This window comes from Rhodanobacter sp. MP1X3, from assembly GCF_014207165.1.
Classification (GTDB): Bacteria; Pseudomonadota; Gammaproteobacteria; order Xanthomonadales; family Rhodanobacteraceae; genus Rhodanobacter.
Map to the genome: position 1 here is coordinate 496,726 of NZ_JACHCO010000001.1, position 461,373 is coordinate 958,098.

Genomic DNA, 461,373 nt, shown 5'->3' on the forward strand with positions numbered 1-461,373 from the left:
CCTGTGCCGCAACATCATCGCGTTCGACAGCGGGGCCGAGTTCGTTGACCGTGGCGAGTTTGGCGTAATCCAGCTCCGGCCGGCGCAGCAAATCCAGCGCGTTGGTTTCGCGACTGACAGCGACGCCAAGCTGACGCTCGATCGCTGCGCCCAGCGCATTCGCTGGCGTGGCCCACAATCCCTGCAGGCGCCGTATTTCGGCATCGACGGCATCGCGCTTGGTGCGCAGCGCATCGAAGCGCGCCTGCGGCACGACGCCGAGCGCATGGCCGGTTTCGGTCAGACGCAGATCGGCGTTGTCCTCGCGCAGATGCAGCCGATATTCGGCGCGCGAGGTGAACATGCGGTAGGGCTCGATGGTGCCGTTGCTGGTGAGGTCGTCGATCAGCACACCGATATAGGCCTCGTCGCGGCGCGGATACCACGGCGCATTGTCCTGTATGGCCCGCGCGGCATTGAGCCCGGCGATCAGGCCTTGCGCGGCGGCTTCCTCATAGCCGGTCGTGCCATTGATCTGGCCGGCGAAATACAGACCGCCGATGGCCTTGGTTTCCAGCCACGGGTTGAGCCCGCGCGGGTCGAAGTAGTCGTATTCGATCGCGTAGCCGGGTCGCGTGATGTGCGCGCGTTCGAAGCCCTTGATCGACTGCACCAGCGCCAGCTGCACGTCGTACGGCAGCGAGGTGGAGATGCCATTCGGATAGATCTCGAACGTGTCCAGCCCTTCCGGCTCGATAAAGATCTGGTGCGAGGATTTTTCGGCGAAGCGGACCACCTTGTCCTCGATCGACGGGCAGTAGCGCGGGCCGACGCCTTCGATCTGTCCGGTGTACAGCGGCGAACGGTCCAGCGCGCCGCGGATCAACTCATGCGTGCGCTCGGAAGTGTGGGTGATCCAGCAGCTGATCTGGCGCGGATGCTCGTCGCGCGTGCCAAGGTAGGAAAACACCGGCGTTGGATTGTCGCCGGGCTGCTCTTCTAGTTCGCTGAAATCGATGCTGCGCAAATCGATGCGTGGCGGCGTACCGGTTTTCAGGCGATCGGCGGCGACCGGCAGTTCGCGCAGTTTTTGCGCCAGGGCGCTGGCTGGCGGATCGCCGGCACGGCCACCAGCGTACTGAGCGGGACCGATATGAATCTTGCCGGCGAGAAAGGTGCCAGCCGTCAGCACCACGCTCTTCGCACCGAACGACAGGCCCATCTGCGTGACAACCCCGGTAACGCGGCCGTTCTCGATGATCAGATCGTCCACCGCCTGCTGGAACAGTTCGAGGTTCGGTTGAGTCTCCACGATGCGGCGGATCGCGGCCTTGTACAGCGAGCGGTCGGCCTGGCAGCGGGTAGCGCGTACGGCCGGACCCTTTGATGCGTTCAGTGTGCGCCACTGGATGCCGGCGCGATCGGCTGCATGTGCCATTGCGCCACCGAGCGCGTCGATCTCTTTGACCAGATGTCCCTTGCCGATGCCGCCGATGGCCGGGTTGCAGCTCATTTGGCCGATGGTTTCGATGTTGTGGCTCAGCAAGAGCGTGCGCGCTCCGCTGCGCGCAGAAGCCAGCGCAGCCTCAGTGCCAGCGTGTCCGCCGCCGATCACGATCACGTCGTAGTGGATGGGATGACGCATCAGACTGCCCCGGGGGTGCACATGGTGACCAAACAAGCTGCTATTTTAGCGCCATCCGGCCGATGGCAGCTGGTTCATGCTTGATGGCACGGTTTCTGCTTATAGCCAATCAGCACTTTCACGGGCAGACGCTGCGCGATTCGCGCGCCGAGATCGAACGGACAGGGGTTCGATTGTGTACCGGGAAAGGAAGCAAGACGGCACCCTTCGGGGTGCCGTCGCCTTTTGTGGGGCCTCAAAGACAAAGCCCCGCCGTTTGTGCGGCGGGGCTTTGTCTTTGAATAAATCTGGCGCCAGGCGGTCTCAGGAACAGGGGGAATCCAGGAAGACCGTATTGCCAGGCGCCAGAAAGCGGAAACTTGGTTCCAGGTAGGCAATAACTTGCGCCACTTGGAGACTTGATTTTTGACTTTATCGCGTGAACCCGAAGTGACTGTAACGGGAGTTTGTGTCGGCTCGGGGCAGCAGCTGACGCGCTACGTCAGCCATGTGATAGGTCTCTCGAGATAAGTGTGACGTCAATCACGTATTGGCATGAGTGTTGCATCACTGAAATGACCAAATGAGGAGACTCACCATGGACATGAATTTCGAGCCGTTGTATCCGCATCACGATTTGCTGATCGAGCTCGGCCGGGTTGAAATGGCCATAGATAGCTTGGGTGAGCGCGATGACAGCGAGCGCGGATCGCTGCAGCCGCGTCTTGAGTCACGTATGAGTGCCCTGCTTGAAGCACTGCGTGACCTTGCTGTTTGATTGATGCACCGTGCGCAAGGCAAACGCGCCAAGCGCACTGATGGTGATGCCGGCCTCGCACCTTGCGAGGCCATATCGACAACCGGCTGGTTCAGTGCTTGAAGATGCTATCGACGATTTCCGTCAGATTGCGCGATAGATTTTCCTGACGCGCCAATGCCGCAATCACCGCATGGGCGGCTTCACGTCGGCGTGGCTCAAGACGCTGCCAACCATTGAACGCTGTGGCGATTCGCGCGGCGAGCTGCGGGTTCAATGCATCAAGCTGGATAAGCCGGTCGGCCAGCAACTGATAGCCCGCACCATCGGTACGATGAAATCCGCTGGGGTTGCCACGCACAAACGTACCCAGCAGCGCATGGACGCGATTCGGATTCTTCAGCGTAAATGCGGGGTCGCGCTCAAGAGCCCGCACCCGGTCCAGCGCGTCGGTTGCCGTGGACTGCGCCTGGATGGCAAACCACTTGTCCATAGCCAATGCGTTGTCGGCATAGCGTTGGCGATAGTGCTGCAGCGCTGGCGCAGCCTGTGCTGGCTGATCACGAAGTAGCACGGCGAGTGCGGCAAGTCGGTCGGTCATCGCCGGCGCGCTGTTGTACTGGTTCTGAGCCAGCAAGTAGGCGCTGGCACCATCGACCAATTCCAGCAGTTCCAACACGCGGCGCTTGAGCCGTCGTCTCGCCTGGCTGATCGGGTCGAGCTGTGCACTGGCATGTGTTGCCAGATTGCGGTAACGCTGCTCCAGAACTTTTGCGCCGATCCGCTCGGCTAGCTGTTGTTGCAGGCTCAGGCGCAGCTCGTGGATGCGCTGCGGGTCGACCACGCTCTCGCGTTCGGCCAGTTCGACTTCGCCCGGCGGCGTCAGCAGGTCGGCGAGCAGTGCATCGTCGATACCGTCGTTGGCAAACAGTGTCGCGAGCGTATCGCACCACGTCTGCACGGCATCGCTGGCGCTGCCATCGCGCAGGTTTTCATAGGCGCGGGCGGCAAGCTGTTGCCCAGCTTCCCAGCGATTGAAGCCGTCGACATCGTGGCCCAGCAGCAGCGCCAGTTGGGTGGGCGTGTAGTCGCATTCCAGAATCACCGGCGCGGAAAATCCGCGCAGCAGCGAAGGTACTGGCGCTACGTCGACGTTCTTGAACACGAAAGTCTGTTCGGATTGCGCCAAAACAACCACGCTTTCAGTTCCTGTCGACTCGCTGGCGATCTCGGACGTCTGGCCGTCCAGATGCAGTGGCAGCATTTCGCCGCTGTCAGCAAACAGCGCCAGCTTCACCGGAATCGGCAGCGGTTCGTGCGGCTTCGAATCAGCGTCGTTGGATGCATGCTGGGAAAGCGTCAGCGCGTAGGTTCGCTGCACAGCATCGTGATCGCCGCGCGCCTTGAGTCGTGGCGTGCCGGCCTTGGCATACCAGGCCATGTTTGCCATCAGGTCGATACCGTTGGCATCACCGAGCGCCGAAAGGAAATCCTCCAGCGTGGCTGCTTTGCCGTCGTTACGTGTGAAGTAAAGATCCATGCCTCGCCGAAAGCCATCCTTGCCCAGTCGCGAGGAGAGCATGCGCACCAGCTCGGAGCCTTTTTCGTAAACGGTCGCGGTGTAGAAGTTGTTGATTTCGCTGTACTGCGACGGACGCACCGGATGCGCCAGCGGGCCGGCGTCCTCGGGGAATTGGGCGCGACGTAGCAGCGCGACGTCTTCGATGCGCTTCAGCGGCGCGGAGTTCATGTCGGCCGAAAAACTCTGTTCGCGAAATACCGTCAGACCTTCCTTCAGTGACAGCTGAAACCAGTCGCGGCAGGTCACCCGGTTGCCGCTCCAGTTGTGGAAATACTCATGCGCGACCACCGCCTCGACGTGCCGGTACTCATCGTCGGTCGAGCTGTCCGGGTCGGCCAGCAGGTACTTCGCGTTGAAGATATTGAGGCCCTTGTTTTCCATCGCCCCCATGTTGAAATCGTGGGTGGCGACGATGTGGAACACGGCCAGATCATAGTTGCGGCCGTAGGTCTGCTCGTCCCAGCGCATCGCGCGCTCGAGCGAATCCATGGCGTAATCGCATTGATGAATCGCGTCGGATTCGGCCCAGATATTCAGCGTCACCGCGCGCTGGTCAGCAGTCACGTAATCGCGCGAAATCTTTTCCAGCTTGCCAGCGACCAGGGCGAACAGATAACTCGGCTTGCGATACGGATCGACGAAGCGCGCCCAATGCCGGCCATCATCCAGCTCGCCGGTGCCATCGGCATTGCCCCCGGCGAGCAGTACCGGGAAGCGCACCTTGTCCGCACGCAGGGTAACTGTGTAAAGCGACTGCACGTCCGGGCGATCGGGAAAAAACGTAATGTGGCGAAAGCCTTCGGCTTCGCATTGAGTAAGCAGAAAACCACTCTCGTGCTTGCCGGAAAAAAACAGGCCCTCCATCGTGGTATTCGCTGCCGGTCGCAGGCGCACGCGGGTCTCCAGCACGCTGCCATCCTCAGCGCCGTAGACCTCGAGCACGCCATCGGCGTAAAGGTAGGCGGATTCGGGCAGTGGTTTGCCATCCAGTGCGATCGACAGCAGCTCGAGGTTTTCGCCATCCAGCCGCAGCGTCGAGGATGGCGCGGCATCGCTGCGCAACAGCAGGCGCGAGCACAGTTCGGTGGTTTCGATGCCGAGGTCGAAATCGAGTTCGACCGTTTCGACCTGCCAGGCGGGTACTCGATAGTCGCTGAGACGAATCAGCGCAGACTTTTTTTCGGAGATCGTATTCATGTAAATAGCAGGGCGCGGGGAGTACGCAGGTTACCATGCAGTCTATTGACAGCCGAAAATTCCGGAAAACCCCATGACACGATATACCGCCGAAAAAGCTCTGCTGGGCGACCAGCCGATCATCGTGCTGACCGATCACGACGATCAGAGAAAACTGCGCGTGGCTTGTCATGGCGCGGCGCTGCTCAGCTTCCAGGTGCCGCTCAACGGCGAGTTGCATGACATCGCCGATGGCTATCGCGATGCGAATGAGGTGGCCACCCGGCCAGGCTCGCGCTTTGCGATCATGGTGCCGTTCGCCGGCCGTATTGGCGATGCGCGCTACACCTTCGATGGGCAGGCAGAAGATCTGCAGCCGGGCGTCATCGGAGCGGATCGCGCGAGTCGCCACGGTTTCGTGCGCAATACCGATTTCGAGATTGCAGAGCTGACGGCCGACGCCACGGGGGCACACGTCACTCTGTCGACATCGGCGATCCGCCCGCAGCCGGGTTATCCGCATTCGATCGATCTGGCGGTGACGTTTACGCTGGACGCCGGCGGCATCGCGCTCGACGTCAGCATGCACAATGTTGGCGACACTGAGGCGCCGTGCTTCTTTGGCTGGCATCCCTATTTCCGTGTAGGCAACAGTGCGCTTGCGGGCATCGCCGCCGATGGCTGGCAGCTGCAGATTCCGGGTGAGACGTTGATTCGCACCGACGCCGATCTCATCGCGCTGCCGGGTGCCGAGGCTTACGTGCCACTGGACGACGCACCGGCCTTCGATTTCCGCGAAGCGCGACTGGTCGGTAGCACGATCCTTGATCACGAGTACACCGATCTGCAGGTCGAGACCGATGGCTATATCCGCACGCGCCTGCGTGACCCGGTCAGCGGGCTGGCGATTGCGGTCTGGCAGGAGCGTGGCGTGATGCACGCATTCACCGCCGACACGGCGGCACGCGACGCGCGACGTGCCGTGGCGCTGGAGCCGATGGAATGCATGGCCGATGCGTTCAACCGGCCTGAATGGCTGGACGCCATCCGTTTGCTGCCGGGTGCCGAGCGGCGTTTTCGGTGCGGTGTGGAGGTGCTGCTGCCATGAATGCTGCAGTGATAAAGCAGACTTTGTCGAGCGACGTGCTGCCAAGCTACGCGCAGATTCTCGATGCTGCCGCGCGCATCGCGCCGCATGCGCGGGTGACGCCGGTGCTGCGCAGCGCGGCACTGGATGCGTTGAGCGGCGCCGAGTTGCATTTCAAATGCGAGAACCTGCAGCGCGGTGGTGCGTTCAAATTTCGCGGTGCCTGTAACGCGGTATGGGCGCTGACGGAGTCGCAGGCAGCGGCCGGCGTGGTGACGCATTCGTCCGGTAATCACGGCAACGCGCTGGCACTTGCCGCAGCTACCCGCGGCATCGCTGCGCATGTCATTGTGCCGCAAGGTGCGGTGCAGGCGAAGGTCGATGCGATCGCACGTGCCGGTGCAATCCTGCATCGTTGCGCTGCTACGCAAGCGGCGCGTGAGGCGATGTCGGCCGAGGTACAGCGCGCCAGCGGCGCGGTGCTGGTGCATCCATACGCCGATACGCAGGTGATGGCCGGGCAGGGCACGGCAGCGCTGGAGTTGCTGAAGCAGGTGGCCGGGCTGGATGCGCTGATCACGCCGGTGGGCGGTGGTGGCATGGCCAGCGGTACGGCAATTGCCGCGCATGCAATCGATCCTTCCATTACTTTGTTCGGCGCCGAACCGCTTGGTGCCGACGATGCGGTGCGGTCGCTGTCACAGGGCCGGCGCGTGACGACGCTGGTGCCGGATACCCTGTGCGATGGCCTGCGCGCGCTGATCGGCGAAACCAATTTCGATGCGCTACGCACGCACCACGTCGATGTGATCGCAGTCAGCGACGAAGAGTCGATTGCCGCCATGCAGCTGCTGTGGTCGGAGCTGAAGCTGGTGGTGGAAGTATCCAGTGCCACCGTGCTGGCGGCGATCCTGAAGCAGCCCGCGCGCTTTGCCGGCCGCCGCGTCGGTGTGGTGCTCACCGGCGGCAATGTGGATTTGCAGTCGCTGCCCTGGAGCGCGGGCTGACGCCATGCCTGCCGAGTAGCGACGCGTGCGCTAAGCCGCCTCGGCCTCGGTGTGGCTGCTGGTGCTCGCGGCTGTCGTCGTGCTGGATGCAGAGGTTGGCTTTACGTGGGCCGCGTGCAGGGCATGCAAATCCATCGGGCTCAGCGTTTTGAGTGGAATGGGCGTGTAATCCTCGGCGAAGGACACTTCACCGGGCTTCCAGCCTGCCTTGCGGCGCACGGCGCCCAGAAAACGCTTGGTCGACACCCAGTGCAGGCCGAGCAGGGTGTAATTGTTGTCGGCATCGATGATCGGGTCGCCGACACCGGTCGGTCGCGTCGGTTCGCCGTAGAGCGCCGTGCGGAACACCACATCCCAGATCGAGAACACCTGGCCGTAGTTGCAGTTGTGCAGGTTCGGGCGATCCGGATCGACCAGCATGTGATGCAGGCGATGGAACTTCGGATCGACGAACACCTTTTCAAATAGCCGTCCAAAGCCGAGCCGCACGTTGGTGTGCGAAAAGTTCTGCGCCAGCTCACCCAGCAGCATCAGCCAGGCGAATTCGTCCGGCTGTACGCCGATCAGCAGGCCGACCACGGCCAGCACCATCGACTGGATAAAGCCGTCGATCAGGTTGCCGCGGTCGTTGGTCCAGCAGCTCATCTGACGTTGGCTGTGATGCATGCTGTGCAGCGCCCACCACCACGGAATCGCATGCTGGGTGCGGTGCATCCAGTAATAAACGAAGTCGTAAATGGCGTAATAGAAAAGAAACAGCAGCAGCGGGTGATGGTCGAACCACGGAATCAGGTGCGAGATCGCCAACGGCGAGCCGGTGCTGTCGCTGGCGTCAGAATCGCTGCCGCCAAACAGATGGCTGAACGGGGTGAGCACCAGATAGGTGAACAGTGGAAAGATGCCGAGCAGCATCAGAATCGTGTAGTTGCGATCGACCAGGGTGAGCTTGCGGTGGGTCCATTGTTCGGCGGGAAACCAGGTTTCCAACGGACGAAAAAGCAGCCCGATGATCGCCACCTGCAGTGCCGCAATCATCAGCGCACCGGCAATCTCGTCGGGATTGCCGGCCAGGCCGTTGATGTGGATCAGCGTAAGGAACGGCGTGACTGCATGACTGCTCAGCCAGGCAACCGCGTGGGACCAGAATTGGGAGAAATCGGGCATCAGTATTTTTTCGGAAGTACTTGATGCCAATGATATCGCCGACGCCACGTTTCGATGCTGAATGAGGGCGAAGGTTTGTGTGGCCAGGCGTCAGTGAGACGACTCACCGCGACGACGAAGGCGATACCCAGTCATTCCGTCAGCATCTGCCACGCGGTGAGGTCGAGTGCCGAAGGTTTGTGTCGCACGAACATGCGTTTGCACAACTTAGGCCCAGATCAGAATGCTCATGAGCATGGCGAACACGGCGCCGCATTGTGATGGCGAGGAAGCAGGCATGAAAACATCGCTGGCGCAGGGATTTGCAGTTTAGCGGCTGGATCCAGCGGGTCGTCCGGGCGGATGCCGGTGCGCGCCAGCCCAACGCCAGTGGAACGGCCGTTGAGGCATGGCCTGCCGCGACCGTCACAAGTCCGTAAGATGGCGCCCCGGTGACAATCGAGTCCCGGGGACTTTCCATTCATGCGACGACTGCCGTTACATTTCACGCGAACCGTTGCGGTATCGCTCGGTGCGCTGCTGCTATTTGCCGGCTGTGTCTTTGCGACTGCGATGCAGGAGCCGAAGGTACTGCAACAGGTTTTCGTGCTGGCGTTGATGCTGTGCACTTTCGGCGCGCTGTTGTTTGTGACTGCGCGCTTTGCGACCGCGCTGGTGGTTTGCAGCGCGCTGTTTGCCGCGATCAAGTTTCTGTCGGTGCTGAAGATCAAGTATCTCGAAGAATCGTTGATGCCGTCGGACTTCATCTACTACGCCGGCACCAGCTTGCTCGATACGCTGCGGCACTATCCGCATCTGTACCTGCTGAGCATCGGCATTTGCGTCGTGGTGCCGCCGCTGTTGTGGCTGGTGTGGCGCTGGGACTGGCGCCTGTTTGTCGGACGCCGATGGTTGTCAGCGCTTGGTCTGCGCATGGGTGGCGTTTTGCTCAGCGTCTTGGTTTTCCTGATCTGCATGCTGCCCAATGGGCCGTTTGCGCAGGTGCATAACCGCGGCGTGTGGGAGAAATTATCCGACGATGCACAGCTGACCAACTTCTTCATCAACTTCGACGATGCCCGCGTGCACCTGCCGGCGATGTCCAGCGATGCGATTGCCGAGCAGCAGTGGGGATCGACTGCGCAGGGTGAACCAGGCAGCGCGCATCCACCGTATCCCGACATTGTGCAGGTGCTGGAAGAAAGCACTTTCGATCCGTCGATCTTCGCGGCCTGCGGCGTGCCGGAATGTCGTCTGCAACTGTTTCAGGCCGATGCGCGCACCCGCGGCACCGGCGTGCTGCGTACGCATACCTTCGGCGGCGGTACTTGGGTGAGCGAATTCGCCACGCTGACTGGCATGCCGCAGGATATCTTCGGCCCCGGCGGAATGTACGCGCCATACGTGCTGGCGCCGCACGTGCGCGACGCGCTGGCAATGCAGTTGCGGAGATTGGGTTACCTGACCATCGCGATCTATCCGACCGAAGGCAGCTTCATCAACGGCCGCAACGCCTACAAGTCGTATGGCTTCGATCATCTCTACGACGTCAACGAGCTGAAGCTGGACGAGTGGGAAGAAACCGACAAGCAGATGTTCGATGCGGCCAAGCGCGTCTACGATCAGGTCAAGAAGCCGGGCCAGCCGGTCTTTATCATGATCCTCACCATCAACCAGCACGGCCCGCACGACGACCTGCCGTTGGCCCAGTTGCCGGCGCCGTTCAACCGGGGGCTGTTGACCGGGCTGTCGCCGGCGGCAACGATCAACTTCAGTGCCTACCTGTCGCGCCTGCACGATTCCGACGTGGCCATGCGTGGGCTGGAGCACGATTTCCTCGACCGCGCACAGCCAACCCTGCTGGTGCATTTCGGCGATCATCAGCCGTCGTTCGAGGGCATGATCCGGCCGATGGCGCGCACACTACCGTTGGCGCTGCAGCCTTACCGCGATTACCTCACCTACTACATGCTGAAAAGCAATTTTGCGGGCGAGCCACTGCCGAGCTATCCGATGATGGATATCGCGTTTTTGCCAAGCATGGTGCTGCAGGCCGCCGGTCTACCGAAAGATCCCTATTTCTCCGCGCTGCATGAACTGCGCACGCGTTGCAACGGACTTTACGACGACTGCAAGATGCCGGGGCTGATCGATTCTTACCATGCATGGACGTTTGGACGTCTGCACGTCTATCAGTGAACGATTTTGGAAGTTGCCATGCCGTGCGGCTGGCAATCTCCATGTCGGTTGTCACCTAGCCGGCAAATGAAATGGCGGGTTCTGGCTCTTCAAACCAGACCAGTGAGCCGGACCGTTGCAGCCGATAGGGCAATGCCTTGCCCCGCAGTTCGATGTATCGCACCGCCTTGGCGACGATCGACACGCTTTCCTGATCGACGGAATCTTCCCTGGGCTTCTTCGTGTCGAAGACACGTCTGCCGTTGGCGTCACGGGTCTGCATGGAATAAAGCTCGATCTCCGAGCGGGCGGCGTGGTCGGCAATATCCAGCGCCAGTGAATGCAGGGTCAGTTGATTGCTGATCGCAGCATCCGCCTTGATGTCATCCAGGTAGTTAAGCATGGCATTCGTCCAAAAAATAACGGGTAATTACACGCCGGCCTTCAATCATGGATTTTGCGAACAGCCGACGATGATGACATCGGCTAGCCAGCTCACCCCCCAATTCCTGCCGATGCCGTTATCGTCCGTCAGGATTAAAATAATTTCCGGGAAATTATGTCATCAGCCCTACACCCAATGCAGCAAGTTCAGCAATATCTTTGTGCAGCGATTCCCAGCGCTCCGTGCCGAACGACTCCACCATACGTGTCTGGACGCCTTCCCAATGCGCATTTGCGGCCAAAGTCAGGGCGCGGCCTTTGCGAGTCAGCGAAACCTGCTTCGCATGGCCTTCGCCAATCCGACCACCTTTTATTGCAACCCAGCCTGACTGGATCATTGGCGTGAGAGTGCGATATAGCGAGGTGCGTTCCATGAACAAGATCTTGGCGAGCTGACTCAAAGGCAGCCATTCATGCCTGGAAATGGTGCGAAGAACAGGCAGTTGGGCCGCACTGACACCGGCATCGGCCAGCGCTGCATCGTAAAGGCGACTGACGGAACGCGAAGCCTTGCGCAACATGGAGCAGGCGCAGGGAAGTTGAGTGGCTGATAGCCTTTCCATAGGACAGTGTATTTACATCTTTGGGTCGAAGCAAACGCCTTGATACTCCGGGTTTGTCACATAGATATTGCCGATCAAGATTGGCTGAACCGGTGCTGGCAACCAGCTGATTGCTGGTTTATCCAGGCTGTCAAAAAATTTCCATGAATGCCTGCCAACCTGAGCGGCGTTGCCGAATTCGGTGACAGCTATCGGAGTGCAGCCATGAGTCGCCTATGCTTGATTACTCTCCTTGTCGCTGGAATGCTGGCCATGTCCGTTACCGCCCAAGCCCATGAAAAACAGGCCGATGAAAAGCCCATTGCTGCCAGGGTGCTGGTGATCGGTCATCGCGGCGCCAGTGCGCTGCGGCCGGAACACACGCTGGCTTCCTATGGCAAGGCGATCGCCGATGGCGCGGACTTCGTCGAACCCGATCTGGTCATGACCAAGGACGGCGTGCCGGTGGCGCGGCACGAAAACGAGATCAGCGGCACCACGGATGTGGCCGCGCATGCGGAGTTCGCTGCACGCAAGACGACCAAGACGGTGGATGGGGAGAAGATCACTGGTTGGTTCACCGAAGACTTCACGCTGGCCGAGCTTAAAACCCTGCGTGCCCGCGAGCGTCTGCCGGAACTGCGCAGCACGAAGTACGACGGCGAGTTCCAGATTCCCACGCTGGACGAGATCATCGACTTCGTCGCTGCCGAGTCCGCCGTGGTCGGGCATCCGGTCGGCATCATTCCCGAAATCAAGCACGGTACGTATTTTCAGAAGCTCGGCCTGCCAATGGAAGACAAGGTGCTGGCGATTCTCGCAGCACACTCGTATACACAAACCGCGCCGGTGGAAATCCAGTCGTTCGAAATCGCCAACCTGCGCTATCTGCGCGGCAAGTTGGGTGGCATGGGCTCGAAAAATAGCCACCCGAACATCCGCCTGCTGCAGCTGCTGGGGGATCCGAAAGAGCAGACCTACGACGTCACGGTTGCCGGCGGTAGGCTGACTTTTGCCGACATGATGAAGCCCGCTGGTCTGCGCGATATCGCCACCTATGCCGATGCCATCGGCCCGAACATTCGCGCGATCATTCCGCTGGCGCCCGATGGCACGCTGGGTCATCCCACTGCACTGGTGCATGACGCGCACGCGGCCGGACTTGAGCTGCATCCGTATACGTTTCGTCCCGAAAACAACTTTCAGGCGAAAAACTTCTGGCAGGGCAGCGATCCGAAAACCTTCAACGCGAAGGGCTCGGTGGCTGAGATTCGGGCCTATCTCGATGCCGGTATCGATGCGTTCTTTACCGATGATCCCGCGCTCGGTCGACAGGCGCTTGACGGTCGCTGAGTTGTCATGAACAAACGAACAAGCGAAGGATGGCTGTAACGGAACTGCAGTAGTCCCAGCCCAGCATGTGCAGCCTCTTTGTCATCTTGCGGATGGTTTTTCATGCGTTTTCTGCTGTATTCCCTGTTGCTGAGCACCCTGTCGCTTGCCGCGACCCAGTCATTGTTTGCGCAGTCCGCATCGACGCAATCCTCCGTGCGGCAATCAGTGCTGCTGATTTCGATCGACGGCCTGCGCCCTGCCGATGTGCTCGATGCGCAGCAGCGCGGCCTGCATTTGCCGAACCTGCAGGCCTTTCTCAAACAGGGCAGCTACGCGCATGACGTGCGCGGCGTGCTGCCGACACTGACGTATCCCAGCCACACCACGCTGATCACCGGCGTCTCGCCAAACGTCCACGGCATCGGCAGCAACCTCACGTTCGATCCGACCAACAAGAACCAGCAAGGCTGGGACTGGTACGCCAGCGACATCCGTGTGCCGACGCTGTGGGACGCTGCGCATGCGGCCGGACTCAGCACGGCCAACGTGCACTGGCCGGTGAGCGTGGGTGCGCAGGTGGACTGGAACCTGCCGCAGATCTGGCGCACCGGCCTGCCGGATGACCGCAAGTTGGTGGCCGCGCTGTCTACGCCAGGCCTGCTGCCGTCGCTGGAAAAAGACCTCGGTCCTTACGCTGACGGCATCGACGAAAGCCTGGCTGGCGACCAGAACCGCACCCGTTTTGCGATCCACCTGCTGGAAACCCGCAAACCGCAGTTCATGACGGCCTACGTGACCGCGCTGGATACCGAACAGCATGCAACCGGCCCGGATACGCCGACCTCGCGCAAGACGCTGGAAGGCATTGATGCATTGATTGGCGATCTGGTGGCGGCGGCGCGGCGCGTGCATCCGGATGGTGTTATCGCCATCGTGTCCGATCATGGCTTTGCGCCGGTGAAGCAGGACATCAATTTCTATGCACCCTTCATCAAGGCCGGCTTGGTCACCGTCAAGAATGGCACCATCACCGATTGGCAGGCGGCCGTGTGGAACGACGGCGGCAGCGCCGCGATCGTATTGAAAGATCCAAACGATGCAGCGGTGAAGACGAAAGTTGCCACGTTGCTTAAACAGCTGCAGGATGATCCACGATACGAGATCGACCACGTGCTCGACCATGATCAGCTTGTCGCCCAAGGCGGCACGGGCATGGCCAGCTGGTTCGTGTTGCTGAAGATCGGCTACGAGCTGGGCGTGACGCCCGATGCACCGCTGCCGGCGCCCGGCCATTTCCTCGGCATGCACGGTTACGACCCGGCGACGTCAGAGATGCGCTCCACCTTCCTGATCGAAGGTCCGGGTATTCCGGCCGGCAAGAATCTGGGCTCGATCGACATGCGTGATATCGCGCCGACATTGGCGAAGCTGATGGGTGCCAGTCTGCCGCAGGCGCAGGGACATGCGTTGCCGCTTCTGTCACCAGCACATTGATCGCTGGCGTCGTTAGCCGAGTGAACGTCATCGCTGTTTTCATTAGACGACCTCGAATAATTCTTCCGTGAGAGCGGCTTCAGCCGCGACAGCCACTGATCCCACAATCTGCAATGCAGATGTAAAACCGCGTACATAAAACGTCATCAAACTTGATTTGATGGCCACCTGGGGTGCTCTGGTGACTTTCCATCTTCCACACCATTTCGCGGTCAGCGTCATCGCGGACTGCTGCGCATCAAGGATACCTACGCATGTCTGCTCACACGCGCGCCACTCGTCAAACGAGTCTGGTGCTTGCACTGCTTGCCGCACTCTATGGTTCGGCAGCCATCGCCTCCGATACGGATGGCGTTGCCCCAGCCATAACGGCATCAGTTCCCAAGCCGGCAGCGGATGTCAACAGTGCGAAGACGATGGACGCGGTATCGGTAGTTGCGGTAGGCCAGACCCGGCAGATCCAGAGCATCACGATGGAGGACATCAAGGCCGCTCCGCCCGGCACCAGCGCACTGAAGGTGCTGAACGAACTGCCCGGCGTGAACTTCCAGTCGTCCGATCCCTGGGGTGCCTACGAGTGGTCGACCCAGATCACCTTGCACGGTTTTGATCAGAGCCGCCTCGGCTTCACCCTGGATGGTATTCCGTTGGGCAACATGGGTTATGCGGTCACCAATGGCCTGCAGGTGACCCGTGCGATCAGCTCGGACAATATCTCCAGAGTGGAACTGGCGCAGGGCGCGGGTGCGCTGGGCACGGCGGCCAACACCAACCTCGGCGGCACCGTGCAGTTCTATTCCGCCGATCCGGATGCCAAGGCCGGCGTGCGTCTCAATCAGGCGATCGGTTCGGATGATACGCACCGTACCTATCTGCGGCTGGATACCGGTGACTATCACGGCTTCTCGATGTATGTGTCGTACGACCATGCCAACACCGACAAGTGGAAAGGCTACGGCTCGCAGCTGTCCAACCAGCTGAATCTCAAGGCGGTCTATCAATGGGGCGACGGCAATCGCATCAGCCTGTTCGCCGACAGCTCCAAGCGCAAGGAATACGACTACCAGGATTTGTCGCTGACCAGCCAGCGCGTGCTGGGCTGGAATTACGACTACTGGCAGCCGAATTGGTCGCAGGCGCTGCAGACGGCCAACGCGATCCGCGGCAACGGCGCGTATCCAGCCTCATTGAACGGGCTGCCAGCCGACTACGACAAGGGCGATGCGAACTACTACGCCGGTGGTGGTATCCGACGTGACAACCTGGCCGGCTTGAACGGTACGTTCAACCTGGCCGATGGGCTTGTCCTGAATTTGGGCAGCTACTACCACGACGATCGCGGTGAGGGTCAGTGGGTAACGCCTTATGTCACGTCGCCTGCTTCGGGCCTGCCGCTGGCCATGCGTACCACCGACTATGGCCTGGATCGCTACGGCGTCACCGGCTCGCTGCAATACACGGTGGGTAATAACGATATCGAAGTCGGTGTGTGGGGCGAAAATTCCAAGAACAATATCGAACGCAACTACTTCAATCTCTACGGGCCGTTTGACGGGCTATGGAATTTCTACAGCAACGAAACGCCGTTCCTGCGCGGCTTCCTGCAGCACTACACCTATGACACCCGGATGGCCTACGCCGAGGATACCCTGCACTTCCTTGACGATAAGTTGACCGTCAACTTCGGCGCCAAGTCATTGCGCTCCACTAGCGACGCAGAATCGCTGGTAGCCACCACGGCATTCGCCCAGGGCAGCATCAAAGCCAGCAAGGGCTTTCTGCCGCAGGCCGGCGTTGACTACAAGATTGACGATTATCAGGATGTCTACGCGTCTTACAGCAAGAACATCAACTCCTACGGTATCCTGCCGTTCGCCACCTCGCAGGCAGCCTTCGATGCCAGCAAGGCAAGCCTCAAGCCGGAAGGTTCGCAGACTATCGAAACAGGCTATCGCGTACGCGGCAGCGCATTCGAAGCCTCGGCCGATGTGTACTACACCCGCTTCAGCAACCGCCTGCTGCAGACCACGCCATGTTCGGCAGTGCAAACCTGCGCCAGCATTCTCAACAACGTGGGCAGCGTCAAGAGCACGGGCGCCGATCTGGCGTTGATCTGGAAGCCGCTGGATCATCTGCGCTGGCTGAACTCGGTGTCGTACGACAACTCGAAATACCAGGATGACTATCTCAACGGTGGCGTGGTGGACACCAAGGGCAAGTACGTGGTCGGCATCCCCAGCTGGATGTACACCTCCAGTGCCACCTACACCTTCGGATCATGGCGCTTCAACCTGGATGGCAAATATACCGGTCGGCGCTACATCACCTATACCAACGATTCCCAGGTGCCAGCCTACTGGCTGTTCAATGGCGGCATCAATTACGACATAGGCGCCTACGGTGGTTTCGAGGACATCAGCTTTGGCTTCAATATCACCAATCTGGCCAACAAGCGTTACTTCGCCACCACCGGCACCAATGGCTACGTAGCCTCTGACCCGGAAGGCTATAACCAGACCCTGCAGGCGGGTGCGCCGCGGCAGTATTTCTTCAACATCAATGTGAAGTTGTGAATTGACGGCGAGCCCTTGCGGGCTCGCCGTTTGCTGTCCGAAGCTTGCATGCTAACGATGCTTCCGCTTTGTTTACTGCAGCCATCCGCTCTTCGGGCCAGCCGCGCTAAATGGTATTGAGTAGCACTGCGGTCCCGTTAAATGCTCCGTACCAGGCCCGGGATTGAGCAGTGGTGCGGATTGCGGGTTGAATGTGTTTGGTGTCGATTTGAACTTTGTTGCTCAAGAACTGCGTAACTTCCCAAGGGCAAGCGCTCTGGGGAGTACGCATGAACACTGGCAAGTTTGAGGCCGCCCCGGCTATCCGTCTGGTTAGGGCTTGCGGTCTGCCACGCTGTTCTTCGTGCCGCTGTGACTGGGGTGGCCTCAACCTCTGATACGGCGTCAGCCGCGCGGGCTACCAAGTTGAGCGATGAGTTGCCGATCTTCCTTGTGGTGGAAGTATGCAAGTCACTGAGAACGCGACCGCTGCGGTGTGCCTGCCAGCGGTCGGTGCTTGCCCCCTGTCCGGTTATTGGCGTTCCGGCGCGGCCATGTCGAAATAGGTCCAGTGCTGGCCATTGCTATCCAGCTGCTTCAGATGCAGGGCGAAGTCGAACTGTCGGGTCGACAGCGGGCTGCCGTCGATCCGTTGTGCGTTCAGGCCGGTGGCGGGCTGGTTGGGGCGCAGCAGGGTCGAGGTCAGGTGATAAGCATCGACCGGCCTGGCTTGGTCGCCGGCCAGCGCCTCGTGCAGTACTCGGCCTTGGGCCTTGGGGAGCTTTAGATCCATGAGTGCAGCGATGGTCGGCGCGAGATCGACGTTACCGCTTGGCAGCGCATCCTGAAAGCCGCTGCGAAAATCAGGGCCAGCGGCGAGCAGAGTGTTGTGGACGTCGATACGGCTGAAGCTGCCGTGTTCACCGCGTTCGTTGGACTGGCTGGCGTATTCGGTGCCGGGAAAACCCTGGATATTGGCGTTGGCATCCCACGCGTAGCTGATGATGATGTCCGGCCCGCGCGCAGCATTCTCCAGATGCACGTTCTCCGCTGGTAGCGTGCCGGGAATGTTGCCGTAACGTTTGGCTACGAATACGGCGGCGACGTATTCGCGCGATTGCAGGAAACGTACGGTGCGCTTTACCAGCGCGGCATCGTGCTCGGGCTGGTAGAGGTATTCGGTACCACCGTTGGAGGCGATCACCAACGCACTCTTGGGCAGTTCATCGGGCAGCTTGTAGCTGGGCGTGGTGTACGGGCCGGGTTTGCCGCAGAGGCGGCCATCGTCGTCGAAGCGGGTCGGATGAAGTTGAGAACCATCGGCCTTGATACCGCTCATCACCGGTGCGTAGATGCAGCCGGTGCCGTCGAAAGCGGTGAAACCGCCGTGGGTCAGCTCATCGGCCAGGCGCACGCCGCCGGAGACGGAATAGCCCCACTCGTTGTCGATGGTGGTGACGCGACCATCGTTGATCTGGCGCAGCGGGAATAGATCGCGCGGGCCGGCGATATTGCTGTGTGCGTGGTCGGAGACGACGACGATGTCGGTGCTCTGGTCCATGCCCAGCGCTTTGAGCTTGTCTTCGAGCTGACCGAGCAGTGCGTCCTGCGCCTTCAGCGCCAGATGGAATTCCGGCGAGCCGACGCCATACTGATGCTCGGTGGTATCCGGGTTGCGCAGCCACACGATGCTGAGGTCGGGGCGATGCTGTGCCAGCACCTGTTCCAGATACACCTTCATCATCCACGCGTTCGCGGCGGCGGGCGTGGTGTCGACGCCGGCGGTGGCGTCCGAGCTGGCGCCATCCTTCAAGGTGAGCATCTTGCCCTGTTCGGTGGGTGAGTCGTTTTCTTCGCTGAGGTTGAGCTGGCTGGAGTCGTAAGTGTTGATGGTGTTTTTCGGCAGCGCGACGCCCGCTTTCTGCAGTTCCTTGGCGAAGGTCAGTGGCAGCGCGGTGTTCTCGTCGAGCAGCAAGCCGTTGTTCGAAGTATCGCCGTTGGCGAGTTTGTAGTCCTGCAGGAAGGCCGGGCCGGACTTGCCGATGAGCGCGGTCTTCAGACCCGCCTTGCGCGCGGTGGCAAACAGCGTGGGCAGTTCCAGCAGTTCGTGCGCGTAGTGCGCATCGAGGTCACGCAGAATCGCATAGTCCTCGGTGAAGATCGGCGACTGGAAGTCCACGACCTGTCCTTTCGCATCCGAACCTTTGGCGCCCGGCGCCCAGAAGTGGTTGCCGTAGAAGCCGATCGTGCCGGGAAACGCGCCGGTGGCGAAGCTCGACGCGTTGGCCATGGTGAAGGTGGGATAGGTGGAATGGTTGTCCTCGAATACGCTGCCGCGTGCGCCCAGTGCCAGCAGGTTGGGCGTATCGTCCGCGCTGATCGCATCCGGGCGCATGCCATCCCACACGAATACGATGACGCGGCCGGGTGGCCTCGGGCCATGGGTGGGCGCGGCGGCGAAGGTAGGCGCCAGCGGCAGGCCGGTCAGCAAGAGGGAGCTGACCAGCAGGCGCAGCGAAGGTAGGGCGAAACGGGACATGCAAGACCTCGACGTGAATCAACAAGACAACCCGACATGCTGCGGACTGCGTGTTGCAGTTTGGTGGCAATCACGTGCCGTGAAAGCTGTGGCGCTGCAGCACGTGGTTTCGGCGGTGCGTGGCTATCATCGCGATCCACGCCCGTATTCAAGTGATGCATGTCGACGCTTTCCTCCACAGTTGCCCCTGGCGCATCACCGGCGTGGTTGAAACCCGCGCTGGTCGTGGCGGCCGTGGGCGCCATCGTGGGCGCGAGTGTCGGCACTGGCGAAGTGGTCGATGGATGGCGCTGGTTGCACTGGTTGTGCAAGCCGCTGGCGACGGCGCTGATTTTTACGATGGTGTGGTGCGTGCGCTCGCCGGTATCGCAGGTCTACCGACGTCGTATCCTCATCGGCATCGCTTTCTCGCTGGTCGGCGATGTGTTCCTGATGCTTTCGCCGCGCTGGTTTGTTGCCGGACTGCTGGGATTTCTGCTGGCGCACGGTTGGTTCATTGCGGCGTTTCTCAGCGATAAGCCGCTGGTTGTGCGACCGCTGGCGTGGCTGCTGTGCCTGGCTTACGGCGCGCTTGCGGTGTGGTTGCTGTGGCCGACGCTGGAACTGCCGTTGCGCATCGCCGTGCCGCTGTATATCGCGGTGCTGGCGACCATGGCCGGGCAGGCGGTGGGGCGCGCGCTGTGGCTGCGTGCGCGACGTGATCCGCACGCGCTGGCAGCCGGCTTTGCGGCCACCGGCGCGCTGGTGTTCATGCTCAGCGACAGCCTGCTGGCGTGGAATCGCTTTCTGGTGCCGCTGCGGTGGTCGGCAGCCGCCGTGCTGGGGGCTTACTATGTGGCGCTGTGGCTGATCGCGCGTTCTGTCGATGCGCGAGCCACGCCCGCGATGATGGGAGGGATACAACGATGACGCCCGAACGCATCATGGCCTGGGCCATCCCGGGTTTCTTTGTGCTTATCGCCATTGAGTTCGCAGTGGCGCGCTGGCGCGGGCACAAGGCCTATCGCAGCAACGATGCGATCAACAGCCTCGGGCTGGGCGTGATCTCGCAGATTGTTGGCGTGTTAAGCAAGCTGCTCAGTGTGGGCATCTATGCGTGGTGCGTGCAGCACCTAGGGGTGTTCCATTTAGCGGCCAACAGCGTGTGGGTCTGGCTCAGTGCGCTGCTGCTGTACGACTTTCTCTATTACTGGCTGCATCGCATGGGGCACGAGGTCAACGTGCTGTGGGCGGCTCACGTAGTGCATCATCAGAGCGAGGATTACAACCTCACCACCGCGCTGCGCCAGACCGGCAGCGGCGTGCTGCTGGGCTGGTTGTTCTATTTGCCGATGGCGCTGTTGGGTTATCCGGTGGAAGTGTTCGTGGTCGTGGCGCTGATCGACTTGCTGTACCAGTTCTGGGTGCATACGGGCGAAATCGATAAGTTGGGCTGGTTTGATCGGGTGTTCTGCTCGCCGTCGAATCACCGTGCGCATCATGCGGTGAACGATCGCTACCTCGACAAGAACTATGGTGGCATCCTGATCCTGTGGGACCGACTGTTCGGTACCTTCACTGAAGAGAACGACAGCGAGCCGCCGGTGTTTGGCACGCGTTCGCCGCTGCAGAGCTGGAACCCGCTGTGGGCGAATGCCGAGGTGTATTGGGCCATGGTGCAGGACGCATGGCATGCCGAACGCTGGCGCGACAAGTTGCAGCTGTGGTTTCGTCCGCCGGGCTGGCGGCCGGCCGACGTCGCGGCGCGCTTTCCCAAGCCGGCGTTCGACATCGATCATCCGCGCTATGACCCGCCGATGTCGCGTGGCTTCACCGTCTACCTGTTACTGCAGTTCGCGCTGCTGTTGGGGATGTCGATACATTTTCTGACCCTGGTGCCCGTCGCTCCGCTGCCGACGCTGCTGCTCTATGCGGGCTATCTGGTGGCCAGCCTGTGCGTGCTGGGCATACTGATGGAAGGTCGTCGCTCGGCCACATGGCTCGAAGGCGTTCGCGTGCTGGCAACGGCGCTGGTACCTGTGTTGAGCGGGAAGTGGTTCGGCATCCCTCATCTGGACGGCTATATGATGTTGGCAATTGCAGTGGTTTTCGGCCTGAGCGCACTGGCCTTGCCGTGGCTGCATGGTGGACAGCGGGGCTTGTCATTGCATGATGGCGCAGCGCCGGTTTGATGTCCCCATTCGTACCTGTGTCAGAGGCCATGCGGGCAACAGCGGCACTATTCGCTATGATCGCCGTTCGTTTCCGGGGATCAAACCATGAGTTTTCTTAGCAAGCTGCTGCGCCACAAGTCGGTCGAACAGCTGCAGGCCGAGGTGGGTCAACGCGGCGATTTCCGGCGCGTATTGGGGTTGTGGCAGCTCACCGCGATCGGCATTGGCGGCATCATCGGCGTGGGCATCTTCGTGCTGGCCGGCCAGCAGGCGGCGGTGAATGCCGGTCCGGCGGTGGCGCTGAGCTTCATCATTGCGGGCTTGGGCAGTGCCTGTGCAGCGCTGTGCTACGCGGAATTCGCGGGACTGATCCCGGTGACCGGCAGTGCCTATACCTACGGTTATGCGGTGCTCGGTGAGTTTGTCGCCTGGATCATTGGCTGGGATCTGCTGCTGGAATACGCGCTCGTAGTGGCCGTGGTAGCCATCGGCTGGTCCGGCTATGTGCAGGTGCTGCTGGCTTCGGCGGGCGTACATCTGCCGGAATGGGCGCAGCAGAGCATGAGCGCGCAGACCATGCAGTATTACTTGCAGCAGATGTTCGGCACGCATGGCGCGCAAGCGATCGCCGCGCCGAGCGATGGCCACCGCTTCAACGTGATCGCCGCAGGGGTCTCGATTGCTGTTGCGATATTGTTGACCCTGCGCACCGAGTGGGGTGCCCGCTTCAACACTTTTGTAGTGGCGATCAAGGTGATCGGTGTACTTCTGGTCGTCGGCGTGGGCGTGTTCTATATCAATACCGCGAACTGGCATCCGTTCATTCCCGCACGCGTCGTCGATGTCAAAACGGGGCAGGGCCACTTCGGCTGGCAGGGCGTGCTGACCGGTGCCAGCGTGGTGTTCTTCGCGGTCTTCGGCTACGACACGCTGACCACGGCAGCGGAAGAGGCGAAACATCCGCAGCGCGACCTGCCACGGGCGGTGCTGCTGTCGCTGGCGATTGCGATGGTGCTGTATATCGCCGTATCGCTAGTGTTGACCGGCATCACGCCGTATAGCCACCTTGGTGGCGATGCGTCGGTGTCCGATGCGTTCGAGTCGATCGGCCTGCACTGGCTCAGCATCACGATTGCGGCAGCCGCGGTCATCGGCGTGACCAGCGTGCTGTTCGCCTTCATGCTTGGGGCGGCGCGCATCTGGTTTGCGCTGGCGCGCGATGGCCTGCTGCCGGCATGGTTTGCCAAGGTCAGCCCGCGCTTCGGCACGCCGGCGCGGCCGACGATCATCCTCGGACTATTCACGGCCATCGTCGCCGGGCTGCTACCGATCGTTGAAGTGGCCGCGCTGGTGAACATCGGCACGCTCAGCGCCTTCATCATTATCTGTGCCTCGATCATGGTGCTGCGCGTGCGTCGGCCCGAACTACAGCGCAACTTCCGCACGCCGGCGGTGTGGTTTACCGCGCCGTTGGGTATCGTGTTTTCCGCAGTGCTGATCTATGGGTTGCCATGGATCACCTACGAGCGTTTCGTGATCTGGATGGCAATCGGCTGCGTAATTTATTTCGCCTACGGCATGCGCCACAGCAAGCTGGAACAACAGTAGTGAGCCTGTTCGAGTCAACTGGAGCTTGGATGTATTTCGACGACGACCATGCGAGTTGTAGACGATTAGCCGAGCTCTGCAAGGTTGCGGTTTTGGAGGGCTGTTTTTGTCGCGCCAATATTGCGTTAACAATCTCAAGGTTTGTTAGCCAATATGGCTGATCTGGACACTTCTGCAAGGCCTGCTTTGGGTAAGGGTCGCAGCCTTGGACTGGATGTATTGCGAGTTGCGGCGACGGTGCTTGTACTCCTGTCGCACTTCGGTGTTTTTTCTGCCGTGCATTGGCAGGTTCCTCATGCCGATTTGCTGTTCATTGCAGGGCCACTAGGTTTGGCAGGATTTTTTGTGCTGAGTGGCTTCCTGATCGGAAACATGCTGCTCAACATTGTCGAACGTGGTCCGAGTTTCCGCGAATGGAAGATTTTTACTACGCGGCGCCTGTTACGCGTCATGCCTACCTATATTCTCTGGCTCGTGTTGCTCTCAATGCTCGCCTCAACGCAGCAATTAAGTTTGAGTCGATTCGTGCACTATCTCACTTTGACTCAGAGTTTCGCGTGGCCAATGCCGTCCGATAATTGGTTTGGCGTGTCATGGTCGTTGGCTATAGAGGTGTGGTTTTATCTGCTGTTCGGCGCTCTCTCGCTGGTCGCTGCGGCCGTTTGGGGATATCGCGCTTTGTTAGCTGTGCTGGCAGCATTTTTGCTGTTGCCGTTGATTGCCAGAGCCTGCATGCCAGTCGCTTTGCCGTGGGACGCGTGGGTCCGCAAAATCACTGTGCTTCGACTCGATGCTATTGCCACTGGCGTGGCTGTGGCGGTGGCCATGCGCCGAGCTGAATGGATGGATCGTCATCATCTGAAGCTAGCTTTTTCCGGTGTGGTTTGTCTGTTGGGCATTGTCGTTTGGTGGGTGCTGGATGTCGGGAGATTCGAGTTGCAAACGCGCGCTGCACGGACGTTGATTTTTAATGGATTGCAACTGGGAGTGGCTTTGCTTATACCTGCACTTTTGCGCTTGCAGTGTGAGTCATCGTTTGTACGCCACATTTGGGCTTGGCTGAGCGATGCGACTTACGCGATCTATCTCGTGCACCTGAACTTCCTGCTATGGGCACTGATTTTGGTCGATCGAGGCATGTTCCCGTTTGCTGTCGGAATGACGCTGGCTTTTGCCGTGACCATCATCTGGGCCGCGTTATCTCTTCATTTTATCGAGCGTCCCATTCGTCGATATCGGCTCGGCCTTTGATGTTGATGACCTCTAAGCTGATCGGACTAGTGGCCGAGCTGGTGAACATCGGCACGCTCAGTGCCTTCATCATCATTTGCGCCTCGATCATGGTGTTGCGCGTGCGCAGGCCGGGATTGCAACGCAACTTCCGCACGCCGGCGGTGTGGTTCACCGCGCCGTTGGGTATCGTGTTTTCCGCAGTGCTGATCTATGGGTTGCCATGGATCACCTACGAGCGTTTCGTGATCTGGATGGCAATCGGCTGCGTAATTTATTTCGCCTACGGCATGCGGCACAGCAAGCTGGAGCTGGCTGGCAAGTAATCGAAGAGGTTTCGGCGGGATCCATGCGTCATTCATGACCTTCGGCATGGGTGAAGCGTGACGGGCGGGCGCTAGCATCAAGGGCTTGAATCCGTGCCGCGGCAACATTGCCCGTCCTGGAATGTCGCCCTGCCTCCGGAGAACGTATTGAAAGTTACCCGCCTTACTTGCGCTATCGCTGCCGCTGCCCTCGGTCTGCCCTCGTTTGTCGCACTCGCCGATATGGCGAATCCGCCGCCGATACCCGCGCCGCAGAACGTGGCTTATGCGGGCACGATGAAAATCGATGTGGATGCCACCGACATCGCGCATCGCATCTTCCGCGTGCATGAAACCATTCCGGTGGCGGCCGGTCCGCTGACCTTGCTGTATCCGCAGTGGATTCCAGGCAACCACTCGCCGACCGGCCCGATCGACAAGATCGCCGGGCTGGTGGTGAAGGCGAACGGCCAGACGCTGCCATGGACGCGCGACCAGTACAACGTCTACGCGTTCCACATCGATGTGCCGCAGGGTACGAGCGCGGTCGACGTGAGCTTCGAATACCTGACCCCGCAGAGCATGCGCGAGGGTCGTGTGGTGATGACGCCGGAAATGCTCGACGCGCAGTGGAGCGCCAGCACGCTGTATCCGGCCGGCTATTTCGCACGGCAGATCAACACCGAAGCCAGCCTCAAGCTGCCGACCGGCTGGCAGGCGGGTACCGCGCTTGAGGTCGCCTCCAAGGATGGCGACACGCTGCATTTCAAGCCGATCAACTACGATGATCTGGTCGATTCACCGGTGTTCGCAGGCAAGTACTTCAAGCGCGTCGACCTCGATCCGGGTGCCGCCACGCCGGTGCATGTCGATATCGTGGCCGACGAGGCCAAGTATCTGGAGATCAAGCCCGAGCAGCTGAAGGCGCATCTGGCGCTGGTGCAGCAGATGTACAAGCTGTATGGCGCGCATCACTACGACCACTACGACTTTCTGCTTTCGCTGAGCGACAAGATGGGCGGTGAAGGCCTTGAACATCACCGTTCCAGCGAGGACGGTGTCGGCACCGGCTACTTCACCGACTGGGATAAAACCTGGGGCGAACGCGATCTGCTCTCGCACGAGTTCAACCATTCGTGGGACGGCAAGTACCGTCGCGGCGCCGATCTGGCTACGCCGAATTTCAACGTACCGATGGGTGACAGCCTGCTCTGGGTCTATGAGGGCCAGACCGAGTTCTGGGGCCAGATCATGGCGACGCGCTCCGGCCTGTGGACCATGGACCAGGGCCAAGACATGCTCGCCTACATGGCGGCCACGTACGACAAGGGCCGCCCGGGCCTGACCAGCTGGCGCAACGTGCAAGACACCACCAACGACCCGACCATGTCGATGCGCGCGCCGCTGCCGTACCGCAACTACCAGGGCAGCGAGGACTACTACGTGGCCGGCGAGATGATCTGGCTTGACGTCGACGGCCAGCTGCGTGAGCTCACCGGTAACAAGCGCAGCATCGACGATTTCGCCAAGGCATTCTTCGGCATCAATCCCGGTGCCTGGGATGTCGATACCTACACCTTCGACGACGTGGTCAAGACGCTCAACGAGGTGGCGCCTTATGACTGGGCCAAGTATTTGCGCGATCGACTGGACGGCCACGGTTCGCTGACCGGCGGCCTCGCTTCGCATGGCTGGAAGCTGGTCTATACCGACAAGCCGTCCGCTGCGGTCAAGGCGATGGAGGAGCGTCGCCACTCCGCCGATCTGATGTATTCGCTCGGCCTTTCCGTGGGCAAGGGCGGCGACATCAGCGACGTGCTGTGGGACGGCCCGGCGTTCGCTGCTGGCATCTCTCCCGGAATGACCGTAATCGCCGTCAATAGTCATGACTACAATCCCGACGCGCTCAAGGATGCCGTCACCGCTTCCTTCAAGGACAAGAGCCAGTCGGTCGAACTGCTGGTAAAGAACATCGACGAGTACAAGACGGTGCGCATCGACTATCACGGTGGCCTGATGTACCCGCACCTGGAGCGCGACAGCGGCAAACCGGATCATCTGACTGAGTTGCTCAAGGCAAAAAAGTAAGGCGGATACGCCGAGGCCAGGTTGCTTCGGTGCCTACGCTGAGTCGCGAATATTGCAGAGCCGTCGACGTCTGCTCTCAGGGATCGGGAGCAGACGATAATTCAGCAATACCTGTGAAACCGCTTTAAAAATTAGGGGTGCGCGGTTAGCCGCAGACATCGAGTGCCCGCTCGTTATCCCAGCAGGCCGATGCGTTGCCGGCCATCCAACCCCATCGGCAACTCGGCTATACTGCGTCCCCGCGGCACGGGCCTTCAAGACCACTGTCGCGCCGGTCACCAATGCGCTCGTAGCTCAGCTGGATAGAGTACCGCCCTCCGAAGGCGGTGGTCGTGGGTTCGAATCCCGCCGAGCGCACCATTTTCCCCAATGTTTCCTCCTTTGCGTTTAATCATGAGTGGCCGCGCCACTCCGGTGTTCTTTTGCTCATAGTGCTCGAATCAGTCGTTCAGGATTTCGACTCTTGAAGAGAACAACTTAACCATACGCTGTCTCGCCATATGCACCGCAACGCCCCATCGCTTCGCGATCGTATCGGGCATCTTCTTGCCGGTCCGTGGCTTGCAACCCAAGACTCATGAGAGCTGCGAGGGTGAGCGGTTTGAGACGTGAAACTTGCTGATCGCAATGCACGGCCCTCGGCTTCTTCTGATGTAATACGAGAGCTTGAGCGAGCGCGCGCCATCGGTGGCCATTCGCTCACACGCGCCATCGATCACCTTCATCTCACTCGCGGGTTGCCGCAGATCATCCGCACGTACTATGGCAAACAGTTTGTGGCAGTCCGGTAATGCGATATTCCGAATCAAGCAGGCAGATCGGGACATTCAATCATGTCAGGAGGCGTTATGAGCAGCAGAATTCTTGTGATGATTTGCCTTGGTGTATTGATCGCGGGTGCAGCGCAAGCTGCTGACCCGGCGAGCACCAAGCCACAATATGGAAATTGGGGCTTCGACAAGGCCGGTGCCGACATGACGATCAAGCCCGGCGACAATTTTTTCCGCTATGCCAACGGCACCTGGCTGGACCGCACACCGATTCCGGCCGACAAACCTGCCGTCAGCCTGCGCCTGGCCATGACCGATCTTACCGAGCAGCGTCTGCACGCGATCATGGACTCGGCGACAGCACACGCAACGGACCAAACGACCACGTTGCAGGGCAAGGTTGGCGCGTTCTACCAGTCGTTCATGGATGACGCGCATATCGAGGCGCTGGGCGCCAAGCCGATCGCGCCGGAGCTCGATGCCGTGCGCCATGCGACCACGCGCGATGCGCTGGCTGCACTGATGGGCCGCACCAACACCGACTTCGACGGCTCGCTGTTCAACGTCGGCATCGATGTCGACCTGAAGGATCCGAAGCGCTACGCGGTCTACCTCGGTCAGGGCGGCCTCGGTCTGCCCGATCGCGACTACTACCTCAAACCCGCGTTTGCGAAACAGAAGGCTGCCTACCATGCCTATGTCGCCACCTTGTTGACGCTGTCCGGTTGGAGCCATTCCGATGCGGCCGCGAAAGACGTGGTCGCGTTCGAGACGTCGATCGCCCAGGCAAGCTGGAGCAAGGTTGAGCAGCGCGATCCGGTGGCGACCTACAACCCAATGAGCGTCACCGAGCTGCAGCAGCTCGCGCCTGGCTTTGCGTGGTCTGCGTTCCTGAAAGCGCAGCGGCTGGGTGATCTGCAGCGCATCGTGATCGGCGAGAAAACCGCATTCCCGAAACTCGCCGCGTTATATGCGCAGACGCCGGTGGCGACGATCCAGGCATGGCAGGCGGCACGCATCGCTGACAATGCCGCGTTCTACCTGTCCCAGCCGTTCCAGAACGCGTATTTCGACATGCACGACAAGACGCTATCCGGCCAGCAAGTGCAGGCAGTGCGCTGGAAGCGTGGCGTGCATGCCGTCTCGGGCGGCGACTGCGGCGTCGGCGAACGGCTGGACTGCTTCGGCAACCTGAGCTGGGCCGTCGGCCAGCTGTATACGGACAAGTATTTTCCGCCTGCCTCCAAGGCGAAGATCGAGCAACTGGTGGCCAACCTCAAGACCGCCTACCACGCGCGCATCGAGAAACTCGACTGGATGAGCCCGCCAACGAAGCAGGAGGCACTGCGCAAGCTGGACACCTACACGATCAAGGTCGGTTATCCCGATCACCAGCGTGACTATTCGCAGGTCGTGGTACACAACGATGACCTGATCGGCAACGTGACGCGTGCGGCCAGCGCGGACTGGGCGTTCTATGTGGATCGCCTCAACGGCCCGGTGGATCGCAGCGACTGGTCGATGACACCGCAAACCAACGATGCCTATAACGGTTCGCTGCGCGACATCGTGTTCCCGGCCGGCATCCTGCAGCCGCCGATCTTCGATCCGAACGCCGACCCGGCGATCAACTACGGCGCGATCGGTGCCGTGATCGGGCACGAACTCACTCACGGTTTCGACGATGAAGGTCGCAAGATCGATGCCGACGGCGCACTGCGTGACTGGTGGACGGCTGCCGACGCGAAGGCGTTCGAGGCACGCGCAAAGAAACTCGGTGCGCAATATTCCGCGTTCGAGCCGTTGCCCGGCGTGCACATCAACGGCGACCTGACCATGGGCGAGAACATCGCCGATCTGGGTGGACTCACCCTGGCGCTGGACGCTTATCACACCTCTCTGCATGGCAAGCCTGTGCCGGTGATCGACGGCATGACTGGCGATCAGCGCGTCTTTATCGGCTGGGCGCAGGCATGGCGCGGCAAGCTGACCGACGATGCGATCCGTCGCCAGGTCACCAGCGATCCGCACTCGCCGCGCGCGTTCCGCGTCAACGGCGTGGTGCACAACATCGATGCGTGGTACGACGCTTACGGGGTCAAGCCAGGCGACAAGCTCTATGTCGCACCGGCAGATCGGGTACGAATCTGGTGAGGCCACGCTGACGGACCTTTGCAGATGGGGCTTCGTTCCCCTTTGCGCAGATTGTTCAGGAGACGATCGGTGAAGTGGGGTTCCGAGTCAGGAGACGCACTGGTCCTGGAACACGCTCGTGATCGGCACTCGACCGATCACGAGCGTGAATTTCATCCTACTGCACGCAGACGTCCTGTGCCGTTGGTCCACGCCCATTGGCAAGATTGTTGTTGGTGACTATCAGAACCTTCAATACGCGAGTAAGCGATTCCGTATCCACGGCATCGCCCTCCTTTGGAGGCCACGGCTTGCTTGAGTTGGGCGGCACCGATCCATTGCATTCGAAAGGACTCACTGTTGCCGAAGCTCTTGTATCCGCGGATGCGTTGTTGACGGGTGCGAGGTAATAGGAAAGCACGTTGATACGCAAAAGTACCGCGCGTAACTCCGCCTGGATTTGTGCAGGCGTCGCTGGCGGTAAAGGTTTAGGCTGTGCTTCGTCCGCTTGTGCCAAGCCGAGCGTGCATAGCAGACCGATCAGCACCAGGGGGCGGATTCGTTGCAAAATCGTCGATTTCATGATGTTCTCCTTGAATGAATCGTGCTTGCAAGATCAATGCACATGCCATTGACCGACGGTCAGGGCAGCGCCTCGGCAGAATAGGCTCATCGAATATCCGCCGCCATGGTGTAAAACGTATCTCGATCCATAAAGGGATCATCGGCCGGTATTTTTCTGAATAACGGGCGCGCCTTGAGGTGCCAAGTCAGCACTTCATCGGCACCCCTGGTTTCGCGCAACGCGCAGCCGATCAGATCGAACGTGTATGCGGACTCAGCCACCTGCCCGTTGTATCTAGAAAACTCGTGGTCGGCACTCGATCGATCGGTGCGCGCGCGAACCTCAATCCTACTGCGGGTGGCAGACGTCCATTATTGTGAGTTCACGGCCCTTGGCAGAATTGGTGTTGGTGACTTTCAGAGCGGTCAATACGCGAGCAAACGATTCCGCATCCATGGCATCTCCTATTTTTGGAGGCCAAGGTTTGTGCGAGTTGGGGTCCACCGGCCCATTGCATTCGAAAGTGCTCACGGTTATGGCGCCTTTGGAGTCAGCGGATGCGTCGTTAGTGGATGCGATGTAGTAGGAAAGTTCGTTGATACGCAAAAGTACCGCACGTAACTCAGCTTTGATCTGCGCCGGCGTCTTCTTCGGCAACTGATGAGCTATCTGTGCAGGTGTTTTCGTCTGCGCAGGTTGAGCTACCGGCGGTGTTTCACCTGCGCGCACCAGGTTGAGCGTGCATAGCAGGCCGAGCAGGATCAGAGGGCGGATTCGCTGTGAAGTCTTCGATTGCATGATGTTCCCCTTGAGTGGATCTTGCTTACAAGATCAGCGCACACATTGCTGACCGTTGGTCTGGGCAGTGCCCTGGCAGAATGGCCTCATCGAGCATCCGACGCCATAGCGAGTCGGCTGGAAACCTGTCGCTATACAACTGAGCTTGGCGTTTGAGGTTCTCGCCTGTGGCTGCGGCAGCCTTGGCACTGAATTGCGCCGCTATGGTGTAAAGCGTATTTCGATCCAGAAAAGGATGATCGGCCGGCAAATTTTTTTCGAATAGTGCGCGCGCCTTGAGATGCCAGGCCAGTGCGTCATTGGCGCGCCCGGTTTCGCGCAACGCACAGCCGATCAGTTCGAATACCTGTGCCAACTCGACCTCCTGGCCGGCTGCAACCTGCGACTGCTGCGCTGCCAACTCAAGCAGTTCACTGAGACCAGTCGCATAATCACCACTACGCAACCGCACTTCCGACAAATACCGGCGCGCACGCAACACTTCCATGGCATTGGCCGAATAGCCCGCTATCTGCAAGCCTTTGATGACATCCTGCATTTGTATAGTGGCGTCGTCGTACTTGCCCATCATCGCGAACGCTCTTGCTTCCGTCTGGCGTGCAAACAAGTGTTCGGAATCATGTGCCGATGTGCCGTCCAGGCGTATTGCCGCGGCCGCGGCATCACTCGCAGCGACCGGCTCGCCGAGTCCCAGCCGGGCAGTCGCCAACAGCCGCCATAGAAAACCTTGTTGGCCGTGTGTCTGATCGACCTGTTCGTGGATCTGGTTCAACAAGCTTTCAAAGCGACTGGCAGCCGCGGCATAGTTGCCCAGATCAAGGCTGAGTATTCCTCGGTTGCGTTCCAACACGATGCGATCGGCCTGCCGCAGCGTGGTCTGCTGACTCAGCGCCAGCGCGCGATTCAACGCCTCGACAGCCTCGGTGAGATGTCCCACGTTGCGTGCTACTACCGCAAAATCCATCAATGCGACCACTGTCTCCGGGGACTTCGGTCCCGAGCCGATTTCGCTGTTGTCTACGCCTTGGCGCATTTGATCGAGCGCTGCCGTCGCGTTTCCCCGGCGCAGGTCAAGCGTACTCAGCACCGTATTGGCATAGTAGCGAGCCTTGGCGCATTCAGTCCCACGATCGCAGGCGCTGAGCGCCGCCTGGGCAAGCGCCGCGGCACGGGCGGGATCATCATGGATGATTGCGAACGCAACCCAGCTTCGCGTCCGGTTCAATGCCGGGTCATTCGCCGGGGCGGTGGCCTCAAGCAGGCCGAGCGCTTCAGTGAGTACTTGTGCCGACTCCTCGGAATTTCCCAATCGGTTGTACATGTGCCCGAGTTCGGAGAGCAGTTCGCCACGAAGGCGGGCCTGATCCTTGAATTCCACACGCGCGCGTTTGACAGCGCCATCGACCATTTGGCGGCCGGTGGGCGCGGCGTCAGGATGCTTTTCGTCCGGCTCGGCGTCACTGATGAGTGCGTACATGAAATCCCGTACGGTATCGCCGCGTACGCGTTGCGCCACACTCTCTACATGCTGTTGCCATGCGGCCGTTGCAAACCCCGCGGCAATGGCCAAGCCGATGGTCGCGGCGATACAGGCGGCGCGATTGCGCCGCATGAACAGGCGCGAGATATGCGCGAGCGACGGTGGCCGCGCGCTGATCGGACGGCTGACAAGATAGGCCTGGATATCGTCGGCGAAGCGCTCGACCGAGCCATACCGTTCCACACTGGTCTTGCGCAAGGCTTTGCCGATAATGGTTTCGAGATCGCCCTTGAGTGCTGCGCGAAGGCGCCCGGCGTCGGGCAGGTTGCGCGACTGCGCGGCCGCAAGATCGATGGTTGCCCGCCCGGCGCGCCCTGGCTCGACATGCAGGACTGCATGTACCCAGTTCGCCAACGACGCCGACTCCGACAGGAAAGGCGTGGCACCGGTAAGCAATTCGAACAGAATGACGCCGAGTGCGTAAACGTCGGTTGCCGTCGAGATCTGTCCGTTGTTCAGTTGCTCGGGGGCGGCATAGCGCGGCGTCATCACACTGTCGCCATCGCGCGTCAACGCGGTGGACTCCATCTGCAGCGCCGGATCGCCAAGCAACTTGGCAATCCCGAAATCGAGCAATTTAACCTGGCCGCTGGCATCGACCAGAATATTCGAGGGCTTCAGGTCGCGATGCACAATCAGGTGCCGATGGGCATAGTTGACCGCGTCCAGCACCTGCAGAAACAACATCAAGCGTTCGCGGATACCCAAGTGTCGGATGTCGCAGGCTTCGGTAATGGAAACCCCATCGATGAATTCCAGCACGATGAAGGGTTGACCTGTCGCCGAGACGCTGGCGTCGTAGATCTGGCCGATATGCGGATGACTCAGCGCGGCCAGTATGTCCCGCTCGCGCGTGAATCGTTCGACGGCAACGGCAGAGTTGAAAGTGAATAGCGGTATCTTCAGCGCCACCTGACGCTTCACCACACCATCGATCCGCTCGGCCAGCCAGACTGTCGACATGCCACCCCGGCCCAGCTCGCGTAACAGACGGTAGCCGCCCAGGCACATGCCGGCGTTGAGGCCGATCGTTGCTTCTGGCTGATGCTGCAAGGACGGCAGGTCAAAAGCCGCCGGAAGCTGCAACAGTAATGAATTATCCGTCGCTTCTGCTGCCTTCAGCAGTCGGAGAAGCCGTTCGTGCAGCGCCGGCTGCTCGGTGGCTAACTTGGCTAATTCAACGTCGCGTGTACTCGAGGGAGCATCGAGCAATCGATCCAGCCAGGTCATGGCCAGAGCGTCCAGAGACTCGGCTTGACCGGGTGAGTTCATCCAAGCGGCACCCCAAGCGCTTCATACAGGAAAGCTTTGCCGCGTTGCCAATCACGTTTGATCGTTGGCTCGGACAGCGACAGTGCGGCAGCAATCGCAGGCACTTCCATACCCATCACCGCGCGCATCTCCGCGACTTGCAACAAACGCGGTTCGACTTGGCCGAGCCGTTCGAATGCTTGATCGAGTAGCAGTATCTGCTCTGGCGTGCCGCTGCGATCGGCGACCTCGGCGCACAAGGTCAAGGGTAGCAATTCAGCCGAACGCTTCTGTGCGATTCGCTCGCGCGCCATATCGACCAGGAGCGATCGCATCGCGCGACTGGCATAGGCCAGGAATTGCTCCATGGTCTCGAAGCGAAGTCCGTTACGGCCCTGTAGATTCAGGTACAGCTCGTGCGCAAGTGTGCCAGTAGAGATGGGAGCCTTTTCCCGGGACAGCCGCGATCGAGCCAAGGCGAGCAGTTCGGCGTAGTGATCGCGAAACGAAGACTCGATGTTTTTGTTCAAGTTGCTACGCCCCCCGTGTTGCCTGGCAAGCCGCTCTTTTTGCAGTGTAGAACAAATTTTTCGGAGCCATGATCTCTGCTGGCACCGCATTCCGCTTAATAGGGTACGGACAGTACTAGTCGTGAACTATTTGTTCTCGTACAGGGTTGATGCTTCTGCGCTGCACGCGTTTTGCGCAATCAAGGGGAATGTCCGGACTGCATGCCGATCCGTAAGGGTCTGCAAGAGACATCTTTTGAATCTGCCGAACTTAAGGAGAATTCCATGCGAGCAACAACGCACGGCCGGCACGCGTCCGGTTCACTCTTGGGAGCACGATTGGCCTTGGTCATCGGATCCCTCGCCCTGGTAACCAGCCAATGCGCCGAGGCATCATTCCTCGACAGCCACGGTGATCTGATCGATGTGGTCAGTACACCACCGAACACAAACACGTCTCAGGTCACCGTATGGCGCATCGACCAGCCCAATATCGCACAGTTGGCAACCAACTACCCGCAGATCCAGTTCCAGCCGGGCGACAGATTCAAGGTACTGGCCGGGGGATGCGACCAGACCGGCGGCATGGGCGACACGTGGAAACGCTACGTCTATCCACAGGGGGACAACACCAACGTTCTCTACCACGGTTTGATCCTTGTCCCCGAGGCCTTGCCCGCTGCCCCCCATGATCCAGGTCTGGCCAAATCGCTCTATAACTTGTTTTCCCGGCTCGGCGACTTTGGCGTCGGTGATGGGCTGGGCGGCGGCGTGCCGGTGGAACACTATATTCCGGACCCGCTGCCGGACGGTCGCAACTTAAAGATAAACCCGCTTTACCTCAGCCTTGGGTTTGAGGACGATGGCTATAGCGATAATGGATATTATGCGCGCGACCCTGGCAACAACGATCAGTGCGTCAACGTTCCGCCGTCCTATGTGATTATCACCATCGGCCATCACGGCGCGATTCCCCCCGATCCGCGGCTTTATATAGGCATCAAGCCTGACGACTTCGAATGTCAGGCGGGCTGGGCTTTCGTCAACCAGGGCACGCCCGAGTTGAGCTATGCCACTTTTCAAACGGCCTTCCAGATCACCTGGGCCGGAAAATACCTTAATCCCTTCAATGAAATTCTTTATCAGAGCGGGAAAGGTCTCGCCTCAAGCGGCAATTGCGAGGGCATGGCTCTTTTGTCCGTGGCTGGAGAAGATCAATTCGTGGTCGGGGATATCAAGGAAAGCTTCTGGCACAACTACCGATACGCCTTATTCTCCCAGACGCCCGCAAATATCCAGTTCGATATCAACGTCGCCCACTGGCAGCAGTTATCTGGTTACTTCGTGCACAACTGGCTCGACAGCATCGAGAGCCACGCGTCGACCATTGTTTCCAATATCGAGCACGATCTCACCTCCAGCAAATACAACTACAACTACGGTTTGCTGACGCTCAAGCACGGTGGCGGAGGTCACGTGCTGGTACCTCTGGCGGTGACCCATTCGGGCGCCCATACCTACATCGAGGTTTACAACCCCAACACGCCCTGCACCAGCATTCCGAACACCGCCAACGCTCCGAAGGTCGACATCGTCGGCGACAACTGGAGCTATGACATGGGCAGCGACGGGGTCTGGACCGGCACAAACGACGGTCTCCTCGGGCTGGTCGACAACGGCATGGGGTATATCGCCTATCACGGCCCGGATGACGGTTGGACAGACCAGATCAGCAGCCTTTCGGGACTGTCGGAAGTGATCTTTGGAAGCGACGTGTCGGTTGACCAGGTCAGCGACAGCAAGGGCCGCAAACTCATCATCAACGGCAAGGTGGATGTTACGGATCAGGGGCTGGGCAGCGAGGTCGTGCTGTTGCCCAACTACGCCGCCGCGGAAACCCCGAAGCGTCCGCGTTCCGGTGATCCGAGCAAGGTGCTGAAGGTGGCCCCCGAGAAAGCGGGCAGTGCTGCCCAGCAGGCTCTGCTGGCGCAATTCGACAAGGACTATGCCCAGGATTACGAGAAATCCGGATTGGTGTATGTGGTCACGGACAAGAATCTGACCGACCTCACTTTCACGCTCTCCTCCAAGAAAACGGGAAAGCCGGTACGGGCGCTCATCAATCAAGGCGGGCAGTTCATCGAGGTCAAATCCGCGGAGGCTTCAGGCTCCGACCTCATTCATCCCAGTCTGACCGTGCACAGTCTCGCCGACCTCGCCAAGAGCGGAGTCACCTTGAACAGCTCCGATGCCAAAGTCTTGAAGGTGACTTTCACCCACGGCCTCTACGACGATCAGGCCAAGACCGAGACACTGCAGCAAAGCTCCGACATCACCATCAAGACGGCAGTCAAGGCGCAAGTCACCGGCAACGAGCTCGAGCTTTCCACCGCTGAAAAAACGCCTGCCGCAGCGACGGTGAGCAAACGAACCATCAGTGTGGATGCAAAAGTCACCCAGGCCCCGATTCGCCAATTGACCACAACGCCGATTCAGTAGCGATTCAATAGCCATTTAGGCGGCTGTATTGATTGGCACTGGCGACACTGAAACCTTACAAAATTCAGGAGATATCGATATGTCATCGTTAGCTGTTGTAAACCTTCCCGGTTCTGACAATCTTCAGCTCTTCGTTGGCGGTTATCCCAGCGGAAGCATCACGCTCTCGCAGACGGGTAGCGGCCCAGGCTCCTGGACTGCGGCGTCATTGTTCCCACTGTCGGGGACATCCGCCAGCGACTTCGATTGCATTGCGGCCTGCCAGAATGAGAACGGCGTTCCACAGGTCTGGGGACCGCCCACGGTGGGCACACACGGTTGGGTATACACGCGTTACAGGGCACTTGGCGGCACGACCTGGACTCAGCCGGCGTTGCTGTCCGCGACCCCTATTGGCAATGCGATGGCGGCAGGTTTGTCAGCGCCCGGCCGAGTTCAGCTATTTGCCAATCAGCCTGAGATCGGCGGTAGCAGCAATGATGCTGGCAAGCTCATCACCTGCTGGCAGTCGGTGCCGAACCAGCAGTCTTTCAATGCGTGGTCGACCATGGCCGGCGCGCCCACTCCGGGCAACGCAACCGGTGCAGTCGCGGTCCACAATCTGCCGGACAAGCGGCTACAGCTGTGGTGCTGCACATCATCCAATCAGCTGTTTACTTGCTGGAAAGAATCGACCAAGGAAAACGTTCCCTGGAGCACATGGACAGCGGCGTCACTGCAGCCCGGAAAGGTCTTGAGCGCAGCGGGAGGCGTGCGTGCTGACGGCCGGGTTGAAGTGTGGTGCCTGCTTGAAGGCGGTAGCCTGGTCACGTCGATACAGTCGTCATGGCCATCGGCGAGCGTGTCGTCCTGGGAGCCGGTTCCCCTGCCGGCGGGAGTTGGGCCGGTCTACGCCATTGCGGTCGGCAAGTTGAGCGATACGCGATTGCAGATTTTCATCCTCGCCGCCAATACGCGGGCCAACGACGCGGTTGATCTATACACCTGCTGGCAATCCAGTACTGCTGCATCGGCCGCTTGGTCAGCCTGGACGCAACTAGCTACCAGCATCTGAGCATATTTGCGTAGCCGCGAGAGCGGCTACGCAAATATGGTGTACTTGAATATCGCAAAACCCCTGGCGGCGTCTACCGCCAGGGGCATGGTTCAAGCGTTACGGTCCATTACGGTGCGTTGACGAATGCCTTCCATGCAGCAAGGAGGTTGGTGGCATTCACCGAACCCAGACCCGAAGCAAAGCTCCAGCCTTGCTGAGTGTCATAGGCTGCCGTCTTCGGCGTGTATTGCGTGGCGCTGGTCGAAGTCAGTCCTACCTGGACGGATCCGAACTCTCCCTCATAGTTCGAAATGGTCCCGTAGAAGTAGCAATCAGGGCTGACCAGTGCAGGAAGCTGTTGGATGCACTGGGTGGAGTTCCCGCTGCTCGTCACATTGTGGAATACGCATTTCGCGGTTCCCTTGGTGCCGTTATCGGCACTGCATGCCTCCAGACTGGCCGGCGCACCACCCGTGGCCCCACCGTATTCCTCGGCTGCCAGCGCATACAGCGTAGGTGCTGCGTTGCCCTGGTCAGCAGGCAGGCCGCGAGCGGCCAGTCCTTGATCGATCAACGCCTGGATGCCGGCGAACATCGGCGAGGACAATGAGGTGCCACCGCTGAGCTCAACCGGTGCGGTAAATCCCGATACGCAGGGATAGGCTGCGGTGCAGGTGATTACATAGGTGTAGCCACCATAGGAGCCGGCATACAAGGCCACATCCGGGACGTCGCGCGACTGATCCTTCGCCGCATTGTGGATCTGTCGCTGCCATGCCGGCTTGCGATCAATCGAGGAGGGACCGCCGCTGCCGGCCTCGGACGTAATGTAGTAACCGTACGGGTCGTACTTGAGATACTGCTTGCAGAAGGCGAGCGCGCTGGCGAGGCCTACGGACTTGGCCGCCACCGAGTTGCCGCAGGACTGGTTCCACGGGATCTCCGGCACATACGAAAGTGCCGATCCGTACACCGGGTTTGTCGTCTTGCTGAAGTACTTGCTGGTGGTGCCTTCCAGAACGTCCGCGGTATCCGTGCCACCGACAACCGTGTCGTTGGGCGATGTGCCGAACGCATTGGCGTCGATGCCTGCGCCGGAAATTACTCCACCGTTGAAGCTCGGATTGGAGCCCGAGTCGCCGCTGGAGACGAACACCGAAATGCCTTCGGCATCGGCTTGCGCCCACATCAGATCGATCGCTGTCTTGCTGGCAGTATCGGTAAAGCCCTCGCCATAGCCGTAACTGGCACTGATCACGTCTGGGCGAGTGGTACCGTTGATCAGATTCGTCGCTGCGGTGAATACGCCGCCGAAGAAGTTGCTGCTGTTGGAATCATCGCAACTGGCGACCTGGATATGCGCGCCCGGCGCCATCGCGGTGGACCACTCCGCATCGAGCAGAGTTTCGCCGTCATCCTCGCCGGGAACGGCAATTGTCGGATCGATGCAATTGGTAAAGCCGGTTGCTTGTGGCTGGATCTGCGTGAACGTGCCGCCGTAGCTGCCGAGATTGAATTGACTGACGAAATTGGTCCAGTCCGCAGGCACCATGGAGCTGTCTTCAACCACTGCGATGGTGATGCCGGTACCGGTCACGCCATTGGCATGCAGTTGATCGACACCATACATCTTGGCGAGGTCATAAGGCACCAGGCCGCGCGCGCCATTGGTAAACGAGACCGCCTCGGGGTTCGTGGCCGAGGTTGCAGCAGCAGTGGCCGGTTGCCTGACCTTGAACTTCTGCGTGGCGGTGCTGAACTGCGCCACCTTAGGGGCGATATGCATGGCCTGCGGATGCAGGTCATTAAGGCCGGCGATACCGACGACCACGTCCTGCAGAGCCGTGGGGATGCTGATGTCGCTGGCATTTGCGATGTGGCTGGTCTTGTTGATCGTGTAATGGCTTTCCTGCGTGCGGAACGCGTTCTTTACCAGGCCTGCCGTGCCGCTGAAGTCGATCTGCATCTGGTTCGGGTATACACCGTTGACGGTGAAGCCCTGTGATACCAGCCATGACTTCGCTGCGGCGATGTCGGCATCGGCGACGCCGAACGTCTTGCCGTATTGCTGCGGCGTCAGCCAGCGGTGGAATTTGGCTGACTTGGGATCGTGCTGGGCAGCGATCAATGAATCCAGTGCCGCTTCACGCAGCGCACTGCGCTTGAGCACGAGTTGCATGTGGTTCATGGGGGTCGAGTCGGCCACATTCCCTGCTGGCGTCGACTTGGCAACAAGCGTCAGATGGCTTTGTTGAATCGTCGACACGATCCTGTTGTCGATCGTCTTCGTTACTCGCGGCATTTCGGCCGTATAGATGTCCGCAGTCACTGCGTCTTGCGGAGTTGCCGTTTGTGCCGGTGCGATCGTAGGTAGGGTTGTTAGAGCTGCAGCGATCGAAGCGCACAGTAACAGGTGCCTGTTATTCATGACTGTTTCCTTGAAATGATTTAATTGCAAATAAACGAGGCCCCCCTGTCGTGGAATTTGCAAAACGATATGGTCACTCTGGCATCTGTTGAACCTCCTTTGATTACCGTGATTGAACATCGAGATCGCCGATGACGTCGGCGACGAAGGGAGCGTGGAGGTGGTTGCCGGTTGCCTGCAGAAACAACGAAGTCGCCGCCTGGATGCTGCGTTCGCTGTTGAAGTGAACGCAGTGTCGACCTGCCAGGCCGCCAGTGCTTACCAGTCGAGCTTCTGGCTGTAACGCACGTAGACGAAACGTCCGTAGTCGTACGATGCGCTGTACGCATACAAGCTATCCGTACCCGAGCCGTTGTACATGTATGGCCCCAGACGATTGAAGATATTGTTTGCGCCCACCGAGATCGTGGCGTGCCACGGTGCATTCCAGTACACCTGCAGATCGTTGAAGGTCACCGAGGGCACCTGCGTCAGCGGTGTCACGCCGGTTCCCGCCGCATAGTAGTTGGGCAGTGTGCAGGGGTAGGCGCTGTAGGAGGGGTTATAGCAAGTCGCCTTTTGCGGCGAGAAATAGCGGAGGTTCCACGACGCGCCGAAGTCGCCATACGTCCAGCCGATGGTGAAATTGGAGCGCACCCGCCAATTGCCTGCGGTGCCGGCATCGTAACTCACCGGCACCCCGGGATACTGCAGAGTGTTGAACTTCGACAAATAGGTAGAGCTGGAGGTCAGCTTGAACTCCCCGAAGGACAGTTTGGGCAAGGCATAGGAAAGCGTTACGTCATAACCGCTGGTCTCCAGGTAACCCTGGTTCTCTTCGCCGGAGAACAAACTGCTTACCTGATAGTTGTTTGCCGCGTTGCGCTGGAACAGGTTGCAATCGGCGACGATGCCTAGCTGATAACAGTTATCCAGCACCTCGTTCGGGCTGATCGACGAAATAACATTGCGCACCTTGTAATTGAACCAGTCCACGGTCGCGTTGAAGCCGGTCAGGTAGCTCGGGCTGTAGACGAAGCCGATCTGCGCGCTGTCCGAGGTTTCGGGCTTCAGGTTGGGATTTCCGCCCAGAGTAAACGGCCCGTACACCGGCGAGCCACCCGGAGCAGTCACCGGAATGCCCGGTGATTGCTCCTGCATGAATCCGTTTGAAAACTCGCCGCCCAGGCCGGCAGCATTCAGTGCCGCCTGACTCAAGGCCGGCTGCCCGCCAATGCCGTTGCTGCAGTTTTTCGCCACGGCGGCGTTGTACTTGGCCAGGCCGAAAGTAGCGTCGCAGGGATCGTCATAGGCGGGATAGGTGGTCGAGACACCACCGTAGAGATCGCCTACTGTCGGAGCGCGGAACCCGGTGCCATAGCTGGCGCGGAACAGCAGGTCGTCAAACGGCTTCCAGGCCAGCTTGAACGAGTTGTTGCGGGTGCTGCCGAAGTTGCTGTAATGGGAAAAGCGCCTTGCCACGTCCAGGCTCAGCGCCTGCGCGAATGGCAGATCCTTGAGCAACGGCACGTTGACCTCGGCATAGGCTTCGTTGACGCCGTAAGAACCCTGCGTAGGCTGTCCGGCGAGATTGGTCGTCAAGCCCTGTACATCGACGGGATCGGGGTTGTCGTAACCGCTCTCGGTACGATGCGAGGCGCCGACCGCAAAGGTCAGGTCGCCGCCGGGCAGCTTGTAGAGGTCGCCGCTGAGGTCGACCTGCGGACCTTTCTCCTGGCTGCCGTAATGGTCGTCGGTATCAGCCTCGAGATACTTGAACATCGCCGGCGTGATGCCACCGGGGCCGGCCAGCACGTTCAACGGCACGCAGCCGGCAATCACCTTACCCGGCGCGCCGCAGACCACATTGCCGCTGGCATTCATGAACGACGGACCGAGGGCATTCTGCAGGTTTGCCAACCACAGATTGCCTGTAGCGTAGATATTGCCCTCGAATTTGGTGTCGTAGTAGCTGGCGTCCCAGTTGAACAGATGGTCGCCGATAGCGAAGTTGCCTTCCAGTCCAAAACTGTAGCGATAGTTCTTGACCTTGTTGATGGTATAGCGCGGCAACTCGACCAGAGCTCGCTGATAGTCGATGTCCTGGGGCGTCTGCCCGGGAGCGTTGTAAGGGTTGTAGTAGCTGTTCTGCGAAAGCGCGTAGTCACCATTGTAGGTCGACAACGGATACCCACCCAGCAAGGCGGTATTGCCCTGCTCGTTGTAGTCCAGGTTGAAGTTGGCGGTGAGGTTGTTGAGCAGGTCGTAATGCCCCTGAAGAAACAGGTTCTTCATATTGGTGGCACTCTGCAGGTTGCTCAGCGATTGCAGGTTGTAGGTGTCGCCCGGATTGGTAACGTTGCCATTGGGGCCTGAGGTCGGCAGCACCTGCGTATGGTAGTCGTTGATGTTCAGTGGATTGCCACCGGCATTGAGGATCAGCGGGGACCCCGATGCCGTGTTGAGGATCTGTCCGTACGGACCAACAGTCGCCCAGCCGCTGAGCGGATGCAGGTTGGTCAACGGATAGGCACTGAACGGGCGACTGTCGCCGTTGAGGGCGTCTTGATTCTGGTATTGCGCGGAGAACAGGATCGAACCGCGCTGGCTGGTCTTGCCGAAGGTCATGCCGTATTGCTCTTGGTCACCGTCGTGGTGGGGCATGTACTGGCCGTCGTAACTGTCGAACTGGATGCCGTCGAAATTTTTCTTGGTGATGATATTGACTACGCCAGCGATAGCGTCCGAACCGTAGATCGCTGAAGCGCCGTCGGCCAGCACATCGATATGGTCGATGATCGAGCTCGGAATGGTATCCAGATTGGTAAAACCGTCGTAGGACGTACCCCAGCGCTTGCCATCCACCAGGATCAGCGTGCGCACCGCGCTCAAGCCGCGCAGATTGATGAAGGTGCCGCCCGCATCCACGCCGGCATCCAAAGGATCGGATTTGCTGATGTCAGGTACATTGGCCGCCGTGAGGTTCTGCAGGAACTGGCCGACCGTGGCGAAACCCTGGCGCTGGATGTCCTGTGCCGTGATGGTGACCACCGGCTGTGCCATTTCCACATCCACGCTGCGGATCAACGAGCCGGTGACTTGCACGGCCTGCAGGTTCTTGGTCTGCAGCGGGCTGCTTGGGGTCGAAGCCTGTGGCGCGACGGCGGCCGTGCCAGCTGGAATGGCCGCGGGCTGAACGCTCAGGGTTCCATTGCTTTTTATCGAGGGCTCAAGCCCCGTCCCCACGAGCGCTTCATGCAACGCTTGCTCGCGCGTAAAGACGCCCTGTACCCCGCGCGAACTCTTGTTGGCGACAAGCTGGGGATCAAAGACGATCGCAGCACCGGATGCTTGCGCGAGCTTCACCAGCACATCGGCCAGCGGCCCCGCAGCCACGTTGTAGCTTTGTTGGACTTGAGCCGTCGAGTCCGATTGTGCATACACGGACATCGCCGGCAGCATGGCCCCCATGATCGCGAGTACCAGTAACGGTCTCGCCGCCGGAAAAGGTTTTCCCTTCATAGCCCCACCCCTTAGCGTTTTCTGGAAATCGACCGCTGGCCCCACCAGCAATGGGTCGATTCATTTGATTGCAGATACACCCCCAAAGGACACGCAATGCACCCTTCTATTGGCTATGTGCAACGAGAACGGAAAAATGACGGGTGCTGCGAAAAAAATCGCCCGAGCTTGGCAGTGGCAGCTACCGTGCGGAAACGATGACCCAGTAAGGGGTATACCGCTGGATTTCAATCGGCATGATGGATGCCAGAGAGTTGAGCGCCCGATCGGTATCGTCGAGAGGAAGCGCGGCGCTGACGCGCATGGAGGCTACTGCCGGGTCCACTCGGATAATGCCGCGACGATAGGGGCGCAGCGCATCGATGACATGGGTCAGTGGTTCGTCAAGCGCGACGTAGTAACCATTGACCCAGGCCATTGCACCATCCTGGGTTTTGCTCGGCGTCTCGATGGAGTGCGAAGTGAACATCGCACGCTCACCCGCATGCACCTGACAGGTAGCTCCTGAATGGGTCCGAATCTCCACCTTCGAACTCGCCACCGCGACCTCCGCTCCGTCTGGCAGCAGGCGAACCTGGAACTCGGTACCGAGCGCACGAACGCCGCCATAGAGGGTGTCAATGACAAAGGGCCGTTGTCCGTCATGCGCCACGTCGGCTATCAACATACCGGCCCGCAGCCGCACAAGACGTTCGTGACTATCAAAGGCAATGTCAGCCGCACTGCGTGCATTGAGGGTAATGAGTGACTGATCGGGTAACCGATAAGAATGGCGTTCCCCAGTGGCTGTGCGGAAGTCGGCACTGAGGTTCAGTCCCGAGGCTCCACGATGCACCAACCACCCGGCGCCGGCGGTCATACCGGCGAGCACGGCCATATTGCGAAGCAGCTTGCGTCGACTCGTGGATTTCTCGAGTTTCTGTAGAAGCGTATCGGTCTCGATACCCATTTGCCGTGGCACGTCGAAGTATTTGGCTGCTTGCATCAACTTTGATATCGCCTCGGCATGGCGAGGATCCGCACGTTGCCATGCGTCGTACCGCGCCCGATCACTATGGGTCAAATCGCCTTCTTCCAGTCGCAGCATCCATTCGACGGCTTGATTGAGGATAAAGTCCGATGACGATCGAGTGTGTGCGTTCATGTCGAGACGGCAGCAACACAGTGGCGCAGCCCTTTGGCAACGACGCGCCGTACCTGGCTGGGTGAGAGCCCGATCAGATCGCCGATTTCCTCGTAGCCAAGACGGTCCAGCTTATAAAGAAGAAACACACGTCGTTCTTTACATGACAGCCCGTCAAGAACCTTGTCGATCAACATCACCGCTTCCACGAGAAGGGCCTGCTCTTCCGCCGAATGACAAGTGTCTCGTCCCCGGAGTGCGAGCGCCTCCAGGCAGGCATGCTCAAGATCTCTTCTTCGCCAGATGCCGAACAGCACCCGCCGCGAAATCGTGGTGAGCAACGCGCGAGGTTCAATGATCGTCTCAGGATGGGGTAGTGCAACCACCTGGGCAAACGTCTCGGCGGTTACATCCTCGGCACCAAAGGCATCGCCCATGCGACGCTGCAGCGTACGGCGAAGCCACTGATAGTGCGCCAGGAAAATACGTTCGAGGATCTGGCTTCGCGTATCAAGAACAGTTGCGTTGTTGGTCATGTTTCTGCAGATCCGGGAGCAATTTCGAGCCAAATATCATTGACGACTGCTATCGGTGTGTATTCCACCGTCCCCACGATACAACCGGAAACACTCAGCAACTAGCCCCTAAATACCGAATAAGCCTTTGATATGCGGAGTATCCATTCCGCTTTACATCATCATCAATGTTCCGTGGCGGCGCTGCCGATGCGCCGGGGCCAGGATGCGTTTGTGCAGTGAGGCGCGGTGTTCAGTCGCCGGGGTATAGCGAAGTGCGTTGGCACTCATGTCCGACGGCGACTTCATATGGCCTTTGGTCATGGATGCAGCGAGTTCATGCATCGCCGGTTGTCATGGAGACCAAAGCCTGCTCCAACGACGCAGAACCAGCGGTGTGCCATCGCGACATCATCGAATCAGGTCGCGCAGTGTAAGTCGGGTGTCGTGTGGAGCCCCTTTCCGACTGAAGATCACGTCCAGTGTTGTGCCTGATGCACTGTTGCGTAGCGTCTTGCGCAGGTCGTACAGCTTGATGGCAGTGACCGGCTTGCCATCGACCGCGGTGATGATGTCACCGACGCGCAGGCTGGCGACCGCCGCGGGCGTCCCGTTGCCCACGTCGACGATCTCGAAACCCTGCGCGACCTGATTGATCCACATGCCGGAGCGATCGAACGTGTCCAGATCGTCGATCTTGCCTTCAATCGGTTTCAGATACATCAGCTGGTGGTCGTAGTCGAAAGTGACCACGAAGCGCTTGAGCACGCCGCCACCCACGTTATTGGGGAACGCATCGACACCGCCCGCGCCACCCTTGTCCAGGCTGAATTCGGTCAACGGAGAAGCAATCGTCAGACCATCGAGCTTCAGGTTGTTGCCATGGAACACGAAGCCACGTGTAGGGCCGCCGACACCCCAGCCGGTCAGCGCCTCGACACCGTTCTTCTCGCGTTCGCGCAGATGATTTTTCTCGGCGAACGGACGCGTCAACGACAGCGCGGTTCGCGCGCCGGTGTCGATACCGAAGCGGCCAGGAATGCCATCGTACGATCCCAGTACCTCGGGGAACTGATGGTAAAAGCGGAAGCGTACCGGCGTACCGGCGTCTTTCGGATCGAAGTGTTGCTTGTCGATAAAGGTGATCTGGTGTTTGCCGTAGTCAATGCGCGCGATGAAGCGCGCGAAGAATTCATAGCCGATCATGCCTTGCTCGTCGATGCCTTCGGCCGCGTTGGAAAACTGCAGAACGGTAACGGTTTGCCGAGTGAGCTTGGCGGCACCGACCGAGATCGACTCGACTCTTGCCAGGCCACTCTGGGCCACCTTGTCGCCGGCGCCGCCAGCGGTCTGGCTGCCTTGCGTTTTCACACCCAGCTTCTTCGCGGTTTCCGGCGTCAGGATGTCGTGGCCACCGGTGTCGACAATAAAGGTCAGCGGTTTGCTGCCATTGATCGATGCTTGGACATAGATGTGGTTGTTGACCAGTTGAAACTGCACCGTGGTTTCGCTGACATTGCCGGCTAACGAGCTATCGTGCAGCGCCGTCGCTGGTCTGGCGTAGGCGGCAAGGGTACGCGCAGGTTCAAAACGGGCGGACGTCAAGGTCATTGTCTGGCGGTTGGCCGTGCCGCTGCCGTCATCGATCACGAGGGTGTGTGCGATGGGAATGCCGTCGACATCGGCATAGTTGGTATAGAACGTGGTGATCGTCTGGAGGCTCTGTGACTCCACCGTCCTCGCCAACCGGTGGGTGCCGGCATCGAACCATGCATCGAAGGGTTTGCCATCTCGCGGCGTCACGGTGAGCACATCGAACGTTTCATGGTTCGTCGTCGTGCGTCCACCACTGCTGATGTGGGCGCCGCCGCGGTCGCTGCGCCACCACAGGTTGCTGTCGCGATAGGCCTCGTTGATCGCCAGTTGCAGCACATCGCCGCCGGCCTGGTCGGTCGATATACCAGAGGGTTCTTTTTCCCAGGCCCGCGTACCGTCAAAGCCGTTGGCACCGCTGCTCGGGCCGATCTGATAGCTGTCGACGAAAGCACCATGCTGAAAGTCGATCAGCGATGACGTTCTGCCGGTGAGGCCCTGGCCGACGTAAGCGAAGTGGCTGTCGAGGGTGATTTTCCCGCTCCAGGCATCGCCGCTCATCGCCGCACGGTTGGCGGCAAGAATGGTATTGACGTCACTGGCGGCGTGGGCGGGCGCGATACCCGCGATGCTGATGCCGACACTGAGAATGCTTGCGATGAAAATGTGGCGCATGAGATACCTGCAGCTGGCGAATGGAGGATCTGGTGCGTGCGCTCAGCCACTACCTGGCTGTCGGCGCCTGCTGACCATGCCGAAAGACTAGACGCGTGGTCCCGTCCCGTCTTGAATCCAGTTGACCGAACCCGGTCGAGCGGATGCTCTCTGGCGGCTGATCAGAGCATGGGGTTGGGTAACGGCAACCCCGTCTGACGCCAGTGGCTCGGCGCGAAGCCGGTAAGCGCCGCGACGGCCCGACTCATATGCGCCTGATCGGCAAAACCCAGTGATACGGCGATGTCGCAAAGCGGCTGCCGGGACTCGCAGATGCGCTGCACGGCAGCGCGTGTGCGCGAACGGGCGCGGAACGATTTTGGCGAGCTGCCGTACGCGCGCTGGAAGCCACGGCTGACCGATTCAGGCCGCAATCCGGTGTCTTCGGCCCACCGCCGCAACGACAAATGGACATCCAGCCGAAGTTGCTCGGCGAGCAAGTCGGGCCAGTCATGATGTTGCTGTTCCGACGCCTGCAGGGTTTCGACCAGCAATAGCCATGCATCCTGTGGTGAGCGTCGGGCCAGGCGCAGCAGTCGGTCGGGATCAGCCGCCCTTCCGAACAAGGCGACGCTGTCGTTGGTCGCCACCGGCAGGATCAGTACTTCGGCGCCGCGTCGTGAAAAACAGTCGAGATGGGACTCGTAAGCGCGATGGATCAGTACATCACCCGCAACCACCGTGCGGCGCCCCTCATCACCGGCTTCCGTGTAACCGCCGCTGAGCACCACGGTGGCAAATGCGCCATCGTGGCAATGTCGGTCAAGTCGCTGCAGGCGTCGTGGCACTGATGGCCGATGGGCGCTTTTGCAAATGACATCGAACAGAGAGGCATGCTTCATATTACGTCTTGATCGGGATGACAGCGCCTGCCGTATCGAGTTTGCGGTTACATCGTGCGAGAGCGATCGCGTCTGGGCATCGCATTCGTGCAACCGCGAGTGAGTCGTAATGGCAGCCTGTTCTGCTGAATTTGAACAAAAAAAGCGCCCTGACGGGCGCTTTTTCACTCGCGACAGATCGTAGCCCAATCAGCGTTTGCTGATCTGGAAATCCTGGTCGGCGACGGTCTTGCCATCCAGCGAGATCTCGACCTTGTACTTGCCTTCCGGCCACAGGTCTGGGTTCTGCACCTTGAAGGTGGTGATGGCCGGGCCATCAGTGGCGATTGACTGGGTGATGTTGCTCACCACGATGCCTTGGCCTTCCAGGTAGCTCCACTTGGCATTGAGCTTTGCACCGTTGCTGCTGCCTTCGGTGGCGACGCTGGCGTAGATGGTCTTGTCCGTTACCGCAAAACTGGTACTGGCCTTGGTCACCTGGCGCTCGCTATTGACGGCATCGCCCAGCGTCAGCTTGGAAAAGCTCAGCGGCGTGCTGGCCGCTGCAGAAGTGGTGGCGGGTGCAGCCGCAACGGTCGCGGCGTTGGCCGGCGCACTGGCAGCGGTGCTGCTGGTAGCCGGTGTCGCTGCTGGCTTTACGGCGGTGCTGGCGGCAGCAGGAGCCGTAGCTGCTGGAGCGGGTGCTGCCGTACTCGCCGCTGCGGGTGCTGGCGCGGGCGCTTCGCTTTTGCCGCAGGCGCTGAGCAGGAGCATGCTGGCGAATGTGGCGCTGAACAGCACGGCGGAACGCGGTGAAAGTGACATGGTGTGGCTCCAGGGTTGATAACGTGGTGGCTAGCGGGCCATGGTGACGGGCTCAGCGTTGCCAGTCCAGATGCTTTGATCCAATTCAAGAGATTAGCGGTGCCGATATGAAGCGCCGATTACCAGAGGGCCTTGGCACTACTGGCGGGCACTGCGTGAATTGGCTGGGTTCAGCGCCGTACTGCTGCGAAACGGATTGATGTCCAGGCCGCCGCGCCGGGTGTAGCGGGCGTAAACGCTGAGCTGTTCGGGGCTGCAGCGTGCCATCACGTCGACGTAGATGCGCTCCACGCACTGCTCGTGAAATTCGTTGTGATTGCGGAATGAGACCAGATAGCGCAGCAATCCGGCGTGATCGATCGGCGCGCCGCGGTAGGCAATCTGCACGCTGCCCCAGTCCGGCTGGCCGGTAACCGGGCAGTTGGAGCGCAGCAGGTGCGAGACTACGGCTTCCTCGATCGTGGTGGCGCCGACATCGATCTGCAAGAAGCCGGCCTCGGGTGGCCCGTAGTGATCGATGTCGATGGACTGGTCATCGAGCAGATGGCCGTCCAGATCGGCGAGCGTGTGCGCCGTGGTGCTGACGTCGCTGAGCCGTACTTCGATGCCGGACCCGGCAGCTTGAGACAGGTCACGTTTCAGCGTGGCGGTCAGTGTATCGACGTCGCTGACGCGCTCCTGCGCAAAACCGTTCAAGTACAGCTTGAACGACTTCGACTCGATGATGCTGGGCGAGGTGGCGGGTACGCGGAATTCGGCCATCGCCACCACCGGCTTGCCGCGCGCGTCGAGCCACGACAGTTCGTAGGCATTCCAGATATCGACGCCGTGGAAGGGCAGCGTGTCGCCGACGCCGATCTCTGCGCGCTTGCCGGCGCGCGGTATCGGAAACAGCAGGCTGGGATCGTAGCGGTCGGCGTAGACGGTGCTCTGGCCGAGCGGGGACTGTTCGGGTGTACTCATGCCACCCAGTTTAACGGCTTTGCCCGCGGCACCTGCGAACAGGGCCGCGGGTAAGTGCGTCGCTCAAGGGTTTACACGTTGACCATATGCATCGCCGCTTCGGCGTAGCGTGTACCGACGGCGGCATCCGGTGGGAACACCGCCTCGATCGCCTTCAGTTCGGCCGCGCCGAGCTTCACGTCGAGGGCACCGAGGTTTTCATCCAGGCGGCTGCGGTGCTTGGTGCCGGGGATCGCCACGACGTCGTCGCCTTGCGCCAGCACCCAGGCCAGCGCCAACTGCGCGGGCGTGCAGCCCTTGTCGCTCGCCAGCTTCTGCACCTGATCGACCAGCTCGAGGTTGTGCCTGAAGTTGTCGCCCTGGAAGCGCGGGCTGCCACGGCGGTAGTCGTCGGCCTCGAAGTCCTCAGGCGAACGAATCGCACCGGTGAGAAAGCCGCGACCAAGCGGCGAGTACGCCACCAGGCTGATGCCGAGCTTGCGGCAGGCGTCGAGCATGCCATTGGTCTGTGGGTCGCGCGTCCACAGCGAGAACTCACTTTGCAACGCGGCGATAGGGTGTACCGCATGCGCTCGCTCGATGGTCGCACCGGAGGCTTCGGACAGGCCGAGATAACGCACCTTGCCCGCACTGACGAGCTTGGCCATCGCGCCCACGGTATCCTCGATCGGTACGCTGGTGTCGACGCGGTGCTGGTAATAGAGGTCGATGGTTTCCACGCCCAGCCGCTTGAGGCTCCCTTCGCAGGCCTTGCGCACGTAGTCCGGGTGGCCGCTGACGCCACGCTTGGTCGGGTCGTTCGGGTCGCGCACGATGCCGAACTTGGTCGCGATAAAAGCATCTTCGCGACGGCCCTTGATCGCCTTGCCGACCAGTTCCTCGTTGAGGAACGGGCCATACATGTCGGCCGTGTCGAGCAGGGTAAGTCCACGGTCGAGCGCATGCTGGATGGTGGCGATCGACTCGATGTCATCGCGACCGCTGTAAAAGTCGCTCATGCCCATGCAGCCGAGGCCTAGGGCGGAAACCTGGGGCCCTGGCTGGCCGCCGATATTTTTGCCAAGCGTACGGTTTTGCATGGGATGTCCTTTATGCGAGGGAGGTGGGATGGGTTGATGTAGGTCGCACCGGAGCGGATAGCTGACCGAAATGGCGGCAGAGATGTATTGTCTCTAGTCGAGTATCTTGGATAAAGATGCTTAAATTGGTATGTCTATCCAATAAACATCAATAATGAGGCGCTGATGGATCGATTCGACACCATGCGCGTGTTCACCCGCATTGTGGATTTGCGCAGTTTTTCCCGCGCTGGCGACGCGTTGGGAATTCCTCGCGCGACAGTGAGTCACGCCTTGCGCCAACTGGAGGCGCGACTGGGCACGCAACTGCTGATCCGCACCACGCGCTGCGTGAAGCCCACGCCGGATGGTCAGGCCTACTACGCGCGCTGCGTGCGTCTGCTGGCGGATATGGAGGAAGCCGAGGCGGTGTTCAGTCACGTTGCGACGCAACCGCGCGGCTCGTTGCGGATTGATTTGCCCGGACGGCTCGGCAGTGCGGTGATTGTGCCGGCGCTGGCAGATTTTCGCGCGCGCTACCCGCAGCTCGAGCTCGACATCGGTGCCAGCGATCGTTATGTCGATCTGGTGCACGAAGGCGTCGACTGCGTGGTGCGTGGCGGCGAGCCGGCGGATTCGGGCTTGATCGCTCGGCGTCTTGCGGTGCTCTCGCAAGTGACATGCGTCAGTGCGGGTTACGCCGCAGAGCATGGTCTGCCACAAAGCATTGACGATCTGGCGGCGCATCGGGCCGTGGTCTGGCGCTCACCGACCAACGGACGCACGCAATCGCTGGATTTCATGGTCGATGGCGAGCTGCAAATTATTGACGTGTCCGGCGTGATCACCGTGAACTCCGGTGACATTTATGCGGCCAGTTGCCGTGCCGGGTTCGGCATGATTCAGATGCCACGCCACAACATAGCAGCGGATCTTGCTGCCGGCCATTTGTTGGAAGTACTGCCGCAGTATCCGCCACCGCCGATGCCGATTTCGGTGATGTATCCGGCGCAGCGACAGCTGTCGCCGCGCGTGCGTGTGTTCGTGGACTGGTTGGTCGAGCTGATGGCCGATCTGCATTGAAGGGTGCACGGGATCTATCCAGTGCACCCTTCAACACCACGCAGACAAGGCGTTCAATCGATGGCGATCACGCCGCGCCGCGGTGGCGCGCCGCCGCAGGTGGTGGCAGTGAGCGGCGCATGCATATCTGCCAGCACGGCGCGCTGCTCCGGCACCGGCGTGCGTAGTGCACGGTCCTCGAACGTCGCCAGCTTGGCAAACACTGGCAGGGCCAGCGTGCGTGCGACCAGGCCGGCGCAACGAGGCCACCGTTCGGCGTCGATGACGTAGCGCACGAAGCCGGCCACGCGGAAAAAGCTGGCAATGCTGATGTCGGCAATCGACAACTCGCCGAACGCGAAACCTTCCGCCGGCAGCTGCTTTTCAAGGTAGTCGAGCGCCGCGGGAATATCGATCTCGCGCGCCTGTTGCACCAGCACCGCATCGGTTTTCTCGCCGAAGATGTGCGGCTTCACGCCGAGCTGGAAAAAGAGCTTGGTCGTGATGGCTTCGCCCAACGCCACGTCGGCATACTCCTCCAGCCAGCGCGCCTGTGCGCGGGCAGTGATGTCCGCCGGATACAGCGGTATCTGCGGATAGCGGTCTTCCAGGTACTGACAGATCACGCTGGAGTCGTTGAGCAACAGATCGCCGTCGCATAGCACGGGGATGCGGCGTAGCGGGCTGAGCTGCGAGAACGCGTCATTGCCGACAAAGGGTGGGATCGGATCGATACGGTAGTCGATGCCCTTCAGCTCCAGAAACACCAGCACCTTGCGGACGTAGGGCGAGATATAGCTGCCGATGATGGTCAGTGGCTCGGACATGGCGGCACTTCGCAGAGAAAAGAAGGAGCGACAGCGTGGGCGGCGAATACTGGCGGCGTCAAGCGCGCGCTATTCACCCGGCCGTTGGTAGCGGTGGGATGGCCGTCGGCGAGCCGTTGGAATCCAGCGCAATCATCACGAACCGGCCGGTGGTACAAACCCGGCGGTCACCGCTGAGCGGGTCCTCGGCGGTCATTTCCACTTCCACCGTCATCGAGCTGCGGCCGACCTTGACCACCTTGGAAATCAGTTCGACCAGCTGGCCGCTGCGCACCGGCACGCGAAAGTTCACTTCCTCCGAACGCGCCGTCACCACCGTGCGCCGCGCATAGCGGGAGGCGACGATAAACGCGGCCTTGTCCATCCACGCCAGCGCCTGCCCGCCGAACAGCGTGCCAAGGTGGTTGGTGTGGTCAGGGAAAACCATTTCCATCAGACGGGCTTCGTTCGGAACAGTAGTCATGACATCTCAAGTCTGGATGGGGTGCGGACGGCGCATCGTGAGCCGCATGCGGTGATTGTAGTGGGTCGTAAAAGCAATCACTGGACCGCGGCATGGACCTTTGGCAGGGGAAGTCGCTGCGGTATCGCGCTAGCATCGGCCGATTAAACCGTGGGCGGCCGATCAACCGCTGTCATGCCGCAAAATTTTCCGTGGAGGTTGCATGCTGTCGATAGTCCGCAGGTCGTGCCGAGCTGGCGCAGTAATGATGGTGTTTGTATCGGCTGGGGTCACTGCAGAGAACCGAACGCTAACCGCCGCAGACTACGCCCAGGCTGAGCGCTTCATGAGCTACAACACGGCGCCGCTGGTCGATCACGCAGTGCAGAAGGTCAGCTGGTTGGACGATAGCCACTTCTGGTATCGCGACCACGACAGCACCGGCGATCACTTCGTGCAGATGGACACGGTCAGCGGTAAGGTCGCGCCGCTGTTCGATCAGGTGAAGCTGGCCGCGGCACTGAGCAAGGTCACCGGCAAGCCGGTCGACGCCAGCAAGCTTCCGGTCAGCGGATACGGCGTTGCGCCGGATGGCCGCCTTGATATCGCTGTCCAGGACACGCACTATTTTTGTGATTTGAAAAATGCCGGCGAATGTGTGGCCGGCAAGGGCGACGTGGCGTCAGGCAGGAATACGGGTAGCGAACCGGGCGTGCTGTCGCCGGACAAGAAGAGCGAGGCGTTTATCCGCCACTGGAACCTGTGGCTGCGCGACACCGCCAGCGGCAAGGAAGCACAGCTCACCACCGACGGTGTGGAAAACTTCGGCTACGCCACTGACAACGCTGGCTGGAAGCACACCGACAACGCGATCCTCGAGTGGTCACCCGATTCGAAACAGATCGCCACGTTCCAGCAGGACCAGCGCAAAACCGGCGACATGTATCTGGTGACCACCAATGTCGGTCATCCGAAGCTGCTGTCGTGGAAGTACCCGCTGGTCGGCGACGAGAACGTCACCATGATCGAGCGGGTTATCATCGACGTGTCCAGGAGGAAGGTTGTGCGCCTGCAAATGCCGCCGGACCAACATCGTTCCACTCTTTGCGACGATGTCAGCTGCGGCCCGGACGGTGGCTGGGACGACGTGAAGTGGGCGCCAGACGGCAAGACCCTGGCCTTCGTTTCCACCTCGCGCTACCACCAGCACGAATGGTTCCGCATCGCCGATGTGGCCACCGGCAAAGTACGCACGGTGTTCGAGGAAACCGCCAAGACTTACTACGAAAGCGGCATGGGCAAGGCCAACTGGGCGTACTTGCCAGCCACGCACGAAGCAGTGTGGTTCTCAGAGCGCAGCGACTGGGGCCAGCTGTACCTGTACGACCTGGACACCGGCAAACTCAAGCACGCCATCACCACGGGCGAAGGCAATGTCACCGAAATGCTCAAGGTCGACCCGGCCACGCGCACCCTCTGGTTCCGCGGTGTGGGCCGCACGCAGGGCGTCGATCCGTATTACGAACAGTTATGGAAAGTCAGCCTCGACGGCGGCCAGCCAATCCTGCTGACGCCGGAAGCGGCCGACCACACGGTCGACCTGTCGTCGGATAACAAGCTGTTCGTGGACGCCTGGTCCACACCGACCGAGCCGGCGGTGACAGTACTGCGCAGCGCGGAGGACGGCCATACCGTCGCCAGCATCGCCAAGGCGGATATCTCGCGACTGAAAGCCGCCGGCTGGGTGCCGCCGGTGCCGATCATCGTCAAGGCGCGTGATGGCAAGACGGATCTGTACGGCATGATGTTCAAGCCATCCCACTTCGATCCGTCGAAGAAGTATCCGGTGATCGACTACATCTACCCGGGTCCGCAAACCGGTTCGGTACGTGGGCGCAGCTTCCTTGCCAGTCACGGCGACAACCAGTCGCTGGCGGAGCTGGGTTTCATCGTGGTGGCCATCGACGGTATGGGTACGCCGTGGCGTTCCAAGTCCTTCCACGATACCTGGTTCGCCAACATGGGCGACAACACGCTGCCCGATCAGGTCGCCGGCCTCAAGGATCTGGGCAAGCGCTATCCCTGGATTGACCTGGATCGCGTGGGCATTTGGGGTCATTCCGGCGGCGGCAATGCATCCACCGACGCCATGTTCCGCTACCCGGATTTCTTCAAGGTCGCCTGGTCCGAAAGCGGCAACCACGACAACCGCAACTACGAGGACGACTGGGCTGAGAAGTACCAGGGCGAGTTGATCGTCGGCAAGGACGGCAAGGGCAATTACGACGACCAGGCCAACGAGAACCACGCCGCCAACCTCAAGGGTCATCTGATGCTGGTGCATGGCACGCTGGACGACAATGTGCCGCCTTACGAAAGCCTGCTGGTGACCGATGCGCTGATCAAGGCGAACAAGGACTTCGACTTGTTGCTGATCCCGAACGTACATCACGGTTACGGTGCCGCCACGCCATACGCGACCCGTCGGCGTTGGGATTATTTCGTGCGTTACCTGGCCGGTGACGCGCCGCCGAAGGAATACGCCTTGAAGCCGTGGCCATGGATGTGATCGGGTGATATTGGGATTCGCTTCGCTCATCACCAATCCATGAAACGGCTTCAATCGCGCAACGGTAGGTTGGTGATGAGCGAAGCGAATCCCAACACCAGGTATTCGTCAAAAATCAGGCTTGCCCGATAGCCCGAACCATCCATAAAAAACGGCGCCTGCAGGCGCCGTTTTTATTCAACGATCAAGCAGATGGATCGATCAGAACGTGTAACGCAAGGTCACCATCGCCGACCAGCGTGATACCACGCGACTTGGATCGTAGAAGCCGCCGTCGTAATAGCTGAGCTGTTGTGGCTGATAGTTGCCGCTCTTGTCGACGGGCAGGGTGTACACGTACTGGCCAGCCGCGTTGACGCCGCCGTAGCTGGCGAGAGTGCGGGTAGGGTAAAGGCCGGTGTATTTCACCAGACCCCAGTTCTTGTCGATCAGGTTGAGGAAGTTATAGACGTCCAAACGGATCTCTCCCTTGTTGCCGGGGAAGAGACCAGGCACTTCCTGCGAGAAGCTCATGTCCAGCTCGCTGATCCACGGTGAATGCGCGCCGTTGCGGTTGGCCACCTGGCCGCGGTGATCCTTGAGGTATTTGTCATTGGCGACAAAATCCTGGAACTGCTGGATCGCCTTGGCGCTGGTGCCGGCGGTATAGGCCACCTTGGGGTCGTTGGCATTCGGGATATAGACCGGATCCCACCCGGCGATGCCATCGCCGTTGGCGTCGTTGGCAAAGATCCAGGTGTAGGGATTGCCGGTACGGCCGCTATAAAACATCGACACCTGGGTGCGATAGTCGCCGAAGAAATTGTGCTGCCAGGTCAGCGAGGCTTTCAGACTCTTGGCGACGTTGTAATTGGAGGTGGCGCTTACGTTGTCATTCGGATTCAGGCGGGCCACACGCTGATAGCCGCTATAGGCAATCGTGTCGGCGCCCGGGTCGGCATCAGTGGCGTGATTGAAGGTGATACCGATGTTGCCGAAAACACTATCCGAGAACGGCTTGCTCAGTGATAGCGTGAGGCTGTCGGACTTGCCCTTGTGGGTATTGGTGAGCAGGGTGGATGCGGTGCTGAAAGCGCGATTCTGGTTGGCCAGTGCGTCTGTCGTGTTTGGCGCCTCCCCCGGTTTTTTCCAGAACTGCTGACGACCGTCCGGCAGCACGCCGGTGGGCGCGCCGAAGTTCACGACCTGATACAGGATGCCGTCGCGCACCTTGATATGTTCGTATTCAGCCGATGCGACCAGCCCCCACCACGGCAGTTCGCGATCCATCGCCAGGCTCATCTTCCACACCGTCGGCAAACTGAAGTTCTTCGCGACGGTGTCGATCGAGCCGGCACCGCCACCGGCGGGGATGTTCTGGTTGAACGGATCCGGGCTGAACGGTGCGAGGGCGGGATTGAATGTGGTGTACGAACGCAAGGTCACGCCGTTGTTCTGGAACGGGTTGGTCATCCAGACTGTCGGTGGCGCAGTCTGGAACAGGCCGACGCCGCCGCGCAGCTGGGTTTTGTAATCGCTCTCAAACGAATAGTTGAACGACAGGCGCGGCTCGACCACACGATTGCTCGAACCGACGGTGTAGTTGTTCGGATAGCCAAAGGCTTTTTCGAACGACGCGTTGTATTCCGGTCGGCCGCTGGAGTTGGGAATATCCACACGAACGCCATACTGCAGCGACAGCTGCGGGGTGACTTGCCAGGTGTCCTGCAGGAATGGGCTGTACTGGCTGTAGGTCCACTTGCCGGCGATGTCATCCAGCGTATAGCCCGGCGCCGGATGATAGAGCACGTACTTGTTGTAGTTGCCGGCCAGGAAGTTGTCGATGCCCCAGAAGTTGTACTGGCCGAACTCGGTCTGGCCGAACAGGTTGTTGATCTTGGTACGTGAAGCGTCGATACCACCCTTGATAGTGTGATCGTCGGCGTAATAGGTGCCGGCCAGGAAAACGGTGAGCTTCTTGGTATCGATGTGGTTGTAGTGGCGGAACTGCTCCTCGCCCAGGTTCACCGATGGGCCCTTGCCATCTGCCGACAGGTTGACGTTGACCGCGGGCTGTTGGAACGGTGCGGTCGTGTCCTGCACAAACTTCTGGTAGCCGACCTTGGCCTCGGTGGAGAAGTTGTCGGTCCAGTCGTCGAACACATGGGCGACGTAGTTTTCAGTGCTGATCGCCTTGGTGTAGGTGTAGCTGGTCAGGCCCACGCTATTGGCACTGTTGCCGCCGACGGCTGGCAGCTGCTCGTCGGTCTTCTGATAGGTGAAGCTGGCGCGGTGGTTGTTGCTGATGTTCCAGTCGATCTTGCCGAGGTAGCGCTTGTCATCGTATGCCAGTCCGGTGCTGCCGCCGAAACTACCTGGCGTGAGGCCGAGTTGCTTGGCTGCGTCGATCACTTTCTGCAGGTCGCCTGGCGATACCTTGTTGCTGGTCGACGCACCGTTGCCCAGCGATTCGTCCAGACCGTTGGCGGAGTCCGCGCCGATGCCAGTGGTTTTTTCGTGCTCGGCCGAGACGAAGAAGAACAGCTTGTCCTTGATGATCGGGCCTCCGAGGGTGAAACCGTAGGTCGAGTCCTTGTCGTAGCCGTTGTAGCCGTAGTTGGAATTATTGCTGGGCAACCAGCCGGCTTTGCTGACCAGTTTGTTGCCATTGCGATAGGCGTCATAGACCGAGCCGTGAAACTGGTTGGTGCCGGTCTTGGTCACCGCGTTGACGTCCGCGCCGACAGTGTCGGAGATCACATCGAAGTTGGCAGTGGAGATGTTGTATTCGGCGATCGTTTCCGGCGAGATCGGCGACTTCTGGTAAGGCAGACCGTTGGCATTGAGGCCGAACGGGTCGCCCTGGGTCACGCCGTCCACGGCGATATTGTTGTAGCGATTGTTCTGGCCTGCGGCGGAGATCGCGCCGGTACCCTGATCCGTGACGGTAATGCGCGGATCCAGGCGCGCCACATCGTCGATCGAACGATTGCCCTGCGGCGTGGCCTGCAACTGGCGTTGGGAGATATTCGTCGAAAGGCCCTTGTTGTCGGACGAGAACGTCTGCGCCAGCACCGATGCGTTGACGGTGACGGCGGCCAGATTACTGGCTGCCTCCGCGCCCGAGCTCATGCCCAGATTGATCGACGAAGGCTGGCCCAGCTGAAGATAGATATTGTTCTGTTCCGCCGTTGCCATGCCAGCCTTGCTGGCGGTGATTTCGAATGGACCGCCCACACGCAAACCCTGCGCGGTGTAGCGGCCATCGGCGTCGGTGGTCACTTGCTTGGTGGTACCCGAGGGCTGGTGAACGATGTCGACCGCGGCACCGGCGACGGGCTGGCCCTTGGCGTCCAGCACGCGTCCACTGACACCCGAGGTGGTGATGTTCTGCGCTGCGACAGGCGTCGTGGCCAGCAAGGCCGAAACGGCGATCGACAGCATGTTTCTGCGAATGGCGAAGGTCATCGAAAATCCTTTCGGTTACGTGGGCGATGGGAAATGTCGCTTGCGCAGACGCCTGTCCAGGCTGGATGCCTGGGGAAGCTTGCCTTGGAAGACTTTCCCTTATGATCGAAAATCCCTGCCGCGAGAGCGACAAGCATTGAACTATCGCAATATATTACGTAATTTTGATGACATGTTCACGCCGCGATTTCGCGGTTTCGCAAGAATGTACGCGTCGTTAATAGCCTGCCGGCTCGATGTCACGCCCGGCCAGACCCGTGGCGATGACGGATACTCCCGATTTTTTCAGGGTCGGATAGTCAGCAAGCGGTAGTCATGGCAACCGCAACCCGCATACATGACAACGGCAGGATCGATGCGCATCGAGTCCTGCCGTCGCTTCGTGCATCTTGGGACAGTGCCCGATCCGGCGTCACCAGCCGGCAGGCCATGTCACGTCAACGAGAGCTGATGCTCTGCGCGATGCCCTTGCTGATCGCCTCATCAATCAATGTGCCGATCTGCTGGTCGGCTTTCGCGGCGGCCTGTTCCTGTTGCTTACCTAGTGCATCCTGTTTCGCACCGAGCGCATCCTGTTGTTTGCCCAGGGCATCCTGTTGCTTGCCGAGTTGATCCTGCTGGCGGCCGAGTTCGTCCTCGCTGGCTTGCAGCGCATCTTCTTTCGCCTGGAGTGCGGCTACCCGCTGCTCACTGGCCGGCTGACCAGCGAATGCCGCCTGCTCACTTGCCAATTGCGCCTGCTTGCCGGCTAGCTGCGCTTGTCGCAAACCCAGCGCGCCCTGCCGCGCACCGAGACCTCCCTGCTGACCGCCCAGACGTCCCTGTTCGCCGCCCAGCGCACCTTGCTGCTTGCCAAGCTCGCTGACCGGGGCATAGATGGCCCTGGCGCGCTGGATGTAGGCACTGTCGCGGACCACATACGACGTGCCGCCACGACGAAACCAAAGGATTGGTTCGTTGCCCTTGCGCAGCGTTTTCAACGTATCGATGTCGCTCTCCGAACCGTTGATGGTGATCGAATCTCCATCCATCAGCGCGAAGCCATACGCTGCATTGGCTGTCGTATCGATGTCGATGTGACGGGCTGTAAGTCCATACGCATTTCGCGGTGGTGGCGGTGGCAGAGGAGGTAGCGGCGCTATTGGGGCTGGAAGAACGGGGGGTGTCGGCGGTACCGGCGGCGTTTGCAGCATCGCCGAATCATCGGCAGCGATCGATGCGCCGGCGGCATGGTCTGCCGTATTCGCCGTGACTCGATACGGGACCACGCCGGCCAGCGCGATCACTGCGATCAGTAGCCAGCCGCGCACGCGGTGGCGCGACAGGTTTTCGTTTTGCTGCAACATGATCAGTCGCCTCTTCAGATTCTGGAACGACGGGGAAGCTCCGGCCAGGCCGGAGTACATCGGGTGCGCCACACCAAGGCGAAGCAATAGCTGGCCATAGGCCTGTGGCTCCGTACCTGTTTGCTGCACTACCTGTGCATCGCAGGCAGCTTCGCGGCTGAGTGCGTACTCACGGACGGCCCACATCACCAGCGGATGGAAGAAAAACAGCCGCTGCGCGATCGCCGGTATCCAGCACATCCACAAATCACCGCGATGCAAATGCATCAATTCATGGGCAAGCGCGAGAGCGGATTCCTCCGGTGTGAGGTTGTGATCGGCGGGCAGCAGCACGATGGGTCGCCAGAGGCCCGTGACCTGCGGCGAGACGATCGCGCGTGAGGTGCGCAAGGCCGGTGGATGTCGCAAGCCCAATGCACGCGTCTGCTCAGCACACAGCGCGTGCAGCACCGGATCGCGCAACGGTGTGGAGTCGCGCAGCATGGCATGGGCTTTTCGCCAGTCACGGGCCATCAGCAAAAGTTGTAACAACACGCCGGCAAGCCACAGGCAAATCAACGCGAGACGCCAGTTCGCAGGAGTCGATACTTCCGGAGTCGACGAAATGCTATTCACCGACACCTGATGTTGCATGAAGGTCGCGAAGGGCATTGACGACGCTTCGGGTGCGATCGCGGAAACAGGCTGAGTGGACGAAATGTCAGCGACCGTCGTGCGTGGTGCTGCCGGCAGCAAGGGCAGCTTCACTGGCGCTGCGATGGCAAGCCCGAGGATCAGCTGCACGCCCAGTAACCACCACAGCATGCTGCGTGTCGCGGACGGGAGTTTTGGAATGAGCCTCCCGACCAGCCACACGGCACCGACCAGCAGGACTGCTTGCGCGGAGGTCCAGACAAGACGGCTGAACAGGGTATCGGCGAATGCATGGAAAGTACCCATGTCACGACTCCTTGCGCCGGGATTGCAGCTGATTCACCAGAGCCTTCAGTTCGGCGAGCTCGTCATCGCTGACCTCGCCGCGTTCGGACATCCACGCCACGAACGGCGATACCGAGCCGCTCAGTGTCTTTTCCACGAAACTGCCCACGGCCGTGCGCATCGCTTCGGCCGGTCCGGTCGCAGTGCTGTAGCGGAACATGCCCTGCACCTGTTTGCGGCGCAGGTAACCCTTGCTGCGCAGCCGCTCCATCATAGTCAGTACGGTAGAGCGCGCCAGTCCGCGGGGCTCGCCGTATCCTGCGGCGACTTCGCCAACAGAGGAATTCTTGCTTTCGGCGAGGTAATGCAGGAGCGAAAGCTCCTGATCGCCGATGGATGGCTTTGACATGGTCGGGGCACTGATTGACTACAGGTGTAGGCAAGCTACGCCATGGCGACACGTGTAGTCAATAGGCCGATGGACGGAGTCGCCTCGATCCATCGCTACCGCCGGTGTTCTGGATCAGAACGCCATGTCGAACGACACCTCGCCCTGCACGCCGACCTGATAGGCGGAGACGCGGCGTTCGAAGAAGTTGGTGACTTCCTGCACGTCCTGCAGGTCCATGAAGTCGAACGGGTTCTTGGCGCCGTATTTTTTCGGCATGTCGAGCTGGGCGAAGCGTTGGTCGGCGCAGTATTCGAGGTACTGGCGCATCTCTTTGGCCGAGAGGCCGACCACACCGCCGGACAGCACGTCCTCGGCGAACTGTGTTTCGCAGGCGATGGCGTCCTCCATCATCTCCTCGACTTGCGCACGCATCGCGTCGTCGAACAGCTCCGGTTCCTCGTCGCGCACCGTGCGCACCACGTCGAAGGCGAATGCCATGTGGCCGCTCTCGTCGCGGAACACCCAGTTGGTGCCCGCCGCCAGACCGTGCAGCAGACCGCGTGAGCGCAGGTAGTAGACGTAGGCAAACGCGGCGTAGAAGAACAGGCCTTCGATGCAGGCAGCAAAGCAGATCAGGTTGAGCAGAAACTGCCGGCGGTGTTCGCGTGTCTCCAGCCGCTGCAGGTGCTGAATCGAATCGATCCACTTGAAGCAGAACTCGCCTTTCTGGCGGATCGATGGAATTGTTTCGATCGCCGCGAACGCGGCATTGCGTTCGGCCGGATCGGGGATATAGGTGTCGAGCAGGGTGAGGTAGAACTGCACGTGCAGCGATTCCTCATACAGCTGGCGCGACAGGTACATGCGCGCTTCGGGCGCATTGATGTGCTGGTAGAGGTTCAGCACCAGGTTGTTCGAGACGATGGTGTCGCCGGTGGCGAAAAACGCCACCAGCCGCTGGATCAGATGGCGATCGGCTGGCGACATTTTCGTGCGTAGATCGGAGGTGTCCATCGAGAAATCTACTTCCTCGACCGTCCAGGTGTTCTTGATCGCATTGCGATACATCTCGTAGAACGCCGGATAGCGCATCGGTCGCAGCGTCAGTTCGAAACCGGGATCGAGAATCTGCGCATGGCGGGTGGGCTGAGCTGACATGGACGGCTATTCCTTGGTGCTGATGGGTGACGCTGTGTTGAAGCGATCCAGCGCATTCGCGCCGGATCGTTGTTGCACTACTTACTGACAGGCTTCGCAGTACTCGGGATTCTCGAGCGAGCAGAACACAGCCGCATTCGCCTGGTCTTGATCGATGACTGTTTGATCTGGCGCTGCTGCCTTGCTGGCCGTGACCGTGGTCTTGGTGATCTTGGTTGCCGGTCGTGAGCGCAGGTAGTAAGTGGTTTTGATGCCAGCCTTCCACGCGTACATGTACATCGAGCTGAGCTGACCGATGTTCGGGTTTTCCATGAACAGGTTCAGCGACTGGCTCTGGTCGATGAATGCGCCGCGCGCGGCGGCCAGTTCGATCAGGGCTTTCTGCGGCAGTTCCCACACGGTGCGGTAGATCGCGCGCAGGCGTTCCGGAATCGCGGCAATGCCCTGGATCGAGCCTTCGGCCAGCTTGATCGCATCGCGCACGTCAGGCGTCCACAAGCCGAGCGTCTTCAGCTCGTCGGCGAGATAGCGATTCACCTGCAGAAAATCACCCGACAGCGTCTCGCGTTTGAACAGGTTGCTGACCTGCGGTTCGATGCATTCGTAGCAACCAGCGATCGACGCGATGGTTGCGGTGGGCGCAATGGCGATCAGCAGCGAATTGCGCAGGCCGTGCTGCTTGATGCGCTCGCGCAGTGCATCCCAGCGTTCGCTGTCGTGCGCCTGCGCTTGCGGCCAGTAATCGAACTGCAGCTCGCCGTTGGCCGCTCGGCTTTCTTCAAAGCCGGGATGCGCGCCAACCTGTGCAGCCACTTCGTTCGACATCGACAGCGCGTGGAAGTAGATCTCCTCGGCGATGCGCGTGGAAAGCGCCAAGGCTTCGCTCGAGTCGAACGGCAAACGCAGCTTGAAGAACACATCCTGCAGGCCCATCACGCCGAGACCAACCGGCCGCCATTTGATGTTGGCGGTACGCGCGGTGTCGATCGGATAGAAATTGAGATCGATCACGCGATCGAGCTGACGCACGGCGGTACGCACGGTCGAGGCCAGCTGTTCGAAATCGAACGTGTGACTGCCATCCGCCGCACGCACCACGTGCCGTGCCAGGTTCACCGAACCGAGATTGCACACCGCCGTCTCGGTGGACGAGCTGACTTCCAGAATCTCGGTGCACAGGTTGGACAGATGGATCACGTTGTCGGCTTTGGCCGTCTGATTGCTGGTGGCGTTGCAGCGATCCTTGAAAGTCATCCAGCCGTTGCCGGTCTGCGCCAGCGTGCGCATCATGCGGGCGTAGAGCTCGCGCGCCTTCACCGTTTTCACCGCAAGACCGTCGGCCTCGGCCTTGGCGTAAGACTGTTCGAACACCGAACCCCAGCTATCGACCAGATGCGGCGTGACCTTGGGATCGAACAGCGACCAGTCGCCATCGGTCTCGACCCGGCGCATGAATTCGTCCGGAATCCAGTTGGCGATGTTGAGGTTGTGCGCACGTCGTGCGTCGTCGCCGGTGTTGTCGCGCAGCTCGAGGAAATCCTCGATATCGGCATGCCACGATTCCAGATATACGCAGGCCGCGCCCTTGCGCTTGCCACCCTGATTCACTGCGGCAACCGACGCATCCAGTGTTTTCAGCCACGGCAACAGGCCGTTGGAGTGGCCGTTGGTGCCCTTGATCAGCGAGCCGCGCGAACGTACGCGCGTGTAGGCCAGGCCGATGCCGCCGGCGAACTTGCTGAGCTTGGCGACGTCGGCATACTTGTCGTAGATCGACTCGAGCGAATCGGTTGGTGAGTCGAGCAGATAGCAGGAACTCAGCTGTTCATGGCAGGTGCCGGCGTTGAACAGCGTGGGCGAGCTGGCGATGTATTCCAGTGACGACAGCAGGCGATACAACTCCAGCGTTTCGCCGATCTCGTTGCCGCCCAGCGCGCAGGCGATACGCATGAAGAAATGCTGCGGCGTTTCGATCACGAAGCGCTTCTGCGGATGGCGCAGCAGATAGCGGTCGTATACGGTGCGCAGGCCGAAGTATTCAAAGCGGCGCGTCGCCAGCGTATTGATCGCATCGTTGAGCTTGCGCGCATTCAACGCCACGAAGTCGCGCAGGCGTTCGTTGAGGATGCCCAGTTCGGCACCGCGCACGATCGACTGCGAAAAGCTCTGGATCTCCTGGCCGCTCACTTCCTTGTCGATGTAGGCGCCGAGCAGGCGCGCGGCGAGCTGGCCGTATTCGGGTTCCTCGGCCGTCAGCGCGGCGGCCGTGCGGATCGACAGCTGGTCGAGCTCCTGCGTGGTGGCGCCGTCATAAAGGCCGCCAATGGTTTTCAGCGCCACGCGCAGTGGATCGACGCCGTGCAGGCCTTCGGCGCTGCGGGTCACCGCGCGCACGATCTTGTTGACGTCGACGATTTCCTGGCCGCCGTTGCGTTTGGTGACGCGCATCTGGCCGGGGTTGTGGGGTGGCGTCAACGCGAACGCTTCGTCGCCGGTTGCTGGTGCAGCGTGTTCGACGATGACCGGTTCGGCGACCGATGCTTCGGCGACAGGAACGTTAAAGGCATCGACGCGGGCGACGGTGCGCTCGCTGACAGCGTTTTCGAGAGGTTGCATGGCGGTGGCTCCGAGCATGAAAAGTCAAACACCTGCTCCCGCGGGCAGGGCCTGAAGTGGCAGCAACGTGGACGGATCACAGGGCAGGCGCACACGGCCCTGCTCTGCGACGTACCTCCCCACGGAAGCCGTCACTACGCACCAGGGCACGTTCGCCCCAATGTGCCGGCAGGTCTTCGGACTTGCGGACGTGGATCTTGCGATCCGCCTACTTGCCCCCGCTTCCCAGCCGCGGAGGGCCAGTGCATGTGGAGGCGTTCGTTTCCGCTTTACCGCTGCGGGGCAGTTCCGGATTTACACCGGATTCCCTTTTAAGCCCGACCGACGATCACGTCTGGTCGAGCACCGACGGACACAACATATCGGGTGCCGGAGGCAGGGTCAACCCAACAAGTTGTGGATGGTTCTGGGGATAAGTCGCGTGGGGCCAGAGCCGGCGCGGGCTGCCGCGGCGGCTGGATTTATTTGCACGGTGAAGTTTCTTGCGGACGGAGCGCCTTCGTCGGGTCGACTGGACCACCCTGGTTCAAAGTGCGTCGTGATCCATTTCGCCGGTACGGATGCGGATAACCTGTTCCAGTGCTGTCACGAAGATCTTGCCGTCACCGACCTTGCCCGTGCTGGCGGAATGCTGGATCGCTTCGAGCACGCGCTCGAGCTGATCATCGGGAATCGCAAGCTCCATCTTGATCTTCGGCAGGAAGTCGACCACGTACTCGGCACCTCGATAGAGCTCGGTGTGGCCTTTCTGGCGGCCGAAGCCCTTGACTTCCGACACCGTCACGCCCTGTACGCCGACCTCGGCCAGCGCTTCGCGCACGTCGTCCAGCTTGAACGGCTTGATGATCGCCACGACCAGTTTCATGGTGTTTTCCCGTCAGATGCAATTAGTGCAAAAACCATCGGCCCAAACCATCGGCGAGGGCTGGATGCGACAATCCATTCTGCCTGCAGTGCCACGCATTGTCGCGTGGATAGCGATACGTGTAGGACAATCCTTACAGTTTCTGGCGGAGCAACCCGATGGCAGACCCGATTTCCCTTCACCTAAGATTGATCCCGACGAGCTTGAGGCGCTATCCATGATGGATAAGCAGGTTATCGACAAGATTGCCTCGCGACTTGTGTCGTTGGTACCGCCAGGATTGGCTGATGCGCAACAGGATTTGCGGGCTAACTTCCAAGATGTTTTGGCGCAGGGACTGCGCCGCCTCGATCTGGTCACCCGCGAAGAATTCGACGTCCAGAGTCAGGTGCTGGCGCGCACCCGCGCAAAGGTCGACGAATTGGAGCGACGTGTGGCCGAGCTTGAGGCTGCCGTTACTGCCCGCGGGAATTAGCCACAGTCAATCTCCCGGGAGCCGCCCCCGATCCGTCACCCTCACCCCGAGAACGGTCGGGGGCGGTTAGTTTTTTGTCCTGCTGCTGGAGTCGCTCGATGTCGGTAACCATGAGCGGCTCACCACGGTGCCGACGACGCCTCGTCGCATGAGCCTGGTCGCATGAGTCTTGCCGTTACGCTCAGCCGTGCTCAGGAAGGCATTTCTGCGCCGCAGGTGATGGTGGAAGTGCACCTCTCCGGTGGTCTGCCATCCACCAATATCGTTGGCCTGCCTGAAGCAGCGGTGCGCGAAGCGCGTGATCGCGTGCGGGTGGCGATCCAGAACACGGCATTCGACTACCCCAATCGTCGCGTCACAGTAAACCTCGCACCAGCCGAGCTGCCCAAGGATGGCGGCCGTTTCGATCTGGCCATTGCGCTGGGCATCCTGGCGGCCAGTGGGCAGGTGCCGCGCGAGAAGCTGGATGACTGCGAGTTTCTCGGCGAGCTGGCACTGACCGGTGCATTGCGCAGCGTTTCGGGCGTGCTACCGGCTCTGTTGCGAGCGCGGTCGCGTGGTCGTCGCGTGGTGGTACCGCGCGAGAACGCTCCCGAAGCAGCGCTGGTGCCCGATGTGGATGTGCTGGTTGCCGACACTCTGGCCGAAGTTTGCGGCTGGCTGCGCGGCGCGTTGGAGTTGTCGGCACCGATCGGCACGCCGAGCGATGGCGGCGCCTACGATGGTCCGGATCTGATTGACGTGCGTGGTCAGCAGCAGGCGCGCCGTGCGTTGGAGATCACCGCCGTCGGCGGCCATCATCTTTTACTGATCGGTCCGCCCGGCACCGGCAAAACTATGCTGGCCGAACGCCTGCCGGGCATCCTGCCGCCGTTGTCGGAATCCGAAGCGCTGGAAACCTGCGCGGTGCTGTCGGTGGCCGGGCAGCAGACCGATCTGGTGCAGTGGCGTCGTCGCCCGTTTCGGGCGCCGCATCACACGGCTTCGGCGGTCGCCCTGGTTGGCGGCGGCTCGTATCCGCGGCCGGGCGAAATTTCGCTGGCGCACAACGGCGTGCTGTTTCTCGACGAGCTGCCGGAGTTCAGTCGGCACGTACTGGAGGTACTGCGCGAGCCGATGGAGTCGGGTCATATCGTGATATCGCGTGCCGCCAGACAGTCCACTTTCCCCGCGCAATTCCAACTGGTTGCGGCGATGAACCCATGCCCCTGCGGTTACATTGGCGATCCGCGTCAGCGCTGTCACTGCACACCCGACCAGATCCTGCGCTACCGTTCGCGCATTTCCGGTCCGCTGATCGATCGTATCGATATCTGCGTGGAGGTACCGCAAGTTCCCCTGGCCGATCTTGGCGGCCCGCGGAATCCGCAGGACGAGGATTCCGCTACCGTGCGAGAGCGCGTGTTCAAGGCGCGACGCCAGTCATTGATGCGGGCGGGTCGCCCGAACGCGGAAATCACCACGCGTGAGTTGGAGCGCGACTGCGCGCTGGGTCCGGCGGAGCGGCGCTGGTTTGAAGCGGCACTGGAAAAACTCGGCCTGTCGGCACGCGCCTATCACCGCGTACTGCGAGTCGCGCGCACCATCGCCGATCTTGACGGTGGCGTGGCTCTGCTCGAACGCGAACATCTGGCCGAGGCATTGCAGTACCGGCGGTTCTAGGGCGTGTCATCAATGACCAAGTGGCTCGCGTTGTTTCGCTGTGGCTGTCAGGTGGTAGGGCGTGGCGCAGCGCCTGACTGGCGGTCAGGCCAAGCCGCGCGCTGCCGCATGGCGGCCACAGCGAAGCAACCCTGCGGGCCGGGTCTATTTGCCCACAGGCCTGCGTCATCGCTCAGGCGTGTACGGACGTACACTTCTTCGCTCTTCCTTGGCCTGCGCGCAAACAGCTCCCGGCGCGGGCCGCTTGGTCATTGATGACACGCCCTAGTTTCATCGCCTGATGTGGTCTACCGTTGCCGTTCACTGGACGCATCCATCGGTGCATGCTCCGATAGGCCCTCGCTGCCTATTCAAGGACCATGAATGACTATCGAGCTCGGCCTGATGCTTGCCGGCATGCTGATGATCGGCTTTCTGGCGCAATGGCTGGCGTGGCGGGTAAAGCTGCCGGCGATCCTGTTTCTCCTGCTGGCTGGCATCCTGCTGGGGCCGGTCACGGGCCTGGTGAATCCGGACAAGCTGTTGGGCAGCCTGCTGTTCCCGGTCGTATCCCTGGCAGTGGCGCTGATCCTGTTCGAGGGCAGCCTGAGCCTGCGCTTCCACGAGCTTCCCGGCATCGGCCATGTGGTGCGCGGACTGGTCAGTTACGGCGCGGTGACCGCATTGCTGCTGCTGGCACTGGCGGCGCATGTCGTGGCCGGGCTGAGCTGGTCGATCGCGCTGCTGTTTGGCGCGCTGGCCTGCGTGACCGGGCCGACGGTGATTGCACCGATGTTGCGCACGGTGCGCCCGAACGCACGCATCGGCAACACCTTGCGGTGGGAAGGCATCGTGATCGATCCGCTGGGCGCGTTGTTCGCCGTGTTGATCTACGAGGCGATCGTGTCGCGGCAGGAGGGCCATACCATCGGCATTTTTCTCGCCACAATCGGTTGCGGCATCGTCATCGGCGCGCTGGCCGCGTTCGTGATGGCGTTTTTGCTGCGCCGGCAGATGATCCCCGAATACCTGCAGAACTTTGCCGTGCTGGCATCCGTGCTGCTGGCTTTCAGCCTGTCCAATGTGATCACGCACGAATCGGGTTTGCTGGCGGTAACCATCATGGGCATCGCGCTGGGCAACGCGCGTGGCGTGCATATCGACGACATTCTCGATTTCAAGGAAAACCTGACCACGGTGCTGGTATCGGTGCTTTTCATCTTGCTGGCCGCTCGGCTGCACTGGCCGTTGCCGCCGGGCATGCTCGGTGCCGGCATCGCGCTGTTTGTCATCGCACAGCTGGTTGTGCGACCGATATCGGTCGCCTTGTCGAGCTTAGGTAGCGGACTGAACTGGCGCGAGCGCGCCCTGATCGGCTGGATCGCGCCGCGTGGCATCGTGGCGGCGTCGGTATCGGCGCTGTTTGCGCTGCGTCTGAATGCGCTGGGCGTGGCCGGCGGCGATGCGCTGGTGCCGCTGGTGTTCACTCTGATCATCGGCACCGTGGTGTTGCAAAGTGCCACGGCACGACCGCTGGCGCTGTGGCTGAAAGTCGCCGAGCCGGAGCCGCGCGGTGTGCTGATTTTTGGCTCGGATCACGTGGCGCGAACCATCGGCACGGCGTTGGCCGAAGCCGGCTTTCGCGTGGTGCTGGCCGACGACGACTGGAACCAGATCCGCAAGGCGCGCATGGATGGGCTGACAACCTTCTACGGCAACCCGGCATCGACCCACGCGGAACGCAATCTCGATCTCACCGGTATTGGCCGGTTGCTGGCCATGTCGACCCATCGCGAGCGCAACTCGCTGGCCTGCGTGCATTACCGGCAGGAATTCGGCCGTCAGAAAATCTACCGGCTGCGCAATCTGAGCCCGCAGGAAAACACCGACCGTGCAGCCTTGCCCGGCAGTTTGCTGGCACCGCCATTGTTCGACGAGCAGATGACGCACGGCCGCTTCGCCGAGATGCTCGATCAAGGCTGGCGGGTCAAGTCAACCAAGCTCAGCACCACGTTTGATTGGCCACACTTCATCGAGCAGTACGGCTCACACACCGTGCTCATGTTCGGCGTGGACGAGAGAGGTGCCTTGCAGGTTGCCTCGACCAAACGCGTGCTTGAGCCGAAGGCTGGATGGACGGTGATCGCCTTGGTCTGCTCGACCCCAGCCGCCGCCATCGCTTAGCCGACGACCGAAACAGGCTCGCTCCGGGTACGGTCTGATGGAATACATCCTCGTCATTGCCACCACCAAATCAATCATGGATGGAAGCGTGTCGGGGACAGAGTTCGCGGTTTGATCCGCCTGCTGCGCCAACCGAATGGCCCTGATCTGAGCCGGTACCCGGCGCATCTCAAGGCTCGCTGCAACAAAATTCCGGCGCCTCAGTCGGGGCAAATTCTGGGCAGTGGATTTTTACGATGGGTTTTTATGCTTAAACCAAGTAAAAACAGGTATTTGCGTTTAAACAAGCTGCATCATGTGTAGATTTTGTGATTGTTGATTATGTGATCTACGTCACACTTTACGAATTTGTTACTGGAAGAAGATAGCGACAAGTTGCGCGAAAAATCGACGAAGTCCGAAGATTTCACTGCAAACCTTACAGTCATTTGAATCAGTGGAATAAATCGGTTGAATCACCACGATTCATGATGGAAGCAGCGTGCTTCCCGGAGGTTGGACATGCGTACGGCATTGCGTCTCAGTGTATTGCGTTCGAGCATTCTGGTTACCTGCATGGCGGCTGTGGCAGTCTCGTTGAGTGCCTGCAGCGGTTCGGGTTCGACTCATCACTCCAATAGTTCGAGCACAGTCAGCCCGGGTGGTGCCGCTAGCGGGAGTTCGGGAGATGGGAGTGGAACCGGAGGTAGCAGCGGAACCGGAACCGGAGGAAGCGGCGGCAGCGGCGGGGGAACCGGAGGCAGCGGTAGCGGCGGCGATGGAAGCGGAGGTAGCAGTGGCGGTGGAACGGGCGGCGGCGGTAGCAGCGGCGGTGGAACCGGAGGTGGCGGTACCGGCGGCGGTGGAACGGGCGGTGACGGCACCGTGGTCCCTGTCAATCTGCTCGGCGCGATCGGCACCGCAGCAGGCAATACGGTCAGTGACGTTGGCAGTGCGGTCGGAACCATCGCTTCGCAATTGCCAAACCAGACGCTACTGGGCGGCGACACTCCGACCACAGCGGATCTCAGCAAGGTGGTGACGGATGTCGGTCAGGCCGTATCGAGCCTGGGCAACGGGGTCACATCAGGTATCGGTCAGACAGGCAATATCGCCAACCCTGTGGGAGTGACGCTCGATAGCGCAGGCAATGTCGTCAATGCGGCTGGTCAGGCGGTGAACGAGCTTGGTCAGACTGTGGGCACGGTAGGCGCATTTCAGGGATCGCCGATCCAGCCAATCACCTCCGCAGTAGGCGATGGTGTCTCGGTCGTTGGTCAAAGCGTCGACAATCTTGGCACTGTGCTCGGTGCGGGGCTGGCCTCCGGGTATGGCAACGCGCTTACCCAGCCGCTGAGCAGCGTACTCACCACGGTAGCCGGCCTGGGTCAGCAATCGGGTGGTCAAATTGGTGGCGGAAACCTCGTTGCCGGTGTATCGACCTTGGCCGGCAATGCCACTGTCGGCGGTGGTGTTCTGGTTGCCGGGATCGGTAATGGGATTTCTTCGCAATCGGTTCCCGGGCTTGGCAATGGCACCACATCCGCGCTCGGAGCTACGGTTACGACGCTCGGGGGTTCGCTGGCGACTGTTGGTAGCGGCGTTACGGCTGGCCTGGGGCAGAGCGGCGCCATCGCCAATCCGGTTGGCGTGACGGTCGGTGGCGTGGCGGGAGGTGTGACGGGTCTCGGTGCCACGGTCAACGGTGTTGGCCAAGTGGTTGCCAGTCTGGGTACCGGTCCGTTGTCGTCGGTTACCACACCCGTTGGAGCGCTAGTTGGCCAGGTGGGCAGTGGCGTGGCCGCGGTCGGAAGCGGTGTGACCGCCGCGAATAACGGTCCATTGCAGCCACTGACGCAAGGACTGAGCAACGTAGTCAACGGGGTAGCCAATTTGACCAGTGGCAACCTTGGGAATACGACGAGCAGCACTTCGGGTGGATTGCTCGGTACGGGGATTCTCGGTCACAAGTCCGATTGATTGGATTGATTGAATGACCTCACGTTAGAAACATGACGGAGTCCGTAAAAGGGCTCCGTTCTTCCCACGTGCCTTGCAAAGGGGTTTGGCTTGAACAAGATCGCGCAGATTGTCGTGCTGATGATGCTGTCGATAAGTGCACAGGCGCAGACGCGGCTGCCATCGGCCAATCCATTGCAGGTCTTGCCGATAACGCCGCCGTTACCGTCTCACGTCAAGGTGAGTTCCAGTTTCTCGACGCACCGGAATCCCGCCCTTGAAGCCCTGCTTGGCATGAAGCTGACGCCGCGCCGGATTGAATTGGCGGACATGCATGCGTTGCCGTTTCGCGTTGTGGCTGACGACTTTCATACGCTGATCGGCCACGAGGTTACGGTGGCCGATGTGCTGGCCAAGGCGGACCGGTGTACGGCGCGTTACCGCAAATCGGGTTATGCGCTTTCGTTTTGTTATATACCCACACAAAATTTTGCCAATGGTGTGGTGAAAGTGGTTGCGGTCGAAGGTTATGTCGCCCGTGTCCAGCTGACAGGCGATGCCGGCAATATGGAGCATCGCTTGCGCGGACTGGCCAAGCATATCCAGGCCGATCGGCCGTTACGCCAGGCAACCTTCGAGCGTTATACGCAGTTGATGGGACAGCTTCCCGGCGTTGTGGTGACAGCCAATGTACCGCCGCCCACGACCACCGATGGTGCGGCAGAGCTGCAGTTGAAAGTGACGCGTCGGCGCGTCGCTGTGACCGGAGGCGTCGACGTCAATCATCCCGGTGTGCGAGGTCTGATCAATGTCACCCTCAACGGGCTGACGCCGCTCGGCGAGCAGGTAACGCTGTCAACGCTTTATCCCAATGGCCAAGGTTCCGAACATTATCTGGCAGGCTCGTGGACGCAGCCGTTAGGCAGTCGTGGCTGGAGCTGGCGGCTGGATGGATCGAATTATCGCGGCAACCCCGACACCGACCAGGAACTGCCAGCGGGGCTGGAGCACCGAGTCGATCAGAACCGGGTGGGAGCATCGTTGCGTGATGCCGTGTTGCTGGACAACAGCCAAAGCTTGGTGGCCAGCGCAGGTATCTACTCGGCCCGGCAATCCGATCACTATCTCAATCTGGATAACGGCGCGCAGCTTTCATCAGACAGTGATTTGCATGTGGCTACCCTGGGGCTGGACTGGCGCGCGAGCAGCGCGCAGACAGTTCGCACGGTTACCGTCGGCATAGCGCACGGATTCAACGCGTTCGGTGCGTCAGTGAACGTGTCGAGTAATGTGCCGGGCGCATTTCCCGGCGAGCTGCCGGATACCGCTTTCACTCGATTCAATGTCGATGCCACGATGAGTACGCAATGGCCTGATCACTTCGGTTCGGTACTTTCATTTTCGGGGCAGTACAGTCGCGATCGTCTCGCCTCGGGCGAACAGATTGCTTTTGGTGGCCCACGCTATGGCCTGGCTTACGATCCGGGCATTCTCAGCGGTGATTATGGCTGGGGTGCCGGTTACGAGATCAATCGCCGGTTCGGCGTGACACAGCATTGGCTCACGTCGCTGACGCCGTATCTGTCGGCGCAATACGCGCGTGCGTTTGCCAACGGTGACACCGCGTCGGAGGGGCACCTTGGCACGGTGGCGCTCGGGCTGCGCCTTTCCGATGGCAAGCATTACAACATTGACGTTTCAGCGGCGCAGCCAATATCCAGTCAGTTGCCTGGTATCCGCGACAATTCAGTGCGCTTCGATCTCGGATTCAGCTATTCCTTTCTTTAGATCGGCCGGCCCAATAGTCGTTTGGTCGAAGCGAGGGTTGGACGGCCATACGAAAACGCCCGCTTCTCAGCGGGCGTTCTCGCACAGCGCAATCAATCAGGCGGCGTGGTGGAACTGCGACTCCTCGGTCGAGCCGGTCAGCGCCGTAGTCGACGACTGGCCCTGCTGGATCGCCTGGGTCACCTGATCGAAGTAGCCGGTGCCGACTTCGCGCTGATGCTTCACGGCGGTGAAGCCGCGCTCGGCGGCGGCGAATTCCTTCTCCTGCAGCTCGACGAAGGCGCTCATCTGGCGGCGCGCGTAGCCGTGCGCCAGATCGAACATGCCGTAGTTGAGGCTGTGGAAGCCAGCCAGGGTGATGAACTGGAACTTGTAGCCCATCTTGCCTAGTTCCTTCTGGAAATTGGCGATGGTGACGTCGTCCAGATTCTTCTTCCAGTTGAAGCTTGGCGAACAGTTATAGGCCAGCATCTTGCCCGGGAATTTGGCGTGGATTGCCTCGGCGAACTTGCGCGCGTCGTCCAGCGTCGGCTTGCTGGTTTCGCACCAGATCAAGTCGGCGTATGGGGCGTAAGCCAGACCGCGGCTGATTGCCTGGTCGAGGCCGGGACGCACGCGGTAGAAACCTTCAACCGTGCGCTCGCCGGTGATGAAGTCCTTGTCGTTGGCATCAACGTCGGAGGTCAGCAAGTCAGCGGCATCGGCATCGGTACGGGCGACCAGCAGGGTCGGCACGCCGCAGACGTCGGCAGCCAGACGCGCGGCATTGAGCTTGTCGACGGCCTCGCGGGTCGGCACCAGCACCTTGCCGCCCATGTGGCCGCATTTCTTCACCGAGGCCAGCTGGTCTTCGAAGTGCACGCCGGCGGCGCCGGCTTCGATCATCGACTTCATCAGCTCGAACGCATTCAGTACACCGCCGAAGCCGGCTTCGGCATCGGCCACGATCGGCACCAGCCAGTCGGTGTCGTCATTGCCCTCGGCATGGTGCAACTGGTCGGCGCGAAGCAGGGTGTTGTTGATCTTCTTGACCACCAGTGGCACCGAATTGGCCGGGTACAGCGACTGGTCGGGATACATCTCGCCGGCGACGTTGGCATCGGCAGCGACCTGCCAGCCGCTGAGGTAGATCGCCTTCAGGCCAGCCTTGACCTGCTGCATGGCCTGATTGCCGGTCAGCGCACCGAGCGCGTTGACGAAATCTTCCTTGTGCAGCGATGTCCACAGGCGCTCAGCGCCGCGGAGGGCCAGCGTATGCTCGACGCCGATGGTGCCGCGCAGGCGCACGACGTCGTCAGCGGAATAGTTGCGCTCGATGCCGGCCCAACGGGGATTGGTTTTCCAGTCCTGTGTGATCTGTTCAGCGGTTGGCAGTTTGTTGCTCATGACATGCTCCAGACAAAAATAAAGGCGAAATGGCTCAGGCGAGCTGTTCGTAGGCGGGCAGGGTGAGGAAATCGCCGAGTTGGTCGGCATGCGTCAAAGTGGAAATCAGTGCGGCGGCGGCGGCGGCATGGGATGCGCCGGGCAAATCGCTCTCGCCGACGCGATGTGTATGGGCAGCAAGGATCTGATCGAAGAGCGCGAAGTCGATCGGCGCGTGGTCGGGAAACTCCAGGCCGCCGTGATGCAGCCACTGCCATAGCTGGGCGCGGGCGATTTCGGCGGTTGCCGCGTCTTCCATCAGATTGTGGATCGGTACGCAGCCGAGGCCATCCATCCAGGCCGCGGTGTAGCGCAGGCAGACTTCGATGTTGTTCTCGAAACCGTCGCGGCTGATGGTGCCCAGGCACGGCTCGATCAGCTGATCGCGGACCACGTTGACGTCGCTGCGCAGCACATCGAGCTGGTTTGGCGACGGCATATGCTGATCGAAAATTTCCTGGGCGACAGCCACCAGGGCCGGATGCGCGACCCAGGTGCCGTCGTGACCAGCTTTCACCTCGCGCAGCTTGTCGGCGCGCACTTTGGTCATCGCGGCCTCGTTGGCGGCATCGTCACCCTTGATCGGAATCTGCGCCGCCATGCCGCCCATCGCGAACGCGCCGCGGCGGTGGCAGGTCTTGATCAGCAACTCCGAATAATTTTTCAGGAACGGCACCGTCATCAACACTTGGCCGCGCTCCGGCAGCAGCCGGTCGCGATGGCCACGCAGCGTTTTCAGGTACGAAAAGATGTAATCCCAGCGGCCGCAGTTCAAGCCGACGATGCGATCACGCAGCGCGTGCAGGATCTCGTCCATCTGGAACACCGCCGGCAGCGTCTCGATCAGCACGGTGGCTTTCATCGTGCCGGTCGGCAGGTTCAACTCGGCCTCGGCCAGGGCCATCACGTCATCCCATAGCGCGGCCTCTTCCATGGCTTCGAGCTTGGGCAGGTAGAAATACGGGCCAAGATCGCGCTTGTGCAGCGCGTGGGCGTTGTGGAAAACGTACAGGCCGAAATCGACCAATGCGCCGGCCATGATTTCGCCGTCGACCCTGACGTGGCGCTCCGGCAGATGCCAGCCCCGTGGGCGAACAATCAGCACGGCAGGCTTGTCGTTGACCTTGTACTGCTTGCCTTCGGGTGAGGTGAACTCGATCGTGCCGTTGATCGCGTCGCGCAGATTAATTTGGCCGACCAGCTGGTTGGCGAAGGTGGGTGACGAGGAATCCTCGAAGTCGGCCATGAACACCTTGGCGCCCGAGTTCAGCGCATTGATGATCATCTTGCGCTCGACCGGACCGGTGATCTCGACGCGGCGATCCTGCAGTGCTGCAGGGATCGGCGCGACGCGCCAGTCGCTGTCGCGGATCGTCTTGGTGTCCTCGCGAAAATTCGGCAGACCACCGGCGTCGTAACCAGCCTGACGCTCGCGGCGGGATAGCAGGAGCGCCTGACGGCGGCCGTTGAAGCCGCGATGCAGCTGGGTCAGGAATGCCAGCGCGGCGGGGGTCAATACACTTTCGTAACCGGCCCAATTGGCGTGGATCTCGATGCCGCTGGTATCGACTTTTTCTTTGGGTACTGCCATGACCGCACTCCGTTTCGTGAGAAGTTCAAGCTAGGCTAAAGATCAGTGTTTGACAAAGTGAATGTTTCAATCATAAGTATTGATTTTATTAATACATTCGCTAACGTATTGAAAGGGCGCCATGAAAAGGACCGAGAAAGCCATGAATGAAGCAAAAACCGTGCGCAAGCGCATGGTTAAAAAAGCCAGTCATGGCGAGTCCGTCAAGGAGCAAGGCGCAGAACGCTTCTATTACAAGGGCAACCGTCACAAGCAGCTGAAAGCCTTTGTCGCCATGGTGAAACTGGGTTCGCTGACCCGCGCGGCCGAGTCGCTCTACCTCTCACAGCCAACCATCACGCTTCAATTACAGGCGCTGGAGCGTGAACTCGGTGCGAGCCTGGTCGAGCGTCGTCGTCGTCGCATCAACCTCACCGACGCCGGCGAAGCCTTGTATGAGCTGGCGCGACCTTTGGTTGAAGGCTGGGAGACGCTGGATCGCGATTTCCAGGCGCGGGTGAAAGGACTGCAGGGCGGTCGCCTGACCATCGCTGCTGGCACCTCGACCATCCAGTACCTGCTACCCGAGCTGGTGCGCCGCTATCGTGACCGCTATCCCGCCGTGCATCTGCAGCTGGCCAATGTCACCGGCAAGGACGGTCTGGCGATGCTGCGTGCCGATGACGCCGACTTCGCGGTGGGCTCGATGCTCGACGTGCCCAACGACATCGCATGGGAGCCAGTGCATCACTACGATCCGATGCTGATCATGCCGCTCGATCATCCGCTGGCGGCGAAGGAAAAAATCGTGCTGGAGGATCTGTCTGCTTACGGGCTGATTCTGCCGCCGCAGCGCTTGTCGACTTACCGGCTGGTCGACCTGGTATTCCAGCAGCGCCAGGTGCCTTATCACGTGGCGATCGAAGTGGGTGGCTGGGATGTGATCAAGGAATACGTGGCGATGGGTCTGGGTATTTCCATCGTCACCGGCATCTGCATTACCAAAGCGGATGCCAGTCGGTTGGCCGTGCGCAACATGAAGCAGTATTTCCCGCAGCGCAGCTACGGCGTGGTGATCCGCAAGGGCAAGTTTCTCAGCACCGAGGCACGCGCGTTTGTTGATCTGATCCGACCGGGCCTGCTGACCCGTGACTACGACGAGTCGGGACACTCGCAGCGCTGATGCGCCATTGAAGACCACTCAAACGTTACGGTGTTTGCCTTTGAACGGCACGTAGAACGCGCGTAGGCGGGCAATATCTGCGTCCATGTCGTCGCTGGTCTCAAACAGCGGACCGATGCCGATGGTCTTGTCGGGATAGTTGAAGTAGGCCGTCACGATCGGTACACCGGCGCCGCGGGCGATGTGCCAAAAACCACTCTTCCAGCGTGTCACAGCTTTGCGCGTACCTTCCGGCGCAATGCCCAGCCATAACGCATCACGCTGATGGAACTGATCGATCATCTGCTCGACCACGCCTTTGGCAGCACCGCGATCGATGGGCATGCCGCCAAGCTGGCGCAGCAATCCGCCGAGTGGGCCGTGAAACAATTCCTGTTTGCCCATGAACCGTACGTCGGCACCGATACCTACCTTCAAGAGCAGGCCCCAGACACCATCCCACCACGACGAATGGGGGGCGACGATGAGTACTGCCCTGGGTACATCGGGAAATTCACCAACGAGGCTCCAGCCGCACAGCCGCAGCACGGCACGGCAAGTCTTGCGTCGCCATTGGTCACTCAGGTGCGGCATGTGCGGTGGCAACCGCGTTGGTGCCGGAAGGTATCCCTTCATTCGAGATCCGGTTTGCGCGAACGGTTCTGCTTGGTCTTGCCGCGCTGCTGCTTGCCGACCAGGCGGCGCTCTTTCGACGCTCTCGTCGGTTTGGTCGCCAGGCGCTTCTTCGGCGGGATCAGTACGCTGCGAATGATCTCGATCAGCCGCTCGCGCACGTCATCACGATTGCGTGCCTGATCGCGGAAGCGCCGCGCCTGGATCACCAGGACTCCTTCGCTCGTAAGCCGGCGATCGCGCCGCGCCAGCAGGCGTTCCCGGACCTCGTCGGGCAGTGACGGCGAGTGGACCACGTCGAAGCGCAACTCCACCGCACTCTCGGTGCGATTGACGTGTTGTCCGCCCGGACCGTCGGCGCGCAGAAAACGCTCGACCAGCTCGGATTCCGGCAACGTGATGGAAGGACTGATGATCAACATGCGCGCAGTTTAGCTGGCGCGCGATTCATCCGTGGGCTGCCCGTCGGTCAACGCGGTAGTCATGTCGCTGACTGCATCGTCGAGCATTGGCATCGACCAGCCGAATCGCGTCAACAGGTTCGTGTACTCGCGATCCAGTGGCGCATCGATCGACATCGGCCTGCCATCTAGCGGATGCGCAAAACGCAGCTGTTGCGCATGCAGCAACATGCGATGACAGCCGAAGTACTGCTTGTACAAACGGTTGTGATCACCGCGGCCATGCTGGCAGTCGCCGATCACCGGGTGGTGGATGTGCGCCAGGTGCTTGCGGATTTGCCTGAAACGGCCCGTTTCCGGTTCGGCCAGCACCAACGCATAACGCTGCTGCGGATAACGGCCCAGCTCGATTGGTACTTCAATGGTGGCCAAGCGCCGATAACGCGTGCTGGCCTCGCGACGCGGGCCGGTTTCGCGCGAGCCGGGCAGGGCGTAGTCGATCACGCCTTCCTCCGGCTCAGGCCAGCCGCGCACCACCGCGAGGTATTGCTTGCGCACCGAGCGGCCCATGAATTGCTCGCCCAGCGCCGCGGCAATTTCACTGGAACGAGCGATCAGCAGCACGCCGCTGGTGGCGCGATCCAACCTATGCGCCAGGTAGACGGTGCCGCCAAGCTGTTCGCGCAGCAGATCGATCAGGAATTCCTCGGCATTGCCGACCATCTTCGAGCGATGCACGGCCAGACCTGCGGGCTTGTTGACCGCGATCAGGTCATCGTCCTGATGGAGAATCTCGATCATGTGCGTATATCAGCGCGAGCGCGGCCAGCCGACGGCGAACGCCAGCAGGCCGGCGATGCTTTCGCACAGCGGTGGTAGCGGACCGTGCTGCGGGGCCAGTGTCCACATCAGTGCGGCACTGATCATCAGCGAACTGCCCAGCAGACTGCAGGCGAGCAGTCGTTGCTGCTGACGGGCGCTGTCATGCTGCAGTTTCAGCCATTGCGGATCAGGCACGGTGCGCTGTTCGCCGCGGCCGATTTGACGAAGCGCATCGCGCATCAGCTCCGGAAACTGTGGTGCGCTGTGCAGCCACTCGGGCAGGCGTTTGCGTACATCACGCAGCGTGCGCAACGGGCTATAGCGCTCGCGCAGGATGCGTTTGAGCACCGGATGCGCCACCGCCCAGATGTCGATGTCCGGATCGAGCATGCGGCCGACGCCCTCGATATTGAGCAGCGTCTTTTGCAGCAGGATCAGCTGCGGTTGCAGGGTCAGTTCGAAGCGCTGGGCGGTGCGGAACAGTTTCACCACCAGCTCGGCCAGCGAGATCTGCGACAGCGGGCGGGTGAAATACGGCTCGCACACAGTGCGTATCGCGGCCTCGAGTTCATCCAGCCGCATGTTCGCCGGCATCCAGCCGGCTGCCACATGCAGTTGCGCGATGCGCGCGTAGTCGCGTTCGAACAGCGCGATGAAATTCTGGGCCAGGAAATACTGGTCGGTCTCCGGCAGCGAGCCCATGATGCCGAAATCGAGCGCGATGAAGCGCGGCTCGTCGAGGCGCGAGGGGTCGACCCAGATGTTGCCCGGATGTGCGTCGGCGTGAAAAAAATTGTCGCGGAACACCTGTTCGTAGAACACGCGCACGCCTTTGGCAGCCAGTTTCTTGCGATCGAGCCCGGCCGCAGTGATGGCGACGATGTCGTCGGCGCTGATGCCGTATACGCGCTCGAGCGTCAGCACGCGCTGCGTGGTGAAATCCCAATGCACGGCCGGCACATAGAGATCCTCGCCACTGGCGAAGTTGCGCTTGAGCAGGCTGGCGCTGGCGCCTTCGCGCTGCAGATCGAGCTCGTTCTCCAGCATTTTTTCGACTTCGGCGACGATTTCCAGTGGGCGAATCTTGTCAGCCTTGGGATGCCAGCGTTGGGCCAGCTCGGCCAGCGACTTCAGCAGCCGCACGTCGCGGGCAATCCGTACATCGATGCCCGGGCGCAATACCTTTACGACGACCTTGCTGCCGTCATGCAGAACGGCCGCATGAACCTGGGCAATCGAGGCGGAGGCCAGTGGCGTTTCATCGAATTGGCCGTATAGAAGGCCAATCGGCGATTTGAGTTCGCGCTCGATGATCGCGCGCGCCTCGTTGCCTGGAAATGGCTCGACCTGATCCTGCAGCAACGACAGCTCGTCGGCGATATCTGCAGGTATCAGATCGCGCCGCGTCGACAGCACCTGGCCGGCCTTGACGAAGATCGGTCCCAGCTCGGTCATCGCCAGCCGCAGGCGTTCGCCACGAGAGAGCTGACGCACGTCGACACGTGGTTTCGCCGCCAGCGGGCGAAGGTATTTCATCGGGTTGATGCGGCTGCCGTCGCCGATCAGTTCGTCGAGTCGATAAGCCAGCAACACCGAGCCGACTCGCAGCAGGCCCGGCAACACTCGAAGAGGCGTCATGCGGCGTTGCCCTGCAGGCGGCGGGCGAGTCGTTGCATGCGTGACTCCAGTCGTTCGCTGCGCTCGCGCAAAGTATCAACGCCATCGAGGAAGCCCTCGACTTCGCCGGGCGCCAGGGCGATGCGTGATTCCTCGCGGAGCCAATCGGCGCCGTCTTCGGTCAGGTGTGTAGCGGTTTCGCGCGCATGAGTCAGCGCCTTGCGCACGGCTTTGGCCAGCGGTACGCCCAGCACGTCGCCAAAGGTACGAGCGAACGCCTCCTCGAAATCGGGTGCGAACGTACTGGCCAGTTTTTCCAGTCGTCGTGCCAGTTCAGCGTCGCCAGCAATGTCCACCTTGCCAGGTGAAATGCCGTCATCGTCGCGCTTGAACAGCATCGCCAGCAGACTGCCCGGTGTGGCGGCGACGCGCAGCTGGCTGCTGGAGGTGGTTGCGTTCTCTTCAGGCGGTCCGACGTTCAGGTGTCCATCGGTCACCGTGATCGCCAGTGCAATTTCCGGCCCGCGCAGGTGCAGTTGCACGCGGCGGCCGTTCAGAGCGACAAGTCGTTGTTGCGTGTCGGGGTCCAGCGACAGCGTGTGGTTCAGCGCGGTTTCCAGCGCACGGCCGGCGAGTCGGCGTAGCGGCTGCGGTAACCAAGAGTTGGGGGTAACGTCAGTCATTCCGCGATTGTAGCCGGCAAGCCTGCCTCAGAAGCTGCTTAAAAACCGTAGCGAGCGAAGGGATTTCGGGTGCGCACGGAGCGCAGGAACCGGAGTGTACGTAGGGGTACATGAGGATTCCGAGCACCGTACGCGCCCGAAATACCGAGCGCAGTAGGTTTTTAAACAGCTTCTCAGACCTGCATGGCGCCCTCGAAGCCAAGCTGGCGCCAGGCTTCGTAGACGGCAATGGCCACCGTGTTGGAAAGGTTGAGGCTGCGGCTGTCCGGGCGCATGGGCAGGCGCAATCGATGCGCGGTTGGAATCGTCTTCAGCACGTCGCTCGGCAGGCCGGCGGTTTCGCAGCCGAACAGCAGGGCATCGCCTGCGGCAAAACGCGCATCCACGTGAGCTACCGTGCCTTTGGTGGTGAAGGCAAACACGCGCGGCCTGCCAATCGCGTCGAGGCAGCTGGCCAGATTGTCGTGCACGTTGAGGCTGGCGTATTCGTGGTAATCCAGTCCCGCGCGGCGCAGGCGCGCGTCGTCCAGTTCGAAACCCAAGGGTCGGATCAGATGCAGCACGGTGCCGGTGTTCGCGCACAAGCGAATCACGTTGCCGGTGTTCGGCGGAATCTCGGGACGGAAGAGGATGACCTGCAGCATCCGCCCATTATCGCGCAGCCTGGTAGGTATGCGTGGCCGCGATCAATCTTGGATCAATCAATCAAAGACTTGCCGGGCTCAGCCGTGCAGCGTCGGGCAGACCACGCCATCAGGTCGCATCGCGCAGCTGGTCGGAGCAGTCAGCAGAGCGCTGGCAACCGGATTGGCGATGCCGTGCTGCAGGTTCTGCGGATTGGTATTCAGCATGGCGCCCATGATCAGTGCGCAGACGGCGAAACAGGCGACAAACAGGCTGTGCAACATAAAGGTTTCGAATTTCATGACGGTTTCTCCAGTGAGGTAGGAATTACCTCTGCAGTTAACCAATTGCAATCGCTGTGCCAAGTGGTTTATTCAATTTAGGTGATTGATATATATGAATTTTTATAATCGATGAGCTAGCGTCCGAATTGTCCGCGGACGGTCGCCTGCGGCCAACGGACAGGCGGACACTCACAACGGCGAGTCGCGGCAGACCGTGTCGGCACGGCGGGCATCCATTTCGCGGGTGCAATCCGCGCGGCCGGCGACGACCGCGATCAGGGCCCACGTAACGTGCGTCCGGGGCCGATTGCGGACGCCGCCGCATCCTCGCGTTAGGATGTCGGAATGCCGGCGCGGAGCCGGTACTTTCTTTCAAGTCACCGCTACGGAGTCGTCCATGCGCAAGACCCTGTTGTTGCTCGTTCCCGTACTGTTGAGTGCTTGCACCTATGGCATCACGCTGGATGATGCGGCCAAGAACGTGCGTACCGCGTGGGGCGGTGATGTGTCGGGTTGCCGCGACATGGGCAAGGTCACGGTGTCCGTGCAGGATCACATCGGTCCGGTCGATCGCAACAACATCACCGTGCGCGATGAACTTGAAGTGCTGGCGCGCAACCAGGCGGCCGAGCTGCACGCCGATACCATCAAGCCATTGGCGGATCCCACCGACGGCTCGCAGCCGTGGGGTGCTTACCAGTGCGGGGCACGACCAGTCGGTCCAGCCGCTCGACCACCGGTTGCGCCGAACAACTCGAGCTCGCCGGCGCCGGCGGGTAATGCGCAGACCTTCCCGGTGCACAGCGGCTGAGGCGTTTCCTGCATCGCGAATGCATTGCCAGATGTTCGCCGCGGAAGCACGTCATCGCGGCTGGCGGCGTGGGCATGCTGAAGGACTCATGCATCCATGAATAATCTGATGAAGGCGCCGCAGCGCCTGGCCAAGCGCATGCTGCCATTTCGGCAGAAGGCCGTGGCGCAGGCGCTGCTGGATGCGCTACCGTTTTTCGCCATATCGGCCGATGCGATCGAGGTGCTGCCGGATCCCGCGGCATTCCGACAGGCGTTGCTGCAGGCCATTGCTCAGGCGACCCGACGCATCCTGATCGTGGCGCTGTATCTGCAGGACGATGACGGTGGCCGTGAAGTGCTCGATGCCCTGTATGCGGCGCGGACGAAGAATCCCGCGTTGCAGATTTCGGTGTTCGTCGACTGGCATCGTGCGCAGCGCGGGCTGATCGGCAAGCAGAAAAGTGAAGGCAACGCCGGCATGTATCGCGAATACGCCATGCGTCTGGGCCCCGGCGTGCTGATCTACGGCGTGCCGGTGCAGAACCGCGAGCTGTTCGGCGTGCTGCATCTCAAGGGCGTGATCATCGACGACACCGTGCTCTACAGCGGCGCCAGCTTCAACGACGTCTACCTGGCCAAGCAGGGGCGTTATCGTCTCGATCGTTACCATCGACTGCAGCATCGCGAACTGGCGGACGCGATGGCTGAATTCCTGCGGCGTCACTTTGTCGAAGGCGAGGCGGTGCGCCGATTGAATGTGCCCGAAGTACCGACTACGCGCAGCCTGTATCCGGCCATTCGCACGTTTCGACAGGATCTGGATCAGGCACGCTACGACGTGCCGCATGATGTGCTGGGCGATACCGATGTGGCAGTGACACCGCTGCTGGGGTTCGGTCGCGCCGACAACGTACTCAACGATGTGCTGCTGGCTCTGCTGCGCGGCGCGCGCCGACGGGTGATTTTGCTGACGCCGTACTTCAACTTGCCGCGACCGGTACGCCTCGTGCTCGGCCAGCTGCTGCGGCGCGGCTGCGAGATCCACATCATGGTCGGCGACAAGACCGCCAATGATTTCTACATCCCTCCGCCGCAGCCGTTCCGCACCATCGGCCTGCTGCCGTATCTGTACGAGAACAACCTGCGCCGCTTTGCACGTGCGCACCGCAAGCAGATCGCCAGTGGTCAACTCAATGTTTACCTGTGGCGCGATGGCGACAACAGCTACCACCTGAAGGGCTTGTTCGTCGACGACGATGTGGCCGTTATCACTGGCAACAATTTGAATCCACGCGCGTGGGCGCTGGATCTGGAAAACGGCCTGCTGTTGCGTGATCCCGCGCATCGGCTCAAGGCCAAGCACGAAGCGGAATGGACGGCGCTGAAGCAGCACGCCGTGCGGCTATCCAGCGACCTCGCGCTGGAAAGTCCGCGAAGCTATCCGGCGGAGGTGCGCAAAAATTTGAAGCGGCTCAATCGCACGCGGCTCGATCGGCTAGTCAATCGGATTATGTGAGTGTTCGTGCCTGACGTCATCGCGGCCGAGGGATGAGCAGTCGATTCAGCCGCATTCCCAGCCAGCGATCCACGTCCGGCCATTCGTCGGCGAGGATGCTGTAGCAGACGGTGTTGCGCAGCGTGCCATCGGGGCGGCGCTTGTGCGCGCGCAGGATGCCATCGCGCTGGGCGCCAAGCCGTTCGATCGCGCGCTGCGAATCGAGGTTGCGATGGTCGGTGTGGAACTCCACTGCAACGCAATCCAGTGACTCGAATGCGTGGCGCAGCAGCAGGCGCTTGCAGGCGGTGTTGAGGTGGCTTTTCTGCCAGCTTTTCGCATACCAGGTGTAGCCGATCGCCAGTCGCGGCAGCTCGGGCACGATGTCGTAATAGCGGCTGGTGCCGACGATGGCACCGCTGGTTTTCTCACGTATCGCGAAGGGCAGCATCAGGCCGCCAGCGTGCCCCTTGAGGGCTGCTTCGACATAAGCACTGGCCTGTCCCGGCGCCGGCGCGCTGGTAAACCACAGGTTCCACAGTTCGCCATCCGCCGCTGCCGCTTCGAGTGCGGCCACGTGATCGAGGCTCAAGGGTTCGAGGACGACGTGGTCGTCCTGCAGCGTAACGGGTGCGAGTGGTGGCATCGGTATTCCGGTAAGAGTTGATGGTGCTCGTGCAGTGCGAACGCACGATCGATTCCCTAAGAGCCTGTTCACGATCTCCACGTGGCCCGCGCCGGGAGCGGTTTGCGCACAGGCCAAGGAAGAAGGAGGGAGTGTACGTCGGTACACGACCGAGTGATGACGCTGGCATGGGTGCAAGCCGACCCGGCCCGAAGGGTTGCGTCGTGGCGGGCCGTCCGGCGGTAGCGCTTGCACCTTTCTCGGTGCGCGGCTTGACCTGACCACCAGTTAGGCGCTGCGCACCGAGAAAGGTGTAAACCACGCACCACCGCCGGACGGCCGCCACGGCACAACGCGGGCTACGTGGAGATCGTGAACAGGCTCTAACGATCAGGCATCCAGATCGGGGATCAGCTTGCTTTCGAGGCGGGCGATGCTGTCTTTCAGCAACAGCTTGCGTTTCTTCAGTCGGGTCAGCTGCAACTCGTCCCGGCTGAGTCCGGCGGCCAGCTGGTGAATCGCCAGATCGAGATCGCGATGTTCCACCCGCAGTTCGGCCAGCAAGTGAACGAGGTTGGCGTGATCCTTGACCTGCATGGCGACTGGCATCGGCTGGGGAGGAAGCCTCCTAGTCTAGCGCCGATCTTTGTGCTGTTTGGTAAGGCCGAAAGCCGATCGGCCAGCCCGCTACAATGAGGTTAATCTTTGTGTTCCTGGCTGCCATGTCCGCTCAACCCCATATCCACCGCCCGCCCGCTGCCGAGGCCGACAAACTGGCGAGGCGCCTACGCCATCAGGTCGGGCAGGCGATCGGCGATTTCGGCATGATCGAGGACGGCGACAAGGTGATGGTCTGCCTGTCCGGCGGCAAGGATTCGTACACCCTGCTGGAAATGCTGCTGCAGCTGCAGGCCAGGGCACCCGTGCGCTTCGAGCTGATCGCGGTGAATCTGGACCAGAAGCAGCCGGATTTCCCCGAACAGGTGCTGCCGGACTACCTGCGCGCACGCGGTGTGCCGTTCCATGTCATCGAGCAGGACACCTACAGCACGGTGACGCGGGTGATTCCAGCCGGCAAGACCATGTGCAGCCTGTGCTCGCGCCTGCGCCGCGGCGCGCTCTACAGCTGGGCAGCGGTCAACGGCATCAGCAAGATTGCACTGGGCCATCATCGCGATGACATCCTCGCCACGTTTTTCCTGAACATGTTTTATCAGGCGCAGCTGAAGGCGATGCCGCCCAAGCTGCGTTCTGACGACGGCCGTCACGTGGTGATCCGGCCGCTGGCGTATTGCCGGGAAAGCGATATCGCCGATTACGCTGCGCAGCGACAGTTTCCGATCATTCCGTGCAACCTCTGTGGCTCGCAGGAAAATCTGCAGCGCAAGGCCGTGCAACGGATGCTGGACGAGTGGGAAACTCTGCAGCCCGGCCGCAGCGAGAATATTTTTCGCGCACTGGCCCATGTGTCACCCTCGCACCTCGCCGATCGCCAGCTGTTCGATTTTTCCGCCGCGGGCATGCATGCTGTGGATTCGTCCGCATGGCAGGTGAACGCGGCGGATGAGACGGCGGTCTCGTAAGCTTGAGTGCTGCCACTTTCCCGATTGACTCCCCATTCCTGATTTCTTCATTTTTCTTACCGAGTACCCACTGTGTCCTTCTTTGCATCCGTTGAAATGGCCCCGGGCGATCCGATCCTGGGTCTGACTGAAACCTTTGTTGCTGATACGCGCCCGGGCAAGATCAATCTGGGCGTGGGTATTTACGTCGACGAACAGGGGCATGTGCCGTTGTTGCGCTCGGTCTATGAAGTGGAGAAGGCGCTGGCTTCAGCAGCGAAGCCGCGCGGCTATCTGCCGATCGATGGCATGCCGGCCTACAACCAGCTCACCCAGCAGCAGCTGTTCGGCCTGGGATCGCCGGTGCTTGAGGCCGGTCGCGTGGCTACCGCGCAAACGGTTGGCGGCAGTGGTGCGTTGCGGGTGGCGGCCGACCTGCTCAAGCAGGTGCAAGGCAGCAGCGGGAAGGTTGCCATCAGCAGCCCGAGCTGGGGCAATCACCATGTGATTTTCCGTACCGCGGGTTTCGAACTGCTCGACTATCGCTATTACGACGAAGCCAGCCATGGCCTGGATTTCGCCGGCATGCTGGCAGATCTTGGCAAGCTGGAGCCGGGCACGGTCGTGCTGCTGCATGCGTGCTGCCACAACCCGACTGGCGTCGACCTCGATGCGGCGCAGTGGGCGCAGACGATCGAACTGCTGATGGAGCGCCAACTGCTGCCGTTCGTCGATCTGGCCTACCAGGGTTTTGATCAGGGTCTGGATGCGGACGCGACCGCGGTGCGCCTGCTGGCGGCCTCCGGTATCGAAGCGTTCGTGGTGGCCAACTCGTATTCCAAGTCGTTCTCGTTGTATGGCGAGCGCGTTGGTGCGCTGTCGATGGTGGCGGCCAACCGTGACGAGGCGGCACGCGTACTGTCGAAGATCAAGCAGACCATTCGTGCCAACTATTCCAGCCCGTCCACGCACGGCGCCGCGCTGGTGGCCGGCGTGCTCGGCAGCACCGAGCTGCGCGCGCAGTGGGAGCAGGAGCTGGGCGAGATGCGCTCACGCATCCACGCGATGCGTGCAGGCATGGTCGAGCGGTTAGCCGCGCACGGCGCCACGCAGTTCGCCTTCATCCAGAGCCAGGCCGGCATGTTTTCGTACTCGGGCTTGAGCAAGGCCCAGGTTCATCGCCTGCGTGACGAGTACGCGATCTACGCGCTGGACAGCGGCCGCATCTGCGTGGCCGCGCTCAATCGCGACAACCTGGAAACCGTCGCCGCGGCCGTCGCCACCGTCAGCCGTTGAATATCGCAGGTCACCATCCGACGGTGGTCCTCCGGGATCGCCCGGGTGGTGGCGCAGCCGTTCCCGCCTTCGGGCGATCATCATTCGGATACTCATGTTTTTTCGCAATCTCACGCTGTTCCGTTTTTCCCCCGCTGTTGCCACCGATCTGAAACGCCTCGATGACGTGCTGGTCGAACATCGCCTGCGTCCCTGTGGCCCGCTGGAAATGTTCACCAAGGGCTTTGTGCCGCCGGTCGGGCGCGGCGAGGAAGCGCCGCTCACTCACGCGGTTAAGCAGTGCACCCTGGTCACCGTCGGCGGTGAAGACAAGCTGCTGCCCGCGCAGGTGGTCAACGAGGAGCTGTCACGCAAGGTGCAGAAGATTGCCGAGGAAGAGGGCCGCAAGGTCGGCGGCCGTGAGCGCAAGCGCATCAAGGAGGATCTGCTGAACGAGCTGCTGCCGCGCGCCTTCGTGCGCACCTCGCGCATGTCCGCCTATGTCGACATGAAAAACGGCTGGCTGGTGCTGGATACCTCGAGCCGCAAGTCCGCCGAAAACGCCCTGACCCAGATCCGCGAAGCGCTGGGCAGCTTTCCTGCCGTACCGCTGGCGCCAGAGGAAGGCCCGCGCGTGCTGATGACCGACTGGCTGGCCAACGGCAACCTGCCGGCTGGCCTGACCCTGGGCGATGAATGCGAACTGCGCGATCCGGCCACCGCCACCGGTGCGATCGCCAAATGCCGCCGCCAGGATCTGGATGCCGAGGAAGTGAAGGAGCACCTGCGCAACGGCAAGCAGGTCTTCCTGCTGGGGCTGACCTTTGACGATCGCATCAGCTTCGTGCTGGGCGAGGATCTGATCATCCGCAAGCTGAAATTCCTCGACGTGGTGATGGACGAGCTAGGCGACAGCCAACAGGACGCGCACGCCGAAATGGACGCCAGCTTCGCCCTTTTGACGCTGGAACTGGAACGTTTGCTGGGCAAACTCGAGGAGTGGTTTGGCTTGCCGCGCCCGGCCGATGCTTGAGAGCCTTTCCATCATCTCCCCATAGCCCGCTTGAGCCGTGGCAGCCGCCACGGCTCAACCCTTCGGGCCGGGTCGCTTCGCACCCAGGCCAGCGTCATCACTCGGTCGTGTACCGACGTACACTCCCTCGTTCTTCCTTGCCCTGAGTGCAAACCGCTACCGGCGGGTGCCACGAGGAGATGATGGACAGGCTCCGACGAAAAATCCGCCCCATTTGGACGGCCAAGGCGGCATACTGGCTGTCCGGTGTTCTCGCGCGACTCGCGAAAACATCTCTGCGACGAAAGCACGACGAGGTTCAAACGGGCAGCCGTATGACGCAACATCTCGAAGGCGATTGGCTGGAACTGGCGACGGTCAGCGGCAACAGCATCATGGTGCTGAAGGCCGCCCATCCCCGCGCGCGCAGGCTGCGCCTCACTGTCACGCCCAAGGGTGCGCGGGTGTCCTACCCGCACGGCACGCATCCGGCCCAGGTCAACGCTTTCCTGCGTAGTCACGCGGATTGGCTGGAAAAGAAGCTCGACGAGCTGAACCTGATCGTTGATCCGATTCCGCCGCTGCGGGTCGGTTATGCCACCGAGTTCCCGCTGCGCGGTGAGACGGCTACGCTGGACTGGGCCGAAGGCCCTTATCCGCGCATCGAGCCCAGCATGACCGGCCTGACCCTGGTCATTCCGCGCCCGCATACCCGTGCGCTGCCGATTGCCCGTGGCCTGTTGGCCTCGTATCTGGAAGGGCAGATGCGTCGCGACGTATCGCGCTGGCTGGCCACCTACGTGCCCTTGCTGGGGTTGGCTCCGACCGCGCTCAAAATCCGTCCCATGAAAAGCCTGTGGGGCAGCCTGGATACCCGCGACCGCATCAACCTGGACCTTGCGCTGGCTCTGGCACCGTCGGCTGCGCTGCGCTACGTGCTGGTCCACGAGCTGTGCCACCTCAAGGTGCGCAATCATTCACCACGATTCTGGGCACAGGTGGCAAACCTCTACCCCGACTGGCAGGAGCAGCGTGACTGGCTGCGGGTCAACGGCGGCATGCTCAAGGCCGAACTCGACCGCTTGGTGGCCGACGTCGCCGACTGAGCTCGGCGCGATAAGACGGTTTTTGCCATCGAGGCGAGGTTAATGGGTTTCTGCCGGCACGCGGTTGCGGGGTGGGTAGGGAAAATCGGGCTTCGGGGTAATACGATCCGGCCATGGCCAAGAAGCGGCGAAGAGGTCGACCAGCGCACGACGATGTGCTCACTCCTGCCGAGTGGCACATTGCTCATGCAGCTCAGCATGGCCTCACCAATCGTGAGATAGCTGAGCGTAAAAGCATTAGCCGTGATGGCGTCAAATTTCACATGGCTAACGTATTGGCCAAGCTTGATCTGCCCAATCGCAAAGCGCTTCAACGATGGTTTCGTCCGCCAGGTGGGAGCGCACTGGATAGCAAAGAGAGGACTGCCGTGGAAACGCCATTGCTTGGGAAAATCGGTCAGATATCGAGGTCTGTCAGCGACATTCAGAAGGCGGCCCACTGGTATGGGGAAGTACTCGGACTGCCGCATCTCTACACTTTCGGCAGTCTTGCGTTCTTCGATTGCGATGGCACGCGCCTGCTTCTGACGCAGGCCCCGGCCGCCGCAGCTGACTCTATCCTCTACTTCCGCGTTGACGACATCGTGGGTGCACACGAACTACTCAAGTCCCGCGATGTCGAGTTTATCAACGCCCCGCACATGATCCATCAACACAGCGACGGAACGGAGGAGTGGATGGCATTCTTCAAAGACCCGGATGGTCGACCCATCGCAATCATGTCTCAGGTCAAGCGGGTTCCTTGATCATCTCAATCGGTGCTCGCAGCGCGTGGGCAAGAGGCTCGCGTTGCCTTTGGCCCCCGTTCCGCGCACCATCCTGATCCTAATGCCGCATGACCGGCATCGCATCAAGGGCTGACCATGCAAATCTCGATCACGACATTGGCCGCGGTGGCTTGGCTGCTGTTTCTTTTCTACTGGTTGTGGAGCGCTCGACGGGTCAAGAGTTCGGCTCGCGGCGAGTCGGCGTGGTCGCGCTTTTTCAAGTACTGGCTGCCGATCATCGTGAACCTGGCACTGATGTGGCCGACGACGCTGTACGAGGGGACTCTGCTTGGCATGCGCTTTGTACCGGATGTGCTCTGGCTGGCCTCGCTTGGTCTGCTGCTGGCGGTGGCTGGCCTGCTGTTCGCTTGCTGGGCGCGCGCCATTCTCGGCAGCAACTGGAGCGCGGTGGTGCAGGTGAAGCAGGATCACGAGCTGATCGAGCGTGGGCCGTATCGCTATGTGCGCCATCCGATCTACACCGGCCTGCTGCTGGCATTGGTTGGAACTGCCCTGCTGCTGGGCGAATGGCGCGCCGTGCTGGGCTTCGTGATCATGTTCGTGTCGTTCTGGCGCAAGCTGCGGCTGGAGGAAACCTGGCTCAGCGAGTACTTCGGGCCGGCTTACGGCGAGTACATGAACCGGGTCAAGGCCCTGATTCCGGGTCTGCTTTAAGCCGGGCGAATTGACCAGGCTGATCTGAGCAAAAAGCTTGATCCGATCGAGTGAGGCTGCCTACTTTGCGCGGCAGCCGAGCCGATGAGACCGCTCAGAGCTTGCGTGTCTGCCGCACGTAGCGCGTGCCCAGCAGTACATCCCACAGTGGCGTGGTGACGCCGAAATTGCTGTCGGGGTGATAGTGATGCACATGGTGCGAGCCTGCCCAGCGGCGCATCAGCGGGTGCTTGAAGCGCACGTGGTGGATGGTGAAGTGGCTGAGCCCGTAGGCGATGTAACCCAGTGTGACCGCGCCCATCAGCAAAAAGGCGAACCCGAGCGGGAGGACAAGCACCAATAGCCCGGTGAGAATGAACAGCACGGCGCCGGGCAGGAAAAAGGGCAGTGAGTCGTAGCCCAGCGGCTTTTCGTGATGCATCTGGTGGCCCTGGGCGAACAACGGTATGCGCGTGTGAAACATCCAGCGGTGGAAGAAGTACTCCACGAAACTGAAGGCGAACAGGCCTAGCAGAATCGCCAGCATGCCGGCCATCAGGCCGCCAGCCAAATGCCGCCAGCCCTCGAAAAACAGCAGCAGGGCCAGCGTCGCGTCCACAGCCACTTCGGCCCAATAGTTGGCCCGGGTGGACGACATTCGCATCACCGCGTCCACGAAGGAGCGCCACGGGCTTCGCGTCATCGGTTGCTGCACCATTCCGTTTTCTTGCAAATACACACGCATGCCTCCGATCTATAACTTCATTGTCACATGTTGCTGTGCGCAAATCACAATGATGACTGATTGGCGGCTGACTCAAAGATAACCAGCCTGGCCTGAAGGGCGGTATAAAGGCATCGGCCGCGACTATTGGCCCTAGTGGGACAGCGCAAAACTCGTAAGGATCTGTGCGGTAACCTCGGGTTTTTCCAGCATCGGTATGTGATTGCAGCCGCTGACGGTGCTGCTGCTGATTGCCGCGGAGTGAGTCAGTCCATCACGCAGGCTGTCCAGCGCAGACACATCGATGATCTTGTCGTCACGGCACCACAGGCCAAGCACCGGCATGGTGAGATCACCTAACCGGTTCTGCACGGCGAGATATTGCGAAGGCTCGCTCAGCTCCTTGAAGGTTTGCGCGATGAACGATCGATCGTCCTGATTGCGCTTGATCAGCACATCGACGAAGCGACCGGGCAGGTCCATCGGTTTCTCCAGCGCCAGGGCGGTCATTCGGGCAAAGCCGGCGCGGTCGTCAAAGATAAACGGGTCTTTGCCGGCCATCGCGTCGCGGGCAAACGCGTTTTCCTTGTACTTGAGGCCGAACGAATCGATCAGCGCCAGCTCGCTGACGTGCTCAGGATTCTCGGCGGCATAGACGCCGGCAATCGCGCCGCCCATCGAATGGCCTACCAGGATGAAGCGCTGCAGCTGCAACGTTTGTACAAAGGTCTGCAGGCGCGCCGCCTGGGCATCCACGTTGTAGCTGGCATCGGCCACGCGCGTTGACTCGCCCCAGCCAGGCAGATCGGGAATGATCAGATGGAAATGCGGCGTCAGCAGTTTGGCCGTTTCCAACCAGACCTCCTTGCTGTCACCCAGGCCGTGCAGGAGCACGATGGTCTGACCTTGACCACCCTCGTAATACACCCACTTCGTATCGCCCGCCTGCACCGAATGCTTGTCCAGATTCGCCGCCATCGCCTGGCGCGTGAAATTCGCCTGCATCAGCCACTGCGGCGCGAACAGATAGCTACCGCCCAGAACGATGATCAGAATCGCCGCGATCAACGCGAGAAATTTCAGCCGTCGTAGAAGCAGCCGTTTCCAGAGGGGGCGCGTAGTGGGCGTGGTTGATGCAGGTAGAGCCATGGTTGGATTCTTCGGGGTTGTTTGGATTAGTCAGTCAATGCCGAGCTGTTTCTTGTGCAGAGCGAAAAACAGGGCGCTTATTTGTCTGCCGTTTTTGCCGAGGCAAAAATGGACTCCACGGCCTGCTGCGTTAGCGGGTGATAGCCGGCCTTGGCCTTGGCGTAAACCTGCTCGGCATACGCGAGGCCATCGGGTGTTTTGGCGAAGGCCTTGTAGAGCGGCAGGGTGAGATACAGCCGCCCGATGCGGGTCATGTGTTCGGCTGCAGCCGACCAGACGTCCTTATCGCCGGAGTCGATGGCGTGGGTGTACCAGCGCATGCCGATCTCCGCGTTCGGCGTGCCGGTAAGGTGCCAGGCGGCGTCGAGTTCCTTGATCTTGGGCAGCGGTGTGACGTCGGGCAGGCGGTCGAGGAAATACATCCATTCCTGTGTGTTCCAGCCCTTCGCATCGAGCTTGTCGGCGGTGAGTGTGTCGCTCAGGAACGCGCTGCGCTCCTTGTCGATCGCATCGAAGTGCGGCGAGTCGGGCAGCGGTGCATCTTTCGGGATGCCGGTGCCGTAGACCCAATCCTGCGCCTCGGACCAGCTCATCTTGCCGGGGTATTTCTCGATCAGATTGGGCTTCATGTAGGCGAGCATCTGTTCGGTGGTGATGCTCTGGAATGCGAAGTGGTTGAAGTAGCTCTTGAGGTACGTGTCGAAGGTGTCGCGGCCGAAGCGCTGCTCCAGCGTGCGCAGAAACCATGAGCCCTTGTCGTAGGCCACGGCAGAGAGCGAATCGTCGGCGCCGACACCGCGCGGATCGGGTGCCAGCTTCTGTGCGTTGGCCGGCATCGTGCCAATGTCTTTTTCCAGCGCGCGGGCGGAGAGCAGCGACTCCTCATCGGCCAGACCTTTGCCGTACAGTGCCTCGGTGATGCGGCCCTGCACGTAGGTTGTCACGCCTTCATTCAACCAGATGTCGCGCCAGCTCGCGGCGGTCACCAGGTTGCCCGACCACGAATGCGCCAGCTCGTGCGACACCAGCGACACCAGGCTCTTGTCGCCCACCAGCACAGTCGGTGTGGCGAACGTCATGTTGGGGTTCTCCATGCCTCCATATGGGAACGACGGCGGCAGCACCAGGATGTCGTAACGGCCCCAGCGGTAGGGGCCATACAGACCCTCCGCGGTGGCAATCATTTTCTCGGTGTCCTCGAACTCGTGCGCGGCCTTGCCGACCACCGAGGGTTCGGCATACACGGCCGAACGCGGTCCGGTTTCCTTCACCGCCAGGTCGCCGGCGGCAATCGCCAGCAGGTAGGACGGAATCGGATGCGGCTGATCGAAGTCGAACTTGCCGTCGAGCGGATGGTGAGCGTCGTTGATCGCGCTCATCGCCACGCGTACGTCCTTCGGCGCGGTCACATGCGCGGTGTAGGTAAAGCGGATCGCTGGCGAATCCTGCAGCGGCACCCACGAGCGCGCATGGATCGATTCGGACTGCGAGAACATGAAGGGTAGTTTCTTGTCCGCCGTCTGTGACGGCGTCAGCCACTGCAGGCCCGACGCTTCGGGTACCGTGGTGTAGACGATGCGCACCTGCGACGGGTGTGTCGGCGTGGCGATGGTCAGCTTGCTGCCAAGCTGTTTGTCGCGCGATGCCAGCGCGTATTTCAGCGGCGCGGTCTTGCCATCGGCAGACACCGATTCGATCGAGGCAATTTTCAGGTCGCGTGTGTCCAGCACCAACGAGGGCGCCTTGGGATTCTTCCAGTTCAGCTTCAGCGTCGCCTGGCCATCCAGCTGCTGCTGCGGAAAGTCGATCGTCAGATCAAGATCCAGATGTGTGACCAGCACCTGGTCGGGTTGCGCGTAGGAGTGCGGTTCGGCGGCGTAAACGGCTATGGGCAGCGTCGACGCGGTAATGGCAAAAAGGGAAAGCAGGCGCATGCAAACTCCGGAACGGCCAAAACGTAAACGCCGAGTATGCCACTGCCGGGTTCAAGGCCGCCTGTGACGGAAGGCCTGTCCAGGCCGCAGACTCATCCGGGCGGGACGAGAAAACCTGGCTGAGCCTCAACGCGTGTGATCCAGGCACGAAAGTGCGGGTAGGGTTCCAGCGGCACGCCGACATCCTCGGCGCAAGTGGCGTAGGCGAACAGGGCCATATCGGCGACGGTGTAATGCGAATTGTTGATGAACGGCCTCGTCGCCAGCTGATGATCCAGAATGGTGAGCGCGCGCTGCGCCGCTGTGCGCATGCTTTCGATCAACTCGGGTGAACGTTTCTGCCATTCGCCGGCATGCATCCAGTAGCGCAGCGTGCCAATTCTGGATTCCACCTGTTCCTGCTCGAAGCTCAGCCACTGCAAAACCTTCGCCCGTTCGAACGAATCGTCCGGCAGATAGGGTGTGCCATCGGCGAGATACACCAGAATCGCGTTCGACTCGGCCAATGTGCGCCCATCGTCAAGCTGGATCGCGGGCACCTTGCCGGTGGGGTTGATACGAAGGTATTCGGCACGCTGGCCTTCGCCCTCGAAAATATCCACCGACACCGTCCGGTACGACTGACCCAAGTGCTGGAGCAGCAGGCGAACCTTCCATGCATTGCGGGAGAGTGGATAACTGAACAGGGTTAGCATCGTTGGGACAAATCGTATGGCAATAGCGATGAGTTGTTTGTGCGGACAAAGTGCCGCTTATCCAAGTCTTGCCGCGAGCTAATTTCGCTCTGTTTGAGCTGGCAGCGGTCAGCGCGATATCAGCGCCTCGCGCCAGACATCGGCAATATCGCAGGCGTTCTTGACCGGGCAGATGATGTCGTCGCGGTCGTGGATGTGGGTGGGGATGCCGCGGGTTTTGTCGAAGTCGTGCCGCAGGCGACTTAAATTTATCCGGGTGTTATTTACTTTTAATTATACCCGGATATAATTAGTGTCTTCTAAGCCGGGATATTCCGATGACAAGCGCGCTTTCGCCTTCATGGACGGGTTTTGACGGGTACGACTGCATAGCCTCTGGTCCGCTTCAGGCGGTCGCGATGGCAGTGAAACATGCCATCGAAAAGGGCGCTGTTGGTCCGGTACTTGTCTTCGACGACAGCTCTGGCCAGCAGATCGATATCGACACGAGGGGGGCGGATGAAGAAGTGGCCACCCGGTTTGCAAACACAGGGGCAATGGATGCGGGCGAAGGGACGGCACAGCATGGTCTCTCCGCACTTCCCACGGAGCATTCGGCTGGATCGTCGCTTCCGGCCGACCAACGGCGGGGACGGGGGCGACCGAAATTGGGCGTTGTGGCCCGAGAGGTAACGTTGCTACCACGGCATTGGGAATGGCTGGCGGCACAGCCCGGCGGTACGTCCGTGGCTTTGCGCAAACTGGTTGAGGAAGCTCGGCGCGTCCGCAGTCACAAAGACAAAGCTCGCAAAGCACAAGAGCGTACCTACAGTTTCATATCTGCGCTGGCGGGAAACCTCGCGGGTTTTGAGGATGCTGCCCGAGCACTGTTTGCGGATGATCGGCCCAGGCTGGATGGACTCATTGCCAGCTGGCCGCAAGACGTGCGTGACCATGTCATCCGGCTTGCCTCCAGCGAGGGCACGCAAGTCTCGCCATCAAAGCCGGATGAAAGGGCAGTCGCCAAATGATGAATCCTTCTCAGAAAACAGCCGTCCAAACCACGGACTCACTCGCGCCAGCCAGACTTCAGCAGGAGAGTCGCAACGTAACGATGCTGCCTCGTCATTGGGAATGGCTGGCTCTTCAGTCACGCAGTGCAAGCGGGACACTGCGCCTGTTGATCGACGACGCGCGTCGCGACCGAGACGGTGCGTACCGTGTGCAAGAATCGAAAGAGAAGTGCTATCAGTTCATGCGTGACATGGCCGGTAATCGATCTCATTTCGAAGAAGCGATTCGAGCCCTGTTTGCAGCCAACGCTGCCATGTTCCACGAGAAAATTGCGCTATGGCCTGCAGCTATCCGGGAGGAAATCAGCACCCTGTCAGCGCCGGTATGGGCAAGCGTTACTGAAGCGGAGAGTGGGTCGTGACGGACAAGGCCCGAAGAAAAGATCTCAAATTGGCCTACAAACTGGCCTTGCCGCGAATGGGCATATTCTCCATCAGTAACGCGATCACTGGCAGGATGCTGCTGGATCAAAGCACCAACCTGACAGGTTCGTTGAATCGCCATCGGATGGAGCTTCAATTGGGCGTCCACCGAAATCGGTTATTGATGGCGGATTGGCGTGAGTACGGGGAAGCGCGATTCTTGTTCGAGGTGGTCGAACAAATCCAGGAACGCCCCGAACCTGATTTCGACTATGCGGCGGAACTCGTGCGACGGATAGCATTCTGGCGAGCCAGGATACCTCTCGGCTCGTCAGGTTCTTACCTATGAGGCAGCTGGTATCGGCAGTTCAGCTCTTCTGCTGGTATCCATAGCTGAAAAAGGTGCAGAAAATTATCTAGACGTAGCGATCCGCCAGCCGCTCCGTGGCCTGCACCAACTGATCGACGATCGCCGGCTCGGACGCGGCGTGTCCGGCCAGCACGATATGCAGCTTGGCTTCCGGCCATACCGCGGCGAGATCGCAGGCGTTCTTGACCGGGCAGATGATGTCGTAGCGGCCATGGATAATGGTCGCGGGTATATGGCGAATCTTGTCGACGTCGCGCAGCAGCTGATCGGGTTCAAGCCAGCAGTGGTTGCGGAAGTAATGCGCTTCGATGCGCGCCAAACTCACGGCAACTTCGGGCGCGGAAAAACTGGCTTCGGTTTCGGGGCTTTCGGCCAGCGTGATCGCGCCACCTTCCCACGCGCCCCACGCTTTTGCGGCGGCGAGGCGAACGGATTCATCATCCGAGGTGAGTCGGCGCCAGTAGGCTTCCATCATCTGGCCGCGTTCGTCGGCAGGAATGGCGTCGGCGTAGCGCTGCCATTTTTCGGGCAGGATCCATGACGCGCCGCCTTCTTCGTAGAACCAGCGAATTTCTGCCGGCCGGCACAGGAAGATGCCGCGTAGCACCAGCCCGAGCACGCGCTCGGGTTGCGTCTGCGCATACGCCAGCGCCAGCGTGGAACCCCACGAGCCGCCGAATACCACCCAGCGTTCGATGCCTAGTTGTTCGCGGATGGTTTCGATATCGGCGACCAGATGCCAGGTGGTGTTGTCGGTGAGATCGGCGAACGGCGTCGATTGCCCGGCACCACGCTGGTCGAACAACACGATGCGGTAGCGTGCCGGATCGAAGAAGCGCCGGTGATAGGTGGCCAGACCTGCACCCGGTCCGCCGTGTAGAAACACCACGGGCAGTCCATTGGGATTGCCGCACTCCTCCACGCGCAGCGTGTGTATGGCATCGACGGCAATATGCTGTGTGCGGTATGGCTCGATCTCGGGATACATCTCGTGCATGCTCAACGCTCGGGTTCCGTCAGTGGTTGTCAGCTGGTCGGGAAATGCAGTGCTGCCGTGAGATCACCCGGCGGCGGGCCACCGGCGGCAACCATCGCTTCCTCGCGCATTTTCAGTCCTGGCAGTTTCTCCAGTCCGAAGCGTCGCGTGATGAAGCGTGCGATCGAGCCGGTGTCGTAGATGGTGTGATCCACGTGGCCGCGTTTGGCAAACGGTGACACGACGATGGCTGGGATGCGCGTGCCGGGCCCCCAGCGATCGCCCTTGGGCGGTGCGACATGATCCCACCAGCCACCATTCTCGTCGACCGTGATCACCACCAGCATGTTTGGCCACTGCGGACTTTTCTGCAGCGCATCGACCATCCGCGCGAGGTGACGATCGCCGGCTTCGATGTCGGACGAACCGGCGTGCATATTGAGATTGCCTTGCGGTTTGTAGAACGTCACCGGTGGCAATTTGCCGGCGGCGACGTCGACCAGAAAACGATTTCCCGGCGCGGTTTCGCCCAGCCCACCATCGCGCAGGTGCTGGCGTCGCGCCTCGCTGCCTGGTGCAAGGTTGACGTAATAATTGAACGGCTGGTGATGCGGTTGAAAGTTGGGTTCGTCCGGATAGTTGTCGAGCGGGCCATCACCGTGTCCATCGAGTGCCGCCTGCCACGCGCCGCCGTACCAGGCCCAATCCACCGATTTGGCCGACAGCATGTCGCCGAGATGCTTGTGCGTCTGCGGCGGGCAGGTGGCGGGATTGCTGGTATCGGCGAACGCCGGATTATGCGGATCGATCTTGAAACTGGGTGAGTACGGCGGCCCCATGGTGTTCACGGCCCAGAAATCCGGCGTGAGCATATTGGCGGTGACAAACTTGGCTTTGCCATCCATCGCGCTGGCGGGTGAATCATCGGTCAGCTTGAGTCGATGGTCGGTGGCTTCACCACTCTCGGTCACCGCGATCCTCGCCTTGGCCACGCTCTGTTTCGCGTTCGGATAGAACGGCGGCTGCGCGGCGATCAGGTATTGATGATTGAGGAACGAGCCGCCAAACGCACCCATGAAGAAGTTGTCGCACAGGGTGTACTGCTCGGCCAGCCGCCACAGTCGCAGGTTGACCGAGCTGTCACCGTAATGGCCCATCAGCATGGCGCCGCTGTCGCCCCAGGCGACGAAGCAATCGTTTTTTCCACCGTTGATCTGTAGCTGATTCTGATAGAACGCGTGAATCAGATCACGGGTTACCAGGCCGTGTGGCAATGGTTCGCCATCCGGCGTGTGCAACGCGAACGGTGCGTTGGGCAGGCCGGTGATATCGGCTTCGCCAATCTGGTAAGCACGATGATTCACCACCTGCTTGTGCGGCACCAGACCTTGCCAGATCGGCGGCAACGTCTGTAGTAGATCGCCGTTGCGATCGCGCTGCAGATAGTCGTCAGGCTTCAGCGCGCTGAGCGGTTTCTCCAGCCCGGGGAAATCGGCGAACAGGTTATTGAAGCTGCGATTTTCCGCGTAGAGCACCACCACGGTATGGATGTGTTCGCGCAGCAGCGCATCCAGCGCGCCATCGGGCAATGGATGCGTTGAGTCAGATGCAGAGACGCTGGCCACATGACCGCCAGCGATTGCCGCACCCGTACCACCGAGCGCTACGCCGACTCCCGCGATGGCCATTCCACCAAGCAGGCGGCGGCGCTGTGGGTTGGGCAGATGCTCGTCGTTGGCGACGGGTGGTTTGTCGGAAGGTTTGTCAGTCATTTGATCAATTACCGCGCTGGTGTGGCGTTTCAGGACTTTGGTACGGTCTCGTCATAGAAGCGCGACAGATCGGCCTTCACCTGCTTCAGTGCATCCACGTCGAAATAAATCATGTGGCCGGAGGGATAAAAACCGAATTCGATGTTCTTGCTGATCGACGGGTCCAGGCCGAGGTGGCCGAGATCGAATTGCGTCGCGTAAAAGGGCGTCGCCAGATCGTAATAGCCGTTCGCCGAGAACACTTTCAAATGCGGGTTGCGTCGCATCGCTGCAGCCAGGTCGGAGCCGACATACGGCGCCTGGGTGAAGCCGTGGCCTGCGCTGCGCTTCCAGTCCCAGCCGACGTTGATTACGCCATAGTTATTGGGAAGGTACGGACGCTCTTCGCTGAACTTCAGCTGGTCGCTGGCATACTGGTTGAACGCGGCGAGGTAGGCGCCGGTGGCCGCATCGCTGGCGGCGTCGCCCTCGGGTGTCTCACCTGCCGCATCGGGATCGATGCCTTCGAAACGGCCGTCCAGACGGCCAACCGTGCGGCGCTGATCGCGTAGCAGCTCCTTGCGGAATCGGCTGGGATCGATGCGCAGATTGGCGTCCTTGATGTAGTTCGGCGACAGGCCGATATACTGGCTCAGTTGATTGGCGACGCGATCGGCCTCGGCCGGCGTGATGGCGTCGCCCTTGGTCAGGGCCAGGGTGTAGTCGGTATTGGCGAACTGGCGCACGCCGGCGAGGAAGCTCGCGATGTCCGCAGGCTTGTTGGGAACCTTGTCGTGATACCAGGCAATCGCCGCCTCGGTTGGCAGGTTGACGATAAAGGCGTGGTCGTCGCCGGTGTTGGCCCAGACGTTGAAGTCGAGGATCGACGACATCAGCACCACACCATTGAACTCCATGCCCTGTTCCTGCAGTACCTTCACCAGTACGGCCGAGCGCGTGGTGCCGTAGCTTTCGCCGAACAGGAACTTCGGCGAGTTCCAGCGATGGTTGGTGCTGACGTAGCGCGTGATGAATTTCGCGAATGCGTCGGCATCCTGATCGATGCCGTAGAAATTCTTGCCTTCGGCGCCGCCGACCAGTTGCGAGTAGCCGGTGCCCGGCGCGTCGATGAAGACCAGGTCGGTCTTGTCGAGCAGGCTGTCGTCGTTGGCTACGGTCTGGTATGGCGGTGGCGGAATCGGTTGGTCACCCTTGTTGGCCACGCGCACCGGGCCGAACGAACCCATGTGCAACCACATGCTCGAGGAGCCCGGGCCGCCGTTGTACATGAAGGTCACCGGCCGCTTGCCCGGCTTGCCGTCGTCGACCGTGTAAGCAACATAGAAAAAGCTGACGGTCGGTTTGTCCTTGTCGTCCTTGATCAGCAACGTGCCAGCGGTGGCCTTGTAGTTGATGGTGCGGCCGCCGATGCGCACGCTGTGCTTGGTCACCACGCTGCGTTCGGGCGGAATCGGCTGGACATCTTTTTTGCTGTCCTTGTCGCTCTGCGCTTTGGCGTCGGCTGGCTTGTCGTCGTCGGCGTGCACGGCACTGCCGAGCGTCAACAGCAGGGCAAGGGCGAAGGGGGCGAAAATCTGTTTACGCATGGCGATCATTCCGTTTCGATAGGGTGCGGATCAACGCGCGGGTGCGGCGTGATCGTAGAAGCCCGACAAGTCGGTCTTCAGCTGCTTCAGGGCATCGGTATTGAGATAGATCATGTGACCCGACGGGTAATACAGAAACTGCAGGTTGCCGCGCAGCGTCGGGTCGAGGTTCATGTGCGCCAGATCGTATTCAGTGATGAAGAACGGTGTGGCGAAATCGTAATAACCGTTGACCGACAATACTTTCAGGCCGGGGTTGGTACGCATCGCATGCGCCAGATCACCGGCCACATACGCCGTTGGCAGGGGGCGGTGCTGGTCGGCGACCTTGTGCTTCCAGTCCCAGTCCTTGCTGATGTCGCCAAAGGTGGGGCGGTAATCCAGGTCGCTGTGGTATTTCAGCTGGCCGTCCAGATAATCGTGGAACGCGCTGACGAAGGCGCCGCTGATGCCACTGTCGGAGGCGTCGTAGTCGGGGGTCTCGCCAGCGGCGTCAGGATCGATGCCGGTGAAGCGGCTGTCGTAGCGGCCCAGCGTCAGGCGCTGGTCGCGCAGCAGCTCCTTGCGGAAGCGGCCGAGGTCGATGCGCAGGTTGGCCTCTTCGATGAATTGCACCGATAGCCCAGTATAGGCGGCGAGCTGACGCGCCACGGCGTCGCGCTGGTCGTCCGGCAGGTTCTGTCCCTGCGCCAGCGCGGCGGCGTATGGGCCGCGTGCGAACGTGCGTACCTGCTCGAGGAATGCCTTGAGATCCGCCGGCTTGTTCGAAATCTTGTTGTGGTACCAGGCCGCGGCGGCGTAGCTCGGCAGGTAGCCGATGTAGATCTCGTCATAGCCGGGCAGGCGGATACCGTAGTTGAGGATCGACGACATGATGATCACGCCGTTGAAACTCATGCCCTGGTCCTGCAGCGCATCGACCAGTGCCGCCGATCGCGTGGTGCCGTAGCTTTCGCCATACAGGAATTTTGGCGAGTTCCAGCGCTTGTTGATGCTGACGTAGCGCTGGATTGCGCGGCTGAACGCGGAAATGTCCTGATCGACGCCCCAGAAATCCTTGCCGGTGGCCTTGCCCAGTGGGCGCGAATAGCCGGTGCCGATGGCGTCAATAAACACCAGGTCGGTTTTGTCGAGCAGGCTGTCGCTATTGGGTACCAGATGGTACGGCGCCGCTCCGGTTGCTTCGGGGCTGGCGGTTTCGATACGCACCGGAGCGAACGAGCCCATGTGCAACCACACGCTCGAGGAGCCCGGGCCACCGTTGTAGAGGAACGTTACCGGCCGTTTTTCGGCCTTGGCGCCATCGATCCTGCCGCCATCGACGGTGTAAGCCACGTAGAACACGCTGGCCTGTGGCTGGCCCTTGTCGTCGCGGATGATCAGTGTGCCGGCGGTGGCTGTGTACTTGATCGTGTGGCCGCCGATGCTGACGCTGTGCTGTGTGCGGGTAGCGTTTTCGGTGCTCGGTGCCGTGGCGTCGTCTGTCGCGTGTTTTTTGCTGGCGTCGTTCTTGTCCGGTGCCGGCGTGTCATCGGCGTGGCTGGGGATGATCGGTGCCAGCGCAAGAGCGCCGGCCAGCAGCAAGGAAGTCAGGTAACGCATGGAAGCCCCGTTTCAACAAATCGTCTTCGAAGTATGCGTGGCGTGCCGCGATCGCGACCGTGACAAAAGTACTGGGTGCAAGTGTGTTGCGGCCCCTACCGCGACAACTCGTGCGCCACGTTCCACATCGCGCGGGTCAAGGGGCGATGTTCGTGGGGGGTCTGCAGCACGATCATGGTGATAGTGCTGATGCCCAGCTTCAGCAGCCGGTCGATCACCGCTTCCAGATGGGTCACCGACATCGCCACGACATGTAGCAGGGCGGAATCCTCGCCGGCCAGTCGTCGGCAGTCGAGCACTTCCGGGATGTCTTCCACCATGCTGCCGATGCGGGCGCAGGCGGCGCCATCGCAACGGCCACGCACCATCGCGCTGATCGCAAAGCCCAGCTGGCGTGGATCGATGGTGGCGCGATAGCCGCTGATGACGCCGGCTTCCTCCAGCCGCTTGACGCGTTCGGCGACTGCGGGTGCCGATAGCCGCACCATGCGTCCCAGCTCGGCATAGCCGCTGCGCGCATCACGTTGCAAGGCCTCGATCAGCTGCCAGTCCTTGGTATCCAGGGTGATTTTGGATTCCATCGAAGTACCTCCAAATTTTCGTTAGATAAAAGGTCAAGTCGACCAGCGGCCTTCGATTGATTATTCAGAATGGCTCGTTGCATGGCTAGTATGTTCGACTCGATTCTTGCTGGAAGTCTCGGTCATGGATACCCACGAACGTCTGGATGGCCCCGCGCTGGGGGCGATTGCGGTGACCTTGCTGACCTGGTCGTCCGCCTATGCAGCAATCGCCTATGCGTTGCCGGCGTTCACCCCTGGCCAGGTTGCGTTTGGACGTTTGTTGATTGGCTCGATCTGTTTCGGGCTGTTGCTGGCGGTGAAGCGGGTGCCCATGCCGGCGCGACGCGACTGGCCGCTGGTCGCGTTGCTGGGGGTGATTGGCATGACCGTGTACCACCTCTGCCTGTGTCTCGCCGAGACCCGTATAGCCAGCGGCACCGCCGCCATCCTGATCTCGCTGGTACCGGCCGCCACCACCGCGCTGTCGGCGATCTGGCTGGGCGAGCGCTTCAGCCCGCGCGCCTTGGTCGGCCTGCTGATCGCACTGGCGGGTGTGGTGCTGGTGGTGTTGGCCAGTGGCAAGCAGGTGACGTTCCAGCCGATGGCGGCCCTGGTCTTGGTCTGTGTGGTCTGCTCGGCGATATTTTTCGTGCGGCAGAAGCCGTTGTTCGCCCGCAGCAGCATGCTGGGGGTAACAGCGGCAACCTTTTTTGCGGCGACCCTGGCCGCACTGCCCTTCAGTCTGCCGGGGCTACAGCAGCATGTCATGGCGGCGAGCGCGGAGCGCTGGATGGCGCTGTTGTGGCTGGGCATCGCACCGACCTTTGTCGGCTACATCGCATGGAATACCGCTTTGAAGCGCGCGCCAGCGTCGCAGGTCAGCAGTTTCATCTATCTATCGCCGCCGATCGCCGTGCTGATCGGCTGGTTGTGGCTGGATGAGCGCCCCACGGCGCTGACCCTGCTGGGCGGTGCGATCACCCTGGCCGGCGTCGTGCTGACCAACTGGAAGCGCAAGGTGGTCGCAGTGGCTGTGCCACCGACGCTGGTCAACGGTGCGGTTGAATCGTAGTTGCGGCATCCCGCAGCAAGGTAGTTTCTGCAAGCCCCTATCCATGCGATGACTGCAACGGAGAGAGATGATGAGCGTACTGAGAATCGCCGCGTTTTCGGATGGGGACAATGGCGGCAATCCGGCCGGCGTTCTGATTGACGATGATTTTCCGCATGAATCCGAGATGCAAAGGATTGCTGCCGAGGTCGGATACTCCGAGACCGTTTTTGCAGTTCCGACAGGAACAGGCTGGCGTGTGCGTTATTTCTCGCCGGAATCCGAAGTGCCATTCTGTGGCCATGCGACCATTGCGCTGGGCGTCGCGCTTGCCCGCAAACACGGCGATGGTGTGTTCGCCCTGAGCCTCAATCAAGCCGAGATCACTGTCGAGGGACGGCAGGTCGGTGAAGGCATGACTGCTGCTCTACAGTCTCCGCCCACGCGCAGTGAGTCGGCGCCGGCTCACCTGGTGTCGGAAGCACTCCACTTGTTCGGCTATACACCGGATGAGCTTGATCCCCGCATTCCGCCTGCGCTGGTTCATGGCGGGGCGAATCATCTGGTCCTGGCCTTGAACAATCGTCAGGCGCTCGCTGCCATGAAATACGACCTCGATGTCGGTCGCCGGTTGATGCAGCGCGCTGGCTTGGTGACCATTCTGCTGGCCTACGCGGAGACGCCACAGCGTTTCCACACCCGCAATCCGTTCGCTTCCGGCGGCGTCTACGAGGACCCTGCCACCGGTGCGGCGACCGCCGCGCTGGCCGGTTACCTGCGCGATCTCGGATGGCCTCACGACGGCGCCATCGATATCGTGCAGGGCGAGGACATGGGCATGCGTTCGCGCCTGCGCGCTGAGATCGGTGCCACGCCAGGCAGTTCGATCCGAGTGTCCGGCAGTGCAAGGATCATTCCCATCTGATCATTCTCATCGGATCAGCCCCGATCTGATCAACCTTCATGCCGCTTGGCGGCGATCCACCCTCGGAGCAAGTCGTTGGTCACCTGTTACCTGCGCTACGTCATCGATCCCGTTAGGCTCGCCGAGTTCGAGCACTATGCATCGCTGTGGATTCCATTGGTCGCTCGCTTTGGCGGTACGCATCATGGTTATTTCATGCCATCGGAAGGCGCCAACAACATCGCGCTGGCGCTTTTCAGCTTTCCTTCGCTGGCAGATTACGAGGACTACCGCACTCGTTCCCTCGCGGACCCAGCTTGTCAGGCTGCTTTCCAGTACGCGCGGGACACCGCATGCATCGTGAGTTACGAGCGGAGTTTCTTCCGGCCAATGTTTGGGTAGCGGTATGGCATCGCAGTGCGTGCATCGGTCTGCGATGCATGGTGAGATGATGGCCCGAACCAACAGGACCATTGCATGCGCCGCCAATCTGCCTTCACGAGCCGCCTTCGGCGCCGTGTCTGCCTGAATCTGTTCGGATGCCTGTTCGCTCTATCTGCGTTGTCCGCAGTGTCATCCGTAGCCGCCGTCAGCATCGCAGTAAGCGGCGAACTCGGCCATCCGCTGACACTCGTGTTGGCGACGCTGCCGCGGGTAAGCGTGCAGGCCAGCGAGCATGGTGTCAGCGGCACATGGTCGGGCGTGTCGCTCAGTACGATTCTGACCGCCGCTGGCGTGCCGTTAGGTGAGGCGCTGCGTGGCAAGAACATGACGTTGTATGTGCGCATCATCGCCGCCGACGGTTATCGCGTGGTCTATGCGCTGGCCGAACTCGATCCGCAGTTCCGCGATGAGCCGGTCATCCTCGCTGACCAGCACGATGGCAAGCCGCTGGATACCAAGGAAGGCCCGTTCCGCGTGGTGGCACCAACCGATAAGCGGCCGGCGCGCTGGATTCGCCAGGTGGTGCGCATCGACGTGCTACGTGCGCCGGATGGTGGTAGCTGAGAACGAGCTTCCGATCGTAGGGGATTCTGCGTGACCGGGTATCAGGAAGATCGACGCGCCTGCCAGCGGCCCAGCGCCATCAGCAGTGCAGCCACCACGACAAAGGCCAGCATCACAGCCAATGCGTTGACCAGTACGCGCGGGTAACCCAGCGTTGCCACGTCAATGAAGGGATACGGATACCAGCCGTTCGCCGCACCGCGGATCAGCACGTAGACAAAATACGCCGCGGGATAAATCTGCCAGAAACCGATCTGCCACCAATGCAGCGATGCTTTCGGCACTGCCAGCCACCAGTGCACAACAAACAGCAGCGGCATCACATCGTGCAGGGTCACGTCGGCCAGCCATTGCCATCCCTGCGGTTGCCACAGCCCCCGTAGCAGCAGGTTGTAGACCAGGCTGACGATGACGATGCTCATCGCCACCATCGATTGGACGTCTGGACGTCCAAAGAATCGATTGATTTGGCCACGCGGACCAATCGCCCTAGCGCTCAGCGCCATCGCAACCAGAAGATTGGTGGTGATCGTGAAGTAGCCGATCCAGAGCCACAGCGCGGACGCCACGCTGCCACTTCTGGCAAGCGTTAATTGAATCGTCAGGCTCAGTTGCAGGACCAGTGCGAACCAGCCGAGCAGTGCGGCAATTGCGGCTAAAGCTCGGTGGCGGTTAGCCATGTGTGCGGATTCAGAGCTTGTAAGCCCGATGGATCGCCACGATGCCGCCACTGAGGTTGCGTACTTCCACGCGGCCATAGCCGGCGCGCTCCATCATGCCTTTCAGAGTCTGCTGGTCGGGATGTTTGCGGATCGATTCGGCGAGGTACTGGTAGCTGTTGGCATCGCCGGCAAACAGCTGGCCGAGCTTGGGCAACACCTTGAACGAATGGAAGTCATAGAGCTTGCCGAACAGTTCGCTCTGCACCTTGGAAAATTCCAGCACCAACAAGCGACCGCCCGGCTTGAGTACGCGGAAGATATCCGCCAGCGCCTTGTCCTTGTCGGTGACGTTGCGCAAGCCGAAGGCCATGGTCACGGCGTCGAAGGAGTTGTCGGGGAATGGCAGCACTTCGGCGTTGAGCTGGGCCCAGCGCAAACCGCTGACCAGGCCGCGATCGGTCATGCGGTCGCGGCCGACGCCGAGCATGGCGGCGTTGATGTCGCCGACGACGACTTCACCCGTCTCGCCGAGCACCGGTTTGAGCAGCGCAGCGATGTCGCCGGTGCCGCCGGCCAGATCGAGCACACGGTCGCCGCGACGCACGCCGCTGATGGCGACGAAGTGGCGTTTCCACAATCGATGGATGCCGAATGACATCAGGTCGTTCATCAGGTCGTAGCTGCGCGCGACAGAGGTGAACACTTCACCGACCAGTTTCTGCTTGTCGCCGACCGGCACGTCGCGGAAACCGAAATGGGTGGTCGAGTCGTTGCTGGGTTTGGGCTGCTCGTTCATGCTGGCAATGCTACAGGAATGGGGCGTGGCGGGACTTGTTGCCGCAAGGTCGCGTCGGAGCGAACGAGTAGATCATGTCCGTAGGATGCCGGTGTTCGCCTGCGGCTGACCGCCAATCTGCCTGGGGCGGCAATGTATTCCCTGTTCATAACTCGACCGGCTTGCCATCCTGCTTGTAGATCACGCCGTCCTTCATTACAAAGCTGACGTGCTGCATGGTGGTGATGTCGTCGAGCGGATTGCCCGGTACGGCGATGATGTCGGCACCGCGGCCGACGGCAATCTGCCCGAGCTGATCCTGCTTGTGCAGCAGTTCGGCTGCATGGGTGGTGGCGGCCTGCAGCACGAACATCGGCGGCATGCCGGCGTCGACCATGTACTTGAACTCCTTCGCGTTCTGGCCGTGCGGATAGACCGCGGCATCGGTGCCGAAGGCGATCTTGACACCAGCCTTGTATGCGCGACCGGCGGTGGCCTGGATGATCGGGCCGACCTGCATGGCCTTGGCGGCGACCTGTGGCGGGTAGTAGCCGGGTATGGCGGCCATTTCCTGCACGTATTTGCCGGCGATGATGGTGGGTACGTACCAGGTGCCATGTTCCTTCATCAGCCGCATGTCCTCTGCGTTCATGAATGTGCCGTGCTCGATCGAATCGACGCCGCCCAGCACCGCGCGACGAATGGCCTCGGCACCGTGCGCATGGGCGGCCACGGTGAAGCCGTAGTCGTGCGCAGCAGCGACCACGGCCTTGATTTCTTCCAGCGTCATCTGCGAGTTGTCGGCGCTGGCGCTTTCGTCGAGTACGCCACCGGAGGGCATGATCTTGATCAGATCCACACCATCCTTGTAGTGCTGGCGCACGGCCTTCAGGGCATCTTCGGGGCTGTTGATGATGCCGTCGCTGGGACCGCCGTCGCGGGCCAGATCCCGCCGGTAGCCGTCGGTGGGATCGGCATGACCACCGGTGCTGCCGATGGGTACACCGGCGGTAAACATGCGCGGTCCCGGCACGATGCCAGCGTTGATGGCGTTGCGCAGGGCGATTGAATCGTTCTGGTTGTCGCCTACGTTGCGCACGCTGGTGAAGCCGGCCAGCAACGTGCGTCTGGCGTAGACGGTGGAGCGGATCGCATAGTCGGCGATGTTCAAACGAAACTGGTCGGTATATGCGGTGGGGCTGGTCTCGTCAGTGAGATGCGTATGCGCATCGATCAGGCCTGGCAGGCAGGTGGCGTTGACCATGTCGAGATAATGGAAGCTGCCGCCCGCTCTCATGGCGGCCTGCTGATACGGCTGGATATCCACCGTACCGGCGTGTAGTTCCTTGATACGGCCGCCATCGACGATCACCGTGGTTTCCCCGAGCATCTTGCCGGCCGCACTATCCAGCAAGCGCACGCAATGCAGAACGCTGACGTCGTGATTGGCAGGCAGGTCGGTGGCCATACTGCCGATCGGAAGCAAGAACATAAGTGTGGCGAGCGCAAGCGCGCAGCGTACTGTCATGGTGAACTTCCGACGGGGAGGTTCGTCATCTTAGACAGACTCGCACGCATCGTCACGGAGTGTTCAACAGTTGCCGCAGCGACTAGTCGTTGTGCGGCGCGTGCTCATCCGTTGTCACCGGCGGAGCGGCGTGCTGATGCTCATGTTTGTGATGTTCGGTAGCGACGTGGCGATCATGCAGGTCGGCGCTGGAGGCCTTGGTCAATTCGGGTTCGGCTGTAGGGGCAACGCTGTCATCGCCGGTCTCGGTCAGCAGGCTTGGCGAGACCGGCGCGGTGGCTTCTTCCTCGTCATCCAGCTGCGTGCCGCTGGCACCCTCTTTCTCATTGCCGCCGGGCGTGATCTTGAGAATCGAGTGGCGTACTTCGCGTGACAGGATTACCCGCGCGTCGCGAACCATGCCTTCGAGCGCGACGTCGTAGTCGAGCTTGCCCGCGTCGTCTGTCCATACGACGCGGCGCTCGCGCAGCTTCTGGATGAAGCCGCGGAACAGGGCCTTGTCGAAGAATTCCGGCGAGGACAATTCCTGCAGCAGGCTCAGCCGCTGTGCGGTGAGCGTGCAGGCGCTTTCGAGCTCGGAACTGGTCAGCGTGTGCGGACCATTCTTGGTCAGCGCGGCGATGGTGATGTAGTAACGCTCGAAGGCCTGGATCAGACTGCGCGCAATCACCTTCAGTTGAAATGCGCCGTCATCCTGACCGGCACTGCGCTCCAGTACGCGGCCATCGCCGCTCGATTCGAGCAGGCCACGGCGTACGAAGAAATCGATGGTGTCCTGCAACTGCGTGCCAAAGCCATCGTCGTTCCACGGCAGGAACAGCTCGCCCTGGATGAAGGGGTAGATGATCCGCCCCAGTCGCAGCACCGATGCGCGCGACATGCGCCGATTGTTGAGAAAGCAGCAGGCGACCCAGGCGGCGGCAGCGTTGAGGTGCAGCACGTTGTTGCGGAAATAGCTGAGCATCGGCGCGTGTTCGGCGCTGACCGTGAGCACGTCACCGAGCGGATGCTGCACGCGTGCGATCCAGCCCATTTGTTCACCGTAGGCAATGATGCCGACGGGGTTCATCGGCGTCAGTGTGACGCGATCGGAATAGGGCAACTCTTCCATCAATGCCTTGCTCAGCGCCAGCTGTTCCAGCAGGTCGCTTTCTGCCATGGCGTGTTTGGGCGTGGCCAGCAATGCGAGCGCCAGCAGGTTGATTGGATTGATGTCGGCGGCGCGGTTGACGTTCACCTGGATTTTTTCGGCCAGCCCGTCCACGACTTTGCGTAGCCAGTCCGGCTTCGCATCCGGATCCAGCGTGGTCTGGCGCCAGTCCGCACTGGCGGCATCGAGCATCGGGTTCAGTTCGATCGGTTCGCCGAAGTTCAATGCCACGTGGCCATAGCGTTGGCGCAGCACTTTGAGTCCGCGGATCAGTCCGATCAGCGATTCCTTTTCTTTTTTCTTTCCGCTGAGTTCGCCGGCGTAGGACTTGCCTTCCATCAGCTTCTCGTAGCCGATGTAGACCGGTTGAAACAGCACCGGTCGGCGCGGTGCGCGCAAGAAGGCGCGTACCGTCATCGAGAGCAGGCCAGCGTGCGGTGTCAGCAGGCGTCCGGTGCGCGAGCGGCCGCCTTCGATGAAGTATTCGATCGGCACGCCGCGATCGATCAGCTGCGCCATGTATTCCTTGAACACGACCGAGTAAAGCGGGTTGCCGGTAAAGCTGCGACGCATGAAGAACGCACCGCCGCGGCGCAGGATCGGCCCGACGACCGGCAGGTCCAGGTTCACGCCGGCCGCGATATGCGGCACGACCACGCCGGATACATGCAGCTGATACGACATCAGTAGATAGTCGGCGTGGCTGCGATGGCTGGGTACGTAGATCACTTCGAAGCCTGGCGCGGCGGCACGCGCCTTGTCGAAGTGGTGCATCGAGATGCCGTCGTACAGCTTGTTCCAGAAATTGGCCAACAAGAATGAGGCGGAGCGCACCACCGGATGCGAATAGTCGGCGGCGACTTCCATCACCATTTTCTGCGCTTTTTGCCACGCCTTGGCATGCGTGGTTTTTTCCTTGGCCGCCGCTGCCGCGATCGCGGCGCGGACTGGCTCGGCATTGAGCACCGAGTCGACCACGGTGCGTCGATGCGAGAGATCCGGCCCGATCACCGCCGCACGGATGCGGTGGAAATGTGTACGCAACACACGGGCGATCTTGCGGGTCAGGCGTTCCGGCGCGATCTCGCCGGCTTCGTCCATCGCGTTACGCAACGAGACGGGCGCCGAGAAGTGCACCACCGTGTCACGCCCATTGAGCAGCAGGGCCAGCAGACGGTGAAAACGGCCGACCATGACCCAGTTTTCGGAGAACAGCACGCGGAACCAGCCGGAGTCGCGGGTCGGTGCGCGGCCGACGTAGATCGATACCGGCACGATCTGGATATCGCGGTCGGGCACACCTTCGAGCGAGTGCAGCAATTGCCGCAGCGGTTCGTTCGGGCTGCGCTTGTGACGGCGTCCGAAGATCCAGCCTTCGCGACGTGTCAGCGCAAACACCGAGCGCTTGCGACGTGTACCGGCCAGCGTCTGCATCGGGCTGGGCAGGCCAGCCTCGAGACAGGCGCGCTGCAGGATCAGCGCATCAGACAGGCTGTCGCGCTCGATCACATAACAGACCGGTGCGCCGGTCTGCAGCAGTGCCGTGGGCTCGGCCGGATCACGGCGGATACGCACCCACGGCTGCAGCAGTTGCCCGGCCAGGTTGAACCACCAAGGGGCACGTTGGCGAGCGGGGTGATCCGCGCTGGACATAGTTTGCATTCGCCTATTCTAACGGGTGCGCCGTTTAGTCTTTTGTTGGCGTGCTGCTGATGTGGGCTACAACAGGCACCGGAGCGCTGCTGCCGCTGGTCGCCGGGGCTGCTGCTGAGGAGCTGGTTGAAGCCGGAATCGGTGCGGCGCTGGCTGGTTCGCTGAGCTGTTTGTGTGCTTCGCGCACATTGTTGACCATGTCCTCGCTGTACCAGCGGTTGTCCACCTGGATGAGTTTCGATTCACTCGACAACGGCTTGCCGAGCAGGGTGTAGTCGATCTTCACGCGCGCGTGGCCGTTGCTGCTGTCGATCGGTGTCACCTTGACCGAGTCCAGCGTGTCATCTACCGATAGCCCATAGTTCACCAACAGCTGCTTCAGGCCGACATATCCGATCGAGTACTTGCTCATCGTGGTGTCGAAATCCATCGCGTGCAGCTGGTCCGCGCTTTTCAGATCCAGTTTGCGTGCGGTGGTGACGGCAATGTTGACCGTCTGCTTCGCCTTGGTCGGGTCGAACCACGGCGCCTGCTGCGCCCACGGCCCCAGCACGTCGAGTGCGGCATTGGCCTGGGTTTTCTGCTCAGGGCTGAGGCTCTTGCTTTGCACCACGGCATTTTTTGCCAGCGCTTCGCCCACACTGATCAGCACGGGTATCTGATCCTTGTACTTTGATTCCATCGCAGCCAGCTTGGGCTGCAGCTCCGCATAGATCTTGTTCTCCGCATCCGGCCCGGTGAGCTGTTGCATGGAGTCATTGAAGCGGGCGCGGTCCTGGTCAGTGACTGGCGGCTGGCTCTGCTGGTGCTTGGCCCAATCGCCGCGCAAGGTGGCATAGTCCGCCGGCGGCAGCGCGTGCTTCCACAAGGCGTTGAAATCGCCGGCCTTGAGCAGATCGACCGAGCTTTGCACGGCGGCTTCTGGCGTGCTGCCGCCCGGCTGCGACGGGTCATCCTTGTCGTGGCAGGCGCTCAGAACCAGTGCGGCAAGCAGTGGGAGCAGGGCGTAGCGAAGGGAATGAAGACGCATGGTCAAGTTTCTCGCGGGCGTAGTTAGGCGCAGTGGCGGCGCCAGGGCTGATCAGGGTAGAGGTCGCCGTAGTGCGTAGACAAGAGCGGCGCGAAGGATTTTGCGATCCCGCAAAAAGAAAACCCCGCGGACCGAAGCCTCGCAGGGAAATCCGGCAGAGCCGGAAGGAAATGGCCTTGCCTGCAAATCCAGTGAGGTCAGCAGGTGTTGGCGGAAGAATATTAGCCCCTCACCAAAGTTAAGGCAACGCTTTTCTTTAGTTAAATAAGATATTGATTTTAAACAGATAAATACTATTGATAACGAAGCGCGTCAAGCTTCTGTTTGCGCCTCAGCTCGCGCGGACTGCTGTAGTCGTTGTTGAACAGCGCCGGCTCCCATGATCCGTAGGTAGGGTTCGGCAATACAAACCAACGCGTGCCGATCCACGGGAGATAGGGCTCGACGATTTGCCGCCGCGCAGCCACCGTGTTGGCAGGAATATCGAGAAAATCGCCCAGCTGGTCGCCGAACTGCATCAACACGCGGTAGTGGCGGCTGACCAGCTGGCGACGGCAGCCTTTCTCGCTACCTGCCTGTTCGCAGTTTTCGACAATCGTGCCCAGTCCAAGAAACGCCTGCGGCCCGCTGACTGGAAGGCCTGCCTTGTGCAGGTTGAGCAAGGTGACCTGATCCAGGTCCTTGGCGCGGTTGGAAATGTAGATGACGGCGATGCCATGACTGGCCGCGAACCGGGTGAATTCGACGGCACCGGGCAGCGCGCGCGCCTGCGTCTCCTTGCACCATGCTGCCCAGTCAGCCTCATTGAACTCGCCGCCGCTCTTGATGACGCGGGCTTGATATGGCGAGTTGTCCAGCACGGTTTCGTCGATATCCAGGATCACGGCAGGCGGCAGATTCTTGAACGCCTGTACGCGATCGGTCTTGCTCAGTGCATCCCATTTGCCATTGTGCATCGCCGGCAACAGGCGTGCTTCCGCATCGCGATATGTCTGCAGATAGATCAGGTCGTGCTCGATTGCGGTCTGACTCCAGGCCACGGCGTTGAGGTTGTCATCAGCTGCAATGGCAGGAGTAGCGACGGCGGCAGGCGGTGTGGTGTTTGGTGCAGCGGGTGCAAATGGCACAGGCTTTTCTGGAGCCTTCGCACAACCGCTCAGCAGGGCGACGGCGAGTGCAGTGGTGATAAGACGAAATGCCATGGACAGGTCCTTGAAACAGTAGCGATCAGCTAACGCTAAAGTTTACGCCAGCATCGTGGCAACGCTGGCAGGCTTGGCGGTGTGCTGACAGACTGAAGACCCGTATCATCTTCAGTTGGAATGGCATGGACACTCCGTCGTCCGATTTGCGTGAGCCGTCGCCCGCGATTGTTTACGCCAGCTATCTGCTCGCCGCAGCGGCCTTGGGAGTGATTCTCGGGTTGCACATGCTGTCGGCCCTGCTCGCTGGTCTGCTGGTCTACGAACTGGTGAATTCCATGGCGCCGCTATTCGGCCGGCGTATCTCCAGTGCGCGGGCGCGCGTCATCGTGGTGGCGGCGCTTGGCGTGATCGTGGTGGGGCTGCTGATCCTGCTGATCCTTGGTGCGATCAGTCTATTCCGCAACGAAATCGGCAATCCCGAGCTGCTGTGGCAGCAGCAGCTGATGCCGCTGGTCGAGAAAGCACGTCAGCAACTGCCTGCGATGATCGTGGATCACCTGCCCGACAGCGTTGATGACCTGCGCGTGGGCGCGGTCGATCTGGCACGCAAGCATGCAGCGACGCTGCAGGTCGCCGGCAAGGGGGCGGCGCGGGCGTTCGTGCATATCCTTATCGGGCTGGTGCTGGGGGCGATCATTGCGCTCAGCCGCACGCGTCCGGCGCATCAAGTCGGGGCACTGGCCGCGGCGCTGGGTTTACGCTGTCAGCGACTGGCCGAAGCGTTCCACAACATCGTGTTCGCGCAGGTCAAGATCTCGCTGATCAACACCATATGCACGGCGATATTCCTGCTTGGCGTGCTGCCGATCCTGGGTATCCACGTGCCGCTGGCCAAGACGCTGGTCGTGCTGACCTTTGTGATCGGCTTGCTGCCGGTGATAGGTAATCTTCTGTCCAACACCGCCATCACCATTGCCGCCCTTTCGGTATCACTGGGTGTCGGCATTGCGGCACTCGCGTTTCTCATCGTCATCCACAAGCTCGAGTACTTCCTCAACGCTCGCATCGTCGGCACGCAAATCCACGCTCGCGCATGGGAGCTGCTGATTGCGATGCTGGTGATGGAAGCGGCGTTCGGCTTGGCCGGCGTCATCGCGGCGCCAATTTACTACGCGTACCTCAAGAGCGAGCTGGAGGCGAAAGGGCTCGTTTGAGGAAGTTGTCAGTTCTGTAAATTTTTTATCACGGGACTGCAAAAGTTTTGTAAAAATTTGTTGCGGTACTTTCCTGCGCCATGTTAATAATTAACGCGTTGTGAATCGATGGTCGGCAAGGGCAGTGTTGACTTTGCATCTTCGGATGTCGATTACGGCCAATCGTTCGATAGATAAGTAGTCGCTGTTTCAATAAGTTGCTAACTCTGAGGGGAGTTCCAAAATGATTAAGTCAAAGATCGCCGTCGCCATCGTGACGGCGCTCACGCTGAGCTATGCCTCTGCGTACGCGCAGACGACCACACCCGATGCACCCCAGCAAAGCACGGATCAGGCACCAGATGCAGCCAAGGCCAAGAAGCTAGAAGCGGTCATGGTCACCGGTTCACTGATTCCGCAGTCACAGATCGAAACAGCCACGCCTACGGTGACCATTACCGCCGAGCAAATGCAAGCGCGCGGATTTACCACGGTGGCGCAAGCGCTTCAGCAATCATCCCTCTCAGTAGGCAGCGTACAAGGAGCCCAGTTTTCAGGTGGCTTTACGCAAGGGGCTCAGACATTGAGCCTGTTTGGCCTGCCACCAGGTTTCGTCAAATACCTGATCGATGGTCGGCCGATGGGTAATTTCCCAGCCTTGTATAACGGCAGCGATGTTTTCAACAACCTGAGCAGCATCCCCATCGAGATGGTCGATCACATCGATATCTTGCCTGGAGGACAGTCCTCGTTGTACGGATCGGATGCTATTGCTGGCGTCATTAACATTGTGCTCAAGAAAAAACTTGATGCGCCAGTGCTTGACGTGCGCTATGGCTGGAACAGCAATGGCGGCGGCGCTGCACGCCGGGTCTATCTGGCAAATAGCTTCAATGCAGGCAAGTTCAACATGATTGCTGGCGTGCAATTCGAGAGCACGCAACCCATCTGGGGCTACGATCGACCTCTGACCGCTCATGCCAATACTAATGCGGCTGGCGGGCCTATCGCGGAGCGCGACTATCTGGATTCTGATCCTACGCTTGGAACGAACGGTTATGCCTTGGCGGACCCGAACAATTGCGCCAATACGACGGCCGGTTTTGGCGGAACGACAGGGCTGAAGTACCGGCCCAATAGCGGCTATTACTGCGGCTCAAATGTCGGGACGTCGCCGTACACCACGCTGGCCAATGAAAGCAAGACCGCCAACCTGTATACGCATGCCACCTTTGACGTCAACGACAACGTACAGTTGTACAGCGACCTGCTGTACAACTATCAGGAGCAGAAATGGCAGCCGGATGGAAATGACATCTGGTCGACTGCGAATTCGGGCCTGACGTTTTACGATCCCACCAGGGCACAGTATACGGATCTGCAGCATTTGTTCTCGCCGGAAGAAGTTGGCGGGTACCAAAACAGCATGAGCAAGCAGATCGAAAACTCCTACATGTTCAGCCTGGGAGGAAAAGGTACGTTCGGTCAGTCTGACTGGGACTACGATCTGGGCTTCACCCATTCCAACGACCAAACCAACGAGCGTGATTACCACGCTTACACGAACGCCATCAATAGTTTCTATACCAACCGTGTACTGGGTCCGGATTTGACATCCACCCTGGGGCCGGATCCGCAGGGATTAGGAGTACCCGTCTACGAGCCAAACTACGCCGCTTTCTATACGCCGATTACGCCAGCGGATTATCGTAGCTTCAGCGGTTATTTTTCCACGCAGGGCAAGACTTGGGACAACATGGTACGCGGGCAGGTGACCAATGCCTCGCTATTCACCCTGCCAGGCGGTGATGCCGGCCTCGCCGTCGTGCTCGAAGGTGGCAACCAAGGGTGGGCCTATGTGCCGGACCCCGGCTATTTCAATGATCAAATCTACGGCTATACGGCGTCCCAAGGTGCGGGACATCGCTCGCGCTACGCAGGCACGAGCGAGCTGAGCTTTCCTTTGCTGCAGCAGCTGACCCTCGATGTATCCGGACGTCGGGACAGCTACGACGTATCCGGCAACCGGATCAATCACAACACCTACACGATTTCGCTGGAATATCGCCCGTTCGACAGCCTGTTGCTCAGGGGCAAATATGGCACGGCATTCAAGATGCCCACCCTTGCCGACGAGTATTCAGGGTCGAGCGGCTACTACAGCACGGTTACCGATTACTACACCTGCGCCAAGCTTGGGTACACGGGGTCAAATTTGGGCGGCTGTCCGGCCGTTTATTCGCAAGCAGGCTACTTCAATAGCACGCAGGGCAATGTCAATCTGAAGCCGATTACCGCGAAAAACTGGAATTACGGCGTGGTGTGGGCACCGATACCCAAATTTTCGTTGTCCGTCGATTATCTGCATTTCGATATTAAAAACGAAGTGGGGACGTTGCCTGCGGACACGATTTCGCAGGAAAATTCCCTCTGCCTGCAGGGAATTCTCGATCCCACCACGCCGAGTTGCGTGAATGCGATCAATGCGATTACGCGCAATCAATTCGGCGCTATTCAGGATATCTATACGCCGAAGCAGAACATAGCGCGGGAGCAGGTTAATGCCATCACAGCCAATCTGAATTATGGGGTGGATATCGGCCTCTACGGAAGCTTGTCGTTCGCGGGTAGTTACAGCGATGAATTCAAACATGACCAGCAACCGCTTGCGGGCGATCCGTTCATCAACTACTTGACTAGCCCGCTGTACAGCACGGATTTCAAGAGCAAGGTCAATGCCTCGGTGACCTGGAGCAAGGGCGATTGGGCCACCACGCTCTATGCCAACCGTGATGGCCGTTCCCCCAACTACCTGGCGACCGTTCTCAATAATTACACGGCGCCAGGTACGGGTTACGTGTCGGCTTGGGTCACATACAATGCCAGCGTGCAATACAGTCCCACGAAGAATTTGACGTTGTCATTTCTGGTGAACAATTTATTCAACAAGATGCCGCCGGTTGATAACAGCTACCCTGGTTATATAGTTGGTCCCTATAACAGTACGAATTATGATGTTTATGGGCGCCAGATGTATCTGGAGGCGACGTACAAGTTCGCCAAACCCGGGTGATCTAGCTGAGTTCACTGAGTTCGGCAAGCATCAGGAGCAAAAAACCCTCGCGAAAGCGGGGGTTTTCTTTAGGCTCGATCAATTCGCTGCCAGCAACGCCGCAATACGTGCCATGTGCGACTGCGCGGTTTCGCGGGTGACTTCCTTGTCAGCTTCGGGGTCCTTGCCTTGCCAGTGCAGGTCGGCCTGTGGCAGTTCCTGCAGGAAGCGGCTGGGCTGGTTGCTGTGGACGTCGCCGTAGCGTTTGGTCTTGGCCGACCACGACAGGGTGAGCAGCTCTTTGGCGCGGGTGATGCCGACGTACATCAGGCGCCGCTCCTCGTCGATGCGGCCTTCGTCGATGGCGCCTTCGTGCGGCAGGGTTCCGTCTTCGCAGCCGACGATGAAGACGAAGCGGAACTCCAGGCCCTTGGCCGAATGCAGGGTCATCATGCGCACTGCGTTGCCCGGCTCGTCGCGGTCGGCGTGACTGAGCAGGGCAAGCTGCGCGGCGAGATCGCCGGCACTGTTGCCTTTCTGCATCGCGCGGAACCAGTCGGACAGCTCCTTCAGGTTGCCAAGCCGGCGCTCGCGCAGGCTGGCGTCGGGTGTGCTTGCGGCGATCTGCGCAGCGTAGCCGGTGCGTGCGAGGATCAGCTCGACCAGATCGGCGGCGTTCTGGTGCAACGAGGCGCTGCGCAGTTCGTCGAGCAGATTGGCGAACGAGGCCAGCGCGGCCGCGGGGCGGGGCGTGAGCTGGCGCAGCACGCTGTCGCTGCGGGTGGCATCCAGTAGGGAGGTCTGGCGACTTTGCGCGAGCTGGCCAAGCTTCTCCAGCGTGGTCGAGCCGATCTCGCGCTTGGGCACGTTGACCACGCGCAGGAATGCCGCGTCATCGCTGGGGTTGGTCAGCAGGCGCAGGTAGCACAGCAGATCCTTCACTTCGGCGCGGTCGAGAAAACTCAGCGCGCCGGTAAGGTGGTAAGGAATTCTTGCGAGGCGAAAGGCTTTCTCGAGCGGACGTGCCTGGAAGTTGCCGCGATAGAGAATGGCAATGTCATGCCAGCGCGCCTTGTGCTTCTCCGCCAGCGTGGTGGCAATCGCAGCGACGCGTTCGGCCTCGTGTTCGGCTTCCTTGCATTCGAGCACGCGAATCGGCGGACCTTCCGGATGCTCGCTCCACAGCTTCTTTTCGTGCAGATGCGGGTTATTGGCGATCAACTGGTTGGCCGCGCGCAGAATGCGCTTGCCGCAGCGGTAGTTCTGCTCCAGTTTGATCACGCGCAAGTTCGGCCAGTCGCGGCCGAGTTGGTCGATGTTCTCGGGATTGGCGCCACGCCAGGCATAGATGGACTGGTCGTCGTCGCCCACGCAGGTGATACCGCCGCGCTCGCCGGTGAGCGCTTTCAGCAGGCGGTACTGCGCGTCATTGGTGTCCTGGTATTCGTCCACCAGCAGATAACGTAGGCGTTCGCGCCATACGTCGCGGCATTCGGCGTCGGCTTCGAGAATGCGCAACGGCAGCCGGATCAAATCGTCGAAATCCACCGCGTTGAAGGCAGCCAGGCGCTGCTGGTACATGTCGTAAATAGTCGCAGCCTCCAGCTCGCGCGGGCTGCGGGCTTCGGCTAGCGCTTCCTCGGGCGACAGGCCGCCGTTCTTGGCGCGCCCCAGCAGGTTGCGGATGCCGAAAAGCACATCGTTCTTGGCACCCTTGGGCGCCAGCTCCTTGACGATGGCGCCGCTGTCGTCCGCGTCGAGCACCGAAAAGCCGCGGCGCAGGCCGGCGCGCGCGTGCTCGATCTGCAGAAACTTCAAACCCAGCGCATGGAAAGTGCAGACGGTGAGCGCCTGCGCATCCTCGGCGCTGACCAGCTGGCCGACGCGCTCGCGCATCTCGCGGGCAGCCTTGTTGGTGAAGGTGATTGCGGCAATTTTCGAGGCACTGAGCTTCTTGCGCGCAATCAGCCAGGCAATCTTCTGGGTGATCACCGAAGTCTTGCCGGAACCGGCGCCGGCCAGCACCAGCAGAGGGCTGTCGCAGTGTTCAACGGCAGCCAGTTGTTGCGGATTGAGCATGGAATGACACACGGGTTTACTGGCATTTAATGGTAACAGAGCCGCCCGCGTCCGCCGGTGGCGCGTCGCGCACTCCTCCAGGTAAATCGCCCCCGGCTTGATGACCGGCTACCATGGCCGATCCGCCGCGGGACCGATCATGGCCAAGCTCTATTTCTACTATTCGGCAATGAATGCCGGCAAGACCACCACGCTGCTGCAGGGCGCGTACAACTATCACGAGCGCGGCATGCGCACGCTGATCCTCACGCCTGCACTGGACAACCGTTATGGCGAGGGCGTGGTTGCGTCGCGCATCGGCCTGAAGGCCGATGCGCGTCGTTTCGGCGGCGAAGAAAACCTGCTCGCGCTGGTCGAGGCGGATGTTGCCGCCAACGGTGCGTTGCACTGTGTGTTTGTCGATGAGGCGCAGTTCCTCACCCGTGCACAGGTGTGGCAGATCAGCGACGTGGTGGATCGGCTGAATATCCCGGTACTGGCGTTTGGTCTGCGTACCGACTTCCGCGGCGAATTGTTCGAGGGCAGTCAGTACCTGCTGGCCTGGGCGGACAACCTCGAAGAGATCAAGACGATCTGCCATACCGGCCGGAAGGCGACCATGGTGGTGCGCGTGGATGACCATGGACGCGCAGTGAAAGACGGCCCACAGGTTGAGATCGGCGGTAACGAACGCTATGTCTCGGTCAGTCGCGCCGAATTCAAGAAAATCAGCGAAGGCAATGGCCGCATCGAACTACAGCAAACGGTGCTGCCGTTGAACGAATAGTGCGATCCGACCCATGAACCCGCACGTCAAACATGACCAGGAAACCCGTATGAGCCAACCGATCATCATCCCCGCCTGGCAGCGCCCGCACTGGCAAGCCAGCGACGAGGAGATCCTTCTGCAGTTCTACGTGTTCGGCAAATTCGAGGCGGTGCGCGTGCCCTCGGCAGATTACGGCAGCTCCGGCCTGCCGCCCGGCATTGAGGCGGTTAACCACAACCACGCCAGCCTGCGTCAGTGGGAGGGCTATCCGCTGAAAGGCGGTATGGGCCGCATGTTCAAGGACGACGCACCCGAGGCCTACAAGATCGCGGTGGACGCGCCCGAAGTCATCGTCGTGCGCGGCACGCTCAAGGACAGCGAGGCAACCGGCTACCTGCGCGACACGCTTGGTGTGCTGGCCGGCATGCTCGACATCGGTGGCGTGGCGATTCTCGACCCGCAAACTCTCAGCCTGCTTGACGCCGATGCATGGCGTCGCCGCTTCCTGGTTCGCGACGGTGCGCCTATCCGCAACTATATTTTGATCATGCGCGACAGCGAGCAGGAACCGGATCATTCATGGATCCATACCCGCGGCATGCGCAAGTTCGGCCGCCCCGATATCAGCATCCGCGGCGTGCCCGATGCGCTCAGCGATCGCGCGGGCATTTTGTGCGAAAGGCTGGTGGAACTCGAAGCACTGGGTGCACATTTCGTCGACGGCCAGCCGGTGGAAATCGACGGCCTGGGGGCCGGCCTCGTTGCGCATCTACGCGGTGGGCTGGACGATGAGGACTTCAACAATACGTTTGTCGAGTTTCATTGGCCTGCGTAGTTGCAGCGTAGAGCTATTGATCCAGCAATCCGCACCCACCGCGCCGTAGGTTGGCGGTGAGCGTATGCGAACCCCAACTGGGTGTGCGACGGCTGTTGGGGTTCGCTTGCGCCCAGCGCCAACCTACGCAGCTAGCCCTTGGCCGTCGTCACTTCTGACAGTTCGGGCACCAGAACGTCGACCGTTGCCCCAGCACCACCTGTTTGATCGGGATGCTGCAGACTTTGCAAGGTTCACCCGCACGCCCGTAAACATTGAGCTCGCGAAAAAAATAACCCGGCGCACCATCGGGGTTGAGGAAGTCGCGCAGGGTGGTACCGCCGCGTTCGATCGCCCACGCCAGAATGCGTTTTACTTCCGCGGCGAGCTTCGCGTAGCGCACACGCGACACGCTGCCAGCAGAGCGTCGCGGATCGATGCCAGCGGCGAAGAGTGCTTCGCTGGCGTAGATGTTGCCTACGCCGACGACGTTCGCGTTATCCATCAGGAATAATTTCACCGCGGCACTGCGCCGGCGCGATGCGTGCCAGAGTGTGTCCCCGGCGAAGGCATCGGTCAGCGGCTCGGGGCCTAGCGCAGCCAGCAATGGATGCACTTCGCCGAACGGTTGCCACAGCAAACTGCCGAAGCGGCGCGGGTCAGTGAAGCGCAACACGCGGCCGCGTTGCCCGTTGGTGTTTTCGAGAACGATGTCGACGTGGTCATGCTTGCCGATCAACGTGTCGGGCGGCAGCACGCGCAGCATGCCCGACATGCCCAGATGCAGCATCGCGCTGCCGACCCCAGTGTGGATCAATAGATATTTGGCGCGACGCTCGACGCTATCGATCACCTGCCCCGGAAGCAGCTCGCTGACTTCCCGGGGAATTGGCCAGCGCAGGTCGGCCCTGCGCAAGATCACTGCCGCGATGCGTCGACCGGCCAGATGCGGCTCGATACCGCGTCGGGTGGTTTCGACTTCGGGCAGTTCAGGCATGTGTCGTCAGTTCCAGTTGGCGTGGAAGCTGCCCAGCTTGTCGATGCGTTCGAAAGTATGCGCACCAAACAGATCACGTTGCGCCTGGATCAGGTTGGCCGGCAGACGTTCGGAACGGTAGCCATCGTAATAGGCGATCGCGGAGCTGAAACCGGGTACTGGCACGCCGAGGCGCACCGCCGTGGCCACCACCTCGCGCAGCGCCTCCTGGTACTTCTGCGCGACCTTGCCAAAGGTTGGTGCCAGCAGCAGGTTGGCCAGCTTGTCGTCGTGCTTGTAGGCGTCGGTGATGTCCTGCAGGAAGCGTGCGCGAATGATGCAGCCGCCGCGCCAGATCTTGGCGATGGTGCCGTAGTCCAGCTTCCACTGGTACTCCTCGGCGGCAGCGCGCAGCTGCGCGAAGCCCTGCGCATACGAGACGATCTTGCTGAGATATAGCGCACGGCGTACCGATTCGATGAATGCCTTGCGATCGCCCTTGAACGCCTTGGTCTTCGGTCCGTGCAGATAGTGGCTGGCGGCGACGCGCTCGTCTTTCAGCGAGGACAGCACACGCGCGAAAACTGCCTCAGTGATGAGGGGTAGCGGCACACCGAGATCGAGCGCACTCTGACTGGTCCATTTGCCCGTGCCCTTCTGCGCGGCGCGATCGAGAATCACGTCGACCAGATCCTTGCCGGTTTCCTCGTCTTTTTTCTGGAAAATGGTGGTGGTGATCTCGATCAGGTAGCTGTCGAGTTCGCCCTCGTTCCATTTGCGGTAGACCTTGGTCAGCTCCTTGTTGGTGAGGCCAAGAACATGCTTGAGTACCGAGTAGCTTTCGGCGATCAGCTGCATGTCGCCGTATTCGATACCGTTGTGCACCATCTTGACGTAGTGACCGGCACCGTCATCACCCATATAGGCCACGCAAGGTTCGCCGTCAGGCGCCTTGGCGGCGATCTCCGTAAGGATCGGTTCGACGAGGTCATACGCATCGCGCGGGCCACCGGGCATGATCGACGGACCATGCAGGGCACCCTCCTCACCACCGGATACGCCAGTGCCGATGAAGTGCAGGCCAGCCTTGGCCAGCTCCTGATTGCGCCGGATGGTGTCCTTGAAATTGGTGTTGCCGCCGTCGATCAGCACATCGCCCTTGCTCAGCAGTGGCTTGAGTTCCGCGATCACTGCATCGGTACCGGCGCCCGCTTGCACCATCAGCAGGATGCGTCGCGGCTTTTCCAGCGAGGCGACAAACTTTTCGATGGTATAGCTGGGTACAAACTTGGCGGTGGGGTTGTCCTTGATGACCTCATCGGTCTTCTCACGGCTGCGGTTGAAGATCGACACCACATGGCCACGGCTTTCGATATTCAGCGCTAGGTTGCGGCCCATCACGGCCATGCCGACTACACCAATCACGCCCTTGCCGTTCGTCGCCGCGCTTTTCTTGATGGCGCTTTTCCTGGCGATGACTTTCTTGGCTGGTCTTTTTGGGGCGGCGACTTTCTTTGCCGGTTTGGCAGTAACTTTTTTGCTCGCTGCCGGCTTGCGTTTGACTTGCGTGGCCATGGGTCGGACTCCTGCTGTCGATGCATGAAAGATGGGGCGGAGACTGCGCTGCGCAAGGTGAAGCTAAGGTAGCTTGGTTGCCTCTGCGCGCGGAGCTCTTGGCGTATAGCGGATCGATACTAGTGCCACCCGCCCGTCAACGCGCACATAGCACTGCGGGCCAGTGACCGAAATTTCGCCGAAGTCGAGCACGTGGCCGTCGAGGGTCAGCGTGGCGGTGGGCGGCGTCAGGCCGATGCGGGCTGGATCGAAATCGCTGGCCGCACGCCAGCGCAGCACCGGGGCTGCGGCCGTTTCCGTGAGTTCGTCCAGGCGCCCGTCATCGGTGCGAACCGTGACGCCATCGATGCGATACCAGTGACCGTCGCGTTTGGCGTAGTGCTCGATCGGTGCTTTACCGATGCGCAACTCGACATGCGAGATGGTAGAAGGCTCCAGCGAAAGCAGCGAACCGGGGGCTTCCCGGCTTTCCTGCCGCCATTGCCGCGCGGCAAACGCCAGAACGGTGGCAGCGACAAGTAACAGCAGGACGCGCTGGCGAACGGAACGGCGCATGTCTCAGCGCCGCCGCCGGCGCCAGACGATCAGTCCGCCGATCAGCAGCAGCAGTAACGGCAGGACAATAAGAAAGCCGACGCTCACCGCACTCAACTCACCCTGCGAGATCTGCATGATACGGTCGGGTGCCCCGCGTGGCGGCAGGTCAACCAGTTTGTCGTCACCGAGCAACCAGTCGAAAATGCGCTCGCCCAGTGCACGGTTGCCGCCATTGCCGAGAAAGCTGTTGGAGAGAAAATCGCCGTCGCCAATCACCACCACGCGCTGCTCGCTCTTGTCCGGGCTGGGTGAAAGACGGCTCAGCGCAAAGCCGAAATCGAGCGGGCCTTTGAGCTCGCCCGCGGCGGCGTCGAAACGGATATCAGAGGGTTTGCTGTTGTCGATCGGCTTGAATTCGGTCCAGCTCTGGATGCTCGAACGCAGAAATGCGTGCACGGCCCAATCGCCCTGTGCGACCTGCGCCAGTGCCGAGACCTGCGGAAACAGCGTCGTCAGGGTAAAGCCACGGGTGATCGCGTTGGGTACGTAGTCGCCCAGCGCGATCATGCGCGGGTCTTTCAGGCCCAGTGCCGCACCTGAGCCATCGACCAGTACGCCGGGCAAAACGCGCACGCTGAGCGCGGTGGCCAGCGGCTTGAGGCCGAGATCATCATTGCCCGGTTCGGTCAGCCACAGCAGGTTGCCGCCGTTCTGCACATAGGTGACCAGCGCCTGCACCGCGCCCGGCAGCAGCGCCAGCGTGGGACTGGCCAGCACCACGAGATCGGTGTGTTCCGGCACCGCGGCGACCTGGGAGAAGTTCAGCGGTACCGCGCGCATGCCGCGTCCTTCCAGTTGCGCCATAAAGGTGCCGAGGTCCGCGTTGGCCTTGCCATCCGCGCGCCGCTCGTCATCGCCGGTGACGAAGGCCACGATGCGATCGTTGCCGCGGACGAGGCGCTCCAGTGCGTTGGTGAGGCTGCGTTCGGATAATTCGTCCAGCCGCTGCTCACGGTCGCGATAGTGGATGATCAACGCGCCATCGACGGTGATGCCCAGCTCGCGCATCTTGGCCGGGTCCAGCTGCGGGTCGACGAAGCGCAGCGTCAGATCGGGTTTCACCTGCTGATAGCGTTGTAGGTAGCCGGCCACGGTCTGACGCAGATCGCCCTGCGGATTGGCATAGCTGACGATTTCCACCGGACCATCGAGTGTGGCCAGCACGGCGCGGCTTTCGGCGGACAAACTGCTGCGGCCGTTGGCGGTCCAGTCCGCCTCGTGAAAATAACGCGTGCTCAGGTAGCCGATGGCCCCGACCACAAGCAGCAGCACCAGCGCAAACAGCCAGCCGTCCAGACGTCTGAAAAAAGTGCGCATCAGCCGCGCTCCTTTTCGGACGACAGTCGCCGCGTTGCCAGGCTAAGCGACAGCGCAATCAGCAGCACGAACCACACCACGTCGGTCGTCGAAACCAGCCCGCGCAGCAGCGGTTGCAGGTGCGTACTCATCGCCAGCCAATTGATCGCACCACCGTTGACGCCGGCCATCTGCGCGCCAAGGTTCACACTCCACAGTGCCAACGTAATGACCAAAGCCGCGGCGGCCGCGATCGCGGGATGCGAGGCGAAGGTTGAGCATGCAACGCCAAGCGCAGCCAAGGCGGAGAGCATCAATGCAAGGCCCAGCGTGGCGGCGGCCAGCTTGCCCCAGTCAAGACGGATGAGCGGTGTGAGTACCAGCGGCATCGCCAGGGTAAGCAGCAGCCACAGCAGTAGCCAGCCCAGTATCGCCAGGTATTTTCCCAGCACAATGCGCGAGGCCGGCACACCTGCCGCGAACAGTAATGGCAGCGTGCCGTTGCGACGCTCGCCAGCGATCACCGACATGGTCAGCAGCGGTACCACCAGAAACGCCAGCTGGGCCAGCTGTCCAAGTACCGGTACACCAACCAAATCCGTAAAACCGGGGCCATCCGGCAGCGCCGCGCGCTGAATCTGCGAGGCGAGGAAGGCGCCCATCAGCAGGGTGAAGTTCCAAGCCAGCCATGCCAGCGTCATGGCTGCCAGCACCCAGGCCAGTGGGCGTACGATCAGGCGACGCCATTCCAGCCGCGCCACGGCAAAAGTGCTCATCACGGTTTGGCTCATGCGGCACGTGCCGTGCTGGCGTTGCCGTGCATCGCAATGTCGAAGAAGGTTCGTTCCAGGGCGGCGTGATCGTCGCCATGCACCAAGCCATCGTGGCGCAGCGTACCCTCATGCAGGATGGCCACGCGATCGCAAACAGCGGTGACTTCCGTCAGAAGATGCGTCGAGAGGATCACCGCCGTACCGCTGGCTGCCTGTTCGCGGATCACTGCTCGCAATGCGGCCACCTGCACGGGGTCGAGTGCGTTGGCCGGTTCGTCCAGAACCAGCAGCGCCGGTCGGTGCAGCAGGGCGCAGGCCAGGCCCAGACGCTGGCGCTGGCCTTGGGACAGCACGCCAGCCAGACGCTGCGTCAGCGGCTGCAGCTCCAGTCGTTCGATGATCGTGCTGCGTGCCTCGCGTAGCCCGGTGTCCTTCAGTCCACGCAGGCGGCCGTGAGCATCCAGGTGTTCGCTGACAGTAAGTTCGGCCCACAGCGGAGCACGCTCCGGCAGCCAGCCAATCAGCCGGCGTGCCAGTTCGGGATATTCCAGAAAATCCTCGCCGTTCAGCTGAATGCTGCCGCTATCCGGGCGCATCGCGCCGGCAATCATCGACAACGTGGTCGATTTACCGGCGCCGTTGACACCGAGCAGGCCCAGCACCTGACCGCGCTGCAGGCCAAGGCTCAGGCCTTCGATGGCGCGGCGGCCGGCACGTCGGCGGGTGATGTTTTCCAGTTTCAGAACGGTAGCTGAGGGCGCGGTATGGGCTGTCATTGCCTGATTGTCATCGCGACACCATTGTTAAACAACTGCGGGAATACAGCTGCGCGGGGGACTTGCCAATTTCACATGCTCCCGCTTGACCAGCTGCTACTATTATGGTCGTGACCATGCTGGCGGGTACGGAAGTCGCCAACTAGACTCAACTGACTCACTACCTTCGGTGTCTCTTTATGCTCGACGCGGTGCTCAATTTCCTCAACAACGGTGTCACCAGCGCAAGCTGGGGCTCGATGCTGATTTATCTGCTGGTCGCGACCCAGATCACCATTTTCACGGTGACGCTGTATCTGCACCGCAGCCAGACGCACCGTGGCGTGGATTTTCATCCGGCGCTGGCGCATTTCTTCCGATTCTGGGGTTGGATCAGCACCGGCATGGTGACCCGTGAGTGGGTGGCTGTGCATCGCAAGCACCACGCCAAGGTCGAGACGGTTGACGATCCGCACAGCCCGATGATCTACGGCATCAAGAAGGTGTTCTGGGACGGCGTGTCGTTGTACCGCGACGCCTGCGAGTCCAAGGCCGACATGGAGCAGTATGGCCGTGGCACGCCGGACGACTGGGTCGAGAACCACGTTTATGGCGCCCATCCGTATTGGGGCCCGACCCTGATGCTGCTGATCAATCTGGCGCTGTTTGGTGTCATTGGTGCGGCCATCTGGGCCGTTCAGATGATCTGGATCCCGTTCTGGGCCGCCGGTTTCGTCAACGGCATCGGCCACTGGTGGGGTTACCGCAACTTCGAGAGTGCTGACACGGCTCGCAACCTGATCCCTTGGGCGTTCTGGATCGGCGGCGAAGAGCTACACAACAATCACCATGCGTTCCCCAGCTCGGCCAAATTTGCCCTGCGCAAGTGGGAGTTCGACATCGGCTGGGCGGCCATTTGCGGCTTGCGTGCGATCGGCCTGGCCAAGGTGTTGCGCGTGGCACCGTCCTTGGACGTACGTCCCAACGTGCCGCTGCCCGATGCCGACACGCTGAAAGCCGTGCTGACCCACCGTTTCCAGGCGATGACCGACTTTTACCGCGGCGTGATCGTCCCGACCATCGGCGAAGAAGCGCAACATGCCGGTGAAACCCTCAAGGCCGTGCCACGTCGCCTGCGCCGCGCACTGGCCGATGGCGGGCGCTGGCTCGACAACGAAGGTCGCGATCATCTGCAGGCGGCGCTGGCCAAGCGCCCGACGCTGAGCACCGTCTATGACTTCCGCAATCGCCTCGCGGCATTGATGGAACAGCGTGGTGCCGAACAGGCCCTGCACGGGCTGCAGCAGTGGATTCACGAAGCCGAAGAAAGCGGCATACAGACATTGCAGAGCTTCGCGCAGCGCCTGAAGGGATACGCGGTCGCCGCACACTGATCGCATCCTGTGATTTCGTGCCAAAAACACCCGCCTATCGGCGGGTGTTTTTTATTGTGAGGATGAGGGCAAGCCTGACGGCAGGAAATAGGAAATCATCGGTGCTGACACGGTCTTTTCGATGGGGGAAACATGACTTTGCGAGTTGTGCTGATGGCTGCGGACTGGATGCGCTGGCCCTGAGTCAGTCGAGGAAGCGTCCCGCGTAGATGGGATCCGGCAGGCGGCACTGCGGACGCCTGCCAAATAGTCGGTATCGATGACGCGCAATCCATCGATACGCGGGGTCGCGCAGAAGACGCGGCACGGCTCGCAGCAGCCACGCGACGAAGCGCCAGCCGCGGCCAAATCCCGTGAGCACCCGAATGATCGCGTCAGTGTCGGTGTGGCCGAGTCCATCCTGCGCCAGCAGAAATGACGATGGATCATCTGCCGAAAGGCCATGCGCCTGTAGCAGGGCGCGGCCGTATTCACCCTGCATCGCAGCGAGCCGGTAACGCCCGGCGTGATCGTGGCGCAGCACGAAGTCCACCCAGCGGCTGCACAGCAGGCAGACGCCGTCGAACACGATGACCGGCGAACCCTCAGCGACCATCAACAATCTCCAACCAGCCGCGATACGCCACCAACCGACCGACCAGGGGCAGGCGGGTGTCGACATGAAATACATAGCGGCCATCCTGCACGCCGCAGTAAGCCAGCACGTCGCCGAAAAATACGCGCGGCAGCGGTACGCCGAAGATGCTTGCGCTGTGCAGCTGCCAGGCGATTACGTCACCCTGGCGCTGCAGCGCGAAATAGAGCGTCAACGCGCCGAATCGTTCGCCGAACAGTGCGGTATTCGCTACTCGGTCGAGTACCGTACGCATCTGGCCGGAGGCAAAGCGGCGGGTCCAGATCTCGCGGCCGGCGTGGCGCTCGATGTTCACTTCAAGTGGCTGCTGCAGGCCCGGTTCGGGCAGACCGAGCTTTCGGCGCAGGCAGCGCGCGACCAAGTGCGTCGAACCTTCCACATCGGCGACTCCTCGCGCCAGCACGTGGCCGCTGCCGCCATGCATGCGTTGCAGGGGCGGAGCCTGAGGCCAATCATCGCCCAGCAGATCGGGGAACAGGGCGTGCGGGTAGGTCATTCCAACATGATGCAAGCACGGGTCATGCGCCAGCAAGCACTCAAAAAAGAAAACCCGCCACGAGGGCGGGTTTCTATCGCGAGTTTGAGTCGCTGCTACCGGGAGGCTAGCGCTTGCGTGCGATCAATTACTTGATCTTGCCTTCCTTGTAGATCACGTGCTTGCGCACGACGGGATCGTATTTCTTGAACTCGAACTTTTCCGGTGTGTTCTTCTTGTTCTTCTGCGTGGTGTAGAAGTGGCCGGTGCCGGCCGAAGAGATCATGCGGATCTTGTCTTGTGTCTTGTTAGCCATGGCTCAATCCTCAGACCTTGTCGCCGCGGGCGCGCATGTCGGCAATCACGGCTTCGATGCCGTTCTTGTCGATGGTGCGCAGGGCATTGTTGGAAACGCGCAGCTTGATCCAGCGATTCTCGCTGGCAACCCAGAAGCGGCGTTCGTGCAGGTTGGGCAACCAGCGACGGCGGGTACGGTTGTTCGCATGCGAGACATTGTTGCCGGTCTGCACACCTTTACCGGTGACTTGACATACACGGGCCATGACGACCTCCTAAGATTGGGTTTCAAAGCCGAGGCGTGTTGCCAAGGTTCGATAAAACCACTGGTTTACCACCCGTTAGCCAGGGCGATATCGGCCCAGCGGCGCTGAGCGCCACGCGATGCTGGAGAGTGTTTCCAACGCAATGATCGTGAGGCCCGCACCGCGTGGCGGACTCCCCGATGTTCCGGGTCGACATAGGCTAGCCGCGTATTCTTGCAGAAAAACAGGGGTGTGCGCAATGTGCGGAGCTTCGCCGCCGGTATTCCAGCGTGCGCGGCGAAGGGATGTATGGAACAATCGACCTCTTTTTTGATCAAATCTTGATTGAATCAAGCCTGATTCAATCAAGCCTTACCTAGTCAAGCGACACCATACCGAACCGAGGGAATTCCGATGGCAGCAATTATCACCAACGGCCAGGCCAATGGCCAAGCCGACCAGCCGCAGCTGGTGGTGCAGAAGATCTATGTGAAGGATGTTTCCTTCGAAGTGCCAAACGCACCGCAGATCTTTCAGGACGTCAACGAAAACGACCAGCCACAGGTGCAGCTCAACCTCGGTCAGAAAGTCACCGATATGGGTAACGACCAGTACGAAGTGGTGCTCAGCCTCACGCTGACCTGCACCGTGGGCCAGCGCACGGCGTATCTGGCCGAAGTGGAGCAGGCAGGCTTGTTCGGCATTGCCGGCTTCAACGAGATGGACCAGGCAGGCATCATCGGCAGCTACTGTCCGAACCTGCTGTTTCCGTACGCTCGCCAGACGATCTCCTCGCTGGTGCTGGAGGGTGGTTTCCCGCCGTTCCTGCTGCAACCGATCAATTTCGATGCATTGTTCGCCGAACAACAGCGTCGCATGATGGGTGGTGATGAGGTTCCGGCCACACTCAACAGCTGAGTGCTCGACATGGTTGAACGTTCGACTCTGGCGGTGCTGGGTGCCGGTTCCTGGGGTACGGCGCTCGCCGCGCTGACGGCACGCAACGGTGTGCCGACAACGCTATGGGGGCGCGACCCGCAGGCGCTGGCGGCAATGGCTGAAAGCCGATGCAACCAGCGCTATCTGCCGGATATCGAACTACCCGCACAGCTTCATTACGAAAGCGATCTGGCGACCGCTGTGCGCGGCGCCAGCATTGTGCTGATCGTGGTGCCCAGCCATGCATTTGCATCGATGCTGGTCGAACTGGCGCCGCTGCTCGACGCCAAGACAGCGATTGCCTGGGCGACCAAGGGCTTTGAGCCGGGTACCGGGCGATTCCTGCACGAACTGGTGGCGCAGCAGTTACCGGGCCGACCGGCGGCCGTGGTTACGGGCCCCTCGTTCGCGCGCGAAGTGGCGGCAGGTTTGCCCAGCGCCGTCACCGTGCATTCGGAAAATGCGGCATTCGCTCAAACCGTGGCCAATTTGCTGCATGCGCCCAACCTGCGTGCGTATTCGGGCGGCGACCTGCTGGGCGCCGAGCTGGGTGGGGCGATGAAAAACGTGCTGGCCGTCGCCACCGGTATTGCCGACGGCATGGAGTTGGGCTTGAACGCACGTGCCGGCCTGATCACCCGCGGCATGAACGAGATGCTGCGCCTCGGCGTTGCGCTGGGTGCGCGGCCGGAAACGCTGATTGGGCTGTCAGGTCTCGGCGATCTTGTGCTCACCTGCACAGGCGATCTCTCGCGCAACCGCCGGCTCGGTCTGGCGCTGGGGCGTGGTGTTGCGATCGATGAAGCGGTGCGACAGATCGGTCAGGTGGTGGAAAGCGTACTGACCGCCGACGAAGTCGCCCGGTTGGCTGACAAGCATGGTCTGGATTTGCCGATCAGTGCCGGTGTGCGTGCGGTGTTGCACGGTGAAGTCACGCCGGTCAACGGGCTTCGGTCGCTGATGGCGCGCGAACAGAAGCCGGAGTATCCGCGAGGCTTGTTCGGCACGGACTGAGCAGCCCGACTGACGCTTTGCAACGTCAGTTTACAAAGACCTCTGCAAGACGACGGTTGCAAGCGTCCCGGCACTGCTAAGCTCAGTGTTTTGGTTATCGCCGCGGACCGCATGCGCATGCAGCAACCGGACGAGAAAGAGCAGGCCGCCGCACTTGCTGTTGGCGATGAGGAAACGCTGCCGCTGGCATGGCGGCGGCTATTGGCCGCGCCGAAGTCGGCAGCGACCGAGGATCACGGTGTACTCGGTTTCTTTCTGGAGGTGATGCCCGAGGAGGGCGCCATCTACGCGCGCATCGACGTAGCGCCGGTCCTTCTCTCGCAAGTCGAGCACGGCCGCTATGCGCGGCCGGTGCCGCTGGACAGCAAGCATCTTTCGCAATTGCCGCTGCAGCCGCACGAGCAGCGGCTTGCCACTACCGTGCTCGGCTTGCCGCAAAGCCTGCGCAAGAGCCGCAGCTATGCGCGGCTCAGTGGCCACGTCGGCGATACGCTGCTAGCCGAAGTACTCGACACGGCGCCCTGTTTCCTCGGCGGTCTGGCCGGGCTGCGTCTGTCGCGCGGCAAGTCGCATCCGCTCAACTGGCACTGGCTGATGGAGGCCGACGGCAGCCAGCGATTGCTGCCGCAATTGTCGAATAGCCAGCGCCTGCTGCGCATCGACAGCCTGTGGTATCTGGATGCCGAGCGCGCCACGCTGGGCCTGCTCGATGCGGCCGCGGAAGAAACCCGTTGGCTGGAACTGCCGCCGCTCAAGCATGAACACGGCAAGCACTTGCGCAGTCGTCTGCCGAATAGCCGGCTGGCCACGCGCGTGCCGCTGCCGCAGGTGTTTGGCGAACTGCGCCGCTCGCAGCTGGCGCCCAAGCCGGTGCTGACCTTGCATGCACTGACACGCCACGCGCGGCTGGCCGCCGGCACGCCGCCGTTGGGTTATGCGCGACTGGCGTTCGACTACGCTGGCGAGCGGCTGCCCGGTCGCGGCGGCGAGCCGCTGGTGCGGCGCGTGCGTAACGGTCAGCTGGTCGAGATCACCCGCCGACGCGCCGACGAACTGTCCGCGATGGAGCAGCTTGAACATGCCGGACTCACCCCCGGCGTGGACACCGAAGGCCTGCCGTGGGACGTGGCCGATACCTTGCCCGACGACGCATGGCTGTTCCCCGGCACCGGTTACGCTGGCGCGCTGGAGGTCAACACGCCGGCACGTTGGCTGGCTTTGCGACCCAAGCTCGAGCAGGAAAACTTCCAGGTCGAATACGCGCCGAGTTTCCCGTTCGAGGTGCTGGAAGGTCCGGTGCGCTGGTATGGCCACGCGGTGGAAGACACCGACGATCACGCCTTCGATCTGGAAATCGGCATCGAGCTGGATGGCCAGCGGCACAACCTGTTGCCTGCCGTGGCGCAGGCGTTGACCGAAAACCAGCTGAGCTTGCGCCCTGCGCCTAACGAGCCGGACGATGCGGTCTGGTACGCGCCAGTCGACGCACGCCGGCGCGTTCCGGTGCGTCTGAAAGAGTTGCGCGGCCTGCTGGCACCGCTGGCCGAATACCTCGAAAAGCCGCGCAAGAAACTTCACTTGCCGCGTGTGCAGGCGGGGCGGCTGGAAGAGCTTGTCGAAGCCATGCCCGGCGGCAGCGCACTGGAGGCCTCCGAGTCGCTGCGCGGGTTCGCTGCGCGCCTGCGCCATGCCGCCGACCGTGCCAGCGACGTTGTCCCTGATGGCCTCTCGGTCGAGCTGCGACCGTATCAGCGCGAAGGTCTGCGCTGGTTGAACGCGCTGGCCGAGGCCGGCGTCGGCGGTGTGCTGGCTGATGACATGGGTCTGGGCAAGACGCTGCAATTGATCACGCATCTGCTGTCGCTGAAGCAGGGCGGTGTATTGAGCCAGCCAGCGCTGATCGTGGTGCCGACCAGTCTGATCCCGAACTGGCAATCGGAGATCGCCCGTTTCGCACCGATGTTGGAAGTGCTGACCCTGCATGGGCCGCAACGTGCCGAGGAATTCGCCCAGCTCGGCTCGCAGGACATCGTGCTGACCAGCTATGCGCTGCTGCCGCGCGACGTGATTCCGCTGCGCAAACAGCCGTTCGCACTGATTGTGCTGGATGAGGCGCAGCAGGTAAAAAATCCGCGCACGCAGGCGCGTCGCGCGCTGCTCAGTCTGCGCACATCTCGCTATGTTTGCCTCACCGGCACGCCGTTGGAGAATCATCTCGGCGAGTTGTGGTCGCAAGTTGATCTGGCCGTGCCCGGCCTGCTCGGTGACGAGAGTGCGTTTCGCCGTTTCTACCGCGTGCCGATCGAAAAGCAGCATGACGAGGAATGCCAGCAGCGGCTGAACCTGCGACTCGCGCCTTTCATTCTTCGCCGCACCAAGGCGCAGGTCGCGCAGGAGTTGCCGCCGAAAACCGAGATCACCCGCCGGGTGGTGCTGGAAGGCCGCCAGCGGGATCTCTACGAAGGCCTGCGGCTGTCACTGGCCGAAGAGCTGCGCGAGGTCATCGCCCAGCGCGGCATCGCGCACTCGGGCATCGTGGTGCTGGATGCGCTGCTCAAGCTGCGCCAAGTCTGCTGCGATCCGCGTCTGGTGAAACTCGAAGTGGCGCGCGGCGTGCACGAGTCGGCCAAATTCGAAATGCTGATGGAAATGCTGCCCGCGCTGCTCGACGAAGGCCGCAAGGTGCTGCTGTTCTCGCAGTTCACCGGCATGCTGAAACTCATCGCCGCCGAACTCGATCGCCGACGCATCCGCTACGTCACGCTCACCGGCGAAACGCGCGATCGCGCCGAGCCGGTGCAGCGCTTCCAGAACGGCGAGGTGCCGTTGTTCCTGTTGTCACTGAAGGCCGGTGGCGTTGGCCTCAACCTCACTGCTGCCGATACCGTGATCCATTACGATCCGTGGTGGAACCCGGCGGCCGAAGCGCAGGCCAGTGACCGCGCCCATCGCATCGGCCAGGACAAACCGGTTTTCGTGTTCCGCCTGATCACCAGCGGCACCGTCGAAGAGCGCATCGAAGAACTGAAAGCGCGCAAGGCCGAACTCGCCGCCGCGGTGCTGGAAGGTGGCGGCAGCCGCGAGAAGCTCAGCTTCGATCAGGGCGATCTGGATGCGCTGCTGGCACCGGGTTAGCTTCTGATTTTCTGAGCGCAGCCGTTTGATCAATTGATCAAACGGAATCAATCGCGCGAAGCGATCTCGTCGATATTGCGCAGCATGTCGGCGGGGTCTTCGTAGACGCGGAACGCGCCGGCCTGTTGCAGTTCGGCAACGCCGTAGCCGCCGGAGAGCAGGCCGACGCCCAGTGCGCGGGCACGCTGGGCCGCGAGCATGTCCCAGACACTGTCGCCGATCACCAGCGCGTTGCGGATGTCCACGCCAAGCCGAGCGGCGGCGGCGATGAACAAGTCGGGGTCGGGTTTCGCGTGGCGTACCTGATCGCGCGTGACCACCGGAATCTTCGATGGATCGACGCCCAGCGCCGTCAGATTGTGACGCGCGGTTTCCATGCGTCCGCTGGTGGCAATCGCCCAAGGAAATTTATTTGCCGTAAGAAAATCCAGCAACTCGCGTGCACCAGGCAGTGGCCGCACCGCATCAGCCGCGGCGAGACGTCCGTAGGCGGCGGCGTGGTTGTGACGCAGGCGCAGCAGCGTCTCTTCGCTCATGGCGATGCCGGTCTCGCGCAGCAGCATGTTGAGAAACAGGCCGCCGCTCATGCCGATGCGGCGGTGGATGCGCCACACCGAAATCGGCACGCCTTCGGCATCCAGCGACTCCTTCCAAGCCAGCACATGCTGATAGACGCTATCGACGAGGGTGCCGTCGAGATCGAACAGGAAGGCGGTTTTATCGAGCGACATGGCTACTCCGGCGACGCTGAAAATCACTCGTTGATTATGTCAGGCCGGATGTGACGAGCGTGCCGAGGATCGCGACGGCTACAACACGCCGCGAGCACGGAGAAATCCTAGTCGTGACGATTCAGCAGCGAGCCGCCCGACTCCACGATGGCCAATGCCGCCGCGCCGACAAGGCCCGGCTCGGGATTCATGATCGCCTGCGTCGGCACCTGTTCCATCGTGTCGCGGAAACGGCCCTTGGCCTCGAAGCGCTCACGGAAGCGACCACGCTCCATCCACGGCAGCAGGATCGGCACCAGGCCGCCGGTGAGGTATACGCCGTCCCAAGCACCCAGCGTCAGCACCAGATCGCCGGCGACGCTGCCGAAGATGCCGGCAAACGTTTCCACCACCTGCACGCACAGCGGATCGCTGTTGTCGTTGGCGCGTGCGCTGATGTCTTCGGGCTTCAGTGGCTCGGGTATCTTGCCGGCGATTTCGCACAGTACGTCGTAAAGATTGACCAGGCCGTTGCCGCAGATCAGCCGTTCATTGGAGACGCGGCCATAGCGCTGGTTCAGGCGCTTGAGAATCTCGATGTCCTCGGGGCTGTGCGCGGCAAAACCGGCGTGGCCGCCTTCGGTCTGCAATACGCTGCACTTGCCCTGGCGAATCAGCAGTCCGCCGACGCCAAGTCCGGTGCCGGGGCCAACGATCACGAACGTCTGCTCGTCTTGCGTGCCCGGTTTGGGCAGCGGTAGTGCGCCCACCGGCACGAGGTCCTTCGGTTGCAGCAGCATCACGGCCATGCTTTGCGCGGCAAAATCGTTGACCAGATGCACCGACTCCATCGCCAGCTCGGCCTGCAGTTTTGGCGCTGAGATGGCCCACGGATTATTGGTGATCTGCACCGTCTCGCCGTCGCTGATGCGACCTGCCGCGGCGATCAGAGCGCGTTTGGCCTGCAGTCCGGTGTCGGTGAAATATTGCCGAATCGCGTCGGCCAGCGAAGCGAAGTGGTTGACGTGGTAACGCCGTACTGAATCCATCTGCAGCGGCGTAACCGCGTTCGGGTCGGATAGCGCAAATCGCACATTGGTGCCGCCGAGGTCGGCGAGCAGGGTCGGGGCAGAAACACGCATCAGAACTCCGTTCGGTACAGCGGGAAACGCCAAGCCTGCCGGGAATGCTCGCCATCGTCCAGCATTGCGGTAATTCGCGCCGTGTGCGAGGTGGCGTTTAACGGTTACGCCGCCCCGCAGATTCTCCTATTTATGCCCACCCGCGGCGCTCGTCGCCTTGTGCTTGCCGTGGTGCGGTGGCGTCGATGCGGTGCCACCCGCGGCGCGGCGCAGGGCCGCCAGCAGGGCCTCGCCGTTCGGGCTGCCCAGCCCGGTGCAGGCGTCCCAGCCGACGCCCGCCTGGAAGTCGCCATTATTGCCCTCCGTGATATCGCGGAAAGCGGCGCTGCCGATCTGATACAGCACGGCATGGCCGTCGCCCAGCGTTCTGCCGAGCGACTGGTTTATCCGTGCCACCAGCGCAGCCCACAGCGGTGCGACGGCGCTGGTACCGCCGTAGACGTCATCCTTGCCGTCCACACGTACCTGGTAGCCGGTCAGCGGATCGGCATCGCCCGAGACATCCGGTACGCCGCGCCCCTTGAAGCTGGCTGCGCCCACAGGCACCTTGGCCGACGCCTGCCAGGCAGGCAGGGCATACACCGCGCTGACCCCGCCACCGGTCGCGCCGTTGCCGGTCGCTGTCTCGTTCCACACGACTTCACTACTGATTGTGCTGCTGTTCGCGGTGAGTTTGGTACCACCGCAGGCCAGCGCGCTCGGACTGGATGAAGGGAAGTCCACATGAGGCTTGCCGTCGCTCTCGCCATCGGTGAAGCCGGCGTCGCCAGCGGCCACGGTGACGGTAATGCCGAGCGCAACGGCGTCCTGCAGTGCCGACTCCAGTGCATCGCGACCTTGCGGCGCCCAGCTGTCCTCCGGGCCACCCCAGCTGATCGACATCACCGTGGGTTTGTTGGTGGTGTCATGCGCGGCCTGCGCAATGGCATTGTAAAAACCCTGATCCGTATTGGTGGTGAAGTACACGATCAGCTTCGCGCCAGGCGCCAATGCGCCAGCGATTTCGATATCCAGCATGACTTCGCCATCGGCATCGCCACCCGGCGTATTGCTGCCACCGTCGACCGACACGCTGGTCACTGTCGGCCCCTTGATGCCCAGTCCGGCGAAATACGTGTCGAGGTCCGCCTGTAGGTAGCCGCCGCCCAGCTCGATAATCGCGATGGTCTGTCCGGTGCCATCCGTACCCGCGGGAAACTGGTACAGCTCACCCAGCTGCAACGGGGTGAAGCTGTTGATGGGCTGGGTGAGCGGTTTGCGAAAATGCGCGGTGGCGACCGGCCGCTTGTCCAGGCCGAGTACCGCGATGATCGCGGGGTCCGGCAGTTTGGGCTCCTGCGCACAGCCGATGAAGTGGGCACCGCCGGCGCCCATCGCGTATTGCCCCAACTCCACGCCAAAGGCATCCTTCATGCTCTGTACCGAGCCGCTCAGGTGCAGCGTGCGGCGATCCATGTGGCAATCCAGTTCGCGCATGCCGTGTTTTCGACTGAAGGCGCGCACCCGCTCGACATCCGACGGATCGGCGCCGTGATGCTCGGCATAGTCCGTACGCGCCATCGTGGCCTGTGGCCACGCTACCGTCGGCGGCGCGTTGCGATGCCGAAACACCAGCGTGACGTCGACGGTAGCGTTCGGATCGTGCGGCCCGATGTAGTGGACGCTGGCTGGCAGGCTGGTGCGGGCGGAAGTGTTCATGGACTTACCTCGTAGCAATTGCTGGTCAATGGATGGATGCGTCGAGCATGCGCAAGACTGCGCTCATGCGGCGAGATGCACGACACGTTCGTGATCCGACGTTCAGCGCGGGGTGAGGTCTGTGCACGGCGCGTGTGCAGCGGCATCGGCATGCGGCTAGCGGTCGCGGAGGCCCCACGCGACGATCTGGCATAAAATGACTCTCGTATTCAAAAGTCAGGATCTGCGATGAGCTTTCCCGCCATCCGCATGCGTCGCATGCGCCACGACGCTTTCTCCCGTGCGCTGATGCGTGAGCACACCTTGCATACCAGTGACCTGATCATGGTCGCCTTCGTGATCGAGGGCGAAAATCGCCGCGTGGCCGTGCCGTCGATGCCGGGCGTCGAGCGATTGTCGATCGACCTGCTGCTGGAGCTGGCCGGCGAGTGCGTGCGGCTCGGCATTCCTGCACTGGCGTTGTTTCCCATCACCGATGCGCCGAAAACCGAAGACGCGGCCGAAGCGTGGAACCCGGATGGCCTGATGCAGCGCGCTACCCGCGCGCTGAAGACGAAATATCCCGAGCTCGGTCTGATCGGCGACGTGGCGCTCGACCCGTACACCGCGCACGGACAGGACGGTCTGATCGACGAACACGGCTATGTGGTCAACGAGGCCACCGTCGAAGCGCTGATCAAGATGTCACTGGCTCAGGCCGAAGCCGGGATGGATTTCGTCGCGCCGTCGGACATGATGGACGGCCGCATCGGCGCCATCCGCGATGCGCTGGAAGAGGCCGGCCATATCCATACGCGCATCCTCGCCTATTCGGCGAAATATGCCTCGGCGTTTTATGGCCCATTCCGCGACGCCGTTGGCTCATCGGCCAACCTCGGCAAGGGCAACAAGCACACCTATCAGATGGATGTCGCCAACAGCGACGAGGCCTTGCGCGAAGTCGAACTGGATATCCAGGAAGGCGCCGACGCCGTGATGGTCAAGCCCGGCCTGCCGTATCTCGACATCGTGCGCCGCGTAAAAGACACGTTTGGCGTGCCGACGTTCGTCTATCAGGTCAGCGGCGAGTACGCGATGCTGAAAGCTGCCTCGCAGAATGGGTGGCTGGATGAGAAAGCTGTGGTGCTGGAGTCGCTTACCGCGATGAAGCGGGCGGGGGCGGATGCGATCCTTACTTATTTTGCGATGGATGCGGCGCGGTGGTTGCGCGGGGAGTAAGGCTTAACCTATTTCGTAATGGCCGACACACTTAGCGAACACTGGTGGACAGAGTAGTCGGTACCGAAAAGATTGAGGTCGCGGTCCATACCCTGTCGGCGATTTTGTATCTGGGAAACGACAGTGCGATAAGAAGGAAGATATGACCAAGAGAAAGAAGCTGACCTTCTGGGGAGCCGATGAAAACGATGACAGTCTTCCGCGCAGTGTCATGGATGGTCGTAAGACAGTCACAGCCGACACGGTCGCGGATTACTACAAACCGTATGGCGAATACGGCGACGGCAGTTATGCACCTGGCGACGTCATTGAAGTTTATGATTTGAAGCACCGGCTTCGCTGCATCATCAAGGCAACTAAGGTCTACACAATCGAGTTCGGCAACATTCCGGAAGAAGTCTGGCGCGGAGAAACGTTTTCCAGCGCGGAGGAATTTCGGGAGTGTCATATTCGTTGCCTACCGCATTTGGATCTGCATGACCGCTTCGAGCTGGTGACACTGCATTTTGAACTGGTCGAGGTAATTGCGCGGGAAGTCGTCAACTGAATGTTTCTAGCGTGACATCGGGTGTAGGTTCAGCGCGTAGGTTGGGTTGAGCTCGCGACCGTGGAGGCAGGATGCCGAAACGAACATTCGCGTAGCGAATGGCCCGAAGGGCGGCTCGCTGAGGCGAGTCGTCAACCCAACGTGTTCGGAGCCTGATGTTGGGCATCGCTTCGCTCAGCCCAACCTACGCGGATACGGTTGGTTGAAATCGCTCAGCACCAACGAAGCGCTATACCGCAACGGACCGGCACGCTGGGCGTGACGAAACAAACCCCGCGCCGCGCGATACCATGCGCAGCCGGAATCGATATTGCGTGAGTCGCGCATCCGCCTCAAATGCGCACGAACGCCAGATTCGCTCTGCCTTCATCTCGCGATCCACCACTCGAGTTTGCTTGCCATGACACCCACGCGTCTTGAAATCGCCCGGCCCGATGACTGGCATCTGCATCTTCGTGATGGCGATGCGTTGGCCTCAGTGATTGCCCACACTGCGCAGCGATTTGCTCGCGCCATTGTGATGCCCAACCTGAAGCCGCCGGTGACGACGGTCGCCCTCGCCGAGGACTATCGTCGACGGATTCTGGCAAGCCTGCCTGCGGGCTTGTCCTTCGAGCCGCTAATGACGCTGTACCTCACGGAGAGCACGCCGGTAGAAGAGATCCGCCGGGCCAAGGACAGCGATAGCGTCTTTGCGGTCAAGTATTACCCGGCGGGTGCCACCACCAATTCGCAGTCCGGTGTGCGCGAGCTGTCGCGCGTGTATCCCGTGCTCGAAGCGATGGAGCGGCACGAGCTGCCTTTGCTGCTGCATGGCGAGGTCACCGATCCGGACATCGACATCTTCGATCGCGAACGGGTTTTTATCGAGCGCCATCTGCTGCCGCTGCAGGCCAGGTTTCCGGCGCTGCGCATGGTGCTCGAACACATCACGACCCGCGACGCGGTCGATTTCGTCCGAGGGGCCCCGGCGAATGTGGCGGCCACGATCACCGCGCATCATCTGCTGCTGAATCGGAACGCACTGTTCGAAGGCGGCATCCGCCCACACAACTACTGCGCGCCGATCCTCAAGCGGGAGACGCATCGCGCAGCCCTGCTGCAGGCGGCGACCAGCGGTGACACGCATTTTTTTCTCGGCACCGACAGCGCGCCGCATCCGCGTGAAGCGAAAGAGTCGGACTGCGGGTGCGCTGGACTCTATACGGCCCATGCAGCCCTGGAGCTCTATGCCGAAGCGTTCGAGCAGGCCGGGCAGCTGGATCGGCTCGAAGCCTTTGCCAGCTTCCATGGCCCGGACTTCTACCGTTTACCGCGCAACCAGGATTGCATCGCGCTCGAACGCAAGTCGTGGATCGTGCCGGACGAATATCCCCTGGCTGGATCCACCTGCAAGCCCATGCGCGCTGGCGAGTCTGTGGCGTGGTCGCTGGTGGAGTCGCTGCCTTCCTGATCGGACTGATGCGGAGTCCTTCCGCGCATGGATGGGAAGGTGCACATTCCTTTTAGATCATTGCTGCAGCGCTTAGGTTGGAAACCCAGCCTACCTTTCTAGCAGATGAGTCCGGTGCTCAGCGCGTAAACGGCGTCCTGCAAGCCGAGATCGCATGCTTCGCGAACCGTTGTCTTTGCGGTGCAGTCCCAAGTGGAAACGGGTACCCGTTGGCTGGGTTGCCAGTAGGTTCGCCCAGCGAAGAGAAATAACCTGGGAAGTTGTGGATAGTGACGGGTAAGCAGCACCAGCGTTTTCGACTTTTCATCCACGGATTGCTGTGGAATCGGTGCGTTATCGGTGTAACCGCCATCGATGGCACGACTTTTTCCGATGGTGCGCGATGACATGATGGGTGGCGCGGATGCCGCGGCAATCAGCAGGCTCTGGGCTTCTTCAACGCCTGCGCACTCGTTCAACACGACGAAGTCCTGGCGAAGCCCAAACATCTTCGGCAGGCGTGGATGAATGCTGTTCCACAAATATTTGTCGACGAGGTAGGCCAGCGTACCCGCGGCGATCGATCCACCCATGCCCAGTAATTTCGCAGGGCGGGTCAGGGCTACGGTCAGTCGCGACGATGAGTCGCGTATGGCATCAAATGTTGTTGTGTTGATGAAAGCCTCCAGCCATGCAGGGTAGACATGCTGGTGAGCGAACTTCAGCTTGAGCGATGACAATCCGGACCAGCTGAAGATTCGCGCATTCTCTGCGTAAAGTCGCAGACAGGTAGCGAGTGCGACATCGGAAGAGCCGGTCAGGAATGAGGCGGCGACGGCAGCACCGGCACTCGTTCCGATCAATTGCGTGGGAAGGCGCATGCCACGCTCCATCAAATGGCGCAGCGCGCCCGCTTGCCACCAGCAGCGGTTGCCGCCGCCGGCGAAAACCAGCGTTTGAACATCAGCAAAGGCGTAGCGCTGGACCTCTTCAACCTTGGGCATATCTGTTCCTTGAGGGCATCAACAAGTGCGGATGCATTGACGCGTGCAGATAATGACGACGTTGGTGTTTGGGTTTTTGACAACAGCGATTTCCAATCGCCGTCGTACTTGGGTCAGCGCGTAGTCAACCGCGGCGTACTGTTGGGCATCACTTCGCTCAGCCCAACCTACGTTGATTTGTGCCGCTGCTTTGGCTCAGTAAGCAAATTCGCGGAACACCGGATCGACGCTGCCGTTCCACGGACCGTGGAAGAGCTCCAGCTTGCGTTCGGCGGGGGTCTGGTTGGACTGCACGATTTCGATCATCGGTTCGAGGAAGATGCTTTCGTCGGCACCGTGCTGATTGAGCTTGGCACGGCGCTTGAGGCCGTGACTGGCGATCTTCAGGGCTTCTTCGGACAGGTCGCGCACGGTGCCGTTGCGGAACGGTAGTTTCAGTCCGTGCTTGGGCACGCCATCGCGTAACGCATGGCGTTCTTCCCGAGTGAAATCCTTGACCAGATCCCACGCGGCATCCAGCGCCTCGTCGTCATACAGCAGCCCGACCCACAGCGCGGGCAGGGCGCACAGCCGGTTCCACGGGCCGCCGTCGGCGCCGCGCATTTCCAGATACTGCTTGAGGCGCACTTCGGGGAACGCGGTGGTGAGGTGGTCGGCGAAGTCCTTCATGCTGGCCTTGGTGCCGGGCAGCTGTGTGAGTTCACCCACCATGAATTTCTTGAAATCCTGTCCGGCCAGGTCGATGTACTTGCCATTCTGAAAGCTGAAATACATCGGCACGTCGAGGATGTAGTCGACGTAGCGCTCGTAACCGAAACTGTCGTCGAAGACGAAATCAAGCATGCCCGTCCGATCCTTGTCGGTATCGGTCCAGATGTGCGAGCGATACGAAAGATAGCCGTTTGGACGTCCTTCCGTGAATGGTGAATCGGCAAACAGCGCGGTGGCGATCGGCTGCAGTGCCAGGCTCACACGGAATTTCTTGATCATGTCCGCCTGGCTGGAGAAATCCAGGTTCACCTGCACCGTGCAGGTGCGCGTCATCATGTCGAGGCCGAGCGAACCGACCTTGGGCATGTATTCGCGCATGATCTTGTAGCGGCCTTTCGGCATCCACGGCATTTCGTCGCGCTTCCACTTGGGCTGAAAGCCCATGCCAAGAAAGCCCAGGCCCATGCCATCGGCAATCGAACGCACTTCTTCGAGATGCGTGTTCACCTCGGTGCAGGTCTGGTGGATGGTTTCCAGCGGCGCGCCGGACAGCTCCAACTGGCCGGCCGGCTCCAGCGTGATCGAGGCCGCATCCCTTGAAAGAGCGACCGGGTTCTCACCCTCACGCGTTACATCCCAGCCGTAGCGGGTGGCGATGGTTTCCAGCAGATGCTTGATGCCGCGTTCGCCCTCGAAGGTCGGTGCGCGCAGGTCGTCGGTGCGGAAGCCGAACTTCTCGTGCTCGGTGCCGATGCGCCATGCCTCACGCGGCTTCTCGCCGGCGGCAAGGTAATCGGTCAGTTGCTGGCGATCCCGGATCGGGGTGCTCTTGACGGCACTGGGTATGGACACGGGCAAAGCCTCACTGGATGTGCGGGGAACTATGGGGGTGTCGCGTGACAACGAAAAGGGGGCGCGGACAAATAATTGCACGGGACGGTACAGATGGCACCGCCGTTTGATTTGCAACGCGCTAATCAGCCTGCATGGCGGAAGTCATCGATGGCTTTTTCAGTGGACTGGGTCGAATGCTGGGCAAGTCAATCGGGCAATCACATTGTCGGGAAGCTTTCCTCGGCGTCCCCGCTCAGCGATTGTGGAGGAGTGGTTTATTTTTTGCTCCAGCTGGCGCCTGTGGATCACGCGGTCCTCCGCACAGGCATCGGCGCCGTGATCGAGCAGTCGCTGCACGCTGGCTGTATTCCCCAGAGATACAGCCACTTCCAGCGCGTTCATTCCGTTTGCGAACGGATTCGCGTCAACATTGGCATGGTGTTGTAGCAGCACATCGAGCGTCGCCACGTCATTGCATCTGGCCGCGATAATCAACGCTGTGCCGTCGGAGCCGGCTTTGACTGGGAACCACAGCACGGCCGCTTCCTCAAAATCCGTGATGGGTTTGGGATTCGTCTGCCAATTCGGATCCTTCTTGATATCGTCGATGGCTTGATCGTGGAAGCTTTGTTTGAGGTTGGGCATCCATCCGCTGCCATCCACTGCAGCGCCGTCGTCCAGCAGGGCACCTACGATCGTGGGATTGTTGGCATAGGCTGCGATGATGAGGGCTGATTGCCGCCAGCGCACAGCATCAGCCGTTGGCATTGCGCTCAGTTGTTGACGCACCTGCGGCAGCTTGCCGTCGATCACATTCACCATCAGCGTGTTGACCGCGGGTGGTACGTCGAAGGCGCCTTGCGGTGCAAGTTTGCGCATCAGGACGGTTTGATTTTGGCAAACCAGTGGTGGCTGGAAGGGATGACTGTCATTGGCGATGGCTTGCCTGGCAAGCGACAACCCCAATGCAAGGAATGCGATACGCGAAAGCATTAGATGTTTCCTCCCTGAAGCGCTTGTCGATTCCAGCCGAAGCAGGGTGGTTCCGCAAGTGCGTACAAACAAAAAGGCCGGCATGTGCCGGCCTTTCTTGATGACGCATGAAGCAGGTCAGCGCTTCATCGAATTGAAGAACTCGTCGTTGGACTTGGTGTTCTTCATCTTGTCGAGCATGAACTCGATGGCGCTGAGTTCGTCCATCGGATGCAGCAGCTTGCGCAGGATCCAGATCTTCGCGAGCAGGTCCGGGTCGATCAGCAGGTCCTCGCGGCGGGTGCCGGAGCGGTTGATGTCGATGGCCGGGTAGACGCGCTTCTCGGAAATGCGGCGGCTCAGGTGCACTTCCATGTTGCCGGTGCCCTTGAACTCCTCGTAGATCACCTCGTCCATCTTGCTGCCGGTTTCGGTCAGCGCGGTGGCGATGATGGTGAGGCTGCCGCCTTCCTCGACGTTACGCGCGGCGCCGAAGAACCGCTTGGGCCGCTGCAGAGCGTTGGCGTCGACACCACCGGTGAGCACCTTGCCGGAGCTGGGGATCACGGTGTTGTAGGCGCGCGCCAGGCGGGTGATCGAGTCGAGCAGGATGATCACGTCCTTCTTGTGCTCGACCAGGCGCTTGGCCCGCTCGATCACCATCTCGGCGACCTGTACGTGGCGCACGGCCGGTTCGTCGAAGGTCGAGCTGATGACTTCGGCGCGCACCGTACGGGCGATCTCGGTGACTTCTTCCGGACGCTCGTCGATCAACAACATGATCAGATGCGCTTCGGGATGGTTGTACTGGATGGCCTGCGCGATGTTCTGCAGCATCATCGTTTTACCGGACTTCGGCTGCGACACGATCAGGCCGCGCTGGCCCTTGCCGATCGGCGCGATCAGATCGAGCACGCGGCCGGTGATGTCTTCGCTGGAGCCGTTGCCGCGCTCGAGCTTGAACGCCTTGCGCGGAAACAGCGGCGTCAGGTTCTCGAACAACATCTTGTTCTTCGACGCTTCCGGCGGATCGCCGTTGATGTCGTCGACGCGCAGCATGGCGAAGTAGCGCTCGCCTTCCTTCGGATGGCGCACGCGGCCGGTGATGTAGTCGCCGGTACGCAGGTTGAAGCGGCGGATCTGGCTCGGCGACACGTAGATGTCGTCCGGACCGGCCAGGTAGGACTCATCGGCCGAGCGCAGGAAGCCGAAGCCGTCCTGCAGGATTTCCAGCACGCCTTCGGCCCAGATGCCGCCGCCGGAGCGGGCATGCGCCTTGAGCACGTTGAAGATCACGTCCTGCTTGCGCGCGCGGGCCACGCCTTCGTAGACGCCCAGCGACTCGGCGAATTCCAGCAACTGGATCGCGTTCTTGCGCTTCAGCTCGGTGAGGTTGATGACGCGGTCATTGCTGCCCGGATCGGCGTTGTCGTCATCCACCGGCAGCCCGTTCGGGTTCGGCCGCGGATGGTTGCCCTGTGGACGCTGCGAACCCTGCTGCGGATTGCGCTCGTTGCGACGGCGGCGGCCGCGGGTGTCGCGATCGCGCGGGTTGTTGGGGTTGTTCGGATTATTGCCCTGGTTCGGGTTGTGCCCCGAATTCTGGCCTCCGTTCGAGCCCGTATTCGGGTTTTGCCCCTGACCGCCATTCGGCTGGCCTTGGTTCGATGGCGGCGGGTTCGACGAAGGCTGGGTGGACGACGGCTGATTCGAAGAGGGCTGCTGTGGCGAGCCCTGATTCGACGAACCCTGGTTGGCGTTGTACGGCTGCGCCTGATTGCCGTCCCGGGGAATGGCGTTCTGGCTTGGAGACTGCGCTGTATTCCCCGGCTGGGCGGAATCGTGGCCGTTGCCGTTTTGGGCGCTCGAAGGCTCGCGTGGTTCATGCGATACGCGAGGCGGTGGAGCCTGGTTGTAAGACGATGTCGCAGGCGCCGTGCTTGCCGGAGCGGAGGTTGCCGCAGGTGGCGCGGAACGTTCTGCCGCCGGTTGTGGGGCTGGTGCAGCGTGCGGCGTAGCCGATTTTTCAGCGGCGGCGGCGGCTTTCTTGGCGTTGGCCGCGGCCATTTCGGCCGCCGTGCGGCGCGGTGCGCGCTGCCGTGGCTCGGGCTTGCCTTCGGCTGCAGGCTTGGTATCGGCGCTTTTGGCGTCGTTGGCGTTTTTATTTTCGTTATCAGACACGGGCTATCCTCGCGGGGCGCCGTTGAACTACAGGAGGGGTGTTTGTGCGTCGCGCAGAAGGCGCTCGGGGACAGGACTGTCCCGACGGACTGACTGAATCTAGCACCCGTCAGGTGCCGGCGTAAAGCCTCATGCGCCTGCCTGACCCAGTCAGACAGGCGCGGTAAAGCAGATTTGCAGCGACTGGATCAGATCGCCTTGTCGATCATCTGGGTCAGCTGCCCCTTGCTGACGGCACCGATCTGGGTGGCTTCGACCTTGCCGTTCTTGAACACCATCAGGGTCGGGATGCCGCGCACGCCATAGGTTCGCGGGGTCTGCTGGTTCTGGTCGATATTGACCTTGACTACCCGCAGCTTGCCTTCGTACTGCTTGGCCAGCTCGTCCAGCATCGGCGCGATGGCCTTGCATGGGCCGCACCATTCCGCCCAGAAATCGAGCAATACGGGCGTATCGGATTTGAGCACCTGCTGTTCGAAGGCGTCGTCAGTTACATGGGTAATCAGGTCGCTCACGGGAATCTCCGAGGCTGGGGCGCGAAAAATCGCAAGAGGAATTAAATGGGGTGGCGGGCGGATAAATGCAAGGAGTGACGGCTGCAGGCTTTCATCAGCTACACTCACGTGCCCATGAAGCTAGAGTTGGGGCTGAAACAGAAGCATCGCCGAACGGGCAGGGCTTCATTCCAGCGCAACTCCGGGCACGATTCAAGGGCGGCCTTGCAAGCCGTCCGTCGGACCGCCGTCAAACCCGGCGTCGCCAGCCGCGGCGCGACCTTGCCGACTATCCGACAGTGAACCACCGCTTCGCTGCGCCTCGCGCACCCGTCCTGCACCGCCATCCGCCGATATCCGGCGATTGAAGCGGGTGCAGCGCATCACGTCGCCAAAACGGCAAGCTGCCGTTACGGCCAAGGCCCTTATTCCTCTTATGTCACAGACCGTACTCACCGATACTTTTTTCACCAACTTCGATCTTCATCCGCTGCTGCAGCAGGGTCTCGATGACAGCGGCTTCACCCGCTGCACGCCGATCCAGGAAATGACCCTGCCGCTGGCCCTGTCCGGGCGCGACGTCGCTGGCCAGGCGCAGACCGGCACCGGCAAGACCTGTGCCTTCCTGGTCGCGCTGATGAATCGCCTGCTGACCACCCCGGCCGTGGCCGAGCGCAAGGACAGCGACCCGCGCGCGCTGGTGATCGCGCCGACCCGCGAGCTGGCCATCCAGATCGACAAGGACGCCAAGGCGATCGGCCGCCATACCGGCCTGCGCACCGCGCTGATCTACGGCGGCGTCGATTACGACAAGCAGCGCCAGCAGCTGAAGGATGGCTGCGACATCATCATCGCCACGCCCGGCCGCCTGCTCGATTATCACAAGCAAAGCGTGTTCGGCCTCAACGGCGTCGAAGTGATGGTGATCGACGAAGCCGACCGCATGTTCGATCTGGGCTTCATTGCCGATGTGCGCTTCATCTTCCGCCGTCTGCCGGCGCGCGAGCAGCGCCAGGTGCTGCTGTTCTCCGCCACGCTCAGCCACCGTGTGCTGGAACTGGCCTACGAGCACATGCACAACGCCGAAAAGCTGGTGGTGGAAAGCGACAACGTCACCGCCGACAAGGTGCGTCAGCTGGTCTACTTCCCGGCCAAAGAAGAGAAGATGCCGTTACTGCTGAACCTGCTCGAGCGCACCGCCGCCGAGCGCAGCATCATTTTCGTCAACACCAAGGCCGCCGCCGAACGCATCACCGACCGCGTGAAGCGGCAGGGTTACCGCGCCGGCGCGATCTCCGGCGATGTGCCGCAGCTGAAGCGGCAGAAATTGCTGCAGCGTTTCCAGGACGGTCAGCTGGATATCCTGGTGGCCACCGACGTCGCCGCGCGCGGCCTGCACATCCCCGCCGTCAGCCACGTTTTCAACTACGACCTGCCACACGATGCCGAAGATTACGTGCACCGTATCGGCCGCACCGCTCGCCTGGGTGCCGAGGGCGATGCGATCAGCTTCGCCTGCGACCTCTACGCGATGTCGCTGCCGGATATCGAAACCTATATCGGCCAGAGCATCCCGGTCGCCAGCATGGATGCTGACCTGCTGATCATGCCCAAGCCCAAGGCGATGGATGCCGAGTTTGCCGCCAATGCCGCGGCCGACAGCGCCGAGTTCGGCGACGTGGTGCCACCGCGTCCTGGCGAGGCGCCGCGTCGTTCGCGGTCATCTGGCGGCGGTAGTCGTGATGGTGGCCGCAGCGGCGGCGGTTCGCGCTCGTCCTCTTCGTCGTCGCGTCCGCCACGCGAGCGCAAGCCCGAAGTTGCTGTGGCGCCGATTGAAGTTGCCGTCCACGCCACTGAAGGCGTGGTCGTGCCGGCCTCAACAGCATCGGCCAATCCGGCGGCTGCCGGCAGCGAGACCCGCAAGCCGCGTCGTCGCCGTGGCGGCCGTAACCGTCGCCGGGAGGGTGGTGCGGAGACTGTCGAGACGAATGGCCAAAGCAACGGCCAGGCGCCCGCCGTCGCGAAGGAAGGCAACCGCGCACCGCGCGGTGAACGTCGCCCGCCACGCGAACGCAACGGCACGGAAAGTTCTACCGGCAGCAACCGCCCGTCGCGTCAGGTTGCGGTGACTTCGGGCAAGTCGAGCAGCGATATGGCAAGCCCGAAAAAGCCCGGCCTGTTCAGTCGGCTGACCCGGTTGTTTACCGGCCGCTGAGTCTCGGAGCGTGGACCGGCTCGGCGTTGCCGCGGCTGAAGCCGCGGCGACTGCGGTATATCCGAGCCAGCTATTGGATGCCCGCTTCCCTTATCCTTGCCGTCGATAACACGACTTGCAGGTTCGGGGACACTCGGTGATCCATTTTGATCAAGTCAGCAAACGCTACGAGGGCGGCCACGAGGCGCTGTCGCAGCTTTCCTTTGAAGTGCCCGCCGGCGAAATGGCTTTTGTCACGGGCCACTCCGGTGCGGGCAAGAGCACCCTGCTCAATCTGCTAGGGCTGATCGAACGTCCTTCGCATGGAGTGATCATGCTGGATGGCCAGAACCTCGCGAAGGTCCGCGGCGGCGGCATTCCCAAGTTGCGCCGGCGTATCGGCATGGTGTTCCAGGATCACCGTCTGCTGATGGAGCGCACGGTGTTCGCCAACGTCGAGCTGCCGCTGACCATCGGTGGCATCGCCCGTCCAGAGCGCAATCGCCGCGTGCGTGCCGCCTTGGAGAAGGTCGGCCTGCTTGCCTATGAGCGCCAATTGCCGGCCACTTTGTCTGCGGGTGAGCGCCAGCGCGTCGGCATCGCCCGCGCCATCGTCGCGCGACCGACGCTGCTGATTGCCGATGAGCCGACCGGCAATCTCGACCCACAGCTGGCGCTCGAAATCATGGGTTTGTTCGGTGAGTTCCAGCAGGTCGGCACGACGGTACTGATTGCCAGCCATGATCTACCGCTGATCAAACGCATGAAGAAACGCGTGATCGTGCTCGACCACGGCCGCTTGGTGGCCGATCTGGCCGCACAGGAGGTGCTGTGACCATGTCGCCGGAAAACAGCTTCAACTCCGACCCGCAGGGACCCATGCGCGAAACATCCCCGCGCACGGAAAAAAGCCAGGGACGTCGATTTGCCAGCTGGCAGGAGCATCACGGCTGGAGCGCTGCAGCCAGTTTGCGCCGGCTCGCGTCGCGGCCGCTTGGCAGCCTCTTGACCATCGCCGTGATGGGTCTGGCGTTGGCGCTGCCGCTGGCGTTCTATCTGCTGCTCGGCAATGTGCAGAGGCTCGGCGAGACGCTGGGCCAGAGTCAGGCGATCAGTGTGTTCATGCAGCCCGATCAGAATGCGCAGCAGGCGCAGTTGCTGGCCAGACAGCTCGGCGAACGCCCCGAAGTCGCCAACGTCATCGTGAAAACCCCGCAGCAAGGCATGGATGAACTGGCCAAGATGCAGGGCTTCACTGGCGCGCTGAAAACGCTGGACAGCAACCCATTGCCTTACGTGTTACAGCTGCAACCGCACGAGGAATTGGGTGCCGCGGCGATCGGCCAGCTGGTCGCTGACATCCGCACGATGCACAGCGTCGACATGGTGCAGGACAGCGGCACCTGGCGACAACGGCTCGATGCATTGCTCGCCGTGGGCAATCGTGCGGTGCTGGTTTTGGCGTCGCTGTTGATCCTGGCAGCGCTGTTGGTGGTAGGCAATACGGTACGGGTGGATATCGCCAGCCGTCACGAGGAAATCGGCGTGCTGCTGCTGATTGGCGCCAGCGGCGCATTCGTGCGCCGGCCCTATCTTTATGCGGGTATCTGGTATGGCCTGTTCAGCGGTATCCTCGCAGCCCTGCTGGCGATAGCCATCGAATTCGCCCTGGCCGATCCCGTGGCACAGTTGAGCCAGGCTTATGATGGCAAGCTGCAGGTCGGCGGTTTGCCGCTGTGGCTGCTGCTCGCGGTGCCGCTGGCAACGGCCGTGTTGGGCTGGTTTGGTGCGCGGCTGGTCAGTGCGTGGCAATTACGCAAGGCCGCTTGAAACGCGTGCGTTTGACAGGGTGACGCGCGTCGCAGGTCATCGCACGGCATTCGGTGCACCATCTCCAAACAAACCGTGGTTTAGGCTGGGCATGATCGCGATCTATTAGCGGACATGCAGAGATAGTAGGGTTGAACGACGAAGTGGCGAGTAAGGCAAGTTGAATAACGCAATGAGCGCGACCATCAGCAACCGTCTCATCACGACAGCACCGCGCGTGCTCGTGGTCGATGGCTCGCGCGTGGTGCGGCAACTGCTGACGCGCGTGCTGCTGGCCGAATTGCCCGATGTCGAGGTGATCGGCAGCGGCAGTGGTGCCGATGCACTGCAGCTGCTGGAAAACGGTGCGTTCGATTTCATCACTATCGCGCTGCGCCTGCCGGACATGGACGGGTTGGAGCTGGCACGTGCGGTGCGCGAAACCGCATCGCAGACCTATGTGCCGATCGTGGTAGTTTCCGGCGACGTTGACGATCGTCTGCACCGCCGTTCATTGGGCGAAGACGTAACCGATTACTTCGACAAGGCGTTGGGTTTGCAGGCGCTGGCCGAATTCATCCGCGGCTACGTCAGCCCGCAGATGCACGCCGAAGGCACCGTGCTCTACGTCGAGGACAGTCGCGTGGTGGCGTTGGCGACTCGCCGCATGCTGGAGAAGATCGGCCTCACCGTGCGCCACGTGGTCAGCGTGGAAGATGCGCTGGCGATGCTGGAAACCGATCGCGCACTCGGCTGGACCGGCGCCGATGTGGTGCTTACCGACGTCAGCCTGAAAGGTGAGCTGACCGGCGGCGATCTGCTCGAGCGCATCCGCAACGAATTCGGTTATGGCAAGGGCCGGCTGCCCGTGCTGGTGATGACTGGCGATGAAAACCCGGCCAATCAGGCCGCGCTGATCAAGGCCGGCGCCAACGACCTGGTCGAAAAACCGGTCGAGGAAAAACTGCTGATAACCAAGTTGCTGTTTCAGCTGCGCGTTGCCCAGCACTTGCGCAGTCGCGCGAGCGGGGCACTTTGAGCGCGGAGCCGGTCAAGCTGGAACATGTCAGATTGGAGCCGTCGTGGAGGGCGCGTCTCGGCGAGATGTTGCTGAGTCCGCCGATGCAGTCGCTGGCTGCCTTTCTGCGCAATGAAAAACAGGCTGGCAAAAAGATCTATCCACCGGGCCCGGAGATTTTCGCCGCCTTCGAGCACACGCCCTTCGACAAGGTGCGGGTGGTGATTCTGGGCCAGGATCCGTATCACGGCCCGGGCCAGGCGCACGGCTTGTGCTTCTCGGTGCGACCCGGCGTGCGTGTGCCGCCGTCGCTCGAAAATATCTTCAAGGAAATCCAGCGAGATCTCGGTATCGCGCGGCCCGATCATGGTTGCCTGACGTCATGGGCAGATCAGGGCGTGCTGCTGCTCAACAGCGTGCTGACGGTGGAAGATAGTCATGCCAATGCACATCAGGGGAAGGGTTGGGAAGATTTCACTGACAAGGCCATCGACGCACTGAATCGCGAGCGCGAGGGCGTGGTCTTTCTGCTGTGGGGTTCGTACGCCCAGCGCAAGGGACAGCTGATTGATACTCGACGGCACTGCGTGCTGAAGTCGGTGCATCCGTCACCGCTGTCAGCCCATCGTGGCTTCATCGGCTGCGGACATTTCTCGGCGGCCAATCGTTACCTGGAAGAACGTGCAGCCGATCCGATCGACTGGTCGCTGCCGCCAAGAGCGGCATTGGTTTAATCGCTTCGTTGCAAGCCGCCGGTATTACGGATGCCCCAAGCGGAGCAATAGACCGGAAGCGGCCATGCAACTGCGCCGATTCTGTATCTCGCACTGTGGCGAAATAGGGACACTTTGCGGCTTCGTGCTGCAGCTAGTCCGCGGCAGAAATTCTTTATCTCACTGATTGGATTGAGCTTTCACTTGGAGCGCCTTTAAGCGCGCACGGTTGGCACGTCGCCTGCTCATAAACAGCATGCATCACCGCCAGCAGGGGCCGACATCAAAGGCTTTAACGGCACCGGCCTTCAAACCGGATTTACGCCACCAAGGGAGTCGATTCATGACCAGCAAATCACTACGTACCGGGCTCTGTCTGCTTGTTGCAGGCTTCGGGCTCACCGCATCATCCGGCATTCTTGCCGACGACGAGTTGCAACAGATGGCGCAGGATGCCAATCACTGGGTGATGCCCGCCGGCAACTACACCGCCCAGCGTTACAGCGCGCTGGATCAGATCACCGCCGACAACGTGAAGAACCTGCACGTGGCGTGGACCATGTCGACCGGCTCGCTGCGCGGTCACGAAGGACAGCCGCTGGTGGTCGGCGACATGCTGTATGTCGAAAGCTCCTATCCCAATCATGTCTATGCGGTTTCGCTGAAGGACCCCGGTCACATCGTCTGGAACTTCACGCCGGACCAGAACAAGTTTGCGCCCTCGGTCGCGTGTTGCGACGTGGTCAATCGCGGTGTGGCTTATGGTGACGGAAAGATTTTCGCCAACGCGCTCGATGGTGGCCTCTACGCGCTCGACGCGATGACCGGCAAGGTGGTGTGGTCCGCCAAGAACGCCGACCCGATGATGGGCCAGACGCAGACGATGGCACCCATCGTGATCGGCAACAAGGTGATCACGGGTGTCTCAGGCGCAGAGTACGGGGTGCACGGTTACGTGACGGCCGACGATATCAAGACCGGCAAGCAGTTGTGGCGCGCGTACAGCACTGGTCCCGATGACCAGATCATGTTCAACCCGGACAAGACCATCGACGGCGCCACCCAGAAGGTCGTCGGCAAGGACTCGAGTCTGAAGAGCTGGCAGGGTGATCAGTGGAAGCTCGGTGGCGGCACGACCTGGGGCTGGTATAGCTACGATCCCAAGCTCAACCTGCTGTTTTACGGCACCGGCAATCCGGGTACCTGGAATCCCACACAGCGCCCGGGCGACAACAAGTATTCCATGTCGATCATGGCCCGCGATCCGGATACCGGTGAAGCCAAGTGGGTGTTCCAGATGACGCCGCATGACGGCTGGGACTACGACGGCGTCAACGAAAACATTCTCACCGACACCACGATTGACGGCAAAAAGGTTCCGACGCTCACCCACTTCGATCGCAACGGTTTCGCTTATGTGTGGGATCGCCGCAACGGCAAGCTGCTTTCGGCGAAGAAGTTCGATGACATCGTCAACTGGGCCAGTGGCATCGACATGAAAACCGGTCGTCCGATCGTCAACGCCGACAAGATGACCAAGGAAGGCGAGAACACCAAGGACGTCTGCCCGTCTTCGCAGGGATCGAAGGATCAGCAGCCGGCTGCCTATGATCCGGCCAGCGGCCTGTTCATCGTACCGACCAACCACGTTTGCATGGACTATCAGGCGTTCAACGTGAAGTACAAGGCCGGCTTCCCGTTCGTCGGTGCGCTGGTGAGCATGTATCCCTACAACCATGGCGAAGTGGGTGGCCGCTTCATCGCCTATGACCCGATGTCCGGCAAGACCAAATGGGCGATCAACGATCGTTTCCAGGACTGGTCAGGTGCACTGACGACCAAGGGCGGTATTGCCTTCTACGGCACACTCACCGGCTGGTTCCGTGCCGTGGATCTGAAAACCGGCAAGGTGCTGTGGCAGTTCAAGTGCCCATCGGGAATCATCGGCAACCCGATGACCTACACGCATGACGGCAAGCAGTACGTGGCTATCCTGAGCGGCGTGGGCGGTTGGGCCGCGATTGGTCTGTCGAACAACCTCAGCAAGGCGAGTGAAGGTCTCGGCGCGGTTGGCGCCACCGCCACCCTCAGCGACTACACCAATCTCGGTGGCACGTTGATGGTGTTTGCCCTCGACTGATCACAGGTCACGTTGACGCGATGTCTCGACAGGGGCATCGCGCCCATGACTTTTCTTTTCAGGGTTTTATTTATAGCGGCAGTGCGCGGAGAGCTTCATGAAAATCAGCGACGTAATGATCAAGACCCCCATGATGATGTTTGTCATGGGCGCACTGATGTGCACCACGGCGGCGCCAGCCGCGCATGCTGCGGATACGCCGAGCGGTGGCAAGCTCAAGGTGTGTGCCGACCCCAATTACCTGCCGTACTCGAATCGCGACGGCAGCGGTTTCGAGAACGATGTGGCCGAGTTCGTTGCGCAAAAACTCGGTGCAACGGTGGACTACACCTGGGCGGATTCCCGCGGCCACGGCGGCTTCGACGAATATCTGTCGCGCAATCTCGACAGTGGTCATTGCGACGTCGTGATGAACATGCCATACGGCAATCAGGAAGAGCTGACCACCGACCCGTACTACGTGTCCTCGTACGTCTTCATTTCCAAGAAGGCCAAGGGCTACGATCTGGATAGCCTCAACTCGCCGGACCTGCGCAAGCTCAAGATCGGCTTCGAGGCGGATACGCCGGTCGAGGACGGCTTGCAGATCCGTGGCATGGTCTCTACAGCCAAATCCTATGACGTGGGTGGTGATAGCGGCACCTCGCCGCGCAGCGTGCTGGAGGATGTGGAAAACGGCACCATCGACGTGATGATCACCTGGCAGCCGGCGATCGGCGCCTATCTCAAGGATTTTCCGGACCTCACCGTCAGCGCTCTGCCAAACACGCGCGCCACCGGTTCGCCGGAAATGTATTCGTTCCCGATGTCGATGGCTGTGCGCAAGGACGACCAGGCGCTTAAGGGACGTCTGGATGCATTGATCAAGAACAACGGCCCGCAATTGCACGCCATTCTGAAACGGCACGGCGTGGAAATCTTCGGCGAAGGCACGGCCGGCACGCCAGGGGATACCGCCGGTTTGTGATGTCAGCTACTTGGACGTAAAGCCTCTTACGGAGTAATCGCGAATGCATCATCTGTTGAAGCCATCCCGGGCCATGTTGGGCCTCTTTTTGGGCGTGGCCGCACCGCTTTTATTGCACGCTACTGCAAGCCATGCCGCCGATACCAAGATGTCGGAAGGCGAAACCAAGGCTCGTGCCAGCAACTGCTTTTCCTGTCACGCCATCGATCACAAACTGGTCGGCCCGGCCTACGACGAAGTTGCCAAACACTACGCAGGCCAGGGCGATGCGATCGTCGCCACGCTGGTGAAGAAGGTAAAGGTGGGAGGCGCCGGCAATTGGGGTGAGGTGCCGATGACGGCGCATCCGGAACTCAGCGATGCAGACACTACGCTGATGGTGAAGTGGATCCTGTCGCTCAGCGGCAGTGCTGCTGCCACGACTGGTACGGGTACAAAAGCGGCCGCTCCGGCTGCCATGCACACCTACAAGGATACGTTCGGCAAGAGCGTGCAGACCGATGTGGCGGTGTTCACCGGTCCCGATCAGAAGAACGTAACGCCTGCCGTTTTCAATGGCTACGAGCAATACAACTCCTACTGCTTCCGTTGCCACGGTGGCGACGCGGTCGGCGGCGAGTACGCACCGGACCTGCGCAAGTCGATGGCCAACGGCATGACTTACGAGCAGTTCCTGAGCACCGCGATGGCGGGCCGTCAGGACAAAGGCATGCCGTCATGGGCGGGCTTCTTCGAGGAAAAGGACATTCACGCGATTTATGATTACATCAAGGCACGCCAGCTCGATTTGATTCCCGAGGGTCGTCCACCATCGGGATGATTATGGATGTCTAGCCGTCTAAAAATTTACAAATCACCTTTTCAATATTTTGCAAGGAACTGTACGCATGAAGTCACGAGCCGCGGTCGCGTGGGAAGCCGGCAAGCCGTTAAGCATCGAAGAGGTGGACGTCGCTGGCCCGAAGGCCGGCGAGGTGTTGGTCCGCATCGTCGCCACCGGCGTCTGCCACACCGATGCGTTTACGCTGTCCGGTGCCGATCCCGAGGGGATGTTCCCGGTGATCCTGGGTCATGAAGGCGGCGGCATTGTCGAGGAAGTGGGCGAAGGCGTGACCTCGCTGAAAGTCGGTGATCACGTCATTCCGCTGTACACGCCTGAATGTGGCGAATGCGAATACTGCCTCTCCGGCAAGACCAACCTGTGCCAGAAGATCCGCGTGACCCAGGGCAAGGGCCTGATGCCCGACGGCACCAGCCGCTTCTCGATCAATGGCAAGCCGATCCTGCACTACATGGGCACCAGCACCTTCAGCGAATACACCGTGCTGCCGGAGATCTCGCTGGCCAGAATCAACCCGGCCGCGCCGCTGGAGAAGGTTTGCCTGCTCGGCTGCGGCATCACCACGGGCATCGGTGCGGTGTTGAATACGGCCAAGGTCGAAGCTGGCGCCACCGTTGCCGTGTTCGGCATGGGCGGTATTGGCCTGTCGGTGGTGCAGGGCGCGGTGATGGCCAAGGCATCGCGCATCGTCTGCATCGACATGAATCCCGACAAGTTCGAGATGGCCAAGCTGCTGGGCGCGACCGACTTCATCAATCCGAAGGATTATCCGGATACGCCGATCCAGCAGGTGATCGTGGACCTGACCAATGGCGGTGTGGACTATTCCTTCGAGTGCATCGGCAACGTGCATGTGATGCGCTCGGCGCTGGAGTGCTGCCACAAGGGCTGGGGCGAGTCGATCATCATCGGCGTGGCCGGCGCGGGGCAGGAGATCAGCACGCGTCCGTTCCAGTTGGTGACCGGTCGCGTATGGCGCGGCAGTGCGTTCGGTGGCGTGAAGGGTCGCAGCCAGCTGCCGGGTTACGTCGACCGTTACCTGAAGGGCGAGATCAAGATCGACGAGATGATCACCGAGGTGTTGCCGCTCGAGCGCATCAATGACGCGTTCGAGTTGATGCATGCCGGCAAGGTCATTCGCTCCGTGATTCAGTACTGAGCAATGCCACGCTTCGCGCCCGTGTTTGAAACCTGGCAAGCCGGCGCCAGCCAGATGCTGGGCCGTACGCATCGGCGTGGCGATGGTGTCATGAACTTTTTATTTGTACGCAATCGATTCGCAATGGCATCGATACCGGGAATGCCCGCAGGAGTTTTGCATCGGATACACCGGTGGCAATTAACTGTCAGCCGCACCGCCGCTGGCTCAAATAAATCAGGTCACTCCAAATCCGGCGACATCATTCGAGGAGACACACCATGACAACGCACATTCATCCCGCCGTCGATCAGGGCGTCAAGCAGGGCAAGAGCAACTTTGCCGGTGGCACGCTCACCTGCAAGTGCAGCGACAAACCGGTCAAGGTCAAGGTCGGCGCACAGACTGCGCACAATCACGTCTGCGGTTGCAGCAAATGCTGGAAGCCAAAGGGCGCCACGTTTGCGCAGATTGCTGTTGTGGCGCGCGACAAAGTCAGCGTGCAGGAGAATGGCGACAAGCTCGCCATTGTCGATCCGAAAGCCGCCATCCAGCGGCATGCCTGCAAGGTGTGTGGCACGCACATGATCGGTCGCATCGAGGACACTGGCCATCCATTCCACGGCCTCGACTTCGTGCATACCGAGCTGTCGTCCGAGGAGGGTTGGTCGGCGCCGATCTTCGCTGCGTTCGTCTCATCGATCATCGAGCAGGGTTTCGATCCGAAGAGAATGGATGCCGTACGCGGTCGCCTGAACGAATTGGGCCTGCCACCGTATGACTGCTTGTCGCCAGTATTGATGGACGTTATCGCCTCACATGTGGCCAAATCCAAAGGTACAGCCTACGCCGGCTGAGGTGTGCCAATGGATAGCAGCATCAAGCCAACGTTGAGGGTCGTCATTGCTGACGACCACGCCGTCGTGCGCACCGGATACCGGCGATTGCTGGAGCTGGAACCGGGGCTGCAGGTTATCGCCGAATTTGCCGATGGCGAAAGCGCCTACCTGTGGCTCGTGGAACATCCGGCGGATGTGCTGATCCTTGATCTGTCGATGCCGGGCCAGGGTGGTCTGGCGACCTTGCAGCGATTGCACCAGCGACTTCCGCGGTTGCGTGTGTTGATCTTCACCATGCACGACAGCCCGGCCTTGGCAGCGCAGCTGCTCAAGGCCGGCGCGAGCGGATACCTGACCAAGAGTAGCCCGCCGGAGTCATTGATCGACGCAGTGCATCAAGTCGCGGCCGGTGAGCAGGTGCTCTCTGCCGACATTGCAGCGGCGATGCGTAAAGGTGAAGGCGATCTTCCACATAAGCAACTTTCGCCGCGGGAGTTCGATGTCTTTCTGCTGCTTGCCCAAGGCATGGCGGTGGAACAGATTGCCAGTCAACGCTGCCTTAGCATCAAGACAGCCGCCAACTATCAGACCATCGTTCGCCACAAACTCGGCTTGAACAGCGCGCTTGAAATGTATCGTTACGCGCAGACCTGTGGATTGCTTACCCAGGTTTCCTGAAGCCTTCCGTTTGCAAATGCAGCCCGTTTACCAATGTAAAGGTAGGAGCGGAAGTGGTTCACGGTTCGGCGTGTCGATCTTCTGTGGATGTCGCCACTGACATGTCATGCAGTGGCAATCGCGCTCGTATGGACAAGCCTTGCCGAGTGTTGTCCGGATGGGTGGCAAACATTTCGATTTCGCCATGCAGTGCCCATACCCGTTCCCGCATGCCTACCAATCCACTGCCTCGATAGGCTGCTGGCCCCGGATCGGTCAGACCGTAGCCGTCATCGCAGACCGACCACTCAAGCCGGCCGTCCTCAAGCAACGCCAGCCGGATATCGACGCGCGTCGCCTGGGCATGGCGCGCGATATTGGTCAGAGCCTCCTGGGTCAATCGGTAAATGGTCAACGCAACGTCGCTCGCGATCGCATCTTCATCGATGTAGATTTCCAGCACGAAACGCGTCTGCTGATCCGGTCGTTCACGCCAGCTTTCAAGAAGCTCCTGCAGCAGGCGATGCAACGGCAGTGGCTCATCCTCATCTTCATACGGCTTGCGCGCGTGCAGACGTTGCAGCAGGTCGCGCACCGCGTGTTGTACATGCTCACAGTGGTCAGCGAGCGCCTCGGCGACATCGCGCAGCGGTGGCTGGCCAAGACTGCGGCGGATCAGCCATGCCGTATCGGCGCGCATCGCGGTGAGTCGCTGGCCGAGTTCGTCATGCAGCTCGCGCGCCAGCTTGCTGCGTTCGTCCTCGCGCATGCTGCGCAGTTGCAGATCGAGCCGATGGCGTGCTTCCCGCGAGGTCGCCAACGTCTGTGCCATGTGGTTGAGTGCCTGCGCGATCGTGTGCAGCTCGAGCAGGCGTAGTGGCGGCAGCCGGTAGTCGTAGCGATCGCGCTGGTACTGGCCGATGGCGTAAATGATCTTGCGCATTGGCCGCAGTGCTAGCCGCAGCGCGACGTAAACAGCCAGCAGCGTCAGCACGCCATAGCCGAGCAGGATGCCGAGCAGGCCGGCGATATCGGTCAGCGATTCGCTGCGTTCGCTGCCAGGATCGAGTAGCAGGGTCACGTGATAGCGCAGGCCATCAGCGCGTTGCAGATTCCATTGCGGCGTGTTCGGTTTTACGCCGCCGTAGGCTGGTGGTAGCAGCCATGCAAAGCCGCGGTGCAGCAGGGTTGGTGTTGCTTGTGTGGTCGGGAGCAGATCGTTGCCGCGCGCATCCTGAAGGCGCAGCTGCAGATGTCGCAGGCGTCCCTCGCGGCTGATTTGGCGCAATGCGTCAAGGTGGGCTGGGATGTCTCTGGCTGACCCGCTTTCCAGGCCGTCGAGCTGGTCAAACAGATGCGCCGTTTCGGCGGCGCCCTGTTCCTCGCGCGCAATGTTGAGTCGTGCCTGCCACAGTGCCAGTAGCAGCGCGCACGCCATCATGGCGACGGAAACAGCCGCGATACGCCACATCAGAAATCGTGAAAGATGCATGCCGCGATCACCCGTGATCAGAGACTCATCGCATGGTAGCGGGTCGGCATTCGGGAGTTCTTCCCGTAGTCAGCGCACACCGTGCTGCTCTAGCTTTAGCGCTTGAATGATGGCGGTTTCGCGTTGCGCGTTATCGGACAGGATTTGCCGGGAAAATCGATCGGCCGGGGTGTCAGACACGATGGATCATTTCAAGATAGATGGATGGAGTCGCTTGTGCACTCTCCCTCGGGCACTGCTGTTCGTTGCGCTCGTCAGTGCAGGGCTTCTGCATGCGCAGGAGGCCTCGAACGCTGCCGAGGTTTCTCCTGCTGCGCCGGCGCCACAGGCAACAACGCAAAATACTCCGGTCAATGCCAAGCAGCTGGCGACTGTAGTGGTCCAAGCCACCGCCGTCCCGGGCGGAGCGGTGCTGGATGCCGACAAGGTTCCGGGCAATGTGCAAAGCCTGTCGGCGTCTGATCTCACGCGGAATGGCTCTGCGAGCATGACGCAAGCGCTGAATGCGCAGCTGGGCAGTATCAGCATCAACGACAATCTCGATGACCCGTTTCAACCCGATATTCTGTATCGCGGCTTCGAAGCTTCGCCGGTGCTCGGCACGCCCCAGGGTTTGGCGGTCTACCAGAACGGCGTGCGTATCAACGAGGCGTTCGGCGACACGGTCAACTGGGATCTGTTTCCCGACATGGCGATCAATCGCGTACAGGTCGTCAGCTCGAACCCCGTTTATGGGCTCAATGCGCTGGGTGGGGCCATCTCGGTCGACATGAAAAACGGCTTCAACTACACCGACGGTGAGCTTGAGCTGTCAGGTGGTTCCTTCGGTCAGCGTTCCGCGGCCGCGGAGTACGGCGCCAACAACGGTACCTTCGGCATCTACGCTGCGGCCAAGACGTTGGATGAAGACGGCTGGCGCGACTTCTCCTCCGACTCGCTGCGCCAGTTCTATACCGACTTGAGCGCACGCACGGACCGGCTCTCACTCGACCTCAGTTACACGCATGCCGAGAACCAACTGGACGGTCAGGGCTCCGCGCCTGCGCAGGAACTGGCGATCAGTCGGAGACTCGTTTTCACCGGCCCACAGGCGAACGACAACAAGCTGAATTTCGTCGCCTTGAACGGTACCTACAAGGCGACCGATAACTGGTCAGTGCAGGGCGTGCTGTATTACCGGCAGTTCTCGCAGAGCGTCGCCAATGGCAACACCACGGATTACACCGCCTGTACCAGTGCGGCTGCTTCCGGTTCCCTGTGTCAGTCCGACGGACTCACGCCGGTCGTCAACGCGGCGGGGCAAAACCTGCCGGATATCTCCGATGGCGGAGCAGTTCCGATCGGCGAAAATGATTTCGAGACGATCAATTCCTATGGTCGTGGTGCGACCTTGCAGGCGAGTAACGATCAGTCGATTTTCGGGCACGACAATCAGTTCACCGTTGGCGCCACGTTCGACTACGCACATACGAATTTCTATTCGGGCGCGCAGATCGGTGTCATCAATGCGCAGCTTTCGGTGCTGCCATCCGACCTGATTATCGATACGGCGGAGAGTTCACCTTTCGGTGCGGTGCCGGTGATTCTTGGCGCGAATGACAGGGATGCCGGCGGTTACGTCACCGATACTTTCAACGTGACGCCGAACCTTGCACTGACCGCGAGCGGGCGCTACGACGTAGCGCACATCGATCTGCAGGATCAGCGTGGTACCAGTCTCACCGGCAACAGTCGCTTCAGCCACTTCAATCCCGCCATCGGCGGCACGTACAAGCTGACACCGACGCTCACCGCGTATGCAGGCATCTCTACCAATACGCGCACGCCGACCGCAAGCGAAATCGAATGCTCCGATCCGACGAAACCGTGTCTATTACCGTCGAATCTGGCGGGCGATCCGCCGAACCTGCGGCAGGTGGTTGCGCATACGGCGGAACTCGGTTTGCGCGGAAAGATTCCCGATGGGTCCTCGGTCAGTGACGGCATCTCATGGAATCTCAGCGCGTTTCGAACCAATTCATTCGACGACATCTACGGCATTTCCACCTCGGTCAGCAGTGGCTTCTACCAGAACATCGGTTCGACGCGGCGCGAAGGTCTCGAGGCTGGTTTCAATTATCAAACCGATCGGTGGTCGGCTTACGTCAACTACAGCTACATCTACGCCACCTTTCAATCGGCCATCCAACTGCCCTCACCCTCGAACCCTTACCAGGATGCGGACGGCAATATCGAGGTGCGACCGGGTGACCGCTTGCCTGGCATACCGAAGAATCGCGTGAAAATGGGTGTGGATTACGCCTTTACGCCGCAATGGAAGCTCGGCGCGTCGATGATTGTGGTCAGCAGCCAGTTTTATTTTGGCGATGAGTCCAACCAGAATCAGCAGATGCCGGGTTATCACGTCGTGAACCTGCACACCAGTTATCAGGTCGCCAGGAATGTCGAGGTATTCGGTTCGATCGACAACATCTTCAATGCCAAATACGCCACATACGGGATTTACAGCGACCCGACCGGCATTGGTGCCCCGGGTGTTCCGGCCGACGGCGTGACCAACGGTCCGGGCGTCGACAACCGGTTCTACAGCCCGGCCGCGCCAACGGCGGTTTACGGTGGTGTGCGGGTTACCTTCTGATCAGCCGGGCAGGGCGATATCGTGCTTGCGCATCTTGCGGTAAAGCGTATTGCGACTGATGCCAAGCGCACTGGCAGCGCGACTGATATTCCAGTGCAGGCGTTCGAGTTCGCGCAGCAGCGCATCGCGTTCGGCGGATTGCAGTGGTGCCGCCGCATCCTTGATTGCATGACTTGTGATTTGAGATGCACTGCCATCGGTGATTTCATGCGGCAGGTTGCCGACACGGATCATGCTGTCGCTGCACAGCGCGGCCGCGGTACGCAATGTGTTGCGCAGCTGGCGGATATTGCCTGGCCAGTGATAGTCCAGCAGCCGCTGCATGGCATCGTCGTGGATCGCCGGGATCGGCTCGTCGTTATCGTCATCGGCCAGCAGGGCCTCGATCAGCTCGCGCTTGTCGGTGCGCTCGCGCAGCGTCGGCAGCTGCAGGGTGATGCCATTGAGGCGGTAATAGAGATCCTCACGGAATTCACCGTTCTGCACCATTTGCAGTAGATCGTGATGCGTGGCGCTGATGATATGCAGATCCACAGGCACAGCCTGTTCGCCACCCAGTGGCACCACTTCGTGTTCTTCCAGCACGCGCAGCAAGCGCGTTTGCATGTGCAGTGGCATGTCGCCGATTTCATCGAGGAACAGCGTGCCGCCGCTGGATTGGCGGATCTTGCCCAGATGACCTTCGCGTGCAGCGTCGGTGAATGCGCCGCGGGTATAGCCGAACAGCTCGCTTTCGATCAGTGCCTCGGGAATCGCCGCGCAGTTCACGGCCACGAACGGGCGCTCCGCCCATGCACTGGCCAGATGCAGCGACTTGGCGAATGCCTCCTTGCCGGTGCCGGTCGCGCCCTGCAGCAGCAGTGGCACCTTGCGCCCGAACAGGTGGCGACCGCAATGGATGTTGTGCTGCATCCGCGCATCGGCGACCACGTGCTGCCGAGTGGACGTCTGCACGCCGCTGGTTTCTTTCTTCGGTGTGCGGGAGGTCGTGGTGGACTGCGCGGTGGGCGTGCGCACACGTGCGAAGAATCGACGTCCGTAAGCAAGATCGCGTACCGGCCACAGCAGCGATGCATCCGTGGCGGCGCGACGTTCCACTGTTTCGAAGTCGAAGGGAAAAATCGAAGTCAGCGATTTGCCGACCAGCTGCGCGCGCGACATGCCCAGCTGCGCCATCGCGCTGTCGTTGACCGCGCGCACGATGCCATCGCTGCCAACGGCGAGCAGTGCTTCGTGCAGCAGGCCAACGAACTCCGGGCGGCTGTGGAATCGCAATACCCAGGTGGTGGCGCATTCGCGCATGAAGCGGCAGCGCGAAATCAGATTGGCCGACATGTTCACCAGCGCCATCGTGTGGCGCTGGATCAGTCGCGTATCGCCGGTGTTGACGGTGGAGGCATCGAGTACGCCCAGCACCTTGCCCTGCGCATCCAGCACCGGTGCGCCCGAGCACGACAGCCCGGTATTGAAACGGCGAAAATGTTCGTCCCGATACACGGTGACCGGCACGCCTTCGGCGAGGCAGGTGCCCAGCCCGTTGGTGCCTTCGTACTGTTCGCTCCATATCGCGCCGATGCGCAGGCCGGCGTCGCGAAATTCGCGGGTGAGGCTGGGGTCGGTAATGGCACCGAGAATCACGCTTTCGGTATCGCTGAGAATGACCGCGTAGCCGGAACCGGCGATCATCTCGTACAGACTTTCCATCTCGGCGCGCGCCACATTGAGCAGTTCGCCGAACTGCTGCTGCCGTTCGCGCACGGCTTGAGCGTTGAGCACTGGCGTATCGCGTATCGCGTCCGGCGCTGTGCCAAATTCGTCGACGCAGCGCTGCCAGGATTTGGTGACGTGTGGCGCCACTTCGCCGCGGCCAAGCCGCTCCCGCAGCAGACCATCGACATGCGATACCGCGTGCGTTATCTGCAGATTGCTGCTCATGCTTGGCTCTCTCGACGATGGACTGCCGTGTCCCGTGGGTACGCGTCAGTCCCCAGATGTTGGTCGTTTAGATGGTCGTCATTTAAGAATGGTCCCGGTGCCAGCGGTAATCAAACTGCAGCGCAACATTTGGCACGGACTGTCACCGACCTTTGTGCCAGAACAGCGACAGTGCATCGGAACGGCATCGCTGCAGCTACCCAGGCATCGAGGCTGTGCCAGGCCAACGTCGTTGGCTCGGCTCTTGCCTGACTCTTCTGTAGCCTGTTTTCTGATGTGTCTGTTCTGGAACGGAGTCGACAGATCGGAAATGTCGATGACGTGCCTGGTGATTCGAAGGAGATAGGGACATGACGGAGGTGCGGGTCGTGCAACGCCTGGCCAACCCGGCCGATCTCGTGTGGGCCATGATCGGCGACTTTGGCGGTCTGCACCGCTGGCATCCACAAGTGAGCAGCGTGGATCTGTCGTGGGAGGGGCGCATCCGCACCGTGCATTACGTCGATGGCAGTCGTGCGGTGGAGCGGCTGGAAGCACGCAGCGATGCCATGCGCCGCTATGTCTACGTCGTGGTTGATGGCAAGGTACCGGTCAACAACTGCCGGGCCACGTTGCACGTGCGGGATAGCGAAGGTGGCAGTGCGGTGGTGTGGTCGTGCGAGTTCGAACCACTGGGCGATGGCGAGGTCGGCGCTTGCAAGACGCTGCAGGCGCACTATCACGAAGGCCTGCTCGCGCTGGTGTCGGCGCTGAATGGCTGAGTTCTCGATGTAGTTATACGCGACTGATTGCTCGAGTAGCCGCTTCGACGTCAATGCCTGGTCGAGGATTTTCCCGGATCGCCAAGCGCGCTGGCCGTCCAGTCGCCGCCCATGTCGCCGATGAGCGACACCGTATCGAGCAGACGCTGCTGCTGCACGCTCAGCGCGCTTTGTTGCGTACTCAACTTGGTTGCCTGCGCGGTGGCGGCGGTGGTGTAGTCGACCGTGCCGGCCTGATATTCATTGAATGCGATCTCGGCTCCGCGGCTGGCGTCGCGCACGGCCGAGTCCAGCACGTCACCTTGCTGGGCGAGGATGCGCAGGCCGGACAGATCGTCCTCCACGTTCTGGAATGCCGTCAGTACCGTGCCGCGATAGTTGGCGACCGACGCTTCATAGGCTGCCTTGGCCGCAGCAACCTCGGCATGCCGTGCGCCGCCATCGAACACTGTTTCGCTGACGTCGGCGCCGAGCGACCAGATGTGGTTGGCAACGTGCAGCAGGCCGGCCAGCGGCGATTGCGAAAAGCCATCGGCGCCCGATAGCGAGAGGCTCGGGTAGTAGGCTGCCACGGCGACGCCGATCGCGGCGTTTTCCGCGGCCATCTGCCGCTCGGCCACGGCGATGTCCGGTCGACGTTGCAACAGAGTCGACGGTACGCCAGCAGGTACCAAGGGCAGCGTGGGCAAGGTCGTGCTGTGCGGGATGTCGAGTTCTTCCGGATTCTTGCCGACCAGCACGGCAATCGCGTGCGCGTATTGCGCGCGCGACACGCCCAACGCGAGCAGGCTGGACTGCGCATTCTCCAGCTGGGTGCGCGCGCTGATGACGTCGGAGGGTGGCGTGGTACCAGCAGCGCCCTGATTGCCAACCACGCGCAGAGACTCCTTGTACGCATCGACGGTTTTCTGCAGCAGGTCGATATTAGCGTCGGCCACACGCAATTCGATGACGGCGGTTGCCAGCGCGGTCTGTTCGGACAAGGTGGCATTGGCCAGCGTCGCTTCACTGGCCTGCGCGGTCGCTTTGTTTTCTTCAATAGTGCGGCGGACCTTGCCCCACAGGTCCGGGGCCCAGCTGACGTTGCCTTCGAGCGAGCCGGAGTTGATCACGCTGCCGCGTGAGCCACTGGCCGCGCTCGTGCTTGAGCTGCCGCTGCGTTCGCGTGTGCCCGAGCCGGTAACGCCGATAGTCGGGAACAGCCCGCTGCGGGCCTGCTGCACTTCGGCCAACGCTTCCTGGTAGTTGGCGTAATCTTGCCGCACGGTCTGGTTGGATACCGACACCATGGGTTCGAGTTGGTTGAGCAGCGGATCGTCAAAGCCAGTCCACCAGTCAGCCTTCGGCGCGGCGGCGGAAGGTTCGGCTACCGTCCACCCGGGCAGTTCCTTGTACTGGGTGGGTACGGCAACTTTCGGACGCTGGTAATCGGGGCCGACCATGCAACCGCCGAGCAACAGGACCAGCGAAGAAGCGAGGACTGTGAGGGATATCTTCATGTTCATGCGCTTGCGTCCGATCGTCTGTTCCACGGCAGCGTTTCCGACCACCTGGCGAGCCTGGCCCGCAGGCGGTCGAGATAGAGGTAGATCACCGGCGTGGTGTAAAGCGTGAAGACCTGGCTGAGAATCAGGCCGCCCATCACGGTAATGCCCAGCGGCTGGCGCAGCGACGCGCCCTGACCAATGCCGATGGCCAACGGCACGGCGCCGAGCACGGCGGCGGCGGTGGTCATCATGATCGGTCGCAGGCGCACGACGGCAGCGTCGTGGATCGCCCTCTGTGGTTCATAGCCTTCGTCGCGCTGCAGATGGATGGCGACGTCGATCATCATGATCGCGTTCTTCTTGACGATGCCGATCAGCAGGATGATGCCGATCATCGCGATCACCGAGAACGGCGTGCCGAAGATCAGCAGCGCGAGCGTGGCGCCGATGCCCGCCGATGGCAGGGTGGAGAGAATGGTGATCGGGTGCACGGTGTTTTCGTAGAGGATGCCGAGCACGATATAGACCGCTCCCAGCGCCGCCAGAATCAGCAGCGGCATGGTCGACATGGATTGCGCGTACACCTGCGCGGCGCCGGCAAAGCTGCCGTGGATCGATGCCGGCAGGCCCAACTGCTGAGATACTTGATTGATTTCTTCGGTAGCCTTGCTCAGCGAACCACCGGGTGGCAGGTTGAACGAAATCGTGGCGGCAACCAGGCCACCCTGATGGCTGACCTGCGTCGCGGTGTGATTGCTCACGTAGGTGGCCAGTGCGGGAAACGGCACCAGCGTCTCGGCCGATGTGCTGTCCGCGCTACCGCTGGAGCTGCCACCCTTGGCGTTCGAGATGGCGTTGGTGAGCTGGTTGGCCTCGGCGTTGGCGTTGAGCGCATTGGTGGACGAGGAACTTTGCGTCGATGTTTCCGCCGACTCGGCAGTCACGCCTGTCACCAGCGCGCTCGACATCTGTGTCTGCGCTGTACCGCTTGCATTACCCGCCGCGGTGCTGAATTTAATACGGTCGAGCATTTGCGGGTATTGCCAATATTTCGGTGCAACTTCCATGACGACGTAATACTGGTTGAGCTGGTTGTAGACGGTCGACACAGTGCGCTGGCCGAAGGCGTCGTAAAGCACGCTGTCCAGCTGATTTGGTGCAAAACCATACCGGGCCGACGTGGCGCGATCCATGTTGACGTAGATCTGCAGGCCGTTCTGCTGCAGGTCCGAGTTGACGTCCGACATCTGGCTGCGGTCCTTGCCCAGCGCGGTCACCAGCTTGGGCACCCACGTGAACAGCGCATTGGGGTCATCGCTGGTCAGCGTGTATTGATATTCGGCCGCTGACGAGCGGCCGCCGATATGCAGATCCTGCGCCGCCTGCAGAAACAGCTTGGCGCCGGACACGCCGTTGAGCTTCGGGCGCAGGCGATCGACCACTTCAGTTGCGGAGAGCTTGCGCTCCGCCAGCGGCTTGAGTTCGATAAACACATTGGCGGTGTTCAGTGCGCGGCCGCCAGTGAAACCTGCGACCGAGGCGACCGCAGGGTCCTTCTTCACGATCGCCTGCAACTGCGCGAGCTTCTTCTCCATCGCCTGAAACGAGATGCTCTGATCGGCGATGATCTGGCCTATCAGGATGCCGTTGTCCTGTTCCGGGAAGAACGTGGACGGCAGCAGCTTGATCAGGAACACGTTGAGCACGATCAGGCCGATCAGCGTCAGGCCGACCAGCAGTGCGTGATCGAGCACCGTGGTCAGCGTGCGCGAATAGGCGTTCTGGAAGCGCTCGAACTGCCGCTCGTACCACAGCGCCCAGCGCGCCTTTGAATGCAGCGTTTTGCGATTCAGTACGAAGGCCGCCATGGTCGGCGTAATGGTGAGCGAAATCACCAGCGAGATCAGGATTGCGATGGACAGCGTCACTGCGAATTCGTGGAATAGCAGGCCGACAATGCCGGGCATCAGCAAGATCGGCAAAAACACCGCGATCAGCGACAAGCTCATCGAGATCACTGTAAAGCTGACCTCTGCGCTGCCGACTAACGCGGCCTCGTGCACGTCCATGCCCGATTCGACGTGGCGCACGATGTTCTCCAACACCACCACCGCATCATCGACCACGAAACCGGTACCGATGGTCAGCGCCATCAGCGACAGATTGTCGATGCTGTAACCGAGCAGATACATCGGCCCGAAGGTGCCGACGATCGACAGCGGTAGCGCCACCGCCGGCACCAGAATCGCGCGCGGCGACTGCAGGAACACAAACACCACGCCGATGACCAGCAGCACGGCAATGAACAGCGTGCGCTCGGTATCGCCCACCGCGGCGTTCACCGACTGCGAGCGATCCACGGCGATGCCGACATGCACATCGTGTGGCAGCGTGGCCTCGATCGACGGCAGCACGTTGCGGATCTGCGCAACGGTCTTGACGATATTGCCACCCGGCAATGGAAAGACGATCACCAGCACGGCGTCCTTGCCGTTGTAGAGGCCGGCGTTGCGGATGTTTTCGGCGGAATCCTCGACATCGGCAACATCGCTTAATTTCACCGCGGCGTTGTTGCGATAGGCCACGACCAGATCACGATAGGGCGCGGCCTTGTTGATCTGGTCGTTGGACAATACCTCGAAACGCTGGTTGCCCTGATCGATATGGCCCTTGGCGCTATTCGCGTTGGCCGCGCTGATCGCCGCGCGCACGTCCTCCAGGCCGATGCCATAGCTGTTGAGCTGATCCGGCTGCAGCTCCACGCGCACCGACGGCAGTGCGCTGCCACCCAGCGTGATCTGGCCCACGCCATCGACTTGCGACAGCTGCTGCTGGATGACTGAATCGGCCGAGTCGTAGAGCTGCGCGCGCGTCAGCGTTTCCGAGGTCAGTGCCAGCACCATGATCGGTGAATCGGCCGGGTTGTATTCGCGATAAGTGGGATTGTTGCGCAGCGTCGACGGCAGGTCGGCGCGTGAGGCCTGAAGTGCCGCCTGCACGTCGCGAGCGGCGCCGTTGATATCACGGCCGAGGCCAAACTGGATGGTGATCTGCGCCGTGCCGACCGAACTGGTCGACGTCAGTTCGCTGACATCGGCAATCGAACCCAATCGGCGCTCGAGTGGCGCGGCCACGGTCGAGGCCATGATGTCTGGACTGGCACCGGCCATGCTCGCCTGCACCACGATCACCGGAAAGGTAATGTTCGGCAGCGGCGCTACCGGCAGGCGAAAATACGCCAACAGCCCGGACAGCAGGATGGCAACACCGAGCAAGGTCGTCGCCACCGGCCGTTTGATGAAGATGCCAGGAATGCTCATGACGACATGCTCACGGCGTGTGCTCTATCGCCTGATCAGACGACGATCCTGAAGACGGTTCCGAACGCTTGCGCCGGAAGCGCAGCGCCATGCGATCGAAGAGCAGGTAGATCACCGGCGTGGTGAACAGCGTCAGCACCTGGCTCAAGGTCAGGCCGCCGATGATGGCCAGGCCCAGCGGTCGGCGCAGCTCCGAACCGGTGCCGGTACCCAGCAGCATCGGCAACGCACCGAGCATCGCCGCCAGCGTAGTCATCAGGATTGGCCGGAAGCGCAGCAGCGACGCCTCGAAGATCGCTTCTTCCGGCGACTTGCCGTGTTCGCGTTCGGCCTCGAGCGCGAAGTCGACGATCATGATTGCGTTCTTCTTGACGATGCCGATCAACAGCACGATGCCGATAATGCCGATGACGTCCAGATCTTCGCCCGCAATCATCAGCGCTACCAACGCGCCAATACCGGCCGATGGCAACGTCGAAAGAATCGTTACCGGGTGGATGAAACTCTCATACAGCACGCCAAGTACGATATAGACAGCGACCAGAGCGGCGATCAGCAGGTAGACCTCGCTCGACAGCGAATCCTGAAACGCCTGCGCGGCGCCCTGGAAGGATGAGGTGATCGACGACGGCAGATGCACCGCCAGCTCGGCCTGATTGACTTCGTCAACCGCCTTGCTCAACGAGGCGTCCTTGGCCAGGTTGAACGAAATGGTGACGGCCGGAAACTGTGCCAGATGGCTGATCACCAGCGGCGACTTGGTGATCTGAATCGCCGCGATGCCTTTCAGCTGCACCTGGCCACTGCTGCCGGTCTGACTGGGCAGGTAGATGTTGCCGAGCGACTCGACCGTCGGCAGGCTTTCTGGTTTGGCCACCAGGATCACTCGGTATTGGCTGGACTGATCGAAGATCGTCGACACGATGCGCTGACCGAGTGCATCGTAGAGCGCGTTGTCGATCGTCGCCGGGGTAATGCCGTAGCGTGCGGCCAGTTGGCGATTGACCTCGACGTTGACGCTGAGGCCGTCGTTGTTCAGGTCGCTGGTGACGTCGGTGATGGACGAAATCTTTTTCATGCGCGCGACCAGTTGGGGCACGTACTGCGTAAAGGCCTGTTGGGTCGGTCCGCGCAGCACGAACTGGTATTGGTTCGGCGAGATGGTGGTGTCGAGGGTGAGATCCTGCTCGGGCTGCAGGTACAGCTTGATGCCCGATACGTTCGTTACCTCGGTCTGTACGCGTCGGGCGATTTCAGCGGCGGTCGAGGAACGATCGCTGCGATCCTTCAGATTGATCAGGAAGCGGCCGTTGTTGAGCGTGGTGTTGGTGCCGTCGATGCCAACATAGGAGGTGAGATCGGCGACATCCGGATCCTTGAGGATCGCCTCGGCCAAAGCGGCTTGGCGTTCCACCATCGCGGTATACGACACCGAATTGTCGGCGACGCTGATGCCCTGGATCACGCCGACGTCCTGCGTCGGGAACAGGCCCTTGGGGATGACGATGTAGAGGATCACCGTCAGCGCCAGCGTTCCAAGGAACACCATCAGCGTCAGCGTCTGGCGTGCCATGACAAAGCGCAGCCCGCGTTCGTAGGCTGCCAGGGTCTTGTCGAACAGGCCTTCGCTGATCCGCTCGAAGCGGCTGGGGTGGCGATCCACCTGCGCTCTGAGCAGGCGCGCGCAGAGCATCGGCACCAGGGTCAGCGAGACGATGCCGGAGAGTACGATCGTCACCGCCAGAGTGACCGCGAATTCGCTGAATAGACGTCCAATCACGCCACCCATGAACAGCAGCGGGATCAGCACGGCGATCAGCGAGATGGTCAGCGAAAGGATGGTGAAGCCGATCTGTCCGGCGCCTTCGAGCGCAGCCTCCAGCGGTGTTCGGCCTTCTTCCAGATAACGCACGATGTTCTCGATCATCACGATCGAGTCATCGACCACGAAACCGGTAGCGATGATCAGCGCCATCAGCGACAAGTTGTCGATCGAGTAACCCAGCTCGTACATCACCGCCAGCGTACCGATCAGCGAGACCGGTACGGAAATACTCGGAATGATCGTGGCCGGTATGTTGCGCAGGAACACGAAGATCACCAGCACCACCAGCGCAATGGCCAGGATCAGCTCAAACGCTGCATCGGAGACGGATGAACGGATCACGCCGGTGCTGTCCGACACGATCTCGACCTTCATGCCCGCCGGCAGCGTTGACTCCAGCTGCGGCAGCAACTGCTTGATCTGGTTGACCGTGGCGATCACGTTCGCGCCGGGCTGGCGCTGGACGTTGAGCACGATGGCCTGGGTCTTGTTGTACCAGGCGCCTTGCTCGGTGTTCTGCGCGGACTGGGTCACGCGGGCGACGTCACGCAAGAAAACGGGTGCACCGTTCTGGTAAGAAATCACCGTGTCCAGGTAATCTTTCGGATCCTGGATCTGATCGTTGCCATTGATCGTGTAATCTAGGTCCGGGCCGTCGAAGTTGCCCTTGGGCTGGCTGACGTTGACGTTGGCGATCAGCGACCGCAGATCATCGATATTGAGTCCGTACGCGGCAAGCTTCTGCGGGTCGGCTTCGACCCTGACCGCTGGAACATTGCCGCCGGCCGGCGTGACCAGGCCGACACCCGACACTTCGGAAATCTTCGCGCCGAGCCGGTTGTTGGCGACGTCCTGCAGCTGCGGCAGCGACATCGAGGTGGATGTCACGGCGAGCGTGAGAATCGGCTGATCGGCCGGGTTTACCTTGGCGTAAGTCGGTGGTGCTGGCAGGCCGGTGGGCAGCAGACTGTTGGACGCGTTGATCGCCTCCTGCACGTTCTGCTCGGCGACGTCAAGATTGAGTGAGAGATCGAACTGCAGGGTGATGACCGAAGCCCCGGCCGAGCTGTTCGAGGTCATCTGCTGCAGGCCCGGAATTTCGCCCAGCTGCACTTCCAGCGGCGCGGTTACCGTGGTTGCCATCACCGTGGGGCTGGCCCCAGGGTAAAAGGTCTGAATCTGGATCGTCGGGTAATCGACGTCGGGCAGGGACGAGACCGGCAGGAACTTCACCGCCACCAGACCGACCATCACCAGGGCGATCATCAGCAGCGACGTTGCCACCGGCCTGAGTATGAACAGGCGGGAAATATTCATCGGATCGCCTGCCTGCCGTTTACGAAGCGCGTGAGGCGGAGGCGGTGTCGTGTGTCCGCTTTCCGCGTGGCTGCTGCGCGCTGGTGCCGGACGATGCGGGCGCGTCGGTGCTGCCAGCTTCAGCCGGCTTGGCGGACCTGGCGGACGCGATCTTGATCTTGGCGCCGTCGCTCAAGCGGTCCATGCCATCGGTGACCACTTGCTGGCCTGCCGAAAGGCCCGACAGGATCACGGTGTTCTTGCCGTCACTCGGCCCCTGCGTCACCTTGTGCACGGAGACGGTCTGGTCGGCGTTGACCAGATAAACGTAATCCCCCGGCGCACCGCTCTGCACGGCTGGCGTTGGCACCAGTACAGCGTTCTGCAGGGTATCGACCAGCAACTTGACGTTGACGAATTCGCTCGGGAACAGCGCCTCATCGTCGTTGGCAAAGGTGGCGCGCAGGCTCACCGTACCGGTACCCGTGGCCATCTGATTGCCCAGCGCATACAGCGAGCCGGCGGCGATCTGCTTGGTGTTGTCGCTGTTGTAAGCGGTGACGGCCAGCTTGGTATTGGCGGTATTGAAGCGGGCCAGCACCTTGCTCAGCGCGTTTTGCGGCACGGTGAACTGCACCGTGGTCGGCTTCATCGTAGTGATGGTCACGATGCCCGGTGAGGTCGATTGCGTAACATAGTTGCCGGGATCGACCAGCCGCAGGCCAACCCGTCCGGCCACCGGCGCGGTGATATGGCAGTAGGTGAGATCGAGATCGTATTGCGCGATGCTGGCACGGTCAGACTGCACGGCGGCCTCGTCCTGCTGCACCGTGAACCTCTGGTCGGCGTAGGTTTGCTCGGCAATCGACTTCTGCTCGTGCAGCTGCGTGTAGCGGGCTAGATCGGCGCGGGCCTGGTCCAGCGTTGCCTGGTCCTTGGCCAATTGCGCCTGCGCCTGCTGCTTGCTGATTTCGTACTGGCGCGGATCGATCTGGGCGAGAAATTGCCCCTTCGTCACGTCCTGGCCTTCCTGATAACCAACCCCGGTCAGGTAACCGCTCAATTGCGGGAGCACGTTGACAGTGGCGATCGGAGTGACTGTGCCGAGTTCGCTCAAGGTTTCCGGCATGCTGCCCAAGGTCGCCGTGGCGGCGCTGACCACCTGCGCTGGCGTGCCGACTCTCTCTTTCTTGCCGTTCAAGAGATGAAACACCACAAGAACCACCAGAATGACAATCACCACCATCGCGATGAGCCATCCGCGTTTTTTGTGCGGGTGATGACCGGCTGCGTTCGGAGTGACGGTGCTCATAAACAATCTGCTCGGTGTTCGTCGTTCATTACTACCGTACTTTCATTAATCAAAACAGCATCGTCCCGGACGGCAGGGCCGTCGTCAGCATCATCGGCAGAGTGTTTTCAACGGTTTCCAGGCCATGCGGTTGACACCGGCAGGATGATTTCATCAAAAGAATTTGCGAAATCCGTCGGGATGCCGCCGTGGCCATACATTCCCGGCAACGGCGCCACCAGCACATTGCCAGTGGCATCCCGATCTCGACCTGCTTTTCAGGCTACCGGACTTGCTTGTAAACCCACTTGGCGAGAATCCTGAAATCGGTAAATTTTATAAAATATTGATTTGATTGATATTAATTTCGTAGGTTGGTCGGAAATTCTGATTGCCATTACTCGATTGAGGGGGCCTCCCGCGCAGCTGAGCGTAGTCTCGTGCGCTGGTTTATCGGCACACGCGCCATCTTTGTTCAGATGCCTTGATGCGGTAGCTGCGAGCCTTCGGCGATGAACGGCAGATCACTTTATTAGCTGTTTTCAGCTATGTGGACTCAGGCGTAGCGATAGAAATTATTCATACCTGTAGGTTTCTACAGTAGCTCACAGAGGGCAAAGCATCTATCTATGTGATTCCCGGTGGCCGTCTGGAAGTGGCCAAGGAATTCATAGGACGTGTCCGGGAATGATTGAGCTTTGAAAGGCCGCCAGACTGATGATTTCATCAGTCTGGCGGCCTTCTTTTTTAATGTTTCAATCTCACAGCATCAGTCGCCGGCAGGTTCAGGGCTCTCCGCGTCTGGTCATCCAATTCGATCCACAAGGCCAGGACGGGCTCGCCATCAATCATTTGAGGCGGCCCCACCCGATGCGCGTGCATGCCGATACTCCGGAGTATTCTCTCGACGCCAAGGGCTGTGAAGGTAATGAGTCGAACGGCACCTTGCGTGGCCGCAACCTCGACTACGGCCGCGAATAGCGAGCAGAAGCGTCTTCTCAGTTCTTCGCGCGATGGTGTAGAAGTTTGGTTGGTGGCCATTGTCGAAAATCGTGACAACTCCCAGACATCCGGGGCGTGCGGCGTGGGTGCGCCATTCATGAGGCTGGGGAAAACCTCGTCGAGCAAGTACGCTTTGGTGGTCGGCAACAGGCGTGCGCAGCCGCAAACGCTGCCATTCACATCCCTTGCGATGGCATACAGCGTATCTGGCCGATCAAATTGATCGCGCTCTAACCCATTCTCGACAGGAAGCTGCCATTGCAGCGCGTCTATAAAAACCTCGTGCCTGTAGACGGCAAGTGCCGTCTCAAGACCGGGAGGCAGTTGGCTTGCCGTGCCAGTCACAACTGTCAGCATATGCCGTGACTCCGGGGATCGGGAATAACGGCATTGGAGAAGATTCCTTACCTATCGATAACTGGAAGCTTGTACAGTTGACGAAAGGAGTAATTTAGGTTTGCGGATCTGTCTTGGTGATGCTGAAAAAGACGTATCGCAAGTCCTCAAGAAAGCGGTGGACGCACAAGTTCAGATATCGAGTGGTGTTGCTGAGATTGCCATTGTTCGGTGGACAGCCAGGTACTCAGTAACTCGCTTGTCCTTTCCATTCCCAGGTCGTAACGGTTTTGCGTAACGAGCATGACGTTGCTGCTTATTCCTCCCGGAGCCATGAATTGTCGTCCGTCAGGAAGAGCAAACCAAGCCCAGCCGATGCTCACATGATGAGTTCCGCTCGTTGCCCATTCGCAATAGCCTGCACAAGAAGCCTGAATACCTTCTGGGATGAGGTTCTCAATGAGGTTATGGTCCTCCCAAGACAGCTTTCGAATAAAGTTCAATCTTGAAAAAACTTCAAACGTCATACGTATATAGCCGTCCAGAGATACCTGCGCGGCTTGGGAGGTTGTACGGGGCTGCGAGCTCATTGTGCTTCCATGGCAATGCGAGGTCTACACCGTAGCCCCAGTTTGTTGGACAGCAAACTGTTAGATTCCACACGGTAACGGAGGGGAATAAAAGTGAAGGCTTGGCGTGAAGATTGCTTGGACCAACTGTCTTCAGCGGCAGGGTCTTCGGCTGGAATTTTGAAAGCGCTTGCAGTCATCGTTGATCAGCTCGGCTTTGAATACTGCTCGTACGTTCTTCGTGTGCCTTTCCCGGTCGCCAGTCCAGTAGTCACTTGGTCCAGCACCTATCCGGCCAAGTGGCTCGAACACTATTTTACGAATCACTATCTCGATAGCGACCCACTGATTCGGCAAGCATCCCGGGATTTATCCCCCGTTATCTGGGCGAGCGATCATTTCGAGAGTCAGCCTGCTTTTTGGGAAGAGGCAAATGCCCACGGCGTTCGGCACGGATGGGCACTAGCCACTCACGGCAAGCACATGACGACCGGAATGCTGTCTCTTGCACGGACGCACGAGAAAGTGACGGCTTTGGAATTAGCGGACAAGGAGCCACAGCTGGTTTGGCTATCGCACGTCACCCATGGGCTGATCAGCGCCATAGAAACCAGGGACATCCGATCAGGTGAGGATTACCAATTAACCGCCCGTGAAATTGAAGTTTTGCGATGGAGCGCAGGAGGAAAGACGGCGGATGAAATTGGCACAATACTGGGCATTTCCATGCGCACAGTCACGTTTCACATCACGAGTAGTCTAGCCAAGCTGAATGCAACCAATAAAACGCAAGCGGTTGCAAAAGCATTTCTGTTGAACATTCTCTGATTAAGCGCGTCGTCGGCCGGTCATCAATTCACGATCGCTGAGCAGATCACCAACCAAGACAAGTTGAACAGATCGCTGGATCTCAGCAGGGCAGAGCCATATTTGCTCATGAAAGCGCCCTCTAATGTATGAATAGAGGCTACTGATACCGCCTGGCCGTTTACTGACCTGACTGAGCGACCTCGACATCTGGATATCCCCTGGTATTTGTTGTACCATCTAGTTCAATAAAGGCCGAGAACTTGTGCGGTCTTTGGCACTCATAGTAGTCGAGTGCTAAATTGTCATCCTGTTATGGAGGTTCGACTCATGTCCCAGTCTTTGGTGACCGCTAGCCTGCCACTCCCCAGCGTAGTGGGCAGTCTGGATGCTTATATTTCCGCCGTTCATCGCATACCGGTGCTGAGCGTTGAAGAGGAGCAGGCGCTGTCGCGTGATTTCCTCGAAGAAGCCAATCTGGCCTCGGCCAAGAAGCTCGTGATGTCGCACCTGCGCTTCGTGGTGCACGTGGCGCGTGGCTACAGCGGCTACGGCCTGCAACTGGCTGACCTGATTCAGGAAGGCAATATCGGCTTGATGAAGGCGGTGAAGCGCTTCGACCCAGATCAGGGCGTTCGCCTGGTCAGCTTTGCAGTGCATTGGATCCGTGCCGAAATGCACGAATTCATCCTGAAGAACTGGCGCATCGTCAAGGTCGCCACCACCAAGGCGCAGCGCAAGCTGTTCTTCAACCTGCGCAAGAGCAAGAAGCGCTTGGGCTGGATGAATGCCGCCGAGGTGCGCACCGTGGCGCAGGACTTGGGTGTACCCGAGGCTACCGTGCGCGAGATGGAATCGCGTCTGTCCGGTCGTGATATCGGCTTCGAAGCGCCGGCAGATGCCGACGACGATGCCAAGCCGGCACCGGCGGCGTTCCTGATCGACGACAGCGCCGACCCGTACGAGAACGTGTCCGATGCCGACTATGCCGACAACCAGATGCAGAATCTGACCGACGCGTTGGCTCATCTGGACGAGCGTTCGCGCCATATCGTCCAGCGCCGCTGGCTCGACGATGACAAGGCCACGCTGCAGGATCTGGCCGATGAGTACGGTGTGTCTGCTGAGCGCATCCGTCAGGTCGAGGCTAACGCGATGAAGAAGATGCGTGGCCTGTTCGCCGCCTGAGCATTCAACGCAGGATTGACCACAAACGGCCTCCATTGGAGGCCGTTTCGTTATGCTAGTTGCTGTTTCTACCGGATAGATCCGTACCGATGCCGCGCATTCTGGTGATCGAAGATGACGACGTCACCGCCCGCGAAATCGCGGCGGAGCTGACGAGTCACGGCATCGACGTCGATCGCATCGCCGATGGCAGTGAAGGCCTGTTGCGTGCAGCCGACCCCTGCTACGACGCCATCACGCTGGACATGATGTTGCCCGGCATGGACGGCCTCAGCGTGGTGACCCAGTTGCGAGCACAGGGCGTGGTTACGCCCGTGCTGATGATCAGCGCGCTGTGCGATGTGGACGAGCGCGTGCGCGGCCTGCGTGCAGGCGGTGACGACTATCTGACCAAACCTTTTGCGCCCGACGAAATGCTGGCACGCGTGGAGGTGCTGCTGCGCCGACACCGTCCGCAGGCACCACAGACGGTGTTGTCCGTTGCCGATCTGGAGCTGGATCTGGTGCGGCATGTGGCGCGTCGTGCCGACAAGGAACTGTCGCTGTTACCGACCGAGTTCAAGCTGCTGGAATTTCTGATGCGCCATGCGGGGCAGGTACTCACCCGCACGATGATTTTCGAAACCGTATGGGGTTTTCATTTCGATCCCGGAACCAATCTGATCGACGTGCATATCGGTCGGCTGCGTCGAAAAATCGATGCGGCCGGACTGGCGCCGCTGATCCATACGGTGCGTGGCTCGGGGTACAGTCTTGCGCAAACTGACTGACAGTTGGCGTTCCACCACCGCGCGCCTGATCCTGATCTACGGTACGTTTTTCGCGCTGTGGGGCGGCGTCGTGATTGGGCTGATCTACTGGCAGGCGGCCAGCTATCTGGGCCGCGTTTCCAATGACCTGATCGGTCGTCAGGCCACGTACTTTTCGATGCTCGACGAGCGCACGCGGCTGCATGCACTGAACGACTACGACAGGCTGGAAACACGCCGCCTGAACGCGTGGGGCGTGTTCGATGCGCAGGGCAACTATCTCTCCGGCACGATCACGACGCTGCCGGCGATGGTGCGGGTCAATGGCCCGGTGGCGTTGTTGCAACAGGGCGTGTCGCGCAACGACAGCAGTAGTGATGAGCACGGCCGCGTGCGCGCCGCAGCCGTGCGACTGCAGGATGGCCGCATTTTGCTGATCACGCGCGATACCAGCATCGTCGACCGCATTGGCACCATTGTTTTGCAGGCACTGTTGTGGGGGCTTTCATTGACCGTGATTCCTGGCCTGTTCGGCGGACTGCTGCTCAGTCGCGGACCCTGGCGACGCGTGCACGCGATCCGGCAGGCCACCATGCCGATCATGCAGGGCGATCTGGCACGCCGCCTGCCGGTGAGTCGCCACGGCGATGAACTCGACATGCTGGCCGGCATCGTCAACGCGATGCTCGACGAGATCGAGCGGTTGCTCGGCGAAGTGAAAGGCGTCTGCGACAATATCGCGCACGATCTGCGCACGCCGCTGACGCGGCTGCGCTCGCGGCTGTATCGCCTGCAGCAGCAGTTTGGCGAGGATAGCGACGAGACGGCAGCGCTCGACGCATGCATGGTCGACACCGATGCACTGCTTGATCGCTTCCGGGCGCTGTTGCGTATTTCCGAACTGGAAAACCAGCGCCGCCGGGTCGGTTTCGACAATGTCGATCTCGCCGAGATCTTGCGTGAAGTGCACGCACTGTATCTGCCGCTGGCGGAAGATCGTGGTCAGCAGCTGGCGCTGGATCTGCCAGCGCTTCCCTTCATCCATGCCGACCGGCATCTGCTGCTTGAGGCGCTGAGCAACCTGGTTGGCAATGCGATCAAGTTCACACCGCCGGGAGGCCTGGTGGAAATTCGGGCGCGCACGGCCGACGATGGTCCGTGGGTCGATGTGAGTGACAGCGGGCCAGGCATTCCGCCGGATCAACGTGACGCGGTAACGCGTCGTTTCTACCGCACCGAGAGCAGCCGCAGCACGCCCGGTTCAGGGCTGGGGCTCAGCATTGTGAGTGCGATAGCGCGGCTGCACGGTTACACGCTGGAAATTGCAGGTAGCGAGCGGGGTGCCCGACTGAGTCTGCATTGCCTCAATGCCACTGGCGTGTGAAAGGTTCGATACAAAGTCGCTGTTAGAGTATTGATTGGTTGGGTTATTTGTTGCCCCACAGGGCTGTCTGACGGCCCACCGTTTTGGCGCATGAAAATATCTTCATGCGCCAAAACGGTGGTGAGATGGCGCGGCGTGGCAAAATTCGCTGCTACGCAACATTATCGCGGGATACTCCATGCAGGCCCTCGTGCGGATCGCGCTATCGCGACCCTACACTTTCGTTGTTCTGGCGTTGCTGATCCTGATCATCGGCCCCCTGTCGGCCATGCGCACGCCGACCGATATTTTCCCCGATATCAATATTCCGGTGATCGCAGTGGTATGGCAGTACACCGGCCTGCCGCCCGATCAGATGGAAGGCCGTATCACATCGCCATACGAGCGTGTGCTGACCACCACGGTCAATGACGTCGAGCACATCGAGTCGAAATCCATCGTCGGCTTCGGCATCGTCAAGATTTTCTTTCAGCCAACGGTCAACGTCGCCACCGCGAACGCGCAGGTGACCGCTGTATCGCAGACGCTTCTGCGCCAGCTGCCGCCCGGTACCACTCCGCCGCTGATCCTCAACTACAGCGCGTCGACGGTGCCGATCCTGCAGCTGGCGCTATCGGGCAAAGGGTTGACCGAGCAAAACCTGGGCGATCTGGCGTTGAATATCCTGCGTCCGCAGCTGGTGTCGGTGCCCGGCGCCGCGGTGCCTTACCCGTATGGCGGCAAAACCCGTCAGGTGCAGATTGACATCGACCCGTCGGCGCTGCAGTCGCGCGGACTGTCTGCCAACGATGTGGCCAACGCGCTGGCGGCGCAGAACCTGATCACGCCGATCGGCACGCAGAAGATCGGCAACTTCGAATACACCCTGCAGCTCAACAATGCGCCCGGCGAGCTGCAGGGGCTGGCTGATCTGCCCGTCAAGACAGTCAATGGCACCACCATCTACATTCGCGATGTCGCGCACGTGCTCGACGGTGCGCCGCCGCAAACCAATATCGTGCATGTCGATGGTGGCCGTTCGGTACTGATGAGTGTGTTGAAGAATGGTTCTGCTTCGACTCTGGCCATCGTTGCCGGTATCCGCCAGCGAATGGAAGATGCCAAGGCGACCCTGCCTGACAACCTCAAGATTGCGCCGATCGGCGACCAGTCGATCTTCGTGCGTGCGGCGATCACGGGTGTGGCACGCGAAGGCATTATCGCGGCGGCGCTGACCAGTTTGATGATTCTGCTGTTCCTCGGCAGTTGGCGCTCCACCGTCATCATCGCGGTGTCGATCCCGCTGGCGATTCTCTCGTCCATCGCGGCGCTGTCGGCGATCGGCGAAACGCTCAACATCATGACTCTGGGTGGTTTGGCGCTGGCGGTCGGCATTCTGGTCGACGACGCCACGGTGACCATCGAGAACATCAACTGGCATCTGGAGCAGGGCAAACAGGTCGAGCGCTCGATCCTCGATGGTGCGGCACAGATCGTTACGCCGGCATTCGTTTCGCTGTTGTGTATCTGCATCGTGTTCGTGCCGATGTTCTTCCTCGATGGTGTGGCGCGCTTCCTGTTCGTGCCGATGGCCGAAGCGGTGATGTTCGCGATGATTGCCTCGTTCATCCTGTCGCGCACGCTGGTGCCCACGATGGCGAAGTATCTGCTGCATCCGCATGTCGATGAGCATGGTCAGCACTTGGAAGTGAAGCCGACGCGCAATCCGTTGGTGCGCTTCCAGCGTGCGTTTGAAGCCCGCTTCGAAAAGGTGCGGGCGAGCTATCACGGCCTGTTGGCACTGGCGATGGAGCACCGGCGCATTTTCGTGATCGGCTTCATGACCTTTGTCGTGCTCTCGTTCGCGCTGGTGCCGACGTTAGGCCGCAACTTTTTCCCCGATGTGGATGCGGGTCAGATCCTGATGCACGTGCGGGCGCCGGTGGGCACCCGACTGGAGCAGAGCGCTGAGCTATTTGCGCGGATCCAGCAGAGCGTCAAACGCATCATTCCCGCCAGTGAGCTTGGCACCGTGGTCGACAATATCGGCCTGTCGAACTCCGGTATCAACAATACCTACAACAACACCGGCACGATCGGCGAGCAGGATGGCGACATCCAGATCGCGCTGAACGAGGGCCATCACCCGACTGCCGACTACGTGCGGCAGATGCGCGAAAAACTGCCGCACGAATTCCCGGGTGTGACGTTCTCCTTCCCGCCGGCCGATATCGTCAGCCAGATTCTGAACTTCGGTTCGCCCGCGCCGATCGCGCTGCAGATCCGCGGCCCGAAGCTGCCGGCCAATTTCAAATATGCCGATACGCTGCTGCGTGAGATCAAGCGCATCCCGGGCATTGCCGATGCGCGTATCCAGGAGTCGCAGGCGAACCCCGGTTTCAATATCGATGTAGATCGCACCCAGGCGCAGTTGCTGGGCATCACCGAGCGCGATGTCACCAACAGTCTGGTGGTGAACCTCGCCGGCTCCAGTCAGGTGGCGCCGACTTTCTGGCTCAATCCTGCGAATGACATTTCCTACCCGATCGTGCTGCAGACACCGCAGTACACGCTGGATTCGCTCGCCTCGCTGCGCAACCTGTCGGTCACCGGCAGCAACGGCAACTCGCAGGTGCTGGGTGGATTGGCCACAGTCACCCGGCAAACGACCAACGCGGTGGTCGATCAGTACAACATCCAGCCGGTGGTGCAGATTTTCGCGACCACGCAGGATCGTGATCTTGGTGGCGTCTCGGCTGATATCCAGAAAGTGATTGCGGCACACGACAAGGAGCTGCCGAAGGGCTCGCACGTCGAACTGTTTGGTCAGGTCAAGACGATGAACAGCGCATTCTCGGGTCTGCTGTTTGGCCTGCTCGGTGCGATGGTGCTGATCTACATGCTGATCGTGGTGAACTTCCAGTCGTGGAGCGATCCGTTCGTGATCATCACCGCCTTGCCTGCCGCGCTGGCCGGTATCGTGTGGATGCTGTTCGTGACGCACACGGCGTTGTCGGTGCCGGCGCTCACGGGTGCGATCATGTGCATGGGCGTGGCAACGGCCAACTCGATTCTGGTGGTGAGCTTCTGCCGCGAGCGCCTGCACGATCATGGCAATGCACTGGAGGCGGCACTGGAAGGCGGCTTCGTCCGTTTCCGCCCGGTGCTGATGACGGCGCTGGCGATGATCATCGGCATGGCACCGATGGCGTTGGGTCTTGGCGAAGGCGGCGAGCAGAATGCGCCACTGGGTCGCGCCGTGATCGGTGGCCTGATTTTCGCGACAACCGCAACACTCCTTTTCGTGCCCGTGGTGTTCAGCATCATCCACGCGCGCTACGTCCACAAACCTGATCCGGCGCCCGCCTCCGGAGAGCCTGCCCATGTCTGAGTCAACCCCGTCCAATTCGACGTTCCCCAAACCCACGCCACCCTCGCATCGTGGCGTACGGCTGGCCGGGGTGATCGCTCTGGTGGTGGTGATCGTCGTCGTGATCATCGGCATCGCCACCCGCGTGGTCGAATCCAGAAATCTGAAAACCTGGACCAACGAACAGACGGTGCCGACCGTCAACGTAGCCACGCCCGAAAAGAACGGCGCCGGCTCGCCGCTCGAACTGCCCGGACGCATTGAGGCCTACACGCAGGCATCGATGTATGCGCGCGTGGCTGGCTATCTCAAGTCGTGGAAGGTCGACATCGGTGGGCGCGTCAAGGCTGGCCAGCTGCTGGCCGAGATCGACACGCCGGATCTGGATCAGCAACTGCTGCAGGCCAAGGCCGATCTGGCCAGTGCGCAGGCGAACGAGGCACTGGCCTCGACTACGGCCAAGCGCTGGCAGGCCATGCTCAGCTCCGATTCGGTTGCCAAGCAGGAAGTGGACGAGAAGACCGGTGACTTCACCGCCAAGCGCGCGCTCGCCAACGCGGCCAAGGCCAATGTCGATCGCATCGAGGCAACCAAGGCTTACGCCCGCATCGTCGCGCCGTTCGATGGTGTGGTGACTGCGCGCAATACCGATGTCGGTGCGCTGATCAACGCGGGTAGTACGGGCGGTGGTCAGCCGCTGTTTGTGGTGTCTGACGTCAGCAAGCTGCGCGTTTACGTGCAGGTGCCGCAGACTTTCGTGCCGTCGATTCCTGCCGGTGCCACCGCGCAGCTCACTGTGCCGGAATATCCGGGCCGCACATTTGAAGCCCGGGTCGACGCCTCGTCACAAGCGGTCAATGCCAGCTCCGGCAGCACGCTGATCCAGCTGTCGGTCGACAACGCCGACGGCAAGCTGATGCCGGGCAGCTTCACCAATGTGCGCTTCAAGCTGGACGCCAATGCCGCCGGGCTACGCGTACCGGCCAGCGCGCTGATCTTCAACGCCAGCGGCCTGCATCTGGCCACGGTGGGCAGCGACAACAAGGTGGCGTTCAAGACGGTGACGATCCTGCATGATTACGGCAAGACCGTGGAGATCGGTTCCGGCCTCGCCGCCGACGATCGCGTGATCGACAGCCCGCCGGATGGTCTGGTCAACGGCGATCAAGTCAAGATTTCCGAGCCGCAAGCCAAGGGCAAGCCCGATGACAAAGCCTGAAATTCCGGGCCGGCGTCGAGTGGCACGGTCGGCCACGTTTTTGCGCGCCGCGCCGCTGGCGATCGTCATTGCGTTGGCTGGCTGCTCGCTGGCGCCGGTATACAAGGTGCCGGCTGTGCCGGTTGCCACGTCCTACCAGGACACGAGCCTCTGGCAGACCGCGCAGCAGTCCGATCAGCTGCCGCGCGATGAGTGGTGGCAGGTCTATCACGACGCGCAGCTCGATCAACTGCAGCAGCGCCTGCTCGCCAACAATGCCGATCTCGCCGCAGCGCTGGCGCACTACCGGCAGGCGCAGGCGTTCAATCTGCAGGCGCGCTCGGCGCTTTTCCCGACCGTCAGTACCAACGCCAATGGTCAGCGCGATCGTGAATCCGATACCAAGCCATTACGCGGCTCGCTGACCGGTCCGAATGCGTCGCCAGCAGATTACAACTCGTTTACGGTCGGCGCCGAGGTTGATTACGAGGTCGATCTGTGGGGCCGCGTGCGCAACACGGTAGAGGCGAGCAAGGCCGAGACGCAGGCATCCGCCGCCGATCTGGCATCGGCGCAGCTGAGCCTGCAGGCTCAGCTGGCCGATAACTACATTCAGCTGCGCGGGCTCGATCAGCAGATCGCACTGTTCCAGCAAAGCATCGACGCGTTTCAAAAGGCGTTGAAGCTGACCCAGACGCTGCACACCGGCGGCATCGTGTCAGGGCTGGACGTGGCGCGCGCGCAGTCGCAGCTGTCCTCGGCCAAGTCGCTATGGTCACAGGCGCTGGCACAGCGAGCGCTGATCCAGGACGCAATCGCTGTGCTGGTCGGTGACTCGGCCAGTACGTTCAAGCTGGCTGCGCAGACTGATACGATCGCTCTGCCGCAGGTGCCGATCGGCGTACCGACCACCCTGCTGCAGCGTCGCCCGGATATCGCTGCGGCCGAACGCCGTGTTGCTGAGGCCAATGCGCGTATCGGCATTGCCCGCGCCGCGTATTTTCCGTCGTTGACGCTGAGTGCACAGGGCGGTTTCCAAAGCGCGCAATACCCAAGCCTGCTCACCGCGCCGAATCATTTCTGGGCGATCGGCCCCTCGCTGTTCGAGACGATCTTCGACGGCGGCAAGCGCAAGGCTGGCGTGCGCGCCGCCAAGGCTGCTACCGATGAAACCGGCGCGCGCTATCGCGGTGTGGCATTGAATGCATTCGCGCAGGTCGAGGACAATCTGGCCCAGATCGATCACATCGGTGTGGCCAGAACCGATCAGAAAGACGCCGCCGATGCAGCCCAGCACTCCGTCGATCTCTCGATGGAACGCTACAAGGAAGGCGCTGTCGGCTACCTCGACGTGGTGCAGGCCCAGACCACGGCACTCGACGCTCAGCGTAGCCTGCTCACGCTCAACACCAACCAGCTACGCGCCAGCGTGCAATTGATCAAGGCGCTGGGTGGTGGCTGGTCGACCGCTGAACTGCCGGCTGGCAAGCGCTAGTCCTCATGGATAGTGGATCATGATTTAGCCGTTTGAACGGCTAAATCATGAGAATGCATAGCGGGGTTTTATCTCAGCGCCGCGAGCTGGTCGCATGCCCCAACGCAATGCCCTTCAGCACATTAAGTGCTTGCGATAACGCGTAGTCACCGGTCGCCAGTTTGGCGTCATCGGCGCTGCCGTCGTTGTTGATGTCGTCGCCGGTGGTGGCATTTTCGTTGGCCAGGTGATTGGGCAGGTCGGATTCGGAGCTGATCAGCGAGGCAGGGCTGTCGGCTTTTTTCACCGTGAGGTCGGCTAGTGCGATATCCGGCTTGATACCTTCGGCCTGGATCGAGGTGCCGTTGGGCGTGTAATAGCGCGCGGTGGTGATCTTGACTGCGTGATCGGCGTCCAGCGGCAGCACGGTCTGCACCACGCCCTTGCCGAACGTGCGCTGGCCCATCAGCAGGGCGCGGTGATTGTCTTTCAGCGCGCCGGAGACGATTTCGGCGGCCGATGCGGTGCCGTTGTTGGTGAGCACCACCATTGATGCGCCGTTGAGCAGGTCGCCGGGGTGCGCGCTGAAGCTCATATTGGAATCCTGCAGCCGGCCGCGCGTGCTGACGATGACACCGCTATCGAGGAAGTCGTCGCTAACCGCGACGGCCGCCGTCAGCAGGCCGCCGGGATTGTTGCGCAGGTCGAGCACGGCGCCTTTTTGCGGACCGTTCTTCTTGATCAGTTCGCCAAGTTTCTTGTCGAGATCTCCGGCGGTGTCGTCCTGGAACTGGCTGATCCGGATATAGGCATAGCCGGGTTCGAGCTCACGCACCTTGACGCTGCTGACCGCAATGGTTTCACGCACCAGATGCAGATCGATCAACTTGTCGCTCTTGGCATGCACGATGGTGAGATCGATCTTGCTGCCCGGCTTGCCGCGCAGCTTGGCGTACATGTCGTCGATATTTTCCGAGTTGATCACGGTGCCATCGATCTTGACGATGGTGTCGCCGGCCTGGATGCCGGCGCGCGATGCGGGGGTGTCATCGATTGGCGAAACGATGCGCAGCGCGCCATCGTCCTGCAGTACTTCGATGCCCAGGCCGCTGTATTGGCCAGTCGTGTCCTCGTTGAGCTGGGCCAGGCCGTCCTTGTCGAGGTATTCGCTGTGCGGATCGAGCCCGCTGAGCATGCCGGTGATCGCGGCCTTCATCAGCGTCTTGTCATCGACCTTTTCCACATAGGCCTGTTTCACCACTTCGTAGACGCGGCTGAAGTTGCGGATATCGTCGAGGTCGACCTGATCGGGGCTGGAGCCTGTACTCGCTGGCGCGGCGGTGGTGCCTGCCGACGCGGGAATATCGGCCGGAGATGCCACGCTGGTATCGGCGGCAGGCGCTGTCTGCGCTTGCGCAAAAGGTAGAGCCAGCAGCAGTGGCAGTGATGTCAGCAGGGCGATCTGGCCGCGGAAAGAACGACGCATGGAATGGCTCCGTGAAACAAATAAACGTCGTACCGCAGTCCGACGGAAAGAGAGTGGAAACTGAGATAACCCGGATTGAGACAGCTCGAGCCCGGTGAAATTCATCAGCGGCAGCATCCTAGCCTGCGATGGCATGTTGTTGGCGTCAACGGCGCTGGCTCAACCAGCTACGCGGGTCGACCGGCTGGTTGTCCCGGCGCAATTCGAAATATACGCCGGTGTTGACGCCAGTCGTCGGGCTGGCGGTGCCAATCGCTGAGCCGGCTTCGACCTGGTCACCCACCCTGTGCAGCAGGGTCTCGTTATTACCGTACATGCTAAGCCAGCCGTTGCCGTGGCTGACGATAAGCAGCATCCCGTAGCCACGCAGAAAGCCGGCATAGATCACCCGGCCGCGCGCCACCGCGTGGATTTCGCTGCCGCCCGCCGCCTTGATCAGCACGCCGTTGCCGAAGCTGTTGACCACGCCGCTGGCCGGCCACGGCAAATTGCCGCGGATATTGGCGGTCGCCTTGCCGACGTCCAGCGGCGGTGGCGGCAGGTTTTGCCCGGGATGCTTTTTACGCGCCGCCTCACGCGCGGCGGCCGCCTGTGCCTGCGCTTCGCGCGCGGCATCGTCGATTGCCTTCTGCAGTTTGGCGACCAGCTCGTTCAGCGCCTGTGCGTTCTGTTTCAGCACGGTCAGCTTCTGCGCCTGATCCTTGTATTGCGCGTCGGTTTCGGCGGCCAGCTTCTGCTGCGCGGCCCGCTGCTGGGCCAGCGTCTTGGCCTGCTGCTGTCGCTGCACGCGGGTGGCTTCCAGGGCCTGTTGTTCGGCACTGATCGCGGTTTGCAATTCCTGCAGCTTGGCCAGATCGGACATCAGTTGCTGAACACGCTGCACCCGATCCTGCTGAAAATATTTCGAGTACATCAGCGCGCGTGAGATGCGTGCCAGGTCTTCATCACCCAGCAGCAGGCGCAGGTCCGAACCCTGACCCAGCGCATAAGTGGCACGCAGCAGTTCACCGATGGCGGCGTGCTGGCTATCCAGGCTCTGCTTCAGCGTGGCCTGCTGTTGCTGCAGATCATCAAGCTGTTTCTGCTTGGCGGTCAGTTCGGTGTCGGTCTGGTGAACCGCGCGGGCTGCCGTGGCCAGCGCGGTTGCCTGTTTGGCCAGTTCGGCATTGGCGCTGTCGCGACGTGTGGCGGTGTCGGCCTGCTGCTTGGCCAGCGCGTTCATCCTGGCCTGGATGTCGGCCAGCTTCTGCTTGGCGTCGGCCTGCTCGCTACCGGTCTTGCCATCCTGCCGTGCCTGCGCGGAGGGTGCCGCGAGCGTGCAGCTCAACGCCGCGGCGACAAGCAGCACGGGGATGGACGATCGTTGGATGAACAGACGGCGGGCAAAGCGGGCAATTGGCGGCATCTGGCGATTATCACCGAGCCGGGCGTGGGTAGCGAGCTACCGGGGAGCGGCTTCGCCAAACTGGTATGCCCACGCAGGCCGCATCAGCAGAGGATCTGTGCCGTTGTTAAAGAAGCGTAGCCTGCTCCCGATCGTCAGGATAAGCCGATCGCGCGACGGCAAATTGCTTCTCAATCAGACCATGTCAGCGCCATATGGCCGTCCAAATGCTTTGACGCTTAGCAGCAAGTGTGTTTTAGTCGGGATAACCCCGTTCGTAGCCAAGGCGCTTACCACCTCGCCGGCTTCGTGCGCTCAGTCATTCCATCTGCCGCGGAGGCCCGATGGCGCAGTCAGTTACTACCACGTTGTATGACCCGGCTTTCGAACACGACAGCTGCGGGTTTGGTTTGGTCGCGCAGATCGACGGCCACGCCAGTGCGTGGGTGGTCGATACGGCGTTCGAAGCGCTGGCCAAGCTTTCGCATCGTGGTGGCGTCAATGCCGATGGCATCAGCGGCGATGGTTGCGGCGTATTGATTCACACGCCCGCGCCGTGGCTGCGCGCATTGGCGAAGGAAGCGGGTATCCCCGTTGCCGAACGTTTTGCCGCTGGCCTGGTGTTTCTCGATCCGGCGGGTAGCAACGCTATGGCCGTGCTTGAGCAATACATCGTGGAAGAGGGACTGAGCGTGGCCGGCTGGCGCGAGCTGACAGTGAACGCTGACGCCTGCGGCCCGATGGCTTTTTCGAGCTGTCCGCGCATGCACCAAGTCTTCGTCAACGTTGGCGATGGCATGGACGATGAGAAGTTCGAGCGCGCGCTGTTCCGCGCCCGGCGCCGTGCCGAGACCGCGCTGGCGGAAGATGCGCAGTTTTATGTGGTGACGCTCTCCTCGCATGTCATTGGTTACAAGGCGATGGCTGCCCCTGGCCGCCTGCGTGACGTCTTTGACGATCTGCGTCACCCCGCATTGGTGAGTGACGCGGTGGTATTCCACCAGCGCTTTTCCACCAATACCTCGCCACAGTGGCGGCTGGCGCAGCCGTTCCGTTTGCTCGCGCACAACGGCGAAATCAACACGATTCGGGGTAACCGCCGCTGGATGCAGGCGCGCGAGGCAATCCTGCATTCGCCGTTGGTCGACCTGAGCGATATCGGCCCACTGGTGCGACAGACCGGCTCGGATTCCGAGAGCTTGGACAACGCCTTGGAAGTGCTGCTGGCCGGCGGCCTCGACATGCTCACTGCGATGCGCGTGCTGGTGCCGCCAGCCTACGCGGCGCGCGAGGATATGGACGAGGATCTGGCCGCCTTCTACGAGTACTACGCGCTGCACATGGAGCCGTGGGACGGCCCTGCCGGCCTGGTGATGTGCGGCAGCCATTACGCTGCCTGCGCGCTCGATCGCAACGGCCTGCGTCCGGCGCGCTGGGCGTTGTCGGACGACAACCATCTGATCGTCGCATCCGAGGCTGGCCTGTGGGATGTGTCCGCGTCCAAAGTCGTCGGCAAGGGCCGGCTCGGGCCCGGCCAGATGCTGGCGGTGGATTTTCGCGCCGGCAAATTATTGTTCGATGCCGACATCGACGCGATCAACCGTCGCCGCGCGCCGTTCCAGCAGTGGTTGCGCGAGGGCATCACGTATCTCGAATCCGATCTGATCGATCCCAGCCTGGCGGCCGAACCGCTGCCAGCCAACGAACTGCATCGCTGGCAGAAGCTCTACGGGCTCAGCCGCGAAGAACGCGAAACCGTGCTCAAGGTGCTGGCCGAAACCGAGGCCGAGCCAACCGGCTCGATGGGTGACGACACGCCGGTGGCAGCGATGTCGCGTCAGGTGCGGCCGCTATTCGACCGCTTCCGCGAAGGCTTTGCGCAGGTCACCAATCCGCCGATCGATCCGCTGCGCGAGCTACTGGTGATGTCGCTGATGACGCAGATCGGCGCCGAGGGCAACATCTTCGAGCTGTCGGCAAAAAACGCCAAACAGATTTTGCTCAATTCGCCGATCTGTTCGCAGCGCAAACTGCGCCAGATCCTGGCGTTGCCGCAGTATGTCAAAGGCACCGTACAGGTCGACCTTTGCTATCCGGTCAGCGAAGGGCTCGAAGCGGCGCTGCGGCGGTTTTGTCGTGAGGCCGAAGAGGGTGTGCGCGCTGGCGCCGGCATGGTCTTCATCACTGATCGCTACCCGAACAAAAAGACCCTCCCGGCGCATGCGCTGCTCGCGGTGGGAGCGATCCACGCGCACCTGACGGAGAGCGGCCTGCGCTGCCAATGCAATCTGCTGGTGGAGACGGCCACGGCGCGCGACGCGCATCAATTCGCCTGCCTGATCGGTTTCGGCGCGACCGCCATCTATCCATGGCTGGCGTACCAGAGTCTGTTCGAACTCGGTCGTGATGGACACATCCATCGCGGCGACAGCAACCAGCGTGAGATCGGTCGCAGCTATCGGCGCGGCATTCGCAAAGGCCTGCTGAAGATTCTTTCGAAGATGGGCATTTCCACTGTCGCCGGTTATCGCGGTGCGCAGCTGTTCGAGATCATCGGGCTGGCGCCGGAAGTGGTGGCGCTGTGCTTCCCCGGCACGCCATCGCGCGTCGGCGGCGCGGGTTTTGCCGAGCTGCAGAACGATCAGCGCCTGCTCGCGGCCGAAGCATGGAACGAGGCCAAGCCGCTGCACGCCGGCGGCTTGTACAAGTTCGTCTATGGCGGCGAGTACCACATGTACAACCCCGACGTGATCGATACCTTGCAGCACGCGGTGCGCACGGGCGAAATGGCCGACTATCGCCGCTACGCGCAGCAAGTCGATTCACGACCGCCATCGGCGTTGCGTGACCTGCTGTTGCCACATGGTATCGGTGAGCCGATTCCGCTGGACGAGGTCGAGCCGGTCGAGGCGATACTCAAGCGTTTCGATTCCGCAGGCATGTCGCTCGGCGCGCTGTCGCCCGAAGCGCACGAGGCGCTTGCCACGGCGATGAATCGTCTCGGCGGTCGCAGCAATTCCGGCGAAGGTGGTGAAGATCCCGCGCGCTACGGCACCGAGCGCATGTCGAAGATCAAGCAGGTGGCGTCGGGCCGTTTCGGCGTCACGCCGACCTATCTGATCAATGCCGAAGTGCTGCAGATCAAGATCGCGCAGGGCGCCAAGCCCGGCGAAGGCGGCCAGCTGCCGGGCCACAAGGTCGACGAGACCATTGCGCGGCTGCGTTTCGCCAAGCCGGGCATCGGCCTGATTTCGCCGCCGCCGCATCACGACATCTATTCGATCGAGGATCTGGCCCAGCTGATCCACGATCTGAAGGAAGTGAATCCGACCGCGCTGATCTCGGTAAAGCTGGTGTCGCACGCGGGTGTCGGTACCGTCGCCGCCGGTGTGGTGAAAGCCGGCGCGGATTTGATCACCATCTCCGGCCACGACGGCGGCACCGGCGCCAGCCCGCTCACCTCGATCAAGTACGCCGGTACGCCGTGGGAACTGGGCATGGCCGAAGTGCAGCAGACGCTGCGCCGTAACGGCCTGCGCGGTCGCGTGCGCTTGCAGACCGACGGTGGCCTGAAGAGCGGCCTCGACGTGATCAAGGCGGCGATGTTGGGCGCCGAGAGCTACGGCTTCGGCACCGGCCCGATGGTCGCGCTGGGCTGCAAATATCTGCGCATCTGCCATCTCAACAATTGCGCCACCGGCGTGGCCACGCAGAACGAGCGGCTGCGCAAGGATCACTTCATCGGCCTGCCGCAGATGGTGATGAACTACTTCCGCTTCGTCGCCGAAGACGTGCGCCTGCACATGGCTGCGCTCGGCGTGCGTAGCCTCGGTGAGCTGGTTGGCCGCAGCGATCTGCTGACCCAGGCCGAAGGCAGCACGCCAGTGCAGCGCCAGCTCGATCTGTCGCGGCTGATTTCCAATGACGGACTCGGCGTCGATGTCGACAGCGCCTGCGTGATGGCGCGCAATCCGATGCGTGATCCGGCCGCACTGGCCTCGCGCATCAGCGCCGACGCGGACGAGGCGGTGACCAGCGGACAGAGCGCGACCTTCAGCTACGCCATTGCCAATACCGATCGCGCGATCGGTGCGAGATTGTCTGGCGACATCGCTCGCCTGTATGGCGATCACGGCATGGACGCGACGCCGATCATCCTGAAGTTGGACGGCGCAGCGGGCCAGAGCCTCGGCGCGTGGAATGCCGGTGGCGTGCAGATCGAACTCACGGGCGAAGCGAACGACGGTGTCGGCAAGGGCATGACCGGCGGACGCATCATCGTGCGGCCGCCGCCGGAGTCGCCGTTCGCCAGCCAGGATGCGTCGATCCTCGGCAACACCTGCCTGTATGGTGCCACCGGCGGCGAACTGTTTGCGGCGGGACGTGCGGGCGAACGCTTCGGCGTGCGCAACTCCGGCGCACTCGCGGTGATCGAAGGCGCGGGCGACCACTGCTGCGAATACATGACCGGCGGCGTCGTTGCTGTGCTCGGCGCCTGCGGCCTGAATTTCGGCGCGGGGATGACCGGTGGCTTCGCCTACGTCCTCGATCTACAGCGTACCTTTGTCGATTGCTACAACCACGAGCTGGTCGACATCGTGCGTATTTCGCCCGAGGGCATGGAGCATTACATGCAGCATCTGCGTGGTCTGATTGCGCAGCATGCCGAACATACCGGCAGTGCTTGGGCCAGACATTTGTTGGTTGATTTTCGCGGGGTGCTGCAGCGTTTCTGGCTGGTCAAACCCAAAGCCGCCAGTCTTGCTGCCCTGGCCGACGAACTGCGGAGAGCCGCGTGAGCCACAAGCTATTCCGTTTCATGGATCTGCCGCGACAGCCGCCGCGCACCGTACCCGTGGCCATCCGTGTGCTCGGCTACGGCGAGATCAGCGGCGACTTCGCCTCGACCGATGCCAGCACGCAGGCCGGGCGCTGCATCGACTGCGGCAACCCGTATTGCGAAAACGCCTGCCCGGTACACAACTACATTCCGAACTGGCTCAAGCTCGTTGAGGAAGGTCGGCTGTTCGAAGCAGCCACCTTGATGCACGAAACCAATCCGCTGCCGGAAATCTGCGGCCGCGTCTGCCCGCAGGATCGTCTGTGCGAAGGTGCCTGCACCCTGGAGCAGGGCGACTTCGGTGCGGTCACCATCGGTAGCATTGAGCGTTCGATCACCGATGAGGCGTTCCGCCAGGGCTGGCGGCCGGATATGTCGCACGTGGTCGAGAGCGGCCGACGCGTGGCGGTGGTCGGTGCCGGCCCGGCGGGCTTGGCTTGCGCCGATCGCCTGCGTCGCGCGGGTATCGCCGCGGACGTGTTCGATCGTCAACGCGAAATCGGCGGCCTGCTCACGTTCGGCATCCCTCCGTTCAAGCTCGACAAGGGCGTGGTGCGCACGCGGCGCGATGTGCTCGAGGGCATGGGCGTGCAATTCCATCTTGGTGTGGAGATCGGCCGCGATATCGCGTTTGAGCAATTGCTCGCCGACTACGATGCGGTTTTCGTCGGTACCGGTGCCTACACCTTCGTGGATGGCCAGCTGCCGGGAGCGGAACTCGATGGCGTGCACTACGCACTGCCGTTCCTGATCGCCAACGTCGACCGCCTGATCGATGAGCAGCCGGTACCAGCCGCACTGGATCTCAATGGCAAGCATGTCGTGGTGCTTGGCGGTGGCGATACCGGCATGGATTGCAACCGCACCTCGATACGTCTGGGTGCAGCCTCAGTGACCTGCGTTTATCGCCGCGATGAAATGAGCATGCCCGGTTCGCGTCGCGAGGTCGGATCGAGCCGTGACGAAGGTGTGCAATTCCTGTTCAATCGCCAGCCGACAGCTCTTATAGGCGACGACAATAAAGTGCGCGCGGTGCAGGTCGTCACTACCGAGCTGGTCGACGATGGCAAGGGTGGCGTGCGGTTGCGCAACGTCGAAGGCAGCGAGAAGGAGCTGCCCGCCGACGTGGTGATTCAGGCTTTCGGCTTCCGCGCCAGCCCACCGGCGTGGTGCGAAGCATTCGGCATCGAACGCGACCGCAGTGGCCGCATTCTTGCGGGGCACGACGGTCGCCTGCCGTTCCAGACCAGCCACCCGAAAGTGTTTGCCGGTGGCGACAATATGCGCGGTGCGGATCTCGTGGTGCGCGCTGTTTACGACGGTCGCGAGGCTGCTGGGTCGATCGCTCAAATGTTCAGTGAACTGGAGCTGGCGGAAGTCGAATACGTCGGCTGATGTCTGCCGCTAGCCGTTGCACTTCCGCTCAGGCGGTGCTGGCGGTCACGGTGACTGTGTCGAGCGTGAAACTTCCGTCCGCGACCACGGCGAAATGCTCGCGCACCTCAGTCGGGGCGTAGCGCAGCAAGCTGCGAATGGCCGCCACATGTTGTGCGTCTGTCTTCGTACGGGCGACCCAGTCGTCAAAGCGCAGCGGTAGCCGGCGCGGAGTGACGCTTTCGATGGCAAAACCCGCTTGCGCCAGCGCGCCGATCCATTCGGTCAAGCGGTAATTGCGCACATGGGAAATGTCGCGCAATACCTCGATCGCCTGCAGGTAGGTATCGAGCAGGGCGTTCTCCGGGGCGGTGACGTCGATGAATACCGCGAGGCCGCCGGGCTTCAGCACCCGTCGCGCTTCCCGCAGGCCGGCATCTCGGTGCTGCCAGTGATGCGTGGTGAAGCGCGCGACCACAATGTCGAAGCTGGCATCGGCGAACGGCAGCTGCTCCGCCGGTGCCTGTTGCACCGTGATATTGGTCAGGCCTCGCTCCGCCGCGGCGGACTGCACGGTGGCGAGCATGCTCGCCGTGACGTCGCAGGCAACCACCTGCTCGACCAGCGGCGCGGCACGGTAGCTGACGTGTCCGCCGCCGCAGCCCAGGTCGAGCAGACGCGCGTGCCGCTGCTCCTTCAACAGGCTTTCCATCTGGTCGAGATCGGCGCCTTGGCGATGGACTTCGCTGGCAAGGTAATCGCTAGCGCGCGGGCTATATTGTTCAGCGACAAAAGACGGTTGGGATGTGCTCACGATGAATAACTCCAGGGGGACGGTTTCCGGATTCTGCATCCGGCGTCCCGCTGGTGTAAGTTGCGTCATTATCCCGGTATGAATACTTCCTCCCTCGAAACGGCTGACGACGCACGCCATTTGCTTGGCCGTTTTCTGCGCGCGCGTCGCGAGGCCATGCCAGTGAGCGCGGCCGGGATATCGGCGCTATCCGCGCGGCGGCGCACGCCGGGTTTGCGGCGTGAGGAAGTCGCTCAGCTCGCTGCCATCAGCACGGCCTGGTATACCTGGCTCGAACAGGGGCGAGAGATGTCTCTGTCGGCATCGGCGCTCGCGCGTTTGGCCGAAGTGCTGCGACTTTCCGCGGCCGAGCGTGGCTATCTCTTTGAACTGGCGCGCCGTCGCGATCCCGCGCCGCCTGCCGCCGTTGACGATAACGCGGCAGTGCCGGCCCTGCGTGCTGCGGTGCAGGCCATGCCGATGCCGGCCTATCTACTGGATCGAACGTGGCGGCTTCGCGCCTGGAATGCATCGGCGGCCGAGTTGTTCGCTCCCTGGCTGGCGAGCGGCGAGCCTTGTCTGCTGCGCTACGTATTTTTTGATCCATCCGCGCGTAGCTTTATTCGCGATTGGGACGAGCGCGCGGGTCGCCTGGTTGCCGAATTCCGCGCCGATAGCGCCCTGTATCCCAACGATGCGGCGCTGGCATGTTTGATTGCGGAACTGCAGCGTGACAGCACCGCGTTCGCCGATTTCTGGAGCCGGCACAGCGTGCTGGCTCGCGAAGGTGGGCAGCGCGCGTTCAATCATCCAAAGCAGGGTTTTGTCTTGCGCAACCAGATTACGTTGGTTCCGTCGTGCAGTCCGGATCACAAGCTCGTGCTGTTGCTGCCGGCAGGCGACGGCTTTTCCGCCGAACACCAGCAGCCCTGACCGCATGCTCAGTAGACTCTGGCTTGGTTTTTTTCTGGTTGCCGCGGTAGCCGCGCTGTCGCGCTGGTTGATCGGCGGTGATGAGACTGTCTTTGCCGCGGTGGTCGGCTCGCTGTTCGACATGGCCGAGCTGTCGGTGAAGGTGATGTTGCTGCTGTTCGGTACGCTGGCGCTGTGGCTGGGCTTTCTCAATATCGCGGAGGAAGCGGGACTGGTCGATCGCATGGCGCGAGTGTTGGGGCCGCTATTTTCGCGGCTAATGCCCGGTGTTCCGCGCGGCCATCCGGCAATCGGCTTGATCACGCTCAACTTCGCTGCCAACGCGCTTGGGCTGGACAACGCGGCTACACCGATCGGCCTGCGCGCGATACGCGAGCTGCAAACGATCAATCCATCGGCCGATACCGCCAGCAACGCACAGATTCTGTTTCTCGTGCTCAATGCTTCGTCGTTGACGCTGCTGCCGGTGACGGTGTTCGTCTATCGTGCGCAGGCCGGAGCACATGATCCGACCCTGGTTTTTCTGCCGATTCTGCTGGCACATTTCGCGGCCAACCTCACCGGCCTGCTGTCGGTGGCGTACATGCAACGCCTGCGGCTGTGGGATCCGGTGGTGATCGCCTGGCTGGGTGGTGGTGCGCTGTTGCTCGGGGGCTTTATCGCATTGCTGACGTCGCTGACGGCAGTAGCTCTCGCCTCGCTGTCGTCGCTGCTGGGCAACCTGATGCTGTTCGGCGTGATCATTGTGTTTCTCTGTGTGGGGGCGTGGCGGCGCGTGCCGCTGTTCGAGAGTTTCATCAATGGCGCGAAACAGGGTTTCGACGTTGCCAAGGATCTGCTGCCGTACCTCATTGCGATGCTTTCAGCGGTGGGCGTGCTACGCGCTTCGGGTGCGCTTGATTTCGCGTTGAACGGTATCCGCTGGCTGGTGCTGCACGCAGGTTTGGATGATCGCTTTGTCGACGCCTTGCCGACCGCACTCGTCAAACCGTTCTCCGGCAGCGCGGCGCGCGCGATGCTGATCGAGACCATGCATCACTCGGGCGTGGACAGCTTCCCCGCGCTGCTTGCTGCAGTCATCCAGGGGAGCACCGAGACGACGTTCTACGTGGTCGCTGTGTACTTCGGGGCGGTCGGCATCAAGCGCGTGCGTCACACGATTGGCTGCGCCCTGCTGGCCGATCTTGCCGGCGTGTTGGCGTCAATCGGCGTGTGCTACTGGTTCTTCGGATCAATAAAATGATGCGAACACACGGATTTCAGAGAGCGTCCCAGCCATGTGCGTAATCGCGCTCGCGTGGACCGCACATCCACGTTGGCGGCTGGTGCTGGCCGGCAACCGTGATGAATTTCATGCGCGACCCAGTGCTGCGCTGGCGCACTGGCCCGACTCGACGATCACGGCGGGCCGTGATCTGGAAGCCGGCGGAACATGGTTGGGGGTTACTGCCAATGGTCGTTGCAGCGTGGTCACCAACGTGCGCAACCCACGCGACCCGCAGCTTGGCCTGTCACGCGGATGGCTGGTAACAGACTATCTGACGGGTAATGACGACGCGGCTACGCATGCATTGCAGTTGCGGTCGAAAGCCGCCGATTATCGGCCGTTCAATTTGCTCACCTTCGATTCGACGCAGGCGTTTCATGTCGGCAACCGACCAAGCCCGCAATCGCAGGTGCTGACGTCCGGCGTGCACGGCCTGTCAAATGCCGAACTCGATACGCCGTGGCCGAAGACGCAACGTTTGTGTGAGCGGCTGCAACAGTGGATCGATGCAAGTAGCTCCCATCACCAAGCCAATGATTTTTCCGCGCTGTTCGCTGCACTTGCCGAGGAGCAGGCTGCGCCCGATTCAGAGCTGCCCGATACTGGCGTGGGACTGGAGCGCGAGCGCTGGCTGTCGTCAGCGTTTATTCGCGGCGATTCTTATGGCACCCGCGCCAGCACCGTGGTCGCGATCGCGGACGATGGCCTCGGTGTGATTGTCGAGCGGCGTTTCGGGCCGAACGGGCACCTTGAGGGTGAAACTGCGCTATCGATTGCCGGCCAGCAGCAAGGTGGCAACGCGCAGAAGTAGTACGTGCGTTCGAGCAACAGCTTCGCGCCTACGCGAGTTGTTGGCATGTTCGCCTTTCAGCGTCATGACTCGCTCGCTAGTCTGCTGGCATCAATCACGGACGGATGAAATCGATGTGCAAGGAATGGTTGCTGCCTGTCATTTTTATCGCTGGCCTGGTCAGCTGCCCGGTGTGGTCACAGGATTGTCCGGTGTGGTCATCCACGCAGGCGCGAGCGGAGATGATCGCGTTGCATGATCGGCTGGACGGCTGGAATCATGCTTATCGCACGGGTGGTCAGTCGCCCGTGGACGATGCGGTTTACGATCAGGCATCGAAGCGTTTTTTACGATGGCGCAACTGCTTTCCAGAGCAGGCGCCGCCGTTGTTCGCGCATCTCGCCGATGCCACCGGCAACGTGCGTTCACCGGTAGCGCAGACGGGACTGGCCAAGTTGTCCGATGGTCCGGCGCTGGCCGCCTGGATGCAGGTGCGTGAAAACAAGGATCTATGGGTGCAGCCCAAGGCCGATGGCGTTGCTGTCACGCTTCTATATATAGACGGCCAATTGAGCGAAGCCACCAGCCGTGGCGATGGCCTGCATGGCTCGGACTGGACGGTCAAAGCGCAGGGTATCGATGCGATTCCCAAGCATCTGCCGCATGCGCCAACACGCGTGGTGCTGCAAGGTGAAATCTACTGGCGCGTGCCCGGCCACGTTCAGGCCAGCGATGGCGGCATCAGCGCGCGTTCGGCTGTGGCTGGTGCAATGGCACGCGATACGCTCGATGTCGTCACGGCGGCGCACATCGGCTTGTTTGTGTGGGACTGGCCGAGCGGCCCTGCCGATATGCCGGCACGACTGGCCGGCCTGCAGGCGATGGGCCTGGCCGATAGCGTGACGTATATCCACACAGTCAGTTCAATCGACGATGTGCAGCGCTGGCGTGAACAGTGGTATCGCCACGCGATGCCCTTCGCCGCCGATGGCACCGTGGTTCGCCAGGGTCACCGGCCACCCGCATCGACGTGGCAGCCGGCACCGCCGGCTTGGGCGGTCGCCTGGAAATATCCGGCTGCGCAGGCGCTGGCCGAAGTGCGTGCGGTGACCTTTACCGTGGGCCGCAGCGGTCGCATCACGCCGGTATTGGAGCTGGAACCGGTGGAGCTGGACGATCACCGTGTGCAGCGGGTCAGCGTCGGCTCGGTGGCACGCTGGAAAGCACTCGATATCCGCCCCGGCGATCAGGTTGAGATCGCGCTGGCCGGCCTGACCATTCCGCGATTGCAGTCGGTGGTATGGCGGACTCAGTTGCGCGCTGAGGTCGCCGTACCCGATCAGCAGACGCACGATCCGCTGAGCTGCTGGCACGTCGCGACCGGCTGCGGAGATCAGTTTCGCGCGCGGCTGGTATGGCTTGGTGGCAAGCAGGGACTCAAGCTGAATGGGATGGGTGCAGATACGTGGCAGGCATTGATCGACGCTGGACTGATTCATGATCTGCTCGACTGGATGAACCTGACATCGGCGCAACTCGCCAGGGTGCCGAACCTGGGTCAGGCACGTGCCGCCGCTCTGGCACAAACATTTGCGGATGCGCGCAACCGTCCCTTCTCCGATTGGTTGCATGCGCTCGGCATGCCACCGACAGGTGACATGCCGCTACCGGACTGGACAACACTGAGCACGCGTAGCGGGAGTGACTGGCAGGCGGTTGGCGCAGGTCAAGCGAAGTCAGAGCGTCTGGCGACTTTTTTCGCGCATCCTGATTTGCGCGCGCAGGCAGAGCGATTGCATGCGATCAATGTGCAGGGCTTCTGACTCAGCGAAAATCCCCAGAGGCTGCGCGGGGGGTTAGCTCTTGAGTTCACCATCGAGGTAATACCAGCGGCCATTTTCACGTACGAAACGACTCGTCTCATGCTGCCGTTGCGCACGTCCACCGCCGAGGCGATAACGGGCGACGAATTCCACGCTGGCGTGGCTTTCGTCTTCGCTGTGCTGCTGGCGAATTTCCAATCCCAGCCAGGTCGGCGACGGTTGTTGTGCAGCCAGGTTCAATGAAGCTGGACGCGAGTCGGCGTGCCAGCTGGCCAACAGAAAGTCCTCGCGCTTGAGCACGTACGCGCTGTAACGCGCGCGCATCAGCTGCTCGGCGCTTGAGGCAGCGGCGCCTTCGTGCACCCGGCTACAGCACGGCTTGTATCCTTGCTGGTTGCCGCAGGGACAAATGGTTGTCGTGGCGGTCGATTTCATCGGGTCTTTGTACGCGTTTTGACAAGATTTCAGTAGATGTATCTTCAGCTGCTGGCACGCCGCCACACGCGGCAGCGGTTATTGGCTGGCATGGCGACGTCGTCGATCAACGCGAAGCCGGCGCGGTTGGCCAAGGCATCCACCGCTTCGGCGTCACGTATTGCCATATGTGATCCGCGGGTTTGCAGCGACTGATCGAAGGCGACGTTGCTGTCGCTGCTGTGGCGACTGTCATACTTGAACGGGCCGTAGATGATCAACATGGCGCCGGTACCTGTAACGTCCGGAAGCCGTGCGAACAGCTGTTCCACTTCGGGCCACGCCATGATGTGCAGTGTGTTGGCGCTGAACACCGCGTCGAACGTGGCTGTTGGCCATGGACCGGAAACATCCAGTGGCAGCGGAGGTGGCGTGTTCGGCAGCGCGACTTCGTCCAACCATGCGCGAATGCCGGGCAGATTTTCGTCGCGATCCGAAGCCTGCCAGATCAGCTGCGGCAGCTGGCTGGCGAAATGCACCGCGTGCTGACCGGTGCCGCTGCCGATTTCCAGCACGCGCCGTCGATCGACGAAGTATTCGCGCAGCACAGCAAGGATCGGATCGCGGTTGCGCTCGCACGCGGCAGAACGCGGCTTGCTCATGCCGTCAATCAAGAACAACAGTCGCCGCGACGGCTGCGACAGGCGCTGCCGCCAGGGGGCAGAGGCTCAGACGGGATGACCGCGCAGCACGCGCGCCGGAAGCATCAGCATGGCGGCAAGCAGGGCGAACACGGCACCGACGGTGATGCCGACGAGCCGGAACGGCAGGGCGATCAACCATACGATGGGATAGAGCACCAGCGCGAGCAGCGCCAGCGGCCAGCAAACAACCAACAGCAACAGCCAGAGCACGAACCCGACCATGTCACGCCCTCCGCGTAATTAGTGGACAAACTTTAGCGCAGAGCGGGGAGCTTGCGTAGATGACTCTCGGCACCCCGCTGGCCGGATAGCGGATGTTCCCCGGGTACTCAGGCGCTGCACTGGATGCGGATGGCCAGAGCGACGGCATCGCCATGAAGCGTCACACGGCCATTTGGGATGCCGGGGAGCCACGCATCACCGGCCTGCAGTATGCCGTCGGATGTATCGATGTCACCGCGCGCGGCGTAGACAAGCACGATATCGGGATCGAGTCGATGAGTGCCCGATTCGTCTAGCGCGACGACTTCGCCGCGTGCTTTTGCCCGTCGTACCATCAGGTTGAAATCACGCGTCGGGCCATCGGCGAGTTCCACGGCGACCTTGGCTTCACCGGTGAACGCGAACGGCTTGAACGGCGTTTGCAGCGCATGTGCGCGTTCATCGTCCAGTGTCATCGTGAAGCCGGCGCCGTCGAGCAATACGATATGGCGATCGATCCCGGGAAACGACGAGAACGGCGCGGCGCTGTTCACTTCAGCCACGCTGACGCGCCATAGAAAAGTATCGGCATTGGATCCGGACGGCTGGACGGCTATTTCACGCGTGATGCCCATGCCGTTTTTCCATGGTACGGACGGGCAGTCGCCGACGCGGATGATCGAGGAACTCATATCGATAGCCTCACGTGGTCCGCTCGATCACACGCTGGAACGGCGGCAACGCCCGCAGCATGCCGGCGCCATAGCGCTTCAGCACCACGCGACGATCCAGCAGCACGATGCGACCGTGGTCGGTTTCATTGCGGATCAGGCGGCCGCAGTATTGGGTGAGCAGACGTGTCGCTTCGGGTACGCTGACTTCGAGGAAAGGGTTGCGGCCGCGTGATTCCAGCCACTCGGCGTAAGTGGCGCCGACCGGATCGGTAGGCACGGCAAACGGCAGCTGGGTGATCACCACCGTCTCGCACAGCTTGCCGGGCAGGTCCAGACCCTCGCCGAACGAGGCCAGGCCGAACAGCGTGCTGCCTTTTCCGGCCTCGATATCGGCGCAGTGTTCGGCGACCAACTGCGATTTGCCCAGCGAACCCTGTGCACGCACTTTGCGCACGTGGGCGATCGGCAGCTTCTGCAGTACGCGGTCGAGTTTGGCGCGCGAGGTGAACAGCACGAGGTTGCCGGCATCCCAGTCGAGGTTGTCGGCCAGCCACTCGCTGATTTCCTCGGCGTGCGCCTCGCGGGCTTCGGGCAGCGTGCGCATCGCCGGAATTTCCAGTCGCGCCTGGCTGGCCAGGTCGAACGGCGAGGGCAGGCTCAGGCAGACCGCGTCGTCGGGCAAGCCAACCGAATCGGCAAAGCCGCGGAAGTTGCCGCCGGCGCTGAGCGTGGCGGAGGTCATGACCACGCCGCTGGCGTTACCCCACAGTACGTTGCCCAGCATGCCGCCAGCCGAAACGGCGGAGGCATGGCAGACCAGTTGCTGGTCGCCGGTGAGCGTGACCCAGCGTGCCATCGGCGGGGTATCGTCGACATCGCTGGCGGCCCAGGCGCGCCAGCAGCGGGCCTGTTTTTCCAACCGCTCGAGCGCAATGCCGAGTTCGCGTGACAGTGCCTCCTGCGTGGGGCCACCATCGGTCATCTCGACCACGGCACGACGCACCGCATTCAACCAGCGCTGGATCTCGCTGGTGTAGACGCTGAGCACGCCCGCATGTTCCACCCAGGGTTCCGGCAGCTGACCGAGCGATCCGCGGTACATCGGCTCGGCTTCGGCCGGATCGGGTAGCCAGCCGAGGCGGATTTCACGTTCGAGTTCTTCCAGCGTATGGCTGAGTTCCTGTAGCTTCTCGTCGCCCTTGTCGAGGCTGAGCTTGCCGATCGACTCCTTGTCGGTGAGCGAGTACGCCGCGTGCACCTGCCGGCCGAGCCGGCTCAGCTGGCGCGCGCTGAGGTTCATGTAGACCTCGGCGGTGCCGCGGTCGATCGCCTTGGCCGGTACGTGGTGGCCTTCGTCAAAGATGTACAGCGTTTCGTCCGGCCGGGGCAGGATGATGCCGCCCCAGCCCTCGTCCTCGCCCGGCATGGTGAGGTCGGCCAGCACGAGGTCCTGGTTGGCGACGATGATCTCGGCGTCGTCTACCGCGCGGCGCGCGGCAAAAAACGGGCAAACCATGAAATGCGCGCACTTACGGCTAGTGCAGCCACCGGCGCTGGTGGTCACCATTGGGCGTAGCAGGTCGCTTATCGGCTCGGGCGCCGTGTCCATGTCGCCATCCCATTCGCGGTGGTCGAACGCGGCGCTGAGCTTGACCAGCGCCTGCTTGTCGCGCAGCGCCGGCGGCTTGACCCAGATCGCCAGGTCGGCATCCATGCCGGCCAGACCCATCTGGGCGGAATCGTTGAGGCTGTTGGCGGCCATCGCCAGATTGCGAGGGCAGAGATAGCGGCCGCGGCCCTTGGCCAGCGCGACCTTGGCCTCGATGCCGTTGAGGCGCAGATACAGCGGAATATCCCGTTGCACCAGCTGCTCCTGCAAGGCCACGGTGGCGGTAGCGATCAGCAGGCGCTTTTTCTGGAAGCGCGCCACTTCCACGCCGGCGATCAGGTAAGCCATCGATTTGCCGGTGCCGGTCGGCGCCTCGATCACCGCCACGCCGCCGTGTCGGCCCAGGGCCTTGGCTACCTCGGCAATCATCTTTCCCTGCGACGAACGCGCGCGAAAGCCCGGCAGACCATCCTTCAATCGTGCATAGGAAGCGCGGATGGCATCTTTCGTGCTGTCAGCGAGCATGGGGAGTCGGTAAGCCTGTGACGCGGGTGAGGCGTGCGAATGGTGGTGATACGGGGAAACAAGCCTGCGATGTTGATGGGCCAACGCCACGCTGTGAGCGCCCTATCGCGTGCCCGGGCTGCGCAAGATACTTCGTGTGTGACGCGGTCCGACAGTTTATCGGTATTGCCAGCTGAGCCCTATATGGGTGAGCTGGCGACCGCGCCACGGCCAACTTTATCGTTCACTTCGAAAGGGTATGCTAACCAGATGGTGAGTGTTGGCGGCCAGCGCGGGTTTGGGGGGGAGTCCATCAATGAATGATGTGGACGCAAAGCCGGCCAGCGACGCCATGCACCTGATCTGGCTAACCCGGTTGATAGCGGCCAATACGCCCGAAGAAGTGGCCAAGGTGATCGTAGGCGTCGTTCTGGATCGCCCGAGCTGCAAGGCCGCCTCGGTGCTGTGGTCGCTTGACGAACCGGGAAAGCATCGCAGCGTTCCGCCCGTGGCTATCGACGCCGACGACTGGACGTGGCTTTACGCCGTGGCCACGTCCGGCACACCGCAGTGGAGCCGGCAAGGCGACCGCGTCGCCTTGTGTCTGTGCGAGAAGCCCGAGCCGGCATTGCTGGTGGTGACGGTGCATCCGGGCCATGAAAGATCCGGTGTTCCCGATGACCTGAAAGCTCCGATCGTGCTAGCCGGTCAGTACTTGCGCCGGGCGCTGGAGTGGTCGGAGCTGCAATATTCGCATCAGCAGCTGGAGCGTTCCGAAACGCTGCAGCGCGCGCTGTTTGCAATCTCCGATCTGGCTGGCTCCGATCGCGACATGCCCGACATGCTGCGCGGCATCCATGCCATTGTCAGCACGCTGATGTATGCAGAAAATTTCTACATCGTGCAGCTTTATCGCGAGCGCAACACGATCAGGTTTTTGTACTTCGTCGACGTCGAAGATCCGGCGTCTCCCGGTGATGGTCAGGACATGCCATTGCAGGAGATTGCACACTCGCTGACCTGGTACGTCATCAATGATGGCAAGGCACGCATGGGTACCGCCGAGCAACTGCTCGCGCAGGTTTCCGGTCCGGTGATTCAGATCGGTCCGGATAGCCACGACTGGCTGGGCGTGCCGATGTTGCGCGATGGTCAGCCTGGCGGCGCACTGGTGGTGCAGAGCTACCAGCCAGGCATCAGTTTCACGCGGGAAGATCTGAATCTGCTGGAGTTCGTCGGCAGTCACATCCTCACCGCTCTGGAGCGCAAGCAGACCAAGGAAGATCTGGAGCGCCGCGTGCAGTTACGCACGCTGCAGCTGGCCGACGCCAACCGAGTACTGCAGCTGGAAGTGTTGGAGCGGCAGCGTGCCGAACATTTGCAGACGGCATTGTTCCGTATCGCGCAACTGGCCACGGCCGACATTGATCAGGATGAGTTCTACCGACGCGTGCACTCAGTGGTCGGCGAGTTGCTGAATGCGGAAAATTTCTTTATTGGGCTACTCTCGGACGATCGTCTGAAACTCACGTTTCCCTATATGGTCGATGCCTTCAAACTGCCGCCGACCAGTCGTGCCTTGGGTCGTGGCCTCAGCGAATATGTGCTGCACAGTGGTATTGCGTTGCGCGCCGACAACGCGGACATCGAGCAGATGGAGGTGCTGGGCGAAATCGCGCCTGGGCGTACCGGTTCGCCGGCACTGTGCTGGCTGGGCGTGCCATTGATCGTCGGCGACGAGGTCATCGGTCTGGTCACCGTGCAAAGCTATCTTGAGGAATCCGCCTACGGCCAGGCAGATCAGGAGTTGCTCACCTTCGTTGCCACGCAGATCGCCAACAGCCTCACACGTCGTCGCTCGGCCGAATCGCTGCGCCGCGCTTATGAGCAACTCGAACATCGTGTTGAAGAGCGTACCCAGGCGCTACGCAAGGAGATCATCGAGCGCGAGCGCATCCAGGATCAGCTCAAGCATCAGGTGATGCACGACTCGCTCACCGGACTGCCCAACCGCGGCTATCTGCGTGATCGCATCGATCGCGTACTCCACATCATCAGGCACGATCCGCAACGCCGCCTTGCACTGCTGTATCTCGACGTCGACCGCTTCAAGATCATCAACGACAGCCTCGGCCATCTGGCCGGTGACGAGGTGCTGAAAGAAGTGTCGGCGCGGCTGGCCAGCTGCGTGCGGCCTCCCGATCTGGTGGCGCGCCTGGCGGGCGACGAGTTTGCGATCCTGCTGGAGAACGTCGAGGACGTGTCGGTAGCGACGGCGGTGGCGCAACGCGTACTCGATGCACTCGGCGCGCCGATGCCGATTGCCGGCAAGGAACTGCAGCCGACGGCCAGCGTGGGCATTGCCATTGGCGATGCTCACTACCACGACGCCGACGAGGTACTGCGGGATGCCGATATCGCGCTGTATCGCGCCAAGGATCTGGGCCGCAAGCGCTTCGAACTGTTCGACGAGACGTTGGCGAAAAACGTGGTCGACGTGCTGGCGATGGAGGTCGATCTTCGTCACGCAATGCAGCACGAACAGTTCGAGCCGTACTTTCAGCCGATCTGCCGGCTCGATGGTGGTCAGGTGGTGGGATACGAGGCACTCATCCGCTGGAATCATCCGCAGCGGGGGTTGCTGCGGCCGGCGGACTTTCTCAAGATTGCCGAGGACAGCGGGCTGATCGAAGAGATCGACTGGCGCATGTTTGGTCTGAGCTGCGGCCTGCTTGCCAGTCACGGTTCGGACGATACGTTCATGACGTTCAACGTGTCTGCGCTGCACCTGCGCCGTGGGGATTTCGATACGCGTCTGATCCAGTTGCTGGACAAGACCGGCTTGCCACCCTCGCGACTGGTCGCCGAAGTCACCGAAGGTGCGCTGCTCGATAATCCCGAACTCGTGCGCGGTACACTCGACCGGCTGCGCAGCATCGGTGTGGGTGCGGCGCTGGATGATTTCGGCACGGGCTACTCATCGCTCAGCTATCTGCATTCACTGCCACTGCGCATATTGAAGATCGATCGCGCGTTTGTGCTGGAGCTGGACAAGGACGGCAACACCAACAGCACCACGGTGGTGGCGGCGATTCTTGCGCTGGCACGCGCACTCAACATCAAGGTGATCGCCGAAGGCATCGAAACCGAAGCCCAGCGTGACGCGCTGCTGGCGATGGGCTGCGAGATGGGTCAGGGCTATCTGCTCGGTCGCCCCGCACCGATCCGGCAATGGCTGGAGCCCCACACGGTGACCAGTTAAACCCGGGTTGCTGTGTATCAAACGAGCGAAAAGCTCAGGCCGGATTGGCGATCTGCCGCAGCGCCTGTTCGAACGCCTCCGGTGGCTGACCACCTGAAATCAGATGGCGGTCGTTGATGATGGTGGCTGGCACCGACTGGATGCCGTGCTGCAGATAAAACTGTTCCTGCGCGCGCACGTCGTCCGCGTAGGTATCGCCATTCAGAATGCGCTCTGCCTCTGCGGTATCGAGGCCTACTTCTTCGGCTAGCCGCAGCAGCACGGCATGATCGCTCACGTCGTTGCCGTCGGTGAAATACGCGCGCAGCAGCACTTGCTTCAGCGGCACATGCTTGCGCTCGAGTTCGGCCCAATGCAGCAGGCGATGTGCATCAAAGGTGTTGTAGACGCGGCTGTTACGGTCCATCCGGAAAGTGACGCCTAGCGGCTCGCCGCGGGCGCGGATGTTTTCGCGATTCGCATCAATCTGTTCGGCCGTGCTGCCGTACTTGCGCATCAGATGCTCGGTGGAGTTCTCGCCTTCGCGCGGCATCTGTGGGTTCAGTTCGAACGGCTGGAAATGAATCTCGGCAGCCACCTCACCGCCGAGATTCGCCAGCGCCTGCCGCAGCGACGCCAGCCCGATGGCGCACCAGGGACATGACACGTCGGACACGAAATCGATCTTGATCGGAACGGGTTTCACGGGGGCCGGCTTCGGGGCAACGGTATTGGCTTGGTCGGTCATGGGATCACCTTGGGCTAACGCGCGTATCGCAGTGGGCAATACTGGCGGGAAACCATCATATGCGGTCACCCGCAGCGGCAATCAATTCTCGCCTTTGGTGATCAATAATTTCAGCTAGCGGTGATGCTCAGTGCTACCGCTTCCGCTACTTTGATGCCATCCACCGCCGCGGACAGGATGCCGCCGGCATAGCCGGCGCCCTCGCCGGCGGGATAGAGACCGGCGGTGTTGAGGCTCTGGAAGCTGTCGTCGCGTTTGATCCGCACCGGCGACGAGGTGCGCGTCTCCACGCCGGTAAGTACGGCATCGTGCAGGGCGAAACCCTTGATCTGCCGATCGAACGCGGGCAGCGCCTCACGGATCGCCTCGATCGCGTAGGCGGGTAGTGCGCTGTCCAGACTGCCCAGCGTGACGCCCGGCTTGAACGATGGCTCGACCTCACCAAACTCGCGCGATGCTCGAGCGGCGATAAAGTCGCCGACCAGCTGGCCCGGCGCGTTGTAGTTTTCGCCGCCAAGCGTATACGCGTGACTTTCCAGCGCGCGCTGCAGCGCGATGCCGGCCAGTGGGTTCGGAGTGCTTTTATCGGACGCGGTATCGAACGGAGCAAAGTCGACCGGATCGATGCCGACCACGATTGCTGCGTTGGCGTTGCGCTCGTTGCGCGAATACTGGCTCATGCCATTGGTGACGACGCGGCCCGGCTCGGACATTGCCGCGACCACGGTGCCACCGGGACACATGCAGAAGCTGTAAACGGAACGGCCTTTGCCTGCGTGATTTCCTGTGGCGTGATGCACCAGCTTGTAATCGGCTGCGCCGAGAATCGGATGGCCCGCCTGCGCGCCGAAGCGCGCGCGGTCGATGATCGATTGCGGATGTTCGACGCGAAAGCCGATCGAGAAAGGTTTGGCCTCCAGGTACACGTCACGCGCATGCAGCATCTCGAAGGTATCGCGCGCGCTGTGACCGATCGCCAGCACCACGTGATCGGCGAGAATCTGTTCGCCACCATGCAGTGTCACGCCACGCACGTGGCGCTTGCCTTTGGCATCGGTGTCGATCAGCAGATCATCGACACGGCTGCTGAAGCGGATCTCGCCACCGAGCGATTCGATCGTGGCGCGCATATTCTCCACCATCGTCACCAGCCGGAAGGTGCCGATGTGCGGCTTGCTGACATAGAGAATTTCTTCCGGCGCGCCGGCCTTGACGAACTCGGTGAGTACCTTGCGGCCGTGGTGTTGCGGGTCACGGATCTGGCTCCACAGCTTGCCATCGGAAAACGTGCCCGCGCCGCCTTCGCCGAACTGCACGTTGGATTCCGGATGCAGATTGCGTTTGCGCCAGAGGTCCCAGGTGTCCTTGGTGCGCTCGCGCACGGCCTTGCCTCGATCGAGGATGATCGGGCGAAAGCCCATCTGCGCCAGGATCAGGCCGGCGAATAGCCCGCACGGCCCGGTACCGATCACGATTGGCCGCAGCGGCAGGTTGGCCGGGGCATGGGCAACAAAGCGATAGCTGGTGTCCGGTGTCGGGCCGATGTTCTTGTCGTCGGCAAAGCGCTGCAGCAGTTCGTCTTCGTGCGGCGTATCGATATCAAGCGCATAGATCAGCAGGATCGCCCCACGCTTGCGCGCGTCGTAACTGCGCTTGGCCACGGTGAAGCTCAGTGGCTCCTTCGCACACAGCTTCAAGCGTGCGCGGATCGCCTTGGGCAACGCTTCCTCGGCGTGGTCCAGCGGCAGTTTGAGGTCGGTGATTCGCAGCATGACGGGTGGGGGTAGTTGATCGACGCGGCGGCTTGGCTCGGTCGGCTATTGTCGATGCGATTGTGTGAGTGGACAAGGCGTGGCGTTACAGGTGATGCGATGCCAACGCGACAGCTGCGGCGCTGGGCCTGATGTCCTGCAGACGCTCGAGCAGTGCGGCGGGGCAAATTCTGGCGTTCGTCAGAGTTCTGAAAGGCACTGACGACGGCACGCTGCCGTCGTCATGTCTGATGTCAGGCTTAGCCGATGAAGTCCGGCTTGCCCAGCTCGGAACCCGCCTCGCGCAGGATGTTGTAAGCCGTCGTGCAGTGGAAAAACAGGTTCGGAATGACGAACTGCAGCAGGTAGGCCTGACCTTCGAAAGTCATTTCTCCCGTGCGCGTCTTGAGGATGATCGTGCGGGACTCGCTGCCGTCGATCTGCTCGGGTTTGAAGGTTTTGATATACTCGATGGCGCGCTGGATGCGCGAGCTGGTCTGTTCAAACGTGGTCTCGTTGTCCTCAAACGACATCGGTTCGACCTCGGCCAGGCGCGCTACACCTCGCGTGGCCATGTCGCAGGCGATCTGCACCTGCTTGATCAGCGGAAGCATGTCGGGGATCAGTCGCGTCTGCAGCAGGGTTTCATCCGTGACGTTTTTCTTGGCGGCATGCTCCGCGCCCTTCTTCAGCACGTGGGCAAGGTTTTCCAGCGCGCGGACGGCAACGGGAACGGCGGTCTGATACATCGAGAGTGTCATGGGGATGGTTCCGTGGAGTCGTGAGGAAGCGGTTCGGGCGAAAAGTGCTTGAACGGGATGACGGGCGCGATATCGTCACTGGCTACCGGCGCGATGATTCTGTTTCTGCGGGTAATGTTGGCGGCGATGACCGCCGAAACCAGCAACAGCACCGCGCTGAGAATAAATGCGGCGCCGGGCAGGTGTACCGGCGCGTGATCGCTGATGAACAGCGCGAAGATATTGGCGAACAGTGCCGGACCAAAGATGCCGGCGAGGCTGGCAAGGCTGGTCAGGGCGCCTTGCAGACGGCCCTGTTCGTGCGGATCGACCTGCTGGGTCATCATCGCCTGTGCTGGCGGTCCGGCCAGGCCACCCAGGCACAGGAACGGAATGCCGGCCAGGAAAATCCAGGCCACCGGCGCCAATCCAAAAAACAGGTAGCCGACGATACACAGCAGCAGTCCGCCAATGATCAACTGGCGCTCGCCAAAGGTAGGCATCAACCGTCGCACCAACACGGCCTGCACCAGACCGCTGCACAGGCCAACCAGAGCCAGCGTGTAGCCGACGGCCTGAGGTCCCCAGCCGTAGCGGTAGTCGGTGTACAGCACATACGTCGAGTTGAGCGAGAACTGCGCCAGGTTGATCAGGAAAAATACGGCGGCCAGTCCGAACACCTGCGGGTAACGGCGCAGCAGCACCAGCGCACCCAGCGGATTGGCATGGCGCCAGTCGAAACGCGCACTGCGCTTTTCCGTCGGCAGCGATTCGGGTAGCACGAAAAGGCCGTAGGCGAAGTTGATCAGCGAGAGGACACCGGCGATCCAGAACGGCAGCCGGATGGACAGATGGCCGAGAAAGCCACCCAACGCCGGCCCGATGATGAAGCCGATGCCAAACGCTGCCCCCAGCGTGCCGAATGCCGCCGCGCGCTTTTCCTTCGGCGTGATATCGGCGATATACGCGTTCGCGGTCGAAAAGCTGGCCGCGCACACACCGGAAATCGCGCGGCCGACAAACAGCAGCCAGAGCGACGGCGCCAGCGCCATCAACACGAAATCGATACCCAGCCCGAAGCTCGAAATCAGGATGACGGTGCGCCGTCCGTAGCGATCCGACAGCGCCCCCTGCACCGGTGAAAACACAAACTGCATCAGCATGAACAATGCGCCGAACGCACCCGACCATACAGCCGCCTCGGCGATGCTGCCGCCGATCAGCTGCACGATCAGATGCGGTAGTACAGGAATGATGATACCGAATGCCAACATGTCGACCATCACGGTGACGAAGATGAAGGTCAGCGCAGCACGACGGCGGGGCGATTCGGAGGTCGGGGACTGATCCATGGGCTGCGGCGAGGCGGGAAGACGTGCACGATAACCGAACACCACCGCACATACGTACGTTCGCACGCGTATGTCGCCTCGTGCCTGCTCACCAGCCCGCCAATCAATAGAGAGCTAGACGGCGGCTTCGACCCACGCGGCAACGGCGACAGGCTGTTCGAGATGCAGATGATGACCGCCATCGAGATGGCTCACCACCATGTTCGCTACGCAGTCGACACGCGCCTGCATTGGCGCCGTGGGTAGATACGTGGTGGCGGGTTTGGCCAGCAACAGCGCGGCAGGTGCTTCAATGCCGCGAAGTATGGTGTGGATCTGCGATTCGGCTTGCCGCACGGCGCTTTTATGGGTCAATCGCGGATCGCTGCGCCATTGCCAGCCGCCGTGGGTTTCGATCAGGGCGCGCGTCACGATTGGCCGCGCCAGATCGGCAGCCAGTCTACTGACGGTGACGCGTGCATTCACCGCCTGCTCGATATCGCGGAAAACGCGCAGCGGCTTGGTGCTGTCAGCACGTGAGACAAATGCTTCGCGAAAACGCTTCAGCGTTTGCGAACCGTCATCGCCAAGCGGGCCAAGACCTTCGATCAATCGCAGGCGTTCGATTCGTTGCGGTGCTGCCGCCGCCACCAGCGCCGCGATGCCGGCACCCATCGAATGGCCGAGCAGGGTGTAGCGATCGAGCTGAAGTGCATCGGCTGTTTCGAGCACGACGCGCACATAGTCGAGGTAGTGATACTGGGCGCCCGGTGCCAGATGATCGGAATGGCCGTGACCCGGAAGGTCCAGCGCAATCACGTGAAACCGCTGGGCCAAAAGCGGCGCCAGCAAGGCGAAGCTGCCGGCGTTGTCCAGCCAGCCGTGCAGGGCCAGCAGTGGTGGCGCGGCATCATCACCCCAGACTTGCGCCGCGAGCGCGAGGTGCGGCAGTGCGATGCGGCGCTCAGTCGGCGCGGTCATGCTGAATCCTTGCGCGTCGGTCGGCGTCGATCGCGTGCTGTTCCGCGGCGGCAGGATCGTAGTCGATGGCGAATTCCGGCCAACCCTGGGTGTGCCGCAGTATCAGGGCGGCGAGGCTGCTGACCTGTTCGGCGCTGTTGTTGAGCGCGGGGATATAGCGCAATGTCTGGCCACCAGCCTCGATAAAGAAATCGCGATTCTGCATCGCGATTTCCTCCAGCGTTTCCAGGCAGTCCACCGAAAATCCGGGGCAGGCAACGTCGAGACTTTTCACGCCTTCGGCCGCGAGCTTGCGGACCATTTGGTCGGTGTACGGGTGCAGCCAGCGCTCGCGGCCTACGCGCGACTGAAAACTCATAACCAGCTTGTCTTCGGTCAGGCCCAGTCGCTCGCGTAGCAGCCGTGCGGTGGCGTGGCATTGGCAGTAGTACGGATCGCCGGCGTGCAGGTAACGTTCGGGGATGCCATGAAACGACAGCAGTAACTTGTCGCCGCGGCCGTTGGCTTGCCACCACGCTTCGATGCTGGTCGCCAGCGCCTCGATGTGTGCTGGATCGTCGTGGTAATCGTTGATGATGCGCAGCTCGGGCGGCCAGCGCAGCTTCTTGTAGGTGTCCATCACGGCATCGATCACCGAGCCGGACGAAGTCGCCGAATACTGCGGGTACATCGGCAGCACCAGTAACTTGCGCACGCCTTCGCGCTGCAGCCGTTCGATAGTGCGCGCGACCGAGGGCTCGCCGTAACGCATGGCCAGTGCCACGCGAATCGGACCATTCGGACGCTGCCGGACCAGCTCGGTCTGCAGCCCGGCGGCGAGTGCCTCGCTGCCGACGCGCAGCGGCGAGCCCTGGTCCGTCCACACCTTGGCGTACGCATGCGCCGAACGTGACGGCCGCAGCCGCAGGATCACGCCGTGCAGGATCAGCCACCACAACCAGCGTGGTGATTCGATGACCCGAGGATCGCTGAGAAACTCCGCCAGATACGGCCGCACCGCCTTGGCCGTAGGCGCTGTCGGCGTACCCAGATTCACCAGCAGCACGCCAGCCTGAACGGGCGGCATGGGCTGCTGGTCGGAATGACCGGCAACGCCGGTATAGTTGTTGTAGGGCATGGCGGCGTCGCGGTTGAAGCAAGCGCATGAGTCTGCCACAAGCCTTGCGCGCCGCGGCGCGCTGCGTCATTACCTATTGATCCCCAACCCCAAGTGGAGCTCTCCATGTTCAAGACACCACTGCATCGCCTGCTGCTGATCGGCGTGGCCCTGTTGCTGCCTGCCATGGCCGTGCATGCCGAGGACCCACCGCTGGTGCGCGCCAAGAATGCCGTGCGCGTGCTCAGCGAAATCATGGAGGCACCGGACAAGTCGATTCCGCAGGATCTGCTGCGCGACGCCAAGGCGATTGCGGTCATCCCCGATGTGCTGAAGGTCGGCTTCGTTTTCGGCGGTCGTCGCGGTGAGGGGCTGATCTCGGTGAAATCGCCTGACGGCACTTGGTCCAACCCCAGTTTTGTCACTGTCACCGGTGGCAGCATCGGCTTTCAGGCCGGCGTCTCTTCAACGGACGTGGTGCTGGTATTCCGCACCCAGCGCGGCGTGGATTCCATCGTCAATGGCAAGTTCACCGTCGGCGCGGATGCCGCCGCTGCCGCTGGACCGGTGGGGCGGACGGCAACGGCTTCCACCGACGCGCAGATGAAGGCTGAAATCTACTCCTACTCCCGTTCGCGCGGCTTGTTTGCCGGCGTAGCCATCGATGGTGCCGCGCTGCGGATTGATTACGATGCCAACGAGGCAATATATGGTGCGGGTATTACGCCGCGCCGCATCTTCGAAGGTGGCGTCAGCAACGTGCCGGGGCCGGTGGTGGATTTCCGCGATCGCCTTGAGGAGTACACTTCCCGCTAGATGCTGGGCCTAAGCCAGCGCCCGGCAGTCAGTCGGTCCACTCGGAATTGTTTCAGAGGTCATCATGGGTTTAGACAGTATGTGGCACTGGATCATTCTGCTGGTGGTCGTGCTGCTGGTATTCGGTACCAAGAAGATTCGCAACCTTGGTCCTGATCTTGGCGCCGCGATTCGCGACTTCAAGAAAAGCGTGAGCGGCGATGACGAGGCCAAGCAGAAGGAAGCCGAGGCCAAGCGTCAGGAGGCCGAGCATCTGCGGGCTGACCCGCCGGTGGATACCACTCGCGCCAACACCACGCAGAGTCAACGCGACTCCAGCGAAACCAAGTAAGCGCGCGGCGGGCGGGGCGCTGCAATGATCGAGCTCAGTCTCGGCAAAATGATGTTGCTCGCGCTGATCGCGTTGATCGTGCTGGGGCCGGAAAAACTGCCTGGCGCTGCGCGTACTGCAGGCGCGCTTCTGCGTCGTGTGCGCAGCGGCTGGGACAATGTAAAAGCCGAAGTCGAACGCGAGCTGGAGATCGAAGAGATCAAGCGCAGCGCGCGCGAAGCTGTGGCCAGCGCCGAAGCGGCGCAGCAACACGTCAAGGACACCTTGAAGGAGGCCCACGATCCGTTCGCTGAGGCCGCCGCGATGATAAAGCTACAGCCGCCGGCTTCACCGAATCCCGTGCCGATGCCAGAAAGCCTCCCGGCGGAAAGTCTGCCATCGGAGAGTGGGCCGCACCAAGCCCATCTTTCCCAGGACTCTATCGCCGCCGATCAAACGCTGGAAGGCGTGCAAGCGGAGCTTCCTTTAAATGAGTCACCGGGCAAACCGGCGCACGACAAGAGAATGCCGCATGGCAACGCCTGAGTCCGATGCGCCCGAAACGGAAGATGGTTTGCAGGGACTCTTCTCGCATCTGCTGGAGCTGCGCACGCGCCTGATGTGGGCAGTTGGCACGGTGCTGCTGGTGCTGGTCGCTCTGGTGCCGTTCGCGAACCGGCTGTATGCGGAGCTGGCCAAGCCACTGGTTGCGCGGCTGCCGCAGGGCGCGCATCTGATTGCCACCGAGGTCACCAGCCCGTTTATCACGCCGTTGAAATTGGCCTTCTATGCGGCTCTTTTCATCAGCATGCCGATGGTGCTTTATCAGCTGTGGGCGTTCGTCAGCCCGGGTTTGTACAAGCACGAAAAGCGGCTGGCGCGGCCGCTGCTTGCGGCGGCGCTGGTGTTGTTCTACATGGGCGGTGCGTTTGCCTATTTTCTGGTGCTGCCGGCGGCGTTCCGTTTTCTCACTGCGGTGACGCCGCAGGGCGTGGAAATGATGACCGACATCACCCACTACCTCGATTTCGTGATGCTGATGTTCTTCGCCTTCGGCTTGTGTTTCGAGGTGCCGGTGGCGGTGGTGATCGTTGCCGCGATCGGCCTCGTCGACCTGGCCAAGCTGCGCAGCGCGCGGCGCTATGCCATCTGTGGCGCCTTTGCGATTGCCGCCTTGATCACGCCGCCTGACATCACCTCGATGCTGATGCTCGGCATCCCGATGTGCCTGCTGTACGAGCTTGGCATCCTGGCTGTGCGCTGGCTGGTGAAACCGGGATCGCTGCGGCGCGATTTGACCGAATAGCCGGCGTCAGTCGCCCGGATTCCGGTACTGATTGATCGGTACGGATCGATCAGTACAGATCGATCGGGTCGACATCCAGCGACCAACGCACCGGCCGCGCCTGCGGCAAGGCCGTGATGGCTATTCGCCAAGGACGAAGCAGGCCATGAAGCGCGCTGCGGCTGGCTGCCTCCATGAGCAGCTGACCGCGATGGCGGCCGGCGCGCAGCGGCATCGGTGCGGGCATCGGACCGGCGATCTGCAACTCGGTGCTGTCGGGTAGCGCAGCACGCGCGGCAGCGAGAAACGCATAGACCAGCTCGCGTGTGAGGGCATCGGCGCGCAGCAGCACCTGATGACTGTAGGGCGGAAGTTGGATCTGGCGGCGCTCAGCCAGCAGTTCGCGCGCGGCGACGGCGTAACCATGTGCCAGCAGACCGCGCAGCAGCGGATGTTCGGGCTGGTGGGTCTGCAGCAGCACGCGGCCGGGTTTGCGCGCCCGTCCGGCGCGCCCGGCGACCTGCACCACGAGCTGGGCCAGCCGTTCACCGGCGCGGAAATCCACGCTGTGCAGGCCTTCGTCCACGCCGACGATCGCGACCAGGGTAAGGTTGGGCAGGTCATGCCCCTTGGCCAGCATCTGGGTACCTACCAGGATCGCCGGTTGGTCATCCTGCAATGTGGCCAGCAGTTCCTCGAAAGCATCGCGACGGCGGGTGGTTTCGCGATCCACGCGCAACACCGGTATCTGCGGAAATTGCGCGACCAGCGCTTCTTCCAGACGTTCGGTGCCTTGCCCTTGCGGCTTCAGATCACCGGCAGCGCAGACGGGGCAGGCCACGGGTACGCGCTGTCGAAAATCGCAGTGATGACAGAGCAGCTGGCGGCGACCAGCGTGCAGTGTGAGCGGTCGGTCGCAGCGCGGGCAGTCGGCGTGCCAGCCGCAGCTGTGGCAGAGCAGCATCGGCGCATAGCCGCGGCGGTTGCGAAAGACCAGAACCTGCTCGCCACGCGCCACAGTTTCCGCCACGGCGGCCAGCAGCGCGGGCGAGAGTCCGTGTTCCAGGCGCTGTGCGCGCATATCGATGATCTGCACCTGTGGCGGGCGGATCGCGCCTGGACGCGCGCGCAGATGCAGAGTTTGATAACGGCCGGCCTCGGCATTGGCCAGCGATTCCAGTGACGGCGTACCCGAGCCGAGCAGCACCGGCACGTTCAACGCCCGTGCCCGTACCACAGCCAGATCACGCGCATGGTAGCGAAAGCCTTCCTGCTGCTTGTATGCGCTGTCGTGCTCTTCGTCGACGATGATGATGCCGGCCTCGGGCAGCGGCGTGAACATGGCCGAACGTGTACCCAGGATCACCCGCGCGCTGCCGGCACGTGCGCGCAGCCAGGCGCGCGCACGATCGCCTTCGGACAGGTTGGAATGCAGCACTTCGACGATCACGCCCAGCCGCTCGCGCAGGCGGCGCACGGTCTGCGGCGCGAGGCCGATTTCCGGCACCAGCAGCAGCGCCTGCTTGCCTTGCGCCAGCACCTGTTCGATCAGCGCTAGATAGACCTCGGTCTTGCCGCTGCCGGTGACGCCGTCAAGCAGAAAGGGTTGATATTCACCGAGATGCGCGGCGACCGCGGCCACGGCCTGCTGCTGTTCGTCGTTCAACTGCGGTGGCAGCGAGGCAGGTAGAGCGTGGTTAAGTGATGGGCGTTCGCTACGTTCGATCAGTCCGGCGCTGGCCAATCGCCGGCTCGCATCGCGCCAGCCGGGCAGACGTTCGGTCAGCTCCTGCGCGCTCAGCGCACCCTCGACCAGCAGGGCCAGAAGCTGCTTGCTACCGCCGCGACGGCTGCCGGCATCGTGTGCACTCTGACCGGCCTGGCTCAGCGACCAGTATTCGTCGCCAATGGTGGGTAGCGACCGCGGTTCGCGCAAGGCCAGCGGCAAGGCATTGGCATACGCCTCGCCGGGTGCACCCAGCCAGTAGTCGGCGGCCCAGGCCAGCGTCTGCATCAGTTCGGCACCCAGCAGTGGGGCGTCATCGAGCAGGCGGATCACCGGCTTCAGTCGACTGCTGCCGACAGCCGCCTCCGCGTTGGCGTCGACTACCACCCCAACCAGTTTGCCGCGGCCAAACGGTACCCATACACGGCTGCCAGCCTGCGCTGACCCCTCCGTTGGCGGCAGGTAGTCGAACAGGGTCGGCAAAGGTACGGGCAGGGCGATGCGTAGAACGGCAGGCATGGATTCCTCGTGGTTATCCAGTGTAGTCGGGATGCTTTCGGAACCACGAAACGATGGCTGTCTAGTCAGGTAAAAACCTTTCCATTGAGCTTGCGTGCACGAGCTGCCCGACTATCGAGAAATCCGGGCTAAGTGACTCTGGTTGGTGAGGTTTTATGCTTATCCACAAGAGCTGTGGATAAGTCTGTGGATGCAAAGGGGAGCGCAGCCTTCTAGGCGCGCCGTGGCGCCCTTCGGGACAACTTGACCAAGTTTTCATCAAGGAAAAAATATGTTTTTAATCAATTGCTTGCAAACACGCGTCATCAACTGTTCACGCAATTGACAAAGAGCTTTCATGTTGCTTGACAGCCCGGTGACGCTGTGCAAAACCCCATTCCAAGAGCTGCTGAGTGGCTTGGCGTAACAGGTTAAGTCGCCCCAAGCAGTTGTGCGCGGACTTCAATCTTCAATGCGCCAAACCCAGTACGAAGGCGACGATCAGGGCAAACAGCAGCAGCCAGCAGTAGCACCAGCCGATAAAAAGGTATTTCAGCACCGTCATCGGCCAGCCTTGTCGATAAACCCGCTTCTGCATGATCAGCAGATAGATCGGAATCCACCAGAACAGCAGGATTTCCACCCAATCGAGCGTTATCGCCATCCATGCGCCATGCGGCTTCAGCCAGGTGGACAACATGCCTGCCAGCAAGATCAGCAGCAGGCTGAGAAACAGGAACGCGTGGCTGTGCAGGGCAACGATCAAATGCTCCATGTAGAGCCGGCGGCGAAAGACATAGAACAGCGCAAGCATCGCCGCAAAGATCGGGATCAGCACGAACATCGTCTGCGGCAGTGTGCCAAAGACGCCATTGATCATGCGCTGCTTGGCTTCCTCACTCGATCTCGCATCGCCATGCTTGTACGTCCGCCAGTTGGCGAGGGCACGCGTCGCCCAGAGCGTCAGTCGCTCGTTGACCATGTCCGGCAACCATGCGATGTGGAATGGCTCCGACATGTGGCCGGAGTTATCCATGCCATCAGGGAAGGGCTCGTTGTCGTCGTCTTTTGAAGCTGCCACCGCCGGCGCAGCGATCGAAGCGGCGGACATGGGGGCCGCACCCAGATCAGTCAGTCGCTTGTTGGCGGCCTGACGCATCTTCTGTTCGCTGAGAGCCAATTCCGTGGCGGCGTACTTGGGCACGACCTCGTAGTTCCGAATCTTCTCCATGTTGTCGAGTTCGATACGCAGTTCCTCGCGTACCTCGGCCGGTGTGTCCGCATCCTTGAACAGGTCGTTTTTAAGATGGGTCTGCGGCTGGATGCTGGCGAGGCTGCGCGAAGCCATGTTGTCCAAGGCCAGGTGAAATACGAAGAAAGCCAGCACGCAGAGTACGAACATCAACCGGAACGGCGCGATGTAGCGCACGCGCCGGCCGCTGAAATATTCGAGGGTCAGAAAGCCAGGCTTGAGCAGTAGTGGCGGCAGCGTGTGCACGATGCGACCGTCGATGTGCAGCAGGGTTTCCACCGTTTCCTCGATCATGCCGTGCATCGGCTTGATCACACTGTGGATCGACTGGCCGCATTCGTGGCAGAACTCGCCCTGCATGGCCGTGCCGCAATTGGCGCAGTGCTGCCCTTCGTAGCTGTTGAGCTGCTTCATTGAATCCCCATCCGGTCCCATCCGGCGCAATGGCGATCTTTGCACAGGCGGCGTAAACAGCCCACTCCTATGGCTCGGGTAGAATGCGTCGCTCATGAATACACGACGTCGATGAAACCCTTCCGTCCCGAACGCGTGCGCTTGATGCACGAGATGCGTGCCACGGTGCGCCTTGCGCTGCCGTTGGTGCTGGCCCAGCTGGCGGCGATCGGCAGCAACGTGATTGACGCCCTGCTGGCCGGACACTTCAGCGCGCACGTGCTTGGCGCGGTGGCGGTGGGTGCCAGCATCTGGTCGCTGGCGATCGTCAGCGGCATCGGCATGATGATGGCGGTGCCACCGTGGGTGGCCCAGCTTGATGGCGCCGGCCGAAGGCTTGAGGTAGGCGCGGTATTCCGCCAGGCGCTATGGCTGGCGTTCGGCATGGGTGTGCTGCTGTGGTTCGCGGTGCGTCATGCCATGCCGTTGATCGAGTTGATCGGTGTTACCCCAAGCCTGCGCCAGGACGTGCAGGCGTTTCTGCTCGCAATCAGCTGGGGAGCGCCTGCACTTACTTGTTACTTCGCGCTGCGTGGTTTGTCCGAGGGGCTGTCGCTGACTCGCCCATCGATGTATTTCAGCCTTGGTGGCTTGGCGCTGCTGGTGCCGCTGGGCTACGTGCTGATGTTCGGCAAGTTCGGTTTGCCGCCGCAGGGCGCGCACGGCTGCGGCATGGCCACGGCCGCCGTGCTGTGGATCGAGATGCTGGGCCTTGGCATCTATGTGCTGCGGCATCCCAACTATCGCGGCCTGGGGCTACTCGATCATTTCGAATGGCCGCACCTGCGGCGGATTGCTGCGCTGGCGCATGTCGGATTGCCGATGGCGGTGACACTGCTGGCCGAGGCCGGGCTGTTCGTCGCTGCCGCACTCATCATCAGCTCGCTGGGCGAGGATGTGATTGCCAGCCATCAGGTGGCGATCAATATTGCTTCGCTGTTTTTCATGATCCCGCTGGGGCTGGCGATGGCGATTACCGTACGGGTCGGCAATGCGGTAGGCCGCGGTGATGCGCGCGGCGTGCGTTACGCGGGGTTTTGCGGCATCGGTTTGACGCTGGGCACGCAGCTGGTTTCGGCCGCGCTGATGCTGAGTCTGCCGCACTTCATCGCCTCGCTGTACACACATGACCCCAAGGTCATTGCGCTGGCGGTACAGCTGATCATGCTGGCCGGACTGTTTCAGTTTTCCGACGGTATCCAGGTGGCATCCAATGGCGCGCTGCGCGGTCTCAAGGACACCCGCGTGCCGATGGCGATCACCCTGTTTGCCTACTGGATGATCGGCATGCCGCTGGGCTGGTGGCTGACGTTTCGGCAGGGCATGGGTGCCCGTGGCATGTGGGTAGGGTTGATCGCCGGCTTGTCAGTCGCCGCGGTGATGTTGTTCGTGCGATTCTGGCGCAGCGCGTGGCGCGAGCGCTGGCAGCATGCCGCAGTGACCGAGCCGGCCTTACCCGCTACGCTTGGCCACTGAGCCCACCGATCATTCATTCCATTACTCCACTCCACACGAGCAGCACGCATGACGCCACCTCTGCCGCCCCGCCGTCCGCGCGGTTTCTGGGCTTTTATCCGCACGTTTGGGCGCGGCATCAATATCGTGCGGTTGGTGATTATCAATCTGCTGTTTTTTAGCTTTCTATTTGTGCTGGTGGTGGCGATTATTGGCATTGCCGCCGGCGGAAGCGCGGGGCGTACATCGCGCACGCTGCAGAACGATAGCGTGCTGGTGCTCAAGCCGCAGGGGCAACTGGTCGAACAGTACAGCATCGATCCGCTGCAACGTACGCTGGACAGTTTCTCGGGCAACGAGCCGAAGCAGGTGCAGGTGCGCGATCTGGTTGGCGCGATCGACGCGGCAGCGAAGGACAAGCGCATCACCCGCATTCTGCTGATGCCGGACGATCTGCAGGGCGGCGGCTTTGCCGCGCTACGGGAGGTCGGCGCAGCGCTGGATCGCTTCCGCGCCAGTGGCAAGCCGGTGATCGCGTGGGCGGTGAACTTTGATCAGAGCCAGTACTACCTAGCCGCGCACGCCGATCGTCTGTTGGTCGATCCGCAGGGCGGCGTGATGCTGACCGGTCTGGCCGATTACCGCCTCTTCTATAAAGGCCTGCTCGACAAACTTGGCGTCGACGTGCATTTGTTCCGTGTCGGTCAGTTCAAGAGTGCTGCCGAGCCGTACATCCTCGAGCAGGCTTCGCCGGAATCGAAGCAGGCGGACAGCTACTGGATGGGCGGCTTGTGGGACGAGTATCTCGCCGAGGTTGGCGCCTTGCGCAAGATTGAGCCAGCCGCGCTGCGCGCCGACATCGACAACCTGCCGCAGACCATCATGAGTACGCAGGGTGATCTGGCCCAGCTGGCCTTGAACGAACACCTGATTGACGGTCTGGCCACACGTGCCGAACTGATTTCGATGCTGCGCAAAGAAGGTGTGCCGGCCGACGACAAGGGTCGCAGCTTCCGCCAGGTCGACCAGACGCGATACCTCGCCAGTCAGTCCAGCACGACCAGCGTATTCGATCCGGGCGTGGCGATCGTGGTGGCCGAAGGCGAGATCGCCAGCGGCAAGCAATCACCGGGTTCGATCGGGGGCGAGTCCACCGCCGCGCTGATCCGCACCGCGCGCGAGGACCGCAAGACCAAGGCGCTGGTGCTGCGCGTCAACTCGCCCGGCGGCGAAGTATTTGCGGCCGAGCAGATCCGTCGCGAAATACAACTGACCCGCGAGGCCGGTATTCCGGTGGTGGTCTCGATGGGCGATGTGGCGGCCAGTGGCGGCTACTGGATCTCGATGAACGCCAACAAGATCTTTGCCGAACCAAACACCATTACCGGTTCGATCGGCATCTTCGGTCTTTATTACTCGATACCCAATACGCTGGCCAAGTTCGGCGTGCAGAGCGATGGTGTGGCGACCGGACCGATGGCCGGCGCGTTCGACATCACCCGCACACTCGACCCGAAAGTCGGCGCAGTGATCCAGGCGATCATCAACAAGGGCTACCACGACTTCGTCGGCAACGTGGCCAAGGCGCGCGGCAAGAGCTACGAGTCGATCGACGCGATTGCGCAGGGTCGCGTGTGGACCGGGCAGCAGGCGCTCGATCGCGGCTTGGTCGATCAGCTGGGAGGGCTGAACAATGCCGTGGCGGATGCCGCCAGTCTCGCGAAGCTGGACGCTGACTATCCTGTCCGTTACGTCGAGCCACCACAGGGCAGCTTCCAGCGTTTTCTGATCGGTCTTAACCAGGGCGCCAGCGTGCGCATTCTGCAGTCGTGGGGTGTACACCTGCCGAGTTGGGTAGCCGAACTGCCGGCGCTGTCACCGGAGCTGCAGCTGCTGCGCAACGCCAAGGCGGGTACGCCCAATATTTACGCTGACTGCCTTTGCAGTCCGCATTAAACCAAAGACTTCAGCGAGAGCGGGTTAACCGCACTCTCGCTGAAAGCCCAGTTATTGCTGCTGCGCTTCGATCTGCTTGCGCTGTTCCTCGGCCTGCTTGTCGACGGTTTTCTGCACGTCCTTCGCACGCTGCTCTTCCGCGCGCATGGCGTCGAACGGCGTAGCGACCGGTGGGGCCTTGGCAATGGGGTCGGGTGGCTTGTTGGAACAGGCGCCAAGGGCAACGACGCAGAGCAAGATCGATAGCAGCTTCATGAGATTTCTCGCGCGTGGTTGAAGTGCCGAGTGTCCTGCCCTGGGCACGCCCGGGCAAGGCGTCGTTCTGATCAGTCATCAAACCGATGCAGCTTTGCAGCGGACGCTTTAAGCTGCTCGCATGAACAGCCGCACCGATGCCTGGCAACTGCAAGGCCACACCGCCCTGATCACTGGTGCCAGCAAGGGCATCGGCTACGCGGCCGCGCGCGAACTGGCCGGGCTCGGTGCCGATCTGCTGCTGGTAGCGCGCGATCCGGATTATCTCGAGCAGGTGATGGTGGAGCTTGCCGATGATTTCCCCGACGTCGAGGTATTGGCCTTCGGCGCCGACCTGACGCAAGCCGAAGAGCGCCTTGCCGTGTTCGACTGGATCGCCGATCTTGGCGCCCCGCTGTCGCTGCTGGTCAACAATGCCGGCGGCAATCAGCCGCTGGCGACGCTGGATTACCGCAGCGACGAATATCGCCAGATATTCGAGCAGAACGTCTTTTCCGCCTTCGAGATGTGTCGGTTGGCGCATCCGCAGCTGGTGCAACATGCGAATGCGGCGATCGTCAACGTCGGTTCGGTTTCCGGCATCACGCATGTGCGTACCGGCTCGGCCTACGGCATGAGCAAGGCGGCATTGCATCAGCTCACACGCAATCTCGCCGCCGAGTGGGCGGTTGATGGCATTCGTGTCAATGCGGTGGCGCCCTGGTACATCCGCACGCAGCGCTCGGAGCCCGCGCTGACAGATGTCGATTATCTGGATGAGGTACTCGATCGCACGCCGCTCAAGCGGATCGGCGAGCCGGAGGAAGTGGCTGCCGCGATCGCCTTCCTGTGCTTACCTGCAGCCAGCTACATCACTGGCCAAGTGTTGGCGGTCGATGGCGGGTTTCTCAATTACGGGTTCTGAGTCCTAGGTCCGATGGTTGCCGTGACGACGCGAAGCAGGAACTCAGGGCCGCTCCGCGGATGCTAGAAATCCGCGACATGCTCTTCGGCAGCGAAACCAAGTGTCACCGCACCTTCGCCGACGTTGACCATGCCGGTGATGCTCATTGGAGCTTCCATCAACTCGACACTGCATTCCTGGCAGGCCGCCTGCAAGCCGGCGTAGCCCGGCAAGGTAGGCAGCAGCCCAAGATCCCCGCCGTAGCTCACGCACATAAAGGGTGCGAGGAGGCCGGCGCGCACCCGTTCGGCGGCATAGGTGAACAGCGTTTCCGCACCGTGATCGAAACCGCGGACTTTGCCGACCGGGCCGGTTTCACCGCGATAGCCACGCAGCAGCGGTTTGATGTCCAGCGCCGAGCCCAGCACCGCACTGAACAAGCTCACGCTGTGGTCGTTCTTTTTCTTGGCGCGCGCGCGCAGGTAATAAAGGTCTCTCGGCAGCATGTAGCCATAGCTGTTATTTGCAATGAAGGTCAGGCGCTCGCGAATAGCGGCGGGATGTTCATTCGCCTCGATCATTCGAGCCGCTTCATATACTGCCGGTGCCGAACCGGCAAAAATGTTGCGCGTGTCGATGACGCGCATCATGAAGGGACCTGGCACCGAGGCGTCTTCCCGGACCTTTCGGTAGTTCTTCAGGATGGCAAAGCTCGCGCGATTCACATGCTCATTGATCGGGCTGCGTGTAGCCATGATCGTGAGGCAAAACACGCAGTCTTGTTCCAGCACCAGCTTGTCCAGGAACAGGTCCTGTATCTCTTCAACCGAGCAGGGCTCTGTTTCTGCGGAGTGGCTGCGGCTGCCAAGACGACGATCGATGAAGCGCTGCATCTCGGCCGGTTCGCGATCGTCCATGAACACTTCGCCATCCACCCGGACGGTGATCGGCATCACGAAGATATTGTGCTGCTGCAAAAAGGCCTGCGACAGATCGCAAGCTGCGTCGATAGCCAGACCCATTCGCATCATGTTTCCCCATCATCAAAGGCAGGCGAAACATAGCATGCCATGTCATGCCGAGAGCGCAGGGGGAATGACCGCTCCGAGGTCGGCCAAGGGCCACAAGTAAATTCAACCCGTTCTGGATTTCAACGATCAGTGGCATGCCGCTCGATCCGCTTTTGCGTGTCCTGTACTTTCAAATTGAAGTCGACGCTACCCCGAGCAGTCGATCAGATGCCTTGGGGAGCGGTGATTCCAAGCAGCTTTGCGTTGCTTAAGCCGCTACCTGAGCCATTGCAACGCGAGTAACCAGTTGCTGCAACAGATGGCGCTATGACGAGACAAGAAGGCTAATAAAAGGTTGTTAAACAAGGCCGTTCATGTACAAAAAATGTTGACAACGCGTAAAATAGGCGTGATAAAGACCCCTCAAAGGTGAATTTTTGTTAAGTGCTAGTTTCGAGCTTTGAGCCTCGCTGATGATCGGGTAATGCGGTGTGCTGGCCGATTCAGGTGTACGAGGTGTTCACGAAACGTTATTTGCCTGTTAGTATCGACTGGAATTTGTAGTTGTGGGTAGGGAATTCATTGGTCTAGGGGAACTTTAGGCCGAGTTGCATTTTTGGGCAGAACGTTTTCTGGCCATAATTAATCGGAGGGTGTCGTAATGAAACTTGGGGTCACAAAACTTTCTTCGTCGGTTCGCCTGGCGCTTTCGTTGGGTGCTGTTATTGCCGGTGGCACTTCTGCCACCGCCTTTGCGCAGGATGCAGCTCCCGCTGCCGCGGATAACGCGGCCCAGCAGAAAGCTGCCAACCTGCAAACCGTAGTGGTTACCGGTTCGCATATCCGCCGCGTCGACGCGGAAACCGCCAGCCCGGTTGTCGTGATTGATCGCGCGGCGATCACGGCAAGCGGTAAAATGACCCTTGGCGATCTGGTGCAGCAACTGCCAGCGCAGACCGGTGGCAACACCAACCCACAGGTCAACAACTCCGGTGGTACTGGTAGCTCAAGCATTGGGTTGCGCGGCCTTGGCCCGAACCGCACGTTGATCCTGGTTGACGGACACCGCGTCGTTAACAAAGACGTCAACTCGATTCCGGCCTCCATGGTCGAGCGCATCGAAGTTTTGACCACTGGTGCTTCGTCCGTGTACGGCTCCGACGCAGTCGGCGGCGTAGTCAACTTTATTCTCCGCAAGGACTATCAGGGCGCAGAGTTCAGCACCAATTACGGTGAGTCCGACCACGACGACGGCGCTCAGAGTGGTTATCGCTTCACGTTTGGCCAGTCCTCGGACAAGGGCAACATCGTCGGTGGCATCGAATACAGCAAGATGGACGGTATCGAAGCCGGCAATCGCAATTATTCCAAAAATGCTGTTTCGCGTTACGGCACCAACGGTACGGGCCCCTCGGCACCGCAACCAGTCTCCAATAACATCGGTGGCTCCAGCTCGGCACCCTACGGTCACATTCAGCTGAAAGGCACGAACTTTGCGAGCGCCTTCCCTGGCTGCCAGAGCGGATACCTTGCCCGTAACGTTGGTGCGGCCGGCACAACTGCTGCCGACTACCACTGCTTCCAGAACAATGGAGCAAACAGTGACAAGTACAACTACGCGACAGTCAATCTGATCACCACTCCGCAGGAGCGCACTGGTGCCTTCGTGCTGGGTAACTACGCACTGACCGACCATGTCACCGCCTACTTCGACGGTTACTACAACAAGACAACGGCCAACTTCGCGCTCGCGCCGGCGGTGCTTACCACCTCTGGTGGTTTTGTTGACTCGGCGGACAGCTACTACAACCCATTTGGTGTGCAGTTTGGCGGCGGCGGCAACTCTTTCAGTGCTCGCTTGTCTGCACTGGGTAACCGACAGGGCTTTTATGGCACGACCACGGGTCAGGTTCATACCGGCCTGAAAGGTGATTTCCAGCTCGGTGAACAGACCTGGCAGTGGGATGCGGGTGTCGACTACGGCCATATCAGCCAGACTGAAGTGATTACGGGTCTGCCAAATGTTACCGAGCTGAATCAGGGCGCTGGCCCATCGATGTTGATTAATGGCGTTGTTACGTGCGTTGGTACTGCAGGTGTTGCGAGTACGGCTATCGCCGGCTGCCTGCCGTTCAACCCATTCAACTTGACTAGCGCAGCCTCGCAGGCCGCCCTGGCCAAGGCGGCTTCTCCGGCTCTTACTCAATCACTGCAGATCGAAAAGACCTATCACGTTGATTTCAACGGCGGCTTGTTCGAGCTGCCGGCAGGTACGGTGCAGTTGGCAATCGGTGCCGACTACCGCAAGGATTATGCGCACAATCAGGTCGACTCCACGGTGCAAATTGACCCAACTACCGGTACCTGCATCCTGGGCAGCCAGTGCAGCTCCGCTCTGCAGGGTGGTTTCAACGTCAAGGAAGGTTACGGCGAAGTCTTCATTCCCGTTCTGAACGACCTACCGTTCGTCAAGTCGTTGAACGTGACCGTTGGCGACCGTTACTCCAAGTTCAACGACTTCGGTACCACCAATAACTTCAAGTTTGCCGTTGAGTGGAAACCCTTCGATGACCTGCTGCTGCGCGGTACGGCAGCAGAAGTGTTCCGTCAGCCGAATCTCACCGAAGTCTATGGTGCGCCGGCAGCCGATGCCCCGAAGATTAGTAGCGATCCCTGCACAGGGTACACCGGTAATCCGGTGAATCCGGCTTGCGTCAACGTACCAACTAACGGCACTTTCACCGACACCTATGTCACCTCGGGTACCCAGGCCAGCGCTATTTTGGCTGGCTCAGCTTACGCCGGCTTCCCGATCAAGCCGGAACATGGCAAGACGTTTGATCTCGGTGCGGTCTACAGCCCTTCATGGGCGCCGGGCTTGTCCACCACGGTTGACGTTTGGCATCTGTACCTGAACGACACCATCACTTCGGTCGGCCTGCAAAGCGTGCTGAATTTGTGCGCCGCCGGACAGACGGTGTACTGCCAGTTCATCTCGCGCTATCCGTCCGGTGCACAGCAAGGGCAGCTGACTGCGGCAAGCATCGAGCCGACGGGTAATCTTGGTACCACCAGTACCGGCGGCATCGACTTCTCGGCAAATTACAAGCTGCCGCAGTTCTCCTTCGGTCAGTTCACGATCGGCGTCAACGCGACCTACCTGAAGTACTACAATCAGCAGACGGCGCCAGGTCTGGCCAGCAACGTTACCTATAACGACGCCGGACACTTCCTGCCCTTCGGTTCGGCTCAGGCAGCAGCTTGCCCGGGCGCTGCGGGTAACTGCTTGTTCCCGCGCTGGCGCGGGCAGGGTTACCTGAACTGGCAGTCGGGCGGTTGGGACGCTTCCTGGCGTATGCGCTACATCGGTCGTTTCCAGATGGGTTCGGCTAGCCCGTCGCAGGACGTGTTCCCGGATGGCCAGTGCTACTACAACGGTTCACCGAACCCGGCTGGTGGCAAGTATGCATGTACCCTTACTGGCCAGAAGCTCAAGTACGGCGCGACCGTCTACAACGACGTCTCGCTGGGCTACAACATCGAAGCGTTGAACACCAAGGTGGAATTCGGTGTGGACAACCTGTTCGACAAGCAGCCGCCGTTCCTGTACGCCAACAACACCCTGAACGCCAATACCGATCCGAGCGATTTCGATCTGGTAGGCCGCTACTTCTGGGGTCGCGTGACGGTCAAGTTCTAAGATAGCTTCATTGGTTTAACATTGAAGGGCCGCGCAACTGTGTTGCGCGGCCCTGTTTTTTTATAACGTGACCCCTAATGTCTTTTGAAAATATCGTCGCAGCTATTCAGTCGGGTAACCTCACCGACGCCGAAACCCTCTCTTCTGCGCAATTGCGGGGTCAGCCGGATAACGAAGACCTGCTGCTGCTTTTGGCGATCAGTCTGCAACTGCAAAAACGGTCTATGGAGGCAACTTCAGTTTATGCGCACCTCACCACGCTATACCCGGAAAACAGCGCACACTGGGCAAACTACGCGACAGCCTTGCGCGAGTCCGGTCGCTTGGAAGAGGCCGAAAATAGTTACGAAATGTCGATCAGGTTGGATCCAGGCAACCCGTTTCCGCGGATACACCTTGGCCTGATGCTTATCGAGCGTCACGACTACGTCGGAGCGAGAGAAGTGCTGCTCGATGCGTTTTATCTGGATAAACGTTCCCCGCTCGCGCGAGTGCATGGCGCTCGCGCCTGTTGTCTTTGCCAGGACTTCACTGGGGCAGAGGATCTTCTGCGGCCGTGGCGCGAATGGCTGCCGCTGAATGACGACGATTTGCAGATCGAGCTGTCTCGTCTGCTCATCTTGTTGAGTTACGCTGATAGTGCGCTGCTTTTGTTGGAGGATCTTGCTCAACGCAATAGCGAGAACTTTGAAGCGAAACTTCTTCTGGCGGGTCTTTACGAAAGGATGAACCGTGTGCATCAGGCAGAGGCGCTTGTCGCCTCGGTAGCCGCCCAGAACGAGCTGGTTGACCAAAACACGCGGCTTGAAGTGAGCCATTCCCTGGCCAAACTCGCCCTACGCAAGGGTGATGCGAGCCATGCTCGAATGCTGCTCGAACAAGTGGGTGAGCGACACGAAAATGATTATGCGCACCATTACGAACTGGCGGAGGCTTACGACAAAACGGCTTCGCCGGAGCTCGCCATGCGTTCTCTGCACAGAGCGCACGAGCTGCATAGTGACGACCTGAAGATCGCCTCGCCCGAGCACTTTTTACCTGATGCACGGGCGATGCCAGCTGAAGTGCCAAGGGTGACACAAGGCATGTTCCTGTCCTGGCCCAAACTCCAGGCGCCGGATGCGCGACATTCGCCAGTGTTCATTGTGGGTTTTCCACGTTCGGGAACGACCTTGCTGGAGCAGATGCTGGATGCGCATCCTGACCTGCAGTCGATGGACGAAAATCCGTTTTTCAACAGACTAAACGACAAGCTGTGGCATCACGATCCGGAAATAACCAAGAATCTTGCGCTTCTGCAGCAACGTGATTGCGACGAATTACGCAAGGCTTATCTGATCATGGTGTCCGAGAAAATTGAGCGCCGTTGGGATGCGCAGCTCGTGGACAAAAATCCGCTGAACATGCTGTGGTTGCCGATCATTACGCGCTTGTTTCCCGAATCCAAATTCATCCTTGCCTTGCGTCATCCATGTGATGTGATTTTAAGCTGCTACATGCAGAATTTTCGCTCCAGTGTGCTCGCATCGGCAAGCGCGAGCCTTTCCCGACTGGCGGCAGCCTATGTGCAAGCCATGGAGCGCTGGCTGGAAGATGTGAAAATATTTCAACCCAACGTTTATCTATCTCGGTACGAAGAGCTGGTCGAAAATTTTCCACAGCAAACGAAACGTCTTGCGCAGTTTCTTGAACTGGAGGACGCCTCGCCGATGCTGAAATTTGACCAACGCGCTCGCGACAAGGGTTATATCGGAACGCCAAGCTACTCTCAGGTAATAGTGCCAGTGAACACCAAGGGTTTGAATCGCTGGCATCGCTATCGGCGAGAATTTGAACCGGTGCTGCCCATACTCGAACCCATGCTTTCACGCTGGGGTTATTCTGCCGACTAGCTTGCAGCCGCCTCGGACGCTCCGTAGAGCAGAAGCAATAGCTTCACGGATAGAGACCGCCAGGCCGCCGATAGATGCCTAATCAAAGCACACAAGTTGGTATCCCAGCTGATACATGGATAACGCCGAGAACCAGTTGAACTTGGATGCTCGCGGCTGCTAAGTGTTTCTCATGACAATCCGTGAAATTCTTGGCGAGAGAGCTCGTCCGAATGCGACTATCGACGTGCCTCGCCAATCACAATATTTGGATCCCGGAAAGGGTTTGGACTATGAACACAGATCGCCTGTGGCAGCGTGCGCAGCGTTATATGGAGGAGGGTCAGCCTGTCGCGGTGCGCATTACTCTTGAAAGTCTGCTGCAGCGAAATCCTTCGCATACCCAGGCACACCTGATTCTCAGCGAAATTGCCTGGACGGATAATCGCGTTCGTGACTCTGCACGGCATGCTTTGGATGCAGCGCGAGAACTTCCCAATGATGCAAGTCTGGTGGCTGACGTTGTCGACATGCTGCTGCGCGCGGGCGAAAACGTGGCAGCGCGCGCTTGTCTGGATACCATTGATCCGACCCTTTTGACGGACAGCGTGCTGCTCGTGCGCCTAGGCGGTCTTCGAACCTTGCTCGGAGAGCATCCAGAATCATTGACTTTCCTCGACCGGGCCCTCGTTTGTGGTGCCTGTGATGCAGACTTTCACTTTCAGCGTGGTCTGGAGCTGACCTACAACGGACGGGTGGAAGAAGCAGAGGCCGAGCACAAAAAAGCGCTTCTCGCCACGCCCACATTCGGTCGCGCCTCGCTTGCATTGGCTCGCTTGCGCAAGCAGTCAGTCGAGTCCAATCACCTGGAGTCTCTTGATCAGCAGCTTGCGAGCGTTGAAGCTGGCACCGAGGACGAGATAGCCGTTGAATTCGCGCGTTACAAGGAATTTGAGGATCTTGCCGAATACGAGATCGCGTGGGGGGCTCTGGTCCGCGGCAACGCCATAAAGTACAGGCAGAAAGGCTACGACGTCAGCTACAGCTGGAACCTGATGCGTGAGCTCACCCAATGCTGCTCGGCAGATCGCCTGACGCCCGAAGATACCTTGTTCGAAGGACCTCAGCCGATTTTTATTGTCGGCATGCCGCGCTCGGGCACGACGCTTCTCGATCGCATACTCGGTAACCACTCCATGGTCACCTCGGCCGGAGAGCTCGATGATTTTGGTCGCCAGCTTCGTTGGGCTGCAGATCATCGAACCACCGTGGACGAACATATGCTTCAGCGTTTGCCGCAGCTCGATTATTCCGAAATTGGCAGACGTTATCTGGCTCAGACGCAATGGCGTGCGCGGGGCAAGATTTTTTTTATCGACAAACTTCCGCGCAACTGGATGTTGGCCGGCATGATTCGGCGCGCGTTGCCGCAGGCGCGTATCCTGAATCTTGTGCGTGATCCCATGGACGTCTGCTTTTCCAACTTCCGCGCACTATTGGGCGATGCATTCAACTACAGCTACGATTTGGATGCACTCGCCCAGCACTACCTGCAGTATCGCCATGTCATGACCCATTGGCATCGTGCGATGCCTGGGGCGATTCTCGACGTAGACTATCGGAATCTGGTGAACGATCCAGAAGAAGTCATCCGCCAGGTATTCTCCTTCTGCGGACTGGAGTGGGAGGCTGGTTGTTCCGACCTCACCCGCAACAAGTCGACCGTTGCCACGTTGAGTATGGCTCAGGTGCGAGAGGCTGTTCACACGCGTTCGTTCCAGGAATGGCGTCCCTACGAAAAGCACCTGGGCAAATTAAAACAGACCGTCATGGCTTGAGGTGAGATCGCGCTTCAAAATGATCAGCCGCAGGAGTGTCCATAGGGACGGTCTTCGCTTTTGGCGGTGATTTCAAGCCAATAACATGCTTGTGCTCGCTCCGGCCGGCCGGATGTTTATGCGTTGAGCGGAATGCGAAGCAACTCAGGCACGTATGGAGCGTAGTGTCGCCAACGCTCAATCGATCGAGTGTGAACGGGTTGGCGCGCTTGCCATAGGCTGGCCGAACTAATGACTTTTGCACGGTTTGGCAGGCTAGCCGTTGCATCAGGCATATTGCTGCCTGTCATACCGAGCCATGAACTCAATAAGCTGATGCAGCTAGCCTGATTGGTGACTAGTTGCTCGTATTGCACGGTACGTATGGATGACGCATAACTTCTTTGCCAATGCGTCATCAAGCGCTTGCAGCCCTGAAGAACCGCAGCGATGTCGGCAAAATCGTAAGAAAAATTCTGCGTGCCGGGAAGGAAGTATTGGGACCACAGAGACACGGTGTTATCTCTGGCATTACGGTGGCAGTAGATGATTTTCGCATTTGGAAAGATCGCGAGAATCAAATCCACACACATGAAGTTGTGTGGCTGTTTGTCGATGTACCAGGTGGCGCTCGGGTCTTCGCTACGCAACTGTTTTTCATAGATCGCGAAGGCTTCCTGGGACCAACCATGTTTACGCTCATCGTCTTGCGCAAAGCGTTGCTCCAGCTGCTGCATCAAGGTGAGCTCGCCGCGATTGGAGACTTTCTGATAGCGTGACAGCAGCTCCGCCAACAACGTTGTACCGGAGCGGGGCATTCCAACAATGAATACAGGGGTCCAGTCTGGCGACTCTGCCGAGCGGCTTGAAAACGACGTGCGACTTATTCTTGCGTCGATACCACGACGCCATAGCTTGCGTGACCAGTTGATCTCCGAATGACAAATGATGTTTGCCTTGCGGAAATGACGCGCTGCGCCCGCGTAGTCTTCTATGTCATCACAGGCTTTACCGAGTGCAAACAATAGCGATGCCCGGGTCTGCTCGTTGATATCCGATCGCCGCAAGCTGGCTTCAAATAGCTCAAAGTCTGGATGACGGCGGTCTTTGTAACGCTGAAGTGTTGCCAGGCCTGTTGCTATGTTCCATTCAAGCGCTCGTTCATTGCCTGCTAGCGCAAACAAATATCTTTGACGTGCCAGTTCAAATTGCCCAAGTTGAGTCAAAAGCGTGGCCGCATAGGCATGAATCCTTGGATCCAGCGAGCCTGCAGCGATCTCGCTTTCGCAGATGGTTACGGCATCTTCCTTGCGACCGCAGTCATCCAGCAATTCAACAACTTGAGTAATTTCCGCGAGGTCGTGGCGCCCGTGTTGAAACCAGGTATGCGCAGTCTCCGTCACGGCGCGCATGGCGCCCGTTGCTTTGAGCACGTGCATGAGTAAAAGGTTGCCAGCGGTATGTGCCGGATGCTGCGTCAGCAGCTGTCGCAACAATTTTTCAGCATCAACCTGTCTGTTCGTTTGGTGGTACATGCCGGCCAGCGAAATCGAAATATCCGTCGCTTCCGAGTGCGCGTTGTGGGCTGCCGACAGTACGCTTATCGCCGCCTGAGTATCGCCCCGGAGTACAAGAGCGCGCGAACAATCCAGCCAGTCTTGGGCGCACGATTCCGTGAGTGTGGTCAGCAATCGTTTGAGCCCAAGCGAAGCCTGACCGCTTTCTACCAGCCGCACATAGTCGGCAAGATAATTGCCACCGACATCGGGTTTAGGCAAAGCGGCCGCGGCTTCACTATGTTTCATCTTCTCGTTCATAAACGTGGTGGGTGATGGCGATACAAAACCACGACCGTCAGGACCTTTTCGTCATAGCTTGGAATTCGCTTCAAGCGCGCTCCGCAATGGGTCAAGCAGGGCTCCGTAGCGATTGGCACGTGCGGTGTCCTGTTGCAGAGGTTGACGAACTTGAGTGGAGCTTGGCGAGCGAACTTCGCGCTGTGTTCGATGAAATTCCAGGCACGCAGTTTCAAACGGTAGATCGCAAAACTCGAGCAACTGACGAATGCTCGTTTCTGGCTGGGCAATGAGATCTTCATAGCTGTGGTCAAGAATACGTGCAGGATGCAGTGCCAGTTCCTGCCGCATGCTCCGGTCGAAGTCACGCCAGAATTTGGCAAGATCATCGAATGTTCGACTGTATTCGTTATTCGCCAGATGCTGGCGATAACACGAAAAACAGGTCTCCAGTGGGTCGCGCCGGCAGCTGATGACGCGCGCCTCAGGCAACATCGCGCTGATGGCGCCCGCATACATCCAGTTGTTGGGCAATTTATCAGTGACTATGGACTTGTTTTTACGCCAGTGAGCGGTGCGCTCCAAGTAGCGTCGGCCAAGCCGTTCCCAGTCCACCGGTGTCATAAGTGGCACCCATCTCGGAAAAGGCGAACCTCTGCGCTGAGATTCCTCAGCTAGTACCAACGGCAGATCAGGTAACTCGCCCGCACCTTCGACCAAGGAGTGGGAAGCAAGAATTTGCTCTACCAGCGTCGAGCCGGAGCGGGGTACGCTGACAATAAAAATAACTCCCGTTCCAAGCGTCGAGGCTGCTGGAGCCAGTGGCGTGGCGAAGGTCTGGTTGATTGCCGATATTCCCGCAGAAAATCCGGCGGCATTCCAGGTCTGTCTATTTCTTGCCACGGCGTTCGCCTCAGCCAGCGCGGCGAGCGAGTCAGCGTAGCGACCAGTGTCATCGAGAGCCTTTGCCAACGCGAAGCCCATAGCGATCAGATCATCATCGCTTGCGCGCGGCTGGCGTATTGCTACCTGCAATTTTTCGATATCGTCGTCGGCAAAGCGCGTCGTCTTGATATCCGCTAGTCCCCACCAGGCCATTCCGCTCCAAGGGCGTTCTGCAAGCACTTTTCGATATTCGACCGCTGCTTCCTCAATATCGCCATGCGTTCGAAGCATGTCGCCAAGCAAAGAGCGCGCTGCCAAGTGATCCGGCGCGAGAGTTACGGCATTCTTGAGCGCCAGGATGGCCTCATCATTACGAACGCACCGCACCAGCATCAGTCCAAGATTGAACCATGCAATGGCAAGACCGGGCTGAAGCTCGCAACAGCGGCGCAGCGCAACAATCGCGCCGTCAAAATCACCCGAGCCTCCCAACAGAGCTCCCATTGTGTTGTGATAAAGCGCATCGTGCGGACGCTGTTGCAAAGCCTGCTGCATGAAGCTCACGGCCTGCTGGTGCCTACCGCGCAGACCGTGAATGCCGGCCTGCATTCGCAGGACTTCCGGATGCTGCGGGTCAGATAATGATGCGGCCGCCAAATGGCGCTCTGCTTCTTCCACACGGCCTGCCTCGAGGGCTTCGCCTGCGATCATGATTTGTGTACGAGCCGATGGCTGGAGTCCTTCGAGGCGAGGATTCATGTTTACTCTTTCATCTTCCGGTAATCGGGGAGCGTGATTCGACTCGGTCACGCAAGCCGATTTCATCATTCCAAAGTGGCGATGCCTTACCGTTGAGACAAGGTTTAGCGTCACCGCGTATTATGCCGAATACGCCAATGGATGCGTTGCCATATCCCGATTTCGCAGATCAGCCCACAGTGAACGCAGCAATGAGTAACGAGTCAGTCCAACAGTTGGCAAACTTCCGCGAAAAGGCTCGGTTTGCCCTTCGCCATGGTGACACTTCTCTCGCCGAGCAATCCTATGCACGTCTGCTGGAAGCATATCCAACGGACATCGAATCGCTGCAGCAGCTCGCCAGCATCCACCTCAGCCGAAGTGAAGTCCTCAAGGCCATCGAGCTATTGGACCGGGCGCAACGAGCCCACCCGAACGATCCACATACGCTGCACCAGCTGGGTACGGCGAAAATGACGGCAGGAGATACCCGCGGTGCAGTTGCCGACCTAAGAAAAGGGCTTGCGCTTGCTCCAAACATGTTTGTGGCACGTTTACGTCTTTCCATCATGCTGGACCAGCTCGGCGAAACGCACGATGCGCTGATCGCCTGTTTCAATGCGATCAATGTGGCGCAGGCGCAGGGCCGATGGCTCAGCGACGAAACCACAGCGCCTGAATTGCGCGATGTGGTTAAACGTGCCATCCAGTACGTCCGCCTTGGCCGGCGTAGCCTCTTTGATGGAATTCTTGAGCCGCTCTACCAGCGCTACGGGCGTTCGGAGATGGAACGTGTCGAGCGCTGTTTGGCCATCTATTTGGGCGAACAGGCAGCCGACATTCCGGATGCGCGCCAGCAGCCCAAATTTCTTTATTTCCCCGGTATACCCAGCCAGCCATATTATCCACGGGAGCGTTTTCCTTGGATGGCCTCGCTGGAGGCCGGAACGGCCTCCATTCGCGAAGAGCTTCTCGACGTGCTGTCGCAGTCACAAAATCTGGAGTCCTTTTTACAAACAGATTCTCCGCAGGATGCGGCTGAACTGCTCAAATCCTCAAATAGCCAAGACCCGGCCTGGAATGCTTATTTCTTCCATCGCCATGGCAAGCGCTTTGACGAGCGCTGTTTGAAATGTCCGCGTACCGCCAACCTGCTCGATACATTGCCTTTGGCGTATGTACGCGAGCACTCTCCGGAGACTCTGTTTTCGGTATTGAGTCCGGGTACCCATATTCTTCCGCACCATGGCGTAACCAATACGAGGCTGGTCACGCATCTGCCACTGATCGTGCCATCCGAGTGTGCGTTGCGCGTTGGCGGAGAAACCCATGTCTGGGAGGAGGGTCGCTGCATCACCTTCGACGACACGTTTGAGCACGAGGCCTGGAACAATAGTGCAGAAACGCGGGTTGTGCTGATTGTCGACTCCTGGAATCCTGATCTTAGCGAAGCAGAGCGAGCCGCAGTCGCCGAGCTGGTCGGCGCCATTGGCGATTTCAACCGGGCGTCTGAAGTGCACACACCACGCAACTAAACATCGTATTGCCGCCTAAATCACTTCGCCGAGGCACATCGCGTGCCTTGGTGTGTTTCGTCATGTGACAAAAGGTTTTTGTACGTCGTCGCGATTTTCTCGCGCCCCAAGTCTAGTCGAAGCGCAATATAATTTGATTATTCGCAACATATAGCGGTTTCGCATTATTTTTTCAGCTTCGGCAACGAATGCTAGGCAGTACAACGATTTTCAAACCCCTCTGACTCGCGCAAATAAATACGCGGTTTATACTGTTGACTTTTTGTTATTTAGCGGCCTATTGTCGAGTTAGGGTAATTGCTGCAATTGCGTTAAAGCCTGCTTGCCGCTTACGAAAAGCGGCTCTTCCTTTTGTTTTTTGGGAATCGTGACGTTTCTGGCAGGGGTGCCAATCATTGGTAGCTATGAACGGAAGCCTTTACTACCGCTAATTGCTTCACTGCGTAGAGATGACTTCACGTCTTTTTAGGGTTGAATTTCTTGCCGCTGGGGATCTATTTTGATGAATGTTAAAAAGCTTGCAATCGCGTCTAAAGGGACGAGTGGGCGACGGAACGGCGCGCCCGTTCGTCGTACCGCGTTGGCAATGGCTGTTGCCATGGGGTTTGGTCTTTCTGGGCAGGTGCTTGCACAGGCCACGACCGGTTCGGTGTTCGGCACCGCTCCGGTGGCTGCCGGTGAAACGGTAAGGGTGGTCAGCAACCAGACTGGTCTCACGCGCGAAGTGGCGGTTGGTAGCGATGGCCGCTATGGCGCCAACCAGTTGCCAGTGGGCGAGTACACCGTGTCGCTGATGCAGAGCGGCAAAGCGGTGGCTACGCACGACCATGTGCAGGTGAGCGTGTCTGGTGGCACGTCGGTGCCGTTTGTCGCTTCCGAGGTCAGCAGCAGCGTCAACGCGCAGAATCTCGCCGGCGTCACGGTTTCGGCGAACGCGCTGCCTCCGATCGACGTGTCCTCCACCCGGCAGACCCAGGTGATCACCGCGGAGCAATTGAAGACTCTGCCGCTAGCTCACAGCGCTGAAGACATTGCGCTGCTGTCCCCCGGCGTGAACGGCGGTCCCGCCAGCCTCGGTAAGGGGCCGACCGGTACGCCGCTGGTTTCCATGGGCGGCAACAGCGTCGTGGAAAACGCCTATTACCTCAACGGTTTCAACACCACCGATCCGATCGGTGGTGCGGGCGGCATTGCGCTGCCGTACTTCGCTATTGCCGAGCAGCAGACCATCACTTCCGGTTATGGTCCTGAATACGGTCGTTCGACCGGTGGCGTGATCAGCCAGATCGGCCAGCGCGGCAGCAACGACTTCCATGCCGGTGTGTACGTGTCCTGGCAACCGTCCTGGGCCGAAAGCAACACCGACAACATCCATTACAGCAATCCGCTGACGCCGGTCGGCTCTCCTGGGCTGACCGGCAGCCAAGGCAGCACGGCATACGCTCCCGGCTACGGCCAGATCCAAACGGGCAACAAGCAGAACAGCGACTGGGAGACGGTGTATGACGCCTACCTCAGTGGCCCGCTGATCAAGGACACGCTGTTCTTCTACATCACGGCCGAATGGCAGCATGACAGCAACCAGTTCGGCTACGACACGCCGGGCAAAAACGGTATCAATAATGGCTATACGTCGCCGTCGGGTTACTATGATTCGTCGGCTGAATTAAAGCCAAAGCTGTATGGCAAGTTGGACTGGAACATCAACGACAGCAACGTACTGGAGTTTACGGGCGTCCAGACCCAGGATCAGCAGACCACCAACAACTACTACAATTACGACTACACAAACCAGACCGTCGGCTCCCTGTACGCCCCGGGCGTGACGACCAAGAACACCTTTAAAGTCGGCATCCTCAAGTACACCTCGTACATTACCGACAATCTCACGCTTGAAATGCAGTACGGCGTGATGACGGGGCAGTACTACAGCGCCTATGCTGGTGGGGATGCTGCGCCGGTGACATTTGGTCCCGGGGTGGTTGTGCCGCCGGGCGTTACTCCCGCGAACCTGGTTGATACACAGATTGGCCAACCGGATCACCAAACCAAGACGGCCAATCTGCGCGTCGACCTTGATTGGAAGGTCACGCCCGACCATGACGTCAAGTTCGGTATCGACAACGTTCAGTACCGTGACGACAACGACGGTATTGAGAGCCTTGGTGGCGGTACCTATTCCTACACCAACGGATTGCCGATTTACGCCACAACAGCGCCTTACGTCAATACCCCTGTTCCCGGCAATTACGTCTCGCAGGCTCTGTACGATGCGGACGTCAATCTGGCTGTCCGCCAGAAGGCACAGTATGTGGAAGACCGCTGGCAAGTCACGCCCAACCTGTTGCTTGACCTTGGCGTGCGCAACGATCAGTTCGAAAACCTCGGCCCCGCCGGTGTTGCCTACGTGAAGGAAACCAGCCCGCAATGGGCGCCGCGCCTGGGCTTCAGCTGGGACGTGTTTGGCGATAGCACAATGAAGGTCTTCGGTAACGCAGGGCGGTACTACCTGGCGTTGCCGACGGGTCTGGCCACACGTAACTCGGCCTTTGGCACGATTAACGGTGAAGTCACCTATACCTACACAGGCATCAGTGCGAATGGTATTCCGACGGGGCTGACCCCTGTACCCGTAGTCTTGGCCAAGGGTGTGACGATACCAGGGTTCTACTCACCGGATGGTGAGAATGGCGTCCCTCAAAACATCAAGGACTATGCTTCGACCAACCTCAAGCCGGAGTATCAGGACGAATACGTGCTGGGCTTCCAGAAGCTGCTCGGCGATACCGGTTTGGTGTTCGGCACGCAGGCGACCTATGAGAAGACCGGCAACTTCATCGACGACACCGATCTCAACGATCCTTACGGCTGCGCTGCTGGTCTGGTCAACCCGGGCAAGACCAACTACATCCCGTGCCCAGGGGCACCCGGTGGCGTGGTTACCTGGAATCCAACCACAGGGGCTGGGGTTCAGCCAGGATCTTACCTTACCGCGTTCACGGAGCAGCCTGCGCGCAAGTACTACGCTCTGGAAACCTATCTGGAACACACCTGGGACGGCAAATGGTTCGGCAAGATCGACTACGTGTTCTCCAAGTCGTACGGTAACGACGAAGGCCCGACCAATACCGCTCTTGGGCAGATCACGAACCAGAAGAGTGCCAATTTTTCCGGTTCGACCACGGCGTCTTGGGATTTCCCCGACATCATGGCAAATTCCAACGGTGATCTGGCCAATGACCATCGCCACACCATCAAGGCTTTCGGCTCGTATGCCATTACGCCCGAGTGGATGGCCTCCGCTACCCTCATCGTGCAGTCGGGGGCACCGAACATCTGCTTGAGCGGTTACGGTCCCACGCTTGATCCGGATCTGTATGGCGGCGCCTATCAGCACTTCTGCGGTGGCGTGCCGAGCGGCAACTCGCTTGTTCCAGATCCCAACAATCCGGGCCAATTCCTGGCTTATGGCGGCTTGCCGTCTGCCCCAGGCGACAGTGGCCGCACGCCCTGGACCCACCAGCTCAACCTGAGCCTGACGTACGTGCCGGACTGGGCGCACAAGCACCTCACCCTGCAGGCGGAAGTGCACAACGTGTTCAACGAGCAGAAACCGACGCTCTACTACAGCCCTTATGTCGAATATCAGGGTTCAACGGGTTACTACGACCCGCTCTACAAGACCCCGATTTCGCTGGAAACGCCGCGCTATGTGACCTTCAACGCGAAGTACGACTTCTAATCCACACTCTCGCCAACCTCATGCGGTCGCGAGCGGCGGCATGAGGGAAAGAGATGCAAAAACGACAAGGCCGCCGGGCAACCGGCGGCCTTGTTTTATGGCGCCTGCCCGATTGCTCATATAGAGAGTCCGCAGCCTTGGGTCGCGACCACACGCGTCCATGAAAGCGTCCGTCCCTGAGCGCAGCGCACGCGGTGAGTGGCCATGGATGGCCACGGTTTTGAGGGGCGAGGAAGTCGCAAGGGCGGCGGCGAGATTGATGAGTTGAGTTGGGCCAAGTAAAAGGAGCGCCGATGGCCCGTGTGTACCCTCGTATCCCCTTTGCGCCGAACTGTTTCTGACGCGCTGAACGAGGACCGAAAACCATGACCGCCATAGCATTCGTTCGTGCGCGGAACGGTGAGGCCATGGAGGATCAACCATCGAGATTCTTGCCGCTACGGGACTTCCCGTTTTGGGACTCCGTGCGTGTTTCTCGCGCGGCGTCTACGCCTGTTTTGACAGTCGCTACCGCAACGGCTGCAGCCACGTCAGATATGGTGCGCTGTGCGCCGTATCGGCGCGGATGGGCTCGCGTACTTGCGCTGCACTCGCAGTACTGAGCACTTCACGCTTGGTCCGATGAGGGGTCAGGCAGGCGGGATCGAAGGGCAGGTCACAGAAGGCGAGTAGTTGCCGGATCTGTGTTTCGGGTTGCTGTACCAGGGTTTCGTAGGGGAAATCCAGCACGTGTTGCGGGTGGCGCATTAGCCAGAACGCGCTGAGGCGTTCGTAGTCGCGGTAGTGCTCGGCCATCTCGTCGAGGTCGTAGCTGTAATGCACGCCATCCCGGAACAGTTGGCGGTAGCAGGAGAAACAAGTCTCCACCGGGTTGCGGTGGCAGTGGATGATTTTTGCGCCGGGCAGCATGAGGCGTACGGCACCCAGCAGCGGCCAGTTGGTGACGTTCTTGTCGGTGAAGCGCGGGCGTTGTTCGCGCCAGCGCGCGGTGCGGGTGAGGTAGTCCTGTCCAAGCCGATGCCAATCGGCGGCGGTGGCGGCGCTTACCCACTGCGGAAAGGGCTGGCCGCGGCGATGCGACTCGTCCTCGATGACCTGGGGTAGATCAGCAATTTCGTTGGCGCCCTCGACGTCGGGATGGGTTGCCAGGATGTGTTCGACCAGCGTGGAACCTGAGCGCGGCATGCTGGCGATGAAGATAACTTCGTGGCCCAGCGTGTGGTCTATTGGTACGGGCAGCGGGGCGCGGAAGGCTTCCATGATGCGGTCGATCTGCGCGCGCTCGGCGGTGGCGTTCCACGCCACCTGTCGCCGTTTGTCCGCGTTTGCCTGGCGTAGCGCTTCAAAAGCGCCGGCGTAGTCGTGTTGGTCTTCCAGCGCGCGGAACAGGCTGAAACCGAGCATCACCCGCGTATCGGATGGCAGGTTGGGTTGACGCAGGGCGCGGCGAATCAGCTCGATGTCGCCCGGCGCCAGCGACTCGGTCTTGAGATTGGCCAGCCCGTGCCACGCTTCGGCGCGCTCGGGTTGCTGGCGCAGCACGTGCCGGTACTCGGTCACGGCACGCGGAATGTCGCCCTGCATGGTGGCGATGTCCGCCACGCCGATGCGGGCCAGTACGTGTTGCGCGTCCAGTGTCAGCGTGTGGCGAAAGGCCTCGTCGGCATCGCGCAATTGGCCCCTTTGCTTCAGTGCCTTGCCGAGGTTGTAGCGTGGCTTGGCTTGCTGTGGTGCCAGTTCGCAGGCGCGGCGCAGGTGGACCAGTGCTTCGTTGAACGCGCCGGCATCGTGCAGCGCGCAGCCAAGGTAGGTCTGCATGTTGGCATCGGCGGGACGCTGCACGACAGCCTTGCGCAGCCAGTCGGCAGCCTTGGCGGCTTGGCCGCCCATCAGGCAGGTGACGCCATACAGGTACTGCGCGTCGGCCAGCCCGGGGTTAGCAGCGAGTGCCTGCGTCAGCGCTCGCTCGGCGTCATCCAGCCTGCCTTGACCGAGCGCCCTGCCGGCTTCGGCCATCAACTGGCCGATATTGCCGGCGGTTGGATGTGGGGACATGCAGCTTCGATCAGGCGATCAGGCCGAATGCCACGCTTCCATCCCGCCCACCACGTTGTGCACGTTGCTGAAGCCGTGCGCGGCAAAGCGTTCGGCCACGCCCTGGCTGGAGATGCCACGCTGGCAGATGAAGGCGAGCGCGGCGTCCTTGGGCAGGGCGCTGAGTGTTTCGTAGCCTTCGTCCTCAAGGATGCGTGCCTGCGGCAACGGGGTGAGTTGCGCGCGCGTGGCGGCGGGGCGTACGTCGATCAGGGTGATGTTGCCTGCGGCCAGTCGGGCCTTGAGTTCGTGCACGGTGAGGGATTTGATTTCCTGCGCGCCGGGAAATTTCAGGCTCAGGCCTTCGCCCTGCACGGTGGATACCCAGTCGATCACGATGCCTTTGGCGCGCTGCGCGCTCGCCGGGTCGAAATGGACTTCAAGCCCATTGCTGTGCGCGACGATGTCGTGATCGCCGGCCGGGGCCAGCTGAAAGCCAGCGCTGTGATCGGGGCCGATCTCGAGGTGCAGCGCGACGCCCTGCGCATTGGCGGTACCCTGGCGGATCGCCTCGGCGGCCGCATCGGTAATGGTGATTACCGGCGGCGTGCGGTCGGGTTTCGCCGCGCCAAACAGTTCGTGCAGTTCGCCACTGGTATAGAGCTGGCGGATGATGTCGGCACCACCGACCAACTCGCCTTCGACGTAGAGCTGCGGAATGGTCGGCCACTCGCCATAGGCCTTGATGCCTTCGCGGATTTCCGGATCTTCCAGCACGTTGATCGTGTGGTAGTCGGGCAGCAGCTCGTTGAGCATGTTGGTGGCGGCGGCGGAAAAGCCACATTGTGGCTGCCGACGGTCGCCCTTCATGAACAGCACCACGCGGTGGTCCTTGAGCAGGGTTTCAATACGTTCGCGGGTGGCGTTGTCGAGGGACATGGGAGGACTCCAGCAAAGAGGTCAATGATCCCACATGGCGCCATTGTCCGGCGGGTTCAAGCAAAGGGGCGGGCAAATCCACCGTTTATGCGATACCTGGACCAGCTTCAGGCAGCCGGCCGGAGTTCGGTGAGCTTGCGTCGGCGTGCGGCCAGTGGCGCCAGTGCGAGGGCGGCCGTCGGCGAGGGCAGCAGCAGCTCCCGGCTAGCTCGGCCCAGGGCAGTGGGTTGCTCGCTCCAGTGGATCAGCTCCATCGCGCCGGTGTGGTCTTCGGTCAGCGCGGTGCAATGCTCCACCCAGTCGCCATCGTTGAGGTACAGCACGCCATCGATCTCGCGCACCTGACCGTAATGGATATGGCCGCAGATATGGCCGTCGAAACCGCGCTGGGCGGCATCGCTGGCGACGCGATCTTCATAAGCGCGGATATACGCCAACGCCTTGCCGATATGCGACTTGATGATGATGGACAGCGGCACGTACGGCAATTCGAGGCGGCGACGCATGCCATACAGGCGGCGGTTGCTCCAGCAAATGAAGCGGTGCATCGCCTCACCCAGATGCATCATCCAGCTGCGGCCGACCTGCTCGGGATCGAACTCGTCGCCGTGGCTGACGTGATAGCGGCGGCCGTCGGCGCCTTCATGGATGGCGTCGAGTCGAATCTTGACGCCGCCGAAGGTTTGTCCCGCCATGCCGCGCAATGGACAATCGTGGTTGCCGGGTATGTAGGTGACGTCGACGCCGCGCCGGGCTATTGCCATGATCTCAGCCAGCACGGCGCTATGGTCCGCGTGCCACCAATGTCGGCGGGTCAGCGCTTCCATGTCGATGATGTCGCCGACCAGATAGAGCTTTTCGCAGCGCAACTTGCGCAGGAAGTCGAGCAGATAACTGGCCTTACAGTCTGGCGTGCCCAGATGCACATCGGAGATGAAGGCGCTACGGCAGTGAAAGTTCGACATGGCGAGTACTCCGGTAGGTACCGGGACCCCAGTGTCGGGCCATCAGGTCACCAAAGCATGGCGAAATGGTTGCAGTGTTGTTGCGACGCGGCAAGGTTCAAGAGCAGAAATGCGATGCTTAGCGGGAGGGACGCAAAGCCCGGCGAGCTATCGGCAAGATCGCATCCAGCCATAACGTGTACTGGGCGGCAGAAGGATGCAGCCCGTCATTGGCGACCAGATCGGCATGCTGCCGCGATATCGGCGTTATGTTGACCCAGTGCGCGCCCGCACGCGTGGTTTCGTCCCGTGCTATCGCGTTGTAGACGTCCAATTCGTCGGCGATACGTGCGGCGCCTCTGGCATCATCGCGTGCAAATGGCGTGGCGCCCCAATCGGGGATCGATACCACGATCACCCGCTGCGGATGGTTACCTGCCAGCACAATGGCCCGTTGCAGCAGCGCGGCAAAGGCCGTGCGATAGCCGCTGGCGGGGCGGCTGCGATATTCGTCGTTGACGCCGATCAGTAGGGTCACCAGATCGTAGGCGGGAGCCAGCTGCGCCTGATCCATGCCGGCCGACAGCTCATCGGTGGTCCAGCCGGTGACGGCGACGATGCGCGGGTCGTCGATCACCACGCCGCTGCGCCGGAGCTGTTGAACGAGCTGCGCTGGCCAGCGGGCTTCGGCGGGTACCGACTCGCCGATCGTGTAGGAGTCGCCGAGGGCGAGGTAGTGAAGCGGCGGTATGGCGGGCATCATGAAAGCAAGGCTCGACGTGGATGTTTCAGGACTTCACTTTCGATGGCTGCGGCGTCCATCGGGACGTTCAAGCGACTGCAGCGACAGCGCGAAGCGGCTGCTCATCCGCCATCCGACCCAGCACCCGTTCGATGCGCACGAACACTTCGCGCAGCTGCGCCGGTTGCGGCAGCAGGGTGAGCCGGATATGCCGGCTTGCGGCCACGTTGAAGCTGGAGCCGGGGACCACCAATACGGACTCCTCCTCCAGCAGGCGCAGCGCGAAAGCGTTGTCGTCGAAGCTGGCGATACGGCTGGCGCGAACTTGCGGGAACGCATACAGCGCACCGCCGGGTGTCACCAGATCCAGATAATCGCTGGCGACGACACCGTCGATCACGGCTTGACGCGCCTCATACAGGCGGCCACCGGGCACGGTCAGCGCGCCGATGGTCGGTGCGTCCTGCAAGGCGGGAATCACCGCCCATTGCGCCGTCACGTTGGCGCATAGACGAAGTGCAGCGAGCAGCTGCAGGGCGTCGCGATATGCCGAAGTGCGTGCCGGATCACCCGACAGGCTCATCCAGCCGACCCGGTAACCACAGGCACGATGCACCTTGCTCAGGCCACCAAAACTGATGCAGGGAAGCTCCCCGGCGACTTCGGCCAGCGGCTGGAACACCGCGTCGTCGTAAAGAATCTCGTCGTAGATTTCGTCGCTCAGCAGCAGCAACCGGTGGCGCGCCGCCACGGCGACCAGCCGCTCCAGCAACGCGCGCGGATACACCGCGCCAGTCGGGTTATTCGGGTTTATCAGCACCAGCGCACGGGTGCGCGGGGTGATCAGCGCCTCGATTTCGTCCGGATCGGGGAGGTGACCGTTGGCTGCCAGACAGCGGTAATAGCGTGGCCGGCCACCGTTCAAGATCGTTGCGGCGCTCCACAGCGGGTAGTCGGGGCTGGGCAGCAGCACTTCGTCGTCGGATTGCAGCAGTGCACGCAGGCTGAGGTCGATCAGCTCGCTGACCCCGTTGCCGATAAAGATGCGTTCGGCATCGACATGCCGCGCGCCGCGCGCACGCTGCTGAGCGGCGATGGTATCGCGGGCGATCTCCAGCCCTTGCTCGTGACCGTAGGCTTCGCTGTCATGCAGATGGTTGGCGATCGCTTCGCGCAGATGCGCTGGCGCCTCGAAACCGTAGCGGCCGGGATTGCCGATATTGAGCTTGATGATGTCGAGGCCAGCGGCCTCCAGATCGCGCGCGCGTCGGGTCAGTGCGCCGCGGATTTCGTAACGCACATCGGCCAGGTGCGCGCTGGGTGCTATGGAGCTGGGTGCTGTAAAACCGTGTGTCATCGAAGCCAACGCCGATATCCTTATGATCTCTATGGCCGGCACCGCGGCCGAAACCTCGATGCTAGCAGCGCGCCGTGGTTCAGCGCGAGGATCGTTCAGGCAAATCGGTGGCAAATCAAGATTCATCGGCAGGCCATGCAAGGGCAGGGCATAATCAGTTTACCCGTGAAGCCAGATCTCCCCCATGAGTGATGCCGAATCGATCGAACGCCTGCGACGCATTGGCTGGCGTGGTGATGTGCTGCCCGCGGATGGGTTGCGACTCGCCCGCGTAGTTGCCCAGCATCGGGCCGGCTACGAATTGCACGATGGCGAAACCCTGTTTGGCGCGCAGCCGGACGGACGTTTTCTGAAGCGAGGTATCGATCCGGGTGAGCGCCCAGCGGTCGGTGATTTCGTTGAGGTGGCCGACGGCATGCCGCCGCATATTGTCACTGTGTCGCCGCGACGGACGGTGCTCTCTCGCGCCGCCGCTGGCGAGCGCTACGAGCGGCAGCTGATTGCCACTAATATCGACTACGTGCTGGTGTTGACCGGGCTGGATGGCGACTTCAATCCAGCGCGGATCGAACGCTACCTATCGCTGACCGAGGATTCGGGTGCGCAGCCGGTCGTGCTGCTGAGCAAGCTCGATACCCGCGATGATGCGCAGGAGCAGATCGACGCGCTACGCGCACGCCTGCCGGACAGTACGCCGATCCATCCGCTCAATAGCAAGGATCCGGCCAGCGTGGCGCTGCTGGCGCAGTACCTCAAGCCGGGTGACAGCGCGGTGCTGGTGGGATCGTCCGGTGCCGGCAAATCCACGCTCACCAACACGCTGCTTGGCACCGACCGCATGGCCACTGCCTCGGTGCGCACGCACGATAGCCGCGGACGTCATACCACCACACACCGGGCGTTGCTGCAGCTGCCTAGCGGCGGCTGCCTGATCGATACGCCGGGGATGCGCGAGCTGAAACTCACCGGCGAGGAAAACCTCGATCTGTTCGCCGATATCGAAGTGTTGGCCGAGACCTGCCGTTTCGCCGATTGCGGTCATGGCAGTGAGCCGGGCTGTGCGATTCAGGTGGCGCTGGACACCGGCGAGCTGACGCCCGAGCGCTGGCGCAACTATCTCAAGCTGCACGACGAACGCGAGGAACAGGCGGCCACGCTGGAGGCCAGGCTGCGTCGCCAGCGCGGCGGTCGTCCGATCGAGCGGCCGCATGGTCATCGCGGGCAGCGGGATCGCGATTGAGTTGATGGATTTTATTTTGGACGTCTAAACGTCCATACATTTAGTCGCTATACCTGTTCGACAGGGGCTGGACGGAGCGCTTAGCGGAGCGCTTCAAGCGTGGCGCGAGCGCCTACGTGATGCAGCGAGTCCAGTGCCCAGGTATAAGCCGCAACAAAGCGTGGATGCTCCACCAGGTCGCCGAACAGCTCGCGGTTTTCGATAAAGGCCAGCGGATGGCTGCGATTGTTCTGCGCGATCGCGTGCAATTGATCCTTCAGCCGGTCGACGATCTCGATCGGCTCACCCTGCTCGTCAGTACCTTCGTCGTAGCGTGCCCAGCTGGCGACGACCGCTGCGCTGCGCTTGATCTCACCGTTATGCTCAAGCTGATGGCGGATCACCGGCACCAGCCACTTGGGAATCCGGTCGGAGCTTTCGGCGCACAACCGCGCCAGCGTGTCGCGGATCTGCGGATTGGCGAAGCGCTCGATCAGGGTGCGACGATAAAGGTCGAGATCCACACCTGGCAGCGGCGACAGCGTCGGCGAGCCTTCTTCCACCATATAGCCGAGCAGGAACTCGACGAACAGCGGATCCTGGCAGACTTCGTGCGCGTAGCGATAGCCGGCCAGATAGCCGAAATAGGTCAGCGCCTGATGGCTGGCATTGAGCAGGCGCAGCTTCATCAGCTCGTATGGCATCACCTCGTCGACGATCTGCACGCCGACGTCCTCGAATGCGGGCCTGCCGTCGTTGAAGTGATCTTCCAGCACCCACTGGGTGAATGGTTCGCACACGACGGGCCAGGCGTCGTCGATACCGAAGCGCTGCCTTACTTCGTCGCGGTCGGCATCGGTGGTGACCGGAGTGATGCGGTCGACCATCGAGTTGGGAAACTTCACGTGCTCGGCAATCCAAGCGCCCAGTTCGGCGTTCTTGCGTCGCGCGTAGGCGGTGAATGTTGCCTTGGCTACATCGCCATTACCCTGGATGTTGTCGCAGGACATCACGGTGAACGGCGCAATGCCGCTGGACATGCGCCGCGCTAGCGCCTCGGTCACCAGGCCGAAGCTGGTTTTCGGTTTAGCGCCATTGGCCAGGTCGTGTTTTACGTCCGGGTTGTCGAAATTGAATGCACCGGTGACGTGATGAAAGTTGTAGCCGCCTTCGGTCACGGTCAGCGAGACGATGCGTACCTCCGGGCTGGCCATTTTTTCCAGCACGGCTTCGACATCATCCGGTGCATAGAGGTACTCGATGATCGAACCGATCACCCGCGGCTTGTAGCTGCCGTCAGGATGCTTGATCACCAGCGTGTAGAGCCCGTTCTGCGCGTCCATCACCGTCTTCATGCGCTGGTCTGCCGGCATCACGCCGACACCACAGATACCCCAGTCCAACGCCTTCCCGTCGTTCATCAGCTGGTCGACGTACATTGCCTGATGGGCGCGGTGAAAGCCGCCAACGCCAAAATGCACGATACCGGCACCCACCTTGCTGCGATCGTAGGCAGGCACGGCCACGGCGGGATCAAGCTGATGGAGGGTGCTGGCGTTTAACTTCTGCATGGCGGCAATCTTCTTGGATCGAAAAGTTGGATCGTGATGTCAGGCGTTGTTGGACATGGCCGTTCGTTAGACATCAGGCTGCAGCCGGTGCCTTGAGCAGTGATTGCTCGCTGGTGGCATCGAATACCTGCAGCTTGTCGGTCCGGCAGCGCAAGCGGATCGCGTCGCCCATCGCTACCGTGAGATGGCTTTCGATCTGTGCAGTTACCCGATGCGGGCCGACCTGTACCTGGATCATGGTCACCGAGCCGAGCGGCTCGACTACTTCGACGATGCCGGACAGCACGTTCTCGTTGACCGGATCGTCCGCGGCCAGATAGCTCAGATGCTCGGGGCGCACGCCAATCACTGCTTCGGTGCCAGCATGTGTGGCCACTGCCTCGCCGCGGGCGCCGGTCAGGGTCAGGCTGAAGTGGTCGTCCGTCAACGTGCGTTTGTCGACGCCGACCCGACCGCGCAGAAAATTCATCGATGGCGTGCCGATAAAGCCGGCGACGAAGATATTCGCCGGCCATTCGTACAGTCGCTGCGGCGTATCGATCTGCTGGATCTTGCCGTTGAGCATCACCACGATGCGCTGGCCCATGGTCATCGCCTCGACCTGGTCATGTGTCACGTAGAACGTGGTGACGCCGAGCTTGCGATGCAGTTTGACGATTTCGGCGCGGGTATCCACACGCAATTTTGCGTCCAGGTTCGACAGCGGCTCATCCATCAGGAATACCTGCGGCTGACGCACGATGGCGCGTCCGAGCGCAACGCGCTGGCGTTGACCGCCGGAAAGTGCGCGCGGCTTGCGTTCCAGCAAGTGGGCGATGTCGAGCACCTTGGCCGCTTCCTGCACGCGACTGGTGATTTCCGCATCGGGAATTTTTTTCAGGCGCAACGCAAACGCCATGTTCTCGAACACGCTCATGTGCGGATACAGCGCATAACTCTGGAAGACCATCGCGATATCGCGATCCTTCGGCGCCACCTGGCTGACATCGCGGCCGTCGATACTGATCGAGCCGCCGCTGATGCTTTCCAGCCCGGCGATCATTCGCATGGTGGTGGTCTTGCCGCAGCCGGACGGGCCGACCAGCACGATGAACTCGCCGTCCTTGGTGGTCAGGTTGAAACTGTCCACGGCGTTGTCGGCGGCATCGCTACCCTTTCCACCGTAGTTCTTGACGACGTCCTTCAGTTCAACGATGGCCATGAATACATAAACCTCTTCAACGAGTTCGACGATACGGAGTAACGCGTTATTTGACCGCGCCAAAGGTGAGTCCGCGCACCATCTGCCGCTGGGCAAACCAGCCGAGCACGATGATGGGTGCAACGGTGAGTACCGAGGCAGCCGACATCTTGGCCCAGAACAGTCCTTCGGCGCTTTTGAACGATGCGATATAGACGGCCAACGTCGCGGCGCGGTGATCGGTCATGGTCAGGCTCCAGAACGATTCGTTCCAGGCCAGGATCAGCGCCAGCAGTCCGGCCGAGGCGATGCCCGGCAGAGCCAACGGCAAGATCACCTTGCGCATGGTCTGCAAGGTGCTGGCGCCATCGATATCCGCGGCTTCGACCAGATCCTTGGGGATGTCCTTGAAGTACGAATAAACCATCCACACCAGCAGCGGCATGTTCATGGCGGTGAAGAGCAGGGTCAGGCCAGCCAGGTTATCCAGCAGGCCCAACTGCTTGTAGACCAGGTAGATCGGGATCAGCACGCCTACCGCCGGGATGAACTTGGTCGAGACCATCCACACCAGGGTGAAGTCCGTGCGCTTGGTCGGGAAGAACGCCATCGCATAAGCCGCCGGGATCGCCAGCAACAGACCGACAAGTGTCGATACAACGGCGGATACGACCGAGTTGAGCGCGTAGTGCAGGTAGCCGCTGCCCTGCTCCAATGCCACGCGAAAGCTGTCCAGCGTGGGTACGAACAGGAAGTGCGGATCGATGGTGAACGCATTCTGTTCCGTCTTGAATGCTGTCAGCAACATCCACAGGATCGGAAAAAACATTACCAGTGCCACGAAGTATGCCAGCGCAGTCAGGAGGGTGCCGCCGATGGATTTGTCTTTCATCGCCGGCTCCCCGCGTTCAAGTTGCCGGCCACGAACCGAATAAGAAAGATCGAGAAAATATTCGCCAGGATCACCGCGCCGATCGCCGCCGCCGATGAAATTCCGATGTCGTACTGGAAGAACGCTGACTGGTAAATGTAATAGGGCAGGTTGGTGGTCGCCGTGCCGGGTCCCCCCGAGGTGGTGGTATAGATTTCGGCGAACGAGGTGAGAAAGAAAATGCTCTCCAGCATCACCACGACGTAAAGCACTTGTCCGAGGTGCGGCACCACGATGTGGCGAAACTCCTGCCACTTGTTCGCGCCGTCCAGCCGCACAGCTTCGATCTGATCTTCCGGTAGCGACTGCAGGCCGGTCAGCAGAATCAGCAGTGCAAACGGGATCCATTCCCATGACACCATGATGATGATCGACAGCATCGGATACTGCGCCAGCCAATCGATCGGGTTCAGCCCTAGATGGCGAAATACCCAGGCGAGCAGGCCGTATACCGGGTGAAACAACATGTTCTTCCAGATCAGGCCGGTGACCACCGGCATCACGAAGAACGGTGCAATCGCCAGCGTGCGAGCCACGCCGCGGCCGACGAAGGTGCGATTGAAAAGTATCGCCAGCCCCAGCCCGACGCTCACCGTAATGACGAGGCTGGCGCCGACCAGAACCAGCGTATTGATGAGCGAATCCCAGAACGTGGGATCGGTGAACATCAGTTTGAAATTGGTGATGCCGGCGAAGCCTGTGATCTCCGGCATCATCAGGTTGTAGCGCCGGAACGCGTAGTACAGCGTCATCACCAGCGGCACGATCATCCATACCAGCAGGAAGATCACCGCAGGAGCGAGCAATCGTCGTATGGGTGCTCCCGACAGGCGAGCCTTGGGCTTGGCCCTCTTGTCGGGGAGCGATGTAGCGACTGCAGGAGACGACATAGGCGATGATTCCAATGGTTCGCGGAACGCCGCCGCTTGTGCGTGGGCGATCCGCGAAAGGGGCTTACTTGGATTTGCCTGACTGGATCATCATCCGCTGGGTGAACGTTTGCGCCAGCAGCAAACCTTGGTCCACCGAAGTCTGGCCAGCCAGGATGCCGGCCATGATCTGGCCTACCCGCGTACCGATGGCCTGGAACTCGGGGATGTCGACGAACTGGATGCCGGTGTAAGGCACCTGCTGCACCGACGGTTTGGTCGGATCAGCCGTGCCAATCGCTTGCGCGACCAGTTTCGCGAACGGTGCCACCTTCAGGTACTCAGGATTGACATAGGTCGACTGGCGGGTGCCCGGCGGCACGGAAATCCAGCCCTTGGCCTTGGCCACGCTGGCGATATAACCCTTGGACGTAGCCCAGTCGATAAAGGTCTGCGCATCCGCGGCGTGCTTGGACGACTTCGGAATCGCCAGCGCCCATATGTACAGCCAGTTGGAACCGGCCTTGGTCACTTCATGCGGTGACTGTGCAAAGCCGACATCCTTGGCCACCTTGGAGGTCGTCGGGTCAGACAGATAACCCGCCGCCACCGTCGAATCCACCCACATCGCGCACTGGCCGTTGGCGAACAGTGTTTCCGATTCGGTGAAGCCATTCGAGGTTGCGCCCGGCGGACCGTATTGGGTCAGCAAGGTCTTGTACTGGTTCGCGGCATTCTTCCACGGTGCGGAGGTCAGCTCGGGCTTCCAGTTGATGTCGAACCAGCGGCCGCCGTAAGCGTTGACCATGGTGTCGAACAGCGCCATGTTTTCGCCCCAGCCCGGCAGTCCACGCAGGCAGATGCCGTAGGTGCCCTTGGATTTGTCGGTGAGCTTGGCGGCGAATTGCCCTATCTGCGTCCACGTGGGTTCGGCCGGCATGGTCAGCTTGGCCGCGGCAAACAGATCCTTGCGGTAATACGTCATCGAGGATTCGGCGTAGAACGGCAGCGCGTAGATCTTGTTGCTGTAAGACAGCCCCTGGCGCACCGATTTCAGCAGATCGTTGACGTCGTAGTCGGCTGCCGGGGTCATCGGCATCAACCAGCCGTTCTTGGCCCAGATCGGGGTTTCATAGTTGCTGAGCATCACTACGTCGTACTGGCCGGCGCTGGTGGCGATGTCGGTGGTGACCTTCTGGCGCAGTTCGTTCTCCGGCAGGGTGACGAAATTCACCTTGACGTTGGGGTGCAGCTTGCCGAACTCGCCGGACAGCTTCTGCATGGTGACCATATCGGGATTGTTCACGACCGCCACGGTGATGGCGCTCTGTGCGGCGGCCACCGAGGTGGCGCTCATGCCTGCGATGAAAAGCAACGTCTTGATAGTCATCATTTGTCCTTTATCTATGTGGCGTCATTCGGATGATGGTTCGGTCGCGTTGGCTTGGTGATTTGGGTCATTAGGCATCTTCGGAGCATTGTTTGGGCAATGCACGTGATGGATCGATCTAAATTGCATTGCTGCAGTCGCAGCAATGCTTGCTGTTTGAGTCGATGAAATTTGCTGTCTTGAATAATGAAAAAAGCTTCTGATGGGTCAATCGGTAGCTTCCTGGGGCCGCCCGCAGGTACTGGCGCGATGTTGCATAGCGAGATTGGTATTTCAGTCCGTGTAATTTCATAAAGCGCTGCCGGCTTTCGCGTAAAGCGTAGCCATCGGTAGCGGAATTGCGGTTGGCACGAGGGCGATGAGCCGATCATGTCCGGATGGATGACGAATTCTTCCGGCGAAATGCGCTGCCAGGTGCCGCTGGCAAAGTGTCACGCACTACTATCGACACATTGCCACCAGGGATTGCGTCATGCGCCGGTTGTCATCCAGATTGACTGTGTTCTACAAGCGCGTGTTTCCGGTTGTCTGGCTGATATTTCCGGTATTTTCGGGACTCATTTTGTGGAATGGGTTGACGCGCAGTCACTCATCCGTTGTCTGGCCATCCTTTCTGCCGCCGCTGATTATTTTCGTGATCGGAGGCCTGCTCTTCAGGAAGCTGATCTTCGATCTGGTGGATGAGGTCTGGCTCGATAGCGATCAGCTGCTGGTGAAGAATCGTGGCCTGCAGGCGCGCGTTGCGCTGGCCGACGTGATCAACGTCAACGCCACCATCATGGTCAACCCCCGACGTATCACGTTGCTGCTGCGGGCGGATTCGCGTTTCGGTCGCAACATTACCTTCATGCCGGCCAGTCCACGTGGATTCACGGCGGCGTTCAAACCCGATCCGATCGCCACTGAGCTGATCGGTCGCATCGACGCATTACGGCAGGCGCGCCGATGAATACAGTGACGAGTGCTATCGCACCCGAACTGCAACGCTACGCTGATCTCGACAAGCGCTTGCTGGCGGCGGCGCGCGGCATCACCATCCTGCCCACGGTGGCGTGGTCGGCATCGCTGGAAAACCACATGATCGCGGCCTATGGCAAGGGCAAGTTCGCGCTGCCCGAGGTTACCTACAAGCGTCCCGATCTTTCCGCTGCGCGTGTCGAGCTGGCGGCGATCGAGGCCGAGGCTGGCGGCAGCGATCCCGAGGATATCGATCCGCTCGGAGGTTACCTGCGCCGTACCGCGGAGTCGTGGCGCATTGCCGCCGAGATGCTGGAAGCAGTGGGTACCGAAGGCGTTACCGGACCATCGATTGTTCTATATGGACGTCCAGAGGATTCGATACCCGGCAGCAAGCGCAGCAATCTCGACGCAGCGCGCTATTTCGTCGAGTTGTCCGACGAGTTGGGTGCCGATCTGCTGGCCGACGGCATCGGTACCGATATTTCTTCGGAAGTTTTGCGCGATGAGCTGACCAAGACGCTGGATGATTTTTTCGGCGCGGGCACGATTCGCGTCGAAGTCGATCCTGAGCTCACTGCCAAGGCCGCCGCCGGCGCCACCCGCATCCGTCTGCGCGGCGCCACACATTTCACCGAATACGATCATCACCAGCTGCTGGCGCACGAGGCATTCGTGCATTCGCTGACCGCGTTGAACGGACGCCGCCAGCCGCTGCTGACCTCGCTGGCGCGCACCTCGCCGCGGGTAACCGCCACGCAGGAGGGGCTGGCTGTATTCGCCGAGCTGATGTCCGGCGCCATCGATATTACCCGGCTCAAGCGCATCAGCCTGCGCATTCTGGCGATCGACATGGCGCTCAAGGGAGCGGATTTCGTCGAGGTGTATCGTTATTTCAGCAGCTGTGGCCAGAGTGCCGCCGACAGTTTTCATTCGGCGCAGCGGGTATTTCGTGGCGTGCCGCTGACCGGAGGTTCGGCCTTTGCCAAGGACAACGTCTATCTGGCCGGCCTGCTGACCGTACATACGTTTTTCCGCTGGGCGCTGAAGGAGCGGCGGATGGATTTGCTGCGGCACCTGTTTGCCGGAAAGCTGGCGCTGCACGACGTGATAGCGCTGCAGCCGTATTTCGAATCAGGTGCCATCCTGCCACCGCACTGGCTGCCGCCCTGGATGCAGCATGTCCATGGCCTGGCCGGCAAGCTCGCTTTTTCGGTATTCGTCAATGGCATCCACATGAATCGGGTGCAGGGAGACGAGCTTTCGCTGAGCGTTTAGTGCCAGAGCAACGGCTTCGCCGGTGCTACCATGAAAAGGCACCCGCCACGTCGGGTGTCGCCCCTCCCCAACTCAAAAAAACGCCGCCGATGTCCCTCCCTGAAGAACTGCGTCTTGCCGCCCTCGAATACCACCGCCTGCCGCGCCCCGGCAAGATCAAGGTCACGCCGACCACGCAGCTGCTGACCCAGCGCGACTTGTCGCTGGCCTATTCGCCTGGTGTGGCAGCCGCCTGTGACGCGATCGTCGAGGACCCCGGCACGGCCGCCGAATACACTGCGCGCGCCAACCTTGTAGCGGTGATCACCAACGGAACTGCCGTGCTGGGTCTGGGCAATATCGGGCCGCTGGCAGCCAAACCGGTGATGGAAGGCAAGGGCGTCCTGTTCCAGAAATTTGCAGGCATCGACGTGTTCGATATCGAGATCGACGAGTCCGATCCGGACAAGCTGGTCGACATCATCGCTTCGCTCGAGCCGACTTTCGGCGGCATCAACCTGGAAGACATCAAGGCGCCAGAGTGCTTCATCGTCGAGCGCAAGCTGCGCGAGCGGATGAAGATTCCGGTGTTCCACGATGATCAGCACGGCACCTCGATCATTGTTGGCGCGGCATTGATCAATGCGCTGGTGGTCGTGGGCAAGCGTATCGAGGACATTCGCATCGCGACGACCGGCATGGGCGCAGCGGGCATCTCCTGTGTCGATATGCTGGTGGCGCTGGGCGCCAAGCCGGAAAATATTCTCGCGTTCGATCGCGATGGCGTGCTGCACAGCGAGCGCACCGATCTGGACCCGGACAAGCAGCGCTACGCGCGCGACACCAAGGCGCGCACGCTGGCCGAAATCGTCGTCGGCGCAGACGTGTTTCTCGGTCTTTCGGCCGGCGGCATCCTGAAGCCGGAGATGCTGGCGACGATGGCCTCGCAGCCGATCATCTTCGCGCTGGCCAACCCGAATCCGGAGATCACCCCGGAGGAAGCCAAGGCCGTGCGACCGGACTGCATTATGGCAACCGGCCGCTCGGACTATCCGAACCAGGTCAACAACGCGCTGTGCTTTCCGTACCTGTTCCGCGGCGCGCTGGATGTGGGCGCCACGGTGATCAACGAGGCGATGAAAATCGCCTGCGTCAAGGCGATCGCAGCGCTGGCACGGCGGGAATCCTCCGATGTCAGCGCGCGCGCCTATGGTGGCAAGCCGCCGAGCTTCGGACCGGAATATCTGATCCCGCAGCCATTCGATCCACGCCTGTTGTTGCAACTGCCCCCGGCCGTTGCGCAGGCCGCGATGGACTCGGGTGTGGCCACGCGACCGATGGAAGATTTTGTCGCCTACAACGATCACCTCACCAGCTTCGTGTTCCGCACCGGCCTGCTGATGAAGCCGGTATTCGAGCGGGCCAAGGCTGCGCCGACGCGTCTGGTGTACGCCGAGGGCGAGGAAGAAACCGTATTGCGTGCCGTGCAGGTCGTGGTCGACGAAGGCGTCGCGAAACCCATCCTGATTGGCCGTCCCGACGTGATCGAGAAGCGTATCAAGCGCGCCGGTTTGCGTTTGAAGGTCGGTGTGGACGTGGAGCTATGTAACATCCACAGCGATCCGCGCTTCGACGATTACTGGCAGCACTATCACCGGCTGATGGAGCGCCGTGGCGTGACCCCGTCGATGGCCAAGGCGCTGGTACGCACGCGGCCGACCATCATCGCTGCGCTGATGGTCGAGCGCGGTGAAGCGGACGGTATGATCTGCGGCCTGATCGGCCAGTACCAGAGCAAGCTGACCTATATCCAGGAAATCATCGGACTGGATGCCGGCGTCAGCGGGCCGTCGGCAATGGCGGCGGTGTCGACCGAGAAAGGCACGTTCTTCTATCTCGATACGCATGTGCAGGACGATCCGACGCCGGAGCAGATCGCCGAGGCCACGCTGCAGGCAGCGATCCGTCTGAAGCTGTTCGGCATCACGCCGAAGATCGCGCTGCTGTCCGCCGGCAACTTCGGCAGCCGCGACAGCTGTGGCGCTACCAAGATGCGCAAGGCGCTCGAACTGATCCGCGCCAAGGCGCCGCGCCTCGAAGTGGAAGGCGAGATGCAGGCCGATGTGGCGCTGACCCCCGAGCTGCGCGACAAGCTGTTTCCCAACTCGCGGCTGGAAGGCAAGGCGAATGTATTCGTGTTCCCGAATCTCGATGCGGCCAACATCGCCTACAACATGACGCGCATGCTCAGCGACGGCGTGGTGATCGGTCCGATTCTGATGGGCGTGGCCAAGCCGGCGCATATCCTGATGCCGCAGTCGACCGTACGGCGCATCGTCAACATGAGCGCGGTTGCCTGCGTCGAGGCGCAGATCCGGGCAGCCAATCGTCAGGCGGAGTAACTGACGGACTGCTGCATCGGGCGATCCGCATGATGGTTTGTCGCATCGAAAAGTGCCGTCACCATGCGCCGACGCATGGATAGTTGAATTGGCGGCAACGCCCTCCAGCGGCTAGAATGGGGGATTCGTACCGACGATCCCCACGTCGGGAATCCCCCTTCAGGCCTGGCGCCGCAACGGCGCCGCGGAGAATCCCCATGGATCAGCTCGACGACATCCTCAATCAGGATATCGACCCCACCGAAACCCGCGAGTGGATGGATTCGCTCGATGCCGTGATTCAGCACGATGGCACTGAGCGCGCGCATTTCCTGCTCGAGCGCATGGTCGATAACACGCGTCGTTCCGGCGGCTATCTGCCGTTCGACCCGACTACTGAATACGTCAACACCATCGCACCGGGCAACGAGGCGAAGATGGGCGGCGATGCGGCGATGGAATGGCGTATCCGTACGCTGATCCGCTGGAACGCCATGGCCATGGTCGTGCGCGCCAACCGCAAGCCGGGCGAGCTGGGCGGCCATATCGCCAGCTTCGCGTCCAGCGCCACGTTGTACGACGTCGGCTTCAACCACTTCTGGCGCGCGCCATCGGCCGATCATCCGGGCGACCTGGTGTTTCATCAGGGGCATTCCAGCCCAGGCATCTACGCTCGTTCGTTCCTCGAAGGTCGCCTAGCCGAAGATCAGCTCGACCTGTTCCGCATGGAAGTGGCCGGCAAGGGCCGGGCGCTGTCGTCGTATCCGCACCCATGGCTGATGCCGGATTACTGGCAGGTGCCGACGGTATCGATGGGCCTGGGGCCCATCCAGGCGATCTATCAGGCGCAGTTTTTCAAATACCTGGAGCACCGCGGCCTGGTGCCCAAGAGCGACCGCAAGATCTGGTGTTTCCTCGGCGATGGCGAGACGGACGAGCCGGAGTCGCTGGGTGCGATTTCGCTGGCCGGCCGCGAAGGTCTGGACAACCTGATCTTCGTGGTCAACTGCAACCTGCAGCGGCTCGATGGTCCGGTGCGTGGCAACGGCAAGATCATCCAGGAGCTGGAAGGTGTGTTCCGGGGCGCTGGCTGGAACGCGCTCAAGCTGGTCTGGGGCAGCTACTGGGATCCGCTTCTCGCGCGCGACCACAAGGGCGTACTGCGCAAGCTGATGATGGAAACCGTCGACGGTGAATACCAGGCTTGCAAGGCTTTCGGTGGTGCCTATACGCGTGAGCATTTCTTCAACAAGTATCCCGAGACGCGCGAGATGGTCGCGAGCCTCAGCGATGACGATATCTGGCGCCTCAATCGCGGCGGCCACGATCCGCACAAGGTGTACGCGGCGTACCACGCAGCGTCCAATACCAAGGGCATGCCGACAGTGATCCTGGCCAAGACGGTGAAAGGCTACGGCATGGGCGCGGCTGGCGAGTCGCAGAACCCGACTCATCAGCAGAAGAAGCTGGATGAGGAGGCGGTGCGTCACTTCCGCGACCGCTTCCAGATTCCGATCACCGACGAGCAGCTCAAGGACGTGCCGTACTACCACCCGGGCAAGGATTCGCCGGAAGTGCAGTACATGCTTGAGCGCCGCAAGGCGCTTGGCGGTGCGCTGCCGCAACGTCGCCGCAAGACCGAAGTGAAATTGAAGACGCCCGATCTTGCTGCCTTCGAACAGATCACCAAGGGTACCGGCGAGCGCGAGATCTCCACCACCATGGCGCTGGTGCGCGGCATCAACCTGCTGCTGCGCGATAAACAGTTGAGCCAGCGCGTGGTGCCGATCGTCGCTGACGAGGCACGCACGTTCGGCATGGAAGGCATGTTCCGTCAGATCGGCATCTACGCGCCGTTCGGCCAGAAATACCGGCCGCAGGATTCCGACCAGCTGCTGTACTACCGCGAAGATCAGAAAGGCCAGGTGCTGCAGCAAGGCATCAGCGAAGCCGGTGGCATGGCGTCGTGGATGGCCGCGGCCACCAGCTATTCGATCAGCGATCAGCCGATGCTGCCGTTCTTCATCTACTACTCGATGTTCGGTTTCCAGCGCATCGGCGATCTGTGCTGGGCGGCGGGCGACATGCGTTCGCGCGGCTTTCTCATCGGCGGCACCGCCGGCCGCACCACGCTCAACGGTGAAGGCCTGCAGCATGAGGACGGTCACTCGCACCTGATGTCCGGTGCCATCCCCAACGTGAAGTCGTACGACCCGACGTTCTCGTACGAGGTCGCGGTGATCCTGCAGGACGGCACGCGCCGAATGATGCAGGAGCAGGAGGATATTTATTACTACATCACCGTGATGAACGAGAACTACAGCCATCCCGATCTGCCGGAGGGCAGCGAGGAAGGCATCATCAAGGGCATGTACTTGTTCAAGGACGGCGGCAAGCCGAAGAAGGGCGAGCCACGCGTGCAACTGCTCGGTTCGGGCACGATCCTGCGCGAGGTGATCGCCGCGGCCGAATTGCTGGAGAAGGATTTCGGCGTCAAGTCGGATATATGGTCGGTGCCCAGCTTTATCGAAGTGCGCCGCGACGGCTTCGATGCCGAGCGCTGGAACCGCCTGCATCCGGAAGCGCAGCAGCGTGTGCCGTACATCACTGGCCTGCTCGACGGTCGCCAGGGTCCGGCAATTGCAGCCACCGACTACGTGCGCGAATTCGCCGACCAGGTGCGTGCCTTCATGCCGGAAGGCATGCGTTATACGGTTTTGGGCACGGATGGTTTCGGTCGTTCGGATACCCGTGCGCACCTGCGTGGTTTCTTCGAGGTGGACCGCTACTGGATTGCCCATGCTGCGCTGGCGGCACTGGCCAAGGACGGCAAGGTCAACGCGAAGGATGTCAGCCGAGCGATCAAGGAGTACAAGCTCGATCCGGACAAGCCGAATCCGCAGACGGTGTAATCGTCTCTATCAGGGCAAATAAAAAAACCGCCGAAGAGGCGGTTTTTTTATTTGCCGAGACGATGATCAGTCATCGGTCGGCTGCATCGAAACCTGAGTTGATCAGCGCGAATCAATCCTCATCACTGCTGCGGAAAGCTCGCCGCAGCAATAGGAACGCACCAATCGTGCCGGCCACAATGGCGACGGTCGCGCCCGGATGACGATTTACCTGACGACGCAGGCGACGGTAGTGATAATTGGCCTCGTCGGCGAAATCCTCAGCGGCGTTGGACAGGCGACGGCTGTAGTTGTCACCCTTCTTGCCGAAACGTTCGGCGGCGCGCTCGGTCGCACGACGTCCGCGCTCAAGCAGGCTCTGTGCACCGCTGGCGGCATCGTCGGCGTAGCCGCGCACGCGGTCGCCAGCACGTTCGCCCGCGGCGCGGATCTGGCGTTCGATATCTCGGTTACCCATAACTGCTCTCCTCCACGTGTGAACCGGCAGGATGCCGAGGGAATCGTGAGCGGCGCGTAGACGGCAGATGTCGCGGCCATGTTCCATTCAGCCTCTGACACCTTCAGCCGAGACGATACTCGCCGCCGCGTTCCAGCGCGCGCTGGTAAGCCGGCATGGCGTGGATACGCTGCAGGAATGCCCAGAGCCGCGGCGTGCTGGCGGCATCGAGACCGCCACGCGCGGCGAATGCTTCCAGCGGAAAGCTCATCTGGATGTCTGCCGCGCTGAAGGCATTGCCTGCAAACCATGCGCTCTTGCCCAGCTCACCTTCCAGATAATCCAGGTGCAGTTTCAGCTGCGGATCAACGAAGGTGTCCTGCACCTTGTGCGCGATGCCCTTGGCAATGGGTTTGACGAAGAACGGCATCGGCGTGGTTTCCACGCGACGAAATACCAGCTTCAGCAGCAGCAGCGGCATCGCCGAGCCTTCGGCGTAATGCAGCCAGTACGTGCAGCGCAATCGGTCAGGCGTGCCGGCTGGCGGTAGCAGGCGGCCTTCGCCGTAATGCTCTGCGAGGTATTCAATGATCGCGCCGGATTCGGCCAGCGTGACGTCACCATCGGTAATCACCGGCGACTTGCCCAGCGGATGAATCTGTCGCAGCTCCGGCGGCGCCAGCATGGTTTTTGCATCACGCTGGTAACGCTTTACCTCGTAGGGCACGCCAAGCTCTTCAAGCAGCCACAGAATTCGCTGCGAACGCGAGTTGTTGAGGTGGTGAAGAACGATCATGGTGATTTCCTGGAAAGAGGTAGGGTGATGAGATCGGGCAAGTAAATCAGGCTACGGCCGATGGTGGGGTGAACTCGCGTCGGACCGGTTCGCTGCAAAGGCGCTTGATGATCCAGCCGAACAGGATGATGAAGACGAGCGCCGAAATCACACCAAAAACCCGCGTCACCGCCATCATGCTGTCCATCATCGGCATCATTTGCGCCAGTTGGGCAGCTTGTGCGGCCTGCACCTGCGGCGGGAGATTGTTGGGAAACATGAGATGCGATCCGGGGCCCAACTGCATCTGCAACATGGCGTGCTGCATCGGCGGCACCACCCACCACTGCATCGCTGCAGCAGCCAGCTGATAAAGCACGTCAAAGCCCAGCATGCCTAGAAAGAGCCGGCGGCCCCAATCCTTGCGTCGTAACAGGCTGATTGCCGCAATGAGATGCAGCAGTGCGATGAACAGCAGGCCGTAGCAGAGTTCCAGCGCGTGACCGAAAAACCAGCTAACTATCGGCGATAGGTTGGTGGGAAATGGCATGGTCGCCATCTGCTGATGCAGCATGGGCAGAAAAATCAGCGGGAGCAGCAGACTTTCCAGCAGCAGTCCCAGCGTGGCAAACGTGGACAGGCCGATAAAGATCCAGGCCACGACGGTGACGAACATCGAGCGTTTGATAGGAACGGGTGGCGGCACGGACATCGGTCAGTCTCCCTGGATGTTGGCCGAGCATGACGAGTCGATGCGACGCTGACAATCCATCCGCGCCTTGAACGGCGTAACTCACAGCGTATCGGTAGCGCCCTCAACCACTTCGTTCTGCAGGCGCTGGCGCCGGCGCAGGCTGGGAAACATCACCATCCAGAGCCCGACCACAACCAGCGTGCCGACCCCGCCCAGCACAGTGGCGTGCACGGCGCCCATCCACGCAGCCAGCATGCCGGATTCGAATTCGCCCAGCTGGTTGGAGGTGTTGATGAAGATCGCGTTGACCGCACTGACGCGGCCGCGCATGTCGTCCGGTGTATCCAGCTGCACCAGCGCGCCGCGGATCACCATGCTCACCATGTCGAACGCGCCCAGTGCGAACAGCGCGGCCATCGATAGCCATAGCGTGGTCGACAGTGCAAATACCAGCGTCGCCACGCCAAAACCGGCGACGCAGGCAAACATGGTTGCTCCCACCCGCCGTTGCATGGTGTGGCGCGCCAGCCAGAACGACATCAGCAGCGCGCCGACGGCGGGCGACGCGCGCAGCAGGCCAAGGCCCCAGGGACCGGTGTGCAGAATGTCCTTGGCAAAAATCGGCAGCAGCGCGGTGGCGCCGCCAAGCAGCACCGCAAAAAGATCGAGCGAAATCACGCCCAGCACGTCCTTGCGGGCGCGGATGAAATGCACACCAGCGAACAGCGTTTTCAACGTCGCGGGTTCACGCCGTGGCGGCGTCCGTTCGTAGCGCAAGCGGCTCATCAGCGTGGCCGCGACGAGATACAGCACGGCGGATACCGAATACACCACGCCTGGACCCGCGACATACAGCAAGCCGCCCAGCGCCGGTCCCATGATCATGGCAGCCTGGCCGGCCGAACTGTTTATCGCCATGGCACGCGACAGGATTGCCGGAGGTACCAGTGCAGGCAGCATCGATTGCAGCGCCGGAAATTCGAACGCCTTGGCGATGCCGATGACCAGCACCAGCGCCAGAATGCCAACCTCGTGGATGCCGTGCATAAGTGTGAGTGCGGCCAACACCGCAATGGCCACCCATTCCACGATCTGCCCGGCCAGCACGATGCGGCGGCGATCGAACTGGTCGGCTAGATGCCCGGCCGGCAGCGCCAGCAGCACCGATGGAATGAACTGCACCAGCCCGATCAGGCCCAGATCGAAGGCGCGTCCGGTGATGGAATAAATTTGCCAGCCCACCGCGACCGAGAGCATCTGGAAGCCGAAACTGGAGGCGATTCGCGCAAACCAGAACGCCACAAAGGCACGGTGTTGGAAAAGCGATTCCGTGGTCGGCGGCTGAGTGGAAGTCGGCATCAAATATCCAGAATTGATTCCCCATTATCGGGCCATCGTCACTTTCGACAAAATCGCATGGAAATGCGCAAATAACGGTTGCTGTGTCGCATACGAATGGCGGCGCCGCGCCGACAGATCAACCCCGATGACGTTGGGCTCCGTAGAATGGCGAACATGACGACCACTCGCGGCATCACGTTCGAAAATTACCAACGCTGGCGGCGGCCAGTCGAGGTCGGTTTCTGGGTCGTGTTGATGACGCTGAATACCGTGTTCAACAGCATGGTTTCCCAGATCGACCATCACGACGTGCCGGCATGGTGTCCGTGGGTATGGGAGTGGAGCAGCTCGATCTTGATCCTTGCGCTGATCCCGGCTGTGCTGGTGATCGAGCGACGCTGGCCGTTTCGCTTCGACAGCTGGCGGCAGAGTCTGCCGTGGCATTTCCTGGCCAGTGTGCTGTTCAGCCTGATCCACGTCGGCGGCATGATTGCATTGCGCAAGCTTGCCTATCTTGTCATCGCGGGCGACAGCTATGACTTTGGTGCATGGTGGTCGAATTTTGGCTACGAATATCTGAAGGATCTGCGCACGTATTTCTTGATCATCGCGATGATTTGTCTGCATCGACTTTGGCTGATGCGTCTGCGGGGCGAAGCGCGCTTGCTGGTGGAGCCTGACGAGGGTCCGGCAGTCGAGCCGGTTGAGCGGCCGGAACGCTTTCTGGTGCGCAAGCTGGGCAAGGAATTTTTGATCAATGCGCGCGAGATCGAGTGGCTGCAGGCGTCGGGCAATTACGTCAACCTGCACGTGCGCGGGCGCGACTATCCGCTGCGCACCACCATGGCCACGATCGAGGAGAGGCTGGATCCGGCACGGTTCGTCAGGGTGCACCGCAGCTATTTCATCAATCTGGATTATCTGGCCGAGATTGAGCCGCTGGATACCGGCGATGCGCGTCTGCAACTGCACGACGGCATGAAGATTCCCTGCAGCCGACGCTACCGAACCGCGCTGCGTGAACGCTTTGGCGAGGCTCCGGTGGGCGCAACATAACCGCTAAGGTTGCGCGAAGTATCCGGCTGGTTCCACTCTAGGCTTCTGTACTAAAGAGATACCGACCAATGAAAGCGTTCTTCTATCGTTCCTCTCTTGTCCTGCTGGGTGCGACCTGGCTGCTGACGGCCTGTTCGCCACAGGGCGGCAGCGGTCAGTCGAATGCGCCTGCCGCACCTACGCCGCAGCAGGCGCTGAGCGCCGACGCGGCGGACAAGCTCAACACCTATCACGAACTATTGCGCATCAAGAACGACGAGATGGTGGTGTCGATGGGTCACGACATTCTCGACCGTTACCCGAACACGCCTGCCGCCAAGGAAGTGGCGCAGAGCCTGCCGGCGATCGAGCAACGCTACAAGGAGTCGAGTGAAAAGAACCGGCTTACCGCGCTGTGGCTTTATCAGGTCTCACCGATGGAGGGTGGCACCCAGTCCACCGCCACGATCGACAGCAGCCAGCCGTCAGGCGATGACCGGGTCCGACTGGTCCTGCGTCGGCACACGCAGTGGGGTCAGAACGTGTTTCTGTACGGCGAAGGCCACGGCTTTGTCTGTCGAGCCAATTGCACCATCGCCACCACAGTCGATGGCAAGTCAATCGGCATCAAGGCGTTTGCCCCGACGACCGGCGAGCCGGCGCTGATGATTCGCGACGACAAAGCGTTTATCGCCACGCTGCAGAAGGCGAAAAAGATCACCATGAACGTGACCCTGGTCGATGGTGAGAAGAAAGAGGCGCTGGTTTACGAAGTTGCTGGGTTTGATCCGGCGAAATGGGCCAGCGTCGGCAAGGGCAAGAAAAAATAATGCGTCCATGCGCCGTTTGTTCAGCGGCGGGTCGATGCCAGGCGACTAAAACGAGTGCTGATGAATATTGCGTCAGCGTCAGTGGAGCTGGCGAGTTGTGATATCGGTCCATTGCGGAGATTTGCCATGAAGCCTACATCTGTGGTGCTGGGCCTGTGCCTTGCCGGCTTGCTCGCGGCCTGTTCCAACGTGCCTTACGCCAAGCGCACCAGCGATCGGTTGGCCGCCTATACGGCTGCCGCGGGCGCGCCAGTGAAAAGTTTTCGCTTCTTCAGCCCCTTGTATTCGTGGGAGCCGCTGAGCGACACCCAGCTGGTGGTCTACACCAAGCCAAAGGAAGCCTATCTGCTTGATCTGGAAGCGTGCGTCAATCTGCAGATCACCAATGGCATCGGGCTCACCTCCAATCTTGGGCAGGTCGAGGTGCGCTTTGATCGCGTCATCACCGGGCGTCCTCGCATTCCATGTGTTATCTCGCAGATACGGCCTATCGACGTGCCGCATTTGAAGGCCGTGCAGCAGGCGCAGCGGAAGATCGAGGAAGATCCGCGTCCGGCGACGTCGGGCGCCAAGTAGGCTTCGGCGTCGATGGCTTGCTGCGCAAAAAGCTCAGTGCAGGAAAAGTTTTTCAGTGATCCGGGCCAGCGGTTTCTCCAGCACGGATAGCAGTTTCGCGGGCAGGTCGAGTGGCTTTAGCAGCATCTTCACGGTCATTTCGGCTGGAAGGTGTCTGCGCAGCAATCCCTGCGCGCGATCGCTGATGCGACGAAATGCTTTTTCATCGCCCAGATGCTGGGGATAGCACTGGTTGAAGACATGCCGCAGCGCAATCTCGCTGTCTTCACTCTTGATCTCGTTGACCCGACGCAGGATCGCGCGGAAAACCTTGTAGCGACCGAATCCATCGCGCTCGCGATAGGCGCGGTAGTGCTGATAGAAGTGCTTGTAGTGGCGTACTTCATCGCTCTTGATGTGGTTGGTCAGCTTTTTCAGCACGGGCTCGTCGGTGATGTCGTGCAGCGCGCGATACAAGCTGGCGGTGCCGGTTTCCACCACGCAGCGTGCGGCCAGCTCCAGCCCGCGATCGGCTTCCAACTGCTCCGAGGTGCAAACGGCGGCGTAGTCGTTCCAGAATGCCGTGAACCCGGTGTCCCAATCGAACTCCGGCCACACTTTGCGAACGTAGGCGGTCAGGGCGCGGCCATGCTGCAACTCTTCGTGTTCCCAGTGCTGGCTAAGCCAGGCCTGCAACTCTTCGTCGCCGGCAAAGTGGTCGACCAGATTCTGCGTATAGAGATCCGAGCCACTTTCGACGAAGGATGAACTGCACAGCAGAAAAAACAGATCTTCGTTGTGGCGTATGCGCGCCATCTGGATGCTGTCCAGATCAAGACTCTCCAGAGTCCATGGCAGGGGGTGATAGCTCAACGTGCTGTTTCCTGTGCGTGATGCAAGCCGCCCATCGCGGACGTTGCTAATCGATGCCACAGCATACGGCCACATCCTCGCATTGGATTAACGTCCGCCGACCTACAGTTACACGCTGTGCACGGTTGTTTTTGCCGCGTGTGTCTTTATTACCGCCACTCTCTAGCCTTGGAGCGCCACATGATTCCAACACTCAGCTATGCCGCCACTTCCGCCAGCGCACCGCTGAAGCCCTATAGCTTCGATCGCCGCGACCCACGCGAGAAGGACGTCGTGATCGAGATTTTGTATTGTGGCGTTTGCCACTCCGACCTGCATACCGTGCGCGACGAATGGAGCAAGGGTACCTTCCCGATCGTGCCAGGCCACGAGATTGTTGGTCGTGTAACGCGCGTGGGCAAGAGCGTGACCAAGTTCAAGGAGGGCGATTTGGCCGGCGTCGGCTGCATGGTCGACTCCTGCCGCGAGTGCGCCAACTGCAAGGACGATCTCGAACAATTCTGCCTGAAGGGCGCGACTTTCACCTACGCCAGCAAGGATCGTCACGATGGCACCGCCACGCAGGGCGGTTACTCCAACCACATCGTGGTGGATGAAGCTTTTACCCTGCACATCTCCGGCAAGCTCGACCTGGCCGCCGTTGCGCCGCTGCTGTGTGCGGGGATCACCACCTATTCGCCGCTCAAGCACTGGAAGGTCGGCAAGGGCAGCAAGGTTGGCGTGGTCGGTCTGGGTGGCCTCGGCCATATGGCGCTGAAGCTGGCCCATGCGTTCGGCGCTACGGTGGTGCAGTTCACCACCTCGCCGTCCAAGCGGGAGGATGCGCTACGCCTGGGGGCCGATGAAGTGGTGTTGTCCAACGATACGGCGCAGATGAAGGCACATGCGGGCAGTTTCGATTTCATCCTCGATACCGTTTCAGCACCGCACGATTTGAACGGTTATCTGCGGATGCTCAAGCGCGATGGCACGATGACCCTGGTCGGCCTACCGGATACGCCGCCAAAGATCGAAGGCGGTGCGCTGATCTTCGGCCGCCACTCGCTGGCCGGTTCGCTGATCGGCGGTATTGCCGAAACGCAGGAGATGCTGGATTTCTGTGCCGAGCACGGCATCGTGTCGGATATAGAGAAAATCGATATCCAGAACATCAACGAAGCCTACGAGCGCATGCTGAAGAGCGATGTGAAGTATCGTTTCGTGATCGACATGAAGTCGCTCAAGAGCGATGCGAAAGCTGCCTGATCCTTCCCGCAAATAGTTGCAGCGACGAGGGGCGCCTTTGCGGCCCTCGTCGTCTGGGGCTTTTCTGCAAAGTGCATCGAGCGCGTCAGCGCACTATGGTTACTGGCACATGCGCCCGCGCCAACACGTTGCCGGAAACCGAACCCATCAGCCAGCGCGCCAGCGCGCCGCGCTCGGTATGCCCGATCACGATGTGGTCGATGCCGTGCTGATCGATCTGGCCCAGCAGCACGTCGCCCGGGCTGCCGTGAATCAGTTCGACATCAAACAGCGTGGCGGCATCCGGCACAATCGAAGCCAGTTCGTCATGCAGTTCCTGCACGCGCCGGGTACCGGAGTCGGCCATCATCAGTGTGCAGGCATCGACGCCGCCTTCGGACACCTGCAGTACCGAAACAACTCTCACGCGGCCACCGCCCGCATGAGCCAACTCGACTGCAAAATCGAGGGCCCGCCGTGATGCAGCCGAACCGTCGTAGCCAACCAGTGAGTACTTGACCATGAGTGTCCTTATACAACTGATCTGCGAAAGACGCGTGCGTTGGAACTGTTGGAACGATGCCAGAAATCCTGTTCGCAGGATAATTTTCCCGCGAAATTCACGGCTTTGGAGTGCACATTGAGCTTGCGTATGGTTTCGGACGGTACCCAGCCGAGCTGGAGTCAAGGTCATGAATCTGAATGACCGCAACTTTCTGCACATCATCATCACGCTTACCTGAACAATCTTAGGGCCCCCGACGCGGACTTTCACTTTCGTGAAGACGCCAAGCCCGCGGCGGCACTGAATTCCACCTAATCCCAGCAATCTAAGGAGACGACGATGATCAAGCGTACTTTTGGAACGGCCGCCCTCGTACTGGCTCTTGCAGGCGGGATGACCGCATTGCCGGCATCCAATGCCCATGCCGATACGGCCAGCGTGAAGTGCCATCTGCGCTTCAATCTTGCCGGTTGGTCGCTGATCTACAAGCACGCTGAAGGCAGCGGTACGGTGCGCTGCGACAACGGTCAGCGCGCCAGCGTCAAGATCGCCGTCGTTGGCGGTGGTCTGACTGCCGGCAAATACAAGATCACCAACGGCACCGGCGAAATCAGCACCGTCAATGGCATCAAGGACGTGTTCGGTGACTACGCTCAGGCCGGTGCGGATGCCGGTATCGTCAAGAGCGCGAATGCGCAGGTACTGACCAAGGGCACCACCTCGCTGGCGCTCGCCGGCACGGGTGAAGGCGTGAACCTGGGTATTTCGGCCGGCAAGTTCACCATCACTCCGCGCTGAAGTTTCTGATCGCTGTTTGATGATTTGACGAAGGGCGCCACATGGCGCCCTTCGCTTTTCAGCGCGTACACTATCCGGCCAATCGTTTGCATTTCTCTGCCTGGATACCGTCATGCGCCGTCTTTGCTGGTTGCTCGTATTGATCCTTTGCACTGGCCTGATCGCGCCGGCCTTTGCTGCTGACGAGGCCGCCGGCTTGCAGGTTGGCCAGGAAGCGCCTGCCTTTCGTCTGGAAGATCAAAACGGCAAGTGGGTCACGCCAGCCGATTTCCATGGTCACTACCTGGTGATGTATTTCTATCCGAAGGATTTCACCCCTGGCTGCACCACCGAGGTATGTACCTTCCGCGATGACATTGCCAAGCTGCGCAAGGCTGGTGCCGACGTGGTGGGCGTGAGCCTGGACGATGTGAAATCGCATGCTGAATTCGCCGGGAAATATCATGTGCCATTTCCGTTGCTGGCTGATTCGGATCGTTCCGTATCAACCACCTACGGCGTGCTGAAGTCGGGGTCTCATTACGCCAAGCGCACCACGTTCCTGATCGATCCGCAGGGCAAGATTGCCAAGATCTACGAGGACGTTGATCCGGAGAAAAGCTCCGGTCAGGTGATGAGCGATTTGGCTGCATTGAAAGTCGCGCCGTAATGCCGGTCGTCGTTTCCCCCGCCCAACTGGCGCGTCCGCGCGGACTGATCATTTGGCGCATCGTCGTCTGGCTGTTGCTGCTGTTCTCCGCGGCCTGCTGCCTAGTGAATGCTCATCATCTCCAATTAGTCTGGGGCCAACTGCAGTCTCCAATACCAATGGACGTTGGCAGCACTGATGCGCTGCATCGGATGATCGGATGGGATTCCGCGTATCTTCTGACAGCTTTCCTACTGATTATTATCAGTGCTGGCTGTATCTTGCTCCAAGGTTGGGCGCGGCCGGTCATGCGTATTGTCTTAGTGTTTCTTGTGATTTGGTTGGCTTCAAGGGGGTGGACGCAGGTGCAGGGTTTGCACGCGATCCAGGCTAACGAAATAACGTTGCAGTCACAGGTGCAGACGACGGCTATCGCTGCCATTGAGCAAAACATGGCTGCATTGCGCCGAGGCTATCAATTCGCCTTGCTGATCGACCTATTAGCATTGCCGCTGCTGCTGTGGCTGTCCTGGAAGCTTGGCAAGCCAGCAGTCCGTGCGCAGTTTCGGAAGCGTCGCTAAGCGTTCAAGGATTGTGGATACTGGCGCCAGAGTCAGGTTCAACTGTTACCAAGGAGAGGCGTAGATGAAACGGTTGCTGTTGGGGTCACTCTGCCTGATGTTGTCATGCGTGGCTTTGGCGGCAGGGCCAAGTGAAGTGCGCAAGCAGGCTCAAGCGGGCATGCTGGTCACCGGATTGATCGAGGTCACGCCTGAGGGCAAGGTCAAAAGCTTTGCCCTTGATCAGCAGAGCAAGCTTCCTGCGCCGGTGGTCGAGCTGCTGGGGGAAAACATACCGACCTGGGAATTCAAGCCTGTGGTCGACGACGGCAAACCGGTGGCGGCAAAGGCAAAAATGAACCTGCGCATCGTTGCCAAGCGCGTCGATGATCAGCACAGCTCCATAAGCATCGAGGGAGCGCAGTTTGGTGAAAACACGAACCAGTCCGGCGAAACCATAACTCGCAAAACGATGGAACAGCCGAAATATCCACCCCTTGAAATAGCTTCTCGAGTTTCAGGAACGGTCTATCTGTTGCTTCGCGTCGGTCGAAACGGACAAGTGGAAGATGCGGCAGCCGAGCAGGTCAACCTTGGCGTATATGCCAGTGAGCGAGATATGGATCGGTTCCGCAATGATCTTGCTGATGCGGCGTTGAAGGCTGCGCGGCAATGGACTTTCAATACGCCGACCGTTGGCAAGCATATCAATGACGACTACTGGGTTGCGCGGGCACCCGTTGCTTTCAATATCATCCTCCGCGGCGCATCGCCGCCTCACGATGAATACGGCAAATGGCAGAGCTACATTCCGGGACCTCGGGAACTTGTGCCGTGGCTTGATAAAAGTCGCTTGATGTCGGGTAGCCCGGACGCGGCTCCCTCGGATGGCGTTTATCAGGTTGGTCAGGGACTGCAGCTGATCACGCCTCTCGCTGGAGCCTGACGAGCGGTTGTCCGTTTCACCCGTTCCGGCCGAAATCGCATTTGCGCGGTGAATCCGAGATCTTCAATCACTGCTGCATTCAGCAAGGGTTCGCCGCTGTCCGGTTATCGCTGGCGGCATCGCCAACGAGAATCCTGCCAATGCATCCCCTCCGCCTCATCGCCACGCTGATGCTTTTGCTGGCGGCCGTTCCCGTCTATGCACAGGATCTGGCCACGACCTGCCATGCAACCAGCAGCTACGACGTGACGCTCAATCCGGACAGTATAGTTTTTGACCGTGCTACACCCGCGCCATCTCGCGTTGAGCTTAAGCATGGCTCGCTCTATACCAATGGCGCATCGGTGCGACTGAATGCGGAAAATCAGGATCGGACGACACTGTTTGAGCGCGATCTGCGTGCGCTTGCACCACGCGTGCGGGCGGTCGCCCAAAATGGCGTGGATATGGCCGTACAGGCAGTACGCGCGGAGAGCGGCGGCATGGGCCTGAGTGCCGAAACGCGCAGCGAGCTCGATCAGCGGTTGAACGCGCATGCCAGCGAACTCAAGCAGCGCATCGCAGCCAGCCGCAGTACGCATGACTGGGATGGCGACGCCACCAACCAATACGCCAACCAGATTGCCAGTGACTTGATGCCTCTGATTGCCGGTGACCTCGGCCAGCAGGCCATTGATGCGGCATTGAGCGGCGATCTGCAGGCAGCCGCGAGCCTGCGTGATCGCGCAGCAAGCCTCACGACCGAGATGCAGCCGCGTCTGCTGCGACGCATGCAGGCACTGCGCCCGCAGATTCAGGCGCTTTGCCCGTCCATTCAGGAACTTGTCGACCTGCAACAGGACATTCGCGACAGCAACGGGCGACCGCTGGATTTGATCCAGACCAGCCGTTGATCGGGCCATTGGCTATCGCTCAACCGACTGCGCGCTGACTGCTATTCGCTAAATACCCCCCGGTTTATGTTTCGCTAAGTGGGCGAGGAAGAGGATGGCGGTCAATCGCCGACCGATCCCCAGGAGGTGGCCATGTCTTCGAGCCTGCCGCAAGGCACGTACAACACCCTGATTCAGCGCAGCATCGACCTGCTCCAGTTATATAGACAGGCGGCATCCACGTGCGAGCCGGGATTGAAAGTTGTGCTCGGCGAAAACGCGCAGACGCTGGACGCGATGATTATCGACTTGCAGACACAATTACGCGCCAGCGGTGGCACGCCGCGCCAATACGGCACGCTGCTTGGGAAAGCTCGCCGCTACTTGGCTGGTTCGTTGGTCAAGGTTGCTGCACATCGTGACGTGGCATGGATTCGCGAACTGGCGGATAGCGAAAGTGGCCTGCTGCATGCATTTGAAAAGGTTGTGGCGGCTCTCCCACCAGAATCAGCGTTGGCCTTGCGAAGGCAGCTTCCGCGTTTGAACAGTATCCGTCTGGATATGGACAATCTCGCAGGTACTGCCCCCTGACGAAACGAGATTAAAAAATGGCCGCCCACTTTCTGGCGGCCATTTGCTTTCGGCATTGAGTTAGACAAAGCGTAAGCGCTCGGCGTGATGCATCGTGGGTCACGATGGCCGCAGGAGAGAGGGAAACACTTCCTTTGCAGTGGGGTATTGGCTCATCAACCCATCATGCATATCGATAATCTTGCCCAGCGGTTATATCCGGCGCTTGGCGCTGCTCTGCGTACGGTCTGTCTCATGGAAATGAGCGCCAGACAACATGGCAAAAGCGCGCGGCGCTGCGTAATAATTTTCGACTATGCTTCATGTAGTGACGAGCCAGACTTGGAAGTTGCGATCGAACGATTGTGCAACTTGGCGCTTCACAAAGTTATAAGGCATGGAAAGCGTGGTAGCGCGTTTGCGTTATTTGATATTCGACTCGACCGGATGCCGAAAGGCACGTTGTAGTTGGTTACATTCAAGGAGAGTTTTATGCGCAGCCTGTTGTTGATTTCGTTAATGGCACTAAGCCTTGGTGTTCAAGCGAATGACACTTTGCGGGTGGGCCAAGAGGTGCTGACGGTAGGTGATCCGGCCACCCATGCCATCGATTTATTGGGCACGCCGGTATACAAGGAGCCGTTGGAGAATAACTTCGGTGCCTACGTCGGCGAACGCTGGCAATACAAGCGTGAAAGCGGCCGCATTGTGACCATCACGATTATCGGCGGCAAAGTGGCCAACATCGAAGAAAGTCAAACGTACTAGGCCAGGTCAGAGCGTGCAGAACCAGCGCGCCAAAAATCACAAGGACTTCAAGCAGACAAGGAGCATGTCATGCGTATTCGTCTTATCGTTGCAATTTCCGCGCTCGGTGCGGCGTTTGTTTTCGGCACGGCTGCCGAAGCTGTCAGCACACTGCGTGTGGGTAATCAGGTACTGACCGCCGGTGATAGCGAGGTGCGCGTCACCGAGCTTCTGGGCAGGCCTTCACATAAATCTCGTGGCCGTAGCTCACGCAGTAACCGTTCTCGCAGCGGCAGCAGTCGGTCACGCCACGTGCGCATTGCGTCCGATGAATCAGGCGGTGAAAAATGGCAGTACCATCGCGATGATCACGTCACCACAGTGACGATTGTCGATGGCAAGGTCACTGATATCGACGATCATCGCATCTGACCAGATCGTATCTGGAAGAATCCGGTGGTAGCGCTTCGGTAGTCATGCGATAAAGCGGGGAATTGTTGGAGATCCCCGGTGACCGTTCCCTCCGCTGGAAATTCATGGTTCGCGCGTTCTGGCCTGTTGCCGCGGGTCAGTCTGCTCAGGCCGCGTGGCGACCACGAGCAGAGCAAGGTCACCAATATCGAACTGTTCTTCGATCTGGTGTTCGTCTACGCGGTGACCCAGCTGTCGCATACCTTGCTGCATCATCTGAACCTGATCGGTGCACTGCAGGTGCTGCTGCTATTTTTGGCCATGTGGTGGGTGTGGATATTTACCGGCTGGGTCACCAACTGGCTTGATCCGGAAAGGCCGCTGGTGCGGTTGGCCCTGCTGACCTTGATGCTCGCAGGTTTGCTGCTATCGATCGCGCTGCCCGAGGCGTTCGGCGAGCGTGGCATGCTGTTCGCCGGCGCCTACGTTTTCATGCAGGTTGGACGAACTTTTTTCATGCTATGGGCGATAGGGGATGCTGCGCCAGCGAATACCCGGAATTTTCAACGCATCGCCGTATGGCTGGTGGCGTCGGGAATTCTCTGGCTGGTCGGCGGATGGCTGGATGGATGGCTGCGCGCGGCATTGTGGGTGGTTGCGTTGCTGCTGGAATACCTTGGTCCCGCGCTGACCTTTCGGGTTCCTGGGCTTGGTCGTTCGAGTACCGCCGACTGGAATGTCGATGGCGGTCACTTGGCTGAGCGCTGCAGTCAGTTTGTGATCATCGCGCTAGGTGAATCAGTGCTGGTGACTGGTTCGAGTTTTGCCGATAGCTTGCGGCAGCCGCAGGCACTCATGGCATTTTTCAGCGCCTTCATCGGCAGCGTCGCCATGTGGTGGATCTATTTCGATCTGGGTGCCGAGCGTGGCAGCCGCGCGATCCGCCAGTCGGTTGATCCGGGCCATACCGCGCGTATCGCTTACACCTATCTGCATCTGCTGATCGTCGCCGGCATCATCGTCTGCGCGGTGGCGGACGAGTTGACCCTGCGTGACCCTCAGCAGCGTACTGATGCGGTCGGTGCCGCCGTACTTCTGGGTGGTCCAGCCTTGTATCTGATCGGCAATGCGCTGTTCAAGAAAACCGTGAACGGCACCAACCTGCCGCTATCGCATCTGATCGGGCTGTCGCTGTTTTTGCTGCTTGCGCTGAGCTTTCCGTGGTGGCCGATAGCGTGGCTGGGCATGGCGACCACGGCCGTGCTGCTGTTGGTGGCGGTTTGGGAGGTGCGCTCGTTGCGCAGTGTGCGCGAGTTGCTGGAAAAGCAATTGCCAGACTGAGCCGCTTCAGCAGATTTTTCATGATTGGTTTGTTAGCGTTGATAAGACTTATCAACCCGAGCCAATGCCATGCACGACTTTCTCGATAATCTGCTGGGAGCAAAACTCTCCGAAAGCGTCATCCATGTCGGATTGAATCTGCTGCTGGCGTTGCTGATTCTGCTGATTGGCATCTGGCTGGCGGCGCGGCTGGCCAATTTTTCCGAGCGCGCGCTGCATCGTGCGCAGGTTGATGTGACGCTGAGCGGTTTTTTGCGCAACCTGATCTATGGCGTGCTGGTTGCCGTGCTGATCGTGACGGCGCTTATTACCGCCGGTGTTTCGGCGGCGCCGCTGGTCGCCGCGCTCGGCACAGCGGGGTTGGCGATAGGGCTGGCCCTGCAAGGGTCGTTGAGCAACCTCGCCTGGGGCGTGCTTTTGATCGTGTTCCGGCCATTCCGCGTCGGTGACTATGTGACTGCCGGCAGCATCGAAGGCACGGTGGAAAGTATCAACCTGATGCATACGCTGATCGTGCTCCCGGACAACCGCGAAGCCATCGTGCCCAATGGCAAGGTGGGTGCCGACGCTATTCTCAACTTCAACCGCCGCGGCACGCGGCGCTTCGAGCTGCCAATTGCGATTGGCTACAAGGATGATATCGGCGGTGCGATGGCCGAGATCAAGCGGCTATTCGATGAAGACTCGCGCATCCTGAAAGATCCGGCACCGGGCGTCTGGACTGGCGCCTTGGGTGACAAATCGGTGAGCCTGATCGTGCGCGGCTGGACGCGTTCATCGGACAACTGGTCGGCGAAAACCGACCTGCTGCGTGCCATCAAGGAGAGTCTCGAGAAGGCGGGCGTGACCCTGGCATTTCCGTAGTACCGGCCGCTATTGCAGGGTCACGGGCTTGCGGTTATCGCCGGATACGCGATCGATCAATTCATTGTACGGATCAATGCCGGCGTCGAAGGGCAGGCTATCGACGGTGACGGTAATCGTGCTGTCGCCACTGGGAAGCGTGCGTTTTTGCAGGTACAGCGGCGTGCCATCCAGCCCGGTGTGTGCGGGCGCGGCAAATACGCCGATCTCGATCGGGGTGTCCGGCGGCGCATCGGTCTCCTTGCCTGTGCCATCGACGTAGACCTTGCCGGCATGCACTTTCATCGTCACTTCGTATTTGCCGTTAGGCAGTTTCTTCGCGGTCGCTTCGGTGATGCGGTTATCGAATAGGGTGATATTCCAGAACAGGTCATCCAGCAGGGATTTCCACTTTGGATCGATTGCGCTGCCCAGTGCATCCATGAATTCCTTTGAGGTGGTGTAGGGCGGTTGCTGGAAGCCTTTGGCTTCAAGAAAACCTTTCAGCGCCTTGTCGAGCGTGTCCTCGCCGATGTAATCCTGTAAGGCGTAGAACACCAGCGAGCCTTTCCGATAGTGGATGTACTGCTGATTTTCCACTTTCGCCAGTGGCTCCTCGGCCACTTTCTCGGTACTGCGACCGGCCAGATAGCCGTCCAGCTCATATTTCAGGAATCGACGCATCTGGCTGGCGCCATACTTTTGCTTCATCACCATCAGCGCCGAATACTGCGCCAGCGATTCACTGAGCATGGTCGAGCCCTGCATGTTGGCGCCGATCACACGGTGAGCCCACCACTGATGCGCCACTTCGTGGGCGGTGACGTAGTAGACATAGTCAACCTTGCTGGTATTTCGTAGGTCGGCAATGAAGCCGATCGATTCGGAGAACGGAATGGTATTGGCAAAAGACTGCGCCAAACTTACGTAATTCGGAAACTCCAGGATGCGCAGCTGATGAAACTGGTACGGTGTGTAGTGAGCATCGTAGTAATCCAGCGCATCTTCCGCACCCTGGATCATCCGGTCCACGTTCCACGCATGCGCGGGATTGTAATACACCGAAATATCCACGCCCTTCCATAGCTCGTGCTTCACCGTATAACGCGCGGAGAGGTAGGCGAAGAACGGCAGCGTCGGTTGGTCTTTTCCATCCTGGTCCATTGTGTAATGGAAATAGTGCCGGCCGTTGGCCGTCCAATCCTTTTGCAGATAGCCGGGAGCCACCGCGATCTGGTCGGCGGCGGTGGATACGGTGGTATCGAAACTGATCCAGTCCGCGTCGTTGCTGATATAGGTATTCGCGCGCGCTTTCTCGTCGCCGAGCTTCGGCATGCGCGGCACTTGGGCGCTGAGTCCGTACTTGCGGCGATCGTTGCGATCGGTGATCTGATCGTCGGTCTGATAGCCGAACTGCGGCATGACGCTGTTGTTGAAGAAGGTACCGTTGTAAGCAAGGAACTGACCTTCCGGGCTGTTGTTGAAACCCTTAGGCGCATATTCGAGGGCGAAGTCGAAATCCATCGATGCGCCCGGCGCGAGCGGCGTTTTCAGACGATAGATGATGTAGCCGAGGTCCTTGTCGTCGCTGACCGTGTCGTGTGGTGCGAAGTCGAGCGACTTCACGGTGAGCCCATCGGCAAAGTTCACGTGCAGTTCGCTGATTGGCGCATCGTGTTTGTTGACCAGGGTGTAATGGCCGCGGATTTCCAACCTGCGCTCGTTCGGATAGATGTCCACATCCGCTTTCACTGCGGTGATGCGCGGTTGTGGTAGATCTTTGAACTTCGCATATTTCTTTTCGTAGCTGGCTTGCTGCTCCAGCTTGTCGCTGCTGCTCTGGTAATGGTTGAGCACGTTGGTGTTGTAGTAGATCCACGCGCCACTCCCGATGAAGGCGAGCAGCGCCAATGAGAGGGCAAACCGTGCCGGTACGTGCAGCCGCGTGCGTGCCTCGCGAACGCGATCGCGCCATGCGTGGCCAGTGCCGCGTACCCAGAACAGTGCCGCAAGCACCAGCAGTACGACGGCGCAACTGGCCCAGTAGAAGTCGAACCAGAGTGCAGCCTTCAGGAAATGCCCGAAGCCGTTCATGTCCGAATACGGCGTCTCCGGTGCGGAGCCGTAGTTGTACAGATTCTGTTCCCAGTGCAGCAGGCCGAAACCGATCTGTGCCACCAGCCAGACAATGGTCAGCAGATAGCCGAGAAACTTGTTGTTCGAGATCACCTGCAGGAACAACGCCAGCACAGCCAGCAGCACGAACGGAATCGCGTCCAGTGCCAGCGAGCCCAGATAAAGGCCGGGTTCGATATGCGTGTAACCATGACCGAGCTGCCACACGATGCCGACAACAGCGCCTACCAAAAGGAATGTTGCGATCACGGTGATCAACGCACCGAGCTTTGCAGTCAGCGGTATCCAGTCCGGCAGTGGAAACGCGTCGCTTACTTCGGCCGAACGCTGGCTGCGCTCGCGCCACACCAGTTCACCGGCATAGAAAGTGATGATGATGTATAGCAGCCACTGGTAGCCGCCACGAATGTTTTCCAGTACCTGATGCGTGACTGGATAGGTTGAGGTGCCGTAGATCTGGCCGGACAGCAGAAAGGCGCCGACCACATTGGCAATGCCTAGCGCCAGCATAATCAGGAACGGCGCACCGCGCAGCACGCCCAGGGTGTCGAACGCGAACAATGTGCGTAGCTGCAGCCGGTGCGCGCGTGCGTCATCGGAGAGTTGCACCGCGGGCAGCGCCAGCGCCGTCGCCGTGGACTGCGGTCGCAGCATGGGCGGCTCCGCTCGTTTCTTGCGTCGGGGTAATTGCAGTCCTTCGCGATTCGGCCGGAACAATACAAACGCTGCTGCCAGAATCACCAGACTCACTGCACTCCACAGCAACCGGTTGAACAGCAGTACGCCTTCCAGCGCGGGCAATTCATGATTGGACTGATACGCAGACCAGTAGCGCGTCACCAATGCCATCGTACGTGCGCCGAATGGATCGAGCATCGCCGCCATGAAGTGATTGTTGATGTCCTTGGTCAGCTGACCGACCACACTTTGCAGCACGAAGTAGGCGATCACGCCGACATAGGTCGCCAGCAGCGAACGCGTCGTCGTTGCCAGCAGAAAGAGCAGCGACGCGATAAACAGCATGTCCGGTATCACCATCACACCGAACGCCCACGCGTACCCGTGCCAGCTCGCCGGACCTAGCCGAACGGTATCTATCCACGGCATGAAACTGCCGATCGCAAGGCCTAGCGCGCATGCCAGCATGATCGCCAGCGCCGCCAGATAACCCGCGGCAAAGCGACCGCCGAGATAGGCGCGACGGCTGATCGGCGTACTGAAGAAAAGTTCTGCGGTGCGTTGATCGAAGTCGCGCAGCGCGGCACCGGCAACGAACAGCGTCACCAGAAACATACTGAGCACGGTAAGCACGCTCATCAGCCGTACGATGACCGTCGGTGCATTGCGCAGCACGTTGCCGCTGGCGCCGCCGATGACGACGGCATCGGTGCTGACCAGGGTGAACGCCAGCGCGCCGAACACCAGCGCAACAATCCAGAACAGCGGTGCCTTGAGCTGCTGGCGTAATTCGAACCGGAAGATCTCGAAGAACATCAATGTTCCTGTGGCTGTGCGGCGGGTTTCTATCAGAGGAAGATGCGAGGTTAGGCGGCTCGCGCCACCGTGCCCTGTTCGCGCAGGCGCCCGAAATAGACGTCCTCCAGATCCGGCGCGACCGCCTCGAAACCTTCGCCCGGTTGTGTGTCAGCCAGCACGTGCAACAAGGTGCGGCCGCCGGCGAGGCGGGTGGACAGGATATTCATGCGCGCCCGATAGCCGTCCAGTTCGGCCTTGTCGATACTGCGGCGCCAGACGCGGCCTTCGAGTGAGCGGATCGCCTCGATCGGCTCGCCACTGAGCAGCACCTGGCCTTGCGCAATGATCGCCATGCGCGGGCACAGGTCGGTCACGTCCTCGACGATATGGGTGGACAGAATCACCACCACACGCTCGCCAATTTCCGCTAGCAGGTTGAGGAAGCGGTTGCGTTCCTCGGGATCGAGCCCAGCCGTGGGCTCGTCGACAATGACCAACCTTGGATCGCCGATCAGCGCCTGCGCGATGCCAAAGCGCTGGCGCATGCCGCCGGAGTAGGTACCCAGCTTGCGCTTGCGAACGTCCCACAGGTTCACTTGCCGCAGCAGCGATTCGACCAGCTCGCGCCGCTCGGCTTTTACGGTAACACCCTTGAGTACGGCGAAGTGATCAAGCATTGCCTCCGCGGAAACCTTCGGATACACGCCAAATTCCTGCGGCAGATAGCCGAGCTTGCGTCGGGTGGCGTGCTTGTCGGCGAGCAGGTCGACGCCGTCGAGCATGATGCTGCCCGCGTCCGGATCCTGCAGCGTGGCAATCGTGCGCATCAAAGACGACTTGCCCGCGCCGTTGGGGCCGAGCAGGCCGAACATGCCGTGCGGAATCTCCAGTGACACGCTGCGCAGTGCGCGCACACCGTTGGCGTAGGTCTTCGACAGGTCACGAATGATCAGCATGCATGGCTTCCTTGGCCGTGCGCGCAGCATGCGCACAATGGCGTTTGTGACAGTTAGCGTAGGGCATCGATAGCTGCTTTGCGTGCGCTCAAGGTAATGCATACGCATGCGTATGGCTTGGTGTGCTTTATCGCGATATCTCTGCAAAGGCAGACGGACCGTGCAGGCGTTCGTTATGATGGTGGCCTTGCCCGCGACCGCCATCCCCAGGCGCTACGCCACCGCCATTTGCAGGAGTCCCCATGGCTGATCTGAAAGAAGCCCGTGTTCCCGATATCGGCCAGTCCGACGTTCCGGTCATCGAAGTACTGGTCAAAGCCGGTGATCGCGTCGAAAAAGAACAAAGCCTGATTACGCTGGAATCGGACAAGGCCACCATGGAAGTGCCCGCGCCGTTCGCCGGCACGGTGAAGGAAGTAAAGGTCAAAGTCGGTGACGAAGTGGCCGAAGGCACACTGATTGCCACTATCGAGGCCGATGACGCCGCGTCGGAAGCTGCGCCCGCCGCCAAGGCCGAGGCGCCGAAGACAGAACCCAAGAAGGTCGAAGACAAGCAGGCCGAGGCTACCAAGCAAGACAGTAAGCCCGTCGAAGAAAAGCCGGCGCCGATCGGCGGCCGTGCCGTGCTGCCGGGCAATGCGCCCGAAGGCGATGCCGCACCGTCGGCGCGCCCACCGCTTGATGCCACCATCGTGATGCCGGGCGACGCGCCTTACGCCAGCCCGGCCATCCGTGCGTTTGCCCGTGAGCTCGGGGTGGATGTCGCCCAGGTCAAGGGCAGCGGCCGCGGCGGTCGTATCCAGCGCGAGGACGTCAGTGATTACGTGAAGCACGCACTGGCCTCGGGCGCGCGTCCGGTCGTCGGCAGCGCCTCGACGTCGGTCGGCGGTCTCAACCTGCTGCCCTGGCCGAAGATCGACTTTTCCAAATTCGGCGAGATCGAGGAAAAGGCGCTCTCGCGCATCCAGAAGATTTCCGGCGCCAACCTCGCGCGCAACTGGGCGATGATCCCGCACGTCACCCAGCACGATGATGCCGATATCACCGAGCTGGAAGCCTTCCGCAAGAAGCTCGGCGAAGAGAACAAAGATTTGAAAGTCACCCCGCTGGTGTTCCAGATCAAGGCGGTGGTCGCGGCGCTGAAGCAGTTCCCGCAGTTCAACGCCTCGCTCGACGAGTCCGGCGAAAAGCTCATCCTGAAGAAATATTTCCATATCGGCATCGCGGTCGATACGCCCGATGGTCTGGTCGTGCCGGTGATCCGGGATTGCGACAAGAAGGGCCTGCTCGACCTGGCCCGCGAGCTGGGCGAGATTTCGAAAAAGGCGCGCGAGAAGAAGCTCGGCCCGGCGGAAATGTCCGGCGGCTGTTTCTCGATCAGCTCGCTGGGCGGCATCGGCGGTACCGGCTTCACGCCGATCGTCAATGCACCGGAAGTGGCGATCCTCGGCGTGTCCAAGGCGGCGATGAAGCCGGTATGGAACGGCAAGGAGTTCGCACCTCGCCTGTTACTACCGCTCTCGCTGAGCTACGACCACCGCGTGATCGATGGTGCGCTCGCTGCACGCTTCGCCGCCTTCCTCGCCACACAGCTTGGCGACATTCGCCGACTATTGCTCTGACTGCGCTTTCCCTCTCCCATTGGGGAGAGGCTTGCGGCGAGGGATGGCTATCCGCCTGATCCTCGCCTGCGATAGCTCCCATACCTACACCAACACTCCGCGCCGTTCGTGCCGCGAGTGACTACAAAGGATCTCCCCATGGCCAACACCATCGAAATCAAGGTTCCCGACATCGGCGGCAATAGCAGCGTGCCGGTCATTGAAATTCTGGTGCAGGTCGGCGACACGGTAACGAAGGAACAGAGCCTGATTACGCTGGAGTCGGACAAGGCGACCATGGAGATTCCCACTAGCGTCGCGGGCGTCATCAAAGAGATCAAGCTGAAGGTAGGTGACGAAGTTTCCGAAGGGAGCGTGATCGCCATGGTGGAAACCGCCTCCGACGAAGCCGCTGAAGCCAAGTCACCCACCAAGCACGAGGTGCCCAAGCCAGAATCAGCCAAGGCCGAAGTGGCGAAGCCGGAAACCGCAAAAGTCGATGCGCCCGCGGCCTCCAACGACAAGCCGGCTGCGCCAGCGCCGAAGGCAGCAGGTGAGTCCGGCCGTAAGTCGGATATTGACTGCAAACTTGTCGTGCTGGGTTCGGGCCCGGGCGGATATACGGCGGCCTTTCGTGCCGCCGATCTCGGCGTCGATACGGTGCTGGTCGAACGCTACGCCACGCTGGGTGGTGTCTGCCTCAACGTCGGCTGCATTCCGTCCAAGGCGCTGTTGCACGCCGCCACCGTGATCGACGAGGCCGAAGCGATGGCTGCTCACGGCATTACTTTCGGCAAACCGAAAATCGAGATCGACAAGCTACGCGATTTCAAGACCAAGGTGGTCGGCAAGCTCACTGGCGGGCTCACCTCGATGGCCAAGCAGCGCAAGGTGCGTACCGTCGAAGGCGTGGGCGCGTTTATCTCGCCGAATGAACTGGAAGTCCAGACGAAAGATGGCAAGAAGCTCATCCGCTTCGAAAACGCGATCATCGCCGCTGGTTCGCAGTCGGTGAAGCTGCCGTCGTTCCCATGGGACGACGAGCGCATCATCGACTCCACCGGTGCGCTGGAGCTGAAGGACGTGCCGAAGAAACTGCTGGTCGTCGGTGGCGGCATCATCGGTCTGGAGATGGCCACGGTGTATTCGGCATTGGGCAGCGAAGTGACCGTGGTCGAGTTCATGGATCAGCTGATACCTGGCGCCGATGCCGACCTGATCAAGCCGCTGGCGCAGCGCCTGGCCAAACGGCTCAAGGGCATCCACCTCAAGACCAAGGTGGTCGAGGCCAAGGCCACCAAGAAAGGCATTGAAGTCAGTTACGAGGGCGATAGCGTGCCCGCCGCCACGCTGTTCGATCGCGTGTTGGTGTCAGTAGGTCGCTCGCCCAACGGCGGCAAGATCGGCGCCGACAAGGCTGGCGTCAGTGTCAGCGATCGCGGCTTCATCGCGGTCGATAATCAGATGCGCACCAACGTGCCGCACATATTCGCCATCGGCGATCTGGTCGGTCAGCCGATGTTGGCGCACAAGGCCACGCACGAAGCCAAGGTCGCTGCCGAGGTCATTGCCGGTCACAAGAGCTATTTCGATGCGCGGGTGATTCCATCGGTCGCGTATACCGATCCGGAAATCGCCTGGGTCGGCGTCAGCGAGCGCGAGGCGAAGGAAAAAGGCCTGAAAGTCGGCGTCGCCAAATTCCCCTGGGCTGCCAGCGGCCGCGCTATCGGCAACGATCGCACCGAAGGCTTCACCAAGCTGCTGTTCGACGAGGCTACCCATCGCATCGTCGGTGGTGGCATTGTCGGCCAGCATGCCGGGGATCTGATCTCCGAGGTAACGCTGGCGATCGAGATGGGTAGTGAAGCCGCCGATATCGGCCTCACCATCCATCCGCATCCGACGTTGAGTGAATCCGTCGGCATGGCGGCGGAAATCTACGAAGGCACGATTACCGATCTGTATATGCCGAAGAAAAAGTAAGCCTGCGTAGGTTGGGGTGAGCGCAAGCGAACCCCAACATCCCCAGCGGCATCACTTTGAAGTTCATGGCTGCTCTGATGTTTGGCCAATCATTCTTCGCGCAGAAACCCCAGCTTCCGTTCCTTCGGCAACTGCTTGATCTGCCACTCGGCACGCGAAGCGCTCGATCGATCAGGATAGTTGCGAAAACCAAGTAGCCGCAGCGGCGGATTCGCGCGGGTGTAGCGCGCGCCGCGCCCGCTCACGTGGGCGGCATAGCGAACTTCGAGCCGGTTGGTGATGCCGGCGTAATAGCTGCCATTGCGGCATTCGATCAGATAGACGCACCAGTTTTTGACGAGAGTGGTCGCTTGAGGCGTCGCAGGTTTAGCAACAGGTGATGTCATCACTATCTGTCCATGCAGAGAGGTGCGATGTTGCTTGAAATGCACCCGTAGCGCTTTGTGTGCCGGGTATGCGTAGATGGCCCGCTTGACTCCCCCATCACGCCGCACAGGTTATCAATAACGTGTACTCCAATGGAGAGTCAGCCATGAACAAGTCACTTATTCTTGCTGCGAGTCTGGCGCTAGGCCTCTCTGCTGCGACAGCGGCGCAGGCGCGCCAAGTCTGCCATGACGTGCAGGTCAAACATATCCAGTCGCAGGATAGTCACCGTCTGATCGGTACTGGCGTTGGCGCTGTTGCGGGTGGCCTGCTTGGTCATCAGGTAGGTGGCGGCAAAGGCAAAACACTGGCAACCGTGGGCGGCGCCGTAGCCGGTGGTGTTGTAGGTAACCAGGTACAGAAGAACGCGCAGAATCAGAAGGCCTACTACACGACCGAACGTCGCTGCGAGGAAGTCGACGACTGATCTGCCTCAGCCAAGAAGACGCAGATCCAAGGCCCAGAGGCAAATCGCGTCTGGGCCTTTTAGCAGGTAGGAGAGGGATGTTAGTAAGGAGTGCCCTGATCACGCTCACGCTTCAGGGCGCGGGCATACCAGAAGAATTCGCTGAGGAAGCGATCGAGTGATTTTTGCGTGCGCGGGTCCGCTGGCTTTCCACCCTCGTCCAGTGCCGTGGCTATATGCGGAATAGGGCATAGGCTGGGAACGCTCGGCATACCGAGTTCCGCCAGGGTCGCGCGTAACGCCATCGCCGCGCGCACGCCACCGAACGGCCCCTGCGAATAGCAGACGATGCCGGACGGTCGCCAGAAATATTCTTCGAGGAAGTGATCCAGCAGGTTCTTCATCGCGGGCGGTATGCCGTGGTTGTACTCGGCGCTGATGATCAGAAAGCCATCGACACGGCGATACAGGGTTGCCAGTGTTTCCAGTAATTCGGGCGCGGTTCCCGCATCGTATTCCTTGTACATCCGGTCGAGCAGCGGCAGCGGCGTTTTCATCGGATCGACCAGCACGGCCTCGTGGCCGCGCGCTTCGAGTGATTTAACCACCAGGCGGGCAGCGCGTATGCCCATACGTTCGTGGCGTACCGTGCCGAGCAGTACGGCGATGGACAGAGGTTTGGATTCAGTCGTCATGGCGTGCTCCGTAAGTGCAGGCACAATAACCGCAGCGAAGTTGCATTCGCGTGTGCGTGAGTCACACATAAAAATGCCGGCTCGCAGTATCTGCGGCCGGCATAAGGTGACACTGGAGTTACCAAAGTGTGCCGCGCGGGCCACGTCGGAGTGAAGTATCGCGGCTCAGGCAACCGTCAATGTGACGTCGATGTTGCCGCGGGTGGCGTTGGAGTAAGGGCAGACAATGTGTGCCTTCTCAACCAGTGCCTCGGCCTGTGCGTGGTCGAGACCCGGAATCGTGATCTTCAGTGCCACTTCGATGCCAAAACCGGTCGGAATCGGGCCAATGCCGACGTCGCCTTCGACCGTGGTATCAGCGGGTAGGCTGATCTTCTGCTGACCGGCGACGTACTTCAGCGCGCCGAGGAAGCAGGCCGAGTAGCCGGCTGCAAACAGCTGCTCTGGGTTGGTGCCGTCACCGCCGGCTCCACCGAGTTCTTTCGGTGTGGTCAGTTTGACGTCAAGCACCTTGTCGGACGAGACGGCGCGGCCGTCACGACCGCCTTTGGCTGTGGCATGGGCGCGGTAGGCAACTTTTTCGATAGACATGGTGTGTCTCCTTTTGTGGTGGGTGAGTTGAATGGTTGCGAATGGGTGAAGACGATGAGTACAAAACGGCGAATTCTCTTCCTGCCTATATATAGCTAACTATTAAATAGCACACTATGTAAAAGATAAATGAAAGTTGGTATGGATTTCGCTTGCTCACTCGCTTGTCAACTATTGCTGGCGAGCTTTTCACGCAAGCCTGTCAGCTGTTTCTTCAGCGCCACCATTTCATCGAGCTCGCAGCCGGTGGCACAGAACACGGCGTTTGGCACGCTGCCGGCCTGTTTCTTCAGCGCGCGGCCTTCCGAGGTCAGCGAGATGATGACCTGCCGTTCGTCCTCAGCCGAACGTACACGATCCAACAACCCGGCAGCTTCCAGACGCTTGAGCAGCGGTGTCAGTGTCGCCGAGTCCAGAAAAAGACGTCCGCCGATATCCGACACTGTCAGATCGTCGCGCTCCCAAAGTATCAGCATCACCAGGTATTGCGGATAGGTAAGACGCAGCCGGGATAGCAGTGTGCGATAGACCTTGTTCATTGCCAGTCCGGCCGAATACAGCGCAAAACACAGCTGCTGGTCGAGTTGCAGCAGCGACTTGGTTGCACTTGCGGTGTCTTTAGCCTTCATGGGGTCGCAATATACATAGCGCACTACTTAATTGCAAGTTACCAGAAAAGAATCTCCAAAGGGAGCGCATGGAACCCGACTTCACTGATCACGGCGTTGCCACCTCATAGCCCTGCATCCAATCGCGGCCAAACGGCGCGCGATAGGCCCCACACCGCATTATTCGTCGTTCATTACTGGCGCTAAACTCATGCAACTTACTGACATCAGGAAGAATCGTGACGAAGCTCGCCAGTGGCACGTTCGAAGTGAAAATGGTCCCGCAACCTGCCGAGGAAAATGTCGGCGATGTCAGCATTGGCCGGATGGCGCTGGACAAGATCTTCAGCGGAGATCTCGATGCGACCAGCAAGGGCCAGATGCTGGCGATGCGTGCAGCGGTTGAAGGATCAGCCGGCTACGTCGCGATGGAGTGCGTCACGGGAAAGCTGCATGGTCTTAGCGGGAGCTTTGTCTTGCAGCACAGTGGCACGATGACGCGCGGCGCGCCGCAGCTCAGCGTCACGGTGGTGCCCGATTCCGCCACCGGCGAACTGGTCGGGCTGACCGGTACGTTGGGCATCACGATTACCGATGGCAAGCATCGCTATGACTTCGACTACGCCTTGCCTGATGCGAGCTGAGCACTTGCCTTAGTTTGTGGTGTCGAATAGATCGGTCTGCGCGTGGTAGCTGTCCTGCTCCACGAAGCCGGCCAGGCCGACACCGACGAGTCGGTACAGCGCATCGGTTGGTCGTTCGACACGCGAACGCAAGGCGCAGGCGATATCGCCCAGTTCCTTGGCTGACAGCGGGGGCTGTGTTGGCGTTAGGCTGCGTGTAAGCGTGCGGAAATCGGAGGTCTTCAGCTTTAGCACCACGGTGCGCGCCACGCGGGCATGTTCTTCAGCAGCAGCGTTGCGCAGATAACCCGCCCAGGCTTTTTCGGCGAGCTGGCGGATATGCGGCTCGAGTTCGTCCAGTGCCAGATCATGCTCGAACGTATCCTCGGCAGAGATCTGCAAGGTCAGTCGTTCGGGTTGCACGGCGTGATCGTCGATGCCACGCGCCAGTTCGTGCAGACGTCGGCCCCAGCGTCCGAAACGCTGCTCCAGTTCGTGCAAGGCGAATACGCGAAGTTCGCCGACGGTGCTGATGCCGAGCACGGCGAGCTTCGCTTCCATTACCTTGCCGACCCCGGGCAGACGACCGACTGGCAGCGGCGTGAGGAAGGCTTCGACTTGGTGCGGGCGAATCACGTAGAGGCCATCCGGCTTGTTCCAGTCCGACGCGATCTTTGCAAGAAACTTGTTGGGCGCCACGCCAGCCGATGCGGTCAGCTGCGTCTCCTCGCGGATCGCCGCGCGGATTGCCTCGGCGGTCGCCGTTGCCGAGGGCAACCCGGTCAACGTGCTGGTGACATCGAGGTAAGCCTCGTCCAATGAGAGCGGTTCGATCAGCTCGGTGTGTCGCGCGAAGATCTCGCGGATTTGCCGTGACACCGCTTTGTAGCGGACAAAGTCCGGCGGCACGAAGACTACCTGCGGGCACAGCCGCTCGGCGCGCATCGCCGGCATCGCCGAGCGAATGCCGAATACCCTCGCCTCATAACTTGCCGCGCATACCACCGAGCGAGCACCGCGCCACGCGACGGCTACCGGTTTGCCACGCAGCGAAGGATCATCACGCTGCTCGACTGACGCGTAGAACGCATCCATGTCGATATGCAGGATTTTGCGGGTTGGGGCGGTCATGCGCGGTGGCGTACAGCTGATGAAACGGATCTGGCGATTCTAGACCGTGCCGCTGCCGACACCAGTGCGACGGCATGTGCCGATCTGTTGTCGGCAGGTCAATCCTTCGCACGCAGCGTCTGCTCCAGCGCTCGACCCTGGCTGTCACGCCATGCTGCATGCAGGCTGCGTCCTTCAAAACGAAGTTGCAGCGTAGCCATGCCGATGTCGGCAGGCAGTGCCAGCACGGCGAGATCATGATCATCCGCAAACATGGCGCGAAGATGCACGTGGCCATCGGCATAGAAGGCCACGAGCTGTTGCTGAATATCGTACGCACGCACTTGCTTGAAAGGCGCGCTGAGCTTTTGTGGCGGCACGAAGAAGCGCAGCTGGCGCGACCCCTCATCCGCACCCGAAGTCAACACGGCCATGCCGTCGCTCCATCGGACGGCTGGCGCCGAAGTCAGCTCGACCAGCTGAAAAACGATGATGCCCTGACGCGCGCGCACCAGGCAGCGACGGGCCGACGGCACGCCTCGATGGCAGAAACTTTCGATGTGCCAGGGTGGCGCCGTGCGGCTCGCGGCCTGCGCTGGTAGTGCGATAGCGCACAGCATGACAAACCCTAGCGTGGCGAGGATGACCCCCCGTGCGTGGTGGCCGAATGTATGGCGTTTGCTATGAGAGATCATTCGATGGGCCCGCTGTATGGCCTGCATGGTTGAACCATAGTGCCCGATACCTACTTAACGAGCGGGCCGTATCATGCGGGACTAGCTGAAACACCACACACAATGGCATGGTAGTGGTCATGTCGACTGAACCTGCCAATGCCTATGTTCGGCGCCTGAGCACCTGGGACGCCGCGATGATCGTGATCGGTGGCGTCATTGGGGCGGGCATTTTCCGCAACCCGGCCGCGATTGCCCAGCAGACAAACTCCGGTTTGCAGGTGCTGATCCTGTGGGTAATCGGCGGCTTGCTGACGCTCGCTGGTGTTCTCTGCTACGCCGAGCTGGGCGCGCGGCGACCGCAGGCGGGTGGTACCTACGTTTATCTGCGCGAGGCGTTCGGACAGCTGCCGGCATTCCTGTTCGGCTGGACCATGGCTTTGATCAACTATCCGGGCAGCGTGGCCGCGGTGGCGACCATCTTCGCCGATTATTTCTGTGCGGCAACGGGTCTGCCCGATATGTGGGTGAAGCCGGTGGCCGCCGGCGGGATCATCTTTATCGTTGGTATCAATCTGTTCGGCATTCGCGCAGGCGCCTGGGTGCAAAACGTTTTCACCGTACTGAAGATCGCGGCGATCGTGCTGCTGGTGGTTGTCGGGTTGGTGCTGGCGCGCGGGCATCTGGGCACATCGCTGGCGGTGGACACGTCGCATCCGGTGTCGTCGTGGGCCTTCATCGGCGCGCTGCTGCCGGTGCTGTTTACCTATGGTGGCTTTCACTATCTCAACGATCTGGCCGGTGAAGTGCGCAATCCGCAGCGTACGTTACCGCGTGCGCTCGGCATGGGCATGGCGGGCGTGGTGATCTGCTACGTGCTGGTGAACTTTGCTTATCTGGCGGGACTGGGACACGCCGGCCTGGCGGCCAGCCACGCGCCGGCGGCAGACCTGATGCGGCGCCTGTTTGGGGATACCGGCGCCACCGTCATTGCGGTCGGCATTGCGTGCTCTGCTTTCGGCTACTGCAACATCGCGATCGCTGGTGGCGCGCGCGTGCTGCAGACGATGGGCGCCGATGGCATGTTTTTCCGCGCAGTGGGACGTATCGATCCGCGCACGCGTGCGCCGCAGATTGCACTGGCGGCACTGGGTACATGGGCGATCGTGCTGACGCTATCGGGCAGCTTCAATCAGCTGCTCGACTACACCACGGTGGGCGAGTGGCTGGGGCACGTGTTCGGCATCGCCACGCTGTTCTGGTATCGCCGGCATTTCATCGATCAGCCGTCGCCTTATCGGGTGCCGTTTTATCCGCTGCTGCCGCTGGTGTTCGTGATCACCGTGTTCAGCGTGATCCTGGCGACGGCGATTCACACGCCGAGCGATGCAGGCATGAGCCTGCTGATCATCGCGTTGGGTGTGCCGGCCTATTACGGCTGGCGTCGAATCTCGGCGCCGCGCTCGCTGTAGTTTGCTTTCCACAGGGTTTGAAGCAGGAGGGCTGCGCTTCAGCTGCTGGCAGCATACTCGGCATGGTCCTTTTGCCAGACTGCCTGCTTATGAAACGCTACGTATTGCTGTGGCTGCTGTGCCTGTTGGCGCTGAATGCCTGTCATGCCGCGGAGACGCCAGCGACGATTGATCTCTCATCGTCTTCTTCGCCGTCTGCGCAGATCTCGCTGACGCAGGTGCAGCGCGTCGGCGCTGCGGAACGTGCCAGAGACGGAGTGGCGCAGCAGCGCTACGCCTTTCAACCCGCTGCGCTGCCGCAGATAACTGTCGCGCCTGCGGTCGGGAAAGCCTGGGACTGGACCGGCAAGGGCGAGCTGCGCCTGCGCGTGCAGAACGCGATGCCTTGGGCGGTGACGTTGAACGTCGATATCGACAGCGCCAGCAAGCAGCAGCACCTGCACGCCAGTGTCGGCGTGCCGGCCGGTCCCGTGCAAACGCTGGTGCTGCCTTTGCATGCCGAATCGCCACGCAGCGAAGGCATGCAGGCGCCGCCGCCGATGCCATTTGATGATCACGCTCAGCTGACCTTGCTGGCTACTACGGTGCAAGGGGCGATTGATCTGCATGAGGTGAATGCGATTCGGCTCAGCATGCCCGCACCGCAGGCGGCGCAGACACTGTTGTTCGGTCGCATCGACACGGCGGCTGGCGAGGCCACGTTGCGTGATGCGTATACCGGTATCGTCGATAGCTATGGACAGTTCACGCGCGGTCACTGGCCGGAGAAGATCGACTCCGATGCCGCCCTGCATGCCGCGCATGCTGCTGAGCAGGCCGTGCTCGCCAAAGCGTCCGCGCAGGTAGTTGGCATGGATAACTATGATGGACGCCTGGATGTTCCCAACCTCACGAAAACCGGCTGGTTCCATGCACAGAAGGCCAACGGCCGCTGGCAACTGGTCACGCCGGACGGCCACGCGTTCTTTTCGCTCGGCGTCAATGCGGTCGTCGCCGACGGTGGTCGCAGCTATGTCGAGGGCCGCGAGTTCATGTTCCAGGATCTGCCACCGGCGACCGGTGCCTGGCTACCGTTCTACGGCAAGGGCGACAGCCGCCGACCGGATCAGGGCGCCAGTGAAGGTATCGGTTACAACCACGGCCGCTGGTTCGATTTCTATGCGGCCAATCTGTATCGCGTCGATGGCGCCAGGTGGATGGATGCATGGCGTGCACGTACGCTGGATCGTCTGCATGCCTGGGGATTCAACACCATCGGCAACTGGAGCGATGCATCGCTCGGGCAGGCACATCGGCTGCCGTATACCCGCCCGATCAATATCTCCGGCAATTACGCCAATGTGTCAGCAGGCTATGACTACTGGGGCCGCATGCCCGATCCGTTTGATCCACGTTTTGTGCAGGCGACTGAGCAGGCCGTAGCGAATGCTAGCGACGATGTGCATGACGACCCATGGCTGCTCGGCTATTTCGCCGATAACGAACTGGCATGGGCTGGCGTGGGCCCCCAGGGTCGCTGGGGACTGGCCATCGGTACCTTGAGAGGTGATGCAAAGAGCCCCGCCAAACGCGCTTTCATCGCGATACTGCGCAAGAAATACGTAGAGCCGGAAACGCTGGCGAGTGCATGGGGCATTGCGCTCGGTTCGTGGGATGCGCTCAATGTCACCAGCTTTGCGGCGCCCGTGCCGAACGAGCAGCATCCAGCCATCGCTGCGGATTACAGCGCGTGGCTGCGTCTCTACGCCGATACCTATTTCCGGACCGTAGCCGAGGCTATTCACCAGCACGACGCGCACCATCTTTTTCTTGGTGGACGCTTCGCCGTGAACACCCCCGAGGCCGTGGCCGCCTGCGCGCAGTATTGCGATGTGGTGAGCTTCAATGTCTACGCCGACCTGCCGCAGCATGGCTTCGACGCGGCAGCGATCCGCGAGTTCGACAAGCCCGCGTTGATCAGCGAGTTCCATTTCGGTTCCGACGATCGCGGTCCTTTCGGCAAGGGTGTGGTGTCGGTTTATACGGAACAGCAGCGTGGCGAGGCCTATGCGAAGTTCGTCGCGGCCGCGGCGAGCGATACGAACATCGTCGGCGCGCACTGGTTCGAGTACGTCGACCAGCCGGTCACCGGACGCCTGCTCGATGGCGAGAATTCGCATATCGGTCTGCTCGGCATAACCGATCTTCCATTCGATGGTTTCATCGATGCGGTGCGCGCGGCTAATCAGCAGGCCAGTGCGGGTGAACGGTGAACTGATTGGCGTGGCTGGTCGCAGGCGACCGTCGTATTCGGACTACTATGGGCAGCACGCATTCAGCGAGGCAAGACGATGGATTTCTTTTTCAATCAACCGCAACACGTCGTTGATCAGATCCTCGGTAGTCTGGCGCAGTTGGCGCCATTGACAGCGGCCGAGCCGGGTTCGGGCATGCGCATCCTGGTGCGTTCCGATTGGCAGCGACAGCAGGTGGCGATCATCTCCGGCGGTGGCGCCGGACACGAGCCGTCGCATGCGGGTTTCATCGGTGCCGGCATGTTGACCGCGGCGGTGTCCGGTGACTTGTTCGCCTCGCCCAGCGTCGCTGCCGTGCTGGCGGCAATCCGCCATTGCAGCGGCGCGGCCGGCACGCTGCTGGTGGTGAAGAACTACACCGGCGACCGTCTCAATTTCGGGCTGGCCGTCGAGCAGGCCACGCGCGAAGGTCTGGATGCGCGCATGGTGATCGTCGCCGACGATATCGCGCTGCCGGATGCACCACAGCCGCGCGGTATCGCCGGCACCGTGCTGATGCACAAATACGTCGGCTATCTGGCCGAGCAAGGGCGATCACTGGACGAGATCGTTACCCGCGCCGAGCAGTTCGCGGGCCGGCTGATGTCGTTGGGCATGGCCTTGTCCAGCTGCACGCTGCCGGGCCATGCGATCGAGCGACGCAGCCCCGAGCTGGGTTTGGGCATCCACAATGAGCCAGGCGCTCAGCAGGTACAGCCGCAGGATGCCGCTGAAGCGGTGGCGATCGTGCTCGCGCCTTTACTGGAACAGACGGCCAAACGCTATGGTGTCGACGGCCGGTTGATCGTGCTGCTGAATAATCTGGGTGGCTGTTCGAGCCAGGAACTGGCCGTGTTGTCGCATGAAATTCTCAGCCAGATCGGCGTGCAGCGAGTGGCGTTGATGGTGCACCCCGCTGCGCTGATGACCTCACTGGACATGCATGGCTTCTCGATCAGCCTGCTACCCGCCGAGGCGGATTACCTGGAAGCGCTCAGCGTGCCAGTGGAAGCGCCGGCCTGGCCGGGCGTGTATCGGCCGCATCCACTGGAAACCTTCGCGGTGCCAGCCGATACGGCGGATGGGGCCAGCCCGGGCACGCGAGACACCGTCGTGGAGGCGGCGATCCTGCGCATCATGCAGACTTTGCAGAATGCCCGTCAGGCACTGGACGAGCTGGATGCGCGCAGTGGTGATGGCGATACCGGCAGCACCTTCGCCGCCGGCGCGCATGCGATCGCGCAAAAGCTGCAGGCCGGTATGCTCAGCAGCGGCGAGCCGGCACGGCTGTGCGACGAACTGGGGCGTCTGCTCGCCCGAGCGATGGGTGGCTCCAGTGGCGTGTTGCTATCGATCCTGTTCACCGCCACCGGTACTGCATTGGTGGCCGGTAAATCCTGGCGCCAGGCATTGGGCGATGGCATCGCCCGCATGCAGCACTACGGTGGCGCCAAGCGTGGCGACCGCACCATGCTCGACGCGTTGATACCCGCCGTGGATGTATTGGACCAGGGTCTACAGGCTGCCGCGCAGGCGGCTCGCAAGGGTGCCGAATACACCGCCACACTCACTCGCGCGCATGCTGGTCGCGCCTCCTACGTGCCAGCGCATGCGCTGGCCGGCGTTGTGGACCCGGGCGCCGAAGCAGTGGCGCGGGTTTTCGAGGCGCTCGCCAGCCGCTGAAATACGACGGCTTCAATGCGCTTCCACGAAACTCCGCAGCTCTTCGTCGCGGATCTGCAGGGCATCGAACAGGCCGAGCGCGCGCAGGGCTGGCAGGGCCTCGATGATGTGACGTTCGGCGGTAGCGCGCTCCGGCGCGGAGCGCGTTGGGTCTGTCCGCAGCTTGGCGTTGGCGAGAAAGGCGCCGACTGAGCCTTTGCGTACTACAACGCCGTTGAATTCGCCTTGATTGACGCTGTCGGGAAGCAAGTCTTCAGCACGCATATCGGTTCTCCAGGAAGAGTGTGGCGATACTCTAGCGGGCACATGCTGGCTCCACTAACGTACTTGAGCCATTGAATACGGTATCCAGGCCATGTCGAAGCCGCTGCTCGATCCACAGCTTGCCCAGTCCACCGGTCTGGTGACGCTTATTGCCGTAAAACAGGTCGATCCGTTGCGTCGAGAGACGTCACCGCACAGCCATGCGCGCGGCCAGTTGCTCGGCGCCATTCGTGGCCTGCTAACCGTGGGCACCGACCGTGGCCAGCACGTGGTGGCAGCGACTCAGGCGATCTGGATACCGCCGCACCAGACGCATTCCGTGCGCTCACACGGCCCGTTCGCTGGCTGGAGCGTGTATGTCGACAAGCCGGCCTGCGCGACGCTTCCAGCGCAACCGTGCACGATCCGCATGTCGGCCCTGTTGCACGCCGCCGTCGATCGCGCGGCCGGTTGGAGTGGCGCATTGCTGGACGATGCGCAGGCGCGCGTCGTCGGTGTCGTGCTGGACGAGATCCGCAGCCTGCCGCGCGAGTCGTTCGAACTGCCGATGCCACGCGACGCGCGTCTGCTGCGTATTGCCCAGGCGATTGCCGATGATCCTTCGGATAACCGCAGCCTGCCAGAGTGGGCGGACTGGGCGCATGTTCCTTCCCGCACATTGACGCGCCGGTTCAGTGCGGAGACCGGCTTCAGCTTCACTCAGTGGCGCCAGCGTTCGCGCCTGCTGCGTGCGCTGGAGCTGCTGACGGGCGGCACCGCGGTGACAACGACGGCACTCGATCTCGGCTACGAGAACGTCAGCGCCTTTATCGCGATGTTCCGCCGCAACTTCGGGGTGACGCCGGGCCGCTACTTGCCGCCGGCGGCGCCGGGCTGATCAGAAGGAAGATTTTTTGTCCGTTCCGTTGTGCCCGTGCTCGCGACGGCGATGCGCGCTTTCGGCCAGCACCTTGGCGCGGTTGAGCGATTGCAGCCACAGCGGATCGTGACTGGCAGCGCCCTCGTGTGCCGCAATAGTGCTATGTGCCGCCTCGTTCTCGCTGTCAGCGTCGGGGATGCGATTGAACGGGATGCGCATCGGTGCGGCATCGTGCTGCAGTGCCAGCTGCATGCCGCCGAAGTAAACCTTGTTGTAGCCGAACTTGGTATTGATGCGATCGACCAATGCATCAATGCGGCCGGCATCTTGTGTCGATGCGAACAGCGAGCCGGTGCTTTGTGTGCGTGGTACCAACCGCATCAGGGTCACACTGACCGATAGCGGCACGGCGTGCACTGGGCCAGGCAGGCCGCCATGGCGCCCGGGAGCGAGCGAGCCGTTCAATAGCTGCAACAGCTCGCGGCTGTCGTCGGTGGGATCGAATGCGAGATCGCGTTCCCAACGCAGATCATGCCCGACGAAGCGAATACGTACCGCCAGTGCACCGCTCAGCAGTTCTTCGCGGCGCATGCGCATCGCCGCTTTTACCAGCAATTTCTTCAGCACCGCGCGAGCGCCAGCCGCATGGCGAAGTTCCGGCCCGAGTACATGTGAGTGGCCGATCGAACCGCGAGTAGTCGCTGCATTGGGCAGCCACGCACCGCGCAACATTCCCCACATGCGTTCGCCCTCGATGCCGCTCCAGACTTTACGCAGTTGCAGCTTGGAAGCGGCGGTGAGCTGGGCGACCGTGGTGATGCCCTCCTCGTGCAGGCGTATTTCCATCGAACGGCCGATGCCGCACAAGTCGCGCAACTCCAAGCAGTGCAGAGCATGCGGCAGATCGGCCTGCTCGATCACGGTAAGGCCGTCGGGCTTGCGCATGTCCGAGGCGGTCTTGGCGAGGAACTCGTTCGGCGCGATGCCGATCGAGCAGCGGATCGCGCCGCCGGGCGCCACCAGTGCAATCTCCTGCTTCACCTGCGCGGCAATCTGCTCTGCCACCTCGCGCCGGCGCTGACGACCGACCAGTTCGCAGGCTACTTCGTCGATCGAACCAACCCGTGCGATCGGAATCGCATGCTCGATCGCCTCATACAGCGTCTTGTGCCAGGCGACATAACGTTCCGGCCGTGCAACACGAATTGCGATATCCGGGCATAGCCGCCGCGCTTCGCGCACTAGCGTGCCGGTGCCGACACCGAATGCCTTTGCCTCGTAGCTCGCGGCGATCAGGCTGGTGGTTTCGGCAGCGACCGGCGCCACACCCACCGGTCGGCCGCGCAGTTCCGGTTCCTCGTGCTGCTCGACCGAGGCGAAGTAGCTATTGAAGTCGACGAACAGGCTGCGCAGGCTCATGGAATTCTCGTAAGCGAGCGGGTGGTATAGCTTGCGCCGGTCTCGCCGTTGGAGACAGTGTCATCTCACGGGTGAGAAGGATTGGTTACGCTGCGCTTGTGCCGGAAAGGGCGGTATACGCCAGACACTGGCGGTTTGAATTTATGGAAATTTAGATCAAAGAAGCATGGGCGTTTGGAAATCGGCTCTACTCTTTTCGCCAAGCCATAAGTTAAACCACAAAACTTACACGAGGCTGGTCGCCACGCCAAAGCTGATCGCCATGATTGCAGCGACGGCCATGCAGGCGCTGCCCGGGCGGATGCGGCTGGCGTCGACGCGCGGGGTCAGCCGCCACAGCAGCACGGTGCCGATCAGCATGTCGAGCACCAACACGAATCGCAGCAGGCCCGACGCGAGCAGCGGCGCGTAGGGCGGGTGCAGATGGCCTTCGCCCGTGGCTACGCCGACGATCAACACGATGCCGATCAGGTTCCACAGCAGGCAAGCCAGGTAAACGCGGTTGAAGACGACGCGGCTGCGCTCGGTCCAACGCAGCACGGCATAGGCGATGAGAGCAAAAAACAATGCGAAGATGGAGCTGTACAGCACCCACCAGAGCAGGCTGCTGAGTAGGGTAAGCAGAGTGGTCATGTGACTTGCTGAAATCCCATCTTGCGCAACACTTTCGCCATCAGCCACGCCGGCCCGATCAGCAGATACGAGATATCGGTGAGAAAGCTCGGCTTGCGTCCCTCGTACTTGTGCCCGATGAACTGGCCGATCCAGGCAACTACGAAGACGGTCACGGCCAGCATGCACAGCCGGGTCGCACCGAGTTCGGAAAACAGTATGTTGGTGATCAGCCCCAGCACCGCGAAGGCGATCAGCAGTGCTGCAGCCAGCCGATGCGAATGCTTCCAGTACCAGTAGAACGCCGCCACCATCGTCAGCACCGCCCATGAGCCGGGGCGAAAAAAGTTGGCCGGCACGGGGATCGCCCACAGCAGCGCAATCACGCTCCACATGATCGGTGGCACGCAGATCCAGTGCAGACGCTTGTTGGTGGGGTTCTGGTGATCGCTGCTGTAACTGTCCAGCCAGTCCTGCATGGTGCGCATGTTCGGAGCCCTCAGAGGTGGCGTGCCATTAGTGGGCACTGCTCTTGGATAGCAGGTTCAGCACCAGCACGCCAGCAATGATCAGCGCGATGCCGATCATGCCGGCCAGGTCGATCTTCTGGCGGAAGGCCAGCACGCCGATCAAGGTGATCAACACGGTGCCGGCACCCGACCACACCGCGTAGGCAATGCCCACCGGAATATGTTTGAGCGTAAGGCTGAGGAAATAGAACGCGACGCCGTAGCCGGCGACCACCACCACGCTCGGCAGCAGTCGGCTGAAGCCTTCGGAAGCCTTTAGCGCGCTGGTGCCGATCACTTCGGCCAGGATGGCGAGGCTGAGGGTGAGCCAAGCGTTCATCAGGTTAGCTTGATGCCGGCCAGCTTATGCAGCGCCTCGGCGTATTTGGCCGCCGTGGCGGCAATCACGTTGTCGGGAATCACCGGGCCGGGCGCTTTCTTGTTCCAACCCTGCGTTTCCAGATAGTCGCGCACGAACTGCTTGTCGTAGCTGGGCGGGCTGATGCCGACGCGGTATTCGTCGGCGGGCCAGAAGCGCGAGGAATCCGGCGTCAGCATCTCGTCCATCACGTAAAGCTTGCCGTTGGCATCGGTGCCGAATTCGAACTTGGTATCGGCGATGATGATGCCGCGTTCGGCCGCATAAGCTGCCGCCCACTTGTAGATCGTCAGTGTGGCCTCGCGCACTTCGTCGGCGGTGGCGTGGCCGACAGCCGCCACCACGGCATCAAAGTTGACGTTCTCGTCGTGGTCGCCTACGGCGGCTTTGGTCGACGGCGTGAAGATTGGCGCGGGCAATTGCTGCGCCTGCTGCAGATCGACCGGCAGGGTGATGCCGCACAGCGTGCCGGTGGCCTTGTAGTCCTTCCAGCCCGAGCCAATGATGTAGCCGCGGGCGATCGCTTCAACCGGTACCGGCTTCAACCGGCGCGCCACCACGGCGCGCTTCTCGTAGAGCGCCAGATCGGTGCCGGCCGGCAATACGTCAGCCAGCGGTACGTCGAGCAAATGATTTGGCACCAGGTGCGCCGTCTGCGCAAACCAGAAATTGGAGATCTGCGTCAGCATCTCGCCCTTGCCCGGAATCGGGTTGGGCAGCACCACGTCGAAAGCCGACAGGCGGTCGGTCGCCACGATCAGCAGTCGTGCTTCCTCCGGACGGCCATCGGGGCGATGGCCTTGCGGCAACGCGTAGACGTCGCGCACCTTGCCGCGATGAATCAGTTCCAGGCCGGGCAGTTCGGATTGCAGCAAGCTGGTGGGCACGACGGTGGTTCCGCAAACGGGGAGAACCCCCATTCTAACTGCTGCGGCCGTAGGGCCGGAAAGTCGCACCCAACAGGCCACCTCACGGCGACTGCTAGAATTACGCGTCTTCAGCCCCATGTGTTGCCGATGCGAACCCTTCAGATTGCGGCATGTTGCCTCGCCGCCGCCCTCCCTGTGCTTGCCTTAAGCCAGCCAGCCATGCAGCCGCCCAGCCGGCTGGGCCTTTGTGCGGCCTGTCATGGCACCACCGGGCGCGCCACCCAGCCGGGCGTGCCGAATCTTGCCGGGCAAAATCTGGACTACCTGCGCGACGCACTCAAGCAATATCGCAACGGTCGCCGTGATGTGGCGCTGATGCGTGCGGCGATCGGCCCGGTCAGCGATGCGGAGCTGGATGCACTGGCGCGCTGGTATAGCGCACAGTCGCCACAAGCGGTGCTGCCATGATGAGTCTGCCGCTATGAGCTATTCCTACACCCTGTGGTTCGCGTTCTTTGGGTTGCTGATCGGCCACGCTCCTGGCGCCATTACCGGTGCCATCATCGGCTTTATCTTCGACAACCTGCGCCACACCCAGCGCAAGAACGCCACGCCGGAAGCGGGCGGCTTTATAGGGCCGCTGTTCACGCTCCTGGGCGCGGTGGCGAAGTCCGATGGTCGCGTGTCGGAAGCGGAAATCGCGATTGCCGAACGGATGATGTCGCGGATGAATCTCGACGCCGACCAGCGCAAGCAGGCGGCCGCCAGTTTCAATGCCGGCAAGCAGCCGGAGTTCGATGTCACCGGCACGATCAACGAGCTGCGCGGCTGGGTCGGCATGCGCCGCGATCACGCGTTCCCCGTGCTCGATGTAGTGATCGACACCGTGCTGGCCGAAGGCAATCCGGCACCGGAAAAAATGGCCATCCTGCGCCAGCTGGCGTTCGCGCTTCGGGTCAGCGAAATGGAGCTGATGGCACTGATGGCGATGAAAGGCTACGCCTGGAACGGCGGCGGCCAGCGCGGCTACAGCCGCGGCACGGGCTATGGTTCCAGCGGAGGCTATGTGCCGCCGCAGCGCTCGCCGCAGGGTCCCGATCCGTATGCCGTACTCGGTATCGATCGCACCGCCGACGAACGTGCCGTGAAGCGCGCCTATCGCAAGCTGATTTCCGAACATCACCCCGACCGTCTTGGCGATCTGCCTGAAGATATGCGCAAGCGCGCAGAGTCGCGTGCCAGCGAGATCAATGCGGCGTATGACCGGGTCAAGGAGCAGAGGGGGTTCAAGTGATGGGTTTCTTGCAAACCCATCACAGGAACTCGTGCATGCTGGAGCTGAGCTTTTACCATGGCAAAACCGGGCATCCAGCCGCGGTTTTGCGACGGCACATCCCTGTGCCGATCCGATCCGTTTAGGCACCGAGGTTAATGATGAGCAAGCAGGCCCCGATGATCGCTCCGTCCATTCTCGCCGCCGATTTTGCGCGGCTGGGCGATGACACTGCCGCTGCGCTGGCTGCCGGCGCGGACTGGGTGCATTTCGACGTGATGGACAACCATTACGTGCCCAACCTGACGATCGGTCCGGCGGTGCTGGAGTCGCTGCGCAAATACGGCATCACGGCGCCGATCGACGTGCATCTGATGGTGAAACCGGTCGATCGCATCGTGCCGGATTTCGCCAAGGCGGGCGCCACCGGCATCAGCTTTCATCCCGAAGCCAGCGAGCACATCGACCGCACACTCGGCCTGATCAAGGATTCCGGCTGCACCGCAGGTCTGGTATTCAATCCGGCCACACCGCTGGATCATCTCGATTACGTGATGGACAAGCTTGACCTGATTCTGATCATGTCGGTGAACCCGGGTTTCGGCGGCCAGAAGTTCATTCCCGGCGCGCTGGAGAAATTGCGCCAGGTACGCCGACGCATCGATGAGAGCGGCCGCGCGATTCGGCTGGAAATCGACGGCGGCGTAACGGCCGGGAATATCGGTGCGATTGCCGAGGCCGGCGCGGACACTTTCGTGGCGGGTTCGGCGATCTTCCACGCCAAGGATTACCGCGCCGAAATAGCTGCGATGCGCACGGCGATCGGCTAAATCCCCGCATCCAGCAGACGCCCCGCGGCGTGATCGCGCTCACGGGTCGCACCCATAAAAATCCCGGCGCAGGGCAGCGCCGGGATAAACGTCGTCAGACGTGAGAGGAAACACCAACGATTGGCGCGTGCCGATGCGAGCGCATCGGAGGGAGGGGTCAACACCCGCATCGAAACATTCCACGGGCTATGGAAGCGCCAATCAGTAACTCAGACCACGGCCCATCCCGATTGGTTCCCCGTCCGGCCGAAATGGCTACCAAACCCCGTTGTGGTGCGGCAAGTGTGCAAAAAAATCCCCTCACGAGGAGGGGAAGTACCACCATGATCGATGGGATGTCGGGAAATCAATCACCGTTGAAGCAAATGCCGACGCTGGCCCGTGGAGATCGTAAACAGGCTCTTACAGCGGCTGCCAGCTGGGATCAGGCTCCTCCTGCCGCATTGCATCTGGCGCGCCTCCATGCACGCCAGATGCCCGCTCGCCTTCCATGGCAACCCAATCATCAGAGCCTGACTCGGTAAAACCTGAATCGGATTCGTTGTTCAGCATGGCGTCGGTTTCAGTGAAAGCCGAGGATCACGCCCAGCAGCAGGGCGCCAATGGCCAGCGACACCCGCAACGGCTCGAAGCTGCGCAGCTCGGCGTTGGGGTCGCGTTCTCGTGATTCGTTGTTTGGCATTGCAGGTCTCCGTGCGTGGTTCACGGTTTCCATCACACATCCCATCCGGGCGCTGGCCCCGGCACAATCGGGCCCGCTTACCGCTGGGTTATGGCAATACGCGGGCAGTAGGCACGTACGGCTTGCGTCGCTGCCATTCGCATAGCACGCTGCGCTCCACCACACAGGAGCGCGCCATGGGCCGCAGCATTGCCATCGTTGAAGACGAACCGCTGATCCGCGCCAATTACGTCGAGGCGTTGAACCGTTTCGGTTACGACGCACGTGGCTACGGCTCGAAGCAGGAGGCATCGAGTGCGTTCGCGATGCGCCTGCCGGAGCTGGTGATCATCGATATTGGATTGGGCGACGAGCCCGAGGGTGGCTTCGATCTGTGCCGCGAGCTGCGCGCCAAATCGTCGACGCTGCCGCTGATTTTCCTCACTGCGCGCGATTCGGACTTCGATGTGATCTCAGGTCTGCGACTCGGTGCCGACGACTACCTCAGCAAGGACACCAGCCTGCACCAACTGGCGGCACGCATTGCTGCGCTGTTCCGCCGGATCGAGTCGCTGAAGGCGCCGGCCTCCAGCGAAACAGTGATCCAGCACGGCCCGCTCAAGCTGGAATCCGAGCGCATGCGCATCACCTGGAATGGCGAGGAAATACCGCTCACCGTCACCGAATTCTGGATGGTGCACACGCTGATCCGTTTTCCCGGTCATGTGAAGAATCGCGACCAGCTGATGCGCGAAGCCGAACTCGTGGTCGACGATGCCACCATCACCTCGCACGTCAAACGCATCCGCAAGAAATTCATCGCCGTGGCACCGGAGTTCGATGGCATCGAGACGGTGCACGGCGTTGGCTACCGGTGGAAGCCGTGATGCGCAGGTTATTCGTGCTGCTTGCGCTGCTGCTTGCGGTGAGTGCGGCGCACGCCGTCGATCAACCTGCCATTGGTCCCGCCGTTGCAGCATCCGCTGCGTCGGCCATTCCGCTGTCGACGTCGCACGCCGCCGCACACCAGCTGTCACACGTAGTCCCGGGCGAGGAGAAGACCGTCATCGTCAGCGGCAACGCGGACGAATCGGTTCCTGGCTGGTCGATCGTGACGGTACCTCCGGCTGGTTGGATCAACGACTGTTGCCAGTACGCCAGGGCCATCGGCGTCAATCTGGTGTTGTACAAGGGTGACTGGACCGGCAATCCCGACCGCGTGATGGTGCTCAACGTGTGGCCACGCAAACTGCCCTCCCTCAAGGCGGAACGGCAGGCTGACCAGACGCAATATCTGAAGAAAGATCCGAAAGCTACCGTGAATTCGTTCGCGGTCGGCGGTGCGGCGATGACTTGCGATGGCGTGCTGTATCAGGGTACCGATCACGTGGATGACGCGGTGGTGTTTTGCGATCCCGGCAAGGCTACCGGCATCCGCCTGAGCTGGTCGATGACGGTTGCCGCCAACGATCCACAGCGCGCTTCGGTGCTGGCGCTGTTCCGGCAGGTCGTGCAGAAATCGATGTATACGAAATATCGGCGCGGCGACAAATCCACCAGCAGGACGTCACCACCCTGATCTCATGTTGATGCCTGTTTTGCCGATGGCCCTCTGATGACCCTGCGTAAAAAACTGTTGCTGGTCGCGCTATGCACGCTGGCGTTGCCGGTTGCCGGCTGGTTGTATGTGCGGCAGATGGAAACGCTGCTGCGCGAAGGGCAGGCCGATGCCTTGCTCGCCTCGGCACGGGCCGTGGCGCGCAGTCTGGTGGTGACCGGCGCGGTGCTGCCGGAGGATGCCAGCGGCTGGTATGTACAGGAGGCGACCAGCCCGATCACGGTGGATGGTTACGGCGACGACTGGGCACCGCTGACACCATGGAGTCAGTCGCTCGGATCATCATCGAATTCGCGCGGCAAGCTGCTGTTGGCGCAAGACAGCGATTGGCTTTACCTGTACGCCGATATTCGCGATACCCGTCGCACGCGCGCCGATGCCGACGATGCGAATGCACTGGCAGCCGATCATCTGATCCTGACGCTGGCGAATGCGACGGGTAAGCAGCGCTATCTGTTGGCTAGCGCCGCACCCGGTCCATTGACGGCACGTCCGCTTGATCCACCGGTGGCCGGTTTCCCCGACCCACTCACAGCGCAATGGCAGGAAGACGGCAGCGGCTATCGGGTCGAGCTGCGCTTGCCGCGCAGTTTGAAACTACGTGCGCTGGGCGTGGGCGTGTACGACGCATCCGCCGGCGGCGATCCGATGGCGGCCGACACACGGCCCTTGCTCGCATATTCCACGACGCTTTCCAGCGAACTGGCCAGGCTCGCACCGGACGAAGTACAGGCGCGTGTGCTGGCGCCGCAGGGCTGGCTGTTGGGCCGCAGCGGCCGATTGAACACAGCCCCGGGCACTGACGGCCAGCCAGGATGGTTTGCTTCGATCATCTACCGCTCCCTGCTGGGCAAGCGACTGGAAGATGCCAACCTGTGGTCGCAAGACGTGCCGCGATTGGATACGCGCGAAGTCGTTCGTGCCAGCGTCGGCAAACCGGTCAGTGTGTGGCGCAGTGGCGAGGAGCGCGGCAGCGTGGTGCTGGCCGCGGCCGTGCCGATCGGGCAGGGAGGAAAGATCAATGGCGTGCTGCTGCTGGAGCAGGCCAGCCGCACTGTGCCACTGCTGGCCAATCGCGCGCTGCTGGGGCTGCTGCTTACCAGTTTCGGGGTGCTGCTGGTCGCTGGCGGAATACTGCTGGCATTTGCTACCCGGCTCAGCCTGCGCCTCGGCCGGTTACGCAATGCAGCCGAGCGCGCGCAGCTCAACGATGGACGTCTGGACGGCCTCTTCGAAAATGGCCGTTTCCCGATGACCGATGCGGTCGACGAGATCGGCGACCTGGCACGCAGCTTCGAAAAGCTGTTCGAACTGGTTGGCAGCTACACCGACTACCTGCGCACGCTGGCGTCCAAGCTCTCGCACGAACTCAATACGCCGCTGGCGATCGTCAAATCGTCGTTGGACAACCTGGAGCATGCGTCGATGGCGCCGGAAGCTCAGCCGTACCTCGAGCGCGCTCGCGACGGCGTGGCGCGACTCGGTGCGCTGGTGAGGGCGATGAGCGAGTCCAGCCGCATGGAGCGATCGATCACCACGGCCGAACCCGAAGATGTGGACTTGCGCGACGTGGTACGCGGCTGCGCTGATGCCTACCGCGCGCTGATCGGTGCACGCCGGCTTGACTGCGTGTTGCCCGATGCACCGCTCACCCTGCATTGCGCGCCCGAGCTGATCGCGCAGGCGCTGGATAAATTGTTCGACAACGCGCTGTCATTCACGCCCGAACAGGGTTGGCTGCGACTGACCCTGCGACCGATCGAAGGCGGTGCGCAAATCGAGCTCGCCAATCAGGGAGCATTGCTGCCTGAAGCCATGCAAGGCCGTCTGTTCGATACGCTGGTCAGCCTGCGCGACAAGGCCACGCCGGGCGATGTGCCACATCTTGGCCTGGGTCTCTATGTGGTGCGACTGGTCGCCGAGCGCCATAACGGCGTCGCTACTGCCCACAATCTCGACGACGGCAGCGGCGTGGTTTTTGCGTTGCAGCTGCATGGCATGGCGCGGCAACGTTTGGGCGGCTAGTAATTTTGGATACGGTTGAAAATCCGGGCCGAACGTAGCCATGCCAGCAACGTTCAGCCCGGCTGATTCATTGCCGGCAGGCGATGGGCAGATCCTTGTCTGGAACCGTGGTTTCGGTATTGCAGCTCCATGTTATCTGGCCGGCGTTAAGTGTCGGCGTCAGTACGAGAACCTTGTCGCGAATCGTCACGTTGGCGCCAGCGGTGTCGAAGGCAACCGTGATCTTGCCGCCGGAAACGTCCACGCTGGAAACATATCGGCCGGTGATCGACGTGCTTGGGTCAAGTCCGGCTGCCGTGTTGTCCGGCGGCACGGCGTGGCGATTCGTGTAGTACTCGGTAAAGGCTGTCTTGGTTCCTTCGGCGAGCGTCAGTCCTTCGGAGACTTGGGTACGAATGATGTAATTCTGATAGGCGGGAATGGCGATAGCCGCCAGGATAGAAATCATGAATAAGGGCAATACGAGAAGTATCCAGAGCACGCCTTTTGACGCCTTCGGCTCGGTTCGTCCGGTATTTTTCCAGTGCGCTATCCAGCTCAGCTGGCCCTGGAGGTAATACATGTTGAAAAAGAACAGGGTTATGCCGCCGATCTCCACCGGCAGGCCGATAGGGATCAGATTCCGCCGCATCGAGCCGGCCATCGAGAAGTAGGCCACCAGGTACAGAATCCAGTAGCTCAGCATCAACAACCCGCCAAGGCCGGTCAGGCCAGAGCCTCCAGTGGCCAGCGATTTTATGCCGGAAAAATAGAAGACCTCGCCCACCGCACAGGCAATAAAAGCCAGGGCCAGCAGTAGGGTGGCCTTGCTCCCGCTATCGATCTTGCGCACCCAGCTGGCCTGGATGAATGGCCAGATGATGCCGAAGATGCCGAAAGAGATCATGGTGAACAGCAGCACCAGACCCCAGTGCAGCGACGGCGGCATCGGCAGTTCAGCGCGTTCCACGTCGCTGTGGTTGGTCGGTGCGTACCGTTGTGCCGAGAAGGAGTCAGCCGTGTAAGTATGGCCCGAAGATCGAAAGCCGGGCGGTGGTGGAGGCTGCTGCTGCCCGCCCGCTGTCGCGGAAAACATGCCGCTCAGCGGTACCCAATCCGGCATGCCCTCGCGCCATACCAGCGCATCGGCAGCGAACTTCCCTTCGGCCAGCCACTGGCGAACGGTTGCTTCGGGGTATGGGCCGTATTTTTCGCCGTTCTGGCCTATCCATATCTGGTCGTCAATTGTCACGGTGAAATCCCCTGTCGTCGTGATGAAGCTGCGTGATTGGCAATCGAGCCGGCACTTTCAAAAGACCGTCCGTGCTTGTTGGAACGGTTTGACTGGTTTTTGAAAATACAGGCGCTGGCAATTCCTACTGAGAAATCGATGGTGAAGTAGCCATGAGGCTGCCACTGTCAACGCCGAATTTAGTGGCAACAGGAGCTCAGGCGAGAGCAGCCGTTGCTTGCCGGCTAGCGAGCCGACAGTCATTGTGCCGTAGCGATCCACCTTGCATTTCCCCTGTTCCTTCCAATCGAGAGTAGACGTGCCTGCGGAACGTATCAAGCCGGGTATGCGCCATCGTGCCGACGCGGCCGCAGCCTGCTATCTTCAGCAGCCGCTCCCCTGAGTCAGAACTGCTTGTGATCTCCCGAGACGAATTCGATGCGCTGGTGGCCAAGGGTCACACGCGCATACCGCTGGTGCGCGAGGTGTTTTCCGACCTCGACACGCCGCTGTCGGTGTACCTGAAGCTGGCTGACGGCCGCTATACCTTCCTGTTTGAATCGGTCGAGGGTGGCGCCACTTGGGGGCGTTACTCCATCATCGGCCTGCCGGCCAAGCGCGTGTATCGGTTGCGCGGACACGAGTTAGAGGTGGAGGATTCGGGCGAGGTGACCGAGCGTCGCCATGTCGCCGATCCACTGGCCGAAATCGAAGTGCTTCGCCAGCAGTACGACGTACCGCGGCTGCCCGAGCTACCGGCCTTCAGCGGTGGCCTCGTCGGTTACTTTGGTTTCGAGACCATCGGCTACATCGAGCCGCGTCTGGCGCAATGGGATCGCGCCGACGAACTGGGTACGGCCGACGTGCTGCTGATGCTGGCCGAAGAGGTGGCGGTATTCGATAACCTCAAGGGTCGCTTGTACCTGATCGTGCATGCCGACCCGTCGCAGCCACAGGCGTATGCCGTGGCGCAGCGTCGGCTCGATGCGCTGGTTTATCGCCTAAGGCAGGGTGGTGTCTCGTATCCGTCGCCTACGCAGTCCGTGGCACTGGTGGACGAAAGCGATTTCACTTCGTCGTTCACGCGCGAGGAATTCGAAGCCATGGTCGAACGCGCGAAGGAATACATCCGTGCCGGTGACATTTTCCAGGTAGTGCCGTCGCAGCGGCTCAGCGTAGGGTTCAATGCACGGCCGATCGATGTATACCGCGCGTTGCGTGCGCTCAATCCGTCGCCGTACATGTATTTCGTCGACCTCGGCGATACGCAGATCGTCGGCTCGTCGCCGGAAATTCTGGCGCGACTGAAAGATGGCAAGGTGGTCGTGCGTCCGCTTGCAGGCACGCGCAAGCGCGGCGCCACGGAGGCGGAAGACCAGGCGCTGGAAGCCGAGCTGCTGGCTGATCCGAAGGAGCGCGCCGAGCACGTGATGCTGATCGACCTGGGCCGCAACGACATCGGCCGCATCAGCGAAACCGGTAGCGTGGAGGTAAGCGAATCGTTCGCGATCGAGCGCTACTCGCACGTGATGCATATCGTCTCGCAGGTCCAGGGCGATGCGCTGCCCGGCCTCAGCTATATGGACGTGCTCAAGGCGACATTCCCGGCCGGCACGCTCAGCGGCGCGCCAAAGATTCGCGCACTGGAAATTATCCAGGAGCTGGAGCCGTACAAGCGCAACATCTACGCCGGCGCGATCGGCTGGATCGGCTGGTGGGGCGATGCGGACACCGCGATTGCGATCCGCACGGCGGTGATCCAGAACGGTCGCCTGCACGTGCAGGCCGGTGCCGGCATCGTCTACGACTCTGATCCTGCCGCCGAGTGGGAGGAGACGATGAGCAAAGGACGCGCGCTGTTCCGTGCGGTGGCGCAGGCGGCGAAGGGGTTGTGATCAATATGCGACAAACGTACTCGCTGATAACGGCGCTCGCGCTGTGTCTGCTGACCGACAGCGCGTTAGCGCGTGATGCAGCAACGACTTGGCCCGATACACCGATGGGCAGACTTGAAGCGTTGGCCATGTTGCAAACCTTCAACGCCGATTTGCTTAGCCACGACAGCGCCACGCTGACGCTGGAGCGCTGGTGTGGCGATCACCACATGGCGGAACCAGCGAAAATCAGTGCGCAGCGTGTCGCAGGTGAAGACAAATCGCTGCCTGACGACCTTCGCGCGCAGCTACAGATTGCGCCAGGTGAGCCCGTGCGCTATCGCCGTGTGCTGCTGCGCTGCGGCGAGCACATACTCTCCGAGGCGGATAACTGGTATGTGCCGTCGCGGCTGACCGCTGCGATGAACGAGCAACTCGATCACACCGACATACCGTTCGGTCGGGTGGTGCTGCCGCTGCATTTTCGTCGACAGACGCTGGATGCGAAGCTGCTATGGTCGCCGTTGCCGGCAGGCTGGGAAATGCATGGTGATGTCTCGCCATCGGGGCGCGTTGAGCTTTCGATACCGCATCAGGTGTTGCAACATCGCGCGGTTCTATATGCGGCGGACAATCGCCCCTTCAGCACAGTGATCGAAACCTATACCGAGCAGGTGCTGGCGTTTCCGCCGCCTGGTGGCCACTGAGTCTCCATCACGTGGAGCATTTGCTCACTTGGGCTCCGCCAGCCGTTTGCGCAATACCAGCGCTTGATCGCGAATCGCCTTGGGCTGATCGTCGCTCAGTCGCTCCAGCGGTCTCCATTGCAGTGCGCAGATGATGACCAAAGCGGGTCCGATCGCACTGCGCTGATGGCGTTATTCCATCAGGCCTATCAGCCCACTGTCAGGCAAATTATCCTCGATCAAATAGGGATTACCTCCGAGCTGGTGCGTTGAGGTTTCCTCGAAACCAACGATTTGTTTTCTGCCAGGGTGCCATTGCCCCTCGAATTTCATAGCAGATTCCTGTAAGAATATTGGCGCGCGATGACTGGGGGGTACTCGCGCCGAAGCATCCTGCCGCAACGCGGCGGCCTCTGCGGATGCCAGGGGCCACGATGCAGGTTTCCACTTCCGGTGCCTTTCATGCCGACGCTCAGATGAGCGCCGGGCATTTCTGTGGAAATTTAAAATCAGGAGGATCTATGCACCAGTTGAGCAAGAAAGTCGCCGTAATCGGATTGACCTACGGCCTTTCAGCCTGCGCTTCGATCGTTGGCGGTACACATCAGCACCTCACCGTGGAAACACGTTCAGCCAATCAGGACATCGTCGGGGCCGACTGCACACTCAGCAATGAACGCGATACGCAGCACGTGACTACACCTGGAACAGTCACCATTCATCGAGGCAGTGCGCCGCTAGAAGTTCGCTGCGTCAAGGACGGTGCATCTATCGGTGGTCAGTCGTTCTATTCGACCATCCGCCCTATGGTTTGGGGCAATATTCTGTTCGGTGGCCTGATCGGGCTGGTCGTGGATTTCAGCAATGACGCTGCACATCACTACCCTAACGCGTTGACAGTGCTGACGACCTATTCGGGGCAGCAGACTTCAACTACTTACGTGCCATCTGTCGCGGCTCCCGGTGCAGTATCTGCGCCGGGCTTGATGGGGTCATCCCAGCCTGACGGTCTGGCCAGTCTGGACAATCGCATCAGTCCAGCCACGTTTAATGCCGCTCAGAACGTGGCTGCGAGACAGCAGTGCGATCGCGCCATTCATGTGGTGATGGCGGATGGTCAGCGTGCCTTGTTTGAGTCGACCTGTCCGGCCAGTACGACCTTGCAGATTGAGTGCAAAGCCGCAGAGTGCGTTCCGGTACATACCGCTACCTGACGAAATAAAAGCTCGGCGAGTCGCGCTCGCCGAGCTTTCTGCAAGTCTTTCGCAGATTAAAGCGTCAGTGTCACGCTGGCTCGCACCGTTCGCGGCGTGCCCTGATTGAGGATGAAGCCCCAGCTGGTGAGCCAGTATTTTTCGTTGGCGAGATTGTCGATGCCGAGGCGATAAGTGATCGCGTGGTTGCCGAGCGATGTGCTGTAGCGCGCGCCGAGGTCGAAGGTGTGATACGCGCCGATGAAGTTGCTGTTGTCGGCTTCGACGGCTTCATTGCCGACGTAGCGGCCGCCGGCGTTCAGCACCAGTCCGGCGATCTGCGGCACGGCATATTCGACGTAGAGGTTGCCCTGCATGCGTGGTGCGCCATAGGCGCGCTTGCCGTCCACATCCGCCGCGGCGCGTACATTGCTGGCGTCGAGGTACATCACGCCACCAATCAGGGTCCAGTTGTTGGCCAGGGACATCTGTGCGGAAAGGTCGATGCCCTGGTAGCGTGTCTGTCCGTTCTGCACGAACACATTGTTGGAGTTCAGGTACTGCAGGCCGCGATCGACGCGGAACAGCGCGAGGTTGGCGTTCCACGTCTCGAACTCGGTCTTGGCGCCCAGCTCGAACTGCTTGCTGATGGTGGGTGCGAAGGTCTGATACGCATTCACGGCGGTCTGCGGCGCACTGCCGCCCTGTTCCAGCGACTGCACATAACTCGCGTACAAGGAAACCGGCGCGATGGGTTTGTAAATCAGCGCTGCGGTCGGTGTCAGTGGGCTCTTTTCGTAGCGTGCGGCGATGACCGGGCTGCCAACATTGAACGTCTTGTCGTCATAGTCCATATAGCGCAGGCCGAGCAGGGCCGACCATTGCGGAGAGAACGTGATCGTGTCGCTGGCGAATAGCGAGCGCTGCGTGGTGCTCTCCGCCAGGTAGGTGCTGCGGTTGACCGCGACATCTGGATTGACGAACAGCGGCACATCGAAAATGTTGCCCTGGCCCAGCACCTGCGACTGGAACTCGAGCGGGTAATGCTCGTCCAGGCGCTGCCAGGAAGCGCCGAACACCACGTCATGCCTGATCGAGCCCGTCTCGAACTTGCCGCTGAACATGCCCTGCCATTGCTGGTAGTTGTAGACCGAGTGGCCCATGTAGTTGAGGTCGGTGTAGCCGCCCTGGTTGTCGGTGAGGATCAGCGCGCTGTCCCGGTTATCGCGGGTCTGCCTGGCATAGCTGGAGTCGACGCTGAAATTCCAGTCGGGTGAGATATCCCACTTCACGCCGGTATTGGCGACGCGGAACGAGGTCTGGTAGCCGGTGAAGGGCTGGCTCACGCGCTGATTGCCATCGAGCGGTGTGGGCACATGCACGCCCGTCGCCATGCCGTAGTCCTGGCCGAGGATGATGCCGTAGTAAGCGCCGCGCACATCGCGATCCTGATAGATGCTGTTGAAGTGCCAGTGCAGGTTCGGTGCGATGTCCTTGGTCAGCGCCAGCGACGCGGCATTGCGCTTGATATGGCCACCATCGACGAAGGTATCGCCATCCTCGTGTGCCAGATTGATGCGGTAACCCCAGCCGCCCTGGCCGCCGAACGTGCCACCGAGATCAACGGCTTCCTTGAACACGCCATCGGATACATAGCCGAGCGTAAAGCTGGTGTAAGGCTGTAGCGTCGGCTGCTTGGAGACGAAGTTGAGGATGCCGCCCGGTTGGCCGAAGCCATACATGAAACCGCCTGGGCCTTTCAGCAGCTCGATCTGGCTGAACGGTTCCAACGGCATGTCGCTGCCCCAGTTTGGAATCGACAAGCCGTCCATCTTGTAGCCGTTGAGCAGATCCACGGGCAGTCCGCGCACGGCGATACCGGAGGACTCACCGACGTAACCGGATTCCAGTGGCGTGACGCCTGGATCGGCCTTGAAGACATCGTTGATATCCAGAGCCTGTCGGTTCTGGATCAGATCGGCGGTCACCGCGTCGATGCTGAAAGGCGTGTCGAGCACGCTGCGCGTGCCGAGCGCACCCGCGGTGGCATCGCTGGCGTGATAAGTATCGCTGTTGCGATTGGCGATCACGGTGACTTGGCCGAGATCTTTGGCCTGCTGTGGATCGGCACCATCGGCGTGGGCGGTGTTGATCGTCAGTGCGGCGAGAATCATCACAGCGATAAGTCGGCGCGAGCCGACGTTTGAATTGACGCCATGGAAAAGGGCGACAGGCATGAGTAGCTCCTTGGATGGGATGCTTGCCCTGCTGGCGTCGGCTTGCGGGACTTTCGTGGGTGAATATGGGAATGAGTAAGGGCGAAGGTTTCGGCTAACGCGGCGAGGTTTGCTCCTCGACAGGCAACGCCCAGACGCTCTGCGGATCGCCATGCCGCGCGCCAGCGCGACCTAGGTCAGCATCAGCGTAGTCAGCACGGCGGCGATACCCGCGCTAGTTCCCGCTGCCATCAGCCAAGACGCCGTGCCGGCCACGATCATCAAGCCCCCGCGATGCGTGTAAGTCACTGCGTGCCGCCTGCTCTGCAGCACGAACCACGCTCCGGCAAGCGTCGACAGAAAGGCGCAAAGGGTGATCATTGACGTGCTTTGGATGCGAGCGACCGGGCAACGTGATGCAACGTGGGACGGGGACTCATGGCATCGATGCGTAAGTTAATGCGATGCATTCTCATTTGAGAGGCTGCCGATGTCAATCGACATGGCCTCTGCAGTTGTTGCGCGTGGCCGAGTCAGCGGATGACGGCAGCGGCCGTCATCCCGCACAATGGCCATCTATCTATGTGCACGAGCATCGGTTGTTCAAACAACCGGATCGCTCCGGAATGGTTCGAAGAGACTTTCCGAAGCACGTGCAGATTTATCGAAGGAATCCGCGACACATGCTGCTGATGATCGACAACTACGACAGCTTCACTTTCAACCTTGTGCAGTACCTTGGCGAACTCGGGCAGCAGGTGAAGGTGGTGCGCAATGATGCGCTGGATGTCGCCGGTATCCGCGCGCTGAAGCCCTCACACATCATGATTTCGCCGGGGCCTGGTACGCCGGATGACGCAGGTGTGTCGCTGGATGTGCTGCGTGAGCTGTCGGCAGAGATTCCGGTGTTTGGCGTGTGCCTCGGTCATCAGGCGATCGGCCAGGCGTTCGGCGGCAAGGTGATCCGTGCCAAGCAGATCATGCACGGCAAGACTTCGCCGGTGCGCCATCGCGGACATGGGGTGTTTGCCGGATTGCCTGATCCATTCGAAGCGACGCGTTATCACTCGTTGGTGGTCGAGCAGCACTCGCTGCCGGATTGCCTCGAAGTGACTGCGTGGACCGAGAACCCAGACGGCTCGATCGACGAAATCATGGGCCTGCGTCACAAGACGCTGGCGGTGGAAGGTGTGCAGTTTCATCCCGAGTCGATCCTGACCCAGCACGGCCACGACCTATTGAGGAATTTCCTCGGTCAGCCGTTGAGGCTGGCCGCGTGAGTTCGCATCAGCGTGAAATCACGATCACCCCGAAGGAAGCCTTGCAGCGCACGATTGAGCACCGCGAGATTTTCCACGACGAGATGATTTCGCTGATGCGCCAGATCATGAGCGGACAGGTGAGCCCACTGATGACGGCCGCGATCATGACCGGCCTGCGCGTCAAGAAAGAAACCATCGGCGAGATCACCGGCGCGGCGCGCGTCATGCGCGAACTGTCGGCGAAGGTGCCGATCGAAGGCGATGATAGCCATCTGCTGGATATCGTCGGCACTGGCGGCGACGGGGCGTCGAGTTTCAATATTTCCACCACGTCGATGTTTGTGGCCGCGGCGGCTGGTGCGCGCGTGGCCAAACACGGCGGGCGCAGCGTATCGTCGAAATCCGGCAGTGCCGATGTGCTGGAAGCGCTGGGTGCATCGATCGACCTCATGCCAGCGCAGGTCGCGCAGTGCATGGCCGAGACAAACATCGGCTTCATGTTCGCCCCGAACCATCATCCGGCCATGAAGGTGGTGGCGCCGGCGCGGCACGAGATGGGCGTGCGCACGCTGTTCAATATTCTCGGCCCGCTGACCAATCCGGCCGATGCGCCGAATATCCTGATGGGTGTGTTCCATCCCGACCTCGTCGGCATCCAGATACGTGTGCTGCAGGCGCTCGGTGCACGGCAGGCGCTGGTGGTCTGGGGACGTGACGGCATGGATGAGATTTCGCTCGGTGCTACCACCCTGGTCGGCGAGCTACGCGATGGCGTGGTGCGCGAATACGAAATCGAACCAGAGGATTTCGGTTTCGCCATGGCCTCCAGCCGCAACTTGCGTGTGGAGGGCGTGGACGAGTCGAAGGCGATGCTGCTCGAAGCGCTGCAGGGTCGCCGTGGCGTGCCGCACGACATTGTCTGTCTCAACAGTGGCGCAGCGCTTTATGCGGCCGGTGTGGTCGATTCGATCGACGATGGCATCGATCTGGCGCGTTCGACGATTGCCAGCGGTGCAGCGCATGAAAAAATGCGCGCGTTCGTGGCGGCGACGCGAAAGCTGGCCGTGTCCGCATAAATCAGATCAACCGGCTTCAACCGCATTTTGCGCGTGCTTGCGTGACGCGAAGCGGCGATACTGGCACCCGTGCGCAGCACGTCGCGCGCTCCCACCCGCTGTATCAACAAGAGAAATGCCATGACCGACATTCTCAATCGTATTCTTGCGCGCAAAGCCGAAGAGGTTGCCGAGCGCAAAGCGAAAACACCGATGGCCGAGCTGATCGCGCGCATCAAGGATTTGCATGACACCCGCGGCTTCGCCGCGGCGATCGAATCGAAGATCGCCGCCGGCCTGCCGGCTGTCATCGCCGAGGTAAAAAAGGCCAGCCCAAGCAAAGGTGTGATCCGGGCAGATTTTGATCCGGCCGCGATCGCGCGCAGCTACGAGGAAGCTGGCGCTGCCTGTCTTTCCGTGCTGACCGATAGCGATTTTTTCCAGGGCAGTGAGGCGTTTTTGCAGCAGGCGTTGGGCGCGTGCTCATTGCCGGTGTTGCGCAAGGATTTCATCATCGACCCGTACCAGGTGTACGAGGCGCGCGCGATTGGCGCGGATTGCGTGCTGTTGATCGTTTCGGCGCTGGATGACGATGTGCTGCTGCAGCTGTCGCTGCTCGCTGCGGAACTCGATCTTGACGTGCTGTGCGAAGTGCACGACGAAGAGGAGCTGGAACGGGCGATGGCCGTGCCGGTGCCCCTGATCGGCGTCAACAATCGCAACCTGCGCAGCTTCGAGACCTCGCTGGAGACCTCGCTGGCGCTGCAGGATCTGATCGAATACGACCGCGTGCTGGTGGCCGAGTCGGGCATCCACACGCCCGAGGATGTGGCGCGTCTGCGCGAAGGCGGTATCCAGGCATTTCTGGTCGGTGAGGCTTTCATGCGTGCCGAAGATCCCGGCAGTGAACTGCGACGATTGTTCGGTACGCCGTGACTGCGCCGTTGCCGCAAGCGGAAAAGCCCGATACGGCCTGGATCGGTTCTGAGGCGATTGGCACTGACGTACCCGAGTCAGCCATGATCGAGTCGCCCGTGATGGACGCTGCCGCGATCGACGCCAAGATCTCGTGCGTGGTGTTGTTCGACTTCGACGGCGTGTTGATTCATGGCGATGCGTTCGGCCTTTTCATGCGCGATCGCTACAAGCGTTCGCTCATGCGCAAGTTGCTGGTACTGCCGACATTGCCTTGGCTGCTTTTCGGACTGATGGTGTCGTGGCGGTGGCCAGTGCGCACGCTGGTACATATCAGCCTGCTTGGCATCAGCGAGCAGCGATACGCAGCCGCCGCGAAGAGTTTTGCCGCACAGTTGGTGCGCCGACCGCGTCTGTTCAGTCGCGATGGCTTGCTGGCGCTGCGCCGTCATCAGGCTGCTGGCGACCGGGTGATTGTGGTCACCGGATGCGAGCACACGCTGGTGACCGGTATTTTGGAAGAGCTTGGTCTGACCCAGCTCGAAGTGCTTGCCTCGCAGCTGCGGCCGAGTTGGCTGGGTATGCGCGTGAAGCTGCACAATGTCGGCAAGCGCAAGCCGCAGATTTTGGCCTCGCATGGTCTCCAGGCCTGGCGGCGGGCTTACACCGATTCGTCGCAGGACATCCCCATGCTCAAGCCCGCTGCTGAGGCGGTGCTGGTCAACGGCACACCGAAGCTGTGCATGAAGATCGAGAAAGCGTTGGGCCGCAGCGTCACCCGCGTCGAGTGGTTTTGACGGCTGTGTCCGCGCCGACCGATCCCAGCAGGCACGGCACAACGGTGTCATTACAGATTGTGCCGTTCGAGCCGGCGCTGCGTGCGCATTTCTATCGACTCAACGCGCAATGGCTGGAGCGGCATTTTCGGATCGAGGATATTGATCGCCTGGTGCTGAGCGACCCGGAGACGCACGTGCTGCAGCCCGGCGGTGCGATCTTCTTTGCGCGACTGGGCGGGCACATCATCGGCACCTGCGCGTTGCTGCACGAGTCGCCCGGCGTGTACGAGTTGACGAAGATGGGCGTGGACGAGACTTTCCGCGGGCAGGGTGCAGGCCGTCGTCTGCTCGATGCCGCGATTGCCGAATTTCACCGGCGCGACGGTCAGCTGCTGTTTCTTGAATCCAGCAGCACGCTGACCATCGCCTTGCGCATGTACGAGCAGGCCGGCTTTGTGATGCAGCCGGCCATTCGCGTCGGCTCGCATTACCAGCGCGCCGACGTCTACATGATTTACGCTCCGATGAAGCACGGGGCGCCGGTGGTCGATCCGGTCGCTTAGCGCGTGCCGCGCACCACGATGGTTTTGCCCGATACGTCGATCATGCGCTGCTCTTCCAACTGCTTCAGCACACGACCGACCATCTCGCGCGAGCAGCCGACGATGCGGCTGACTTCCTGACGCGAGATGCGGATCTGCGTGCCGTCCGGATGCGTCATCGAATCGGGTTCCTGACACAGGTCCAGCAGTGTCCGGGAGATCCGGTTGGTGACATCCATGAAAGCCATCCGGCTGACTTGGCGCGAGGTGCGCAGCAGTCGGGTGGTCAGCTGCGCGCCGATGGCGAAAAGAATCTTCGGGCATTCCTCGCGCAGCGGGCCTTCCATCAGCTGGAACAGGCGTTCGTAGCTGATCTCGGCCATCTCGCAGGGAGTGCGCGTACGCACCATCGACTCACGCTGGGCCTGTTCAACAAACAGGCCCATCTCGCCGATGAACTGACCGCGGCTGATGTAGGCGAGGATCAGTTCGCGCCCCTGTTCGTCCTCGGTGCATACGGCCAGCGAGCCGTCGATGACGTAGTAAAGCGTGTTGGCCGGGTCGCCCGGGCGGATGATGGCGGTCTTGCCGGGATAGCGGCGGCGATGGCAAAGCGCAAGAAATCGCTCCATTGAGGCGGGATCAGGCGCGAAATTGAGCGGCGCCTGAGAACGTTCAAAAGCTTGTTGGAGCTGGTATTTGAGTTGCGCCACTATCATCCCCGCAGAAGGTTTCGTGCTGGCGGTGGTCAAGGCTGACCGCCAAATCAGTGTTCGTTGCCGTCCCCTGTTCACCTGCATTATGGCAAACCTCGGTGCCTTGCCGCAGGTTCAGTTTTTTGGCGTTTTACCTCATACTCCGCGGTCTTTCGGCAAGGGCAACTTTCAGGTTGTCGCACGCCGGTCACAAGGATCGCGGAAGGTTGCTGCCTGCGCGCCACACCATTCAGCGGGGACCCTTGTCGCTAACCCGCCTCTACTGCTGGCCTCATACCGCCATGGAGAGTCGTCTTGGTTAAACCACTACCCCGTCTTCGCCTGCAAGGTTTCAACAACCTGACCAAGGCGTTGAGCTTCAATATCTACGACATCTGCTACGCGGTGTCCGAAGAGCAGCGCCGCAACTACATCGAGTACATCGATGACCAGTACGACGCCGATCGCTTGACCCAGATCCTGACCGACGTGGCCGAGATCATCGGCGCCAACATCCTCAATATCGCACGCCAGGATTACGACCCGCAGGGCGCCTCGGTGACGATGCTGATCTCCGAGGAGCCGGTACTGGAGAAGCTGGGTCGCGACACCATCTCCGGTGCCGTGGTCGCGCACATGGACAAGAGCCACATCACTGTCCATACCTATCCGGAAACGCATCCGCACAACGGCATCGCCACCTTCCGAGCTGATATCGACGTGGCCACCTGTGGCGTGATCTCGCCGCTGAAGGCGCTGAACTACCTGATCGACAGCTTCGAGTCGGACATCGTGGTCTGCGACTATCGCGTGCGCGGCTTCACCCGCGACGTGAAGGGCAAGAAGCACTTCATCGACCACAAGATCAATTCGGTGCAGGACTACCTGGCCAAGCACATCCGCCAGAAGTACGAAATGTTCGACGTCAACGTGTATCAGGAAAACATGTTCCACACGAAGATGCACATCAAGGACTTCGATCTCGATACGTACCTGTTCGACTCGCATGCCGACGATCTGTCGTTCAAGGAGCGCCAGCGCATCGAGTCGCTGCTGCGACGTGAGATCGAGGAACTCTTCCACGGCCGCAACCTGATGTAACGAAAAACCCGCCGAGAGGCGGGTTTTTTTATGGGGCTTGCCGGATCGAGTGGCCGTCAGATGCGGTAAGCGACCGCCTTCATCACCATCGAGCTGAGCGACATCAGTTTCGGCAGGGGAAACGGCAGATCGACGCCGCCGCGCTGTTTTGCCTCCTGCGCGTGACGCGCTTCATCGGCCTGCATCTGGGCCAACACCGCGCGCGAGCGCTCGTCCGGCGCGGGAAGTTTTTCCAGGTGATCCTGCAGATGCGCCTCCACCTGACGCTCGGTTTCCACCACAAAGCCCAGGCTCAGCGGATCGCCGGCCAGCGCCGCGACCGCGCCGATCGTGTAGCTGCCCGCATACCACAGCGGATTGAACAGGCTCGGACGGCTGTCCAGCTCCTTCAGGCGGGCAGCACACCAGGCCAGATGATCGGTTTCCTCGTCGGCGGCATGCAGCAGGTGTTCGCGCGTATCCGCGTTGCGAGCCAGCACTGCCTGGCCCAGATACAACGCCTGCGCACAGACTTCACCGGTATGGTTGATCCGCATCAGGCCGGCTGCGTGGCGGCGCTCGGCTTCGTCCAGCTCCGCTTCGGTAACGCCGTTGGCAGGGGATGGGCGCTGCGCCTCGGGAGAGCCGGCAATAGCCTCCAGTGCGCGCTCGCATCGGGCCAGCAATTGATCCAAGGGCGTCAACGTGCGTACATTCATAGGGGCTCCTGATCCATTGGGGTGGGAGTTTGGGGGCGCAAAACGCCGATTTGACCGCGCCGGGCCTGGGTGCTGCCCGGATCGCCTGTCAGACGCTTGGGCGCCGTGCCCGTGGGGGACTTTTCAAGCGGTATGCCCATCATGCTATCATTGCCAGCTCACAGCCCGCCGGACGGCAGGCTTGCACCGTAGATGACAGCTCCGCTATCATCTCGCGCCTCTGATTGACCGATGATGTGTACCGCCTTACGGCGGCAGAACAGGTATTCTGAAATGAAAACGTTTAGCGCCAATGCAGACAACGTCAAGCGCGACTGGTTCGTGGTCGATGCCACGGACAAGACGCTCGGTCGCCTGTCGACCGAAATTGCACGTCGCCTGCGCGGCAAGCACAAGCCCGAGTACACCCCGCATTGCGACACCGGCGATTATATCGTCGTGATCAATGCGCAGAAGGTGCACGTCACCGGCCGCAAGCTGGACGACAAGAAATATCACCGTTTCACCGGTTATATCGGCAACCTGAAGACCACCAGCCTCAAGGATCTGCTCGCTACCTATCCGGAGCGAGTGATCGAGACCGCCGTCAAGGGCATGCTGCCGAAGAATTCACTGGGCCGCGAGATGTATCGCAAGCTCAAGGTCTACGGCGGTGCCGAGCATCCGCATACCGCACAGCAGCCGCAGGCGCTGGAACTCTAAGGAACCATCATGACGATCCAGCAGAATTACGGCACCGGCCGCCGCAAGACCTCCGCCGCCCGCGTGTTTCTCCGCAAGGGCAATGGCCAGATTGTGGTCAACGGCAAGTCCCTCGAACAGTTCTTTGGTCGCGAGACCTCGTGCATGATCGTGCGCCAGCCGCTCGAGCTGACCGACAACACCAGCAAGTTCGACATCCTGGTGACGGTTGCCGGTGGCGGCATCACCGGCCAGGCCGGCGCGATCCGCCTCGGTATCGCTCGCGCACTGATCGAGTACGACGAAACCCTGAAGTCGCCGCTGCGCAAGGCTGGCTTTGTGACCCGTGACGCCCGCGAAGTTGAGCGTAAAAAGGTCGGTCTGCACAAGGCACGTCGCGCCACCCAGTTCTCCAAGCGCTAATTTCCTCGGAAACAGCGTTTGTCGGTTCGATGCACCAGAGTCAGAGCGCATCGATCCAGCGGTTTTTGGGAGATCGTCTAACGGTAGGACGACAGCCTCTGACGCTGTCTATCTAGGTTCGAATCCTAGTCTCCCAGCCAACATCAAAGGCCCCGCTCATGCGGGGCTTTTGTTTTTGTTCTGGCGTAAGGGTTTCAAGGCATATGGAGCTCGTCCCGAGGCCGGCGGTAGTCCGGTCGAAAGACGAATTGTTCCCACAATGCTCCCACAAAATTCCCACATGGCTCGGAAACGCGGGCGGTTCTACTACCGTCGGCGTATTCCGAATACCAGTTCCGAAGTGACGGTGTCGCTGCGAACAAGCAGCTTCCGAGAAGCTCAACATCTCTGTATCCTCCTCAATCGTATTTTCTTGCGGTTGACGTTGATGCCCGCTCTGCCTGAGTTGAAATCCGTGCTACGCCATGAGCTAGCTCTGGCCGTCGAACGTGATCGACAGCGCCACTTCGCGACCCCTTACGGTTCACCGGTCTACTCCTATGACGTTGATGACGGCGACTTGATGGCGGCGGACCTTCGCCAAGTTGATGCTGACCTTGTTGACGCTCGCAACTCTTTGGCTCTTCGCGACACGATGGGTATTGATGATTGGGTCGATGAGGTGATGTCCAAGCATGGGTTAGCGCCGGAGTTGCGAGCGGAACTCTCGCTTGGACTAGCCATGGTTCGGGTTCAACGCTTGGAACAGTCGAAAGTGCATTTGATCTCGGGCGCTACACCCAAGGTAGCTATAGGGGCGGAGGCCGTCGCGACCGTAGAACACGCGCCAGCCCCTGCAGCGGCTCTCGGTGGCCCCAAGCTGTCCGATGTACTTCCCGTCTTCATAGCTCAGATGTCGAATGAGAGCGGCTGGCGTGGACAGACTCTGATGCAGAACAAGGGAACCTATCGCATCTTCATGGAGGTCTGTGGCGATCTGCCGGTGAGTTCGTACAAACGGCCAGAGCTCGCCAGGACGTTGGATCTCTTCCGCAGTCTTCCCGCGGACTACGCGAAGGCGAAGCGATGGGAGGGTCTTTCGCTGGCCGAGGTCGCCGCCAAGGCAAAGTCCGAGGAATCTCGGCTCGCTGTGAAAACCTTGAAGCGCCACTTTGCAGCGCTCGGTAGTCTGTTCAAGCACCTGATCGAACGCGGTGAGTATGAAGGCGCGAACCCTGCGCATGGCTTCAGCTTCCCCGAGAAGATGCGCGCCAAGATGAAGCGCCAGATGTGGGAGGGTGAGAGGCTGCGCAAGCTCTTTGCCTCTCCCATATGGACCGGCTGCAAAACCCCACGGCAACGGAGTAGCCCGGGCACTTTGATCATCAAGGACGAGAAGTACTGGCTACCATTGTTGGGGCTCTATCACGGCAATCGCCTGGAGGAGTTCGCGCAGCTCATAGGTTCTGACGTTCGGCGCGACGACGACATATGGTATCTCGACATCAATGATGACGAGAGTAAGCAGATCAAGAACGAGCAGTCGAAGCGACGTGTGCCGATCCACCCCACATTGCTTGCGCTTGGATTCTTGGATTACGTCCAGTCGGTTGCGCCGACTCCCGGTGACCAGCTGTTCCCCAAATTGACTCCTGGGGGAGCCGATAGGAAACGCGGTCATTCATTTTCCAAATGGTGGACGAGATATCGGCGCGAGATTGGGGTCTATGAGTCGGGACTGGACTATCACTCTTTCCGGCACGGTGTGACCACTAAGCTTTTTGCGGCTGAGGTCACGGATGTGTTCGTCGACGAGCTCACTGGACACGAGGGCAAGGGAACGAGCCGAGCCGTCTATACGAAGGAGATGCCGCTACGAAAGTTGTTCGATGCGATCTGCAAGGTGGAGTGGCCTGAGGTCGCGGTGACCACGGGTGGAGGGGAAGTGCGCCCTCTCACTAAGCCCTTGACATAGCATTTACGCGGTTTCCCGCCTAGGCGGTCTCTACGGTTCAAGCAGCACTGCAATGCTCCACGGATCGATCGCTATAGCGGTCGGCTGCTATCCGTAAGCCTAAATGTAACCTGAATATGGTTCGCTTAGAGCGAACTAAAATCGCCATTATTGGTTCGCTCGTGGTACGGTGGGCCTGTCGTGGAAGGGGATGGTCTTGCGCGGTTGGAGCCGGATGGTCGGCTCGAGGGGTGAAAAGCCCCAAATGTTCCTGCGGCGACGTTCTCCCCCCCTATCTGGACGGAGACGGAGACGGAGGATTCAGGTGGCTCCGGCAAGGGCTCGGAGCCAATGGATTGGTGGAGGGATAGCTGACGTTTCCCCGCTTCTGGAGTTGCAAGGGGTGCCATCCGGCACTACACCAGGAGCAAGGCTATGCAAAAGCACAGTCGGAAACGCGACAAACGTCAGTGGTTGCTGTTGCACCTAAAGCGCGTAATGCGTCAACGGTGGTTTTTCAAGCTGGTTATCACGGTGGTTTGGAAGATCTACGATCATTTCACGCCCTGATGGCACCGGTCCAAGGCTTGGACATATGACACACAGCGACACCCTCCCTTAGTTCAGCAAGCTGAGGCCATGCACGAGCTTAGTGAGTAGCCATGTTAGATCGCGCGTTGAAAACGGTCAGAGAGGTACATCAAATCCGTCAGGCTGACCTTGCGGAAAAATTGGGTATCTCGAAGTCTCACCTTTCCGAACTGGAAAGTGGAAAGAAGGGAGTGTCTGTAGAACTCTTGAAGAAGTACGCCAACATTTTCGATGTCCCGCCGTCGACGTTCCTCAGCTTCATGGAAGCACTCGAGGGAGAGTCAGACCGCAGGCGAGAGAAGGCAAAGAAGCTACTGCGCGTCCTGGAATGGACCTTGGATAAGACCGATGGCGAGCAAGCAAACAAATAGCGCGCAGCGATATGGCGTCGGCACTTCCCCTCTGTACGGCATACAGTCGAAACGTAGGCTCGCTGAAGTGCTTTTCTGGGCTGGACCGACGAGCGCCCTCGCCAGCTTTGCTCGTGATCCGGACAACTATGCTCGTTACATTGATCGGCGACGCTCCGAAAAGCCAAGGCTAATTGAGGCCCCCCAAGCTCGTCTGAAGGGCTTCCAAAAGCGCGTTGAAGATTTGCTTAAGCGTACTGTGATGCCCGACTACCTGCACTCGGGAATTCCCGGCCGATCATATCTGACATGCTCTGCGGCGCATCGCGACGCGGCAGGTTGCACGGTGACGATGGATATTTCGGACTTTTACCTGTCCATCAGTCAAGACCGGGTCACGCGGATGTTCATCGTACTTTTTGCCTGCACTCGCGACGTGGCGGAGGTCCTTGCGCAGCTCCTCTGTTGTGATGGACATCTGGCGACAGGAAGTCCTGCAAGCCCGTTGCTTTCCTTCTTGGCCAATAAAGAGACGTTCGATCAGATTGCGGCACATGCGGGTCGCAGGAGCGGCGCCTTCACGCTGTATATAGATGACGTTGCACTCACAGGCAAAGGGATCGGCACTGCCGAGGTCAAATGGATAACTCGATTGCTTAAGCGCTCTGACTTCACGGTAAAGCGATCGAAGACAAAGATATTTCGTGCCTCTCGCGCTCGTCTTATCACGGGACGCGTCCTTTACGGGGGCCAGAGCCGCGCACCGAGTCGGCAGCATCAGAAGATGAAGGCGGCAATAGAGGCGTCGAACGCGCTTCCGAAGGACAAGGCGCTCAAGGCGTCGGCCATAGGAAGGGTGCGCCATGTTGCGCTACTGGATGATGTTAGGCGCGATGGCATGCGGGCAACTGCGAAGCGACTCGCACCCCCGAAATAAGTCGGACGATCAACGGTCCGGCAGAATTGGCTGCAGCTAGATGTAGCCGTAGTCAGCAGCGCCGCAGCGTTCGGCGGCATACAGTGTCATGAGGCCTATGGCGCCGGCTTGATACCTTTGGCAGCCAAGCTCGTGGCGATATTTGCTGCCAGCGTAGCCGCTTCCCCGGCAGGTGAAACGGTCAACTCATGTCTCTCATAAATCCTGCCGGGTGCAGTGCCTATGATTTCAAGAGTATTTTCGCAGAGCAGCTTCAAAGGCGCGTTGCTATCTGATGCCGTGCCAAGGTCCTTCATCTGATTGTGAAAGCCTTCGAATGACGAGGCAATCGCCGCTTTGTAGCCATAGTCTTCTTCAAGCCGGCGAGCGAGTGCTGACTCTCTACTTGCATGAAGGGTGAGCCAGAGAAGCGCACCGGCGACTGGAAGACGCGACAACCACAGGCGAACAAGCTGATCGTATGTCAGCGCATCGCCGGTCCATATTACGTGCACTAATCCAGTGACACCGAGCAGGACCAGCAGAACTAGTGAGCCTATAAAAACTCGCTGCCACCTGATGCGAGGCGTGTGAAATGAATTCGCTCTCTCGGCGAACGCGCTTGCGAGTCCCGCACTAGTAGCGCCTGGCAGGAGCCCTACAATCGTAGCGAGCTTCGCTTTCGCTTCTGTTTCGAGCTCTTTAAGGTTTTTCTCATAAGCAGCAATTGCCTCCTCAACAGCCACAGACTTGTCTGCGAGTTTCTTGGTTTGCGCAGCGGAAGCTTTCGATTCTCCAAGAGTCACGGCGGCCGCAGCCGCTCCTGCCTCTGCGTTTACCTTGGTGGCCTGTACGTCGGTGAGGATAGTGCTAGTAGCATCAGCAGCGGCCTGTGCGCGGGACTGTGAGCCATCGGCGGCTGTTGCCTTCTGGGCGGCATTCGTAACAAGCTTATCGAGCTCGGCCCGTACTTTGTCCGCGTGCGTTTGAGCGGCCGTGATGTGCTCTGACTTAGCTGCAACCACCAACTGTTCCGCCTCAACTTTCGCGGCTGCTGCCGTAGAGGTAGCTGCAGCTGAGTTAGTTTCAGCGAGTTTTGATTTAGCCTCCTCAAGTGCAGATGCACTCAGGCGCTCATTCTCCGCCGCTGCAGCCATCGATACCTTGGCAGCTTCCAGCGCCGCAGCACTCAACCGCTGACTTTCAATCACCGCTGCGCCCGACGTCTTGGCTTCATCGACAAGTTTTGCGAGTATTCCTAGCTGTTCGCGAGCTATACGCAGCGCATTGTCCAGGTCTTCGTTGGGTGCTAAGTCAGATTCCGTGGCGAGCGCGCCAGGCTTATTATCTTCAATATTCATATCGCTTACTTTCCCTAGTGTTATCGACGGTTGTCGAATCGAGAGCTGCATCGAATAGGTGGCACCGGATTCCCATGCAAGCTCCCTGCCATGGTGCGACGCGCAATAGGTACTACCGCACGGTGCCAACCAAAAAAATGCAGCGGAAATTTCCGTTGGGGTATCCAATGTGTTGCGCGAGTCATCCCCCCCGTGGGTCGCCTCTCGTGCATAGAAGCAGCCCCATACCCCATACATTTGCTATCTACGACCTTGACGCCCCTTGTCGGCGCCTCTGTGGGGGCCAGCGTCGACGGATAGGCTAACGGTGGGTACAATATTGACTAACGAACATTAGTCCATCTTGTACCCATCAGGCACCCCATGAAAATCGTCAGCTACCTGCGGGTATCCACACGGCAACAAGGCATCAGCGGTCTAGGACTTGAGGCTCAGCGCACAGCCATTGAGACCTACGCAGCCCAGCGGAGCGGCAAGGTCATCGAAACCTTCACCGAGGTCGAGAGCGGCAAGCTCAACAGTCGGCCTGAGTTGTTGAAAGCACTGCATCTCGCGAAGGTGACCGGGGCCACGCTGGTGATCGCCAAGCTAGATCGACTCTCCCGCAATGCCGCCTTCCTGCTGACGCTGCGCGACAGCGGCGTGCGTTTTATTGCGGCAGACCTGCCGGATGCTAATGACCTCACGGTGGGCATCATGGCCCTCGTGGCTCAACAGGAACGTGAGGCGATCTCTCGCCGCACCACGGAGGCCCTAGCCGCCGCCAAAGCCCGTGGGGTGCGTCTGGGGAATCCTAATGGAGCCGCGGCGCTCAAGCGTGCGGATAAGGGCAATGCGGCGGGAGTGGCAGCAATTCGCGGCGCTGCGGATAGTCACGCCAAGAACCTTCAACCGGTCATCAACTCTTTGGCTTCAGAAGGCACGACGAGTCTTGGTGCAGTGGCTGAAGCGCTCAACGAGCGCGGCATGCTGACCCCGCGAGGCGGACGCTGGCATAAATCTTCTGTGAGGAACTTGTTGGATCGTCTCGGCGGCTTAACGGTATAGAGGTGACGGGTAGGCGACATACACCAAGCGGGTGGATTCAATCTGAGTCAGCACACCTTCGCCGTGCGTCAGCTCACCACGAATCACTCGCTCCTAGATCGCCAAGACCTCCTGTTCGGCGCATCTTATAGAATGCGCCATTGGTGAGATGTGGGCCTGCAACTGCAGCTTGACGCCCTCAACCTAAGCTTATACCTAGTACTTAAGCACGTTTAATCAGAACAAAATCCACATGCGATTCAGGGTAGTGAATAGTGCCGGCCACTTCTGTATTAACGACAACTCCTATTTTTAGATAACCCCAGTCGTCTCCAGAATAGCCTTCCGTATATTTATTCTGCTCAATTAAACCTACGACCTTTCCAGTCATGCCGCCTCCAAGGTCAACAAAGTCGTCAAGCATCACAATTTGTCCGTCTTCATAGAACATATCTCAACCCCCATTCACGAAAGGATTAATGGGAATAGACGCATCAGGTGGCACAGCGCCACGTCAACCTTTATCACTGGATATTCGTCACTCTCCAGGCTTTTTCCCGAATTCGTCCTCCATATTTTTATCGGCTCCATGCGCTAATAACAGTTCGACTATCTCTAGGCGCCCTTTCATGTAAGCGTAATGCAGCGCAGTACAAGACATATCCCCCGTTTGATTCACATCTTGGCCAGCCCTTATAAGAAGCTCGATGGTTTTGACATCGCCACGTTGAGCAGCTATATGGATTAGATGGTCGTCATTGGAATCAACGTAGGATATCGGATCAATTGGTGCTGTCGGGTCGTCACCTCCATAATTTAAGAGATAATTATATCGATGCTGAATCTCGGTGATTTCATCTTTTGTTAAATTTATGGGCATGAGCATTTAGCCTTTTTCAATTTATCTTCTAGATTACGTATTGCATTCATTGACTGTTGGTTTGCTTGGTCATGCCGTCCGGGCCACCATTTAGCATCCCACGCCTGTCTACCCGCCAAAAGAGCTTGTTCCCTAGCCAACGCCCATCGAAGCATTGCACATTCGTCTAAATCCGGTGGAGGCGGTTCATTATATTGATCTTTGTATGTCTGCCATTCTTGATTGGCCGCCGGATCATCAACCCGCTGATTTGCCATGGCGGTGCCAATAGCTATCGCCGCAGGCCCAACACAGATCGGCCCGGCGGCTAAACACAGCGCAACCGGATCATCCTGAGGATACTGTTGCGTCTGCTGAGGTAACCCAGTTACCGGAGAAATTACCGGTCTGTTATCGGGGACGGGGACAGGAATAACAAACTGCAGCCCGAGCGGATCGATACCATCCAACGGGTTACTACCCACATAGGCGAACGTGCTGATGCCTCCATTGAATCCGGCCGGATCGGTCTGCGCATAGCGTCCCAGGTAAGACTCGAAAGTCCGATAACCGTTGTCCGCCGTTCCCGTCTCGGCGTCATACCACTGCCCTGGATAGCGCAAGTTGAGCGTGTATCCCGCGGATGACGGCTGCTGCTCACCGAAGGGATTCCCCGCATAGGCCCACGACCAGATAGCGGTTCCTGCGCTGTTGGTGACCGCTCGTGGTGTCCCGAGTTGATCAGCCGTGACGTAATTGACTGTGCTGGATGTGACGCTACCACTGCCCGTGGTGTCCACCGTGGCAACCGGCAGATCATCCAGCCACACATAGTCACGGCTGCTCGCACCATAGTTGGCAAGCATATGCCCCGCTTGGTCGTAATCGAAGCGCAGGCTGGTAGCCGACGTGTACACCCGCTGGCCGAGGGCGTTGTAGAGGTAGGTGCCGACCGTCGCACCGTTAGCCTGGGCGAGCGCGATGCGTTGACGTGAGTCGTAAGCAAAACCGTAGGTCTGGCCGCCTATCACGCTGCCGGTGGTGTTGCCGTTGGCGTCGTTGGCGCGGGGGGCGCTGCCAATGCTGGCGAGTTGATGTGTACCGCTGGTGTAGCTGTAGGTACCCGTTGCCAGACCGGAGGCGGTCTTGCTCAGTCGGTCACCGGTGGAATTGTAGGTATAGCTCTCCAGTACGCCACTGCTGTTGGTGACGCTGGTCAGGTGATACAGCGGGTCGTACTGATAGCTCTCGGTGGCGGGATTGGCACCGGGGGCGTTGCCCAGGGCGGTGATGTCGCCCATCGCATCCCGGCCAAAATGCAGCGTCAGAGCGGGACTTGTGAGGTCCGTGAGCCTGTAGTTGGCATCGTAGGCGCGCGTAACGGTTTGGCCATTGCCCAGCGTGTAGCCGCTGATCGGCCCGAACGGCAGCCAGGTGACACTGCTGACCACGGTGGGCGATGCGGACGTGCTGCCGCTGGGTGTGACCTGGACACCGCTGATGCGACCATTGCTGTTGAAGGCGTAGCTGATCACCGTGCCATCGGGTGTGGTCTCACCGCTCAGCCGATCCGCGGCGGTGTAGCTGTAGGAGGTGCTGTCGGTTGTCCCCGAGACCACCTGCGTCTTCTGGATGACATTGCCGCGCGCGTCGTAGCAGTAGGTGGTACTGACCGCGTTCTCCACCATCCGCGTCAACCGACCGATAGGTGCGGAGGCCGTACAACCCGTGACGCTATTGGCTTCGTCGTAGGTGTAGGTGACATTGGCTGTGGTGTCCATGTAGCTGGTGCCAGTTTTACGGTCGAGGGCATCGTAGGTGGATGTCGCCACCACGCCCTTGGCATCCGTATGGGTGAGCACATTGCCCGCGGCGTCGAAGGTCGATGAACTGGCGCCGCTGTCCGGACTTTGCAGTGCGGTGAGATTGCTGAGTCCGTCATGGGTGTAACTGGTGACCAGATTCGTGGGGTCGGTGACACTGGTGATGCGATCCAACGCATCCTGGTTCGTGGTCGTGGTGGTGTTCGCCGTCGCCGTATCGGTACCGTTGTAGTTGTCGAGGGTGGAGACCAGACGATTGAGCGCGTCGTAGCTTTGCTGGCGCTGGATGCTGAGGCCATCGGCGCTGTGCGTCAGGTTGCCATTGGCGTCGTAGCTATCGCTGTAGCCCGCGTTGAAGACGGTCTGGTTCAGACCATCGATCACGGCGGTGAGCTGCCCCAGCGCGTTGTAGCTGCGCGACAGGCTATGCACGACGGTGCCGGAGGCCGTACTGATCTGCTCCGCGGTTTTGTTGCCGGCCACATCCAGCGTGTAATGGATATCGTTGCCCTGCGCGTCGGTGATGTCGGTGAGCCGGTGCGCGGCGTCATAACCAAACGTTGTCACGACCCCATCGGGATCGGTGAGGGTCTTGACGTTGCCATACGGCATATACGCGAACGTGGTGGCCGAGCCGCCCACGCTGCGCGAGGCCAGCCAGCCGCGCGGTGTGTACGTCATGTCCGTATTGAACCCGTTGGGGTCGGTGATGCGCGTCACGCGTCCTGCGCCGTCATAGGAGGCGTAGGTCGTGACGTGGCCGAGGGCATCGGTGATCTGATACAGATCGCCCGGCTGGTAACAGGCACCGCCCGGCGTACCGCAGTTCGTGGCACTGCTGGTTGTGTAATAGCTGTAGGTGGTGGTCTGGCTCAGATCGGTCCGTGGACCGGTCGAAGTCAGCAGCAGGCCGATCAGCGGGCAGCCGCTACTGACGGCAGTGCAATAGGTAGAGGTCCAGCGGCGCACCCCAGCGGGAACAGTCCCCGTGGCGGCACAGGTATAGGAGGAGGCAGCAGCATTGGTTGGATCAGACTCGCATCGCGCCAGCGTCTGTCCGGACGTGTTGTAAACCCAAGCGGAGCTGGCGACCGTATTGCCGTTCACATCGAGCACGGTACGCGAGAGCGGGACACGCAGTGCGGTATTCCACATCGTGTTGGTCGTGCGCTGCGTCGGCTGCCCTTGTGCCTCGACCACTTGGGTCAGCAACGCGGCGGTATGTGAATAGGCCGTCACGTAACCACGCGCATCCGTAGCCGTCTGGACCAGTCCGTTGCCATCAAACGTAAAGCTGTCCGACTGCGCAACGCAGCCTGTACACGCCTGTGATTTTTGTGATGGCCGGTTGACACCGAGGCTCGGTTGGAACGTTGCCGACAGGCTGGCATTCAGTGGTTCAGTGATGGTGGCACTGGCGACGATCGGTGCGCTGGTGACTTGATCGGTTGCCATTTGATAACTGAAGGCATAGCTCGACACGTTATTGGCTAAAGCATTCGCGATGGCAAGGCCCTGAGCGTTATATGTGGTGGTGTCGTAAACAATCGATGCCTCGTCCACCGTACTGGTCAAGGCATCGGGAAAGTTGGCACCCGAGGTATAGGAGGATTCGTTGTAGTTGTAGGTGACAAACGACGTATCGGGATAAGTGACTTTTTGTAGATTGTTGTTGGCGTCATAAGCAAATGTGATCAGGCCGCCATCGGGCTGAGTTACCTGCGCAAGACGCCCGCTCGTGTCATAGGAAAACTGCAGCGTTCGGCCAAAGCTATCTTGCACACTGGTAATCAGTGCTTTGTTGGTCTCGCGCGACAGCGTTTGTTGAAAGCCATTGCGATCCGTGATCGAAAGGAGGTCGCCTGCACTGTCATACGATTCGGTCTGACCTTGATCATTGAGGTAGGTAAAGCTGGTGAAGTTGCCGCTGCCGTCCTGCGTCGATGACAACGCCCCGTTGATATCGCCATCCACAGTCCATACGCCAGCGACGAAGTTCGCAACGTAAGTAGCGCCATTACCCCGCGTGAGGTACGCGAAGATAGGTCCAGCTGCATTTGCCGACGTCGCGGAAGCGCGCACACTACGCATATAACTGAGTGATCGATTGGCGCCAAGAACACGTTCTATAGGCAAAATGGATTCCGTCGCCTCGGAACTGTTATAGGTCCAAGTCACTTCGAGCGGAAATGGCCCCACCCCGCGAAATTCGGTCTTGATCTCATAAGCGTTACCGGTGGCAGCATTGATCGGGTCGCCGCTAACACAGCTCGGACACCCTGTGGGCTTACCCTGACTTTTCGTACCATCGACCTGTGGCGAAGCCGGCCGCGGCAAGTAGTAGAGGTAGTTGCCAACGGGCTGCCACTCGCCATTGTTCCCGTTATAGGTCTGGGACTGCACGGCGTATTCCGTATCATGAAGGACTCCCGCATCTCTGCAGCGCCAATTGTTGGGATAGGCGGCAATAAGAGACGCGTTGTCACTTAGGCACTCAGCCATCGCGCCAGACTCAGTTCCATAATCTTGAGCAGACGACGTCGAAGGAAAAACGAGAGAGCCGAGTAGAAGCACGCAGCAAAAAACAGCGCACCGCGTAGGGGCTAGTTGTCGGAGGAAGGAGCGAACAAAGTCCATTTAATTTCCCCTGTACCGCAAACCGGATGGCTAGATTTGCGCGCACGTATGCCAATGATGTGAGAGCGATAGTGGTAGACGGTTTTATGGCAGGTCGCGTGCGAGATGACGGCTCGCTCAACCCTCTGCGAGCCGTGATAACTCTACGCTGCCCCGCCCCTTATTCGCCTGACGATAGTGCCATCGCATGACAACGAAGTCTTCAGGTATTTCCTGGACCTTCTCCTTCGCTTTGAGCGAGTCGATCCGTATCGCCGTGGCATGGGCGCCGCGGCACATCAAGACAGCCAGTCAGTGTTATTCCGCGAGGCGAGCACACGAACCGCCCGAGCCTCAGGAAGGCGTGACCGCCTAGTATTCGTAAGTTATTGCGGTTACTGTGCGCGCCTGCAGCCAGTCCAGACAGTGACCCCTATGCACCTTGTAGCCCGTCCCTCTGTGAGGGTAGGAGGGGTGTCGAGTTTTGATATGACCCGTACGACCATGACCGAAGCCCTGTCGCCGAAGGACCGGCGATTCGAACCCTCGCGCAACCCCGTCACCCAGGAGGCGCACCAGTTCATCGCCGAGGTCATGCAGAAGCTGAGCGCTACGGAGAATCGTCGCAAGAAGCGCAAGCCCATCGACCAAGCCATCCACGAGAGCGCGCTATCGGCCCTCATCTGCGACTTGGTTCATCGGTGCTCACTCGAACCCACGGGGTGGCTCACGGTGGAACTGTCGAAAGCCGCGCTGTCCACAGGCAAACGACGCGCGCCCTTCATGACTGAGCAATTCGCCGTCCTCGTGAAGTCGCTGGCGCAGCCCGCCGTCGATGTTCTGGAACTGCGCGTGGGCGACCCACACCCCTACACGGGCGTGCGGTCCACCATCCGGGCCAGTGAGGCCTTTCAGGCTCGTGTGGATGCGCTGGGCTTGGACATCGAACACTTCAGCCGTGACCCAAAGCTTCTTGGTGATCCCCTGGAGCTGCGCTCGGTGAAGACCAAGCGGCTGGTGAATGGCAAGTTCGCTTTCATCGCCGACAAACTCCCTCTTCCTGACAGCGACCGCGTCACTCACATGCGCAGCGAGATGACCGCGATCAATGCCTGGATCGCAGGGGCCTCCCTGTGGTGGCTGGGCGACTTCAAGGCCGACAAGATCGACGTCGGGCAACGCGCCCTCAAACGTATCTTCAACAACGGGTCACTGGACGCGGGCGGGCGACTCTACGGTGGCTTCTGGCAGTACGCCAAGAGTGCGCTACGGATGGACAGCATCATCATTGATGATCAGGCGGTGGCCTCGCTGGACTTCGCCCAATCCGCCCTACGCATGGCGTATGCCCAAGTCGGTGTCGAGCCGCCACGGGGCGACCTCTACGCCATATGGGGCCTGGAGGGCTACCGCAGCGAAACCAAGAAGATCGTCAACGCGCTGCTCAGCGCCGACACGATGCCCCGTCGGTTTCCGAAGGGGACACGCGGGGAGATGCCCAGGAGCTGGAAGTTCGAGCGAGTGCTCAACGCCATCCACCGCTATCACGCGCCTATCGTTTCCTTGTTCGGCTCCGCGAGCGGTCTGCGCTTCATGAGAGATGAGAGCGAGATTCTTATCCGCACCCTGCAGAGGCTCCAGTCACTTGGCATCGTGGCCTTACCCATCCATGACTGTGTACTGGTCGGATGGTCTCACCGGGAGATCGCCAAGCAGGTGATGGAGGAAAGCTTCCATGAAGTGCTTGGTGTCATCGGTGTGGTGGAGGTCGAGGGGAGAGACTGGAGGAGTGAGATGAGGGAGAGGGAGGAAGGTGATACCCAAGGGACTGGGGATAGGGATGAGGAGGGAGATAACCACTCTTCTCCTGCTCTATCTATAGTTCAACCTGTGTTCCCCTTCAGTAGGGGCCATGAAGTCCCCATCGCTGGAGCATCGGACTGATGCCCGGTGCACGTAACCGCCAGCAGCGACTGGCTGATCTGCGTGGTCGCCTCGCGAATCCCCAAGACCCCTACGAGCGCTGCAGGGTCTATCCGTGCGCCAACGGCACCACAGCGGACCGCGGCGAGGGATTGAATCGTCTCTACTGCCGCAAGCACATCGAGTTCTATCGACGCCATGGGAGCTACGTGAAGCGCAGCTACGGTGCGGGCGAGTTGCGGCCGTATCGCGTGGAGGCGCTGGCTTGGCTCAGGGCGCATGGTGACGACCAGAGCGTGCGCTTGGCTATCGCGGGTGTGCAGAGGCTGTACAACGCTGCAGGAACGCCCGTGGAGGCCTTTAGGTTGCCCGGCAAGTCTCCTGGGGAACGAGCGAGGGCGACCTGGGCGCAGTTGCGGAAGCGTGAGATTGATCCGCTGGACGTGCTGGCGGCGTGGCTTGCGGTTGACCTACGGCTACGTGATGACCCGCAACCGGATCGTCACGACGAATACCGGCATGTGCAGGTGGCCAAGCTGATCCACCGGATGGCCGGTGGTACTCACAAGCGCTGGGAGTGCCAGAAAGCCACCGGGCAAGTCGATGTAACCGAGTTTCACAAACATCCCATCAGCCGCGGTCGAGTACTCCGCGTGTTAGGCCGCGAGCTTGCTATGGCCTGCAGGGACTTAACTGGCGTTTGATTGCTGAGCAACAGCCGCACACAAGGAGCAACATCAGTGAATAAGCCAAATCCACATCTAGACCTTGTCGCTAGCGATGACGACACCGCTAACCGTGTCGAACTTCGTCAGGATGCTGCAGGTCGCTATTGCCTCAGCGATCTGCATAAGGCCGCCGGAGGGTCGCCTAGCCATGATCCATCGAACTATCTTGGACTGGAGGAAACCCAGGAATTGATCATGCTATTGCGTGAGGAAGCGATCATCCACGGCATCGATCCTATCGTAATGCCGAACGGCCCTGACGGACCTATCTTCGTTTCAGATGAACTCGCCATTAGCTACACCGTGTGGCTGAGCCCTCAGGCGAGGCTCGCGGTCTACAGTGGATTCAGAGCCCACCGGGAGCGCTCAATAGGTGCCGAGGCTGACATCACCTCGACAGCTGAGATGTTGGGACAAGCCATGGAGGACGAGAGAGAACGTCAAGTACGTGGAGGTCGAGCTAAACCCAGCTGACTTAGGTTGACGGAACCCCCTATTTTGCGACTTCCGTCTTGAGCTCTAGGCGATTTCGGCGCTCACTGTCGGGCCAAATGGCCAGCGGAGAAACGTTATGTCCTTGGAGCTCAAAGGTACTGAAAGGGGGATTGGGCATGACCGCCGCTACTACATGATTCGAGTTCAAGTAGACGGACGGCGGGTCGTTGTCTCTTCCGGCACGAGAGACTTCGAACTCGCCGAGCTGCGACATCAGCAGGTGCTCGATACGCTCAGGAACGACCCGGGTGTTACGCAGAAGGAGATCGTAGAGATAGTGCGCGGTGAGAAGCACGCAGCACGCGTCGGAATAATGACCGTGCTGGGACTCACGTTGGAACAGGCCTTTGCTCGATGCTTTCACGATCCACAAATTTGGGGACGCATAAAGGCCCAGCGGACCTACGCGCATAACACGAGGCATGTGAAGTCTTTCTTCGGTCCTCATCGTCATCTTCAGTCCATTAGCTCCGAAGACGTAAAGCTTTACATCAACGCGCAACTTGCAGCCAACAATGCACCGGGAACCGTCAATCGACGTTTGGCCTGCTTGGGAAGAATGTTCAAAGCAATGCAAGAGTGCTCAGATGGCCCCAAAACAATCCCTCGATTTCGATACCTGAAAGAAGAGGGCGCCCGGAAGTTCACGTTGTCATACGACCAGGAGAGCTCGGTTTTCAAGGCTGTCGAGGATTTGGACCAATTGCGGCCTGGGCCACAAAGAGGTCCTCCCAGGAAATTGGATGCTCATCGCTACCTTGAGCTATTTCAGGTCTTGGTAGAGACGGGTATGCGCCTTGGTGAGGCATTGAGCCTGCGATGGGGCGATCTGACTATGACCGCGTCTGATTCGCTGATTAAGCTCCACAGGATCAAGAAACTTAAGACGGGCAGAGCTAGAACTATACCGATGACCGAAACATGCAGGACGGTGTTTGAGCGTGTCAGACAGCGCGATTCTCATCCTAGCGGCCCATTCGCAGACCTCAACAAACGTCGCGCGGAACATATCTGGTCTCGGGCAGTCAAGAATGCACGCATAGACGACCCCGAATGTGTAATTCATTGCCTACGGCACACATGCGCTACTCGGCTGCTCAGAGCCACTGGGAATCTAGTGCTTGTAAGAGACTGGCTCGGGCACACCACGATTCAAACGACCGCTGATATATACGCGCACATCGAATCAGAAAGTATGTTGCTCGGTGCAGCCGCGCTCGCAGCAAGCCGCCGTGCACATCTGAGGACTAGCCATGGATGGCTACCAGATCACTCGTGCTTTGAAGACTTCATCGATGGAGCTACCTGATGCACCGAACTTCTGCGACAACAACTTAAGAGCCTACAGGCGAGCAATGAGCGCAAGCAGCTTCGGACCGAGGGCATGCAGCAAATAACCGCCGACAGCAAAGAAGCCGTTGGTTCCCCATCGGATCGCCTTGTCCCGGACAGCTATGCGACCCTCGACATGCTGATCGTCTAGCTCGATGTTCATGAAGTCCTCGATTGCGATGTAGCGCTCACCCAAAAGTTGCTGCGCCTGAGTCGCTGCCTGCGGTGAAGCCCCGAACTTGTCCGCCACGACCGGCAGTCGAGCAACAAGATAGTCAAGCGCCTCTCGCAGCGTCGTCATCGCGAAGCGCTTCCACTCGTCGCTGTCCGCCTTGGAAATACGAAGTGCCCGGCTTCTGTCGAGCTTGCGCATCTCAACACAGGTTTCAGCAAGGCCGCGAAGCGCGCCCAGGAAGTTTTTGACCACTCCTCCTAGTGCTTGGCCGCTATTACCCCATTCCGAATGAGCCCTGCGCTCAAGAGCCGGAGCGCTTCGCTTCAGTTCTTGCGCTTGGAGCTTGATTCGTCTTTCGGCGGTCTCGCTAACGCACTTTCCCATAGATCACCCCAATCTCCCCATAGGAGCCCGCATAACCTATCAGATCACTCCCCGCCTTGAAGACTTCCTAATCGGAATCGAAGGCGAGCGGCTTGTCGCTTACTACGATACAAACGGCACCCTGACCATCGGTGTTGGCCACACTGGCTCTAATGTAGCCAAGGGTCTCTGCATCACCCCTGGGCGGTCACAGCAGCTCCTCAGAGCCGACCTCGCTCTGCGTATCCCGATACGTCCGTGTGTCCCTCACGGAAGCTCAGTGGATCGTCCTGGTGTCCTTCACGTTCAACGAGGGAGTCCGTGCATTTCAGACGTGCACCCTATTGCGCTTGGTCAATACCAGCGACTACGCATCGGTGCCCACGCAGCTCTTGCGATGGACCAAGGAGATCATCAACAGCCGCCTAGTCATCAACTCGGGACTCGTGAATCGTCGCGAAGCTGAGACCAAACTTTGGAAGCGTTCCACCTGAGGGAAACGTCACTCGATTCCGCGACTCTCAGCTTCTAGGTCTAAGCCCTCCAGCCCGTTTGTTGGCTCCGCCATAAAGTTGACTCGGCCAACCTTGAAAAACTTCTCTCTTGGGAAGAACTGCTTCGCCGTACGGTGGAGTTTCTCAATCGTCTCGAACAGGCTTACTTCTGTAGTCGCAAAGTGCTCGTACAAAGAGTTCGTGTTGTTACGAAGTGTCTGGTAGATTCGCTCGCCGAACGCAGTGAATACCAACTGCTCACTGAGCAGCTTGGATCGGAGTCCATACTGTTCGATGAGCGGTTCCACCGTCTTTACAAAATATTTGCTCCGTAATTGCATCGAGTCCAAGCAGGCATCAAAGCGACCCTGCTCGATCGAGATCTCGAGGATCAACTGTGCATTGTCAAAGCGCATAAGAAAGGCCAAATCCACAACGTGCTGGCGGTAGTCAAATTGTGGAGCTTGGTATGCGGGAAGGCCGATCATTCTGGGAAGCTCGCCCCTGTCGAAGCTGCGCATCTTCGCCCACGTTGCAGCTACTTCGTTGTACTGGAGACACATGACCATCAGCGCCCGGTTTAGTGCGTCCACCTTGGCACGATCTGCCGCCGCTGCTTCCTTGCCCTGTTGAAGCTTAAACGCGTAGGACGCACCGTAGGCCGCGCCGACGTACGTGCCGACCAACGGAATCAACCAGCCTGCCACATCCTTCGCTGTCGCTCCCACAACTAACACGCAAGCAGCCGTGGCAATCGCGACGATCAAGACAACCAATAGTCCCTTTGCCACCAAGCCCTGCTTGAGCACATTCCTTCCCCATAGTTGAACCATCGGGTGAGTCTGCCGAGGATCAGCGAGCTGAGCAATGACAGAGGAGAGGGGGTCAGTAAGGAGACTCTTCCACTGATGACTCTAGTAGGGCTCACTAGGACTCCTATAGATACCATAAGGTTCTCTTGCTCTTTCCCTTGCTCCTATGCAGTCGTTTATACCCCATCATCTTCAGATTCATGGACTTACGCATGCCCCGTTTGCTGCCCCTTCTGACCCTCCTAGCTGTGGCCAGTTGCACTGCATCTATGCCAAAACAGTAGGCTCGTGTTGACTCCATGCTCCGAGGTAGCCACGGCACGCTTGGGTGATGGTGACGAGTGCTAGATGGCACTGCGGCCTTTGCTGAAGCGCTGAAATGTTCGGCAGAGATTTTCGTTTGGGTATCAATGTCTGAGGGATCGCGCGCATCCCCCGTGCCCGTGCCCGCGTCAATGATCGCTCGCCGCGCATCGCGACGTTGAGGCTAGTCAGTGTTTCGGATGAACTTGAAACGCTCACACAAATGCTCCCACAATGCTCCCACATTGCAGATTTCGAGTTCTATAAGTCTTTGATTCTTGGCGCTTGGCTTCGAACCTATCGAATCCTAGTCTCCCAGCCAAAATAAAAAGCCCGCCCTTGTGGCGGGCTTTTTATTTTGGTCTGTGGAGGCAACGGAGGCGAACCACGGTTCGACAATTTTGTCAGGAACAAAATTGGACAGCCGCAGGCTGGCCCCGCGAAGCGGGGTTGGTCCCAAGGATGGGACCAACAATCCTAGTCTCCCAGCACGGTGGCAAGCGCGGTTACTCGGCATACCCTGCGCCTCGCCCTTCGGGCCATCGGCTGCGCTGATGTTCGCTACGGCATCCTGCCTCCGCAGTCGATAAAGTCGTCTAGAACAAAAAATTCAGGACTGGATTCAATCTTGAATTTCTCTGCTTCTTCAGTATTTACGAAAGCGCGCGGGTCGCTTTCCCAACAAAATTGACATTTTCTATCGGCGTGACTGATGTGCCCCACACCACGCATGCGATACACCGTGTGGAGCACGATTGCGTGTTGCGATAGGATGGAATTGCATCTCACAAGGAATCGTCACAGTGAAAACTGCATCAAGGATTGCTGGCCTGTTGTTCGGATGCTTCGGACTTCTCACGGGAGCCGCATGCTCACCAGCATCCACTTCACATCATGCATTGCCGGTGACGGTCTCCTTCCCGATGGACAAGGCGGGGCAGACCGCTCGAATTGATTTTTCGGTGGTTGAAGGTCAAGCCAATCTCAAGCGACGTTTCATGGTTGGCCTGGACTTTCCACAGACAGAAGATGGCAGCATCGAGCACGTCATCCAGCAAAAAGATGTGCCCGTTCGTGTCGAGGTTTTTCTTGTCGACCATGGCAAGACGACACCCATTCCAACGCAGGATGACGAAGCCATCGTGTCGGCTGCTAATGGATCGAAAGCAAAAGCAGATAGCTCGTTAGCGAAATTGAATCTTTATGCACACGATGGAGTTACATCCTATGTCCTGATCGCGGGATTCTACCTATCTCAATACGGGCACTATGTTGCGGTGGTCAAAACGGTGCAGGACCTGCCCATGTTCAAACACGTCAAGACTGAGTTGAAAGTGGACGAGTTTTACAATACAGGTGAGTGAGGATTGAGCCATGGATGATGATAAATACACAGTCACTGTTTACGTCGCGGCTCCCGGTACGCCGCTGGTCAAAGAGGCGCCCGGAACGACATCCGGACCGGGGCACATGTTTTATACAACAAGCAATGGGCACGACAAGCCGCAGAGTTTTGGCTTTGCTCCAATCCAGCATGGAAGCATGGATGGGGCTGGTGCCATCTCGGATAACGACAACGTAAATTATAAAAATCCGCTCTACGCAAGAACGATGGAAATCAGCAAAAGCCAATACGATAAGTTGAACGAATTCGGGCAACATCCCGAAAAATTTGGCTTTGATACGTACTACAAAGATGCTCGACACAACTGTGTGGACTTCACATGGGCCGGTTTAAATCATGCCGGTATCGAACGCCAGAATCATGCAGATATTTCTCTGCCCGGCATGCCGTTAGGGCCAAGCGTTCGACTTCCGTTACCGGGGCACGGTGAGGGCAAAAGTGCCTATCGGCCTGCTGAGAACGTGGACGATGTCAAAAGCATCAAAGACCCTGTTCCCGGCAGTCACCTCAACAGCTCCCACTCCAATCCGATGCCGGAACACCGAAGTGTGCTGCAGCATCTTTTAAGCGAGCAGCAATTGAACGACCCCAAGCATCCCGATTACGCGATGTATCAACAAGCACGGACGGGGGTAGGTAAGATTGATGCGGAACATGGTCGTGCTCCTACTGAGCACAGTGACAATCTTGCGGCCTCACTGGTGGTTTCCGCACGGGCCGGTGGTCTGAATAAAATTGACCAAGTCCTGGTGGGGTCGGACGGTGGACGAATCTTCGCGGTGGAAGGCAATGCCAACAGCGTTCATGGACTAGACCGGAAGATGGCTCACGTGGAAACCATGCAAGCGCTAAACACGCCCGTTGCGCAGAGCAGTGCACATTGGCCACAGGCCTTGCAACAGGGCCAACAAGGCCAGGCCCAAGCCCAAGCCCAAGCTCAGCAACAACAGGTAGCGCAAAATCAAACTCAACAAGGGCCGACCCAGCAACAAGGGCCCGTGATGCGGACATAATTCGACAGGGCTGTTATCACGGTTGAGTTAGAGGCGAGTCTCTGATGGCTTAGCCGGCTTACAACGTTACAAATCGGACATTCCTGACAAAAAAGGCCCCGCTCAGGCGGGGCTTTTGTTTTGGTCTGGCATAGGGATCTCAAGGCATATGGAGTTTGTCCCGATGCCGGCGGTTGGCCACGCCAACCGGACGGGCACTCCGTTAGCGTTGCCGGTCGTCATCGGTCGAGGAATATGGCGCGCTGGCCGGGAGGGGGCTCATGTGACCTTGTGTTGGCTTTCCAAGAAGCGTGCAGTAGGAAAACAGCGAGCGTATGCTCAGGCAACCATAAGCAAGAGCCATGGGGCGTGAATTCCGGATGTTGGGGGCGGTTGAAGTGAGCGCTTGGTCGAATAGCAACAACCTGAGGGGTCTCCGATCAGTCAGTCGCACTTCGCGCCTATAAACGGGTAAGGAATTTCCAGGGATGAACACAGGGATCAGCAGGGAAATTGAAGCGTTTGCTGCCGAACGGCAGATTAAGTATTTAATGCATTTTACCAAGCTCACCAATCTCGACGCGATTCTCGCCAAAGGTTTACTGCCAAGAAATCATTTGGAAAACAGAGACGGCTGTAATGATGAACTTAGGCTAGATGGAACCGATGCTGTTTGCGTTTCGATCGAGTTCCCTAATTATTTAATGTTCTACAGGTTGCGTCTGCAAAATCGGGACGCCGATTGGATAATATTGGTCATAGATGCCAGTGTGCTTTGGCAAAATAGGAGCGCGTTTTGTCATTGCAACGCGGCATCAAATTCAGTGACCGTTACTCCGCTGCTGGAAAGAATGTCACTGCATTCGTTTAGAAGGATGTACGACGACTTTGAGGAAAAGCGAAGGCTCGACCTTAATTTACACATTAAGCTACCCACACATCCGCAGGCTGAGGTTCTTTTGCTGGACGGTGTCCCTCATGAAAAAATCTTAGGTGTGATCGTCGAAAGAGATGAAATCAAACGCAGGCTTGAGGCGGCTTATCCGGGCCTATTCGTTAAAGTTCTGCCCAATTATTTCCAGCCTCGAAGTGATTATAAGCATTGGAAAAAGGTAATTGTGTAATGGCTGAGCGCCCCATATTTATGCCATCGCTGAATGGTCCTGAATTCGTTAGAACGGAGATGGTTCAGTTCAAATGGTTTCCTGGGATGGCTATCAGTCAATCTCAGAAATCGATTGACTCACTGCACGAAGAGGCCAGAAAAAATCTCAATATTAATAAAGTGCTTGAGATATCGAGTAAATCAAGGGACGAGCTTGGTATCAATTTAAGTGCGTTTAATTTGATGATCAAGACCCTCAAATACGGTCACGAATTTAGCCTTGAGTGTGCATTTCAGGCCAGTAAAGTTTTCGAAAATGGCGGGCCTTTTAGAGACATTTTTGAAAAGCGTTCTATCGATGCAAAGAGAGATCCGCGACTAAAAGAATCAGGAAGGCTTATAAAGTTTAACTTCTTTGGCGTGGATTGGGATCTTCTGCCACGAACAGCTTTTTACGATTGGCTATACATAAACGCGCTTCACAAAAAAGAAGACCTTGCTCTACAAGTTATTAAATATAGTGCCTTCTCAGATATTGCCTTTAATCCAGAGAAATCGATCAACTGTCAGGCATACTCGGCGTCGCTTTATGTTTCGCTGTATAAGCGAGGACTTTTGACGAGCGATCTTCTAAAGGATCGTGATTTCTATTTAGAGGTCATAAGTTCCGTTAAAATTAGCAACGCTCACCAAAATAGCACTCCTCAAGATGACCTCGGCTTCAAATGACTAGGACGGTTTCACGATGAGTAACGTCAACATCAAGCGAGCCGTTGAAAATATCAGGACAGGTACCACAGTTTACACACCTGTTGTTGAGCTGGTGGTCAATGCAATACAAGCGATAGAAGATGGAAAGCCCGAGTCGGGACTGGTAACGGTGACCATCAAACGTTCCCCTCAGATGGAGATAAGTGCGGTGGAGGGCTCGATCCCGGCTGTTGACTCCATTTTTGTTGAAGACAATGGAACTGGCTTCAATGATAGGAACCGCAACGCTTTCGATACCCTCTACACCGATAACAAGATAACCCAGGGCGGCAAAGGCTTCGGCCGGTTCACCTGCCTCAAGTATTTCGATAGCGTCCAGATCGATAGCACGTTTTCAGTCGGCGGATCGCTAAGGCGGCGCCGGTTCGAAATGGGTAAAGACACAGAGATCATCGTTAACGAAAAAATCTCTGATGCTATTCAGAGTGTTACGGGAACCAAGGTTTGTCTGGGATCAGTGAGGCATGCTGACAGGCTTAACAAGAAGCTTCCGACCATCGCGAAGGGTATTGTTGAAAAGCTTTTGCCCTACTTTATTGCGGAAAATTACGAGTGCCCTCGCGTTGTTTTGGTGGAGGAAGGCGGTCGTGACGAGATTGTTCTCAATGACTATCTCGGAGATAAGGCGGCAGTCATCAGGGAAATTCCCACTGTGGAGAATTCGTTTTCCATTGAGGTAAATGGCTGCTTACATACTTTCCAAGTGCGTATCTTCAAGTTCTTTTCTCCACGTAATACCAAGAGCAAGATAAGTCTCGTTGCGCACAACCGCGAGGTTACTGAGACCGCAACCCAGACCTATATCCCGGAGTTTGCTGAGGAGTTTTTCGAGCTTAAGGCAGATGGCGCTTCTGATGAAGGAAGGAACTATGTCGTCAAGACTTACGTGTTCGGCGAGTACTTGAATGAACATGTCTCGCTGGAAAGAGGAGGCTTCGATTTTCACAAAGAAAACGATGCCATTTACGGCATATCCCAATCGCAAATTGAGACGCAAGCGGCTGAGTTAACAAAGTTGGCCATTGCTTCTGAAGTTACGTCTCGCCAAGAAAAAAAGGCCGCGCAGATCACATCTTATGTTGAGACAGACGCGCCTTGGCACAAAGAAATCTTGAAGAAGGTTGACCTAAACACCTTTCCTTACAACCCATCGAATGAGCAGATCGAGGCAAGGCTTCAGGAAGAGAAGTTCAAGGACGAAACGACGATCCGTCGGGAGGTCAGCAAGATTCTCAGCGATGGAAGTGTGGAAAATTTTGAGAAAAGTATTTCCGACGTTGTGGAGCGCATATCAGCGAACAGCAAGAATGACTTGGTCCACTATGTTGCCCTGCGAAAGAACGTCTTGGACCTCTTTGAGAAAAGCCTACAGATCACGGCCAGCGATGACTATAAGGACGAAGGGATTGTTCACGACATCATCTTTCCAAGGAAAAAAGACAGCGGCACTTTGGAGTACAAGGATCACAATCTTTGGCTGATCGATGAAAGATTGAATTTCACCCAGTACCTCTCTTCAGATCTTCCGTTGAATAAGGGGCGTTCGGGGCGTCCAGATATCATCGCCTACGATCATCCCGTCGCCTATCGGGGGGACAACGAGCCCAGCAATCCTGTGACTATCTTTGAGTTCAAGAAGCCACAGCGGGACGACTTCGTTAACCCGCCCTCAAAAGAGGACCCCGTCCAGCAAATCATTCGATACGTCAATAACATTCAAGACAGTAAATATAGGACTCTGGAGGGGCGGGACATTCATGTCGCCAAAAACACACCGTTTTATGGCTACGTAGTTTGTGACCTGACCGATAAGGTCAAGAAATGGCTAGAGCGGGAGAAGAATTTCAAAGTGATGCCCGACGCTTTGGGTTGGTTCAATTGGTATGAAAATATCAATCTTTATATCGAGGTTTTGAGTTGGGACAAAGTTTTAAAGGACGCACGTTTAAGAAACATGGTTTTTTTTCATAAACTTGGTCTCTGATAGGCCCATCTCGGGCTTACGATTCACAGCCGCGGCTCCGCGGATCACCCTAGTACCTGCCCTGGTGGAACCTCGCCTACTTACCCGACAACCCCCGCGCATACCCTCGCAAATGCGCATCCGTCGTCCCGCCACGCAACTCGAACGCGGTCAGCTTTTTGAAGTAATGACTGACATCAAGCTCGTCCGTCATGCCCATGCCGCCGTGAATCTGTACGGCCTGCTGGCCGACGAAGCGCGCGGCCTGGCCGATGGAAACCTTGGCGGCGGATAGCGCCGCGCGTCGAACGTCGGCATCTGCATCGGTACAGCGGGATGTGGCGAGATAGGACATCGAGCGTGCTTGTTCGGCATACATCAGCATGTCGGCCATGCGGTGTTGCAAGGCCTGGAAGCTGCCGATCGGCACGCCGAACTGATTGCGCGCACGGCTGTAGTCGATGGTTGCGGCGAGGATGCGATCGAGCGCGCCAACGGCTTCGGCGCATAGCGCGGCCAGGCCAAAATCGGTTGCAGTTTGCAGGCCGGCCGCGGCATCCCCACCAAGCCGCGTATCGGCGCTGGCACTGACGTCCTTGAGTTCGAGATTGGCGGCGCGCTGATCGTCGACCGTGCGATAGCCGTGGCGCGGGATGCCCTGCGTATCAGCGGGCAACGCGAATAGCGCCACTTCATCACTGCCCTTTATGCGCGCCGAGACCAGCAGCAGGTCGGCAATGTCGCCGTGATACACCGCCTGCTTGTGCCCGGTCAGTTTCCAGCCACTACCGTCCGGCGTGGCTTCGACGCCAATCCCTTTGCCCGCGTCGTCATGCGCCAGAACCGCGATGGTTTCACCGCTGGCCAGCGCAGGTAGCCAGCGGGCGCGCTGCTCCGAGTCGGCGATCTGCACGATGGCCTGGGTGGCGACGATCGCGCTGGCATGGAACGGCTCGAGCAGCAGACCTTCGCCGACGGCATTGGAGACCAGCATCGCGCCGATCGCACCCGCGCCGATGCCGCCGTCGTCTTCGGGGATGGTCAGTGCCAACAGGCCCAGATCGGCCAGCTGCATCCAGGTATCGCGTGACCAACCGTCGGCGCCTTCGCGAATCTTCATACGATGGGCGAAGGTGTAATCCTTCGCGATCAGGCGGCGGGTGGTATCCAGCAGCATCTGCTGCTCGTCGTTGAATGAGAAATCCATGCTGGTTATCCCCGTAGCCTGAGAATCATCTGGGCGATGATGTTGCGCTGGATCTCGTTGGATCCACCAAAGATCGAGAGCTTGCGCAGGTTGAGATAGTCGGCCATCGCACGCGGCACATCGTCGCTGTCGCTGTGGCCATCGAAGGCGAGTGCGTCGGCACCGAGCACATCGACCTGCAGCTCTGCGATGCGCTGGCGGATTTCGGTGCCGCGAATCTTCAGCATCGAGGCCTGCGGGCCGGGCGCCTTTTTCTGTTCGGCGTCGAAGATCACGCGCAAGTTGGTGATTTCCAGTGCGGTGAGGTCGATTTCCACCTGGGCGATTCGCGAGGCGATCATCGAATCCTCGAGTAGCGGCTTGCCGTCAAGCTGACGCGCGGCGGCCATTTGCTTGAGACGCTGGAGCTCGCGTTTGGACCCGCCGATGCCGGCGATATTGGTGCGCTCGTGGCCGAGCAGAAACTTGGCGTAGGTCCAGCCATCGTTCTCTTCGCCGATACGGTTGGCGACGGGCACGCGCACATTGTCGAACCAGATTTCATTGACCTCGTGCGTGCCGTCCAGCAGGCGGGTCGGCTGCACCTTGATGCCGGGCGACTTCATGTCGATCAGCAGGAACGAGATGCCCTGCTGTGATTTGGCACTGGAGTCGGTGCGCACCAGGCAGAAGATCCAGTCGGCGAACTGACCCAGCGTATTCCACACTTTCTGGCCGTTGACGATGTAGTCGTCGCCATCGCGTACGGCGCGGGTTTTCAGCGACGCCAGATCAGAGCCGGAGCCAGGCTCGGAATAGCCCTGGCACCACCAGTCCTCGCCGGACAGGATGCGCGGCAGAAAGCGTGCGTGCTGCTCGGCGTTGCCGTAGCGCATCATCACCGGGGCGACCATCTTCAGTCCGAACGGCAGCTGGAGCGGTGCATCGGCCAGCGCGCATTCGGTCTCGAAAATATATTGCTGCGTCGTGGTCCAGCCGGTGCCACCGAAAGCTTCCGGCCACGCCGGTGCACCCCAGCCGTGTTTATGCAGGATGGATTGCCAGCGTGGAATGTCCTGCGCGATCTGGCTGTCGTCGCCGCGGCCGATGCGCGTGCTGATTTCGCTCGGCAGGTGCGCTTTCAGAAACGCGCGCACCTCGTCGCGAAAAGCGTTTTCTTCAGCGTTGAAATCGAGATCCATGAAGTATCCGTAAGAAGTTAGAGCATTTGAAAGTCCGTGCGACGGCTTTAAAACCAGCTGTCGCGCATATCCAGCGTGCTGCGATCGAGCGTGGCGAGCAGGTCGAGTTGTGCGGTGACCTTGGGCAGTTCCCACGCGAAGAAATACTGCGCGGCCTGCTGCTTGCCCTGATGAAAATCGCTGTCCTTGCCGTGCGCGGCAGCGGCCTGCTGCAGCCAGATCCAGGCGATCACGATGTGGCCGAACGCTTCCAGATAGACACTGGCGTTGGCCAGCGTCAGCACGGGATCGCCGGCGGACCACAGCGTGCGTGTTACCTGCTGTAGCCGCTTCAGCTGTGCGTGCAGGGCATCCGCGTGCGGTGCCAGCCCATCCAGTTCACGGGCATGGTCGATGGTTGCGGAAACGCGTGTGCTGAACTGCATCAGCGCCGCACCGTCGTTCATCGTGACCTTGCGACCGAGCAGATCCATTGCCTGGACACCGTGGGTGCCTTCGTGGATCGGATTGAGACGGTTGTCGCGATAGAACTGTTCGACCTTGTACTCGCGCGTGTAGCCGTAGCCGCCGTGAATCTGGATGGCCAGATCGTTGCCGGCCAGACACCACTGCGAGGGCCAGCTCTTGGCAATCGGCGTGAGCAGTTCGAGCAGTTGTTCGAGCTGCACGCGTTCGCTTTCATCCGTTGCCACGCGTGCCTGATCGACCAGTAACGCGCAATAGAGAGTCAATCCCAGTGCGCCTTCCGCATACGACTTCTGCGCGAGCAGCATGCGGCGCACGTCGGCGTGCTCGATGATCGGCTGTTGTTTGCTGCTGCGCGATCCGAGCGAGCGGCCCTGCGGTCGATTGCGTGCGTAGTCGAGCGAGTGCAGATAGGCCGTGTAGCCCAGTGCGGTGGCACCCAGGCCAATACCGATGCGCGCCTCGTTCATCATGTGGAACATGCAGGCCAGGCCGCCGTGCAGCGGGCCAACCAGATAGCCGATCGCGCCCGCTTTGCCGGCCGGTTGATACGCCGTGCCTTCGCCAAAATTCAGCAGCGTGTTGACGATGCCGCGGTAGCCCATCTTGTGGTTGATGCCGGCCACGCGCACGTCGTTGCGTTCGCCGAGCGAGCCATCGTCGTTGACGAGGTACTTGGGTACCAGCAGCAGGGAAAGGCCTTTGACGCCGGGAATAACCTGGCCGTCTGCATCGGCAACACGTGCCAGCACCAGGTGCACGATGTTGCCGCCGAGTTCGTGGTCGCCGCCGGAAATCCACATCTTGTTGCCGCTGACGCGGTACTGTCCGCCGAATGGTGATTCCCCCTCGTACTCGGCACGCGTGGTGACATCGGCCAACGAGGAGCCAGCCTGTGGTTCGGACAGGCACATGGTGCCGAACCATTCGCCGCGCAGCTGCGGTTCGGCGAACGCAGCGACCTGCGCGGCATTGCCGTGATGCAGCAGCAAACGCGCATTGGCCAGCGACAGCAGCGGATAGGCGGCGGTCGAAATATTCGCCGCACACAAGTATGACCACGCGGCTTTCTCGATCACCGTGGGCAACTGCATGCCACCGCGCTCATAGTCCTGCGTGGCTGCCGGCAGGCCGGCATCGGCAAAGGCTTTCAGTGCCAGGCCGATCTCGTCGATCACTGTGACGCGCTCGCCGTCGAACTGCGGCTCGACGCGATCGGCCTTCTGATAATGCGGTGCAAACTTTTCGATGGCCAGACGCTCGCAGGCATCGAGCACTGCGTCGTAGGTTTCGCGGCCGTGATCGGCGTAGCGCTCCGCCTCGCTCAGCGCACCAACATTGAGCCACTCGTAAAGTTGAAACTCCAGATCGCGACGCGAAATCAACAGCTCATTGCTCACGCCGGTAGTACCTCGAACAGGCCGGCCGCGCCCTGGCCACCGCCGATGCACATCGTGGCCACCACATATTTGGCGCCGCGACGACGGCCCTCGATCAACGCGTGGCCCACCAGTCGAGCGCCACTCACACCGTAGGGATGACCGACCGCGATGGCGCCGCCGTTGACGTTGAGCTTGGCCGGGTCGATGCCGAGTTTGTCCATGCAATACAGCACCTGCACCGCAAAGGCTTCGTTGAGTTCCCACAGGTCGATATCGTCGACGGTGAGGCCGGCGCGCTTGAGCAGCTTGGGTACGGCGAAAACCGGGCCGATGCCCATTTCGTCCGGCTCGCAGCCCGCCACCGCGAAGCCGCGGAAAATGCCCAGCGGTTTCATCGAATGCCTGGCGGCGAAATCGGCATCGGCAATCACCGCAGCCGATGCACCGTCGGAGAACTGGCTGGCATTGCCGGCCGAAATGACGCCGCCGGGAATCGCCGGACGAATCGTCGACACACCTTCGTAGGTCGTATCCGGGCGAATGCCTTCGTCCGCGAGCAGGGTGACTTCGCGGGTGAACAGTCGGCCGGTGGCACGGTCGGCGATGCCGGCCAACACGGTAATCGGCACGATTTCCTCGTTGAACAAGCCGGCGGCCTGCGAAGCAGCAGCACGCTGCTGGCTCTGCGCGCCATAGCGATCCTGCCGCTCACGCGAAATGTCGTAGCGTTTGGCTACGGTTTCGGCGGTGCGCAGCATCGGCCAGTAGATTTCCGGTTTGTGCTCGAGCAGCCAGCCTTCGGTGAACATGTGCGTGTTGGCGACGTTCTGCACACAGGATATGCTTTCCACACCGCCGGCCACAAATACATCACCTTCGCCGGCAATAACGCGCTGCGCGGCCATGGCGATGGACTGCAGGCCGGACGAACAGAAACGGTTGATGGTGGCGCCGGGCACGCTCACCGGCAGGCCGGCACGCAGCGCGATCTGCCGCGCGATGTTGCCGCCGTCCGCACCCTCAGGATAGGCGCAGCCCATCAGCACATCTTCGATGGCATCCGGTTCGACACCAGCACGCTCGACGGCATGCGCCACCACGTGGCCACCCATGGTGGCGCCGTGCGTCATGTTGAGGGCGCCCTTCCAGCTCTTGGCCAGTGCGGTGCGCGCGGTGGAAACGATCAGTGCTTCTTTCATGCGGGCTTTGCCGTGGTGTTGAAGGACTGGCCGGCATCGGCCAGTTTCCGAAGAAGAGGTGCAGGTTCCCACGCGTCGCCCTGATAGCCTTTCGCGTAGCGATTCATCGCGGCGATGACATGGCTCAGGCCAACCGTGTCGGCATAGAACATCGGGCCGCCGCGCCAGACCGGGAAGCCATAACCGGCTAGGTATACGGTATCGATGTCCGAGGCTTTCGCGGCAATGCCTTCCTCGAGAATGTGCGCGCCCTCGTTGACCAGCGAATAGATCAGCCGTTCGACGATTTCCTTGTCATCGATCTTGCGGCGGGTGACGCCGATATCGGCCGAGTGCTTGACGATCATCGCGTCGACCTCGGCCGACGGATACGCGGTGCGGTCGCCCGCCTTGTAGTCGTACCAGCCGCTGCCGGTTTTCTGGCCATAACGGCCCATCTCGCACAGCAGATCGGCCGTCTTCGAATAGGTCATGTCGGGCTTTTCCCGATAGCGCCGTTTGCGGATTGCCCAGCCGATGTCGTTGCCGGCGAGGTCGCCCATGCGGAACGGGCCCATGGCGAAGCCGATTTTCTCGATCGCCCTGTCGACCTGCTGCGGCAGCGCGCCCTCGTCGAGCAGGAAGCCGGCCTGGCGGCTGTACTGTTCGATCATGCGGTTGCCGATAAAGCCGTCGCATACGCCGGATACCACGGCGGTCTTTTTGATTTTCTTCGCCAGCGCCATCACGGTGGCGAGCACGTCTTTCGCCGTGGCCTTGCCGCGCACCACTTCCAGCAGCTTCATCACGTTGGCGGGGCTGAAGAAGTGCGTGCCGAGCACGTCCTGCGGACGCGAGGTGAAGTTGGCAATGCGATCGACATCGAGCGTGGAGGTATTGCTGGCGAGAATGGCGCCGGGTTTGGCGACCTTGTCGAGTTGCTCGAACACGGCTTTCTTGGCGTCGTACTCCTCGAACACCGCCTCGATGATCATGTCGGCATCGCCAAGATCGGCATAGGCGAGCGTCGGCGTCAGCAGACCCATACGCTGCTCGACCTGTTCGGCCGTCATGCGGCCTTTCTTGGCGCTGTTGTCGTAATTCTTGCGGATGGTGGTCAAACCGCGATCGAGGAATTCCTGCTTTACTTCCAGAATCGTCACCGGGATGCCGGCATTGAGGAAATTCATCGCGATGCCGCCGCCCATGGTGCCGGCGCCGATGATGCCGACTCGCTTGATCTCGCGCGGCTTCACGTCGCTGCCGATGTCGGTGACCTTGCTGGCCGCGCGTTCGGCGAAAAAGGCGTGACGCAATGCCTTCGACTCGGGCGTTTCCAGCAGGGCCATGAAGCCCGCGCGCTCGACTTGCATGCCTTCGTCGAATGGTTTCAGCACGGCGGCTTCGATCGCATCGAGGCAGCGCAGCGGGGCGGGGTAGGGGCCTGACGCGGCCGCGATGGCCGTGCGCGAAAAGCCAAGAAAACCTTCGGCATTCGGGTGGTCGATTTTCCAGTCACGCACGTGCGGCAACGGCTTGCCGGCGGCAACCACCTCGTGCGCCAGCGCGATGGCATCGTCCTGCGCATCGCCCTGGCTGATGCGGTCGAACAGGCGCGTATCGGCCAACGTTTTTGCCAACACCGGCGTGCCGGATACGATCATGTTGAGCGCGTTCTCCAAACCTGCCGCACGTGGCAGACGCTGCGTGCCGCCAGCGCCCGGCAGCAGTCCAAGCTTTACCTCGGGCAGGCCGATCAGCGCATTGGCCGAGGCGACGCGATAATTCACGCCAAGCGACAGCTCCAGACCACCACCCAGCGCCGTACCGTTGATCGCCACGATCACCGGTTTGGTGCTGGCTTCGTACGCATTGATCACGCTGTGCAGCGATGGCTCCATCTGCACTTGTGGCGTATTGAATTCGCGGATGTCGGCCCCGCCTGAGAAGTACTGGGAGCCACCCGTGACGACAATGGCTTTCACCGCATCGTTTTCCAGGGCTTCGTTCAGCGCATCGATCAGGCCACGACGAATAGCCTGGCCGAGGCCGTTGACTGGCGGATTGCTGAAGGTAATGACGGCAACGAAATCGTGGATGGCTGAGGTGACGGGCATGCGTGATTTCCTGATCTTTCGACAATGGGCTGAAGTCGCCAGTGCGTTCTTGCTGTGCCCGAGACAGCAAAAATGCCGGCTGGCGGGCAACGAGCCATGGGATGGCGATGTGTGCCGCGGGGGATAAACAGCGTTCGAAGTTTTGCTATATGAAATACTATTTTTGCTGTGCGAACCGATGCTATCGGCGGCCCAAACCGAACGCAAGCGTGTCACATAATCTTAATTTGTCGCATTGCAACAGGAATTTTCTGCATGACTCAACGCTTGCATCGGACTTGCGCTGGCGCGCCGACGAGGCCTACGCTACGGCTCGATTGAATCGCTATAGTTTCACTATACGAAACCTATTTGATCAGGCTTTCAGCCGACATTGGCGCATGGTCCAGCGAGTCGTGCGCCCGCGGCGCGATCTTCCATGGAGTGATGGATGGGCAACCCCAAACGCAAGAGCGATGCCTTTCGCTCGGTAGACGCCAGCCACCCGCAGTTCGTTACTGCGGTGTCGCGTGCGTTTGCGATCTTGCGCTGCTTCGAGCGTGGCGAGCGCTATCTCGGTAACCAGGACATCGCCCGGCGCACCGGTTTGCCAAAGCCGACGGTTTCGCGACTCGCCTTTACTCTGTCCGCGCTTGGCTATCTCAGCTACTCGACGCGTGAGGAAAAATATGCGCTCGGCACCGGCGTGCTGGCGCTGGGCCATGCCTTTGTCAAAGGCAACGATGTATTGAGCGTGGCACGCCCGCTGCTGCGCGAACTGGCCGACTACACGCAGTCAGCGGTAATGCTCGGTGCCGCGGATGGTCTGCGCATGCTCGTGCTTGAGGTGTGCCAGGGCGATCGCACGTTCGAGATGAAGCTGGAGACTGGCTCGCATGTACCGCACGGCACGACGGCCTTGGGCCGCGCCGATCTGGCCGCGCGGCCGCCGGAACTGTTCGAGAAAAAACTGCTGGAGCTTGAGCGCGAGTGTGAGCCAGCGGCATGGCCGACGATCCGTGCCGGCCTGGTGCGCGCACGTCACGATTACGAGAACTTCGGCTTCTGCTTTTCGCTGGGCGACTGGAATCCCGACGTGTTCGCGATCGGCGTGCCGATGGTTTCGGCCGACCGCACGCGCGTGCTGGCGTTCAACTGCAGCGGCCGTGTGTCGACGATGACACGCGAGAAGTTGATTCACGATTTTGGACCGCGGCTGCTGGCGCTGCGCAATGCTGTTTACGAAGCGACCGAAGGGCACTTCTAATCTTAGAGCCTGTTCATAATCTCTCCGTAGCCCGCGTTGAGCCGTGGTGGCCGTCGGACGACCGCCACGGCTCAACCCTTCGGGCCGGGTCGGTTTGCACCCATGCCGGCGTCATCACTCGGTCGTGTACCGACGTACACTTCCTCGTTCTTCCTTGGCCTGCGCGCAAACCGCTCCCGGCGTGGGCCATGGAGAGATTTTGAACAGGCTCTCAACCCGCTGCTGTACTGGAGATTCACCGATATGAATTTCAGTTACTGGCCACCCGGTCTTCCACACGAACTTACCGTGCCGCAGACATCGTTGTACTTCAATCTCGACGTTGCTGCCGCGCGCTATCCCGAGCGCCCGGCGATCATTTATTACGACAGCGTCATTAACTACGCCGAACTCAAGCGGCAGGTCGATGCGCTGGCCGGTTTTCTGCAGCAGCGTTGTCACGTCGCCAAGGGCGATCGCGTCGCGCTCTACGCGCAGAACAGTCCGCAGTTCGTCATCGCCTATTACGCGATTCTTCGCGCGGACGCGGTGGTGGTGCCGATCAATCCGATGAACCTGCACGACGAGTTGAAGCACATCGTCAAGGACAGCGGATCGAAGGTCATCGTTTTCGATCAGGTGCTGGCTGCGAACGTCGTGCCGTTAATTGCCAGTGGCGCGTTCGCACATGCGATCACGGTCACGCACTCCGACTACCTCACGGCTACGACGGATCTGCCTGTGCCGGAAACCCTATCGGCGGCGAGCACGGTTGTAGAAGGTGCGACGGCCTGGGCCGATGCACTGGCGGTGCAGCTTGTTCCATCGGTGCACACGGCGAGGGCTAACGATTACGCCGTGATTCCCTACACCTCCGGTACCACCGGTGAGCCGAAGGGCTGCACGCATACGCATGCGAGCGTGATGCATACCGCGGTCGCCGCCGCCGAATGGGTGCGCCTGGCGAAGGACGGTATTGCGCTGGCCTGCTTGCCGATGTTCCACGTGACCGGCATGCAGAACGGCATGAATACGCCGATCTGGCTCGGTGCCACGATGGTGATCATGACGCGCTGGGACAAACGTTGCGCCGCGCTGCTGATTGCGCGCTACAAGGTGACGGCCTGGACGGCCATCCCGACCATGCTGATGGATTTCCTCAATCAGCCTGATCTGCGCGGTGAGGAGTTGGCTTCGCTGTTCGTACTCTGCGGCGGTGGGGCGGCGATGCCCAAGGCGGTAGCGGAACGGATCGAATCGCTCTGGGGTATTCCGTACATCGAGGGCTATGGCATGTCCGAGACGATGGCTCCCACGCACATCAATCCACCGCAGGCACCAAAGGCGCAGTGCCTGGGACTGCCGATCTCCAACACCCGGGCGATCATTGTCGATCCGGTGACGCTCAAGCCGGTGCCGCGCGGTGATGCCGGCGAAATTCTCGTCAACGGCCCGCAGGTATTGATGGGTTACTGGAACAATCCTGCCGCTACCGCAGCCGCCTTTGTCGAGATCGACGGCGTGCGTTATCTGCGCACCGGCGACCTCGCTTTCGAGGACGAGCAGGGCTACTTTTTCATGGTCGATCGCGTCAAGCGGATGATCAATGCGTCGGGCTATAAAGTCTGGCCGGCCGAAGTCGAGGCGTTGCTATACGGCCATCCGGCGGTGCAGGAAGCGTGCGTGATCGGTTACCACGATACGCATCGCGGCGAGAGCGTCAAGGCGCTGGTCGTGCCGCGTGCCGGAGTCGAGACGGATGCCGACAACATCATCGCGTGCGCGCGCGGACACATGGCGGCATACAAAGTCCCGCATGCGATCGAATTCGTCGACAGCCTGCCAAAGACTGCTACCGGCAAGGTGCAGTGGCGTGCGCTACAGGAGAAGGAAAATGCACGCGCGCATGGCGCGACCGCCGCCGCTCACTAGAAGCAGTCGCAAGCTACCCGTATGAATAGCCGTCTGGAAACCGCATGAGCCAACGCGACAACTACCGTCATTTCCTGCCACTGCCCACGCGCTGGAAGGACAACGACATCTACGGTCACGTCAACAATGTCGAGTACTACAGTTACTTCGATACGGTCATCAACACCTATCTGATTCTCGAAGGCGGACTGGATATCCACGCCGGCGTCGTTATCGGCGTCTGCGCGGAATCGCACTGCAAGTTTCTCGGCGAACTGGCCTTTCCGGAAACTATCGAGGCTGGCCTGCGTGTCGAACATCTGGGCAACTCCAGCGTGCGCTACGGCATCGGCCTGTTTCGGCCCGGTCGCGATACGCCAGCGGCGGAAGGCTGGTTTGTGCACGTGTTTGTCGATCGCGCCGAACGACGCCCGACACCGCTGCCGGACACGATGCGGGCAGCACTCGAAAAGCTGCGGGCGACGCCATGAAGGTGCGCGCCGCGGTGCTGCGCGAGATGGGCCTGGCCGCGCCCTATGAACAGTCGAAGCCGCTGACCATCGAGACGGTCGAGTTGGCGCCACCGGGTGCTGGCGAACTGCTGGTGCGCGTGCTGGCGGCCGGACTATGTCACTCCGATCTGTCGGTGATCGATGGATCGCGGCCACGGCCGATGCCGATGGTGCTGGGTCATGAGGCGACTGGTGAAATCGTCGAACTTGGCGCGGATGTCGCTGGCTTCGCCGTGGGCGATCGCGTGGTGTTTTCTTTCGTGCCGATGTGCGGCCACTGCGAGCCTTGTGCTGCCGGTCGTCCGGCGCTGTGCGAGCCCGGCGCGCAGGCGAATGCCAGCGGCCGTTTGCTCGGTGGCGGCATGCGCTGGCACGACGGTGGCCAGCAGCAACTACAACATCACCTGGGCGTATCGGGCTTCGCCGAGTACACCGTTACGTCGGCACATTCGGCCGTCCGTATCGATGACGATCTGCCGCCTGAAATTGCTGCACTGTTTGGTTGCGCCGTGATGACCGGTGTCGGTGCCGTCATCAACACGGCACGCGTTGCGCCTGGCGAGAGTGTGGCGATCTTCGGGCTGGGCGGAGTAGGTCTTGCTGCGCTGCTCGGTGCTCGCGCGGCATCGGCCTATCCGCTGATCGCCGTCGACCCGGTGCCGGAAAAGCTGGCGCTCGCCCGCGAGCTGTGTGCCGATGTCGTCGTCGATCCCACCCGCGAGGATGTGGTGGCGACGATCCGTGAACATACGCGCGGCGGTGCCATGCATGTGATCGAATCGGTCGGCAACGAGAAGGTGCTGGCGCAGGCCTATGCGGCGACGCGACGCGGCGGTACGACGGTGACGGTCGGCCTGCCGGCGCCGCAACAGATGCTGAGCATTCCCGCCGTGAGCCTCACCGCCGAAGAACGCACGATCAAGGGTTCCTACATGGGCTCGGCGGTGCCAAGCCGGGATATTCCACGCTATGTGGCGTTGTACCGGAACGGCCGGTTGCCGGTCGATCGCCTGCTATCGCATCGGCTGACTCTGGATGAAATCAACACCGGCTTTGATCGACTCCAGCGTGGTGAGGCAATTCGCCAGGTCGTGCTGTTCGACTGAGTCGTTTGCCTCTCAGGCCGCGATCACAAACAGCCCGACAACGCAGGCCATGCCGCTAAACCAGACCAGGCTGCGCAATGCAGCAAGGTTGGCAATGTATAGCGCGCCATAGATCAGACGCAGCACAACCCATGCAATGGCCAGCCTATCGATCGAGTGCTGTGGCGCGTGCGCGTACTGGGCGACCAGCACGGCAGCTGCGAACGCAGGGAAGGCCTCGAAGCTGTTGAGCTGTGCCGCGTTGGCGCGGCTGGCCGGGCCGCTGAGCTTGGCCAGAAAATCGCGCGGATGCTGATTGGCGCGAAGGTCGTAACGGCCCATGGATTTGGCCAAGCCAGTCCATAGAAGCGGCATGAGGATGCCGATCAGTACGCACCACAGCCCGATAGTCATCGCGATTGCCCTTGAGTCCGGCGGTGGTCAGATTTCGCGATCGCCGACCAGCACGACATCAGCCGGCCGGCGTGCGAAAAGACCGACGGTGACGATGCCGGCGAGCTGGTTGAGGTCGCTTTCCAGTGCAGCCGGGTCGGTAATCTGCCAGCCGTGCACGTCGATGATCCAGTTACCGTTGTCGGTGATCACGCCGTCGCGCCACACCGGTTGGCCGCCGCGCTTGACGATCTCCCGTCCGATCAGGCTGCGCGCCATCGGGATCACCTCGATCGGCACCGGAAACTTGCCGAGCAGATCGACCTGCTTGCTGGAGTCGATGATGCAGACAAATTTCTGCGACGCCGCGGCCACGATCTTTTCGCGTGTCAGTGCCGCGCCGCCACCCTTGATCAGGCGCCGATGCGGATCGCATTCGTCCGCACCGTCGATGTAGATGTGCAGCGGGCCGACGCTGTTGAGATCGAGCACCGGAATGCCGAGCTTCTTCAAATGTGCGGTGGACTGCTCGGAACTCGACACCGCGCCCTGGATGCGGTCGCGCAGGTCGGCCAGCGCGTCGATGAAAAAGGCCACGGTGGAGCCGGTGCCAACGCCGATGACGGCGCCGTCCTCGACGTAGCGGATGGCGGCCTCACCGGCCTGGCGTTTCTCGTTGGCGTTGCTCATGCGTTGATTTCCTGCGGCTTCATTTTGGCAGCTTCATTTGGCCATCCAAACGACGGCGTCTGGCGGAAGATAAGGTATGTGCCGATACGTCATTCCAGCGCGACAATCGTGCGCCATTCGGAAGCACTTACTGGCATCACCGATAGCCGATTGCCTTTGCGCACCAGCGCCATGTCGGCCAGCGCATCCATCGTCTTGAGCTCGTCCAGGCTGATGGTGCGGCTGAGTTTCTTGACGAACTTCACTTCGACCAGCATCCATCGCGGCTCTTCGGGCTTGCTGGTCGGATCGAAATAATCGCTCTTCGGATTGAACTGGCTGGGATCGGGATAGGCATCCGTCGCTACCTCGGCCAGGCCGACGATGCCGGGCACGGCGCAGTTGGAGTGGTAGAAAAACACCTTGTCGCCGGGGCGCATGCCATCGCGCATGAAGTTGCGCGCTTGATAGTTACGCACGCCATCCCATGGTTCCTGGCCTTTGCGCTGGAGATCGTCGATGGAAAACGTCTCCGGCTCGGACTTCATCAACCAGTGCTTCGGTTTCGCGGTGCTCATGCGTTCGTCTCGTTATCTTCGGCAGCGTTGCAGTCGATCAGCTCGCGCTCGGTGGCAATGAAATCCAGCGGCACGTCCCAGTCGGCCTCCTCCAGTTGCGGCAGCTCCTGGAACGCGTAGGCGATTCCGACCAGCAGCGGCTCGGTCGGGCGCACCTGTTCGTTGAGAAAGGCGAAGCTGCGGTCGTAGTAGCCACCGCCGTATCCCAGTCGCTGGCCGCGGCGGTCGAAGCCAAGCAGGGGCACCAGCACCAGATCGATCTGATAGGGTTCAAAGAGCGTGGCGGGCTTGACCGGCTCGGGAATGCCGTAGCGGTTTGGCTGCACGTCTTCGCCAGATTGCCATGGCGCAAATTTCAGCTTTTGCCCCTTGCTGATGACGGGCAAAAGGAATTGCTGTCCGCGGTTGGCCAGGGGCGGAATCACCAGGTTCAGCGGCAACTCGCCCTGGGTCGCCCAGTAACCGGCGACGCGTGCATCGGTAAGGTATTCGGGCAACTGCTCGAGGCTGCGGCGCAGGCCTTGCGCGGCGGCGATACGTTCGGCTGGTGTGAGAGCGCGGCGGCGTTCGGCCAGGCTTTGGCGAAGCTCGCGGCGTTGGGCGTTGGCGTCCACGTGTCGCGCGTCTCCCATCGAAAGCGCGCTTTGCCGGCGTCGCTGCTTGCTGCGGTTCGATTGTCTTGACCGGTTGTCTTCAACACATTGTATTGAGCAGACGACAGCCGGGTATTGTTAGGTGGCGTTTACCGCGATGCCGCTGCCCACCAAACGACCTTGATCCAAAATGGATCAGGTGGGAGAGCTACATGGTCTAAAGGCTTTCCGCACGAAGCGGACATGCGCAACAACCGATGTGAAGCCGACCCGGGGCCGTAATTAGGAACAAGGCAAATGTAAGAGTGTGCTGGCGCACATCGCAGAAAACGCCGGGTTTGATTTTATGCCCTTACCGAGGAATGTGCTACCGAGTTCGGACTGGCCGGGTTCATTATCCGGCGAGATATTGACGCATCCGGCACCGGTTGTAGCGGGCGAGCGATCTGGTATGCACACCCTGATGCAAGCGATTCGCGATCAGCGCTTCAATCCGTCGAATTCCAGCGCTGCATCCAGCTTGCTGCGCAGGGCTGCCAGGCCATTGCTGAGCCGCTGTTCCTGGCCGTCGTGTTGCTTGCGCAACAGCAGAAATTCGTGCGCGACGCTTACGGCAGTGAGCACGGCCAGTCGCTCGAAGCTGGGGGCCTTGGCGTTGGCGCGCAGTTCGCGCATCTTGCGATCGAGAAAGCTGGCCGCCTCGATCAGGCCCTCGCGTTCTTCCGGCTCGCAGGCAATCAGGAATTCGCGGTCAATCAGTCGCAGTGCGACCGGTTCAGTGCTCATAAGCTGCTCTCAATCCCCATTGCTCCAGACACACTCAACCGTTGCTCTCCAGCGACTTCAGTCGCTGGATCATCGCCTCGACCCGGCCGCGCGCCTGCTCGTTGCGCGCCAGCAGGCCGGCACGCTCGCCGGACAGCTGCTCCTGGCTGTGGCGCAGGCTGCGGTTTTCCTCGTGCAGGCGGCGCACCGTTTCCAGCAGCCGATCAAGCTGCTGGCTCAGTGCGGCCAACTCCTCGCGGACGGGGTCGGAACGGACGGGATCGGGTGTGCTCATGGTCGAAACTATAGCAGGAGGCATGCTGGAAATTGGCGCCAGACAGCGTGCCCATCGGCAGGAATCCGTTGGCGGGCGGCGCCTGCATTAAACTGACAGGTATTCTTTGATGGAGCACCGCCATGGCGGATACCGAACTGGTTGGTTACGACGAACTCGACACGCTGGCCATCAGCCTGCGGCTGGGCACCGAGGCCAGCGAATTGCACGGTTCGCTGTGCGGCTATCTGGCCGGTGGCGGGTTGCTGGGCAAGGTCGCGGTGCTGTCCGCACTGCAGCTCGATGGCGAGGCCACGCATCCCTCGGCCGACGATCAGGCGCTGCTGGATAGACTGGCCAGGCAGTGCGAAACCGAACTGGCCGACCCCGAGTTGGGCTTCGAGCCGCTGCTGCCGGCGGACGACCGTCCGTTGACCGAACGCGCCGAGGCGATGGTCGACTGGTGCCGCGGTTTTCTCGGCGGCTTCGGTCTGGCCGGCACCAGCGCGCACGCGCAGCTGTCCGACGAGGCACAGGAAGTGCTGCGCGACCTGGGCACCATTGCCGCCTCGTCGTTCGACTTCGGCAACGAGGACGAAGACGAGGACGCACTGATCGAAGTGCAGGAGTTCGTGCGCATCGGCGCCATGCTGTTGCATACCGAATGCACCGCGCACGGCAAATCGGCCAGCGGCACCTTGCATTGAAGCCAAGCGCACCAAAACTCGCTGCCATTGGATCGGCCGGTTTCGGTGCCGGTGGCGTGAGTCTGGCCTCGCTCGCGATTACACCTGAAGAGTTCGCTAGCCGTCGCCGCCAGCTGATGCAGATGGCCGGCGACGATGCCGTGATGCTGGTGGCCGCGGCGCCCGAGCGCATGCGCAATGCGGACGCAGCGTGGCCATACCGGCAGGATTCGGATTTTCATTATCTGACCGGCTTTCCCGAGCCCGAGGCGGTGCTGGCCTTGCTGCCCGGTCGTCAACATGGCGAGGCGGTGCTGTTCTGTCGCGAGCGCGATCCGACGCACGAGCGTTGGCACGGCGAGTCGATCGGCACGGATCGCGCGGTGGCCGAATTCGGCATGGACGACGCCTTTCCGATCGAGGACATCGACGACATCCTGCCCGGCATGATCGAGGGCCGTGCGCGCGTCTACTGCCATTTCGGTAGCGAACCCGAATTCGATGCGCGTCTGCTGGGCTGGATGCGCCGACTGCGCCAGCTGCGCGGCGGTGGCGTGGTACCGAAGGAGTTCGTGGCACTCGGCCATCTGCTGCACGATTTGCGGCTATACAAATCGCGCGCCGAATTGAAGCTGATGCGGGCGTCGGCTTCGATCGCGGTGGACGCGCATCTGGCTGCGCTGCAGGTCGCCGTGTCCGGTCGGCGCGAATACGAAGTCGAGGCCGAGCTGCTCAGTGTGATGCGCAGTCGCGGCGCGGTATCGGCTTTCGCGCCGACCGTCGCCAGCGGCGTCAACGCCTGCGTGATGCATTACCAGAGCAACCGCGCAGCGCTGCGCGATGGCGAGCTGCTGCTGATCGATGCGGGTGCCGAACTCGATTGCTATGCATCCGATATCAGCCGCACGTTTCCGATCGGTGGCCGTTACAGCCGCGAGCAGCGCGCGCTGTATGAAGTCGTACTGGCGGCGCAGCTGGCCGCGATCGACGAAGTCCGCCCTGGCCATCCGTTCAATGCACCGCACGTTGCTGCTGTTCGCGTACTGGCCGAAGGCCTGTGCGAGCTGGGCCTGCTCAAGGGTAGCGCCGATGCGGCGATTGCCGACGAGAGCTACAAGCGATTCTTTCCGGCCAAGACCGGCCACTGGCTGGGCATGGACGTGCACGATGTCGGCGATTATCGCGTCGGCGGCGAATCGCGCGTGCTGGAGCCTGACATGGTGCTCACTGTCGAACCGGGCCTCTACATACCGCCGGACGATCGCTCGGTCGCCGAGCGCTGGCGTGGCATCGGTATTCGCATCGAGGACGATGTGGCGGTGACACGCGATGGCAACGAAGTGCTGACCGAACGCATGCCAAAAGAGGCCGAGGCGATCGAGGCTCTGCTGGCGGCACGCTGAGTTTTCGCGGTCGTCAGCTCAACTCGTCCGGCAATTGGTAATCGTCGCGCAAGCGATTGGCTTCATCGCTGGCGTTCACCTCGAACCACATCGCGTTGAGGATGGCGAAGGCGCAGGCCAGGCCGAGTCCGAGTATCCAGGCGAAATACCACATGTTGTTCAATCTCCGGTGATTGGATGGGAGGAGGCAGCGTTCAATAGCCGCCGTGCGCCGCGCGGATCTGCGCCAGCGTGACGCGGCCGCGCATCACCCGATAAACCCAGCTGGTGTAAATGATGATGATCGGCAGAAACAGCGCCGTCGCTCCCAGCATCAGTGACAGCGTGCCGTGACTGGACGAGGCGTCCCACACGGTGAGGCTGGAGCGTGGGTCGAGGCTGGACGGCATCAGAAACGGAAACAGCGCAAAACCTGCCGAAGCGATGGTGCTACCCACCATCAGGCTGCTGGCGATAAAGCCCGCCACGCTGCGTCGGCCAACCAGCAGCTGCACGCCGATGGCCGAGGCAAACGCCAGTGCGGGTGCGATCCAGAACAGTGGGTACTGCAGGTAGCTGGCGAACCACGTGCCACCCAGTGCCACCTGCTTGAACAACGGGTTGGAAACGCCTTCGACGAGCGCGGCACCACTGATGGCGTAGCCCGGAATGCGGTAGCCCAGCCAGATGCCGGCCGTGACATACAGCACCGCGTAGATCAGCGTCAGCCAGCGCGCCATTTTCACCGCGCGTGCCGCAAGCACTTCATCGGCTTTCAGCGCGGCCCAGCAGGCACCGTGGGCCAGCAGCATGCTCAGCGATACCAGCCCGGCGAGCAGCGCGAACGGATGCAGCAGATCGAACAGGCCGCCCTGCCAGGTCATGCGCAAGTCGTCGTCGAAACGGAACGGCAGACCAAGAAACAGGTTGCCGAAGGCGACGCCGGAAATCAGCATCACCACCACGCCCGATGCGACCAGCACCCAGTCCCACAGGCTGGCCCAGCGCGGGTCGTGCACCTTGCCGCGAAAGTTGAAGCCGACCGGGCGCAGGATGAAACCCAGCAGCACCAGGAAAATGGCCAGATACATGCCGGAAAACGACACCGCATAAAGCATCGGCCAGGCGGCGAAGGTGGCGCCGCCGGCGAGGATGAACCAGACCTGGTTGCCTTCCCAGGTTGCTTCGATGCCTTCGATCAGCACCAGCCGTTCCTCATTGTTTCGACCGAGCACTTTCAACAGGCCGGCGACCCCGAAATCGAAGCCGTCCATGATGGCGAAACCGATGAAGAGTGTGCCGAGCAGGGCCCACCAGATCACGCGCAACGTAGCGTAGTCGAACATGGCGAAATCCTCAGTGACCAGCGGTAGCGATGGTGCCGTTGTGTAGCCAGATACCCAGGCCGTCCGGCCCCTTGCGGGTGAATTTCAGCATCAGCCATACGTCGACGATGGCCAGCGCGGTATAGAACAGCACGAAGCCGCCGATCGAGGTGAGCACCTGACCCGAGCTTACTGACGACACGCCAAGCGCTGTCGGCAGCACGCCCTCGATCGCCCATGGTTGGCGGCCATACTCGGCTACGATCCAGCCCATTTCGATCGCCAGCCACGGTAGCGGCAGGCTCCATAGCGCGAGCTTCAGAAACCAGCGGTGCTTAGTGAGTTCGCGCTTGCTCGCTTTCCAGAACGCCAGGGCAAACAGCGCGATGAAGTAGATGCCGCAGCCGACCATGATGCGAAACGCCCAGAACAGCACGGGTACGTTGGGTATCGTGCTGTCGGCGGCTTTCTGGATATCCGCCGGCGTCGCCTGGCGCGGATCGTCCACGTAGCGCTTGAGCAGCAGGGCGTAGCCCATGTCCTGATCATGCGCCGCCAGTGTCGCCTGGGCCTGTGCGTTGTTCTTGTCCTGACGCAGCATCAGCATGGCGTCGTAGGCCTTCACGCCTTCGCCGATGCGGCCCTTGGCGGTGTCCACCAGTTCAGCGATGCCGGGCATGGTTTCGTCGGTCGAGTGCGTGCCGATCAGGCCCATCACCCAGGGAATCCTCACCGCCAGATGCGTGGTGCGCTCCTGCACGTCGGGTAGGCCGAACAGGGTGAACGGCGCGGGCGCCGGCTCGGTGTGCCACATCGCCTCGATCGCCGCGAGCTTCATTTTCTGGTTCTGTGACACGGTGTAGCCGGAGGTATCACCCAGCACCACCACCGATAGTGCCGCTGCCAGACCGAAGCTGGCTGCCACCGTCATCGAGCGCTTGGCGAAATCCACGTTGCGCCCGCGCAGTAGATACCACGCGCTGATCGACAGCACGAACATCGAGCCCAGCACGTAACCGCCGCTCACCGTGTGCACGAACTTGGCCTGCGCCACCGGATTGAACACCACGTCGCTGAATGAAGTGACTTCCATGCGCATGGTCTGGGCGTTGAACGCAGCCCCTACCGGGTGCTGCATCCACGCATTGGCGATCAGGATCCACACGGCCGACAGGCTGGTGGCCAGCGCGAGAAAGCAGGTCACCAGCAGATGCTTGACCCGCGAGATGCGATCCCAGCCCATGAAGAACACGCCAACCAGGGTGCCCTCCAGGAAGAACGCCATCAACCCCTCGATCGCCAGTGGTGCGCCGAAGATGTCACCGACGTAATGCGAGTAGTACGCCCAGTTCATGCCGAACTGGAATTCCATGGTGACGCCGGTGGCCACACCCATCGCGAAATTGATGCCGAACAGCACCCCCCAGAACTGCACCATGCGCTTCCATACCTCGCGCCCGGTCATTACGTAGACCGCTTCCATCACCGCCAGCATCCAGACCAGTCCCAGCGTCAAAGGCACAAACAAAAAGTGGTATAGCGCGGTCATCGCGAACTGCAGACGCGACAGCGTGACGACATCGGTATCGATGATCATGGATGCGTTTCCGGATGAGCTGAGGATGGTGCTAGCCGACGAGCGATCGCATCGGCGCTGGCATCGGGTTTGGGGTGGGGCGCAAACAGCAGCCACCAGATCAGCATCAGGAAGGCGAGTTTGGCGAAGATGACAAGCACCAGCTCAAGGGCAAGGCGACGCAGTGGTCGCCTTGATGCGCGGTGTGACCAGAAGCTGGATGGCGACATGTTCAAACGGCAGGACTCCTTGCGAGCACCTGCTGCCAGACTACGCCGATCGGCGTAAAACTATCAGCCTCATTTCGCTCAGGCCAAGGACCGGCATGTGATGCACTTGTCGATCTCGGGCGTACAGCGCAGGCGGGCGCTCGTCCGTGCGCGGGAAGTGTGGCTGAAAGCCGCAGGGGTGTTGTCGTTGCCGTCGATACTCTGCGTCGGCATGGCGACACAGAGTATCGACGCTTGCGATGAAATCTCAGCTCAGGCGAGCGAACGCATCGCGCGTGAGGTTTTCCGGTGCGCCATCGGTGCACACTACGTCGTCCTCGATGCGAATGCCGCCGTACTGGCGGAAGGCATCGACCCTGGCCCAGTCGATGTCGGCTGATACCGGCTTGTCGCGCAGTTCGGCCAGCAGCATGTCGATGAAGTACAGCCCCGGTTCAATGGTAACCACCATGCCCGGCTCAAGTACGCGGGTCATGCGCAGGTATGGATGGCCGTCTGGATGGCTAATCGTGCCGCCACGTTCATTCTGCTGGAAGCCGGCCACGTCGTGAACCTGCAGGCCGATCGGGTGGCCCAGGCCGTGTGGTAGAAACGCGCCGGTGACGCCCGAGGTTACGGCGCTCTCGGCACTCATTCGAATAAAGCCGTGTTCGCGCAGCACCTCGGCCAGCATGTGGTGTGCGTGAATGTGCAGCTCGGAATAACTCTGGCCAGCGCGCACCTTGGCAACAAAGCTCTGCTGAGCCACATCGACGCTGTCGATCAGTGCCTGGAATTCGCTGGCATTCGAGCCTGCATAGGTACGGGTGATGTCGCTGGCATAACCGGCGGCACTCGCGCCGGCGTCGATCAGGAACGAGCGGCTTTGTGCTGGCGGCGTGCGATCAAAGTTCGTGTAGTGCAATACCGCGCCATGTTCGTTGAGCGCGACGATGCTGGCGTAGGGCAACTCGGCATCGTTCTGGTGTGCTGCCGCGAGGTAGGCCATATGGATGCCGAATTCGCTCTCGCCGGCGCGGAAGGCCTGCTCGGCGGCACGGTGCGCACGCGTGCCAAGGCGACTGGCTTCGCGCATCAGCTCAAGCTCGTACGGTGTCTTGTAGCTGCGGTACCAGTGCAGATAATCGAGCAGGACCTGCGGGTTATTCGCCTCGACACTATCCATCGCCGCGTAGCCGGCAGCGATGACTGCACGCCGGCCGCTCGGCAATTGCGCGACCGCTTCGACAGCAGTGCGCACGATGACGATATCGAAATACTCGATCCAGTAACCCTGCGGGACATCTGGTACCACGTGCCAGTAATCGCGTGGCTGCAGAAAGATCAGTTTCGGCTTGCTGCCTGGCGTGTAGACGATCCAGCTACCCGGCGCGTCGGTCAGCGGCAGCCAGTGCTTGAAGTGTGGGCTGGCGACGAACGGTTGATCCTGATCGTCCAGAAACTTGCGCAGCGGCATGCCGGCAGCAATCAGCAGATGGTCGAAACCGGCGAGTGCGAGCGCCTTGTCGGCGCGTTCGCGCAGCGTGTTCAGATGGTCTGGATAAAGCGAAGCGAGGCTTGAAGCGGGCATGCATATTCCTGCAGATGAGCGGCGGCGTGTGGGCCACTTCGCGCGGCGTGATCGGGACGCCGGACAACGCCTCAGTGGCGGAAAAGGCCAATCATACGGCCATAAAGAAGGCGCGCACGATTGCGTGCCTTGGACCCAGCCGTCGGCTGGCGGTCAGTTTTTATCGAGCCAGCTATGCAGCCGCTCGGCGTCGGTATCGCTGATGGCGACGATCCGATAGCCGGCCCAGACCTGACCGGGGCTGGCTGCGTGATCATGCCATTGCTCCTGGATGCCAACCTCGATCAGCGATGAGGCGCCTAGCTCCTGGCCTGGTTCGGGCAGCGGTAGCCTGATCTGAAAGAGCGCTTCGCTGCGCGGAGTCTGCGCGCTAATCAGCAGCATGCCGTTGCTGGAGAGATTACCTACGTAACCGATCATCCGGCCGCTGATGACATCAGTCACTTGCGCAGGGAAGGGGACACGTTTGCGTTCGATGCGGCGCTTTTCGCCGGAGTGGTCTCGCAAGTTCATCGGCTGTCGGACTCCGGTCGGCGGCTATGTCCCGAGGTGTTCGGCTGGCGCAGGCTGCCGGTGAGGCTGCGCCAGGCACGATCGAGTATGCCTTCACGCTGCAGCGGTACTTCGCTGACGCGACCGGCAACGATTTCGTGGGCGAGCTGCGCGATATTCATCTCCTCGCCACGCTGGCCGCGCCGGGTGACCAGCAGGCAGCGACCGGATATCGGCGAATGCCAGGCCAGTTTGCGTCGCACCCTTTGTTCACTGGCCGGATCGGTGAACTCGAACCAGCTGCCAAACGGCAACTCATGCAGATGCTGCTGAACCGCCAGCTCGCGCGGATCGACAGTCGCCTCCTGCGGGAGTTCGGGAATGGCCGAGTCCTGGCTGGCGGTTTCACCCAGCCGCTGATGCTGTTTGAGGCGCAGCGCAAGGTCGGTAGTGCTGGGCAAGTCCACGTTGGAATCCGGGTCATCCAACCCAAGCAATCGCCGTGCTACCTGCACCGCTTCCCCGGCGTGCATGCCGATCTGCTGCAGGCCGACTTCCACATCGACTTGCAGTCGGTCGCGATCCCCTATGGGTAAACGGCCGAGTAATTGATCAGTGATCGCCAGCTGGGCTTGGAAGGCGCCGCTTTGCTCGCCATGACGCAGCAGCGTCAGCGCCAACACGTCGGACCAGGCGCGATCGAGCAGGGCGCGCAGCAGGCCGCGCGGTGGCGTTTGCGCAAAGCGCTCGGCCATGTATTCGCTGGCTCGCTGGCGTGCCTGGTCCAGCCGCTCGCGACCCTTGGCGGCTTCCAGATGTCGGTTTTCGGCAGTTTGTGCTTTGCGTGTCAACAGGGACAGGTGATGTTCGATATCGGCGAGCAGGCTCGTATAAAGGCCCGCCGTTGGCGGTTCCTGATTGGCCCGGGTCACCAGCTGGTCGAGCTTCGCTGCCAGCGGTCGGCCGCTTTCGTCGTCGCTGCCATCGAGCCAGTCGTGCGCGGCGGCGGTAACCGTATCGAGCAGTTTGCGCGCGGGATGTTCGCGTTGTTCAAAGAATGCGGGATCCGCTACGGCAATACGCGTGACGGGTAATTGCATATTGCCGAGCAGGGCGTGCGCATTATTTTCGCCGCCCAGCATTTGTTGGCCAAGCTGTTGGAACAGCATGGCGACAAGATCCACCGTGTCGCCTTGTTCGATGCTGAGCTGAGTTCGTGGCGCATCGCTGGGCTTGCCCACGTTGAGCTGGGTGAGCAGTTCTTCGCGCAATCGCTGGGCACTGCGCAACTCGCGGCTGGCCTGATCGGTGACTTTGAACAGATGCTGCTGCAGGGCGCCCAACGCGATCTGCAATTCATCGGCACTGGCGGCACGGCCAGGCGGTTGGTCGTCTGTCGCAGCGCTGGTGGTGCGTCGCTGGGTCAGTAGATCACGCAGAGATTCGAGTACCTCGATGGAGTCACCGGGCGCTGCGCCCGATGCGGCTGTCTGACGTGTCTTTACCGTCGATGCTGCGGTGACCTCCTCTGGCGCAACAACGTTGGGTCGTGTGTTGATCTGTCGTGGAACCGGGATACTGCGCAGCTCCGGCAGAATGCCGTCGTCGAGCAGCTTTGCGTTGACGGCGTCATAGACCGGCGCGAGCAATTGGATCAGCTGCTCCTCAACACTTTGCATCAGCAGCAAGTGGTGCTCCAGCGGCAGCTCGAGCGCCACGCTGGCGGCGTGAATGGCGCGGGTCAATACGTAAGGGCCGAGCGGCAGCGAGTGGCCGTCCAGCGGTGGCGCGCCAATCAATACGGCCAGTCGGTAGCCCAGTTCGTAAAGCACGCCGTTGTGGCGCATTTCGCCGCGCGCGCCCAGACGCTCGATCGACATCACCATTTCCTGCTCGGCCTGATCGAGCAGTTGCAGCGACAGTCGTGATCTTGGGCTGGCAGACGCGTCAACTTTGACAGCAGTTTTGTCGATGTCATTGAAGGCTTCGGCGAGTTCCAGCAGGAAGCGTTCTTCGAAGGCCACGCGGTCGTGTACCGTGCGCAGCCGGCTGGTCAGGAAATCCTGCTGTTGCTTGGGCAGTTTGGCGCTTTCGGCCTGCTTGAACAGCTTCTGCTCGAAGTCACTCAGGCATTGATGCAGCGGCTCCTGCAAGCCTTCCACGCAAAGCGCATAAGAGGCTTCAAGCAGCCGTTGCGCGCGCGCAGGCCAGCGTCCGTCTTTCAGACGAAATGATTGGTACGCCTCGAACCGACGGCGTCGATTCTGCTCGACATCCATGATGAACTCGCCCCGTCCCCAATCCTTGTGAGTTTATGCTGCTTGTCACAGACACGCTACCAGATAATCGTGTACAAGCCGTGCGGCTCAAGGTTCCGTATCAGTCCATAAAACTGGCGATCACATCGTTCAGAAAGCGCTGGCCAAGTGGGGTGGTGTGCAGCTTTTGCGGGTCGTCCATCAGCCAGCCCCGCTGGCGGCCGGCGGTCAGTGCTCGCGCAATTGTCTCTGGCATCAGTCCGGTACGTGCCGTGAAATCTTCGGACGGCACGCCGTCCACTAGCCGCAGCGCGTTCAGCATGTACTCGAACGGCAGCTCGGCCGCGCTGACCACGCTGTCGCCGCCGATTCGCGCTGGGCCGCCACCCGCATCCATATAGGCCTTCGGCAGGCGGGATTTCCAGCGGCGGTGGACTTGGCCACTGGCTGCGTCGCTGATCTTGCCGTGTGCACCAGCGCCGATGCCGAGGTAATCGCCAAAACGCCAGTAGTTGAGGTTGTGCGCACAGCGCCGGTCGGGCTGTGCGTAGGCGGAAATTTCGTACTGGCCGTAGCCGGCTGCCGCCAACGCCTGCTCGCAAGCTTCCTGCATCGCCCACGCATGATCGTCATCCGGTAGCGGCGGCGGATTGGCGGCGAAAGCGGTGTTGGGCTCGAGGGTGAGCTGGTAGTGCGAGATGTGTGTCGGCTGCAGGGCAACAGCTCGCGCGACATCGGTCAGCGCGCCATCGAGCTGTTGTTGCGGCAGCGCATACATAAGATCGAGGTTGATGTTGCGGTAGCCTGCATCCTGCGCCGATTTCACCGCAGCCTCGGCCTCGCTGGCGGAATGGATGCGGCCCAGTCGCTTCAGCTTGTCGTCGTCGAAGCTCTGGATGCCGAACGAAATGCGATTGATGCCCGCAGCGAGATAGCCATCGAAACGGCCATGTTCGACCGTGCCAGGATTCGTCTCCAGTGTGATCTCAGCGTCGTCGGGCAGCGGCAGGCGTTCACGCACGCCATCGAGCAGGCGCTCGATCAGTTCCGGTGCAAACAGGCTCGGTGTGCCACCGCCGAAGAAGATGCTGATGATGGAGCGGCCTTCGAGCGCCGCGGCAAAATCGCTACGGTCGGCATCGAGATCGGCGAGTAGGTGATCGATGTAGTTGTCGTAAGGCGGCGGTTCGCTGCGCAAGCCATGCGAGTTGAAATCGCAGTACGGGCACTTCTTCACGCACCACGGCATGTGTATGTAGAGCGACAGTGGTGGCGCGAGCAGGCTCATGCCGAGGCGTGCAGCTCGATCAGTCGCGCGTGCAGTTTTGCCAGTGCCTGGCCGCGATGACTGAGCCGATTCTTCGTCGCGGTATCGAGTTCGGCCACGCTGGCGGTCTGGCCATCGGGCAGGAATAGTGGGTTGTAACCAAAACCATTCGTGCCGCGTGGTGCATCCAGGATGCGCCCGTGCCAGCGTGCTTCGGCGATCAGCGGTGCCGGGTCGTCGGCATGCTGCAGCAGCGCGAGCACGCAAATGAAGAACGCACCGCGTTGCTCCGTCGGCACGCCATCGAGTTCGCGCAGCAGTTTCAGGTTGTTCGCCGCGTCGTCGCCGTGGCCGCCACTGTAGCGGGCCGAATACAGGCCCGGTGCGTTGTGCAGGTAGTCGACGCACAGGCCGGAGTCGTCGGCCAGCGCCGGCAGGCCGGTGGCGCGCGCGGCATTGCGTGCCTTTAACAAGGCATTCTCGACGAAGGTTAGGCCGGTTTCCTCGGCGTCCTCGACGCCGAGGCTGCCCTGGGTAATCACTTCAAAGCCGCTGTCGGCGAACAGCTCGCCGAATTCGGCGAGTTTGCCGCGGTTGCTGCTGGCAAGAACGATGCGCCCCATGGCAATTCAGCCTTGCGCCAATGCAGCGCGCTGCGCCAGGACCAGTTCACCAATGCCTTTCTCGGCCAACGCCAGCAGCGCGTCCATTTCATCGCGACGGAACGCGTGGCCTTCGGCCGTGCCCTGGACTTCGATGAAACCGCCGCCGTCGTTCATCACCACATTCATGTCGGTATCGCAGTTGGAATCTTCGGCGTAGTCCAGATCGAGCACTGGCAAGCCCTTGTAGATGCCGACTGAGATCGCTGCGACAGCACCGACGATCGGATTGCGCTTGAGGTTTTCACGCTTCATCAGGTAATTGATCGCATCGACGAGTGCCACGTAGGCACCGGTGATTGCCGCGGTACGCGTGCCACCGTCGGCCTGGATCACGTCGCAGTCCAGCGTGATGACACGCTCGCCCAGCGCCTGACGATTGATGCAGGCACGCAGGCTGCGGCCGATCAGTCGCTGGATTTCCATGGTCCGGCCGCCCTGGCCGCCGCGCGCGGCTTCACGCTGCATGCGGGTGTTGGTGGCGCGTGGCAGCATGCCGTATTCGGCGGTAACCCAGCCTTCGCCCTTGCCACGCAGCCAGGCCGGCACGCGATCCTCGATGCTGGCGGTGCACAGGACGCGCGTATCGCCGAAGCTCACCAATACCGAACCTTCGGCGTGGCGGGTGTAATGACGTTCAATGGTGATGCTGCGCAGCTGGTCGCTGGCGCGGCCGCTGGGGCGGGTAACGGAATTCATGGGGTTGTTCGCTGAGATCGCCGGATCAAGCAAGGCGGGGTCGGAGAGTTTACCATTGCGTCCTGTTTCCCACGTTTGGATGACTCCCCATGATCCGCAGCATGACGGCCTATGCCAGCGCCGAAGCCACCGGCCCCGCAGGCACCCTCAGCTGCGAGCTGCGTACGGTCAACCATCGATATCTGGAGCTGAGTCCGCGTCTGCCTGACGAATTGCGCAGTTTCGAGTCGCTGCTGCGCGAGCGGATCGCGGCCAAGCTGTCGCGCGGCAAGCTCGATATCACCGTGCGCGTGCGCGGCAACGAAGCACGCGGCGACACGTTGCAGATTAACGGTGCGCTGGTGACGAAGCTGGCCGAGCTGGCGCTGGACATGCAGGCGCGCTTCCCGAACCTGCAGGTGGAACTCACCGACTTATTGCGCTTTCCCGGTGTGATGCAGCAGGCCGAGATCGACCCGGAAGCGCAGCAGGCGGCGCTGTTCGAGGTGCTTGATCGCGCACTCGACGTGCTCACCGCCACGCGCGAACGTGAAGGCGAGAAACTGGGCGAGATCCTGCGCGAGAAGCTCGACGGCATCGAACGCGTCGTTGCCGATGTGCGTACCTGGATGCCGGAAATCCGCGCCGCCCTGCGTACACGGCTTGAAGGTCGGCTGGCCGACATCAAGCAGCCGATCGAGCCGGGTCGGCTGGAGCAGGAGCTGGTCATGCAGATCACCCGCACCGATGTGGACGAGGAGCTGGACCGGCTCAGCACGCATATCGGCGAAACCCGCCGTGTGCTTGGGTTGAAGGAACCGGTCGGTCGCCGACTGGATTTCCTGATGCAGGAGTTCAACCGCGAGGCGAACACGCTGGGTTCCAAATCGGTCGATGCGCGCAGCACCAATGCGGCAGTCGAGCTGAAGGTGCTGATCGAGCAGATGCGCGAACAGGTGCAGAACATCGAATGATGCCTAAGAAGGCTCGTCTAATTCATCGCGCCGGGATCCCGAGATGGCTATTCGATGAGCCTTTTCTTGTCCGGTGCAGAATCATTCGTCCAGACGCATGTGGTAATCCGCCACTGGATAAGGTTGGCGTCTGATTCGAGCGTCGCCGTGATGTCTTGTCGCGAACCGACGCGGGTCTTGGCCGAGGGGATTTTTCCCCTCGGCCTCCCTGCACGGTCGCTATCCATAGAAAGCGACCGAAAAGACTCAGTTCGATTCGGTAAACTGAATATAGGGCGATGATGCGCCCGTGGCGGTGCAGCTGCCGGTCAAGGTCAAATTATTGGTTTCGCCGGTGAAGCCCGCATCGGATGGTCCAACGCATGTTGGCGCGCTCGTGCTGCCGTCAGTGACGGCATCTTTCACCGTTATCGTCGAGCCTGTATTGAAGGTCGCCGCTGATCCGCCACCGTCACCGACGATATTGAATTCCGACTGGTTCCAGACGGCTGCGATATTGACCTTGCTGTCCTTGGTGGTCAAGGTGTATGCGGTGGTGCCATTGGTGAATACCGTCGTATCGTTGCCTCCTGACACGACCGAGCCAGAAAGCTTCACATTCGCCAGTTGGCTAGCTGCTACTGCAGGCGCCGATATGGCACTGCTGTTTACGTAGCAGTCTTCGCCGATGCCGTCCGGGTCCGCTCCGGCATCGTTCCACCCGCTCGGACAGGTACCGCCACTCCTAGTGCTGCTGCCGTAGCTAAAAAGCCAGTATTGAATGAATACGTAACCCGAGCTAACGTCCGACTCATAAATGAACTGTTGCCAGACTGTGCAATACGAGTAGCTTTTGCACGTAGACGTAGTGCCATTGAAGTTCGTGTTGAGCTGAAGCGTATAGTCATTCGAGCCATCCGTGCCCGTTTCGCTCGTCACCCCGGATACTGTCGGGAAACTTCCGACTGTTCCGCTCAGCAACCCCGGGCCTTGAACAACGTAATCTTCGCCATTGCCGACGGTTTGGGCACGACCTGCCGCTTGTGACTTTGTATTCGTTGAATCACCGAATACGCTTCCACTACGTGACGGAACCTTCGACCGATATTTCGCCGGTGCGGCGACGCACGTTGCTTTTTTCCAGAGAATGCTGGGGTAAGAGGCGCTGTAACAGCCTTCGGCAGGCGCGCCATGACGTGCCATGTCCGCACGCCAGGATTCTTGTGCCTGAGCTTCGGCAGCGCTGACAGGCGGTGCGGTAAAAACCGCTTCATTGTCAGTCGGAGCGGCAAAAACAGCGGATGAGGTTCCAATCGCACCCACAAGACTCGCCATAATCGCGAGCTGAATCATGTAACGCGTGCCGGACTTGGATTTCGATTGCATATTTATTGCTCCCATTTTGTTACTCCCATTAAAAATGAAAGGATGCCAATCAAACCTGATTAAAAATAATTAAAAATATAATTTAACTAGAAAATGTACAAATTGAGAATGTTGATACTAAAATGCGCTGGCATCATGCTCAATAGGAAATATTCACCTGTAAGGGTTTCCAGGTAATGGGGACAAGAAAGCATTATTTTACGATGAATCGTAAAATAATGCGTATTTAATAAATTTTAAACTGCTGTTGCAGGCGACGTTTCACGGCACTTATACCGCCATAACAAATTATTCTTTGGAGCAAGTCACAGTTTAAATTTATTGATTCAGAACGTATGTTGCTTGCTCAGAGTTGTCGCAAATGATGGCCATCCGATGCCATGAATACACTGCGTTACTCAATAAATTTCAATTTGAGCGCAATGCAGTTCGAGAAAGTGCTGGGCGTTACGAAAAATCGCGGCACTACCAGTCGATGCTCAGAAAGCCGAACACGCCGACCGTGCTGGGTGCCGGCGAAGAATGGATGCGGCTCACGTCAACGCGCTGGATCGATGCCGACCCGGCGGACCGAATGGGCTGGCTCAGTCGCTATACTGCGGCGATGAAAATCAGCACTCAACCCGGTTGCAACCTGACATATGCCGCGACTCTGCCGCGCGGGAGTCTTGCCTGGGACAACTTGTCGCTCGCATGGATGGCGCTAGGCCGGGCGCAGGACATCGCATGACGGCGATGTCTGACAACGCCACCCTGTTCGTGGTTGCCGCACCGTCGGGCGCGGGCAAGTCGAGTCTGGTCAACGCACTGCTGGAGCGCGAGCCGGCGATTTCGCTGTCGGTATCGCACACCACACGCCCCCCACGGCAGGGCGAGCAATACGGCCGCCACTATTTTTTCGTTGAACGCGCGGAGTTCGAGCGCGAAATCGCCGAGGGCATCTTTCTTGAGCATGCCGAAGTTCACGGCAATCTTTACGGTACATCGCGTACCACGGTGCAGTCGCTGTTGAGCGAAGGGCATGACGTGCTGCTGGAGATCGATTGGCAGGGCGCCGAGCAGATTCGTCGCAGCAAGCCCGACTGCGTGGGTATTTTCATTTTGCCACCGTCACGGGCCGAACTGGAGCGCCGCCTGCGCGGCCGCGGCTCGGACAGTGCCGAAGTGATCGAGCGCCGTTTGCACAACTCGCGCGGTGAAATTGCCCACGCGCACGAGTTCGACTACATCCTGATCAACAATGTCTTTGCGGACGCGTTGAATGATCTGCAGGCGATCGTGCAGGCGGTTCGTCAGCGCAGTGCGCTGCAATGGCGGCGCCACGAGGCACTGATTGCGGAACTGCTTGCGGCCGATTCCTGAATGCTCAGTTGAAGAAGCTTTCGGCGCGAAGGAAAAATCCGTCCTTCGGTCGTCGAAAAGTCTTTGTCAGCAGCAGGTATTCATGCAGATCCGAATGCGAGGCGCGCGTGGCAAAGCGAAAGTTCTTCGTTCCACCCTCCGGATTGAAACCCCAGGCCGTGGCGATGGCCTCCATCAGCGTGGATTTGCCGCTGCCGTTCTCGCCGACCAGAAAGGTGACTGAGGGATGTAGCTCAAGCGCCGTAAAGTCGCGCAACACGGGCAGGGCAAATGGGTAATGATCGAACGACGGCACGCGTTCACGGCGCAGTCGCACGTCCATGACGTAATGTTCGGCATCCATCGTTCGCATGCAGCATTCCCTCGCTTTTCGTGGTCCATGGTCAGGCATCGTCGGTCCAGATTCAAACGTCGTGGTCTGAATACCCGCCTGCCGTGTGGGTGGTTTGGCGTGGCGCTAGGGCGAGGCTTCCGGTAACTTGTACCCTCTTTAACGCATCTGATGATCGCCATGACCGAACCCGTTCGAGCCGCGCCTGACGACAGCACCCTGGTGCGGGTTCGTGGCCTGACGACGGTGCTTAACGGCAAGACCATTTTCGACAAGCTTGAACTCGATATCCCGCGGGGCAAGGTCACCGCCATCATGGGTCCCAGCGGCACCGGAAAAACCACCCTGCTCAAGCACATCACCGGTCAGATGCGGCCCGACGCCGGCCAGATTCTGGTCGGGGGCAAGAATGTGCCGGAGCTGTCACGCGAGGAGCTGTACAAGCTCCGCGAGGGCATTGGCTACCTGTTCCAGAATTCAGCATTGCTGACTGATTTCAGCGTGTTCGAGAACGTCGCCTTTCCGCTGCGCCAGCACACCAAGCTGCCCGAAGTGCTGCTGCGCAACGTGGTGCTGCTGAAGCTGCAGGCAGTGGGTTTACGTGGTGCAGCGGAGCTGATGCCGAACGAACTGTCCGGCGGCATGGCGCGCCGCGTCGCGCTGGCGCGGGCCATCGTCTTCGATCCGATGCTGATTCTCTATGACGAACCGTTTGTCGGGCTCGATCCGGTGGCCTTGAATCAGGTGCTGAAATTGATCCGTACGCTCAACGAGACGCTTGGGATTACCAGCGTGCTGGTCGCGCACGAAATCGAAGCGGTAAAGCAGGTGGCCGATCACGTGTTCCTCATCGCCAACGGCAAGGTGGTGGCGCAGGGCGACCCGAAAACCATCGCCAACGATGGCTCGGCATGGACGCGCCAGTTTTTCGGTGGTGGGGCGGATGGTCCGGTGCCGTTCCAGTATCCGGCGGGCGATTACGCGCAGGCGCTGGGCTTTCCAGGAGCCGCGAAATGAGCGCGCGCCCCGTACAGAGCAGCAACGTGCTGACCGGATCACTGGCGCAAATCGGCAACTGCGGTCTGTTTCTGCTGACCCTGTTGGCGGCGATTCCGCGCAGCTTCCGCTATGTGCGTGAAACACTTCGCCAGCTGTGGTTCGTCGGTGCGATGAGCCTGACCATCATCATGGTCTGCGGCCTGTTCGTCGGCATGGTGCTGATGCTGCAGCTGTATCACGTGCTGTCGATTTTCGGCGGCACCTCGGCCAGCGGCATGGTGGTCGCGCTATCGGTGTATCGCGAATTGGGGCCGGTGGTGACGGCGCTGCTGTTTGCCGGCCGCGCCGGCACCTCGATTACCGCTGAAATCGGGCTGATGCGTGCCACGGACCAGATCGATGCGATGGAAATGATGGCGGTCGATCCGATCGCCTACGTGGCGACACCGCGCTTTCTGGCTGGGCTGATTGCGATGCCGCTGCTGTGTTGCGTGTTCTGCGCAATGTCAGTGCTGGGTGGCCATCTGGTCGGTGTGACCTGGCTTGGCATCGATAACGGCACGTTCTGGTCGAACATGACCGCCGTAGTGGATCTGCACACCGATATCGTCAATGGCGTGCTGCTGAAAAGCCTGGCGTTCGGCGCCGTGGTTTCGCTGATCGCGGTCTATCAGGGATTCACCACGCCACCGACCAGCGAAGGCGTGGCCTATGCCACTACGCGAACGGTGGTTGCCTCGTCGATCGCCATTCTGGCCTTGGACTTCGTGCTCACGGCGTTTCTGATGTGAACGCGTTGACGAGATCGTCGCCATGAACCATTCCACCATGTTCCAGTACCTATCTCCCCAACGTTTATCGAGGATCGTGCCGTGAGCCAACCGAGAAATTCCTATGCCGTCGGCACCGGCCTGTTCATCGTGCTGGGTTTTGCCGCGCTGGTGTATCTGGCCACCCAGACGACGTCGGTGGCCAATGTCCATCAGGGTTCCAGCTACACCGTCGATACGCACTTCGCCAATATCGGCCAGCTGAAAGAGCGCGCGCCGGTGAAGATTGCCGGCGTGCGCATTGGCCAGGTGCAGTCGATCACACTGCAGCCGGGTGCCGAAGTGGCCGATGTGAAGCTGGCGATCGACAAGAACTACGACAAGATTCCGCTGGACTCGGTGGCGACGATCTTCACCAGCGGTCTGCTGGGCGATCAGTACGTCGGCATTGTCTACGGTACCTCCAAGAAAACGGTTGCCGAGGGTGGCACGCTGGCGCTGACCAAACCGGCAGAGCAACTGGAAGACATGCTGGGCAAGTTCTTCGGTGCGGGTGGCATGGCCGACAATCTCGGCGGTACCTACACGGTGACAGCAGACTTCACCAATGTCGGCACGCTCTCTGCCGGTGCGGCGGTAAAGATGGCCGGTGTGCCGATCGGCAGCGTGCAATCGGTGGTTGCCGATCCGGTGAAGCTCGACGCCAAGGTTACCCTGGCCATCGACAACCGCTACAACCAGATTCCCGATGATTCGTCGGCGGCGGTATTCACCAGCGGCTTGATCGGCGCGCAATTCGTCGCCATACAACCGGGTGGTTCACCTGACGCACTCAAGAATGGTGATGAGATGGTGCTGACGCAATCCGCCATGCAACTGGAGGATTTAATCGGCAAATTCCTGGTCAATGGTTCGTCAAGCGATCAGAAAAATGCCGGCAATGGCACGTCGCCGGGTAAATCGTCATCCGACAAACCGTCTTCCCCTATCCCCACCGGCAAACAGTAGCCGGTCATGTCCAAGGAGTTCTCCATGTTGCGCAGACTGGCTCTTGCCACCGCTATCGCTATGGGCACCATCGTCGCCACTCCGTCATTCGCCCAGGATCCGGCGCCGGCGACGGCTGCCCCTGCTTCCCAACAGACACCCGAACAGATCATCCAGTCGATTGCCGATCAGCTGGCCAGTGCCATCGACGGTCATCGTGACGAGCTGAAGCAGAATCAGGACAAGCTGATCAGCATCATCGACGAGGTGCTGTTGCCGCATTTCGATATCGACTACGCGTCGATCCTGGTGCTGGGTCAGCATGCCCGCGAGGCCACGCCAGCGCAGCGCGAGCGTTTTGCCAAGGCGTTCTACAACTCGATTACCCATCGCTACGCCGAAGGCCTGCTCGACTACACGCGTGGCCGCGTCAAGGTGCTGCCGTTCAGCGGTGACCTCAACGACAAGCGCACCGTGGTTCGCACGCAGGTAACGATGGATGACGGCAAGCTGGTCTCGATTGATTACGCCTTCCGCAAGAGCCGCTCGGGTGACTGGAAAGCCTATGACGTGATCATCGAGGGCATTTCCTATGTCACCAACTATCGCAATCAGGTGGATGCCGAAATCCGCAAAAGCAGCATCGATGCGCTGATCACCAACCTTGAATCCAAGGGTGGCAGCGCGCTCGATACGATGGCAAAGGACAGCAAGGGCGGGCAGTGACAGCGATCATCACCGAACGCGGGTTCGAACTCGCCACCAGTACGCCGGGTGTTCTCGGCGTCACTGGTCTGCTCAACTTCAACACGGCGGCCGCCGCCACGCAGGCAATCGAGTCTGCGTTATCGGATCCTTCGATCGCGCAACTTGATCTGGCCGGCGTGAAACACGCGGACAGCGCCGGGCTTTCCTGCCTGGTCGCGGTCATGGCTGAGGCTGCCCGGCAAGGTCGGTCGCTCAAGGTCATACATATGCCCAGCGGTATGCAGGCACTGGCCAAGGTGTCCGAGGTCGATCAGTTGATCGATTAGTCAGCATGATTTTCACCAATAAAAAAGGGGCCGCTGGCCCCTTTTTCATGTCGCTTGATGATATGTCTCGGATCAAACCTGGCTACTGCTTGCTGCCTTCATTCGTCTGGCCAGGATGACTGTTTTCCCATTTGTGCTGCTGATCCAGCAGCTCGTCAGGGTCAAAATTCTTGTCGTCGAGTCCCTGCATATGCTGGATAACGCTGTCCGGCGGATTGCCGTCGTAAATGTCGTAAATGCGCTGCTGACGATACGCATCGCGAAGGAATACGTACGGGTCGTAAGCCGAGTTGAGGAAATTCTCCGCATCGATGGCACGTGCGCGAAGATTGACCAGATAGATGACCTGCGGCAGATACTGCAAGCCATGGTCGTGATTGTTCTGCGCGTAATAGCTGAGCGGATCCAGGAAATAGCTGTCGACAGGTATGCGCCAGATATCACGAGCCGTGCTCGGACCAAACAGTGGCAACATAAGATAGTCCCCCTCCGGCAGTCCCCAGCGCGCCAACGTGATGCCGAAATCGTTGGTTTCGAGCGGGATGCCGAACTGGCTGGCGGGATCAAACAAGCCAACGAACCCGATGGTCAGATTCACCACCATGCGACCGGTGCTCTGTACCGCTTGCTTCGGGCGAGCTTGTAGCAGATCGTTCACTACGGTGATCGGCATGCGAATCGTGGTGAAAAAGTTGTTCACCGACGTCCGCACCGGCGCATTCGTCACGTCGCGATAGCCAACGGCTACCGGACGAATAATCGCCTTGTCCAGTGTGTCGTTGAATTTGTATACCTTGCGGTTGTACTTCTCGAGCGGATCATCGGTGCGCGGCGGGGCGATGGTGGCGCAACCGGCCAGCAGCACGATCGCAAGCAAAAGCAACCAGCGGCTCAAGGACATGGATCGGGGCATGGGGGGCATCGGTGCTGATCGTTCGCGTGCAGGGAGGGGGGTGACATAATTGTACTGACTAGTTTTATATCTTGCACGGCTTTCAGTGTGCTTTCAGTGTCATCAAGCCTGTGTGTAGGGCAGCCGGCCATCATACGCGCTGGCCACATTGCCAGCAAAGCGCCCGCTGGCTACACTACTCAGCCATATAAGTCATTTATTTTTTGAGGATTTCGCATGGCACGTATCACCGTTGAAGACTGCCTCGAGGTGGTCAACAACCGTTTCGAGCTGGTGCTTATGGCTACCAAGCGCGCGCGCCAGCTGGAAAAGGGCGCCGAGCCTGCCGTCAATCCCGAACAGGACAAGCCGACTGTGCTGGCCCTGCGCGAGATCGCCGAGCGCCGTATTGACCAGACCATGATCGACCAGATCGACACGGCCGAGCGTGAGCGCGCCGAGCGCGAGGCGCTGGAGTGGGCTGCTGCCGAGGTTGACGACGACCTGTCCAAAGGTGGCGATGACTGATGGATGCCGGCTGTCGACAGCGAGCCTTCCGCACTGTTTTTTCTAGTGCTGCCGGTCACGCGCGTGCAGCCACCATCAAGTCATCCGTAGTCGTTTATTCCTGTTGCATCGAGGTGGGCGCCTGAGCTGGCGCCGGCTTCCATGACAGCGGCCACGCACCCCGGTCCGGTCGACATGTCCGTGTTGCCGCCCTATGTGCTGGCTCTCAAAGAGCGCGTCGCTTATTTATCCGACGTGCAAATCGCCAAGGTGATTCGCGCATTCCAGGTTGGTGCCGACGCGCATGCCGGGCAGGAGCGCAAAAGCGGCGAACCGTACATCACTCATCCCGTGGCAGTGGCCGGCATTCTGGCCGAGCTGGGGCTGGATGCTGAAACGGTTATCGCTGCGATCCTGCATGACACGCTGGAAGACACCGAGCTGAGCCGTGAAGCCCTGTCTGCTGAATTCGGTGAAGTGGTCGCCGAACTGGTCGACGGCGTCACCAAGCTGGACAAGATGCAGTTCGGTACCCGGCAGGAAGCCGATGCGGAGAGTTTCCGCAAGATGCTTCTCGCCATGGCACGGGATCTGCGTGTGATCCTGATCAAGCTGGCCGACCGTTTGCACAACATGCGAACGCTGGGTGCCAAAGACGCTGCGTCGCGTCGCCGCATTGCCCGCGAGACGCTGGAAATCTACGCGCCGATTGCCCAGCGCCTGGGCATGAACAAGTTCAAGGCGGAACTGCAGGACCTGGGCTTTCGCGCGCTGTATCCGGATCGCTATCGTGTGATCAGCGAGCGCATTCGCGCTGCCATCGGCAATCGCCGTGAAGCGATGGGCAAGATCGAGACCGCTCTGACAAGCCGGCTCAGCACCGAGCATATGCAGAGTACAGTGGTGGGGCGGATCAAGTCGCCGTGGAGCATCTATTCCAAGATGCACGACGAGCACAAGAGCTTCGCCCAGTTGATGGACGTCTACGGTTTTCGCGTGATCGTTGACAGTGCGATGAGTTGCTATATGGCACTTGGCGCCGCGCATGCTTTGTATAAACCGGTCGATCGACGCTTCAAGGATTTCATCGCGATTCCCAAAGCGAACGGCTACCAGTCATTGCACACCGTTCTGCTTGGCCCGTTTGGCGCCCCAATTGAAGTTCAGATACGCACGGCCGAAATGGACTCGGTAGCTGAGCGGGGTGTGGCAGCACACTGGGCTTATAAAACCGACAGCGGTCCGGCCAACAGCGCGCAGGCGCGCGCGCGCGAGTGGCTCTCCTCACTGGCTGACAGCTCGGCTAATACTTCGTCGTCGGCGGAATTTATCGAAGCGGTAAAGATCGATCTGTTTCCGGACGAGGTTTACCTTTTCACACCACGTGGCGACATTCTTTCACTGCCACGGAACGCTACGGCGCTGGACTTCGCCTACGCGGTGCATACCGATGTCGGCGACCATGCGGTGGCAGCGCGGGTCGACAAGAAGCTGCTGCCATTGCGCACGCGACTGGCATCGGGGCAACTGGTGGAAATCATCACCGCGCCATCAGCGATGCCGAATCCGGGGTGGCTGGAGTCTGTCGTTACCAGCAAGGCGCGCACCGCGATTCGTCAGTATCTGAAAAATCTTCAGCACGAAGATGCGGTGGACTTTGGCCATCGCATGCTCGATCGCGCGCTGGGCGCGCAGGGCAGCAGCCTGGATGGCGTGCCAACGGCGGTGCTGGATCTGTTTCTCGAAGCGTCCAAATTCAATCGGCTGGAAGAATTGCTATCCGATATTGCGCTGGGTAACCGCATGCCCGATGTGGTTGCCGGTCAGTTGCTGGCGCTGCGTGGTGAGCGTGCCGACGGCGCGCCGCAAGCCTCCAAGCGTGTGCACGAAAAAATTCGTATCACCGGTGCCGAGCGCGGCGTTCTGAGTTTCGCCAATTGCTGCCATCCGCTGCCTGGTGATGACATCGTTGGTTATCTGTCGTCGGGCAAGGGCATCGTGGTGCACCGTGAGGAATGCCCCAACGTGATCGAGCTGCGCAAGTCGCCCGAACGCTACGTGCCGATCGAGTGGGATCGTGGCGTACAGGGTGATTTTCGCGCCCAGTTACGCATCGAAGTCATCAACCGTCCCGGCGTGCTGGCGACCGTGGCGGCGGCGATCGCAGCGGCGGATTCGAACATCGACAACGTGGAGTACGTCGAGCGCGATGCCGCTGCGGCAACGCTGCTGTTCTCGATGGAAGTGAAGAGCCGCAAGCATCTGGCCGAAGTGATCCGCCGTGTGCGGCGCACCGGCGTGATCAGTGGCGCGCATCGTTATCCTTTGTAAGGCGAGTAGCGAGAACGTCGCTACATCGTTGCGAACTTGCGCCGTCGCTATTCGCCTCTAAGCTTTACACTCGCGCTTTCAATCTCGCGAGGTTCCCCATGTCCCGCAGCATCATCGCTACTGAGCTTGCACCCGCCGCTATCGGTCCGTATTCGCAGGCCGTGCGTGCCGGCAATACGGTGTATTTCTCCGGTCAGATTCCGCTCGATCCTGCCACTGGAGCGCTGGTCGATGGCGACATCGCGGCACAGACGCGGCGGGTGTTCGACAACCTCACAGCGGTGGCGAGCGCAGCGGGCGGTTCTCTGGCTCAAATCGTACGCGTCGGCATCTATGTGACCGATCTGGCGAATTTCGCTACGGTCAATGCGGTGATGGCCGAGTATTTCCAGACGCCGTATCCCGCGCGCTCCACGATCGAGGTTTCCGGGTTGCCGAAAGCCGCACAGGTCGAAATCGATGCGGTAATGGTGCTGGACTGATCGTTCATCGCGGCGTATGCCGACGGCTGTTGTCGGGATTGTGTAAGGATTGCGGCTTACGGCGATGGGGTGTGCTCGGTTAGGCTTGGGCGTCATGAGCGCGCGCATTCCTCGTCCTTCTTCCACGGTAACCACTGATCCCGGTATTGCGCCGGTCAGTGCGCTGAGCGGTGTGGGTCCGGCGTTGGTCACTACGCTGGCGAAGCTCGGATTGGAACGTGTACAGGATCTGTGGTTTCACCTGCCACTGCGCTATGAAGACAAGACCCGCGTTACCGCCATTGCGGATTTGCGCGTCGGTGAGCGAGCCCAAGTCGAGGGCGTTATCGAAGCGGTCGAACGCGGCTTCCGTTTTCGCCCGCAGCTTAAGGTGGCCATTGGCGATGTGAGCGGTCAGACGCTGATGCTCCGCTTTTTCCATTTCAATCGCGCACAGGCCGAACAGTTGCGGGTTGGTGCGCGCGTGCTCTGCTATGGCGAGGTTCGCCACGCCGCGCAGGGTCTGGAGATGGTGCACCCGAGCTATCAGCGGCTGAGCGGTGACGAGCTGGCTGCGGTGGATGAATTGCTGAGTCCGGTCTATCCGACGACCGAAGGACTGGGCACGAAGCGGCTCGCTGGCGTGATCGCGAAGTCACTGGCGTTGCTGCCGCCTGCCGCGCAGTTGGAGCTGATTCCGCCGGAACTGTGCGCAGAGCACGGACTTGCCTCGTTGCGCGATGCATTGCTTTACGTGCATCGACCGCCGCCGGATGCCCACCTCGGCCAGTTGATGCTTGGCCATCACCCTGCGCAGCAGCGGCTGGCCTTTGAAGAGTTGTTGACCCAGCATCTGAGCCTGAAGCGCATGCGTGCTGCCGTGCGCCGTCGGCATGCGCCGGTGCTTGGCGGCGATGGAAACTTGCGCCAGCAACTGCTGAAAGAACTGCCGTTCTCATTGACCGCCGCGCAGCAACGTGTAACTGCAGAGGTGGCGCGCGATCTCGCCCAGCCGAAGCCGATGCTGCGACTGGTGCAAGGCGACGTCGGCAGCGGCAAAACCGTGGTGGCTGCACTGGCTGCGCTGGCTGCCATTGAGGCCGGTCAGCAGGTCGCACTGATGGCGCCGACCGAGTTGCTGGCCGAACAGCATCTGCGCAATTTCCGACACTGGCTGCAGCCGCTCGGTGTCGCTGTCGAATGGCTGGTTGGCAAGCAGCAGGGCAAGGCGCGGCAGCAGGCTATGCAGCGGATCGCCGAGGGTGCGTCGATGGCGATCGGCACGCATGCGTTGATGCAGGAAGGCGTGGCCTTTGCGCAACTGGGACTGGTGATCGTCGACGAACAGCATCGTTTCGGCGTGCAGCAGCGGCTTGCCTTACGTGACAAGGGTGCCGATCACATCAGCGGTCTGGTGCCGCATCAGCTGGTGCTGACCGCCACGCCCATTCCACGCACGCTGGCGATGAGCGCCTACGCCGACCTGGATGTTTCTTCCATTGATGAGCTGCCGCCCGGTCGCACGCCGGTGCAAACGATTGCGATCTCCAACGCGCGCCGGTTCGAGGTGATCGAGCGCATCCACGCCGCGTGCGGAGAAGGGCGACAGGTCTATTGGGTGTGCACGCTGATCGAGGAATCCGAGCAATTGCGCGCGCAGGCGGCCGAAGTAGCACACGCCGAACTCTCGGCTGCGCTGGTTGGCTTCAAAGTTGGCTTGATTCACGGTCGCATGAAGCCGAAAGAAAAGCAGGCGGCGATGGATGCATTCAAGGCCGGGGAATTGTCTGTGCTGGTGGCTACCACGGTGATCGAGGTGGGCGTCGATGTACCCAATGCCAGTCTGATGGTGATCGAGAACAGTGAGCGGCTTGGCTTGGCGCAGTTGCATCAGCTGCGTGGGCGCGTCGGGCGTGGAGCGGTCGCGTCCAATTGCGTGCTGCTGTATCAACCGCCGCTCGGACAGCTGGCGCGGGAGCGACTGCTGGTCATGCGCGAAACCAGCGACGGTTTTCGCATCGCCGAGAAGGATCTGGAGCTGCGTGGCCCGGGTGAAGTACTCGGCACGCGTCAGACCGGACAGCTCAGCTTCCGCATCGCCGATCTGGCTCGCGACGCGCATCTGTTGCCAGCGGTGCAGCAGGTTGGCGAGCGCATGCTGGCCCAACATCCAGCACAGACCGAGCGGTTGATAGAGCGCTGGATCGGTGGCGCCGCGCGGTATGTGCATGCGTGAGCGTGGAGAATAGGGAGCCCTGAAAAAGGATTCCTTTCGGTCACGGGTAACAGGAATCAAGGCTTGAGAGCGTTCGCGAGATCTGGTCTGCCTGTTACCTCTAAACTACGAAGCTCTTTCATCCTCGACTTGTCCCCATGACCAAGCCCCAGCTTCTAATCGACACCGACCCCGGCGTGGACGACGCGCTCGCTATCCTCATGGCGCACGCACATGCCGATGTTGCGGGCCTGAGCATCGCTGCAGGCAATGTCGGCCTGGGCCATACCGTGCGTAACGCACGCACCCTTGTTGATCTGCTGGATGCCGCGACACCCATCTTTGCCGGTTGCGCCACACCGTTGGTCCGTGCACCGGAAGAAGACGCGGCATTTGTGCACGGTCAGGATGGTTTTGGTGATGTGGGATTTGCGTCGCCACGAGCCATGCCTGCGGATGAGCCCGCCGCGCTCGCATTGCTGCGTCTCACCCGCGAACGGCCGGGTGAGCTGACACTCGTCGCGCTGGCGCCGTTGACGAACCTGGCGTTGGCGCTGCGGATCGATCCCAGCTTGCCCGAGCGGGTTGCCCGGCTGGTGATCATGGGCGGCGCGGTCACCGGTCACGGCAATACCGGCAAGGTGCCGGCCGAGTTCAATATTGGCTTCGACCCGGAGGCGGCGCATGTGGTGTTCGAGGCGTTTCCACAGTTCGAGCTGGTCGACTGGGAGGCCACGTTGCGGCATGCGTTTGACGACGCAGAGTTTGAGGGCTGGTTGAAGGCCGGTGATCAGCGCGCAAAGTTTTACGACAGCATTGTGGGTACCGCACGTGCCTACAACCTGACGCACGGGCGGCAAGGCGTCATTGCCGCCGACGCGCTGGCGATGGCTGTGGCCATCGATCCGTCGATCGTCACCCGTCGCGAAAAGCGTGCGGTTTCGGTTGAGCTCGACGGGCGTCTGACCCGCGGCGCTACCGTGGTTGATTGGGCTGGCCGACTTGGCCGGCCGATCAACGCCGACATCGTGCTGGAGGTCGATCAGGCCCGCTTTGCCGCTATGGTACGGCGTGCCTTGGGCGTCGTCGTTTGAGGCGGACAAGCTCCGGGGTTGCAGTGACGGGCAAACGACCGTTACAATACCGCTCTTGTTTCCATCGCTTTAGAGTCTGTCATGAAGCCTGATATCCATCCGAACAACAAAGCGGTCGTTTTCCAGGACCTGTCGTCCGACTTCGCGTTTCTGACCAAGTCGACCATGTCCAGCAAGGAAACCATCAAGTGGGAAGACGGCAACGAGTACCCGCTGATCAAGGTGGATATCTCCAGCCACTCGCACCCGTTTTACACCGGCAAGCAGAAGACGCTTGACGTTGGCGGCCGCGTGGACAAGTTCCGTCGCCGCTATGCGGGTTCGACAAAAGAATAATTCGCTGTCGGGCCGTCTCCATTGAAAGGCCTGCAGATACGATTCGAGATACGGGGTGAGCGCAGGCTTGCCCCGTATTTTTTTGTGCTCGCTGAGCTCCCATTCGCGATCGAATGTTCACAAGGCCTTATGCGATAATTCGCGTTGAACAACGCCCAGGCGTTCGAAGCACCGCATGCTTTCCCCGGCATGCAAACCAAGCATTCCCCTCGCCGACCGGTGTCGCCCCAGCGGCTGCTCCTGGTGGTGATCCACATGTAAGGAGATTCCCGTGTCCGATACCAAGATCGTCAAGCTGGTGGATGAGTCGAACCAGCGCAGTAGTGAGCTGCCATTGATCAGCGGCACGCTTGGGCCCGCGTGCATCGACATCGGTACGCTTTACAAGGACACCGGGCACTTCACCTACGATCCCGGCTACGGCAGTACCGCCAGCACCAAGAGCGCGATCACGTATATCGATGGTGACGAGGGCGTGCTGTTGTATCGCGGTTATCCGATCGACCAGCTGGCCGAAAAATCCAGCTTCCTCGAAGTGTCCTATCTGCTGCTCAACGGCGAGCTGCCGACCAAGGCCGAGTTCGACGCGTTCGACCACGAGATCACGCATCACACGATGATGCACGAGTCGCAGAAGAATTTTTTCCAGGGTTTCCACCACGATGCGCATCCGATGGCCATGCTGGCGGCTTCGGTGGCGTCGCTGTCGGCGTTCTATCATGACGATCTGGATGTCGATGACCCGGCCGATCGCAAACTCGCGGCGATTCGCCTGATTGCGAAGATGCCGACCATTGCCGCGTCCTGCTATCGCTATTCGATCGGCTGGCCTGCCCGCTACCCGCGCAACAACCTCGCCTACGTCGACCGCTTCCTGCACATGATGTTCGAAGTGCCAAGTGAGCCGCTGGAGATGAGTCCGGTGGCAGCGAAAGCACTCGATCTACTGTTTATCCTGCATGCCGACCACGAGCAGAATGCCTCGACGTCGACTGTTCGACTGGTCGGTTCCACCGGTGCGAATCCTTACGCCTCCATTGCTGCTGGCATTACCGCTTTGTGGGGTCCGGCGCATGGTGGCGCCAACGAAGCGGTGCTGAAGCAGCTGAAGGAAATCGGCACACCAGACAAGGTCGAGACTGCCGTCAAACGCGCCAAGGACAAGAACGACAGCTTCCGCCTGATGGGCTTCGGCCATCGCGTTTACAAGAACTTCGACCCGCGCGCGAAGATCATCCGCGAAATGTGCCACAAGGTGCTCGAGGAACTGGGCGTCAACGATCCCCTGCTCGATGTGGCGATGAAGCTGGAAGAAGCGGCGCTGAAGGACGATTATTTCGTCGAGCGCAAGCTCTACCCGAACGTTGATTTCTATTCCGGCATCATCTACAAGGCGCTGGGCATTCCGACCGAAATGTTTACGGTGATGTTCGCCATCGCGCGGACCTCCGGCTGGATTGCTCACTGGATCGAGCAGCACGAAACACCCGGATCGCGTATCGGTCGTCCGCGCCAGATCTATACCGGTGCCGACGTGCGTGACTATCTGCCGGAAGCGAAGCGCTAAGCCTGTCTGTTGCGCTCAATCGATAGAAAAGAAAAAGCCCGGGTTTATCCCGGGCTTTTTCTATGGCGTCGCCAGATACGGCACATTGACGGTCAGCGCAGAGCCGCCGACAGTCTCTGCTCGAACGCATCGTCATCGTTTTCCGCCAGCAGAATTTCCACCTGGGTAAGCGTCGCCCGCCGCATGGGCGTGTCGTCGGCGCGCCGATCGAGCGGTGCCTGACGCAGGCTGTCGCGTGGCAGAACGGTGAGGTCGAACGGCAACTCGTCGGCGGCAAATAGCAACACGGGATATTCCGATTGCTCATCGCGCTTGGTTCGCAGCCGGCGGGTCTGTGTTTCGATCGGTACACCGTTGTCGAGCAGATATCGACCTACCGCATCGGGATCATCGCTGAACACATGCAGGCAAACGGCCGAGTGAGTATCGGCGGTACCTTCGAGCACGGCGCCGACCAGGCGCGGTTCGTACGCGGAGAGAAAGCGCATGGCTTCGACCGCAGCTTCCCGACGCTGACGCAATGATCTTGGTTGACTATCGGCAAGAAACAGACGCTGATGCTCACGTAGCGCTTCTTCGATTTCCAGGTTACGTGGCAACGCCTGTGTATCGAGAATACCCAAGCGCTCGGCGGCCTTGAGCTTGGCGTGGTGAAAGTCGCGGATGCCGTGCTCGCTCATCAAGCGAGCGGCTTCCTGGGCAATGCGCAAACGACTGCGCTGTAGCCGGTCGTGCGCGTGGATGCGGTGGTGTTCGCCTCGGGACATGACACGCTCCTCATCGGTAGATTGCCTGCAGTGCGGCGCTATCTGGATGGCGACACGCTGCATGGGCGATTTAGAAAATATCGTAGGCGTGCTGCTGGTCCTGTTCCTTCTGCTGAGTGGCCTGGGTACGCAGGCGGTCGACGTCCTCCACCTTGAAGATTTCGTTCATGCTGTTGGGGTCATCCGACGAGGTCGGCAAACCGCTGTCGCGGTTGATCAATACCGTACTGATCCCGGGCGGCATTGGCAACGTGTTCATTGGCAGGCCTTTCAGCACCTCGCCCATATAGTCCATCCAGATCGGCAGTGCGGCTTTTGCACCAAACTCGCCATGACCCAGCGACGCGTAATCGTCGAAGCCAACCCATACCGCCGTGGAAAGATTGCCGTTGAAGCCGACGAACCAGGCATCGCGATGGTCGTTGGTGGAGCCGGTCTTGCCGGCCAGATCGGTCCGGTTGAGGGACTTCGCGGCTGAACCGGTGCCGCGCAGGATCACGTCCTTCATCAGTGAGGTGAGCAGGTAGTCGTTACGAATGTCGATGACAAGCGGCGCCAGCACCGGAGGGTGCGCATTCTGATTGTGCACGTCGGCAGGCAAGACAGCGATGCCAACGCCATCGACGCTGCTGGCCGATGCAGGGGCTGCCGTGGTGGCTATCGGAACATCGTTGGCCGGCGTCTTGATCATGTCGGCTGGCGGTGGTCCGGGGGGGCTCGTATCCAGCAGACGCTCCTGGCAGTCGCGACAGGCGCGGGCGGGATTGGCCACGTAAACCGGCTTGCCGGTGCGGTCGTCGATCTCACTGATGAAGTACGGCGTGACCAGGTAGCCGCCGTTGGCGAACACCGCGTAGCCGCGCGCCATGCTCATCGGCGAAACCGACGCGGTGCCGAGTGCCATCGACAGGTTGGGCGGGATGGAGTCGAGCGAGAAGCCGAAGCGGGTGACGTAATCGCGTGCATAGCGAACGCCGATGGCGTCGAGCAGGCGTACGGAAACCAGATTCTTGGACTGCACCAACGCTTCGCGCAGACGCATCGGGCCAGCGAACTTTCCATCGTCGTTGGACGGCGTCCAGATGCCACCGGGTCGCGATGGATCAGGCAATGCCAGCGGCGCGTCGTTGATGATCGATGCTGGCGTGAACCCGCGTTCGAACGCCGCCGAGTAGAAATACGGTTTGAAACTCGAGCCAGGCTGGCGTGCTGCCATTACGGCACGGTTGAATTTGCTCAGCGAGAAATTGAAGCCGCCGACCAGCGCACGGATTGAGCCGTCTTCCGGATCGATCGAGGTCAATGCGGCCTGCGCACGGGGAATCTGATCGAGCTGCCATTCGCCCTTTTCATCGCGAGAAAGGCGGATCACGTCACCGCGTTTGAGTACCTTGCTGACCGTGGTCGGCGCCGCGCCAACACGATCGTCGTCGATATGCGGGCGTGCCCAGCTCATTGCGGCCAGTTCGAGTTTCGCGCTCTGGTGATCGGCCAGATAAACCGTGGCCTCGGTCGCGTCGGCGGCGGTGACCAGCCCCGGCTGCATGCCCGAGATGCTGAAATAGCTGGAGAGCACGCGATCGTAGTCGGCTTCTCCGGCATCGGCCGCCAGATCCTGATGCGCCTCCGGGCCGCGCCAACCATGACGGTGGTCATAGATGCCGAGCCCGTTGCGCAATGCTTCCACGGCCGCTTTCTGACGATCGCTTTGCAGGGTGGTCTTGACGACATAGCCCTCGGTCAGCGCCTCGTTGCCCAGTCGATCCAGTGCCTGCCGCCGTACCATTTCGGCGAGATAAGGGGCGTCGACCTCAATGGTTTGCTCGTGCGGGAAAGCGTGGTTCGGCTCATCGATCGCCTGTTGATAGACCGGCTGGGTGATGTAACCGTGCTTGAGCATCTCACCCAGCACCCAGTTCCTTCGGGCGATGCCGCGTGCGGGGCTGTTGATGGGGTTCACCACTGACGGCAACTGGAAGGTCGAGGCCAGCATGGCGCACTCGGCCACCGTTAGCTGATCCAGCGTCTTGCCGTAGTAATACTCCGCGGCTGCACCAACGCCATAAGCGCGATGCCCGAGAAACATCTTGTTGAGATAGAGCTCGAGGATCTGGTCCTTGCTCAGCTCGTGCTCGATACGCAGAGCGATGAAAATCTCAGTGAGCTTGCGCGAGTAGAGCTTTTCCGGACTGAGGAAGATGTTGCGCGCCACCTGCTGGGTAATCGTCGAGCCGCCAGGGCCCTTGTCGCCGCCGGTTGCGATGACGTGCCAGCCGGCACGGGCAAGACCGTGCCAATCCACGCCAGGATGATGGTAAAAGTCGGCATCTTCGGCCGACAGCACCGCGTGCTTGAGCTGATCGGGAACATTGGCGATCGCTACCGGGATGCGCCGTGTCTCGCCGAAACTGGCGATCAATTTGCCGTCTGCGCTCAGCACGCGCAGCGGTACCTGCATGTGGTAATCCTTCAGAACGGCTACGGCTGGAAGCCTTGGCGCGATCAACCAATACGCCACGCCAACCGCGATAACGGCAAGCAGCAGACCGGAAAAAGCCAGGATCAGAGCCCAGCGCAACAATCGCTTGAGAATTCGCATGGTGTGGGGATAGCGAGACCTGAGTCAAAACATGCCAGAGTATAGATGTAGCAATATCCCCGAATGAGCACGTCGCCGCCAAGCAAGGCACACGCCAAACAAGGCAAGGTCGCAATTGTGGCGGACATCACGACAATTAGTTGAGAAAGTGCACGTAGACCGTTGCTATTGCGTTAATTTTTCGATTTAATGCCATTGCGCATCCCTCCAGGATTCTGGTTAGGGGCGCCAAGTGGCAAGGGGGAAACACCGTGGGGCTTTTTACACCCAAGAAGCCGGCACTGATTGGTGTCGACATCAGTTCGACTGCCGTCAAGCTGCTGCAGCTCAGTCAGGCGGGCGGCCGTTTTCGCGTGGAACATTACGCGGTCGAGCCCCTGCCACCCAATGCCGTGGTCGAGAAAAACATCGTCGAGGTCGAAGCGGTAGGCGATGCGATCCGTCGCGCACTGGCTCGTTCCGGCTCCAAGCTCAAGCACGGTTCGGCCGCGGTGGCCGGCTCAGCGGTGATCACCCGCATCATTCCGATGTCCAGCGACCTCTCTGAAGATGACCTCGAAGGTCAGATCCAGATTGAGGCAAACCAGTACATTCCTTACCCCATCGACGAAGTCAGCCTCGATTACGAAGTGGTGGGTCCGGTGCGTGACAACCCGGAGATGAATAATGTGCTGCTGGCCGCCTCGCGTACCGAGAACGTTGATATGCGCGTGGCGGCTCTCGATCTCGGCGGCCTGATTGCCGGTGTGATTGATGTTGAAGCATTCGCGATGGAAAACGCGTTTGCGATGATGGCTGACCAGCTGAGCGTGGGGCGCGACGCGCTGGTGGCGGTGGTGGACATCGGTGCCACCATGACTACGCTGTCGGTACTGCGTAATCAACGCACCATCTATTCGCGCGAACAGGTTTTTGGCGGCAAGCAGCTTACCGACGAGATCATGCGTCGCTTCGGCCTGTCCTACGAGGAAGCCGGTCGTGCCAAGCGCAAGGGCGGCTTACCCGAATCCTACGAAAGCGAGGCACTGGAGCCGTTCAAGGAATCGCTGATCCAGCAGATCAGCCGTCTGCTGCAGTTCTTCTTTGCAGGCAGCGAGTACAGCAAGGTCGACCAGGTCGTACTGGCCGGTGGTTGTGCCTCGATCGAAGGGTTGGGTGCGATGCTGGAAGAACAGCTCGGCGTGCCCTGCATCGTTGCCAATCCGCTGGCGCGGATGTCGCTATCACCGCGGGTACAGGCGCAGTCGCTGGCTCAGGATGCACCTGCGTTGATGATCGCGGTCGGCCTCGCCCTGAGGAGCTTCGACTGATGGCACATGTCAACCTACTTCCGCATCGTGCTGCTCGACGCAAGCAGCGCGAACGCGAGTTCTACATTCAATTGGGCGTCTCCTTTGCAGCAGCGATTTTATTTTTGCTGCTCTGGGGATCATGGATGGGCGAGCGCATCGATAACCAGAGCGATCGCAACACCATGCTGCAGAACGAGATAACCCAGGTCGACGTGCGCATTGCCAAGATCAAGGATCTGGAAAAAGTGCGCGACCATCTGTTGGCGCGCAAGCAGATCATCGAACAGCTGCAGGCCGATCGCTCGCAGATGGTCCACCTGTTCGACGAGCTGGTGAAAACGATCCCGTCCAGCGGGCGGCTCACGGGTATGAGGCAGGATGGCCAGTCGATGTCGCTCGATGGCGTGGCGCAGTCCAATGCCAGCGTCGCTGAGTACATGCGCAACATCGAAGCCTCGCCATGGCTGGGTCATACCGAGCTGCGCAAGACCGAGAAAAGTGTGGAGGCAACGCGCATGCCTTACACATTTGGCTTGGATGTGGCATTGAGTCGGCCAAAGACTGACGAGGCCAGTGATAGCAAGATGCCCGAGACCGATTTCAGCAAGACACCCCCACCGCCAGTCGCCACCACGCCGGCAGAGCGCGCACAAATCGAGGCGATGGTAGCGTCGTTCAAAGCGGCGGCGGCGAAGCCCGACGCCACGCCGGCGGATCGCGTGAGACTCGATGCGATGGCAAAGGCGTTGGAAGCGGCGCAGACGAAAACTAACTACACCGCGCCAGCGAAATCGATATTCGGACCGGCGAGCGCGACGACTGCGGGAGGAACCAAGCCATGAAGTTCCTCGATGACATTCGCAATCTCGATCGCAACAACGTTGGTGGCTGGCCGCAGTCGGTCAAGATGTTCTTTACCGGACTGTTGTTCGCCGTCATCGTGCTTATTGGCTGGTATTTCTTTATCGGTGACCAGCAGGACAGCCTGACGACACTGGTCGGCAAGGAAGATCAGTTAAAGCAGGAGTTTTCGACCAAGCAGGCCAAGGCCGTCAATCTGGAACCGCTGCAACAACAGCTCGACGAGATGCAGGACATGCTCCGTCAGCTGCTTCGTCAGCTGCCCGGCAAGACCGAAATGCCGGAATTGCTCGTCGATATTTCGCAGACCGCGCAGAGCGCCGGCTTGCAGACGGAACTGTTTCAGCCGGGTCCGGAAACACCGAAGGATTTTTACGCGGAAAAGCCAATCACCTTGCGTATGTCCGGCACCTACCATCAGTTCGGTACCTTTATCAGCGGTGTGGCTTCGTTGCCACGGGTAGTGATTCTGACCTTGCACGATGTTTCGTTGACGCCGAAGGCAGCGTCGAAAGGGGGCGTAGCCAGCGATGGCCAGCTCGTCCTGCAGGGTACGGTCAAAACCTATCGCTATCTCGATGATGAAGAGAGCAGCACCACCATCAAGGCATCGGGCAGCATCCCGCCGGGAGGGCAGAAATGAAAATGTTTGCTGCCATCAATCCGCTACGTGTTGTGCTGATGCTGGGGCTCGCCTTGGTTCTCAGTGGCTGCACGCGCGGCACCTCGGATTTGCGCGACTGGATCGCGCAGGAAAAGGCCAAGAAGGGCGCGCCGATCACGCCACTGCCGGTCATCAAGACTTTCGAGACATTCAAGTACGACGATCAGGACAAGCGCGATCCGTTCAGCCCGAGCTTGGCCGAAACCGAGCCGAGTTCCGGCAATAGTGGTCCGCGCCCGGATGCGAACCGTGCCAAGGAACCACTGGAAATGTTTTCGCTGGACAGCTTGAAGATGGTCGGTTCAGTCGGTTCCGGTATCGGTACCGAAGTGCTTATCAAGGATCCGGGTGGGGTGATTCACCGTATCCACAAAGGTGAATACATGGGCCAGAACTACGGGCACGTCATCACCATAAGCGATGATCACATCGATCTGGTCGAGTTGGTATCTAACGGTAATGGTGGCTGGATGGAACGTCCTGCCAGCATCGCCCTTGCCGGGCAATAGGAAATACAGGGGCTGATGCTATGACCAATCCAATCCAATCCTTTCGGGGCCGTGTCATGCGCCATGCGAGTCACTACGTATTGATAGGCTTGCTGCTTGCCGGCTCCGGCTGGGCCAGCGCCGCTTTGGCAGCAGGCACCACGCTGAAGAACATCAGTTATCAGGCTCTGCCGGGTGGCAACGTCGAGCTGAAGATGGACTTCGGTAACGGACCTGTGCCGCAACCAAAGATATTCACGACAGGCAATCCGCCTCGTATAGCAGTTGACTTTGCCGACACTGATAACGCATCCGCGCGGCATCTGAACATCGGGCAAGGTTCGACTTCGGGCGTCTCGGCGGTAACCGCTGGCGGCCGTACTCGCGTCGTGGTCGAGCTGATGCGTGAATCGACCTACCGCACTCGCGTTGTAGGTCACAGCCTGCTGCTGACTATCAATAACGGCGCTGCGGATCAATCCGTCACCACGGTTGCCACCATCGATCCGTCCAAGGCGCTTCCTTCGTCGATGAATGGTCCGGCGATTTCCAATATCGATTTTCGCCGGGGCCCCAACGGTGAAGGTCGCGTACTGATCAGCTTCAGCGGTTCCGGTGCCAACGCCCAGATGACGCACAAGGGCGGCATGGTGCTGGTCAATATCGATCACGCCAATCTGCCGCCCAACTTGGCGCAACGTCTGGATACGCTGGATTTTGCGACACCGGTGCAGTCGATTGTTACCAAGGCGGCCATCGGTGGTGGCGCGCATATCGAAATCGCCGTGAAGGGTGACGCTGATACATCGGGTTATCAGACTTCCGATCAGTATGTGGTTGAGGTGTCACCCAAGAAAACCGATGCCAAAACCGAAGCGTTGGCCAAGGCGGGTCAGGAACCGGTTTATACCGGCAAACGGGCCACATTCAATTTCCAGGACATTCCCGTACGTTCGGCGCTGCAACTGATCGCCGATGAATCCGGACTCAATCTGGTTGCTTCGGACAGCGTCAGCGGCGGTGTCACGTTGCGATTGGATAACGTGCCGTGGGATCAGGCGCTGGACGTCATCTTGCGCGCCAAGAGCCTGGACAAGCGTCGCGATGGCAATGTCATCTGGATCGCGCCACAGGCCGAACTCGCGAAGTACGAGCAGGACATCGCCGATGCGAAGCTGAAAGCGCAAGATACTGCCGAGCTGGTCACCGACTATGTGCCGATCAGCTATGGCAAGGCTTCGGATATTGCGAAGTTGTTGACGACAGGAAGCTTGCAGGCTAGTGGCGGAACCAACGCCAGCGCTCAACATGGTTTTCTATCAACGCGTGGAAGTGTTGCGTTTGATATCCGTACGAATACCCTGTTGCTCAACGACACGCCTGAAAAAATCAAGCAACTGCGCGAGCTTATTGCGGTGCTGGACAAGCCCGTGCAGCAGGTACTTATCGAATCGCGTCTTGTAGTCGCCAATGACACTTTCGCGCGGGATCTTGGCGCAAAATTCGGCATCAGTGGCAAGCAGAACAATACAAGTTTCGCGAATTCAACGGCAGCTGGAACCAGTTTGGCGTCAGGCGTCGGCGGCGGCAACGTGGTGTCTATTGGTGGCACTGACAGTGGAAGCGGCACAGCCAGCGGTCTGAACTTTAATTTACCTGCTACGACGACTGGCGGTAGTTTCGGATTGGCCATTCTCGGCGCCAACTATTCAGTCGATCTGGAGCTTTCCGCTGCACAGACGGAAGGCCGCAGTGAGGTTATCTCCAGTCCTCGCGTTATCACGGCAAACCAGCAAGAAGCCGTTATCCGTCAGGGTCAGGAAATTGGCTACGTGACCTACCAGAATTCTACAGGCAGTTCATCTGGCAGCGGCACGGCAACCGTCGCATTCAAGGACGCTGTGTTGGAGCTTAAAGTCACGCCAACCATCACTGCCGATAACCGCATCTACCTGCTGATCAACGTGACCAAGGACGCGCTCGCTGGCTACATCACCGTTCCCGGCAGCGGCCAGGTACCTACCATCAACACGAGTTCGGTCAATACGTCAGCGTTAGTGGACAATGGGCAGACTGTGGTATTGGGTGGTATTTACGAAATCAACAATACCGATACTGTAGTGAAGGTGCCTGGTTTAGGCGATATTCCGATACTTGGCGCGTTGTTTCGCCAGAGTTCGCGCAGCAACACCAAGGCTGAACTGCTGATCTTTGTGACGCCGCGCATTCTCAGCGAGACCTTGCAGTAAGACCTCAATGTGTTTGAAAAAGAGGCGGCTTAGGCCGCCTCTTTTTTTGCTGGGACCGTTACTTTTGTCGGTCGATTAAACTTACGACGAAGATGATGGTCTGAAGGGCACCGCTCAATGATGCATTCAATACCTCTCTATTGATTGACTATCGGGCCCGTTTTGGAAATGGAGTGAACATGGCTACAGCTGAAACTTCGTCGATTAGCCCATTGCAGCAAGCGTTTACGGTGCTGCGCGAGGACTTGCAGCGGAGCATCATCGGGCAGCCGCATTTGATCGACTGTCTGCTCGTTGCCTTGCTGGCGGATGGGCATCTGCTAGTCGAGGGAGCCCCCGGTCTGGCCAAGACCACGGCAGTGAAAGCACTGGCGGCGCGGATCGAGGCGGATTTTCATCGAGTACAGTTCACTCCCGATCTGCTGCCTGCCGATCTCACCGGCACTGACGTGTTTCGTCCACAGAGTGGCAGTTTCGAGTTCGAGCTTGGCCCGCTGTTTCACAACATCGTGCTGGCGGATGAGATCAATCGTGCGCCGGCCAAGGTGCAGTCGGCGTTGCTTGAGGCAATGGCAGAGCAGCAGATCACTGTGGGTCGCAGCACCTGGCATTTACCTGAATTATTCATGGTGATGGCAACCCAGAATCCCATCGAACAGGAGGGTACATTCGCTTTGCCCGAGGCCCAACTCGATCGTTTTCTGATGCACGTGACCATCGGCTATCCCGATGCAGCAGCTGAACTGGCCATTCTCAGATTGGTGCGCGAGCAGGCCAGCCATCGCGGTCAGGCGCCGGCAACGTCGCCTGCGTTGCTGAGCCAGGCAGATGTCTTCGCCGCAAGGGAAGCGTCCATGGCGGTGCACATGGCGCCGGCGTTGGAGGAATACCTGACACAGCTGGTGTTGGCGACGCGCGACGCTGGTCGTTATGGTCCGGAGCTGAAGCGCTGGATCGCCTGGGGCGGCAGCCCACGCGCTACCATCGCACTCGATCGCTGCTCGCGTGCCCGCGCTTGGTTGGCCGGTCGCGATTACGTTCTTCCAGAGGACGTGCACGGCATCGCGCACGAAGTTTTGCGGCACCGTGTCTTGCTCAGTTATGAAGCCGAAGCCGAGGGCGTGCGTCCTGATCGCGTGATCGATCGTCTGTTGGATCTCGTGCCGCTGCCGTGAGTGCTGTGATGTCGCAATCGAACGATGGCGATGGTCGCTCTCGGGTTTCACTGGCTGAGTTGATCGCGCTGCGCACACGAGTAGGACGTGCGAAGCTGGCGGCACTGGTCAGTCGTTCAGCGCGAAGCGGTCAGCAGTCCAGCCGTCTATACGGCCGCGGCATGGATTACGCCGAATCCCGTGTTTATCAGGCGGGTGACGATGTGCGCCGACTCGACTGGCGTCTTACTGCTCGAAGCGGCAAGCTGCACACCAAACTTTTTCAGGAAGATCGCGAGGGGTCATTGCTGATCCTCGTCGATACCCATTCCAGCATGCGCTTCGGCACACGGGTGCGATTCAAATCGGTGCAGGCGGCCAGATCAGCGGCATGTGCAGCGTGGTATGCAGCGCGTGCCGGTGAGCGGGTTGGCGTGATGGCGTTTGGTCAGGCTGATTCGCTACTGGGTCCACAGGCTGGACCTCGCGGCGCATTGGCCGTGTGTGGAGCGCTGGCAGAGTGGGATGCAAGGCCGACGTCCGATCGAACAGAATCACTGGCCGATGCATTGACGCGTGCAAACCGTCTGCGCTGCGGCGCCAGTCGCGTGCTGCTGATCAGCGACGGATTTAGTGCCAACACATTCAGCGGCGACGTGTCCACGCGGCAGCGACTTCTGGATCTCAGTCGGCACACTGCTGTAAGTGTTCTAGTGGTTGCCGACGCGCTGGAAGTTGCACTGGTGCCACCCGGTCGTTATCCGTTGGAACAGACGGGTGAGCGTACTGAAGTGATTTTGCAATCCGAACGTCAGCGTCGCGATTTTCAGCGTGCCATCGGCGCCGGACCAGCGCGACTCGGCGAGTTGGCGCAGTCGCTTGGCCTCCGCTGGGGCAATGTAGACACTACCGCTGATCCGTTCGATGCGGTGATCGGTGTGCTTGGTGCCAGGAGATCGGCGTGATAACTCCTCCATCCGCATCATCATCATCGACAGCAGCGGCAGCGCCGGGCCCGGTCTTGCGTGATATCCATTTGCCACCCGATCCATCATGGTGGCCACCTGCACCGGGCTGGTGGATGCTGGTGGGGCTTCTACTCATGGTGGCGGTGCTCTGCGCTTGGTTGTGGCGGCGATATCGTAGCCAGGCTCAAAAACGTGAGCGCGTGTTGGCTGAACTCGATCAGCTGATGCAGCAGTATCAGCGAGACGGCGATCAGTCGGCGCTCGCGAGCGGCATGCATCAGCTGCTGCGTCGCGTTGCGCGTCGGCACGATGTACACGCCGCGCAACAGCGTGGCAACGCATGGCGGCAAACGTTGGCGCGCGTTCCGGTCGATGCGGGGACGCTGGATCAACTGATGGCGCTGGAGCAAGTGATTTACCGCGCGCCCGTAGCGTTTGATCAAGCGGCTGCATCGGCGGCGGTTCGGCAATGGCTGCGACTGGCATTGAAGCCCGCTAAATGGAAGCGCGCTACGAGTGCACCGAGCAATGGCGGAGCGCGGTCATGACGACGTTCGCGTGGCCGTGGATCATCGTATTGTTGCCGTTGCCCTGGTTGCTATGGCGCTGGCTGCGACCGGTGGCGCCGGGGCAGGCCTTGCATCTGCCACAGCCGGGCATCCGGTTGGCACAGGCGAACAGCCAGTCGGCAAAAAGTATCGGTCCGTGGCTGCTGGTGTTGGCCTGGTTGAGCCTGCTTGTTGCTGCCGCTCGGCCGCAGTGGATCGGGCCGCCAGAGGCGCAGCAGCACAGCGGGCGAGCGTTGATGTTGGCAGTGGATTTGTCCGGCAGCATGCGTACCGAGGATATGCAGTTGGCAGGCCAGGCGGTCAGCCGTTTCGGTGCGGTCGAGGCGATTGCCGGCGACTTCATCAGTCGTCGGCGCGGCGATGAAATGGGTTTGATCTTGTTCGGCAGTCAGGCCTTTCTGGTGACGCCGCTGACGTTTGATCTTTCCGCTGTGCGGGCGCAGCTCGAGGGTGCGACGGTGGGGCTGGCTGGCACGGAAACGGCTATTGGTGATGCGATCGCCGTGGCCGTAAAGCGCCTGTCGGCATTGCCGCAGCAGGCGCGTGTGCTGGTGTTGCTTACCGACGGCGTGAACAACGCGGGCAGCATTGCGCCGCGCGAAGCGGCGCGTGCTGCCAAGGCCGCCGGCGTGCGTATTTACACTATCGGCATCGGCGCCACCCAGATGCGTGTGGCGGGCCTTTTTGGCAGTCAGCTGGTCAACCCGTCGGCCGATCTGGATGCCGACATGCTGACCACCATCGCCAACGAAACCGGCGGGCGCTTTTTTCGCGCCACCGACAGCAATGCGTTGGCCGATGCCTATCGCGCCATCAACGCGCTGGAGCCGATGCCCCAGCACGGACCGCCACTGCGACCCCGACAAGAGTTGTTCCGCTGGCCGCTAGGCGTCGCGATTGTGCTTTTGCTGATCGTGATCTTGCCCCGCCGGTTCAATGTAATGCGGGGCATCACGCATGAATGAGGCGCTGCAGCAGTTTCATTTTCTGCGACCACTGTGGCTCGTCGCGCTTGTCGCGCTGCCGCTGCTGTTCTGGTTCGGTATGCGGCGGAGTTCGGTGCCACTTGAACTTTCCCGGTTGGTCGATGCCGAGCTGTTGCCGCATCTGTTGCGTGGTCGTGCGGCCAATCGTTATGTGCCAGCTGGTCTGTTCGCCATGGGTTGGACGCTATGTGCATTGGCGTTGGCCGGCCCGACCTGGAATCGTGTGGCGCAGCCGCTTTATGCCAGTCGAGCAGCTCAGGTCGTGGCGATATCGCTGTCGCAGCATATGCTGTCGCGCGACGTGGCACCGAGCCGGCTGGACCGAGTGCGCTACAAGGTGCATGACTTGCTGGCCAGCAATCGAGATGGCCTTAACGCGTTGATCGGCTACGCGGGCGAGGCGTTCGTGGTGGCACCACTGACCGCCGATGCCGACAGCCTCGGCGATTTGCTCAACGCCATGAGCCCCGACACCATGCCGGTGGACGGCAACGATGCGGCGCTGGCGATCCAGCGTGGCGCGGCGCTGATTCACGATGCCAATGTACCCGGCGGTTCGCTGGTATTGATTACCGATCAAGCCGATGCCGCCGCCGCCGCCGCGGCTCGCGTGGCTAATGCCGCGGGTGTGAGGGTGTCGGTGCTCGGTGTGGGAACGGCGCAGGGTGGCCCGATACCTCAGGCCAGCGGCGGTTTTCTGCGCGATGAGCAGGATCGCATCGTTATGGCCGATCGCGATGATGCAGCGTTGGTGGCACTGGCTGCTGCGGGCGGTGGCCGCTACGCGCCGATGACGACGGATGCCGGCGATATCGATGCGTTGAAAAGCGAGCTGCGTGCCGGTCCGTCAATAGCCGCAGCTGGGCAAGTGGGTGACGAGTGGCAGGATCGCGGTCCGTGGTTGCTGCCGCTGCTGCTGCTGGTCGTGGCTCTGGCTTTCCGACGCGGTTGGCTACTGTTGTTGCCGCTGATCCTGCTACCCATGCTGCCTGGTCGCGCCGACGCTACCGATTGGCGCGACCTGTGGCAGCGCCCAGATCAGCAGGCTGCGCAGACATTACGCCAGGGTGGCCCGGCCAAGCAGGCGCAGCAGCTTGCACGTGATCCCGCCTGGCGCGGTGCGGCTGATTATCGTGCAGCCGACTATGCTGCTGCCGCGAAAACCCTGCAGCCGCTGCCTGGCACAAACGCGGCGTACAACCGCGGCAACGCGTTGGCCAGGCAGGGTCAATATAGCGAGGCAATCGATGCCTACCAACAGGCGTTGAAAATCGATCCGGCCAACGCCGATGCGGCCGCGAATAAAAAGGCCGTCGAGGATTGGCTGAAACAGCAACAGCAGCAGGACCAGAAGAACAAGAATCAGCAGCAAAAGCAGGATTCGTCGAATTCGAAAAAGCCTGACAGTGGCGGTGACCAGGGTCAGCCGAAGCCGGATCAACAGGGGTCCGATGCCTCGCAAAAGCCGGATCAGAAGCCATCGCAGGATGCCGGCAAGCCATCGGATAAATCGGGACAGAATGGTCAGCCTGATTCGCAGAAGCAGCCATCGCAAGACCCGTCCAAGCCGGATCAATCCAAACCAGATCAAACGGGCGATGATTCATCCGCAAAGAACCAGTCCGCCGAGCAACCCAAGCCACTGACGCCACAGCAGCAAGCCGAGCAGAAGGCCAGCGCTGACAAGGCGCAGCAGGCTTTGCAGAAGCAGATGGATCAGGCGCTGGCTGGCCAGCCAAAGGATCAGCAGGGCAAGTTGCCGCCAACCCATCAGCTTGGCGAGATGTCGAAAGACGATCCGGATTCCAAGCTGCCGGCCGATCTGCGACAGGCCATACAGCGTGTGCCGGATGATCCGGGTGCGTTGCTGCGACGGAAGTTTCAACTGGAATACGAGCAGCGCCACGGTGGCGTACCCAACGAGGATGATCAACCGTGATCTATCGACGACTCATTGCATGGTGCCTGCTCTCCTTGATGCTGATCCCGGCATTCGTCCATGCGGGCGACGTGCAGGCCACACTCGATCGCACCAGCGTGTCGCTGGGCGAAACGGTGACGTTGAATCTGCGTATCCAAGGCGATGCCAGCAATCTCGCCATGCCCGATCTAGGCGTTTTGGGCAGCGACTTCGACATGCTAGGTACATCGCAAAACAGCAGCGTCAGCGTGGTCAACGGTGCCGCGACGTCCGAGCTGACATTGGGTGTGGTATTGCGACCCCGGCATACCGGTACTTTGCAGATTCCCTCGCTTGTTATCGCCGGAAGTCGAACAGCGCCCCTGCAACTGGAAGTAACGGTGGCGGATGCTTCGGATAATGTGGCCGCGCATCGTGATGTTTTCATGGAGTCGCAGGTCGAGCCGAATCAGGGCTATGTCGGCCAGCAGCTGAGCTACGTGGTGCGGTTGTTTTTTGCCACCACCATCAGCGATGGCTCGCTCGAAGCACCGCAACTCAATGGCATCCAGTTCAACAAGATCGGCGACGATACCAACTACTCGGTTGAGCGTGGTGGACGTCAGTACCATGTGCTGGAGCGGCGTTATGCGTTGATTCCACAGCATGCCGGTCGTGTCGAGATTCCCGCGCTGAATTTTCAGGGCGTGGCAATCGATCCGGCGGACCCGGACAGTTTCTTCGGCGCGCGCAAACCGGTGTCGGCCAGCGCGCCCGCAGTAACGATCGACATCAAGCCGACGCCCGCTGACTGGGGCGGCACGGCGTGGCTGCCGGCACGCCAAATAGGCCTTAAGCTGGATGGTTTGCCGGATGCGCAGACTCCGGTGCGAGTGGGCCAGCCGCTGAATCTCACGATGAACCTGCAGGCGACCGGCTTGCCGGTGGAGGCGCTGCCAGCGCTCAGCATGCCGCCGCTGGATGGAGCAACGGCATATCCGGACAAACCGACCACCACCAGCCGCAACGATGGCCCGTGGATCGTTGGCCAACGGCAGCAAGCCTTTGCGATTGTTCCCAACCGTGCCGGTACGCTGACGATCCCCGCAACAACGCTCAAGTGGTGGAACGTGTTGGCCGATCGCATGGAGGTCGCGCAGATTCCGGCGCACAGTTTTTCCGTGTTGCCAGCGAGTGGTGGTTCGGACGTCCATACGGCCAATCCGGCGACCGCAGCGACGGCAGCTTCAGCTGTCGCGCCAGTTACGTGGGCGAATGCACCAACGACACCATGGCGCTGGATCGCCATAGGCAGTATTGCCTTGTGGTTGCTCAGCGTGATGGCATGGCTGATCTGGCGTCGTTATCAGCGTGAGCGTCCTGCATCGGTGGCGATTCCAAACGCGCCCAATGCATCGGCGCGCGAGCGTCAGCAAGCATTCCTCGTCGCCGCGCGCGGCAGCAATACGTCAGAGCAGGTGCGTAGCCTGCTGGCATGGGCACGCATAGAACGACCGGCAATCCAGCATCTCGGCGACTTGGCCGCATTGCTGGGCGATGAACAACAACGCACGGCCATTGCGAGCTTGCAGCAGCGGCATTACGCCAGTGCATCGATGTCGGGTAGCGATGCACCATTGGCTGAAGTCTTCAAGCGCGGCTTTATCTGGTGTGTGGCCGACAAGGGCGATGAGGGCTCTGATCTGCCGCCGCTCTATCCCTTTAAACTGCATTAATCGCGCCTTGGAAAATTGTTCGCATAGCCTCGCTGAAGCAGCACAAAGTAATGTCGATGGAAGCATCATGGGTCAGCTCATCGCACAGCGTGGCAGCGGTCACTGCCGCCGCCAACGTTGCCGGATAGCCGTAAACACCGCAGCTGATTGCCGGGAACGCCATCGTGCGCAGCCGATGTTCGCGCAGCAGACGCAGCGAGCTGCGATAGCAGTGGCTCAACAGCGCCGCTTCATCGTGATCACCACTATGCCAGATCGGTCCAACGGTGTGAATCACGTAGCGTGCCGGAAGATCGAAGCCCGGTGTGATGCGCGCCTCGCCCGTCGGGCAACGCACACCCGGCACGCTTTCCGGTAATGCGCGACAAGCGTTCAGCAATGCAGGTCCAGCCGCCCGGTGGATCGCGCCATCCACGCCGCCTCCGCCGAGCAAGCCGGGATTGGCCGCGTTGACGATGGCGTCCATGCGCAGTTGGGTGATATCGGCGGTGACAACGGTGATGGGCATGGCTTCGGTCCTGGCTGCGCCGTATGCTTCAATCTCTGCAGAGGTTTTAAAAGCTCATGGCGAAGACAGAAGATATCTCCTTCGGCTACCTGCTCAACGATGTGACTTTGCTGATTCGCAAGCACTTCGATCGGCGTGCGGTGAAGTTTGGACTTACCCGCGCCCAATGGCGTGCGGTCAAAGTACTGTATCTCCGCGAAGGTCTGCGGCAAACCGAGTTGGCTGAATTTCTCGAAATGGAACCGATTGCCGTAGGTCGGGTGATCGATCGACTGCAAGCCGCCGGCTTTGTCGAGCGTCGACCCGATCCGAAGGATCGCCGGGCCTGGCGCTTGCATACGACCGACCAGGCGCGTGGCGTTGTCGATGACATGGAAGTTATCGGGCGCGGCCTGCGCAAGGATGCCACCCGCAATATCGATTACGACGAACTACAGCAGGCGATGGCGGTGATCACCCGAATCAAGGATAACCTGCTGGCGTTGGACCAGCTCACGGCCGACGCTGAAAAATGATTCTGCGCTGAGCCTGGGCATGAATCTTTGCTCATTGGCGGACTGATTTGGGTCCATTGGTCGCAATGGCGATGCCACATGCTGACGCCAGGCCCGCACTGTCTGCGGCATTGACTGCCTCTAGGTGGATCTTGCGCCGCCCAGCCCGATGAAGACGTTCGGATGTCAAAAAGGAAACGGCCCGAAGGCCGTTTCCTTGTTATGCGACTAGCGTAGCGGCATTATTCGCCAGCGCCGTCTTTATTGAACGCATCAGGCGCCGAACCAAAATCGCCCTTGGCATCGGCCGCCATATACGCAAAGGCGGCGTACACGGCAACGTTCTGTGCCAGTTCTCGAGGGTCGATTTTGTCCAGCGTGTCGTTGGCGTTGTGGTGATAGTCGAAGTACATGGTGCCGTCCTGCGTCAGTGAGAGCGCAGCCATGCCCTTGCCGTGCATCTGCGACAGATCCGAGCCGCCGCCACCGGGACGATTTTCATCGTACGCCACGCCAAGAGGAGCAAGCACGCCGGCGATCTGTGCAATCGCTGCACGCGCTTCGGGCTTGACGCTGGCGCTCATGCGCCAGACCGGGCCGGAACCGAAATCGGATTCGGTGCCGAGCTGGTGTTTCGCGACTTCGCTGGCGTGCTTTTTTGCGTACGCGATGCCGCCATACAGGCCCATCTCCTCGTTGGCAAACGCGATGACGCGCACGGTGCGGTCCGGCCGCTGCGGCATGTCCTGGATCAGCTTGCCAGCGGCCATCGCGATGGCCACGCCAGCGCCGTCGTCGATTGCGCCGGTGCCCAGATCCCACGAATCCAGATGACCACCGATATCGACGATCTGCTCGGGATGCTTCCGGCCGGTGATCTCGCCGATGACGTTGGCGCCAGTGAAGGTGCCGACGATGCCGCAATCCAGATCCAGCTTCACGCTGACCGGCTTGCCGTAGCCGAGCACGCGCTCAAGCTGGTCGGCATCGGGATTCGACAGCGCGGCCGCAGGAATCGCCTGCGTGGGATCTTTGAAAATGGTGACGCCGGTATGCGGCGTGCGGCTATTCGCATCGGTGCCGGCCGAGCGCAGGATGAAAGCGGCTGCGCCCTTGCTGGAAGCGATGGCTGGGCCGCCGGTGCGGATCGCCGAGCCCATGCCGTAATCGTGGCCGTCCTTCTGCCGCGTCATGCGAAAACCGATGTAGACGATCTTGCCTTTCACACTGGCCGGATCAGCCGCCTTCAGTGCATCGAGGCTATCGAACTTCACGACTTCGGCGGTGAGGCCGCCCTGCGGCGTTCCCGCGGAGAAGCCCAGCGCGGTCAGCGCCAGCGGCTGTGGGAACGGCGCGACGATGGCGCCGTGTTCGCTGCGGCGCTGCCATAGAGGATAGGTGACCGCCTCGGTATAGACCTTGTCGTAACCCAGCTCCTTGAACTTGGCGATCGCCCAGGCGCGTCCGCGCGCGTCGTTGACGCCGCCAGCAATGCGTGGACCGACCTCGGTGGTTAGCGAGGTGACAATCTTGTAGCCGGTGTCGTCGGTGAGCGCCTTGTCACGCAATTGTTCGGCCGCCTTTACCGTGGCGTCGGGAATTCGGGTATTGGTGGCGCTGGCATGACCAGCGTTTGCCAGCAGCAGGCTGGCAGCGAGAAAAGTGAGCGGAACGCGCATGGTGAGTTTCCTGACGACAAACCCTGATTATGGGACTACACAGCTCCTGTGCTTGAGCCATAAGTCATGCCGGCCGTCGCAAATGAAGATGGCCGCGCATCCCTGCGAATGCGCGGCCATCGAGAAGTTTTTGAAATCGGTTCGGGTCAGGGTTTGCTTTTCAGCAAATCGCGAATCTCGGTGAGCAAGACAACGTCGGCTGTCGGTGCGGCTGGAGCCGCTTCCTCTTTCTTCTGCATCTTGTTGATCGCCTTGACCACCAGAAAAATCGCCGCGGCGATGATGAGGAAGGTGATGACGGTATTGATGAAGTCGCCGTAGCCAATCGCCACTTCGGCAATCTTGTGCTTCGGATCGCTGTCATCACCCGGTTTGAGTACCCATTTCAGCTGGCTGAAATCGATACCACCGGTAATCAAACCGATGGGCGGCATGATGATTTTTTCGACCAGTGACGTGACGATCTTGCCGAACGCGGCACCGATCACCACACCAACTGCCAGGTCAACGACACTGCCGCGCATGGCAAAAGCTTTGAATTCCTGCAACATACTCATGCTTTTTCCCCAGGTTTCGGCCGAATGGCCAGTGGACTCTAACGCAACGTGATGAGTCCGCCCAGTGCAGCTGTGGAAGAACTCAAACGACTCGGCTGACCAGCTCGGCGACGCCGACCAGCTCGGCATGAAAACTGTCACCAGGCTGCAGTGCGGCTACACCCGCCGGCGTGCCGGTAAAGATCAGGTCGCCGGCTTTCAACTCGAATAGGGTGGAAAGCACGGCGATAATTTCCGGCACGGTGTGCACCATTTCACCCAGCGTGGTGTGCTGACGCCGGCTGCCGTTGACGTGCAACTGCAACGTCGTCTGGGCGTCGATGGAGACGTCGGCTGCCACACGTAGCGCGGACACGGGGGCGGAGTGATCGAATGCCTTTGCCGTATCCCATGGGTTGCCCTTGGCTTTGGCCTGGGCCTGCAAATCGCGACGGGTGAGGTCCAGGCCGACGCCGTAGCCCCAGATCAAGGATGAAGACTGAGCGGGCGTCAGGTTGATACCACCGGCGCCAAGGGCTACCACCATTTCGACTTCGTGATGCAAGTCGTTCGTGGCTTGCGGGTAGGGCACATCGGCGCCATCGCTGACGACCGCATCGGCCGGCTTGCAGAAAAAGATCGGCGTCGACTTGTCCACCGTCGAGCCCATTTCGCGTGCGTGCTCGGCATAGTTGCGGCCGATGCAGAACACGCGGCGTACGGGGAAGCGTTGATCGCTGCCGATGATCGGCAGGGTGGTTATCGCGGGAGCGGGAATGATTGTGGTCATGGCGGCAAGCGTAGCAAACCGGATCGGCATCGTCGTGTAATTGCACTGCAGCATGGAGATACCAGTGGGAAGAGGGATATTCTTGGCCAAGAGCAGATCCAGCCTGCCGGTTTGTTGGTTTGGATGGCGGCCGAGCCGCATGACATCTGTCATCGACGATGACTGATGCTGCACCCTGATCGCGATGGGGACGATCAGTCAATCTTGCATGCAACGGGCTTGCACATGGTGAGCCTGTGTTCAACGCATCACCGGCATGGCCGGGTTGGGGAGTCAGGGTGAGCAACGCCGATCTGTTGAAGGAACTGCGCATCGATCGCAGTCAGCGCGAGGACCATGGAAACCAGGGTTCAGGCCGCTGGCTGTGGATCATCGGTGCGATCGTCATCGTGCTGGTGTTTATCGCCGCCGCGGGCTGGATGTTGCTGGGTCATCGCGCCATCGCGGTGCAAACGGCGGTCGCGGTCTTGCCCACCAGCGAGAGCGAAGCGGGCGCGGTGCTGCAGGCCACCGGTTATGTCACCGCGCGGCGGCAGGCCACGGTGTCGGCACAGATCACTGGCACGCTCACCGACGTGCTGATCGAGGAAGGCGATCGGGTCAGGAAGGATCAGGTGCTGGCGCGACTGGACGACAGCGGTTACCGCGCCGCGCTGGACTCTGCCAAGGCCGCCGCGGGTGCGGCGCATGCATTGGTTGCACAGTACCAATCGCAGCTGGCGCAGAATCTCCGCGATGCCTATCGCGAGAAGAATCTTGCTGCGCAGGGCCTGGTTGCGACCCAGCTGGCCGAGCAGGCGCGCACGCTCGCGGATAGCACCCGCTCGCAGCTCGTCTCGCAGCAGCGGCAGGCCGTCTCGGCCGATGCGCAGGTGACCGAAGCGCAGGTCAATTTCGACTACTGCGTGGTACGCGCGCCGTTCGATGGCGTCATCACCACCAAGGATGCGCAGGTCGGTGAGATCATCTCGCCGTTCTCCGCCGGCGGCGGCTTCACCCGCACCGGCATCGGCACGATCGTGGACATGGAGTCACTGGAAGTCGATGTGGACGTCAACGAAGCCTACATCGGCAAAGTGAAGGCGAACATGCCGGCCGAAGCGGTGCTGGACGCATACCCCGACTGGAAGATTCCCGCCCACGTGATCGCCATCGTGCCCACCGCCGATCGCGGCAAGGCGACCATCAAGGTGCGCGTCGCGCTGGAGCACAAGGATGCCCGCATCGTGCCCGACATGGGCGTGCGCGTGTCCTTTCTCGATGTGAAACCGCAAGCCACTACACCGGCACCACAAGGCGTGCTGGTGCCGGCCACGGCGATTGTGCAGCGTGATGGTCGCAGCGTGGTGTTCGTGCTTGAGCGCGACAAAGTGCGGCAGCGCGCGGTGACCCCGGCGACGCAAGCCTATGGTGATCTGCGCCTGCTGCCGGCAGCGGTGGCGTCGGGCGACAGCGTGGTGATCGCGCCGCCGCCAGAGTTGCACGATGGTTCAGACATCGAGATCAAACCCGCATCACCCTGACACTTATCGATACGGCGCAGTTCGCCACAACGACCAGGCATCACTACGGCATTCATCGGGAGAACGATCATGGGCATATTGATTGACATCAAGGATCTGGCCAAGGTTTACGAGCGCGGCAAGCAGAAGGTCGAAGTGCTGCATCACGTCAACCTGGCGATTGCCGAGGGTGATTTTCTGGCGTTGATGGGGCCATCCGGTTCCGGCAAGACGACTCTGCTCAACCTGATCGGTGGGCTCGATACGCCGACGGCCGGCAGCATCACGGTTGGCGGTCAGCGCATCGATCAACTGGGTGGCGGCGCGCTGGCAAAATGGCGCGCGTCGAACGTCGGTTTCATTTTCCAGTTCTACAACCTCATGCCGATGCTGTCGGCACAGCGCAATGTCGAACTGCCGCTACTGCTCACCAAACTCTCCGGAGCACAACGGCGCAAAAATGCGGCGATTGCCTTGCAACTGGTGGGGCTGGCCGAGCGCGGTACACACAAGCCTGGCGAACTGTCTGGCGGACAACAGCAACGTGTGGCGATCGCGCGTGCCATCGTGTCCGATCCCACCTTGCTGGTCTGCGACGAGCCGACCGGTGATCTGGATCGTCAATCGGCCGAGGATGTACTCGGTCTGCTGCAGCAGCTCAATCGCGAACACGGCAAGACCATCGTGATGGTCACGCACGATCCGAAAGCTGCCGAATACGCCAGCCATACCCTGCATCTGGACAAGGGCACGCTGGTCGCACCGGCCATGGCGTAAGGAGAGGACGATGAAATACCTTCATCTGATCTGGGCAGCGCTGTTTCGGCGCAAGACCCGCACGATACTGACCCTGATATCGATACTCACCGCATTCCTGCTGTTCGGCATGTTGGACGCAGTACGTACTTCGTTCGATCAGGCCGGCAAGAGCGCGAACGGTGCGGAGCGGTTGCAGACTGGCTCGAAGCTGTCGTTTATCCAGACGCTGCCGCAGTCGCTGGAGTTGCCGATCAGCCATGTGCCTGGGGTCAAGGCTGTCAGTTACGCGAATTGGTTTGGTGGCGCGTATCAGGATCCGCACAACCAGATTTTCAGCTTCGCGGTGAGCCCAAATTACATCGACCAGTTTCCCGAGATTGAGGTGAGTGCGGATCAACGCAAAGCCTACGACAACACGCGCACCGGCGTGCTGGTGGGCGAACAGCTGGCGCAGAAATACCATTGGAAGATAGGCGACAAGTTGCCGCTGCAGTCGACCATTTTTCCGACCCACGATGGCACCAAGAACTGGCAGTTCGATATTGTCGGGATCATGCATCCGAAGGACGCCTCAGCAGGTGGCATGTTCAACCAGCTGATCTTGTTGCACTGGAAATACTTCGATGACAGCACACCGTATAACCAGGGCGCGGTGGGCTGGTATGTCACGCGGGTCACCGATGTGAATCAGGCCGACCGTGTGGCCAAGGCGATCGACGCGATCTCGGCCAACTCCGATCATGAAACGCGCACGCAGACCGAGCAGGCCGCCACGGCCAACTGGATCAAACAGCTGGCGGATATCGGGCTGATTGTCGGCTCGATCATGGGCGCGGTGTTCTTCACGCTGATGCTGCTGTCAGGCAACACGATGATGATGGCGGTGCGCGAACGGACATCCGAACTGGCGGTGCTCAAGACGATCGGGTTTTCCAGTCAGAGCGTGCTGTGCATGGTGCTGGCCGAGTCGGTATTGATGCTGTTGATCGGTGGTGTGTTGGGACTCGCGCTGGCCACTGTGCTGCTGCCGCTGGTTGGCGGCGCAAGTGGTGGTGCGCTGAATCTGCCGCCGGTCAATGCGAACAGTTGGTTACTCGGCATCGGCTTGATGATTTTGATCGGTTTGCTGGTGGGTGCGCTGCCGGCGATGCGCGCCATGCGCCTGAATATCGTCGATGCACTGGCCGGGCGCTGAGGAGAACACGAGATGCGCAAATTCAAGAATTTTCTGATTGGCCTGGGGCTGCTGGCAATACTCGCCGTGACGCTGACGATCTGGATCAGGCTACCCTGGCAGGGTGTCATCGTGCTCGCCGTATTGTTTTGTCTGTGGATGGCACTCACACGTCGCGGGCGGCAGGCGGCATCCGTGACGGTGGTGGGCGTCAGTACGCTACGCCAGCGGCTGGGATCATCGGCCGTGATCGTGATCGGCATTGCCGGTGTGGTCGGCGTGCTGGTGGCGTTGTTGGCGATGGGCGAGGGTTATAGCGAGACGCTGCGCAAGACCGGCAGCGCGGATACCGCCATCGTGATGCGTGGAGCCTCGGCGTCAGAGGTGATGTCGGTGCTGGAGCGCGACAACGTGGTGATCATTCCCCAGGCCAAGGGCATCGTGCACGACGCGCAGGGCAGACCGGTCGCTTCCGCTGAACTCGTGGTTGCGGCCAACCTTCCCGTGAAGGGCGGCGGCCCCGATGACGTTGGTAGCGTGCAGTTACGCGGTATTGGTGATCAGGCCTGGGCGGTTCGGCCCAACGTCAAGGTGGTGGCCGGTCGCAAATTTACGCCAGGCATGCGTGAGCTGATGGTGGGACAAGGCGCGCAGCGGCAGTTTGCGGGGTTGAATGTTGGCAGCGAGGTCAAGCTCGGTAACCAGAGCTGGACGGTGGTCGGCGTATTCTCCTCAGGCGATGCGCTCGATTCGGAGCTGTGGGCTGATAACAACGTGGTGGCGGATATTTACCGCCGTGGCGGCAGCCGCGCGTCGGTGACGGTGCGGCTGGCCAATCCGCAGGCGTTCGATGCGTTCAAGGCCGAGCTTGAGGCTGATCCCCGCTTGAAGGTTGACGTCAGCACGACCTATGACTACTTCAGCAAGCAGTCCGAAGGTACCAGCAAGATGATCCAGAGCATCGGCATCACGGTGGGCGCGATCATGGCGATTGGTGCGATCTTCGGCGCGCTCAATTGCATGTTTGCCGCGGTGGCGGCGCGTGCGCGCGAGATCGCGACCCTGCGCGCGATTGGTTTTCGCGGCGGCCCGGTGGTGGTGGCTATCATGCTGGAGACGATGCTGCTGGCGCTGATCGGCGGATTGCTCGGCGGCGCGTTGGCGTGGCTGATCTTCAACGGCTATACCGCGTCTACCCTGGCAGCGGGTTCGGTCGGCCAGCTGAGTTTCGAATTCAGCGTGACTCCGGCGCTACTGTGGAGCGGGCTGAAGTGGGCACTGGCGATCGGGTTTATTGGCGGCCTGTTTCCGGCCGTACGTGCCGCCCGTTTGCCCGTGACGACGGCCTTGCGCGAGCTGTGATCGAGTCGTGCTGTGATTGAATTATCGAAGCACGGATAAATAGCTTATCCGTGCTTCATGCTGGGCATAGCAGCGCCGCATCGGATCAATGGCGGCTCACCGCCGGCGCGCCGACAGCGATGGTCGTCTTGGTGCGGCCCAGCGCCAGCGATAGTAGGGCTGTCAAAAGCAATACAGCGATATTGCAGTACAGACCTGTGCTGAAGGCATGGGTGTACGCGTGGGCGTCGTCATGACCGCCCAAGGCACTGTAGAAAACCCCGCCGATGATCGCCACGCCAAGTGCGGCACTGATCTGCAGTACGGTAATCACCATGCCGGAGGCCAGCCCGGCATGACGGCTGTCCATGCCGCCGATCACGATCTTGATCAGCGATGGCAAACCGATGCCGTAGCCGAGCCCGGCAACAAGCAGGCCGGATATCAGCCCCAGCGTCGGCGATGCGTTTTGCACGGAGGTCACCGTCAGGCCGAATCCAAGCGCTTGCGCGACGAGGGACATGGTCAGTGCGCGTGTGCCGAATCGTTCTACTGCCTTGGCCGAGCCTAGTGATGCCAGAAAAAAGCCGATGGTAAATGGCACGGTGGCGATGCCGGTCTGTAACGCATTGTGATGCAGTCCATCTTCCAGATAAGCGGCGAATGTCAGGAAGAACGCCGAGATCATGTAGAAGCACAGTGTGATGACCAGCCCGAGCACGAAATCGTTGCCACGCAACAAGCTCACATCGACCAGCGGCGCGCCGCCATGGCTTGCGATCCGAATCTCGTAGCGAACGAACGCTACAAGGGCCAGCAGCGACGTGCCAAGCATGACAAACGTCCACATCGGCCACCCCTGTTCCCGGCCTTCGACCAGCGGATAGACCAGCAGGCCCAGCGCCAGCGACAGCAGTGCGACGCCGCCCAGATCCAGGCGTTGCGCCTGGGGAGCGCGCGACTCGCGCAACAGCAGATTGCCGCCGATGATCGCGACGATACCTACCGGCAGGTTGACCAGGAAAATCAATTGCCAGCCGAAACCCCACAGATGACTGGATACCAGTACGCCGCCGAGCAGCTGGCCGAGCGTCGCGGCGATGCCGAAGGTAGCGGTATACAGGCCCAGTGCGCGCGGTTGCTCGGCGGTTGGAAACATCACCCGGATGGATGCGAGCACCTGAGGCGCCATGGCTGCGGCGGTAATGCCTTGCAGCATGCGTCCGGCGATCAGTGCCGTAGGTGACCAAGCCAGCCCGCACAGCATCGAGGCCAGGGTGAACCCGCTGATGCCACCCAGGAACAGACGTCGCCGCCCGAACAGATCGCCCAATCGTCCGCCGCTGATCAGGAAAACCGCATAGGTCGCCGCATAGGCGGAAATCACAAACTGCACTTGCGCGGGTGTTGCATGCAGATCAGTACGTATCGCCGGCAGCGCTACATTCACGATGAAAAAATCCAGCGACGGCAGAAAGGCACCGGCGAGTAGTATGGGGAGCGCCAGCCAGCGACGTGGATCGCCCGTCGCGTCTTGCGTCGTCATTGCGTTTGCCTCCATTGACATGGCCTGAAGTGACATGGGAGATCAGGCGTATTGCGCTACGCCGTGACCGAATGACCAGTTTTCCCTGGCCACTTCGACCAGGTTGATGAAGACATCATCCGGACATACGCCAGGCACCTGTTCAAGCAAGTCCACTATGCGGCGGTACAGCGCCTGCTTCTGTTCGAGCTTCCGCGTCTGGCTCACGACGAGCTGGATGATCAGCAGTTCGTCACTGCGCGCCATATCGAGATAGTCGGGGCTATAGACGAAGTTTTCCTCGTCGTGCTCGCTGATCGTCATGAAAAAATCGCGCGGTGGCACGTCGAATGTTTCGCGCAGGGCGAGCTGGACTGCATTGAGTATTGCCTTGCGATAAGCGGCTGATTTGCCGCGGCGCATCGAGATTCGGGTCAGGGGCATGGGCGCGAGGCGTCAATAGGGGATGGCAGGCATGCTAGTCCTGCTATATGATAAGTAAAACTCATTAATAGATATTTCAGTCATGATTAATGAAAATAGTTCGATGGCGCGGCCACTCGACCTCGATGCAGTGCAGGCTTTCGTCCTGGTGGCGGATCTCAGTAGCTTTACTCGGGCTGCCGAGGCACTGGACACAACCCAGTCCGCCGTCAGCCTGAAGCTGAAGCGATTGGAGGAGCGGTTGGGGCAGCGCCTGCTTGAACGCACTCCGCGACGGGTGCGGCTGTCTGCCGAAGGCGTGGAGTTTCTCGATGCCGCACGTGATTTGCTTAGTGCACACACACGAGCGCTGAGTGGCCGTGCCGGCGCGCGCATGAGTCTGCGGATCGGTATCAGCGATCAATCTGCCGGTACGGATTTGCCGATCTTGCTGGCAAAGGTCGGTGCCTATGACCGTTCGCTGCGCATCGAGGTGCGCATCGGAGCATCTCATGGTTTGTTGACCGCGTACGACGGCGGTGAGTTGGACGCTGTCATCGCATGTCGCGATGGCGAGCGTCGTGATGGGGAACGTTTGTTCATTGAGCCCTATGACTGGTTTGCGTTACCGGACTGGGAGCAGCCAGCGGGTGAGCCGCTGCGTATTGCGTCGTTGTCCTCGCCGTGCACGGTACGTGCGCAGGCGTTGAAGTCGCTGGACGACGCAGGTGTGGCCTGGAGCGAGGTCTTTGTCGGTGGGGGCTTATCTGCGGTCAGCGCAGCCGTTTCTGCTGGTCTGGCGGTGGCACCGCTTACCCGCCGCATGTGCCCACCGCGGGCAGTCGAGATCGGTAGCCGGCTTGGTCTGCCGTCGCTGCCGCCGATCGAGATCGCGTTGTATACCCGCGCGAGCGAACCGCGTACGTGCGAGGCGATCCGGATTCTGGTCGCGGCATTGCGGGCGGCGATCGTGGGTTAGTGTGTCGGGCAACGCCCTGCTTCAACACGGCCCGCGGGACTTCATGCATGCCGACGTTGACGGGCGAAGGTGATGACTCCGACGCCCAGCAGAATGATCGCCATGCCGGCGAGGTCGTACGGTCCCACGTGTTCGCCGACCAGCAGCAGGCCGAACAGCACAGCCACCGGCGGATTGACGTAGGCATAGCTGGTCGCCAGTGCCGGCCGCACGTGCTTGAGTACATACAGGTAGGCACTGAAGGCGATGATCGAGCCGAATACGATCAGGTAGCCCGTTGCCAGCGTTGCGCGTGTGGAGGGATGTGCCGGTAGCCGTTCGCCAGCCAGCAATGCCACGATGATCAAGGCCACGCTCGCACACAGCATCTGCGCGGCGGTGTTCATCGGGCCCTGTGGCATGTCCTGCCGCTTGCTCCATACCGAGCCGAACGCCCAGCACATGGCCGCCAACAGCAACGCCGTTGCACCCAGGCGCGAGGCTGACAATCCATTGCCCAGGTTCAGCACGACGACGCCAATAAAGCCGATCGCCAGGCCAAGGCCTTCGCGTCGGGTCGGGCGTTCGCCATAAAGGCTGGAAAACAGCGCGGCAAATAGCGGCATGCTGGCCACCGCAACCGCCGCGATACCGGAACTTACGCGTTGCTCGGCGAAACACACCATGCCGTTGCCAAAGCCTAGCAACAGTACGCCGGTGATCGCTGCATTGCGCCACTGTCGCGCGCTGGGGGCCGTGATGCCGCGCAACCGCAGAAAGCCGAACAGCAGCACGCCCGCAATCAGAAAACGCACGCCGGCGAGTAGAAACGGTGGATAGCTTTCCAGCGCGTAACGGATCCCCAGATAGGTCGATCCCCAGATGATGTACAGCGCAAACAGCGATAGCGGAATCAGCAGGCGCGGATTGGTCAGCGGCCGCGGCATATCGGCCGCGGCGGGGACGGAGCTATCGGACATGGATGAATGCACAAACCGGAAGAGGAGTAGCGGAATTATCCGCGAGTCGACTGGCCGCGGCGAGTACTCGCGCTGACTTTTCCCGGTGTAGGCACGGCGCGTTCGCGGGCTAGCAGCTCGCACCGGCGTCTGGCACCACAGCGCCAGCGGCCATTGATCCGTCCGGCATGATCACTGTGGGATTGCTGCGTACGTTGTGGTATCGCGCGCAACTTTTGGATGGCTCAGTTGGATGCTCTAATTCCGCGGCCACTTCGCTTTAGATTCGGCAGGTAGCGTCGATTATCCGGATCATGCGAAGGGAACACGTACGATCACAGCAGATATCGCCGGAGCAGGCGTGTTCAATGCGTAACGGGACGGCCGCGCTGCACGACCACGAACTCACCTTCCAGTACTTCCGGTTTGTGGCTGGCATGCGTCGTGGTCGAACTCACGCGCGCGCTGCCCTGCTTCCAGCGACGCAAGGCAAGAAGCAGGACGCCGCCGACCAACAACACGCTGACAACGACCAGTCCAAAGACCAGCAGCACGCCGATCACCGCCACACCGATCAGCAACGAAAGGGCGCGGGCCAGCGGGTTGCGCGGATGACGCATGGTGGGCAGGGAGAAGTGCATGTGTTAAAAATCCGTATGGTAAAATCAATGACTTACGAGTGTAACGATGGGGCTAATGCGCCCACGAGGCAAGTGCCGATGGATACAGTGACTTCCGCCATTTCCCCGTCCACGCAGGCGATATGCCGGTTGGATGACATTCCCGATGGCGGCGCCACGGCGGTTGACGCCATGCTGGCCGATGGCAGGGACAATGTCATCCTGATGCGGCAAGGTAGCCAGGTGCAGGCTTACCTCAATATCTGCCCGCACACCGGACGCCAGCTCGATTACGCGCCTGGCAAGTTTCTGCTCCAGGATCAGATGCTGATCTGTGCGGTGCACGGCGCCAGCTTCAACAAGGCCGACGGGCTATGCATTGCCGGTCCCTGCAAAGGTGATTCGCTGCGATCAGTGGCGGTGCATGTGCAAGGTGACGAGATCTTTCTCGCATAGAGCGCTGGAACCGAGCGCACGCATTCGTCCGGCGGCATCAATCGGCGAGCGTACTCATCGAAACATCAGGTTTATCACCACCAGCGTGACCACCAGCACGAGCAGGGTCAGCGGTATGCCGACGCGCAGGAAATCCTTGCCACGATAACCGCCGGGACCGGTAACCATCATCAGCGCAGGATGGCCAGAGCTGAGCAGAAAAGTATTCGACGACGACACCGCGACGATCAGCGCGTAAGCCGACGGGTTGCCGCCGGTGGCAACGGCTACGCTGATCGCCACCGGGACCATCATCACCGTGGCACCGACGTTGGACATCACCTGCGAAAACAACAGGGTGAGGATCGCCAGTGACGCCTGCAGAATGTAAGGCGAGGCGTTGCCCAGGTGTTGCAGAACGACCTGTGCCACCCATGCCGCAGTGCCGGTGGAATCCATCGACCAGCCCAGCGGGATCAGGCAGGCGGTGACGAAAATCGTTTTCCAGTTGACCGCCTTGTACGCCTCGTCCATGTTCAGCACGCCGGTCAGCAGCATGCCAATCGCGCCGGTCATCATCGCCACTGACAGATCGAGCTGGGTGAACAGCGCCAGGCATTTGGCCAGCACGAAGAAGCCGACCGCCTGCCAGATCTTGCCCGGTCGCTGCTCCTCTTTCGGGATGTCGGTGACCACGACCAGATCCTTGTCTTCCGATGCCAGCGACAGATCGCGCCAGTTGCTGTGCAACACCATGGTGTCGCCGGCGCGCAGCGTGACGGTGCGCACGTCCTCGCGAAACACCTGCTCGCCACGCGTCACCGCCAGCACGGAAATACCAAAGCGCTTGCGCAGGCGCAGATCACCGATGGTCTGCTTGATGAAACGCGAGCTGGGCGGAATCACCACCTCGGAAATGCCGGCGCGGGTCGGGTTGAACAACTCGCCCAGCTGGCGCATCCGCGTCGACAAGCGGCACAGCTGATTGTTGGCAAACTGGGTCAGTTGTTCGCGCGGGCCAAGCACGCCAAGTACCGAGCCAACCCAGATCACGTGATCCACCGGCGGCGCCATGCGCGCATCGTTGCCGCTCTTGATCGCGAGGATCATCGGCGAGTCGTGCAGCTGTTCGACTTCGCCGATGCTCATGCCCACGAGAGGGCTTTCCGCGGTGACAGTGAGCTCGGCGGTTTCGCCACCGATGCCATAAGTCTCGGCAAAGTAGCTTTCGGTGCGGCCGGGCGTCACCTTCAGCCGTTCGTCCTCGTGCCCGGGCAGCAGCTTGCGGCCGAAGAAATAGAAATACAGCACGCCAATCACGGCCAGCGTCAGGCCCACCGGCGTCACGCTGAAGAGGCCGAACTTCGGAATGGTGTGCGCACCTGGCAGCAGGTTGGCGTTGGCGCTGGCGATCAGATCGTTCAGCACGATCAGCGGCGAGTTGGCGATCAGCGTGGTGTTGGTGGCTGTCAAAATACAGAACGCCATCGGCAGCAGCAGGCGCGACAACGGCACGCCGGTGCGCGCCGACAGCCGACTGCTGACCGGAATCATCAGTGCTGCCAATGCCTGGCTGGGGATGATCGCGCTGAACAGGCTGGCGACCATGTTGATGACCAGGCCCAGGCGCGATTCCACGCCGCGCGCCATGCGCATCACGAAGCGTGCGGTAAGGTTCAGCACGCCGGCACGGTCGAGGCCTTCGCCCATGATCATGATGGCAATGATCGCGATTACCGCATTGCCGGCGAAGCCATTGAATACGCGCTCAGAAGGGATCAGGCCGGTCAGGCCGATGGTTACCACGACCAGCAGCGCCACCATGTCGGCGCGAATCCATTCCAGCACCAGCATCAGCATGGTGAAACCCACCAGGCCGAGCACCAGCATCATGTCGGGGGTAAGCGTGAGCCCCACTAGCTGACGTTCCGCAAGGGTGGCTGGCAACGGTCGATAGGAGAGGGCAGTGGAAGCTTCACGCTGCGTCGATTCGTCCCTGTCTGGATCGCGCAAGTATAAGCGGGCCAGCCTGACTGCTGTGCATCGACATCATCGTTAGATTCGTTGCAACGAATCTTTCCGCGCGCTTAGCGTGTGCGGTACAACAGATCCCACACGCCGTGGCCAAGCTTCAGGCCGCGTCGCTCGAAATGGGTTTCGATGCGCCACGCTGGTTTCTCGGCGTACTCACCGGGTGCAATGGTGTTGCGCCAGTCGGGCGCGGCTTCCATCACTTCGAGCATGTGCTCGGCGTAGGCCTGCCAGTCGGTGGCCAGATGCAGCAGTCCGTTGGGTGTCATGCGCGAGGCGAGCAGGGCAACGAACCCGGGCTGGATCAGCCGGCGCTTGTTGTGACGCTTCTTGTGCCACGGATCGGGAAACCAGATCCGCGCCTCGGCCAACGTGCCGGGTGCGATCGCGTGCTCGAGCACTTCCACCGCATCGTGCTTGTACAGGCGCACATTGTTGGCATCGCGCGCGGCCAATACATTCATCAGTCGACCGACGCCGGGGCCGTGTACTTCAATGCCGATGAAGTCGCGCGTCTGGTCGTGCTCGCTGGCCCAGGCCAGCGCCTCGCCGTTGCCGAAACCGATTTCCAGAACGAGCGGGGCTTCGCGGCTGAAGCTCGCGTGGAAGTCATGCGGTACGGTGCGATAGTCGATCCCGTAACGCGACCAGTGGGCCTCGAATGCATGCTGCTGCGCGGGCGTCATGCGGCCTTCGCGCAATACAAAGCTGCGGATACGGCGCATGTAGTCGGGGCTTTGTGCATCGTCCTGTTTTTGCATGTCGCTCATGACGGCGTGTCTCGGTAAGGCGAAGATGGAGAATGGCGGGGTGGATCGATATCGGTGTGGCTGATGACGGCAGCGCAATGGTTGTCTGGGCGGGTTCATCGCGCTCATCGCGAAGACACATGCGTGATCCGAGCGTGTCTATTGTAGTGGTCGACATGAGATTCGCCGATGCCGTGCACTATCGCGGCAGACGATTCGGGATTGAGCGCCCCGTCGAATAGACAATCTCTGCAACAACAGAGGCCCGGCATGCTCGGGCCTTTAAGGGGCGTCACGTATGGCGCGTCAGTGCTGGTCTTCCCTGCTGGGGGCTTGTCTGGGTTCGGCATGCTGTGGTGCCGCGCGCTGCGGCGGCGCAGCCGTCTGCGGCTGCGGTCTTTGCTGCTGTTGTTGCATTTGCTGCATCTGCATCTGGCGTTGTTGCATCTGTGCCTGCATTTGCTGGCGCTGTTGTTCCATCGGCTGCATCTGCTGCTGTTCCTGCGAGCGGTTGAACTCACGCGGAGCAACGTTGTTTTCCGGGCGTTGAAACGGCGGCGGGTTGTTGCTTGGCACCGGCTGATTGATTAACGATGCTTGCCGGATCTGCGGCACCTGCGGCAGGGTTGATGCGCGTCGATCGTTTGCGCGCGACGGATTGTCGTTGCCGTTGGAGATGTTGTTTCCTTGCGGATGCGCAAAGCGTGCCGAGGGCAACTCCCCCTGACGGGTCTGGATAACGTTGTTGGGCACAGTGCCGTTTTGAACCTGGCCAGCTTGCGTGGCCGAATTATTTCCATGTGGAACGTTCTGCGGGGCATTGTCCCGGCGTGTTATCACCGGTACGTTCGGGATGACGTTGGACGTCGGCGGAAGATGGCGCGGTGCATTGCCGAACGATCGTGGATTACTTTGCACGTCGCGGCTGTTGGCTGCCGGTGTGACATCGCTCTGACCCACAACAGGTCCGTTGCCAAAGTGTTGGCTCAATACTTTGACATTCGAACCAGGCCGGGCGTTGACGGTCGGCGAACCAGCACGCTGTGAACCTGCCAGGTTTTTAGGTACCCCGGTACCGTGGCCAAATGTTGCCGTGGGTGGTGCCTGCCGCGCCACTACATTGCGCTGAAATCCGCCGAGCGGCAGCGAACGCGCATGTTCACTGCGCGGTCCTGCCGCGTCTGCGGCAGGATGCAGAACCGATCCACTCGTCAAAACCGGTGCGTCGGCTACCTGGCGTGGGTCGACGTGCAGCAGTTGGCTCCGCACATTTAGGCCACCGGCAAAGACCGCGCTCGGAACCGCCGTCAATCCACGTGGCGCGGCGCGGTTCACGTACTGCTCGCCGCGCAGCGGTGTGCCGTTGCGGTAGTGACCATACTGGGTGTTGATGTTGTTGAGGATCAAGGTGCGGTTGTTATTGATCACGCGGATATTGGTGATGTTGATGTTGCTGTAATAGCGCCGGCTGCTGTGGTACCACGGGTTGTAAATTTCACCGGGACCGAGCGGAAACCAGCCGATCGGATGGATAGGTCCGGCACCGCCCGGGCCCACATAGCCGGGGCGACCACCGCCCCAATTACCGCCGCCGACGAAGGCGACCAGTGCGGGCGCATAGACCGGGTGCACGCCGATCGGTCCGGGGATCCAGCCCCAGCCGCGGTGTGTATGCGCCCAGCGGCCGTAGTGATAGGGCGCGAAGCCCCAACGCGAATTATCGATCCAGCTCCAGCCCCACGGCATGATGTAAGCCCAGCTGCCATCTTGATAAGGAGCCCAGTTGCTGTCGACGTTGGACGGATACCAGACGGCGCCGTAGTCGCTATCCGAATTCCAGTCGCCGTATTGGGCGAGGTCTTGATAACCGACAACGTCATCGGAAACATACTGGGTGGCGGAAGGTTGCGCGTACTGGCGATCACGATCGCTGCACCATGCATCAAAGGCATCGCCACCGCTGATGTCGGTGATCGTTCCGTTGATGAGACCGGAATCGTAAAAACGATAGCTGTGTCCGGCGTTGATGGGACGCTGCGCGCTGTTTTCGCCATAGACGGTAGCATCGCCATCCAGCGCAGTGACTTTGGTGTTCTGGCCATTGCCATCTATGTCTACCCGGAAAATACCGGGCTGATCGATCACGAGTGCTACGGTCGGCGTGTCGATCTCGTAGCTTTGGCCTGGATCGAGCGAGCGTACGCTGATGTTGAGCGAGCCCTGGGTCAGTTCAATCTGCGCCAGCTGGTCGTTTAAATTCAGCAGGCCGAAGTCGGTCTGGCTGGCGATGCGCAGTGTGCCGCCACCCAGCTCCAGTTCGGCACGGGTGTCCTGCCCGGTCGCCAAACGATCACCTGTCGTCAGTGGGCGGTTGATGCTGGCATCGCTCCACTCCTTGGCGCCGGCCGGCAAAAAGCCCAGGTCGCCTTCCATATACGACAATCGCGCCACGCGGCTGGGCGGATCGACCGCCGCGTCGTCGCTTGCCGACTGTGCTTGCGCCAAGGCGACGGATGCGCACAGCAGCAAAACGGCTAGCGGTTGCCAATAGGGACGCAACGAAAACCGTTCTTTCGCATACACACGCATGGTGCTCTCCGAACACAGTAGGTGCGACGATAGCCGCGTAACGAATACAACGGCCGGTCCTGCTCCAACGCAACGAGCACTGATCGCCCGATTTATGCGCACGGCCGGATTATGTGCACGGCAGGGCATAGCCTGTACGTGGCTTTATCCACGGCGCCTCATGCTCGTTCAGCCAGCCGCTACCTGCGATTTACCCGCCGTTTGGCCGCGGGTGGTTGCACGCCATTTTGTCGTTGCGGAAATAAATTCGTCGTGCCATGCAGTTCCCACCGTTCGTATCCCGGGTTACCATCGCCCGGCCGACGCGGGTGTAGCTCAATGGTAGAGCTGTAGCTTCCCAAGCTACTGACGAGGGTTCGATTCCCTTCACCCGCTCCACTCCCTCGATTCTCACGAGCAGCGCCGCCGCCAGATGACCGATCTGATCAAGTCCAGCCCCATTATTCTGGGCTGGCGCGAGCGGCTGGCATTGCCCGAGCTGGGCATCGGTCTGCTCAAGGCCAAGCTCGATACCGGCGCGCGCAGTAGCTCGCTGCATGTCGACACGCTGGAAACGTTTCAGCGAAGCGGTGAGACGTGGCTGCGCTTCACGCTGAGTGTCCGGCGTCGACATCCGTTCGAAATCAGCTGCGAAGCGCCTGCATTGGATCGTCGTATCGTGACCGATACTGGCGGGCGACGCACCGAGCGCTGGTTTATTCGCACGCAGGTCACATTGGCCGGGCAGTCTTTCAGCGTCGACGTCAACCTCACCGACCGTCGACATATGCTGTTTCCTCTGTTGCTCGGTCGCAGCGCCCTGGTGGGGCGGTTTGCGGTAGATCCGGCGCTTTCCTATACCCAGTCACGACCATCCTTGGTCGCTACGGACTCTCCATGAAAATTGCGATTCTGTCGCGCAACTCCCGTCTCTATTCGACCCGGCGACTGATCGAGGCGGCGCGCGAGCGCGGCCATGTGGTGCGCGTGCTCGACCCGCTGCGCTGCTATGTGCGTATCGCCCCCAACGACGTTGCCATTCGCTACAAGGGCAAGGACGTGCGCGACATCGACGCAGTGATTCCACGCATCGGCACGTCCAGCACGTTTTACGGCACAGCGGTGCTGCGCCAGTTCGAGATGATGGGGGTCTATACGCCCAATCCGTCCGACGCAGTGTTGCGCGCCCGGGACAAATTGCGCTGTCTGCAGATACTCTCGTCGCAGGGGCTCGACATGCCGGTGACGGTGTTCGGGGATAACCCCGACGATACCAACGACGTGCTGGCGATGCTGGGCGATCCGCCGCACGTCATCAAGCTCAATGAAGGCAGCCAGGGCACCGGCGTGGTTCTGGCTGAAAAGCGCAGCGCCTCGCAGAGCGTGGTGGAGGCATTCCGCGGCCTGTATGCCAATTTCCTGGTGCAGGAATTCATCGCCGAAGCCAAAGGCAGTGACCTGCGCTGTTTCGTCGTCGGCAAAAAAGTCGTGGCTGCCATGCAACGCGTCGCCAGCCCCGGCGAATTCCGCGCCAACCTGCACCGCGGTGGTAGCGCGATCAAGGCGAACCTGAGTGCGGAAGAAAAGCGTATCGCCATCCGCGCAGCCGGTGCCTTGGGGCTCGGAATCGCTGGCGTCGATCTGCTGCGTTCGAACCGCGGTCCGCTACTGCTGGAAGTGAATGCTTCGCCGGGGCTGGAGGGTATTGAGGCAGCGTCTGGCGTGGATGTGTCGGCGCAGATCATCAAGCATCTTGAGGGGCATGCGCTCAAGCATTGAGCTGCAAATTAAGCTTTCCATATACGAACGCATTAGTACGAAGGTCTTCGTTGACTAGCTTCCGAGACTGGTCTTAAGATCAAGCATTGGAGAGTCTGGTTTTGAATTTCTCATATCGAGGAATTGCCTGGCTGGGGGCAAGGTTCATGAAATTGAAGATCTCGCTGGTGTTAGCCATCGCAGGATTGGTTCTGCTGGCCGCTTCTGTAAACGCCGCTGATAAAAAAGTGATGGTCACGGTCGACAACAAGCAGGATTTCGCCGCTGCCGTGGCTTTGATCAAGAGCAACATGGCATCCGGCGGCCGTTTCGAATTCACCACGGACAAAGAGCGGGCGGCCCTCGATGCCAATTTGGCAGACATGCAATCTCTGTTTGACAAGTTCAACACCGTGGACGCGATGGATCAACCCTCCAAACTGCGGCTATTCAACGATCAGGAAGCCGTCAACGCGACGCTGACTCATCGCGACGGTGATCGTCTGGTATGCGAGTCGGTAGCACCCACGGGCTCGAACATTCCCAAGCGAATTTGCCGTACCTACCGTCAGACTGAACAAGATCGCCGTGACGCACAGCGTGAAATGAGAGGTTTCAATCAAACGACTCAACCGGGCGGCCATTAATAGACACGCGCAATACCCCGGAGGTTTCGAGGTCTACGCTGCATTTCGATTCTTTGATTTTTTCAAATCTGGGATTCCTGATATGGAAAGAAAAGCTATTTTTTTAATATCGTTGACCTAGTTGTTGCGGGTGGTATCTTTGGCATACCACACGCAGAAAGTCTGGTGAAAACGAAAGCGATCGTTAGTGCCAATGACAAGGACAGCTTTGCGGCCTTGGCCGTAAACGTGAAAAGCTAAATGGCTCTCGGCTGCCGCTATGAATATATAAGGCCTCGGGAACAAGAGGGCGTAGTTGTTTGTCACAACGACATGCAGACGTTTTTGAACAAATTTGACACTGTGGAAAAGATGGATCAGGCATCTAAAGTGCAGTTGTTCAGCGATCAGGAAACCGTCAATGCCACTTTGACGCGTTGGGGCGATACGCGATTGGTATGCCAGTACTACGTGCCGCTGGGCTCGCATATTCCGCGCACGGTATGTCACCCCTATAGGAAGTAGAGCTGGCCAAGGCGGAAAGTCAGCAGGTCATGCGCAAAGCACAGACGATAAATAATTACAGGGCTTCGGGAGGTTGAAATCGATTTACGTTCACGACTGAATATTCGCGATAAGTAGATCACCCAAGCGGTTTGAGGTCTAGACTTTAGTGAAGAAATTCCAGTGAAAAAATCAACAACTTTGTCTATTCCTCAGCCTACGGATGCAGAGCTGGAAATACTCCAGCTTTTGTGGGCCAATCAGCCATGCACGGTGCGCGACATTCACGATGCGCTGCATATTCGCGGCGGTACGGGCTACACCACGGCGCTCAAGCTAATGCAGGTCATGCATGTCAAGGGGCTGGTGGAGCGCGATGATTCGCAGCGCGCACACGTTTATCGAGCGGCTGTCAGCAAGGAACGTACGCAGAAGCGTTTCATGATCGATATGGTGCAGCGCGTGTTCGAAGGATCATCATCCCAACTGGTTTTGCATGCGCTGGGAAGCCAGCGCGCCAGCCGCGAGGAGCTGGATGCCATACGACTTCTATTGAACAAGCTCGATAAGGATGCACAGTGATGGATCTACTGCCTTTAGTGCTTGCCAGTACACGATTGATTGGCTGGGCGTTGGTGCACTTTCTTTGGCAGGGGGTGCTGCTGGGAGTGATCTACGGGTTGATAAGGTTTCTGGTGCCACGCGGCGAGGCTCGTTATCGCCTGGGTATGATCGCGCTGATTTTGCTGGCCTTCTGTCCATTGCTTACGGTGTGGCGATTGCTGAAGGTTGCAGGCCCGGCAATCCCCACATTACCTGATGTGGCGGCGACAACTTTCGTTGGTCCTGACATCACGATCAGCTTCACTTGGAATTCGGGATTGGAGTTGGTCTTGCCATGGATGGTACTAGTTTGGTCGTGTGGTGTTGTTTTTTTGTCGCTACGCGCGTGGAAACAGTGGCACGGGGTGAAAGAGCTCGTTCGCATGGCAGACGCTATGCCGCTATGGCAGGAGGTCGTCAATGCCATGGCGAAACAGTTCCGCCTGCATCGGCAAGTGAGAGTGCTGTGCAGCAAGGCCGTATTCACTCCGGCCTTGGTTGGCTGGATCCGTCCGGTCATTCTTTTGCCGATGGCGGTCGTTTGTAATTTTCCGGCGACGCAGATCGAATTGATCTTTGCGCATGAGCTGGCGCATTTGCGGCGTTGGGACCCGGTTGCCAATCTGTTTCAGATAGTTCTCGAAACGCTGCACTTCTACCACCCGGTAGTGCGCTGGATTTCACGCGATGTGCGTAATGAGCGCGAGATATGCTGCGACGCCATGGCGCTCTCGATTAGCGGCGGCAGTCGCCGCGAGTTCGTAGCAGCCCTAGCTGAATTGGGTGATCTGAGCGAACGGCATGGTTCGTTGTTACTTGCTGCCAGCGGTGGCGTACTGCTGGATCGGGTGCAGCAGATGGTCATGCCGCGCGAACCTGCACCTGGAAGAGTATCAGCGCGCTTTGTTGCCGTATTACTTGGGGCAATGTTGATCGCAGTTACGCTACGGCTCGAATGGAGCCAGACGCAATTTCAGAAGAATTTGAGTGAATCTATCGGGCAATTACAGCTGACCCTGGTGCCGCAGTTGCGGCCGCTGATGCAATCCATGAAAGCGACATACTGGACTGATTTGGTCCCTGCGAAAGTTCAGGTCATGCGCCCTCTGGCAAAGGAGCATCCTGTCGACGCCCTAGATGACCTTGTCTCATTAACCATCGAGAGCAAACACAGGATGGTTTTGCCGCGCCTTTCGCTAGCAACCGTGCAGGTTGCTGATCTTGCGCGTGCGATTGACCAACCGAGTGTGCGTTTTGCCAACCCGACTGCAGCTACAGATTTGCGGGTGACGCCAGCACCGATACAAATTCGTCAGCCCGTGTATCCGCAGGTTGCGCTAGTACACGGAATTGAGGGCGCGGTAACGATCGAGTTCGGCGTCGCCGCTGATGGCAGTGTGCAGGACATGCGTGTTGTCAGTGCCGAGCCCGCGGGGACATTTGATCAGGCGGCTCTGCAAGCAATGCGCGGGTGGAAATACGCGACGATAGCGGCGGCATCCCCTCGAAGGCGTTACCGACAGACTATGGCCTTCACTTTGAATGCAACTCACGTTCCAAAAATGCTCCCCAACAGAACAGGGAGCCAGCAGATTCAGGCCCAAGTGGGCTGCCAAATCCCCACCGGCACGCACATTTGTCGGTGGCCGGGAAATAGCGAATCAGCGGGTACCAGTGAAGCCGTTAGCTATTACGTGGGTCATTAGGCTGGGTAGGTTGGGTACTTCACGGGGATCCTTGGGCGAGATCTGAGGTCACGGGTTAACCCCTCCATAACTCTCTACCATCTATAACATCTGCACCGGTTATCGGCTTGATGTTGCGGCTTGCCAAGGCTCGTGATTGCTGATGATGGTATCGGGACGATAGCTTGGGCTCAGGTGTGGCGACGGCGAGTCGTGCATCTGGGCCTTTTTCTTGTTCGCGCGGCGTCCGATTCAGTTTCGCGTGGTATTTGGCGGGATTCCTCGCACCAAGCTTGTTAAGCTTGCAGCCTCAGCCGTTCCGTGCAACGGCTGCGTAGGAGTGATGCATGCGCGTTCTGGTGATCGAAGACAACAGCGATATCGCGACTAACATCGGCGATTATCTGGAAGACCGCGGCCACGTGGTCGATTTCGCCGGCGACGGTGTCACCGGCTTGCATCTGGCGGTGGTGCACGATTTCGACGTGATCGTGCTGGACCTCACCTTGCCCGGCATGGACGGGTTGGAAGTGGCGCGCAAGCTGCGCCATGAAGCGCACAAGCAGACGCCGATCCTGATGCTGACGGCGCGTGATGCGCTGGAACAGAAGCTGATCGGATTCGAATCCGGCGCAGACGACTACATGACCAAGCCGTTCGCGCTGCAGGAAATTGCGGCACGGCTCGAAGTGCTGGCGCGTCGCGGTAAAGGTCCGCAGAGCCGCGTGCTGAAAGTGGCTGACCTCACGTTCAACCTCGATACGCTGACGGTGAATCGCGAAGGCAAGTCGATCCAGCTCAACCCGATCGGCCTGAAGCTGCTGCAGGCGCTGATGGAGGCCAGTCCATCGGTGGTGACAAGACAGGATTTGGAGCAACGTGTGTGGGGCGAGGAGTTGCCGGATAGCGACTCTTTGCGCGTGCATATCCATGGCTTACGCGCGGCGATCGACAAGCCGTTCGAGAAGCCTTTGATTCACACGCGGCACGGCATTGGCTATCGGATGGTCGAGCCGGATGCAGTCCAGGCGTAAGCTTCGCTTTCGATTGATTGTCTCGTTCGCGCTGTTTGGTTTCGGCCTCAGTGCGACGTTCGCCATAGCTGCACTTTACGTGCGGGCGAAGGTCGAGAATCAGCTGATCAATGACAGCATGCAGAACGATGTCGACCAAGCAGTCGACAACGCCATCGAACACCCCGATCGGCCGTTCGAATCCGAGTTGATCGAGGGATGGGTCAAGAGTGACCGAACGCTCTACAAGATGCCACTTTCTTGGCAGGACTTGGGCAGTGGTGTTCATGACATCCAGGAGACGGACGCCGAGGGTAAGAGCAAGCATTACAAACTGGCGGTTCGACGCAAAAATGGCATCATCGGTTTCACCCGTTATGACATCAGTCGCGAGGATCTGGGCAAGCGCCAGCTGATTACATCATTGATCGGCGCAGTGGTTATTTTCAGCCTTGTATCGCTGGGTATTGGTCTGTGGCTCTCGCGCAAAGTCCTCAAACCGGTTACCGAGCTTGCGCAACGATTGCGCGGTTTTCGTAAAGCCGGCAAAGCCGAGCCACTGGCAGTGCATTTCGCCGATGACGAAGTGGGCGAGCTGGCGCATGCGCTGGACGAATACTCCGAACGACTTACCGCGATGGTCGAGCGCGACCGCGAATTCAATTCCGACGTAAGCCACGAGCTGCGCACGCCGTTGGCAGTGATCGCCAGCACGACGGAACTGCTGCAGGGTTCGTCTGACCTCAGCGAAAAAATCAGCGAGCGCCTGAAGCGCATCGAGCGTGCATCTCGTCAGGCGACCGAGCTGATCGAAGCGCTGCTTTTGCTGTCCCGTGCCGAACGGCGCGGGCCGACGCGTGGCGAAACCACCGAGGTGGGCAAGGTGGCCTCTGACGTGATCGAGAGCCAGCGGCCGCAGATGCGCGGCAAGCCGATTGAGATCGAATTGATTGTCAATGCCCCGGTGACCGTCAATGCGCCGGCATCGGTACTATCGGTGGCGCTCACCAACCTCATTGGTAACGCGATCAAGTACACGCTGGAAGGCAGCGTGCGCGTCGAGGTTGGTAATAGCCGTATCGAAGTGATCGACACCGGCCCCGGCATCAAGCCGGAGGACGCCGAACGGCTTTTCCAACGCGGTGTACGTGGCGAAGGCGCTGGCGGCAGCGGTGCGGGTCTCGGTCTGGCGATTGTCCGCCGGTTGTGCGAGCTCTACGGTTGGGACGTATCGATGCGTCCGCGTAGTGATGCCAACGGCGCGATAGCGAGCATCGTTTTCAAATAGTGCTTCACGCTGCCGGCCGCGCAAGGCGGTCGGGGTTCGTAATGTCGAGTACCGCACAGGAACGGTACGAAATATTGCTGCATCGCACAATATGTGACCGACCGCACGTAGTGTCGGTGGACATGAGTGGACTGAGTGTTGACACTCTGTATCAAAGACGGATGGTTACTTGTCCCGGCATAGCATGGAAAGTGGGTGTCCATTTGCTATCAGGCTTTCGGTGAGATGTCTTTCCATCTGGTGATTTGATCGGCAGATCTGCTGCTGGTGACGGCTCTCCTTTGAATATCCGGATTTCCTGAAGATCCGGAAATAAAACAACGTTACAGACGATTTAAGTGTCGCCGCACCGGCCACGCGATGGATTCGTGTGGCTTGTTGAAACAGCAGCACAAGGAACTACGAAGGCAGGTGCAGTGGCGAATACCGGGATTCCATATCACCAGATCGCAACGAGATAACGACGGCCGATGCAGGTGATGTGCAGCGATACAGGATCGTCGTGACTGCACGTTCGATCGAATGGGTACGGCTGAGCAGACATCGAAGGAAGGATGTGAGATGAATGAGTACGAGGATGCTTCGTTACCGTTGACCACAGCGCAACGTGGTCTGTGGGTCGGCCAGAAAATTGCGGCCGCCGATACCACCATGAATATTGCCGAGGCGGTCGAAATCTGCGGCCCGGTGGATCCTGCACTATTCCAACGGGCGCTGTCGCAGGTGACCTGCGAAGCGGACACCTTGCGTGTTTGCATCGTCGAACAGAACGGCAAGCCGAGACAGATCATCCGGCCAATCTACCAAGGCGAGTTTCCGTTCATTGACGCCAGTCACGAGGCCGATCCGGAGGCCGCCGCAAAAGCCTGGATGAACGATGAAATCATCCGGCCGGTCGACCTGGCGCGCGATGCGTTGTGGGTGAGTGCGCTGATCAAGCTCGCCGATGACCGTTACTACTGGTACCAGCGCGCGCATCATGCGGTGTACGACGGTTATAGCGGCGGCATGGTTGCGCGCCGGGTGGCCGAGCTCTATACGGCCTACGCCGAGGGGCGTGAGCCAGCGCCGAGCGGATTCGGTTCGCTGCATACCCTGATCGAGGGCGAGGCTGTTTATCGAGACTCGGATCGCTTCCGTCGCGATCGCGAATACTGGAAAGAACAGCTCGCCCAGTTGCCCGAGGCGGTTACCTTGTCGCGTAACACCCGTCGGCGCAGCATGGGTGGTCTGCTGCGCAGTATCGGTCATCTCTCAGTCGAGACGACACAGCGTCTGGGTGAGCTGGGCAAGCTTACGGCGGCGAGCTTGCCGCAAGTACTGATCGGCCTGGTCGCTGCCTACTATCATCGCGCTACCGGCGCCAACGACCTGGTCATGGGCATGCCGGTTTCCGGACGCATCAATGCCACTCTGCGTGGCGCACCCGGAATGGTTGCGAACGCGGTAAGCATTCGCCTCTTCTTTACGCCAGAAATGACGGCGGCGGAGCTGTTTGCGCAAGTGTCGAAGACCGTGCGGCAGTCGTTGCGGCACCAGCAGTACCGGTATGAGGATTTACGCCGTGACCTTGGCCTGATCAGCGAAGGCCAGCACATTGCCTGGCTGGGTGTGAACATCGAACCGTTTGACTATCAACTCAACTTCGCCGGTGCGAGTTCCATCGCGCACAACATGTCCAATGGTTCGGCGGAAGACCTCACGGTCTTCGTCTACGACCGTGGCAACGATAGCCCGCTGCGCTTCGATTTCGACGCCAACCCCGCGCTGTATTCGATGGCCGAACTTGACGAACACCGGCGTCGGCTGGTGCGCCTGATCGAAGCCGTGTTGGCCGATCCGACACAGCCGCTGCGGCAGATCGACATACTTGGCGAAGAAGAGCGCCAGCGCCTGCTGGTCGACTGGAACGACACGGCGGCGGCGTTGTCCGAGCAGCGCCTGCCAACACTGGTCGCGCGTCATGCGCAGCTGACGCCGCAAGCGCCGGCGGTGGTATTCGAAAACAACGTCATCAGCTATCGCGAACTGCATGCACGCAGCGTCAGTCAGGCCCGCCAGTTGCTCGCCGATGGCGTGGAGCCGGGAGACGTAGTAGCGGTGGCCTTGCCGCGCAGCGAGCAACTGCTGGTTGTGCTGCTGGCGATCATGCGGACCGGTGCGGCGTATCTGCCGATCGATCTGGACAGCCCGGCTGAGCGTACGGCGCTGGTGCTGGCCGATGCGTCGCCGATCGTGCTGATCGCTCGGCCCGAAATGCACGCGCGTTTTGCTCTCGGTGGCTTGCTGCTGCTGGCGCCGGAAGAACTGGATACATCATCAAGCGAAACGCTATCTAGCGAGACCTTGTACGAGCCTGATCTCAGCGTAGCGGAAAGCACGGCGTATGTGCTCTACACCTCAGGTTCCACCGGCCGGCCCAAGGGTGTGGAAGTCACTCATCGCAATCTGGGCAATTTCCTGCAAGGTATGCAGGATCAGCTCAAGCCGGTGGCAAGCGATCGCTTTTTGGCCGTGACTACGGTGATCTTCGATATTGCCGGACTCGAACTGTATCTGCCGCTCACCGTTGGCGCGCAAGTGGTGATGGCCAGTTGCGAAGCAGTGCGCAATCCACCACTGCTGGCGCAGCTTATTCAACGCAGCGCTGCCACCCACGTGCAGGCCACGCCATCGTTGTGGCGCGTGCTTCTGACGAGTGCGGAAACGAAACTGGACGGCGTGCATGCACTGGTGGGTGGTGAAGCGCTCAGTGCGGAACTGGCTGGCCGCCTGCAGCGTCATGCTGCGCGTGTCACGCAGTTCTACGGCCCGACTGAAACCACCGTATGGTCGACGGCATTCGAACTGGGCAGCCTCGACCAGGCGCCGCCATCGATTGGCCGGCCCATCCTCAACACCCGGCTCTATGTGCTCAATGAAGATCGCCAGCCCGTGCTGACCGGTGCGATTGGCGAGCTGTATATCGGCGGCGCCGGTGTCGCCAAGGGTTATCTCAATCGTCCACAACTTACCGAGGAGCGTTTCCCGGCAGATCCATTCATGGCCGATGGCAGCCGGATGTATCGCACCGGCGATCTGGTGCGCTGGAGCGATGATGGCTTGCTGAGTTTCATCGGGCGCGCGGATGGTCAGGTGAAAGTCCGCGGCCATCGCGTCGAGTTGGGTGAAATCGAAGCCCAACTGCTCGAGCATGTCGCCATCACGGCGGCCGCCGTTGCCGCGCATCGCGATGCGGAAGGCATCGTCACGCTAGCCGGTTATCTGGTGGTGTCAGCTGGCGCCATCATCGATACCGATGCTATGCGTGTCTATCTGTCCAGCCGATTGCCGGAATACATGATGCCGGCCAGCTTCATGCTGCTTGATGCGTTACCCCTGACACCGAACGGCAAGTTGGACCGCAAGGCATTGCCGCAGCCCGAGCGGCAATCCCGCGCGGCCTATGTCGAGCCAGTGACCCAGATCGAGCAGAAACTGGCGGCGCTGTGGCAGCAGATTCTTGGGCTGGAGCGAGTGGGTCTGCACGACAATTTCTTCGAGATCGGTGGTGATTCACTGAGCGCGGCAGAAATGCTTGCGCGTTTCCCCGAGCATTTCTCCATGGAGTTGCCGCTAAGCAGCTTGTTCGAGGCCTCTACCATCGCTGGTTTGGCCGGCTATCTGCAGCGTGCGGATAGCCAGAGCGATCCACTGGGTTCATTGCTGCCGCTGCGTCTGTCGCAACAGCAGCGGCCGCTGTTCTGTATCCACCCGGTGGTCGGTGTCAGCTGGGGCTACGCCAACATGCTGCGCCATCTGGACGCCAAGCTGCCAGTCTATGGCCTGCAATCGCATGGCCTGCGCGGCAAGACGTCGTTGCCTGAAAGCATCGAGGAAATGGCGGCGGATTATCTGGTGCAGATTCGGCACAAACAGCCACACGGGCCGTATCGTCTGCTGGGCTGGTCGCTGGGCGGCCTGATTGCGCACGCCATCGCGGCACAGCTGCAAGCTCAGGGCGAGCACGTGGAATGCCTGGCGATGATGGATTCGTATCCCTTTGTTACCGATGATGCGCAAGCATGCATTGACGAAGCGCGCGAAGTACAGGCGATCCTGCACTTCCTCGGCTTCCATCAGTTGGCCAGAGACAACCCGCCCGTAAACATGGATGCGTTGAGCGATGCGCTATGCCGCGAATACGACGTGTTTTCGGCGCCGCTGGTGCAGGAGATCATGAAGAGCGACCCGCAGCTGATCGATCACGTATCGGCGGTGACCCGCAACAATCTGCGGCTGGCCCGGCAATACGTGCCGCAGCTGATCGATGCCGACTTGCTGTTCTTCCATGCCACCGCCAATGAACCGGTTGAGCTGGACGGATTGCTGCAATATCACCCGCGGGCATGGCGGTCGTTTGTGGGCGGCCGGATCGAGACACACGAGATCGATTGCCATCATCAGAACATGCTGGAAGCCGGGCCGGCGGGACAGATCGGTGGCCTATTGCAGCAAAAGCTGACGGCTTTGCACGCAGCGAAGTCGGCGCTGCCAACCCTGCTGCGCCAGGCTGTCGTGCCAGAGCCCATGAGGACGGTCGATCGTGAAATGGCCGATCTGGGGGCGGTTTGTGTCTGATCTGAAGGGCATACGCGCACCCATCGCGATCTTTACCATCGGCACGCAGGGCGATATACGGCCTTGCGTAGCTCTGGGGCAGGGCTTGCAGCGCGCTGGCTATCCGGTGCGCATCGTCACCAGCGATAATTTTGCCGAGCTGGTTCGTGGCGCCGGGCTGGAGTTTTTCCCGCTGACCAGCAATTTCCAGACACTGCTGGAGGCCGATCGCAGCATTGCCGATCAGGGTCTGAATATGCGCGCGATGGCGCGTACCTTCCGCGACTGTTTTGCAGATTGGGCCACCCACTGGGTTGAGGAGGGCATGGCCGCGAGCGATGGCGCGGGCCTGTTGATCGGTGTCGGCAACAGCACCTTGCTGGCGCAATCGCTGGCCCAGCGGCGCGGCCTGCCGTTCGTGCGCGCGCAGTTACAACCGCTGACGCCGTCGAAAATTCTGCCGCCGATGGTGCTCGCTGGTACTCGCAGCCAATTGCCCGGTGCCTTGAGCATGGGCGCCTACCATCTGCTGCGCTTGCTGGTGTGGAAGGTGATGCGCCCGGCGATCAACGGCATCGTCCGGCCTCAGCTTGGTCTGCGCGGCTATCCCTGGTATGGGCCGTATTTCAATGAAGGCGAGGCGCGTGGCCGGGTGATTTACGGTTTCAGCCAGCACGTGTTGCCGCGACCGGCCGATTGGCCGGGCACGGCGCAAGTGGCCGGTTACTGGTTTCTCGACCAACCGCAATGGCAGCCATCGGATGCCTTGCGCGACTTCCTCGAGAGCGGTCCCAGGCCGTTGTATATCGGCTTCGGCAGCATGGTTAGTAGCGATGCCATGGGATTCACCAGGAAGATACTGGATGGCGTGCGCAAGAGCGGTCAGCGTGCCGTGCTGGCCACCGGTTGGGGCGGCCTGGATGGCGCTGACGGTGCACAAGACGAGCAGACTTTCTTTCTGCGCCATGCGCCACACGACCAACTGTTTCCGCTGATGTCGGCTGCCGTGCATCACGGTGGTGCGGGCACCACAGCTGCCGCCGCGCGGGCGGGCATTCCCTCGGTGATCGTACCGTTCTATGGCGATCAGCCGTTCTGGGCGCGCTGTCTCAACCGTCAGGGTGTGGCACCGCCCGCGCTGGATCGGCTGAACCTGAGCGCGGACGCCCTGGCAAGCGCCTTGGTGGCCACGCAACAGCCGTCGATGCAGCAGGCCGCGACAGTGCTTGGACAGGCTATCCGCGCCGAAGATGGCGTGGCCGCAGCGGTGCGCTATCTACAGGCCTGGGGCTTGCTGGATGCATCGGCAGAAGCTTTATCCAGTGCGGTGACCGCGGCCTATGCGCCGGTGCGGAGCGCGGCGTGAAATGGGGCTGGTCTAACCTGCTCGGCGGCATCGGCGTGGCGGCGGTCGTGCTTGGCAAAGCGGCATACGGCCGCAAGCCCAAGTTGCGCAGCCTGGAGCAACGCCTGGCTATGTTGCCGTGCACGGGTACACCGGTAACCGATGCGGTCACGATCCGCTGGAATGAATACCAGATACCTTTTATCGAAGCGTCCAGCGACAACGATCTGATGGTCGCGCTGGGCATGGTGCATGCGCATCTGCGGCTGGGCCAGATCGAGCTGATGCGGCGTATCGCCTATGGCCGTGTCGCGGAGATGATCGGTCCACTAGGCATCGAGGTGGATCGTTCATTGCGCCTGTTCGATGTCGGTCGCGCCGTGCCACAGATGCTGGCCGCGCTGTCGTCGGAAGATCGGCAACTGGCTGAGAGCTTCGTCGCCGGCATCAATCATGTACTGCTCGACGGCGGTGAGAAGCCCGCCGAGTTCAAGCTGCTCAACATGCGTGTCGAACCTTGGACGCTGACCGATCTGCTCACCTTCGGCCGGCTGGCCTCCGCAGATATCGGCTGGTTGGTCTGGCTACGGTTGTTGCCGTTGCGCGAGCGATTGGCGCCCGATGTGTGGGCCGCATTGTGGCCGCGGTTGCTGGCCGGTGAGATGCCGGCGACGGCCGCCGCCAGCGAGCGCGATCTGGCTGGCCGGGCGATCACCGCGATGCTGCGCAGCGGCAGCAACTCTGCTGCTATTGCAGCGCACCGCAGCCGCAGCGGCGCGGCGATGATTGCCAGCGATCCGCACCTGCCGCTGAGTTTGCCCAATGCCTGGCTGATTGCAGGCATGCATTCGCCCGGGTTTCACTGTGTGGGCCTGATGATGCCGGGACTGCCGTTCCTGCTGCTTGGTCGCAATCGCTGGATCGCCTGGGGTGGCACCAGCCTGCATGCGCAAGGCAGCGATCTGTTCGATGTGTCTGAGGTGCCGTCGGCGGCAATGCGCGAACGCACTGAGACGGTTCATGTACGCGGCGCACGCACGCGTCGGTTGCGCTTGCGCGAGAGTGAGTTCGGGCCGATCGTTTCCGACGGCGCGCTGTTGTCCTCAGGGCAGACCCTGGCCATGCGCTGGGTCGGTCATCGCCCCAGCAGCGAGTTGAGTGCCATGCTCGGCGTGGCGCGCGCGCGCGACTGGGACTCCTGGAGTCAGGCCTTGCGCAGTTACGGCGTATCCGGTGCCAATCTGGTGTTTGCCGGCAGCGATGGGCGGGTAGCGCATGTGCTGGCGGCGCATTTGCCCAGGCGCCCGCTGCAGCGGCCGACGGATCTGGTGTTGCCGACGCAGGCTGCTTCGCACTGGGAACAGATCGCCGATATCACGGCGATGCCGCTCCGGTTCGATCCGCCGGAAGGCTTCGTCGCTTCGGCCAACGAGCCGCCGCGCGGCGGTGATTTTCCCGTGGGTTATTTCTTCGCACCGCCCGATCGCGCCGAGCGTCTGGCGACCTTGCTGGGTGGGGATAAGCTGCTCGACGTTGACGATCTGCGCCGGTTGCAACGCGACGTCGCCGGGTCCGGCAGCCTTCGTATGCGCGATCTGCTGCTGACGGCGCTGCCCTTGCTCCCGCGTGCGGCCGCATCGCAGCGTTTGCGTGAGGTGTTGCGGCAATGGAATGGCGACTATGCCGCCGATTCGGCCGGTGCACTGGCTTTTGAACTGTTGCTGGCCGGCGTGGCAAAGCGTTTGAGCAACAAGCGTTATCTGAGTGCCTACCAGACCGTGTGGATGACCCAGCGTCTGTTGCGACAGGATTTCGCCGCGCTACCCGACGCGGTGCTGCGCCGTGCGGTTGAACGCGCTTTGCCGGCCGCGGCACGGCAGTTGGGCCGCTACGCACGCTGGGGTGCGATGCATCGGATCCGCTTGAAGCATCCGCTTGGCTATCTGCCCGGTCTCGGGCGTTTTTTCAATGCGCCGGCGTTCGCGGCGGAGGGTGGCAACAACACCGTGCACAAAAGCGGGCATTCGTTGAGTGGCGGAGTGCACGAGGCCAGCTTCGGTTCCTGTGCGCGGCACATCTCCGATCTGTCCGATCTGGACGCCAACGATTTCGTGCTGCTGGGAGGTCAGGATGGCTGGGCGGGCAGTGCCAACTATCTCGATCAAACTGCGCTTTGGCAGCGCGGAGATTACATCCGGGTGCCGATGCGCCCGGAAAGTGTGCGTGCCGCTTTCACTCATATCACGGTATTGGAGGCGGCGCTGATGCCAGTACCTGCGCCATGAAAAGTTTCGGCCTGATCTTCGTGCTTTATCAGCCGTCCGGAGAGTTTCTGCATAACTTGCAGAAAGCGCGTGCCATCTGCGACAACGTCATAGCCGTCGACAACTCGCCCGAGGCAGACATGCGTTTGCACGAGCGGCTGTGCGGGCAAGGCATGCAGGTACTCTACAACTACAACGACGGCGGGCTTGCCGGCGCCTACAACAAGGGCGCCCAGTTGCTGCTGGCGCAGCAGTGCGACGTGATCTTTCTGCTGGATCAGGATTCAGATATCGACGCATCGTTCTTCAGCAAGATGATGCATGCCTGCGAAGCATTGGGCACGGATACCTTCCTGGTCGGCCCGAAAATCCACGAGATCAACCTGCAGAAGTGCATGCCGGTGATACCGCCCGGCAAGCGTTTTCCGAAGCCGTTGCGCATCGACGAGCAGACCGAAGGAATGTTCCCCACGCTGTTCATCATCTCCTCCGGCTCGGCCATTTCGGCGCAGGCCTACCGCAACCTCGGCGCGTTCAGAGAAGACTATTTCATCGAGTACATCGACATCGAATACAGCTTGCGCGCATCCAGTCAGGGTGTGCCGGTATACATGAATGCCGCGGTGATGATGCGCCAGACCGCCGGCGACATCGAGCAACATGGCAAGTTGTACACCACCAACCATGTAGCATGGCGGCGCTACTACCGCGCACGCAACGGAGTGCATTGCCTGCGCTTGTACCGGGCGCATTGGGGACTGCACTGGTTGAGCGGATTGCTGGCGATCCATCAGGGCTACTGCGTGCTGCTGTTCGAGCCGCAGAAACTGCGCAAGATCGTTGCGATAGCCTGCGGGTATATCGATGGGCTCTTGGGCAGGCTGGGCACGTTCGAACAACGACATCCGCGGATCGCCGCTTTCTGCAAGAAACCGGCGCGCAAGCACGAGCCCGTCAGTTCTGCCGCTGCGGCTGAATCGTGAGCGCAATGAAAAGAAAGCTTGCCAACCTCAAGTACCTGATCGAAAGCAATATCGCTTTCGTCATCTGTCTGCAAGAAACGATTGCCGCAGAATAGTTGCGTGCGTCGCTGGAGCGGGTGTAGCTATTCCGTGCCGCATTCGCTTGTGAGCAGCGAACGCGGCACGGTTTACTACGAACCGGATAAGACGGGTGCGATTCCGTTACGCGTCGTCCAGCGCGAGGCTATGGACGAAGCCGCCGATGATGTTTGCACGCGGCACTGTCGGGTCGAATAGGTTCAGACCGGCTCGAGCCAGCCCCAGCGATCGTTGGTGCGGCCATCGAACAGGCCGAAGAACAGTTCCTGCAAGCGACGGGTCACGCGGCCGGCCTTGCCTGCGCCGACCTGCTTGCCGTCAACCGAGCGGATGGGCGTGATCTCGGCCGCGGTGCCGCACATCAGGATCTCGTCGGCAAGATAGAGGTATTCACGCGGGATATCGCGCTCGACCACTTCAATGCCATCTTCGCGGGCCAATGTCTTCAGCGTATCGCGGGTGATGCCCGCCAGGATCGATGCGCTGGCCGGCGTGGTGTGCAGCACACCGTCGAATACCAGGAACAGGTTTTCCCCGGCGCCTTCGCTCAGCAGGCCGGTGGAAGCCAGCGCGATGCCTTCACCAAAACCCAGCCGGCGCGCTTCGCGGGCGATCAGTTGACCCGACAGATAATTGCCGCCGGCCTTGGCGCCCGCCGGGATGGTGTTGGGCGCGAAACGCTGCCAGCTCGAGACGCAGGCATCGATGCCGTTTTCCAGTGCTTCGGCACCAAGGTAAGGACCCATCGGCCAAGCGGCTACCGCCACATCGATCGGCGTTTCGGCGGACAGGCCAAAACCACCCAGTCCACGATAAGCGACCGGTCGCAGATACGCCGCACCCAGCTCGTTTTTCTTGATCACATCACGGCAGGCCGCGGCCAGCTCATCAGCAGTATGTGGCAGCACCATGTCGTAAATGCGTGCCGACTGGTAAAGCCGATTCAGATGGTCGGTCAGTCGGAAAATGGCCGCGCCGTCGGGCGTCGCGTAGCTACGGATGCCTTCGAATACGGAGGAACCGTAATGCAGCGCATGCGACATCACGTGGGTGGTCGCTTCCTGCCAAGGTTTGATCTTGCCGTTCTGCCAGATCCATTCCGGGTACTGCTGCGCCATGACGGTTCTCCAATGGGGACCGCGCATGATAGCTGCTGAGTGGTTGTACGGCATGTGTATGGCACGGTGAACTGAGTCAGCGGCCAGATCGGTCCGCCTCAGTCGGCGTTGCGCAGCCACAGGCAACCCGAACGGCGCACGATGCCGTAACGCAGTTCTCGTGGGTTACCACTGCCGTCGTTGCCGGCCAGATGCAGGACCAACTCGTTACCAGAGACTGGTGCCTCGGCAGCGTTATCTGTCGTCGACGGATCGCTGTTGCTGGTCGGCGAAGCGTCGGCATTCTCGGGTGGCCCGGCGTCCAGCAGCGGTTGCTGCATCAATGCACTGAGCGCGCGAATGTCGGCAACGGCGGCGCTACCGCCGTAACCATTCCAAAGCATCAGCCCCGCCATGCGGTTTGCGTTGTGGTTGGCGAAGGCATCGATCACGCTCTGCCGCAATTCGTTGAAGGTTCCGGCGCAGAGAACCGGCGGTGGCTCAGCCGGTGTGGAGGCAATCGTTGCGGTATGGGTGACGTCATCACTGGGTTTGGCCGCAGCATGTATCGTGGTGGCCTGCATGGCGGCGCAGGTCTGGTCGGTAAACAGCGCATTGCCGTTCGCGCCGATGCAGCGATGAATATCCGTCTGCGCCCTGCCGGGCATGGCCCAGAGAATCAGAACGAACCACAGCAATGTTGTCAGCAGGCGCATGACAACAGCATAGCCGCTCGGTTCAAACCAGTTGCTGCAGCACCGACTGGGTCGCCTTGGCGCGGTTGAGCGTGTAGAAATGCAGCCCCGGCGCGCCGCCGTCGAGCAGGCGGCGGCACAGCTGTGCGACGACTTCGGCACCGAGCGCTCGCACCGACTCGGCATCGTCGCCGTGAGCCTGCATACGTTTGGCGATCCAGCGCGGAATTTCGGCACCGCACATTTCCGAGAACCGCCGCAATTGACTGTAGTTGGCGATCGGCATGATGCCCGGCACGATCGGCACATTCACACCCAGCTTGCCGGCATCGTCAATGAAGCGGAAATAGGCATCGGCGTTGAAGAAGTATTGGGTGATGGCACCATCGGCACCAGCATCGACCTTGGCCTTGAAGTGCTGCAGGTCCTTCAACGCGTTGTCCGCCTGCGGATGGGTTTCAGGGTAGGCAGCTACTTCGATATGGAAGTGATCGCCACTGTGCTGACGGATGAAAGCCACCAGTTCGACGGCATAGCGGAAATCGCCCGGAGTCGCCATGCCGGAAGGCAGATCACCGCGAAGCGCGACAATGCGTCGATAGCCGGCTGCCCGGTATTCGTCCAGCAGCGCGCCCAGTTCGGCGCGTGTTCCACCTACGCAGGACAGATGCGGTGCCACCGAGAGCCCATGCACCTTATTGAGATGCTGCACGGTTTCACTGGTGTAGCTCAAAGTCGAACCGCCGGCGCCGAAAGTTACGGAGGCGTACTCGGGCTGGTGAGCCTTTAACAACTGAGCGGCACGATCCATCTGTGCACGCTGTTCATCGGTCTTGGGCGGAAAGAATTCAAAGCTGATCGCCGGCATCACGTCGTGTCCAGATGGTGCAATGGCTCAAGTATATATCTCTTGTTCGCGATAGAGCGATATGGTTTGTGTGGGCTTTTCGTTAGCGGCTTTAATAGGGGCGGTCGCAGTGCTGCAAATAAGCGCACGCCGAGGCATCGCTGCTTCGACATACACCGACTTTCAGCTCTTCGTAACACCGTGCAGGGCGCCGATGTGACGCTTGACGATCAACACGGTCTCGGCCGCAAAGGCTTTCAGATCGGCGTTCTGCCCGGTCTTGGCTTCCTTGGCGAAAGCAGCACCGTCCAACGCATGGATCGTCTTCATCTCGGCGATGTAGGCATCGTCAAAAGCGTTGCCGGACAAGGCGTTGAGCTTGGCCACCCGTACGGTGAAATCGGCGTTCAGATCCGTTGGGAAGTCGTCGCCATTGGACGAGGCGATCGACTTCAGCTTGCTGCCGACCAGTTCGTGATCATGTACTTCGGTATGGGCCTGGTCCTTGACGTCCTGCGCCTGGGCCTTGTCTTCGGCGACCTTGCTTGCGGCCACTTCAAACATGCCGCCCTGCGACACCTTCGCCACGAAGGCCTGATCGCTTTTCGATAATGCGGGAGTATCCGCCAGCGCTGCTGCACTTGCGGTCAAACCAACGGCCAAAGCTAGGCCAAGCAGCAGTGGGAGTTTATTTTGCGATGTGCGCATGGTCTTTTCCTGTCGTCAATGGAGGAGGGTCATGGAGTGCTGGTGCTGATAAAGCGCCAGGCACAGCATTATTCGCACCGGATACGTGAAAAGCGCAGCAGCGTGACGCTATGGCATCGAGCCGCTGGGTGCACGTTCTTCTTGGAGGGCTATCCGATGACCGCGCGTAATAAAAAAGCCCGCCTTCGCAGGCGGGCTTCGTATCTTTCCAACAGCGGGAGAGATTAGTAGCGGTAATGCTCCGGCTTGTACGGGCCGTCCTTGTCCACGCCGAGGTACGCGGCTTGCGAGGTGGTCAAGGTGGTCAGTACCACGCCGATCTTTTCCAGATGCAGACGCGCGACTTCCTCGTCGAGCTTCTTCGGCAGGATATAGACCTTGGCTTCGTAGCTGTCCTTGTTCGCCCACAGGTCGATCTGCGCCAGCGTCTGGTTGGAGAACGAGTTGGACATCACGAAGCTCGGGTGGCCGGTGGCGCAGCCGAGGTTGACCAGGCGGCCTTCGGCCAGCAGGAAGATCGCGCGGCCGTCCTTGAAGGTGTACTTGTCGACCTGCGGCTTGATGTTGAGCTTGACCACGTCCGGGAAATTGTTCAGCGCATCGACCTGGATCTCGTTGTCGAAGTGACCGATGTTGCAGACGATGGCCTGATCTTTCATCTGGCTCAGGTGCTCGATGGTCAGCACGTCCTTGTTGCCGGTGGTGGTGACGTAGATGTCGCCGCGGCCCAGCGTGCTTTCGACGGTGTTGACCTCAAAGCCTTCCATCGACGCTTGCAGCGCGTTGATCGGATCGATTTCGGTCACCACCACACGTGCGCCATAAGCACGCAGGCTGTGCGCCGAACCCTTGCCGACGTCGCCGTAACCGCAGACCACAGCCACCTTGCCAGCCAACATCACGTCCATCGCGCGCTTCAGGCCATCGGCCAGCGACTCGCGGCAGCCGTACAGGTTATCGAACTTCGACTTGGTGACCGAGTCGTTGACGTTGATGGCAGGCACCAGCAGCGACTTGGCCTCGACCATCTGGTACAGGCGATGCACGCCGGTGGTGGTTTCTTCGGAGACACCCTTCCAGTCCTTGACCACGGTGGTCCAGAAGCCGGGGCGCTCTTTCGCCACGCGCTTGAGCAGGTTCTTGATCACGCCTTCTTCGTGTGAGGAAGCCGGCTCGTCGACCCACGTCGAACCTTTCTCCAGCTCGTAGCCCTTGTGGATCAGCAGGGTGACATCGCCGCCGTCGTCAACGACCAGTTCGGGCCCCTTGCCACCCGGGAAGGTCAGCGCATCCAGTGTGCAGTCCCAGTATTCCTCCAGCGTCTCGCCCTTCCAGGCGAACACCGGCGTGCCGGTCGCGGCGATCGCGGCGGCAGCGTGGTCCTGGGTCGAGAAGATGTTGCACGAGGCCCAGCGCACGTCGGCGCCGATGTCCTTCAGCGTCTCGATCAGCACGGCGGTCTGAATGGTCATGTGCAGCGAACCAGTCACGCGCACGCCATTCAATGGCTTGGCGGTGGCGTACTTTTTGCGGATCGACATCAGGCCTGGCATCTCGTGCTCGGCGATGTCGAGTTCCTTGCGACCCCAATCGGCCAGGGAAAGATCGGCCACTTTATAGTCGACAGCGTCGACTTCTTTGCTAACAGCGTTCATGGATTGTCTCCGGTTAGTGCGAACGAATTCGCGTGTGGTAACCGGGCGCCGTTGTGAAACTTGCCGCACCGAGCCTGGCCGTTCTGAGTGTTTGCACCATGGTGCAGACGTTGCGGATGAAGCCGCATTCACGAACGGTCGCAGCGCCCCTCGGCGGACAGGGGAAAGAATTGATTATAGCTGACCACAGCGCCGCGTTGGATTGGTAGTCTTGGAGCCAACTGAACGGAGCCGTCCATGCCAGAAACTCGCGAAACCGAATCCTTGCCGCACGATGGTCCCCTACACGAAGACGTCAACCGGCTTGGCACACTGGTTGGCCTGATGCTGGCCGAACAGGGCGGTGAGGCCTTCTACCAGCGGGTGGAGTCGGTGCGTCAGGCCGCGATACGGCGCCGTCGCGAGGGTAATTCAGTGGTGGCGCTAGCCGATACGCTGGCTGGCCTGCAGGCCGACGATGCGGAGGCACTCGCGCGTGCCTTTGCTAGTTATTTTCAAGCGGTGAACATTGCTGAACGCGTTCACCGCATCCGCCGTCGACGTGAATACCAGCGTGATGGCACGTTTCCGCAGCCCGAGTCGCTGCTTGATGTTTTGACGCATCTCAAGGAGCAGGGTGTCAACGCGGACGAGTTGCTGGAATGGCTCGACCGCCTGCGGGTGGAACCGGTATTCACCGCGCATCCCACCGAAGCGGTGCGTCGGTCCTTGCTGGAAAAGGAGCAGGCGATCGTGCGTGCGCTGGTCGATAACTTCGACCCCACCCGCACGCCGCAGGAGCGACACGAGGATGATGACCGCATCTACATGGCGCTGTCGTCTGGCTGGCAAACCGCTGAAGCCTCACCGGTCAGCCCGACCGTGCAGGACGAACATCACCACGTCGGGTTCTATCTGGCCAATCCGATCTATCGCATCGTGCCGGCGCTGTATGAATCGCTGGCCCAGGCGTTGAAGACCATCTACGACGTCGCTGTGCCGCTGCCGCAGCTGCTCAGTTTTGCGACGTGGGTGGGCGGTGACATGGACGGCAACCCCAACGTGGGTGCCGCCACCATCGGCGCGAGTCTGGCAACCCAGCGTGCGCATGTGCTGGAACATTACGTCGAAGATATTTCGACGCTGGCTCGCCTGCTGAGTCAGACCGATCAGCGCGTACACGTGGACGAGGCATTGTCGCAGCGCCTGGCCGACTACCGTCAGCGCTTTCCGAAGGCTGCAGCAAGCATCCGCCCGCGGCACGCGGACATGCCATACCGCTGCCTCCTGACACTGATGGGCGCGCGGCTGCGGGCGACCGAAGACGATGTGCATCTGGAAGGCTATACGTCCGTTGACGAGTTGCAGGACGATCTCGAAATCATCGCTCGCAGCCTAGTGGATCATCACGGCGTACACGCGGGTGCCTATGCGGTAAAGCGGCTGATTCGGCGCGTGCGTACCTTCGGTTTCCATCTGGCGCGGCTGGACGTCCGCCAGGATTCGCGGGTGCACGATGAAGCCTTGTCAGCATTGTTCAGCGATCCGGACTGGCTCTCGCGGGACGTGGCCGATCGCGTCGAGCGACTGCAGCCATTCGCCAGCGGCGAGCGTGCGTTCGCGATGAGTGGAGACGCCAATGCGAAGACGCTGCACGATGTCTTCGCGACGCTGCATGATGCACGTACACGTTATGGCACCGATGCCATCGGGCTTTACATCATCAGCATGGCCCGCTCTGCTGCCGACGTGTTGGCGGTGCTGGCGCTGGCTCGTTATGGCGGGCTGGGTCATTCGCCTCAAGCCGATCAGGAAGCGAATGCAGAAAGCGTTGTACCGCTGGACATCGCGCCACTTTTCGAAACTGTCGATGATTTGAAAAATGCGCCGGCGACGCTGCGCGCACTGCTCGACGATCCGCTGTATCGCCAGCATCTCAGCGCGCGTGGCAATCGGCAGTGGGTGATGCTCGGTTATTCGGATAGTGGCAAGGATGCCGGCACGCTGGCTTCGCGCTGGGGGCTGCAGCGCGCGCAGGTGGAACTGCTGGAACTGGCCCAGGCTGCCGGCATTCGGTTGGCGTTTTTTCACGGTCGCGGTGGCTCGGCGAGCCGAGGCGGTGCGCGGATCACGCCGGCATTGATGTCGTCGCCGCGCGGGTCGGTAGCTGGCGTGTTGCGGGTGACTGAACAGGGCGAAGTCATCCATCGCAAGTACGGCATTCGCGCATTGGCGTTGCGAAATCTTGAGCAAACCGTCGGCGCCGTGTTGCGCGCGAGTCTGCGCCCGCGCGAAACCGAGCAGCGCGAAGAACAATGGGTTCAAATGATGGAGCAGCTTTCCGTCAATAGCCGCAAGGCCTATCGCCAACTGGTCGACCGCGAGCATTTCGTCGACTACTTCCGTACCGCGACGCCGATTGACGTGATCGAACGGATGACTCTTGGGTCACGTCCGGCCAGTCGGCGCAGCATGCGCGGCGTGCAGGATCTACGCGCGATCCCCTGGGTGTTTGCGTGGACGCAGTGCCGCTCGATCATCACCGGTTGGTACGGTCTGGGTTCGGCGCTGGAATACGGTGTCGCCGAATTCGGCGAAGACGCGCTGGGCGAGATGGCGCGTGACTGGCCGTTCTTCGCCAACTTGCTGGACGACGTGGAGATGGTGTTGGCCAAGTGCGACCTGGATATCGCCGAAGCGTTTTCGAAACTCGCCGGCCCGTTGCACGAGCCATTTTTCGCGTTGATCCGTGGCGAGTTCGAACGCACTTGTTACTGGCTGCTCAAACTCAAGCGCAGCGACCAACTGTTGCAGGGCGATCCTCGCCTGGCGTTGTCGATCCGCCTGCGCAATCCCTACGTCGATCCGATGAGCCTGCTGCAAGTGGATCTGCTTCGCCGCTGGCGCGACGGCGGCGCCACCGATGACAGCCTGCTCGCCGCGTTGGTGGCCTGCGTCAACGGCGTTTCCCAGGGGCTGCAGAATACCGGTTGATCATTTGTCGCCCCGGCATTCCATGAGCGGGCCAGTGGTTCGAGAAACTGCCCGCTAGACACATGTTTCTTCAACCCAATCGGCAACAGCCAGTTCAGTGCCACCGTGACGTTCGGTAACGATGAGCGCCGCATCACCTTGCGACTGGTGCTGCGGCGTGCTGCGTACGACTGGCGTACCGGGGCTCAGCTTCCTCGAGCGCTTTGCGCGCTGTTTGATCAGAGCAGCGGCTTGCCGGTGGCCTGCGGCAGCTGCACGCCGAGTAGCTTGGCCAGGGTCGGTGCGATGTCGCGCATGTCGATCTGGCCGAGCGACTTGCCAGCCGGGATGCCGGGGCCGGCGATCAGGAAGGTCGCGTTCATTTCCGGATGCTGGCGCAGATAGCCGTGGGTGCCCAGTTCCTGCGGTGCGCCGACTAGCGGGGAAAGCGGACTGCTGGCGCTCTCGTAGCCGAGCTTCAGGCCGACATAGAACGAGGCCTGCGGATTGCCGCCCTGTTCGGCGATCTCTTTCGCATCGATGATGCGCTCGATGCCGAGCTGCGGATCGGCAGCAAGTTTGTCCAGCAGCGCTCGTACCCGTGTCTGCAGTGCCTTGTCTTCCGGATGGTGCAGCACGATCGCATAGGAGCCACCGTTCGGCCACGGTGTGGCCTGCCAGTCGGTCACGGTCGGCTTCGTTGCCGGCTCGACCTGCGTGGGCTTGGCCAGCGTGATCAGGCCGGCCTGGATGAACGGCTGGAACAAGTTGACGTCGTGCTGCACAGA

Annotated in this window: 384 protein-coding genes, 3 tRNA genes, 1 other RNA gene, 2 pseudogenes and 2 riboswitches (2 of these 392 cut by a window edge); of the genes and pseudogenes, 201 read left to right on the forward strand and 189 right to left on the reverse strand. The window is 60.6% G+C overall.

From position 1 onward, the window contains the following. Positions 1–1,624, reverse strand: the 5' portion of a protein-coding gene (gene mnmG / locus HDE79_RS02005) for a tRNA uridine-5-carboxymethylaminomethyl(34) synthesis enzyme MnmG (RefSeq protein ID WP_184600245.1). Its footprint begins 254 nt before the window's first position; 1,624 of the gene's 1,878 nt are visible here — the first part of the coding sequence; it begins with the start codon at positions 1,622–1,624; the stop codon falls past the left edge of the window. A 577-nt stretch (positions 1,625–2,201) separates the two neighbouring features. Between mnmG and HDE79_RS02010 the strand changes: the two genes are divergently transcribed. Continuing rightward, positions 2,202–2,381, forward strand: coding sequence for a hypothetical protein (locus HDE79_RS02010; protein WP_255483969.1), 180 nt, complete (start codon positions 2,202–2,204; stop codon positions 2,379–2,381). Between the two features lie 91 nt (positions 2,382–2,472). On the opposite strand, the gene pepN is transcribed toward HDE79_RS02010, so the two are convergent. Further along, a complete protein-coding gene (pepN, locus tag HDE79_RS02015; RefSeq protein ID WP_184600247.1) occupies positions 2,473–5,139 on the reverse strand; it encodes an aminopeptidase N in 2,667 nt (888 codons plus the stop codon). Positions 5,140–5,212: 73 nt separating this feature from the next. On the opposite strand from pepN, the gene HDE79_RS02020 reads away from it, so the two are divergent. Further along, complete coding sequence (locus HDE79_RS02020; RefSeq protein WP_184600248.1) at positions 5,213–6,226, forward strand: aldose epimerase; 1,014 nt, start codon at positions 5,213–5,215, stop codon at positions 6,224–6,226. Next, positions 6,223–7,212 (forward strand): pyridoxal-phosphate dependent enzyme, encoded by a 990-nt coding sequence (locus HDE79_RS02025; RefSeq protein WP_184600249.1) that lies wholly within the window; start codon positions 6,223–6,225, stop codon positions 7,210–7,212. Before HDE79_RS02020 ends, HDE79_RS02025 begins: the two co-directional genes overlap by 4 nt. 30 nt (positions 7,213–7,242) lie before the next feature. Here the strand turns inward: HDE79_RS02025 and HDE79_RS02030 are convergent, their stop codons facing one another. After that, complete coding sequence (locus tag HDE79_RS02030; protein WP_184600250.1) at positions 7,243–8,376, reverse strand: sterol desaturase family protein; 1,134 nt, start codon at positions 8,374–8,376, stop codon at positions 7,243–7,245. 462 nt (positions 8,377–8,838) lie between these two features. On the opposite strand from HDE79_RS02030, the gene HDE79_RS02035 reads away from it, so the two are divergent. Next, a complete protein-coding gene (locus HDE79_RS02035) occupies positions 8,839–10,554 on the forward strand; it encodes an alkaline phosphatase family protein (RefSeq protein ID WP_184600251.1) in 1,716 nt (571 codons plus the stop codon). Positions 10,555–10,609: 55 nt separating this feature from the next. Here HDE79_RS02035 and HDE79_RS02040 read toward each other — a convergent pair whose 3' ends face one another. Together HDE79_RS02040 and HDE79_RS02045 are read right to left on the reverse strand one after the other, a co-directional pair. Next, on the reverse strand, positions 10,610–10,936 hold the full coding sequence (locus tag HDE79_RS02040; protein ID WP_184600252.1) for a hypothetical protein: 327 nt from the start codon (positions 10,934–10,936) through the stop codon (positions 10,610–10,612). A 154-nt stretch (positions 10,937–11,090) separates the two neighbouring features. Continuing rightward, on the reverse strand, positions 11,091–11,498 hold the full coding sequence (locus HDE79_RS02045) for a MarR family transcriptional regulator (protein ID WP_184600253.1): 408 nt from the start codon (positions 11,496–11,498) through the stop codon (positions 11,091–11,093). A gap of 294 nt (positions 11,499–11,792) precedes the next feature. Between HDE79_RS02045 and HDE79_RS02050 the strand changes: the two genes are divergently transcribed. The 3 genes from HDE79_RS02050 to HDE79_RS02060 all read left to right on the forward strand — a co-directional run bounded on the left by HDE79_RS02050 (position 11,793) and on the right by HDE79_RS02060 (position 16,921). Next, positions 11,793–12,872: a glycerophosphodiester phosphodiesterase gene (locus HDE79_RS02050; protein WP_255488213.1), complete on the forward strand. Its 1,080-nt coding sequence runs from the start codon at positions 11,793–11,795 to the stop codon at positions 12,870–12,872. Positions 12,873–12,974: 102 nt separating this feature from the next. Then, positions 12,975–14,348, forward strand: a complete 1,374-nt coding sequence (locus HDE79_RS02055; RefSeq protein ID WP_184600255.1) for an ectonucleotide pyrophosphatase/phosphodiesterase — start codon at positions 12,975–12,977, stop codon at positions 14,346–14,348. 254 nt (positions 14,349–14,602) lie between these two features. Continuing rightward, the gene (locus HDE79_RS02060) at positions 14,603–16,921 is read left to right on the forward strand and encodes a TonB-dependent receptor (RefSeq protein ID WP_184600256.1); all 2,319 of its coding nucleotides are present in this window, start codon (positions 14,603–14,605) and stop codon (positions 16,919–16,921) included. A 511-nt stretch (positions 16,922–17,432) separates the two neighbouring features. Here HDE79_RS02060 and HDE79_RS02065 read toward each other — a convergent pair. Continuing rightward, positions 17,433–19,439, reverse strand: a complete 2,007-nt coding sequence (locus HDE79_RS02065) for an alkaline phosphatase family protein (protein WP_184600257.1) — start codon at positions 19,437–19,439, stop codon at positions 17,433–17,435. 159 nt (positions 19,440–19,598) lie between these two features. Between HDE79_RS02065 and HDE79_RS02070 the strand changes: the two genes are divergently transcribed. The 8 genes and pseudogenes from HDE79_RS02070 to HDE79_RS02105 all read left to right on the forward strand — a co-directional run bounded on the left by HDE79_RS02070 (position 19,599) and on the right by HDE79_RS02105 (position 29,747). After that, positions 19,599–20,348 carry a lysoplasmalogenase gene (locus HDE79_RS02070; RefSeq protein WP_184600258.1) on the forward strand — a complete coding sequence of 250 codons (750 nt, stop codon included), beginning with the start codon at positions 19,599–19,601 and terminating at the stop codon, positions 20,346–20,348. Then, complete coding sequence (locus HDE79_RS02075; RefSeq protein ID WP_184600259.1) at positions 20,345–21,610, forward strand: sterol desaturase family protein; 1,266 nt, start codon at positions 20,345–20,347, stop codon at positions 21,608–21,610. Before HDE79_RS02070 ends, HDE79_RS02075 begins: the two co-directional genes overlap by 4 nt. 87 nt (positions 21,611–21,697) lie before the next feature. Next, the gene (locus HDE79_RS02080) at positions 21,698–23,200 is read left to right on the forward strand and encodes an amino acid permease (RefSeq protein WP_184600260.1); all 1,503 of its coding nucleotides are present in this window, start codon (positions 21,698–21,700) and stop codon (positions 23,198–23,200) included. Positions 23,201–23,353: 153 nt separating this feature from the next. Continuing rightward, entirely contained in the window at positions 23,354–24,451 is a 1,098-nt protein-coding gene (locus HDE79_RS02085; protein WP_184600261.1) for an acyltransferase, read from the forward strand. Beyond that, positions 24,439–24,756 (forward strand): annotated as a pseudogene (locus tag HDE79_RS02090) (amino acid permease C-terminal domain-containing protein); the annotation flags it as partial. The gene HDE79_RS02085 and the pseudogene HDE79_RS02090, both read left to right, overlap by 13 nt. Before the next feature lie 222 nt (positions 24,757–24,978). Continuing rightward, positions 24,979–26,823, forward strand: a complete 1,845-nt coding sequence (locus HDE79_RS02095) for a M61 family metallopeptidase (protein WP_184601069.1) — start codon at positions 24,979–24,981, stop codon at positions 26,821–26,823. A 283-nt stretch (positions 26,824–27,106) separates the two neighbouring features. Next, a tRNA-Arg gene (locus tag HDE79_RS02100) sits at positions 27,107–27,183 on the forward strand. Between the two features lie 488 nt (positions 27,184–27,671). Then, positions 27,672–29,747 (forward strand): M13 family metallopeptidase, encoded by a 2,076-nt coding sequence (locus tag HDE79_RS02105; protein WP_184600262.1) that lies wholly within the window; start codon positions 27,672–27,674, stop codon positions 29,745–29,747. 157 nt (positions 29,748–29,904) lie between these two features. Here HDE79_RS02105 and HDE79_RS02110 read toward each other — a convergent pair whose 3' ends face one another. From HDE79_RS02110 to HDE79_RS02130, 5 genes are all read right to left on the reverse strand, one after another. Then, entirely contained in the window at positions 29,905–30,309 is a 405-nt protein-coding gene (locus HDE79_RS02110; protein ID WP_184600263.1) for a hypothetical protein, read from the reverse strand. Positions 30,310–30,395: 86 nt separating this feature from the next. Next, positions 30,396–30,572 carry a hypothetical protein gene (locus HDE79_RS02115; RefSeq protein ID WP_184600264.1) on the reverse strand — a complete coding sequence of 59 codons (177 nt, stop codon included), beginning with the start codon at positions 30,570–30,572 and terminating at the stop codon, positions 30,396–30,398. Positions 30,573–30,639: 67 nt separating this feature from the next. Beyond that, the gene (locus HDE79_RS02120; protein WP_184600265.1) at positions 30,640–31,089 is read right to left on the reverse strand and encodes a hypothetical protein; all 450 of its coding nucleotides are present in this window, start codon (positions 31,087–31,089) and stop codon (positions 30,640–30,642) included. A 25-nt stretch (positions 31,090–31,114) separates the two neighbouring features. Beyond that, positions 31,115–33,901 carry a serine/threonine-protein kinase gene (locus HDE79_RS02125; protein WP_184600266.1) on the reverse strand — a complete coding sequence of 929 codons (2,787 nt, stop codon included), beginning with the start codon at positions 33,899–33,901 and terminating at the stop codon, positions 31,115–31,117. Next, positions 33,898–34,410, reverse strand: a complete 513-nt coding sequence (locus HDE79_RS02130) for an ECF-type sigma factor (RefSeq protein ID WP_184600267.1) — start codon at positions 34,408–34,410, stop codon at positions 33,898–33,900. Before HDE79_RS02130 ends, HDE79_RS02125 begins: the two co-directional genes overlap by 4 nt. 264 nt (positions 34,411–34,674) lie before the next feature. On the opposite strand from HDE79_RS02130, the gene HDE79_RS02135 reads away from it, so the two are divergent. Together HDE79_RS02135 and HDE79_RS02140 are read left to right on the forward strand one after the other, a co-directional pair. Continuing rightward, positions 34,675–36,888 (forward strand): hypothetical protein, encoded by a 2,214-nt coding sequence (locus HDE79_RS02135; protein WP_184600268.1) that lies wholly within the window; start codon positions 34,675–34,677, stop codon positions 36,886–36,888. A 79-nt stretch (positions 36,889–36,967) separates the two neighbouring features. After that, positions 36,968–37,942, forward strand: coding sequence for a hypothetical protein (locus HDE79_RS02140; protein ID WP_184600269.1), 975 nt, complete (start codon positions 36,968–36,970; stop codon positions 37,940–37,942). A 109-nt stretch (positions 37,943–38,051) separates the two neighbouring features. Here HDE79_RS02140 and HDE79_RS02145 read toward each other — a convergent pair whose 3' ends face one another. Next, positions 38,052–40,352, reverse strand: coding sequence for a protease pro-enzyme activation domain-containing protein (locus HDE79_RS02145; protein ID WP_184600270.1), 2,301 nt, complete (start codon positions 40,350–40,352; stop codon positions 38,052–38,054). 112 nt (positions 40,353–40,464) lie between these two features. Between HDE79_RS02145 and HDE79_RS02150 the strand changes: the two genes are divergently transcribed. Continuing rightward, positions 40,465–40,635, forward strand: coding sequence for a hypothetical protein (locus HDE79_RS02150; protein WP_184600271.1), 171 nt, complete (start codon positions 40,465–40,467; stop codon positions 40,633–40,635). On the opposite strand, the gene HDE79_RS02155 is transcribed toward HDE79_RS02150, so the two are convergent. The 8 genes from HDE79_RS02155 to HDE79_RS02190 form a co-directional block, all read right to left on the reverse strand. Further along, positions 40,611–43,853, reverse strand: coding sequence for a TonB-dependent receptor (locus HDE79_RS02155; protein WP_184600272.1), 3,243 nt, complete (start codon positions 43,851–43,853; stop codon positions 40,611–40,613). The genes HDE79_RS02150 and HDE79_RS02155 overlap by 25 nt on opposite strands. A 181-nt stretch (positions 43,854–44,034) precedes the next feature. Then, positions 44,035–44,997, reverse strand: a complete 963-nt coding sequence (locus tag HDE79_RS02160) for a FecR domain-containing protein (protein ID WP_184600273.1) — start codon at positions 44,995–44,997, stop codon at positions 44,035–44,037. After that, positions 44,994–45,512, reverse strand: a complete 519-nt coding sequence (locus HDE79_RS02165; RefSeq protein ID WP_184600274.1) for a sigma-70 family RNA polymerase sigma factor — start codon at positions 45,510–45,512, stop codon at positions 44,994–44,996. Before HDE79_RS02165 ends, HDE79_RS02160 begins: the two co-directional genes overlap by 4 nt. Before the next feature lie 390 nt (positions 45,513–45,902). Next, a complete protein-coding gene (locus HDE79_RS02170; protein ID WP_184600275.1) occupies positions 45,903–47,759 on the reverse strand; it encodes an aspartyl protease family protein in 1,857 nt (618 codons plus the stop codon). A 161-nt stretch (positions 47,760–47,920) separates the two neighbouring features. Further along, positions 47,921–48,640: a helix-turn-helix domain-containing protein gene (locus HDE79_RS02175; RefSeq protein ID WP_184600276.1), complete on the reverse strand. Its 720-nt coding sequence runs from the start codon at positions 48,638–48,640 to the stop codon at positions 47,921–47,923. A gap of 189 nt (positions 48,641–48,829) precedes the next feature. Further along, positions 48,830–49,444 (reverse strand): hypothetical protein, encoded by a 615-nt coding sequence (locus HDE79_RS02180; RefSeq protein ID WP_184600277.1) that lies wholly within the window; start codon positions 49,442–49,444, stop codon positions 48,830–48,832. Between the two features lie 138 nt (positions 49,445–49,582). Next, the gene (gene queF / locus HDE79_RS02185) at positions 49,583–50,407 is read right to left on the reverse strand and encodes an NADPH-dependent 7-cyano-7-deazaguanine reductase QueF (protein ID WP_184600278.1); all 825 of its coding nucleotides are present in this window, start codon (positions 50,405–50,407) and stop codon (positions 49,583–49,585) included. Positions 50,408–50,478: 71 nt separating this feature from the next. Next, positions 50,479–51,486 carry an aldo/keto reductase gene (locus tag HDE79_RS02190; protein ID WP_184600279.1) on the reverse strand — a complete coding sequence of 336 codons (1,008 nt, stop codon included), beginning with the start codon at positions 51,484–51,486 and terminating at the stop codon, positions 50,479–50,481. Between the two features lie 165 nt (positions 51,487–51,651). Between HDE79_RS02190 and HDE79_RS02195 the strand changes: the two genes are divergently transcribed. Next, complete coding sequence (locus HDE79_RS02195; protein WP_184600280.1) at positions 51,652–52,548, forward strand: LysR family transcriptional regulator; 897 nt, start codon at positions 51,652–51,654, stop codon at positions 52,546–52,548. Between the two features lie 53 nt (positions 52,549–52,601). On the opposite strand, the gene HDE79_RS02200 is transcribed toward HDE79_RS02195, so the two are convergent. After that, the gene (locus HDE79_RS02200; protein ID WP_184600281.1) at positions 52,602–53,354 is read right to left on the reverse strand and encodes a glutathione S-transferase family protein; all 753 of its coding nucleotides are present in this window, start codon (positions 53,352–53,354) and stop codon (positions 52,602–52,604) included. A 73-nt stretch (positions 53,355–53,427) separates the two neighbouring features. Beyond that, positions 53,428–53,817 (reverse strand): acyl-CoA thioesterase, encoded by a 390-nt coding sequence (locus HDE79_RS02205; RefSeq protein WP_184600282.1) that lies wholly within the window; start codon positions 53,815–53,817, stop codon positions 53,428–53,430. Between the two features lie 247 nt (positions 53,818–54,064). Between HDE79_RS02205 and HDE79_RS02210 the strand changes: the two genes are divergently transcribed. Beyond that, a complete protein-coding gene (locus tag HDE79_RS02210; protein WP_255488284.1) occupies positions 54,065–56,365 on the forward strand; it encodes a S9 family peptidase in 2,301 nt (766 codons plus the stop codon). A 201-nt stretch (positions 56,366–56,566) separates the two neighbouring features. Here HDE79_RS02210 and HDE79_RS02215 read toward each other — a convergent pair whose 3' ends face one another. The 6 genes from HDE79_RS02215 to glnK form a co-directional block, all read right to left on the reverse strand. Further along, positions 56,567–59,812 (reverse strand): TonB-dependent receptor, encoded by a 3,246-nt coding sequence (locus HDE79_RS02215; RefSeq protein WP_184600284.1) that lies wholly within the window; start codon positions 59,810–59,812, stop codon positions 56,567–56,569. A 437-nt stretch (positions 59,813–60,249) separates the two neighbouring features. Then, positions 60,250–62,097: a M56 family metallopeptidase gene (locus tag HDE79_RS02220; RefSeq protein ID WP_184600285.1), complete on the reverse strand. Its 1,848-nt coding sequence runs from the start codon at positions 62,095–62,097 to the stop codon at positions 60,250–60,252. 1 nt (position 62,098) lies between these two features. Next, the gene (locus HDE79_RS02225) at positions 62,099–62,485 is read right to left on the reverse strand and encodes a BlaI/MecI/CopY family transcriptional regulator (protein WP_184600286.1); all 387 of its coding nucleotides are present in this window, start codon (positions 62,483–62,485) and stop codon (positions 62,099–62,101) included. 114 nt (positions 62,486–62,599) lie between these two features. Further along, a complete protein-coding gene (locus HDE79_RS02230; RefSeq protein WP_184600287.1) occupies positions 62,600–63,625 on the reverse strand; it encodes a ribonucleotide-diphosphate reductase subunit beta in 1,026 nt (341 codons plus the stop codon). A gap of 81 nt (positions 63,626–63,706) precedes the next feature. Further along, positions 63,707–66,241 carry a ribonucleoside-diphosphate reductase subunit alpha gene (locus HDE79_RS02235; RefSeq protein ID WP_184600288.1) on the reverse strand — a complete coding sequence of 845 codons (2,535 nt, stop codon included), beginning with the start codon at positions 66,239–66,241 and terminating at the stop codon, positions 63,707–63,709. 149 nt (positions 66,242–66,390) lie between these two features. Further along, a riboswitch (cobalamin riboswitch) is annotated at positions 66,391–66,606 on the reverse strand. A gap of 161 nt (positions 66,607–66,767) precedes the next feature. After that, positions 66,768–67,106 carry a P-II family nitrogen regulator gene (gene glnK / locus HDE79_RS02240; RefSeq protein WP_184600289.1) on the reverse strand — a complete coding sequence of 113 codons (339 nt, stop codon included), beginning with the start codon at positions 67,104–67,106 and terminating at the stop codon, positions 66,768–66,770. Positions 67,107–67,323: 217 nt separating this feature from the next. On the opposite strand from glnK, the gene HDE79_RS02245 reads away from it, so the two are divergent. The 5 genes from HDE79_RS02245 to HDE79_RS02265 all read left to right on the forward strand — a co-directional run bounded on the left by HDE79_RS02245 (position 67,324) and on the right by HDE79_RS02265 (position 75,132). Then, complete coding sequence (locus tag HDE79_RS02245; RefSeq protein ID WP_184601070.1) at positions 67,324–67,581, forward strand: accessory factor UbiK family protein; 258 nt, start codon at positions 67,324–67,326, stop codon at positions 67,579–67,581. A gap of 162 nt (positions 67,582–67,743) precedes the next feature. Further along, complete coding sequence (locus tag HDE79_RS02250; RefSeq protein ID WP_184600290.1) at positions 67,744–69,243, forward strand: YifB family Mg chelatase-like AAA ATPase; 1,500 nt, start codon at positions 67,744–67,746, stop codon at positions 69,241–69,243. A gap of 363 nt (positions 69,244–69,606) precedes the next feature. Beyond that, positions 69,607–71,406: a sodium:proton antiporter gene (locus HDE79_RS02255; RefSeq protein WP_184600291.1), complete on the forward strand. Its 1,800-nt coding sequence runs from the start codon at positions 69,607–69,609 to the stop codon at positions 71,404–71,406. A 501-nt stretch (positions 71,407–71,907) separates the two neighbouring features. Further along, a complete protein-coding gene (locus HDE79_RS02260) occupies positions 71,908–73,365 on the forward strand; it encodes a collagen-like triple helix repeat-containing protein (protein ID WP_184600292.1) in 1,458 nt (485 codons plus the stop codon). A gap of 90 nt (positions 73,366–73,455) precedes the next feature. After that, positions 73,456–75,132 carry a ShlB/FhaC/HecB family hemolysin secretion/activation protein gene (locus tag HDE79_RS02265; RefSeq protein ID WP_184600293.1) on the forward strand — a complete coding sequence of 559 codons (1,677 nt, stop codon included), beginning with the start codon at positions 73,456–73,458 and terminating at the stop codon, positions 75,130–75,132. 96 nt (positions 75,133–75,228) lie between these two features. Here the strand turns inward: HDE79_RS02265 and aceA are convergent, their stop codons facing one another. Both aceA and aceB read right to left on the reverse strand, forming a co-directional pair. After that, positions 75,229–76,518: an isocitrate lyase gene (aceA, locus tag HDE79_RS02270; protein WP_184600294.1), complete on the reverse strand. Its 1,290-nt coding sequence runs from the start codon at positions 76,516–76,518 to the stop codon at positions 75,229–75,231. Positions 76,519–76,552: 34 nt separating this feature from the next. Continuing rightward, positions 76,553–78,148 carry a malate synthase A gene (gene aceB / locus HDE79_RS02275; protein WP_184600295.1) on the reverse strand — a complete coding sequence of 532 codons (1,596 nt, stop codon included), beginning with the start codon at positions 78,146–78,148 and terminating at the stop codon, positions 76,553–76,555. A gap of 172 nt (positions 78,149–78,320) precedes the next feature. On the opposite strand from aceB, the gene HDE79_RS02280 reads away from it, so the two are divergent. Beyond that, positions 78,321–79,310, forward strand: a complete 990-nt coding sequence (locus tag HDE79_RS02280; protein WP_255488285.1) for a LysR family transcriptional regulator — start codon at positions 78,321–78,323, stop codon at positions 79,308–79,310. An 18-nt stretch (positions 79,311–79,328) separates the two neighbouring features. On the opposite strand, the gene HDE79_RS02285 is transcribed toward HDE79_RS02280, so the two are convergent. The 7 genes from HDE79_RS02285 to HDE79_RS02315 all read right to left on the reverse strand — a co-directional run bounded on the left by HDE79_RS02285 (position 79,329) and on the right by HDE79_RS02315 (position 84,371). After that, positions 79,329–79,925 (reverse strand): 1-acyl-sn-glycerol-3-phosphate acyltransferase, encoded by a 597-nt coding sequence (locus HDE79_RS02285; RefSeq protein WP_184600297.1) that lies wholly within the window; start codon positions 79,923–79,925, stop codon positions 79,329–79,331. After that, on the reverse strand, positions 79,922–80,344 hold the full coding sequence (gene arfB, locus HDE79_RS02290) for an alternative ribosome rescue aminoacyl-tRNA hydrolase ArfB (RefSeq protein ID WP_184600298.1): 423 nt from the start codon (positions 80,342–80,344) through the stop codon (positions 79,922–79,924). The genes HDE79_RS02285 and arfB overlap by 4 nt, the downstream gene beginning before the upstream one ends. A 9-nt stretch (positions 80,345–80,353) precedes the next feature. Next, positions 80,354–81,124: a pseudouridine synthase gene (locus HDE79_RS02295; protein ID WP_184600299.1), complete on the reverse strand. Its 771-nt coding sequence runs from the start codon at positions 81,122–81,124 to the stop codon at positions 80,354–80,356. A gap of 9 nt (positions 81,125–81,133) precedes the next feature. Then, positions 81,134–82,783, reverse strand: coding sequence for a ubiquinone biosynthesis regulatory protein kinase UbiB (gene ubiB / locus HDE79_RS02300; RefSeq protein ID WP_184600300.1), 1,650 nt, complete (start codon positions 82,781–82,783; stop codon positions 81,134–81,136). After that, positions 82,780–83,445: an SCP2 sterol-binding domain-containing protein gene (locus HDE79_RS02305; RefSeq protein ID WP_184600301.1), complete on the reverse strand. Its 666-nt coding sequence runs from the start codon at positions 83,443–83,445 to the stop codon at positions 82,780–82,782. The genes ubiB and HDE79_RS02305 overlap by 4 nt, the downstream gene beginning before the upstream one ends. Before the next feature lie 173 nt (positions 83,446–83,618). Continuing rightward, a complete protein-coding gene (gene trmL / locus HDE79_RS02310; protein ID WP_184600302.1) occupies positions 83,619–84,089 on the reverse strand; it encodes a tRNA (uridine(34)/cytosine(34)/5-carboxymethylaminomethyluridine(34)-2'-O)-methyltransferase TrmL in 471 nt (156 codons plus the stop codon). 78 nt (positions 84,090–84,167) lie between these two features. Continuing rightward, the gene (locus tag HDE79_RS02315; protein ID WP_184600303.1) at positions 84,168–84,371 is read right to left on the reverse strand and encodes a hypothetical protein; all 204 of its coding nucleotides are present in this window, start codon (positions 84,369–84,371) and stop codon (positions 84,168–84,170) included. Between the two features lie 379 nt (positions 84,372–84,750). Between HDE79_RS02315 and HDE79_RS02320 the strand changes: the two genes are divergently transcribed. Next, on the forward strand, positions 84,751–85,164 hold the full coding sequence (locus HDE79_RS02320; RefSeq protein WP_184600304.1) for a DUF4156 domain-containing protein: 414 nt from the start codon (positions 84,751–84,753) through the stop codon (positions 85,162–85,164). 96 nt (positions 85,165–85,260) lie between these two features. Beyond that, positions 85,261–86,661, forward strand: coding sequence for a CDP-diacylglycerol--serine O-phosphatidyltransferase (pssA, locus tag HDE79_RS02325; RefSeq protein ID WP_184600305.1), 1,401 nt, complete (start codon positions 85,261–85,263; stop codon positions 86,659–86,661). A gap of 16 nt (positions 86,662–86,677) precedes the next feature. Here pssA and HDE79_RS02330 read toward each other — a convergent pair whose 3' ends face one another. Continuing rightward, positions 86,678–87,286 (reverse strand): GNAT family protein, encoded by a 609-nt coding sequence (locus HDE79_RS02330; RefSeq protein ID WP_184600306.1) that lies wholly within the window; start codon positions 87,284–87,286, stop codon positions 86,678–86,680. 369 nt (positions 87,287–87,655) lie between these two features. Next, on the reverse strand, positions 87,656–87,862 hold the full coding sequence (locus tag HDE79_RS02335; protein WP_184600307.1) for a DUF465 domain-containing protein: 207 nt from the start codon (positions 87,860–87,862) through the stop codon (positions 87,656–87,658). 125 nt (positions 87,863–87,987) lie between these two features. On the opposite strand from HDE79_RS02335, the gene ttcA reads away from it, so the two are divergent. The 6 genes from ttcA to HDE79_RS02365 all read left to right on the forward strand — a co-directional run bounded on the left by ttcA (position 87,988) and on the right by HDE79_RS02365 (position 93,662). Beyond that, positions 87,988–88,848 (forward strand): tRNA 2-thiocytidine(32) synthetase TtcA, encoded by an 861-nt coding sequence (gene ttcA / locus HDE79_RS02340; protein ID WP_184600308.1) that lies wholly within the window; start codon positions 87,988–87,990, stop codon positions 88,846–88,848. Between the two features lie 72 nt (positions 88,849–88,920). After that, positions 88,921–90,123: an amino acid aminotransferase gene (locus tag HDE79_RS02345; RefSeq protein ID WP_184600309.1), complete on the forward strand. Its 1,203-nt coding sequence runs from the start codon at positions 88,921–88,923 to the stop codon at positions 90,121–90,123. A 94-nt stretch (positions 90,124–90,217) separates the two neighbouring features. Further along, on the forward strand, positions 90,218–91,135 hold the full coding sequence (locus HDE79_RS02350) for a recombination-associated protein RdgC (protein WP_184600310.1): 918 nt from the start codon (positions 90,218–90,220) through the stop codon (positions 91,133–91,135). 314 nt (positions 91,136–91,449) lie between these two features. Continuing rightward, positions 91,450–92,220, forward strand: a complete 771-nt coding sequence (locus tag HDE79_RS02355) for a SprT family zinc-dependent metalloprotease (protein ID WP_184600311.1) — start codon at positions 91,450–91,452, stop codon at positions 92,218–92,220. Between the two features lie 113 nt (positions 92,221–92,333). After that, positions 92,334–92,966, forward strand: a complete 633-nt coding sequence (locus HDE79_RS02360; protein ID WP_184600312.1) for a VOC family protein — start codon at positions 92,334–92,336, stop codon at positions 92,964–92,966. 117 nt (positions 92,967–93,083) lie between these two features. Further along, complete coding sequence (locus HDE79_RS02365) at positions 93,084–93,662, forward strand: isoprenylcysteine carboxylmethyltransferase family protein (RefSeq protein ID WP_184600313.1); 579 nt, start codon at positions 93,084–93,086, stop codon at positions 93,660–93,662. Between the two features lie 94 nt (positions 93,663–93,756). Here the strand turns inward: HDE79_RS02365 and HDE79_RS02370 are convergent, their stop codons facing one another. The 4 genes from HDE79_RS02370 to HDE79_RS02385 all read right to left on the reverse strand — a co-directional run bounded on the left by HDE79_RS02370 (position 93,757) and on the right by HDE79_RS02385 (position 98,143). Then, positions 93,757–94,299 carry a sterol desaturase family protein gene (locus tag HDE79_RS02370; protein ID WP_255488215.1) on the reverse strand — a complete coding sequence of 181 codons (543 nt, stop codon included), beginning with the start codon at positions 94,297–94,299 and terminating at the stop codon, positions 93,757–93,759. 219 nt (positions 94,300–94,518) lie between these two features. Continuing rightward, complete coding sequence (locus HDE79_RS02375) at positions 94,519–95,514, reverse strand: alpha/beta hydrolase (RefSeq protein ID WP_255488216.1); 996 nt, start codon at positions 95,512–95,514, stop codon at positions 94,519–94,521. A 77-nt stretch (positions 95,515–95,591) separates the two neighbouring features. Then, a complete protein-coding gene (locus HDE79_RS02380) occupies positions 95,592–97,448 on the reverse strand; it encodes a M1 family metallopeptidase (RefSeq protein ID WP_184600315.1) in 1,857 nt (618 codons plus the stop codon). Positions 97,449–97,540: 92 nt separating this feature from the next. Continuing rightward, a complete protein-coding gene (locus tag HDE79_RS02385; RefSeq protein ID WP_184600316.1) occupies positions 97,541–98,143 on the reverse strand; it encodes a glutathione S-transferase family protein in 603 nt (200 codons plus the stop codon). 317 nt (positions 98,144–98,460) lie between these two features. On the opposite strand from HDE79_RS02385, the gene HDE79_RS02390 reads away from it, so the two are divergent. From HDE79_RS02390 to HDE79_RS02400, 3 genes are read left to right on the forward strand one after another with little or no spacing between them, the layout of a single operon-like run. Next, positions 98,461–99,153 (forward strand): DUF2239 family protein, encoded by a 693-nt coding sequence (locus tag HDE79_RS02390; RefSeq protein ID WP_184600317.1) that lies wholly within the window; start codon positions 98,461–98,463, stop codon positions 99,151–99,153. Continuing rightward, entirely contained in the window at positions 99,150–99,557 is a 408-nt protein-coding gene (locus tag HDE79_RS02395) for a DUF2239 family protein (protein WP_184600318.1), read from the forward strand. The genes HDE79_RS02390 and HDE79_RS02395 overlap by 4 nt, the downstream gene beginning before the upstream one ends. Continuing rightward, the gene (locus tag HDE79_RS02400; RefSeq protein WP_184600319.1) at positions 99,554–99,907 is read left to right on the forward strand and encodes a GIY-YIG nuclease family protein; all 354 of its coding nucleotides are present in this window, start codon (positions 99,554–99,556) and stop codon (positions 99,905–99,907) included. The genes HDE79_RS02395 and HDE79_RS02400 overlap by 4 nt, the downstream gene beginning before the upstream one ends. Before the next feature lie 67 nt (positions 99,908–99,974). Here HDE79_RS02400 and pip read toward each other — a convergent pair whose 3' ends face one another. From pip to HDE79_RS02425, 5 genes are all read right to left on the reverse strand, one after another. After that, the gene (pip, locus tag HDE79_RS02405) at positions 99,975–100,925 is read right to left on the reverse strand and encodes a prolyl aminopeptidase (protein ID WP_184600320.1); all 951 of its coding nucleotides are present in this window, start codon (positions 100,923–100,925) and stop codon (positions 99,975–99,977) included. A 29-nt stretch (positions 100,926–100,954) separates the two neighbouring features. Beyond that, complete coding sequence (gene acpA, locus HDE79_RS02410) at positions 100,955–102,676, reverse strand: acid phosphatase (protein WP_184600321.1); 1,722 nt, start codon at positions 102,674–102,676, stop codon at positions 100,955–100,957. A 29-nt stretch (positions 102,677–102,705) separates the two neighbouring features. Further along, positions 102,706–104,262, reverse strand: coding sequence for a peptidase S10 (locus tag HDE79_RS02415; RefSeq protein ID WP_184600322.1), 1,557 nt, complete (start codon positions 104,260–104,262; stop codon positions 102,706–102,708). A 30-nt stretch (positions 104,263–104,292) separates the two neighbouring features. Beyond that, positions 104,293–105,864 carry a peptidase S10 gene (locus tag HDE79_RS02420; RefSeq protein ID WP_184600323.1) on the reverse strand — a complete coding sequence of 524 codons (1,572 nt, stop codon included), beginning with the start codon at positions 105,862–105,864 and terminating at the stop codon, positions 104,293–104,295. A 95-nt stretch (positions 105,865–105,959) separates the two neighbouring features. After that, positions 105,960–106,445: an Lrp/AsnC family transcriptional regulator gene (locus HDE79_RS02425; RefSeq protein WP_184600324.1), complete on the reverse strand. Its 486-nt coding sequence runs from the start codon at positions 106,443–106,445 to the stop codon at positions 105,960–105,962. Between the two features lie 124 nt (positions 106,446–106,569). Here HDE79_RS02425 and HDE79_RS02430 point away from each other — a divergent pair, with 124 nt between their 5' ends. From HDE79_RS02430 to HDE79_RS02445, 4 genes are all read left to right on the forward strand, one after another. Further along, complete coding sequence (locus HDE79_RS02430) at positions 106,570–107,499, forward strand: DMT family transporter (RefSeq protein WP_184600325.1); 930 nt, start codon at positions 106,570–106,572, stop codon at positions 107,497–107,499. A 70-nt stretch (positions 107,500–107,569) separates the two neighbouring features. Next, on the forward strand, positions 107,570–108,403 hold the full coding sequence (locus tag HDE79_RS02435; RefSeq protein ID WP_184600326.1) for a PhzF family phenazine biosynthesis protein: 834 nt from the start codon (positions 107,570–107,572) through the stop codon (positions 108,401–108,403). Between the two features lie 75 nt (positions 108,404–108,478). Beyond that, the gene (locus HDE79_RS02440) at positions 108,479–108,784 is read left to right on the forward strand and encodes an NIPSNAP family protein (RefSeq protein ID WP_184600327.1); all 306 of its coding nucleotides are present in this window, start codon (positions 108,479–108,481) and stop codon (positions 108,782–108,784) included. Between the two features lie 75 nt (positions 108,785–108,859). Beyond that, positions 108,860–109,390, forward strand: a complete 531-nt coding sequence (locus HDE79_RS02445; RefSeq protein WP_184600328.1) for a molybdopterin-dependent oxidoreductase — start codon at positions 108,860–108,862, stop codon at positions 109,388–109,390. 41 nt (positions 109,391–109,431) lie between these two features. Here the strand turns inward: HDE79_RS02445 and HDE79_RS02450 are convergent, their stop codons facing one another. The 6 genes from HDE79_RS02450 to HDE79_RS02475 form a co-directional block, all read right to left on the reverse strand. Continuing rightward, positions 109,432–110,070 (reverse strand): Pr6Pr family membrane protein, encoded by a 639-nt coding sequence (locus HDE79_RS02450; RefSeq protein ID WP_184600329.1) that lies wholly within the window; start codon positions 110,068–110,070, stop codon positions 109,432–109,434. A gap of 10 nt (positions 110,071–110,080) precedes the next feature. Then, on the reverse strand, positions 110,081–110,848 hold the full coding sequence (gene ubiE, locus HDE79_RS02455) for a bifunctional demethylmenaquinone methyltransferase/2-methoxy-6-polyprenyl-1,4-benzoquinol methylase UbiE (protein ID WP_184600330.1): 768 nt from the start codon (positions 110,846–110,848) through the stop codon (positions 110,081–110,083). A gap of 145 nt (positions 110,849–110,993) precedes the next feature. Then, positions 110,994–112,355: an amidohydrolase family protein gene (locus tag HDE79_RS02460; RefSeq protein WP_184600331.1), complete on the reverse strand. Its 1,362-nt coding sequence runs from the start codon at positions 112,353–112,355 to the stop codon at positions 110,994–110,996. An 82-nt stretch (positions 112,356–112,437) separates the two neighbouring features. Continuing rightward, the gene (gene plsB, locus HDE79_RS02465; protein ID WP_184600332.1) at positions 112,438–115,167 is read right to left on the reverse strand and encodes a glycerol-3-phosphate 1-O-acyltransferase PlsB; all 2,730 of its coding nucleotides are present in this window, start codon (positions 115,165–115,167) and stop codon (positions 112,438–112,440) included. A 25-nt stretch (positions 115,168–115,192) separates the two neighbouring features. Continuing rightward, positions 115,193–116,188 carry a hypothetical protein gene (locus tag HDE79_RS02470; protein WP_184600333.1) on the reverse strand — a complete coding sequence of 332 codons (996 nt, stop codon included), beginning with the start codon at positions 116,186–116,188 and terminating at the stop codon, positions 115,193–115,195. A 293-nt stretch (positions 116,189–116,481) separates the two neighbouring features. Beyond that, on the reverse strand, positions 116,482–117,390 hold the full coding sequence (locus HDE79_RS02475; RefSeq protein WP_184600334.1) for an HAD family acid phosphatase: 909 nt from the start codon (positions 117,388–117,390) through the stop codon (positions 116,482–116,484). Between the two features lie 125 nt (positions 117,391–117,515). On the opposite strand from HDE79_RS02475, the gene HDE79_RS02480 reads away from it, so the two are divergent. Next, positions 117,516–118,547 (forward strand): AI-2E family transporter, encoded by a 1,032-nt coding sequence (locus tag HDE79_RS02480; protein WP_184600335.1) that lies wholly within the window; start codon positions 117,516–117,518, stop codon positions 118,545–118,547. A gap of 223 nt (positions 118,548–118,770) precedes the next feature. Further along, complete coding sequence (locus tag HDE79_RS02485) at positions 118,771–121,599, forward strand: TonB-dependent receptor (protein ID WP_184600336.1); 2,829 nt, start codon at positions 118,771–118,773, stop codon at positions 121,597–121,599. A 78-nt stretch (positions 121,600–121,677) separates the two neighbouring features. On the opposite strand, the gene HDE79_RS02490 is transcribed toward HDE79_RS02485, so the two are convergent. Then, entirely contained in the window at positions 121,678–123,657 is a 1,980-nt protein-coding gene (locus tag HDE79_RS02490; RefSeq protein ID WP_184600337.1) for a UvrD-helicase domain-containing protein, read from the reverse strand. Between the two features lie 139 nt (positions 123,658–123,796). On the opposite strand from HDE79_RS02490, the gene HDE79_RS02495 reads away from it, so the two are divergent. Further along, positions 123,797–124,423: a thymidine kinase gene (locus tag HDE79_RS02495; protein ID WP_184600338.1), complete on the forward strand. Its 627-nt coding sequence runs from the start codon at positions 123,797–123,799 to the stop codon at positions 124,421–124,423. A 49-nt stretch (positions 124,424–124,472) separates the two neighbouring features. Next, positions 124,473–125,240: a hypothetical protein gene (locus HDE79_RS02500; protein WP_184600339.1), complete on the forward strand. Its 768-nt coding sequence runs from the start codon at positions 124,473–124,475 to the stop codon at positions 125,238–125,240. 148 nt (positions 125,241–125,388) lie between these two features. On the opposite strand, the gene mutM is transcribed toward HDE79_RS02500, so the two are convergent. The 6 genes from mutM to HDE79_RS02530 form a co-directional block, all read right to left on the reverse strand. Beyond that, positions 125,389–126,216 carry a bifunctional DNA-formamidopyrimidine glycosylase/DNA-(apurinic or apyrimidinic site) lyase gene (mutM, locus tag HDE79_RS02505; RefSeq protein WP_184600340.1) on the reverse strand — a complete coding sequence of 276 codons (828 nt, stop codon included), beginning with the start codon at positions 126,214–126,216 and terminating at the stop codon, positions 125,389–125,391. A 6-nt stretch (positions 126,217–126,222) separates the two neighbouring features. After that, complete coding sequence (gene gndA, locus HDE79_RS02510) at positions 126,223–127,770, reverse strand: NADP-dependent phosphogluconate dehydrogenase (RefSeq protein ID WP_184600341.1); 1,548 nt, start codon at positions 127,768–127,770, stop codon at positions 126,223–126,225. Between the two features lie 63 nt (positions 127,771–127,833). Continuing rightward, complete coding sequence (locus HDE79_RS02515) at positions 127,834–128,325, reverse strand: hypothetical protein (RefSeq protein WP_184600342.1); 492 nt, start codon at positions 128,323–128,325, stop codon at positions 127,834–127,836. A gap of 3 nt (positions 128,326–128,328) precedes the next feature. Then, a complete protein-coding gene (locus HDE79_RS02520) occupies positions 128,329–129,684 on the reverse strand; it encodes a GldG family protein (RefSeq protein ID WP_184600343.1) in 1,356 nt (451 codons plus the stop codon). After that, positions 129,684–130,454, reverse strand: a complete 771-nt coding sequence (locus tag HDE79_RS02525; protein ID WP_255488217.1) for an ABC transporter permease — start codon at positions 130,452–130,454, stop codon at positions 129,684–129,686. Before HDE79_RS02525 ends, HDE79_RS02520 begins: the two co-directional genes overlap by 1 nt. Next, positions 130,451–131,212, reverse strand: coding sequence for an ABC transporter ATP-binding protein (locus HDE79_RS02530; RefSeq protein ID WP_184600344.1), 762 nt, complete (start codon positions 131,210–131,212; stop codon positions 130,451–130,453). The genes HDE79_RS02525 and HDE79_RS02530 overlap by 4 nt, the downstream gene beginning before the upstream one ends. Positions 131,213–131,391: 179 nt before the next feature. On the opposite strand from HDE79_RS02530, the gene HDE79_RS02535 reads away from it, so the two are divergent. Then, positions 131,392–132,585, forward strand: a complete 1,194-nt coding sequence (locus tag HDE79_RS02535) for a fatty acid desaturase (RefSeq protein WP_184600345.1) — start codon at positions 131,392–131,394, stop codon at positions 132,583–132,585. A 184-nt stretch (positions 132,586–132,769) separates the two neighbouring features. Here the strand turns inward: HDE79_RS02535 and HDE79_RS02540 are convergent, their stop codons facing one another. The 4 genes from HDE79_RS02540 to rpmB all read right to left on the reverse strand — a co-directional run bounded on the left by HDE79_RS02540 (position 132,770) and on the right by rpmB (position 134,257). Beyond that, positions 132,770–133,180: a thiol-disulfide oxidoreductase DCC family protein gene (locus HDE79_RS02540; RefSeq protein ID WP_184600346.1), complete on the reverse strand. Its 411-nt coding sequence runs from the start codon at positions 133,178–133,180 to the stop codon at positions 132,770–132,772. Then, positions 133,170–133,715 carry a DUF4166 domain-containing protein gene (locus tag HDE79_RS02545; protein WP_184600347.1) on the reverse strand — a complete coding sequence of 182 codons (546 nt, stop codon included), beginning with the start codon at positions 133,713–133,715 and terminating at the stop codon, positions 133,170–133,172. The genes HDE79_RS02540 and HDE79_RS02545 overlap by 11 nt, the downstream gene beginning before the upstream one ends. Positions 133,716–133,842: 127 nt before the next feature. Continuing rightward, complete coding sequence (gene rpmG / locus HDE79_RS02550) at positions 133,843–134,010, reverse strand: 50S ribosomal protein L33 (protein ID WP_072759007.1); 168 nt, start codon at positions 134,008–134,010, stop codon at positions 133,843–133,845. A gap of 10 nt (positions 134,011–134,020) precedes the next feature. Then, entirely contained in the window at positions 134,021–134,257 is a 237-nt protein-coding gene (gene rpmB, locus HDE79_RS02555) for a 50S ribosomal protein L28 (RefSeq protein WP_184600348.1), read from the reverse strand. 393 nt (positions 134,258–134,650) lie between these two features. Here rpmB and secB point away from each other — a divergent pair, with 393 nt between their 5' ends. From secB to HDE79_RS02570, 3 genes are all read left to right on the forward strand, one after another. Then, complete coding sequence (gene secB / locus HDE79_RS02560; protein WP_184600349.1) at positions 134,651–135,154, forward strand: protein-export chaperone SecB; 504 nt, start codon at positions 134,651–134,653, stop codon at positions 135,152–135,154. 9 nt (positions 135,155–135,163) lie between these two features. Then, complete coding sequence (locus HDE79_RS02565; RefSeq protein WP_184600350.1) at positions 135,164–136,189, forward strand: NAD(P)H-dependent glycerol-3-phosphate dehydrogenase; 1,026 nt, start codon at positions 135,164–135,166, stop codon at positions 136,187–136,189. Positions 136,190–136,306: 117 nt separating this feature from the next. Then, entirely contained in the window at positions 136,307–139,324 is a 3,018-nt protein-coding gene (locus HDE79_RS02570; RefSeq protein WP_184600351.1) for a DEAD/DEAH box helicase, read from the forward strand. 47 nt (positions 139,325–139,371) lie between these two features. Here the strand turns inward: HDE79_RS02570 and HDE79_RS02575 are convergent, their stop codons facing one another. The 3 genes from HDE79_RS02575 to HDE79_RS02585 all read right to left on the reverse strand — a co-directional run bounded on the left by HDE79_RS02575 (position 139,372) and on the right by HDE79_RS02585 (position 142,874). Next, a complete protein-coding gene (locus tag HDE79_RS02575) occupies positions 139,372–140,055 on the reverse strand; it encodes an HAD family hydrolase (RefSeq protein ID WP_184600352.1) in 684 nt (227 codons plus the stop codon). Positions 140,056–140,162: 107 nt separating this feature from the next. Further along, positions 140,163–141,176, reverse strand: a complete 1,014-nt coding sequence (gene glk, locus HDE79_RS02580; RefSeq protein ID WP_184600353.1) for a glucokinase — start codon at positions 141,174–141,176, stop codon at positions 140,163–140,165. A 126-nt stretch (positions 141,177–141,302) separates the two neighbouring features. Then, positions 141,303–142,874, reverse strand: a complete 1,572-nt coding sequence (locus HDE79_RS02585) for a S53 family peptidase (RefSeq protein WP_184600354.1) — start codon at positions 142,872–142,874, stop codon at positions 141,303–141,305. A 228-nt stretch (positions 142,875–143,102) separates the two neighbouring features. Here HDE79_RS02585 and hemB point away from each other — a divergent pair, with 228 nt between their 5' ends. The 3 genes from hemB (at position 143,103) to pyrC (ending at position 146,092) form a co-directional block, all read left to right on the forward strand. Next, entirely contained in the window at positions 143,103–144,092 is a 990-nt protein-coding gene (gene hemB / locus HDE79_RS02590) for a porphobilinogen synthase (protein ID WP_184600355.1), read from the forward strand. A gap of 142 nt (positions 144,093–144,234) precedes the next feature. Further along, positions 144,235–144,639 (forward strand): ASCH domain-containing protein, encoded by a 405-nt coding sequence (locus HDE79_RS02595; RefSeq protein WP_221439985.1) that lies wholly within the window; start codon positions 144,235–144,237, stop codon positions 144,637–144,639. A gap of 400 nt (positions 144,640–145,039) precedes the next feature. After that, complete coding sequence (gene pyrC / locus HDE79_RS02600; protein WP_184600356.1) at positions 145,040–146,092, forward strand: dihydroorotase; 1,053 nt, start codon at positions 145,040–145,042, stop codon at positions 146,090–146,092. A gap of 98 nt (positions 146,093–146,190) precedes the next feature. Here the strand turns inward: pyrC and HDE79_RS02605 are convergent, their stop codons facing one another. The 6 genes from HDE79_RS02605 to HDE79_RS02630 form a co-directional block, all read right to left on the reverse strand. Further along, positions 146,191–147,075: a patatin-like phospholipase family protein gene (locus HDE79_RS02605; RefSeq protein WP_184600357.1), complete on the reverse strand. Its 885-nt coding sequence runs from the start codon at positions 147,073–147,075 to the stop codon at positions 146,191–146,193. 195 nt (positions 147,076–147,270) lie between these two features. After that, positions 147,271–148,638 carry a glutamate--cysteine ligase gene (locus HDE79_RS02610; RefSeq protein WP_184600358.1) on the reverse strand — a complete coding sequence of 456 codons (1,368 nt, stop codon included), beginning with the start codon at positions 148,636–148,638 and terminating at the stop codon, positions 147,271–147,273. A gap of 159 nt (positions 148,639–148,797) precedes the next feature. Further along, entirely contained in the window at positions 148,798–149,613 is an 816-nt protein-coding gene (locus HDE79_RS02615; RefSeq protein WP_184600359.1) for an ankyrin repeat domain-containing protein, read from the reverse strand. Positions 149,614–149,730: 117 nt separating this feature from the next. After that, complete coding sequence (rho, locus tag HDE79_RS02620) at positions 149,731–151,773, reverse strand: transcription termination factor Rho (RefSeq protein ID WP_184600360.1); 2,043 nt, start codon at positions 151,771–151,773, stop codon at positions 149,731–149,733. A 188-nt stretch (positions 151,774–151,961) separates the two neighbouring features. Beyond that, positions 151,962–152,288 carry a thioredoxin TrxA gene (gene trxA / locus HDE79_RS02625; protein ID WP_179478156.1) on the reverse strand — a complete coding sequence of 109 codons (327 nt, stop codon included), beginning with the start codon at positions 152,286–152,288 and terminating at the stop codon, positions 151,962–151,964. A gap of 192 nt (positions 152,289–152,480) precedes the next feature. Further along, positions 152,481–152,687: a hypothetical protein gene (locus HDE79_RS02630; RefSeq protein ID WP_184600361.1), complete on the reverse strand. Its 207-nt coding sequence runs from the start codon at positions 152,685–152,687 to the stop codon at positions 152,481–152,483. 16 nt (positions 152,688–152,703) lie between these two features. Here HDE79_RS02630 and HDE79_RS02635 point away from each other — a divergent pair, with 16 nt between their 5' ends. From HDE79_RS02635 to HDE79_RS02685, 11 genes are all read left to right on the forward strand, one after another. After that, on the forward strand, positions 152,704–154,482 hold the full coding sequence (locus HDE79_RS02635; protein WP_184600362.1) for a DEAD/DEAH box helicase: 1,779 nt from the start codon (positions 152,704–152,706) through the stop codon (positions 154,480–154,482). A gap of 136 nt (positions 154,483–154,618) precedes the next feature. Continuing rightward, a complete protein-coding gene (ftsE, locus tag HDE79_RS02640; protein ID WP_184600363.1) occupies positions 154,619–155,296 on the forward strand; it encodes a cell division ATP-binding protein FtsE in 678 nt (225 codons plus the stop codon). A 44-nt stretch (positions 155,297–155,340) separates the two neighbouring features. Next, positions 155,341–156,291 (forward strand): permease-like cell division protein FtsX, encoded by a 951-nt coding sequence (ftsX, locus tag HDE79_RS02645; RefSeq protein WP_184601074.1) that lies wholly within the window; start codon positions 155,341–155,343, stop codon positions 156,289–156,291. A gap of 172 nt (positions 156,292–156,463) precedes the next feature. Then, positions 156,464–157,309 (forward strand): response regulator, encoded by an 846-nt coding sequence (locus HDE79_RS02650; RefSeq protein WP_184600364.1) that lies wholly within the window; start codon positions 156,464–156,466, stop codon positions 157,307–157,309. Beyond that, positions 157,306–158,022, forward strand: coding sequence for a uracil-DNA glycosylase (gene ung, locus HDE79_RS02655; protein WP_184600365.1), 717 nt, complete (start codon positions 157,306–157,308; stop codon positions 158,020–158,022). Before HDE79_RS02650 ends, ung begins: the two co-directional genes overlap by 4 nt. Positions 158,023–158,344: 322 nt before the next feature. Beyond that, complete coding sequence (locus HDE79_RS02660) at positions 158,345–160,141, forward strand: methanol/ethanol family PQQ-dependent dehydrogenase (RefSeq protein ID WP_184600366.1); 1,797 nt, start codon at positions 158,345–158,347, stop codon at positions 160,139–160,141. Between the two features lie 97 nt (positions 160,142–160,238). Continuing rightward, on the forward strand, positions 160,239–161,108 hold the full coding sequence (locus HDE79_RS02665) for a transporter substrate-binding domain-containing protein (RefSeq protein WP_184600367.1): 870 nt from the start codon (positions 160,239–160,241) through the stop codon (positions 161,106–161,108). Positions 161,109–161,151: 43 nt separating this feature from the next. Beyond that, on the forward strand, positions 161,152–161,928 hold the full coding sequence (locus HDE79_RS02670; RefSeq protein ID WP_221439987.1) for a c-type cytochrome: 777 nt from the start codon (positions 161,152–161,154) through the stop codon (positions 161,926–161,928). A 67-nt stretch (positions 161,929–161,995) separates the two neighbouring features. Continuing rightward, complete coding sequence (locus tag HDE79_RS02675) at positions 161,996–163,108, forward strand: S-(hydroxymethyl)glutathione dehydrogenase/class III alcohol dehydrogenase (protein WP_184600368.1); 1,113 nt, start codon at positions 161,996–161,998, stop codon at positions 163,106–163,108. Between the two features lie 260 nt (positions 163,109–163,368). Then, complete coding sequence (gene gfa, locus HDE79_RS02680; RefSeq protein WP_184600369.1) at positions 163,369–163,944, forward strand: S-(hydroxymethyl)glutathione synthase; 576 nt, start codon at positions 163,369–163,371, stop codon at positions 163,942–163,944. A 9-nt stretch (positions 163,945–163,953) separates the two neighbouring features. Further along, the gene (locus HDE79_RS02685; RefSeq protein ID WP_184600370.1) at positions 163,954–164,604 is read left to right on the forward strand and encodes a response regulator transcription factor; all 651 of its coding nucleotides are present in this window, start codon (positions 163,954–163,956) and stop codon (positions 164,602–164,604) included. 58 nt (positions 164,605–164,662) lie between these two features. Here HDE79_RS02685 and HDE79_RS02690 read toward each other — a convergent pair whose 3' ends face one another. After that, positions 164,663–166,075 carry a histidine kinase gene (locus HDE79_RS02690; RefSeq protein WP_184600371.1) on the reverse strand — a complete coding sequence of 471 codons (1,413 nt, stop codon included), beginning with the start codon at positions 166,073–166,075 and terminating at the stop codon, positions 164,663–164,665. 214 nt (positions 166,076–166,289) lie between these two features. On the opposite strand from HDE79_RS02690, the gene HDE79_RS02695 reads away from it, so the two are divergent. Next, a complete protein-coding gene (locus HDE79_RS02695; protein ID WP_184600372.1) occupies positions 166,290–168,713 on the forward strand; it encodes a TonB-dependent receptor in 2,424 nt (807 codons plus the stop codon). On the opposite strand, the gene HDE79_RS02700 is transcribed toward HDE79_RS02695, so the two are convergent. Further along, complete coding sequence (locus tag HDE79_RS02700) at positions 168,714–170,648, reverse strand: sigma-54-dependent Fis family transcriptional regulator (protein ID WP_184600373.1); 1,935 nt, start codon at positions 170,646–170,648, stop codon at positions 168,714–168,716. Between the two features lie 350 nt (positions 170,649–170,998). On the opposite strand from HDE79_RS02700, the gene HDE79_RS02705 reads away from it, so the two are divergent. Beyond that, entirely contained in the window at positions 170,999–171,409 is a 411-nt protein-coding gene (locus HDE79_RS02705) for an SRPBCC family protein (protein ID WP_184600374.1), read from the forward strand. A 50-nt stretch (positions 171,410–171,459) separates the two neighbouring features. On the opposite strand, the gene HDE79_RS02710 is transcribed toward HDE79_RS02705, so the two are convergent. The 6 genes from HDE79_RS02710 to HDE79_RS02735 form a co-directional block, all read right to left on the reverse strand. Next, entirely contained in the window at positions 171,460–172,941 is a 1,482-nt protein-coding gene (locus tag HDE79_RS02710; RefSeq protein ID WP_343205896.1) for an efflux transporter outer membrane subunit, read from the reverse strand. Next, positions 172,911–176,216 carry an efflux RND transporter permease subunit gene (locus HDE79_RS02715; RefSeq protein ID WP_184600375.1) on the reverse strand — a complete coding sequence of 1,102 codons (3,306 nt, stop codon included), beginning with the start codon at positions 176,214–176,216 and terminating at the stop codon, positions 172,911–172,913. Before HDE79_RS02715 ends, HDE79_RS02710 begins: the two co-directional genes overlap by 31 nt. 10 nt (positions 176,217–176,226) lie before the next feature. Beyond that, the gene (locus HDE79_RS02720) at positions 176,227–179,358 is read right to left on the reverse strand and encodes an efflux RND transporter permease subunit (protein ID WP_184600376.1); all 3,132 of its coding nucleotides are present in this window, start codon (positions 179,356–179,358) and stop codon (positions 176,227–176,229) included. Positions 179,359–179,377: 19 nt separating this feature from the next. After that, the gene (locus HDE79_RS02725) at positions 179,378–180,649 is read right to left on the reverse strand and encodes an efflux RND transporter periplasmic adaptor subunit (protein ID WP_184600377.1); all 1,272 of its coding nucleotides are present in this window, start codon (positions 180,647–180,649) and stop codon (positions 179,378–179,380) included. Between the two features lie 726 nt (positions 180,650–181,375). Next, positions 181,376–181,987 carry an acyl-homoserine-lactone synthase gene (locus HDE79_RS02730; protein WP_184600378.1) on the reverse strand — a complete coding sequence of 204 codons (612 nt, stop codon included), beginning with the start codon at positions 181,985–181,987 and terminating at the stop codon, positions 181,376–181,378. Between the two features lie 146 nt (positions 181,988–182,133). Next, positions 182,134–182,556 (reverse strand): DUF4902 domain-containing protein, encoded by a 423-nt coding sequence (locus HDE79_RS02735; protein ID WP_184600379.1) that lies wholly within the window; start codon positions 182,554–182,556, stop codon positions 182,134–182,136. Between the two features lie 117 nt (positions 182,557–182,673). Here HDE79_RS02735 and HDE79_RS02740 point away from each other — a divergent pair, with 117 nt between their 5' ends. The 7 genes from HDE79_RS02740 (at position 182,674) to HDE79_RS02770 (ending at position 192,705) form a co-directional block, all read left to right on the forward strand. Then, on the forward strand, positions 182,674–183,363 hold the full coding sequence (locus tag HDE79_RS02740; RefSeq protein ID WP_184600380.1) for a LuxR family transcriptional regulator: 690 nt from the start codon (positions 182,674–182,676) through the stop codon (positions 183,361–183,363). Positions 183,364–183,672: 309 nt separating this feature from the next. Next, positions 183,673–184,530: an RNA polymerase sigma factor RpoH gene (gene rpoH / locus HDE79_RS02745; RefSeq protein WP_184600381.1), complete on the forward strand. Its 858-nt coding sequence runs from the start codon at positions 183,673–183,675 to the stop codon at positions 184,528–184,530. A gap of 89 nt (positions 184,531–184,619) precedes the next feature. Further along, positions 184,620–185,300, forward strand: coding sequence for a response regulator transcription factor (locus tag HDE79_RS02750; RefSeq protein ID WP_184600382.1), 681 nt, complete (start codon positions 184,620–184,622; stop codon positions 185,298–185,300). Further along, positions 185,284–186,663: a HAMP domain-containing sensor histidine kinase gene (locus HDE79_RS02755; protein ID WP_221439988.1), complete on the forward strand. Its 1,380-nt coding sequence runs from the start codon at positions 185,284–185,286 to the stop codon at positions 186,661–186,663. The genes HDE79_RS02750 and HDE79_RS02755 overlap by 17 nt, the downstream gene beginning before the upstream one ends. Before the next feature lie 178 nt (positions 186,664–186,841). Continuing rightward, a complete protein-coding gene (locus HDE79_RS02760; protein ID WP_184600384.1) occupies positions 186,842–190,033 on the forward strand; it encodes an efflux RND transporter permease subunit in 3,192 nt (1,063 codons plus the stop codon). After that, positions 190,026–191,231, forward strand: a complete 1,206-nt coding sequence (locus tag HDE79_RS02765; RefSeq protein ID WP_184600385.1) for an efflux RND transporter periplasmic adaptor subunit — start codon at positions 190,026–190,028, stop codon at positions 191,229–191,231. The genes HDE79_RS02760 and HDE79_RS02765 overlap by 8 nt, the downstream gene beginning before the upstream one ends. After that, the gene (locus HDE79_RS02770) at positions 191,218–192,705 is read left to right on the forward strand and encodes an efflux transporter outer membrane subunit (RefSeq protein ID WP_184600386.1); all 1,488 of its coding nucleotides are present in this window, start codon (positions 191,218–191,220) and stop codon (positions 192,703–192,705) included. Before HDE79_RS02765 ends, HDE79_RS02770 begins: the two co-directional genes overlap by 14 nt. A gap of 73 nt (positions 192,706–192,778) precedes the next feature. Here the strand turns inward: HDE79_RS02770 and HDE79_RS02775 are convergent, their stop codons facing one another. Continuing rightward, positions 192,779–194,170, reverse strand: a complete 1,392-nt coding sequence (locus HDE79_RS02775; protein ID WP_184600387.1) for a S41 family peptidase — start codon at positions 194,168–194,170, stop codon at positions 192,779–192,781. Between the two features lie 145 nt (positions 194,171–194,315). After that, positions 194,316–195,575, reverse strand: coding sequence for a peptidoglycan DD-metalloendopeptidase family protein (locus HDE79_RS02780; protein WP_184600388.1), 1,260 nt, complete (start codon positions 195,573–195,575; stop codon positions 194,316–194,318). A 323-nt stretch (positions 195,576–195,898) separates the two neighbouring features. Between HDE79_RS02780 and gltB the strand changes: the two genes are divergently transcribed. Continuing rightward, a complete protein-coding gene (gene gltB, locus HDE79_RS02785) occupies positions 195,899–200,353 on the forward strand; it encodes a glutamate synthase large subunit (protein ID WP_184600389.1) in 4,455 nt (1,484 codons plus the stop codon). Next, positions 200,350–201,789 carry a glutamate synthase subunit beta gene (locus tag HDE79_RS02790; RefSeq protein WP_184600390.1) on the forward strand — a complete coding sequence of 480 codons (1,440 nt, stop codon included), beginning with the start codon at positions 200,350–200,352 and terminating at the stop codon, positions 201,787–201,789. Before gltB ends, HDE79_RS02790 begins: the two co-directional genes overlap by 4 nt. Before the next feature lie 28 nt (positions 201,790–201,817). On the opposite strand, the gene HDE79_RS02795 is transcribed toward HDE79_RS02790, so the two are convergent. After that, complete coding sequence (locus HDE79_RS02795) at positions 201,818–202,582, reverse strand: methyltransferase domain-containing protein (RefSeq protein ID WP_221439989.1); 765 nt, start codon at positions 202,580–202,582, stop codon at positions 201,818–201,820. A 78-nt stretch (positions 202,583–202,660) separates the two neighbouring features. On the opposite strand from HDE79_RS02795, the gene HDE79_RS02800 reads away from it, so the two are divergent. From HDE79_RS02800 to ligB, 4 genes are all read left to right on the forward strand, one after another. Next, the gene (locus HDE79_RS02800) at positions 202,661–203,494 is read left to right on the forward strand and encodes a helix-turn-helix transcriptional regulator (RefSeq protein WP_184600392.1); all 834 of its coding nucleotides are present in this window, start codon (positions 202,661–202,663) and stop codon (positions 203,492–203,494) included. 4 nt (positions 203,495–203,498) lie between these two features. Next, positions 203,499–204,737, forward strand: coding sequence for a spore maturation protein (locus HDE79_RS02805; protein ID WP_184600393.1), 1,239 nt, complete (start codon positions 203,499–203,501; stop codon positions 204,735–204,737). Between the two features lie 34 nt (positions 204,738–204,771). Then, the gene (locus tag HDE79_RS02810; RefSeq protein ID WP_184600394.1) at positions 204,772–205,572 is read left to right on the forward strand and encodes an NRDE family protein; all 801 of its coding nucleotides are present in this window, start codon (positions 204,772–204,774) and stop codon (positions 205,570–205,572) included. A gap of 113 nt (positions 205,573–205,685) precedes the next feature. Beyond that, positions 205,686–207,374, forward strand: coding sequence for an NAD-dependent DNA ligase LigB (ligB, locus tag HDE79_RS02815; RefSeq protein WP_184600395.1), 1,689 nt, complete (start codon positions 205,686–205,688; stop codon positions 207,372–207,374). 33 nt (positions 207,375–207,407) lie between these two features. On the opposite strand, the gene HDE79_RS02820 is transcribed toward ligB, so the two are convergent. The 5 genes from HDE79_RS02820 to dinG all read right to left on the reverse strand — a co-directional run bounded on the left by HDE79_RS02820 (position 207,408) and on the right by dinG (position 211,501). Continuing rightward, complete coding sequence (locus tag HDE79_RS02820) at positions 207,408–207,809, reverse strand: YchJ family metal-binding protein (RefSeq protein ID WP_184600396.1); 402 nt, start codon at positions 207,807–207,809, stop codon at positions 207,408–207,410. 44 nt (positions 207,810–207,853) lie between these two features. After that, a complete protein-coding gene (locus tag HDE79_RS02825; RefSeq protein ID WP_184600397.1) occupies positions 207,854–208,450 on the reverse strand; it encodes a DUF938 domain-containing protein in 597 nt (198 codons plus the stop codon). 66 nt (positions 208,451–208,516) lie between these two features. After that, on the reverse strand, positions 208,517–208,714 hold the full coding sequence (locus HDE79_RS02830; RefSeq protein WP_184600398.1) for a hypothetical protein: 198 nt from the start codon (positions 208,712–208,714) through the stop codon (positions 208,517–208,519). A gap of 107 nt (positions 208,715–208,821) precedes the next feature. Then, positions 208,822–209,385 carry a HutD family protein gene (locus HDE79_RS02835; RefSeq protein WP_184600399.1) on the reverse strand — a complete coding sequence of 188 codons (564 nt, stop codon included), beginning with the start codon at positions 209,383–209,385 and terminating at the stop codon, positions 208,822–208,824. Positions 209,386–209,395: 10 nt separating this feature from the next. Beyond that, positions 209,396–211,501: an ATP-dependent DNA helicase DinG gene (gene dinG / locus HDE79_RS02840; RefSeq protein WP_184600400.1), complete on the reverse strand. Its 2,106-nt coding sequence runs from the start codon at positions 211,499–211,501 to the stop codon at positions 209,396–209,398. A 295-nt stretch (positions 211,502–211,796) separates the two neighbouring features. On the opposite strand from dinG, the gene HDE79_RS02845 reads away from it, so the two are divergent. Next, complete coding sequence (locus HDE79_RS02845) at positions 211,797–214,742, forward strand: EAL domain-containing protein (RefSeq protein ID WP_184600401.1); 2,946 nt, start codon at positions 211,797–211,799, stop codon at positions 214,740–214,742. A gap of 34 nt (positions 214,743–214,776) precedes the next feature. Here the strand turns inward: HDE79_RS02845 and HDE79_RS02850 are convergent, their stop codons facing one another. From HDE79_RS02850 to hemH, 6 genes are all read right to left on the reverse strand, one after another. Next, positions 214,777–215,469 (reverse strand): DsbA family oxidoreductase, encoded by a 693-nt coding sequence (locus HDE79_RS02850; protein ID WP_184600402.1) that lies wholly within the window; start codon positions 215,467–215,469, stop codon positions 214,777–214,779. Positions 215,470–215,579: 110 nt separating this feature from the next. Further along, positions 215,580–217,241 carry an NAD(P)/FAD-dependent oxidoreductase gene (locus HDE79_RS02855; protein ID WP_184600403.1) on the reverse strand — a complete coding sequence of 554 codons (1,662 nt, stop codon included), beginning with the start codon at positions 217,239–217,241 and terminating at the stop codon, positions 215,580–215,582. Positions 217,242–217,480: 239 nt separating this feature from the next. Continuing rightward, a complete protein-coding gene (locus HDE79_RS02860; protein WP_184600404.1) occupies positions 217,481–217,981 on the reverse strand; it encodes a DUF1993 domain-containing protein in 501 nt (166 codons plus the stop codon). After that, positions 217,978–219,312 (reverse strand): TCR/Tet family MFS transporter, encoded by a 1,335-nt coding sequence (locus tag HDE79_RS02865; protein WP_184601077.1) that lies wholly within the window; start codon positions 219,310–219,312, stop codon positions 217,978–217,980. Before HDE79_RS02865 ends, HDE79_RS02860 begins: the two co-directional genes overlap by 4 nt. Positions 219,313–219,426: 114 nt before the next feature. Then, on the reverse strand, positions 219,427–220,272 hold the full coding sequence (locus HDE79_RS02870) for an alpha/beta hydrolase (RefSeq protein WP_184600405.1): 846 nt from the start codon (positions 220,270–220,272) through the stop codon (positions 219,427–219,429). Next, positions 220,256–221,389: a ferrochelatase gene (gene hemH / locus HDE79_RS02875; protein ID WP_184600406.1), complete on the reverse strand. Its 1,134-nt coding sequence runs from the start codon at positions 221,387–221,389 to the stop codon at positions 220,256–220,258. Before hemH ends, HDE79_RS02870 begins: the two co-directional genes overlap by 17 nt. A 105-nt stretch (positions 221,390–221,494) precedes the next feature. On the opposite strand from hemH, the gene HDE79_RS02880 reads away from it, so the two are divergent. From HDE79_RS02880 to tatC, 4 genes are all read left to right on the forward strand, one after another. Continuing rightward, the gene (locus HDE79_RS02880) at positions 221,495–222,184 is read left to right on the forward strand and encodes a lipid-binding SYLF domain-containing protein (protein WP_184600407.1); all 690 of its coding nucleotides are present in this window, start codon (positions 221,495–221,497) and stop codon (positions 222,182–222,184) included. A 64-nt stretch (positions 222,185–222,248) separates the two neighbouring features. Next, positions 222,249–222,515 (forward strand): twin-arginine translocase TatA/TatE family subunit, encoded by a 267-nt coding sequence (tatA, locus tag HDE79_RS02885; RefSeq protein ID WP_184600408.1) that lies wholly within the window; start codon positions 222,249–222,251, stop codon positions 222,513–222,515. Between the two features lie 24 nt (positions 222,516–222,539). Continuing rightward, positions 222,540–223,040: a Sec-independent protein translocase protein TatB gene (gene tatB / locus HDE79_RS02890; RefSeq protein ID WP_184600409.1), complete on the forward strand. Its 501-nt coding sequence runs from the start codon at positions 222,540–222,542 to the stop codon at positions 223,038–223,040. Beyond that, positions 223,027–223,800 (forward strand): twin-arginine translocase subunit TatC, encoded by a 774-nt coding sequence (gene tatC / locus HDE79_RS02895; protein ID WP_184600410.1) that lies wholly within the window; start codon positions 223,027–223,029, stop codon positions 223,798–223,800. Before tatB ends, tatC begins: the two co-directional genes overlap by 14 nt. A 49-nt stretch (positions 223,801–223,849) precedes the next feature. Here the strand turns inward: tatC and HDE79_RS02900 are convergent, their stop codons facing one another. Further along, positions 223,850–226,024: a primosomal protein N' gene (locus HDE79_RS02900; RefSeq protein ID WP_184600411.1), complete on the reverse strand. Its 2,175-nt coding sequence runs from the start codon at positions 226,022–226,024 to the stop codon at positions 223,850–223,852. 448 nt (positions 226,025–226,472) lie between these two features. Continuing rightward, positions 226,473–227,669 carry a DUF3667 domain-containing protein gene (locus HDE79_RS02905; protein WP_184600412.1) on the reverse strand — a complete coding sequence of 399 codons (1,197 nt, stop codon included), beginning with the start codon at positions 227,667–227,669 and terminating at the stop codon, positions 226,473–226,475. Positions 227,670–227,780: 111 nt separating this feature from the next. On the opposite strand from HDE79_RS02905, the gene HDE79_RS02910 reads away from it, so the two are divergent. Beyond that, on the forward strand, positions 227,781–229,184 hold the full coding sequence (locus HDE79_RS02910; RefSeq protein WP_184600413.1) for an MATE family efflux transporter: 1,404 nt from the start codon (positions 227,781–227,783) through the stop codon (positions 229,182–229,184). A 48-nt stretch (positions 229,185–229,232) separates the two neighbouring features. After that, positions 229,233–231,119, forward strand: a complete 1,887-nt coding sequence (gene sppA / locus HDE79_RS02915; protein ID WP_184600414.1) for a signal peptide peptidase SppA — start codon at positions 229,233–229,235, stop codon at positions 231,117–231,119. Between the two features lie 51 nt (positions 231,120–231,170). On the opposite strand, the gene HDE79_RS02920 is transcribed toward sppA, so the two are convergent. Further along, a complete protein-coding gene (locus HDE79_RS02920; RefSeq protein WP_184600415.1) occupies positions 231,171–231,374 on the reverse strand; it encodes a hypothetical protein in 204 nt (67 codons plus the stop codon). 121 nt (positions 231,375–231,495) lie between these two features. Between HDE79_RS02920 and HDE79_RS02925 the strand changes: the two genes are divergently transcribed. Continuing rightward, the gene (locus HDE79_RS02925) at positions 231,496–232,278 is read left to right on the forward strand and encodes an SDR family oxidoreductase (protein ID WP_184600416.1); all 783 of its coding nucleotides are present in this window, start codon (positions 231,496–231,498) and stop codon (positions 232,276–232,278) included. Between the two features lie 62 nt (positions 232,279–232,340). On the opposite strand, the gene HDE79_RS02930 is transcribed toward HDE79_RS02925, so the two are convergent. Further along, the gene (locus HDE79_RS02930) at positions 232,341–233,285 is read right to left on the reverse strand and encodes a DegV family protein (RefSeq protein ID WP_184600417.1); all 945 of its coding nucleotides are present in this window, start codon (positions 233,283–233,285) and stop codon (positions 232,341–232,343) included. Between the two features lie 643 nt (positions 233,286–233,928). Here HDE79_RS02930 and HDE79_RS02935 point away from each other — a divergent pair. The 3 genes from HDE79_RS02935 (at position 233,929) to HDE79_RS02945 (ending at position 240,676) form a co-directional block, all read left to right on the forward strand. Further along, positions 233,929–236,967: a TonB-dependent receptor gene (locus tag HDE79_RS02935; RefSeq protein WP_184600418.1), complete on the forward strand. Its 3,039-nt coding sequence runs from the start codon at positions 233,929–233,931 to the stop codon at positions 236,965–236,967. A gap of 77 nt (positions 236,968–237,044) precedes the next feature. Then, positions 237,045–238,859, forward strand: a complete 1,815-nt coding sequence (locus tag HDE79_RS02940) for a tetratricopeptide repeat-containing sulfotransferase family protein (protein ID WP_184600419.1) — start codon at positions 237,045–237,047, stop codon at positions 238,857–238,859. 272 nt (positions 238,860–239,131) lie between these two features. Further along, entirely contained in the window at positions 239,132–240,676 is a 1,545-nt protein-coding gene (locus tag HDE79_RS02945; protein ID WP_184600420.1) for a sulfotransferase, read from the forward strand. 116 nt (positions 240,677–240,792) lie between these two features. Here the strand turns inward: HDE79_RS02945 and HDE79_RS02950 are convergent, their stop codons facing one another. Next, positions 240,793–242,472, reverse strand: coding sequence for a sulfotransferase (locus HDE79_RS02950; protein WP_184600421.1), 1,680 nt, complete (start codon positions 242,470–242,472; stop codon positions 240,793–240,795). Positions 242,473–242,523: 51 nt separating this feature from the next. Further along, positions 242,524–244,095 carry a tetratricopeptide repeat-containing sulfotransferase family protein gene (locus tag HDE79_RS02955; protein WP_255488218.1) on the reverse strand — a complete coding sequence of 524 codons (1,572 nt, stop codon included), beginning with the start codon at positions 244,093–244,095 and terminating at the stop codon, positions 242,524–242,526. Between the two features lie 137 nt (positions 244,096–244,232). Between HDE79_RS02955 and HDE79_RS02960 the strand changes: the two genes are divergently transcribed. Further along, positions 244,233–245,609, forward strand: a complete 1,377-nt coding sequence (locus HDE79_RS02960) for an aspartyl/asparaginyl beta-hydroxylase domain-containing protein (RefSeq protein WP_255488219.1) — start codon at positions 244,233–244,235, stop codon at positions 245,607–245,609. A gap of 586 nt (positions 245,610–246,195) precedes the next feature. Next, entirely contained in the window at positions 246,196–249,351 is a 3,156-nt protein-coding gene (locus HDE79_RS02965) for a TonB-dependent receptor plug domain-containing protein (protein WP_184600422.1), read from the forward strand. Positions 249,352–249,858: 507 nt separating this feature from the next. Here HDE79_RS02965 and HDE79_RS02970 read toward each other — a convergent pair. The 5 genes from HDE79_RS02970 to HDE79_RS02990 all read right to left on the reverse strand — a co-directional run bounded on the left by HDE79_RS02970 (position 249,859) and on the right by HDE79_RS02990 (position 255,367). Further along, entirely contained in the window at positions 249,859–251,406 is a 1,548-nt protein-coding gene (locus tag HDE79_RS02970) for a sulfotransferase (protein WP_184600423.1), read from the reverse strand. A gap of 18 nt (positions 251,407–251,424) precedes the next feature. Continuing rightward, on the reverse strand, positions 251,425–252,324 hold the full coding sequence (grxD, locus tag HDE79_RS02975) for a Grx4 family monothiol glutaredoxin (RefSeq protein WP_184600424.1): 900 nt from the start codon (positions 252,322–252,324) through the stop codon (positions 251,425–251,427). Between the two features lie 107 nt (positions 252,325–252,431). Further along, on the reverse strand, positions 252,432–253,289 hold the full coding sequence (locus HDE79_RS02980; protein ID WP_184600425.1) for a UDP-2,3-diacylglucosamine diphosphatase: 858 nt from the start codon (positions 253,287–253,289) through the stop codon (positions 252,432–252,434). Between the two features lie 118 nt (positions 253,290–253,407). Continuing rightward, on the reverse strand, positions 253,408–254,028 hold the full coding sequence (locus HDE79_RS02985; protein WP_184600426.1) for a GDSL-type esterase/lipase family protein: 621 nt from the start codon (positions 254,026–254,028) through the stop codon (positions 253,408–253,410). Between the two features lie 70 nt (positions 254,029–254,098). Next, positions 254,099–255,367, reverse strand: a complete 1,269-nt coding sequence (locus HDE79_RS02990; protein ID WP_184601080.1) for an aminotransferase class I/II-fold pyridoxal phosphate-dependent enzyme — start codon at positions 255,365–255,367, stop codon at positions 254,099–254,101. A gap of 184 nt (positions 255,368–255,551) precedes the next feature. Here HDE79_RS02990 and rsgA point away from each other — a divergent pair, with 184 nt between their 5' ends. After that, entirely contained in the window at positions 255,552–256,607 is a 1,056-nt protein-coding gene (gene rsgA, locus HDE79_RS02995) for a ribosome small subunit-dependent GTPase A (RefSeq protein ID WP_184600427.1), read from the forward strand. A gap of 80 nt (positions 256,608–256,687) precedes the next feature. On the opposite strand, the gene HDE79_RS03000 is transcribed toward rsgA, so the two are convergent. The 5 genes from HDE79_RS03000 to HDE79_RS03020 form a co-directional block, all read right to left on the reverse strand. Continuing rightward, the gene (locus HDE79_RS03000; RefSeq protein ID WP_184600428.1) at positions 256,688–258,157 is read right to left on the reverse strand and encodes a mannitol dehydrogenase family protein; all 1,470 of its coding nucleotides are present in this window, start codon (positions 258,155–258,157) and stop codon (positions 256,688–256,690) included. 73 nt (positions 258,158–258,230) lie between these two features. Continuing rightward, on the reverse strand, positions 258,231–259,358 hold the full coding sequence (gene ugpC, locus HDE79_RS03005; RefSeq protein ID WP_184600429.1) for a sn-glycerol-3-phosphate ABC transporter ATP-binding protein UgpC: 1,128 nt from the start codon (positions 259,356–259,358) through the stop codon (positions 258,231–258,233). Between the two features lie 46 nt (positions 259,359–259,404). Then, positions 259,405–260,229 (reverse strand): carbohydrate ABC transporter permease, encoded by an 825-nt coding sequence (locus HDE79_RS03010; RefSeq protein ID WP_184600430.1) that lies wholly within the window; start codon positions 260,227–260,229, stop codon positions 259,405–259,407. After that, positions 260,226–261,158, reverse strand: coding sequence for a sugar ABC transporter permease (locus HDE79_RS03015; RefSeq protein WP_184600431.1), 933 nt, complete (start codon positions 261,156–261,158; stop codon positions 260,226–260,228). Before HDE79_RS03015 ends, HDE79_RS03010 begins: the two co-directional genes overlap by 4 nt. Positions 261,159–261,222: 64 nt before the next feature. Continuing rightward, the gene (locus HDE79_RS03020; protein ID WP_255488220.1) at positions 261,223–262,527 is read right to left on the reverse strand and encodes a sugar ABC transporter substrate-binding protein; all 1,305 of its coding nucleotides are present in this window, start codon (positions 262,525–262,527) and stop codon (positions 261,223–261,225) included. A 472-nt stretch (positions 262,528–262,999) separates the two neighbouring features. Here HDE79_RS03020 and HDE79_RS03025 point away from each other — a divergent pair, with 472 nt between their 5' ends. The 4 genes from HDE79_RS03025 (at position 263,000) to aceE (ending at position 270,034) form a co-directional block, all read left to right on the forward strand. Next, positions 263,000–263,476 (forward strand): hypothetical protein, encoded by a 477-nt coding sequence (locus HDE79_RS03025; protein ID WP_184600433.1) that lies wholly within the window; start codon positions 263,000–263,002, stop codon positions 263,474–263,476. Continuing rightward, on the forward strand, positions 263,473–264,762 hold the full coding sequence (locus tag HDE79_RS03030; protein WP_184600434.1) for a flavohemoglobin expression-modulating QEGLA motif protein: 1,290 nt from the start codon (positions 263,473–263,475) through the stop codon (positions 264,760–264,762). Before HDE79_RS03025 ends, HDE79_RS03030 begins: the two co-directional genes overlap by 4 nt. Positions 264,763–264,851: 89 nt before the next feature. Beyond that, a complete protein-coding gene (locus tag HDE79_RS03035; RefSeq protein ID WP_184600435.1) occupies positions 264,852–267,143 on the forward strand; it encodes an NADP-dependent malic enzyme in 2,292 nt (763 codons plus the stop codon). A gap of 197 nt (positions 267,144–267,340) precedes the next feature. Next, positions 267,341–270,034: a pyruvate dehydrogenase (acetyl-transferring), homodimeric type gene (gene aceE, locus HDE79_RS03040; protein WP_184600436.1), complete on the forward strand. Its 2,694-nt coding sequence runs from the start codon at positions 267,341–267,343 to the stop codon at positions 270,032–270,034. A 112-nt stretch (positions 270,035–270,146) separates the two neighbouring features. Here aceE and HDE79_RS03045 read toward each other — a convergent pair whose 3' ends face one another. The 4 genes from HDE79_RS03045 to HDE79_RS03060 form a co-directional block, all read right to left on the reverse strand. Next, positions 270,147–270,491, reverse strand: coding sequence for a hypothetical protein (locus HDE79_RS03045; RefSeq protein WP_184600437.1), 345 nt, complete (start codon positions 270,489–270,491; stop codon positions 270,147–270,149). A gap of 103 nt (positions 270,492–270,594) precedes the next feature. Then, positions 270,595–271,266, reverse strand: a complete 672-nt coding sequence (locus HDE79_RS03050) for a glutathione S-transferase (protein WP_184600438.1) — start codon at positions 271,264–271,266, stop codon at positions 270,595–270,597. 46 nt (positions 271,267–271,312) lie between these two features. After that, positions 271,313–271,957: a hypothetical protein gene (locus HDE79_RS03055; protein WP_184600439.1), complete on the reverse strand. Its 645-nt coding sequence runs from the start codon at positions 271,955–271,957 to the stop codon at positions 271,313–271,315. A gap of 81 nt (positions 271,958–272,038) precedes the next feature. Next, positions 272,039–273,298, reverse strand: coding sequence for an MFS transporter (locus HDE79_RS03060; RefSeq protein WP_184600440.1), 1,260 nt, complete (start codon positions 273,296–273,298; stop codon positions 272,039–272,041). A 156-nt stretch (positions 273,299–273,454) separates the two neighbouring features. On the opposite strand from HDE79_RS03060, the gene HDE79_RS03065 reads away from it, so the two are divergent. The 3 genes from HDE79_RS03065 to HDE79_RS03075 all read left to right on the forward strand — a co-directional run bounded on the left by HDE79_RS03065 (position 273,455) and on the right by HDE79_RS03075 (position 275,721). Further along, a complete protein-coding gene (locus tag HDE79_RS03065; protein ID WP_184600441.1) occupies positions 273,455–274,336 on the forward strand; it encodes a LytTR family DNA-binding domain-containing protein in 882 nt (293 codons plus the stop codon). A gap of 68 nt (positions 274,337–274,404) precedes the next feature. Beyond that, positions 274,405–275,145: a hypothetical protein gene (locus tag HDE79_RS03070; RefSeq protein WP_184600442.1), complete on the forward strand. Its 741-nt coding sequence runs from the start codon at positions 274,405–274,407 to the stop codon at positions 275,143–275,145. Positions 275,146–275,271: 126 nt separating this feature from the next. Further along, complete coding sequence (locus tag HDE79_RS03075; RefSeq protein WP_184600443.1) at positions 275,272–275,721, forward strand: DUF6491 family protein; 450 nt, start codon at positions 275,272–275,274, stop codon at positions 275,719–275,721. A 33-nt stretch (positions 275,722–275,754) separates the two neighbouring features. Here the strand turns inward: HDE79_RS03075 and HDE79_RS03080 are convergent, their stop codons facing one another. Further along, the gene (locus HDE79_RS03080) at positions 275,755–276,573 is read right to left on the reverse strand and encodes a ferritin-like domain-containing protein (protein WP_184600444.1); all 819 of its coding nucleotides are present in this window, start codon (positions 276,571–276,573) and stop codon (positions 275,755–275,757) included. A 180-nt stretch (positions 276,574–276,753) separates the two neighbouring features. Here HDE79_RS03080 and HDE79_RS03085 point away from each other — a divergent pair, with 180 nt between their 5' ends. Next, positions 276,754–277,818, forward strand: a complete 1,065-nt coding sequence (locus HDE79_RS03085) for an NAD(P)-dependent alcohol dehydrogenase (protein ID WP_184600445.1) — start codon at positions 276,754–276,756, stop codon at positions 277,816–277,818. Positions 277,819–277,903: 85 nt separating this feature from the next. Here the strand turns inward: HDE79_RS03085 and HDE79_RS03090 are convergent, their stop codons facing one another. Next, positions 277,904–278,320: a universal stress protein gene (locus HDE79_RS03090; protein ID WP_184600446.1), complete on the reverse strand. Its 417-nt coding sequence runs from the start codon at positions 278,318–278,320 to the stop codon at positions 277,904–277,906. Positions 278,321–278,641: 321 nt separating this feature from the next. On the opposite strand from HDE79_RS03090, the gene HDE79_RS03095 reads away from it, so the two are divergent. The 10 genes from HDE79_RS03095 (at position 278,642) to HDE79_RS03140 (ending at position 286,039) form a co-directional block, all read left to right on the forward strand. Continuing rightward, a complete protein-coding gene (locus tag HDE79_RS03095) occupies positions 278,642–279,100 on the forward strand; it encodes a hypothetical protein (RefSeq protein ID WP_184600447.1) in 459 nt (152 codons plus the stop codon). 112 nt (positions 279,101–279,212) lie between these two features. Continuing rightward, complete coding sequence (locus tag HDE79_RS03100; protein WP_184600448.1) at positions 279,213–279,749, forward strand: peroxiredoxin; 537 nt, start codon at positions 279,213–279,215, stop codon at positions 279,747–279,749. Beyond that, a complete protein-coding gene (locus HDE79_RS03105; RefSeq protein ID WP_184600449.1) occupies positions 279,749–280,309 on the forward strand; it encodes a hypothetical protein in 561 nt (186 codons plus the stop codon). Before HDE79_RS03100 ends, HDE79_RS03105 begins: the two co-directional genes overlap by 1 nt. Before the next feature lie 64 nt (positions 280,310–280,373). Continuing rightward, positions 280,374–281,234 (forward strand): energy transducer TonB, encoded by an 861-nt coding sequence (locus HDE79_RS03110; RefSeq protein ID WP_184600450.1) that lies wholly within the window; start codon positions 280,374–280,376, stop codon positions 281,232–281,234. Positions 281,235–281,374: 140 nt separating this feature from the next. Further along, complete coding sequence (locus HDE79_RS03115; protein WP_184600451.1) at positions 281,375–282,127, forward strand: DUF2884 family protein; 753 nt, start codon at positions 281,375–281,377, stop codon at positions 282,125–282,127. A 132-nt stretch (positions 282,128–282,259) separates the two neighbouring features. Further along, positions 282,260–282,697, forward strand: a complete 438-nt coding sequence (locus tag HDE79_RS03120) for a DUF2383 domain-containing protein (protein ID WP_184600452.1) — start codon at positions 282,260–282,262, stop codon at positions 282,695–282,697. A gap of 471 nt (positions 282,698–283,168) precedes the next feature. After that, positions 283,169–283,444 (forward strand): DUF2845 domain-containing protein, encoded by a 276-nt coding sequence (locus HDE79_RS03125; protein ID WP_184600453.1) that lies wholly within the window; start codon positions 283,169–283,171, stop codon positions 283,442–283,444. A gap of 69 nt (positions 283,445–283,513) precedes the next feature. Continuing rightward, on the forward strand, positions 283,514–283,855 hold the full coding sequence (locus tag HDE79_RS03130) for a DUF2845 domain-containing protein (protein WP_184600454.1): 342 nt from the start codon (positions 283,514–283,516) through the stop codon (positions 283,853–283,855). A gap of 78 nt (positions 283,856–283,933) precedes the next feature. Then, positions 283,934–285,175 (forward strand): low temperature requirement protein A, encoded by a 1,242-nt coding sequence (locus tag HDE79_RS03135; RefSeq protein WP_343205897.1) that lies wholly within the window; start codon positions 283,934–283,936, stop codon positions 285,173–285,175. Between the two features lie 69 nt (positions 285,176–285,244). Next, on the forward strand, positions 285,245–286,039 hold the full coding sequence (locus tag HDE79_RS03140) for a mechanosensitive ion channel domain-containing protein (protein ID WP_184600455.1): 795 nt from the start codon (positions 285,245–285,247) through the stop codon (positions 286,037–286,039). Between the two features lie 9 nt (positions 286,040–286,048). On the opposite strand, the gene HDE79_RS03145 is transcribed toward HDE79_RS03140, so the two are convergent. Together HDE79_RS03145 and HDE79_RS03150 are read right to left on the reverse strand one after the other, a co-directional pair. After that, positions 286,049–289,648, reverse strand: coding sequence for a M1 family aminopeptidase (locus HDE79_RS03145; protein WP_184600456.1), 3,600 nt, complete (start codon positions 289,646–289,648; stop codon positions 286,049–286,051). Between the two features lie 50 nt (positions 289,649–289,698). Then, a complete protein-coding gene (locus tag HDE79_RS03150; protein ID WP_184600457.1) occupies positions 289,699–290,586 on the reverse strand; it encodes an ABC transporter ATP-binding protein in 888 nt (295 codons plus the stop codon). Positions 290,587–290,822: 236 nt separating this feature from the next. Between HDE79_RS03150 and aceF the strand changes: the two are divergent. Then, positions 290,823–292,208 (forward strand): annotated as a pseudogene (gene aceF / locus HDE79_RS03155) (dihydrolipoyllysine-residue acetyltransferase); the annotation flags it as partial. Between the two features lie 138 nt (positions 292,209–292,346). Beyond that, positions 292,347–294,170 (forward strand): dihydrolipoyl dehydrogenase, encoded by a 1,824-nt coding sequence (gene lpdA, locus HDE79_RS03160; RefSeq protein WP_184600459.1) that lies wholly within the window; start codon positions 292,347–292,349, stop codon positions 294,168–294,170. Positions 294,171–294,259: 89 nt separating this feature from the next. Here the strand turns inward: lpdA and HDE79_RS03165 are convergent, their stop codons facing one another. Then, a complete protein-coding gene (locus tag HDE79_RS03165; protein ID WP_184600460.1) occupies positions 294,260–294,556 on the reverse strand; it encodes a GIY-YIG nuclease family protein in 297 nt (98 codons plus the stop codon). 146 nt (positions 294,557–294,702) lie between these two features. Here HDE79_RS03165 and HDE79_RS03170 point away from each other — a divergent pair, with 146 nt between their 5' ends. Further along, the gene (locus tag HDE79_RS03170) at positions 294,703–295,023 is read left to right on the forward strand and encodes a glycine zipper 2TM domain-containing protein (RefSeq protein WP_184600461.1); all 321 of its coding nucleotides are present in this window, start codon (positions 294,703–294,705) and stop codon (positions 295,021–295,023) included. Between the two features lie 80 nt (positions 295,024–295,103). On the opposite strand, the gene HDE79_RS03175 is transcribed toward HDE79_RS03170, so the two are convergent. The 3 genes from HDE79_RS03175 to HDE79_RS03185 all read right to left on the reverse strand — a co-directional run bounded on the left by HDE79_RS03175 (position 295,104) and on the right by HDE79_RS03185 (position 296,917). Continuing rightward, positions 295,104–295,697 carry an NADPH-dependent FMN reductase gene (locus tag HDE79_RS03175; RefSeq protein WP_184600462.1) on the reverse strand — a complete coding sequence of 198 codons (594 nt, stop codon included), beginning with the start codon at positions 295,695–295,697 and terminating at the stop codon, positions 295,104–295,106. A 165-nt stretch (positions 295,698–295,862) separates the two neighbouring features. Then, entirely contained in the window at positions 295,863–296,288 is a 426-nt protein-coding gene (locus HDE79_RS03180) for an organic hydroperoxide resistance protein (RefSeq protein WP_184600463.1), read from the reverse strand. A gap of 167 nt (positions 296,289–296,455) precedes the next feature. Next, positions 296,456–296,917 (reverse strand): MarR family transcriptional regulator, encoded by a 462-nt coding sequence (locus HDE79_RS03185; protein ID WP_184600464.1) that lies wholly within the window; start codon positions 296,915–296,917, stop codon positions 296,456–296,458. A 218-nt stretch (positions 296,918–297,135) separates the two neighbouring features. Here HDE79_RS03185 and HDE79_RS03190 point away from each other — a divergent pair, with 218 nt between their 5' ends. Beyond that, positions 297,136–297,540 carry a DUF3224 domain-containing protein gene (locus HDE79_RS03190; RefSeq protein WP_184600465.1) on the forward strand — a complete coding sequence of 135 codons (405 nt, stop codon included), beginning with the start codon at positions 297,136–297,138 and terminating at the stop codon, positions 297,538–297,540. 9 nt (positions 297,541–297,549) lie between these two features. On the opposite strand, the gene dinB is transcribed toward HDE79_RS03190, so the two are convergent. After that, complete coding sequence (dinB, locus tag HDE79_RS03195) at positions 297,550–298,650, reverse strand: DNA polymerase IV (protein WP_184600466.1); 1,101 nt, start codon at positions 298,648–298,650, stop codon at positions 297,550–297,552. 98 nt (positions 298,651–298,748) lie between these two features. Further along, entirely contained in the window at positions 298,749–299,249 is a 501-nt protein-coding gene (locus HDE79_RS03200; RefSeq protein WP_184600467.1) for a hypothetical protein, read from the reverse strand. A 194-nt stretch (positions 299,250–299,443) separates the two neighbouring features. Between HDE79_RS03200 and HDE79_RS03205 the strand changes: the two genes are divergently transcribed. From HDE79_RS03205 to HDE79_RS03215, 3 genes are all read left to right on the forward strand, one after another. After that, positions 299,444–300,775, forward strand: a complete 1,332-nt coding sequence (locus HDE79_RS03205; RefSeq protein ID WP_184600468.1) for an amino acid permease — start codon at positions 299,444–299,446, stop codon at positions 300,773–300,775. Positions 300,776–300,864: 89 nt separating this feature from the next. Continuing rightward, complete coding sequence (locus HDE79_RS03210; RefSeq protein WP_184600469.1) at positions 300,865–303,027, forward strand: beta-agarase; 2,163 nt, start codon at positions 300,865–300,867, stop codon at positions 303,025–303,027. Positions 303,028–303,105: 78 nt separating this feature from the next. Then, positions 303,106–304,731 (forward strand): dihydroxyacetone kinase subunit DhaK, encoded by a 1,626-nt coding sequence (locus HDE79_RS03215; RefSeq protein WP_184600470.1) that lies wholly within the window; start codon positions 303,106–303,108, stop codon positions 304,729–304,731. A 12-nt stretch (positions 304,732–304,743) separates the two neighbouring features. On the opposite strand, the gene HDE79_RS03220 is transcribed toward HDE79_RS03215, so the two are convergent. Further along, positions 304,744–304,995: a hypothetical protein gene (locus HDE79_RS03220; RefSeq protein ID WP_184600471.1), complete on the reverse strand. Its 252-nt coding sequence runs from the start codon at positions 304,993–304,995 to the stop codon at positions 304,744–304,746. Positions 304,996–305,086: 91 nt separating this feature from the next. Here HDE79_RS03220 and HDE79_RS03225 point away from each other — a divergent pair, with 91 nt between their 5' ends. Then, positions 305,087–305,872 carry a helix-turn-helix transcriptional regulator gene (locus HDE79_RS03225; protein ID WP_184600472.1) on the forward strand — a complete coding sequence of 262 codons (786 nt, stop codon included), beginning with the start codon at positions 305,087–305,089 and terminating at the stop codon, positions 305,870–305,872. On the opposite strand, the gene HDE79_RS03230 is transcribed toward HDE79_RS03225, so the two are convergent. The 5 genes from HDE79_RS03230 to HDE79_RS03250 all read right to left on the reverse strand — a co-directional run bounded on the left by HDE79_RS03230 (position 305,873) and on the right by HDE79_RS03250 (position 309,660). Continuing rightward, the gene (locus HDE79_RS03230; RefSeq protein ID WP_184600473.1) at positions 305,873–307,273 is read right to left on the reverse strand and encodes a DNA polymerase; all 1,401 of its coding nucleotides are present in this window, start codon (positions 307,271–307,273) and stop codon (positions 305,873–305,875) included. It abuts the gene before it with no gap. Between the two features lie 225 nt (positions 307,274–307,498). Further along, entirely contained in the window at positions 307,499–307,906 is a 408-nt protein-coding gene (locus HDE79_RS03235; RefSeq protein ID WP_184600474.1) for a hypothetical protein, read from the reverse strand. Then, positions 307,903–308,373, reverse strand: a complete 471-nt coding sequence (locus HDE79_RS03240; protein WP_184600475.1) for an Mpo1-like protein — start codon at positions 308,371–308,373, stop codon at positions 307,903–307,905. The genes HDE79_RS03235 and HDE79_RS03240 overlap by 4 nt, the downstream gene beginning before the upstream one ends. 28 nt (positions 308,374–308,401) lie before the next feature. Further along, on the reverse strand, positions 308,402–308,734 hold the full coding sequence (locus HDE79_RS03245; RefSeq protein ID WP_184600476.1) for an SMR family transporter: 333 nt from the start codon (positions 308,732–308,734) through the stop codon (positions 308,402–308,404). After that, complete coding sequence (locus HDE79_RS03250) at positions 308,734–309,660, reverse strand: phosphoribosylaminoimidazolesuccinocarboxamide synthase (RefSeq protein WP_184600477.1); 927 nt, start codon at positions 309,658–309,660, stop codon at positions 308,734–308,736. Before HDE79_RS03250 ends, HDE79_RS03245 begins: the two co-directional genes overlap by 1 nt. A gap of 129 nt (positions 309,661–309,789) precedes the next feature. Between HDE79_RS03250 and HDE79_RS03255 the strand changes: the two genes are divergently transcribed. The 3 genes from HDE79_RS03255 (at position 309,790) to rpe (ending at position 311,745) form a co-directional block, all read left to right on the forward strand. Further along, positions 309,790–310,110: a c-type cytochrome gene (locus tag HDE79_RS03255; RefSeq protein ID WP_184600478.1), complete on the forward strand. Its 321-nt coding sequence runs from the start codon at positions 309,790–309,792 to the stop codon at positions 310,108–310,110. A gap of 13 nt (positions 310,111–310,123) precedes the next feature. Then, positions 310,124–310,936: a co-chaperone DjlA gene (gene djlA / locus HDE79_RS03260; protein WP_184600479.1), complete on the forward strand. Its 813-nt coding sequence runs from the start codon at positions 310,124–310,126 to the stop codon at positions 310,934–310,936. A 140-nt stretch (positions 310,937–311,076) separates the two neighbouring features. Next, a complete protein-coding gene (gene rpe / locus HDE79_RS03265; protein ID WP_184600480.1) occupies positions 311,077–311,745 on the forward strand; it encodes a ribulose-phosphate 3-epimerase in 669 nt (222 codons plus the stop codon). 402 nt (positions 311,746–312,147) lie between these two features. Here rpe and HDE79_RS03270 read toward each other — a convergent pair whose 3' ends face one another. Further along, entirely contained in the window at positions 312,148–312,297 is a 150-nt protein-coding gene (locus tag HDE79_RS03270; protein WP_184600481.1) for a hypothetical protein, read from the reverse strand. Between the two features lie 306 nt (positions 312,298–312,603). Here HDE79_RS03270 and pdsR point away from each other — a divergent pair, with 306 nt between their 5' ends. Genes pdsR through HDE79_RS03285 form a run of 3 tightly spaced genes read left to right on the forward strand, consistent with a single transcriptional unit; the run spans position 312,604 to position 316,049 of the window. Further along, positions 312,604–313,293: a proteobacterial dedicated sortase system response regulator gene (pdsR, locus tag HDE79_RS03275; RefSeq protein ID WP_184600482.1), complete on the forward strand. Its 690-nt coding sequence runs from the start codon at positions 312,604–312,606 to the stop codon at positions 313,291–313,293. Beyond that, on the forward strand, positions 313,293–313,985 hold the full coding sequence (locus HDE79_RS03280) for a hypothetical protein (protein WP_184600483.1): 693 nt from the start codon (positions 313,293–313,295) through the stop codon (positions 313,983–313,985). The genes pdsR and HDE79_RS03280 overlap by 1 nt, the downstream gene beginning before the upstream one ends. Before the next feature lie 36 nt (positions 313,986–314,021). Beyond that, the gene (locus HDE79_RS03285; protein ID WP_184600484.1) at positions 314,022–316,049 is read left to right on the forward strand and encodes an ATP-binding protein; all 2,028 of its coding nucleotides are present in this window, start codon (positions 314,022–314,024) and stop codon (positions 316,047–316,049) included. Positions 316,050–316,116: 67 nt separating this feature from the next. On the opposite strand, the gene HDE79_RS22200 is transcribed toward HDE79_RS03285, so the two are convergent. After that, positions 316,117–317,280, reverse strand: a complete 1,164-nt coding sequence (locus tag HDE79_RS22200) for a pilin (protein WP_184600485.1) — start codon at positions 317,278–317,280, stop codon at positions 316,117–316,119. Positions 317,281–317,675: 395 nt separating this feature from the next. Between HDE79_RS22200 and trpE the strand changes: the two genes are divergently transcribed. From trpE to HDE79_RS03305, 3 genes are all read left to right on the forward strand, one after another. Continuing rightward, on the forward strand, positions 317,676–319,154 hold the full coding sequence (gene trpE / locus HDE79_RS03295; protein WP_184600486.1) for an anthranilate synthase component I: 1,479 nt from the start codon (positions 317,676–317,678) through the stop codon (positions 319,152–319,154). A 5-nt stretch (positions 319,155–319,159) separates the two neighbouring features. Further along, positions 319,160–319,840 (forward strand): hypothetical protein, encoded by a 681-nt coding sequence (locus HDE79_RS03300; RefSeq protein WP_184600487.1) that lies wholly within the window; start codon positions 319,160–319,162, stop codon positions 319,838–319,840. A gap of 500 nt (positions 319,841–320,340) precedes the next feature. Continuing rightward, positions 320,341–321,033, forward strand: a complete 693-nt coding sequence (locus HDE79_RS03305; RefSeq protein ID WP_184600488.1) for a hypothetical protein — start codon at positions 320,341–320,343, stop codon at positions 321,031–321,033. Between the two features lie 56 nt (positions 321,034–321,089). On the opposite strand, the gene HDE79_RS03310 is transcribed toward HDE79_RS03305, so the two are convergent. Further along, positions 321,090–323,249, reverse strand: coding sequence for a TonB-dependent siderophore receptor (locus tag HDE79_RS03310; protein ID WP_184600489.1), 2,160 nt, complete (start codon positions 323,247–323,249; stop codon positions 321,090–321,092). Between the two features lie 171 nt (positions 323,250–323,420). Next, positions 323,421–323,609, reverse strand: coding sequence for a hypothetical protein (locus HDE79_RS03315; RefSeq protein ID WP_184600490.1), 189 nt, complete (start codon positions 323,607–323,609; stop codon positions 323,421–323,423). Positions 323,610–323,911: 302 nt separating this feature from the next. On the opposite strand from HDE79_RS03315, the gene HDE79_RS03320 reads away from it, so the two are divergent. The 5 genes from HDE79_RS03320 (at position 323,912) to HDE79_RS03340 (ending at position 327,802) form a co-directional block, all read left to right on the forward strand. Further along, entirely contained in the window at positions 323,912–324,508 is a 597-nt protein-coding gene (locus tag HDE79_RS03320) for an aminodeoxychorismate/anthranilate synthase component II (RefSeq protein WP_184600491.1), read from the forward strand. Between the two features lie 17 nt (positions 324,509–324,525). Next, a complete protein-coding gene (trpD, locus tag HDE79_RS03325) occupies positions 324,526–325,566 on the forward strand; it encodes an anthranilate phosphoribosyltransferase (protein ID WP_184601082.1) in 1,041 nt (346 codons plus the stop codon). Between the two features lie 120 nt (positions 325,567–325,686). Then, positions 325,687–326,481 carry an indole-3-glycerol phosphate synthase TrpC gene (gene trpC / locus HDE79_RS03330; protein ID WP_184600492.1) on the forward strand — a complete coding sequence of 265 codons (795 nt, stop codon included), beginning with the start codon at positions 325,687–325,689 and terminating at the stop codon, positions 326,479–326,481. Between the two features lie 83 nt (positions 326,482–326,564). Beyond that, on the forward strand, positions 326,565–327,257 hold the full coding sequence (locus HDE79_RS03335; RefSeq protein ID WP_255488221.1) for a haloacid dehalogenase-like hydrolase: 693 nt from the start codon (positions 326,565–326,567) through the stop codon (positions 327,255–327,257). Positions 327,258–327,301: 44 nt separating this feature from the next. Continuing rightward, positions 327,302–327,802, forward strand: a complete 501-nt coding sequence (locus tag HDE79_RS03340; RefSeq protein ID WP_343205898.1) for a GNAT family N-acetyltransferase — start codon at positions 327,302–327,304, stop codon at positions 327,800–327,802. Here HDE79_RS03340 and crp read toward each other — a convergent pair. Next, positions 327,799–328,500: a cAMP-activated global transcriptional regulator CRP gene (gene crp / locus HDE79_RS03345; protein WP_184601084.1), complete on the reverse strand. Its 702-nt coding sequence runs from the start codon at positions 328,498–328,500 to the stop codon at positions 327,799–327,801. The genes HDE79_RS03340 and crp overlap by 4 nt on opposite strands. A 291-nt stretch (positions 328,501–328,791) precedes the next feature. On the opposite strand from crp, the gene speD reads away from it, so the two are divergent. Further along, a complete protein-coding gene (gene speD, locus HDE79_RS03350) occupies positions 328,792–329,577 on the forward strand; it encodes an adenosylmethionine decarboxylase (RefSeq protein WP_184600494.1) in 786 nt (261 codons plus the stop codon). 56 nt (positions 329,578–329,633) lie between these two features. Here the strand turns inward: speD and coq7 are convergent, their stop codons facing one another. Next, positions 329,634–330,275, reverse strand: coding sequence for a 2-polyprenyl-3-methyl-6-methoxy-1,4-benzoquinone monooxygenase (gene coq7 / locus HDE79_RS03355; RefSeq protein ID WP_184600495.1), 642 nt, complete (start codon positions 330,273–330,275; stop codon positions 329,634–329,636). 273 nt (positions 330,276–330,548) lie between these two features. Between coq7 and rplM the strand changes: the two genes are divergently transcribed. From rplM to HDE79_RS03385, 6 genes are all read left to right on the forward strand, one after another. Further along, the gene (gene rplM, locus HDE79_RS03360) at positions 330,549–330,977 is read left to right on the forward strand and encodes a 50S ribosomal protein L13 (protein ID WP_184600496.1); all 429 of its coding nucleotides are present in this window, start codon (positions 330,549–330,551) and stop codon (positions 330,975–330,977) included. Between the two features lie 9 nt (positions 330,978–330,986). Then, positions 330,987–331,379 carry a 30S ribosomal protein S9 gene (rpsI, locus tag HDE79_RS03365; RefSeq protein WP_184600497.1) on the forward strand — a complete coding sequence of 131 codons (393 nt, stop codon included), beginning with the start codon at positions 330,987–330,989 and terminating at the stop codon, positions 331,377–331,379. Between the two features lie 66 nt (positions 331,380–331,445). Then, a tRNA-Gln gene (locus HDE79_RS03370) sits at positions 331,446–331,519 on the forward strand. Positions 331,520–331,659: 140 nt separating this feature from the next. After that, the gene (locus HDE79_RS03375) at positions 331,660–333,333 is read left to right on the forward strand and encodes a site-specific integrase (protein ID WP_184600498.1); all 1,674 of its coding nucleotides are present in this window, start codon (positions 331,660–331,662) and stop codon (positions 333,331–333,333) included. Positions 333,334–333,974: 641 nt separating this feature from the next. Beyond that, the gene (locus HDE79_RS03380; protein WP_184600499.1) at positions 333,975–334,274 is read left to right on the forward strand and encodes a helix-turn-helix transcriptional regulator; all 300 of its coding nucleotides are present in this window, start codon (positions 333,975–333,977) and stop codon (positions 334,272–334,274) included. Then, entirely contained in the window at positions 334,252–335,190 is a 939-nt protein-coding gene (locus HDE79_RS03385; protein WP_184600500.1) for a reverse transcriptase family protein, read from the forward strand. The genes HDE79_RS03380 and HDE79_RS03385 overlap by 23 nt, the downstream gene beginning before the upstream one ends. Positions 335,191–335,285: 95 nt before the next feature. On the opposite strand, the gene HDE79_RS03390 is transcribed toward HDE79_RS03385, so the two are convergent. Next, positions 335,286–336,530: a hypothetical protein gene (locus HDE79_RS03390; protein WP_184600501.1), complete on the reverse strand. Its 1,245-nt coding sequence runs from the start codon at positions 336,528–336,530 to the stop codon at positions 335,286–335,288. 363 nt (positions 336,531–336,893) lie between these two features. Here HDE79_RS03390 and HDE79_RS03395 point away from each other — a divergent pair, with 363 nt between their 5' ends. Beyond that, complete coding sequence (locus tag HDE79_RS03395) at positions 336,894–337,577, forward strand: recombinase family protein (protein WP_184600502.1); 684 nt, start codon at positions 336,894–336,896, stop codon at positions 337,575–337,577. A 202-nt stretch (positions 337,578–337,779) separates the two neighbouring features. Here the strand turns inward: HDE79_RS03395 and HDE79_RS03400 are convergent, their stop codons facing one another. From HDE79_RS03400 to HDE79_RS03410, 3 genes are all read right to left on the reverse strand, one after another. Continuing rightward, the gene (locus tag HDE79_RS03400) at positions 337,780–338,007 is read right to left on the reverse strand and encodes a hypothetical protein (protein ID WP_184600503.1); all 228 of its coding nucleotides are present in this window, start codon (positions 338,005–338,007) and stop codon (positions 337,780–337,782) included. Positions 338,008–338,094: 87 nt separating this feature from the next. Then, complete coding sequence (locus HDE79_RS03405; RefSeq protein WP_221439992.1) at positions 338,095–338,436, reverse strand: ankyrin repeat domain-containing protein; 342 nt, start codon at positions 338,434–338,436, stop codon at positions 338,095–338,097. Next, positions 338,427–342,641 (reverse strand): RHS repeat-associated core domain-containing protein, encoded by a 4,215-nt coding sequence (locus HDE79_RS03410; RefSeq protein ID WP_184600504.1) that lies wholly within the window; start codon positions 342,639–342,641, stop codon positions 338,427–338,429. The genes HDE79_RS03405 and HDE79_RS03410 overlap by 10 nt, the downstream gene beginning before the upstream one ends. A 702-nt stretch (positions 342,642–343,343) precedes the next feature. Here HDE79_RS03410 and HDE79_RS03415 point away from each other — a divergent pair. The 3 genes from HDE79_RS03415 to HDE79_RS03425 are packed head-to-tail and all read left to right on the forward strand — an operon-like array spanning position 343,344 to position 345,979. Continuing rightward, complete coding sequence (locus tag HDE79_RS03415; protein WP_184600505.1) at positions 343,344–344,798, forward strand: hypothetical protein; 1,455 nt, start codon at positions 343,344–343,346, stop codon at positions 344,796–344,798. Next, positions 344,798–345,481, forward strand: coding sequence for a hypothetical protein (locus HDE79_RS03420; RefSeq protein WP_184600506.1), 684 nt, complete (start codon positions 344,798–344,800; stop codon positions 345,479–345,481). The genes HDE79_RS03415 and HDE79_RS03420 overlap by 1 nt, the downstream gene beginning before the upstream one ends. Positions 345,482–345,517: 36 nt before the next feature. Continuing rightward, the gene (locus HDE79_RS03425; RefSeq protein WP_184600507.1) at positions 345,518–345,979 is read left to right on the forward strand and encodes a KilA-N domain-containing protein; all 462 of its coding nucleotides are present in this window, start codon (positions 345,518–345,520) and stop codon (positions 345,977–345,979) included. A 19-nt stretch (positions 345,980–345,998) separates the two neighbouring features. Here the strand turns inward: HDE79_RS03425 and HDE79_RS21900 are convergent, their stop codons facing one another. From HDE79_RS21900 to HDE79_RS03440, 3 genes are all read right to left on the reverse strand, one after another. Beyond that, positions 345,999–346,454 carry a hypothetical protein gene (locus HDE79_RS21900; protein ID WP_255488224.1) on the reverse strand — a complete coding sequence of 152 codons (456 nt, stop codon included), beginning with the start codon at positions 346,452–346,454 and terminating at the stop codon, positions 345,999–346,001. A gap of 888 nt (positions 346,455–347,342) precedes the next feature. Further along, complete coding sequence (locus tag HDE79_RS03435; protein ID WP_184600509.1) at positions 347,343–347,891, reverse strand: hypothetical protein; 549 nt, start codon at positions 347,889–347,891, stop codon at positions 347,343–347,345. Between the two features lie 481 nt (positions 347,892–348,372). Continuing rightward, the gene (locus HDE79_RS03440; protein ID WP_184600510.1) at positions 348,373–349,173 is read right to left on the reverse strand and encodes a hypothetical protein; all 801 of its coding nucleotides are present in this window, start codon (positions 349,171–349,173) and stop codon (positions 348,373–348,375) included. 1,109 nt (positions 349,174–350,282) lie between these two features. Here HDE79_RS03440 and HDE79_RS03445 point away from each other — a divergent pair. The 5 genes from HDE79_RS03445 to HDE79_RS03465 all read left to right on the forward strand — a co-directional run bounded on the left by HDE79_RS03445 (position 350,283) and on the right by HDE79_RS03465 (position 355,736). Continuing rightward, positions 350,283–350,843: a hypothetical protein gene (locus tag HDE79_RS03445; RefSeq protein ID WP_184600511.1), complete on the forward strand. Its 561-nt coding sequence runs from the start codon at positions 350,283–350,285 to the stop codon at positions 350,841–350,843. Positions 350,844–350,853: 10 nt separating this feature from the next. Then, on the forward strand, positions 350,854–351,897 hold the full coding sequence (locus tag HDE79_RS03450) for an XVIPCD domain-containing protein (RefSeq protein ID WP_184600512.1): 1,044 nt from the start codon (positions 350,854–350,856) through the stop codon (positions 351,895–351,897). Positions 351,898–352,364: 467 nt separating this feature from the next. After that, complete coding sequence (locus tag HDE79_RS03455) at positions 352,365–353,000, forward strand: DarT ssDNA thymidine ADP-ribosyltransferase family protein (protein ID WP_184600513.1); 636 nt, start codon at positions 352,365–352,367, stop codon at positions 352,998–353,000. After that, positions 353,000–353,710, forward strand: coding sequence for a hypothetical protein (locus HDE79_RS03460; protein ID WP_184600514.1), 711 nt, complete (start codon positions 353,000–353,002; stop codon positions 353,708–353,710). The genes HDE79_RS03455 and HDE79_RS03460 overlap by 1 nt, the downstream gene beginning before the upstream one ends. A 16-nt stretch (positions 353,711–353,726) precedes the next feature. Next, positions 353,727–355,736, forward strand: a complete 2,010-nt coding sequence (locus HDE79_RS03465) for an ATP-binding protein (RefSeq protein ID WP_184600515.1) — start codon at positions 353,727–353,729, stop codon at positions 355,734–355,736. A gap of 76 nt (positions 355,737–355,812) precedes the next feature. Here the strand turns inward: HDE79_RS03465 and HDE79_RS03470 are convergent, their stop codons facing one another. The 5 genes from HDE79_RS03470 to HDE79_RS03490 are packed head-to-tail and all read right to left on the reverse strand — an operon-like array spanning position 355,813 to position 363,245. Next, positions 355,813–356,922 carry an acyl-CoA dehydrogenase family protein gene (locus tag HDE79_RS03470; protein WP_184600516.1) on the reverse strand — a complete coding sequence of 370 codons (1,110 nt, stop codon included), beginning with the start codon at positions 356,920–356,922 and terminating at the stop codon, positions 355,813–355,815. A gap of 5 nt (positions 356,923–356,927) precedes the next feature. Beyond that, positions 356,928–358,103 (reverse strand): acyl-CoA dehydrogenase family protein, encoded by a 1,176-nt coding sequence (locus HDE79_RS03475; protein WP_184600517.1) that lies wholly within the window; start codon positions 358,101–358,103, stop codon positions 356,928–356,930. Between the two features lie 47 nt (positions 358,104–358,150). Further along, positions 358,151–359,968 (reverse strand): acyl-CoA dehydrogenase, encoded by a 1,818-nt coding sequence (locus tag HDE79_RS03480; protein ID WP_184600518.1) that lies wholly within the window; start codon positions 359,966–359,968, stop codon positions 358,151–358,153. After that, on the reverse strand, positions 359,965–361,149 hold the full coding sequence (locus tag HDE79_RS03485) for an acetyl-CoA C-acyltransferase (protein WP_184600519.1): 1,185 nt from the start codon (positions 361,147–361,149) through the stop codon (positions 359,965–359,967). The genes HDE79_RS03480 and HDE79_RS03485 overlap by 4 nt, the downstream gene beginning before the upstream one ends. Continuing rightward, positions 361,146–363,245, reverse strand: coding sequence for a 3-hydroxyacyl-CoA dehydrogenase NAD-binding domain-containing protein (locus HDE79_RS03490; protein WP_184600520.1), 2,100 nt, complete (start codon positions 363,243–363,245; stop codon positions 361,146–361,148). Before HDE79_RS03490 ends, HDE79_RS03485 begins: the two co-directional genes overlap by 4 nt. 430 nt (positions 363,246–363,675) lie before the next feature. Between HDE79_RS03490 and HDE79_RS03495 the strand changes: the two genes are divergently transcribed. The 4 genes from HDE79_RS03495 (at position 363,676) to HDE79_RS03510 (ending at position 367,999) form a co-directional block, all read left to right on the forward strand. After that, positions 363,676–364,491, forward strand: coding sequence for an IclR family transcriptional regulator (locus tag HDE79_RS03495; RefSeq protein ID WP_184600521.1), 816 nt, complete (start codon positions 363,676–363,678; stop codon positions 364,489–364,491). A 243-nt stretch (positions 364,492–364,734) separates the two neighbouring features. Continuing rightward, positions 364,735–366,402, forward strand: a complete 1,668-nt coding sequence (locus HDE79_RS03500; RefSeq protein WP_184600522.1) for a long-chain-fatty-acid--CoA ligase — start codon at positions 364,735–364,737, stop codon at positions 366,400–366,402. Between the two features lie 44 nt (positions 366,403–366,446). Further along, on the forward strand, positions 366,447–366,872 hold the full coding sequence (locus tag HDE79_RS03505; protein WP_184600523.1) for a thioesterase family protein: 426 nt from the start codon (positions 366,447–366,449) through the stop codon (positions 366,870–366,872). After that, positions 366,869–367,999 (forward strand): zinc-dependent alcohol dehydrogenase family protein, encoded by a 1,131-nt coding sequence (locus tag HDE79_RS03510; protein ID WP_184600524.1) that lies wholly within the window; start codon positions 366,869–366,871, stop codon positions 367,997–367,999. Before HDE79_RS03505 ends, HDE79_RS03510 begins: the two co-directional genes overlap by 4 nt. 12 nt (positions 368,000–368,011) lie before the next feature. Here the strand turns inward: HDE79_RS03510 and HDE79_RS03515 are convergent, their stop codons facing one another. From HDE79_RS03515 to HDE79_RS03545, 7 genes are all read right to left on the reverse strand, one after another. Next, positions 368,012–368,392 (reverse strand): MAPEG family protein, encoded by a 381-nt coding sequence (locus tag HDE79_RS03515; protein ID WP_184600525.1) that lies wholly within the window; start codon positions 368,390–368,392, stop codon positions 368,012–368,014. A 27-nt stretch (positions 368,393–368,419) separates the two neighbouring features. Further along, on the reverse strand, positions 368,420–369,061 hold the full coding sequence (gene rpiA / locus HDE79_RS03520; protein WP_184600526.1) for a ribose-5-phosphate isomerase RpiA: 642 nt from the start codon (positions 369,059–369,061) through the stop codon (positions 368,420–368,422). A gap of 89 nt (positions 369,062–369,150) precedes the next feature. Beyond that, the gene (locus HDE79_RS03525; protein WP_184600527.1) at positions 369,151–369,618 is read right to left on the reverse strand and encodes an EVE domain-containing protein; all 468 of its coding nucleotides are present in this window, start codon (positions 369,616–369,618) and stop codon (positions 369,151–369,153) included. Continuing rightward, positions 369,615–370,232 carry a 5-formyltetrahydrofolate cyclo-ligase gene (locus HDE79_RS03530; RefSeq protein WP_184600528.1) on the reverse strand — a complete coding sequence of 206 codons (618 nt, stop codon included), beginning with the start codon at positions 370,230–370,232 and terminating at the stop codon, positions 369,615–369,617. The genes HDE79_RS03525 and HDE79_RS03530 overlap by 4 nt, the downstream gene beginning before the upstream one ends. A 124-nt stretch (positions 370,233–370,356) precedes the next feature. Beyond that, a non-coding RNA gene (gene ssrS, locus HDE79_RS03535) (6S RNA) lies at positions 370,357–370,543 on the reverse strand. 148 nt (positions 370,544–370,691) lie between these two features. After that, the gene (locus HDE79_RS03540) at positions 370,692–370,997 is read right to left on the reverse strand and encodes a cell division protein ZapA (RefSeq protein ID WP_184600529.1); all 306 of its coding nucleotides are present in this window, start codon (positions 370,995–370,997) and stop codon (positions 370,692–370,694) included. Positions 370,998–371,031: 34 nt separating this feature from the next. Continuing rightward, positions 371,032–371,271: a TIGR02449 family protein gene (locus HDE79_RS03545; protein WP_184600530.1), complete on the reverse strand. Its 240-nt coding sequence runs from the start codon at positions 371,269–371,271 to the stop codon at positions 371,032–371,034. Between the two features lie 122 nt (positions 371,272–371,393). On the opposite strand from HDE79_RS03545, the gene HDE79_RS03550 reads away from it, so the two are divergent. Together HDE79_RS03550 and HDE79_RS03555 are read left to right on the forward strand one after the other, a co-directional pair. Continuing rightward, positions 371,394–371,957: a UPF0149 family protein gene (locus tag HDE79_RS03550; protein WP_184600531.1), complete on the forward strand. Its 564-nt coding sequence runs from the start codon at positions 371,394–371,396 to the stop codon at positions 371,955–371,957. Further along, positions 371,954–373,339, forward strand: coding sequence for an aminopeptidase P N-terminal domain-containing protein (locus tag HDE79_RS03555; RefSeq protein WP_255488225.1), 1,386 nt, complete (start codon positions 371,954–371,956; stop codon positions 373,337–373,339). The genes HDE79_RS03550 and HDE79_RS03555 overlap by 4 nt, the downstream gene beginning before the upstream one ends. 13 nt (positions 373,340–373,352) lie before the next feature. On the opposite strand, the gene cydX is transcribed toward HDE79_RS03555, so the two are convergent. From cydX to rph, 10 genes are all read right to left on the reverse strand, one after another. Beyond that, the gene (cydX, locus tag HDE79_RS03560) at positions 373,353–373,493 is read right to left on the reverse strand and encodes a cytochrome bd-I oxidase subunit CydX (RefSeq protein ID WP_184600533.1); all 141 of its coding nucleotides are present in this window, start codon (positions 373,491–373,493) and stop codon (positions 373,353–373,355) included. A 40-nt stretch (positions 373,494–373,533) separates the two neighbouring features. Then, positions 373,534–374,664 carry a cytochrome d ubiquinol oxidase subunit II gene (gene cydB / locus HDE79_RS03565; protein ID WP_184600534.1) on the reverse strand — a complete coding sequence of 377 codons (1,131 nt, stop codon included), beginning with the start codon at positions 374,662–374,664 and terminating at the stop codon, positions 373,534–373,536. 10 nt (positions 374,665–374,674) lie between these two features. Next, positions 374,675–376,240, reverse strand: a complete 1,566-nt coding sequence (locus HDE79_RS03570; RefSeq protein WP_184600535.1) for a cytochrome ubiquinol oxidase subunit I — start codon at positions 376,238–376,240, stop codon at positions 374,675–374,677. Then, entirely contained in the window at positions 376,237–376,449 is a 213-nt protein-coding gene (cydP, locus tag HDE79_RS03575; RefSeq protein ID WP_184601086.1) for a cytochrome oxidase putative small subunit CydP, read from the reverse strand. The genes HDE79_RS03570 and cydP overlap by 4 nt, the downstream gene beginning before the upstream one ends. 247 nt (positions 376,450–376,696) lie before the next feature. Next, positions 376,697–378,019 carry a Xaa-Pro dipeptidase gene (pepQ, locus tag HDE79_RS03580; RefSeq protein ID WP_184600536.1) on the reverse strand — a complete coding sequence of 441 codons (1,323 nt, stop codon included), beginning with the start codon at positions 378,017–378,019 and terminating at the stop codon, positions 376,697–376,699. A 153-nt stretch (positions 378,020–378,172) separates the two neighbouring features. Then, entirely contained in the window at positions 378,173–378,532 is a 360-nt protein-coding gene (locus HDE79_RS03585; RefSeq protein ID WP_184600537.1) for a PilZ domain-containing protein, read from the reverse strand. After that, complete coding sequence (locus HDE79_RS03590) at positions 378,529–380,790, reverse strand: DUF1631 family protein (RefSeq protein WP_184600538.1); 2,262 nt, start codon at positions 380,788–380,790, stop codon at positions 378,529–378,531. Before HDE79_RS03590 ends, HDE79_RS03585 begins: the two co-directional genes overlap by 4 nt. 100 nt (positions 380,791–380,890) lie before the next feature. Then, positions 380,891–382,057 carry a radical SAM family heme chaperone HemW gene (gene hemW, locus HDE79_RS03595; protein ID WP_184600539.1) on the reverse strand — a complete coding sequence of 389 codons (1,167 nt, stop codon included), beginning with the start codon at positions 382,055–382,057 and terminating at the stop codon, positions 380,891–380,893. Next, positions 382,054–382,659: an RdgB/HAM1 family non-canonical purine NTP pyrophosphatase gene (gene rdgB, locus HDE79_RS03600; protein ID WP_184600540.1), complete on the reverse strand. Its 606-nt coding sequence runs from the start codon at positions 382,657–382,659 to the stop codon at positions 382,054–382,056. Before rdgB ends, hemW begins: the two co-directional genes overlap by 4 nt. A 6-nt stretch (positions 382,660–382,665) precedes the next feature. Continuing rightward, positions 382,666–383,397 carry a ribonuclease PH gene (rph, locus tag HDE79_RS03605; RefSeq protein WP_184600541.1) on the reverse strand — a complete coding sequence of 244 codons (732 nt, stop codon included), beginning with the start codon at positions 383,395–383,397 and terminating at the stop codon, positions 382,666–382,668. 89 nt (positions 383,398–383,486) lie between these two features. On the opposite strand from rph, the gene HDE79_RS03610 reads away from it, so the two are divergent. After that, entirely contained in the window at positions 383,487–384,350 is an 864-nt protein-coding gene (locus tag HDE79_RS03610) for a YicC/YloC family endoribonuclease (protein ID WP_184600542.1), read from the forward strand. Positions 384,351–384,596: 246 nt separating this feature from the next. Here the strand turns inward: HDE79_RS03610 and HDE79_RS03615 are convergent, their stop codons facing one another. Continuing rightward, positions 384,597–385,715, reverse strand: coding sequence for a hypothetical protein (locus tag HDE79_RS03615; protein WP_221439994.1), 1,119 nt, complete (start codon positions 385,713–385,715; stop codon positions 384,597–384,599). Between the two features lie 361 nt (positions 385,716–386,076). Here HDE79_RS03615 and HDE79_RS03620 point away from each other — a divergent pair, with 361 nt between their 5' ends. Both HDE79_RS03620 and gmk read left to right on the forward strand, forming a co-directional pair. After that, positions 386,077–386,445: a hypothetical protein gene (locus HDE79_RS03620; RefSeq protein WP_184600543.1), complete on the forward strand. Its 369-nt coding sequence runs from the start codon at positions 386,077–386,079 to the stop codon at positions 386,443–386,445. A gap of 5 nt (positions 386,446–386,450) precedes the next feature. Beyond that, on the forward strand, positions 386,451–387,077 hold the full coding sequence (gmk, locus tag HDE79_RS03625; RefSeq protein ID WP_184601088.1) for a guanylate kinase: 627 nt from the start codon (positions 386,451–386,453) through the stop codon (positions 387,075–387,077). Between the two features lie 4 nt (positions 387,078–387,081). Here the strand turns inward: gmk and HDE79_RS03630 are convergent, their stop codons facing one another. Next, a complete protein-coding gene (locus HDE79_RS03630) occupies positions 387,082–387,429 on the reverse strand; it encodes an AAA family ATPase (RefSeq protein ID WP_221439995.1) in 348 nt (115 codons plus the stop codon). A gap of 159 nt (positions 387,430–387,588) precedes the next feature. Between HDE79_RS03630 and HDE79_RS03635 the strand changes: the two genes are divergently transcribed. The 5 genes from HDE79_RS03635 to HDE79_RS03655 all read left to right on the forward strand — a co-directional run bounded on the left by HDE79_RS03635 (position 387,589) and on the right by HDE79_RS03655 (position 391,198). After that, the gene (locus HDE79_RS03635) at positions 387,589–388,425 is read left to right on the forward strand and encodes an ATP-binding cassette domain-containing protein (RefSeq protein WP_184600544.1); all 837 of its coding nucleotides are present in this window, start codon (positions 387,589–387,591) and stop codon (positions 388,423–388,425) included. Beyond that, positions 388,422–389,198, forward strand: coding sequence for a lipid asymmetry maintenance ABC transporter permease subunit MlaE (mlaE, locus tag HDE79_RS03640; protein ID WP_184600545.1), 777 nt, complete (start codon positions 388,422–388,424; stop codon positions 389,196–389,198). Before HDE79_RS03635 ends, mlaE begins: the two co-directional genes overlap by 4 nt. A gap of 81 nt (positions 389,199–389,279) precedes the next feature. Continuing rightward, positions 389,280–390,185 (forward strand): outer membrane lipid asymmetry maintenance protein MlaD, encoded by a 906-nt coding sequence (mlaD, locus tag HDE79_RS03645; protein ID WP_184600546.1) that lies wholly within the window; start codon positions 389,280–389,282, stop codon positions 390,183–390,185. A 24-nt stretch (positions 390,186–390,209) separates the two neighbouring features. Next, positions 390,210–390,890 (forward strand): ABC transporter substrate-binding protein, encoded by a 681-nt coding sequence (locus HDE79_RS03650; RefSeq protein WP_184600547.1) that lies wholly within the window; start codon positions 390,210–390,212, stop codon positions 390,888–390,890. Continuing rightward, the gene (locus HDE79_RS03655) at positions 390,887–391,198 is read left to right on the forward strand and encodes an STAS domain-containing protein (RefSeq protein WP_343205899.1); all 312 of its coding nucleotides are present in this window, start codon (positions 390,887–390,889) and stop codon (positions 391,196–391,198) included. The genes HDE79_RS03650 and HDE79_RS03655 overlap by 4 nt, the downstream gene beginning before the upstream one ends. 82 nt (positions 391,199–391,280) lie before the next feature. On the opposite strand, the gene HDE79_RS03660 is transcribed toward HDE79_RS03655, so the two are convergent. After that, entirely contained in the window at positions 391,281–392,111 is an 831-nt protein-coding gene (locus HDE79_RS03660; protein WP_255483665.1) for a VacJ family lipoprotein, read from the reverse strand. A 216-nt stretch (positions 392,112–392,327) separates the two neighbouring features. Between HDE79_RS03660 and rpoZ the strand changes: the two genes are divergently transcribed. The 7 genes from rpoZ (at position 392,328) to HDE79_RS03695 (ending at position 400,601) form a co-directional block, all read left to right on the forward strand. Beyond that, positions 392,328–392,618, forward strand: coding sequence for a DNA-directed RNA polymerase subunit omega (gene rpoZ, locus HDE79_RS03665; protein ID WP_184600549.1), 291 nt, complete (start codon positions 392,328–392,330; stop codon positions 392,616–392,618). 141 nt (positions 392,619–392,759) lie between these two features. Further along, on the forward strand, positions 392,760–394,928 hold the full coding sequence (locus HDE79_RS03670; protein WP_184600550.1) for a bifunctional (p)ppGpp synthetase/guanosine-3',5'-bis(diphosphate) 3'-pyrophosphohydrolase: 2,169 nt from the start codon (positions 392,760–392,762) through the stop codon (positions 394,926–394,928). A gap of 98 nt (positions 394,929–395,026) precedes the next feature. Beyond that, positions 395,027–395,410 (forward strand): RidA family protein, encoded by a 384-nt coding sequence (locus tag HDE79_RS03675; protein ID WP_184600551.1) that lies wholly within the window; start codon positions 395,027–395,029, stop codon positions 395,408–395,410. 94 nt (positions 395,411–395,504) lie between these two features. After that, positions 395,505–397,625, forward strand: coding sequence for an ATP-dependent DNA helicase RecG (gene recG / locus HDE79_RS03680; protein WP_184600552.1), 2,121 nt, complete (start codon positions 395,505–395,507; stop codon positions 397,623–397,625). A gap of 137 nt (positions 397,626–397,762) precedes the next feature. After that, complete coding sequence (locus HDE79_RS03685) at positions 397,763–398,698, forward strand: nucleoside hydrolase (RefSeq protein ID WP_184600553.1); 936 nt, start codon at positions 397,763–397,765, stop codon at positions 398,696–398,698. A gap of 81 nt (positions 398,699–398,779) precedes the next feature. Then, the gene (locus HDE79_RS03690) at positions 398,780–399,034 is read left to right on the forward strand and encodes a type B 50S ribosomal protein L31 (protein ID WP_184600554.1); all 255 of its coding nucleotides are present in this window, start codon (positions 398,780–398,782) and stop codon (positions 399,032–399,034) included. Between the two features lie 271 nt (positions 399,035–399,305). Next, complete coding sequence (locus HDE79_RS03695; protein ID WP_184600555.1) at positions 399,306–400,601, forward strand: citrate synthase; 1,296 nt, start codon at positions 399,306–399,308, stop codon at positions 400,599–400,601. A gap of 92 nt (positions 400,602–400,693) precedes the next feature. Here the strand turns inward: HDE79_RS03695 and HDE79_RS03700 are convergent, their stop codons facing one another. Together HDE79_RS03700 and HDE79_RS03705 are read right to left on the reverse strand one after the other, a co-directional pair. Next, positions 400,694–401,368, reverse strand: a complete 675-nt coding sequence (locus HDE79_RS03700; RefSeq protein ID WP_184600556.1) for a hypothetical protein — start codon at positions 401,366–401,368, stop codon at positions 400,694–400,696. A gap of 70 nt (positions 401,369–401,438) precedes the next feature. Further along, complete coding sequence (locus HDE79_RS03705) at positions 401,439–403,967, reverse strand: penicillin-binding protein 1A (RefSeq protein WP_184600557.1); 2,529 nt, start codon at positions 403,965–403,967, stop codon at positions 401,439–401,441. A 251-nt stretch (positions 403,968–404,218) separates the two neighbouring features. Between HDE79_RS03705 and HDE79_RS03710 the strand changes: the two genes are divergently transcribed. From HDE79_RS03710 to HDE79_RS03760, 11 genes are all read left to right on the forward strand, one after another. After that, entirely contained in the window at positions 404,219–405,277 is a 1,059-nt protein-coding gene (locus HDE79_RS03710) for a pilus assembly protein PilM (RefSeq protein ID WP_184600558.1), read from the forward strand. Beyond that, positions 405,277–406,101, forward strand: a complete 825-nt coding sequence (locus tag HDE79_RS03715) for a PilN domain-containing protein (protein ID WP_184600559.1) — start codon at positions 405,277–405,279, stop codon at positions 406,099–406,101. Before HDE79_RS03710 ends, HDE79_RS03715 begins: the two co-directional genes overlap by 1 nt. Then, positions 406,098–406,763, forward strand: a complete 666-nt coding sequence (gene pilO, locus HDE79_RS03720; RefSeq protein WP_184600560.1) for a type 4a pilus biogenesis protein PilO — start codon at positions 406,098–406,100, stop codon at positions 406,761–406,763. The genes HDE79_RS03715 and pilO overlap by 4 nt, the downstream gene beginning before the upstream one ends. Further along, complete coding sequence (locus tag HDE79_RS03725; RefSeq protein WP_184600561.1) at positions 406,760–407,293, forward strand: pilus assembly protein PilP; 534 nt, start codon at positions 406,760–406,762, stop codon at positions 407,291–407,293. Before pilO ends, HDE79_RS03725 begins: the two co-directional genes overlap by 4 nt. A 56-nt stretch (positions 407,294–407,349) precedes the next feature. Beyond that, positions 407,350–409,521, forward strand: coding sequence for a type IV pilus secretin PilQ (locus tag HDE79_RS03730; RefSeq protein WP_184600562.1), 2,172 nt, complete (start codon positions 407,350–407,352; stop codon positions 409,519–409,521). A gap of 179 nt (positions 409,522–409,700) precedes the next feature. After that, entirely contained in the window at positions 409,701–410,696 is a 996-nt protein-coding gene (locus HDE79_RS03735) for a MoxR family ATPase (protein WP_184600563.1), read from the forward strand. Next, positions 410,693–411,640: a DUF58 domain-containing protein gene (locus HDE79_RS03740; protein WP_184600564.1), complete on the forward strand. Its 948-nt coding sequence runs from the start codon at positions 410,693–410,695 to the stop codon at positions 411,638–411,640. Before HDE79_RS03735 ends, HDE79_RS03740 begins: the two co-directional genes overlap by 4 nt. After that, entirely contained in the window at positions 411,637–412,191 is a 555-nt protein-coding gene (locus HDE79_RS03745) for a DUF4381 domain-containing protein (RefSeq protein ID WP_343205900.1), read from the forward strand. The genes HDE79_RS03740 and HDE79_RS03745 overlap by 4 nt, the downstream gene beginning before the upstream one ends. Further along, positions 412,188–413,177: a VWA domain-containing protein gene (locus tag HDE79_RS03750; protein WP_184600565.1), complete on the forward strand. Its 990-nt coding sequence runs from the start codon at positions 412,188–412,190 to the stop codon at positions 413,175–413,177. Before HDE79_RS03745 ends, HDE79_RS03750 begins: the two co-directional genes overlap by 4 nt. Further along, positions 413,170–415,137, forward strand: coding sequence for a tetratricopeptide repeat protein (locus HDE79_RS03755; protein WP_184600566.1), 1,968 nt, complete (start codon positions 413,170–413,172; stop codon positions 415,135–415,137). Before HDE79_RS03750 ends, HDE79_RS03755 begins: the two co-directional genes overlap by 8 nt. After that, a complete protein-coding gene (locus HDE79_RS03760) occupies positions 415,134–416,834 on the forward strand; it encodes a BatD family protein (protein ID WP_184600567.1) in 1,701 nt (566 codons plus the stop codon). Before HDE79_RS03755 ends, HDE79_RS03760 begins: the two co-directional genes overlap by 4 nt. Here HDE79_RS03760 and HDE79_RS03765 read toward each other — a convergent pair. Beyond that, on the reverse strand, positions 416,821–417,342 hold the full coding sequence (locus HDE79_RS03765) for an O-acetyl-ADP-ribose deacetylase (RefSeq protein WP_184600568.1): 522 nt from the start codon (positions 417,340–417,342) through the stop codon (positions 416,821–416,823). The genes HDE79_RS03760 and HDE79_RS03765 overlap by 14 nt on opposite strands. Before the next feature lie 56 nt (positions 417,343–417,398). Between HDE79_RS03765 and HDE79_RS03770 the strand changes: the two genes are divergently transcribed. Next, the gene (locus tag HDE79_RS03770) at positions 417,399–417,857 is read left to right on the forward strand and encodes a MarR family transcriptional regulator (RefSeq protein WP_184600569.1); all 459 of its coding nucleotides are present in this window, start codon (positions 417,399–417,401) and stop codon (positions 417,855–417,857) included. 221 nt (positions 417,858–418,078) lie between these two features. Here the strand turns inward: HDE79_RS03770 and HDE79_RS03775 are convergent, their stop codons facing one another. The 3 genes from HDE79_RS03775 to HDE79_RS03785 form a co-directional block, all read right to left on the reverse strand. Then, on the reverse strand, positions 418,079–419,515 hold the full coding sequence (locus HDE79_RS03775; RefSeq protein WP_184600570.1) for a M20/M25/M40 family metallo-hydrolase: 1,437 nt from the start codon (positions 419,513–419,515) through the stop codon (positions 418,079–418,081). A gap of 146 nt (positions 419,516–419,661) precedes the next feature. Then, positions 419,662–420,072 (reverse strand): large-conductance mechanosensitive channel protein MscL, encoded by a 411-nt coding sequence (gene mscL / locus HDE79_RS03780; RefSeq protein WP_184600571.1) that lies wholly within the window; start codon positions 420,070–420,072, stop codon positions 419,662–419,664. An 82-nt stretch (positions 420,073–420,154) separates the two neighbouring features. Further along, positions 420,155–420,841 carry a fumarylacetoacetate hydrolase family protein gene (locus HDE79_RS03785; RefSeq protein ID WP_184601092.1) on the reverse strand — a complete coding sequence of 229 codons (687 nt, stop codon included), beginning with the start codon at positions 420,839–420,841 and terminating at the stop codon, positions 420,155–420,157. Between the two features lie 278 nt (positions 420,842–421,119). Between HDE79_RS03785 and HDE79_RS03790 the strand changes: the two genes are divergently transcribed. From HDE79_RS03790 to HDE79_RS03805, 4 genes are all read left to right on the forward strand, one after another. Continuing rightward, a complete protein-coding gene (locus tag HDE79_RS03790; protein WP_184600572.1) occupies positions 421,120–422,364 on the forward strand; it encodes an efflux RND transporter periplasmic adaptor subunit in 1,245 nt (414 codons plus the stop codon). Between the two features lie 69 nt (positions 422,365–422,433). Next, positions 422,434–423,120 (forward strand): ABC transporter ATP-binding protein, encoded by a 687-nt coding sequence (locus tag HDE79_RS03795; RefSeq protein WP_184600573.1) that lies wholly within the window; start codon positions 422,434–422,436, stop codon positions 423,118–423,120. A 10-nt stretch (positions 423,121–423,130) separates the two neighbouring features. Beyond that, positions 423,131–424,297 carry an ABC transporter permease gene (locus HDE79_RS03800; RefSeq protein ID WP_184600574.1) on the forward strand — a complete coding sequence of 389 codons (1,167 nt, stop codon included), beginning with the start codon at positions 423,131–423,133 and terminating at the stop codon, positions 424,295–424,297. A gap of 12 nt (positions 424,298–424,309) precedes the next feature. Next, the gene (locus tag HDE79_RS03805; protein ID WP_184600575.1) at positions 424,310–425,638 is read left to right on the forward strand and encodes an ABC transporter permease; all 1,329 of its coding nucleotides are present in this window, start codon (positions 424,310–424,312) and stop codon (positions 425,636–425,638) included. An 85-nt stretch (positions 425,639–425,723) separates the two neighbouring features. On the opposite strand, the gene HDE79_RS03810 is transcribed toward HDE79_RS03805, so the two are convergent. Next, the gene (locus tag HDE79_RS03810) at positions 425,724–427,163 is read right to left on the reverse strand and encodes an MFS transporter (RefSeq protein WP_221439997.1); all 1,440 of its coding nucleotides are present in this window, start codon (positions 427,161–427,163) and stop codon (positions 425,724–425,726) included. A 42-nt stretch (positions 427,164–427,205) separates the two neighbouring features. Beyond that, positions 427,206–427,586, reverse strand: a complete 381-nt coding sequence (locus HDE79_RS03815; RefSeq protein ID WP_184600576.1) for a tautomerase family protein — start codon at positions 427,584–427,586, stop codon at positions 427,206–427,208. An 82-nt stretch (positions 427,587–427,668) separates the two neighbouring features. Here HDE79_RS03815 and HDE79_RS03820 point away from each other — a divergent pair, with 82 nt between their 5' ends. Further along, on the forward strand, positions 427,669–428,544 hold the full coding sequence (locus HDE79_RS03820) for a LysR family transcriptional regulator (protein ID WP_255488226.1): 876 nt from the start codon (positions 427,669–427,671) through the stop codon (positions 428,542–428,544). A 41-nt stretch (positions 428,545–428,585) separates the two neighbouring features. Here HDE79_RS03820 and yedA read toward each other — a convergent pair whose 3' ends face one another. Both yedA and HDE79_RS03830 read right to left on the reverse strand, forming a co-directional pair. Then, positions 428,586–429,503, reverse strand: a complete 918-nt coding sequence (yedA, locus tag HDE79_RS03825) for a drug/metabolite exporter YedA (RefSeq protein WP_184600577.1) — start codon at positions 429,501–429,503, stop codon at positions 428,586–428,588. 344 nt (positions 429,504–429,847) lie between these two features. Next, entirely contained in the window at positions 429,848–430,123 is a 276-nt protein-coding gene (locus tag HDE79_RS03830) for a hypothetical protein (protein ID WP_184600578.1), read from the reverse strand. Positions 430,124–430,201: 78 nt separating this feature from the next. Here HDE79_RS03830 and HDE79_RS03835 point away from each other — a divergent pair, with 78 nt between their 5' ends. Continuing rightward, the gene (locus tag HDE79_RS03835) at positions 430,202–430,558 is read left to right on the forward strand and encodes a Rieske 2Fe-2S domain-containing protein (protein WP_184600579.1); all 357 of its coding nucleotides are present in this window, start codon (positions 430,202–430,204) and stop codon (positions 430,556–430,558) included. A 54-nt stretch (positions 430,559–430,612) separates the two neighbouring features. Here the strand turns inward: HDE79_RS03835 and HDE79_RS03840 are convergent, their stop codons facing one another. The 3 genes from HDE79_RS03840 to HDE79_RS03850 form a co-directional block, all read right to left on the reverse strand. Next, positions 430,613–432,430, reverse strand: a complete 1,818-nt coding sequence (locus HDE79_RS03840; protein ID WP_184601095.1) for an SLC13 family permease — start codon at positions 432,428–432,430, stop codon at positions 430,613–430,615. 194 nt (positions 432,431–432,624) lie between these two features. Beyond that, complete coding sequence (gene trmB / locus HDE79_RS03845) at positions 432,625–433,329, reverse strand: tRNA (guanosine(46)-N7)-methyltransferase TrmB (protein ID WP_184601096.1); 705 nt, start codon at positions 433,327–433,329, stop codon at positions 432,625–432,627. 294 nt (positions 433,330–433,623) lie between these two features. Further along, positions 433,624–435,906 carry a DUF6600 domain-containing protein gene (locus HDE79_RS03850; RefSeq protein ID WP_184600580.1) on the reverse strand — a complete coding sequence of 761 codons (2,283 nt, stop codon included), beginning with the start codon at positions 435,904–435,906 and terminating at the stop codon, positions 433,624–433,626. A gap of 304 nt (positions 435,907–436,210) precedes the next feature. Between HDE79_RS03850 and HDE79_RS03855 the strand changes: the two genes are divergently transcribed. From HDE79_RS03855 to HDE79_RS03915, 13 genes are all read left to right on the forward strand, one after another. Beyond that, positions 436,211–436,284 (forward strand) — tRNA-Gly (locus HDE79_RS03855). A 34-nt stretch (positions 436,285–436,318) separates the two neighbouring features. Then, complete coding sequence (locus HDE79_RS03860) at positions 436,319–436,786, forward strand: RimK/LysX family protein (RefSeq protein ID WP_184600581.1); 468 nt, start codon at positions 436,319–436,321, stop codon at positions 436,784–436,786. Further along, positions 436,783–437,664, forward strand: a complete 882-nt coding sequence (gene rimK / locus HDE79_RS03865) for a 30S ribosomal protein S6--L-glutamate ligase (protein ID WP_184600582.1) — start codon at positions 436,783–436,785, stop codon at positions 437,662–437,664. The genes HDE79_RS03860 and rimK overlap by 4 nt, the downstream gene beginning before the upstream one ends. Positions 437,665–437,810: 146 nt before the next feature. After that, the gene (locus tag HDE79_RS03870) at positions 437,811–438,290 is read left to right on the forward strand and encodes a hypothetical protein (RefSeq protein WP_184600583.1); all 480 of its coding nucleotides are present in this window, start codon (positions 437,811–437,813) and stop codon (positions 438,288–438,290) included. Between the two features lie 324 nt (positions 438,291–438,614). Beyond that, a complete protein-coding gene (locus tag HDE79_RS03875) occupies positions 438,615–438,794 on the forward strand; it encodes a hypothetical protein (RefSeq protein WP_184600584.1) in 180 nt (59 codons plus the stop codon). A gap of 162 nt (positions 438,795–438,956) precedes the next feature. Further along, positions 438,957–439,355: a BlaI/MecI/CopY family transcriptional regulator gene (locus HDE79_RS03880; RefSeq protein WP_343205901.1), complete on the forward strand. Its 399-nt coding sequence runs from the start codon at positions 438,957–438,959 to the stop codon at positions 439,353–439,355. Next, complete coding sequence (locus HDE79_RS03885) at positions 439,355–441,082, forward strand: M56 family metallopeptidase (RefSeq protein WP_184600585.1); 1,728 nt, start codon at positions 439,355–439,357, stop codon at positions 441,080–441,082. Before HDE79_RS03880 ends, HDE79_RS03885 begins: the two co-directional genes overlap by 1 nt. A gap of 326 nt (positions 441,083–441,408) precedes the next feature. Continuing rightward, entirely contained in the window at positions 441,409–442,095 is a 687-nt protein-coding gene (locus HDE79_RS03890; RefSeq protein ID WP_179477853.1) for a response regulator transcription factor, read from the forward strand. Beyond that, positions 442,079–443,362, forward strand: a complete 1,284-nt coding sequence (locus tag HDE79_RS03895) for a HAMP domain-containing sensor histidine kinase (RefSeq protein ID WP_184600586.1) — start codon at positions 442,079–442,081, stop codon at positions 443,360–443,362. The genes HDE79_RS03890 and HDE79_RS03895 overlap by 17 nt, the downstream gene beginning before the upstream one ends. A gap of 561 nt (positions 443,363–443,923) precedes the next feature. After that, the gene (locus tag HDE79_RS03900) at positions 443,924–447,982 is read left to right on the forward strand and encodes a non-ribosomal peptide synthetase (RefSeq protein WP_184600587.1); all 4,059 of its coding nucleotides are present in this window, start codon (positions 443,924–443,926) and stop codon (positions 447,980–447,982) included. Positions 447,983–448,004: 22 nt separating this feature from the next. Then, on the forward strand, positions 448,005–449,327 hold the full coding sequence (locus tag HDE79_RS03905) for a glycosyltransferase (RefSeq protein WP_184601098.1): 1,323 nt from the start codon (positions 448,005–448,007) through the stop codon (positions 449,325–449,327). Continuing rightward, a complete protein-coding gene (locus tag HDE79_RS03910; RefSeq protein ID WP_184600588.1) occupies positions 449,324–451,591 on the forward strand; it encodes a penicillin acylase family protein in 2,268 nt (755 codons plus the stop codon). Before HDE79_RS03905 ends, HDE79_RS03910 begins: the two co-directional genes overlap by 4 nt. Beyond that, the gene (locus HDE79_RS03915) at positions 451,588–452,553 is read left to right on the forward strand and encodes a glycosyltransferase (RefSeq protein WP_184600589.1); all 966 of its coding nucleotides are present in this window, start codon (positions 451,588–451,590) and stop codon (positions 452,551–452,553) included. Before HDE79_RS03910 ends, HDE79_RS03915 begins: the two co-directional genes overlap by 4 nt. A 278-nt stretch (positions 452,554–452,831) precedes the next feature. Here HDE79_RS03915 and HDE79_RS03920 read toward each other — a convergent pair whose 3' ends face one another. The 5 genes from HDE79_RS03920 to ahcY form a co-directional block, all read right to left on the reverse strand. Further along, on the reverse strand, positions 452,832–453,749 hold the full coding sequence (locus tag HDE79_RS03920) for a branched-chain amino acid transaminase (RefSeq protein ID WP_184600590.1): 918 nt from the start codon (positions 453,747–453,749) through the stop codon (positions 452,832–452,834). Between the two features lie 98 nt (positions 453,750–453,847). Further along, the gene (locus HDE79_RS03925) at positions 453,848–454,444 is read right to left on the reverse strand and encodes a DUF4124 domain-containing protein (RefSeq protein ID WP_184600591.1); all 597 of its coding nucleotides are present in this window, start codon (positions 454,442–454,444) and stop codon (positions 453,848–453,850) included. 22 nt (positions 454,445–454,466) lie between these two features. Then, positions 454,467–455,291 carry a methylenetetrahydrofolate reductase [NAD(P)H] gene (gene metF, locus HDE79_RS03930; protein WP_184600592.1) on the reverse strand — a complete coding sequence of 275 codons (825 nt, stop codon included), beginning with the start codon at positions 455,289–455,291 and terminating at the stop codon, positions 454,467–454,469. 162 nt (positions 455,292–455,453) lie between these two features. Further along, positions 455,454–455,978, reverse strand: a complete 525-nt coding sequence (locus HDE79_RS03935; protein WP_184600593.1) for a DUF4142 domain-containing protein — start codon at positions 455,976–455,978, stop codon at positions 455,454–455,456. Between the two features lie 224 nt (positions 455,979–456,202). Then, positions 456,203–457,633, reverse strand: coding sequence for an adenosylhomocysteinase (gene ahcY / locus HDE79_RS03940; RefSeq protein ID WP_184600594.1), 1,431 nt, complete (start codon positions 457,631–457,633; stop codon positions 456,203–456,205). A gap of 36 nt (positions 457,634–457,669) precedes the next feature. Beyond that, positions 457,670–457,791, reverse strand: a riboswitch (S-adenosyl-L-homocysteine riboswitch). Between the two features lie 79 nt (positions 457,792–457,870). Between ahcY and ppc the strand changes: the two genes are divergently transcribed. Continuing rightward, positions 457,871–460,606: a phosphoenolpyruvate carboxylase gene (gene ppc, locus HDE79_RS03945; protein WP_184600595.1), complete on the forward strand. Its 2,736-nt coding sequence runs from the start codon at positions 457,871–457,873 to the stop codon at positions 460,604–460,606. Positions 460,607–460,824: 218 nt separating this feature from the next. On the opposite strand, the gene HDE79_RS03950 is transcribed toward ppc, so the two are convergent. After that, positions 460,825–461,373, reverse strand: partial view of an ectonucleotide pyrophosphatase/phosphodiesterase gene (locus tag HDE79_RS03950; RefSeq protein WP_184600596.1) — the 3' portion only. Its footprint extends 816 nt past the window's final position; 549 of the gene's 1,365 nt are visible here — the last part of the coding sequence; the start codon falls outside the window, past its right edge; its stop codon occupies positions 460,825–460,827.

Bases quoted from the DNA above. Each gene is read 5' to 3' on its own strand.
- HDE79_RS02445 (WP_184600328.1), top strand. From the start codon at position 108,860: ATGCGCCGCCAATCTGCCTTCACGAGCCGCCTTCGGCGCCGTGTCTGC.
- HDE79_RS02145 (WP_184600270.1), bottom strand. From the start codon at position 40,352: ATGAATAACAGGCACCTGTTACTGTGCGCTTCGATCGCTGCAGCTCTA.
- HDE79_RS02335 (WP_184600307.1), bottom strand. From the start codon at position 87,862: ATGCAGGTCAAGGATCACGCCAACCTCGTTCACTTGCTGGCCGAACTG.
- HDE79_RS03030 (WP_184600434.1), top strand. From the start codon at position 263,473: ATGAATACAGTGACGAGTGCTATCGCACCCGAACTGCAACGCTACGCT.
- coq7 (WP_184600495.1), bottom strand. From the start codon at position 330,275: ATGAATGTACGCACGTTGACGCCCTTGGATCAATTGCTGGCCCGATGC.
- HDE79_RS02230 (WP_184600287.1), bottom strand. From the start codon at position 63,625: ATGTCAGCTCAGCCCACCCGCCATGCGCAGATTCTCGATCCCGGTTTC.
- HDE79_RS03470 (WP_184600516.1), bottom strand. From the start codon at position 356,922: ATGGATTTCTCATTCAACGACGAGCAGCAGATGCTGCTGGATACCACC.
- dinG (WP_184600400.1), bottom strand. From the start codon at position 211,501: ATGCTCGCTGACAGCACGAAAGATGCCATCCGCGCTTCCTATGCACGA.
- HDE79_RS02720 (WP_184600376.1), bottom strand. From the start codon at position 179,358: ATGAATATTTCCCGCCTGTTCATACTCAGGCCGGTGGCAACGTCGCTG.
- HDE79_RS03045 (WP_184600437.1), bottom strand. From the start codon at position 270,491: ATGGGTAACCGAGATATCGAACGCCAGATCCGCGCCGCGGGCGAACGT.
- HDE79_RS02190 (WP_184600279.1), bottom strand. From the start codon at position 51,486: ATGCAAAACCGTACGCTTGGCAAAAATATCGGCGGCCAGCCAGGGCCC.
- HDE79_RS02945 (WP_184600420.1), top strand. From the start codon at position 239,132: ATGAACACAGATCGCCTGTGGCAGCGTGCGCAGCGTTATATGGAGGAG.
- HDE79_RS03770 (WP_184600569.1), top strand. From the start codon at position 417,399: ATGGCGAAGACAGAAGATATCTCCTTCGGCTACCTGCTCAACGATGTG.
- HDE79_RS03145 (WP_184600456.1), bottom strand. From the start codon at position 289,648: ATGTTCTTCGAGATCTTCCGGTTCGAATTACGCCAGCAGCTCAAGGCA.
- HDE79_RS02470 (WP_184600333.1), bottom strand. From the start codon at position 116,188: ATGCGTCTTCATTCCCTTCGCTACGCCCTGCTCCCACTGCTTGCCGCA.
- HDE79_RS02670 (WP_221439987.1), top strand. From the start codon at position 161,152: ATGCATCATCTGTTGAAGCCATCCCGGGCCATGTTGGGCCTCTTTTTG.
- HDE79_RS03545 (WP_184600530.1), bottom strand. From the start codon at position 371,271: ATGAGCACACCCGATCCCGTCCGTTCCGACCCCGTCCGCGAGGAGTTG.
- tatB (WP_184600409.1), top strand. From the start codon at position 222,540: ATGATCGAGCTCAGTCTCGGCAAAATGATGTTGCTCGCGCTGATCGCG.
- HDE79_RS03020 (WP_255488220.1), bottom strand. From the start codon at position 262,527: ATGACTATCAAGACGTTGCTTTTCATCGCAGGCATGAGCGCCACCTCG.
- HDE79_RS03870 (WP_184600583.1), top strand. From the start codon at position 437,811: ATGAAATTGAAGATCTCGCTGGTGTTAGCCATCGCAGGATTGGTTCTG.
- HDE79_RS02080 (WP_184600260.1), top strand. From the start codon at position 21,698: ATGAGTTTTCTTAGCAAGCTGCTGCGCCACAAGTCGGTCGAACAGCTG.
- HDE79_RS02235 (WP_184600288.1), bottom strand. From the start codon at position 66,241: ATGCAACCTCTCGAAAACGCTGTCAGCGAGCGCACCGTCGCCCGCGTC.
- grxD (WP_184600424.1), bottom strand. From the start codon at position 252,324: ATGTCCCTCGACAACGCCACCCGCGAACGTATTGAAACCCTGCTCAAG.
- HDE79_RS02635 (WP_184600362.1), top strand. From the start codon at position 152,704: ATGTCACAGACCGTACTCACCGATACTTTTTTCACCAACTTCGATCTT.
- crp (WP_184601084.1), bottom strand. From the start codon at position 328,500: ATGATAGTGGCGCAACTCAAATACCAGCTCCAACAAGCTTTTGAACGT.
- HDE79_RS02955 (WP_255488218.1), bottom strand. From the start codon at position 244,095: ATGAATCCTCGCCTCGAAGGACTCCAGCCATCGGCTCGTACACAAATC.
- ahcY (WP_184600594.1), bottom strand. From the start codon at position 457,633: ATGAACGCTGTTAGCAAAGAAGTCGACGCTGTCGACTATAAAGTGGCC.
- HDE79_RS02565 (WP_184600350.1), top strand. From the start codon at position 135,164: ATGGTTGAACGTTCGACTCTGGCGGTGCTGGGTGCCGGTTCCTGGGGT.
- HDE79_RS02485 (WP_184600336.1), top strand. From the start codon at position 118,771: ATGATTAAGTCAAAGATCGCCGTCGCCATCGTGACGGCGCTCACGCTG.
- HDE79_RS03285 (WP_184600484.1), top strand. From the start codon at position 314,022: ATGACCCTGCGTAAAAAACTGTTGCTGGTCGCGCTATGCACGCTGGCG.
- HDE79_RS02285 (WP_184600297.1), bottom strand. From the start codon at position 79,925: ATGAAGGGATACCTTCCGGCACCAACGCGGTTGCCACCGCACATGCCG.
- HDE79_RS03000 (WP_184600428.1), bottom strand. From the start codon at position 258,157: ATGCAGAAGTTAAACGCCAGCACCCTCCATCAGCTTGATCCCGCCGTG.
- djlA (WP_184600479.1), top strand. From the start codon at position 310,124: ATGAGCTATTCCTACACCCTGTGGTTCGCGTTCTTTGGGTTGCTGATC.
- HDE79_RS03785 (WP_184601092.1), bottom strand. From the start codon at position 420,841: ATGACCACAATCATTCCCGCTCCCGCGATAACCACCCTGCCGATCATC.
- ftsX (WP_184601074.1), top strand. From the start codon at position 155,341: ATGCGCGAAACATCCCCGCGCACGGAAAAAAGCCAGGGACGTCGATTT.
- HDE79_RS03635 (WP_184600544.1), top strand. From the start codon at position 387,589: ATGACCGAACCCGTTCGAGCCGCGCCTGACGACAGCACCCTGGTGCGG.
- HDE79_RS03510 (WP_184600524.1), top strand. From the start codon at position 366,869: ATGAAGGTGCGCGCCGCGGTGCTGCGCGAGATGGGCCTGGCCGCGCCC.
- HDE79_RS03775 (WP_184600570.1), bottom strand. From the start codon at position 419,515: ATGCGCGTTCCGCTCACTTTTCTCGCTGCCAGCCTGCTGCTGGCAAAC.
- HDE79_RS02595 (WP_221439985.1), top strand. From the start codon at position 144,235: ATGACCAAGAGAAAGAAGCTGACCTTCTGGGGAGCCGATGAAAACGAT.
- HDE79_RS03050 (WP_184600438.1), bottom strand. From the start codon at position 271,266: ATGATCGTTCTTCACCACCTCAACAACTCGCGTTCGCAGCGAATTCTG.
- pdsR (WP_184600482.1), top strand. From the start codon at position 312,604: ATGGGCCGCAGCATTGCCATCGTTGAAGACGAACCGCTGATCCGCGCC.
- HDE79_RS03660 (WP_255483665.1), bottom strand. From the start codon at position 392,111: ATGCCCCGATCCATGTCCTTGAGCCGCTGGTTGCTTTTGCTTGCGATC.
- HDE79_RS03490 (WP_184600520.1), bottom strand. From the start codon at position 363,245: ATGCCCGTCACCTCAGCCATCCACGATTTCGTTGCCGTCATTACCTTC.
- HDE79_RS03120 (WP_184600452.1), top strand. From the start codon at position 282,260: ATGTCTTCGAGCCTGCCGCAAGGCACGTACAACACCCTGATTCAGCGC.
- HDE79_RS03570 (WP_184600535.1), bottom strand. From the start codon at position 376,240: ATGATCATCGATACCGATGTCGTCACGCTGTCGCGTCTGCAGTTCGCG.
- dinB (WP_184600466.1), bottom strand. From the start codon at position 298,650: ATGACCGCCCCAACCCGCAAAATCCTGCATATCGACATGGATGCGTTC.
- HDE79_RS02355 (WP_184600311.1), top strand. From the start codon at position 91,450: ATGACGCAACATCTCGAAGGCGATTGGCTGGAACTGGCGACGGTCAGC.
- HDE79_RS03920 (WP_184600590.1), bottom strand. From the start codon at position 453,749: ATGGCGCAGCAGTACCCGGAATGGATCTGGCAGAACGGCAAGATCAAA.
- HDE79_RS02530 (WP_184600344.1), bottom strand. From the start codon at position 131,212: ATGACAGCCCATACCGCGCCCTCAGCTACCGTTCTGAAACTGGAAAAC.
- HDE79_RS03165 (WP_184600460.1), bottom strand. From the start codon at position 294,556: ATGACATCACCTGTTGCTAAACCTGCGACGCCTCAAGCGACCACTCTC.
- HDE79_RS03810 (WP_221439997.1), bottom strand. From the start codon at position 427,163: ATGACGACGCAAGACGCGACGGGCGATCCACGTCGCTGGCTGGCGCTC.
- HDE79_RS02700 (WP_184600373.1), bottom strand. From the start codon at position 170,648: ATGAGCAGCAATCTGCAGATAACGCACGCGGTATCGCATGTCGATGGT.
- HDE79_RS03795 (WP_184600573.1), top strand. From the start codon at position 422,434: ATGGGCATATTGATTGACATCAAGGATCTGGCCAAGGTTTACGAGCGC.
- HDE79_RS02155 (WP_184600272.1), bottom strand. From the start codon at position 43,853: ATGAAGGGAAAACCTTTTCCGGCGGCGAGACCGTTACTGGTACTCGCG.
- HDE79_RS03415 (WP_184600505.1), top strand. From the start codon at position 343,344: ATGACCCGTACGACCATGACCGAAGCCCTGTCGCCGAAGGACCGGCGA.
- HDE79_RS02195 (WP_184600280.1), top strand. From the start codon at position 51,652: ATGGATCGATTCGACACCATGCGCGTGTTCACCCGCATTGTGGATTTG.
- HDE79_RS03685 (WP_184600553.1), top strand. From the start codon at position 397,763: ATGACCAAGCCCCAGCTTCTAATCGACACCGACCCCGGCGTGGACGAC.
- HDE79_RS02480 (WP_184600335.1), top strand. From the start codon at position 117,516: ATGGACACTCCGTCGTCCGATTTGCGTGAGCCGTCGCCCGCGATTGTT.
- HDE79_RS03140 (WP_184600455.1), top strand. From the start codon at position 285,245: ATGCACGACTTTCTCGATAATCTGCTGGGAGCAAAACTCTCCGAAAGC.
- HDE79_RS03395 (WP_184600502.1), top strand. From the start codon at position 336,894: ATGAAAATCGTCAGCTACCTGCGGGTATCCACACGGCAACAAGGCATC.
- HDE79_RS02430 (WP_184600325.1), top strand. From the start codon at position 106,570: ATGGATACCCACGAACGTCTGGATGGCCCCGCGCTGGGGGCGATTGCG.
- mutM (WP_184600340.1), bottom strand. From the start codon at position 126,216: ATGCCTGAACTGCCCGAAGTCGAAACCACCCGACGCGGTATCGAGCCG.
- HDE79_RS03230 (WP_184600473.1), bottom strand. From the start codon at position 307,273: ATGAGCCTGCGCAGCCTGTTCGTCGACTTCAATAGCTACTTCGCCTCG.
- HDE79_RS02850 (WP_184600402.1), bottom strand. From the start codon at position 215,469: ATGACCGACCAAGCCAATACCGTTGCCCCGAAGCCGGCCCCCGTGAAA.
- HDE79_RS02350 (WP_184600310.1), top strand. From the start codon at position 90,218: ATGTTTTTTCGCAATCTCACGCTGTTCCGTTTTTCCCCCGCTGTTGCC.
- HDE79_RS02940 (WP_184600419.1), top strand. From the start codon at position 237,045: ATGTCTTTTGAAAATATCGTCGCAGCTATTCAGTCGGGTAACCTCACC.
- HDE79_RS03550 (WP_184600531.1), top strand. From the start codon at position 371,394: ATGGCGGATACCGAACTGGTTGGTTACGACGAACTCGACACGCTGGCC.
- HDE79_RS02520 (WP_184600343.1), bottom strand. From the start codon at position 129,684: ATGCGCACTTTTTTCAGACGTCTGGACGGCTGGCTGTTTGCGCTGGTG.
- HDE79_RS03035 (WP_184600435.1), top strand. From the start codon at position 264,852: ATGTCCCTCCCTGAAGAACTGCGTCTTGCCGCCCTCGAATACCACCGC.
- HDE79_RS02180 (WP_184600277.1), bottom strand. From the start codon at position 49,444: ATGTCACTTTCACCGCGTTCCGCCGTGCTGTTCAGCGCCACATTCGCC.
- HDE79_RS02870 (WP_184600405.1), bottom strand. From the start codon at position 220,272: ATGACCGCGCCGACTGAGCGCCGCATCGCACTGCCGCACCTCGCGCTC.
- HDE79_RS03805 (WP_184600575.1), top strand. From the start codon at position 424,310: ATGCGCAAATTCAAGAATTTTCTGATTGGCCTGGGGCTGCTGGCAATA.
- gfa (WP_184600369.1), top strand. From the start codon at position 163,369: ATGACAACGCACATTCATCCCGCCGTCGATCAGGGCGTCAAGCAGGGC.
- HDE79_RS03860 (WP_184600581.1), top strand. From the start codon at position 436,319: ATGACCGATCTGATCAAGTCCAGCCCCATTATTCTGGGCTGGCGCGAG.
- HDE79_RS02805 (WP_184600393.1), top strand. From the start codon at position 203,499: ATGCTCAGTAGACTCTGGCTTGGTTTTTTTCTGGTTGCCGCGGTAGCC.
- HDE79_RS03205 (WP_184600468.1), top strand. From the start codon at position 299,444: ATGTCGACTGAACCTGCCAATGCCTATGTTCGGCGCCTGAGCACCTGG.
- rimK (WP_184600582.1), top strand. From the start codon at position 436,783: ATGAAAATTGCGATTCTGTCGCGCAACTCCCGTCTCTATTCGACCCGG.
- rpmG (WP_072759007.1), bottom strand. From the start codon at position 134,010: ATGGCTAACAAGACACAAGACAAGATCCGCATGATCTCTTCGGCCGGC.
- HDE79_RS02135 (WP_184600268.1), top strand. From the start codon at position 34,675: ATGCGAGCAACAACGCACGGCCGGCACGCGTCCGGTTCACTCTTGGGA.
- HDE79_RS02320 (WP_184600304.1), top strand. From the start codon at position 84,751: ATGCGCAAGACCCTGTTGTTGCTCGTTCCCGTACTGTTGAGTGCTTGC.
- HDE79_RS02830 (WP_184600398.1), bottom strand. From the start codon at position 208,714: ATGGTCGGGTTCGTGCTCTGGCTGTTGCTGTTGGTTGTTTGCTGGCCG.
- rpmB (WP_184600348.1), bottom strand. From the start codon at position 134,257: ATGGCCCGTGTATGTCAAGTCACCGGTAAAGGTGTGCAGACCGGCAAC.
- HDE79_RS02460 (WP_184600331.1), bottom strand. From the start codon at position 112,355: ATGACAGTACGCTGCGCGCTTGCGCTCGCCACACTTATGTTCTTGCTT.
- ugpC (WP_184600429.1), bottom strand. From the start codon at position 259,358: ATGGCCATCGTTGAACTGAAGGACGTCGTCAAGAACTACGGTGGAAAG.
- HDE79_RS02360 (WP_184600312.1), top strand. From the start codon at position 92,334: ATGGCCAAGAAGCGGCGAAGAGGTCGACCAGCGCACGACGATGTGCTC.
- HDE79_RS02495 (WP_184600338.1), top strand. From the start codon at position 123,797: ATGGCCAAGCTCTATTTCTACTATTCGGCAATGAATGCCGGCAAGACC.
- HDE79_RS03405 (WP_221439992.1), bottom strand. From the start codon at position 338,436: ATGCCCATAAATTTAACAAAAGATGAAATCACCGAGATTCAGCATCGA.
- metF (WP_184600592.1), bottom strand. From the start codon at position 455,291: ATGCCGGCGATCAGCTTTGAATTCTTTCCGCCCAAGACCGATGAACAG.
- HDE79_RS02435 (WP_184600326.1), top strand. From the start codon at position 107,570: ATGAGCGTACTGAGAATCGCCGCGTTTTCGGATGGGGACAATGGCGGC.
- HDE79_RS02810 (WP_184600394.1), top strand. From the start codon at position 204,772: ATGTGCGTAATCGCGCTCGCGTGGACCGCACATCCACGTTGGCGGCTG.
- HDE79_RS02765 (WP_184600385.1), top strand. From the start codon at position 190,026: ATGTCTGAGTCAACCCCGTCCAATTCGACGTTCCCCAAACCCACGCCA.
- HDE79_RS03725 (WP_184600561.1), top strand. From the start codon at position 406,760: ATGAAAATGTTTGCTGCCATCAATCCGCTACGTGTTGTGCTGATGCTG.
- HDE79_RS03610 (WP_184600542.1), top strand. From the start codon at position 383,487: ATGATCCGCAGCATGACGGCCTATGCCAGCGCCGAAGCCACCGGCCCC.
- HDE79_RS03175 (WP_184600462.1), bottom strand. From the start codon at position 295,697: ATGACGACTGAATCCAAACCTCTGTCCATCGCCGTACTGCTCGGCACG.
- pssA (WP_184600305.1), top strand. From the start codon at position 85,261: ATGAATAATCTGATGAAGGCGCCGCAGCGCCTGGCCAAGCGCATGCTG.
- HDE79_RS03150 (WP_184600457.1), bottom strand. From the start codon at position 290,586: ATGCTGATCATTCGTGACCTGTCGAAGACCTACGCCAACGGTGTGCGC.
- HDE79_RS02860 (WP_184600404.1), bottom strand. From the start codon at position 217,981: ATGACACTCTCGATGTATCAGACCGCCGTTCCCGTTGCCGTCCGCGCG.
- HDE79_RS03070 (WP_184600442.1), top strand. From the start codon at position 274,405: ATGAAAGCGTTCTTCTATCGTTCCTCTCTTGTCCTGCTGGGTGCGACC.
- rdgB (WP_184600540.1), bottom strand. From the start codon at position 382,659: ATGGGGCGCATCGTTCTTGCCAGCAGCAACCGCGGCAAACTCGCCGAA.
- HDE79_RS02605 (WP_184600357.1), bottom strand. From the start codon at position 147,075: ATGCCCAAGGTTGAAGAGGTCCAGCGCTACGCCTTTGCTGATGTTCAA.
- HDE79_RS03715 (WP_184600559.1), top strand. From the start codon at position 405,277: ATGGCACATGTCAACCTACTTCCGCATCGTGCTGCTCGACGCAAGCAG.
- HDE79_RS03085 (WP_184600445.1), top strand. From the start codon at position 276,754: ATGATTCCAACACTCAGCTATGCCGCCACTTCCGCCAGCGCACCGCTG.
- HDE79_RS02220 (WP_184600285.1), bottom strand. From the start codon at position 62,097: ATGGGTACTTTCCATGCATTCGCCGATACCCTGTTCAGCCGTCTTGTC.
- HDE79_RS02905 (WP_184600412.1), bottom strand. From the start codon at position 227,669: ATGAAGCAGCTCAACAGCTACGAAGGGCAGCACTGCGCCAATTGCGGC.
- HDE79_RS03025 (WP_184600433.1), top strand. From the start codon at position 263,000: ATGCGCCGGTTGTCATCCAGATTGACTGTGTTCTACAAGCGCGTGTTT.
- aceB (WP_184600295.1), bottom strand. From the start codon at position 78,148: ATGGCAGTACCCAAAGAAAAAGTCGATACCAGCGGCATCGAGATCCAC.
- rsgA (WP_184600427.1), top strand. From the start codon at position 255,552: ATGAGTGATGCCGAATCGATCGAACGCCTGCGACGCATTGGCTGGCGT.
- HDE79_RS02085 (WP_184600261.1), top strand. From the start codon at position 23,354: ATGGCTGATCTGGACACTTCTGCAAGGCCTGCTTTGGGTAAGGGTCGC.
- trmB (WP_184601096.1), bottom strand. From the start codon at position 433,329: ATGCAAAAACAGGACGATGCACAAAGCCCCGACTACATGCGCCGTATC.
- HDE79_RS02160 (WP_184600273.1), bottom strand. From the start codon at position 44,997: ATGAACGCACACACTCGATCGTCATCGGACTTTATCCTCAATCAAGCC.
- HDE79_RS02825 (WP_184600397.1), bottom strand. From the start codon at position 208,450: ATGAGCAAGCCGCGTTCTGCCGCGTGCGAGCGCAACCGCGATCCGATC.
- HDE79_RS02060 (WP_184600256.1), top strand. From the start codon at position 14,603: ATGTCTGCTCACACGCGCGCCACTCGTCAAACGAGTCTGGTGCTTGCA.
- HDE79_RS03750 (WP_184600565.1), top strand. From the start codon at position 412,188: ATGACGACGTTCGCGTGGCCGTGGATCATCGTATTGTTGCCGTTGCCC.
- HDE79_RS02535 (WP_184600345.1), top strand. From the start codon at position 131,392: ATGCTCGACGCGGTGCTCAATTTCCTCAACAACGGTGTCACCAGCGCA.
- HDE79_RS02715 (WP_184600375.1), bottom strand. From the start codon at position 176,216: ATGAGCATTCCTGGCATCTTCATCAAACGGCCGGTGGCGACGACCTTG.
- HDE79_RS02800 (WP_184600392.1), top strand. From the start codon at position 202,661: ATGAATACTTCCTCCCTCGAAACGGCTGACGACGCACGCCATTTGCTT.
- HDE79_RS03100 (WP_184600448.1), top strand. From the start codon at position 279,213: ATGCGCCGTCTTTGCTGGTTGCTCGTATTGATCCTTTGCACTGGCCTG.
- pip (WP_184600320.1), bottom strand. From the start codon at position 100,925: ATGCACGAGATGTATCCCGAGATCGAGCCATACCGCACACAGCATATT.
- queF (WP_184600278.1), bottom strand. From the start codon at position 50,407: ATGAGTACACCCGAACAGTCCCCGCTCGGCCAGAGCACCGTCTACGCC.
- HDE79_RS03270 (WP_184600481.1), bottom strand. From the start codon at position 312,297: ATGCTGAACAACGAATCCGATTCAGGTTTTACCGAGTCAGGCTCTGAT.
- HDE79_RS03755 (WP_184600566.1), top strand. From the start codon at position 413,170: ATGAATGAGGCGCTGCAGCAGTTTCATTTTCTGCGACCACTGTGGCTC.
- plsB (WP_184600332.1), bottom strand. From the start codon at position 115,167: ATGCAAACTATGTCCAGCGCGGATCACCCCGCTCGCCAACGTGCCCCT.
- HDE79_RS02515 (WP_184600342.1), bottom strand. From the start codon at position 128,325: ATGCGCCGTTCCGTTCGCCAGCGCGTCCTGCTGTTACTTGTCGCTGCC.
- HDE79_RS02120 (WP_184600265.1), bottom strand. From the start codon at position 31,089: ATGCAATCGAAGACTTCACAGCGAATCCGCCCTCTGATCCTGCTCGGC.
- HDE79_RS03835 (WP_184600579.1), top strand. From the start codon at position 430,202: ATGGATACAGTGACTTCCGCCATTTCCCCGTCCACGCAGGCGATATGC.
- ubiB (WP_184600300.1), bottom strand. From the start codon at position 82,783: ATGACGCCTCTTCGAGTGTTGCCGGGCCTGCTGCGAGTCGGCTCGGTG.
- HDE79_RS21900 (WP_255488224.1), bottom strand. From the start codon at position 346,454: ATGACGATGAGGACCGAAGAAAGACTTCACATGCCTCGTGTTATGCGC.
- HDE79_RS02660 (WP_184600366.1), top strand. From the start codon at position 158,345: ATGACCAGCAAATCACTACGTACCGGGCTCTGTCTGCTTGTTGCAGGC.
- HDE79_RS03400 (WP_184600503.1), bottom strand. From the start codon at position 338,007: ATGTTCTATGAAGACGGACAAATTGTGATGCTTGACGACTTTGTTGAC.
- HDE79_RS03300 (WP_184600487.1), top strand. From the start codon at position 319,160: ATGCGACAAACGTACTCGCTGATAACGGCGCTCGCGCTGTGTCTGCTG.
- HDE79_RS02035 (WP_184600251.1), top strand. From the start codon at position 8,839: ATGCGACGACTGCCGTTACATTTCACGCGAACCGTTGCGGTATCGCTC.
- HDE79_RS03180 (WP_184600463.1), bottom strand. From the start codon at position 296,288: ATGTCTATCGAAAAAGTTGCCTACCGCGCCCATGCCACAGCCAAAGGC.
- HDE79_RS03885 (WP_184600585.1), top strand. From the start codon at position 439,355: ATGGATCTACTGCCTTTAGTGCTTGCCAGTACACGATTGATTGGCTGG.
- gltB (WP_184600389.1), top strand. From the start codon at position 195,899: ATGGCGCAGTCAGTTACTACCACGTTGTATGACCCGGCTTTCGAACAC.
- HDE79_RS03320 (WP_184600491.1), top strand. From the start codon at position 323,912: ATGCTGCTGATGATCGACAACTACGACAGCTTCACTTTCAACCTTGTG.
- HDE79_RS02055 (WP_184600255.1), top strand. From the start codon at position 12,975: ATGCGTTTTCTGCTGTATTCCCTGTTGCTGAGCACCCTGTCGCTTGCC.
- mscL (WP_184600571.1), bottom strand. From the start codon at position 420,072: ATGAGTATGTTGCAGGAATTCAAAGCTTTTGCCATGCGCGGCAGTGTC.
- HDE79_RS03115 (WP_184600451.1), top strand. From the start codon at position 281,375: ATGCATCCCCTCCGCCTCATCGCCACGCTGATGCTTTTGCTGGCGGCC.
- HDE79_RS02925 (WP_184600416.1), top strand. From the start codon at position 231,496: ATGAACAGCCGCACCGATGCCTGGCAACTGCAAGGCCACACCGCCCTG.
- rpoH (WP_184600381.1), top strand. From the start codon at position 183,673: ATGTCCCAGTCTTTGGTGACCGCTAGCCTGCCACTCCCCAGCGTAGTG.
- HDE79_RS02835 (WP_184600399.1), bottom strand. From the start codon at position 209,385: ATGAGTTCCTCGATCATCCGCGTCGGCGACTGCCCGTCCGTACCATGG.
- HDE79_RS03765 (WP_184600568.1), bottom strand. From the start codon at position 417,342: ATGCCCATCACCGTTGTCACCGCCGATATCACCCAACTGCGCATGGAC.
- HDE79_RS02935 (WP_184600418.1), top strand. From the start codon at position 233,929: ATGAAACTTGGGGTCACAAAACTTTCTTCGTCGGTTCGCCTGGCGCTT.
- HDE79_RS03110 (WP_184600450.1), top strand. From the start codon at position 280,374: ATGAAACGGTTGCTGTTGGGGTCACTCTGCCTGATGTTGTCATGCGTG.
- HDE79_RS02365 (WP_184600313.1), top strand. From the start codon at position 93,084: ATGCAAATCTCGATCACGACATTGGCCGCGGTGGCTTGGCTGCTGTTT.
- HDE79_RS02615 (WP_184600359.1), bottom strand. From the start codon at position 149,613: ATGCTTTCGCGTATCGCATTCCTTGCATTGGGGTTGTCGCTTGCCAGG.
- HDE79_RS02730 (WP_184600378.1), bottom strand. From the start codon at position 181,987: ATGCTGACAGTTGTGACTGGCACGGCAAGCCAACTGCCTCCCGGTCTT.
- HDE79_RS03335 (WP_255488221.1), top strand. From the start codon at position 326,565: ATGATCGAGTCGCCCGTGATGGACGCTGCCGCGATCGACGCCAAGATC.
- HDE79_RS03385 (WP_184600500.1), top strand. From the start codon at position 334,252: ATGGCGAGCAAGCAAACAAATAGCGCGCAGCGATATGGCGTCGGCACT.
- pepQ (WP_184600536.1), bottom strand. From the start codon at position 378,019: ATGCCCGCTTCAAGCCTCGCTTCGCTTTATCCAGACCATCTGAACACG.
- HDE79_RS03280 (WP_184600483.1), top strand. From the start codon at position 313,293: ATGCGCAGGTTATTCGTGCTGCTTGCGCTGCTGCTTGCGGTGAGTGCG.
- HDE79_RS02985 (WP_184600426.1), bottom strand. From the start codon at position 254,028: ATGCCCGCCATACCGCCGCTTCACTACCTCGCCCTCGGCGACTCCTAC.
- HDE79_RS02450 (WP_184600329.1), bottom strand. From the start codon at position 110,070: ATGGCTAACCGCCACCGAGCTTTAGCCGCAATTGCCGCACTGCTCGGC.
- rpe (WP_184600480.1), top strand. From the start codon at position 311,077: ATGAGCAAGCAGGCCCCGATGATCGCTCCGTCCATTCTCGCCGCCGAT.
- HDE79_RS03850 (WP_184600580.1), bottom strand. From the start codon at position 435,906: ATGCGTGTGTATGCGAAAGAACGGTTTTCGTTGCGTCCCTATTGGCAA.
- HDE79_RS03475 (WP_184600517.1), bottom strand. From the start codon at position 358,103: ATGGATCTCGATTTCAACGCTGAAGAAAACGCTTTTCGCGACGAGGTG.
- HDE79_RS03590 (WP_184600538.1), bottom strand. From the start codon at position 380,790: ATGGATGTCGAGCAGAATCGACGCCGTCGGTTCGAGGCGTACCAATCA.
- HDE79_RS02385 (WP_184600316.1), bottom strand. From the start codon at position 98,143: ATGCTAACCCTGTTCAGTTATCCACTCTCCCGCAATGCATGGAAGGTT.
- HDE79_RS03840 (WP_184601095.1), bottom strand. From the start codon at position 432,430: ATGATGCTGGTGCTCGGCCTGGTGGGTTTCACCATGCTGATGCTGGTG.
- gndA (WP_184600341.1), bottom strand. From the start codon at position 127,770: ATGGCCACGCAAGTCAAACGCAAGCCGGCAGCGAGCAAAAAAGTTACT.
- HDE79_RS02095 (WP_184601069.1), top strand. From the start codon at position 24,979: ATGGCGAATCCGCCGCCGATACCCGCGCCGCAGAACGTGGCTTATGCG.
- HDE79_RS02685 (WP_184600370.1), top strand. From the start codon at position 163,954: ATGGATAGCAGCATCAAGCCAACGTTGAGGGTCGTCATTGCTGACGAC.
- HDE79_RS02045 (WP_184600253.1), bottom strand. From the start codon at position 11,498: ATGTTGCGCAAGGCTTCGCGTTCCGTCAGTCGCCTTTACGATGCAGCG.
- HDE79_RS02490 (WP_184600337.1), bottom strand. From the start codon at position 123,657: ATGCTCAATCCGCAACAACTGGCTGCCGTTGAACACTGCGACAGCCCT.
- HDE79_RS03900 (WP_184600587.1), top strand. From the start codon at position 443,924: ATGAATGAGTACGAGGATGCTTCGTTACCGTTGACCACAGCGCAACGT.
- HDE79_RS02125 (WP_184600266.1), bottom strand. From the start codon at position 33,901: ATGAACTCACCCGGTCAAGCCGAGTCTCTGGACGCTCTGGCCATGACC.
- HDE79_RS03235 (WP_184600474.1), bottom strand. From the start codon at position 307,906: ATGACCACTCTGCTTACCCTACTCAGCAGCCTGCTCTGGTGGGTGCTG.
- HDE79_RS03240 (WP_184600475.1), bottom strand. From the start codon at position 308,373: ATGCGCACCATGCAGGACTGGCTGGACAGTTACAGCAGCGATCACCAG.
- HDE79_RS02545 (WP_184600347.1), bottom strand. From the start codon at position 133,715: ATGACCTACCCGCACGCCCTGTTCCCCGATCTGCTGGGCGATGATTGG.
- HDE79_RS02910 (WP_184600413.1), top strand. From the start codon at position 227,781: ATGAAACCCTTCCGTCCCGAACGCGTGCGCTTGATGCACGAGATGCGT.
- HDE79_RS03210 (WP_184600469.1), top strand. From the start codon at position 300,865: ATGAAACGCTACGTATTGCTGTGGCTGCTGTGCCTGTTGGCGCTGAAT.
- arfB (WP_184600298.1), bottom strand. From the start codon at position 80,344: ATGTTGATCATCAGTCCTTCCATCACGTTGCCGGAATCCGAGCTGGTC.
- HDE79_RS02315 (WP_184600303.1), bottom strand. From the start codon at position 84,371: ATGAAATTCGAAACCTTTATGTTGCACAGCCTGTTTGTCGCCTGTTTC.
- HDE79_RS02525 (WP_255488217.1), bottom strand. From the start codon at position 130,454: ATGAGCCAAACCGTGATGAGCACTTTTGCCGTGGCGCGGCTGGAATGG.
- HDE79_RS03315 (WP_184600490.1), bottom strand. From the start codon at position 323,609: ATGATCACCCTTTGCGCCTTTCTGTCGACGCTTGCCGGAGCGTGGTTC.
- HDE79_RS03185 (WP_184600464.1), bottom strand. From the start codon at position 296,917: ATGAAGGCTAAAGACACCGCAAGTGCAACCAAGTCGCTGCTGCAACTC.
- pyrC (WP_184600356.1), top strand. From the start codon at position 145,040: ATGACACCCACGCGTCTTGAAATCGCCCGGCCCGATGACTGGCATCTG.
- HDE79_RS03820 (WP_255488226.1), top strand. From the start codon at position 427,669: ATGATTAATGAAAATAGTTCGATGGCGCGGCCACTCGACCTCGATGCA.
- yedA (WP_184600577.1), bottom strand. From the start codon at position 429,503: ATGTCCGATAGCTCCGTCCCCGCCGCGGCCGATATGCCGCGGCCGCTG.
- HDE79_RS02690 (WP_184600371.1), bottom strand. From the start codon at position 166,075: ATGCATCTTTCACGATTTCTGATGTGGCGTATCGCGGCTGTTTCCGTC.
- HDE79_RS02980 (WP_184600425.1), bottom strand. From the start codon at position 253,289: ATGTCGAACTTTCACTGCCGTAGCGCCTTCATCTCCGATGTGCATCTG.
- HDE79_RS02880 (WP_184600407.1), top strand. From the start codon at position 221,495: ATGTTCAAGACACCACTGCATCGCCTGCTGCTGATCGGCGTGGCCCTG.
- HDE79_RS02065 (WP_184600257.1), bottom strand. From the start codon at position 19,439: ATGTCCCGTTTCGCCCTACCTTCGCTGCGCCTGCTGGTCAGCTCCCTC.
- aceE (WP_184600436.1), top strand. From the start codon at position 267,341: ATGGATCAGCTCGACGACATCCTCAATCAGGATATCGACCCCACCGAA.
- HDE79_RS03800 (WP_184600574.1), top strand. From the start codon at position 423,131: ATGAAATACCTTCATCTGATCTGGGCAGCGCTGTTTCGGCGCAAGACC.
- HDE79_RS03075 (WP_184600443.1), top strand. From the start codon at position 275,272: ATGAAGCCTACATCTGTGGTGCTGGGCCTGTGCCTTGCCGGCTTGCTC.
- HDE79_RS03460 (WP_184600514.1), top strand. From the start codon at position 353,000: ATGGCTGAGCGCCCCATATTTATGCCATCGCTGAATGGTCCTGAATTC.
- HDE79_RS03090 (WP_184600446.1), bottom strand. From the start codon at position 278,320: ATGGTCAAGTACTCACTGGTTGGCTACGACGGTTCGGCTGCATCACGG.
- rpsI (WP_184600497.1), top strand. From the start codon at position 330,987: ATGACGATCCAGCAGAATTACGGCACCGGCCGCCGCAAGACCTCCGCC.
- tatA (WP_184600408.1), top strand. From the start codon at position 222,249: ATGGGTTTAGACAGTATGTGGCACTGGATCATTCTGCTGGTGGTCGTG.
- glk (WP_184600353.1), bottom strand. From the start codon at position 141,176: ATGCGTGTTTCTGCCCCGACCCTGCTCGCCGACCTCGGCGGCACCAAT.
- HDE79_RS02110 (WP_184600263.1), bottom strand. From the start codon at position 30,309: ATGAAATCGACGATTTTGCAACGAATCCGCCCCCTGGTGCTGATCGGT.
- HDE79_RS02920 (WP_184600415.1), bottom strand. From the start codon at position 231,374: ATGAAGCTGCTATCGATCTTGCTCTGCGTCGTTGCCCTTGGCGCCTGT.
- HDE79_RS03225 (WP_184600472.1), top strand. From the start codon at position 305,087: ATGTCGAAGCCGCTGCTCGATCCACAGCTTGCCCAGTCCACCGGTCTG.
- HDE79_RS03130 (WP_184600454.1), top strand. From the start codon at position 283,514: ATGCGTATTCGTCTTATCGTTGCAATTTCCGCGCTCGGTGCGGCGTTT.
- HDE79_RS03065 (WP_184600441.1), top strand. From the start codon at position 273,455: ATGACGACCACTCGCGGCATCACGTTCGAAAATTACCAACGCTGGCGG.
- HDE79_RS02225 (WP_184600286.1), bottom strand. From the start codon at position 62,485: ATGTCAAAGCCATCCATCGGCGATCAGGAGCTTTCGCTCCTGCATTAC.
- HDE79_RS02370 (WP_255488215.1), bottom strand. From the start codon at position 94,299: ATGTCGTCCACCCGGGCCAACTATTGGGCCGAAGTGGCTGTGGACGCG.
- HDE79_RS02770 (WP_184600386.1), top strand. From the start codon at position 191,218: ATGACAAAGCCTGAAATTCCGGGCCGGCGTCGAGTGGCACGGTCGGCC.
- mlaE (WP_184600545.1), top strand. From the start codon at position 388,422: ATGAGCGCGCGCCCCGTACAGAGCAGCAACGTGCTGACCGGATCACTG.
- HDE79_RS03620 (WP_184600543.1), top strand. From the start codon at position 386,077: ATGATGGCCATCCGATGCCATGAATACACTGCGTTACTCAATAAATTT.
- hemH (WP_184600406.1), bottom strand. From the start codon at position 221,389: ATGCCCTACAACAACTATACCGGCGTTGCCGGTCATTCCGACCAGCAG.
- HDE79_RS02775 (WP_184600387.1), bottom strand. From the start codon at position 194,170: ATGCGTCGTTCTTTCCGCGGCCAGATCGCCCTGCTGACATCACTGCCA.
- gmk (WP_184601088.1), top strand. From the start codon at position 386,451: ATGTCTGACAACGCCACCCTGTTCGTGGTTGCCGCACCGTCGGGCGCG.
- HDE79_RS02705 (WP_184600374.1), top strand. From the start codon at position 170,999: ATGACGGAGGTGCGGGTCGTGCAACGCCTGGCCAACCCGGCCGATCTC.
- HDE79_RS02965 (WP_184600422.1), top strand. From the start codon at position 246,196: ATGGCTGTTGCCATGGGGTTTGGTCTTTCTGGGCAGGTGCTTGCACAG.
- HDE79_RS02140 (WP_184600269.1), top strand. From the start codon at position 36,968: ATGTCATCGTTAGCTGTTGTAAACCTTCCCGGTTCTGACAATCTTCAG.
- HDE79_RS02200 (WP_184600281.1), bottom strand. From the start codon at position 53,354: ATGTCCGAGCCACTGACCATCATCGGCAGCTATATCTCGCCCTACGTC.
- HDE79_RS02415 (WP_184600322.1), bottom strand. From the start codon at position 104,262: ATGCGTAAACAGATTTTCGCCCCCTTCGCCCTTGCCCTGCTGTTGACG.
- glnK (WP_184600289.1), bottom strand. From the start codon at position 67,106: ATGAAACTGGTCGTGGCGATCATCAAGCCGTTCAAGCTGGACGACGTG.
- ttcA (WP_184600308.1), top strand. From the start codon at position 87,988: ATGTCCGCTCAACCCCATATCCACCGCCCGCCCGCTGCCGAGGCCGAC.
- HDE79_RS02575 (WP_184600352.1), bottom strand. From the start codon at position 140,055: ATGTCGCTCGATAAAACCGCCTTCCTGTTCGATCTCGACGGCACCCTC.
- ppc (WP_184600595.1), top strand. From the start codon at position 457,871: ATGCCAGAAACTCGCGAAACCGAATCCTTGCCGCACGATGGTCCCCTA.
- HDE79_RS03435 (WP_184600509.1), bottom strand. From the start codon at position 347,891: ATGGGAAAGTGCGTTAGCGAGACCGCCGAAAGACGAATCAAGCTCCAA.
- HDE79_RS03015 (WP_184600431.1), bottom strand. From the start codon at position 261,158: ATGTCGTCTCCTGCAGTCGCTACATCGCTCCCCGACAAGAGGGCCAAG.
- HDE79_RS02295 (WP_184600299.1), bottom strand. From the start codon at position 81,124: ATGATCGAGATTCTCCATCAGGACGATGACCTGATCGCGGTCAACAAG.
- hemB (WP_184600355.1), top strand. From the start codon at position 143,103: ATGAGCTTTCCCGCCATCCGCATGCGTCGCATGCGCCACGACGCTTTC.
- HDE79_RS03815 (WP_184600576.1), bottom strand. From the start codon at position 427,586: ATGCCCCTGACCCGAATCTCGATGCGCCGCGGCAAATCAGCCGCTTAT.
- HDE79_RS03700 (WP_184600556.1), bottom strand. From the start codon at position 401,368: ATGTCCCGAGGCGAACACCACCGCATCCACGCGCACGACCGGCTACAG.
- HDE79_RS02750 (WP_184600382.1), top strand. From the start codon at position 184,620: ATGCCGCGCATTCTGGTGATCGAAGATGACGACGTCACCGCCCGCGAA.
- HDE79_RS03525 (WP_184600527.1), bottom strand. From the start codon at position 369,618: ATGAGCACCGCGAAACCGAAGCACTGGTTGATGAAGTCCGAGCCGGAG.
- sppA (WP_184600414.1), top strand. From the start codon at position 229,233: ATGACGCCACCTCTGCCGCCCCGCCGTCCGCGCGGTTTCTGGGCTTTT.
- HDE79_RS03650 (WP_184600547.1), top strand. From the start codon at position 390,210: ATGTTGCGCAGACTGGCTCTTGCCACCGCTATCGCTATGGGCACCATC.
- HDE79_RS03380 (WP_184600499.1), top strand. From the start codon at position 333,975: ATGTTAGATCGCGCGTTGAAAACGGTCAGAGAGGTACATCAAATCCGT.
- HDE79_RS02020 (WP_184600248.1), top strand. From the start codon at position 5,213: ATGACACGATATACCGCCGAAAAAGCTCTGCTGGGCGACCAGCCGATC.
- HDE79_RS03915 (WP_184600589.1), top strand. From the start codon at position 451,588: ATGAAAAGTTTCGGCCTGATCTTCGTGCTTTATCAGCCGTCCGGAGAG.
- HDE79_RS03390 (WP_184600501.1), bottom strand. From the start codon at position 336,530: ATGAATATTGAAGATAATAAGCCTGGCGCGCTCGCCACGGAATCTGAC.
- HDE79_RS03895 (WP_184600586.1), top strand. From the start codon at position 442,079: ATGCAGTCCAGGCGTAAGCTTCGCTTTCGATTGATTGTCTCGTTCGCG.
- HDE79_RS03450 (WP_184600512.1), top strand. From the start codon at position 350,854: ATGGATGATGATAAATACACAGTCACTGTTTACGTCGCGGCTCCCGGT.
- HDE79_RS02540 (WP_184600346.1), bottom strand. From the start codon at position 133,180: ATGGTCGCTGAGGGTTCGCCGGTCATCGTGTTCGACGGCGTCTGCCTG.
- HDE79_RS03935 (WP_184600593.1), bottom strand. From the start codon at position 455,978: ATGCGCACATCGCAAAATAAACTCCCACTGCTGCTTGGCCTAGCTTTG.
- HDE79_RS02950 (WP_184600421.1), bottom strand. From the start codon at position 242,472: ATGAACGAGAAGATGAAACATAGTGAAGCCGCGGCCGCTTTGCCTAAA.
- HDE79_RS03095 (WP_184600447.1), top strand. From the start codon at position 278,642: ATGATCAAGCGTACTTTTGGAACGGCCGCCCTCGTACTGGCTCTTGCA.
- HDE79_RS02675 (WP_184600368.1), top strand. From the start codon at position 161,996: ATGAAGTCACGAGCCGCGGTCGCGTGGGAAGCCGGCAAGCCGTTAAGC.
- HDE79_RS02930 (WP_184600417.1), bottom strand. From the start codon at position 233,285: ATGCGAATGGGTCTGGCTATCGACGCAGCTTGCGATCTGTCGCAGGCC.
- HDE79_RS02390 (WP_184600317.1), top strand. From the start codon at position 98,461: ATGACAAGCGCGCTTTCGCCTTCATGGACGGGTTTTGACGGGTACGAC.
- rplM (WP_184600496.1), top strand. From the start codon at position 330,549: ATGAAAACGTTTAGCGCCAATGCAGACAACGTCAAGCGCGACTGGTTC.
- cydX (WP_184600533.1), bottom strand. From the start codon at position 373,493: ATGTGGTATTTCGCCTGGATACTCGGACTCGGCCTGGCCTGCGCCTTC.
- HDE79_RS03200 (WP_184600467.1), bottom strand. From the start codon at position 299,249: ATGCTGTGCGCTATCGCACTACCAGCGCAGGCCGCGAGCCGCACGGCG.
- cydB (WP_184600534.1), bottom strand. From the start codon at position 374,664: ATGTTCGACTACGCTACGTTGCGCGTGATCTGGTGGGCCCTGCTCGGC.
- HDE79_RS03500 (WP_184600522.1), top strand. From the start codon at position 364,735: ATGAATTTCAGTTACTGGCCACCCGGTCTTCCACACGAACTTACCGTG.
- HDE79_RS02970 (WP_184600423.1), bottom strand. From the start codon at position 251,406: ATGTCCCCACATCCAACCGCCGGCAATATCGGCCAGTTGATGGCCGAA.
- HDE79_RS02250 (WP_184600290.1), top strand. From the start codon at position 67,744: ATGAGTCTTGCCGTTACGCTCAGCCGTGCTCAGGAAGGCATTTCTGCG.
- hemW (WP_184600539.1), bottom strand. From the start codon at position 382,057: ATGAGCCTGCTCGCGCCACCACTGTCGCTCTACATACACATGCCGTGG.
- HDE79_RS03310 (WP_184600489.1), bottom strand. From the start codon at position 323,249: ATGCCTGTCGCCCTTTTCCATGGCGTCAATTCAAACGTCGGCTCGCGC.
- HDE79_RS02280 (WP_255488285.1), top strand. From the start codon at position 78,321: ATGGTTAAAAAAGCCAGTCATGGCGAGTCCGTCAAGGAGCAAGGCGCA.
- HDE79_RS02040 (WP_184600252.1), bottom strand. From the start codon at position 10,936: ATGCTTAACTACCTGGATGACATCAAGGCGGATGCTGCGATCAGCAAT.
- HDE79_RS03730 (WP_184600562.1), top strand. From the start codon at position 407,350: ATGCGCCATGCGAGTCACTACGTATTGATAGGCTTGCTGCTTGCCGGC.
- HDE79_RS02255 (WP_184600291.1), top strand. From the start codon at position 69,607: ATGACTATCGAGCTCGGCCTGATGCTTGCCGGCATGCTGATGATCGGC.
- HDE79_RS02425 (WP_184600324.1), bottom strand. From the start codon at position 106,445: ATGGAATCCAAAATCACCCTGGATACCAAGGACTGGCAGCTGATCGAG.
- HDE79_RS02650 (WP_184600364.1), top strand. From the start codon at position 156,464: ATGAGCGCGACCATCAGCAACCGTCTCATCACGACAGCACCGCGCGTG.
- secB (WP_184600349.1), top strand. From the start codon at position 134,651: ATGGCAGCAATTATCACCAACGGCCAGGCCAATGGCCAAGCCGACCAG.
- HDE79_RS02380 (WP_184600315.1), bottom strand. From the start codon at position 97,448: ATGCGCCTGCTTTCCCTTTTTGCCATTACCGCGTCGACGCTGCCCATA.
- aceA (WP_184600294.1), bottom strand. From the start codon at position 76,518: ATGAGCAACAAACTGCCAACCGCTGAACAGATCACACAGGACTGGAAA.
- HDE79_RS03455 (WP_184600513.1), top strand. From the start codon at position 352,365: ATGAACACAGGGATCAGCAGGGAAATTGAAGCGTTTGCTGCCGAACGG.
- HDE79_RS02025 (WP_184600249.1), top strand. From the start codon at position 6,223: ATGAATGCTGCAGTGATAAAGCAGACTTTGTCGAGCGACGTGCTGCCA.
- HDE79_RS02820 (WP_184600396.1), bottom strand. From the start codon at position 207,809: ATGAAATCGACCGCCACGACAACCATTTGTCCCTGCGGCAACCAGCAA.
- HDE79_RS03630 (WP_221439995.1), bottom strand. From the start codon at position 387,429: ATGCGAACGATGGATGCCGAACATTACGTCATGGACGTGCGACTGCGC.
- HDE79_RS03675 (WP_184600551.1), top strand. From the start codon at position 395,027: ATGTCCCGCAGCATCATCGCTACTGAGCTTGCACCCGCCGCTATCGGT.
- HDE79_RS03735 (WP_184600563.1), top strand. From the start codon at position 409,701: ATGGCTACAGCTGAAACTTCGTCGATTAGCCCATTGCAGCAAGCGTTT.
- HDE79_RS02990 (WP_184601080.1), bottom strand. From the start codon at position 255,367: ATGACACACGGTTTTACAGCACCCAGCTCCATAGCACCCAGCGCGCAC.
- HDE79_RS02500 (WP_184600339.1), top strand. From the start codon at position 124,473: ATGAGCCAACCGATCATCATCCCCGCCTGGCAGCGCCCGCACTGGCAA.
- HDE79_RS02260 (WP_184600292.1), top strand. From the start codon at position 71,908: ATGCGTACGGCATTGCGTCTCAGTGTATTGCGTTCGAGCATTCTGGTT.
- HDE79_RS03060 (WP_184600440.1), bottom strand. From the start codon at position 273,298: ATGCCGACTTCCACTCAGCCGCCGACCACGGAATCGCTTTTCCAACAC.
- HDE79_RS03540 (WP_184600529.1), bottom strand. From the start codon at position 370,997: ATGAGCACTGAACCGGTCGCACTGCGACTGATTGACCGCGAATTCCTG.
- HDE79_RS02105 (WP_184600262.1), top strand. From the start codon at position 27,672: ATGAGCAGCAGAATTCTTGTGATGATTTGCCTTGGTGTATTGATCGCG.
- HDE79_RS02165 (WP_184600274.1), bottom strand. From the start codon at position 45,512: ATGACCAACAACGCAACTGTTCTTGATACGCGAAGCCAGATCCTCGAA.
- HDE79_RS02960 (WP_255488219.1), top strand. From the start codon at position 244,233: ATGGATGCGTTGCCATATCCCGATTTCGCAGATCAGCCCACAGTGAAC.
- HDE79_RS03220 (WP_184600471.1), bottom strand. From the start codon at position 304,995: ATGCGTGCTGAAGACTTGCTTCCCGACAGCGTCAATCAAGGCGAATTC.
- rph (WP_184600541.1), bottom strand. From the start codon at position 383,397: ATGAATTCCGTTACCCGCCCCAGCGGCCGCGCCAGCGACCAGCTGCGC.
- trpC (WP_184600492.1), top strand. From the start codon at position 325,687: ATGACCGACATTCTCAATCGTATTCTTGCGCGCAAAGCCGAAGAGGTT.
- HDE79_RS03515 (WP_184600525.1), bottom strand. From the start codon at position 368,392: ATGACTATCGGGCTGTGGTGCGTACTGATCGGCATCCTCATGCCGCTT.
- HDE79_RS03615 (WP_221439994.1), bottom strand. From the start codon at position 385,715: ATGCAATCGAAATCCAAGTCCGGCACGCGTTACATGATTCAGCTCGCG.
- HDE79_RS03170 (WP_184600461.1), top strand. From the start codon at position 294,703: ATGAACAAGTCACTTATTCTTGCTGCGAGTCTGGCGCTAGGCCTCTCT.
- HDE79_RS02175 (WP_184600276.1), bottom strand. From the start codon at position 48,640: ATGAAGCATGCCTCTCTGTTCGATGTCATTTGCAAAAGCGCCCATCGG.
- rpoZ (WP_184600549.1), top strand. From the start codon at position 392,328: ATGGCACGTATCACCGTTGAAGACTGCCTCGAGGTGGTCAACAACCGT.
- HDE79_RS02760 (WP_184600384.1), top strand. From the start codon at position 186,842: ATGCAGGCCCTCGTGCGGATCGCGCTATCGCGACCCTACACTTTCGTT.
- pilO (WP_184600560.1), top strand. From the start codon at position 406,098: ATGAAGTTCCTCGATGACATTCGCAATCTCGATCGCAACAACGTTGGT.
- HDE79_RS03305 (WP_184600488.1), top strand. From the start codon at position 320,341: ATGCACCAGTTGAGCAAGAAAGTCGCCGTAATCGGATTGACCTACGGC.
- rpiA (WP_184600526.1), bottom strand. From the start codon at position 369,061: ATGAGCAACGCCAACGAGAAACGCCAGGCCGGTGAGGCCGCCATCCGC.
- HDE79_RS02855 (WP_184600403.1), bottom strand. From the start codon at position 217,241: ATGCTGCGAATCACCGACCTCAAACTGCCGCTGGACCACGCCGAGGAA.
- HDE79_RS02375 (WP_255488216.1), bottom strand. From the start codon at position 95,514: ATGGCTCTACCTGCATCAACCACGCCCACTACGCGCCCCCTCTGGAAA.
- HDE79_RS03420 (WP_184600506.1), top strand. From the start codon at position 344,798: ATGCCCGGTGCACGTAACCGCCAGCAGCGACTGGCTGATCTGCGTGGT.
- HDE79_RS03505 (WP_184600523.1), top strand. From the start codon at position 366,447: ATGAGCCAACGCGACAACTACCGTCATTTCCTGCCACTGCCCACGCGC.
- HDE79_RS02330 (WP_184600306.1), bottom strand. From the start codon at position 87,286: ATGCCACCACTCGCACCCGTTACGCTGCAGGACGACCACGTCGTCCTC.
- HDE79_RS03105 (WP_184600449.1), top strand. From the start codon at position 279,749: ATGCCGGTCGTCGTTTCCCCCGCCCAACTGGCGCGTCCGCGCGGACTG.
- HDE79_RS02395 (WP_184600318.1), top strand. From the start codon at position 99,150: ATGATGAATCCTTCTCAGAAAACAGCCGTCCAAACCACGGACTCACTC.
- HDE79_RS03485 (WP_184600519.1), bottom strand. From the start codon at position 361,149: ATGAAAGAAGCACTGATCGTTTCCACCGCGCGCACCGCACTGGCCAAG.
- HDE79_RS02735 (WP_184600379.1), bottom strand. From the start codon at position 182,556: ATGAGCTCGCAGCCCCGTACAACCTCCCAAGCCGCGCAGGTATCTCTG.
- HDE79_RS02420 (WP_184600323.1), bottom strand. From the start codon at position 105,864: ATGCGTTACCTGACTTCCTTGCTGCTGGCCGGCGCTCTTGCGCTGGCA.
- HDE79_RS03010 (WP_184600430.1), bottom strand. From the start codon at position 260,229: ATGAAAGACAAATCCATCGGCGGCACCCTCCTGACTGCGCTGGCATAC.
- trmL (WP_184600302.1), bottom strand. From the start codon at position 84,089: ATGCTGCAGGTCATCCTCTTCCGTCCCGAGATTCCGCCGAACACCGGC.
- HDE79_RS03125 (WP_184600453.1), top strand. From the start codon at position 283,169: ATGCGCAGCCTGTTGTTGATTTCGTTAATGGCACTAAGCCTTGGTGTT.
- HDE79_RS03465 (WP_184600515.1), top strand. From the start codon at position 353,727: ATGAGTAACGTCAACATCAAGCGAGCCGTTGAAAATATCAGGACAGGT.
- HDE79_RS02210 (WP_255488284.1), top strand. From the start codon at position 54,065: ATGGTGTTTGTATCGGCTGGGGTCACTGCAGAGAACCGAACGCTAACC.
- HDE79_RS02050 (WP_255488213.1), top strand. From the start codon at position 11,793: ATGTCCGTTACCGCCCAAGCCCATGAAAAACAGGCCGATGAAAAGCCC.
- HDE79_RS02900 (WP_184600411.1), bottom strand. From the start codon at position 226,024: ATGCCTGCCGTTCTACGCATCGCCCTGCCCGTACCTTTGCCGACCCTG.
- HDE79_RS03830 (WP_184600578.1), bottom strand. From the start codon at position 430,123: ATGCACTTCTCCCTGCCCACCATGCGTCATCCGCGCAACCCGCTGGCC.
- HDE79_RS02170 (WP_184600275.1), bottom strand. From the start codon at position 47,759: ATGCGCCACATTTTCATCGCAAGCATTCTCAGTGTCGGCATCAGCATC.
- HDE79_RS02585 (WP_184600354.1), bottom strand. From the start codon at position 142,874: ATGAACACTTCCGCCCGCACCAGCCTGCCAGCCAGCGTCCACTACATC.
- HDE79_RS02570 (WP_184600351.1), top strand. From the start codon at position 136,307: ATGCAGCAACCGGACGAGAAAGAGCAGGCCGCCGCACTTGCTGTTGGC.
- HDE79_RS03585 (WP_184600537.1), bottom strand. From the start codon at position 378,532: ATGAACTTGCGAGACCACTCCGGCGAAAAGCGCCGCATCGAACGCAAA.
- HDE79_RS03245 (WP_184600476.1), bottom strand. From the start codon at position 308,734: ATGAACGCTTGGCTCACCCTCAGCCTCGCCATCCTGGCCGAAGTGATC.
- HDE79_RS02205 (WP_184600282.1), bottom strand. From the start codon at position 53,817: ATGACTACTGTTCCGAACGAAGCCCGTCTGATGGAAATGGTTTTCCCT.
- HDE79_RS02010 (WP_255483969.1), top strand. From the start codon at position 2,202: ATGGACATGAATTTCGAGCCGTTGTATCCGCATCACGATTTGCTGATC.
- HDE79_RS03215 (WP_184600470.1), top strand. From the start codon at position 303,106: ATGGATTTCTTTTTCAATCAACCGCAACACGTCGTTGATCAGATCCTC.
- ubiE (WP_184600330.1), bottom strand. From the start codon at position 110,848: ATGAACGAGCAGCCCAAACCCAGCAACGACTCGACCACCCATTTCGGT.
- HDE79_RS02305 (WP_184600301.1), bottom strand. From the start codon at position 83,445: ATGACTGACGTTACCCCCAACTCTTGGTTACCGCAGCCGCTACGCCGA.
- HDE79_RS02245 (WP_184601070.1), top strand. From the start codon at position 67,324: ATGATGGATAAGCAGGTTATCGACAAGATTGCCTCGCGACTTGTGTCG.
- tatC (WP_184600410.1), top strand. From the start codon at position 223,027: ATGGCAACGCCTGAGTCCGATGCGCCCGAAACGGAAGATGGTTTGCAG.
- HDE79_RS02475 (WP_184600334.1), bottom strand. From the start codon at position 117,390: ATGGCATTTCGTCTTATCACCACTGCACTCGCCGTCGCCCTGCTGAGC.
- recG (WP_184600552.1), top strand. From the start codon at position 395,505: ATGAGCGCGCGCATTCCTCGTCCTTCTTCCACGGTAACCACTGATCCC.
- HDE79_RS03705 (WP_184600557.1), bottom strand. From the start codon at position 403,967: ATGCGAATTCTCAAGCGATTGTTGCGCTGGGCTCTGATCCTGGCTTTT.
- ligB (WP_184600395.1), top strand. From the start codon at position 205,686: ATGTGCAAGGAATGGTTGCTGCCTGTCATTTTTATCGCTGGCCTGGTC.
- HDE79_RS02725 (WP_184600377.1), bottom strand. From the start codon at position 180,649: ATGAGCACCGTCACTCCGAACGCAGCCGGTCATCACCCGCACAAAAAA.
- HDE79_RS02865 (WP_184601077.1), bottom strand. From the start codon at position 219,312: ATGGATCAGTCCCCGACCTCCGAATCGCCCCGCCGTCGTGCTGCGCTG.
- HDE79_RS03255 (WP_184600478.1), top strand. From the start codon at position 309,790: ATGCGAACCCTTCAGATTGCGGCATGTTGCCTCGCCGCCGCCCTCCCT.
- HDE79_RS03495 (WP_184600521.1), top strand. From the start codon at position 363,676: ATGGGCAACCCCAAACGCAAGAGCGATGCCTTTCGCTCGGTAGACGCC.
- HDE79_RS03690 (WP_184600554.1), top strand. From the start codon at position 398,780: ATGAAGCCTGATATCCATCCGAACAACAAAGCGGTCGTTTTCCAGGAC.
- HDE79_RS02075 (WP_184600259.1), top strand. From the start codon at position 20,345: ATGACGCCCGAACGCATCATGGCCTGGGCCATCCCGGGTTTCTTTGTG.
- HDE79_RS02215 (WP_184600284.1), bottom strand. From the start codon at position 59,812: ATGACCTTCGCCATTCGCAGAAACATGCTGTCGATCGCCGTTTCGGCC.
- HDE79_RS03055 (WP_184600439.1), bottom strand. From the start codon at position 271,957: ATGTCCGTGCCGCCACCCGTTCCTATCAAACGCTCGATGTTCGTCACC.
- HDE79_RS02030 (WP_184600250.1), bottom strand. From the start codon at position 8,376: ATGCCCGATTTCTCCCAATTCTGGTCCCACGCGGTTGCCTGGCTGAGC.
- HDE79_RS02845 (WP_184600401.1), top strand. From the start codon at position 211,797: ATGAATGATGTGGACGCAAAGCCGGCCAGCGACGCCATGCACCTGATC.
- cydP (WP_184601086.1), bottom strand. From the start codon at position 376,449: ATGTCGCCATCCAGCTTCTGGTCACACCGCGCATCAAGGCGACCACTG.
- lpdA (WP_184600459.1), top strand. From the start codon at position 292,347: ATGGCCAACACCATCGAAATCAAGGTTCCCGACATCGGCGGCAATAGC.
- HDE79_RS02070 (WP_184600258.1), top strand. From the start codon at position 19,599: ATGTCGACGCTTTCCTCCACAGTTGCCCCTGGCGCATCACCGGCGTGG.
- HDE79_RS03670 (WP_184600550.1), top strand. From the start codon at position 392,760: ATGACAGCGGCCACGCACCCCGGTCCGGTCGACATGTCCGTGTTGCCG.
- pepN (WP_184600247.1), bottom strand. From the start codon at position 5,139: ATGAATACGATCTCCGAAAAAAAGTCTGCGCTGATTCGTCTCAGCGAC.
- acpA (WP_184600321.1), bottom strand. From the start codon at position 102,676: ATGACTGACAAACCTTCCGACAAACCACCCGTCGCCAACGACGAGCAT.
- HDE79_RS03375 (WP_184600498.1), top strand. From the start codon at position 331,660: ATGGCTCGGAAACGCGGGCGGTTCTACTACCGTCGGCGTATTCCGAAT.
- HDE79_RS03925 (WP_184600591.1), bottom strand. From the start codon at position 454,444: ATGCGCCTGCTGACAACATTGCTGTGGTTCGTTCTGATTCTCTGGGCC.
- HDE79_RS03890 (WP_179477853.1), top strand. From the start codon at position 441,409: ATGCGCGTTCTGGTGATCGAAGACAACAGCGATATCGCGACTAACATC.
- HDE79_RS02665 (WP_184600367.1), top strand. From the start codon at position 160,239: ATGAAAATCAGCGACGTAATGATCAAGACCCCCATGATGATGTTTGTC.
- HDE79_RS02780 (WP_184600388.1), bottom strand. From the start codon at position 195,575: ATGCCGCCAATTGCCCGCTTTGCCCGCCGTCTGTTCATCCAACGATCG.